We start from the raw sequence: 461,373 nt of genomic DNA on the forward strand, positions 1-461,373 counted from the left end.
ATACCCGTGACGAAAAAGCCTACCCAAAAAAATCTCAAGAGTCATACTTAGTTTAGTTTTTCAATATCGACACGGAACGTTCCCATCCCGTGTCTCGCTGTCAATTTCAATATATCAATGAACTTTTGTTCTCTAATTTTTCGCTGCTTTAACGTTAAATTAATTTCGTTATTTTAGCGGGTGCAAATGTACAACAGTTTTTTAATTCTGCAACACTTTTAAAAAATTATTTCAAAATATTTTTAGACCGTTGTTTGCTGCTTTTTGATTCAATTTTTATTGACTCATTAAGCGGGTGCAAATGTACAACAGTTTTTTAATTCTGCAACACTTTTTAAAAATTATTTTCAATAATTTTAAAGATCGTTGTTTGCTTGTAAAAACCTCTTACGTTGTTTTTGTAAGCGGGTGCAAAGATACATTGCTTTTCTACTTCTGCAAACAAAACACACCCTTTTTTTAAAGTTTTTTTAACCTGAACAGCTAAGTAGTTGATTTGTTTTATTTTAATTGAAAAATTAATTTTCGACTTTCTAAACACTCCTTTATACCTTAATATATATGCAATTTTTCATACTTTTCCCTGCGTTAGGGATTGAGTCTTTGTTGGAGCGCTTTTTTTTTGAACTTCGAACACCCTCAACCACCAACAAAAAAAGCGACTGAAGAAAGCCCGGCTGTTTCTTGTTTTTTTCTACAAGAAATAGAAACGCCCAAATAATAGACGTGAGATCACTTACTTCGACAAGCTCAGTACAGGTCGTTAATAGATAACTAAAACATTCTAATACAATCCTTCGTGATACAATGTTATGCTGTTTGGCAAGTATAAAACAATTATAACGGATCGATTATTTTCAAGAAAAACTAACCCATTGTATATTGTGAGACTTTTAAAACAGTAGTATCTTTGCTGCTTAAATTACTGTATTATGATACGCATTACCTTACCGGATGGAAGTGTAAAAGAATTTGAAGCTGGCGTTACTCCTATGGATGTAGCAAAAAGCATAAGCGAAGGGTTGGCCAGGAATGTAATTTCGGCTTCTTTCAATAATGAAACCGTAGAAACCAACACACCGCTTACCCAAGATGGTAGCCTAGTACTGTATACCTGGCGGGATAATGAGGGTAAACAAGCCTTCTGGCACTCTTCTGCCCATATCCTTGCCCAAGCTTTGGAAGAATTGTACCCAGGCGTTAAATTAACTATTGGCCCGGCAATTGAAAACGGGTTTTATTATGATGTGGATTTTGGCGAACATAGTGTATCTGAAAAAGATTTCCCTACCATAGAAAAAAAGATGCTGGAGATTGCCCGCGGAAAACACGAATTTTCCATGCGTGAGTCCTCGAAAGCCGATGCATTGGACTATTATAGAAAAGAGGGTAACGAATACAAAATAGAGTTAATTGAAAACCTGGAAGACGGCACGATAACCTTTTGCGATCACGACACGTTTACCGATTTATGCCGAGGCGGTCACATACCCAATACGGGAATGGTAAAAGCCATTAAATTGATGAGCATTGCCGGGGCCTATTGGCGCGGGGATGAAAACAACCCTCAGCTAACGCGTATCTATGGCATCACATTTCCGAAGCAAAAGGAACTTAAAGAATATCTTGCTTTATTAGAAGAAGCGAAAAAAAGAGATCATAGAAAATTAGGAAAAGAACTGGAACTGTTCACCTTTTCGCAGAAAGTAGGTCAAGGATTGCCCCTATGGCTTCCTAAGGGAGCTGCTCTTCGTGAACGTTTAGAGAATTTTCTCAAAAAAGCACAAAAGAAAGCTGGATATGAAATGGTCGCCACACCGCATATTGGCCAAAAAGAGCTCTATGTAACCTCGGGGCATTATGCAAAATACGGTGAGGACAGTTTTCAGCCCATTAATACTCCTAATGAAGGGGAAGAGTTTTTACTGAAACCCATGAACTGTCCGCACCATTGTGAAATATACAATAGCAAACCATGGTCTTATAAAGATTTGCCCAAGCGATTTGCCGAATTTGGAACAGTTTACAGGTATGAGCAAAGCGGAGAGCTGCATGGCCTTACGCGCGTTCGCGGATTTACCCAGGACGATGCTCACATATTTTGTACGCCCGATCAATTGGATGAAGAATTTATGAACGTCATCGATTTGGTGCTATATGTTTTCGGTTCGTTGGGTTTTGCAGATTTTACGGCTCAGGTTTCTTTACGCGATCCTGACAAGCCAGAAAAATATATAGGAAGTGATGAAAATTGGGAGAAAGCTGAGAATGCCATTCTCAATGCTGCAAAAGAAAAAGGGTTGAATTTTGTAGTTGAAACAGGCGAAGCGGCTTTCTACGGCCCTAAACTCGATTTTATGGTAAAAGATGCACTGGGCCGTAGTTGGCAATTGGGCACCATTCAAGTAGATTACACATTACCAGAACGGTTTGACCTTACCTATAAAGGCAGTGACAATGAATTGCACCGTCCCATTATGATACACCGCGCCCCTTTTGGCAGCTTAGAGCGTTTTGTCGCTATCTTACTGGAACATACCGGCGGTAATTTCCCTTTATGGCTTATGCCCGAGCAAGTTGCCATTCTATCTTTAAGCGAAAAATATGAAAAATACGCCCAAAAAGTTTTAAATTTGCTCGAAAATGACGAAATTCGCGCCCTTGTTGATAACCGAAATGAGACCATAGGGAAGAAAATCAGGGAATCTGAAATGAATAAAATACCCTATATGCTCATTGTTGGCGAGCAAGAAGAAACAGATGGAACGGTGTCGGTACGCAAACACAGCGACGGAGACATAGGAACTATGACCGTTTCTGAATTTTCGGATTTAATTAACAAGGAAATTGAAAATAATATTGTAGATTTTAAACAAGTTTAATCAAACCTGTTTTTTCAACAGGCCTAAAATAATTTATAGCCATAGCAATACGAAGAAAAAGAAGTAGAGGCCGAAGGGTCATTAAAGAAGATCAACACCGAATCAACAAAAAGATTCGAGCAGACGAAGTACGCCTTGTGGGCGACAATGTGGAGATGGATATTTATCCTACCAAAAAAGCATTGGAAATCGCACAGGAAATGGGACTGGATTTAGTAGAGATTTCTCCTAACGCCAAACCTCCCGTTTGTAAAGTGATGGACTACAAGAAATTTGTCTATGAACAAAAAAAGAGGGAAAAAGCCTTAAAAGCCAAAGCCTCTAAAGTAGTCGTAAAAGAAATCCGTTTTGGTCCCAATACTGATGATCACGATTACGAGTTCAAGAAAAACCACGCAGAAAAGTTTTTAAAAGACGGCGCAAAGTTAAAAGCGTATGTCTTTTTTAAAGGTAGATCCATAATCTATAAAGATAAAGGCGAGATTTTATTATTAAGGCTTGCTCAAGATTTGGAAGATGTAGGCAAAGTAGAACAAATGCCAAAATTGGAAGGCAAACGAATGATCATGTTCATGGCTCCTACCAAGAAATCAAAATAATATTTCAGCTTACAGCTTGAAAAAATTCAATCTTGCAGGAGCTTAGGGATATTTTTCTTGTGAATATAGCATTAAAATTAAAGTGAAATAAATAGTTAAAAGAAGCAGACATGCCAAAACAAAAAACAAAATCCAGTGCAAAAAAGCGATTTAAGCTTACCGGCACCGGTAAAATTAAAAGAAAGCACGCGTTTAAAAGCCACATCTTAACAAAGAAGTCTAAAAAACGCAAGCTAAAATTGACCCACGATGCTTTAGTACATAAAGCGGACGAGGACAATGTTAAGCAAATGCTTCGAATGAAGTAAACCGCTTAACCGGTTAAAACAAATTATTTAAACCCTGGAGCACGGCCATTTAAAGAATTCATAATTTTGAATTCAGAATTCAGAATTCAGAATTAGAATCGCCTGCTACAAAAACCTAGTAAAATTATGCCAAGATCAGTAAATTCAGTTGCTTCAAGAGCCCGAAGAAAAAAGGTGATTAAGCAAGCCAAAGGTTACTTTGGAAGACGTAAAAACGTTTGGACGATTGCCAAGAATGCTGTTGATAAAGCCATGCAGTATTCGTATCGCGACCGCCGAGCAAAAAAGAGAAATTTTAGATCCCTGTGGATCACTCGTATTAATGCAGGCGCACGCCAGCACGGGATGTCTTATTCAAAATTTATGGGACAGTTAAAAGCTAACGATATCGAATTGAACCGTAAGGTACTTGCAGATTTAGCCATGAACCACCCTGAAGCTTTCAAAGCCATTGTGGAGAAAGTAAAATAAATTTATAAACTGTATTTATTTCACTATACCGAAAGAGCCGCTCTTATTTTTTGAGCGGCTTTTTTAGTATAATCACTCTTAACTTTTAGTGCTAAAAAAAGCGCACATCAAAAATTCAATTTCTCTCTATCACCTGATCACTTTGATTAAGCGCTTCAACAAGATCTTATGATCTTTTCTCTGATAGATTTTATATCTTCGCTTAAGATTACGTTTTATGTCTTTTATTAGATGGTTGGCTCTAAACAATCCACAAAACCAATCACTTTATAAATTCTACTTTAGGACTTAATTCCTAACCATAAAAAGAAATATAATTGCCCATATAAACTATCAGTCCTAGATATTCCGTTCACTAAACGCACTTTAAATCATCACGGTTATATCAATAAAAAAAGCCCCGCAATTGCGAGGCCTTTGATACTGTTAAAGAGCTTTTACTTAGTTCTTAACGATTTTTTCAGTCAACGTACCTGCGCTAGTTTCTAATGAAAGAATGTAAACTCCGTTAGCAAGGCCAGAAACATTGATTTGACCATTTACCATTGATACGTTAGATTTTTTTCCTAACACATCATAAATAGCAACACCAGTAACTTCTACAGATGCTGGCGCATTAATGTTTAACACATCAGATGCTGGGTTTGGGTAAATAGATACTTGAGAAAGTGCATTTTCACCAACACTAAGAACCGGCTCTCCTACTACATTCATCACATAAGATTCTTGCCCTGCTACATCAGCTACAGGAGTAGGCACGTTAACACCACAATCTGCAGCTTGTAAATAACTTGGAGCCGTTTCACCATCTCCATTATTTCCAGGGAAATATGTCTCTCCTGCATTTGCTCCACTATCTCCAGCATTCACTTCAAAAACAACGATAGATCCACCTGGAACTGTGATATCAGCAGGAACTGTAACTAAACTAAGATCATCAGCTGAAGAAGCAGTATGAAGAACCCCATCAACAAATACTAAAGTAGCTACTTCTAAATCAATATTGTCTGCTACATAAACGTTCAAAAATAATTCTTTTCCATCATCGGCTGATCCTTGTCCAAACTCTAAAGATGAGATATTAAAATCACCGTCAGTAACGCCATAGTCTGTCAAATCGTAAGATCTGAAAAAACTGTTTTCACTATATGTTCCATCTCCAGAGTTCCAGCAAGCAACCCCGCCATCGGTAACGTCAACTGGGTTATTGGAATTTGTCAACACAATTTCCGCTCCCGTTCGTTCTGGAGCTGAAGAAGAACCTGAAGCGGTTATTTCAGCTGTATTCCCAGAAATTGATGTCTGTGCAATTGCCCCAACACTAAAAAGCGCAAAAGCAAATAATGTAATTTTTTTCATAATAAAAAGTTTAAAGTTTAATATTCTACCAACAAATATAACAAAGTGAATCGATAAAAAAAGCATTTATCCATAAATAAAATGTTAAAAAAAGAAATCTTAAACCGCCAGCACTTACTATATTTGCTGAAAAGAACCCGCATTCATGAAAAAAACAGTTGCTATTTGTTTCGCACTCATTGTATTGTACTCGTGTACCTCAAACAATCAAAATAAAGACGAACTGAAACCTACCGTATTTGAAAAAACCAAAGGGACAAAAACCGGAACCTACACCCAGGTAATGGATTTTTACAACACCTTGGCCAAACAATACAGGTCTATCGCCCTATACACTATGCAACAAACCGATGCTGGCGAACCTTTGTCTCTGGTAACCTTTAACCCCAACCGCAGTTTTGAGTCTGAATTCAACAATAGAGAAGAAAAAATAGTGCTGCTTATCAATAACGGTATCCATCCCGGCGAACCCGACGGCATCGATGCGTCCATGCTATTGATGCGCGATCTGGCCGAAGGAAAAATAGAAGCCCCAAAAAACACCATTATATCGGTCATTCCCATTTACAATATTGGAGGTGCCCTAAACCGGAACAGCCACAGCCGCACCAACCAGAACGGCCCTAAAGAATATGGTTTTCGTGGCAATGCGCGTAATTACGACCTTAACCGCGACTTTGTAAAAGCCGACACCAAAAATGCACGCGCTTTTACCAACCTTTTCCGTACCGTGAAGCCCGATGTGTTTATAGACAATCACGTAAGCAACGGTGCCGATTACCAGTACACACTTACCCACCTATTTACCCAACACGATAAATTGGGCGGCGAACTGGGCACTTATGTGCATCAAGCGTTGATGCCCCAGTTAGAGGACTCGCTTCATCAAAAAAATTGGGACATCACCCCATATGTTAATGTGTTTAACCGAACGCCCGAAAGCGGATTCTCCCAATTTAAAGATTCACCACGGTACTCCACAGGCTATGCCGCCTTATTCAACACCATTGGGATGATGGTGGAAACACATATGCTGAAACCCTATAAAGACCGGGTGAAAGGTACATACGAGTTGATGAAAAGCATGATCAATATCGTGGATAAAGATGCCGAATTGATACAGCAGCTACGCAACTCCAATAAAATGACCTACAAGGCCGGCACTACTTATCCTGTGCAATGGGAGGTGGACAGCACCAAAACCTCCACCCTACAATTCAAAGGTTACGAAGGCCACATAATCGACAGCAAGCTTACCGGCGCCAAACGGTTGAAATACGACCGCAACAAACCCTATACAAAAGAAATAACCTATTATGATTATTTTAAGTCTAAAAAATCGGTTACCATCCCGGAGTATTACATTATCCCAAAAGGGTACTGGAATGTGGTCGATTTGCTGAAACAGAACAAAATAGAACTTCAGCAAGTGAAAAAAGACACAATAATCACTGCGGAAGTATATAAAATCGAAAGCTATGAAACCGTTAAAAACCCCTACGAAGGTCATTATTTGCATTATAATACCGAAGTAAGCCGCAACACCGAAAAAGTGCGCATACAAAAAGGCGACTATTTGGCTAAAACCAACCAAGATGGCGTTCGTTATTTGGTGGAAACCTTAGAGCCTACCGCTACCGATTCGTTTTTCAACTGGAATTTTTTCGACACTATTTTACAGCAAAAAGAAGGGTTCTCACCTTATGTTTGGGAAGACAAGGCCGAAACGTTTTTAAACGAAAACCCCGAGATTAAAAAAGCGTTTGAGGCCAAAAAGGAAAACGATCCCAGTTTTGCCAAAAATTGGTACGCGCAACTGGACTGGATCCACAAGCAATCGCCCTATTATGAGGCTTCACACCTCCGTTACCCTATCGTTAGGGTGGGTGGTTAAATATTCCTTCGGAAAAAGCAGCTTGATGTTTTCGTAGCTTTTGGTTAAAGCTTTTTGCGATTTTTCGAAGTTTTTCCAGGTTGCTTTTTTTATTCCCTCTTTTTCTTCTGGGCGCAGTTCATCTTCGTAGGTGCTGTACATTTTATACCAATAGGTAACTTTTAATTTAAATTTCCCATTGCGCTTGAATACATGGTAGGTTTTCATTAAAAAGTCGCGCACTTCAAGGTCATCCACGCCGGTTTCTTCTTTTACTTCGCGCACGGCAGCATCTTCATGGCTTTCCCTTTTTTCGATTTTGCCCTTTGGCAGGTCCCATTTTTTGTTTCGGAAAATAAAAAGGATTTCTTTTTTATCGTTGAAGACCATCCCGCCGGCCGCTTCGACCACAGGGAGTTTTTTCCGCAGAAACCGTTCCAATTTCTCTTCGTTTTTATGGTAAAGGTTCACATACTGCAACTGGCCTTTATTGATTTTTTTTATCAGTTTTTTAAACCGTACCAATTCAATGGGGATGGAAGTATACTGTTCGCCAATATTTTCTTCGGTTGAAAGGATTATGGGAATATCTTTAACAAAAACTTTATACATTTGCAGTATGATTTTAAACAAAGAAACCGCACAAAAAACGGCCGAGTTGCTATTGCAAATTAATGCAATAAAATTACAACCGCAAAACCCGTTTACGTGGGCATCGGGATGGAAATCGCCAATTTATTGCGACAACCGCATTACCCTCTCCTACCCCACCATTAGAAATTACCTCAAGGAAAACTTGGCAAAACAAGTAGAAGTACTTTACGGAAAACCCGATATCATTGCTGGGGTAGCCACTGGTGCCATAGGCATAGGCGCTTTGGTGGCCGATGCTTTGGGACTTCCTTTTTGCTATGTAAGGCCCGAAGCCAAAAAGCACGGACGGCAAAATAAAATTGAAGGCTTTGTCCAGCCCAATCAACATGTGGTAATTGTCGAAGACCTCATCAGTACAGGCAACAGCAGTTTAATGGCGGCAAAAGCTTTGCAAGAAGCAAACCTTCACGTAAAGGGGATGCTGGCCATTTTTACTTATGGTTTTTCTGTTTCAGAAGAAAATTTCAACAAAAACAACATCGAGCTGCATACCTTGAGCGATTACGACCACTTATTGCAACAAGCCGAAAAGTCCAGTTATATTTCTTCCGTAGAAAAAACACTGCTTTCCACTTGGCGAATGGATCCTGCCAATTGGAACCCACAAATAAAATAATTCTAAATAAAGCATATACTACCTTAATGAACTTAACCAGTAAAAAAGTAACCTTAAACAAATCAGGCGAAGAACTTTGCCTTTTTTTAAGTGATGTGAAGAATTTTGAGCAACTCATGCCCGAAAACATCAACAAATTTGAAATGATACGCGAAAACGCCTTCGTCTTTGCCTTAAAAGGCATGCCCGAAATTGCCCTGGAGGTAAAAAAATCCAACCCGCCCAATGAAGTGGTTTTAGGGGCCATAAGCGACAAACTACCTTTCACGCTAACCGCCAATGTGGAACCGGTTGATGACAACACCTCTAAGGCCGAGCTTTTATTTGAAGGCGATTTCAACAGCATGATGGCCATGATGATTAAAAGTCCCATTTCAAAATTTTTGGATACGCTTACCACTAATATGGAAAAACTTTAATGCCGCTATATCTTTATTAAAGTTCGTTCTGTTTCTTACTCACCAGACAAGGATAAGTAGCCCGTGGAGCCAGAAAGGTTACCGCCCAAAATACTAGTTAACAGGCACTAACCTTAATATAACAGCTTAATTTCTTTCATCTGAAATTGCTCCATGGCTCCATTTTCATGCTCCACCAGTAAAGCACCAGAAGCTGCAATTCCGGTTATGATCCCGTTGAAATGCGTTCCGCAAGGCCGTTGAAAAGTTGAAACCTTATTTTTTCTGAAAAGTGCCGCTTCATATTCCTGTTTTATAACCTGAAAATCAGTTTCGGGAATGCTCCTGAGCCTATTGAGCACTTCATTGGCTACGGCATGAAAAACTGCTTCTACATCAAATTTTTTCCCTGTCGATATTCTCATAGATGTTGCCATTGGCAGGTTGTCAAAACCTGTTTGGTTTACATTTAAACCAATTCCTGAAATACAGGTGGTTATGGCTGCCTGTTGCAAAGTGTTTTCAATCAAAACACCACACAGCTTTTTTGAACGTGACAAGATGTCGTTAGGCCATTTTATGGCAACAGCCGGTACTTCAAGGCTGTTTAAAACATCTTTTACCGCCAAGGCTGTTAGCATAACCAGCAAAAACTGTTGGTCTGCAGGCAAACTATAAACACGTTTAAACACACTAAATGTAAGGCTTTCCCCTACTTTTGAATACCACATAGCCGTGCGTTGTCCACGTCCTGCCCGTTGGTGTTTTGCACATACTACCACCTCGTCTTCCAGCAAAACTTCTTTGTTTAATTGCTTTAAGTAGGTATTGGTTGAGTCAATGGCATTAAGTTTGATTATCTTCACATGTAAAATATTAGTGCTATATCCTTTTTTTAGGGTATCAAGAAACAAAAAAGTAATAACTTTGCGAAAATTAAATTAGGTTAATGTCGAAGAAAGAGCAAGAAACAGATCAACTTATTACACAGATATTAAAAGGGATTGAAGATGTAAAGGGGAAAGATATTCAAATTCTGGACCTTAGGGATATAGAAAACACCGTTTGCGATTATTTCATTATATGCAATGGTTCCTCAAACACGCAGGTAAACGCCATTGTCAACTCCATTCAAAAAACCGTTAGCAAAACATTAAAGGAAAAACCCTGGCATGTTGAAGGTAGCAACAATGCCGAATGGATATTAATGGATTTTGTGCACGTGGTCGTTCATGTGTTCCAAAAACATATTCGGGAATTTTACGATATAGAAGGATTGTGGGGAGACGCCAAATCTGTTAAAATTGAAACAACTTACTAAAGAAGAAAAGCCTTATGGCATTAGAAAATAATAAAAAGGGCAATAAGCCCCAGGGCAACAAGCCAGAGAACAAGAAACCGAAATTCAGTAATTATTGGATTTATGCGGCCATATTCTTATTGTTTATGGGAATACAATTTTTTGGCGGCGGCAGCTGGGCACAACCCGAAAAAACAACAAAATCACAGTTTGAACAGTTTTTGAGAGAAGGCGACGTAGCCAAGGTCAAGATTGTAAACAATAAAATTGCCAAGGTTTTCCTTACTGAAGAAGCAAAAAGCAAAGATATTCACTCTAGGTCCACGGGCAACAGTATGCTGGATCCCGGCCCTAACGATCCTAATTATCAGTTTCAATTTGGTGATGAACAGAATTTTGAAAATGACATTAACAGGATAAAAGAAGAAAACAACCTCGACACCCAGCTTGTCTGGGACACCGAGGAAAATATGTGGGGCGACCTATTGATAACCCTATTGCCTTTTGTGGTGATCATCGCTATTTGGATTTTCATTATGAGAAGGATGTCTGCCGGTTCGGGCGGAGGTCCTGGCGGACAGATTTTCAATATAGGAAAATCCAAAGCCAAGCTTTTTGATGAAAAAACAGATGTAAAAGCGAGCTTTAAAGATGTAGCCGGATTAGAAGGAGCCAAAGAAGAAGTACAGGAAATCGTAGATTTTCTTAAAAACCCCGAAAAGTACACCTCCCTTGGAGGTAAAATACCAAAAGGCGCCTTATTGGTTGGCCCTCCAGGTACAGGTAAAACCTTATTGGCAAAAGCTGTTGCAGGCGAAGCGAAAGTTCCGTTTTTCTCGCTGTCTGGTTCCGATTTTGTTGAAATGTTCGTAGGTGTGGGTGCTTCGCGGGTGCGAGACCTGTTTAAACAAGCCAAGGAAAAATCACCATCCATTATATTTATCGATGAAATTGACGCTATTGGCCGAGCTCGGGGAAAAAGCAATTTCTCCGGTTCTAACGATGAGCGGGAAAACACCTTGAACCAGTTATTGACCGAAATGGATGGCTTTGGCACCAATACCAATGTCATTGTTTTGGCCGCAACCAACCGTGCCGATGTACTGGATAAAGCCTTGATGCGTGCCGGGCGTTTTGACAGGCAAATTTATGTGGACCTGCCCGACGTTCGCGAGCGCAAGGAGATTTTTGAAGTTCACTTGCGACCGTTAAAAATAGACGATTCATTAGATACAGACTTCTTGGCAAAGCAAACCCCAGGTTTTTCAGGTGCCGATATTGCCAATGTTTGTAACGAGGCGGCATTGATCGCTGCTCGTAAAGAAAGAGAATCGGTTGGCAAGCAAGATTTCCTCGATGCCGTGGACCGTATTGTAGGCGGTTTGGAAAAGAAAAACAAAATCATCACTCCAGATGAGAAAAAGGCCATTGCCTATCACGAAGCCGGTCACGCCACGGTAAGTTGGATGTTGGAGCACGCCGCACCACTGGTAAAAGTGACTATTGTACCCCGCGGTCAATCGCTGGGTGCTGCTTGGTATTTACCAGAAGAGCGTTTAATTGTGCGTCCCGAGCAAATGCTGGACGAAATGTGCGCCGCCTTGGGAGGTAGGGCCGCAGAAAAAGTGATCTTCAATAAAATAAGCACCGGTGCCCTAAGCGATCTTGAAAAGATTACCAAACAGGCACGGGCTATGGTCACCATTTATGGCCTTAATGAAAAAGTAGGAAACCTTACGTATTACGATTCCAGTGGGCAAAATGAATATAATTTCAACAAGCCTTATAGCGAAAAAACTGCCGAAATAATTGACAAGGAAATTTCAAACTTAATTGAAGCGCAATACCAAAGAGCCTTGGACTTGCTGGAAAACAATAAGGACAAGCTTACTGAACTTGCTGAAGAGTTGCTTGAAAAAGAAGTGATTTTCAAAGAAAGTTTAGAGCGTATTTTTGGTGAACGTCCTTTCAAAAAAGATAAAGAAAATAAAATAATAGATAAAAAAGACGATAATAAAGAGGACGATAACGACGACAACGAAGGAAACCAAGAGAACGAAGAAGAAAAGGTAGCGACCAATTAAACTTCTTTTTGCTTGCAAGGGTCAATTCTTATCGTTAGATTTCATATATTTGAAGTTAAACGCATTACAAACTCCTCAATTAACAATGCATGAGTCTGTTTAAGAGACTTTTAAACCCCAAGAAACACAAGTCAGACGAAAAAGCCAAACAGTCTGACACAAGCAAATATTACCCAGAAGAAAAACTTCCTATCGACGAGAAGTTTACCTATAACTTCAACAAGAACGGCGGAAAGTTCTTGTATTGTGAGTCCATGGATGAAATTTTAGAGGCTTTTGACAATATTTTAATTGAAAACGATTGGTACGAACGCGATGTTTTTTGTGTAGATAAAAACCTCGCTTCCCGTTTTGACGGTTTCAACCTCAACTTTACCCAAAAGGGCAATACCACGTTTTTTTTGACTACCTGTGAATCTTTAGTGGCCAAAAACGGTTCTATCCTGTTATCATCAAACCAGATCAAAGAAAAAAAATTGAGCGAACTGCCGTTCAATTTTGTTGTTTTTGCCACTACAAGTCAACTGGTCGATACCATAAGCGAAGGGTTGCGCATCATAAAAAACCGCAATACCAAACAGATTCCTACAAATATCACTACCATTCAGGACTTTGAAACCGATAAAGAAAAGGACTTCATGAGTTACGGAAGTAGCACAAAAAACCTATATTTGTTGCTATTGGAAGACCTATAATATGAAGGAATTTATCGTGCGAACCCTATCGGGTGTGCTCTACATTTCGATAGTTATTATTTCTATGTTTACCTCGCATGAATGGTTTATGGCGTTGTTCTTTATACTTTCCATCGTTACCTTAAGTGAATTTTTAAAGCTGATACACTTAAAAAGTATTCTGGCCTATATTTTATTGGCAGGTTTTCTTTATTTTTTCAGTTATTCCATATTCGACGACAATGCCGTGACCTTGCTGCTCATTTTATGCTGTTTTGTCAACCTGTTTCTTTTAAAGGACGTGCTTTGGGTAAGTAAAATCCCTATGTTTGAAAAGAAGAAGTACGTTGCCATTATTCTATACTTAATAAGCGGCTTTGTGTTTTTAACCCTTATTCCGTTGCACGATGGTAATTTTATTCCTGAATTGATTGGCGGTGTTTTTTTCTTGATTTGGTTCAACGATTCATTCGCCTATCTCATTGGCAAGAACTTCGGTAAAAGAAAACTTTTGGAGCGTATATCTCCAAAAAAAACCGTGGAGGGATTTCTTGGCGGATTGGCCGGTGCTGTTTTGGCAAGTTTTCTTATATTTAAGTGTTTGGAAGCATACCAGCCCGAGCTTACCTTGACATATACGCTAATGGTCTGGATTTTAATGGCCGTTTTTGCATCGGTCTTTGGCACCATTGGCGACTTAATTCAGTCAAAATTCAAAAGACAGGCCGGTGTTAAGGACAGCGGGATATTAATGCCCGGACACGGCGGATTGTACGACAGGCTTGACAGCATCATTTTTGCAAGCCCTTTTATTTACGCTTTTTTACAAATAGTTTACTATGTTTCATAAAGAAGGACATAAAATAATTTTAATAGCACTTGTACTCTGTATTGTGCTGAGCCTTGTGGCCGACTACTTCGTTGAAAATTCATTTATCAAAGGAGGGATCATTATTTCGTTAATCGTTCTGTTGGTATTGATTCTGCAGTTTTTCAGAAACCCCAAACGTGCTTTTAATACAGACGACAACCACGTATTATCACCGGTTGATGGTAAAGTTGTAGTTATAGAAGAGGTATTTGAAAAAGAATACTACAACGAAAAAAGAATACAGGTATCGGTATTCATGTCGCCGGTAAACGTGCATGTAACCCGTTATCCGGTAGGTGGTGATGTGGTGTACAGCAAGTACCATCCCGGTAAGTTTTTAGTGGCTTGGCACCCAAAATCTTCCGAGGAGAACGAACGCACCACGGTAGTGGTAAAATCGGAAAAATTTGGTGATGTACTGCACCGCCAAATAGCTGGTGCCATGGCGAAGCGAATCGTCAATTATGCCAAAGAAGGCCAAACCGTAAACCAGGCAGACGACAGCGGATTTATTAAATTTGGTTCGCGGGTAGACGTTTTTTTACCTTTGAATGCAAAAATTGACGTGAGCCTAAATCAAAAAGTGAAAGGGGGAATTACCCCATTGGCATCAACATGAACGATAAAGAGTTAGATACTGCCTTTAAAAAAGCGGTCGATAGCATCAATGCGCACCAAAAACCGTTTCCCGCAGATGTTCTCTTGCGCCTATACGCTTATTACAAACGGGCAACCAGTGATGCACATCCCACCCCGAGCAGCAAACCGCTTATTTCTGCTTTTAAAACCAATGCGCTGTTTCAAACAAAAGGCATGACTACCCGCGAGGCTAAATTAAAGTATATAGAAGCGGTAAACACTTACTTTTTGTACCGGAAATAAAGTAATACGATTTAAGACGAAATATGGCGTAGTATCCTCTTGTCGAAATGACTTCGGAATGACTGGGATAGCAATACTGAATAATAGCTAAAACAATATAGTTATTGCTGTTGCGCTTTGTTGAATTTTATTTCATATTCATCAATAGCTTCTGCAATTTTATCCACATTGGCCGATGCTTTTTCATGGGCCTCTTCCATTGCTTTCTCCAAGTCTTTGTCCGGATTTTGAAAAAGGTCGGTTATTACGTGGTTAATTTTGTCAATAATGCTTTCTTGGCTGTTTTTAATATCTTCCAATTTATTCAACATCCCTTGCATTTGGTCATACTTTGCCTGGTCCATAATTATGATTTTTACTCAAATTACAGGCAATGCGTTGTATTCAAAAGAAAATTAACGCCTTGTTTGTAGGAAATTAAGAAAATTTAACGCCTTTTGCCTATTTAAGGGATGCTAAACTTGCTTTTATGGTTTCAATTTTAGCCAGCGCATCTGCTTCCTTTTGCTTTTCCATGGCAACCACTTTTTCAGGAGCATTGTTCACAAAACGTTCGTTTTTCAGTTTTCCTTGAACGCTTTTCAAAAAGCCTTCGGTATAGCTGAGCTCTTCGTTCAATTTGGCTATTTCATCTGCTACATCAATTGCACCTTCAATAGGTATGAAATATTCGTTGCTTTTTACCCTAAAGGTCAATGCGCCATCAATTTTTTTGGTGACATAATTCAGTTCAGAAAGGTTCCCCATTTTTATTATCACCGAATCGAAAGTAGTATCGGTTTTTTCATTATTGATCACGGAAACCGAAATGGTATTTTTGAAAGAAATATTCTTTTCTTTCCTTATGGTCCTGATGCCAGAAATCACGTCCTGGGCAAATTCGAAGTCTTTTATCAGTTTTTCATCATAACCTGAATCACTTGGCCACTCAGCAATAATCAAAGCTTCTTCCTTGGTGCGCGTTGTAATGTTTTGCCAAATTTCTTCAGAAACAAACGGCACAAACGGATGCATCAACTTTAAATTATCTTCTAACACCGCGATTACTTTTTTATGTGTAGCAGCCGAGATTGGCTCTCCAAAACCAGGTTTCAACATCTCGAGCAACCAAGAGCAAAAATCGTCCCATACCAATTTATAGGTGGCCATAAGTGCATCACTAATACGGTATTTGCCGTAATGGTCTTCAATCTCGGCAAGAGTTTTCGCAAATTTGTTTTTATACCAATCGATGGCAATGGCATCGGTCTCGGTTTCTACTTTGTCATCTGAAACATCCCAACCGTCGATCAATCGATAGGCATTCCATATTTTGTTTACGAAACTGCTCCCCTGTTTGCACAATTCTTCTTCAAACATTAAATCGTTTCCGGCGGGCGAGCTCAACAGCATCCCTACCCGAACGCCATCGGCGCCGTACTTGTTCATCAGCTCAATAGGGTCTGGCGAGTTTCCTAAGGACTTGCTCATTTTCCGTCGTTGCTTGTCGCGTACAATCCCGGTTAAATACACACTATTAAACGGTTTTTCGTCACGGTATTCATAACCTGCGATGATCATTCGTGCCACCCAGAAGAACAAAATTTCTGGGGCAGTCACTAAATCCCTGGTAGGGTAATAATAGTTTATTTCTTCATTGTCGGGCTCTAAAATTCCATTGAACACACTAATGGGCCACAACCAAGAAGAAAACCACGTATCCAACGCATCGGGGTCCTGAATGAGGTCGGTGGCTTTTAATGCATCATTGCCCGATTGTTCCTTAGCTAACTGCAACGCTGCTTCGGCGGTTTCTGCCACTACAAAATCTCCTTTCCCGCTTCCGTAGTAATAGGCAGGGATTTGATGGCCCCACCACAGTTGCCGTGAAATGTTCCAATCGCGTACATTTTCCATCCAATGGCGGTAGGTGTTGATGAATTTCTCTGGCACCAACTGAATATCTTTTTCAAGAATGGCATCAAGTGCAGGCTGGGCCAGTTCTTTCATTTTTAAAAACCATTGGTCGCTCAATTTTGGTTCGATCACCGCGCCGGTACGTTCACTCGTCCCTATTTTGTTGGTGTGCTGCTCCACTTTGGCGAGAACGCCCATTTCCTTTAATTCGGCCACAATTTCCTTGCGTACGGTAAAGCGGTCTTTTCCTTGATAATGAAGTCCGTATTGGTTTAAGGTAGCATCGTCGTTTAAAATATCGATGATTTCCAAATTGTGCTTATCGCCCAGCATCTTATCGTTTTCATCATGGGCAGGTGTTACTTTCAAACATCCGGTACCAAACTCCAGATCGACATATTCATCTTCAATAATGGGAACCACCCGGTTGCAGATAGGTACAATGGCGTTTTTTCCTTTTAAATGAGTAAAGCGTTCATCGTTAGGATTGATACAGATTGCGGTATCGCCCAAAATGGTTTCTGGCCGTGTGGTAGCGATGGTTAAAGTTTCTTCGCTTCTTTCGATTTTATAGTTCAGGTAGTATAAATTGCCTTGTTTTTCAATATGGATCACCTCTTCGTCAGAAAGGGTGGTCTGGGCCTGTGGATCCCAGTTTACCATTCTGTAGCCACGGTAAATATGTCCTTTTTGGTATAAATCCACAAAAACCTTGATCACAGAGGCTGACATATCGTCATCCATCGTAAATTTAGTACGTTCCCAATCGCAAGAAGCGCCCAGTTTTTTTAATTGTTCAAGAATGATTCCGCCGTGTTTGTGGGTCCATTCCCAAGCGTGCTCTAAAAATTCTTCTCGGGTCAGGCTGTTTTTATCAATCCCTTCATCTTTCAATTTTGCCACAACTTTTGCTTCGGTAGCAATGGATGCGTGGTCGGTACCCGGCACCCAACAGGCGTTATAGCCTTTTAAACGCGCTCTGCGTATCAATACATCTTGTATGGTATTGTTGAGCATATGCCCCATGTGTAACACTCCTGTCACGTTTGGAGGCGGAATTACTATGGCATACGGTTCTTTTTCGTTTACTTCAGAATGAAAATAACCATTCTTCATCCAGTGGTCATACCACTTGTTTTCAATATCTTGAGCGTTATATTTTGCCGTTATTGCCATAATTTGGTCTAATTTTTGAACTAAGTATGCAAAAGTAGCTATATCTGCAAGATTATAAAAGTGAATAAGTTATTTTGCAGATTGCATGAAAGATATGTACATTAGCATACTCTAAATCTTAGAAATCATGAAAAAATTAGCATTAATTGCATTTGTAGCTTTATTTGGACTTGCCGCCAATGCACAAGCAAAATTTGAATTTAAATCTGAAACCATAGACTACGGCGAGATCGCTAAAGGAAGCGATGGCGTTCGTGTTTTTGAATTTACCAATGTGGGCGATGCGCCTCTGGTGGTAACCGATGTTAAATCGAGCTGCGGTTGTACCGTTCCAAAAAAACCTGAAAAAGCCGTGGCCCCTGGGGAAACTGGCGAAATTCAAGTAGAATACGATACAAAACGCGTTGGCCCCATTAGGAAGACCGTAACCGTGTATTCCAATGCCGATCAGCCCGTTAAAGCCTTGAAAATAAAAGGAACCGTTTTGTCGGATAACAAAAGTGTTTTAGAAAAAACAAAATAAGGTACTTTTAAATTAGAAACAAAAGCCCTGCTTTGTCGTGGGGCTTTTTTGTTTTTATGGTTTTTTGCATACCCATAGGGCAATAGAATAAAGACATTAAAAATAACAATACCCAATTTTTTATAGCCTAAGCCGATTGCCTATCTTTGCAAACAGTTTATAGACCACACTTACAACAACAGATGGATTTAGAAAAACAACTACAAGAAATTGAAGCCATGGGCGATGACCACGTAGGCAGCGCTACTGGAACCCCGTTGCGCCCTGATGCTTTCGAACTTAGTGACATAGAAAAAATTGAACGTATTAAAAAAGACGTTCATAATATTATGGACACGTTAGGGCTCGATTTAACCGACGACAGCTTAAAGGGAACCCCCAACAGGGTTGCCAAAATGTTCGTTCAAGAAATTTTTGGAGGCTTGCACCCCGACCGAAAGCCAAAAGCCTCAACCTTTGACAACAAATACAAGTATGGAGAGATGTTAGTAGAAAAAAACATCACCCTCTACTCTACTTGCGAACACCATTTGCTTCCTATCGTTGGGAAAGCCCATATTGCATATATTTCAAACGGCACGGTTGTAGGATTATCAAAAATGAACCGTATTGTAGATTATTACGCAAAACGCCCGCAAGTACAAGAACGCCTTACCATGCAAGTGGTTAAAGAATTGCAAAAAGTACTAAATACAGACGATGTTGCTTGTGTGATCGACGCCAAACATTTATGCGTCAACTCCAGAGGAATTAGGGATATAGATAGCAGTACCGTTACCAGTGAATTTGGCGGAAAGTTTAAAAACGCCGAAACACGTCGGGATTTTTTGGATTATATCAATTTGGATACTGAATTTTAGGGGATGACTGATGCTACATGCTGGATGCTGGATGCTGGATGCTGGATGCTGGATGCTGGATAAAAATTGAAATGCTCTTTTAAAATATTCATTTACTGATTATATTTTCGAAATATATAATTATTAACAACGGTCTCCGGTCTTTCGGCTTCCGACAACAAAGAACATGAAACGTTACGAAGAACAAGAACTTACCATTTACAATTCCATTTCTAAAAAGAAAGAGAAATTCGTTCCCATAAACGAGGGTGCTATCGGCATGTACGTGTGTGGCCCTACGGTTTACAGCAATGTCCATTTGGGAAATTGCCGTACGTTTTTATCATTCGACCTTGTTTTTCGGTACCTGAAACATCTTGGATATAAAGTTCGTTATGTTCGAAATATCACTGACGCCGGTCATCTTGAAAACGACGGGGAAAGTGGTGACGACCCAATTTTGAAAAAAGCCCGGATCGAACAATTGGAGCCTATGGAAGTGGTTCAGAAATACACGGTCGATTTCCATAATATCATGAAAACCTTCAATGCCCATCCGCCAAGTATTGAACCCACAGCTACCGGACATATTGTTGAACAAATACAGATTGTGGAAAACATTATAGAACAAGGCTATGCGTATGAAAAAAACGGCTCTGTTTATTTTGACGTGATGAAGTACAACGAAGACCACAAATACGGCATTTTAAGCGGACGGAATTTAGAAGATATGATCGCCAATACCCGGGAACTTGCCGCGCAGAGCGATAAAAAGAACCCTCAGGATTTTGCCCTTTGGAAAAAAGCCGATCCCGAACACATTATGCGTTGGCCTTCGCCATGGAGTGTCGGTTTCCCTGGCTGGCATTTAGAATGTACCGTAATGAGCACAAAATATCTGGGCAATCAATTTGACATCCACGGCGGTGGTATGGATCTAAAGTTTCCACATCATGAATGTGAGATTGCACAAGCCGAAGCTTCTAATGGTCAAAATCCAGTAAATTATTGGATGCACGCCAATATGTTGACGCTTAATGGTAAAAAAATGTCGAAATCCACTGGAAACTTTATTCTTCCACGGGATATGTTTTCGGGCGACAACGATATTTTCAACAAGCCGTTTGCACCTACTGTGGTCAAATTTTTTATGTATCAAGCGCAGTACCGAAGTATTTTGGATTTTTCAAAAGAGGCATTAGAAGCTTCCGAAAAAGGCTTTAATCGCTTAATGGATGCTTATCGCTCCATTGGCGGGGTAAAAACTTCAGAAAGCAGCAGTATCGACGTAACCCGTTGGCGTCAATCGTGTTATGATGCCATGAATGACGACTTTAACAGCCCGATTCTTATTGCACAGTTGTTCGAGGGAGCTAAATTCATCAATTCAGTGTTAGACGGTTCCGAGATCATTACAGAAAAAGACCTGCAGTTGTTGAAACAAACCATGCAGGATTTTATTTTCGATGTGTTAGGATTGGTCGATATAGCTGAAAGCACCGCTCAGGACGGCAATAAATTGAGTGAAACCATTAAATTATTGATCCAGTTGAGGGACAAAGCCCGTGCCAACAAGGATTTTGAAACGAGCGACAAAATTAGGGACGAATTGCAAAAAGCAGGCATACAGCTTAAAGACGGAAAAGACGGCACTACCTTTTCACTTAATTAATCATCATGTTAGGCTTTCTAACCAGACCTCAAAGTTCTTGAAGACTTTCGAGCTCTATTTCGCCATATCCAAAATAAAATGAAGCAAGTACTTAACAGACTTATAAATCACGAGCAGTTAACCAAAGAAGAAGCCCGAAACATCTTAGTTTCCATTAGTGAAGGAAAGTTTAACCAAAGCCAGATTGCCTCTTTTTTAACCGTTTTCATGATGCGAAACGTCACTCTTGAAGAATTGGAAGGCTTTCGCGACGCTTTATTAGACCTTTGCTTAAAGGTAGATTTATCGGGGTACAACACCATAGACCTCTGCGGAACCGGTGGCGACAGTAAAAACACGTTTAATATTTCCACGCTCTCCTCTTTTGTTACAGCCGGAGCAGGTGTTTTGGTTACCAAACACGGTAATTATGGGGTGTCCTCCATAAGCGGCAGCAGCAATGTTATGGAACAATTGGGGATACAATTCAGTAACGAAACCGATTTTTTAAAACGAAGTCTTGACGAGGCAGGCATCTGTATTTTGCACGCCCCGCTTTTCCACCCCGCTATGAAAAGCGTTGCCCCAATTAGAAGGGATTTAGCCGTAAAAACGTTTTTCAATATGTTGGGCCCTATGGTAAATCCTGCATTTCCCAAAAACCAGTTAGTGGGTGTGTTCAATTTGCAATTGGCACGCTTATACGGCTATATGTATCAAAAAAGCAGTAAAAATTACGCTATTTTGCACGCCATGGACGGATACGATGAAATTTCACTGACTGGTCCCGTAAAAGTTATTTCAAATACTTCGGAAAGCACCATGAAGCCAGAAGATTTCGGTTTCAGCAGCATCGAACAATCTGCTATTTACGGTGGCGATACGGTGGAATCATCTGCTGAACTATTTAAAACAATTATTTCAGGGCACGGAACCGAAGAGCAAAACAATGTGGTTTGCGCCAATGCCGGGATGGCTATTTCGGTTGCCAAACAATGCGGTATTGAAACGGGAATCGAACAAGCAAAAGAGTCGTTACAATCTGGAAAAGCCTTGCAAGTATTGCAAAAACTTCAAAAACTGAGTGCTTAATATATGACTATTTTAGACCACATCATTCAGAATAAATTAAAAGAAGTCAATGCCAAAAAAGCGCTTTTCCCTATTTCGGTTTTAGAAAAGTCAAAAGCATTTGTCCGCTCTCCTATTTCATTGGCGGCTGCCTTAAACCATTCCAGAACGGGGATTATTGCCGAACACAAAAGAAGGTCGCCCAGCAAATCGGTCATTAACGACCAAGTTAATTTGCCTGAAGTTGCCAGTGGCTATAAGAAAGCTGGTGTTTGTGGTATTTCGGTGTTAACAGATACCAAGTATTTTGGCGGATCATTGGACGATTTGGCATTGGCCAGAAACTGTGTGGATATTCCCTTGTTGCGTAAAGAATTTATTATCGATCCCTATCAAATCTATGAAGCAAGAGCGTATGGAGCCGATGCTATTCTGTTGATTGCCGCTGCTTTAAGCAATAATCAGTTGAAGCAATTTTCAAAAACCGCCAAGCAGTTGGGACTGGATGTTTTGTTGGAAGTTCATAATGAAGAAGAGTTGCAACGTTCTTTGTTGCCAACCGTTGATATGTTGGGCGTGAACAACCGAAATTTAAAAAACTTTGAGGTTTCCATCGAGGTGAGCAAAGCACTTTCAGAAAAAATACCGAATGATTTTATAAAAATTTCAGAAAGCGGCATCAGCGATCCTCAAACCATGAAAACATTGCAAGATTATGGTTACAAAGGTTTTTTAATAGGCGAAACCTTTATGAAAACCGATAATCCCGGTGAAAGCGCAAGAAATTTTATTGCATCCTTGTAAGTTTTAAAAGAGCTGTAAGGTATAGGGCCAAATTATGTTGAAGATGAACACACCAAAACTAAAAATCTGCGGTATGAAACATAACCCTACGGAGGTAGCTGCGCTGTATCCAGATTATTTGGGGTTTATTTTCTACAAAGGCTCACCACGCAATTATAAAGGTGACATCCCTTTGTTGCCCAAATCGATAAAAAAGGTGGGAGTATTTGTAAACGCTACCCATATCGAAATAAAGGAACGGGTAGCACAATTGCAATTAGACGTCATTCAATTGCACGGGGAAGAGTCTGCAGATTTCTGTAAAAAACTGGCTTTGAACAGAAAAACAACTACTGCCATTTGGAAAGTTTTCAGCATTAAAGACACCTTTGACTTTTCGGTATTAAAAAATTACGAACCCTATGTTTCGGCTTTTCTTTTTGATACCAAGGGAAAGGCAAAAGGGGGAAACGGCTACACCTTCAATTGGAAAATTTTAGAAGAATATCCTTCCTCAACACCAATTGTGCTCAGCGGAGGCATTGGATTAGACGAATTAGACCAGCTTTCAGAAATACTGAAGACCGACCTTCCCATTGTGGCTGTTGATGTAAACAGTAAATTTGAAGACCAACCCGGATTAAAAAACACCAATAAACTGCAACTGTTTATGGAAAAACTGAACACATTACAATCAAACGTATGAGCTACCACGTAAACGAAAAAGGGTATTATGGTGAGTTTGGCGGGGCTTATATTCCCGAAATGCTTTACCCAAACGTAGAAGAACTGCGGCAAAACTATCTTGCTGTCATGCAAGAACTTAGTTTTCAAAAGAAATTCAAAGAACTGCTCAAAGAGTACGTAGGTCGCCCTACTCCATTATATTATGCCAAGCGCCTTTCAGAAAAATACAATACTAAAATCTATTTAAAAAGGGAAGACCTATGCCATACTGGAGCACATAAAGTAAACAATACAATTGGACAGATACTCATGGCCAAGCATTTGGGCAAAAACCGTATTATTGCTGAAACCGGAGCAGGACAACACGGCGTAGCCACGGCTACTGTATGTGCGCTTATGGGAATAGCTTGCATTGTATATATGGGCGCTATTGATATGGAACGGCAAGCACCCAACGTAGCACGCATGAAAATGCTTGGGGCTACCGTAGTTCCAGCCACAAGCGGCAGCAAAACGTTAAAAGATGCAACCAATGAGGCCATTCGCGATTGGATAAACAATCCCACCAACACCCATTACATCATTGGCAGTGTGGTGGGGCCACATCCCTATCCTGATATGGTAGCACGATTTCAAAGCGTAATTTCTGAAGAAATAAAAACACAATTGCAGGAAAAGGAAGTAAGAGAAAATCCAGACTATGTTGTTGCGTGTGTAGGCGGCGGAAGCAATGCTGCCGGAGCTTATTACCATTATTTAGACCGGCCAAACGTAGGCATTATTGCCGTTGAAGCTGCCGGCAAAGGGATACAGAGTGGCGAAAGTGCCGCTACTTCTGCTTTAGGTAAACCCGGTATTATCCACGGCAGCAAAACCTTATTGATGCAAACAGCCGATGGGCAGATTACCGAACCCTATTCTATTTCGGCCGGTTTGGATTATCCGGGCGTAGGCCCCATGCACGCCCATTTATATGCCAGTGGTCGTGGCGAGTTTATTTCGATTACCGATACCGAAGCTATGGAAGCCGGTCTGGAATTAAGTAAACTAGAGGGCATTATCCCTGCTATTGAAACCAGCCACGCACTTGCTATTTTTAAAAACAGGCCATTTAAAAAAGACGACATCGTGGTTATAAATTTAAGCGGTCGCGGAGACAAAGATTTAAATACATATATTGATTATTTCAACCTATAATGAAACGATTACAAGAAACCTTACAGCAAGGCAACAAGCTATTGTCTATTTATTTTACGGCTGGCTATCCAAACTTGGAGGATACTATTCCTATTTTGAAAGCCTTGGAAAAAAACGGCGTAGATATGGTTGAAATAGGCCTGCCCTTCAGCGATCCATTGGCCGATGGCCCTACTATACAAGCCAGTTCTACCCAAGCCTTAAAAAATGGGATGACCACCGAAGTTTTGTTCGACCAACTTAAAGGTGTTCGAGAGCAAATTTCCATTCCTTTGATTATTATGGGGTATTTTAATCCTGTTTTGCAATATGGCGTGGAAGCATTCTGTAAGAAATGTGCCGATATTGGTATTGATGGTCTTATTTTACCAGATTTGCCTTTAGCCGAATACAACTTGCATTATCGCTTGACCTTTGAAAAATATAATCTCGCCAACATATTTTTGATTACCCCGCAAACTTCGGTAAAACGGATAATGGAAATCGATAAAGCCTCAAACGCATTTATCTATATGGTAAGCAGTGCCAGCACCACAGGAAAAACATCCGGATTTAACGATGAACAAATTGCTTATTTCAACAGAATTGAAGGATTACAACTTAAAAATCCCCAGATTGTTGGTTTTGGCATCAACAATGCCGAAACGTTCAATATTGCAACCAAATATGCCAAGGGAGCCATTATAGGCAGTGCGTTCATTAAAGCGCTTACCACAGACGGTATTGTCGGCATACATCCCTTCATAAATAGGTTACGGTAATTTTAACCATACTTTAGTAGGCATTTAATATAAATTGTGAAGGAAGTTTTTTAGCTTTTATGATTGAAATATAAATTTAAAACAATCTATTATGGCTAAGAAGTTTGAACGTAAAGAAAAGCAAGAGAACCCTACCAATCCCACTGGAAAACCAAATCAAAAAACCAACGAGGTGGATATTGATGAAAAAACCATTAAAAAACAACAAAATAAAGAATAATGGGAAAAGGCGATAAAAAAACCAAACGAGGTAAAATTGCCATTGGCAGTTACGGAAAATTGCGCCCAAAGAGAGGTAAATTTAAAATAAAGCCCAAAACCGTAAAGGGTACAAAAAACAAGTAATCGTTTCCCTTTTCCGTTTTACCTTATAAAAATGAAAACCCCTTCACGAATTCGTGAAGGGGTTTTGCTTTGGTTGGTTATTATGATAGGATTACTTGATAATCAATCGTTTTGAAACGCTTGATGTTTCGCTCGTAATCTGTACCACATATACTCCAGTAGCCAATGATGATACATCGATTACCTGCTGGCCTTGCATGTTGCGAAGGTCATACTGGTTAATCAACTTTCCATTGATGTCATAAATCACTGCATTTTCCAATGCGATGTCAGATTTATTTGAAATGGTAACCTGGCTATCTGCTGGGTTAGGATACATTGAGATAGAATTGCTCAAAGAGTTCTCATCTACACCCAATATACTTTCAACAGTCAATTCAAAAGTACACGTACCAACATTTCCATACTCATCTTCTGCAGTTAATGTAACGGTGTAAACACCATCACCGATCAACTCTCCTGGAGCTGGGTCTTGCGATGTAATGGTTACAGGATTGGTACAGTTATCTAAAGCAGAAGCTTCTCCAGTTGCAAAGTAATCTGGTACTTCATAGAACAAGTTACCTTCTCCTGGATCAACAGATTGGTCTTCTGGACACGTAACTTCTGGTGCCAAGTTATCCACTACATTAAGTTCGGCAGTACAAGACGCTACGTTTCCGCTGGCATCGCTTGCAAAAATGGTAACCGTAAGTGGCGTACCAATATCGGCACAGCTTACTTCAGTGATATCTGAAGCCACAGTGGTAATACCACAAGCTTCATCTACATCTTGTATCAAGCTGTTAGGATCGATCGTTGCTGTACCATCAGGTCCAAGAGCGATGTCGATTGGTGTAATGTCGGTAATTTCATAATCCAACTGGAAGTTGTCAATTCCGGCACCCCAGCCCCAATCGCCTTCATCATCATAAGTAAAGCGAACTTGGAAATCTGGATTTAGGTAAGGCAACATATCAATCGCGCCTGTGTTGGTAGGATCGGTATCCACATCGACAAATAATATTTCTTGCCAAGTGGTTCCGTCCCAAACTTCTACGCTAAGTTCACCTGATCCACCAATTTCTTGTAATGCATAATCAAATGAAATAGAAGCCGTATTAGAACCTGTAATGTTATACACAGGAGACAACAACCTAACAAGGTTCACGTTTCCGCTTCCTGCTTCATCATCGTCAAAAATTGCCGCATTGGTTGGGAAATCACCGCCAATTGGCATATCGCCGCTACCAAAGGTCCAATCATGTGAACCAGCTTCAAGAACTGTACTCCATCCATCAGGGATTGTAGCGCCTTCAAATTCTTCCAGTTCCGATACCGGACCTGGGTTACCAGCACACGTAATAATTGGTGCGGTCACATCGATTACATTCACGGTTGCGATACAAGAAGAGAAGTTTCCGCTATCGTCGGTAACAAATACTTCAACATTGTTCTCACCCAACATAGAGCAGTCAAAACTAACATCGTTATCAACTGGAAGTGGTGCTTCATAATAAATATTACCGTTGAATACACGAGCATCGAATGTAGAGCTTCCGAAAGGATACGATTTACCCGAACCTTCCAAGAACTGGATGTTGTCATCCTCTACAAATACAGTACCGTTAGCGGTTCCATTTGTGTAGTTCATACCACCAGAAGTGGTTGTGATATAAAACGCTCCAGTATCACCGGCTGCAATGGTTTGACCCAAATCAAGGTTCAAAGGTGTTGGAAGACCATCACCAGCAGAAGTAACATTCGCAGACCCAATTAAGGTCCAAGCAGATGGGTCTTCTTCAAAACCTTCCCAAGTACCTGACTTGTAATATACTTCAATATCATCGGTTGTACCTGTATCCAGGTTAACGTCAAACGAGTTGATCACCACTTCGTTAATGGCAACGATATCGAACATGTTTCCGTCCAATCCGTTTCCACCGGCGAAGGTAGTTTCCAAGGTTTCATCGGTAGAACCACCGCCTGTAGCAGGACCACCAACGGTTACGGTGTAACCACAAGCTTCGTTAACTGTTTGGATAAGGTCGTCTGCCGGAATCGTTGCGTTTCCGTCTGCATCCAATACAACGTCATAAGGTGGGGAAGTAGACAGCTCATAGTTTAATGCAAAATTATCTACACCGGCACCCCAAGCATAACCGCCGTTATCATCGTACGTAAAACGCACTTGGAAGTCTGGGTTTGCATACGGCATCATATCAGTTAATCCAAAAGCTGTTGGATCGGTATCTTCGGTTACAAAAAGAATTTCTTGCCAAGCGGCTCCGTCCCAAACTTCAACGGAAAGTTCACCATCACCTACAAAATCCTGTAAGGAATAGTCAAAATCAAGGTCTGCTGAAACTGCGCCAGAGATATCATATACTGGAGATAGCAATCTAACTAAGTTTACAGCCCCACTACCTGCTGCATCGTCATCAAATATGGCAGCGTTGGTAGGGAAGTCAGCACCTCCTGGCATATCGCCCGAACCAAATGTCCAGTCTTGCGATCCAGATTCCAATACGGTTGTCCATCCTGCTGGGATAGTTGCCGCTTCAAATTCTTCTAAAACATTAAATACACCAGGTTCTCCTATACAGGTAATTTCTGGCGCTACATTGTCTTCAATGGTTACAGTGGCCGTACAGGTAGAAGAGTTTCCTTCGTCATCTGTTACTGTTAACGTTACGGTATTTTCACCCACGTCGGCACAAGTAAAGGTATCTTGATCTAAAGAATACGTTGCTATGCCACAGTTATCGGTAGAACCGTTGTCAATATCGGCTGGTGTAATGGAAACCGAATTACCGCCCATTAACTCTAAAGTTAGGTCTTGGCATACCGCTTCTGGATTTTCCATATCGGTTACCGTAACGGTAAACTGACAAGTTGCTTCGTTTCCATCGCTATCAGTTGCTGTGTACTCAACAATAGTATCTCCAGTTGGAAACTGACTTCCGCTTGGAGGCCCCATAGTCTGTACTGCTGTAATCTGGCCATCTTCGGTATCGAATGCTATGGCATCTGCAAAGTTTACGATGGCACCACATTCACCTGGGTCGGTATCAGCCATAATATCGGATGGACACACAATTACCGGTGGGTCGCCAATAATCTGGGTAACGGTAATGGAGAAAGAGTTAAACACTCCATCGTCACTACCAGGAAAAGTATCATCTATTCTCAATGTCCAGTCGCCGTTAGCATCTTCCCCATCAAAAGTGGCAGCAAAAGTACCTCCTTCGGGCTCAAACACACCTGTAAATGGTGCTGAAGCAGCATTGATATCACCTCCGCCATCTTCAAATTGGGTATTGGTATAATCATCGCCACTACCTCCATTACTTAAAGACAGAGCTAAACTTGTTCCCACAGGGGATTCTAAATAGATATCCAAATCGCTATCCCAAGTGTGAGTAAGGTCTATGGTAACATTTTCGATAATAATACCTGCTCCTACGTTGCCCGTTAAAGGCACATTAGCAACAGACAGAACATCGGCAGAACCATCAATGACGGCCCCCGTGTTGTCTCCGTTGTACGTTTGGGCATTAACCTGCCATGCAAAGCATGTGACAAGAAATGCCATTAGTAAAGTAATTTTTTTCATAAGTCTTATAAAATTTAATTTAACAGTTAATACTGCGTTAATATACTCAAATTTTATGTTAACAGAAAAGATATTTTTATGCTTTTAATCAATACGTATAAGATTCTAAAGAAACATACCATTTTAATAGACTGATTTATAAAGACATAAGCGTTTTTAAAAACGTTAAAGAACTTGTGAAATATTTGTGAAATATTTTTTTGAAGAAAACACCTGTCCCATTGAAACAAACAAGTTATTGACGGTAAGGATTAAAATTGAAAAAAGAAAAAAATGCTACTTTAACACTGAATTTTTGCTGTCAATACCGTTTTGGCTTTGCAGTTTGAAAAAACAGTTGAAAATTTTGAATCATAAATAAGAAATCGGGTAGATGAAAAGTGATTTTCACTTTCACCATTGAAACAGCTATTTATTTCCACAGAAAAGTTATTATATATTAAGGTATGTTTTCAATCCTTAAAATAAGGCCCATATTGCAAAACTCGAAAATCAATAGTGGTCATTTGGGGGTTATCGGCTTTCATTTTTTTATAGGTTTTTAAACTGCCCACCGCACGGTTTGCCGCCCCCGAAGGTGCCGTAAGTGATACCGTTTTCACGGTTCTGGAGGTTTCAGGTAATGTAAATTCATGCACTCTTGGCACGGTGTTTTTAATGACTTTTAAAGTAATGCCATATCTTTTGAGTAATTTCCTGAAGAAATATTCTGGGCCGTTTTTGCTGTTCCCACCAGTAAACAATAAGGTATCAACCGTAGGATGCTCTTGAAGTATGCGAATTAAATCGCGCAAGCTGGCTTGTTGCATCCCAATATCGGAAGCACCTACTTTTTCCCGATAGGCGACCGATACCATATCGCAAATGCCGATCCCTTTTTCCCTTAGAAATGCCTTGCGTTCTTTTATGGCTTTTTCCGTGGTTTCAAAAGAAAGGTCTAAGTCAAAAATTTGGTCTATGATTAGCCATAACTGTCCGTCGCGGCTTCCATAGCAAAAGTCAACGTCTCCAGGTCTTAACTCCCCCGTACTGAAACGGGGCGGAGGCAATGTCCCTACAATCAATTTTGTAGCGTTTTTAGGGATAAATGGCGGATATGGATGCCTATGCTCGAACATTATCTAATAAAAACGGGTTCGTTTTCACTTTCGGTATATTTTTCACTGTATGAATAGCCATCGTAATCAAATCCCATAATGCCATCTAAAGATTTAACGTTGTTCTCGATTATATAGCGCACCATACTACCCCGCGCCTTTTTGGCGTAAAAAGCAATCACTTTCAACTCGCCATTCTTAAAATCCTTGAAAACGGGTGAAACGACCGGTACGTTCAACTTTTTGGTGTTGATGGCCTTAAAATATTCATTGCTGGCAAGGTTCACGAAAAGTTCGCCGTCTTTCAGCTCTTTGTTTAAAGCCTCTGTAAGCGAATCGCCCCAGAATTCATATAAATTTGTTTGGTTTTGTATGTGTAGCTTTGTTCCCATTTCCAGACGGTAGGGCTGTATCAAATCCAGCGGTTTCAATACACCATACAATCCAGAGAGGATTCGTAACGAGCTTTGTAGATCATCCAATTTCTTTTCCGAAATGGTATAGGCATCCAAACCATCGTAAACATCGCCTGCAAAGGCATACACGGCTGGACGGGCATTTTTTTTGTTAAATGGGGTGGTAAACTCTTTATAGCGCTGATAGTTTAAATCGGCCAATTTTTCGCTTATGCCCATTAAATCGCGCAGATCTTTCTTGGTCTTCCGTTCCAGTTTTTTGTTAAGGGTTTCGGCTTCTTTCAAAAATTGAGGTTGTGTAGCTCTTTGGGTGGGTAAATCACTCTCGTAATCCAGTGTTTTGGCAGGGGAAATGACAATTTTCATAGTGTTGCGTTTTTATACAAAAATAGCCTAAATATTGTGGCATAGAAAATAATGGTTACTTATAAAAGCTATGTAACCATTATTGTTTTTTATGATAAACAATGATTAATTCCATATAAGTTAAAATAATCGTATATTATTCCTCAAATTATTACAAAAACATTTAAAAAAACACAACAATGAAAAAAGCACTACTCCCTTTTTGTTTGGCAATCCTGTTGAGTTGCGGCTCTTTGGTTGCACAAACGCAATTAGGTAAAAAAGCCACTTTGAACGAAGATGGAACCCTAGAGGTAGAAACGGTACAACTTCCGGCACATCTATCTAATCCCACAAACAAACAGCAAGCAAATGAACTGTTCCAGTTTGGCAGGCCTACCAATCCCATAGTAAAAAACACCCGGGGCGTTACCTTGGCAGACCTTGATGACGATGGGATTGATGAAATCCTTTACGGAATAGACACCACCCTATTTGCCCTAAAAGGCGATGGAACCATTTTATGGGAAAAAACAGTATTGGGCCCCATATTGTTACCTCCAACGGTAGCAGACCTCGACGAAGATGGCACCCCTGAAATTATCGTAAACACAGGCTACCCCACCACGGTAGGCCGTATTTATTTGATGGACAACACCGGTGCCGACCTGGCTGGCTGGCCTTTGAACTTTAACGACAACTGGATGATTAACGCCCCAGTTGTAGCAGATGTTGACGACAATGGAACATTGGACATTATAACGTGCGAACGTGCCGGCAGTGCCGAGGGCTATGTTCACGTCCTTAATTTAGACGGCACACCCATTAACAGCAATTGGCCCGTACAGACTGATGCTACCCCTGCCTTTACACCATCTATTGGCGATATGGACAATGATGGCAATACTGATGTGGTAATTGCAACGTCTTCTACCGGAATGCGCATTTACGACAACCAAGGGCAATTGTTCCCTAATTTCCCCTTAGTGGACCCCAATGTGAAATATTCCTACCAATCTCCCATTTTAGCCGATTTGGACGGCGATGACGATTTGGAAATCATAGGAAGCAACCACGGGGACGCCCCAGGGTTTTACGTACTGAACCACGACGCTACGTATTATCCCGGCTGGCCGGTTCCGTTAGATGGATGGACCTATTCCCCAGCAACAGTGGTCGATCTGGATAGCGATGACGTGTTCGAAATTTTTATGTCGGACCGGGCAACCAGCGGCGATAGCACCCCTCTCGATGTTATTTACGGCCTTACCCCGGACGGAAACGACCTAAACAACTTTCCCATTGCCAAATACGGCGGTACCGAAGGCGTATTGAGTATCGCAGACATCAACAACGATGGTGTTTTTGAAATTATTTTCCCCAGCGTGCTTACCGATGCCAACGGCGATGGATATATTCACGCCTATTCTACAGATGGCAGTGGCGAAATAGATGGCTTTCCGTTGCGCCCAAGAGGATTTACATTTTTAAACGGAGCCGTAATTGGCGATGTGGATAATGACGGAATGATGGATCTTACCGCAAACTCCTATACCCAAACTTTTGGACAAGGCGTTGATTCTACATTTGTAACAACTTACAACTTAAATGTACCGTACGAAGAAAATAAAATCATACGCAATGGTTACAAAGGTAAAAACACTAGACAAGGTCTGGTGGTGCCTGAAATTATAACAGGAATTGAAGAATTTTCAAAAGCCTCCATTAATTTAACTCCTAACCCCTCTAACGGAATATTAAACTTAAACTTGTCGATAGCGCTTGAAAATGCTACCGTCACATTGTACACCATTGATGGAAAACAGGTTTTTTCAGAAGAGCGAAACATTGTTGAAAATGAAACGATAGCATACAATTTTAAGAGTCTTGCCAGCGGATTGTATTTGGTGAACATTTCCAACGGAAAGAAAACGTACACGGCCAAATGGGTAAAGAAGTAATTTATTTGCCTTGTTAAATTGAAAGACCTCAAAGATGTTCGAAAATTTTTGAGGTCTTTATTATTAAGTTACGTTTTTTAATCAATAACATGTTTGGAATAATTACGCCATTTTTCCAAACAAGCCTCCATATCATCCGGTATTTTAGACTCAAAACGTTTTATTTCGCCGGTGGTAGGATGCACAAATCCCAAGGTTCTGGCGTGTAGTGCCTGCCTTGGCAATACTTGAAAGCAGTTGTCCACAAACTGTTTGTATTTAGTGAATGTAGTCCCTTTTAAAATTTTGTCGCCACCATACCGTTCGTCATTAAATAAGGTATGACCTATGTGCTTTAAATGAACCCTAATTTGGTGTGTTCTGCCGGTTTCTAACCTACAGGAAAGCAAGGTTACATACCCCAACCGCTCCAACACCTTAAAATGGGTAACCGCATGTTTTCCGCGTATTTCATCTTCATCTTCTTCAAAAACGGTATTCTGTAACCTGTTTTTTGGGTGACGGCCAATATTGCCTTCAACAGTTCCGGAATCGTCATTAACATTGCCCCAAACCAACGCCACATACTCTCTTTCGGTCGTTTTGTTAAAGAACTGCTTGGACAGATGTGCCATCGCTTCTTCGGTTTTTGCAATGACCAAAAGTCCGCTGGTGTCTTTATCGATACGGTGTACCAAGCCTGGACGATCTTGGCTTTTTTTAGTACCAGATGAACTGGGAAGGTTTTCAAAATGAAACGCAAGTGCATTCACTAAAGTGCCGGTGTAATTGCCATGACCGGGATGCACCACCATACCAGCTTCTTTGTTGACAACCAATACATCATCGTCTTCATAAACGATATCAATGGGGATATCTTGGGGGACCAGCAGGTTTTCGTATGGCGGATGTTCAAATAGTACGGTTACCACATCGCCAGGCTTTACCTTGTAGTTTTGTTTTACCGGGGCGTCGTTTACGTGTATATTTCCGTCTTTGGCCGCTTTTTGTATTTTATTACGGGTTGCGTTTTCAATGCGGTTCATCAAATATTTGTCCACCCTTAGGGGTTGCTGGCCTTTGTCGGCTACGTAACGGTAATGCTCGTATAGGTCGTCATTGCCAGAGTTATCAGTATGTTCTTGAGGGTTATCGTTCATCTGGCTGGGTTTCGGTGGCTGTCGCTTCTTCTTCTTCGGTTTCGTCATTGTCATCAAGATCATCGTGAACACGGTTCAGTGATTCATCTCCAACGATTAAATCGATCACGGCGGTTTTTTGTATTTTGGTTCCGGGCTCCAATTTTTCTCCTTTGTACCGCATTTCTTTTACTTGGTCGCTTATATCGGGACGGTAGCTTATCTTTCCTATTTTAAAACCCATGGCCAACAACGTGGGTTCGGCTTGGCGGCGGGTTCGGCCTATAACATTGGGCACTTCTATTTTTCGGTAACCGGAAGGGTTTAGGTACAAATAGATTTTTCGGTTTTCTTTTACAAACTTTCCGGCTTTAGGTATTTGCTCAATCACCGAATACTTTGGGAAATCAGGGTTATAATTGGCCGAGTCGAGTATTTCGTACCGCAAATCCAACTCGTTCAATTTATCTTCTACCACATCCAACGAAAGCTTGCCCAAACTGGGTACTTCAATTTTTTGGCCGTGGTTGGTCGTTGCCTTAAGCCACCACATGGCCAAAAAACTCAATACAATCAACGCCAGAATGGCCAGCAACAATTGTTTTAAAAAAGATTTGGTGAACAGGAATCTGAAAAATGTCATATACGTAATGTTGATAAGCAAAAATAAGAAACCCAAAGTTAGTATCTTTCTATGGATTAATGATATTTTTGTGGTGCCAATTACATGTTATAAGGTTAATTGGTACTAAACGTCATTTTTAAAATTTTGGTATGGCAAAAAAGCATATTGCCGTCGCAATGGGCGGTTATTCTAGCGAACTTGAAATTTCCTTGCAAAGCGGGGCGATGGTCTGTGAATATTTGGACCAAGAAAAATACCACGTTTATCCTGTGCATATTTTACAGGAAGGGTGGTTTTACGTTTCAGAAAATGGGACGAGGCATCAAGTTCATAAAGAAAATTTCAGCTTTGAAAAGGACGGAGAGACCATTAAGCCCGATGCAGTTTTCAATTGTATTCACGGTACACCGGGCGAAGACGGCCAATTGCAAGCTTATTTGCGTTTGGTGGGCGTGCCACAAACCAGCGCCGGGTATTACCAAGCCGCTTTAAGCTTTAACAAAAGGGACTGTTTATCGGTTTTGAAAGGCTTCGGAATTAACTGCGCCAATTCCTATTACGTAAATAAGGGCAGCGCTATCGATAAAGAAGAAATAATAAAGAAGGTAGGCTTGCCGTGCTTTGTAAAGCCCAACCGGGCCGGCTCCAGTTTTGGAGTGAGTAAAGTGAAAGAAATGGACGAATTGCTTCCGGCCATTGAAAAAGCATACAAGGAAGATTATGAAGTGTTGATCGAGACCGCTTTGATAGGCACCGAGGTGCAAGTGGGAACCTATAAACACAATGGCAACATAATCGCGTTGCCGACGACCGAAATCGTTTCCGAAAATGAATTTTTCGATTACGAAGCCAAATATTTAGGTGCTTCGGAAGAAATAACCCCAGCGCGTATTACCGAAGAGGAAACCGAGAGAATTCAAGCTGAAGCCAAAAAAATATACGAAGTTTTGAATATGACGGGCATTACCCGAAGCGACTTCATTATTCAAAACGGCACACCGTATTTTATTGAGACCAACACCAATCCGGGAATGTCCAAAGAAAGCATCGTGCCCAAGCAAGTTCGGGAAGCCGGAATGACCCTTACCGAATTTTTTAGTATTTTAGTAGAGGACGTACTTTTATAAAGCAACCAGTCAGTTCGAGTGTTTTTTGCGAAATGCAATGGCGGAAAAAATATATCAAGAACTATTTTTAAATGGGGTATTAAATAAAACATTATAAATAAAAATGAAAAAACGCGCTGTATTTCCCGGTTCCTTCGATCCTATCACTATAGGTCATGTTGACATTATAAAGCGTGCCTTACCATTGTTCGACGAAGTGATTATCGCCATTGGCGTGAATGCCGAAAAAAACTATATGTTTCCGCTTGAAGACCGAAAACAGTTTATTGAAGAAGCTTTTAAAGACATTGAGGGCGTTGCGGTGAAAACCTACGAAGGACTCACGGCCGATTTTTGTAAGGCTGAAAAAGCACAGTATATTTTGCGGGGTGTTCGCAATACAGCCGATTTCACATATGAACAGACCATCGCCCAAGCCAATACCGAAGTGATGGATGTTGAAAGTATTTTTTTGGTTGCCTCCCCGGCCGTTTCGTATGTGTCTTCTTCCATCGTGCGTGATATTGCCCGAAACGGCGGGGATTACAGCGGGTTGGTCCCGTTTAAGGTTTAACCAGAATTTTTCAGAAAAACCTCCAAAAATCAAAAAACCCTCTCAGTTTCCTGAAAGGGTTTTGTTTTTGTATAAGAATTTATGGCCTACAACGTGGCAACGTGGCGTGCTATCTGTGACTTTAAACGATCTGCTTTGTTATCGTGGATAACATTGTTTTTTGCCAATTTGTCTATCATTGAGGTAACCTCAGGAAAAAGCTTTTCCGCTTCTTTCTTATCGGTAGAGCCTTTCAGCTTTTTAATAGCGTTACGGGTAGTTCTAAACTGATACCTGTTGCGTAAACGTTTTGTTTCGCTGTTTCTAATTCTCTTTAAAGCTGACTTGTGATTCGCCATAATTCTCTTTCTTTAATTTGTAGCCCGTAGGGGAATCGAACCCCTGTTACCAGGATGAAAACCTGGCGTCCTAACCCCTAGACGAACGGGCCAATTGTATTTCAATTTAAATCCTGTCGATTTATGTCGTTCAGGCGGGTGCAAAAATACAACACATTTTCAATTCTGCAAATAGTTTTCAGTTTTTTTTGAAAAAAATTAATAGGCCTTTGCAAACAACACTCGTTGGCTTGAAGGTTTTCCAGTAACCATGCAGTTTCCCGCTTCTTTTTCACCAGCTATGGGAATACACCTAATGGTCGCTTTTGTTTCGTTTTTCACCTGTTCCTCAGTTTCTACGGTGCCGTCCCAATGTGCCGAAATGAACCCACCTTTGTTTTCCAGTACTTTTTTAAACTCTTCGTAGCTATCTACTTCGGTTGTATGCTCCGTTCGGTAATCGACCGCTTTTTTATAAAGGTTCTCTTGTATTTCGGTCATTAAACCAGTAACTTTTTCAACCACCTCATTTTGATTTACAAATTCCTTAGTCAGGGTATCGCGCCTGGCCAGTTCTACCGTTCCTTTTTCAACATCTTTTGGACCGATGGCAATGCGTACGGGCACGCCTTTCAATTCGTATTCATTGAATTTCCAACCGGGTTTGTGGGTGTCCCTGTTATCAAATTTTACGCGAATACCTGCCGCCCTTAGTTTGGCCTGCATATCTTTTGCCACTTCGCCTACGGCATTAAACTGTTCGTCATTTCTATAAATAGGTACGATCACTACTTGGTCTGGCGCCAATTTTGGTGGCAAGACCAAGCCATTATCATCGCTGTGCGTCATGATCAACGCCCCCATTAACCGGGTGGAAACGCCCCAAGAAGTGGCCCAAACGTATTCTTGCTTCCCTTCCTTGGTTGCAAATTTAACGTCAAAGGCTTTTGCAAAGTTTTGCCCCAAAAAGTGCGACGTCCCCGCTTGCAATGCTTTTCCGTCTTGCATCAATGCTTCAATGCAATAGGTTTCCAAGGCACCGGCAAAACGTTCGCTTTTGCTCTTCAATCCTTTTACTACAGGAACGGCCATATAGTTTTCAACAAAATCTGCATAAACGTTCATCATTTGCTCTGCTTCGGCAATGGCTTCTTTTTCGGTGGCGTGGGCGGTATGGCCTTCTTGCCATAGAAATTCTGCAGTGCGTAAAAACAACCGGGTTCGCATTTCCCAGCGCACCACATTTGCCCATTGATTGATTAACAATGGTAAATCACGGTAGGATTGCACCCATTTTCTATAGGTATCCCAAATAATGGTTTCTGAAGTGGGCCGCACGATCAATTCTTCTTCCAATTTAGCTTCAGGATCGACCACGATGCCTTTTCCGTCTTCATCATTTTTTAAACGGTAATGCGTTACTACGGCACATTCCTTGGCAAAACCGTCCACATGGCTGGCTTCTTTGCTGAAATAGGATTTAGGGATAAAAAGCGGGAAATAGGCATTTTGATGCCCCGTCTCCTTGAACATCCTGTCCAGCTCGGCCTGCATTTTCTCCCAGATACCAAAACCATACGGTTTGATCACCATGCAGCCCCGAACACCAGAGTTTTCGGCAAGGTCAGCCTTGATAACCAACTCGTTGTACCATTTTGAATAATCCTCACTTCTCGTCGTTAAGTTCTTTGCCATCTCGGTAGTTTGGCACAAATGTTGTGCTTTATAGTGTTAAATGATTAGTTGTTCTCGTTTATCTCGACAAAACTAATTATTTTTAAGAAGTCCAACAATTAAAATAAAAGCAGTTATGCAATCACGATACACTATAAAGAAACAGTCAATCCCCTATTTGTTTTTGGGAATGGCTGCTTTACTGCTCGCTTCCTGTGGCACGTACGATTCCGGTTATTCAGGTGCTGATGGCATTTACGATTCCGGGGACGATGTAGCCAGGAACGAAGGCAGTTCAGACCGAGCCAATTACTACAAACAATATTTCAACACCAAGGCAAATGAGCTTGAGGAAATACCTGAAGACGAAGACTTGGTATTCACCGATATTGAAGCTTACACCACTACCGAATATATGGATGATGAAGGTTATATCGTCATTGAAGAAAAAGAGTATAACGAAGGCTATGGCCCATGGGGCACCAATGCTGAAAATGTTACTGTAAATGTGTATAACAGCGGTTATGGTTTTGGCTATTGGGGGAGTCCATATTGGGGCTATAATAGTTATTGGGGCTATCCCTATTACCGCGCTTACCGCCCATACTGGGGCATTGGCTATTGGGGCTGGGGCCACCCATATTATGGAGGCTATTACGGCTACGGTCATTACGGTTGGGGTTATCCTTACTATGGCTATTATGGCCATTACAACAATTATTATGGATATAATAACTACTACGGAAATGGCCATTACAACAATGTTTCATACAACCGCGGCCGAAGAAATACCGATTACAACCGAAACAACTCCCAAGCCCGTGGCAGATCCTCAAACAACACTGTTGACCGGCGTTCTTATTCCCGTTCTGAACTCAACAGAAGGATACAATCGCGCAACAATAAAAGATCGGTAAGGAGCAACAACAGCAACCGTAGATCGAACAGTTCGTTCGGGCAAAACCGAAATAGGGTGAATAACCGTTCAAAAACAATTAGGAGAAGCAGTTCGAACAACGTTAGGCGAAACTCCAACACCCGTTCTATAAGGAGCAACAACTCTTCCAGAAGAACCAAATCGTACTCGCCCTCAACGCGCAGTAGATCGAGCAATTCCAGTAGTTTTAACAGCTCTAGCAGATCGTCAGGCTCTTCCGGTTCGGTACGAAGCAGTGGCGGAGGCAGCAGAAGAGGCGGCGGACGCGGATAATTTCAGAAAAAATAAAAATAAATTGATATGAAAAGAAGTATTTTCTTCCTCATAACGGTCATTTCTATGGCCACGGTGCAAGCCCAGAGTATTGTTGACGGCTTGCGTTACAGTCAAGAAAACACCACGGGTACCGCACGGTTTAACGCTATGAGCGGAGCATTTGGCGCATTAGGTGGCGATTTGTCTGCCCTCGCCATCAACCCTGCTGGAGGTGCCGTCTTTTTACGCAACGAAGCCAGCATTTCTGCCAGTGTTAAAGACCAAGATAACGAATCGCTATATTTTGGCACGTTGGCAAAGAGCCTGAAAACCGATGTAAACCTCAACCAAGTGGGAGGGATATTTGTTTTTGACAACCGCGATGAAAATTCAAATTGGAAGAAATTTACTTTGGGCGTAAACTACAACAACACCCAAAATTTTGACAACGACCTGTTTATAACGGGGAGAGGAAATACTTCCATCGCTAACTTTTTTTTAGAGCAGGCGCAGGGCATTCCTTTGAACCTGTTGCAACTGCAAGGTTCTGAGAGCATTTCAGACTTATACAGTTTTTTGGGAGAAAATCAGGGCACTGCCGCACAAAACGCCTTTTTAGGGTATCAGGGATTTATTTTCGATCCTGTGGAGCCCGAAAATTCGGGCAATACCCAATACACAACAAACGTGGCTCCCGGTAATTTTAACCAGGAATATAGCTTGGTAAGCGATGGATACAGCGGCAAATACTCTTTGAACTTGGCGACACAATTCACCAATGATTTTTACTTCGGGATAAACTTAAATTCGCACATTATTGACTACCGCCAAAGCACTTTTTTAGCCGAAGCCAACAATAATGAGGGAAGTACAGTAAACGGCATTGGTTTTGAAAACAGCCTCGATGTATTGGGCACTGGTTTTTCAGCCCAATTTGGCGCTATTGCCAAAGTAGCGAACAACCTAAGGCTGGGCTTAACGTACGACACGCCCACTTGGTTTACCATTTCAGAAGAAACAACGCAGTATTTGGAAACACGGCATACCGCCGACGGGCAAAACACTACCACAGTAGTCGACCCCAGGGTATTGAACATCTATGAAGATTACGAATTAAAAACCCCTGGCAAATTAACTGCCAGTGCCGCCTACATTTTTGGTAAAAGCGGCTTGATAAGTTTTGATTACGCCTATAAAGACTATTCTGAAATCAGCTTTAAACCGACTTCAGACCCGGTTTTTTCTGCAGAAAATTCTTTTATAAACAATACGCTCCAAGGCGCTTCTACCTTTAGGGTGGGTGGCGAATACCGCTTGGACGAAGTAAGTTTTAGGGCAGGTTATCGTTTTGAGGAAAGCCCTTACAAAAACAAAGAATTAATGGACGATCTAAATGGGTTTTCATTAGGGCTGGGCTATACCTTTGGCAATTGCTATTTAGATATCTCTTACGTAAGAACTGAACAGGAAAGAAGACAGCAACTCTACAACATTGGACTTACCGATACGGCTCTGGTAAACACGGTAAACAACGCCTATGTGTTCACGCTTGGGCTTAAGCTATAATACTTTTTCGAGCCTGAAACGTACTTTAAAAACTCTATCGTTCCGTCTTACTTCCAGAGTGATTCTTTTTCCTTCTTCGGAAGAAAACAAGCGGTTTAATTCATACAGTTTATAGGTGTGTGCGGGTTTTCCGTTTATTCGTAGTATCTCGTCCCCCTTTACGATGCCAGAACGCTCGGCCACTGAATTTTTACGTATTTCGGCAACCACATAGCGGGGCACCAAAACAATCTCGGTGGTGGTGTAATAATCATAAACAACATTTGTGTTGTTTTCAAATTCGTTAGGAAACCCCTTAATGGCACGAGCCCTGCTTTTTTTAGCAAGCAACTCGACCCCTTGATGTTCTAAGGTCAATCCGCTCATATTGTAAAAAAACGGATTGTCAAAATTCCTGTTGCGCCTTAGCATCAACTTTTTATTTTGGTAATCCATTGTCACGGTAAACCGTTTTAAGAAATCACCTCCTAAGCTCCCGTCCCGTTCAATATAAAGGCCCAAGCTGTCGATAGCTTCTTTGTTGGGAAAAGCCACGTTGACGGATTCCAGTTCAAAATCGCCTGCCACCACTTTACCCAGCCTTGACCGTCTTCCGTAAATATGGCCACTTAGCCCCAATCCAAGAAAATCTTCAAAATAATTTTTGGGTTGTTCCACAAGAAAGCCTGCCGTATCGAACAGCCATAAAGCATCGCTGGAACCACTGTCCAACAATAAGGTAACCTCCCTCTCTTTTCCGTTTTTTTGTGATTTCACAACGAGGTCAACATAAGGTTTCCCTCTGTGAAAATACAAATCGAAAAGCTCGCAGCGTCGGCATTCTTTGTAACTATAGGTTTCTGGCTTATAAAATTTCAAGCGTTTGGACCTGTAATTTGTTTTAACGATAAAGCTTTTAAAAAAATCGAGTCCTATAATTCCGTTTATGGGGACACCCATCCTGGACGAAAGGTTGAGCGAACTGTCGAAAACAACATAAATAGTATGGTTTTTACTCACGGCATCACCAATGACCAAGGTGTTGTTTTCGCTCTTCAAACCTTGAAGAACACCGCCCTCGCCTAAGCCCCGCAAACTTATTGGCGTAGTTGTATTTAATAAGAGGGAGTCCTGTTTTTCCAAACTGAATATGATCGTAGATTTAACTCCAGTATCTAACAGAAAAGAAAGAGTAGCGCCATTTACTTCTACGGGAATGACCACCAAATTATTGACCAACTCAAAAGAAATCCTATCCCCTCTGTCGCCCTCGGGAAGCTGAAAAGACCCTTGGGAAAAGGCTGGTGCACCGGCACATAAAACCATACCTAAAAAAAATGCGGCCGCTTGGATGTAATCAATTATTTTCAAACCTTTTCAAGATAAAAAAAAATACCGAAAGAATGTGCGGCAGGGTAGTATTTATAATTTTTTTCAGACCTTTGTTGATTAAAAATCATACGCTATGCCTAAAGTATCCGTCAAAGGGCAGAATATGCCTGAATCGCCCATAAGAAAATTGGTGCCATTTGCTGAAAAAGCTTACAAAGCCAACAAAAAAGTATATCACTTAAACATTGGCCAACCCGATATTAAAACACCACAGGTCGCCATGGATGCTGTTACCTTGCACCATTTGGACATTTTGGCCTACACCCGTTCTGAAGGGTCTGAAGGATACCGAAAAAAGATTGCTGAATATTACAACAGGCAGAACATTCCCGTAAATTATGACGAAATCATTGTTACCACAGGCGGTAGCGAAGCATTGCTCTTTGCTATGGGGAGCATTGCCGATACTGGTGATGAAATCATCATCCCAGAACCGTTTTACGCCAATTACAACGGGTTTGCAACTGCATCTGGCGTTACCATTGTTCCTGTTATTTCAAAAATAGAGAATAATTTTGCCCTGCCTCCCATTTCAGAATTTGAAAAATTGATAACCCCTAAAACAAAAGCCATCCTTATATGCAACCCGGGGAATCCAACAGGTTATTTATATTCCAAAGAAGAAATTAAAAAACTGGCCGAAATCGTAAAAAAACACGACTTGTTTTTAGTGGCCGACGAGGTATATCGCGAATTTGTTTACGACGGTGAAGAACACTATTCCATCTTACAAGAAGAAAGCTTAGCCGAAAACGGCATCATTATCGACTCGGTTTCAAAACGCTACAGCATGTGCGGTGCCCGTATTGGATGCTTGGTAACCAAGAACAAACAAGTGCTCAGCACGGCATTGAAGTTTGCACAAGCCCGGTTGAGCCCGCCTACCTTTGCGCAAATTGCCAGTGAGGCCGCTTTGCAAACACCACAAAGCTATTTTGATGAAGTTATTGACCGGTACAAAAAACGGCGGGATCTTTTAATTGAAAAACTACAAGAAATTCCAGGAGTAAAAGTTGGAACCCCAAAAGGTGCCTTTTACTGTATTGCAGAACTGCCCATTAAAGACAGTGATGTATTTGCCCAATGGCTACTGGAAGATTTCGATCTGGATGGCGAAACCGTTATGGTCGCCCCCGCTGCAGGGTTTTACTCTACACCAGGAGAAGGCAAAAACCAGGTGCGCATCGCATACGTTTTAAAAAGGGAAAGCTTACTGAAAGCCGTTGACATACTGAAAGCCGCACTTGAGCAATACCCAGATAACTAATGCAGGTTGAGGAGCACAAATCGCTTAAAGACTACAATACGTTTGGTATAGACTGTACTGCCCGGTATTTTGTGGCGGTGACCTCGGTGGAAGAATTACAGCAAATCCTTTCAGGCCAGCTGACCGGGGGAGCAAGAAAAAAACTTGAAAACCGTTTTATACTTGGCGGCGGCAGCAATATGTTGCTCACCAAAGATATTGATGCTTTGGTAATTTACCTGAACCTGAAAGGAATAAAAATTTGTTCTGAAACCGACAACCAAGTAACCATACAGGCCATGGCTGGCGAAAATTGGCATGAATTTGTACGGTATTGCTTGGAAAAAGATTATGGCGGACTGGAAAACCTTTCGTTAATCCCTGGCAATGTGGGCACGGCCCCCATCCAGAATATCGGGGCTTATGGCGTTGAACTGAAAGATACTTTTGTAAGTTGCAATGCAATTGAAATAGCCACGGGAAAAGAGCATACCTTCACTAAAGAAGACTGTGATTTTGGGTACCGAAATTCTATTTTCAAAAACGAGGCTAAAGGCAAATATATTATTGTTTCGGTAACCTTTCAATTAACGAAAAAAGATCACGATTTGAACACCGGCTATGGAGCCATTCAACAAAAGTTAACCGAAAAGGGAATAGAAACCCCAACAATCAAGGATATTTCTGAAGCAGTTATTGAGATACGACAATCTAAACTGCCCGATCCCAAGAAATTGGGGAATAGCGGGAGTTTTTTTAAAAACCCGGTAGTTGATTCTCAAAAATTTCAGGAATTCAAGTCCAAGCATCCTGAGGCACCGTATTATCAAATTTTAGAAAACGAATATAAAATCCCGGCTGGATGGCTCATTGAACAGGCTGGATTTAAAGGCAGACGCTTCAAAGATGCTGGCGTTCACGAAAATCAAGCGTTGGTACTGGTAAACCACGGAACGGCCACTGGCGAAGAGATTTGGCAATTGGCCCTCAAAATTCAACAGGCCGTAAAAGACCAATTCAATATTTATATAGAACCTGAAGTAAACATCATTTAATCTACCAAAAGCACCCGATTGATCACGTGAACCACGCCGTTAGAGCCCACAATATCACTCTTGCCCAAAACGGCCTTTTCTCCATTGGCGTTGCCAATTAACAGCTCATTGCCTTTTTTGGAAACAGTTAGCGTAGCTCCGGCCATTGTTGTTAAGGTGTTGGTACCGCCTCCGCTTTTTTGGAATAAAGCAGAAGAATCCACTTCGCCTTCCACAATATGGTTTTTCAACAGTTTTTTTAACGCTTCCATGTTTTTAGGGTTGAAAACCGTTCTTTTTTGCTCGGTGTCCAAACTGTCAAAAGCGGCGTTGGAAGCTGCAAATACCGTAAACGGTCCTTCATTTTTTGAAAGTATATCAGTAAGGCCACTGCTAACCAGAGCACTTGCGAACTTTTTGGTTTCATTGGTCACCATTAGTTTCGACATAACACTGTTCAATTGCTCTTTTTCGGCAATGGTAAGCTCTTTTTTTACTTTTTTTACCGTTTCAGGAGCCGTTTTTACCACGTCTTTCTCTACTGTCACAGGCTCTTTTGTATCGTTTTTACAAGCATAGAAAATAGAAGCTATGATACAAATGGACAGTAGGGGTTTCAAAAGGTTCATATATCTTTTTTTAGATGAATTTAACGCTAAAATTAACTAAAATCGAACCACAACCAAAAGAAAGATTGTATTTTTGCACTATAATAATATGCTATGGAACTTTTACTTATCACAGTTGGATTGTTATTATTGGCCTTTGCAGGAATTGCCATTAAAATATGGGGCAAGAAAGACGGTAAATTTGCCGGTACTTGTGCCAGCCAAAACCCCTTTTTAAACAAAGAGGGTGAAGCTTGTGGTTTCTGCGGAAAAAGTCCGGACGAGTTTGAAAATTGCTCCGAACCCAGCCACAAATAAGCCTTAAACTTCACAAGTTGCCAAAAGCGTTTCAGATACCATTAAACCGCTAAGCCTATGGTGTTCCTTTACGCACTTGCCGCTGTGGTGCTCATAAACTGCGGCTACTACCTCCTTTTTTCAAAATTTTCGTTTTCAAAAACTTCCGAAACGGCACCCAAAACCATACAGGGCGCAGTCAAGGAATCCAATAGTAGCACTAAAGCAAAATTGCAACCGGTCTCTTTGATCGTTTGTGCCAAAAACGAAGTCGAAAACCTTAAAATACACATCCCTTTCTGGCTGGAACAAAACCACCCAGATTTTGAACTCATCTTGATCGACGATGCCTCATCTGATAATACGTTGGCGGTTATGGAGTGGTTTAAGGAACAACATCCTAAAATACAGATTGTAAAAGTAAAAAACAACGAGGCTTTTTGGGGCAATAAAAAATATGCGCTCACTTTAGGATTGAAGCGGGCCAAAAACCAACATCTGCTCTTTACCGATGCCGATTGCAAACCTGCTTCAAAAGATTGGCTTACAACCATGACGGCCCATTTTTCAGAAGAGAAACAGCTTGTTCTGGGGTACGGGGCCTATCAAAAAAAACCTGGACTGTTGAACCGGTTCATCCGTTTTGAAACTTTAATGACCGCCCTACAGTATTTTTCGTATGCCAAGGCGAAGATGCCTTATATGGGCGTGGGCCGCAACTTGGCGTATACCGCGAAACTATATTATGACAACAAAGGCTTTATGTCACATATTAAATTGTCTTCTGGGGATGACGATTTATTTGTTAACGAAGCCGCAACACCCGAAAATACAGCGATATGCGTTTCCGAAGAAGCTTTCACCTATTCCATTCCAAAAAAAACGTGGAAAGGCTGGTGGCGACAGAAAAAAAGGCACATCACCACGGCCAAACACTATAAACCAATTCATAAATTTTTATTGGGATTGTTTTATACTTCAAACCTGCTATTCTGGGTGTTGAGCATCATTTCTTTTATAGTTGTGAGTTGGAAAATCACCTTAGCCTTAATTTTGTTCCGTTTTATATTTCAGTACATAATTGTAGGCAAAGCCGCCAAAAAGCTGAAAGAAAGCGACCTTGCCCCTTACATTCCACTGTTTGAACTGTTTTTGGTATGCTACCAAATGAGTATCTTTATTTCGAATAGCAGAACAAAACACAACCGGTGGAAGTAACCAAGGAAGATATTATAGAACAAGTAGAACAAGCCAAAAACGGCAAACAGAGTGCCTTTAAGTTTTTATTGGATACCTTTTGGAACACGGTTTATGGGTTTCAACTGAAACGGGTAAGAAATGAATATGAGGCCGAGGACATTTCCATTGAAACTTTTGCAAAAGCGTTTGACAACATTGAAAGTTTTGATCCCCAATACGAATTTGCCACTTGGTTGGTCACCATTTCAAAAAATATACAGATAGACAAAAGCCGAAAGAAAAATGCTTCGCTCTACAAAAACACCACTGAAACTTCTGCCGAACACATTCAAAAAATAGCCGACCACTCCCCCACGCCCGAAGACAAGTTGATTACCGAGCAAAATCTCGCTGAACTGCTTCAATATATAAAAAAGTTAAAACCACATTACCAAGAAGTGATCAATTTGCGCTACTTTCAGGAAATGAGCTACAACGAAATTGCCACCACCTTAAACCAACCGCTGGGCAACGTGAAAGTGCGTTTGTTGCGGGCTCGAAAACTTTTGTCCGAACTAATCATGGACAATTATAGATAATCCCAACATCACAGAACTTATATTTTAAAACCTTGTAATCAAAATCAAACAAAGCAAATAAACCCAGCGTCTATTTTAACGCTGCAACATCGAAAAACAGCTTTAATTATTTATATCTTTGCTCGGTATGAGCACACAAACTTTGCAACGCACCAAACCCGCCCCAAAACCAAAATGGTTGCGGGTAAAGCTACCCACCGGAAAAAAATATACCGAATTGCGCGGACTGGTCGATAAATACGACCTACACACCATTTGCACCTCCGGAAGCTGCCCCAATATGGGCGAATGCTGGACCGAAGGCACCGCGACTTTTATGATTTTGGGCAACACCTGTACCCGTTCGTGCGGCTTTTGCGGCGTAAAAACCGGCAGGCCAGATACCATAGATTGGGCCGAACCCGAAAAAGTAGCCCGCTCCATTAAATTAATGGATATTAAACACGCCGTGATCACCTCGGTAGATCGTGATGATTTAAAGGATATGGGCTCCATTATTTGGGCCGAAACGGTAAAGGCCATTCGCCGCATGAACCCCAATACTACCTTGGAGACCCTCATCCCCGATTTTCAGGGCGTAACCCAGAACATAGATCGCATTATTGCTGTTAAGCCCGAGGTAGTCTCGCACAATATGGAAACCGTAAAACGATTGACCCGTGAAGTACGCATCCAAGCAAAATACGAACGCAGCTTAGAGGTGTTGAACTACTTAAAACAACAGGGCATCGACCGTACCAAAAGCGGAATAATGCTGGGCTTGGGCGAACAAGAAAACGAAGTGGTGGAAACCTTGAAAGATCTACGTTCCGTTGGGCTGGACATTGTTACCATTGGCCAATACCTGCAACCTTCGAAAAAGCATTTACCGGTAAAAGAATTTATTACTCCCGAACAGTTTAAGAAATATGAAGAAATAGGCCTCGATATGGGGTTCCGTCACGTGGAAAGCGGGGCATTGGTGCGCTCTTCGTACAAAGCCCAAAAGCACTTAACTTAAGCAAATCGATATGGTAGAACCCATTAAAATTGGCATTAACGGCTTTGGCCGCATTGGCCGAAGTCTTTTTAGACTGTTGCTAGACAACGCAACTATAGAAGTGGTGGCCATCAACGACCTTGCCGACGCCAGGACCCTCTCGCACTTACTAAAATACGACAGTGTGCATGGTGTGCTGCACGAAGATGTTTCCTATACCGAAAACAGTATATTGGTCAACGGCAACCCGTACCGGTTTTCTTCAGAAAAAAACATCGAGGCCATTAACTGGGACGGCGTTGATGTGGTGGTGGAAAGTACTGGCAAGTTCAAACTTCGCGAACAATTGGAGCAACATATAAAAGACAATGTAAAAAAAGTGATTCTTTCGGTTCCGCCACTTGAAGACGATATTAAAACCGTGGTATTGGGCATAAACGATGAGATTTTGGACCAAAATGACACTATTGTTTCCAATGCATCGTGCACCACCAACAATGCGGCACCAATGCTTAAAATTGTTCATGACCTCTGTGAAATCGAGCAAGCGTATATTACCACGGTACACTCCTACACCACCGATCAAAGTTTGCATGACCAACCTCACAAAGACTTGCGCCGCGCCCGCGGGGCGGCACAATCTATTGTTCCTACTACAACTGGAGCAGCGAAAGCACTCACTAAAATTTTCCCCGATCTGGCTTCAGTGATCGGCGGTTGTGGCATTAGGGTCCCCGTTCCCAATGGTTCTTTATGCGATATTACCATAAATGTGAAAAACAAAACTTCCATCGAAGCGATAAACGGAGCGTTTAAAAAGGCTTCAGAAACCGGTTTAAAAAATATTTTACAATATACCGAAGACCCCATTGTATCGATAGACATAGTGGGCAATTCGCATTCCTGTATTTTTGATGCTGGGATGACTTCGGTAATTGGCGGAAAGATGGTAAAAATCATAGGTTGGTATGATAATGAGCGCGGCTATTCATCGAGAATAATCGATTTAATCACAAAGGTTTCGATTAAATAACTATATTTAGCGACAAAGTACAAGGTGCAAATGCAAAAAGCATTATTGAAACATAAGTGGCTTTCACTTTTTTTTACGCTACTGTTCGTGTTGGGAAGCGTTATGGCTCAAGAACGCGATACAGATACGGTGGCATTAATAAACAAACACCGCAAAGAAGCAATTGATGCCATACACAAACAGGATTTTGAAGAAGCCATGACAAACCTTGACGAGGCCAACAAATTAGCGTTGACCTCTAAGGACAAGCTTTTAAAATCGGACATTCGGTACCATATCGCCGAACTGCACTACCACCTGCAAAACTTTCAGAAAGCTTTAGAGGAAATCAACAAATCGATCGTGCTCTTGGAAACCCTCGACACCGATACAGAAAACGAAATTGCCAAAGCCTATACCTTAAAAGGCCTTATACTGCTGAACACTGGAGCTTATGAAAAGGCTGAACTTTTTTTAAAAGACGCCTATAAAATTTTCATAAACTTAAACAATGAAGCCGAACAAGGACAAGTTGTTTCAGGCTTAGGTCAATTAGAATTAAAAAAAGGCAACTATAAAACGGCCATAAATTATTTTGATGCTGCCATCCCTTTGCTACGGATCAATGATTTTACTTACAAAGAAGCAGAAGCCCATTTAAAAAAGGCCGAAGCGTTTATAAACCTGGACAGCGGTTCTCAAGCCACCAATTTAAGAAAAGCTCAAAATTCCCTCCATCAAGCACTGGTACTAATAGATGCCAATGCCTTTAAAAAATTAAAAGCAGAGAGTTACAAAATCATTTCTTATATCGCCTTAAAGGAAAACAACTTTAAAAAAGCCGAAGAAAACCTATCAATCTACGAAAAACAGAAAGAAGCGCTCTATAAAACATATATGGAGGCCGTTTCAAAAGGGGTGGATGTAGAATCGAACGTGGGCGACCTCAATGAAATCATTGCCACTCAAAAAGACGACCTGGACAAAAAGCAAAAGTCCATTAAGTTCACCCAAATGACCACGGGTTTAAGCATTGCGTTGATTGTTATCCTTTCGCTGTTAACCTTATCGCTTTACAAAAACAACAACCTCAGGGCCAAAGCCAATAACCTGTTAAAAGACAAAAACACCGAATTGCAAATGGCCAAGGAGAAAGCAGAACGGGCTTCGTTGGCCAAAGCGCAGTTTTTATCTACCATTACCCACGAACTGCGGACTCCACTGTATGCCGTTACGGGGCTTACGCATTTGTTGCTGGAAGAAAACCCCAAGGAACACCAGCGGGAACATTTAAATTCCTTGAAATTCTCTGGGGAGTATTTACTTTCCCTCATCAACAACATACTGGACCTCAATAAACTGGAAGCAAACAAAGTAGAACTGGAACGTACTTCATTCAATCTCAAAAAGCGAATAGACCACGTGCTGATAGCGCTTAAAAAATCTGCAGACGACAAAAACAACACCCTTCATTTAGAGTTTGACGAAAACATTCCCCAGAAAATGGTGGGCGACCCTTTAAAGTTATCACAAGTTTTGATAAACCTAATTGGTAACTCCTTAAAATTCACTCAAAATGGCGATGTTACCGTTCGTGTTCAACGTATGGAACAGCAAAAAAACAAAGTGAAACTTCATTTTGAAATTGAAGACAATGGAGTAGGTATCTCGCGCAAAAAGCAAAAGAGCATTTTTGAAACATTCTCTCAAGGCTCTCTTCAAATAAACCGGAAATTTGGCGGTACCGGCCTTGGTCTTTCCATCGTGAAAAACCTCCTTGAACTGATGAACAGTAAAATCAACCTGGAAAGCCAATTGGGCAAAGGCTCTAAGTTCTGGTTCAATATCACATTGGCGGTTCCTGAAGAAGCCCAGGAAGACAAAAACAAAAAAACACCCACTCACGATGTAGATTACGCAACCCTAGAGAACAAGTCTATTTTGGTGGTTGAGGACAACAAGATCAACCAAATGATTACTAAAAAAATATTGGAAAAAAACAATATGCACTGCGAGGTAGCCGATAATGGTATGGATGCCATAAAATTGGTTAAGGAACATACATTCGACGTTATTTTAATGGACATTCACATGCCAGGAATAAGCGGTATTGAAGCCACTCAAAAAATAAGGGACTTTGATAAGCAAATTCCCATCATCGCATTAACCGCGGTTACCGTAGATGAAAACCTGGACGATTTTTACCGTGCCGGATTTAACGACATCATCCCGAAACCTTTTAAAACCGAAGAGTTTTTCGAAAAAATTTATAGAACCATCAAAAACAGAAAAGCTCCCGTTGACAGCTAAGCCTTAAACCGTGCCGTCACCCGTTGCAAAATTGTTTCCTTTAAAAAAGCTTCTTGTCCGTTTTTTATTTTGGTGGTTATAGGCAAGTAATACAGTGCAAATTTATCCAGTTTATGCTGTAACCGCATAAAATCTTTTTCGGTGGTTAAAATGAGTTCCTTTTCTTTTAATTTTTCAATTTCTTCAGCAGAAAAATGATGGTGATCTGCATAGCTGTCATGCTCAAAACGACATCCTTTGTCTTTTAAAAACTTAACCAACGGGGCAGGGTTTGCAATTCCGGTAACCAAAGTAAAATGCTTATCTGTTAGGTACTCCAAAGGCAAGGTTTCGGTTTTTCCGTAAATTAACCCATCGTAGCCAATAGAGGAAAAATACAGCTTTTGATGCTCCTGCAAGGGTAATTTAAACTCAATTTCCTGCAATTTTGAATACGGTACTTTATCGGGGCACTTAGTAATCACAATAATATCAGCGCGCTCGGCACCGCTTCTTGGCTCCCGCAAATTACCTGTAGGCAACATATAGTCGTTAATGTACAAATCGTGAAAAGGCGTTAACAAGATGTTGGTATCGACCGTTACTTTTCGGTGCTGAAAGGCATCGTCCAGCAAGATCACTTCTGCTTTTTGCTTCAGTTTTTCAATTCCCGTTCTTCGGTCTGCACAAACGGCAACGGTAACCTTTGGAAATTTCTTTTTAAACTGAAGCGGTTCGTCTCCAGTTTCTTCAGCAGTATGCGAGGGCAACACCTCCAGATAACCCGACGTTTTTCGTTTATAACCACGACTTAACACCGCTATTTTATAGTCATCCTGTAAAGTTTCAATCAAAAATTCAATCATGGGCGATTTTCCCGTTCCCCCAACCGAAAGGTTCCCCACGCAAATAATGGGCAGGTTATATGCTTTGCTTTTTAATATGTTTTTATCGTACAGATAATTTCTGAAACCAGTTACCCAACCGTACAGAACAGCAAAAGGAAACAAAAGGGTACGCAGCGTTTTCATATAGCGAAAGTACTAATTACCGGGAATATGATGGTTATGGTTTCAAAATTAATGCAAAATCACAAACAAGTTGATACAAATATGAATAAACGCCCGAAACCACTATCTTTACGGAAATTAAATTGCAATTTATGAAAGTACAGGATATCATACAGATTTTAGACGATTTTGCCCCCCTCGCCTATTCCGAAGGTTTTGACAATACCGGACTTTTGGTAGGCGATAGAAACGCCGAGGTGTCTGGGATTCTCGTAACCTTAGATACCTTGGAAGAAGTAGTTGACGAAGCCATCGCAAAAAATTGCAACCTCATTGTGAGTTTCCATCCCATAATTTTTTCAGGATTGAAGAAATTGACCGGGAACAGCTATGTGGAGCGCACCGTGCAAAAGGCCATCAAGAATGATATCAATATTTTTGCCATACACACCGCACTGGATAATGCGTGGAACGGTGTTAACGCCATGATCTGTGAAAAACTGAACCTCAGCAACAGGAAAGTGTTGATCCCCAATGAAGGTTCCATTAAAAAACTGCTCACTTTTGTCCCCGTCAAGGATGCTGCAAACGTTCGGGAAGCACTGTTTAACGCTGGAGCTGGCGAAATTGGCAATTACAGCAATTGCAGTTTTAATGTTACAGGGCAAGGCAGTTTCAACGGTAACGAAGCCAGCAACCCAACGGTGGGAAACAAAGGGGAAACTCATTTTGAAGAAGAGGTGCAAATGGGCATAACCTTTCACAAACACAAGCAAAACGACATACTGAAAGCACTTTTTAATGCACATCCTTATGAAGAAGTCGCGTACGAAATCACGACTTTGGAAAATAAAAACCAGCAGTTAGGGATGGGAATGATAGGGGAGCTTTCAGATGAAGTTTCCGAAGAAGATTTCTTAAGTTTTATTAAAAAAACCATGCAGACCGGTTGCGTTCGGCATTCAAAATTTCAGCATAAAAAAATAAAAAAAGTGGCGGTTTTGGGCGGCAGCGGAAGTTTCGCCATAAAAGCCGCCAAAGCAGCAGGGGCCGATGCTTACGTGACGGCCGATTTAAAGTACCACGACTTCTTTACCGCCGAAAACGAGATCCTGCTATGCGATATTGGCCATTACGAAAGCGAACAGTACACAAAAGACCTTTTAGTTTCTTTCCTTACAAAAAAAATTAGTAATTTTGCACCTGCCTTGCCGGGAGGCAGGATCGTTTTATCACAAATAAACACCAATCCTATTAGCTATTTTTAATTTATGGCAAAGAAAACAGAAACCACTGTAGAAGAAAAGTTACGAGCACTGTACGATCTACAATTGATTGATTCCAGAATTGACGAAATCCGCAACGTTCGCGGTGAATTGCCTTTAGAGGTAGAAGACCTGGAAGATGAAGTAGCCGGAATGAACACCCGTCTTGAAAAATTGAACACCGATCTTGAAGTTATTGAAAACAACATCAAAGAGAAGAAAAACGGTATTGAAGAGTCTAAGGCGCTCATAAAAAAATATACCGCACAACAAGACAATGTGCGCAATAACAGAGAGTACAACTCTTTGAGCAAAGAAATCGAGTTTCAGGAACTCGAAATTCAGTTGGCCGACAAACACATTAACGAGTTCAAAGCACAGATAGAGCAGAAGAAAGAAGTTATCGAGCAAACCAAGGAGCAACTTGAAGAGCGCAAAGAGCACTTAAAACACAAGCAAAGCGAGCTGGACGATATCCTTGCTGAAACAGAGAAAGAGGAAAAAGCCCTCATCAAAGAATCTGAGAAATACGAAAAGAAAATCGAAGAACGTTTGGTAAAAGCCTACAAGCGCATTCGCAACAGCGTGAAAAACGGTTTGGCCGTAGTACAGGTAGAACGCGGTGCTTCTGGCGGTTCGTTCTTTACAATTCCCCCACAGGTGCAAATGGAAATTGCTTCAAGAAAAAAAATCATCACCGACGAGCACAGTGGTCGTATTTTAGTGGATCCCGCCCTTGCAGATGAAGAAAAAGAAAAAATGGACAAGCTGTTCACCAAAGTTTCATAAACTACTTTTTTACAATTTATAACAAAGCCTTCACAGTCCGTGAGGGCTTTTTTTGTTACCTTTTCTGAAAGGTTTGTCATCAAAATCGACTTATTCAAAAAAGAAGTATTATGAATAAAATTTTCTTAATTGTAACCGCTGCCCTCTTGTTTTCGGCTCAGGTATCCTGCCAATCCAACCAAAAAAATAAAGAAGCCGAAGCGATGGCCCAGAAAAATCAAGAACCCATTGAAGTACCTTCCAAAGATGGTTTGGAACATGCGTATTTTGCCAGCGGTTGTTTTTGGTGCGTCGAGGCTATTTATGAAAGCGTAAAAGGAGTTGAAGAAGCTATTTCGGGTTACAGCGGTGGCGAGGCTAAAAACCCAACTTATAGAAACCACGCTGACCATGCCGAAGCCGTAGAAGTTATTTATAATCCAGATACAGTTAGTTTTGCTACACTCGTTGATGTATATTTTGGTTCGCAAAATGTAACCCAGGTTAATGGCCAGGGACCGGACAAGGGTCGCTCCTACCGTTCTATCGTGTTTTATCAAAATGACAAGCAGAAAAAAATTATAGAAAACAAGATAAACGAACTGGAAAAAGAAGTAGGTGAAGGAGAAGTTGCAGCCCAAGTGATGCCGTTCCAAAAATTTTGGAAAGCCGAAGCTTACCATCAAAACTATGAAAAAAACAACCCCGACAATCCGTACATTCAAAATGTTTCCATTCCGCGGTTAAACAGGTTCAAGGATAAATTTCCTGAACTGTTGAAAGACAAAGCAACACATTGATAGACTATATGAGTTTTAAAACATAAAGGAGCTGAACTGCTCCTTTTTTTTATGGCAAAAACTACCGAAAGTTTTAAAAAGAAAACAACCACTACAAAAAACCATAATTTTGTTTAATTTTAACAAAACATATTTAAACACAATATATTTTGACTTAGAACAATGGGCAACAAGAAACAATACCTCCCCACAAAAACCTGTCCGGTATGTCAACGTCCTTTCACTTGGCGCAAAAAATGGGAACGCGATTGGGAACAGGTAGTCTATTGCAGTAACCGTTGTAAAAAGAAAAAAAATGAAACATAGCTTAGTGTGGTTTACCAATAATATAAGGGTTAAAGACAACACAGTCCTGCACAATGCCTGTGAGGAAGCAGGTAAGATTATTGCAGTGTATTGTTTTGATCCCAGCCATTTTGAACAAACAGAATATGGTTTCAAGAAAACCGGTGTTTTCAGAACCCGTTTTTTAATGGAAAGCATAAAAGACCTTTCGGAAAATTTAAAAACACTAAACATTCCACTTTTTATCTATTCTGGCAAACCAGAAGAAAATATCCCCCGCCTTTGCAAGCGCTACACCATTACCGATATATATGTCCAGAAGGAATGGACGCGGGACGAAGTTTCAGTTCAAAACAAGGTAGCGGACGCACTTGAAGGAAAATGTTACTTACATCAGGTTTTTGATCAGTTTTTATTTCACCCAGACGCTATTCCTTATGAAAGCTTCAAAGAAATCCCAGAGGTGTTTACCACCTTCCGTAAACAATGTGAAAAACACGCTTCCATCCATAAACCGGTATCCGTTCCAAAAAGCCAACCTATATCAAACTGGGAGAACACAAACACTAACTTACCATCTATTGACGAATTAGGCTTAAAAAACATAGAAACGGATTCCCGTACCGCATTCCCATTTTCAGGAGGCGAAACAGCGGCATGGCAACGGGTACAGGACTATTTTTGGGAGAGCAGACACCTTTCAAAATACAAGCACACCCGCAATGGATTGATTGGCAAGGATTACAGCTCTAAACTCTCGGCTTGGCTCGCCAATGGCAACATTTCGGCACGAAGCGTTTATCATGAGGTTAAAAAATACGAAGCCGAAATTGAGAAAAACCAAGATACCTATTGGCTTGTTTTTGAACTCATTTGGCGTGATTATTTTAAATACGTTTCCCTAAAACACGGCGCCAAGCTTTTTAAGATTGGCGGTATTTTGGATAAAACCTATTCTTGGAAACGAGATGAAGAAACGATTTCAAATTGGATTGAAGGCAACACAAAATACGACTTTGTAAATGCCAATATGAAAGAATTAGCCGCCACCGGATTTATGAGCAACCGCGGACGCCAAAATGTGGCCAGCTATTTTGCTAAGGAAATGCAACAAGATTGGCGTGTGGGTGCCAGTTATTTTGAAAGCCTGCTCATTGATTACGATGTGCACAGCAATTGGGGCAACTGGATGTACAATGCGGGGGTGGGCAACGACCCAAGGGATAGAAAATTTAATATTGAAAGTCAATCCAATCGATATGACCCAGACAATAAATACACAAGACTATGGCTGAAAAACACGTAAAAACCCTCCGTTTGGTTTTGGGTGACCAACTGAACCATCAGCACTCTTGGTTTTCAAGCACCAATGAAAACCACCTTTATTTTATGGCCGAAATGGAGCAGGAAACCAATTATGCGACGCACCACATTCAAAAAGTGGTAGCGTTTTTTGAAAGTATGCGCAATTTTACAAAGTGGTTAAAAGCGCGTGGGCATAGCGTTGTTTACTATAAACTGGATTCTTCAGAAAATAAACAGGACTTGGCGGAAAACCTGAACTACTTAATAGAAAAACACCATATTGAAAAATTTGAGCACCAACTACCAGACGAATACCGGTTGGACGAACAGTTGAAAAAATTTTGCAAATCGGTTTCAATTAAGACCAAAGCTTATGATACGGAGCATTTTTACACCGAAAGAACCGAATTGGAGACCTTTTACGAAGGTAAAAAAGAACTCACCATGGAGTACTTTTACCGCCACATGCGCAAGAAGCACAATATATTAATGGGCAACGAAAAAGACCCGGAAGGTGGTAAATGGAATTTCGATAAAAGCAACCGAAAAAAATGGAAGGGCTCACCGTCCATCCCACATGAAAAAGGGTTTCGAAAAGATGTTTCAGAAATCGTTTCACTCTTAAATAAAAAAGGGATTAAAACCATGGGCAATATTGATAAGAAAAACTTTAATTGGCCTACCAGCAGGGAAGATTGCCTTTCGGTATTGAATTATTTCTGCAAAAACCTGTTGCAGCATTTTGGTGACTATCAAGATGCCCTGCATACCGAGCAACTATACCTGTTTCACTCGCGGCTTTCTTTTGCCCTGAACAGCAAAATGCTTTCGCCTCAAGAGGTCCTCGAAAAAGTAATCTCGCACTGGCGGGAACACAAGAATAGCATCGATATTTCGCAACTGGAAGGTTTTGTACGGCAAATTTTAGGCTGGCGCGAATATATGCGCGGGATATACTGGAAAGAAATGCCAGGGTTCCGTCGCAGCAACAAATTGGATAACCAAAACAAACTTCCCAATTTTTATTGGACGGGAAAAACAAAAATGAACTGCCTGCACCACGCTATCAACCAGAGTTTGGACCACGCCTACGCCCACCACATCCAGAGGTTAATGATCACGGGAAATTTCGCGTTGTTGTTGCAGTGTCACCCAGACGAGGTGGATACCTGGTATTTAGGCATTTATATAGACGCGATAGAATGGGTGGAGATTACCAACACCCGGGGAATGTCGCAATTTGCCGATGGTGGCGTTATCGCTACAAAACCATACGTTTCCAGTGGAAATTATATTAACAAAATGAGCAACTATTGCAAAAATTGCCAGTATTCGGTGAGCAAAAAAACCGAAGACGATGCGTGTCCCTTTAACAGTCTCTATTGGAATTTTCTGGACGACAAACGGAAACATTTTAAAAACAATCAACGTATGAACATGATGATGAGCCTATTGAACAAAAAAACCGCCAAGGAGCTTTCCGCATTAAAAAACAGGGCCCAAGAAATCATGAAAAACCCAGATAAATTTTAACAAAACAAACCCAACACATAGGTTTGGTTAAAATGATGTGTAATTCATAAGCATTTAACATTTTTGGTTAAATAGCGGTTAAAAATTTTAGCGCCAACGTTTTTTTATTGTAGCTTTAATCCAGCTTAACAAAAAAACAACTATTATGGGAGATTTAATTTGGCTTATTGTCGTGATATTGATTATTGGATGGCTGGTGGGCTATTTCGGTTTTGGAGAAGCCGTAGGCAGCTTGATCCATATTTTATTGGTACTGGCAATAATTGGTATTTTGTACCGTCTTGCCACAGGCAGGAGACCGTAAAGAAAACACTATTTTAAATTTAACACTAACCTTTAAACAACCATTATTATGAAAAAAGTATTTTTATTATTATTTATGGCCGGCCTATTTAGCACTGGCTTAGTAAGTTGCCGCGATCAAAAATCGGCTGGTGACCAAATTGAAGACGTGGCCGACGATGTTGAAGATGCAGTAGATTAATTTTATAATACGTAATACGCAGCCCCTTTTTCTGTAAAAATCAGAAGAAGGGGCTGTTTTTTATCATTCAGCTATATGCCCTTCGTATTCTGGATGCCGTTTTAAATAACCGGCAATAAAAGGGCATTCTGGATCCACTTTCAATTTTCTCTTTTCTGCTTCTTTTAAAACCTCTTTTACCATTCCTGAAGCTATACCTTTTCCTTCCAGTTCTTTTGGAACTTCGGTATGGGTCAATATCAACTTGTGCTCGGTAGGCTTATACTCAATAAATGCGGTTTTCCCGTCAATTCTGGCTTCAAAGCGATTTTCGTCTTTATTATCGATTACTGTAAATTCCATTTTCTCTTTTTTATAGGGTTTTCCATAAAGATACAAAATTTATGCAGGCTTGTTAAGTTTCTGTACTTTTACATAAAACCGAATTATGAAAAAACTGATCGTATTCCTCTCTTTTTCAGCACTTTTTATAAGCTGTAAAGACAACAAAACCGTTTCCGATGACAATAATGAAACTGAAATTAATTCAGAAAGCCCGGTCGCCGATGAACAGGAAAAAATGCCCAATAACCCTACCACAGCACAAGCTTTAGCATTTGCCAATGGATATGGAAACTGGAACGATGTTTCTGAAATATCCTTTACCTTCAATGTAGATCGGGGCGACAACCATTTTGAACGCTCTTGGACCTGGATGCCCAAAAATGACAAAGTCCAAATGGTTTCAGGGCAGGAGACGGTTACTTACCGTCGGGCTGAAGTGGACAGTACTCTTCAAAAAACTGATGCTGCATTCATAAACGACAAATACTGGCTGTTGGCGCCCTTTAACCTTATTTGGGATGAAGGTACGACCTTTTCAGAAAAAAAGAATGTGGTGGCTCCTATTTCAAAAGACACGCTCAGTAAGCTAACTGTTGTTTACAGCAACAAGGGTGGCTATACTCCCGGTGATGCGTATGACTTTTTCTACGATGAAGATAATAAAATACGTGAATGGAATTACCGAAAAGGAAACGATCCTAACCCTACCATGACCACCACTTGGGAGAGTTACGAAACCCACGGCGGACTTGAAATCGCCACCACGCACCAAGATAGCACAGGTAATTTTAAACTGTATTTTACAGATATTTCAGTAAAAAAATAGCTTACTTTTTCAATAAACGGGCGGTAAACAAGTTTTGTTTCTCGGTATTCTGAAGTGTTACAAAATAGATCCCTTGGCGCAATGCTGAAACATCGAGTGTTGTTTTATGGTTTTCTCCAAAATCTGCCAAGTGGAAAAGCACTTCCCTTCCTTGAATATCGTACACCTTTATATACAATGATTTTTCTGTGTTGTACGAGATGGTAACTGTTTCCGAAGTTGGATTAGGGTACAGCACCCCTTTTTCGGCAAGAGCTTTTGTGAAGAAGTTTTCAGCAAATGCAAAGGCGTGTTTCCCTAATTTCTCGCCTATTATCCGTCCGGGAATATCATCGATCGGCGGGTGGATGCCTCCCCAAATACGGGACAAACTGCATTGGTCCGATGCATCCCGATATGTGGCCCATTGCAATTGCACATCAACACTGGGGCCGTCTTCAAAAACAAGGAACTCGCCTTTTTTAGCTTCAAAAGTGCCCATCCCTCCTGGAAAAAAGGGGTCGCCCGTCAGTAAGGTCAAAATTTCTGCCGCCGCCCTTGAAAAGGTAGAATGACCTGAAACATACCCGGCAAAAGGCGGTGTAACGAACGAAGGACGTTGATACGGGAACCATTCTTCGGCCAAAATCCAGCCCACGCCCGCTTCATCTTCATTGGGATCGACAATTTTACTCGGACCGCGCCAACAGTACAATTTTATTTTTTCAACGTTTTCATTGAAAGCCCCGGCAAGCGGATCGCCTTCTTGCACCAATTCAATATAGTTTTCTACTAAAGGTATTCCGTGTGGATTGTATCGTGGCAAATTGGGGTCGCTGGATTGTCCTTCATCGCTCATATACCGTATGGCGCTTACCGGCCGTACATAATCGTAATAGCCTTTTATGCCCCAAGCAGAAATAGCCACGTCGTGCATCGCACCTCCGAGGGTAAAGTAGGATTTTATGTCCCATTCCAAATCGGAGAGCACTTCTCCTCTACCTTTAAATTTTTTGATTAACTCAGGTTGATCGTTTACGTAGTTTAGGATGGTAAACCAATGGCCTGGCGGGGTTTCGCTATCGGGGCCATCTGCCCAAAATTCGGCCAGCACACGGGCGTAATCTCCGCGTGGTACGAGTTGTTTTCTATATGGTTTTCCCGTGACAGGGTTCAGGTCACGGCCTTTGCTGGGATCGCCCCCATTTTTATAATTATAAAAGCTTTTATATTCCTTAAAAGTGGTGGGGAAATCGGTACTGTCAAAATTACCAATGCTTGCCGGCGAAATATCAATCATCACTCCATCTGCAGGGTCCAAATGCGAGCTCCATACGGCTACCATAGCAAAGCTCCATTTGTAGGGATCGTCCATTCCCAAGAAATCCTGAATGTACCAAGGGTCGCCAGGATCGTAATAACAGTTGTAATCAAAATCTGGTGTGGTATGGGTTGTTAAATCTTGTTCCCTCAAAGAAAAAGGGACGACCGCTCCCCATTCGGGCCCTAAAAATGGCGGTTGACCACCGGGAATGGTGTTTCCGCTTTGGTCCACCCAGTTTTCTACTTTTAAGGGTTGCCAATGGTTTGGGTACTCTAAAGTTGAATTTCCTGCAAAGTCAAGGTTTAGCGCTTCATTTAAAGGTTCGTAATATCGATTTTCATAATCATTGGCCTCATTGGACCCGTCCTGAAGCCCAAAAGCGATCAATTGTTCGGCTATATAGTTTCCCAAGGCGGCGGGATTTCCGTTTTTATAATTTGAAGAAATGTAATTTATATCATACCCCAATTCATTCATTACTTGGTTGATCGATTTAAAAATCTCCTCTTTCCCTGGTGAATTTTGAAAGCGATGCTTCATTAATCGAAAAACAGCATAGCTCAACGCTTTTTTTGTTGCTTCAGAAGTGTTTTCAGAAGTTTTAAACCCTTCAAATTCACAGGTGTAATCACCTATTGTATTTCCCAAGAAATAGGGCGCAGCCTGCTTATCGAAAACCGCCCAAACATCATACATTGCAACCGAAGTATGAAACAGGTTACGTGCGTGCACCACGGGACGCGCAAAATCATTGCGAATGCCATGCAACACTTCCTCGTTCCACGTTCGGGCAATGGATTGTGAAAAACAGGTTGTCGAAACAGCGACCAATAGAAATAGAAGCACTAATTTCTTCATAATGAATTCAAATGTACGAAACATCACACAATCAGTTCGTTAAAATTATCCTACAAGCAAGTGACTTCAGTAATACGAAACCATATTAAATTGCTATTTTTGTTAGCCTACGAAATTAGTTTTATATGAAGTATCAAAACTCGCTTGAATTTGCCCAACAGCAAGACGCTGAAGACAATTTATCGCATTTCAGAAAAAAATTCCACATTCCTACCGACGATAGCGGCAACGAATTAATTTACCTCTGCGGAAACAGTCTTGGGCTACAACCAAAAAATACTTCAGAATACATTCAAAAAGAACTGCAGGATTGGGCAAAATTAGGGGTTGAGGGCCATACCGAAGGGGAACACCCTTGGTTGCCCTATCACGAGTTTTTAGCCAATAGCATGGCTAAAATAGTAGGTGCCAAACCAAGCGAAGTGGTGATGATGAACACCCTGACCACTAACTTACATTTAATGATGGTTTCGTTTTACCAACCTACCGATAAAAAATACAAAATTGTAATTGAAGCCGATGCCTTCCCTAGCGATAAATACGCAATGGAAAGTCAATTAAAGTTTCATGGGTACGATGAAAAAGAAGGACTCATCCTCTGGAAACCTAGAGAAGGGGAAGAATTATGTCGTTTTGAAGATTTAGAAACTATTCTGAAAGAACAAGGTGATGAAATTGCTTTACTTATGATTGGCAGCACCAATTATTACAGCGGGCAATCGTATCCGTTAAAAAAAATCACCGATTTAGGCCATAAACACAACTGTAAAGTAGGTTTCGATTTAGCGCACGGCGCCGGGAACATTCAGCCAAATTTGCACGAAACGGGGGCTGATTTCGCCGTTTGGTGCAGTTACAAATATTTAAACAGCGGCCCTGGAAGTTTGGGCGGTTGTTTTGTGCACGAGCGTCATGCCAACAATAAAAATTTAACACGGTTTGCCGGTTGGTGGGGCCACAACAAAGAAACCCGTTTTAACATGCGGAAGGAGTTTGATGCACTACCGGGTGCCGAAGGCTGGCAATTGAGCAATCCACCCATTTTATCGATGGCGGCCATTAGAGCGTCGCTGGATGTTTTTGAAGCTGCCGGTTTTGAAAACCTGCGGAAAAAATCGGTTACATTGACCGGATTTTTAGAGTTTCTTTTAGATGAAATGAATAACGAGAGTATTTCCGTAATCACACCAAGAAACCCCGAAGAACGCGGTTGCCAACTGTCCATTCAAGTAAAAGATGCCGATAAAAGCCTACACACCAAATTAACCGAAGTTGGCGTAATCAGTGATTGGCGCGAGCCGGACGTAATCCGTATCGCCCCTGCCCCACTCTACAATAGTTTTACCGATGTGTATGGGTTTGTGGAACGGTTAAAAGAGGTTTTAAAATAATTAACTTGTCTCCTCGAGCGCAGTCGAGAGGTTAATCAAGAGAATATTTTTTTAAAAAGTTGACTGCATCGATTTTTGATACATTATGAACAAAAAAGATAATATTTTAATAGTCGGCGCCGGCCTCTGTGGCAGTTTACTCGCTTTACGGTTGGCACAACGCGGCCATCAAATAACTTTGGTTGAAAAGCGACCAGATTTAAGAAAAGTAACCCAAGATGCCGGACGCTCCATTAATTTAGCATTGAGTGACCGGGGATTACGGGGATTGCGGCTTGCCGGTGTTGAAGAAGCAGCTAAAAAACTGTGTATCCCTATGAACGGGCGGATGATTCACGACCGGGAAAATAATACCTTTTTAAGCAAATACAGCGGACGCAAAAACGAATTCATCAACTCTGTTTCCCGACCTGGACTGAACATGGTGCTTTTAGATGCCGCCGAAGCCCTGCCCAATGTGAAAATAATTTTTAATCACGGTTGTGAAACAGTTGATTTACCACAAGCTTCAGCAACATTTAAAAATTACGAAACCAACGAAGAGGTTACCCTAAGTGGTGACATTTTATTGGGAACGGACGGTGCGGGCTCTGCGGTACGGCAGAGTATGTTTATGCACAAAAAGTTCTTGTTCAGTTTTTCGCAGGATTGGTTAACGCACGGGTATAAAGAACTGGAAATACCCGCGACCAACGACGGTGGCTATCGCACCTATAAAAACGCTCTGCATATTTGGCCACGCGGGGAAGATATGCTTATTGCGCTGCCCAATCTCGATGGAAGTTTTACGGTCACCCTATTTCTTCCGTATAAAAACAGCGATTACTGTTTCGAAAATTTGAATACACCCGAACGCGTTACCGAATATTTCCAAAAAGAATTTCCAGATGCCTTGGCATTGATGCCCAATCTCGCCGAAGAGTTTTTCAACAATCCCACCGGACCGCTGGGTACCGTAAAGTGTTCGCCTTGGAGCACCTACGGAAAAACGCTGTTGCTGGGCGATGCCGCGCACGCCATTGTTCCGTTTTATGGACAGGGAATGAACGCTTCGTTTGAAGATGTAGTGGTTTTTGATGAAATTTTAGATAAATACGAAGCTAAGAAGGATGAAAAAACCGATTGGGAAACCGTGTTTTCAGAATATGAAGCCAACCGAAAGAAAGACACCGATGCCATTGCCGATTTGGCGGTGGACAACTTCCACGAAATGAAAGAACACACGGCAAGTCCGTTGTTTCAGAAAAAAAGAAAACTGGAAACCGCATTTGAAGCCGAGTTTCCACAGGAATATTACAGTAAATATTCTTTGGTTACCTTTAACGAACATATTTCCTACGAAGAAGCATTGCGAAAAGGCCGTGCACAGGACAAAGCGATTCTAAATTTAATCGACGATGGAAAATTACCCGAATCCATGCCGCTTCAAGAGAAATTAAAATTGGTGAAACGGGAAACCAAAGAAATCATGCACGACGATTCTGTTGTAAAAAATTTGAAGTAGAAAATGTCGCCTCGAGCGCAGTCGAGAGGTCAATCAAAATCTCGATAGTTTAATAAGGTCTCGACTTTAGTTTATCCTGAGTGAAACCGAAGGGCTCGACCAGACAAAGTAAATAATCAAATAAAAATATTTAAAATGTCAAAAGAACAAAAAGATTCCCGTCTGCAAGGAAAGTTGGTAGAAGGAAAAGCAACACCGCGAGGAGCCTACCCACACGTAAAACGAGTAGGTGATTTTATATTTATTAGCGGAACGAGTTCCAGATTGCCCGACAATACCATTGCCGGGGCCAACCAAGTGGACGAAATGGGCAGTATGCAGTTTGACATTAAAGAACAAACTAGAGCTGTTCTTGAAAATATAAAAGACTACCTCGCCACCGAAAACGCCACCTTGGACGATGTGGTCGATGTTACCTCTTTTTTGGTCAATATGAATGATTTTGCTGGCTATAATGAAGTTTATGCGCAATATTTTAATAAAGAAACGGGGCCGGCACGAACCACGGTCGCCGTACATCAATTGCCGCATCCGCATTTAATGGTGGAAATTAAGGCGATGGCCTATAAGCCAATCGACTAATGTCTGTCGATTAGTAAAATTAGCGGTGCCTGAGTGTTCCGACGCAGGAGGAATGCGATGTACTGAGTTTGCCGAAGTATATCGAAGGCTAAGCTATAAAACCAAACAATTATGAATCTAATTAAAAAAACAATTCTGCCCTTTATTCTCTTAGTAGTTTCTATAAGCTATGCGCAAACGGAGCCTATTAAAGTTTCAAAAAAACCATTTACAATAGGCGAATCGCTTACGTTTTATTCTGAAACTTTAGGAGAAGAACGGACTCTGAACGTCTATTTACCACATAGTTTTTCCGAAGAAAAGGAATACCCGGTTATTTATTTGTTGGACGGGTCGGCCGACGAAGACTTTATCCATATTGCGGGCTTGGTTCAGTTTGGATCTTTTTCGTGGATCAATATGATTCCAGAAACCATTGTCGTTGGTGTTGCCAACGTAAGCAGAAATAGAGACTACACTTATCCTTCCACCGATAAGGCGTACGTGAAAAAGTATCCCGAAACCGGTCATTCAGAAAAATTCATTGAATTCATCGAAAAAGAACTGCAACCCTTGGTAGAAAAGCAATATCCGGTTACTTCGGAAAAAATATTGATTGGGCAATCATTAGGCGGCTTATTGGCAACTGAAATCTTATTCAAAAAGCCAGATCTTTTTAAAAACTACATTATTGTAAGTCCAAGCCTTTGGTACGATTATGAATCCTTATTGAAAAAAGAACCAAAACCATACGACACCGAAAAGTCAATATATGTTGCCGTCGGTGAAGAAGGATCTGTAATGAAACGTGTGGCAAAACAGCTTTATAAAAAACTGCAAAAAAATAAAAAGGGCAACACCAGTTTATACTACCATTTTTTAGAAAAACAAGATCACGGTGATGCCTTACACTTGGCTGTTTACGATGCGTTTGAAAAACTGTTTGCATCAGAGAAGAAAAAATAACCTACTGCTATGGAGAAAATACTAAACTATATCGACGGAACATATACTGAACCACAATCCAACAACTGGCTGGATAATTACAATCCATCGAATGGGGAAGTGTATTCTCAAATAGCAAGTTCCGATGCTGATGATGTAGCGCAGGCATACCAAGCAGCTGAAAAAGCATTCCCAAAATGGAGTAACACCACTATTGACCAGCGTAGCCGCATCCTTTTAAAAATAGCCGATTTAATTGAAGAAAACTTAGTCAAATTAGCTGAAGCTGAAACCAAAGATAATGGTAAACCCTTAAGTTTAGCGTTAGCAATCGATATTCCTAGAGCTTCTGCCAATTTCCGTTTTTTTGCACATGCCATCACGCAGTTTGCCAGTGAGGCGCACGAAAGTGTAGGATTGGACAGTATGAATTTTACCCTGCGACAGCCATTGGGTGTCGTAGGTTGCATTTCCCCTTGGAACCTTCCGCTCTATTTATTCACGTGGAAAATTGCCCCAGCCATCGCAGCGGGAAATACGGTTGTAGCAAAACCCAGCGAAGTAACACCGATGACAGCTTATCTGTTAGGTGATATTCTAACAAAAGCCGGTTTACCGAAAGGCGTTTTAAATATTGTTCAGGGAACTGGGCCTTCTGCCGGTCAAGCTATTGTAGAGCACCCAAATATCAAAGCCATTTCGTTTACTGGCGGCACCAAAACCGGCGAACATATTGCCCGCACTGCCGCGCCGATGTTTAAGAAACTTTCATTGGAACTGGGCGGAAAAAACCCCAACCTCATCTTTGCCGATTGCGATTATGATACGATGCTGAAAACGACCGTAAAATCCTCCTTCGCCAATCAAGGACAAATTTGCTTATGTGGAAGCCGAATTTTTGTGGAAGAATCCATCTACGAGCAATTTAAAAAAGATTTTATAGAGAAAATATCGCAATTAAAAGTGGGTGATCCGTTTGATGCTGAAACCAATCTCGGAGCTTTGGTATCGAAATCCCATCTAGAAAAAGTACAGTCCTACATTAAAATCGCTGAAGAAGAAGGTGGAAAAATCCTGTTTGGCGGAAAAACCGTTACTGTTGATAATTTAGAAAATGGGTATTACCTACAACCCACCGTTATTGAAGTATACGACGATCAATGCCGTGTAAACCAAGAAGAAATATTCGGCCCTGTGGTTACTATTATGCCGTTTAAAACCGAAGCCGAAGCTTTAAAAATGGCCAACGGTGTTCAATATGGACTTTCCGCAACACTTTGGACCAATAACTTGGATAGAACTATGCGACTATCAAAACAATTGCAAGCTGGGATTGTTTGGGTAAATACGTGGCTCAATCGAGATTTACGAACGCCTTTTGGTGGTATGAAAAACAGCGGGGTAGGCCGTGAAGGTGGTTTTGAAGCCCTTCGGTTTTTTACGGAGCCTAAGAATGTTTGTATTAAGTATGATAGTTAGAAGTGAGATTTTAGATATGAGATGTGAGACAAGAGGTGATTCCTAAAGGTGCCTGAGTGCCTCGACGATAGAAGAGGTGTATCGAAGGCCCAACTTCCAGCATTTAGCTTCATTCTTCCTCATCCGCTCCATACACCAAATTGATAAAATCCTCTTTGGGGATGGCGCCGAAATATGTTTCGATATCGACATTTTTAAGAATGTCCTCGATATCGCTTTTTTCGTAACGGGCGCCGATAAAGAGTTCCTCCAATTTTTCAACCGGCTCCCTTCCGAAGAAATCTCCAAACACCTTAAAGTTTTGAATGTGTCCTTTTTCAACAAATAGGCGCAGGTCCAGTGTTCCAGCGGGAAATCTGCGTTCACGTTGAATGTTGAATTTTGGGGAACTTCCATAATTCCATTCCCAAGTGTCATATTTTTCTTCTTTCAATTTATGGACACCTTCCCATTCCTCATCGGTAAGCCGATAGGTTTCAAAATCGTCCCGTTCTTCATACAGACCGTTCAAAATCTTGGATCGGAAGGTTTCAATATCGATCTTTTCTTCCATAAATTCTGAAATGTTCGCCACCCGACTTCGTACCGATTTATGCCCCTTACTTTCAATTTTGCTCATTTTAACTTGTAACGAATTGGCCACTTCGCTTAAATCACTGTCCAATAATAAGGTACCGTGACTAACCATCCGCTTTCCGGTTGAAAATTGGGCGTTGCCCGATATTTTTTTATCGTTCGCCACCACATCGTTCCTTCCTTTCATTTCGGCCGGTACGCCCATACTGTTCAGTACTTTTACAACCGGTGCCGTTACTTTTTTAAAGTTGTTCAGGCTTTTGATGTCGTGATCGGTAATGAAGCTGAAATTTAAATTTCCGAAGTCATGATACACTGCTCCCCCACCTGAGACCCGCCGAACCACCTTGATATTGTGTTCTTCCACGTATTCGTGATTGATTTCTTCCAAGGTGTTTTGGTTCCGGCCAATGATGATGGACGGTTCGTTGATGTAAAACAACAGGTAATCATGGTCAAAACTGAAGTTCCTAACGATGTATTCTTCTAAAGCCAAATTAAGGTGCGGATTGGTAACCCCTTCATTTTCAATAAAAATCATAGCATTGTTTTTAACAAAATTGAACGCTCAAGTTACTTAAAATTTATGGAATGAGACGTATTTCAGAAATAGGCTTTCTTCTTTATACTTCCCATAAAATCATAGTATATTTACAGAACAAAGGATATAAAAATTGCTCAATCAATAACACATGGATTTAAATTTAAACTTTAAATCGGCCTTGGTTTGCGGCAGTACAGCCGGAATAGGAAAAGCATCTGCCATGGAATTGGCTTCGTTAGGGACAAGTGTCACTTTAGTAGCCAGAAATGAAGATAAACTGAAAGATGTCGTTTCCCAATTACCAACAGGTGACGGACAACGCCACGATTATATAGTAGCCGATTTTTCAAACCCCGAAACACTCAAAGAAAAAATTGAAGAAGCTACCAAAGACAAAATTTTCCATATTTTATTAAACAATACCGGTGGCCCAAAAGGCGGGCCAATTTTTTCTGCCGATACCGAAGAGTTTACCAAAGCCTTCTCACAACACGTTGTCTGCAATCAAATATTGGTACAAGCGGTTGTTCCTGGAATGAAAAAAGTAGGCTACGGGCGTATTATCAATATTATTTCCACCTCAGTAAAGCAACCTATTGAAGGTTTGGGCGTAAGTAATACCATTCGTGGTGCAGTTGCCAACTGGAGCAAGACCTTGGCCGGCGAACTGGGTGGTTTTGGCATCACCGTAAACAACGTACTGCCCGGTTTTACCGCTACCGACCGCTTAGACAGTATCGTAGAAAACGCTGCCAAAAAGAAAGACAGTAGTAAAGAAGAGGCAGCCGAATTTATGAAAAGCATCGTTCCTGCCGGACGTTTTGCCCAACCTGAAGAAATCGCCTATGCGGTTGCATTTTTGGCCAGTGAAGCAGCTAGTTACATCAATGGCATTAACTTACCGGTTGATGGCGGCCGGACAAAATCACTCTAAAAATTTGTACCTTTAAAAATTGAACTTTTAATTAAACAATGTTGTAGGCTGAAAGAATATGAAACGAAAACTTCGCATAAACGGACATTCGCACCTGCTTCCTTATCCTGAAGAAATTCCAAAATTCATGAAGGACAAGGGAATTTTTTGGGTTGACAAAGATCGCAAATTCATGCTTCAGAAAGATTGGAGCCGGCCCGTGACCGATTCCAGTTTCTTTTTAAATGAAAAGCTGGAATGGATGGAACGCTACAAAATTGACCACGCGGTGGTTTTAAACCTTTCACAACTCTACGGAAATGGGCTTCGGGTTGAAGAAATGAAACAGGCTTTGCGGTTTCAGAATGATTTTAACGCAAAAGTACAGCACGAAAATCCGTCGAAATTTACTTGCGGGTTTGTGGTGCACCCAGGGTTTGTACGCGGCGCCTTATGGGAAATTGAACGGTGTGTGGAAGAATTGGGCTTACAGCTTTTATGCCTGCCTACGCACTATATGGACACCATAGGAACGTGGCGCTGTATTTTTGATGAAGAAAATGAACCCATTTTTGAATTGGCGAGTAAATACAATCTCGCTGTTGAAATTCATCCGTACGATGGCGAAAAGTTCATCAAGCTCGAAAACACCGCGTGGCGGTTCCACCTCATCTGGATGTTGGCCCAATGTGCCGATGCCTATCATTTTTTAACTTTAAACGGCTATGCCGATAAATACCCCAACATGCGCACGTGTTTCGCCCACGGCGGGCAATTGGCACAAATTAATTTAGGCCGCCGCATACAAGGTTTTGATGGTCGCCCCGATCTTTTTGAAGGCAAAGTACATCCGCGAAAGGCTGTTGGGCATAAAAATATCTTTTTTGACACCTTGGTGCACGATACCGGTTCGTTGAAATTACTGGTTGAAAATCAAAATGCCAAACAAGTATTGATGGGGCTCGACGACCCCTATCCGCTTGGCGAAATGGAAAGTGCCGTACAATCCTCTTATCCCGGTAAAATTTTAGATCTGGCCAAAGAACGCGATATTTTAACCCAAGAAGAATGCGATGCTATCTGGGAAGACAATGTAATACAATGGCTTTGCGGCGATGACGAAGCTGCTAAAAAGAAGCTGGTTAATAGAATTCTTGGCTAATGGATTTCCTTCCCGAAGAAATAAACACCTACGTAGAAAACCATTCGCAACCCGAACCGGAACTGCTACAAAAACTAAATAGGGAAACCTGGCAAAAAGTATTGGCACCCCGTATGCTGAGCGGGCATCTGCAAGGAAGGGTGTTAAGTATGCTTTCGAAATTAATAAATCCCAAATATATTTTGGAAATTGGGACCTATACCGGCTATTCGGCATTGTGTCTGGCTGAAGGAATGCAAAAAGAAGGTGAATTACACACCATTGATATCAATGAAGAATTGCATGATTTTCAAAGGAAATATTTTGATGCTTCCGGTTTTGGAGAGCGGATAATACAACACACCGGAAATGCGTTGGAAATCATCCCAAAGCTATCGCAAACTTTCGATTTGGTGTTTATAGACGCCGATAAAAACAACTATCCAAAATACCTCGACATTATTCTTCCGAAGCTACAAAGCGGCTCGGTTATTTTAAGTGACAATGTGTTATGGAGCGGAAAAGTGGTTGAACCTGTTAAAAAAGACGATGAAGACACAAAAGCACTGCTGGAATACAATACGCTGCTCAACAACAACCCTAAACTGGAAACAGTGCTGCTTCCCATTCGGGATGGGTTAACGGTGAGCCGGGTAAAATAAAATGACAAAACATACTTGAAATACGACATAAGAAGTAATGACGTATGACTTTTTCATTTCTACGGAATATTAATTTTACAAATATTTTGTCATATTTCCTACGTGATTCAGTCCTAAGTCTAATTTAGGCCTATACGTATAAATATCAAACAAAAAAGGTTCAGAAAAACTTCCGAACCTTTTGTTATATTAAACTGAATTTTACTGCACAGCTTGCAACGCATCGATATTTCCGTAACCTTTGGTGCTGTCTTTATTGGGATAGAACTCGGAGCTCTGACGCATTCTGTTCAACACTTGGCTTCTGCTCCAGTTAGGGTAACGTGCCCAAACCAAGGCTGCAATCCCAGCTGTGGTCGCCGTAGCCACTGAGGAACCGCCCACATAATCGGTGTTGCCATTATAAAAGCCCAATACCGTTCCGGTACGGCTGTTGTCGCTATCACGCTCCATAATAATGGTAAACTCTATTTCGCTGCCGTCGTGGCAGGTATCGCATTGTTGATAGGTGCCATCGTCGGTTATTCCGGTTACGGCAACGGTTTCGCTCATGCTGGCTGGAAAAATTACCGGATACCAATTGGTAAAATCCAAAGACGTCCCACCGGCTGCAAAAATCAATTTCCCCTTGCTATGCGCATAACGCACGGCATCTTTTACGTTGTTGATGGACCACGGATACCCAATGGACATTGAGATTATTTTTACGTCGCTCCGGTTTGCCAATTGGCGCAGTGCATTTTTAACGCCCTTGCGTTCGTGGTAATCGTTCAACAGCACATCTTCAGTAGCGCGGTAGGATACCAAATTGCAATTGTAAGCCACCCCAACCGGTAAGTTATTGTTGTTTCTGGGTGAAGCAATGGTCGCGCCCATGCTGGTTCCGTGGCCGCATTTGTCGTGTGGGCCATCGTAATTGTTGCTCCACCACCAAGGCGAATCGATAAACGTACCGTATTTTTGAATGCTGCGTCCATTGCTGTAGCCATCGTTAAAGTTGCTTCCTAAAAGGGGTTGACTTTGGGATACCCCAGTATCGATCAAACCTACCGTGACACCGGCACCGGTGCTATAAGCCCAAGCTTGCTCAATATTGTGTTCGTCATACGTCCAGCTTACCAACGATCCCGGTGCAATGGTGCGGTAATCATTGCTGTTCAAGGTTTTGCCGTCTTTGCCACAGCCGCTTGAGGAGCGGTTTTGCGGATATTGCTCACTGTAAAAAAAGGAGTAGGCGTTCGGTTCCATGTACCTTATATCATCCCGTTTTCTTAATTCGGTAATGGTTTTTAAGGATTTTACCTGTACATCGATCACGTTCAAGATTTCGTCATCTTCAAAAAGGGTCTCGTTGCGAGAGGTGTTTTCCAGTTTTATTATTTCTGAAACTATGGTATTCTTGGATTGGGTAAGGCGCGCATTTTTCTTTGCACTGAAACTTTCGCCCTTTTTGCCATATCCAATGGTCAAAATACCGCTTCCATGCACCGTGGCACTCCACAGCACCTGATCGGAAGTTTTATCCCAACTGAAATCGCCCGTACGGCGCAGTTGCTCGTCAATGATTTTGTTTATTTGGGGGATGGTCAACAATTCTTGTGAAGTTTCCGAAGTAAGGTCGGTTTCATGTGTTTCTTCTGTAAGGGGATTGTCTTGGGTACAGCCTATTACAATAAGTGCAAGTAAGGCCATTACCGCGAGTTGTAATTTTCTCATAGGTTTGATGGTTTGGTTAATAATCCATCAAGATACGAAAAAATATGAGTTGAAAAAGCAGGTTTTTATGCTAAATCTTTGACTTTTAACCTATCGTGTCGCAGGGTTTTTTTACAGAGCAGGTAAAACAGAATTGCAAAAACAGTCCCTACCAAAGCGCCTACAAAGATATCACTTGGGTAATGAACACCCACAAAAATCCTACTGGTCACAAAAAGCAAGGGCCACAAATAAGCAAAATAGATCCATTTTGTTTTTTCTTTTAGAGCAAGCACCACAAAAGTGGTTATGGAAAAACTGGAAGAAGCATGGCCGGAGAAAAAGCTGTAATTGGTGGGTTTTTGAAGAATGCGTATCACTTCAGATAATGCTTCTACATTGTTAGGCCGCAACCTGGCTACAAAATCTTTTACCAAGCCGGTACACAATATCGTAATGCCGAAGGTAAGCAACAGGAAAAAAAGGATGGTTCCGCCACGTTTCCATTTAAAATAATAAAAAATAAGAATGAAAAACAACAAAAACAACGGGATCCATGTTTCTATTTGGGTAACGATAATCCAGAACCCGTCAAACCGTTCTATGCCCAGCGAATTAAGGTAAATGAACAGTTCCCTGTCCCATTGCTTTAGGGTTTCGAGCATTAAAATCTACGTTTAATGGGGCCGGTTACTTCTTCTACATCTTCTTTTACCTTATCTATTTCTTGGCGTACATCTTTTGTAATGTCCACATCGATGCCCTGTTTTTCGGCACTTTTGGTTATTTCGCTTTTAATATCGTTGGTGGCGTCTTTAAGCTGGCGCATGCCTTTCCCTAAGCCGCGTGCTATTTCGGGCACCTTATCGGCACCGAAAACCAACAGTACGATAAACAGTATAAATACGATTTCGGTACCGCTTATGAATAAAAAAATTGCCGTTGCATACATACTGCAAATATAAACAAGAATATTGTGCTATACGAAAAAGCCCCGTTAAAACAACGAGGCTTTTGATTGTAAATATTTCAGAAAAGATTATTCTTTCACTTTGTTTTTAAATTTATCAAACTCACCCAGCTTTTTACGTTTGGGCCAAGTATTGTTTTCTGTATCGATATCAGCGGTTTCTTCATCTGGATCAACCACTATCTTTGTGATTTCTTTATCTGAAGCAATCACTTTCCCAATTTCCTTATCATTGTGCCTCCAAATTTGAGCGGGATATTTTACACGTTCGGTGCTTCCGTCGCTGTAGGTATATTCGGCAATGATGGGCATTGGGATGCCGCCAGGTTTTTCGAAGGTTATTTCGTAAAAATAGTTGGGTTTCTTTAAGTTCGCCCGTTGTTCTGGCGTGAGGTTGTCCATAATATATTCCTGAAGGGTGGACACATCATCCAAGGTAGCATTTTTCATACTGGCTTCATAATCGTCGCTACCTTCTTCTACCATATACACCAATGGTGGCAAGTCGCTTTCTTTAATACCGCGGGCTTCTACCATTTCCCTTACTTCTTTGTTCATTTTTGAGGTTACATAGAAGCGTTTTACATCTTTTACCCCAATATCGGTGTATTCGGTACTGTAAAACCAAGCTCTCCAATACCAATCAAGATCAACGGCCGAAGCGTCTTCCATTGTCCTGAAGAAATCTTCCGGGGTGGGATGCTTGAACTTCCAGCGATTGGCATAGGTTTTAAAAGCATAATCAAACAGTTCACGGCCCATTACTGTTTCGCGCAAAATGTTCAACGCCGTGGCCGGTTTTGCATAGGCATTGGCCCCAAAGTTATAGGTATTCAGCCCCTTCGTCATAATTGGCGCAAGGTAGTCTTGGTCACCAGACATATAGTTCACTATTTTTTTGGCAGGGCCTCGTCGTGAGGGGTATTTTTTATTTGGCGCAATTGCTTCGGGATGCCACTCTCCAAAGTCTTGTTCTGCCACATATTGTACAAAGGTGTTAAGACCTTCGTCCATCCACGTCCATTGCCGTTCATCACTGTTTACGATCATAGGGAAGTAGTTGTGCCCAACTTCGTGTATTATTACCGAAATCATTCCATATTTAGTACGCTCGCTATAGTTTCCATCTTCATCTGGGCGGCCATAGTTCCAGCAAATCATAGGGTATTCCATTCCTTGGTTTTTGGCGTGTACCGAAATGGCCTTGGGATAAGGGTAATCGAACGTCATACGCGTGTACGTCTTTAAGGTGCTGGCTACTGCTTTTGTGGAATATTCTTCCCAAAGTGGGTTTCCTTCCGGCGGATACAAAGAAACAGCCATAACATCCTCGCCGTTTTCTTGTTTAACGGCCATCATGTCCCAGATATAACGCCTTGAGGTGGCAAAAGCATAGTCCCGAACGTTTTCAGCCTTGAATTTCCAAGTCTTTTTGTTTTTTGCAAATCCTTTGGAAGCGTTTTCAGCTTCTTCTTCGGTTACGATGATCACCGGCTTATCGTACGATTTTTTCGCTTTTTCGTAGCGGCTCATCATTTCTTTGGTAAATACTTCCTTTCTGTTTTGAAGGGTTCCTGTTGCATCCAAAATATGGTCGGCAGGAACGGTAATGTTCACTTCAAAATCACCAAAAGGCAACGCAAATTCATCACGGCCCCAAAACTGACTGTTCTGCCAGCCTTCCACATCATTGTAAACGGCCATGCGTGGATAGAACTGGGCAATAACGTACCCGCGGTTACCATCGTCGAATACTTCATAACCGCTTCGCGCCCGGTCTATGGTATGGTCTGGGATGTTGTACCACCAAGCAATGGAAAAGGTAAAATCATCACCCGGTTCAAGATGTTCGGGCATTTCTACCCGCATCATGGTACGGTTGATGGTGTATGGAAGGTTATTCCCTTTTTTATCCTTAACGGCCTGTATGTTAAAACCACCGTCAAAGGCCGCTCCCATATGCTTTTGCACAAACGACCCGGCCATATCGGCAGGTGCCGTGCTGCTGGATTCGATCAATGGTGATTTTGAGTCTTTGGCCCTAACGTTTTGATCTAATTGTACCCAAAGGTACTCCAGAACGTCGGGTGAATTGTTGGTATAGGTAATGGTTTCGTTTCCGGTTATTTTGGCATTCACATCGTCGAGCACAATATCCATTTTATAATCGGCCCGCTGTTGGTAGTATTTTGGACCGGGGGCACCACTGGCACTCCGGTACTGGTTGGGCGTAGAAAACTCTTCGTACAATTGCTTAAAACGGTTGTTATTGGTGTGGCCTGGCTTACGCTCCTCACCACTGTTTTGTTCCTGCGCATAGCTCATTCCCGCAAAAAGGAACAAGACGGCCAAGGAAAGGCATTTAAGTAGTTTCATAATCTGTTTTTCTGAAATTTAAAAAGGTTAAATGTAATTTTATCTAATTGAATGAAAATTGGTTCAGTCGAAGTTTAACATATCTTTAGGATTATCGATGTCCAAAATAAAACTTCTTCGCGTTTCCGGAGTTTTTATGTGAATAATATTTTGTTGTTCGGTAAAAAGGTCCATCAACACTTTATTTTCAATTTCAATGGAATGTAAGGGTTCAACATCCGTAATTTCTATATATACATGCACAATATCAACATCGTATTCCCGCCCAATATACTTCAGTGTCGCAGGTTTTCCGTTCACTTTTATCTTCAATTTTTGAAAGAGATATCTTTTAAGATACTCAATATCTTTTTCCGTTTCTTTGGCGGTCGCAATGGAAATGGAAGGGTCGTACCGTTTTTGAAGCACGTTTTCTATATCATCTATAAAAATTCTTGTAATGATTTGAACAGACTTCTTTTGCGGCACATACTCCATATTGGTCGTGCTCACATAAAACTTATGCGCTGGTGCTGAAGCGGTCATTAAAGGAAATAGGACCGCAAGGATTACTAAATTCAAAAACTTCATATAATCAATGTGTGTCAATAGGTCGCAAGGTATGCTGAAATGTTACAACAATCATTCCTTTTCTGCAATTTTAGATTGTTGCAGCCTTTGGGTGTATTCCATTCCTTTTTCTTTGAAAATGTTGAGTACCAAAATGTAGTTTTCTTTTTTAAAGTGTTCCTGAAGATCGCTGCTTTCCGCACAAAACAGCAAAAAATCATACAACCTGCCCTTGGGAATGTTGTAGGCTTCTTCAAAAAAACCAGGACCGTAAAAATCGATAAGCGAGGTAACGGTATTGTTTTGGGCTTCCCATTTACGCTTGGTTTTAAGCGTTTTATAGTAGCCGCTGGTGTATTTGTACAAAGCTTCTAAATCCACCTGAGTAGGAAAAGCGGCAGCCCATAAAGGCACGATTTTTTCCTTGGGCTCGCCCCTGAAACCGGGTAGGCCCACATCGTAAAAGTTGAGTTTTTTTTTGGTTTTTATGGTTGCCAAATCGGCTTGCAGATTGCCCGACAATCTCGGGCCGAGATAAACTTCGTCCAGTTCATATACCAATTCTTCTAAAGTAAGGACCATAATGCCCTTTTCAATTATTTCAGCCGAAATTGCCATCTTTTTAGGCGCATAATTAAGCGATGAAAACAACAAGGTGTCCCGTTGCTTCACGGCGATGGAAAAATTGCCATGCGCATCGGTAACGGTGTTATAACGCGAAGTAAGGTTCATGACATGGATGCCTTCCACATCGGTTGTGTTGGTAATGGCACCATTTAAGGGTTCCCGCTGGGCAACAGTTTGTGCAACTGCAATAAAACAGAAAATCAGCAACAGCAGCTTATTCTTCCTCACTCTTTTGTTTGTAACGGTTACTTTGCTGGTACATGTATTCGAGCAACTCCATTTCGTTTTCGGCTTTAAGTATAGAAACCGTCAAGCCACCTTCTTCGGCAAAATAAAGAAAGTCGTTCGCTTTTTCCTTTGGAATACCAAAAGTCTCTTCAATATACGCATTGCTGAACCGTTGGCGAAGCGTTCTGGAAATTCGCAGCCGATCTTCTATTTTTTTGTTTTTCACAAGATCGATTTCCATATTTTCAGGAAACAACAGTCCTATAATCCCCAGCAAATTGGCTCCATCTTTTAACCCTTCATTGTTCAGGGCTTCTTCTGCAGCGTTCCCATCGATTTTGGTCAAGGCATCGGGCTGGAATTCATAATCAAAATTAAGTGTTTCCCATGACAAATCCAGTTTCGGTGCAAAAGTGTAGGTTTTAATCCGGTTGACGTCTGCAACCACATTTCCCGAGAGATCATACGGCCTTACGATTACTTCTTCTAACTGATTTACGGCGGGGTTCAGGTAAATGTTCATGGTTTTGCTGTTTACAACCCCTTTGTCCACGATAACCGTAAAACTTTGAAACTGTAGGGCAGTAACCAACACCCTGTCGTTGATGCCTACTTTTAGTTTAAACATCCCTTTTTCATCGGTGACAGTACCCTGTTGGGAAGAAGTATTATAAATGCTAACACCCTCTACGTCTTCACTTTTGGGCGCGGTTATAACTCCATCAACAACAACTCGTTCCACATCTTGTGCCATTAAAAGCAGTGGAAACAAAACAAGCAACATGGTTAGTTTTATACGCATGGTTAGTTAAATTACAATATAAAGACGTCATTATTTACAGTACGTTTGTTAAATTTATCATATAATTTTTTAAATTGAAACATGAAAAACCTAATTGTTGCCAGTACCTCAACCATTTATAGCGGCTCGTACTTAGATTATTTAACCGAAGCGTTGGCAGAACTTTTTTCTGAAACCGATGAAATACTTTTTATCCCCTACGCCCGGCCGGGAGGTATTTCCCACGACGAATACACCCAGAAAGCCTCCGAGGCATTTAAAAAACTAAACAAAAAAATAGTGGGCCTTCACTCTTTTCAAGACCCCGTAAAGGCCATCAAGGAAGCCACCGGAATCTTTACCGGAGGCGGCAATACCTTTGTATTGGTCAATGCCTTACATAAAAACCAAGTGATGCAACCGTTGCGGGAAGTTATTTTTAATGGCACTCCTTATCTTGGCACCAGTGCCGGCAGTAATATTTGCGGGGTGAGCATGAAAACCACCAACGATATGCCCATTGTCTATCCGCCATCATTTAAAACCTTGGGGGTCATTCCTTTTAACGTGAACCCGCATTATTTGGACCCCGATCCCAACAGCGAACATATGGGTGAAACCCGTGAAACGCGGATCAAAGAGTTCCACACCCAAAACGATATTCCCGTAGTGGGATTGCGCGAAGGGAGTTGGTTGCGCGTCAAGGACAGTTCGATCGTACTGAAAGGCGAACACAGCGCACGTTTCTTCAAGCAGGGAGAAAAACCTGTGGAAGTTTCAGCTTCGAGCTCGTTGAGTCAGCTTACGTTGTAGAAATCGGTTTAAAGCTCCTTCACAAAATGGTAACCTTTTGCCACAAACCCTTGGTTGTAATAAAATTTATGCGACGGAAAATTGTGCACGTAGGTATTGAGCTCCATCCAGCTGCATTGTTTTTCTTTGGCGTATTGGGTTACGAAATCCATTAATTTTTTACCAATGCCTTTTCGTTGGTAGCCGTCGTCAATAAACACGTGGTCCAGTTCCATGTTTTTGCCGGCGTAATGGCGGGTCTGGAACCACAAACCGCAAATGCCCATCAGTTTTCCTGAATCGTAAATACCGATGCATTCGTAATTTTCTTGGGCCATAGCCAGCACCCGCTCTTTTAAAACAGGTTCAGGCACTGGGGTTTCTTCCATTTTTTGCAACAGGGGGATGATGCTTAAAATTTCAGCAGGTGGAATTATACCAAAAGTGAGTTCCATAAGTTTTATAATTATAGTACTTTTAAACAAACCCCTAAGATACCAAATGAAGCGAAAACAATTTATAAAAACTTCAATACTTTCAGCAACGGCATTGGCGATCTTGCCCCATTTGTCTTTCTCAACGCTTCAAAACCAATTTACGGTGGACCAATTGATAGGGAAGGGCAATCCAGATATTGTAGGCGATAGTTACCGGTCTAAAATGCACAAAGAAGCCAAAAAAGCCTTTTTTAAAATGAAAAAAGCCGCTGCGGAAGAAAACATACAAATTGAAGTGGTGTCGGCCTACCGAAGTTTTGAACGCCAAAAACAGATTTTTGAAGGTAAGTATAGCCGGTTTATCAAACAAGGCCTCTCCCCCACTCAAGCTATTGAAAAGATTATCGAATATTCTACCATTCCCGGCACCTCCCGTCATCATTGGGGTACCGATATCGATATCATTGACGGGAATGCCCCAAGACCTAAAAGCGTGTTACAACCCGAGCATTTTCACGGTACCGGCCCGTTTTGCAAACTAAAGGCTTGGCTTACCGAACATGCTAACAGTTTCGGTTTTTATGAAGTCTATACCAACAATGCCAACCGAAAAGGTTTTAAATACGAGCCTTGGCATTTTAGCTATGCCCCGGTTTCAAAATCGATGTTGCAGGAGTATAAACAACTGGATGTACAAGCTATTCTGAAAAAAGAGAACATTAAAGGGAGTGATTATTTTTCAGGAAAATTCATAGAAAAATACCGCTCAGAAAATATTCTTGATATCAACCCCAAGTTACTTTTGTAACTTAGTGTGCTAAAAACCAATATTATGGCTTCACGACGCAGTTGGAAAATCAGGATTTTTATCGGTCTGGCAATCGTTGCCTTTGCTTTTTTCAAAAAGTGCATGAACACCGAAGAAAATCCGTACACCGGAAAAGAACAGACCATCTCCATGACCACCGAAAAAGAAATCGCAATTGGCTTGCAGAGCGCTCCGGAAATGATCGATCAATACGGCGGTATGCACCCCGATCAACGCCAACAAGATTATGTAGATAAGGTTGGGGCGAAACTGGTTAACAACAGTATGGCGAAAGACACCCCATATCAATACGAATTCCATTTATTGGCCGACAACCAGACGGTGAATGCCTTTGCACTACCTGGCGGGCAGATATTCATTACCCAAGCGTTGTTTTCAAAACTTCAATCTGAAGACCAGCTTGCTGGGGTTTTGGGGCATGAGATTGGCCATGTGCTCGGGCGTCATTCCGCAGAGCGTATCGCAGAAACCGAATTTTGGCAGACTGTTTCGCAAGGGGCTTCAGTGGGGGCTGATGCCGGTGGCTTGGTTGCCGGAATCGGTCAAAATGTGCTGCTGGGCAACGGCCGTGATGATGAACTGGAAAGCGACGATCTTGGCGTTCGGTTTATGATTAACGCAGGCTACAACCCCCGGGAGATGATCGAGGTAATGCGAATTTTAAAAGCCGCAGCCGGCCCCAACCGCCTGCCCGAATTTAAAAGCACGCACCCCGACCCAGAAAACCGAATCGAGAAAATTGAAGAAGCCATTGAAAAGTACGGCGGATAGATTTTTTTAAAAACACCACGTCTTTTTCATTATTAGTACCTTTGCACTTCAATTATTACTATGAACAAAAAAGTCCTTTTGCTCATCCTCGATGGATGGGGCGTTACCAAAGAACCAGCGGTGTCGGCCATAGAACAAGCCGAAACCCCTTTTATAGATTCACTTTACAAAAAATATCCCAACGCCCAATTGCGCACCGATGGCATGAACGTAGGCTTACCCGAAGGGCAAATGGGCAATAGCGAAGTGGGGCACATGAACTTGGGTGCCGGTCGCATTGTGTATCAAGATTTGGCGAAAATCAACTTAGCCGTACAAAACAATACCTTGAAAGACGAGCCTGTTTTAAAAGAAGCGTTTGACTATGCGAAGAAAAATGACAAGAAGGTTCATTTTATCGGTTTGGTTTCCAATGGTGGGGTGCATTCGCATATCAACCATTTAAAAGGGCTGCTCACCGCCGCCAATAACCAAGGGGTCGACAATATGTTTGTCCACGCCTTTACCGATGGCCGGGATGTAGACCCCAAGTCTGGTGCCCGGCATATTCAAGATTTACAAGATCACTTAAAAAAAACCAATGGCAAATTGGCTTCAATAATTGGCCGGTATTACGCAATGGACCGGGATAAACGCTGGGAACGTGTAAAAAATGCGTATGATTTGTTGGTCTTCGGAAAAGGTCAACATACAACTGATGCCGTGCAAAGCATCAAAGAAAGTTATGAAAACGGGGTTACGGATGAATTCATCAAACCCATCGTAATGAGCGAAAACGAAAAACCCGTTGCTACCATTGAAAAAGACGATGTGGTGATTTTTTTCAATTTCAGGACCGATAGGGGAAGGCAACTTACCGAGGCCTTGACACAACAAGATTTTCCGGAATATAATATGAAAAAACTGCCTTTGCGATTCATCACCCTTACAAATTATGACGAATCGTTTAAGAACATAGCTGTCGTCTATAAAAAAGAAAACATAAAAGAAACCTTGGGCGAAGTGTTGGAACAAAACCATAAAACCCAAATACGCATTGCCGAAACCGAAAAATACCCACACGTTACATTTTTCTTTTCCGGTGGAAGGGAACAACCTTTTACCGGCGAACGCCGCATTTTATGCCCGTCGCCAAAAGTAGCCACGTACGACCTACAGCCCGAAATGAGCGCCTATGAAGTTCGGGACAAGATTATTCCTGAAATCAACTCCAAATCGGCCGATTTTATTTGTTTGAATTTCGCAAACCCTGATATGGTAGGCCACACCGGTGTTTTTGAAGCAGCCGTAAAAGCCTGCGAAACGGTCGACAGTTGTACCAAAAGCATCATTGAAGCGGCGCAGGCCAACGAGTATACCACTATTGTCCTGGCCGATCATGGCAACAGCGAGACCATGCGCAACCCAGATGGATCGCCCAATACGGCCCACACGACCAATCCCGTACCATTAATTATTGTGGATGAGGAGATTCAAGAAGTGAAAAAAGGCATTTTAGGCGATATTGCCCCCACTATTTTAAAATTGATGGGCATTGACAAACCTGAGTCTATGACACAAGATTCCTTAATTTAAAACCTATGAAAAATTTAATATTGGCCTTTACCGCATTGACCTGCGTGGCGTGCGGTTCGCCAAAAGAAAACAAAGAAGCACAAACACCAGAACAACCTGTTTCAAAAGAAAGTAAACCACCTGCCTTAAACAAAGAAGTGCCCGATGAAGAAGACGGTGGCACTATGCTTATAGGAAAAATCAACAAAAAAGCATTCCAGAAAGAACCGTATGCCGATTGGTTTCAAGCAAACGAAGATTTCCATACCTTGGACACGGCCACGGTTAAAAAAATAAAACCGCTCCTAAAAGACGTAAAAATAACGGCCTTTATGGGTTCTTGGTGTTCCGACAGTCAGCGTGAAATACCGGCGCTTTACAGTATATTGGAGTATGCCGATTATAATTTTAACCGTTTTGACCTCTATGCCACCGACCATCAAAAATTAACCGAAGAAGGCTATGAAAACAATTTGAACATTGACTTTGTACCAACCATCATATTCTACAAAAACGGAAAAGAACTGGGCCGTTTTGTAGAATACGCACAAGAAAGCCTTGAAAAAGACATGCTCACCATTGTAAGTGGCGCCGATTACAAACATGCTTACGAAGAATAAGTGCCGCATTATTTGTATTTTTGCCCTTCAAAATAAGCTATGATTGCCAAAACCTTGACCATTGCGGTAGATTTTGACGGCACCATTGTAGAGGACCACTATCCTAACATTGGCAAGCCCAAACTGTTTGCTTTTGAAACACTTCGGAAACTTCAGGAAAACGGGCACCGGTTAATTTTATGGACATATAGAAATGGCAAGGCTTTAGATGATGCAGTGGCTTTTTGTAAAGAACAAGGCGTTATATTTTATTCGATTAACAAGAGTTTTCCTGAAGAAAATTTCGATCCGAAATACAGCCGGAAAATAAACGCCGATATTTTTATCGATGATCGAAACATTGGAGGCCTACTGCAATGGGGGCAGGTTTATCAACAGCTAATTGGCGAAGAAAAGCCGGATATACAAACCAAGAAAAAGAAGAGCGGATGGCTTCCTTTTTAAAAAAGAAAAAAATGATTGTAACAAAAAACAAGGAAGAGATAGCATTGATGCGGGAAGCGGCCTTGATCGTTTCAAAAACCTTGGGCATGCTCGCAAAAGAAGTAAAACCAGGCGCTACGTCCCTTCAACTGGACAAAATGGCCGAAGAATTCATTAGAGACCACGGAGCCGTTCCAGGCTTTTTGGGACTGTACGATTTTCCCAACAGTTTATGTATGAGTCCCAATGCGCAAGTCGTGCACGGGATTCCCAATGATGTTCCGTTTCAGGAAGGCGATATTATATCCATTGATTGTGGGGCCGTGAAAGACGGGTTTTACGGCGACCATGCGTATACTTTTGAAGTAGGCGAAGTGGCGCCGGAAGTGAAAAAACTTTTAAAAGTCACCAAGGAATCGCTGTATGTTGGTATTCGCGAATTCAAAAAAGGCAACCGCGTGGGCGATGTGGGCTATGCCATTCAAAAATACTGCGAAGAACACGGTTATGGCGTGGTGCGGGAGTTAGTAGGTCACGGTCTGGGGCGTAAAATGCACGAAGATCCCGAAATGCCCAATTACGGCCGGAGGGGTAGAGGCAAGAAATTTATAGAAGGTATGACGGTTGCCATCGAACCAATGATCAATTTAGGCACCCGCCGCATTGAACAATTAAAGGACGGTTGGACCATCTTAACGGCAGACCGAAAGCCAAGCGCCCATTTTGAGCACGATGTGGCCTTAATAAACGGTAAACCGGAACTGCTTTCCACATTTGCTTATATTTATGACGCCTTAGGCATAGAAAGTGATGAAGAAAATGAATTCCGGCAAAAGGAATTGGTGCTGTGATATTTTTTTAAGACCTCAAAGAATCTAAAACCCTTTGAGATCTATCTGTCCAATAACAATAAATCACATTGAAAAAAACCTTTAAAACCATATTGGGCATTTTCCCCCGTCCCCTATTAATTAGGGTGAGCTACGTAGTCCGTCCTTTTGTCGCTTTCTTTTTAAGGGGCAACAAGTATACAGACCCCATTGACGGAAAGTCGTACCGAAAGTTTTTACCCTATGGCTATGAACACGTGCGCGAGAACGTTTTGGCGCCCGGCACTTTGTCCTTGGAACGCCACCGATTGTGTTGGCTGTATTTAAAAAATGAAACCACTTTTTTTTCCGAAGCATTAAAAGTACTGCATTTTGCACCGGAACAAGCGTTTTACAAACGGTTCAAGAACTTAAAACATTTAGATTACACTACCACGGACCTTAACTCACCCATCGCCGATGTTAAGGCCGACATTTGTGATTTACCATTTCCCGACAATGAATTCGATTTTATCATTTGCAATCACGTTTTGGAACACATTCCAGATGACACCACAGCAATGAAAGAATTGTACCGTATATTGGCTCCGGGAGGGACGGCGATATTACAAATTCCGTTAGAAAACGATAGAAAAATAACCTTTGAGGACAACTCGATAACCGACCCAAAAGAGCGTGCCAAGATCTTTGGGCAATACGACCACGTGCGAATTTACGGTATGGACTATTTTGACAAACTGGCTTCGGTTGGCTTTGCTGTAGAAGCGGTAGATTACACCAAGCATTTTTCCGAAGAAGAAATAAATGAATACCGCTTGGCAAAAGGCGAATTATTGCCCGTTTGCAGGAAAAATTAATCTTGTATTCTCGCTTTCATCCCTTCGGTTAAATATTCTTTATGCTGGTTTAAAGAGTCGGTATAGGTAAGGTACGCCTCTACTTTTGGCAGGGTTTGCAGCAGTTTTTTCGCTTTTTCGAGCCCCAAAGCCATAAATGAGGTGGCATAGGCATCTGCTTCTGCACAAGTGGGCGCTATAACGGTCGCGCTGGTAACGTTGCTTTGCTGGGCCTTTCCGGTAATTGGGTTTATGGTATGCACATATTTTTTGCCGGTCAAGGAATCAATCCTGAATTTTCGGTAATTTCCCGAAGAAGCCATCGCTTCATTTTTAAGCGGTACGGTTTCGGCAACGTTTCTATTATTAATTTCTGAATTGACCGACTCAATGCCAACAACCCACGGCTTTTGTTTTTCTACATTGATCCCTTTAGCTAAAATTTCACCTCCCAATTCAATTAAATAATTGGTTATCTGGTTTTTTTCCAAGTAGCTTCCTAATAAATCAATCCCATAGCCCTTTGCGATGGCGTTGAAATCGAAATATATTTGAGGGTGCGTTTTCTGAATCGTATTTTCTGAAGTAAGGGTTACCTTATCAAAACCAACAAATTGCATCAAAGAGTCTAATGTAGTACTGTCTATTTCTTGAAGGGGTTTTGCATCGCCAAATCCATAGGCGTTGCGCAACACACCAATGGTAGGATCGAAATAGCCTTGGGTTTGTTTGTGTATCTTTTCTGAAAGGACAAACACCTCTCTAAACGTTTGGTCTATCACCACGGTGGAGTCGCCACGGTTTATTTTTGAAATATCGCTATTGGGAATATAGGTGCTCACCGAATGGTTAACCGCTTCCACAACGGAATCAATTCCTTCTTGAGCATCAAAGCCTTCCTGCGAAAAATATTGAATATGATAGGTGGTGCCAAAAGCCTTACCTTCCATATATATTTTTTCAGGGCTGTTTTCCCCGCAAGAAAACAGAAGAAAAAGAGTGGTTATAACCAGTAGACACCTCATACTATTTCCTGCAAACCGTTATACACCATGGTGTAATCTTCATTTTTTAAAACCGGTTTTGCATAGTCGCTTCCGTGGCCTAATCCTACTCCGGCGTAATAGGTTTTTGCCTCAAACTTTTCGGCGTGGGCTTTAATGGTCTGCATAAAAACGGGATCGTAGGTATTGGCGTCTTCAGGATAGCTGACAGCGCGGACAATTATAAAATGCAGGTCTTTATTCTTCAAGGCCACAAATTGCGGATCTTTTTTCAATTTAGAATTGACGCCCAAGAATTCAAAACCGTTCGCCTCAAGATCTTTTCCTACAATGTTCATAGCAAGGTTGTGCAGTTCCTGTTGGGTAAGTGGTAAAGCCATATTGCAAAAATATGAAGTATTTGGTTAATAAAACAGCCGTTTCAGAAAAACTGAAACGGCTGTTTAAATTTTAAAGAAATTTTACTGGTGCTTACCCTCCAAAATCATCAAAGCGTATGTTCTCATCTGGGATACCGAAATCTTCTCCCATTTTCTGAACTGCTTGGTTCATTAACGGCGGACCACAGAAATAGAGTTCAATTTCTTCTGGTTCTTCGTGGTGGTTTAAGTAGTTGTCGATCACTACTTGGTGGATAAAGCCTACAAAACCATCACCTTCTTCATCATGGATATCTTTCTTTACTTTCCAGTTATCCTCTTCTAAAGGTTCTGAAAGTGCCAGATAGAATTTAAAATTAGAAAATTCACGTTCCAATTCACGGAAGTGCTCTAAGTAGAACAATTCCCTTTTGGAACGACCTCCGTACCAATAAGTAACTTTACGGCCGGTTTTCAATGTTTTGAACAAATGGTACAAGTGTGAACGCATGGGCGCCATTCCGGCTCCACCACCAACGTATAACATTTCGGCATCAGAGTGGTTGATAAAGAACTCTCCAAATGGTCCTGAGATGGTTACTTTATCTCCTTTTTTGGCATTGAATATATAGGACGAAGCAATACCGGGGTTTACGTTCATCCAGCCGTTTTTGTCCCTATCAAATGGTGGAGTAGCCACACGAACGTTCAACATAATTTCACGTCCTTCGGCTGGATAAGAAGCCATGGAGTAGGCTCTTTCAACCGTTTCATCGTTCTTCATGACCAACGGCCATAATTTGAACTTATCCCATTCCTCTTTAAATTTATCAGGCGTGTCGTGTTCTTCTGGATGGGCGGTAATGTCCATATCTTCAAACTTTACCTCACAAGGTGGTATTTCAATTTGGATATAGCCACCAGCCTTGTAGTTCATATCTTCAGGAATTTCCACTACAAATTCTTTAATAAAAGAAGCCACGTTATAGTTACGCACCACCGTTGCTTCCCATTTTTTGATACCGAAGACTTCTTCCGGTATCTGGATATTCATATCCTGTTTCACTTTTACTTGACACGAAAGACGTGCGCCTTCTTTTAACTCTTTACGGGTAAAGTGCGGGGTTTCTGTTGGCAATGCTTCTCCACCACCCTCAAGTACGTGGCATTCACATTGAATACATGTACCACCACCTCCACAGGCCGAAGGCAGGAATATTTTTTTTCCGCTAAGGGTAGATAACAACGTTCCACCGGATTCTACTTCCAGTTTCTTTTCGTCGTTAATGGTTATGGTTACCGGACCAGAAGGTGACAACTTTTGTTTGGTAAAAAGCAAAAGTGCAACCAATAGTAAAATAAGTACCAAAAAGGCAACAACCGTTGCGATTATAACTCCTAATGTGCTTGCTGCTAAAAACATATTACTCTTTTGTTAGTAGGGTTGAAACTTCGGGTGTTTCGGTTGATTCAATATTTTCTTCTACTTGAATTCCTAAATTGTCGGGATTGCCGTCCAATGCGGGTTTTTCTTCACTTCCGCCGGTCAACATTCCTCCAAAACTCATAAAACCAATCGCCATTAGACCAGTAATAATGAAAGTTATTCCTAAACCTCGCAAAGGTGCCGGCACATTCGAATAACGTATTTTTTCACGAATGGCAGCAATGGCAAGGATAGCCAAAAACCACCCAATACCAGAGCTAAAACCGTAATTAAGCGCCAATCCAAAAGTTTCGATATCACGGGATTGCATAAACAACGACCCTCCTAAAATGGCACAGTTTACAGCAATCAATGGAAGGAAAATACCTAACGAATTGTAGAGTGAAGGAGAAAATTTCTCTACCACTATTTCTACTAATTGCACCATAGTGGCAATGGTGGCGATAAACAAGATAAAAGACAGGAAGCTTAAGTCGTATTCAGCATATTCTGGGCCTAACCACTTTAAGGCGCCTTCTTGTAATATGTACTGGTCCAACAACCAGTTTAAAGGCACGGTCACGGTCAATACAAATATTACAGCAGCTCCTAATCCAACGGCGGTGCTTACTTTTTTGGATACTGCCAGATACGAACACATACCTAAAAAGTATGCGAATACCATGTTATCCACAAAAATAGATTTAAAAAATAGCTCTAAATGTTCCATTTCATATAATTTAAAAGGGGAACACCCCTAACCCTCTTTTAAAGAGGGATTAATATATTAATTCTCTTCTATTAATTCTTTATTTCTGCTGCGTTGAACCCAAATGATAATCCCCACTACAATCAACGCCATTGGAGGCAAAACCATAAATCCATTATTTTCATATCCTATGCCATACAATCCGGTTTTGGTAACTGGATTCCCAAGCACCGGGAAGCCGAACAATGTTCCAGAACCCAAAAGCTCACGGAAAAAGCCAACAATTACAAGAATTACCCCGTACCCTGCAGCATTTCCTATACCATCAAGAAACGAGCGCCAAGGACCGTTACCCAATGCAAAGGCCTCAAAACGTCCCATAATGATACAGTTGGTAATGATCAACCCGATGAAAACCGAGAGTTCTTTGCTCAATTCGTAAGCAAAAGCCTTCAGAACCTGATCTACAATAATCACCAAGGTTGCCACAACAATTAGCTGGACAATGATCCTGATTTTTGAGGGAATAATATTCCGCATTAACGAAATCACCACGTTACCAACACCCATTACAAACAACACAGAAATAGCCATCACTATAGAAGGTTTTAACTGAGCTGTAATTGCCAAGGCCGAACATATTCCCAACACCTGAATGGTAATAGGGTTGTTGTCCGCCAATGGGTCCAATATAAGTTTACTGTCTTTTTTTGATAAAAGTCCCATATTTTTATAATGTCTTAATTTCTAAAGTTTTAAGTGCGCTAAAATTATTCCTGCAAGGATTTAAAGTAAGGCACGTACATTTTCACATCTTTTCGCAACATGGCCGCAACACCGTCTCCTGTAATGGTTGCGCCGGCAATGGCATCTACTTTATTGTCATCGGTATTGGTGTTTGTAGGGTCGTTGTTGCTTTTTGAAACTTCAATCCCTTCAAAAGCACCGCCGTGCAAAAAGCTTTCGCCGGTAAAGTCGTCCATAAAATACCGCTGGTTTATTTCGGCACCGAGACCTGGGGTTTCTCCTTTGTGATCATAAAACACTCCTTGGATGGTCATGGATTTATCAACGGCCACAAAGCCCCAGATTGCGTCCCAAAGTCCTTTTCCGCGAACCGGGATGACGTAAATTTCCTTTCCGTCTTTTTCCCCGATAAACAGCGGTAATTTTCTAGTGTAATCTGGATCTTTGGCTTTTGTTTCTTCTTTCTTAATATCGATAAGGTAGGCTTCGTCGTTTTCAGTAATGTCATCACCTTGAATGACCAATTGCTTGGTAATGTATTTATGAAACTGCTCTTCTACTTTATCTGTAGAGACAAAAGTTACATCGTTAGGCCCTTCATTTTCATTGACACCCATAGCGTAGAGGATGTTCTGTTGCTTTTCAAATCGCTGGTTTTCTTTGATCTTCGGTTTCAGTCCATTGGCAAAACCGGCCAAAATAGAACCTACCACTATAACCATAATGATGGCAAAGATGATAGTATAACTGTTTTTATCTGTATTGATCGCCATTTCTTATGCGGTTTTAACTTTTATTCGTTTCATTCGCTTTTTAACATTTCCTTGTATCACATAATGATCGATGGTCGGTGCGAAAACGTTCATTAAGAGGATCGCTAGCATAACCCCTTCTGGATATGCAGGGTTAAACACACGTATCAATATGGATATGAACCCAATAAGGAAACCATAAATCCATTTTCCTTTATTGGTCTGGGAGGCGGTAACTGGGTCTGTTGCCATATACACCGCACCAAAGGCAAAGCCTCCAATGATCAAGTGATGCCAGAATTCGGTGTTCATCAATCCGTAGAATTTACTGGAACTGTCTATCCAACCCATATCCACAATACCGTTAAAGAGCAAGCCCATTGCCAGAGCGCCCAATACTGTTGAAAGGATGATACGCCAACTTCCTATCTTTGTAAAAATTAGGATCAAGGCACCCAATAAAATGAGCAAGGTAGATGTTTCGCCTACCGAGCCTGGAATAAACCCAAGGAACATATCGGCAATGCTGTAACTTATCTCATGCCCTTGCGCCAAGCTTCCGAGGATGGTTTCTCCTGAAATGGCATCGGGTTGACCGGCAGTCTCCACTGCGCCGTGTACCCATACTTTATCACCACTCATCCAAGTAGGATAAGCAAAGAACAAAAAGGCACGGATGGTCAAGGCGGGGTTCAGGATGTTCATCCCGGTCCCTCCAAAGACCTCTTTTCCTATCACCACGCCAAACACTACGGCTACGATCAACATCCACAACGGAATGTCGATTGGCATAATCAATGGCACTAACATACCGGTAACCAAGTACCCCTCCTCTACTTCGTGGCCTTTTATAATGGCGAACAAAAACTCCACCGCAAGCCCTACACCGTAGGAAACCAGCACTAACGGAAGTACTTTCCACAAACCTATTTCAAAGTTTGCCCAGTTCCAGAACTCACCACTAAAAAAGCCAGTTGCTTGGGTAATGTTAGGGTCTGTTTGCAAGTTGGTTTGATAACCGGCGTTGAACATCCCAAAAATCAAGCAAGGGATCAACGCCATAATCACCGTGTTCATGGTGCGTTTTAAATCGTCTGCTGCCCTCACGTGTGAACCAGAATGGGTCGTTTCGTTGGGCAGGTACAAAAAGGTGTGCAGTGCATTAAAAGCCGGCGCCATCTTTTTGCCTTTGTATTTCTGTTTTAGCGTATGTAATTTTTGTTTCAATCCCATAGCATTATCCTATTTCTTTAATCATTTGATCCAAACCATTGCGAATAATCTCTTGGTGTGGTTGTTTCGATACACAAATAAATTCAGTTAAAGCAAAATCTTCTGGAGCCACTTCGTACATCCCCAGGGCTTCCATTTGGTCCAGGTCTTGCACCATGCAAGCTTTTAATATCTGCAACGGGTAAATGTCCAGCGGAAACACTTCTTCGTAATTCCCTGATACCACAAAAGCCCTGTGCTCGCCATTGGTATTGGTGTCCAATTCGTATTTTTTCTTCGGAAACAACCAAGAGAATGTCAATGCACGTGATGGTGAAATTTTATCAAAAACAGGTTTGTTCCAGCCAAAAAATTCGTAGTCATCGCCTTCAGGAATTATCGTTACCATATTGTGATAGTAGCCCAGATGCCCTTTTGGTGAAATTTTATCCCCTGTAAGCACGTTTCCGCTTATCACGCGAACGTTTTCTTCTTCCAAACCAGAATCATATACAAAAGTTGAAACCTCAGCACCAATTTTGGTTCGGTAATATTTTGGGTTTTTAACCGAAGAACCTGCCAAGGCTATAATACGCTCGGCATTAAATTTTCCGGTTAAGAGCAACTCCCCGATAATCACTAAATCCTGGGCGGCAACCGTCCATACAGTTTCGCCTTTGTTAACAGGATCGATCATGGCAATCTGCGTCCCTACGTTTCCAGAAGGGTGCGGCCCCGATACTTTATGAAGTGCAATGCCATTTAGGTTATCAAAAGGCGAGGTGCCGCTTGTCCCAATGCTTACGTGCACATCACCATCGGTCAATTTGCCAAGGGCGGTAACTGCGGCCTGAAGCTCGGCTTCTTTTCCTTTTAAGGTAAAATCGTAATCTGCTGCCAAAGGAGCACTTGCATAGGCCGAAATGAAAATGGCCTTGGGCGTGGTGTCGGCTTCGGCAATAATATCGTACGGACGCTGCTTGATAAACGGCCAGCATCCAGCCTCCAGCAAACGGTCTTTAATCGCTTGGGCATCGGCGGTCTGCACGTTGGTGATGCCAAAATCTTTGTAGGTATCTTGTTGATCGGCCTCGATCACAATACGCTCAATAACGCGTTTTGCACCTCTTTCAATAGCTGTGAGGGTGCCGCTTACGGGCGAAACAAAATTGAGTGCTTTGTTCTCCCTTGAATAAAATACAGGGTCCCCAGCTTTCAATTTACCACCTTCTTTCAATACCATCTTGGGTGTAATGAGGTGGAAGTCCGAAGGTCTAATGGCAAAGGTTCGCGAGCGCGGCGCATTGGCAAGTGTCTTATCCGCTTCTCCTTTTAAACGAATATCAAGACCTTTTTTAATCTTAATGTCTTTGGACATAGGATAGTTGTGTTACAGTTATCTTTTTCCCGGCCTATGATGGGCTAAAAATTCGGGTCTGCAAATTTATAAATTTATAACCGCTTTCCCCAACAAATAATTACAATTTTATTTAGTACTATTTCCAATTTTATTTATTTCGCATCAAGGCACAAAATTTGATTACCTTTAACTCAAAATTATTTATATGTTTCAGAAGTTAATATTCTTTTTGTTTTTCATTTACGGTACTAACATTGCTTTCTCGCAATTAGCTGAAATTCCAGCTCCCAATTACATTAAAACCATTCAATTTAAAGGCACGACCGCCCAGAGCGAGCTGCCTGTTATTCGGTTGGGCGAACGGCTTCAACTCTCTTTTGATGCTTTGAACGGCAAAGAAGAAGATTTCTACTACACCATCACCCATCATAATTTTGACTGGACCGAGAGCGATCTGGCCAAAAGTGAATATCTTGATGGGTTTGACGATGTGCGCATTGAAACCTACAAGAATTCCTTGAACACCTTGCAGATTTTTTCGCACTACACCCTATCGATCCCCAACCGGGAAACAAGGGGCGTGACGAAAAGCGGGAATTACCTTCTTACCATTTTGGACAGCGACAACAACCCGGTTTTTTCCCGCAAGTTTATGGTGATCGAAAATATTGCCAGCGTGAGCGTAGCCATAAAACGCTCGCGTGACCTGAAGTACATCGAAGAAAAACAAACCGTGCAATTTACCATCAACTCGCCCAACCTACTTTTAATAAACCCAAAACAAACCGTGCATACACTCGTCATGCAAAACAGCAACCTAAAAACCGCCATAACCGACCTGAAGCCACAATATACCTTAGGTAGCGAACTAATCTATAAATATGACGAAAAAGCGTCTTTTTGGGGCGGAAACGAGTTTTTAGCTTTCGACAACAAAGACGTTCGGGCTGCCGGCAACAGCATTAGCCGCATTGGCGTGAGCGATGTGTATGACAACTATTTGTTTACCGATATTGCCCGGTATGACCGGCCGTACACCTACAACCCGGACATCAACGGAAACTTTGTGGTGCGCAACATCAATGCCAACGATCCCGACATTGAAGCCGAATACGTGCGCCTGCACTTTAATTTGCAGTATTTTGATGATATTGGCGACAAAGAAATCCATCTCTACGGAAATTTCAACAATTGGACCATCGATGGCTCTACCTATATGAAATACGATCCACAAAGCGACACCTACCGAAACTCCCGTTTGTTTAAACAAGGGTTTTACAATTACAAATACGTTGTGGTAAACCGCGATGGCAGCATTGAGCCCGGTGCGGTAAGCGGAAACTTCTGGCAAACCGAAAACGATTATACCGTGCTGGTCTATTTTAGAGACCTTGGCGCCCGGTATGACCGTATCATAGGGATGGGCAGGGGAAATTCTACCAATATTAGTAATAATTAGGGTGATGAGTTTTACATTATTATGCCATGAGCAAAAAAAACCGCCTAACCTCCAACAGCCGTAAAGCCCTAAAGTACCGTGGGGACGAATGCCTTAACTGTGGGCAGCCGTTGGACAAAAGCGACGTGTATTGCCCCTACTGCTCACAATTGAACAGTACCAAACCGCTTTCCTTTAAAGATTTTTTTGCCGAGTTTATTGGTAGCATTGTCACGTACGATTCCCGTTTGCGCTATACTCTAAAAGATTTACTTTTCAGTCCGGGGACCATTAGCAAAAGATATGTAAAAGGCGAACGGCAAAAATATGCCAACCCGTTCCGGTTTTTTTTAAGCGTTTCCATTATTTATTTTATTCTGCAAAGCCTCATTGGGATTGTTTTTCCTGAAGAAAACAATGCATTTATATCCAATGCAGAAAAAGGAGAAACAACCAATGAATTTTATGATAACTGGCGTACCATTAACGATCAAGTAAAAAAAGCTTCGGCTCAGGCAAAAGCCATACAGGATTCCATTGACGAAAGCCAAAAAACCGACACGCTAACGCACACAACAACCACGTCTGGTGTTGACTATATTTCCGAAGCCAGCTTAGACACCTTAAACTGGTTAAAGCGCAACACCAAACGGTTTGAACTTTACAGGGATTTCTATAAAAAACATGATATTAAAAATGCCCGCTTGGCCTTGGACAGCTTAAACCACAGCAACACGATGTACCACCGGTGGCTGTACAACAAAAACGAATCTATTGAACGGGTGGAGGACAACCCCCGGGCATTTTTAGACTATTTGTTTCAAAAAACCCCGTTTTTCGTGTTCTTCTTTATCCCTTTTTACGCGCTGTTTTTCTGGCTCATCTATTCAAAAAGAAAATACAACTACATTGACCATACGGTGTTTTTGTTCCATCTGTTCAGTTTTTTGTTTTTGGCATTGATAATTTGCTTGATTCCCGACACCTTGATGGACAGGGAGATTTTCCAGAGCATCTTGATTTCCCTTATTGGCCCATTTTATTTTTACAAGGCCTTGCGCAACTTTTACAAACAAAGCCGTTTTATAACTATCTTAAAATTTGTATTTTTGAATATCGTATTCTGGATTGGCGCAACGATAGCGGCGGTTCTATTCTTTGGGGCAACAGCCGCTGTTTATTAACGATATGGTACAACAAATAACAAAAGGGATCAAAATTTCGGTCATTCCCCGCTTTGAAGGGACGTTGATCAACAAACAAAGGGAATGCCATGCTTTTTCGTACACCATAACCATTGAAAACCAAAGCAAAGTGCCCGTACAACTGCTGTCCCGCCACTGGATCATCAAAGACTCCTTAAAACCCATAGAAATCGTGGAAGGCGATGGTGTAATCGGCGTACGCCCCCTCTTGCCGCCCGGCGAAAAACACGCCTATAGCAGTGGATGTTTGCTGCAGTCGCCTTTTGGCTCCATGGAAGGCCATTACATTTTCCGCAACCCCAATACCTACGAAAAATTCAAAATTCCTATTCCGTTGTTCAAGCTGCATGCGGCATTTGCATTGAACTAGGTTAGTCTTAGAATTTACCTTTAAAAAAAGTCCCGTCCCAACCTCCCCAATGAGGAGGAGAGACAAACGTAACTACTCCCCCCTTGGAGGAGTTGGGGGGAGGACAAAAGCAAAACTCGTTTTAAACCAATTTTAAGCCGAAAAAGACTCCTTGAAAACTGCTTCTTTTTCAAGGTCTTCGTACCGCATGGTTACTTCATCGTTTTTCACCACTTGGGTGATGCTCTTTGTTTTCACGAAACCGCGGTCCATGATCACGTCGCTTTCCGTATTCCCTTCTCCGGCTGTTTTATGAAAGTGCAGTATTTTTTCTGAAGTTGGTCTCAAATTTTCAAATAAGAAGCCAGAAAACCATTGTTCGCGTTTCTGCTTCATTTTTTCTGTATATAACAACGAGGAAGACCAAATTTGCGGCGCCAAGGGTTTTTCGGAAAAATGAATGTCAGTTTCGTCCCAGACCAACTCAAATATCCGCAGGTGATGCGACCAGTCTACCATAACAATAGTGAACGGCTCTATGCCTTCAAAATCATATTTTTTTACTTCTGAAACTGCGTCATCCACAGTTAATAGATGGGTTACAATAATACCGCGGCTCATTCGGTATTCGTCTTTGCGTTCGTGGGCGGTAAAGCCACCATTCAACAAACAAACAAGTCGTTTTTTATCGCTCACCCCTATCCACGTGCCGCCAGCCAATTCATCTTTTGGGAATAGCAAACCCGTGTTATTTTCATAATATATTTTAGGGGGCAATGTTTTTCTGCCGGGCGCTTCGTCCCGATTGGAGGTGAGTATAAAACCCTTATTAGAGGTTGGGATGAACGTAAGCGTACACATAATTAAGCAATCTAAAATTCATTTCTGTAAATTACAAAGACATTTAGCAATTTACAATGAAACCTTCATAAAATTAAATCAGGGGCACTTTAACATACCTAAAGAAATATCAGCTTCTATAAGCGAATAACTTAACAGCTCGATAACACATATTCTACAACCTTATTTTGTACCTTTGCACCCTTAAAATGAGTACAAACCAATAAAAAATTGATACCACCTATGGGAAAAGGATTTTACGAGGTACCGGTAGCCAAAAATGAGCCTATTTTGAGCTACGCTCCCGGGACTCCTGAACGAGAAGAGGTTTTAAAAGCCTACAAAGAGATGTACAACAGCACCGTTGATGTGCCGCTATATATTAATGGAAAAAACATAGAGACAGGCAACACCGCCGTTATGTCTCCTCCCCACGATCATAAGCACAAGCTGGGCGTGTACCACAAAGCCGAAAAAAAACACATAGAAGAAGCTATTGAAGGTGCTTTGGAAGCTAGAAAAAAATGGGCGACCATGCCTTGGCCTAACCGAGCTGCCATTTTTCTTCGTGCAGCCGAATTGATTGCAGGACCTTACCGCGCCAAGATCAATGCCGCTACTATGTTGGGGCAATCCAAAAATATATTCCAAGCTGAAATAGATTCGGCTTGTGAATTGATCGATTTTCTGCGTTTCAACGTGCAGTCGATGATTGAAATTTACAAAGAACAACCCGAATCTACGGCATCGGCCTGGAACAGATTGGAATACCGTCCGCTGGAAGGATTTGTGTATGCCATTACCCCGTTTAACTTTACTGCCATTGCCGGAAACCTTCCGTCCAGTGCCGCTTTAATGGGAAATGTAGCCATCTGGAAACCGAGCGCTGCGCAAATGTACTCGGCCAAAGTAGTGCTGGATGTCTTTAAAGAAGCTGGTGTGCCAGACGGCGTGATCAACATGGTCATGGGAGACCCCAATATGATTACTGAAACCATCTTGGACAGCCCTGATTTTGCCGGATTGCATTTTACCGGTTCTACAACCGTATTTAAAGATATTTGGAAAAAAATTGGGAACAATATCGACAAATATAAGACCTACCCGCGCATAGTAGGTGAAACCGGCGGCAAAGATTTTATCATTGCTCACAAAACCTCAAACCCAAAACTAGTGGCCACCGCTATTTCAAGAGGGGCTTTTGAGTACCAAGGACAAAAATGCAGCGCCGCTAGCCGATGCTATATTCCTAAGAGTTTATGGGGCGATGTAAAAAAATACGTTCAAGAAGATTTGGAGTCCTTTAAAATGGGAACCCCAGAAAATATGGACAACTTTATCAATGCCGTGATCCACGAAAAATCGTTCGATAAACTGGCTGGTTATATAGACCGGGCCAAGGAAGACGACAATGCCGAGATCATTGCTGGCGGCGGATACGACAAAAGCGAAGGGTATTTTATTGAACCCACCGTTATTAAGACCGAAGATCCAAAATACACCACCATGTGCACGGAGCTTTTTGGCCCGGTAGTGACCATTTATGTGTATGAAGACGATAAATGGGAAGAAACACTTCACTTGGTAGACGAAACCAGTGAATATGCCTTAACGGGCGCTGTGTTCAGTGAAGATCGTTATGCCTTGCAACAAGGAGTGGACATTCTTGAAAACGCAGCTGGAAACTTCTACTTAAACGATAAACCAACGGGTGCTGTTGTAGGGCAACAACCCTTTGGTGGCGCACGAGCCAGTGGAACCAACGATAAGGCAGGAAGTAAATTAAACCTCTACCGATGGGTTTCTCCTCGTATGGTAAAAGAAACTTTTGTTTCACCTACCGATTATAGATATCCGTTTTTAGGAGAAGATTAATTTTTTTGAATAGTTTCACGAAATGAGGCTGTCCAAATTGGGCAGCCTCATTTTTTTTAACAAACCAATGTGTAATTGATCTAATTTTCCTCACTGGAGCCTGACCGACTGGCCATTAAGAAGGGAATGGGATCCATAAGGCAGGAAAGATAGAAGTTTAAATTTTCATATTTTAAAATCTTTACGCCTAACAACTTTGGCGTTGAACACGGCAAACGGACGCAGAACATAACACAAAACACTATCCAAGATAACTACCTACTTAGAATTTTGATTCAGCTTCCCATTACATATCTTCCTGCTCACTAACCGGCCCTATGGTCTTGTAGCCCACACAGCATAGGTTATTTACAAAAATTTACCTCAACCATTTTTAAAAACCTTCTTCTTATTTTCGTATCTTTTCGCTATGAACTATTCCATTAAAAACGAACGCGTGGTTTTTAACGACCATTATAAAATTTTAAAGGCTCAAGCAACCTACGACACTTTTAAGGGCGAAAGCATCACAACAGACCGGTTGGCCTTTCACAGGGGCGATTCGGTGGGCATTGTGCTTTTTGAAACCGACACAGACAGTATATTGCTCACTAAGCAATTTAGGTACCCCGCCACCCAACACGGTGAAGCTTGGATACTGGAACTGCCGGCGGGTTCTTTGGAAAAAGACGAAACCCCATCCAATTGCATTTCGCGCGAAGTTTTGGAAGAACTGGGCTATCACATTGAAAACCCAAAATTGATCACTGAGTTTTACACCTCTCCCGGCGGCTCTACCGAAAAACTTTTCCTATTTTATGCTGAAGTTGCCTCGACAGCTAAAACTGAAGCGGGTGGCGGTGTGGAAAGCGAAGATGAAGACATCCAATTAGTCAAAATACCGGTTGCTGAATTAGGGCTTTATCTTTCCAATGAAATAAATGATGCCAAAACCATGATTGGGCTGCAATGGTTCTTGTTTCAGAAAATGAACGACATAAAACGGTAATTCTTTCCAAAAAAATTATCCTTTATATTTTAAAGGCAAATGCACTACGCTTTTGGTTTCAAAAAATTCTTCTGAAAAATAATCGGCCAAATCATAAACGGTTGCTTTTGGGAAGTTGGCAAGTTCTTCGGTAAGGTCACCGCCTTTCAAATAAAGGATCCCGTTTTTAAGTTCGTGATTGCTTTTTTTGGCCACCCTACCTTTTACCCAACGCACAAAGGTTTCCATTTGCGCTACGGCACGACTGACGATAAAATCGTATTGCCCGGTTATGTTTTCGGCGCGATCGTTTGTGATTGTTACATTTTTTAAACCTAACCCTTCTGAAACTTCTTCGACTACTTTAATTTTTTTCCCAATACTATCAACCAAGTGAAAATGGGTGCGGGGAAATAAAATCGCCAACGGAATGCCGGGAAATCCCCCGCCAGTGCCAACATCTAATATTTTCGCATCTTTTTTAAACACTTGAACCTTGGCAATCCCCAACGAATGCAATACGTGGCGCAGGTACAACTCTTCAATATCCTTTCGGGAAACTACGTTGATTTTCAGGTTCCAATCATGATATAATGCTTCGAGCTTTGTAAATTGACTGCGTTGATTTTCAGAAAGATGCGGAAAATAGTTTAAAATGAGGTCCATACTGGAAAAATTAAGTTGCAAAAATAGCGGTTATGGAGGAATTTTATAAGGTTGGAGCAAGGTATTTACTTAAAGATATGTATTTTTACACCTAATTTTTTCAGTAGAACTTCTATCTAAAAAACATTTTTAGTGAACACTCCTCATATTAAATTTTCTCGCGTAGATTCAGCCAAATTTTTCAGAACGCTGAACAAACGCGTAAACTCCTATTTCAAGGAAAACAACATACAACGTACCGGTAATTGGAAACTGCACCTAAAAGCAATTGTAATGTTTTCGCTCTACCTTACCCCCTATTTTTTATTATTGACATTAGATTTTCCCACCTGGGCGCAACTGCTTTTTACTATTATCATGGGTGTAGGAATGGCCGGAGTGGGCATGAACGTGATGCACGATGCCAATCACGGTTCTTATTCGTCAAAAAAATGGATCAACAAAATTATGGGCGGCAGCATGTACATCTTGGCCGGTAACGTTTACAATTGGCAGGTACAGCACAATGTGTTGCACCACACCTATACCAACATTCACGGTCATGATGAAGATATGGAAGCGGGGCGCGTCATTCGTTTTTCGAAACACGCCAAATGGCGTAAGTTTCATAAATTTCAGCAATATTACAGTGTATTGCTCTATGGGCTGCTTACGTTTAATTGGGCCTTGACCACCGATTTTAAACAAACCCGCCGGTATCTTTCAAAACAGCTCTCGTACGGCAAAATGCCAAAACCCATAACGCAATGGAGCGTGCTTATCATCACAAAGCTTATCTATATGGGCGTTTGGATCGTTATTCCTATTTTATTTTTCAACATTGCGTGGTGGAAAATACTCATCGGGTTTTTCATTATGCACTACGTAGCCGGGTTAATCTTGAGTATTGTATTTCAATTGGCCCACATTGTAGAAGATACCGATATGCCCTTGCCCGATAAAACTGGCAATATGAAAAACACTTGGGCGATACACCAACTGTTTACCACGGTTAATTTTTCAACCAAAAACAAAGTGGTAAACTGGTTTACCGGCGGATTGAACCACCAAGTGGAGCACCATATTTTCCCGAACATAAGCCATATCCATTATGCAAAAATCGCTGATATTGTAAAGGAAACGGCCCTGGAGTTCAATTTGCCGTACCATGAATACAAAACCACCAGAAGCGCCATTGTAGCGCACTTTAAACATCTAAAACAAATGGGGCTCAAGCCCGCAATACCTGCTTAATCTCCAACTAATATGAAACAGCAACTTTCTGACCGCGTTAACAAAATGGCCACCTCGGCCACACTTGCCATGGCCGCAAAAGCCAGAGAACTTCGAGAAGAAGGAAAAGATATTATCGGCCTCAGCCTTGGAGAACCCGACTTTACTGTTCCGGAATTTGTTAAGAAAGCTGCGATAAAGGCCATAGAAGAAGATTATCACGCATATACCCCTGTTGATGGGTATGGAGAGTTGAAACAAGCTATCATTAAAAAATTTAAACGCGACAACAATCTTGACTACAAACCATCGCAAATAGTTGTTTCCACCGGTGCAAAACAATCGCTGGCCAATCTGGCACAAGTGCTCTTGAACGAAGGTGACGAAGTATTGCTTCCCGCCCCTTATTGGGTAAGTTACAGCGACATCGCCAAAGTCGCCGAAGGCGTGCCCGTGCCCATTAAAACGGGTATCGAAAGTGATTTTAAGGTGACACCTGAAGCATTGGAAGCAGCCATTACCCCAAAGACCAAGATGATCATGTACAGTTCGCCCTGCAACCCAAGCGGATCGGTGTACAGCAAGGACGAACTCCGTGCCTTGGCAGATGTTTTGGTAAAGCACCCCAATATCATTGTTGTGAGCGACGAAATTTATGAACATATAAACTTTACCAGCCAACACGCTTCTATGGCACAGTTTGACGATATGTACGACCGCACCGTTACCGTTAACGGAGTTTCAAAAGCGTATGCGATGACGGGATGGCGAATAGGTTACATTGGTGGCCCAGAATGGATTGCCAAAGCCTGTACCAAAATGCAAGGCCAAGTTACCAGCGGCACCAACTGTATTGCACAACGTGCAACCATAACTGCTTTGGAAGAACCACCTACTAAGATCAAGTATATGGTAGAGGCGTTCAAAAACCGCAGGAAACTTATTTTGAACTTGCTTTCTGAAATTCCCGGGATGAAAACCAACGAGCCTGAAGGTGCTTTTTATGTGTTCCCCGATGTGTCGAGTTTCTTCGGAAAAACGATACGCGGCACCAAAATAAACAACGCGACCGATTTCTCCCTGTTTCTTTTAGAAGAGGCCTTGGTGGCAACCGTTACTGGCGAAGCGTTTGGCGACCCTAACTGCATTAGGCTTTCGTACGCTGCTTCGGAAGCGGATATCGTGGAAGCTATGAAACGCATTAAAAAAGTACTCTCAGAAGAAGCCTAAAGTTTCTATAAAAAATCCGGTATTGTTTTATTACCTATTTCTCCAAAAGAAAGGAGTTAGCAATATCAATACGGTAAACAGCTCCAAACGCCCTATCAACATTAGAAAAGAGGCCCACCATTTTGCGGCGGCAGGAAGCAGGCCGTAATTATTTACGGGACCTAAATCGCCCAACGCAGGACCTACGTTCCCCAAGGTGGAAGCCGCACCGCCCAAGGCTGTTTTAAAATCCAGCCCCAACCATGAGAACACCAAAACGCCCATGATAAAAGAAAGCATATACAATATAAAAAAGCCCAATATATTATAGACAATAGGTTGTTCTACAGCCTTGTTGTTGTATCGTACGGGCAATATGGCATTGGGGTGCAGCGAACGTTTAAATTCAAGTATCCCATTTTTAATCATAATTAGGTGGCGAACTATCTTAATCCCTCCAGCAGTAGAACCTGCCGAACCGCCCAAAAACATTAGACCAAAGAAGAATGCTGAAAGAAATGGGGTCCACAACGTATAATCTGCAGATACAAATCCAGTGGTAGTAATAATGGTAAGCACTTGAAACAACCCATGCCGAAACGAACTTTCCAACCTTCCCCACACCATGGCGTGGTCTATAGAAGACAACGAAATATCAGCCTTAAAATAAATAAGCAACGTAGCAATCACGGCAAAGACCCCAATAAACAAACAGTACCACCGAAACTCATCGTCTTTAAAAACTTTGGAAAACTTGGTTTTGAAGGCAAAATAACTCAACACAAAGTTAGTCCCTGCTACAAACATAAATAAGATGATGATATACTGTATAATGGGCTGGTCGTTCCAATGGGCTACACTGGCATTTTTGGTGGAAAAACCTCCCGTGCTCAAGGTGCTCATAGAGTGGTTAATCGCATCGAACAAACTCATGCCCGCCAATTTCAAAAGCAAGGTTTCAACCAAGGTGTAGGCCACATAAATAAGCCAAAGGCGTTTGGCCGTATCGGTAATGCGCGGATGAAGTTTGTCGCCTCCCGGACCAGGTGCTTCGGCCGAAAACAATTGCATGCCACCAATGCCTAATAAAGGAAGTATGGCAATGGCCAAAACGATGATCCCCATACCGCCTATCCAGTGTGTAATGCTTCTCCAGAACAATATGCCTTTGGGAATACTTTCAATATCACTCAAAATAGAAGCACCGGTTGTGGTATAACCGCTCATGGTTTCAAAAAAAGCATTGGTGATCCCCGGAATGGCCCCACTGAACAAATATGGCAAAGTACCTGCCAAGGACATGGTCAACCAGCCAAAGGTTACAATAAGATATCCTTCCCTTTTTTTTATTTCCTTTCGGTGGTTTCGGGTGATCAACATGGCGGTTGCCCCCAAGACCATGGTCAACAAACCCGCATAGAACACTTGGAGCGCCACACCGTCTTTGTATAAGTAGCTTACCAAGGCCGACAAGAACATAAACCCAGCGTTCACAACCAGCAATAGCCCTAAAAGATGCGCAATTATTTTTAGGTTAAGTCTTGCAAAACTTCGCATTACACAAAAAGCTTTTCCACCTTGTTAATGGATTGCGGCAAACAGCAAATCACGATATGATCACCATTTTTTATAGTAAAGTCGCCCAAACCGATCATTCCTTTTTTATCCCGTACCACACCACCTATAATGGCAGAGCGCGGCAAATCGATATCCTTTATTTTTTTATTGCACACTTTTGAAGAAGAAGTCACCCTAAACTCCAACAGTTCGGCATTCATATTATTGAGCTTTGTCATCGCAACCACCTCACCCTTGCGAACATACCTGAATATATTGTTGGCAGCCAACAGCTTTTTATTGATTAAGGTATCAATACCAATGGATTGCGACAATTGAAAATAGTCCATGTTCTCCACCAAAGCGATAGTTTTTTTCACACCTTTAGATTTTGCCACCAAACAGGACATGATATTCGTTTCGCTATTTCCCGTTACCGAGATGAACGCATCCATTTCATTGATGGATTCTTCTTGCAATAAATCTACATTTCGTCCATCACCATTGATAACAAGACAGTTGGGGATATCGTCGGCAATATCAAAGGCTTTATCCTTTCTGCTTTCGATCAATTTTACTTTAAAGCTGTTCTTGCAGAGGTCGCGAGCCGTTCTATAGCCTATTTTACTTCCACCAAGGATCATGACATTCTTAATTTCTTCCCGTACTTTCCCAGTGAGTTTGAATATTTGTTCCACTCCTTTTTCGGTAGTGGTAAAATATACTTGATCGCCTTCTTTAAATTGGGTATCCCCTCTAGGTATCAAGGTATATTGCGTGCCAAAACGTTGAATGGCAAGAGGTACATACTTCAAGTCTGGGTGCAAGCTGCCTACTTCTTTCACGGTCTTGCCCACAAAAGCCGCAGTTCGCGAAAGATTAAGCCCGATCATGGTAAGGGCGCCGTCTTCAAACTCATACGTATCGTTAAAAGCACTTTGCCCTAATAACAACGCAATTTCGTTGGCTGCCAGCGATTCTGGCGATATAAGTTCGTCTATACCAAACTTGGTAAATCCTACTTCATCTTTCTTTTCAATAAATTCGGTATTCGAGATACGTGCCACGGTACGTTTGGCCCCTAATTGCTTTGCCAGCACACAAACGGTAATATTGGTGGTTTCGCTGGAGGTAACGGCAATTACAAGATCGGTAGATGCTATCTGTGAATCTTTTAAAACCGAAATGGAAGTAGCATCGCCTTTTACCACACGAATATCCAAATGCGTATCCGCATAAGCCAAAGACTCTTTGTTGATATCTATAAGCGTAATATCCTGTGATTCATAAGACAGTAGTTTAGCTAAATGAAAGCCCACTTCACCGGCACCGGCAATAATAATCTTCATATATGTCTTCTAAAATAAGTGCGGCAAAGTTATATAAATTATATGTAGTTACTGAAGCGGAATTTTATAAATCTCTTTCGGTCAAGAAGATTTCGGTCAAAATTATAGTTCAAAATACGTTTGCTAAGCGTGGCAACTATCAAAAAAAACGTAGTTTTGCCTTTGCTATGATTTCAGAAAAAAAAGTGACGCCCTACAAAGGTTCTGCTGAAAACAAAAAACAGCAGGTGGAAAAAATGTTCGATACCATTTCGGGCGAATACGATGGCTTAAACCGTGTTATCTCGTTGGGAAGCGATGTAAAGTGGCGAAAAAAAGTGATCAAGATGGTCATAAACCGCAAGCCCGATACTATCCTTGACATTGCTACCGGCACTGGTGACCTGGCCATACAATTTGCAAAAAAAAGCGAGGCATCGAAAATCATTGGGCTTGACCTTTCAGAAGGTATGCTTTCGGTTGCGCGGAAAAAAACAGCGGGAACACCACTGGAAAAAAAAGTTGCGTTTGTAAAAGGCGATTCAGAAGCGTTGCCCTTTGAAGATCATACGTTCGATGCCATAACCGTTTCCTTCGGTATCCGGAACTTTGAACAGTTGGAAAACGGCCTTTCTGAAATTTTAAGGGTGTTGAAAAAAGGAGGGCTCTTTGTCATCCTGGAAACATCGGTCCCTACAAAATTTCCGTTCAAGCAAGGCTACTACCTTTACACCAAGGGCATTTTACCACTTATTGGGCGTATTTTCTCAAAAGACAAAGTCGCCTACCAATACTTAAGCGAAAGTGCTTCGGTTTTTCCACACGGGGAAGCACTCAACAATATTTTACGTAAAATTGGGTTTATAGAAGTGAAAAACAAACCACAAACGTTTGGCGTAGCCACCATTTACACCGCTACTAAATAACTATGAAGAGACTATTTTTTCTACTTGCCGTATTGTTGTTCGTCCAAAGTGCCCAAGCGCAGCTGTTTAACAAAGAACGGCTGGCCAACCGTGAAACATTTGACCAACGTTTTTTAACATGGGGCTATTTTTTAGGGTTCAACAGCTACGATTTTAAGTTTGACTACAAAAACGAAAACCCGGACGACCGTACCGACATCCTTGTGGAAGGCGATGTGGGTTTTAACGTAGGCCTTGTTGGTGATATGCGGGTAAACAATTACGTTAATTTACGGCTGGAGCCCGGGCTGTACTACACGCAAAGAAATTTACGTTTCCCCGGTTTTGAAGAAGAAAAAGACTTTTTGCGCGAAGTGAAATCCACGTATATCCACATACCCTTGTTGGTAAAAATTTCCACTAAACGGCTCAACAATTTTAAACCGTTTATCGTAGGGGGCATTTCCACTTCTTGGAACCTATCGAGTAATGAAGGGAACCCGCAGGACAACTCGGGAGGGGAATTCAGGATGACAAAAGGCACCAGTTATTACGAAATTGGCTTTGGCATCGATTTTTACCTCTACTACTTTAAATTTACCCCTTCCATTCGAGGCGTATTCGCCACCAGCGACGAATTGGTTAGGGACGAAGACCCAAACAGCCCGTGGACAGGAAACGTAAGCCAGATGTCAACGCGGGGTATTTTTATCAACTTCACATTTCAGTAAAACGCCGAGCCTCGCTCAACAATATTGCGGTTGCCGTAGCCACGTTAAGGCTTTCGGTGGTTTGATGGCCAAACTGCGGAATGGTAATTTTTTCTGAAATCAACTCTTCAATGGGTTTTGAAATTCCGTTAGCTTCGTTCCCCATTACGATTAGGGCGTCTTGCCGAAGTTGTTTCGAATAAACACTTTTCCCATCCATAAATGCACCATAAATTGGAAGGGAAGTTGTTTTTAAATAATTTTCAATATCCACATAATGCACTGCAACCCGGGCCATTGACCCCATGGTCGCCTGCACCACTTTTGGGCTGTAACAATCGGTGGTATCGGTAGAACAAACCAATTGCGATACGCCAAACCAATCGCACAACCTGATGATGGTGCCCAAATTTCCGGGGTCGCGAACGGCATCGAGCACCACGGTAAGACCGGTGCTTTCTATTTGTTTTATTTCAGGGATTTTAAAAACGGCCAAGGACATATTGGCTGTTTTCAGAAAGCTGATTTTCTGAAGCTCTGCCTGGGTAACATAAAAGTGGTTTTCGTCGAATACTTCTTTTTCATCAATTGTGTAAAAAGAATGGAGTTGCAAGCCTCCCTCTTTCAATTCTGAAATAATCTTTGGCCCCTCGGCCACAAAAAGCCCGTGTTTTTCCCGGTACTTTTTTTGCTTTAATCCCGTTATGAACTTTATTTTATTTTTACTTATCAAATTATAGTATTTTTGAAATTAAGTAAACCTGAACACTTGACCCAAACCCTCACAAAAATAGCATTATTTTTAGGAGTACTTGCACTGTTTCTATCCTGTAACGCCGTAAAACGTGTGCCGGATGGCAGGTTTTTGCTCACCGAAAACAAAATTATTGTTGACAGTTTAGAAATAAACGATGCACGGGTGTATAGCCAGCTAAAGCAAAAGCCCAATCCCAAAATACCGGTGGTGGGCATCCCGTTGGGACTTCACATTTACAATCTGGCCGACCCACATCCAGACTCCACTTACTACAACTGGTTGCACAAAAAACCCAAACGGGAAGAACGTTTAGTGAAATTCCTTTCCCGAAAACAGGTTCAAGAAATAGGCAATAGCTATGTGGGCTTCAACAATTGGCTGAAAAAATCTGGCGATGCCCCTGTCATCATCGATAAGGAAAAAGCCGAAAAATCCAAAGAACGATTAGAACGTTATTACGCCAGCTATGGATATTTCAACACCAAGGCAGATTACACTATAGACTCTATTGAAAACAAGAAAAAAAGAGCGGCCATGACGTACCGGGTAAAAAGGCACCAACCCTATATTGTGGACTCCATTGCCAAGCAAATCGCCTCTCCGGTGGTCGATTCCCTTTTTCAAGAATCCAAAGAAAATACCTTCATAAAATCTGGAAAACAATACAACGCCAACGATTTTGTGGACGAACGCGACCGGTTGACCATTCAGTTCAGGAATTCGGGGTTGTTTCATTTTGACCAAGATTATGTAGGTTTTGAAGCCGATACCGTAAACACCGGCCACAAAGCCAACATAACCTACCAAATACCCAACCGAGAGGTGACCAAAGGCGACAGCACGTATACCGAACCGTTTAAAATACATACCGTAGAAGAAATACGGGTAGTGACCGATTTCAGCTATGAAAACCGAAACGAGACACCAACAGATTCGGTGGAATACGAAGGCTACAAGATTTACAGTTTCGATAAGCTGAAATACAACCCCAAAGCCATTACCGATGCCATTTCCATTACCCCGAATTCCATTTTTAAGGATATAGACCGTACCTTGACTTACAATCAATTGAACGATTTAAAGGTCTTTAAATACCCCAACATTAGTTATCGAGACGATCCAAGGGATACTACCGATACTAAATTGATCACCACCATCCTGCTCACGCCAAGGAAAAAGTACAACCTTGGGGTGGATTTTGACGCCTACACCTCTACCATTCAACAGTTTGGAATAGGGTTCAGTTCTACTTTCCAGATTAGGAATGTTTTTAGAGGTGCTGAAATTTTAGAGATTTCAGGCCGTGGGAGCGTGGGGTCTTCTGCCGATAAGGAAGGCAGTTTTTTCAATACCTCCGATGTGGGCGGCGATGTAAAGCTCACCTTCCCAAGAATTTTGTTCCCTACCAACACCGATGGTTTTATAAAAAAATACATGTCGCCCTCTACCGAAATAAGCGTAGGGTTCAGCGCACAAAACAATATAGGCTTAGACCGGCAAAACCTCAACGCTATCTATAATTACCGTTGGAAACCCAAAAAAATACGCACCAACCAGTTTAACTTGGCAAACATACAATACGTGCGCAACCTAAGGACAGACAATTATTTCAACGTTTACAAAAGCACCTATAACCGGTTAAACGATATTGCCAGGGAAATTGGTTACGATTTTATGAACCCTGATACTGAAGACCCTAAACTGGGCATCCCAAATGAAGCCAACCAGTTTATCGACGACATATTGGAGGAAAACCTCCCCAATACCGTTTCTCCAGATATTTATGAAGAGGTTTTAGGCATTGCAGAACGTAAATTCCGTCTTACCGAAGACAACTTGATTTTTGCCTCCAATTTCACTTGGACCCGTGACACCCGGGAAAACATATACGACAATACCTTTTCCCGCCTACGGTGGAAACTGGAAAGTGCGGGCAATTTTCTCTCTTTGGCATCCAAGGCGACCGGCCAGGAAAAAAATGCCAATGGCAATTACGAAACCTTGGGCGTGGTCTATTCGCAATACGTAAAAGGGGAAACCGAGTACATAAAACATTGGGACCTGGGCGACGAAAACATTTTTGCGATCCGTGCTTTTGGCGGTATTGCCATTCCCTACGGAAACAGCAACTCCATCCCGTTTACGCGCAGTTATTTTGCCGGGGGGACCAACGACAATAGGGGTTGGCGGGCCTACGATTTGGGACCTGGCAGCAGCGGAGGCATTTTAGACTTTAACGAAGCCAATTTTAAACTGGCTTTTAATGCAGAATACCGGTTTCCTATTTTGGGTGCTTTTAAAGGAGCTTTCTTTGTCGATGCAGGAAATATATGGAATGTGCGCGACAATGAAACCAGGGAGGCGTTCAAATTCAATGGTATCGAAGACCTAAAAGAATTAGGCGTTGCCTCTGGGTTTGGGCTTCGGTACGACTTTGGCTTTTTCGTGTTCCGGTTCGACATAGGTTTTAAAACCCACGATCCCGCAAGACCGGTAGGCGAACGATGGTTCAAGGACTATAATTTCAGGAACGCTGTTTACAATATAGGGATCAACTATCCCTTTTAACCCGTTAAAAATTGTTATTTTTGCACGTAAAACTACCGAAAACCATGAAGCATTCCATCCAGCCCGGCGTAGCAACCGGAAGAGAAGTCCAAAAAATCCATGAATACGCAAAGGAAAAAGGCTTTGCCCTGCCGGCCGTGAACGTGGTTGGTTCCAACAGCATCAATACTGTTATGGAAACGGCAGCCGAATTGAATTCGCCCGTAATCATACAGTTTTCAAACGGTGGCGCCTACTTTAATGCGGGAAAAGGCTTGAGCAACGATAACCAAAAAGCTGCTGTTTTAGGCGGTGTTGCTGGTGCTAAGCATATTCACGATTTAGCAAAAGCCTATGGCGCAACGGTTATTCTGCACACCGATCACGCTGCGAAAAAATTATTGCCTTGGATTGACGGCCTGTTAGATGCCGGTGAACAGTTTTATAAAGAAAAAGGGAAACCGCTTTTCAGTTCGCACATGATTGATCTTTCAGAAGAATCCATTGAGGAGAACATTGAAATCTCAAAAAAATACTTGGAGCGCATGAGCAAAATGGGCATGACGCTTGAAATTGAATTGGGCATTACCGGTGGCGAAGAAGACGGCGTGGACAACACCGATGTGGATTCTTCAAAACTCTATACCCAACCTGAAGAAGTAGCCTACGCTTATGAAGAGCTGTTGAAAGTGAGCGATCAATTCACCATTGCCGCGGCCTTCGGAAATGTGCACGGGGTTTATAAACCTGGAAATGTGAAACTAACGCCAGTTATCCTTAAAAACTCTCAAGAGTACGTTCAGAAAAAGTTCAACACAGGTCACAACCCTATCGATTTTGTTTTTCACGGCGGAAGCGGTTCCACTGTTGAAGAAATACGGGAAGCAATTGGTTATGGAGTAGTAAAAATGAACATAGACACCGACCTGCAATACGCTTTTAATGAAGGGGTTCGCGATTATATGATGAACCATATCGATTATTTAAAAACACAAATAGGCAATCCCGAAGGCGAGGAAAAGCCCAACAAAAAATATTACGACCCCCGAAAGTGGTTGCGCGAAGGCGAACTCACTTTCAAAAAACGTTTGAAAAAGGCTTTTGAAGACCTTAACAACGTAAACACATTATAACATAAAACCCCTACACTATGTCTTGGTTTAAACGAACAAAAAAAGGTATCCAAACCCCTACCGAAGAAAAAAAAGACGTCCCAAAAGGATTGTGGTACAAGTCGCCCACGGGAAAGATCGTGGATTCTGAAGAGCTTGAAAAAAACTTTTACGTAAGCCCCGAAGACGGATACCACGTAAGAATAGGAAGCAATGAATATTTTGAACTGCTTTTTGACAACAACAAATATAAAGAGCTGGACAAAAACCTCACTTCGAAAGATCCCTTGAAGTTTGAAGACAAGAAAAAATACCCGGATCGTTTAAAAGATGCGCAAAGCAAAACCGGACTTAAAGATGCGGTACGTACCGCTGTGGGAAAATCGATGGGCGAAAATTTAGTGGTCGCCTGTATGGATTTCAGCTTTATTGGTGGTTCTATGGGGAGCGTAGTGGGCGAGAAAATTGCCCGTGCGGCAGACTATTCGCTTGAAAAGAAAATCCCGCTCATGATCATCTCTAAAAGTGGTGGCGCCCGTATGATGGAAGCCGTGCTGTCGTTAATGCAACTGGCAAAAACCAGTGCAAAACTGGCACAATTGGCCGATGCGGGTATTCCGTACATTTCCTTGTGCACCGACCCAACAACCGGTGGAACAACCGCCTCTTTTGCTATGTTGGGCGACATTAACATAAGTGAACCCGGTGCCTTGATTGGCTTTGCAGGACCCCGCGTAGTGCGCGACACAACAGGACAAGAACTGCCCGATGGCTTTCAAACCGCTGAGTTTTTAAAAGAACACGGCTTTTTGGACTTTATAACGCACCGTAGAGACTTAAAAGAAAAGGTAAACCAGTACCTCGATTTGGTGCTCAACCGCCCAATGCGGGAAAAAACAGCATAATAAAAAAGCAGCCGGAATGGCTGCTTTTTTTATGTCTATCAGTAACTTAATTTTGGCCATCGCCATTGTCTTCATCTTTCTTATGATCGTCAATTATGGCTTCATCCCTGTACCTACAACAATCGTGAAGACTGTTGTACGCCTTGTCGGTGGCTCTTAGATCTTCGACATCGTGCCCAACGGCCAATATATTTTCTTTTATCGAACTTAAATCTGTTTTCTTTTCGTTATAGATCAATTGAAGTTCGTGGGTTTTTACATCCCAAATTGCACTTTTAACACCTTTGGTTTTAATGCTTGCTTTTTCTATTCGTTCCTTACACATGCCGCATACGCCATCTACCTCCATTGAAGCCCTGGCATTTTTGTTTTGTGCGAATGTTATGGTGGTAACCAAGAGAACTAATACAGTCAATACGTTTTTCATTGTTTATAAAATTTAAAAATTATTATTTAATTCGGTACCGTAGCCCGGCATAATACAGGCTTCCAAAAATGGGGCCGTACACAAATGTACTATCAAAGTTTGAACCAAAAGGGTTATCTGCGCCCAAAATTGGATTGCTTTGCCTAACATTGGTAATATTTTCGCCACCTATATACAGTTCAAATTTTGGTGAAAACACTCTGGTTACCTGTGCATTCAAGGTATTGACCTCTGGAGAAAAATCAGGCAATTGAAATGCTACAGGGTTGGCTTGTGTTGAAGGAAAACGCTGCTTGCCCAACCAATTATAGGTGGCATCAAACTTCCATCTGCTATTGTTTTTAATGGGGGTTTGGTAGGATGCATTGGCAAAAAAGCGATGCTGCGCGGTTAACGGTTTTATTTTTCTTCCAGTTTGATATTTGGTCTTTATGTCGTAATACTTATAAGCTAAACGGGCATCAAACCCTTCAAAAAGATTGTAGTTGAATTCGGTTTGAAAACTATTAGCAGAACTTTCATCTTTTAAATTGTAAAAATTTATTTCTTGAGGGTTTTCCCAATCTACCACTACTTGGTTTTGAAAGTCGGTTCGGTAAAAATCGACGGTAACATCGGCTTTATTTCCGAACAAATTAAACCCTTGAAGATACGATACCCCGTAGTTCCAAGCAATTTCTGGTTCCAGACCGTAAATGGCCCCTTCGGCTGAAGTTGTTATGTCAATAGCCCTGGAAGTTGAAAACAGGCTTTGGTTTTCTGCAAAAATATTGGCCGAACGTTTCCCCCTTCCTACAGAAACCCTAAAAGCAGATTTATCCCAAGGCGTGTATTTTACGTGAAGCCTTGGGGTTACAAACAACCCCAATCTATTGTGATTATCTGCGCGTACCCCTGCGCTCAGGTTTATGTTTTCCAAATCGTCAAAATTATACTCAAAAAAAGCACCTACCGAATTGTCTATGCGATTATAAGCAGTGGTTTCCACCAACTCGTCATACTTATCGTAAGTGAAATCAATCCCGGCTTTGATTTTGTGCCTCGAATCGCCAATAATCGAGTTATACGTGAAATTTGAATACACGCTGGTATGCTCAATATCATAAGTTCGCAACCCAAAATAGGAATCCTGCTGGTGGTTACTAAAAGCAAATTGCAGCCCTGCACTACGCCAAGGCAATTCAGGATTTACATACCCGAGTTTACCCGATAAATCGTAGCGCTCTGTATTGATTTCACTTCCCCAAGCATTTGTGGTCAATTTATCGGTGTCTGGATCAAAGTCCAATTCACCAGTTTGTTTGTCATCGTTAAGGTATCTTATGTTGAAAAAGCCCACAAAACCTTTTTCGGTATTGGTGTACTGCCAACGGTTCATGACGTTTATTTGATGGTACAATGGCATATCCAAAAAATTGTCGTGGTTAACATCATGTTCTTCTTGGTGCATATTTCCGTGCAAATAAACCCCGGTGCTCCATTTATCGGTCACTTTGGTATTATAATGCGTATTCAGCTCCAAACGCTGGTTGCTGGCACCGTAAAGGTTTACAAATAAATGATCGTCTTTGGTGGGTTTTTGCAATTCTGCATTAATTTGTCCTGCTATGCTTTCGTACCCATTGACCACGCTTCCAGTCCCTTTGGTTATCTGGATGCTTTCCACCCAAGTTCCCGGTGTAAAGGTTAACCCATAAGCTTGTGCCGCCCCACGGACCGTAGGAATATTTTCCATGGCAATGAGAATATACGGACTGGTAAGGCCCAACATTTTTATTTGTCGGGTACCCGAAATTGCATCGGCAAAATTAACATCAATGGATGGGTTGGTTTCAAAACTTTCCGACAAATTACAACAAGCAGCCTTTAACAGCTCATCACTGCTTACGTTAATCACATTTTGAGCTTCTATATACGACCTTGAGCTTGCTTTTCTTCTTGAAATAAGCTTCACTTCGTCTAAGCTGCCTTTAGCGCTTAATGTTGCTTTTATTTTTTCTGAAGGGTCGGTAACCGTTAGTGTATCTGCCTCATACCCTACATAACTAACAATTAATTTTTTATATGATTTGCGGTACGGGATGGTGAATTTCCCATCAAAATCGGTTACCACGCCCACATCGGTATTAAGCCAATATACATTGGCCCCCGGAAGTGATGCGTTGGTTCCTTTTTCAAAGACTTCACCTTCAACGTTATTTTGGGAAAAAGCAGCTAGTGAAAGTAAAAATGTTAAAATAGTAATTCCTGTTTTTTTCATTATTTTGATCAATAAATTTTATGACTGAATTTAAGTGAATGGGCATTTTAGTTCAAATTAGACGCGAAAACACCCATTTAATTGGTCGTGATAAAATTTAGAAATCAAATTAAAAAAACTTGGTTAGCCACGTGAACATCGGCCACCAAGGTAGGAGGAGTATAACTTTTGTGAGGAACTACCTGTGCCGATAGCTCTTTAAACGAAGAAGAAGAGAAAGAAGCTTCTGCTAAGGCAGGCTCCGATAGTGGATGGTTGTATTTATGCACGCTAAGTTTATGCACCACAAATTTTCGACCTTCAACTACATCGACGACATCACTGCAACAATCGGGTTGCGCCATCAAGGGAATATTCAATGGGTTTGAACAGGGCGCATCGCTACATTTTTCCAATGGCGAAAAAACAGTTGAATCGATAAGCGCGTCACCACAAAAATGTTGTTGTACCGCAAACGAGCTTGTGGACAACAAAATCAATGTTGCCAAAAGAAAAGAAAAAAACGTATGTAGCTGCCTTTTTTTCACGATACAAATTTAATGAAATAAAACAATTGAAAAAGCAGTTGAAAGACTGTTCTTTTTCTGAAACAAAAAAAACAAGGCCATAGCGGCGCATAAATTATTTTTTTAGCTTATATTTGCCGCTTGGTAGAAAACCTATCAATACATAAAAATCATTTTAACAATATTGGCATGTATTTAACTGCAGAAGACAAACAAAAATTATTCAAAAAACACGGTAAGTCTGAAAAAGACACCGGTTCTACCGAAGGGCAGATCGCGTTGTTCACGCACCGTATCGAGCACCTTTCGCAACACCTTAAAAACAACCAAAAAGACTTTAACACCGAGCGCTCTTTGGTTAGGTTGGTAGGTAAACGTAGATCGCTTCTTGATTATCTTATGAAAAAAGATATTGAAAGATACCGTGCAATCGTTAAAGAATTGAAATTACGTAAGTAATTGACTAAAAGGGGCTTTTTTAGCCCCTTTTTTGGTTTTTTCAATAAAACCGAGCTTGTTTTTTTACATACCGTATAAAAACATAGAAAAAGCTACCCTTAGGTTTTTCATTGGTCACCACAACAACACAACTTTTGCCCGACAACCGGGCAACGACCAATTATAAACGTACGCCTATGCTAAAAGCTACGGAGTACCAAAGAAAAACTATATGATACCTAAAGTATTTAAAGAGGTCATCGACCTCGGTGATGGTAGGGAAATCTCCATCGAAACCGGAAAATTGGCGAAACAGGCCCACGGTTCTGTTGTCGTGCAATCTGGAAACTGTATGTTACTTTGTACCGTCGTTTCCAATTATGAACAAAAAGACCTGCCGTTCTTACCTTTAACAGTAGATTACCGCGAAAAATTCGCTGCGTCAGGACGATATCCAGGCGGTTTCTTTAAAAGAGAAGCGAGACCCAGCGATGGGGAGATCTTGACCATGCGCTTGGTGGACCGCGTATTGCGCCCCTTGTTCCCAAAAGACTACCATGCCGAAACGCAAGTCATGATCCAACTAATGTCGCACGACGACGAAGTTATGCCAGATGCCATGGCAGGATTGGCCGCATCGGCAGCCATTCAGTTATCCGACTTTCCTTTTGAATGCGCCATTTCCGAAGCCCGCGTAGGCCGCGTAAATGGTGAATTCATCATCAATCCCAGCCGCACACAACTGCAAGAGTCTGACATCGATATGATGATCGGTGCTTCGGCAGAATCTGTGATGATGGTAGAGGGCGAAATGAAGGAAATCAGTGAAGAAGAAATGGTAGAAGCCATTAAATTCGCCCACGAACACATTAAAAACCAGATCGACGCACAAATGCGATTGGCCGATGCCTTTGGCAGAAAAGAAGTACGTGAGTACGAAACGGAGCACGAAGACGCCGATTTGGAAAAGAAAGTATACGATATGGCCTACGACAAAGTCTATGCCGTAGCAAAAGCGGGTTCGTCAAAACACGAGCGCAGCACTGCTTTTTCTGAAATAAAAGAAGAGATAAAAGCCACTTTTTCAGAAGAAGAGCTGGAAGAAATCGGCGATTTGATTTCAGACTATTACCGTAAAACCGAAAAAGCTGCCATCCGCGACCTTACCTTGAACGAAGGAATGCGATTGGACGGCAGGAAAACAGATGAAATCCGTCCAATATGGTGCGAAGTGGACTATTTACCTTCCACCCACGGTTCTGCCGTATTTACCCGTGGCGAAACACAAGCCTTGGCAACCGTAACCTTAGGAACTTCAAGAGAAGCGAATGTAATTGACATGCCCTCGTACGAAGGCGAGGAAACATTCTACCTGCATTATAACTTCCCGCCGTTCTGTACTGGGGAAGCACGCCCAATTCGTGGAACATCCCGTAGGGAAATAGGCCACGGTAACTTGGCTCAGCGCGCCTTGAAAGGTATGATCCCAGAAGATTGCCCTTATACCGTGCGCGTAGTTTCAGAAGTATTGGAATCTAACGGTTCTTCCTCTATGGCCACCGTATGTAGCGGTACCATGGCGTTGATGGATGCCGGGGTCCAGTTAAAAAAACCCGTTTCAGGTATTGCCATGGGCTTGATCTCTGATGCCGAAACCGGAAAATATGCTGTACTTTCCGATATTCTCGGCGACGAAGACCACTTGGGCGATATGGACTTTAAAGTTACCGGAACGGCCGATGGAATCACCGCGTGCCAAATGGACATTAAAGTGAAAGGCCTTTCATATGAAATTCTCGTAAAAGCTTTGAAACAAGCTGCCGACGGTAGATTGCATATCCTTGGCAAGTTGACCGATGCCATCGCAGAGCCTAACGAAGACGTGAAACCGCACGCCCCAAAAATGGTGACCGTAACCATAGACAATGAGTACATTGGTGCTTTGATTGGCCCTGGCGGAAAAGTGATCCAAGAGCTTCAAAAAGAAACCGACACCACTATTGTAATCAACGAAGACCCAGAAACCGAAGAAGGAATCGTGGAGATTTTAGGCACCAACCAAGCAGGCATCGATGCCGTGTTGGCCAAAATAGATTCCCTGACCTTTAAACCGGAAGTAGGGAGCGTTTACGAAGTGAAAGTGATCAAAATCCTTGATTTTGGTGCTGTCGTGGAATATGTTGAAGCGCCCGGCAACGAAACGCTGTTGCACATTTCGGAACTGGCTTGGGACCGCACCGACAATGTTACCGATGTGGTGAACATGGGCGACGTAATAGACGTGAAGTACTTTGGCTTTGACTCCCGTACCAAAAAGGAAAAGGTATCGAGAAAAGCCTTGCTGCCAAAGCCTGAAGGCTATCAAGATAGAAAAAGCAGTGGTGGAAACCGCGACAATAGAAATAGAGGTCGTGATAACCGAAACCGCGATAACAAAAGAAGAGACTAAAGATCTCTTTTTATAACACCTAAAAAAACGCCTTCCGTATTGGAGGCGTTTTTTTCATTTAGAGAGCTGTTACAATAATTGTTTAAAACCGCTTGCCAATGGAAATTCCAAGCCTTGGATACACTTCACTGAGTACCTCTGTATTGGAAAAGTTACGGCCCAGTCCGCCAACCAGCTCAGCAATCCACCCTTTTTTGGTAATAAACTTACCTCCAACTGCCATCCCGAGGCCTAATCCAAATTTAGATTCAATACTCGCATTGTTATATCCGTAATCAGGGTGAAAATCCCCATAGTGAATATATTCTTCAGAAAAAAGACCGGCATTTCCTTCAACAAAGAAACCCGCATTGTTCTTTTTGCCGAAATAAAACCTAAAATAAGGTACAGCAATAAAATTGTAATCTATATTCTCTTCAATGGAAAATGCAACTGAAACACCAATTGCAGTTTCATCAGTCAGGTATCTTTCGTAAGTCACTTCGGGCAATCCTGCTATAACATAGCCAATATTGAGTTTAATCTCGTTTTTTTCAGGCGGGGTTTCATTGGTTTCTTCTTGAGCTATACCGGTAAAGACCACTGTAAAAAAAAAGGCCGTAAACAATCCTATTTTTAAATTGATAGATTTCATAAGTATGAATTTGAGTTAAGGTTTTTAAGCAAGCAAAGAAACGACAATATTTGAAATGAACAAGGTTAATTGTTTCTCATAAAAAAGCAGGCGTATCGCGATATTTTCTCACATGTTAAACCCCATCTTAAAACGTGAATCCTAAACCAGCTTGAATTCCGGTATTTGACTCTTCACTATTGATATTTGCAAAAGGTGAAATCCCTATGCTAAATAGTTTTCCAAATTTGAATTTGAATATAACCCGGGCATATCCATTGAATGTTGTTTTCCTATTTTCTGTAGAAGTTGTAGAAATCCTTGCGCCATTACCAAAATTAGGACCACCAAAACCACCGCTAGCTGGACTATAGCCATAGGTATAATCGCGAACCTTTATAAAACTTAGGCTTGGCCCTGCTTGAATATCCAAAGCAAAAAAAGAACCGAAATCCACTTCTTTTGCCACATATACTGAAACACCAGTAAAGACATCATCATCCGAACCCTTCACAAGAACTGGGGGAACAGCACCCTCGGCATCATCTGGATAATGGGCTATTATTTCTTTACTGGGAGTAAAGTTGAGCGCTGGAGATTGATAAAAACCTCGAGTAACATCGAGTCCAATACTTAAGGTGTTTTGTATACCAATTTGCCCATTTACCGAAACATTAAAGCCTTTAGTATCCTTGAAGAAAAATCCTCCAAAGGCATATACATTATACCTGTATTCTCTTTCTTTATCAACGGTATGTTTTTCTTGGCCGAATACTAAAATCGGGGCAATAGCCAATAAAATCAATAGAATCTGCTTCATAATTATTCAAGTTTTTTCAATACGTCGCAATCGATGAATAAATGTAATAAAACAAATTATAACTCTTTCACCACCCTGCCATAATAGCACAAATTCCAATATGGCAGAAAATTTCTGCCATTTCTGCACCGAAGAACATTTCATAAAAAATTAATAATTATTTAAAGAAATGCGCTAAAGCCTTATATCTATTGCGTTTATCGGAACAAAAATCGAAATCACCTCGAATATTTCAAAATTACTGAATTCTCGCATGGTCCTTGCACCACTTAGGGCAAACAAACAAGTAAAAATATGAAAGTATTAATGATCGGCGCTGGGAATATGGGATTGACCTACGCCGAAGGCATGGCAAAATCGCCATACTTAAACCGAAGAAACTTAATGATATTTGATGTTTCCAGCCAAAAAACGGAAGCATTAAGCGCCATTCCGCATTTCGATGCATACGACAGCTTAGAAGATTGCCTACCCAAGGCAGATGTGGTTTTTATAGCTGTGAAACCGTACCATAGCGAGGATCTTTTCAAAACCATGAAAGAACAAGTAAATCAAGACCAGGTTTTTGTATCCTTGATGGCAGGGATTACCATTGAAACCATCCAAGAAGGGTTAGGCGTAAAAAAAGTAGTGCGCACTATGCCCAATTTACCGGCAAAAGTAGGTAAAGGCGTCACTTCATTTACCGAAGCCAAAGAAGTAAGCCGCATCGAACTCCTTATGATTCGCAATCTCTTGGACACTACGGGCGAAGCCATCCACGTGGAAAACGAGAACTTTATTAACGCTTCCACTGGAATTTCGGGCAGTGGTCCTGCGTATGTGTTCTACTTTATGCAATCGATGTTGGAAGCCGCTTTAAAGATGGGCTTTTCGGAAAACGACTCAAAAGTATTGGTATCGCAAACTTTTGAAGGTGCGGTTGCACTTTTCAACGATTCAGATTTGTCACCAAACAGTTGGATGGACCGGGTCGCTTCAAAAGGGGGAACAACCCGCGCCGCATTGGATTCCATGGAAGACAATAACATAAAAGAATTAATAAAAGAAGCTGCTTACGCAGCATTTAACCGGGCGACAGAGCTTGGAAAATAAGCAAAACAATAAAACAAACAGCATGAGCAAAAAACGAGTGGTTATAAAAGTAGGAACCAACGTTATGACTAATAAGGACAACCGCATTGTCGGTCCCATCTTAAATGAATTGGTACGCCAAATCGCAGAGTTGTACGAGAACGATATTGAACCTATTTTGGTCTCTTCGGGCTCGGCAATCGCGGGCAAGGAAGTATTGGGCGATTGTTCGGCCGAAGACCCATCGACCCGTAGGCAAATATTCTCTGCGGTGGGGCAACCCCGGATGATGCGCCATTATTACAGCCTGTTTCACGATCACGGGATGCGCTGTGCCCAAGTGTTGGCCACCAAACGCGATTTTGCACCCGGCAGGCATCGTGAAAATATGATTACCTGTTACGAAGGTTTAATGAGCGAAGGCGTAGTGCCCATTGCCAATGAAGACGATGCCGTTTCCCTAAAGATGTCGATGTTCAGTGACAATGACGAACTGGCAAGCCTTGTGGCCGAATTGGTCCAAGCCGATGCCCTGATCTTGCTCACTGATACCGATGGGCTTTACACTGGCCATCCAGATGATGATGATTCAGAAAAACTGACCCAAGTTCGCCACAACCAAAATGTGGAGAAATATGTTCAGAAAAACGAAAAAGGCGAAGGCGAAGGCCGCGGCGGCATGAAATCTAAATTGAAAATAGCCAAGGAAACCGCCCGTAAAGACATTCCAACCTTTATAGCCAACGGGAAGCGCAAAAACGTAATAGTTGAACTACTGGAAGGAAAAGACGTAGGGACCAGATTTTATGCCTAATTTAAGAACTTTTGAAAACTTGCCACCTATATTTATGTAGAAGTGAAGCGTGAAATAAAATCACAAATTTCAAAAAAATCAAATAACAAAGCACCTGGGCTTAAAACCAGGTTTCAATAAACACATTGAAGCTTTAAAATTACAAACTTAGAAAGAACGAACTATGCAATTGATAGACACACAAACAAAAAACAACGTATTGGACAGTATGATCTCCATTCTCGATAAACGAAGAGGGGACATTCTGGAAGCCAACAAAAAGGATTTGGATGCTTTTTCAAGGGACGACCAAGCTTTATACGACCGCTTGGTGGTCAACGATGCTAAAATTGATGGGATGATAAAAGCCATTTCGGAAGTGAAAAACCAAGAAGACCCTGTAAATAAAGAGATTTCGAGTCTTACATTAGACAGTGGCCTTGAAGTGAACAACCGAACGGCTCCATTTGGGACCATTATGATTATTTATGAATCCAGGCCCGATGTAACCATTGAAGCAGCCGTACTCGCCTTTAAAGCCAACAACAAGATTTTGCTGAAAGGCGGAAAAGAAGCTTACCACAGCAACGTAATTCTTGTAGATTGCTGGCACCAGGCTCTTAGGGAAAACGACCTTAAAAAAGAGTGGATTACCATGCTGCAAATGAACCGCGAGCAAACACAGGAATTTTTACGCAATCCGGACGAGCAATTGGATTTAATCGTGCCAAGAGGTGGCGAACGTTTGATCCAGTTTGTAAAAGAACACGCCAAATGTGCGGTATTGGTGAGCGGAAGAGGAAATAACTTTCTCTATGTTCATAAAGATGCCGATTGGAAAAAAACGCTTGAAGTGATCGTCAACGCAAAGACCGATAAAATTTCGGGCTGCAATGCACTTGATAAAGTATTGGTAGATAAAAACATACCAAATTACGAGGAAAAGCTTCAAGAATTGAAAAAAGTGCTGACCGCTTCAGAAGTTAAGGTTATTGTAGATGAGGAAGTGAAAAAAACCTTGGATGATTGCGAAGTGATATTAGACAAAAATGTCTGGATGGAAGAGTTTCTGGCACTAAAGATTGCCATTGGGGCCGTTGACACCCTGGACGATGCCATTGAAATGATAAACCGTTACAGTGGTGGACATTCCAGTGCTATTTTAACCGAAGATAAAGAAATTGCCAAAAAGTTTATGGAGCACATAGACAGTGCGGCAGTCTATCACAACGCTTCTACCCGCTTTACCGATGGTGGACAAATGGGCGTAGGCGCCGAGCTGGCCATCAGTACTGACAAATTGCACCACCGCGGGCCATTAGGACTCAAACAATTGGTGACCAACAAATATTATGTATTTGGCGATGGGCATGTAAGAGTGTAAAACACACATGAGACAGATTATTGAAAGCCTCTTTTTTAAGGGGCTTTTTTTATTTGCATATTCTGTTATTTACTTTTTAGAATGAAATAAAATTAAAACACACAAAGGAAATTCTTATTTCTATAAGAGCGTTTACTTTTTTTTGATGTACAAAATGAGCCTAAAATTTATAAATGTTGGCAATCAACAGACAATGGCTTTAATTATTTTTTTAACTTTTCTGTAACATTTCTTCAAAACATTACGTACAACCATACAGAAAGTCTAAAAAGCAAACCTATTTAACAGCACATGAGACAGTTAAAAATAACAAAACAGGTTACCAATAGGGAAACCGCCTCGTTGGACAAATACCTTCAGGAAATTGGAAAGGTTGACCTAATCACTGCGGAACAAGAAGTGGAACTGGCCCAGCGCATAAAAGCAGGGGATCATTTAGCTTTGGAAAAACTTACCAAAGCCAATTTGCGTTTTGTGGTTTCGGTGGCAAAACAATATCAAAACCAAGGCTTGACCCTTCCCGATTTAATCAACGAAGGCAACCTGGGGCTGATCAAAGCTGCTAAACGTTTTGATGAAACCCGCGGCTTTAAGTTCATTTCCTATGCCGTTTGGTGGATACGGCAGTCCATCCTACAAGCTTTGGCAGAGCAGTCCCGTATCGTTCGCTTACCACTTAACAAAATTGGCAGCATCAATAAAATAAACAAAACATTTGCCTTTTTAGAACAAGCCAACCAGCGTCCCCCTTCGGCCGAAGAAATCGCCAAAGAGCTGGACATGACCATTACCGATGTAAAAGAATCCCTTAAAAACAGCGGCCGCCACGTATCGATGGATGCACCCTTGATCGATGGGGAAGATTCCAACCTATACGACGTGGTACGAAGCGACGAATCGCCGCACCCAGACCGCTCTCTGTTGCACGAATCCCTTAGAACCGAAATAGAGCGCTCCCTAGAGACCTTAACGCCACGCGAGGCAGATGTCGTGCGCCTATATTTCGGACTGCAAGGCCAACACCCCATGACCTTGGAAGAAATAGGCGAAACCTTCGACCTTACCCGCGAACGCGTTCGGCAAATAAAAGAAAAGGCCATCCGGCGGTTAAAACAGACCTCCAGGAGCAAGATATTGAAAACCTATTTGGGATAATAGTGCAGCACCGCTATTACATTTTTTTTTCAAACAACAAATTATTGATTGACCTCCAGCCCATAACTGGAGGTTTTTTATGGTATATTTGAAAAACAACCTAACACCATCCAAGATGAACCATACCATCTGTTATTTAAGCAGTGCAGCAGGCAATTTGCCAGACCACGAGTTGAAACAACTTTTCAAAAAAACCCAGTCTCGCAACATCGACCAAGAAATAAGCGGGATTTTGCTCTTTTACTACGGAAATTTCCTTCAAGTCTTAGAAGGTGACAAAGACAGGCTGCACCCGCTGTTTGACATCATAAAAAAAGACAACCGCCATAAAAATATCATTACGATTTTCAACAAACAAAATGAAGGCCGTACCTTTGCAGGGTACAAATCTGGTTTTAGCATCGTGAAAACAAGTAGCGATTTAAAAAACCTGAACGTCTATTTAAACAATAACAAGGACAAAACCCCTTTATCGTCAAGTGTGTTGAGCCTTTTAGAACCTTTTTTAATTTAAATTATGAGCCAGCCCATTATTGCCCCTTCCATCCTCGCAGCAGATTTTGCCAACCTTAAAAAAGACATCGATGTAGTAAACAACAGCGAAGCCGGCTGGTTTCATTTAGATGTCATGGACGGTGTGTTCGTGCCCAACATTTCGTTTGGCATGCCCGTGATTGAAGCTATTTCGCGCCATGCCAAAAAACCATTGGATGTACATTTAATGATTGTCCAGCCCGAGCGGTACATAAAAGACTTTGCCTTATTGGGAACCAACACCTTAACAGTGCATTACGAAGCCTCCACACACTTGCACAGAACACTGCAAGCCATCAAGGCCGAAGGGATGCAAGCTGGTGTAGCACTGAACCCGCATACCAATGTTTCAGTTTTAAAAGACACCATCAAGGATATTGATTTGGTTTGCATGATGAGCGTAAACCCGGGGTTTGGCGGACAATCGTTTATTGAAAACACCTATGAAAAAGTACAAGAATTAAAACAGCTTATTTCAGAAAAGGGAGCTTCCACCAAGATTGAAATTGATGGCGGGGTGACCAACAAAAACGCAAAACAACTGGTCAATGCCGGTGCCGATGTGCTCGTGGCTGGAAGCTATGTGTTTGGGTCTGAAAACCCAATAGACACCATTGAAAATTTGGCAGCACTAACCCAGCAATAAAAAATTTACAAATACATTTCTAAACAACTTCTAAATCAAGTTCTTGTAGTTTCCTTTTTGTTTTTTTTATAACTTTATAAGCAACAGAATAACAAAATCCATCCATTGATTTTTCAAAAAAAGGTAGGGTTTTTTTAGGCAAGCCTGTTGTATTAAAAAGGAAAATCATGAAAACAAAACTACTGATCAGCTTATTTTTATTTGCCTTAACCATTCAACTTCAAGCACAAACAGACCCGAACTGGACGTACATACGTTCCGATAACACCGGGATTGGTGGCCAATTGCACTTCACCATTAAAGGGGATAACTTCAATAACGTTTGGACAGGCGGCTACACCTCTTCTTCAGATGAAGGAAGCTTGGTCCGCATTGCCACAAACGATACCGTTTATACCAACTGGGGGACCTATGCAGAAAATTATTTGCCAAACGGGCTCATATTCGATATCGATTTTGACCATACGGGAGTAATCTGGGTAGGTACCGAAAAAGGCATCGCAACCTCTAGCGATGGATTGGATTGGCAACATTTCGATACCACAAACAGTCCTCTTTTGGCAGATCAAACCGAGGCCATGGCCATTGGCCTAAACAATGATCTTTGGGCCGTTACCACCAATGCCGATAATACGGTGAACGGAATAGGATTTTACAACGGCATTCAATGGGAATATTACACCAGTGATAATTCCGGCCTTCCTGCAGCAACAAAATTCAATGATATTGCCATAGACGGAAACGATGTTAAGTGGATTGCCTCAGAAAACGGGCTGATAAAATACGATGGTGTTGACTGGACAGCGTTTAATACTGCAAACAGCGGACTATCTTCAAACAATATTCGTGAAGTTGTCATTGACGATCAAGACAGGGTTTGGTCGCTCGTTGGTAATGCAGTGGATATTTTTGACGGAACAGACTGGACCCACATAACGAGCAGTGAATTACCTGTTTCAAATTTGAATGCAACTTCTATTGCAATCAGGGGGGATAAGATAATTTTAACCGAAGGAAGCAGTTCTAGGTCTTTGATTTTTGATGGAACCGATTGGATAGCGGAAACCACAAACTTCACCATATTTGATTGTTACATTGATGCCGATGGTAATTACTGGATATCGGGCTCAGGAGTGGTCAGTAAATTTGATGGCATCGAATGGACACGATATACACGAAACAATACAGGGTTACCAGATAATTTTAACGATGATATTTTCATTGATAGCCAAGGTCGTAGATGGTTTGCAAATGGCGGTGGTGGCATTCAGGTGTTCGACTGTCCAAACTGGGAAGTCTATGGTCCCAACAATGAAGGGCTATTCCCTAACCCACAACCGCACTATCAAACAACCATTGGCACTTCCATTACTGAAGATGCAGATGGCGACATTTGGTTTACCTACGATGGAACCTCAGGATATGCCATACAAGTGCCAAACGGCAATTATAGCGATTATGCTTCTTGGGTGATTTGGGATAACACTACCGCTCATCCCAATCTTCAACTTGTTCAAGAAGTAGAAGCTACAGACAATGGATTGGTTTTTTTAAGAACGTATTACGGAAATACTTTTATGTATGACAAAACTGCTGACACCTGGACGCAATGGGATTTATCAAATGGCCTAACGAGTAACCCAGATTGCATGACAGCCCGGTCTGGCGGAAAAATGTACTTGGGGCATTATCAAGGCATAGACATTTATGACAATGACACTTGGAGCAGAATGGATTTATCAACTGTAGGTATTGAACATGTGAACGATATTCAATTTGACAGCAATGATGTAATGTGGGTTGCTACTACATTGGGCCTTTGGAAATATGATGGTACCGATTGGACAAACTGGAACACTACCAATAGCAACATTGCCGCTGACAACGTTAGGGCTATCGATATAGATGCGAATAACAATATTTACATAAGTGCGCACAATACACACACATATCCGTATTATGGAGGCATTTCATATTTTGAGGGGACCGGCAATACCTTTACAACCTTTTTAGCAGCAGATTCACCATTGGCACATAAACAAGTGGAAGACATTGCAGTGGATGAGTTTGGCAACATCTGGGCATTGACCCAAAGTGAAGGCTTCAGTATTTATAACCCCAATGGGATTAGCGGTTTTAAATGTATTGACAGAACATTGGAACGTACACTTGGAGTTTCAGGTTTTGCCCTGGAAATTTCAGAAAAAGGCATAAGCTACCCAAATCCTTTTACAAGCACCACAACTATTTCCTTTAACGTCAAAGACACCAAACCGGTCTCAATAAATATTTATGACGTGTTGGGAAGGAGAGTTAAACGCTTTGACCTTAAAAAACCCGTTATCGGCACGAATAATTTTACGTTAGACCTATCTAATCAAAAAAGTGGTATTTATTTTTGTGAAATACTATCAAGCCAAAAGAGCAGTACTATAAAACTTCTAAAAAAATAGGCGAAATCAGTATTTTGCTTATTTTTTAGAATAAGCCTGTTTTGGGCAACCAAGCAGGCTTTTCTTATCTTTGCATAAAAACACCTTGTGATTACCGAAAAAGAAGTGCTCATCATCGGCGCGGGCCCTATTGGCATTGCCTGTGCTTTGGAATGTAAAAAACGAAATATCGATTATGTGGTGGTTGAAAAAGGCACCTTGACCAACTCTCTTTACAATTATCCATTGAACATGACCTTTTTTTCCACTTCGGAAAAATTGGAGATCGATGGTATTCCGTTCATCAGCAACAACCCCAAGCCCACTCGCAATGAGGCCCTGGAATATTACCGGAGGGTCGCCACTTCCAACGAGCTGAACATTCATTTATACGAAACCATTACCGATGTTGAAAAACAAACCGATGGAACTTTTATTGTCATTTCAGAAAAAAACACCTTTGAAGTAAATAATATTATTGTCAGCACTGGTTTTTACGACATCCCAAAATTGTTGGGGGTACCCGGGGAAGATTTACCGAAAGTTTCACACTATTACAAAGAAGCACACCCCTACGTTATGCAGAATACCATTGTTGTTGGGGCGAGCAACTCATCGGTCGATGCCGCTTTGGAAATATGGCGCAAAGGCGGAAATGTCACTATGGTAATTAGAGGAGCAACCATTGGAGAACGTGTAAAATACTGGGTAAAACCCGATATTGAAAACCGCATTGCAGAAGGAAGCATCAAAGCATATTTCAATTCGGAAATCAAAACGATAAAACAACAAGAAGTTATCGTGGAAACGCCTGAAGGCACAAAAACCATTCCCAATGATTTTGTGGTGGCACTGACCGGCTACCGCCCCGATTTTAAATTCTTGGAAACCTTGGGTATCGAACTTTCAGATGAAGGTAACTATTTCCCAAAATACAACCCCAAGACCATGGAAACCAACATCCCCAATTTGTATTTGGCCGGTGTTATTTGTGGTGGGATGGAAACCCACAAATGGTTTATTGAAAATTCAAGAATTCACGCTAAGGTTATTGCCAAGGACATTGCCACTAAACAGCGCAGGACAAAGGAACTAACGAAATAGCTTACTAAAAAACACGTTGTTAACACGTTTTTATCGTAAAAAAGAGCCAATAACGCCCGTTGCCTGTTAATAAAAACCTGCTTTCAGTAGTATAAAATCGTTTTTTTTACAGCAAAAGTAGGACAGTCAACCTCACGGAAGCCCCAGTTTTAATGGTATTTAAACACTAAACCAACCTTTAAAGGGTTGATTATTAACGCTATAAACAAATGTTAAAAAACCGATAAAAAATTTAACGTTTATTAAAGGCATAAAGCCCACAAATTAAATAGATTTGTATCAAGCTTAACAAAAAATACACATATGAGACAAAAATTTAAAATTCTGTTAACGTTACTGTCTTTCGTAATGGTGCAAACGGTGTTTGCCCAAGAGAAACAAATTACGGGATCAGTACAAGATGCGTCTGGAGTTCCTTTACTGGGAGTAAACATTTTAGTAAAGGGCACTTCGACCGGAACACAAACCGACTTTGATGGAAATTACACCATTGAAGCCTCGACAGGCGAAACCTTAGTATTCAGTTACGTTGGGTACACGCCTAAAGAAGTCGTTGTGGGCGAAAGCAACACAATCGACGTCGTTCTTGAGCAAGGAGAAGCTCTTGAAACTGTAGTAGTTACTGCCCTTGGTATTTCAAGGGAAAAGAAATCCTTAGGGTATTCCACCCAACAGGTAGAAAGTGAAGAGTTGACCGAAACACGACCTTCAAACGCACTTAACTCATTATCGGGTAAAGTTGCAGGGGTTTCGATTTCTTCTCCTTCAGGTTCTTTGGGAGGTTCAACCCGTATCCTATTAAGGGGGCCTGGATCGATTACCCAAGAAAACAAACCGCTTATTGTAGTGGACGGTATCCCATTGGATAACTCCAACTACAACTCCACTTCCACCCAAACTGGTGGCGGAGGCCGTGATTATGGTGATGCCGCTTTTGACATCAACCCAGATGACGTTGAGAGCGTAAACGTGCTTAAAGGTGGTGCTGCAGCAGCACTTTATGGATCACGTGCACAAAACGGGGTTATCTTGATTACCACAAAATCTGGTAAAGAAGGTAAAGCCGAAATTACAGTAAACTCTGGTGTTACTTTCGAAAGCGTAAACGTGCTTCCTAAAGTACAAAAGCTCTACGGAGGTGGTGGCGGTAATGCCGGTACTATTGAACAAGTAGGTTTTGATACCGCTGTGATTAATGGTACTACTTATAAGATCGCTGACTTTGCCACTGATGAATCTTGGGGGCCTAAATATGACGGGCAACAAGTATTGCAGTGGGACAACTTCGATCCTGAGTTCCCGAACGATTACTTAAACCCAAGGGAATGGAAATACCCTGACTATGACAAAGAAGACTTTTTCAACACAGGTATTTCATTAAACAATGGTGTAGCTTTTAGCCAAGGAAGCGAAAACTCTAATATGCGTTTATCGGTTAACAACACACAAACTAAAGGTATTGTGCCGAACACGCAACTGGACAAAACAAGTATCAACTTCAACGGGATGTCACAATTAACAGACCGATTAAAAGTTGATGCTGGGGTAAACTTTACCGTTACAGAAGGCTTTAACCGCCCGGCTATTGGTTATACTGGCGAAGGAGTTATACAGCAATTGTACCAATTCGGCCAGACCCAATTGGATTACGAACGCCTTAAAAAATACAAACTGCCAAACGGTCGTCAACGTACTTGGAACCGTACTGCATTCAATGATCCAACACCACGATATACAGACAACCCGTATTGGACTCTTTATGAGAATACATCCGAAGATAAACGTAGCCGTTGGTATGGAAACTTAGGATTGCAGTACAATATTACTGATGAGTTATATGTAGTAAGTAAAGTATATGCAGACACGTACAACCTACGTATCTCTGAACGTACAGCCATTGGATCGCAAGCGCCTTCCAGCTATTCTGAAAGCGATAGAAATTTTGAAGAAATCAACTACGAAGCGCGTTTACATTATGACAACAAATTCTTTGACGATAAATTGAGTTTGAACACCTTTGTGGGCACCAACCGTCGGGATAACGAATTCCATAGATTAAATGGAAATACCCGCGGGGGATTAGCCACTCCAGGTATCTACAACTTAAACAACTCCAATAACGATGCTGCAGTGGATGATTTCGATTCAAGAAAACGCGTAAACAGTGTCTTTGGATCAGCATCTTTTGGTTGGGATAATTTTGCCTATCTTACTGTAACAGGACGTAATGACTGGTCTTCTACCCTACCTGATGACAACAACAGTTATTTTTATCCATCGGCCAATGCCAGTTTAGTATTTTCTCAACTTATTGATGCCGATTGGTTGTCGTTTGGTAAATTAAGAGGTGGTCTTGCGCAAGTGAGTAGTGATACAGATCCATATAATTTAATAAATACTTTCTTTAGTGGTCCATCATTTTTTAGTGTAATTCAGTTCCAAAACTCAGGTACAAAACTAAATCCTGAACTTAAACCCGAAATCAAAGATACGTGGGAAGTAGGTTTGGAGATGGCATTCTTTAAGAACAGGCTGAGCTTTGATCTTACCTATTACAATGAGCAAACCAGCGACTTGATTACACCGGTACAAATTGATCCGGGTGCTGGATATAATGGTACTTTTACCAATGCCGGTAAACTGGAAAACAAAGGTATCGAAGCCTTGGTTAATATCACGCCATTGAAAAGTGAAGATTTCAGGTGGGATCTTACCTGGAACTTCGCCAAAAACGAAAACGAATTGTTAGAGTTGATCGAAGGTGTTGAATCTTTGCAAATTGCACGCTTCCCATTTAACGGGGTTACCATAAATGGCGTTGTAGGAGAGCCTTATGGCGTTATTAGAGGGACCAACTTTGTATATGATGATGAAGGAAACAAAGTGGTAAGTGCTGAAGGAAGATATTTAGAAACTCCAGATGTGGAAAATCTTGGTTCTGTATTGCCAGACTTTAACATGGGCTTGAGAAACAGTTTTGAATACAAAGGTATTAGATTGAGTTTCTTGATCGATTGGCAAAAAGGCGGTAAATACCGTTCTTTAACCAACCTATGGGGGAACTATTCTGGTATTTTAGAATCTACTGTTACTAACAACAAACGCGAAGTAGGTACGGTACTAGACGGCGTTACCGGTGATGTTACCTATAATGATGACGGTACCTATACCGTTACCAATACGGCACCAAACACCACCGTGATTCCTGCACAATTGGAAGGTGTGGATCACTACTTTGGTCCAGATGCTATAAACGTTTTTGATGCCGATTATGTGAAGTTACGTGAACTTTCATTAGGCTATACCCTACCTTCTGAATGGGTAGGTGATTTAAGCTCGGTACGGGTATCTGCTTTCGGTAGAAACTTGTTTGTATGGGGCTTGGACAATGACAACTTTGACCCAGAAGTAGCAACTTCTGGTAGTGGAAACATTCAAGGGTCTGAAGGTGGTTCGTTGCCATCAACACGCTCAATTGGTGTAAATGTTGAACTTAAATTTTAAAAAAAGATGAAAAAGATATTCATAATAACATTATTGTTCGCATCAACTACTGGGTTTATATCCTGTAGCGATGATTTATCGGACTATAATAAAAACCCAAACGCACCGGAAAGCGTGTTACCCAACACGATTTTCAATAGTGCAACAAAACAATACACAGATTTTCTACGCGATGATTTCAACTCGGGTAGATTGACACTCCCTTGGATGCAATATTGGGGGCAAAACGCTTACGCAGATGAAGACCGGTACTTATACCGTGAAACCACTGCTGAAAGCTTGTACCGCAATACGTATTTAGTTGCAACGGAATTTAAATCGATCATCGAAATTAACAGCAATCCTGAAACTGCTGTAGCAGCTTCAGCAGTTGGTAACAACAACAACCAAATTGCTGCTTCGAGAATTATGTTAGCCTATATGTTTCACAGGTTAACTGATTTCTTCGGTGATGTGCCTTATTATTCTTATGGCAGTGATGACCCTGATTTTCAAGCATTGCAAATAGATGTATTTCTTTCACCAAAATTTGCACCACAAGAGAAAATCTATGCCGATGTTCTTAAAGAGCTAAGAGAAGCTGCAGATATGATCAATACTTCTGAACCTGTATTTACCTCGGGCGATAATATCTTCAGTGGTGATGCAACAAACTGGAAAAAGTTTGCCAACTCTTTAATTTTAAGGGTTGCCAACCGTTTGAAAGAAGTGGATCCTGCCACGGCCAACAACGCGATGAGCGCAGCGATTGCTTCTGGGGTATTTACCTCTAACGACGACAACGCCGTACAACCTTATGAAGCTAACGACACGAATGGCTCGCCATTTTGGTTAGCTTTCTTAGACCGTACTGACTTTGCCGTTGCAAAGCCATTTGTTGACCTATTAAAAGGAGATACTGGATCTTTTGGCCCAGACCCTCGACTATTTGAAATGGCTGCACCAAAAGATGCTTCTATTGCTTCTATTAAATCCAATAGCTATGACAGAAGCGAGGATTATGATGATTACGTAGGGATTCCTTATGCGTTCCCATTGGCCAACACTTTAGGCTTTGATCTTTACTCGTTCCCAAGCGGAAAGATTATCGATCCAGATTATGGTGAAGTATTGATGGAATACGCTGAAGTTGCCTTTATCCTTTCAGAAAACAACAACTGGGATCAAGGTGAATATGAAAACGGTGTTCGTGCTTCTATGGAGCGCTGGGGCGTTGCAGAAGCAGATGTAACTGCTTTTGTAGGAAGCCTACCAGCAGCAACCGAAGAAACCGTATTGAACCAGAAATATGTTGGCTTGTATATGCAACCGCATGAAGCTTGGTCTGAATACAGAAGAACAGGATTCCCAAGTACATTGGTAATGCCAGGTGAAACCATTACGTTGCCACCTGAGCAAGCCGCAGCTGCAGAAGTTGACACCTATGTGTTTGAAGCTGGACAAGGTCTTACCGACCTACCAACAAGGTTACGTTACCCACAAATATTGCAGACCTTAAATGGTGCCAACCGTGCCGAAGCCGTACAAGGCTTAGATGGTGGCGATGTTATCACTGCAAAATTGTTCTGGGACGTCGACTAAGAACAACCCATAAAATTGCTACCTCACAGTAGCAAGTAATATAAAAGAAGCCGCTAAAATTAGCGGCTTCTTTGTTTTATAAAATATGAACGTAGAAACAGAAGTTGTTTACTTTTTAGAGCCTTCCCCTTTAAAATATTGGCTTTTGTTTTTAAAAAGCACATTAAAAGTAGTCAAACTACCATAGCAACGCGTGATGTATTGTTGCAAGTCCACCTTATCTTGATCTTCCAGTCCCTTATTAGAGTTTATTTTCTGTTCCATCACCCGTAGCCGGTCCCGTAGCATCACGATTTTGTGGAAAAAAGAATCGATAGGAATTTCTTTGTTGGATAAATTACCGTCTTTGGGTTGAAGGATTAAAGTGCCTCCCTTGTATTTATCGGCAATAGGCACGATTTCAGAAAAGCCGTTCCATTTCTTTAGAATGTTGCGCAGCGTTTTTTCCACTTCATAAAAACTTACCGTATCCAATTCATCCTCGCAAGCTTCGATGACTTCAAAATTTGAATCCACATCAATGGTTTCTAAGCCTTTGTCAATAAAAGTTACCCAGTACATCGTAGGCGATACATTGGTAATTACACCTTTTCCGTATGCTTCGTGATCGATTCGGGAACCTATGCTTAAAATTTTATTCATTGTCTTATATTTTTTTGTTCAGTTGAAAAAATACGGATATTTTAAAGAACATTCGAAAAAAACAAAGCATAAAAAAAAGGCTTGATCAAGCAAACCCTTTATAGGTAATAATCTTGAGCTAAAACTGTTCTAACTTTTTGAACGTAGCTATTAAGCTAATCTTTTCAAAAAGTAATGGATGCCATGTTCATGCTATAATTTAAAGGAGAATTATTTTTATATTTTGGAGATTTGTTAGTTATCTTTTAAAATTTTCAATAACTTCTTAGGGTTTTGATTGTTATCCCATAAAGCTGTAATAACTATTTTCTCTTCAACTTTTCTATAAAAAATAGTATAATGCTCCAATGGTACTGTTAGATGATTGCCATATTCAGCTTTTTTACCCATCTCTGGAAATGAGAGAATCAACTTTGTTCTTTCATCAATTACATTTCGCAATCGTTTAGAATATTCTGTGCTCTTATTTCTTTTATTCCAATATTTAAAAATGAGATTACGCTGTTTTAAAGCTGTCTTGGTCCAAACTAATGTTAATTGAGCCATTCAGCATCCATTTTGTCAATTTCGGATTGTGATACTAAATTTTCATTTTCAATATCCGCATCACTCATTTTAAGCATTTCTATTTGTTCTTCAGTTAACGATAAAAGTTCATCGTTATTACCAGTAAGTATCTTATCATAAGCTGATAATAGTTCTGCATTTGTAATAGAAAGAATTTTATTTATTATACTACGCCTGATTTCTTCAATATGTGTCATAATTATATAATATATTCTGGCAATACCTTGTAAAGATACTAAAACTACAACAAATTTTATACCTGTTTATAGTTCTACAAACTCTATTTTCAGTAGATAAGAACTACTTTCTATGCTTTTAAGTAAAGAAGCTAAAGTAACTCACAAAAATTATTTTAATTCTCTTACCTATTAAACAATCATAAAATTTGAAGATACCTAAGCTAAGACACTTAACTATTTATATTTAGCTAATTATAATAAATTTAAAAATCAAGATAAACAAAAAACGTTATAATAAATACGTTAGATGTTGGGAAAATGTCGGGAAAATCAAGCAAAAATAAAAGCGCAATGCCTATAATTAAAGGTGTTGCGCTTTTTTATGTGTGACCGCGGAAGGATTCGAACCCTCAACCCTCAGAGCCGAAATCTGATATTCTATCCAGTTGAACTACGCGGCCTAATTCCTGCATTTTGATTACGCTCAGCATAAACTTTGGCAGGTTCTATTGACTTAATTTCTCTTTAACAATCCCAGAAATGGTTTTTCCATCTGCTTGGCCGGCTATTTTCTTATTGGCCATCCCCATTACTTTTCCCATATCTTTCATAGAAGAAGCGCCGGTTTCAGCAATAATTGCGTCAACAACCTGGGCCACTTCTTCATTGCTCATTTGTTCAGGTAAAAAACCTTCGATGATGGCTGCTTGTTTTAATTCAGGAGCTGCGAGGTCTTCCCTGCCCTGTTCTTTGTAAATGGCAGCACTGTCTTTACGCTGTTTTACCTGCTTTTGAAGCAATTTAACCTCCTCGGCTTCGGTGAGCTCTTGTTTGGCTCCGCTTTCAGTCTGTGCCATCAATATAGCCGATTTCACTGACCGCAACGCTTCCAAGGCATTGGCATCTTTTTCTTTCATGGCTTTTTTCATCGCCTCCATTACCTGCTTTTGTAAGCTCATCATCTTTATTTTTTAACAATACGCGAAGATAGGCAATCTATTTTTATTTCTAAAGAAAAAAACCTACAAGGAAGCCTCGTAGGTTTAATAAATGATCGCAATATAACTTAATCGACATTGTCGTGCAAAAACGAGTTGTTGCTGCGCAGCTCTATATCGTCATCGTCACTGTTTACCGATGTGCGCGAAAGCGAGCTGTCCGAGGTATTCTCATCCAGATCAATGCCCATACGCTTATACGCAGGTTGTTTTTCGATATCTTCAATTTTTGAACTGCTGTTCCTGAATTTATAATTAAAATCCTTCATCTTACGCTTTCGCTCTTCGGTACGCTCTTTCAGTAATTTTGAGATTGGTGAGTTCATAGGGTCCACCTCATCTTGTTCGGCTTCGGTTTCTTTTTCGGAAGGTGTTACGGTTTTCTTTTCAAAAACCAACTCTTCCGCTATCGCATCATCGGCTTTTCCATCGGGTTTAGCGTTTAAAAGCTCCTCTTCTTTTTCTTGGTAATCATCCAAACTATAGCGTTTTACCCCTTCGTTGGAAACTTCGGTCACCGGGATTACCTCAACGTGGTCGTTTACTTCAATAGCGTCAATATCTGAAGTTAATGCCTCTTGGCCGTCTTCTTGTTTTTTATTCGTGTTTTGACTATGTTCCCCACGTTTTGAACGGTCTTGCCCATAATTCTTATTTGATTCTGAAACCTTGTTAACGGGAAGATCGAACATCAGCATTTGCTCGTCGTTTTGCGATATTGGTTCCTGTCTTGTTGGTGTCTTTTCTTCGGAAGCTTGGCTGCCTTCTTTCCTTTTCGGTTCTACGATCACAAAATCATTAACGTCCATCTCATTGATCACCAATTGTTCAAATTCGGCTATACGGTGGATGTCTATTTCTTCATAAGAAACATCTATATTTTTCAATAATTCTGAAGTTTCCACATACCCTTCAAAAGGCACTGATTGTTCTTGTTTTGCCACCGTATGCGAAGCTTCAGGCTGTTTTGGTTTAGTGACAGGAGGCATTTTTTCTTCAACCTCTTCTTCTTCAAACAAAGTATGCTTAATAATCGGCTTTTCTTCTTTTAGAGGTTTGTTGTCCTTTTTGGGCAATTCAACAGGTGTGGCTCCAGGTTTTACCGAAAGGTCCTGTTCTGCTTTTTGTTCGTCCTCTAACGTATGGATTATTTTTTTGCTTTCGGTATTGACGATGTCATCTTGTTGTTCGGCATTGAACCCCGTGGCAATAACGGTGATACCAATGGCTCCTTCCAGTTTTTCATCTTCGCCCACACCCATAATGATATTGGCGCTGTGGCCGGCCTCGTCTTGAATGTGATCGCTTATCTCGCCTATTTCGTCAATGGTAATTTCTTCGGTACCTGAAACGATGAGCAACAGCACGTTTTTGGCACCTTTTATTTTATTATCGTTCAGTAATGGGGAGTCCAGCGCTTTACCAATAGCCTCACTGGCACGTTTTGCACCTGTAGCACTTGCACTTCCCATAATAGCAGTACCACTGTTGGCCAGTACTGTTTTGGCATCGCGCAAGTCAATGTTCTGGGTGTAGTGGTGGGTAATTACCTCGGCAATACCACGGGCAGCAGTGGCAAGCACTTCGTCTGCTTTGGAAAAACCGGCCTTAAACCCTAAATTTCCATAGACCTCACGCAGTTTGTTGTTATTGATGACGATGAGCGAGTCACAATTTTGACGCAATTTCTCCACACCAATCTGTGCTTGTTCGTTTCGGGTTTTCCCTTCAAACTGAAAGGGGATGGTAACGATCCCTACCGTTAAAATATCAAGCTCTTTAGCCATTTTTGCAATGATGGGCGCCGCTCCAGTACCGGTACCACCGCCCATTCCGGCTGTGATAAAGATCATTTTTGTATTGGTGGTGAGCATGCTTTTAATCTCTTCCATACTTTCCATGGCAGACTGTTCGCCTATCTGGGGGTTTGCCCCAGCTCCAAGTCCTTCGGTAAGCGAAACACCCAATTGGATTTTTATGGGCACGGAGCTGTTTTCCAATGCCTGTGCGTCGGTATTGCATATCACAAAGTCAACCCCTTTTATGCCTTGGTTGAACATGTGATTGATCGCATTGCTGCCCCCGCCACCAACGCCAATTACCTTAATGACGTTTGACTGGTTCTTGGGCAGATCGAACGAAATGTTGTTAAAATCTGTGTTGCTGCTCATATTGTTTGTTTTTGTGAGGTTTCTTTTTCCTTTTTTCTGTTTTTTTCTTTTATTCTGCGTTATCTAAAAAATCCTTGAATTTTTCGGCCCACTTGTCAAAAAAACGCCTGCGCTCTTTTGGGGGTTCTTTTTTAGGCTCTTCTTTTTCTTCGGGCCTTGTTGTTTCTTGGTTTTCAACGGCTTCAACTTTTTCTTGCCGTTTTTGTTTTGCTTTTTCTTGATTATTCAAACTGCTTAATACCAACCCGACTGCCGTGGCATAGGTTGGGCTCGTGGTTTCATCATCGCTGCCACCAGCCAAATGCTCATTGGGGTAACCTATGCGGGTATCCATTCCGGTAATGTACTCTACCAACTGTTTTAAGTGCTGCAATTGGGCACCTCCCCCTGTTAATACAATCCCGGCAATAAGTTTTTTCTTTTGCTCTTCGTGGCCGTAGTTTTTAATTTCCAAATAGGCCTGTTCAATAATTTCGACCGTGCGGGCGTGGATTATTTTTGATAGGTTTTTGAGCGTTATTTCCTTAGGTTCGCGACCGCGCAGGCCGGGAATGGACACAATTTCGTTTTCCTTGTTCTCGCCTGGCCAAGCAGAGCCAAATTTGATTTTAAGCAACTCGGCCTGTTTTTCGATAATGGAACAACCTTCTTTTATATCTTCAGTAATCACGCCACCACCAAAAGGAATTACTGCGGTGTGACGAATGATACCGTCTTTGAAAATGGCCAAATCGGTTGTTCCGCCTCCAATATCTATCAATGCGACGCCTGCTTCTTTTTCTTCAGTGCTCAAAACAGCATTTGCCGATGCCAACGGCTCCAATGTAATTGCTGAAAGGTTTAAGCCTGCACTTTTAATGCATCTACCGACGTTTCGTATGGAAGAAACTTGCCCAACAACTACATGGAAATTAGCTTCCAAACGGCCACCGTACATCCCGATGGGTTCTTTTATTTCGGCCTGTCCATCTACTTTAAAGTCTTGCGGAAGAACGTGGATGATCTCTTCTCCTGGCAACATGACCAATTTATGCACTTGGTTGCACAGTCGTTCTATATCGGCTTCATCAATTACCTCATCACTGTCGCTACGGGTTATGTAATCACTGTGCTGCAAACTGCGTATGTGTTGGCCGGCAATGCCCACCATTACATTATCGATTTTCATTCCCGAAGCTGTCTCGGCATCTTGAACGGCTTGCTGTATGGACTGGATGGTCTGGGTGATATTATTCACAACTCCCCGGTGCACCCCGAGACTTTTGGACCGTCCAATACCCAATATCTCCACTTTTCCGTATTCGTTTTTACGACCGATCATCGCGACGATCTTGGTGGTTCCAATGTCTAATCCTACAGCTATATTCTCATTTTCCATCGCTCTGTATTTTTGTTGCTACTACTTGGTTTCCAAATTGTAAATTGACCAACTTATAGCTTGAAAGCTTATTGTCTTGTTTTGTTTTCTTGTAAAATGCCTTAAAGTTCTGAAACTTATTGGCTATGGCTTTTGGTTTCCCAAAGAGCACTTTAAAATCATGTTTGCGCAACCGCAGTACAATTTCCCCATTTTGTTGCTGCTCCAACCCTACAACACTGCTTTTCATAAACGGATCTTGGTCTATGGCAATCAACAATGGGGTCAATTCGGTAAAAAACGATTGCGTTGTTCCCGTAATCAACGGTACCCTTGCAGCATACACGGATGACAAAGGCATTTTTTTTCCTTCATCATCAATGTAATAATCGGGTGATGCCGCTACCCTTCCCAAGGGGTTTCGCTGTGTTATTTTGGCACCGAGTGTTCCTTGTAAATTAATAAACACCTCTGCATTGCGTATCATTTCATTTTTGAGCAGGCGAGACTCCACCTCTTTCAAAACTACCTTTTCTTTTGGCATGCTCGTAACACTGTCGTGATTTTGTATCAACAATTTATTAACGGTGTGGCGGGTAATGAAAGGGCTGTTTTCTTCTAAAAATTCCACCTTGGTTTTCGTTAGGTTTCTGCTTTGATTTCGTTGGTTGGTAAAACTGAACAAAAAGACCAGCAAACCAAACAACAGCACGAATTTTATGTATTCCCAACTACGCTTCATTTTCTAAACTTTTTTTAACCTTATCCACCTCAACGCCAATGTCTCCAGCACCTGCCATTATTTTCAACCTACAATTTGATTGTTTTACGGCTTGGACCAAATCGTTTTTTGATACCAGCTTTTTATGTTCCATATCGATCATTTCCAACAGCCATTTTGAGGTAATGCCTTCCATTGGGGTTTCTCTTGCCGGATAGATGTCTAGTAGGATCACTTCGTCAAATTGCGCCAAACTTTCAGCAAAACCACCGGCAAAATCTTTTGTCCGGCTGAAAAGATGCGGCTGAAACACGATCAATTTCCGCTCATTGGGGTACATTTCTGTAACCGCTTGGTATAGCGCGTTCAATTCGGTGGGGTGATGGGCATAATCGTCTATCAACACCACATTATCGGTTTTTAGTTTATAGGTAAACCTACGTTTCACACCTTTAAAGCTTTGTAACGCTTCGGGTAGGCGATGGGTTGGGGAGCCTGCTAAAATCGCCATACCCAGAGCAGTTACAGCATTGTGTAGGTTGTGTTTTCCTGGTAATTGAAACCGTAAATTTTCTAGGGTCTGTGTTGGGGTTTTTAAGTTGAACACATATCCCCCTTCTTCTATACGAACTTGCTGCGCTTCATAATTGGCTTCTTCTTCAACGGCAACGGTTTTTCCGTAAAGCGGAAGCCCTTTTTTGTGCAATAGGTTATCCTTTTCAGAAACCAAGGCCGCAAAATCTTCAAAGGTTTTTTCAAATTCTGAAATATCGCCATAAACGTCCAAATGGTCGGCATCCATAGAGGTTACGCAAGCAATATCGGGACGCAATTGCATAAAGGAGCGGTCAAACTCGTCTGCCTCGACCACGGTTATTGCTGTTCCGTTGGAAATGAAATTGGAGTTGTAATTCTCGGCAATTCCTCCTAAAAAAGCGGTCACCGCCATTCCGGTTTCGGCCAATAAATGCCCCAAAATAGCAGAGGTCGTGGTTTTACCGTGCGTTCCGGCAACGGCCAAACAAAAAGTATCTTTGGTTACTTCACCCAAAAGCGTGGCTCGTTTTACGATTTTGTATTCGTTTTCCTGAAACCAAGTCAAAATTGTACTTTGTTTTACTGCAGGAGTAAACACTACCAGCGTGGTTTTTTTATCATAACCTTTGTTTGAAATCGCATCTACTGAATCTATAAAAGACACCGGAATTCCTTCTTTCTCCAAAGTTTCGGTGATGTGACTTTCCGTTTTATCATAGCCCAACACCTTGTAGCCCTGTAATTTGCAGTACCGGGCCAACGCACTCATCCCGATACCGCCGATACCGATAAAATAAAGGGTTTGTATGTCGTTTAAATGCTTCATTTGTTATTCTCTAGTATCTTCAGGAATTAATTTTTCAATTTCTGCAACAATATCATTGGTGGCATTGGGCTTGGCCATTTTTTGGATATTTTCTGAAAGCTGTTTTTGTTTTGCCGAAGAAGCAAGCAACGCTGAAAATTCAGCTTCAAAACGGTCTTCCAGTTCATTTTCCTTCAATAAAATTGCGGCATTGTTTTCTGAAACCGCTTGGGCGTTCTTGGTTTGATGGTCTTCGGCGACATTGGGTGACGGGATAAATATCACCGGTTTGCCTACCAAGCACAATTCAGAAACCGAAAGTGCCCCAGCCCTTGAAATAATGAAATCTGCCGCTGCGTAAGCCAAATCCATTCTGTTTAAAAACGCATGAACCTGTATTAATCCTGAGGTTTTACTTTTATAAAGTTCTTCATAAAGCTTGCCGCACTGCCAAATTACCTGAACATGCTTTTCTTCAAAAAACGAACGAGACGTATCGATCAATTGGTTTATTCTTTTTGCGCCCAAACTTCCGCCCAAGACCAACAATGTCTTTTTACTGGAATCAAGGTTGAAAAATTGGTGCGCTTCGCTCCTTTTTCCTGTCTTGTCGGCTCGTCTGACGCTCTCATCCGGGCCGGCAGGTGGGCTGGAAATATTCAATAAATCCTGTCTAACTGGATTTCCGGTCAGCACTATTTTTTCAGCAGGGAAAAATTGCTCCATACCTTGATAGGCCACGCAAATGGTTTGCACTTTGCTGCTCAGCCATTTATTGGTGATTCCCGCATGGCTGTTCTGTTCTTGAATAACGCAAGGAATCCCTTCATGCGAGGCAGTTCGCAAAAGCGGAGCGCTGGCATATCCGCCTGTGCCAATGGCCACTGTGGGTTTGAATTTTTTAATTATTTTTCTCGATTTTACCAAGCTTGATATCAATTTAAAGGGAAACATCAGGTTCTTTAAACTTAATTTTCGTTGCAATCCTGAAATCCACAAGCCTTCAATTTCATAACCAGCTTGCGGTACTTTTTCCATCTCCATACGGTCTTTGGCGCCTACGAACAGAAATTTTGCTTCGGGATACCGCTGCCGAAGTTCATCTGCAATGGCAATGGCAGGATAGATATGCCCGCCGGTTCCGCCACCGCTGATAATGAATCGATATGTTGACTTGTTTTGTTTAATGATTTCTATTTATTGTCTTTTTTTCAATTTTTGAGCTACGCGTCCAGCAGGCTGAGTTTCGAATTTCGATTTTACTGGGCTCTGCGTTTTAACAGGTTGCTGTTCAAATTATCTTTTCCAATTAACTTTATCCGTTATTTCTTATCTATATTTTGTATTTCATATTTCGTACTTCGTATTTACAACTTCGTCATTCGTACCGCGTCATTCGCATTTCATATTTTATTTAAATTGTTTCGCTTAAAATATCAAGCGGATTTTCCTCACTTTCTTCTTTTTCTTTCTTTATTTGCCGGTTAGCACTCACGCTCAATACCATACCCACGGCCAAGCAGGTCATCCAGATGGAGCTTCCCCCGCTACTTATCAACGGTAGGGTTTGTCCTGTTACTGGAAACAGCTCTACGGCAACGGCCATATTGATCAAAGCTTGAAACACGATGGGCAAGCCTACCCCTATAACCAATAGTGTTCCGAAAACAGAACTGGATTTATGTGCCACAATGAGCAACCTGAACAGTAAAAACAGGTATAAAAACATTAAGAACATGGCGCCTACCAAACCAAATTCCTCTACAATAATCGCGTAAATAAAATCGGAGGAGGACTGTGGCAAAAAGTTTTTCTGAACGCTCTTTCCGGGGCCCAAGCCTGAAATGCCGCCAGAAGCAATGGCGATTTTGGCTTTTTCAATTTGGTAATCGGCTTCGGTGTCCTTCCCGTCGGCATAGTTTTCTACCCGGCTAATCCACGTATCAACCCGATTGGGAAACACGCCCGGGAATGCTTTTGCGGTTAAAACAAATAAAGTTAAACACAGTAAACCTGCGCCTAAAATGACACCTAAATATTTTATTGGATATCCTCCCACAAATACCAGTACTACGACCATCGCAAATATAATCGCCGTAGTCGAAAAATTGGCTGGAAGTATTAACGCCAATACAATAAATACCGGTAACCAAAGCGGAAGCAACGTTTCTTTAAAGGTTACGGTTTTGTCTTTTATTTTAGATAAATACCGCGCTACATAGGTTAACAACACAACAGCAGCCAAGGTAGAAGTCTGGAAGGTTACCCCAACAAATGGTACGCGTATCCAGCGGCTGGCATTGGCGCCGTCGATGGTCGTTCCTTGCCCCAGGGTCAACAATAACAGCACAATAACCAACGGTAATGCAATAATGGACAAGCCCCTAAAGTAATGGAAGGGTATTTTATGGATCCCGTATAAAATGGCGAATCCCAACAAGAGGTGTGCCAAATGTTTCAACAAGTAGGGCAAGGTGTTTCCATCGCCGTACAGGTATGCCAAATTACTACTGGCACTATACACAGGCAAAAAGGAAAATACGGCCAATAGCGCCACAATGGCCCATATTACCCGATCGCCTTTTATATGTTGAAATATTTGCCGCATTGATTTTTCCGTCTTCTTATTTATAATTGTCTTACTGCTTCTTTAAATTGCCTTCCCCTATCTTCATAATTTGTGAACAGGTCGAAACTGGCACAGGCTGGAGAAAGAAGTACATTATCCCCGCGTTCTGCCAAGCGATATGCGATTTTAACCGCTTCCTGCATGGATTGCGTTTCCACCAACATATCGACGATGTTCCCAAACTGTTTGGTCAGTTTTTCATTGTCGACGCCCAGACACACAATTGCTTTTACTTTTTCGTTAACCAATGGCAATAAATCGGTGTAATCGTTGCCTTTGTCCACGCCGCCCACGATCCAGACCGTTGGGCTTTCCATACTGTCCAATGCGTAAAATGTGGCATTTACATTGGTGGCCTTAGAATCGTTGATGTACATCACGTTGTTTATTTTCAATACTTTTTCAAGCCGGTGCTCCACACCCTGAAATCGTTCCATGGATTCACGAATTGTCGCCTTTCGTATTTTCAGCAGTTTAGCGACAGTAGAAGCCGCCATTGCATTTTTTGTATTGTGTTCTCCCTGTAACCCAATAGTTTTTATTGCCATAGTAAATTTATTGTTATCTATTGTTAGTATTATTTCGTTGTTTTTTATATAAGCGCCTTGCTTCAGTTCTTTCTTTGCTGAAAAAGGCAGTAATCGAGATTGCAGCGGGTGTTCCGAAAGCCATTCTGTGATCACTTCATCATCTGCATCGTAAATGAAGTAATCGTCAGCCGTTTGATTCATCGCTATCCTGAATTTTGCTGCGATATACTTGCTGAAATCATGGTCATACCTATTTAAATGATCGGGCGTTATATTTGTTAAAACAGCTATGTGCGGAGCGAAGGTTTCAATTCCGTCCAACTGAAAGCTGCTCAGCTCCAGCACATAGTTTGTAAATGTTTCTTCAGAAACCTGTTCGGCAAAACTCTTTCCTATGTTGCCGCCCAATGCAACGTTTAAGCCACCGTTTTTGAGCACTTCATAGGTGAGGGTCGCTGTTGTGGTTTTTCCGTTGCTCCCGGTGATCCCTACAATGGTAGCATCGGTAAATTTTGAAGCGAATTCAATTTCAGAAATCACTTTAATTCCTTCATTTTTCAGCTTTTTAACAATTGGTACCGTATCGGGAATCCCCGGGCTTTTCATTACCACGGTTGCCGAAAGGATCTTTTCTTCCGTATGGCCCCCTTCTTCCCACTCAATCTCATGATGTTCAAGAACTTGTTTGTACGTTTCTTTTAGTTGCCCGAAGTCTGAAACAAAGACTTCAAATCCTTTTTTCTTTCCTAATAGTGCGGTTCCTACTCCACTTTCACCGGCTCCTAAAATCACTAACCGAGCGATTTTCGATTTTCGATTTTCGATTTTCGATTTACACATTACGATATATACTACTTTTTACAGTTTTTATTGATGCGACTGTAATCGATAACAATTCATTTGCTTCACTGTGTAATCGCTTTATTTCTTGGTGTTCCTTATCACTTATTTCCAAGAGGACTTCTAACCAGAACATGCTTTCATCAGCTTCTTCTTCAACAATTTTTAACTTGTTCAAAAAATCCCTATCAGATTTCCCTCTACACGCTGCCCGATAATTTGCTCCAACTGAACTTGAACTTCTAATTAACTGGTTGCAATACGCATTGTATTCTCTCGATAAAGGAAACTTTGTACATAATTTTCCAGTATCTACAGCAAATCGAAACATTCTTTTTTTTAATTCATTTTTCATTAAATTCAATTAAATCAAATCCCTCATTCGTAAATCGTCATTCATAAATCGTACTTCGTGTCTATCTAATTTTAAGCGTCACAATAGTCAGAATCGCTAGGAAAATTCCTATAATCCAAAACCGGGTCACAATTTTACTTTCGTGAAACCCTTTTACTTGATAATGATGATGTAAAGGCGACATTCTGAAAATGCGTTTCCCTTCACCAAATTTTTTCTTCGTGTATTTAAACCATCCTACTTGTAGCACTACTGAAAGGTTTTCCATCAAAAATATTCCGCAGAGAATGGGGATTAACCACTCTTTCCTGATAGCAATGGCCATAACAGCGATGATCCCTCCAATGGTGAGACTCCCCGTGTCTCCCATAAATACTTGGGCCGGATAGGCGTTGTACCATAAAAATCCGATGAGTGCTCCTACAAAAGCTGTTATGAAAATAGTGAGTTCTCCCGTATTTGGTATGTACATAATATTCAAGTAATCTGAAAAAATAACATTACCGGAAACCCAAGCGAAAATGGCGAGGGTAATCCCGATAATAGCCGAAGACCCAGCTGCCAGACCATCGATTCCATCCGTGAGATTGGCACCGTTTGAAACAGCAGTGATGATAAAAATTACGATTGGAATAAAAATGACCCATACATATTTGGTGTATTCTTCGCCTGCCCAACTGATTAATTTTTCATAATTAAACTCGTTTTCCTTAACAAAAGGAATGGTGGTCAACAGGGTTTTTTCTTCAGGGCTAAATTCTTTTTTTGATTTATCTGCCGCTACAAGTTCTGTACTGTCCGTGGCAGGAATGGTTTTGCGCTTTACCGTGACGCCGGGATGCAAATACATGGTCACACCAACAAATATCCCCAAGCCTATCTGTCCAATTATTTTGAATTTCCCTGGCAATCCGGCTTTATCGTTTTTAAACTTTTTAAGATAATCGTCTATAAAACCAATGATTCCCATCCAGATCGTGGTTACGATCAACATGATCACATAGATGTTTTCCAGTTTAGCGAACAAGAGAACGGGGATCAAGGTGGCCAAAATAATGATGATGCCACCCATGGTTGGGGTTCCTGCTTTTTCATTTTGGCCCTCTAGCCCTAAATCACGTATTTGTTCCCCCATTTGCTGGCGCTGTAGGTATTTGATGATTTTTTTTCCGTAAACCGTTGCAATAAACAAGGATAAAATAACCGACAAAGCCGCTCGGAACGTAATAAACCCAAAAAGGCTCGCTCCCGGAAGCTGGTATTCTTTTTCTAAGTATTCAAACAAGTAATACAGCATGGTTATTTATCTAAAGCGGTTAAAAATTCGGTTACAATTTTAAAATCGTCAAAATCTATTCGTTCGCCATTTATTTCTTGATAGGTTTCATGCCCCTTTCCGGCAATTAGTATAATGTCGTTCTCATTGGCCATCTGGCAGGCACTTTTAATCGCTTGCTTTCTATTGGTTATGGAAACGGTTTTTTTGAAATGTTCGGCAGGGACGCCTGCTTCCACTTCTTCTATAATTTTATCAGGATTTTCCGTTCGGGGGTTGTCGCTCGTAAACACCACTTTCGTGCTCAAAGTGGCGGCAATTTTGCCCATAATTGGTCTTTTGGTCGCATCACGGTCGCCGCCGCAGCCAACTACGGTTATTAAGTCTTCGTTTCCGGTGCGGATGCTGTTAATGGTTTGCAATACGTTTTTTAGGGCGTCGGGCGAATGTGCATAATCAACAATAGCAGTAATCTTTTTTTCTGAAACCATATATTGAAAGCGGCCGTCCACACTGTTTAACGTGCTCATGAGCTGAAGCAGTTTCATCGTTTCCATTCCTAAAATGTCGGCAGCTCCAAAAATGGCCAGCATATTATAGGCGTTAAAGGTCCCAATTAATTTTACCCATATTTCATTGTTGTTAATTTTCAACAATAAGCCGGTAAAATTATTTTCCAATATTTGGGCTTTGTAGTCTGCATGGGTTTTAAGGGCGTAGGTATATTTTTTTGCACGGGTGTTCTGGAGCATAAAGCCTCCGTTTTTATCATCTCCATTGGTCAAGGCAAAAGCCGTTTTTGGCAATTGGTCGAAAAACTGCTTTTTCACATCCCGATATTCTTTGAAATTTTTATGATAATCCAAATGCTCGTGCGTGAGGTTGGTAAAAATCCCGCCTGCAAAATGCAAGCCTTCGGTACGTTTTTGATGGATGCCGTGCGAGCTCACTTCCATAAAGCAATATTCCACCCCAGCCTCGACCATTTCTTGCAAATACTGGTTTATAGTAAGCGAATCTGGTGTAGTGCGTTTTGCCTCGTAACGCGTATCGTCCACCATAACTTTTACAGTGGAAATCAACCCTGTTTTATGACCGGCAGCGGCAAACAGATCGTACAACAAAGTTGAAATAGTGGTTTTTCCGTTGGTGCCGGTAATACCCACCAGTTTTAATTTTTCTGAAGGATTTTCATAATAATTTGCCGCCAATAAAGCCAAGGCTTTGTGCGTATCGGCCACTTGAATATATGTTATTCCATTGATAATCGTTTTGGGAAGTGTTTCGCAGATAATGACCAACGCTCCTTGTTCCGAAGCTTTTAAAATATAATCGTGCCCATCTGCAACCGTTCCTTTTATGGCAACAAAAACATCGTTGAGGCCAACGTTTCGTGAATCGAATTCAATATTCCGCACGGCCACACCGGTGCTTCCTATTGTTTTTTCAATAGGTATCCTGTACAATATGTCTTTTAGTACAATCACGATAATTTCAAGGTTATTTGTTGTCCGTGTTTCAACGTCTCTCCAGATTTTATGGATTGATCCGCAACGGTGCCATTTCCAACTATTTGCACTTTTAAGCCTAAGTTTTCCAGCAAAGAGACTGCGTCCATCCCCGCCATTCCTTTCACATTGGGGACTTTGGTGTAATGTGCTTGTGCTTTTGGATAGTAGGTTTCATAATCTTTTTCCAAAAGGGGGTCTTCTTTATTTACATTTGCCACTTCGGCAATTAGCGGCGAATCGGTAAAAATCTTTTGTGCGATACGCTTGAATACCGGGCCGGTAACGTCGGCTCCGTAATAGCCTTTTTTAATGCTGGGCTTGTGTATGACCACAATGCAAGAATATTTCGGTTTTTCGGCCGGAAAATAGCCTGCAAAAGACGAGATGTACCTTCGGTTTTGTGCCCAATCGTCCTCCCAATATTCGGTACGTGCTGTTCCGGTTTTTCCTGCCATGGAAAAATACTTGGAATAAAGCGGCCTACCCGTGCCTCGTTTCACTATATTCTTGAGAATATCGCGAATTTCATGCAGTGTTTCTTCTGAACAAATTTGCTTATTGACCACCTGGGTTTCAAATTGATCCACTTTTTTGTTCCACGCTCGTATTTCTTTAATGAAACGGGGCTTTACCAGTACTCCATCGTTGGCAATGGCATTGTAAAAAGCTAAAGTCTGCAAAGGCGTTAACCGCAAATTGTATCCATAAGCTATAGACGGGAGGGCATTTTTGCTCCACAATTTGTGTCCCGGTTCGGGGATTACAGGTGTTCCTTCGCCTTTTATTTTAATCCCAATTTTCTTATCTAAATGCCATCGCTTTAAGTGATCGATAAACTGGTTGGGGTTTCCAGAATACGCTTCATCCAAGATGCTGGCCAAACCAATGTTTGAGGAAACTTCCAATGCTTTGGCCGCGGAAATTTCGCCATATCCGCCGTGTTTGGAGTCGTGAATGTAACGACCATAAAACTTTTTTCGGCCTTTTTTGGTGTCTACCACCGTCGATGTATCTATTTTATCGTCTTCCAAAGCGGCCATCAGCGCCATGACCTTAAAGGTAGAGCCCGGTTCGTGGCTTTCGCCAACGGCATAATTCAACTTTTCGTAATAATTTCCGTTAGAAGTCCGGCCCAAGTTGGCCACCGCCTTTATTTCACCGGTTTTTACTTCCATCACGATCACGGAGCCGTGTTCGGCCTCGTAATGTTCCATTTGTTTTAATAAGGCGTGGTGTGCAATATCCTGAATGTTGGCGTTGATAGTTGAAATCACGTCATAGCCATCTTGCGGCTCCACTTCGTTTTCATCAAAAACAGGTTTCCATTGACCCCGGGCTATTTTTTGTTTGAGACGCTTCCCCTCTTTTCCACGTAAATATTCATCAAAGGCACCTTCCAAACCTACTTCATACACGCCGGGCTGGTTGTTTACTTGGTCGCCTACCAAACGTTCGGCAACTTTTCCCAAGGGATGCTCGCGAACGGTGCGCTGCTCTACGATGATCCCTCCTTTGTAAGGCCCCATTTTAAAAAGCGGGAAATTTTTTAGTTTTATGTAGTCGGAATAACCCAAATTCTTGGCAATTAACAGGTACCTGTTTTTATTGGCTCGTGCCTTTCTGAAGACATTTTGATAATACGAAGCCGGGCGGTTGAACATCTTTCCCATTTCTTTGGAAAGCGGAACGATGTTGTTTTTGAAATTTTCAGAAGAAACCGTTACGGCATCAAACCGGATATCGTATTTTGGAACCGATGTGGCCAACAAGCTGCCATCTTCGGCATATACATTGCCCCGGTTGGCGGGGATCGTAAAATTTCGGGTCGTGCTATTGTGGGCCAATTCACGGTACTTCTCCCCTTCCACAAACTGGATATTGACCAATTTGACGGTTACGGCAATCGCAAAGATGAACATACATCCTGCGATAACATAAAGGCGGTTTAATATGTTCTTTTCCGCTGTGGCCACCGTTATTCGTTGTTTATAATCTTTATTTTTTGTGGCGGTGTTACCGAAGGTTTTAACCCCCGCTTGGCCATCGCCGTTTCAATTTTACTTTCCATCCGGGTCTGCATCAACCGTTTTCGGATGTCGAGGTATTCGCTTTTAAGCTCCTTAACCTCATTGCTCAATTTTGCAATTTGATACACCTTTTTATCGGCACTGTGCGAACTGGCAATCATCACCAACGCCAATAGGGACAGAAAAAAGATGAAGCGCCAATTTTTAAGCGCATCATCGTTTACCAGAAACTTTCCTTTTATGATGTTGTACAAATTCTTCTTCATTATAATTTTTCTGCTACCCGTAGTTTTGCGCTCCGGGCACGGTTGTTTTGTTTTATTTCTGCTTCGGAAGGGGTTATAAATTTCCCAACCGGCTTAAACGGAAGGTCCACCCTACCAAACACATCTTTCTCGGGCTGGCCTTCAAATTGACCGTCCCTCATATAGCGTTTTACCAAACGGTCTTCCAGCGAATGGTAGCTTATCAAGCTCAACCTGCCGCCGGGTTTTATCACTTCCTGTGTTTGCAACAAAAACGCCTTAAGGGCTTCCAGTTCTTGGTTCACTTCAATGCGGATGGCTTGATATACTTGGGCCAAGATTTTATTTTCCCGATGTTTCGGAAGAAATCGTCCCAATGCATTTTTTAATTCTTCACTGGTTTTTATCTCTCCGTGCTGCCTTGCTTCTACCAGTACGCGCGCCATTCCGGCCGCAGCCCTTAATTCTCCGTATTGCGAGAGCACGTCCCGCAACTTTTTTTCGCTGTAATTATTGACCACGTTATATGCCGAAAACTCGCTATTTTGATTCATTCGCATATCAAGATCAGCTTCAAACCGGGTGGAAAAACCACGTTCGGCAACATCAAATTGATGCGACGAAACCCCAAAATCACCTAATACACCACTAATTTGTGTATGCCCATAAAACCGTAGGAAGCGCTTGAGAAACCTGAAATTTTCATTAATCAATAAAAACCTAGGGTCGTCGATAGCATTCTCAAGCGCATCCTTATCTTGGTCAAAGGCTATCAATTTTCCATGGTCGCCAAGACGCCTTAGTATTTCCTGCGAATGCCCGCCACCGCCAAAGGTTACATCTACATACACCCCATTGGGGTCTATGTTGAGCCCATCGACCGTTTCGGTCAACAACACTGGATTATGATATTCCATGGTCATCGTCATTGGCATCGCCCATTACCTCTTCGGCCAGATCGGCAAAATCACTGGCAGCATCGGTAATGGCTTGTTCGTATTTATTTTTGTCCCAAATTTCCACAATGTTTATTGCCGAAGAAAGCACCAGTTCTTTGCTCAACCCAGCAAAGGACATCAGGTCTTTTGGTATCAACAACCTGCCCGTTGCATCCAATTCCACCGTTTTAACACCGGCAGTAAAACGACGGATAAAATCGTTGTTTTTGCGGTTAAAGCGGTTCAGCTTACCCATCTTGGCCATCAACGCATTCCATTCTTCCATGGGGTACAGCTCTAAACAGGGCTGAAAGACCGCCCGTTTTACCACAAAGCCATTAGGGCTTACCGGCGCCAACTGTTTTTTTAGCGCAGACGGCATCATGACCCGTCCTTTCGCGTCTGCTTTGCATTCGTATGTACCTATTAAATTGAGCACTAAGGGGTTGCTTTTGGCTATTATCAATTTCAAATATAAAGAAGTTTTACCACTTTTTACCACTTTTTACCACTTTGTTGATAAGTTTTACCACCTGCAGGATGTTAGGCCACACAAGCGGTTTGCATGTTAATAACCTTCTACGGCAACGGCTCGCTAACCAATTGCCCGTTGTTTAAAAAAGCGTGTCGGGGTTTTTTGGGTTTCGTATTAATATTGTTACAGGTATAATTTAAACCAAATAACACACTGCCTTTTAACAAAACACCATGGTTGTATAATTTTGATTACTTTTGTTTCTTATAATTTCAGCATTGAATGGCAAACCAATTACACCAAGAAGGGAAATTCAACTATATTGAAAAAGGCGAAGGCACGCCAGTTGTTGTTTTACATGGCCTTATGGGCGGATTGAGCAACTTTGACGGAGTTACCGATTTTTTCCCCGAAAAAGGCTACAAAATCTTAATTCCGGAGCTGCCAATCTACACGATGTCCTTATTAAAGACAAATGTCAAGAATTTTGCAAAATACGTTTCCGAGTTTATAGACCACAAGGGGTTCGACAAAGTAATCCTTTTGGGAAATTCGCTCGGCGGCCACATTGGCCTGCTTTGCACCAAGCTTTATCCTGAAAAAATAAAAGCCCTTGTGATAACCGGAAGCTCTGGCCTTTACGAAAGCGCTATGGGCGAAAGTTACCCTAAACGAGGTGATTACGATTACATCCAGAAAAAAGCGGAAAACGTGTTTTACGATCCCGCTGTGGCCACCAAAGAAATTGTGGACGAGGTGTATGCATCGGTCAACGACCGAAACAAATTGATACGCACCCTGGCTATTGCCAAAAGCGCCATTAGACACAATATGGCGAAAGACCTGCCCAAGATGACCACGCCAACTTGTATTATTTGGGGAAAAAACGACAATGTAACCCCTCCAGAAGTTGCCACCGAATTTCATGAACTCTTGCCAGACTCCGATTTATACTGGATCGATAAATGTGGGCACGCCGCCATGATGGAACATCCAGAGGAGTTTAACAAACTATTGTACGCTTGGCTGCAAAAGAGGAACTTTTAAGCACCATGAAGATTAAAGCTGCAGAATTTGTAATGAGCAATAGCGACGTCGCAAAATGCCCTACAGCGCGGTTGCCCGAATATGCTTTTATTGGCCGATCTAACGTGGGTAAGTCTTCGTTGATCAATATGCTGATGCAACGCAAGAATCTTGCAAAAACATCGGGCCGTCCCGGCAAAACACAGCTTATCAATCATTTTTTGATCAACAAAAACTGGCATTTGGTCGATTTGCCCGGCTATGGCTATGCCAAGGTTTCCAAAAAAAGCAAAAAAACGTTCCAGAAGTTTATTACCGAATACTTTAAAAACAGGGAGCAATTAGTTTCAGCTTTTGTATTGGTAGATTGCCGTCACGAACCCCAAACCATAGATCTTGAGTTTATGGAATGGCTGGGCGAAAACCAACTGCCCTTTGCCATTATTTTTACAAAAGCCGATAAATTAAAGCCCAAAGCCTTGGAGCGAAACCTAAAAGCTTATCAAGAAAAAATGCTTGAATCTTGGGTGGAAATGCCACAGTATTTTGTAACCTCATCGACCCATGCCACTGGACGGGACGAAGTTTTGAATTATATTGAGCAGGTTAATGCGGCGTTAGACCTTTCTTGATTGTTTTAACCAGACTTTCAACAGTTTCTATCTTATTTAATTTTTCCGAAGAAAGAAAAATTTTTAATTCACCACCGTTTTCTAAAAGGATAATTGGGAAGGTATATTTAGGCAACCATTTTGATTTGAATTCCTTTATAAACTCATCTTTATGGTAAAAATCCATTGCCACATTTTCCTGCTTCCGAAATCGTTTCCAAGTTTTCTTTTCTGAAAAAAAACCGTAAGTCAACTCGCAAAGACTGCAATTATAGGTTGAAGGGCTTACAATTTTGTGCACGCTATCTAAATAAGCATTTCGTTTACCTGAATCTGCATTATACACAAAAATGAGCCGCATTATTCTTTTTTAAGCTCTAACTTTTCAGCAAAATAATCGCAAAAGTCGCGCATGGTGGCACTCATCTTTTTATCGTTTGTTGCACGCTCGAAGGTATCGGCCATGGCGCTCAAGGTTTGATGGAAGAAAATTTTCATATCGTCCAGCGGCATATCTTTGGTCCAAAGATCGATACGCAACGACTCCCGTTTTTCACTGTCCCAAACATTTAAAAAAATGGCTTTTGCTTCTTCGTTGGTCATACCGCCGTCTGGTGCAGACCATTGTAATTTCTCGGGGACTTTATTTTCGTCAAGATCGATGTGTATGTTGATTTCTGAAGTACGTTTCGTCATTACTTTTTAGGTTTATATTTTGAATTGTTAAAGATTGTTTCCGGTTGTTCCCGAAGCATTTTTTTAAGGCTCACCGAATTGTTTTCCATATAGCTTTGTACAATTTGCCAGCCCAGGTATCGCCCCAACATTCCTGGGGATTCGTTATCGATTTCCAAATAAAATTTTGAAAACGGCGCTTTGTTTATAAAACGGGCTGGTAGTTTGGGGTTGGTGCTGTACAGCAGTTCTTTTTCCACAAAATACCGCCACATGTATTCTTCATTATCCTGCGCCCACAACATTTCGGCTTCGCTATAGCCTATTATTTCGGAATCGGGGGTTTTGGGCAGCCAAAGGTCTTTTAAATACAGCTCTTTTCCGAAGAAAATCATTTGCGCCAAAAGCGTGCGTTTTTGTGGTCTTGCAATGAGCTGCCGGGCGTAAACCGAAGCTACATCGGGCGCCAATTGAGATGGTTTTAAATCGTTGGCTATGTATTTTTGAATACCTTCGTAAAAACGGTGATCACTCCCTAAATAGGCATCCAAGGCTACAACCAACATCGTATCTGTGGCTATTACTTTGTTATTGTAATCTACATCTGAAGTTACCGTATAGACCGTTGGCACCTTGAAGTCTGGAAAATAATATTTTATGTGTTGAAACAATGGAGTAAGCTCGTCTTCAATTTCAGCATTATCTGGAAATTTTTTGGACACTTCGGTCTCCAATTGATGTTGGAGGGTGTCTTGTACCTTGTTCACCCAAACGCTATCGGCAAATTGTTTCGGGAAAAACAAGGGATATTCTTTTTTAAGCTTCGGGATATCTTGTATTGTTGCAGCGGCAAAAGCTTTGTCAAAACGAACCACTTCCACATCTACTGGAATGGCTTCGATTTCTTTCTCCTTTTGGGTTTTTGAATCGCATGCCATAAAAAGCACGGCTGCACATAACAATAGGTAGTATTTCATATACATCTATAGTTTGGCGATGGTTTAACGCCATCGGTTTTTTTTACTTTTAACTTTAGCTTATTTTTGTGTGCAAAGGTAGGCTTTATAGTTCAAAATATCGCTTTTTGGCATTAGCCTATAAAAAACTACCACAACACCAGCGCATGAGAACCGAAAAAGTAGCAGACCACATAGTACAATGGCTAAAAGAATATTGCACCAACGCCAATATGGATGGTTTTACCATAGGCATTAGTGGTGGTATTGACTCTGCGGTCACCTCTGCCCTATGTGCCAAAACAGGCCTTAGAACCCTTTGCTTGGAAATGCCCATACACCAAGCTCAAAGCCAAGTAAACAGAGCAAAAGAACATATCTCTTTTTTGAAGGGCAACTACACCAATGTAAGTGATGTAACGGTTGATCTCACTTCTGTTTTTGAACAGTTTAAAAATGAAGTACCCCAGAGCCATGAAGATCCTAATTTAAATTTGGCACTTGCCAACACGCGAGCCCGGTTGCGTATGACCACTTTGTATTATTTTGCTGGGCTACACCGCTACCTTGTTGCCGGAACCGGAAATAAAGTAGAGGATTTTGGAGTAGGTTTTTTTACCAAATACGGCGATGGCGGGGTAGATTTAAGCCCGTTGGCCGATTTGTTAAAAAGCGAGGTCTATGAACTGGGACACTACCTTAAGGTTCCCACCTCCATTTTAGAAGCGCCACCTACCGATGGGCTTTTTGGCGATAACCGTACCGATGAAGACCAAATAGGCGCCAGTTATGACGAGCTGGAATGGGCGATGGCCATGGAAAACAAAGGCAAGAAACCTAGCGATTTTGAGGGCAGAAAACAAACGGTCTTCAACATTTACTTACAGCTAAATAAAGCCAACCAACACAAAATGAAGCCCATTCCTGTGTGCATTACCCCAAATTCCTACAAGATTTTATAAAATTCAACGAGTATTCTGTACGTTGAACGAATAATCTGCAACGCTGGCAATCTTTTTTTTAGTTTTGATTTGTAGTATTAGTATTACAGACCTCACACTTTTTGCTCCTTTACAAAATTATAATAGGGAACATTAATAAAAGACTAATGAAAAAAATTGTCATTGCAGATCACCATCCAATAACCCGTAAAGGGATTTCTTGTATGTTGAAAAAGAAAAAAAGCGAGTTTTCCATTATTGCAAAAGCCAACAATGGGGAGGAGCTGTACAAGAGCTTAGAAGACCACAACCCGGACATCTTGATCATGGAGATAGACATGCCGCAAATAAATGGCATTAATGCTTTGCGCAGCATTAAAGAGTCATTTCCGCAAACACGGGTATTGATTTTCTCTACACATCCAGAAGAAATCTACGCACTTAGGGCCATTAAGTCTGGAGCCGCAGGGTATGTGCCCAAAACGGCATCTACAAAAGTGTTTGTGGAAGCATTGACCAAGATCGCCAAGGGCGGCATTTTTCTTAACGAAGAGCTCACCTCTACTTTTACCAGCCGCAATGTGGGCGAAAGCAGCGCCATAAGCCGGTACAAAAAACTTTCATCTCGGGAAATTGAAGTGCTCAACTTGCTGTCAAGAGGAAAACGCAACAAAGACATCGCCAACGCGCTTAACATTAACGAAAAAACCGTAAGCACCTATAAAACAAGGTTACTCAAAAAGCTCAAAGTAGATAACCTGGCCGATTTGATCCATCAATCGCGTATGTTTCAGTTTGGATAAGGTTTTATACAACCCTTCGCAGTTTTTCCGAAAGAAGTTTTTTTAAAGTAATATAGTCCACAACATCCTGAAGATTTACTTGTTCATCATCAGGCCCTTGCTGTTTAATGGTTTCCGAAAGCTCTTTTATTTTCTGGTTTATCAATTCGCGCCGAAGGTTTAATATGGTTTCGCTCACTATTTGCGAAACTGAATGCTTTTTTTCCTTCACATAAATTTCCTTGCGTTCCCAATTGTGCAGGCTGTATTTTTCTTCTTCCATTAAAATATCGGTCACGGCATGCGCTTTTTCGGGTTCCAAAACCTTCACAAAATCATCCACCTTTAAATCTTCTTCACGCATAAAACGGTCGGTTATAGCGGTGTAAAGTTCTTTAAAGGCATCGTTGGTAAACTCAATTTCATCTTCTTGAAGGTCTAAATATATTTTCCGAAACACCGTCTTGGTTTGAGTTTCTGGCTTAAAGTCAATTTCTCCTTTTTCGTCAGTTTCTAAAATCAATTCCTCAAAATCTTCTTCCTTTGGGCCGTACAGCAACAACAATTCAATTATTTTGCGTTCCAGCTCATACTGCGCATCAACTTTTTCGACCGGTTTTTTTTCTGAAGCGACCACCTCCATGGTTTTTTTCTCACTTCTTTTCTTCCGTGAAGCATCCCGTTGCTCTTTTTGAAGCAACTGTGCGAGGGTGTTGAAAAGCACCGCTTCGGAAATATCCATAATCCGGGCACATTCTTTAATATACACCTCTTGCTTGATCACATCGGGTATTTTTGAAATACTCACGACCATATCGCGAATGGTATCGGCTTTTTTAATGGGGTCGTCTTTTGCTTCTGAAGCCAGCAATGACGCCTTAAATGAAATAAAATCTTGAGATTTTTCCTCTAAATAGGACTTTAATTCTTCCAATGAATTTTTCCGCGAAAAACTGTCTGGGTCTTCACCTTCAGGGAACGTACATATTTTTACGTTCATTCCCTGCTCCAATATTAAATCCACGCCTCGAAGCGAAGCCCGCAATCCTGCCGCATCCCCGTCAAAAAGCACGGTGATGTTCTGCGTCAATCGGTTTACCAACCTAATTTGTTCTGGTGTCAATGCCGTTCCGGAGGAGGAAACCACATTTTCGATCCCTGTTTGGTGAAACTGGATGACATCGGTATAGCCTTCAACCAAATAACAGTTGTCCTCTTTAGCAATGCTTTGTTTGGCATGGTAAATCCCGTACAGCACCTTGCTTTTGTGGTAAATATCGCTCTCTGGAGAGTTAAGGTATTTTGCCGCTTTTTTGTCGTTGGTCAAGATACGGCCACCAAAACCCAAGGTACGGCCGCTCATACTGCGAATAGGGAACATGACCCGGCCTTTAAAACGATCGAACATTTTGGTTGCTGTGCCTGTTGAAGTATCGTCTTTAACGATTGTTAACCCGGTTTTTTCAAGATAATCGAGTTTGTATCTTTTTTTTATGGCGTGGTTGGTAAAGGCGTCCCAGCTATCGGGGGAGAACCCCAAATCGAATTTTTTAATGGTTTGTTCGGTAAAGCCGCGTTCTTTAAAGTAACTCAGGCCAATGGCTTTTCCTTCTTCGGTTTTAAACAGTACGTGCTTAAAATACTCTTTGGCAAACTCGCTAACGAGGTACAAACTTTCGCGTTCGTTGGCTTGTTTTTTTTGCTCGTCCGTCTGTTGGGTTTCTTCAATTTCGATCCCGTATTTTTTGGCGAGGTATTTTATGGCTTCGGGATAGGTAAAATGTTCATGCTCCATTAAAAAAGCGACCACGTTGCCGCCTTTTCCGCTACTGAAATCTTTCCAAATCTGTTTTACCGGAGACACCATAAAACTGGGCGTGCGCTCATCGGTAAACGGGCTGAGCCCCTTGAAATTGCTGCCCGATTTTTTTAATTGCACAAAATCGCCTATTACCTCCTCTACCCGAGCGGTATCAAACACATTGTCTATGGTGGTTTTTGAGATCAAACTTCAGGAAGTTTATAAAAACAAATATAATAAATTGGTAATCGCTTTTAGGATTTAGTTTCAGAAAACGAAAAAGCCTCTTTTCAGAAAAAAGAAGCTTTTAAAAACATGGCTATTCAAGGTATTAATCTACGTCAAAACGAAGGCCTAAAGAAATATTTCTTTGATCGATTGGATTGTCCTTAAAAATAGTGTTCAGGTCGTATTTCACATATACAGCTGCCCATTTCCATCCTAAATATCCACTAAGGCCATAAATAAAGTTGTTCGTGTTATAACTTGCTTTCAACTTTTCTTTTACATCTTCACCGTCTTCTGAATATTTCAGCTTTTGACGCGAACCAAGATTAAACCCTGCGTAACCACCAAGACCGACTTTGATTTTATTGTAGGTATTGTATCTAAAATAACCGTCTTTTTCTATTTTTTCTGAAGGTCCAAATTCAAAATGCACCGGAAACACCAAGTTGTCCATCCTGAATTTTGACTTATCCAAATCCAATGGGAATTCCTGAAGTTCGGTTTGGTCGCCAGTGTCCACATAGTATCTGTTATCGGTAGGTTTCAATCCATTAAACTGAAAAGAAAAACCGTACTTTACCCGAAACCAATTGGTGTTTTTAAATACCCGTGTTCGCCAAGCCCAGCCAATTTCAGCAAAACGGCTACCACCAATTTTAAAGTCTGAATCGTTCAGGGACTCCCCTTCTGTCATCACATTATTTAAACCAAAAGCAAAGACAAAAGCACTTGTTGTTCTACGGTCATACTTTCTTTTCTTGGCGGTCCCCCTTTCCCGTACTTTTATGCCAAAAACACGATCGTTGTCTTGATCGAGACTACCCACACCTATTGATATTGACGAACCTTCCGCCTCTTCCATTTTTCCATTGCGCTCCAGCAGCGCAATTTTATTATCGATAATGGCCAAGCGGTTTTCAATGTTCAATGCGCGTTTTTCGGCGGCCTGCTCTTTTAAACCTTTGGCTTCGGCTATGGATATTTCGTCTTGTTCCAATCGCTGGTTGATGTTCTCCACTTCGTTTGTAAGTGCTTCTTTTTCTTCAGCTATAATTTGTTCTTGAGCAGCTTTTAAAATTGCAATAGCATTGGCTGCATCGTTTTCTTGTGCTTGGGCTGAAACAATAGTCAGCACCCATACCGTAACAACGGTACAATACATAAAAATTTTCATAATGTGCTTGGTTTAGTGCCTTTTGGCTTTCCCTTAGTTATAAAGAGAATTGCCATTGGCGTGATTGATGAATGAATGGTTCTTATTTAGGGATTTTAAAGCCTCTTGCCTTCGCAAGAGAGCTAATCGTTACGTTTCACAACGGCGGTCCGTATTTTATTGAAGCCCTCGCCGAGCGCATCGAACACTTTTTCCCTGAAACTTCGCTCCAGTTCTAATTCCACATCCAAAAGAAGGGCTGAAGCATCTACTTTTTGGGTATGGGGATTGAGCAATTGTCTTGTTTTAATGTCCCGCTGGGCTTTAGCTAAAAGCACATCGACTTCTCTGGCGGTGACCGTGTTGTTTTTGGTTTGCATTTCTTTTACTTGAGCCACTACTTCGTTAATTTTTTTCTCAATAAAAAGGTCGTTGGTTGTACCTTCTGTTTTGTGCTTCGGAATAGATTGTGCTTCACCATTGGTTTCAGTTTTAGCGACTGCTTTTTGTTTTTCAAAAGAAGTTTCAGCAGATTGGTTTAATTTTGTTTTTTTTGCTGCAAGCCGTTCTTCAACAATTTGCAAATTCTCTGTTTTGTCTGTTGTGGTATTCTCTTCAACAGCAACGTCCTCTAAACTGGCTTTCTGCGGAATTAATGCCGGTTGTTTTTTATAGTCCCTTAGCTCTATATTGGTTGGGGTTTCAACAAGATTTTCGATTTCTGAAACCTCTTTACTTTTAGTGAACAACAAGGCCCCGATCACCAAAATACTCACCAAACTGGCAGCGATTGCATACCACATAAAATTGCCGTTCTTTTTTTCAGGTTTTCCCAAACGGGCATCTAATTTTCTCCAAGCGTCACTGGACGGCTGTATTTCCCGTTCCTGTAACTTTTCGCGAATGGTTTCTTCAAATTTATTGGGCTCCATAATTCACGTCATTTTTATTGTTAATGGTTTTTTGAAGCATGTTGCGGGCTTTGGACAATTGCGATTTTGATGTGCCTTCGCTAATTTGCAACAATTCGGCTATTTCACTGTGTTTATAGCCTTCAACCGCATAGAGCACGAAAACCGTTTTGTACCCGTCGGGCAAACTGTCTATCATTTTTTGAATTTCTTCAACTTCAAACGTGGTATCGATAGACGTTGCGTACTCCAGTGAATTTTCAATGACCGTTTCATCTTTAAAAAAGAGTTTCTTTTGCCTTCTCAATTCACTGATGGATTCGTTCACCATAATGCGGCGGATCCAACCCTCAAAGCTACCTTGACCGGTAAACGATTCCAGTTTTGAAAATACGTTGTAAAACCCGTTGAGCATGGCTTCCTCAGCCACATCGTCATTTTTAAGGTATTGCCTGCAAACACTTAACATTTTGGGCGCGAACATTTGGTATAGCTCGTGTTGTGCGCGACGATTTCCCTTCTTTGCTTTTTTTATAAGCGCCGTATAGTTTTTATGTAATGGAATTAATTTCACGGTTTGCTTCGCATGGCGTTCTATTTATATAGACGCAATTTTAGTAAAAAGGGTTGCCTGCAGTAAGAAAATTTTCAGTATTCAGTATTCAGTATTCAGTATTCAGTATTCAGTATTCAGTATTCAGTATTCAGTATTCAGTATTCAGTATTCAGTATTCAGTATTCAGTATTCAGTATTCAGTATTCAGTATTCAGTATTCAGATAGTAAAGATGTAGAAATTTATTAATGTACAAATTTCAATGGCTGGATTCTTATCAACAAAAATACTTCAAAGAAGATACAATAAGGAAGCGCTAGGTTGCCGTGCAGGATATCAATAGCGGCAATTTTAGACCAGCCCAACTGAAAAGCAAGAAGAGATACAAATAATACACGTATATTGACTCTTAAAACATAATTACACAATGAGAACAGTATTGCATCGCGTTAAAAAAGCATCCGTAACGGTAGAAGGAAAAATTGTTTCAAAAATCGATCACGGTTTTTTGGTTTTATTGGGCATTGAAGATGATGATACCCGGGAAGACATTGATTGGCTGTGCCGAAAAATAACAAGGCTACGAATTTTTTCGGATGAAAACAATGCTATGAACCTTTCCGTCAAGGATGTTGATGGAGATATATTAGTGGTAAGTCAATTTACTTTGCATGCGAGTACCAAAAAAGGAAACCGTCCATCGTTTATTAAAGCCGCTAAGCCAGAAGTGGCAGTTCCTCTTTATGAAAAATTTACCCAACAACTTGAAAAAGAACTTGGCAAAGTAGTGCTAACCGGTGTGTTTGGGGCTATGATGGATGTTGCTTTAATCAATGATGGCCCCGTAACCATTACCGTTGATACAAAAAATAAAGAATAATTTCACATTTTTTTAACAATTATGTATATTGCGGGCTATGAGAACATTCTTTGCCCTAAGTCTTCTTATTGTTGTTTCTTTTACTGCTTTTGCTCAAGAAACACAATTTTCCATTGCTGCATTGCCAAAAGGATTGTCCAAAAATGCCAACAGCGTTTTATTGGATGAAAAAATAGAAATTGATATTACCCAAAACGACCGCAGAATCTTTAAAAATTACAGGGCCGTTATGGTTCTCAACAAGAAAGGCAACAGCAAGGTAGATGCTTATGCCCACTATGACGACGATGCCAAGGTAAAGGATATCGAAGCTTGGGTGTACGATGCCATGGGCAACGAATTGGAACATTTTAAAAAACGTGATTTTAAAGACATAAGCGCCTCTGACGGTATTTCCATTTACAACGACGACAGGGTGTTGTACTTAGATTATACCCCAACCACATACCCCTACACGTTGGTCTTTGAGTCGGTTACACAAAGTAATACCACGGCGCATATTCCCAGTTGGTTTCCGTTGGGAGGATACGCTACGGCAACAAAAAACAGTGAGTTTACGGTAAAATTCCATCCTACCAACAAACCGAGAATATTGAAAAAAAACCTTGAAGGTTTTGATATTTCGGTTTCTGAAACCCCAGAAGCTTTTATTTGCAGCGCCAAAAACTTAAAAGCCGTGCAATATGAAGAATACAGTCCTTCCTACCGTGCCATTTTACCACATGTTAAATTTGCACTCAATAATTTCTACTTAAAAGGAGTGCCCGGCCACGGAAAAGATTGGAAGGAGTTTGGCGCTTGGATGGACCGAACCCTTTTAAGCGACGTGAGCGACCTCTCCCCGGCCACAATAGCACGGGCCAAACAATTGGTGGCAGGCGAAACAACCCATATAGGAAAGGCCAAAAAAATTTATGAATACCTTCAAAACAAAGTCCGCTACATCAGTGTACAAATAGGGATTGGCGGCTGGAAGCCTATGTTGGCTGAAGACGTTGACAAGTTGAGCTATGGCGATTGCAAGGCCTTGACCAACTACACCAAGGCTTTATTGGATGTCGTAGGCGTGCCATCATATTACACAGTGTTATATGCTGGAGACGAAGAAGTTGACTTAGAACCCAATTTTGCAGGAATACAAGGCAACCACGTTATTTTAGGGGTGCCCGATGGCGAGGATATCATTTGGTTGGAATGTACCAGCCAAGACACACCATTTGGATATGGCGGAAACTTTAGCGATGACCGCGACGTATTGATTGTTACGCCAGAAGGCGGCAAGATTGTCCATACAAAAGCCTATACCTTTAAGGAAAATGTTGAACAGCGTTCGGCAACTATCAAAATCACGCCTTCCGGTGCCGTGCAAGCAGATTTCAAAGGCACCTACACCGGCTTGGCCTACGACGATAAATACCGGCTTAGCAACCTCGATGCGGACGATCTTGAAAAACAGTATAAAAATAGATGGGCGCACATCAATGGGTTTACCATAACAAAAAAAGCATTGGACAACAACCGGGACAACATTCAGTTTACCGAAACACTTTCTCTTGACATGCCCAGTTACTGTTCATCAATTGGCAACGATTTGCTGTTTGGGCTAAACGTGTTCTCGCAAACGGTAACCGTTCCGCCACGATTTTCCAATAGGAAGCAAAAATTAAAAATCGCCGAAGGTTTTACCGAAAGGGACAGCCTGACCATAAATATCCATGAGGCCTTGAGCATTGACAGCCTTCCTGAAGCTGTGAGCATCGAAAATAAATTTGGCAGCTATAGCTTTTCGGTGACTGAAATTTCAGAAAACACCATACAATACAAACGCACCTTTATTCTTAAAAAAGGGGTGTTCCCGGCTACAGACTATAAAAAGTACCGAGCCTTTTTACGAACGGTCTCTAAATTGGACCAATCAAAAATTTTACTGAAACAGAACACTTAACCATTTAGTTATGAAAATTGTATTTACCCTTTTAATCACACTGGGTTATTTCCAGTATGGCTTTTCCCAAGATTTTAGGTTTGGGAAAGTTTCAAAAGAAGAACTGCTGGAAAAAGAGCACCCAAACGATTCTACTGCAGATGCCGCTGTTTTGTACCGCGAGATGAACACCAATTTCGACTATTCACAAAACGACGGGTTCTATTTAACCACAGATGTGTTTGAACGTATTAAAATATACAACAAAGAAGGTTTTGACTGGGCCAACAAAAAAGTGAAGTTGTATCAAGGCAGTGGAAATTCAAACGAAGAAATATCCCGCTTAAAAGGCTATACCTATTTTTTAAAAAGCGGTAAAATAGAAGATGAAAAATTGCGCAGTGACGGGATTTTTGAAGAAGAAGCCACCGAATTCCTCGAAACGGTAAAATTTACCATGCCGGCCGTTTCCGAAGGATGTGTGATCGAATACAAATACACCATCACTTCCCCGTTTATAACCAATATAGACGAATACCGGTTTCAAGAGCAGATTCCTGTAAACAAAGTAGCGTTGCGTTTTACCGCCCCTGAATATTTTAATTATAAAATGCACCAAAAAGGCTGGGTGCCATTTCGCATAAATGAAAGCGGGAAAACCCGAACTATGCATTACAATACTAAGACAGAAGTAATTTCAGGTTTTGGGGCAGTAAGACAGAATACCAAAACCCAACGAGCAGAAGTCAAGTTCATGGAAAACACCTATTCGGTCTCCATGGAGCACGTACCAGCCCTAAAGCAGGAAGCTTTTACCAACAATATTGATAATTATTCATCCTCATTGAAGTTTGAATTATCCTACACCAAATTCCCAGGCTCAACTTTGGAAATGTACACCACCACCTGGGAAGACGTTTCAAAATCGATTTACGACTCAGATGCTTTTGGCGATCAGTTAAAGCGTAACAACTATTTTGACGATGATATAGACCAATTGTTGAGTGGGGTAAGCAATCCCAAAGAAAAAATCCTTAAAATATATGAATTTGCAAAAGCCAAGATGAACTGGAACTCGTTTGTAGGCCTTTATACACAAGAAGGAACCAAAAGTGCTTACAAAAAAGGATCCGGCAATGCAGCCGACATCAATCTACTTTTGGTTGCGATGTTGCGCTATGCAGACATCAATGCCAACCCCGTCCTGGTAAGTACAAAATCTAATGGTATCCCTATGTTCCCCACTCGTAATGGCTTCAATTATGTAATCGCCGCTGTTGAAGACGGCAACAACACACTACTATTGGATGCTACCATTAAAGAAGGCGAACCCAACATCCTGCAACCAGAGCTCTTAAACTGGCAAGGCATGATTGTACGCGAAGACCGAACCTCGTCTTGGGTTTCGCTTTATCCTAACCGCCACGCACAGCAAAGCACCATGATGAACCTGACCGTCAATAAAGACGATTATTCCATTACGGGTGCAGCACAAAACCGATTTACCGGCCATTACGCCCTATTGCAGCGCAAAGCATACAGAAACGCTAACGAAGAAGAAATTCGTAAAAAGCTGGAGGAAAACAGCGGAGAGACTGAAATTTCAAATATCGAATTTACAAACCTCGACAAATTATACCAACCCGTAGCTTTAAAATACGATTTTGAAAACTTTGATGCGGTTGAAGAAATAGGTGGCAAACTGTACTTCTCGCCCTTGTTGTTTTTGGCAGTGGACGAAAACCCTTTTAAAGTGGAAGAACGCAACTACCCTATAGATTTTAACTACCCTATGAAAGACCGGTATATCGTAACCGTTGATATACCAGAAGGCTATACCGTGGAATCGGTACCCGAAAGTGCCGCTTTTGCATTAGGTGAAAACTCTGGTGTGTTTAAATACGTTATCAATAAAATTAGTGGCAAATTGCAAATATCGGTAGAGTTTGCTTTAAACGATGCTGTAATGCCCGCACGGGAATATGCCAACATCAAAAAATTCTTTAAAATGATGATCGATAAAGAACAGGAGAAAGTGGTGCTTGTTAAGGCATAAACGGATGTTCTTGCAATTGATAGACCAGCATTTATATGTAGGTTGACTTTTTATTTTTCTATTTAAAAAGAAAAGATAAAATAATTCAAAACCCCGTAAAATCGATGTATTTTTGAAATAAAGAATTCAGCTCATGAACATTAAAAACGCACAAAAAGCAGTCGATGAATGGATAAACCAGCACGGGGTACGCTATTTTGATGAACTTACCAATATGGCCCAACTTACCGAAGAAGTAGGCGAAGTGGCCCGTATCATTGCCCGCCGCTACGGTGAACAAAGCGAAAAAGAAAGTGATAAAGGCAAAGACCTTGGCGAAGAACTGGCCGATGTGCTTTTTGTAGTGCTTTGCCTGGCCAACCAAACCGGCGTAAACTTAGAAGAGGCCTTCCATAAAAAACTCGACATCAAAACCAAGCGCGACCACGACCGTCACCACAACAACGAAAAATTAAAATAATGTTCAAAAAAATTGTAACCCATAAAGGATTTTGGAAATCGGTAATAAGCTTGGCCATTGCCTTTGTTTTTTTATTCATTATCGTAAAATGGGCCTTGGATGGCTTTAGTGGTGATTTTTTTGCCGAACGCAATCCCTACCTCTTAATTGGCGGAAGTCTTTTGGCCGGTCTGGTCTATGGTTTTTTTGTAACCTACGGAAAGTTTAAAAACAAACTGAAACCATAGGTTTTGACCACTCTTCAAACCTATTTAAAATAAGACTTAGAACTTTTAATCGCAGGACATTAGTCTTGTTTCCCAATTTTTTTAATCCTAAGTTTGATTACTCTTAGACTTCGGATGTTTATCATTTTATTAAAAACAAAAAAAATTAAGCAAATAATACACTTTTAAATGAAAGCCCTGTTCACGAGCAAAAACAACAAAGCACTTTCGGCCACCATACAGGTTTCTGGCTCCAAAAGTGAATCCAACCGGTTATTGATATTGCAATCGCAGTTCCCTAACCTAAAAACGGAAAACCTTTCGGAAAGCGATGATACCATGGTACTGCAAAAAGCACTGTTGTCCAAGCAAGGCGAAGTCGATATTCACCATGCCGGTACGGCCATGCGATTTTTAACAGCTTATTTTGCCACTCAACCAGATGCTTCAGTAGTATTGACAGGCAGTGAGCGCATGCAACAACGGCCCATAAAAATTTTGGTCGATGCACTAAAGAATTTGGGAGCAGAAATAAAATACCTTAAAACCAATGGTTATCCCCCAATTGCCATTTCCGGAAAAAAAATCACTAAAAACTCTGTTTCCATCGCTGGAAACGTAAGCAGCCAGTACATTTCAGCTTTATTATTAATCGCGCCTTCCTTACCAAACGGCTTGACCATTACCATTACGGGCAAACTCACTTCGGCGCCATATCTTCGTATGACGGTTGCTTTACTTCAAAAAATTGGGGTTTCTTGTATTTTATCTGAAAATACCATTTACGTAAAACCTGTTGCAGAAATTGAAAATAAAGCGGTTTTAATAGAATCAGATTGGAGCTCGGCCTCTTATTTTTATAGTATGGTCGCCCTTTCCGAAGCGGCGAGCATCACCTTGAAAGGCTATTTCAAAAACAGTTTGCAGGGCGACTCCATTTTGGCGACTATTTATGAAACCTTGGGCGTTACCACTCGTTTCAATGAAAAAGATGCCTCGATCACACTTACAAAAAACAACGCCCCAATTGCCGACCACGTATTGCTGAACCTTGCCGATGCCCCGGATATTGCACAGACCATTGCCGTTACCTGTTTCGGGCTGGGACTGGGCTGTAAATTAACGGGGCTGCACACCTTGAAAATTAAAGAAACTGATAGGTTGCTGGCACTACAAACCGAATTAAGGAAGTTAGGCGCCAAGATAACGGTAACCGATGATTCGCTTGAAATGGCCACTTCCGAAGCGAAAAACAGCAACAAAAATATACTTATACAAACCTACAACGATCACCGCATGGCCATGGCCTTCGCCCCTTTGGCATTAAAAGTGCCTATTGAGATCGACGATGCCGGCGTAGTTTCAAAATCGTTTCCCACCTTCTGGGAAGACATTCAAAAAACGGGAATAAACGTTGATTTTGAATAATAATTGCCCTTTTACTTGACAACGCCTATGCGCAAGTTGTATATTTGCAACTTTTTACGATAAAACAGCACTTTCTATGGGAATGAAACTTTCAAATTTCAATTTCGACTTACCAGCCGAATTATTAGCCGAATATCCAGCCTCTAACCGCGATGAAGCCAGATTAATGGTCTTAAACCGAAAAGAGAAGACCATTGAGCACAAAATGTTCAAGGACCTCATCGATTATTTTGAAGAAGACGATGTATTGGTACTCAACAACACTAAAGTCTTTCCTGCTCGGTTATTTGGAAATAAAGAAAAAACAGGAGCCCGCATTGAAGTATTCCTATTGCGGGAATTGAACCCTGAAACCCGACTTTGGGACGTTTTGGTAGATCCCGCCCGAAAAATACGCATTGGCAACAAGCTGTATTTTGGGGAGGACGAATCGTTGGTGGCCGAAGTGATAGACAACACCACCTCCCGCGGACGGACGCTTCGTTTTCTATTTGATGGCTCATACGAAGAGTTCAGGAATAAATTGACCGAACTGGGTGAAACACCACTGCCCAAATACATAAAAAGAGAGGTAGAACCCGAAGATGCCGACCGTTACCAAACCATTTATGCCAAAGAAGAAGGCGCCGTTGCCGCACCAACAGCAGGATTGCACTTTTCAAAACATCTTTTGAAACGTCTAGAAATTAAAGGCATCAACTTTGCCGAAGTTACCTTGCACGTTGGCCTGGGGACCTTTAGCCCGGTGGAAGTTGAAGACCTTTCGAAGCACAAAATGGATTCTGAAGAGATTGTTTTACCACAAAACTCCGTTGACATCATCAACCAAGGGATCAACAGGAAAAAAAGAGTGTGTGCCGTGGGAACGACCGTGATGCGTGCTTTGGAGAGTTCTGTTTCTTCAAACAGTATGCTCAACCCGTATGCTGGATGGACCAATAAATTTATATTCCCTCCCTACGATTTCAGCATTGCAAACTGTATGGTTACCAACTTCCATACACCAAAATCCACTTTATTGATGATGGTAGCCGCTTTTGCAGGCCACGATTTTGTAAAAGAAGCTTATGCTGAAGCCATCAAGGAAAAATACAGGTTCTATACCTATGGCGATGCGATGCTTATCATATAAATAACGCAATAACTTATTTAAATTATGAAAATCCTGATGCTTGCATCGGGATTTTTTCATTAAAAGAGGCGGCCAATATTTTCCCATTACAAAATAATCAAGTATCTTGTAGTGTTGTAACCGTAACACGGTCAAGAGCGTATGAAAAAAATTACCCTTTCTTTTCTTCTACTTTTTTCAATATGCGCGGTGTTTTCCCAAGAAAGTACCCACCACATACCTATTAGCTGGGAAACACAAAACATTGAAGACATTACCACCTTCGATTTGCCACCATTGGATCTTTTGGGCCTACAACATGAAGACAGTATCAACGACCTCGACAAAAGTCTTCCTTGGCGGTATGGGGTGGAGCGCAGCTTAAAAATAGATGTTCACAAAAATGGGGCACTCACAATTTTGGACAATGGTGACAAAGTATGGCGCTTGGCCATCAATTCGCCAAATGCGGTCAATATGAGCATCAATTTTAACCAATTTTATATTCCTGAAGGCGCCAAGTTGTTTCTCTACAATGAAGACCGCAGCGATTTATTAATGCCTTTAACACAAAACCAAAACCGCAGCAACCAGCAATTGGGCTCTTGGTTTATAGATGGTGAAACTATTTTCGTGGAATATTACGAACCGGTCTCAGTACAAGACGAGGTGCTTTTAAACATAAACAGCATAATACACGGCTACCGTATGGGGCAAGTGGAACGGTATGTAGAAGGTACCCGTGGCCTTAACGATTCGGGCGATTGCAACTATGACGTAAATTGCCCCATTGGCGAAGATTTTGACAGTCAAAAAGACATTCTGAAAAAAGCCATCGCTTTGCTCAATTTAGGAAACGGCTACCTATGTTCTGCCGTCCTCATCAACAACACCAGTAAAGACAAAACACCGTATTTACTTACCGGAAACCACTGCTTGGACTATAGCGACCCGGCATTTTGGTCCGTTAGGTTCAACTGGATGAGCCCAAGCCCCGTTTGTGGGGAAGACGATCCCAGCCCGGACCTTCAGACCAATTTTACCATGAGCGGTGCCGAGTTAAAAGCAGCCAATAGCCGCAGCGATTTTGCACTGGTAGAACTCTATAATGAAATTCCCTCCTCTTGGGATGTTGCTTTTGCAGGTTGGGACATTACCGATGAGCTGCCACAATTTGAAGTAGGGATTCACCATCCCAATGGCGATATTATGAAGGTATGCCGGGACAATACGGGAGCCATACATGAAACAGCAAACGGCACCGAAGTTTGGCTTGTTGGCGGTGTTTCTGTCGGCGAAGGAAATGGTTGGGAAATAGGCACCACCGAAAGCGGGTCGTCAGGTTCACCCTTGTTTAACCAAAACGGAAAGATCATTGGGCAACTTTATGCAGGAAACGCTTCTTGCGACGGACTGGAAAACAACAACGAATATGATATCTATGGTCGTTTGGCCGTTTCTTGGGACGCTGGAACAAGTTCTGAAAAACGGCTGAAAGAATGGTTGGATCCCAACAACACAGGGCAAACCGAACTGGAAACCATACAAAACCTATTGAACGTGCCCGATTTTGACAGTACAGGCGAGTTAAAAATATACCCTAACCCTGCATCAGAAATCATTACCGTCATGAACAGCCGGTATCCAAACCTCTCCTACCATTTTTATACTGTAACAGGCCAGCAAATAAAAGCAGGCACCGTTTCAGACACCATGAACACCATTTCGGTGGCGCAACTGGCTGAAGGCATTTATTTTCTACGATTGACCGATATGGACTCTAATTCGAACATGACTCAAAAAGTGGTCGTTAGCAGGTAGCCTTTAGTTGGCAATTGAAAAAACCATTGCTTTCAGTATCCAGCATTCTACATCCAGCCTCCGCTTTCCAATCCTTCGACTTCACACAGAACAAACTTCAAAACACAAATACTTCTTAATCATTCTGTAAACTGATTTCTAAACCGTAATTTTGCAATCTTATGGTTTCAGAAAAAAAAGACATCCGCGCATTATCAAAACAGGAGCTCCGTGACTTTTTTGTGAGCATTGGCGATCAAGCCTTTAGGGGCAACCAAGTGTACGAATGGCTATGGAACAAAGGCGTCCATAATTTTGATGAAATGACCAACATTTCAAAGGAAACACGTGCTCATTTAGAACAAAATTTCGTGATCAACCATATTGAGGTGGACAGTCTTCAAAAAAGTAACGACGGTACCATTAAAAACGCCGTTAAACTGCACGATGGTTTTGTGGTAGAATCGGTATTGATCCCTACCAAATCGAGGACAACGGCTTGTGTTTCTTCACAAGTGGGTTGCAGTTTGGACTGTAAATTTTGTGCCACCTCCCGCTTAAAACGAATGCGCAACCTAAACCCGGATGAAATTTTCGACCAAGTGGTCGCCATTCATAAAGAGAGTTTGCTGTATCACGATAAGCCATTGTCTAATATTGTTTACATGGGAATGGGCGAACCGTTGATGAACTACAAAAACGTGTTGGAATCCATAAACATGATCACTTCGGAAGAAGGTTTGGGCATGTCTCCAAAACGGATCACCCTTTCCACATCGGGCGTGCCTAAAATGATCAAAAAGCTGGCCGATGATGAAGTGAAGTTTCATTTGGCGGTTTCCTTGCACGCTGCTATCCAAGAAACTCGGGAACAGATCATGCCTTTCGCCAAAAATTTCACCTTGGAAGATCTTCGGGAATCGCTGGAATATTGGTACAAAAAAACCAAACGTCGCGTTACCTACGAATACATTGTTTGGAACAACATAAATGATACCGAAAAAGATGTGGATGCTCTCATACAGTTTTGTCAAGCGATTCCGTGCAAAGTAAACTTAATTGAGTACAATCCTATTGACGATGGCGAGTTTCAGCAGGCAGCCAACTCGGCAATCGATATGTATATTGAAAAACTGGAGCACAACAAAATTCCGGTTACCGTGCGCAGAAGCCGCGGGAAAGACATCGATGCCGCCTGTGGGCAATTGGCAAACAAAAGCTAAGTTTTTAAAGGCTTTTCTACTATTTACAAAGGCATCAACTTTTAGCCTTATTAGATATGGAAGTTTCAAAAACCAAAAACTTTATTGTTCTTTAAAGGTTCCAAAGGTTTGGGTTTTTACTTATTTTTGAAACAGCAATGAAAATCGTTTCGCAAATAAAACTTCCCATTGAGAACGAAATGGAGCTTTTTGAAAAAAAGTTCTCTGGTGCCATGTCTTCAAAAGTAGCATTGCTTAACCGCATTACCCATTATGTAGTAAACCGAAAAGGGAAACAAATGCGGCCTATGTTCGTGTTCCTCATTGCAAAAATGACCGGCAATGGCACGGTCGAAGAACGTACCTATCGCGGTGCTTCGGTTATTGAGCTTATCCATACCGCAACTTTGGTGCACGACGATGTAGTGGACGACAGCAACCGACGGCGGGGTTTTTTCTCTATCAATGCGCTGTGGAAAAACAAGATTGCCGTTTTGGTTGGCGATTATCTGCTCTCAAAAGGATTATTGTTGTCGATAGACCATGAAGATTTCGATTTATTAAAAATAATTTCGGTCGCTGTTCGTGAAATGAGCGAAGGCGAATTGCTTCAAATAGAAAAAGCGAGACGCCTGGATATAACCGAGGCGGTTTACTTTGACATTATCCGCCAAAAAACTGCCACGCTTATTGCTGCTTGCTGTGCAATGGGAGCCCAATCGGTCAACGCACCAAAAGAAGAAGTGGAAGCCATGCGCGAGTTTGGAGAATTAATTGGGATTGCTTTTCAGATTAAAGACGATCTTTTTGATTATGGCGAAGAAAAAATAGGCAAGCCCACCGGAATTGACATCAAGGAACAAAAAATGACCCTTCCTTTGATTTATACATTAAACACCGTTCCTCCTAAAGACAAACGATGGCTTATCAATTCGGTAAAAAACCACAATAAAGACAAAAAACGGGTAAAACAGGTTATATCTTTTGTTAAGGATACCGGCGGCCTTGATTATGCCGTTTCAAAGATGAAAGACTACCAGCAGCGGGCTTTAGCGATTCTTCAAAACTACCCCAATTCACCTTATAAAGCTTCGTTGGAGTTGATGGTAAACTATGTGATAGAACGAAAAAAATAGAGTGTTTTCAATAGTAATTTATAATCCCTATCGGGCTCACAAATTCACTAAAATTGACTTGTCAAGAATAGGTTGAATAATCAGTTCGAATGATTTTGATTGACCTGCAAGGGCAAACAAAACAGTATCGAGAACAAGCATCCGTCACTGATCATCCAGCATCAAACACTCTTTCCTCTACTCTTTTTTATAAATATCCTTCCGGTAGCCTTCGTCTTCGCCTTCCAATATTTGCAGGTAACTTTTATAGCGCGACCAGGCGATTTCTTGGTTTTCCAAAGCCTCTTTTATGGCGCATTGAGGTTCATTAACGTGCAAGCAGTTATTGAATTTGCAGTCTTGTTTTCGTTCAAAAAACTCGGGAAAATAATCACCCAATTCTTCTTTGTCAATTTCAACCACGCCAAAACCGCGTATTCCCGGCGTATCGATAATTTGGGCACCAAAGGAAAGGTCGTGCATTTCGGCAAAGGTTGTGGTGTGCTGCCCTTGTTGGTGTTGTTGGGATATTTCAGCAGTTTTTAAATCGAGCGTGGGTTCAATAGCATTTACTAAAGTGGATTTTCCTGTACCGCTATGGCCCGAAAACAAGCTTACTTTATCTTGCATCAAAACTTTCACCTTATCTACATTTTTTCCTGTTTTTGCTGAAATGCCGATGCACTCATACCCAATATCCCGGTACAAAGCAGCGAGATATTTCACTTCCAGCAACTCTTCTTTGTTGTAGGTGTCCACTTTATTGAAAAGCAAAACAGCCTTAACATGATACGCTTCGGCTGTGATTAAAAAACGGTCTATAAACGTGGTGAAGGTTGGGGGATTGTTTAAAGTGACCAATAAAAAAGCAACATCTATGTTTGCTGCGATAATATGGGTTTGTTTAGAAAGGTTGACCGATTTGCGGATGATGTAATTGTCCCGCGGCTCAATTTTATGAATCACACCAATGGTTTCATCGCCTTTGGTCTCCACTTTAAAAACTACCTGGTCACCAACAGCCACTGGATTTGTGCTTTTTATGCCTCCAATCCTGAATTTTCCCTTTATACGGCATTGATAAAAATCACCTTGTTGCGATTTTACGGTGTACCAACTTCCGGTAGATTTATAAACAGTGCCTTTCATGAATACAAAAGTGTAAAATTAATTTGAAAGTCACGTTTCTTTAAAAACTTTCTTTTGGTGCCCGATGGATTCTTGGTGAATTGCTTTGTACAAACGCAACACAAATTCTTCGCTTAATTTATTGTGTTCTCCGGCTAAAATCATCCTGCCTAAAATTTCGTTCCACCTTTTAACTTGTAAAATGGCAACGTTATGATCTTTTTTAAGCACACCAATGTTATCAGCAATGTTCATCCGTTTGCCCATCATTTGGACAATTTTGTCATCAATGACATCAATTTGCGCCCGTAATTTGCTCAATTCATTATTAAACTCCACTTTATCATCCCCTTTTTTTCGAATGCGCAGATCGACCGTCATTTTATCTAATGTTTGTGGGGTAATTTGCTGTTTGGCATCGCTCCATGCACTGTCAGGATCGAAATGGGTTTCGACCATTAAACCATCGTAGTTTAAATCTAATGCGGTTTGGCACAATTCAAAAATAATATCGCGCCTCCCAGCAATATGCGAAGGGTCTAAAATCAAGGGCAAGTCTGGAAACTGATTTTGCAAATCAATGGGTATTTGCCATTCTGGATTGTTACGGTATTTGGTTTTTTCGTAGGTAGAAAAACCACGGTGAATAACGCCTAAATTCTGAATATTTGCACTATAAAAACGTTCCACGGCTCCCAACCACAACGCCAAATCTGGATTGACCGGGTTTTTGATTAACACCGTTTTATCGGTTCCTTGTAACGCATCGGCAATTTCTTGAACCACAAAAGGCGAAACAGTGGTTCGGGCTCCAATCCATAATATATCAATATCGTGCTTTAAGGCTAAATCCACATGATTTGTATTGGCCACTTCGGTGGTGGTCATCATACCGGTTTGGTCTTTTGCTTCCTGAAGCCATTTTAAACCCAAGGCTCCAACACCTTCAAAGTTTCCAGGACGGGTTCTGGGTTTCCATATCCCGGCACGCAGCACAGAGGCATCGGTATCTTTTAATTGGTGTGCAATTGCTAATACTTGTTCTTGGGTTTCGGCACTGCAAGGCCCTGCAATCACCAACGGATGATCCAGGCCAAAAGCGTCTAACCAATTGCGTAATTTTTTGCTGTTTTGCATAATTTTTTAAACCTATTTGCTGTTAGGCACGATAAAAAAAGTCCCATAAAGGGACTTTTATATATAATAACATAAGTACAATAATCCCGGTAGGCTACAGTTTAAAAGGATGCCACCAATAAAGTGAACGATTGCACATAATTGTTTTTTTAACAACCGCTAAAGTAGCTAATAAATATTCATTTAAAAAAGGTTTTATGTAAATTTTAAATCTTTCACAGCAATAAATTTATGTAGTTTTGTTTTTAAAGATATGTCAATAACCGTTTCAAATATTACTAAAGCCTACGGAAGTCAAAAAGCACTTAAAAATGTATCATTTGACATTTCAGCAGGGGAAATTGTTGGTTTTTTAGGCCCAAACGGAGCCGGAAAATCGACCATGATGAAAATATTGACCACGTATCTTCCTGCTTCAGAAGGCACCGCCATGGTGAATGGATTTAAAATTTCAGAAGAAAACCACGACGTCAAAAAAAGTGTAGGCTACCTGCCGGAACACAACCCATTGTACCTAGAGATGTACGTACGGGAGTTTTTAAGCTTTCAAGCTGAAATATACAATATTCCAAAAACCGAAATAGAGCGCATTATTGAACGTACCGGTCTTGTACCTGAAGCTAATAAAAAAATACAGCAACTTTCAAAAGGTTATCGACAACGAGTAGGAATTGCCAGCTCATTATTACACAATCCTGAAGTACTTATCTTGGATGAGCCTACTACAGGTCTAGACCCCAACCAATTGATTGAAATACGCGAGTTGATAAAAAGTATCGGAAAAGAAAAAACAGTTTTGCTATCCACCCATATCATGCAGGAAGTGGAAGCTATTTGCGACCGGGTGATCATTATCAATAAAGGCGAAATTGTATTGGACAAAAAACTGAGCGAATTACAGTCGGGCCAACAGCAAATCGTGGAAGTGGAATTTGATTATCGCGTGGAAACAGTTGCCTTACAACAACTGCCCAATGTGACAAAAGTAGAAAACCCTGGCGGGCATTTTGTTTATAATATTTATTTTTCTTCGGAAAAAGATATGCGCAGTTGTGTTTTTGATTTTGCATACGACAATGGATTGAAAATCCTTCAGCTTCACCAAAAAAACACAACGTTGGAAAAACTCTTTGTTGAACTGACTACTCCTCAAAAATAAGGCGGCCCCGGTACAATTGTTCCACCTCTACGATGGGCGGACGGTTTTTAGCAACTACATTTCCCAAACTCACCAATTTCCCTCGAATGGCCTCTTGCGGGTTAACAATCATATCTTGTGTGCCGCGGTGAAAGACTGACAATTCCCCGACTATTAAGTTTGCAGCTTCTATACGCGAATCTCCCGCATAAATGCCAAAGTTGGCTTTGGTTGCCGTTCCGGAAAGAAAAAAATTGGACAGCCCGTTGGCTACTATTTGTAAATTTTCAACTTGAAGGTCCAACTTAAAATCTCCATCAATATGGTAGGCGTCTTCATTTTCTTGATCTTCGCTTATCAGCGACAGATTAGGGAACGACAAAGTGCCAATACCTTCAACAGCCAAGCCTGAGCTGTTTCGAATCCTATCGATATTGGGCGTGGTTACATAGACTTTTGTCAAGCCATAATCGCGCACCAAGTTGCAGCCGTTGGTATTGCGCAGGTTCAACACGCCGTCTTTTACGTGTACTTCAATATCGTTCAACAAGTTTTCACCGGTTTCGACGACCACTTTTTGAGTGTCGCCTTGTTTTATAAAAAGTTGCGTACGCTCCCATACCGTAATTTTACTGAAGGTATCGACCGTAAATTCTTCTTGGATGATATCGCCAGCAGCCTGAAAGCAGTTCAACCCTTTGTCGGAATCACATCCAAAAAAGGCAAGTAACACTATGATGAAGATTGATTTTTTCATATTCTGGATCATTTCAGCAATCATTACAAACGGATACCCACTCCAAATTCTACACCTTCAGCTTTGGCCCAATGGGCTTTTACGGTTACCGAGGCAAATATAGTGTTGTTATAAAAATAGCGTTTTAAGCCCAAGCGGTTGTACACCCTGTTTTCAAACTCGTATGGGTAATAAAGGTAATAACCCAATTGGGACACAAAAGCCACTTTGTTGAAACGGAGTTCATGGCCCACAAACAGCCCTACTCTTTTGTAATCTTCATTGCCCGAAAGCTTATATTCAGGAAAAGCAATCGAGCGGTAATAAATCAGTTCTTTTAAAAAATTGGCAAAAAACACATCAACCCCGGCCTGAAAGGTACTTTTATAATTAATGCGCTTATCCACAAAGGCCGAAGCCACATAAAACGGATACTGTCCTTGCCCTACCACATCGCTTTCGTTCCAACCAAAACGGAACACAAAGTTATATTTCAGCTTTTCAGCGTGGGAACTGCTTGGCGGATCGTCTTTTTCAATATATTCGGGAAAATTATCATGATCGAACAAATAACTGAGACCAACGTTAAAAGCCCACGTATTGGTACTGTTGTTGGGCGCACGCAAATTGGCATTGCTATAATGAATAATGTTGAAACCGGCGTGAAACCCCAGGCCTTTATACAGGTTTTCTTTCACATAATTGGCTTTTAAAAAAGTGGTGCTTAAAAAACGGGTGCCGTAGGCGTTGTTTATATAGTTGGTTTGCCGGTCGTACGGATTATTGGCATATGCCACACCCTGTCCCAGTCTAACGACCAGGTTCCTGTTTAAAAAGTACCAGTTAAAATGCCCATACACTCCATAATTTTCGCCCAGATATTGGTTTTTCATGTTTTGATAGGTAAACGTAAACCCCCAATCTGGGTAGTGATAGCGGCGTTCCCATTCGTTAAAACCGTAAGTTTTTTGGTTATAGCTAAGGATAAAACCTCTTGGGTGCCCCGTGATTAAATGAGCAATATCGGGGTTGTGCTCTAAAATGCTTCCGTAAAAATAATCGGCTTCCAAAGAAAACGGTTTTTGTTCTTTTTCTTGTGAAAAAAGACAACCTGTAAGCAAAAAAATTAAAAGTACGGAAAGTAGGTGTTTCATATTTTTAAACAAGGCTTAAATATACATTAATCCTGAAAGATTAAGCGGCCTGTAAACAATTCTTCTACATCCACTTTTGGGGGACGGTTTACCGAAATTACATCGCCCGTTCCTTGAATGACGCCTGAAATTTCAGCTTTTGGATTGACAATCATTTTATTTGCACTTCGTTGTCTTATTTTTAAGGTGTCTATCACAAAATTTTCACCTTCAAACCTTGGAAATTCATCACTAAAAACCAAAGTAGCATTCTCAGTTGTTCCCGAAACATAAAAAACACTTTGACCATTGGCCGATACGGTAAAGTTTTCACATTGGAGATTCAGATAAAAATCGCCACTTTTACGCACACCCTCTATGCTTCCGGTACTATTGCTGGTAAGCGTGAGTTTGGGAAAAACCAACCTGCCCACTCCTTGAACATCCCGGGATGAGGCATTTCGTATTTCAGTAATATTGGGCGTGGTGACTAGGGCTTGCACATTGCCGTATTCGCGCACTAAATTGCACGTATTGTTGTTTCTTATCACCAAGGTGTTGTTTTCTACACTTACGGAAACATCGGGCAATAGGTTTTTGCCGGTCTTGATCACGACGCGCTGTGTGTCGCCTTGTTTCAGTTGTAAAGCTACATCGGTCTCTATTCTTATTTTACTGAAATGTGCCACAACAAACTCCTCTGTAACGGCATCACCAACAGCTTGAAAGCAATCGGGCGCCTTTTCCGAATTACAGGAAAGCAGTATAAAAAGCAGGGCTGTTATGTATGCTAATTGTTTCATATGCTATATTCTGAAGCCAATTCCAAATTCAACACCTTCTACTTTGGCTCCGTGCGATTTTAAGGTGGTCGCGCCGAAAATTTGGTCTGTGAAGTAATATTTTAAACCCGCCCGAATATAGGTCCTTCCTTCAAAATCGTAGGGATAATAGGCATAGTATCCAAATTGTGATACTATAGCCAGTTTATTTAATGTAAGTTCATGACCCACAAAAATACCTATACGCTTATAATCTTCATCACCAGTAAGCGAGCGATCAAGTTGTGATGCGACTAAATATTCGATTTGTTTTTTTAGAAATTCTGAAAAGAACATATCGGCCCCCACTTGAAATGTGCTTTTATAGCTTACCCGCTTGTCCAAAAAGGCTGAAACCACCAAAAAAGGATGTTGGCCAAGCCCTACGTAATCGCTTTCATTGACCCCGCTTCGCAGTGCTAAATTAAATTTTACAGGTTCGGTTACGGGGTCATCTTCTGTATGGGCAGGGTTGTTAATCTTTTCGGTTTCAAAATCGTATTGCAAACCAATATTAAAGGTAAATGAGTTGGTACTGGAGTTCGGTGCCCTAAAATTTCCGTTGGAATAATGCACCAATGCCAGTCCTGCCTGCACCCCGATGTTTTTAAACACATGCTGCTTGTTATAGTTGAGCAAGAGGTAGGTGGAGCTTAAAAAATCGCTTCCGTAGGCATTGTTTTTAAAATTGGTTTCCAAGTCGAACTTATTGGTGGTGTACGCAATTCCTTGTCCCACCCTTAAAACGATATAGCGCTTTAAAAAGTAGAAGTTAAGATGGCCATACAGCCCATAATTTTGGCCTAAAATATCATTCCCAGGGTTTTGGTGCACAAAAGAAAATCCCCAATCGGGATAATTGTATTCACGGTGCCAGCGCTTTTCACCAAACGTTTTTTTATTGTATCCAATAATGAAGCCTTGGGGATGGTTGGTCACCAAGTGTGCAATGTCTTTGTTATGCCTAACAATCGTACCATAGAAATAATTGGCATCCACAAAAAAACCTGGGTGTGTTTCTTCTTGTGAATACAGCAAAAAAGGGACAAAAAGGAACAATATGAGCAGGTTGTTGTTCATCGCGGGCAAAGTAACGCAAATTTCAGCTTAAAAAGGCAGGTTTTTTAAATCTACATTTCCGCCAGAGATAATGACTCCTACCTTTTTATTTTCGAAAAATGGTTTCTTTTGAAGTATTGCCGCCAAAGCAACGGCCGAAGAAGGTTCTACTGCAATTTTCATCCGTTCCCAGATGAGTTGCATCGCTTGTATTATTTCGGTTTCTTCCACTCGAATAATTTCAGGCACCAGTTTTTTAATAATAGGAAAGTTTTTGTCGCCCAAATTGGTGCGCAACCCATCGGCAATGGTATTGGCTGTTTGGTTGGTTTCAATTTTACCTGATTGTAGGGAACGCCAGGCATCGTCGGCTTCAAAAGGTTCGCTGCCTATTACTTGGCATTTTTTTGATAGATAATGAGCTGCCAAAGCGGAACCGGCAATCAATCCGCCGCCGCCTACGGGTGTTACAATATAATTTAAATCAGGGTGTTTTTTCAACAGCTCGATGGCTGCTGTACCTTGCCCTAAAATTACCTCTGTATTATTAGAAGGATGGATAAAGGTCGCCCCTGTTTCGGTTTGAATACGATCTGCCGCGGCTTCACGCGCCTTCAATGTAGATTGGGACTCCGTGATGATTCCTCCGTAGCCTTTTACGGCATTTTTTTTAATCTGTGGAGCATTTTTGGGCATCACGATATAGGCTTTCACCCCAATATTCTTTGCTGCCAACGACAGTGCTTGCGCAAAATTTCCAGAGGAATGGGTAACCACTCCATTGTTTTTTTGCGCTTCAGACAACTGTAAAATGGCATTGACGGCGCCGCGCATTTTAAAAGCCCCCATTTTCTGAAAGTTTTCGCACTTAAAATATAGTTCGGTTTCCGCTAAAGCATTCAATAAATGGGAAGTAAGCACCGGTGTTTGATGCACAAATGGCCTAACACGGTTGTAGGCGGCAAAGACCTCTTCTTTTGATGGAATCATGTAGTTTGTTTTCTGAAAAGGGAAAGTACCATTATTTTTTTAAAAACAACCTTTTAATACTTTTTGACCCTATTCTTGAAGATGGATGCCACATTCCCTGTTTTCTAAGGCTTTTACAGGATCGTAATAATCAAACTCCACTGGAAGGTCGTGAGCCTTTAGAAACTGCTCTAAGTCTGCGTCTGTAAAATGGTAGAAAGGACATACTTTTAAAATACCCTCATTGGTAAAGCTCAATATATCAAGGGAATCACGATGCGTTGTCTGGCCTTTTCTAAGATTGGTGAACCAAACATCTGGTCGGTGTTTTTGCAAGGCTTCCCGAAAAGGTTCCAATTTCACTTTTTCCGAAAAAAAACCGTGGTTGGGGTTGTCAATGGTGGGTTCGCCCACCTTATTTTTTATATAGGCGGTGGTGTATTTTGGGGTGCAGATTTCAATGTTCAACTGCAGTTTTTCAATTAAGGAGCGGGCGTGGTTGTACGTAGCATTGGTATTGAAACCGGTATCGCACCAAACTACCTGAATATCGGGTTTCTCAAGGGTTACGGCATAAAGCAAGGCTGCCGAATAGGGACCAAAACTTGTAGTAAGCCAAGGATTTTTGGCAAATTGCAATACAAAATCAATGATTTCTGAAGGTTGTTCGTAGCGCAAGTTTTGGTTGAAAAGCTGTATGTTTTTTTCAGAAACTCCTTCCATAACCTTATTATCCTATGGGGTTTGTAGATTGTACAAATGTACGCTATTTTAAAAGGATAGACAAGGAGGGTGTTACGCTTTTATAATAATATCTTCTATGGTGGTATTTTCGAAAATATCCAAGGTATTGTCGCGTACTTGAATCATTAATTTGTGCACCGAGCAGAAGGCCTCGTCTGGGCAATCATCGCATGGTTCATAAAAATTCAAACTTACGCAGGGTACCAAGGCAATTGGACCTTCCAAGATACGGTACACCTCGCTAACTTTTATTTGGCCGGCTTCTTTCAGCAAATAATATCCGCCACCTTTTCCTTTTTTTGAGCCTAAAAAACCCGCCTTGCGCATACTCAACAAAATACTTTCGAGAAACTTTTGTGATATGTTTTCCGACTCTGCAATCACCGAAATTGGGACAGGCTCGTTTTCTTCCCGCTTGGCAAGAAAGGTGAGCGCTTTAAGCCCATATTTTGTTTTTCGTGATAACATTATCTTTATAAGATAAGAAAAAACGTAAAATTATCACAATTTAAATTCTGCTCTAAAGTTTTTCAGATTTTTTTTGTTTTACAGTTTTTTCCCGTTCAAAAATATATCATAGGTGATTTCAACGTTGCCTTCAAGGGTAATGGAAACCGAGCAGTATTTTTCAAAACTCAAAGCCGCTGCGCGTTTGGCTTTTTCCTCATCGATGGGGCCTTCCAAATAAATAGTGGTGTGAATGGCTTCGAAAGGTTTTGCACTTTTTAAATCTTTCCGCTTTCCTTCTACTTCAATTTTATATGACGTAATTTCCTGCCGCTGTTTTTTCAAGATCAAAATAATATCGATCGCGCTGCAACCGCCAACTCCCATTAACAATAGTTCCATTGGGCTGGAACCGTGTACCTCATCGCCGGTTTTATTGTCGATATGCACGGGAATGCCCGATGCGCCTTTGCCTTCAAAATGATAGTTTTCGTTTACCCTGTTGAGTGTTACTTTCATGCTTGTTTAGTTTTAATTTAATCCAATTTGTCGCTTAACCGGAGAATATCACCAAACACCCCTCTGGCCGTAACGGCAGCTCCAGCACCTGCCCCTTGGATTACAATGGGGTTTTTGCCGTAACTTTCGGTGTAGATTTCAAAAATGGAATCGCTTCCTTTCAATTGCCCCAGTGCACTGTTTTTAGGAACAGGCACCAGATTAACGTTTAGAACAGCGCCATCTTCTTTTGATAAATCTCCGTGTAAGTCACCAATGTACCGCAAAACTTCGTCTTTTGCTAAATTTTTTCGTTTTATGTGAAATGGAACGTCCAATTCGTGCATTTGTTTAAAAAAAGCTGACTTTGAAACGCTTCTTAGGTGCTTCGGAATTAGGTTTTGAATGGAAATATCGTCCAGTTCGTTGTGCAAATCGAGTTCCCGGGCTAAAATCAACAGTTTTCTGGCCACATCGTTTCCGCAGAGGTCTTCCCGTGGGTCGGGTTCGGTAAAACCGTTTTCAATGGCTTGGTTCAACACCTCACTAAAGGTTTTTTCGCTTTCTGAAAAGGTATTGAATATATAACTTAACGATCCTGAAAACACCCCTTTAATACGGGTGATGTTCTCTCCGGAAAGGTGCAACAACTTTATGGTATCGATCAACGGTAGTCCGGCGCCTACATTGGTTTCATATAGATATTCTTTCTTTTTTTCTGAAAGGGTTTTTCGCAGGTTTCTATAAAAATCCAAACCGATTGTATTTCCTATTTTATTTGAAGACACCAAACTGAAACCACCTTCGACCAATTTTTTGTAATGCAACACAAAGTCTGGATCGGCTGTATTATCAATAGCGATCAAGTTTTCCAGATTATGTTCTTCTGAAAATTTAATTACACTCTCAACGGTGTAGGCTTTCCCCTTTTCATTTTTTTCTTCAAGCCAGTTTTCCTTCACTCCTTTTTTATCCAGCAATACCGTTTTGGAATTTGCCACGGCAAAAATGGTTAAATCTAAATCGCGCCTTCTTGATATTTCCTTTTGTGAAGTGATAATTTGATCTATTAAACGTCCGCCTACCGTGCCATGGCCAAAAACAGCAACGTTCACTTTTTTCTTTTTTATGGTGTCCAAGTCAATTAATGGAAATGGTTGTTCTTGTATGTTCTTCTCTAAGGTTATTGTACTCATTACGTATGTTTTTTTTCGAAAATATGGGTTGTAAAATGGTTTGTAATTGTTGAAATTCCATTAAAAAAGCATCGTGGCCGTGTACCGAGTTTAGTTCATGGTAATACACGTTGCTTTTTATGGTTTTAAAAAGATGGTAGGTGTCTTTAACTTCTTTGTTGGTAAAGAAAAGGTCTGTGTCCACCCCTATTAAATGGACATTCCCTTTTATGTTTTTTACTGCAGAAAGGAAGTTTCCCGTTTCTTTTGCAATGTTAACCGTAGTCAACAAATGATTCATCGTTTTATAAGCCTGTAACTGAAATCGGATTTTCAACTTTTCACCATGATGCAATAGCCAACTTTCTACGTTAAATACATTCAATTTTTCATTAAAACTGCGGTTAAATTTCTGTTTCAGTGATTCTGGTGTTCTGTAAAAAGTCATGGCATGCATTCGTGCATCGTGGACCGGATTTATAGAATGTTTCAATATCTGTTTTTGCACCCGGCAATTTGCCAAGAGCCAATCCGTTGCTTTCCAATCGGTCGCTATTGGGATAATGTTTTCGAACAGCTTAGGGCGCAATACTGCCATCTGCCAAGCAAGGCTTCCGCCAAGCGAACCGCCAATAACCGAATGAACCTTTTCAATTTTTAATTGGGTTATCGCCCGTAGAAAAAGCTGGGAAACATTATATACCGAGAAATCTTCGTGGTTTTCTAATATAAATCCGTCATAGCCATTTCCGGGAATATTAAAAGCCAGTACCGTAAACCGTTTTGTATCGATACACTTTCCATCGCCAATAAGTGGTTTCCACCAACCCTTTTCCCCGGCGACCGAACTATTGCCCGTCAAAGCGTGGTTTACCACTACAATTGGGGCGGTACCCAAAGAAGGTCCAAACACCTCAAAACTTACAGGTATCGTGCCCGAAAAACCTTCGTTTTGGGCGGTGTAATCAATATATAAAGTCTTTAGGTTCATATCGTTTTAGATAAAGCGGCAGCATACTCAACCGCGCTGCCGCTTTTATACAACTAAAATTAAACTAGAACTGTTTTTTCGATCGCTTGGAAGGCCTGCTCTAAATCTTCTGTAAGGTCCTCAATGGCTTCCAACCCCACCGAAAGCCTAATTAAATCTTTTGTGACACCGGTGGTCTCCTGCTGTGCATCGCTCAACTGTTGGTGCGTTGTGCTCGCCGGATGAATTATCAAGGATTTCGTATCCCCAAAATTGGCCAACAAGGAAAATAGCTTGGCGGCATCAACAACTTTTTTAGCGGCGTTGAACCCGCCTTTCAAGCCAAAAGTGAGTAAGCCGCTTTGACCTTTTGGAAGGTACTTTTCCGACAGGTTAAAATAATGGCTTTCGGAAAGTCCAGGATAGTTTACCCAAGCCACTTCTTCCCTATCCTGAAGCCATTTGGCAAGTTTTAATGTGTTTTCGCTGTGTTTTTTAATCCGTATTTCCAAGGTTTCCAAACCTTGCAGAATTTGAAATGCGTTGTACGGACTCAAGGCCGCCCCAAAATCGCGAAGCCCCTCAATGCGTACTTTAGCGATAAAAGCTGCTTCTTTCAAGGTTTCAGAATACACCAACCCGTGATACCCGGGGGAAGGTTGTGTGAATTCGGGAAATTTTCCATTGGTCCAGTCGAACGTTCCGGCATCGATTATGGCGCCGCCCAAAGCTGTTCCGTTTCCGTTGATGTATTTGGTCAACGAGTGGATTACAATATTGGCTCCGTGCTTAATTGGGTTTAGCAAAGCTGGCGTTGGCACAGTATTATCGACAATCAACGGGATTTTGTGTGTTTTTGAAATTTTTGAAATCGTTTCAATATCCAACACATCCAACTTGGGGTTTCCCAACGATTCGATGAAAACGGCACGGGTGTTTTGTTGAACCGCACGGCTGAAATTTTCAGGGTCGTCTGCATTTACAAACGTGGTTTCTATGCCCAATCGGGGCAAGGTTACATTAAGTAAATTATACGTTCCGCCATATAGGCTGCTGGAAGCGACAATATGGTCTCCCGCCCGTAAAAGCGTTAACAAGGTAGTGGTGGTGGCAGCGGTTCCAGAAGCGGTTACCACTGCGGCGATCCCGCCCTCCAAAGCCGCCAAACGTTGTTCCAAAACATCGTTTGTGGGATTGTTGATACGGGTGTACAAAAACCCAGGTTCTGAAAGGTTGAACAAATTGGCAGCGTGATCGCTGTCTTTAAAAACATAACTGGTAGATTGATAAATTGGCACCGCCCGGGTTCCGCCGTTCGCGGTTACATCGTGTCCTGCGTGCAACGATAAGGTTGCTGATTTTTGTGTACTCATTTTTCTTTTTTTTTGAGTTAATAAAAAAATTAAACCAATCCCGAACAATCGGGACAACAGACGCCTATTGGCGTGCTTTAAAGAAAAATGTTATGAAGAAAATGATTGGACAATTTTAAGGATTTAAAATTGCCGGTTTCGTTATCTATTCCCGTTTGCACGGGATAGAATGTAGCACCTTCCCCGATAGATCGGGAGGTTGCTAAGGCGTCATAGGGTCTATTCCCTCGGCCTTTCTTGATAACATTTCAATAAAGATTTGAACTTTGTGAGCACAAAGATTGCTAAACATTTTTTGATATTCCAAACTTATTTTAAGATTTTTTTGAAATACCCTTTTGTAAAAGTCTATTTTTAATACCTATCTTTGTCCGCTGAAAGAGGAAAGATTTGACTGATTGCAACCTCTTCGGAACACCGGAACCAACTTTAAAGGTCCCGGAACGAGTCCGGGAAAAAATGCTAAAGGCAGTGTAAACTTCCTTCGACGCGTTCGTCAAATCTTCAGAATATAAAAATTAAAAAGACCTTTATGGCGTATTTATTTACTTCAGAAAGTGTTTCTGAAGGACACCCAGATAAAGTTGCAGATCAAATTAGCGACGCATTGTTAGACCATTTTTTAGCCTTTGACCCAGACTCTAAAGTAGCCTGTGAAACCTTGGTAACAACAGGCCAAGTAGTATTGGCAGGTGAGGTTAAAAGTGACACGTATTTAGATGTGCAAAACATTGCCCGCGATGTCATCAATAAAATTGGCTACACTAAAGGAGCCTATCAATTTAGCGGGGATTCTTGTGGAGTTATTTCATTGATTCACGAACAATCGCAAGATATTAATCAAGGCGTTGACCGTGAAGATAAAGAAGAACAAGGAGCCGGCGACCAAGGAATGATGTTCGGCTATGCGACCAACGAAACCGAACATTACATGCCGTTGGCGCTTGAGATTTCGCATACCATTCTTATTGAATTGGCAAAATTACGTCGTGAAGGGACCGAAATACCTTATTTACGCCCCGATTCAAAAAGCCAAGTAACCATTGAATATAGCGACGATAATGTTCCGCAGAAAATAGTATCCATTGTTTTATCCACGCAACATGATGATTTTGATGAAGATGAAGCTATGTTGAACAAAATTAAAAAGGATATTGTTGAGATTTTAATTCCGAAGGTAAAAGCAAAATTACCGGAGTATGTTCAAAAGTTATTCAACGACGATATTACGTATCATATAAACCCAACCGGAAAGTTTGTAATTGGTGGTCCTCACGGGGATACTGGTTTAACGGGCAGAAAAATAATCGTTGACACCTACGGCGGAAAAGGCGCACATGGCGGTGGTGCCTTTAGCGGAAAAGACCCGAGTAAAGTTGACCGAAGTGCCGCCTATGCCGCGCGACATATTGCCAAGAATTTAGTGGCCGCCGGGGTTGCCGAGGAAGTATTGGTGCAGGTGAGCTACGCTATTGGCGTGGTTGAACCAACCTCTATCTTGGTGAATACCTACGGTACTTCAAAAGTAAACTTGACCGATGGTGAAATTGCCAAAAAGGTAACTGAAATCTTCGATATGCGCCCAGCAGCCATTGAAAAACGATTAAAACTACGTAACCCTATTTATGTGGAAACCGCTGCTTATGGACATATGGGACGCATTCCAGAAACCGTAACCAAAATTTTTGAAAGCCCTTACAAAGGCACCATCAAAAAAGAAGTAGAACTTTTCACTTGGGAAAAACTGGATTATATAGATCAAGTAAAAAAAGCATTTAATATTTAATAACTTTCAAGCTTTAAACCCTTTACAAAACCATTCTTCTAAGGATGGTTTTTTTTATCTTTATAGAAACCTTTTGAAAATGAAACAAGCAACTACTCTTCTTTTTTATTTCTTACTACTCACAAGCCTACACGGCACCAAAACTTATGCTCAAGACACCACTCTTTGGAATGCTTATGATGAAACCGAAGAAATCAAAACCCAACAAGAGCACGCAAATCCAAGAATGCGGTATAAGCTTATACAATCTAAGTTTTTGAACAAAAGCGAAGTATTTCAACAACTGTCGCCATCTGTTTCAAATTTTTCTGAAAAGCGCTATAACCAACTGAAACCGTACATTATTGAAAAAGACATCCCTTCTATTCAAGATTCCATTTCAAAAGGGATTTTCACTTATGAAGAATTAGTTCTCTTTTATCTAAAACGCATTTTTATGTATGAACTTGATAAAGATAAAAGTTTACATACCATCATAGCCCTCAACCCAAACATACTTGAGCAAGCAAGAGAACGGGATAAAAACAAAACAACAAGTGATCATTTAATCTACGGCATGCCCATACTGCTAAAAGATAATATCAATACGGCAAATTTAAAAACAACGGCCGGCGCTAAAGTACTGGAAGACAACCAACCGTCTAATGATGCGTTTATCGTTTCGCAATTTAAAAATAAAGGAGCGTTGATTTTAGGAAAAGTGAATTTAAGTGAATGGGCATATTATTTCTGTCAAGGTTGCCCGTTAGGGTATAGCGCCATTGGCGGGCAAACGCTAAATCCCTACGGAAGAAAACGGTTTGAAACCGGCGGAAGCAGTGCCGGAAGCGGTACCGCAACAGCTGCAAATTATGCCATAGCCGCAGTTGGAACCGAAACGGCAGGCTCTATTATTTCGCCTTCGGCGCAAAATTCGCTAGTTGGCTTAAAACCTACTATTGGGGTTTTGAGCAGGAGTGGTATTGTGCCTATTTCGCATACCTTGGACACACCTGGCCCAATGACAAAAAACATCATCGACAACGCCATTTTGCTAAACGCCATGACCGGCAAAGACGAAAAAGATGCCAGTAGTGTTTCTGTTTCTGAAAATTATATTGACGCCGTTAAAGATGCCTCAATAAAAGGAAAGCGATTAGGGGTTATAAAAAATTTACTGTCAGATTCAATCTACGCAGCAACGATTTCAAAATTAAAGAAAGCCGGTGCCGAAATAATTGAATTCACACCGCCAAAGTCTTCATTGAATGGTTTTTTAACGCTCCTGAATTTAGATATGAAAGAAGACCTTCCCAACTACTTAGATGAATATGCTTCAGAAAACATAAAGGTTACAAATCTCAAAGAAGTGATGGCTTTTAATAAAAAAGACAGCTTAAACTACATGCCCTACAACCAAGGTATTTTTGATGGAATAATTTCGGACACTACTTCTGTTGAAGCTTTTAATAAGTTAAAAAAGAATTTACACGAACAGGGTGCCACTTTTTTTCAAAAACCTATAAAGAAACACGATTTAGATGCGGTTTTATCTATAAACAATTACCACAGTGCTGAAGCGGCTGTTGGACTTCACCCTTGTTTAACCATACCAATGGGCTATAAAAAAAATGGAGAACCAATAGGCTTGACCCTAATTGCTTCACCATTTTCTGAAAATACGTTATATAAAATAGGTGCTGCTGTCGAAAAAATATTAAATAGCAGAAAAATACCCGAACAATACGCTCATTAATTGGCCGCATCTATCGCTAAGTTGTTTAAAGCACTTTTAATTTGTTGCAATGTATCTTCGTTGCCAGTAATTCCGTGTCTTTCTTGTAGAAAACTTGGATTGTTGTACGATATGTTTACCGTACCGTCCTCTTTTTCCCAAACCAGCATTTTCTGTGGTAAATCAATTCCTGTAGTTTGTGAATTTTTCATTAAAGGTGTTCCCAGCTCTGGATTTCCGAAGATTATAACCCTTGTAGGGTTTAATGTCATTCCCACTGTTTCTGCATTGGCTTGATGATCCAGTTCTGCAAAAAGGGTAAGGGCAGCATTATCGACAACTGCATTTCTTAGATTATTGTAGGTTGTATTAAAATCGTTATTACTCGTCAAGGTAATAATACCATCTTTATCGGTAATTCCTGTACTGGAATTTTCTGTAACTGAACCATTGGTCGCATTTTCGGTAAAACTAGCAAGCGCTCCTTTAATTTGTTGTAAAGTTGAAGCACCGCCAACGCCTGAATGCCTAGCGGCTAAATATTCCGTTCCGTTGTAAGAAACAAAAACATTGTTGTCTGTATCTTGATATACCAACATTTTTTGAGGTAAATCAAGGCCTGTTAGCTGATTTTCTTGCATTAACGGAGTGCCCAAAGCGGGATTTCCGAAGAAAATGACCCTTGTATCCCTTAAGGTTTCGTCGATACTCTGTGCGTTTGCCGTGTGGTTTACTTCAGCAACAATCGAAATATTCGAATTTGTCTGTAATTCACTTCGCAACGAGTTGTAGGTAGTTGTAAAATCAGTATCACTTAGTGCATAAGCTAACCCCGGGGTCTCAGGGTTATTGATTACTTGTGCATTATCGTCATCGCTATTGCAAGCAAAAATCACGGTTGTAAGTGCAAGTACTAAAAGCTTTTTCATAGTCAAGTTTTAATTTGTTATTGGAGTTAAAATACAAAATTGCACACTCCTGTCATGATATTTATAAATCCTTAACAAGAAAGTATCAATATATTGTTAACGTGAAAAGCTATGTGTTTATTGAAAAGTTAAATGATATTGTGCCGTTTGGCCTTTTGCACGGCTTCTATCTTGCTGTGTACTTGTAGTTTTTTGTAACTGTTTTCTATGTGTTTTCTTACCGTACTGGGCGACAAAAAAAGATTTTTGGCAATGGCGGTGTAGCTCAACCCTTTGCTCAGCTGTTCCAGCACCTCCACCTCTCGTTTTGTTAACGAAATTTCTTCCTTGTCTTTCAAATTATCAATATCGATAGGATTGCGCAGCAGTTTTAAGGTTTTTAAGGCAATGGAAGGATTCATGGCAGCACCGCCATTTAATGTTTCTTTAATTCCTTTGTAGAGTTCTTCGGGGCTTATTTCTTTTAAAAGATATCCGTCGGCCCCTGCTTTGATGGCATTAAAAATGTGCTCATCATTGTCAAAAGCTGTGAGCATAATAATTTTAATCTGCGGATATTTCTGTTTGACCATTTGGGTGGTCTCGACACCATTGAGCACCGGCATTTCAATATCCATTAGAATAATATCAAGGTTGTGGTTTTCTTCCAGCTTGGTGAGCAGTTCGCTTCCGTTAAGGGCGGTATGTTTTATTTCAATATCATCAAAAAAAAGGAGCTTTTCTTTAATGGCGTGGATTAAAAACGAATTATCGTCAACAATAGATACTTTTATTTTCATCACTTGGTTAGTTGTACTAAAGGTACTGAAAAATAGGTAATTAACACACTGAAAGAAATACGACAGTTGACCTATTCTTTTCTTTCTGGGTTTTTAGGTACTGTGAGGATAATTTGGGTGCCTGTATCCGCGGCAGCATGATATTCCATACTTCCATTAATTTCCCGAGCCCGTTTTTTCATATTATTGAGTCCGTTTCCAAGTTCTGTTTCAGCAATATTAAACCCTTTTCCATCGTCTGAAACCTCAATAAGAAACGTGTCTATATCTTCTGAAATTTCAACATAAATTGCTGTGGCATCGGCATATTTCAACGCATTGTTAACCGCTTCCTGAATAATACGGTAGATGTTCATTCCCACGACCGAAGTAAAGGTATGTTGTGCCGAAATAGTTTCTGAAACGTAAAATGTAAATTCAACATCCTGTGAAGCTTCACTTGCTTGGTTGATGAAGTTGGTGATGCGCGCCTGTAAATCTTCAAACGTGATGGCCTCTTTGTTCATGGCCCATATTGTATCACGCAGTTCGTAAATGGTCTGGGATGTAAATTCACTGATCGATGAGAGTTTTTCTTTTGTTTTTAACGTAGCGTTTTTTAGTCCAAATTTTAAGTTGTCTATGGACGAAATGATAAAAGTGAGCTGCGCACCAATGTTATCGTGGAGATCGCGGGAAATCCTAAGGCGTTGTTCTTGCAACCTATTTTGGGTCTCGATTTTGGCGAGGGCGGTTTTCAGCTCACCTTCTTTTTTTAATTGGCGGTTTTTCAGTTTTTGTTGGTTGTACAATAGATAGCCCAACATTCCCAGTAAAAAAGCGAGGCCCAAACTGCCATAGATAATGGTGTTTTTTTGTTTTACTTGTAGCTCTTTTTCTGCCAATTGAGCATGCTGTGCAAGTATTTGGTTTTCTTTTTTTTCAGTTTGATATTGAATTTCCAGCTCAGCCACTTTACTATTTGTTGCTATGTTTAGAATACTGTCTTTAAATACTGTAAACGACTTATAATAATCCAATGCTTTCTGTGGTTGTTTTTTGGCTTCATAGTATTGCGAATAATTGTGAAGCGCTGTTTCTATATCAGCTACAGATTTTGCTTTTTTCGTGTAATAGTATCCACTGTCTAAATAGGCTTTTGCTTCTTTCAAACGGTCGTTTTCAATCAGTACACTTGCAATATTGTTATATGTGGCCCCTATCCCAGTTTGATTTCCAATGGCACGTTCTGCTTTTACGGATTGATTAAAATATACCAAAGCGGAGTCGATTTCTCCCATATAATAAAACACAGCTCCTACATTATTAGTAGACTCGGCAATTCCCTTTGGACTGTTCAAGGCTTCTTCCAGGCGAAGTGATTCTTTAAAATATGTCAATGCGTTATTTAAATCCCCGTCATTGGCATAAACAATAGCAATACTGTTGTACACTTCAGACATTCCTTTTTTATTGTCCGCATTTTCAAAAATATCTTTTGCCTTAAGGTGGTTTTCTATAGCCTGCTTATTCATTCCTAAATAACTATAGACCGTACCTATATTATTTGTTACGGTGGCTTGTTCAGAAGACATATTTTTGGCCTCATAAATTTTAAGGGCCATCAAGTAAGCAGTCAAAGCCTCCTCGTATAACCCTAAATTTCGGTTGCAGGCACCCAGATTGTTGTAGGCCGAAGCGTTAATGATTGAATCTTCTGAAATATTCAACGCTTCTTGAGAAAGGGTTTTAGCCTCGGTAAATAAACCTAAATCACGTTTAACAATACCTAAATTGTTTTTGCTTTTGGCAATTGCATTGATAGTTTCATTTTCTTCGGAAATTGACAATGCTTTCTCCAATAACTCAACTGCTTTTTGAGGGTTTGATTTATAAATAACCATGGCAGAATCGTTAAGCTTTTCTGAACGGTTTTGCGAAAATGCAATGGAGGTAACTAAAAAAACGACGCTTAAGACTTTTTTCATATTATTTACGTATCCCTTATTTTGACTAAGGTATTAATTTTAAGCAAAATAGACCTTATAAATTTAAATTGATGTTTTTCTGCGTGAATAACGAATCATTCAAATTGTATTCTAAAAAGTCATACGTGTTTAAATAGCTGTTCCTTACTTTAATTTGTTTTTGATGGATGGCTATTTGTTTCTTTATCCTGTTTACTTTTAGAGCTTGCAATTTTTGAGATGTCCTATTTCTGAAACAAAACAAAAGCAACATCCCCACCAACAACAAGAGAAAAGCAACTATCAAAACGACTGGAAACATAAGAGATTCAATTTTTGTAAAATTATATAGCAGTTCCTTCCGAAACCATACGTCACGTAGCGTATTTTTAAAAAAACAAAACCCCAATCTAAAAAATAGACGGGGTTTCATAATTGGCCTTCCCTGCTCCTCATCAGGTGGGGCCAGAAACTAACTTGGTTAATTGGTTTATTTGTTTAAATTGTACGCAAAAATGCTATTGTTGTCGGCTTTATAATACAATATCCCCGCAATTTCATCCACTTGATATTCTGGTTTTTTGTCTTTTAACACAATCTCTTTTTCTTTTGCGCCAGAGTCTTTGTTCAGTTTTACCAAACCAACACCATCGTCAAGTTTGGTCAATACAAATTGATTGTTTTTTGTTGCGGCTGTTGCTTTAAAACGCTTCAACATTTCGGCTACCGAGGCACCGCTCGCCATTGCCATTCCGCCACCTAAGTCTGCATAGCGTTCTCCCCTATCAGTATAATTACCCAATTTATTACGGTTTTGATTGGCTGCATTATACGCCGCAGCAGAAGTTGCCGCCGCCGCTACCGCCGTTACGCCGGCAATTATTGCACCAAATGCACTTTTGCCCGGTGCACGGTAATATTCGTGCCAGCTTTTACCGCCTTGCCAATCCAACAGCATCATGTTTTGGTCGCTGGTCAATAAAATGCCACCATCCCGAACCTCCACTTGGGTTGGGTCTTCTTTTCCGTCGAAATCACATTCGGCCAAGGTTGATACTTCGCCTGAGTTGGCATCGACGGCAAACAGCTCATCATCGGCACTTATTAAATAACGTGTGTTTTTACTGTCGTAAGCAGAACTTACCGCATCGGCTCTTCTATACTTTAATGGCTTTTTCCAAACTTGTTCCCCGTTTTGTAAATTGACGATGTTTGCATCCTCCGAAGTAATATAAATCAGGCCCTGCGGCGTGTCGGCCATCGTTAAAATGTTCTCTCCCGTTTTCAGTGGTTTTTTGAAAAGCGTCTTCCCCTCATATGAAATTTTATTGATTCCACCTTCATAAATTCCGAAGAGAATCCCATCGTCCATAATGTAGAAATGCTGTACGTAACCTTTTGTTTTTGGTGCTTTGTCCCAAAGATCTTCACCATTTGTTGCGCTTAAAAAAGCAATTTTAGACTCTGAACGGCCACTGGCCAATTTCATCAACCCTTTTTTACCACTATTGTCAACATTGCTAACCACAGCAAGACCATTGGGTAAAATTTCAAAATTTGAAATAGTACCTTTTACTTTTTGTTCATCTTTCCACAGTTGTGAACCGTTGGTGCCAATTTTATGGATTTTTGTATTCCTGCCGTTATTAACACTTTCGAAAGCATAAATCTCCTTTTCAGTATTATCGGCAACCATCCAATTTATATTTTTCACCTTGTTATCCATAAGGTTTCACCCGTAAGCGATTTCGCAATGATCCCTTGACTTGTAGGTACCAACATTTTATTTTTCAATAATAATGGACGCCCGGTAACCATATAGTTTTTCATGGTCACCTTGCCCGGATCGACCAAATTAAAACGGTAGTCTTCATCTCCAGTGTTCAAGTCGTACACCGCCACCTGTGCGGCATACTTTTCATCGGCACGGCGCTGACCGCTGACCACCAATTTGTTTTGTGGCATCATCACATCGCAAGTCATTACTTGTTTCCAGCCATTGTCCTCGGTACTGAACAACTTTTTCCCTGAAATATAATCGATTACCGCTTTTTTTGTTGAAAGATTGGCAAAACCTGTTTGCCCAACAATTACGTATGGCGCTTGTGGCACAAAGAACAATTCTTCAGGTTTTACACGGCCGTAATCGGTAAAGTTAAAAAGTAAATCATTGCTTCCTGGCTTAATACCTACCAACCCATCATTGGTGGCAACGACCATGGTGCCGCCTTCGGTAAGGGTCATTTCATTTATTTTTGCTCCGGTGTCATACCGAAAATCAGGTTGTTCGGCGCGTTGTGCCGAAACCATCATTGTGCAAAGCATACAGATAGTTAGCAATAATTTTACGTGTTTTGAAGTTTTCATAATCGTGGTTTTAGTTAATTGAACACCTCAAAGATGCTACGTAACCTCTTTATTTTCAATAGGGCAATTGTCGTATTTAAACCCCTCCGCCCTATCGGGCACCTCCCCTAAAAAAGGGGAGGAAAAGTAAAACGCTGCTTTTAAAATGGGATTCCCGCCTACGCGGGAATAAAAAACCGGAAGAAAGACATTTGTCTCGCTCCCGGTTCCACGTAAAAACCTCAACATCTGAGATTTTAAAAATTACATTTAGTTTTTCTTGTTCACCTTTATATTGAACGAGCCTTCCGTTACGGCTACGGTATCGTTTAAATCATCAAGGTTGTAGCCTGTAAAGCTAAAAGTTCCTTTAACACTATCACCATCGTAACTCGACACCTTTAATTCGCCATAGTTATTTTGGGCATCACCTACCGTGGTATACACCACAACAGAATTCGGGTCTGGGTTGTTTGGATCTGGCAAATAACTGTAGGTACCAATATTGGTAAAGTTTAGCTGGTAGGTTCCTTCACCGTCAAAGCCGATGATGATTACCTGTAAATTTTCAGATTTGCTCGTTCCGCCACTTACGGCCAGTGTTTGCCCAGCCCCATTTCCAGACACTTCTGCCACGACGGTGCCAGACATCCCTTTGTAAGAATTGCCGTCAACTTTAGCAGTGAAATTACCTTCTCCTCCCTGTGGATCGTCGCCGCCATCGTCATCACTTTTACAGGCAAGTAACGATAAGCTCACAAATAAAATTAAAGAAATAGTTTTAATCGTTTTCATAATTGTTGGGTTTTTGGTTATTGTATGCTACAAAGATGCCCAACAACATCTTGTCAATCAATAAGGCAGTTGACGTATTTGTACCCCCCTCTGCCCATCGGCATCTCCTCCTTAAATAGGGGGAGAAATAACGTGCTTTTTTATATACTGAAGTAAATGTTCGGAATTTTTTCCTGAAGGGATGCTATTTTCTTCTGAAGGTTTTTCTGAAATTGTTGATGTGCTTCGCTTGAGGGATTGAAAGGCCTGTGCTTTAACCCATTTTGAATGGTTTCAATTTCCTTTTGTATTTCTTCGGTTTCAGAAGCTATCCAAACATTTTTAAACCGCTCCCAAATAATTGAAATTGCAACGTTGTTTGGATGTAGCATATCTTCTTCATAAAAGCGATAATCGCGCAATTCGTCCATCATGAGCTCAAAAGAAGGGAAATAAAAAGCCTGCCTTTCTGAAGAAATAGCTTCGTGCAAACCCGATAGCAAATGTGCCTTGCTCTGCATGTTTTCTACAAAACCGTCCTTTATATGTCGTACAGGAGAGATAGTTGAAATAACCGTAGCGTTAGGATTTACGGCTTTTATAAGTGTAATAATATTTTCGATTGCCGCGGAAATATCTTCCACTGAAAGCAGCTCTTTTAAAAACTTTTTCTGCGGCACTTTATGGCAATTGGCTACAATGGCATCAGTTTCTATAAGCCGGTACACCCAAGCTGTTCCGAAGGTGAAAATGATATGGGAAGCTTGTTCTAAAATTTTTTTTAGCTCTTTTAAATTGCTGTTTAAACATGAAATAAAAGTTGTCTTGTTATTTGTTGAAAGTTTAGAATGCACCTCAAAACAATGCCACTGCCCATTATGCTGAAATACATCTGCCTCCGTAAACGCTTCTTCATTTATGGCTCTGGTAACCAATTTTTCAATCGCTGCCGGATGAAACACGATCCCAAACGGATTTTGAAGGTTCTGAAATTTATAATACTCCAATTTCCCGCCCATGTTCTCCGTAAAACAAGATCCCATTAACAAGATTTTAGAGCTGTAGTTTATTTGTGGCTGCTCTTGGCTTAGTTTTATTTCGGTTTGAAGCTTCATTTTTTTATTTAAAACTCTGCATACTCTGTTTCTTCATGGTTTAAAGTTTACCACAGAGGCACAAAGTACACAGCGGGTAAAAAGTTTAATTCAAAAAATCTTTTGCCTTGTTTAGCGCCTCATCAATCCCATCTGTATTTTTACCTCCGGCAGTTGCAAAAAACGGTTGTCCGCCACCGCCACCTTGGATATATTTTCCAAGTTCGCGGACTATTTGACCCGCATTTAAATTTCGTTCAGCAGCCAATTCTTTTGAAATATAGCACGTGAGCAACGCTTTTCCGTTTTGTTTAGAACCGAATAATAAAAACAGCTTATCAATTTCGCCACCCATTTCAAATGCTAAATCTTTCATCCCGGAGGCGTCTAAATCTACTTCTTTAGCTAAAAAGTTGATGCCGTTTACTGTTTCCAGTTCTTTTTTTAAATCGCCTTTTAGGTTATTGGCTTTGTCTTTCAATAATTCCTGAACTTGTTTTTGCAAGGCAGCATTTTCTTCTTGTAAACTGTTTACTGCTTTAACGGGGTTTTGGGCATTCAGGGTTTTCTTTATTTCGGCGTAGTCGTTGCTTCTGTCTATAAAATAGTTTTTGGCAAATTCGCCGGTGATGGCTTCAATTCTTCTAATTCCACTGGCCACCGAGCTTTCCGAAGTAATAATAAAATGCCAAATGTTCCCGGTGTTAGGAACGTGGGTACCACCACAAAGCTCCATGGAATTCCCAAAACGGACGGTACGCACCGCATCGCCATATTTTTCGCCAAACAAGGCTACGGCACCTTCGTCGATGGCTTGTTGAAAAGGCACACCGCGCTGTTCTTGCAGGTCAAGTTTTTCGTTAATTCGGGCATTTACAAAATCTTCTACTTGTTTCAACTCTTCATCGCTCACTTTACTGAAATGCGAAAAATCGAACCGTAAATATTGATTGTGCACCAAAGAACCCTTCTGCACCACGTGATCGCCCAAAACATTGCGCAACCCTTGATGCAACAAATGCGTCGCCGTATGGTTGGCCGCAGTGTTGGAGCGGTGTTGTGGGTTTACTACTGCCTTAAAAGTCGCTTCGGGGTTTCGGGGCAGGTTTTTGGCAAAATGGATTATCAAGTTGTTTTCTTTCTTGGTGTCTATAATATAAATCACTTCGCCATCGGGTGCCTCTAAGTAGCCTTTATCGCCTATTTGACCACCGCCTTCTGCGTAAAAAGGGGTTAAATTGAATACCAATTGATACAATTGGCCTTCCTTTTTACTTTCCACTTTACGATACCGTGTTATTTTCACAGTAGTTTCTAAAGAATCGTACCCTACAAACTCTTCAACATCATCTTCTTGCAACACTACCCAATCGCCCGTTTCCACTTTTGTGGCAGCACGGGAACGGTCTTTTTGTTTTTGCAGTTCGGCTTCAAATTCTTTTTCATTTAAATGAAATCCGCGTTCGCGAAGTATCAATGCCGTTAAATCAATGGGGAAGCCGTAAGTATCGTAGAGTTCAAACGCTTTTTTACCCGAAATGGTTTTGGTGGTTGCATTTGAAATCACATTCTCGAGCAGTATCAATCCTTGATCGAGCGTGCGCAAAAACGATTGCTCTTCTTCACGGATCACATTGGTAATGAGGTTTTTTTCCGAAACAAGCTCGGAAAAGGTGTCGCCCATTTGTTTTACCAAGGTATCGGTCAATTTGTAGATAAACGGTTCTTTTTTATCCAAAAATGTAAACCCATACCGAATGGCACGCCTTAAAATACGGCGTATCACATAACCCGCTCCCGTGTTGGAAGGCAATTGCCCATCGGCAATGGAAAAAGCCACCGCCCGCACGTGGTCGGCAACAACCCGTATGGCGATATTTTTTTCTTCATCTTCTTCGTACTTAGTATTGGTAATGGCTTCAATTTCGCGAATTAAGGGCGTAAACACATCGGTATCATAATTGCTTTTTTTGTCTTGAAGCACCATACACAAGCGTTCAAAGCCCATTCCGGTATCCACGTGTTTTGCGGGAAGCGGTTCAAGGTTGCCATTGGCTTTTCGGTTAAACTGCATAAAAACCAAGTTCCAGATTTCCACTACTTGCGGATGGTCTGCATTGACCAAATCGATTCCAGGTACTTTTGCTTTTTCTTCTTCTGAACGAAGATCTACGTGGATTTCGCTACACGGCCCACAAGGTCCCTGCTCGCCCATTTCCCAGAAATTGTCTTTTTTATCGCCGTTTAAAATTCGATCTTCAGCAATGTGCTGTTTCCAAAAGTTGTACGCTTCGGTATCGCGCTCCAACCCTTCAGAATCGTCTCCTTCAAAAATAGTGACGTAGAGTTTGTCTTTTTCAATACCGTAAACATCCGTGAGCAGCTCCCAAGACCAGGCAATGGCCTTTTCTTTAAAATAATCGCCAAAACTCCAGTTCCCCAACATTTCAAACATTGTATGGTGGTAAGTATCCATCCCCACTTCTTCCAAGTCGTTGTGTTTTCCGCTTACACGAAGGCATTTTTGGGTGTCGGCAACCCGAGGGTTTTTGGGCGTGCTGTTTCCGAGGAAAAATTCTTTAAACTGAACCATTCCCGCATTGGTAAACATAAGCGTAGGGTCGTCTTTAATTACCATAGGTGCCGATGGGACAATGGCGTGCTGTTTTGATTTAAAAAACTCGAAAAATGTGGATCGTATTTCTTTGGATTTCATGCGTATTGTTTTATTGAACTATAACGGTTAAGGCAAAACGCAAAACAATTTCTATATTTGTAATTCGTTATCCAATGGTTAGCGTTGCCCATCAACCGCAAAAATAGGATTTTTTAACGTATGTCTAAGGTTAAATATTACTACGATAGCGAAACACTTTCCTATCGTAAAATCGAAAAGAAAAAAGGCCGTAAGCTCGGTATCGTGCTATTGAGCATTGCGGGAATACTGCTGGCGGGCTTTTTGGTGTTTTTGGTTTATTTAAATTTGCCATATGTTGAAACGCCCAAGGAAAAATCACTGAAGCGCGAATTGGCCCAAATGGAACTGCAATACGAACTGCTGAACAAAAAAATGGCCGAAGCAGAGAACGTGCTTTCCGAAATTGCGGAACGCGACAACAACCTCTACCGTGTTTATTTTGAAGCCAACCCCATCCCCGAAGAACAGCGAAAAGCAGGTTTTGGCGGGGTTAACCGGTATAAAAACCTGGAAGGGTTCGACAACTCTAAATTAATCATAAACACCAGCAAACGGTTGGATGTATTGACCAAGCAGATTGTAGTGCAATCGCGATCGCTTGATGAAGTTTCGCAACTTGCTTCGGAAAAAGAAAAGCTGTTGGCTGCCATTCCGGCAATACAACCGGTAGAAAACGAAAAACTTACCCGGGTCGCATCAGGATATGGCTACCGTACCGATCCTTTTACCAAAGCCCGGAAATTCCACTATGGGATGGACTTTACCGCTCCACGGGGCACGCCGGTATATGCTTCGGGTGATGGCGTAGTAGTACGTGCAGACAATAACTCCACCGGTTACGGGAACCACATTCGCATTGACCACGGATATGGTTACGTAAGCCTGTACGCCCACCTGTACAAATACAACGTGAAAAAAGGCCAAAAGGTGCAGCGTGGCGATTTAATCGGGTTTGTAGGAAGTACCGGGCGGTCTGAGGCTCCGCACTTGCATTATGAAATTTTTAAAGACGGCGACCGCATAAATCCTATACATTTTTATTATGGAAACCTATCTGCCGAAGAATTTGCCGAAATGCAAAAAATAGCCCATCAAGAGAACCAATCGCTGGATTAATTCAGAATTCATAATTTAGAATTCATAATTAGATAACATGCACATAGACCTCCCAGAAAAACGATATTACAGCATAGGTGAAGTAGCCGAAGCTTTTGACGTGAACACGTCGCTCATCCGTTTTTGGGAAAAAGAGTTTGATGTACTAAAGCCCAAAAAAAACGCCAAGGGAAACCGTAAATTCACGCAAGAGGATATTAAAAACCTGGAGTTTATCTATTATTTGGTAAAAGAACGCGGTTTTACCCTCGAAGGCGCAAAAACACATTTAAAGGAGAACAAACAAAAAACGTTGAGCCGCTTTGAAATTATCCGTAAATTGGAAACGGTAAAAGCAGAACTGCTCAAAATAAAAGACCAACTATAAAAAATACCTTACTATGAAAAAATGGCTCATCCCTGTAATCATCATTGTCGCATTGGTTGCAATAGCCGGATTTTGGTTTGCCAATGTGAACAACAAGCTGGTAAAAATGGAAGAAAACGTAACCGCCCAATGGGCAAACGTGGAAAGCTCCTACCAACGCCGTGCAGATCTCATCCCTAATATCGTAAACACGGCAAAAGGATATGCCGAATTTGAACAGCAAACCTTAACACAGGTAATTGAAGCCCGAAGCCAAGCAACGGCCGTGAACATTGACCCTTCCAACATCACGCCAGAACAATTGCAGCAATTTCAACAAGCGCAATCGGGTTTGACCTCTGCCCTTTCTAGATTATTAGCTACGTTTGAACGCTACCCAGACCTGAAAGCCAACGAAAATTTCAAAGAACTTATCAACGAGCTGGAACGCACCGAAAACCGCATCAACGTAGAGCGGAACCGCTTTAACGACCAAGCGCGTATTTTTAATTCGGAAGTGCGGCAATTTCCAACCACCATTGCAGCAAGCATTTTAGGTTTTGAACGCAAAGGATATTTTGAAGCCGATAAAGGCACTGAAAATGCACCCGATGTGGAATTTGATTTTAACAGTTAAACCTCGTTCTATATGTCTAAAGTAGAAGATTTTCTCTCCGCTGAAGCCGAAGGTGATATCATCGATGCCATCCGTACGGCCGAAAAAAACACTTCTGGCGAAGTCCGTATCCACTTAGAAGCTCATAGCGAAATAGACCCGTTTGAGCGCGCCGCCGAAGTGTTCGATATGCTAAAAATGAACAACACCAAACAAAACAACGGCGTGTTGATTTATGTAGCCGTTGAAGACCGCACCCTCGTTATTTTGGGCGATAGCGGCATAAACGATGTGGTACCGCCCGATTTTTGGGAAAGCACCAAAGACACCATTATCGATCAGTTTAAAAAAGGAAATATGGAACAAGGCCTGATCGATGGTATTTTAATGGCCGGCGAACAATTGCAAAAACACTTCCCCTATCAAAAAGACGATAAAAACGAATTGCCTGATGATATTTCGGTTGGGTGAATTAGTCGGTAGTTGGGCCTTCGATACACTTCGACAAGCTCAGCACATTGCATTCCTCCTTTCGTCGGAACACTCTGGCACCGATGTCAATAAATAAAAAATAATAAAAGTATGCCCAGATTATTTCAGAAATATAACCTTATTTTACTTTTAATAGGATCCCTGTTTTTTTCTGAAATAAGCGTTGCACAGTACGATATTCCGCCAAAACCTACGAAACAAAGCGAACAGACTTCGGTGTACGATTATATTGATCTGCTGAATCCTTCACAGAAAAAGAGCCTTGAGAACAAACTGTTACGCTACGCCGATTCTACCTCGACACAGATTGTGGTAGCGATTATCAGCACCACAAAAGGGGAGGATATTTCCTTTCTGGGCGCTAAATGGGGGCAAAAATGGGGTATTGGGCAAAAAGATGAAGACAACGGCATATTGATCCTGCTTGCCAAAGAAGACCGTAAAATAGACATCAATACGGGCTACGGCATTGAGTACCGCATCACCGATTTGATGGCCGAGCGCATCATAAACCGTATTATGATCCCTGAATTTAAAAAAGGAAACTTTTACTCGGGTTTAGACCAAGGGGCCGATGCTATATTTGCTGCTTTAAAGGGCGAGTTTAAAGAAGATAGGGATTTCGGTAAAAAATCTGGTGGCGGTGGTGGCAACTTTGTTTTTATCGTTATTGTTTTCATCATTATCATCATCTCCCTGATTTCCAAAAAAGGCGGTCGTGGCGGTGGCAGCGGCGGCCGAAGAAGCGGTGGCCTACTCGATATGATAATCTTAAGCAGCATGGGACGTACTGGTGGATTTGGCGGTGGCAGTTCAGGTGGCGGTTTTAGCGGTGGCGGCGGATTTGGAGGCGGCTTCGGCGGTGGTGGTTTTGGAGGGGGTGGTGCTTCTGGGGGGTGGTGATTTCAGTGCTCAATACTCTTAGAACATACTATTTATTTTGCTTGTAGGAAAAAACAATCAAATTCCTACAAATCAATGAACTATCTATGGCTTATCTATGGAGTATCTATGGGATTGGGTCGAGTGATAATTTGACAAGACTATCTATTTTGCAAAAAAACAAAGTATTTATTTTTCTACCTCCCAACTTTAGAAGCCATCAATCAAACCAAAAATCACCACCTCTTGTTTCTCCTTTTTTACCCAAGGTATTAAATTTATAACTAAACCCGACCATAAAATACCGTTGCAAGACCGTGCTTTGCACATCCTCGATATAATCTTGTGTAGATGTCCTACGGGCATTGGTGTTTTGGTTGAGCAGATCGTAAGCTTTTAGGGTGATCAACCCTTTATCTTTCATGACTGAATAAGAAAGCGTGGTGTTCCAAAAAATGGCATCTTTTTGAAAGCCCGGGGCAATATTAGTGTTGTAACTGTACGTGATGTCGTTGTTCCACTCCAATTTTTCAGGGAACGTGGTAATTGTTTCCAATTTTAAATCGTGTACGACGTATGTTCTGTCTTCAAACAGATTGATGTTGAAGGTGTTTTTGTTCAAAGAAACACGGTAGGAAGGCTCTATCTCAAAGAGCCTGTCCCATATAAAACTGAAGCTTACAAACGGGGAGTACGTTATGGTCCGGCTCGCATACTGCACATTATTGTTAAAATTGACGTTTCGGTTTGCATTTACACTCCCGCCAACTCGATATTTAATGCTTTTAACGCTGTCCAGTTTTATGGTTTTACTGTACCTCCCATTACCATGAATACTATAATAGCCATCTACATTGGCATAGGTGGTGCGGCGCACAAAATTATTGTCCACCGTGGTTTTGGGCACTACTCGATCTTGTGAAAATTGAGCATTGAAATAGCCGTATATGCCAGATTTGGTTTGAAAATCGAAGTTCCGCAATCCCAAATACACATTATTACTGTTCGACGGCCTTAAATCTGGATTTCCTTGAACAATGTTCAATGGATCTGAAACATCCACATAAGGCGATAATTGCGAAACCGATGGTGCCGTATTGCGCAAATAATACCCCGAATACATCCTAAATTTTTGACTGAACTGATAACTTAAATTAGCTGAAAGTTCCAGGGCATTAAAATCGTTTTCAAAGTTTATATCGCGTAGAGCGTCTTCACTTGCCAGCGTGCGCATCACATACCCTGCATTGATGCCAGCTCTCAGTTTTTTATCGTTATAGCGTAAACCTGCTTCAGGCCGGGAAGTGCGATCGGTATTGGTAAAATCGGTACTTTGGTCTATGTTGAAATTTGAAAAATCCTGAGCTGTTTCATCAAAATCGAACACGCTTTGACGGTCTTTTCGCTTATCGTTTTTGTAAGCATATTCCAAATCGAAGTACAGTGTTTTTGAAAGTATTGGCAACCGGAATTCTGGTTTTATCTCATATTGGTTAGAACTTTGCTCGCCATCGGTAAATTGGTTTCGGGTGATGGTTTCGGGGTCGTCACCATATACTTCGGTAATGGAGTTTATCTTGTTTTCGAGATCAGAATTTTCAATCTCATTGTCTATGTTCAATTTAAAAAAACCGCCACCGGTACCGTACTTTTTAGTCAGGTTTAAATTATTCTCAAACGATTTTTGAATGTTGTCCGAGTTTCGTTGGGTGTTTGAACGGTTGGTCAATTCGCCGTTTAATCGGGTGGTTTCTTCTGTATTGGAATAATTTGAGTTCCCAATATTGTACTTAAACTGTGGCCTGATGTTTATTAAAAACGTAGAGTCTATCTGTGTTTTAAACTTCAGGTTGGCGGCGTGGCTATCGGTATTGCTTTGGGTACTGGAGCTTGAATTTGAAAAATAACGGTCGTCCGGTAAAATGTTTTCCCGGTTTCGCACGACATTGTTATAAGAATTGGCGGCCGAGTAAAAATAATCGGTGGTCAGCTCGGTGTTTTTTCCAAAATCGTCTGCGTAATTGGCACCTGCCGTTCGCGAATTGGTGATCCCTTGTCCCCCGCCAAACTGCCGTCCACCAAAATTGATGGCGCCATTGCTGTTTACGCTTATATAGCGTGCGCCCCCGTACATTTTCTGTATTTCGCCAAAACTGAAGCCTGCCGTATTGATATTGTTTCCGCCCCCAAGGAGACTGATGCGCACGTCATTATCAAAATAATTGACCAGCCCTGCATATTCAAAGCGTTCATCGGTGCCCACGCCACCTGCAAGACGGCCAAAGATGCCTTTGTTCTTTTCTTCATCTATGGTAATATTGATGGTTTTGTTTTGGTCGTCGCCTTTTTCTCCTGTAAAAGCTTCCGATTCGGTTTTGGTATCGGTCACTTGTATTTTATCGACAATATCTTTGGTGAGGTTTCGGGTGGCGATGGTGGGATCGTCGCCAAAAAAAGGCTTGCCGTTCACTAAAATCTTGTTTACCGGTTTGCCATTTACCGTTATATTTCCTTCGGAATCCACTTCGACCCCCGGCAATTTTTTCAGCAAATCTTCAACATTGGCATCTTTTTTTGTTTTGAAAGACGCCACGTTAAACTCCAACGTATCTGTTTTAACGGTAACCGGGGCTTGCGATTTAATGACCACTTCATCCAACACATTATCGTCTTCAGCAAGCGAAATTTCACCTAAATCGATCTCTTTTTTATCTATTGAAATGGTTTTAAAGTAGGTTTTATAGCCCACATACGAAATGTACAGGTTCAGTTTATCATCACTTGTTTTATCTTTCAGAAAAAAATCGCCTTGTTTATCTGAAATGGTATAAGTAACCAACGAACTGTCTTTAACTCGCTGTAGGTATATGGTAGCCGACTCTAATGGTTCTTTTTTTTCTTCGGAAACAAGCTGTCCTGAAATTTCGAAGTCTTTGGTTTGTGAAAAGGAGGCAACAGAAAGCAAAAGCAAAACCCCAGTTAATAGGTGCTTCATAAGAATTTTAATTTGATTGATAAAAGTTAGTTATAACGGTAACGAAGATAGTATCCTTTTCGTATAACTTAAGTACCAATCAAACAATTTATTTCTTCCGAAGGTAAACGGTAACCGGAACCCCTGTGAAATCGAAATTCTCCCGCAGTTTATTTTCCAAAAACCGTTTGTATGGGTCTTTTACGTATTGCGGCAGGTTGGCGAAAAATGCAAACGTTGGGTGGGGCGTGGGCAGCTGTGTTATAAATTTTATTTTAACGTATTTCCCTTTGTATTGTGGCGGTGGCGTGGCTTGGATAATGGGCAGCAACACATCGTTCAACTTACTGGTTTTAATGCGTTTGCTTCGGTTTTTATAAACCTCAACCGCTGTTTCGATGGCTTTGTAAATACGCTGTTTGTTCAATACCGAAATAAACACGATGGGCACATCTGTAAACGGTTCGCATTCGCGGCGTATCAATTTTTCATAATCTTTTACGCTGTTGGTTTCTTTTTCAACCAAATCCCACTTATTGACCAAGATCACTACGCCTTTGTTATTGCGGTGTGCCAGCCAAAAAATGTTCTGTACCTGCCCGTCGAAACCACGGGTGGCATCGAAAATCAGGATCATCACGTCGCAATGCTCAATAGCGCGAACGCTACGCATCACGGAATAAAACTCTAAGTCTTCTTTTACTTTGGTTTTCCGCCTAATCCCGGCGGTATCGACCAAGTTGAATTCAAACCCAAAACGGTTGTAGCGCGTATCGATACTGTCGCGGGTGGTTCCGGCGATGTCGGTAACGATATAGCGCTCTTCGCCTATAAGCGTATTGATAAAGGACGATTTCCCGGCATTGGGCCGACCTACCACAGCAAAACGTGGCAATTCGCTTTCTTCGGTTTCTTCTTTTTCCGGCAAGACTTTTACCAGGTCGTCCAGCAGTTCGCCTGTGCCGCTTCCGTTAATACTGGACAGCGTGTAATATTTTTCAACGCCTAACGAGTAGAACTCCACGGCATCGTTTTCCCTAGTGGCGCTATCTACTTTGTTTACTGCCAAAAAAAATGGTTTTTTAGACTTTCGGAGCAAGGTGGCCACTTCTTCGTCCATACCTGTCAATCCCGCTTCTACATCGACCATAAAGATGATGGCATCGGCTTCGTCGATCGCCAACTCCACTTGTTTGTCTATTTCGGCTTCAAAAACATCGTCGCTCCCTTTTACATAACCGCCGGTATCGATCAAGGAAAACTCCTTGCCGTTCCAATCGCTTTTTCCGTAGTGACGGTCTCGGGTTACGCCGCTTACCGCATCGGTAATGGCTTCCCGCCGCTGTATCAATCTATTGAAAAAAGTTGATTTTCCTACGTTTGGTCTTCCTACAATGGCAACTATGCTCATAATCTATAATTTAAGGCCTCCCTTTTTTTGGCAGGCACGTGCAAAAATAGCTTTTAGTTGTCAGAAAAAATAGTAATTTAATCGCTTTAAAACCAAAATACCTTAATGAAGCTTTCCAACGAAATAGTATTACGACCCCGTTTTTCCTTACAATTTAACCGAGACAGCAGGCATCTTAAGTCGCTTTTTGAAGACGCCAAGCAAAGGCAGTCGGATTTTAAAATTTCGTGCGTAGATGACCATATTTTTATTAAACTACCACAAAAAGAACAACATTTCTGGTCGCCGCAACTGCATCTGGAACTTGAAGAAACCAAGGAGAACTCCTGCTTGGTCAAAGGTTTTTTTGGGCCCAACCCTACGGTCTGGACCATGTTTATATTCCTGCACGTTGTGGTGGGCATTCTATTCTTGGTCAATGCCACGTGGCTGTACAGCAATTATAGTTTGGGAAATTATATAGGGGTTCAAATTGGAATCGCGGTGGCATTGATTATAATGTGGATATTGCTCTATTTTGCAGGGACTATTGGCAAACAAAAAGGCAAGCCCGACATGCGCGCCCTCTTTGATTTTACGATATCCATCCTCCCCCAAGAGGACGAAGATTTGACAAATGATTGAAAACCACCACCAACTTGTACTGAGCGCCCGCCTGAATGACAAAGTCGGGCAGAAAGCCTAAGGGCCGGCTACTAATTATACCCAAACCGCCGCAACTGCTTATCGTCGTTACGCCAGTTTTTGTTTACTTTTACATAGGTTTCCAAATGGATTTGTTTTCCGAAAAACTTCTCCAGGTCTTTCCGGGCTTCAACACCCACACGCTTTAGGGCCGAACCTTTGTGACCGATAATGATGCCTTTTTGGCTTTCCCGCTCAACCATGATTACACTGCGGATGCGGATAATGTCGTCATCTTCGAAAAATTCTTCGGTATCTATCTCTACCGAATAGGGAATTTCCTTTTTATAGTGCATCAATATTTTTTCGCGAATAGTTTCGTTGACGAAAAAACGTTCCGGTTTGTCGGTCAATTGGTCTTTTGGATAAAATGCAGGCGATTCTGGCAACAACTCGATAATGCGTTTGAAAACTTCAGAAACACCAAAGTTTTCCAAAGCTGAAATAGCAAAAATTTCGGCATTGGGTACTTTTTCCTGCCATAATTGCAAAGCTTCATTGAGTTTTTCTTCATTGCCTTTATCTATTTTATTAATAAGAAGCAATACAGGAATATCGGCATTCTTTATTTTATTGAAAAAGGCTTCGTCTTTAAGGTCTTTCTCGCCTAATTCAACCAGATACAACAGGATATCGGCATCTTCAAAAGCAGATTTCACAAAATCCATCATACTCTCTTGCAACTGATACGCAGGTTTGATAATGCCCGGTGTATCGCTTAAAATCACTTGAAAGTCTTCTCCGTTAACAATTCCCAGAATACGGTGACGGGTAGTTTGCGCTTTACTGGTAATGATGGAAAGCCGTTCGCCAATAAAGGCGTTCATTAACGTGCTTTTACCCACATTGGGGTTACCAATGATATTTACAAATCCTGCTTTATGTGCCATAACTTTAATTTGTTGCAAAGATAGTTTAAATAGAATTAGGGTTCCATTTTTCTGATATTTCAATAACAAATAAGCTTTCTGCTAAAATTTTAACGATAAAAAAAGAACCTTCCCGAATGTTATGATTTCGTTTAATTAACAATAACAGCTAATTAACTAATGCACTTATAATCAATTAGTAACTTCGTAATTGAACAACAAAAAAACCTAATTATGAAGAAGAATAATTTAATACTCGTATTACTGATGTGCTTTAGTCTAACCTTATTTGCACAAAACGACAAAGACCGTGAAGTAATAAACGATGCCGAAAAAGCCAAAGAAGCATTTATCGCTAAAAACAAAACAATGGCAAAACACTTTGCCGATGCCGATGCATACGTGATTTTCCCCAATGTAGGTGAAGGTGCGTTTATCGTTGGCGGTGCTTCGGGCAACGGAGCTGTTTACGAAAACGGCCAACTTATAGGCATGGCCAAGATGAAAAAAATAGATGTTGGCGCCCAAATTGGTGGCGAAGCGTATAGAGAAGCAATTTTATTTAATAGCGATGAAGCCCTGAAACGCTTTAAAGATGATGACTTTGAACTTTCAGCTAAAGTCTCGGCTGTATTGGTCAAAGACGGCGCCTCATTAAATGCCGATTACCGGGATGGCGTTGCAGTCTTTACCATGCCCAAAGCCGGATTGAGCTTAGAAGCATCAGTTGGCGGACAGAACTTTGAATTTATTCCTTTTGAGGAATAGGGAAAACTGAGTAAAAAAAGTGTCTAAAAAGTAATAAATAGATAATATGTCCGGTCGAGCGCAGTCGAGACCTCATTAAGGGTTGATCAACTTGTAGTTCTCGACTGCGCTCGAACAGATAGCAAAAATCACTTTTTAGACATTTTTTTAACCATAAGAAATATTAAGTATTTTTAATTTCCTTACCTCGTTGCCCAACTTAAAATCTACGGTTGCCCCTTTTTTTGAACCGGTAACTGCCCTAGCAATTGGCGCCACAAAGGCAATTTTGCTTTTGGTAACATCGGCCTCGTCCACCCCTACAATGGTAAATTGTTGTTTGGTGTTGTTCTTTTTATTTTGAAGTCTTACCGTAGCGCCAAACCGCACCTCCTCCTTAGGTTGTTCTTTTGGGTTTAATACGCGGGCGGAGCGAATACGTTCGTTCAATATTTTTAGTTTTCCTTCAATTACGGCCAATGCCCTTCGGCGCTCGCGTTCATCGGTAATGGCGAGTTCCTTGATTTCAGTTTGCAGCGTTTCTCGTTCCTGCACCAATTGTTCCATACCAGTTGGCGTAACGTAATTCACCACGCCTTCCGGCAATGCTGCCCGCGGTGGAATCATTGGTGGTTCTTCTTGGTCGCCTTCTTTTACAAATCCTCTGCTCATAACAATGCCCGCGCAGGCGGGTATCTTTTAAGGTTATTCTTACTTTCTTTTAAAATTTTTATTTTAGCTTAAATGCTAAATAGTTTTTGAAAATTCTATTTTGAAATTATAAATGAATTCTCACGTCTATTGTCTAACAGCGTAGCGTTCTAATGTCTGAGTCACGACTTCTGAATATACTAAATTTTCGGCTTATTCCGTCCTCGATCGTACAAAATTATACTGCCGGCCACTGCAACATTTAAACTTTTTTCTGAAGGGAATTGAACCAAAAAATGCGACTTTTCAATCGCTTGGTTGGACAGGCCGTGATCTTCTGCTCCCAACAAATATACGCACCGTTTTGGATGTTTAAAACTTTCAAGTTGAACAGCCTTTTCCGTCTTTTCAACGCCAACAATGCGACAGCCTTTTGGCAAGTGTTTATAAAAATCTTCAAAGGTTTCATAATGAAAGTACGGTAGCGACTTTACGGCATTATGCGTATCGCTCGCCTGATTGGCATAGCGGTTGCCAATGGTAAAAATAAAGCTGGCGCCCATATTTTGGGCCGTTCGCCAAAGCACGCCGAGATTTTCGGGCGTTTTTCCGTTTTGAATCCCTATTCCGAAGAATTCCGTTGTAAAATTGTTGGGTTGCATAACTGCAAAAGTACAGAACTTCTACCAACGGCGCTACTGCACGATCCCCTTTAAAAGTACGGCAACCATATCGCGTTTTAGGATATTTTCATCTAATTTCCCCCGTTTTTCATACCACAAATACAAGGTGCGCAAGGTGGAAAGGATGGAAAACAAAATTACTTCTGGATGCCGCGTTTCAATTTCGCCGGCCTGTATCCCTTTATTGATGATTTTTCTGAAATTTTCTTCATAACTGTCCCGCATGGTTATAAATTCGGTTAAATCTCCACTCTTTAAATGCATCCAATCGTTATTCAGTACTGCCAAGGCTTCAGGATAGGTAACAGTAATATCGATATGAAAAGCTATGATCTTTTCAATTTTTTGTACCGAAGTTACATTTTTTGAAACCACCTGCTCCATTCCACTGGTAAACTCGCGAGCCACTGTTAAAATAAGGGTTGATAGTATTTCCTGCTTGCCCGAAATATGGTTGTACAAGCTGGAAGCCTTGATGCCCATGGCTTGTGCAATGTCGCGCATAGATACGGCATTGTAGCCTTTTTCTTTAAAAAGACGCGATGCTGTGGTTATTATTTCGGTTTTTCTGGAAGCAGGCTTCATAGTGTTTTGCAAGATACAGCTTTTAGAAACGCCTTCATAAAACTGTAATAAGGTATTATTAATTACGTCTTAAGTAGTTCTAATTTCATTATTTTTGAAACCATGGAAGAGCGCATCGAAACAAACGAGTTACTGGACCGGTTACCACCGCATTTAAAGCAGTACATTAAACCACAGGATTATGACCAATACACCCCGATAAACCAAGCGGTTTGGCGGTACGTGATGCGTAAAAACGTGGATTATTTAAGTCAAGTAGCGCATGAAAGTTATTTGGACGGACTTAAAAAAACCGGTATTTCCATCGATGCCATTCCTTCTATGTACGGGATGAACCGTATTTTAAAGGAAATTGGTTGGGCGGCCGTTGCCGTAGATGGATTTATCCCGCCCAATGCGTTTATGGAGTTTCAGGCATACAAGGTGTTGGTGATTGCCAGCGATATCCGCCAATTGGAAAATATTGAATACACCCCAGCACCCGACATTATTCACGAAGGTGCTGGCCACGCCCCCATTATTGCCAGTCCAGATTATGCCGAGTATTTGCGACGGTTTGGGGAGATTGGCGCCAAAGCCATTTCCAGCGCACACGATATGGAATTGTATGAAGCTGTACGAGAGCTGTCCATTTTAAAGGAAGCCGAGGGGATTTCAGAAATTATTATCCAAAATGCTGAAAACCGAGTGGATGAACTTCAGCATAAAAAAACAGCACCTTCCGAAATTGCCCTTATCCGAAATTTACATTGGTGGACTGTTGAATATGGTTTGGTGGGCACGGTTGAAGACCCCAAGATCTACGGAGCCGGTTTGCTGTCTTCCATTGGCGAAAGCACTTGGTGCATGAAGGAGGAAGTACAAAAAATTCCCTACTCCATCGATGCGGCATACCAAGAATTCGACATTACCAAACCGCAACCACAATTGTATGTAACACCCGATTTTGCCTACTTACAAGAAGTTTTGGAAGAGTTTGCCAACACCATGGCTGTGAGAAAAGGCGGTTGGCGCGGTTTGAAAAAACTGATAAACTCCAAACAATTAGGCACCATTGAACTGAGCACGGGATTGCAGGTGAGCGGTCATTTTTCCCGGATGATTCAAAATGAAGACAATGAAGTGGTCTATTTTGAAACCGAAGGCGAAACCGCGCTCGCTTACCGTGAAAAAGAAGTGATTGGCCACGGTATTAGCCGTCATACCAACGGGTTTAGATCTCCTTTGGGGAAACTGAAAAAAATAAACCTCGCCATTGAGAACATGGGGCCGCGCGATTTACAAGCTTATAATTTTTATGACGGGAAGCCTATCTCATTTGAATTTGAAAGCGGCATCACCGTTGAAGGCCTAAATGTTACCGGAATGCGGAATTTACGGGGCGAATTGATGCTCATCCAGTTTACCGATTGTACGGTAACCTATAAAGGTGAAGTGCTGTTCAGTCCAGAGATGGGCGATTTTGATATGGCGGTAGGCAAGGAAATTGTTTCGGCTTTTGCCGGGGCAGCCGATTATTTATCGTTCTCCATTTCGCTTCATAAATTGAGCGAAACGAAAACCAACCGGACTAATCTTTCTAAAAAAGAAAAAGAATTAAACGATTTATATAAACAGATAAGAGAATTCCGAAGAGAGTCAAATCCCCCTCTGCCTGCGGCATCTCCCCCAAAAGGGGAGAAAATTTCTCTAATTTTTGAAAAGTTGAGAGAAAATCATCCTAACGACTGGTTGCTTCCTTTGGAAATATTTGAGTTAACCGCTACTAATAATGATGCTTTTTCTGAAAAAGTATTGAAACATCTATTAGCACTTAAAAAAGAACGCCCCAAGGTCGCCCATTTAATCGATGACGGATTATTGTTGATAGAAAAGAACAGCAAACAATTAAGCAAATAACGTATGGGATTATTGAATTTTTTATTCGGAAACAACAACAAGAAAATACAGGATTTTAAAAAGCGGGATGCGGTGATTTTGGACGTTCGCACAAAACCCGAATTTGATGCCGGTGCCATTTCTGGATCCGTGCACATTCCTTTAAATGAAATTCCTTCCAAAATCATAGAAATTAAACAATGGAACAAACCGGTAATTACCTGTTGTGCCAGTGGCGTGCGTAGCGGCAGTGCTGCAAAAACGTTAAACAATAACGACATTGAAGCCATTAACGGCGGTGGCTGGAGGTCTTTACAAAAGAAGTTGTGATTTTTCTCCCCTCCTTGCTAAGGAGGGGTGCCGAAGGCGGGGTGGTTTCTTTTAAAAATCTAATTACCCTAACTACCTACCTTTCAATAAACTCAATTTTAATCCGTTCCAGGACCATATCCAACGAACTTTTAATATCATCATTTGTAAAACGAATTACAGTGTTATTCAAAGATTCCAAATACTGGGTGCGTTTAAAATCATGATCTTGGTTAACGGTATTATCGTGAACAGAGCCATCAACTTCGATGATTAACCGTTCGGAAGGACAATAAAAATCCACGATATAATCACCAATACTATGTTGCCTTCTAAACTTTCTTCCTTCCAATTGCGATTTCTGCAATGCTTTCCACAATCTCTTTTCTGAAAGTGTAGCATTGTTCCTAAGTTCTTTCCGGAAGTTTTTTAGGTATTTTCTGTTGTGGATATTTTTGTTCATAGTTTAGGTTTTTGGCTTTCACCGCCCCGCCCGTTGGGCACCCCTCCTAAATTAGGAGGGGAAAAAGTTAAAACTTTATGTTTTCTAAATCTGCTTCATCGTAAATAGGTTCGCTTTCATATTGCAGCGTCCACCCCATAGAACTGGTGAGGATGTATATTTTCTGAAGTTCGGAAATCAACCTGTTTTCGGCATTGGTCATTAATGTTGAGGCTTCTATTTTTTTCCGAAGGGAGGTTTCTACTTGCTTTTTAATTTTGTTGTAGTCTTCAGCTTCAAACTGATTTAGGTAATCCTGCTTTACATCGTAATATTCAATATTGGGGTTGATGCTCAACTGTGGTTCGGGGATATGAGTGATGGTTACGGTCTTGGCTTCTTGATCTATCTGGGTTTTAATTTTACTGAGATCGTATGCGACGGTGGCTTTCGCATTAACCACCACGAGAGCTTTTTTACGCGCCGAGAAAACATCTAAGTAGAATTTTTTCCAATCTTCATAGGTAAATACTTGGGCATAACTTCCTTCGGTAACAATGAGTTTACCTACATTTTTCAGTTCTTTTTGAATCAATGCCGTATTGGCTTCCAATTGTTCCTTATCGGTTTTGGTGTGCTCGCAATACCGCAGGCCAAATACAACAACAAGGGCTATCACCACTCCAAAAAACACCTTCCGCATAGTTTGATTTTTTCAATAAAGATACAGAAATATAACCGTGTAGCTAAAATACGTAGTAGCACGTAAATTTTGTAAGAATAATGCCACAAAGCAATTTTTTATGTATCTTTCGGTCAAATCAAACTAACATGGGACTTTTTTCCAACGGACAAGACCGATCCATAAAAACGATAAAACGCTTAAAACAACAAGCCCACGACACCAACAAGGATATCGATGATATTTTATCCCGGTTTTTAAAAAATCAAGAAAAATACGATTCGGTGAGTGATGAGTTATTGTTATTGTCGAAAAACATAAAAGAAAAACTGTCGCCAACGGAAACCGACACCTTATATGCACTTATAGAAACGGTGTACGACCTACAAGAAGAGTATTTAAACACCTTCAGGATCATCGCTTCCATACAGGAAAAACAAAAATTAAGGATCGAGCCTACCGCCGGAAAACTCACTACCATAGCCGAAAAGACCAGTCAAAAATTCATGGAAGCCCGGAGCGTTTAAATTCAACCGCCTAAATATAGCACGCTTTTTGTATCTTGAACTCCATAATGAAAGTCGTGCACCTTATTTTTTTATTGCTTAGCCCAGTTTTACTGGCACAACCAGTGATCCCAATTTCAAAAACCCCATTAAAAGCCGATGGGTTTATTGGCGTTGATGCCTTTACCAATATGTATTACACTGCCAATATGGAGCTGCACAAAACTGGGGTGGACGGTGATTTTGTGTTCAGCGACTTGCAATTGGGGCCCATAACTTCGGTAGATATACTCAACCCCTTAAATGTGGTTATTTTTTATGAAAACACCAACACCGTGGTTTTGGTCGATAACAAATTGAACGAAATAGAGCGCATCAACTTCAATACCCTCCCCGGCTTTCTAAACATAAGCACCGCTACCAATGCGGGGAACAACCGTCTTTGGGTCTTTAATGTCGATACGCAACAGCTGGAGCTGTTCAATTACCGAACTTTAACCAACACCGCCGTCTCACAACCGTTTTCAGGCACATTGCTTTCGCAGACCAGCAATTTTAACTATTGCTATGTGCTCACCGAAAACAAGGTACGGGCATTCAATGTATATGGAAGCCTACTTTCTGAAATAAAAGTGGATGGTTTCATCAACGTGTTGCAACAAGATGAAAGGGTATTGGGCGTAAAAGAAAATTCGCTGTATTATTTGGCCCAAATAAGCGAAGGCACCACCAAAAAATATCCCGAAGCCATAAAAATACCGTTGCCCCAAATAACCATAAAAGACTTGTCGCTTACGCAGGAATTCCTGTATATTTATGACGGAAAAAACATCCACACCCTGAAACTAACCCACCCTAAGAAGTAAACACTATGCACGTAGCAATTGCAGGAAACATTGGCTCTGGAAAAACAACCTTAACCCGTTTATTGGCAAAACATTACAAATGGCAACCTCATTTTGAAGATGTAGAGGACAATCCTTATTTAGATGATTTTTACAACCAAATGGCACGGTGGTCCTTCAACCTACAAATTTATTTTTTGAACAGCCGGTTTCGTCAAATTCTCGAAATCAGGGACAAAGGCAAAGACGTTATTCAAGACCGAACCATCTATGAAGATGCCTATATCTTTGCTCCCAACTTGCACGCAATGGGCTTGATGACCAACCGCGATTTTGAAAATTACCGTTCCCTGTTCGACTTAATGGAAAGCGTAACCGAAGGCCCCGACCTATTGATTTACCTTCGCAGTTCCATTCCCAATCTCGTAAACCAAATACACAAACGTGGCCGTGATTACGAAAACTCGATAAGCATCGATTACCTAAGCCGTTTGAACGAGCGCTACGAAGCCTGGATCCACGGGTACGACAAAGGCAAACTCATTATCTTGGACGTGGACAATCTTAATTTTGTGGACGATCCCGAGCACTTGGGGGAAGTGATCAGTAAAATAGATGCAGAATTGCACGGGTTGTTTTAAACTAAAATCATTTTTTTTATATTTAAATTTAGACGTGTCCGACTAAGATGTAAGATCGCTTCGCTGAAAGACGTAAGACGAAAGACTTTATTTTAAAGATGACTACCATTTCGCACGGTGAAACCAATACAATAGAACAACCGATTATAAATTCATATACTGGTACTTGGACTAGGGAAAACAACACCATTAATATATCTGTTGGAGATAAACACACTTCTGAAACCATCGCTAAACTAACTGAAACACGATTAGAATATGTTTCGAAAGCTACTGAAACCATTACTAAATCAGGAATTAAAACTATAGTTGAAGTGACTATAACCACAGTTTTTACAAAACAATAATTAATATTTTCAAATTTTTTGTTAAACAGACCTGTTTTGCGCAGGTCTATTTTAGTTTAATAAAGTTACCTTTAGAAGATTCAAAAATATAAAGCCTTGTTGAGGTTTCTTCTTTCAAATAATGATCAAACCTTAACATTTCAAAAACACCCGTTTTCTTCGGAATTGCTTTTCTTTGGTAAAGTTCAAATGTTAATTAACTAAAGAGGGACCCGCCTTCACCGGGCATTCATGGCAAAACTGTACAACACAAAATATTACCATCGCGATCTTTCGTGGTTGCGCTTTAACCACCGGGTTTTACAAGAAGCCGCAGACAATCGTAATCCACTGTATGAACGCATTAAGTTTTTGGCGATATTCTCTTCCAATCTTGATGAGTTTTTCAGAGTTCGGGTGTCCGATATCCGGCAGATCAAGGAAATTGAGAAACCTTTCAGAAAAAAACTGATTACCAAGCCCAACAAGGTTTTAAAGGAAATAAAAAAGCAGGTTGAACTGCAGCAAGAAGAATTTGGTACGATTTTTAAAGAACAGATCATCCCAGATTTAAAAGCAGAAAACATTCATTTAATAGACCATAAAGAATTTTCGAGCACCCAAAAAGAAATTGCCAAAACCTATTTTGAGGAAACCCTTAAAGACAAACTGGAAATAAGCTGTAATCCCTGTTCAAACAGTGATACGGTTTTTATTGAAAACGAAGCGCTGTACCTCGCTGCACAACTGGAAAACGACACCTTTAAATTGGTTAAAATCCCACATGACGAACCCCGGTTTTTTACATTTCCGAAGCAAAACGGAAAGCACTACATTACATTTATAGACGACATTCTAAAATACTGTTTAAAACAAACCCCACAAAGAGAGGAGAACATCACCTTTTATTCGGTAAAAAAATCGAGGGATGCCGAGCTCTATATTGAAGATGAATTTTCCGGCAATGTTATGGAGCGCATCAAAAAATCGCTCCCCAAACGCAACACGGGTCAAGCCACACGATTATTGATCGACAACAGTACCCCAAAAGAATTCCAGGAAATCCTTAAAAATGTCTTGGAAGTTTACAATGCCGATATTGTGATGGGCGGCACGTACCATAATTTTAAAGATTTTTTCGACTTCCCAAACCCTACTTCAAAAAAACTCTCCATTGAACACCTGCCGCCCTTGCCCCACCCGGTATTGGCACATTGCCATTCGGTTTTTAAAGCGATTGACAAGAAAGACCAATTGGTGCATTACCCTTATCAAAACTTCGAGCCGGTGATCAAATTGTTGGAAGAAGCCGCAGACGACCCACAGGTCACCACCATTAAAATGACCATTTACCGGGCTGCCAGCGAATCCCGGCTAAACGATGCTATTGCAAAAGCCGCGAAAAAAGGAAAAGAAGTTGTTGTTTTTATTGAAGTTAAAGCCCGTTTTGATGAGCACAATAACTTAAAGTGGGGCAAAATATTTGAAGAGAACGGTGCTCACGTTATTTATAGCTTTCCGGCCATTAAAATCCATTCCAAAATACTGTGCATAGAACGGGAAACCAATGGAACACTAAAAAGGTACAGCTATATTGCCACGGGAAACTTTAACGAAAACACCGCTAAAGTCTACACCGATTTTGGCATCATGACCGCCAATGAAACCATTACCGAAGACCTAAACAAACTATTTTTAGTGCTTCAAGGCAAAATGATTATCCCCAAACCCGAAAAGCTCTTGATCTCCCCTTTTACCCTACGGCAAACATTTGAAAGCTTAATTGAAAATGAAATGGAATTGGCCAAAGCGGGTAAAGACGCTTATATTATTGCCAAAATGAACAGCTTGCAGGATAAAAGCATGATCAAACTGCTGTATAAGGCCAGCAATGCAGGAGTTAAAATCAGGTTGTTGGTGCGCGGTATCTGTTCGCTTGTGCCGGGCATTAAAGGACAAAGCGAAAACATTTACATTACCAGTATATTGGATCGTTTTTTAGAGCACGGCCGCATCTATATCTTTGGAAATGATGGCGATGAGAAAATGTACATTGGTTCGGCAGATTGGATGAAACGCAACCTCAGCCACCGTATTGAAGTGGTCACGCCCATCCTGGACCAAGACCACCACAACACCATAAAGGAATTAATAGACATTCAGCTAAACGATAACGTAAAAGCCCGCATCATTGACCCAGACCAAAAAAACGACTATATAAAACACGGCAAACCGGCTATACGGGCGCAATATGAGACGTATGCGTATTTTAAAAACCACAACAAGCCTAAGCAATAAACCCCAACGACCTAGCATGGGCTATCGCCTCTTTACTATCTGAAACCAACAGTACGGGTGTAATTTCAAAACTTGAAAACAAGCCTCTAATTCGCGCCATTTTCTTTTTGTGCGTTACGCTTCGTAAATAAATTGCTTTAATGCGTTTAGGGAATTTTTGGGCAATTTCAATATAGATATCGGCATCGTGTTCGCCGCTGTCGCCAATTAAAATGAAGCTCATTTTGGGATAGGTTTCTAAAATATCAAGAATCTCTTGTTGCTTCTGGGGTTTCTCCTCTTTTTCTTTTCTTCGGAAAGGGGTAGGAAAACTGCGCAATAAAATAGGGCCCTTCGGAAAATTGTTCGCTTTTAAAAACAATGCTAAATAGCGGTATAAATTCCAAGGGCTGTGGCTCACGTAAAATAATGGGTTGGCTTCTTTTCCCGTTTTTCCTTGGTGCAGCAATTGATAAAATTTTGAAGCGCCTTGCAGTGGTGACCGGCTTTCCGCATTTCTGAAAAATGTGTTGAAAATCAATTTCAGCTTTAAAAACGAAGTAACGCCGGTTTGTAGAATGGTATCGTCAATATCACTAATCACACCAAACTCGGTCTTTTTAACCTGTGGGGAAGACCAGCTTGATGAAATTAGCATTTTACCCGGAAACCTGTTGTTATTGTTGATGACCCGCTTTGAAAATGTCTCTTCAAAAGAAATTTCGTAAGGCAACCAACCCTCTTCATTGGTCATTTCAGCAAGGCCGCGAATATTTTCCTTGAATTTAAAATAACCCCTTTTATCTGTTTTGGTATAGTAAACCGAATCGTTCGGCAATGTGATTTTAAGTTTTGTAAACGGAATTTCATCGGTTTCAAACCGTTTATAGGTGTTTTTTATCAAGCTGAACAGCCCGTTTTTTGAGAGGTCGATATTTTCATCTTCCAAGGCCCTTCCGCGGATATAAAAATGCGAATCCGTTCCATAGCTTTGGAAGGTAATGATTTGCAACGGATCTTTTTTAAACCATCCCATATTACAAGTGCCATCCTTGTGGCCACAGCCAAATTAACAATAAACCTGCTAGAATGGACAGCACAATGGCCAGCCCCAGCCATTTTACCAGCTGCCGGGTTCCTAATACTGCAGCAATCAATATCTTGAAAAATAAATTGGAAAGCACCGCTGTCATAATCAATCGCCAACCCATAGAAACAGCGACGCCGCGTTCAATCAAGTGCGAAAGGGAAAGCGTAATGGCATCTTTATTGGCCAATCCACCAATTATGGAAACGATGTAAAGCCCTTTATCGCCAAATTCCTCTTTGGCAAATGCGACCATTAATAATATTACACCATACAAAACACCAAAAATCAATGCGCTTTTAAATTGCGCCGGATTTTTGGGCTCGGGCATTTTGTCCATCGCAGGATCTTTGTTTATCCTATAAAATATAAATGCCGAAAGTGCCGCCATAAATATGAAGAGTACGATGAACGGCAGGATCATTTGGGGCAATTTATTGGGAATAACCACGCCTATTTCGATCATAACCCGAATAAGTGAGACCGTAACGGCCAAGAAGATGACAAAGGCTGCCAACTTTCCGCCCGATTTTCCGTCTTTGGATTTTTTGGCATAACTCACCGATGTCGCCGTGCTGCTGATAATGCCACCAAGAATACCATTGGACACCATCCCGGCCTTTTTGCCCATCCATTTGTAAATAAAATACCCGAGGAGACTGATACCCACAATCAACGTTACCATCAACCAGATGTTCTTAGGGTTTAGGACATCCAAAGGCCCAAAGGTTTCATTGGGCAAGATGGGCAGTATTACCAAGGAAATACCGGCAAATGTCATAATGGCAGCAAAATCCTTCTTTTTCAACGAGTCGACAAAACCGTGCAAATGTTCTTTAACGTAGAGTAAAATGGCCAAAACACCACCTGTGATCACGCCGATTATCTGGTTGCCCATGACCAAGTAGGCACCAATGGCAAAAATGAGCAAAGCCGCAACTTCCGTAGTCTGGCCTACTCCAGGTTCGTCAAGTTTTTTAAGTTTAATAACGTTTGAAACCACCATCAAGGTAGTAATGGCAATACCGAACATAGGGATGATAAACGGATTGTCGTATTCCCGGGCAAGAAACCCAGAGACCACCCCTAAAATAGAGATGAGGGTAAAAGTGCGCACGCCCGCCATTTTATTATCGACGGTTTCCCGCTGCATCCCGACCAGCAGGCCCAGACCAAATGCGATTCCCAGTGTTATTAAATCGTCGTAGTTCATTAGCAGAAAGATACTACAAAATCATAAAAAAACATTGAAATTGCGGGGATTTGGTTACTTAACGAATAGGAAAGACCTTGCTCAACTCTTGATCAAATTCAGCAGGCGTTACTATTTTAGCAGTTTTAAATGGATTGAGTTCTAATAAATCTTTGTCGCCTGTTACTAAAAAATCTGCCTGTGAAAAATCAATCAGATCTAACAGAAAGTTATCCTTTGGGTCTCGATTTAAAAAGTAGGTTGGTTTTATTTCAACTTTATCAGCAATAACATCCAATAGTTCAAACAAGTCTTTTTACACTATCTTCCGGAAAAAAATTTTTAAGTTTTTCCCTTTTTGTTACAGTTCTCAATTCCATTAAGAGCTGTTCGGTTATTACAATTTTTATAGTGCTATTAGAAATGTGTTTCTTTATTTAGACAGCCGTTTTCCTATAAGGAAACTAATCCAAACGTTCGTATCGAAAATAACCTTAACGGTTTTGTTTGTCATATATTTCCTGTCTTACCTGTTCTACTTCTTCGTTTACAGTTTTTAAATCGAGCTCTTTTGTTTTAAAGGTTTTAAGAAGTTGAGATAGTTTTGAATCAATGGCCTCTTCCTCCAAAGCGGCGGTCAATTTTAATTTTTGTCGTCTTGGCAATTGTTTTACAATCGATAAAATCTGGTCAAAAGTCATATCTATCTGCAAGGCTGTTTTCATCTTTTCCATATTTACTTATTCAAAATTAAGAAAATTATCGATTAGCCTAACATTAATGTAAACCACAAAAAACCCCGCCGTAACAGCAGGGTTTAGATTATTCTACCAATAACGTTTAATTGTTAAGCCTACTCCCGTAGCGCTTCTATTTGCGCCTCCACTTCTTCTTCTGAACCAGTAAAGGTTTTAGTTTCAGTGGTTGTTTCGCCATCTTTCGTGGTCCTGATGGTAACTTCGGCGGTAGTTAATGTATCGTTAGATGACAAACTGACCATAATTTCTTTTGAAATCTCTTTTACCTGTTCCGCTTGGTTATCGGTCAATAAGGTTTGGTTGCCTTCTGCATCGATCATATACATTTCTTCTGAAACGTTCTCCATTTCCACTTCTTCGTCCATTCCATGACCGCCCAGAATTGGAGCAATCACCAAACCGACCAAACATGTTAACTTAATTAAAATGTTCATCGATGGGCCTGAGGTATCTTTAAACGGATCTCCCACTGTATCACCGGTAACGGCCGCTTTATGCGCATCGCTTCCTTTATAGGTCATCTCGCCGTTGATCATCACCCCAGCTTCAAACGATTTTTTAGCGTTGTCCCAAGCGCCTCCGGCATTATTCTGAAATATCGCCCACATCACGCCGCTTACACAAACTCCGGCCATATAACCACCAAGAGGTTCTGCGCCAAACGCCAAGCCGATAATTACAGGCGTTACAATGGTCAACAGGCCAGGAAGAATCATTTCGCGCAAAGCTGCTTTGGTTGAAATATCCACACACTTTCCATATTCTGGCGTAGCTTTACCTTCCATGATACCGGGGATTTCTTTAAACTGACGACGTACTTCTTGCACCATTTTCATCGCGGCCTTCCCGACCGATTTCATAGCCAAAGCTGAAAATACTACCGGAATCATTCCGCCTACAAACAACATCGCCAACACATCGGCACGGAAAATATTGATTCCGTCAATTCCTGTAAACGTTACATAAGCAGCAAATAAGGCCAAGGCCGTCAACGCTGCCGAAGCAATGGCAAAGCCTTTCCCTACCGCTGCAGTTGTGTTTCCTACTGAATCCAATATATCGGTACGTTCCCGAACGTGTGGTTCCAGTTCGCTCATTTCGGCAACACCTCCGGCGTTATCGGCTATGGGACCAAAGGCATCGATGGCCAGCTGCATCGCTGTAGTCGCCATCATCGCTGACGCGGCCAAGGCTACGCCATAGAAACCAGCCAATTCATACGATCCATAAATGGCAGCGGCAAAAAGCAACACGCTCCAAAAGGTAGATTTCATTCCCACGGCCAACCCTGCAATGATATTGGTCGCCGCTCCAGTGGAAGAATTGTTAACGATATCCATGACCGGTTTTTTACCCAAACTGGTGTAGTGTGCCGTTACAAAAGAGATTAACGCTCCAACGGCCAAACCAATACAGGCCGACCAGAATACGTTGATGCTTGCAATTTCTTTAGTGCCTTCGCCAAAGAACACCATATTCATGGTTTCCGGCAACATCCAGTCTATTAAAAACCAACTGGCAACCAAGGTAAGTACGATGGCCGTCCAGTTACCCATATCCAACGCTTTTTGAACTTGGGGTTCTTTGGCTTCATTATTTTTAATACCGACTAAAAAAGTCCCGATGATAGAAGCTAAAATTCCAACACCAGCGATCAATATCGGCAGAAGAATTGGCCCCATATTTCCGAAGGCATCCGTAAACTGACCATCCACGCTCATATCGCGAATTACGTAATTACCCAATACCATGGCGGCCAAAACGGTTGCCACATAACTTCCGAAGAGATCGGCCCCCATTCCGGCAACATCCCCTACGTTATCGCCCACGTTATCGGCAATGGTAGCCGGGTTACGCGGATCGTCTTCTGGGATGCCGGCTTCCACTTTTCCTACCAAATCGGCACCAACATCGGCCGCTTTGGTGTAAATTCCGCCGCCTACACGGGCAAAAAGCGCAATGCTTTCTGCACCCAATGAAAATCCTGCCAAGGCTTCGAGCACAACGGTCATATTGCCATAAAAATCACCATTTTCGGTAATAAACTGGCTCACGAAAAACATAAAAAACAAACTAAGCCCCAGCACAGCAAGGCCGGCAACACCCAGCCCCATTACGGTTCCACCGCTAAAAGAGACTTTTAAGGCCTGTGGCAAACTGGTTTTTGCAGCTTCGGCAGTACGGGCATTCGCATCGGTGGCAATGCGCATTCCGATGTTTCCGGCCAAGGCTGAAAAAACAGCTCCTATTAAAAAAGCGGGCACGATCATCCAGCTGGTGGTTGGCACCAAGGTGGAAATAACAAACAGCAAGACGCCTGCTATAACCGCAAATACAGCCAATAGCCTATACTCTGCACTTAGAAAGGCCAAGGCCCCTTCTTTAATGCTTTTTGAAATAGATTGCATACGCTCGTTTCCGGCGGGTTGTTTTTTTACCCAGCTCATTTTTATGAGCATAAACAGAAGTCCTAAAACGGCCAATGCTATAGGTACATAAATAATGTTTTGTTCCATAATTGTATAAAGGTTTTGTTAAAGCGGTGCTAAAGTAACAAAATAGAACAAAACAAAAAAGCAATAACCGGCTTGGTTACTGCTTTCTATTTTTAAGTCAATACGGTATGGGAAAAACGTCGGTTACCTAATGCTCACTTCTTGAAATGGCACATCGCTGTCGCGAAAACGCTCTACACATTTGGCAACGATTTCCTTGGCTTTTTCAACATCACCCCAACCGCCAACATCTACTTTCTTTTCTTCCAGGTCTTTATATACTTGAAAAAAGTGCTCTATTTCCTTGATCAAGTGTGGATTCAGTTCAGAAAGGTCGTTCACGTTATTGGAAATGGGATCGCTCACGGGCACACAGATTACTTTTTCGTCAGGCCCTTTTTCGTCGGCCATGTGAAACACGCCAATGGGCTTTACTTCAATTACACAGCCGGGGAAAGTAGGTTCGGTCACCAACACCAACACATCCAATGGATCGCCGTCCAACGCTAATGTTTCCGGTATAAAACCATAATCTGCCGGATACATCATAGACGAAAAGATCATACGGTCGTAGCGTATTTTTTTCAATTCAAAATCGTATTCATATTTGTTCCGGCTTCCTTTTGGAATTTCAACCAACACATCGAAGGTCTGTACTCTGTCTGCAGTCATTTTTAGTTCAGTTTATTTAAATCGTTTTTCCAAACTGTGTCTATATAGTTTGGGCGTGCAAAAATAACGCTTTTAGACGGTTCTTGCACTAAAAAGAGGATTAAATTTTTACCCAGAAGGAGCATTTCAAAACTCAAACCCCTACGGGGTGAAAAAACCTTTAAAATAATTACATTTGCCTGCAATTTCCCCAGTATGAAGAAATACATAAGCACCCTCTTACTGCTCTGTTTGCTGCTTCCTTCGGCGGGGACCTACCTATGGCTGTCTCTTCATAAAATAACCCTTAAAAAAGAACTGAAGCACAACCTCATCGCTGGCATTGACAAGGAAGAATTGGTTTTGCTGAAATTTTCGAAGGCTGAAATAGATGAAAAGCTACGATGGGAACACTCCAAAGAGTTTGAATACAAAGGCCAAATGTACGATGTGGTGGAAACCAAAAAAACCATAGACAGTATTAGTTATTGGTGCTGGTGGGATTATGAAGAAACAAAACTCAACCGAAAGCTTAACAAGATCCTTTTAGGTGTGCTGGACGATGACAGTCAAACAAAAGAACAACACAAACGGCTTACCAAATTTTACCGTAGCTTGTTTTTTAACGAACGTCCTACAATTCATTTTTATACTTCAGAAATAGAGAACATACAGGAAATCGGTTTTTTTTATTCCATAGATTATCAATCCATTTCCCTTCCGCCCCCAGATATGCCTCCACGTATAGGTTAACAGCAACTTTTCATATACACCTTACTTTTTTAAGTCGCACAGTTATTTAATTAGCTGTGCCATACCTTTTATTTAAAACTTAATTATCCAACAATGAGACATATTATTTTATTGATGGTGTTGCTTGGCTTTGTCCACATGGCAAGTGCGCAGGTAATCACCATTAAAGACCAGACCACGGAAGAACCGCTGGAACTGGTCACCCTTATCAGTAAAAGCACGCATGCTTATGCCACCACCAACGGTAAAGGGCAAGCAGATATTTCGGCTTTAAAAGATGCTGAAAAGATTGAAATACGAACCCTTGGCTACAAAACCGAAGTGAAAAGCTATGCTCAACTGGAAGCCGAAAATTTCCTTTTGTTCATGGAGCCTTCCAACATCAGTATGGACGAAGTGGTGATTTCGGCGACCCGGTGGAATCAATCCTCATCTGATGTCCCTTCAAAAATAACCTCCATTTCTTCTGAAGAAATCAAACTGCAAAATCCGCAAACGGCAGCCGATTTGTTAGGGATTTCAGGGGAAGTATTCATCCAAAAAAGCCAACAAGGCGGCGGAAGCCCCATGATACGTGGGTTTGCCACCAACCGTTTGGTCTATACCATAGACGGGGTACGAATGAACACCGCCATTTTTAGAGGCGGAAACCTGCAAAACGTTATCTCGCTCGACCCATTTGCCACTGAACACGCGGAAGTGCTTTTTGGGCCAGGATCGGTCATTTACGGAAGTGATGCCATTGGTGGCGTAATGAGTTTTCAAACGCTTACCCCACAATTTTCGTTGGACGACAAACCGTATATTACGGGAAAAGCAGTGATGCGATACGCTTCGGCAAACAATGAAAAAACCGCCCATCTCGACGTAAACGTAGGTTGGAAAAAATGGGCATTTGCCACCAGCATTTCTTCTTACGATTATGATAATTTAAAACAAGGCAGCGAAGGTCCTGACGAGTTTTTGCGGCCGTACTACGTAAAGCGTCAAGACAGCATGGACGTTGTGGTTGCCAACGAAGACCCTAAAATACAGCGGCCTTCTGGTTATTCGCAGATGAACTTAATGCAAAAAGTTAGGTTTAAACCCAACAAAAACTGGGATTTCCAATATGGTTTGCATTATTCTGAAACCTCGGATTATGCGCGGTACGATCGCCGCCAACGCACCCGAAACGGAAAACCCCGCTATGGCGAGTGGAACTATGGCCCACAAAAATGGATGATGAACAATTTGAATGTTACCCATTTCAAAGAAAATAGCGTTTATGACCAATTATCTGTGCGATTGGCGATTCAAAATTTTGAAGAAAGCCGCATTAGCCGAAACTTCAACAAACCCGATCGTGAAACACGTATTGAAAAGGTGGATGCATATTCGGCCAACGTGGATTTCACAAAAGCACTTGGCGAACGCCACGAACTGTATTATGGTGTCGAGGCCATTACTAATGATGTAAACTCAACCGGAACTGACCTCAACATTGAAACAGGCGTGAGCCAACCGGGACCAAGCCGTTATCCAGAAGCAACTTGGTCATCGTATGCCGCGTATGTTTCCGATCAATTTACCATTAACGATCAAGTGCTGCTACAGGGAGGGCTGCGGTATAACTTTATTGAACTGGATGCCGAATTCGACACCCAGTTTTACCCTTTCCCTTTTGAAAAAGCTTCCTTGAACAATGGCAACCTTACCGGTAGTTTAGGGGTCGTGTACCGCCCAACCCGTGATTGGGTGATCAGCTCGAATGCCTCTACCGCTTTTAGGGCACCCAATGTGGACGATGTGGGCAAGGTGTTCGATTCTGAACCCGGTGCTGTCGTCGTTCCGAACCCTGATTTGGAAGCCGAGTATGCGTATAATGTCGATTTGGGCATTGCCAAAGTTTTTGACGATGTGGTAAAAATAGATGTAACGGGTTATTACACCCATTTAAAAAATGCTCTGGTACGCCGTGATTTTAAATTGAATGGGCAAGACAGCATTATGTACGACGGGCAATTGAGCCAAGTTCAGGCCATTCAAAATGCTGCCGAGGCACATGTTTATGGCGTGCAAGCCGGTGTGGAAGTGAAACTGCCCAGCGGATTTGGGTTTTCTTCAGACTTCAATTACCAGTACGGCGAAGAAGAACTGGACGATGGCTCGACCAGCCGTTCCCGCCACGCCGCACCTTGGTTTGGGGTTTCCAGATTGACGTATGCTGCACAAGGCCTGAACATGCAATTATATATGAATTACAGCGGCAAACGTGAGTTTGAAGACCTGCCGGAATCGGAAAAAGGCAAGACCGAAATCTATGCCATCGACGATAACGGGAATCCGTATGCGCCCGGTTGGTACACGCTTAACTACAAAGCAAGTTACCGCCTAAGCGATATGTTCACCGTTACCGGCGGACTTGAAAATATAACCGACAGACGGTATCGCCCGTACAGTTCAGGGATTTCTGGACCAGGACGTAATTTTATTTTATCGCTTCGGGCCGATTTCTAAGGCTTGTTAGGCGATCATTATTTCAAAAACTGTCATCTTTTAAGGTGGCAGTTTTTTGTTTCTGAAATGATAACGGGAAAGATTATTGTGATTGTTACCTTCAAATTGAAAAGCAGGACGTGAGTCACGGTATGTGATTTCTCCCTACGGTCGAAATGACTGATGGTCGAAATGAAATAAAGCACCCATCAACCCATCTTCTAAAAAAAACCAAAAACAGCAGTTGCACCAAATTCGCGAGTCTTGTTATTTTCCGAATACTTTCCGCAGCATAAAGTGACATTTTTTTCTGAAATGTAAGGGATAAAATACTTCTACCGGCTCATATTACTTTTTAGACAACCTCTTTTTATCTACACGTCAACCTGCTTCCATGTTCCTTTTTTAAACCAAAGCATAGCGATGACGGCAATGAGCACTTCGGCAATGGTAACTGCCCAAAAAACGCCTTTCGGCCCCCAATCCCACCAAAAGGCAGCTATATAAGCAAAGGGCAATTGCAGCACCCAAAAACAGAAAAAATTAATCACCGTAGGCGTTTTGGTATCCCCGGCACCGTTAAAAGCATTGTTAATGGTCATACCATAAGCGTAAAAAACGTATCCAGCCGCTATAATTTGTAAACTCAAGGCCCCGTATTCAATGATATCAGCTTGTGGGCTGAACCAGCTTATAATAGTTTCAGCAAAAGCAAGGTAGCATATAGACACGAAAAACATAAACCAAGCGTTGTATTTTCCAGTTTTCCAAACTGAAATTTCTGCCCTGTCGGGTTTTTTTGCACCTAAATTTTGCCCCACCAAGGTTGCTGCGGCGTTGCTCATTCCCCAGGCAGGCATCAATGTAAACATAATAATACGTATGGAAATAGTATAGCCGGCAAGTACCTCACTGCCAAATTCGCTTATAATCCGCATTAAAAATATCCAGCTGGATGTGCCAATAATAAATTGCCCAATTCCGCCTAAAGAAACTTTTATCAAGTTCCACATAACCGAAATATTAATCCCTATATCTTTGACGGCCAATTTAATTCGCGTAGCTCCATAAAAAAGAACCAACAACTGAAACAATACTGCCACTCCCCTACCAATCGTGGTCGCAATAGCAGCACCGGCGACGCCATATTCGGGAATAGGCCCTAACCCAAAAATAAATATCGGATCTAATATAATGTTTAATCCATTAGAAAGAATTAAAACCCACATTGCCATAGAAGCATTTCCAGCGCCCCGGAAAACAGCATTGATTAGAAACAGTAAAACGATGGTAATATTTCCGCCGAAAAGAATTTGGGTATAGCGATACCCTTCTTCAATTAAATCGTGTTCCCCGCCCATAAGGTTTAAGATCTCCTTTGGGTATAAAATACCGAATACCGATACTATGGCGGCGACCAAAATGCCCAAAATAATTACTTGAACTGCTGCTCTATTGGCGCCCGACGCATCCTTCTCGCCAATGCGTCTCGCAACCACAGCAGTTGCGGCCATGCTCAAACCCACTGCCAAGGCGTAAACAAGAGTGATTACAGATTCAGTAAGACCAATGGTTGCAACTGCATTGGTGCTTATACGCGATACAAAAGCGATGTCCACCAAAGCAAATATCGATTCCATGCACATTTCAAGAATCATAGGCACCGAAAGCAAAAAAATTGCTTTGCGGATACTGCCTTTGGTGTAGTCTATTTCTTTTCCGGAAATAGCCTGCCTAAAAAGTTTTATAACATTTTTTAGTGAGTGGTAAAATGAAGTCATTGGTTGGAAGGAATTGGTTAGTACATACCGTAAAACCTCTCCAAGCAGAGAGGGACATTCCAATTAAAAACGTTTATTCAACTACGTTTTTTTAACAGAATGTATTGTTATGCAATATCCAATTTCCTCATAATGAAACAAATATAGTGTATTAATTCAGTATGTTGTACTTCTGAAAAGATTTTTTTTGAAAAGAAAAGTAAAAAACACCAGTTGCGTGAAATATACCTCCCCGAGATTGCCCTAATAATTCCCACGGAATAGGGTGGCAGCTTTTTTCTGAAATGTTAGGGAAAAAATACAATTTGATCATTTTTTTTTAGTCGTGTCCGACTAAGACGTAAGACCTGATAGTTAATCATCTGGTATTTGTGTTTAAAATTTGTTACGTTTTAAAAAATAACCAAAACTAAACAGAAAGGTGTCTATAAAGAAAACACTCGAAACAGTTATGTTTGTTGAGCTTTTAAAAATTTAAAAAACTTTCTTTGGACACCAATGATTTTTTTTAAATGGAAACCAAGACGGAACAAAGGGAATGTGATTTCTCTCTACGGTCGAAATGACAATGATGCAAATCATCAACCCATTTTCTAAAAAGAGAATCCAAATACGCCCGTAACGCCAAACTCACGAGCTCCGGGATTGTCCAGATAATTTCCGCGGAAGTTGAAATCCAGACGGAAAATCCTGAAAATATTTCCTACGCCTACGCTCCACTCCCAATAAATATCCCCTGGCGCGCGGTAGGTAATGTTAGAGGCGTTAAGCGCCCGGTTTTCGTCGGATATTTCACCATATACCGCCCTAAAGCCAACTACTTCCCGCAGGTCTAAATCGCGAAGCCATGGGATACGGCCAAAAATACGGCCTCCAAAATTGTGCTCCAAATGCAGCGAGGTGTAGGTGTCGGTCACAAATTCGTAATAATCCAAGTTGGTAAACGCATTGTACAAACTGAAATAGGTTTGGTTTCCAGGCACCGGACTTAACAATCCCAAAGGCACGGGGTCGAATATTTTCCCCACCTCAACAGTGGAATACAACCGGCCAAAACCACCAATGTTCCAAGGTTGGGTATAAAAAGCTTGCAGTTTTTTATATTCAAAATCGCCATCGAGGATGTTTTTTAGCCCATACGTATAGCCCAAATAAAAACTGGGGAAATCGCCATCGTTGATGATGGTTCGTTCCACACCATAACCAGAGGTTTTTCGTTGCGGGGTGTAAAAAAGCCCCAACTCTATTTCGGGTTGTGAAATGGTGCTTTTTATGGTTCCGTCTTCGGCAAAATAATCCAAACTAAAAGTATCGGTCGCCGAACGCAGTTTTCGGTGTGAACCAGTTACGCGCACTACAAAATTTTTGGCAGGTTCTACAGAAACGCCTGCCGTGGCCAATTTTATTCGTGTTAAGCGATCGTTAGAACCTACTGAAATAAGCGATGATGAGGCCAAACTCCGCCCCAGCACGTCATTGCTCGTTGTTAAACTGGCCCCGGTTTGTTCTACATCTTTTCGATAGCCGCTAAATACTTTCAACCGTGATTTCCGGTCCAGCAACAATTTGCCCGAAATGCCATATTTAAACCGTTTGTCTTTAAACCCGTATGCACCGAAGGTTTCAATACGCCAAGGATCGTTTTGACCAAAATAGGTCCTTCCGCCCAAACGGATGCGCAATCCTTCGGCTTCGTTAAAGCCAAAAATGGAAAACACGGGACCAATGTCCACATTATCTACTTCGTAATACCCGGTTGCCAAAGTTGCGCCTATGTTGTACAACGTTTTAAATCTAGGAACGGTTTTTAAGGTATCGAGCATTTTATAAATACCTTTTTCATCTTTGTTGAGCGACTCTAAGCGGTTTTGTTCCCAAAAGCTATCGGGACGGTTGTAAACGGCTTCATTATAAGGGTCGGTCTGTTCGCCATAAAAGCTTTTGTCTTTTTTGATGTCAAATTCGTAATTATCGTACAACGTGGTGCGTTTGCCGTAGATTCCTTGGGCCTCTTCCTTTTTCCGAAGGCTGAAATCGCTCAAAAAGTGATCGCGGGTTATTAAAAAAGTACTGTCGTTGAGCACTTCGAATTCCTGTTCAATATACACTTCGCGCACCCAGTTGATGTTGGCACTTTTTGAAGCTTGCAGGTTGATCTCTTTAATGGCCCAAGTGGTGTCGTTTACCCAAAAATCGCCTTTAAAAGTCAGTTCGTTTTTTCTGCGCGGGTAATACACAATGTTATAGCACCATTTGTTATCGCGGTACGCACTGTCCAGCAATTTGTAGTTATACACATCGATGCCTGTTCGGGAAAGGGGGCTTACAAAGGCTTTGTCGAAAAATTTCAGGTAATTGTCATAGACATTGTACTCCTTATAAAGATCTTTTACAAAAGCTATCAAGGCTTGGTTGTTCTGAAAACCGGAGTTTTTGTTCCCTTTAAGGACTTCTTTTTCCTCATTCAAAACATTGTCGCCATACACTTTGGAATACGCTTCATTGATAAAAATAGGCAAATAGGAATTTCCGGTAACGTTCGAGGTATCGATTTGGTCCCAGATAAATTCCATTCCTTTGAACACCTTGCTTTTTATCAGCGTGCTGTCTATGGTATTTAAATCGAACTCCAGTTTTTCGTATTTGTCGTAGCTGTACTGCTTAAATTGTTTAACGCCGTTTTCGCGCCGGTTTTCCCAAATTTTCCGAAGAATATCAATGGCTGGATTGTTCTTTTTGGGCTGTTTGCCACTAATGAGCACCACCTCGTCCAAGGCGGCGGCTTCTTCTTGCAGCACCACTTCCATTTTATAGGTGTTTTTCGCGCCTAGCGGAACCTCTTTGCTTTCAAAACCTATAAAGGAAAACACGACCGCTTTATAATTGGTATCGCTCTCTAGGTAAAAGCGTCCTTCTTCGTTGGAAATGGTCCCTTCGTTTGAATTCTTAAAGATAACGTTCACGAAAGGCAGCGGGTCGCCAGCCGCATCGGTAATTTTACCGCTTACTTTGGTCTGGGCAACCACAATGGTCGTGAACAATAAAAAAAATAGGAAAAGGGACTGCCTCATAAAGGTATTAGAATGGAAATATGGGAAAATAACCAAAATACAATGAACAAATCACAAAAAAATCACAAATAATTATGAAGAAAATTTGTGATTTTTTTTGTTTGAAAAAAGTAGCGGGATCTTTAAACCCAATACTCGATGCCTGTTTGGCAGGTTTTATTTATACATCACTTTTTTCACCGCTTTCACCACATCTTTTGGGCCGGGCAACCATTCTTTTAACAGTTCGGGCGAATAAGGTGCCGGAGTATCGGCAGTGTTGACTTTAACAATGGGTGCATCTAAATAATCAAACGCTTGACTTTGTACCTGATAGGTGATTTCGGTCGCAACATTGCCAAATGGCCACGCTTCTTCCAGAATGACCAAACGGTTGGTTTTTTTAACCGACTCCAAGATGGTGTCGTGATCCATAGGACGCACGGTGCGCAGGTCGATAATTTCACATTCAATGCCTTCTTGGGCCAAGTCTTCGGCGGCTTTGTAGGCAGCTTTAATGATTTTTCCGAAGGAAACGATGGTTACATCGGCTCCCTTGCGTGTTACTTCAGCAACTCCTAACGGAATTAAATATTCCCCTTCGGGCACTTCGCCTTTATCACCGTACATTTGCTCGCTTTCCATAAAAATCACGGGGTCGTCATCGCGAATGGCGCTTTTCAACAGCCCCTTTGCATCTTTAGGGTTGCTCGGCACCACTACTTTCAATCCGGGGCAGTTGGCGTACCAACTTTCAAAGGCCTGCGAGTGTGTTGCTGCCAATTGTCCTGCCGAAGCCGTTGGCCCCCTGAAAACGATTGGGATATTGAACTGTCCCCCGCTCATTTGCCGCATTTTTGCTGCGTTGTTGATTATTTGGTCAATCCCCACCAACGAGAAATTGAACGTCATAAACTCGATAATGGGGCGGTTGCCGTTCATGGCAGAGCCAATACCGATTCCGGAAAACCCAAGTTCGGAAATGGGCGTATCGATAACGCGCTTGGCGCCAAACTCGTCGAGCATTCCTTTACTGGCTTTATAAGCGCCGTTATATTCGGCCACTTCTTCGCCCATTAAATATATGGTATCGTCGCGGCGCATTTCTTCGCTCATGGCTTCGGCTATTGCTTCTCTGAATTGTAGTGTTTTCATTAATAGTGGTTCATTTCTGTTCTGAAAAATTCATCAAGACGACAAAAATAGTATATTCTGGATGTGTGAACGTACTTTTTATTAACATTTAACGGAAATTTATTATGCGCGCATAGCATATTTTGGAAATATATCCCTATCTTCGTGCCTAAATAATTCAAAGCCAATAAAGCTCTGGATTGTTCGAAAAAAATATTACCTATAAAGATACAAAATATATGAAAATTTTAGTGTGTATAAGTCACGTACCGGACACTACTTCAAAAATTAATTTTACCGATAACGACACCAAATTTGACACAAACGGGGTACAGTTTGTCATCAATCCCAATGACGAATTTGGCCTTACCCGCGCTATGTGGTTCAAAGAAAAACAAGGTGCTACCGTACACGTGGTGAACGTAGGCGGCGCCGAAACCGAACCTACATTGAGAAAAGCCCTCGCCATTGGTGCAGACGAAGCCATTCGTGTTGACGCCGAAGCTACCGATGGTTTTTCTGTGGCAAAACAATTAGCCAATGTAGTAAAAGAAGGTGGTTACGACCTTATAATTGGTGGTCGTGAATCGATTGATTATAACGGCGGAATGGTTCCTGGAATGATTGCTCAATTAACCGGAGCCAATTTTGTAAATACCTGCATCAGCCTTGAAATTGAAGACGACACCGCAACGGCTATCCGTGAGATTGACGGCGGTAAAGAAACCGTAAAAGCGAAACTGCCATTGGTGGTGGGCGGACAAAAAGGAATTGTGGAAGAAAGCGATCTGCGCATCCCAAACATGCGCGGTATCATGCAGGCCCGTAAAAAACCGTTAACCGTAAAAGATCCCGTTGACGCAAATGCCGAAACACAAACGGCACAATTTGAAAAACCAGCTCCTAAAGGCGACATCAAATTGGTTGAAACCGTTGACGAATTGGTCGATCTATTGCATAACGAAGCAAAAGTAATATAATGCTTCGCCCTCTTTGGGGAACGCTCACAAGACAAAGGGGAACAATGAAGCTAAAGTAATTTAATAATTTAGAATTAAGAATGCTGAATTCAGAAAAGAGAGAAAAACCAAACCTGAATCCTAATTCATAATTCATAATTCATAAATAAAAATGTCTATACTAGTATATACCGAATCTGAAGAAGGAACATTTAAAAAAATAGCCCAAGAAGCCGTTTCCTACGCTAAAGGAATTGCCGATAAAATGGGCACGCATGTAACCGCTGTTTCCATTAATGGCGACGAATCTAACGATCTTGGAAAATACGGTGCCGAGAAAGTGTTGAATGTTTACAACGATAAACTCAAAAAATTCAATGCAGAAGCCTATGCCGATGTCATTGCACAAGCCGCCAAGAAAGAAGATGCCAAAGTGGTCGTAGTGTCCAGTAGTGCCAACAGCAAATATATGGCCCCCCTTTTGGCCGTGCATTTAGATGCCGGCTACGTACCCAACGTTACCGAACTGCCAGAAAGCACCGACCCTTTTAAAGTCAAGCACAGCGTGTTTACCAATAAGGCATTTTCCATTACCGAGTATAAAACCGACATCAAAGTAGTGGGCTTGGCCAAAAACGCTTACGGCGTCAAGGAAAGCGAAGCTACCGGAACTACCGAAGGGTTCTCTCCAAAACTTTCTTCGGAAGACTTTTCGGTAGATGTGGTTTCTGTTGACAAAGCAACCGATAAGGTGACCATAGCCGATGCCGAAATTGTAGTTTCTGGCGGACGCGGCCTGAAAGGTCCCGAAAATTGGGACATGATCGAAAACCTTGCCGAAACCTTGGGCGCAGCCACCGCTTGCTCCAAACCTGTGAGCGATATGGGCTGGAGACCGCACAGCGAGCACGTGGGACAGACCGGAAAGCCTGTAGCCGCAAACTTGTACATAGCTATAGGTATTTCAGGAGCCATTCAACATTTGGCAGGAATTAATGCGTCAAAAACGAAAGTGGTCATCAACAACGACCCTGAGGCCCCGTTCTTTAAAAATGCCGATTACGGTATTGTGGGCGACGCTTTTGAAGTAGTGCCAAAACTGAATGAAAAACTTAAAGAGTTCAAAGCCCAGAACGCATAATTATTCAATATCCGGCGGCTGAGCCTACCTGTCAAATATTGACAGAGAATCCCGAAAGTAAACTGCTTGGGGATTGTTTTGAAGTTTAGTTTAAGACGGATAAAAAAATTATACACAAGCCAACGCACAAAACACATATTTTTTGTTACTTTGTGCCTATAATAAAAGGCTGTTTAATTAAGGAAACTTCCTTTTTTAAACAGTTTTTTATTTTTATCGCACATTTTCAACCCGCCCTGTAACACCTGCCTGTCATCATAATTTAAGGGAGGCACAAGTGCAAGGGCCGAAGCACTGAACCATGAGTCTCGTAAGACTGAACATAAAAGGAATATCGTACAGCCAAACGCAAAACGGCGCCTACGCCTTGATATTGAGCGAAGAGGAAGGCGAACGAAAACTGCCCATCGTTATTGGTGCGTTTGAAGCCCAGTCCATCGCCATTGCTTTAGAAAAAGAAATAAAACCGCCCCGCCCGTTAACGCACGATCTTTTTAAAAACTTTGCCGACCGTTTCGGTATTGTGGTAAAACAGGTCATTATCCACAAACTGGTCGATGGCGTATTTTATTCCAGTATTATTTGCGAACACGAAGGGCTGGAAGAGATTGTAGATGCCCGCACCAGCGATGCCATCGCTCTTGCGCTTCGGTTTAACGCCCCTATTTTCACTTACAAGAACATACTTGACAAAGCAGGGATTTATTTAAAAACATCTAAAAAAAGCCGTCCAACCGGGAAAAAGGACAAAATTTCAAAAGAGGAAGAAACTGTTTTGGAAGAATTGATCGGTGGGGAAGACAAAGAATCGGTCGCGCCGTCAAAACAGGACTTCAGTAAATTTTCCTTAAAAGAACTGAATAAAATGTTAGACGAAGCTGTTGCCAATGAAGACTACGAGCGAGCAGCCAGCATCCGGGACGAAATTTCAAAACGGGAGTAGTTTTAAAATTTCAGAAACACATAGATATGAACCGTTATATTTTTCAGAAGTAATTAATAAACCCTAAACGCTATGCGGCAATTTTTATTGATTGCTCTTTTATGCCTTGTCGGCACCACTGCCTTTTCACAATCCATTGAAAAAGTCTGGCAATTCACCGAAATAAAAAACCAAGAAGGAGCGTCCTTGTTTAAATTGGACCCCTATCACGATTACCTGTCGTTAGATAAGGGCAGGTTTGAATACAGTTTGCAGGCAAAAGACAGCTTAGAAGCCTCTGGGGATTATATTTATCAAAACAAGCTGCTCGTCTTATTTTACAGTAAACCCAACGATACCATACGCAGGTATCGTGTTTCCAAACTAACCGACAGCACCCTCGTTTTTTCTGAAAACGATGTAGTTTACGCTTTCAAGGCAAAGAAAGATGCCGCAACAGCAACAGCACCTGAAACCAAAGAGGTTGCCAAAGTAATCCCCTCGCAAGGATTTTCGCTCAACAGTTTGTGGCGCGGTGTTTTGGGGATGGTCACGTTATTATTGATTTCGGTGTTGTTTAGTTCCAACCGAAAAGCCATTAACTGGAAAACCGTGGGCATCGGCCTTGCTTTCCAACTCATCATTGCCATTGGCGTGTTGAAAGTGCCTTTTATAAAAAGCATTTTTGAAGCCGTTGGGCAATTGTTTGTTAATGTATTGAATTACACCAAAGCCGGTAGCGAATTCCTGTTTGGCGGTATGCTGGACGTCAATTCGTTCGGGTTTATCTTTGCTTTTCAGGTATTGCCCACCATTCTTTTCTTTTCGGCCTTGACTTCGGTGCTGTTCTATTTGGGCATCATCCAGAAAGTGGTAAAAGCCATGGCCTGGCTGTTGTCGCGGGCATTGAAAATTTCAGGAGCAGAGAGTTTGAGCGTTGCCGGAAACATCTTTTTGGGCCAGACCGAAGCTCCGCTTTTAATCAAGGCATATCTGGAAAAGATGAACAAATCTGAAATCCTGTTGGTCATGATCGGCGGCATGGCAACCGTTGCCGGAGCCGTATTGGCCGCTTACATCGGGTTTTTAGGGGGGGACGACCCATTATTGCGATTAACTTTTGCAAAACACCTGTTGGCTGCTTCGGTAATGGCGGCGCCAGGTGCGATCGTGATTTCAAAAATACTCTATCCGCAAACTGAAGAAGTGATAAAGGATGTGGAGGTTTCTTCTGAAAAAATAGGCTCCAACTTTTTAGATGCCATCGCCAATGGTACCACCGAAGGGCTTAGGCTTGCTGTTAATGTGGGGGCTATGCTCTTGGTGTTTGTAGCGTTTATTGCCATGTTCAACGGTATTTTGGGATGGATAGGGGATATTACTTCGCTCAATGGCTGGATTGCCAAAAACACTGCCTATTCCGGTTTAAAGCTGGAAGCCATTTTGGGAACCGTCTTCGCTCCTTTAATGTGGCTAATTGGTGTGGCAAAAGAAGATATTATGATGATGGGGCAACTGCTGGGCATTAAACTCGCCGCCAGCGAATTTGTAGGCTATATCCAGTTGGCCGATTTAAAAGACGTTTCTAACGACCTTCATTTAAAGTATGAAAAATCCATTATCATGGCCACGTATATGCTGTGCGGATTTGCCAATTTTGCCTCCATTGGTATCCAAATTGGCGGGATTGGTTCTTTAGCACCGGGACAGCGCAAACAATTGTCCCGCTTTGGAATGAAAGCCTTGATTGGCGGGACCATCGCTTCTTTAATTTCGGCGACGATCGCTGGGATGATTATTGGGTAGTTGGTTTTAGGTTTTCTTTCAAGCAAAAAAACTTGTGTCTCAGCCGACGCCATAAGCCATAAGCCTGTGCAAACGGTGGTTCACTAAAGCTTGCGATACGCAGGCGGAGCACAAGCAGGTTCAGGTTTAATTTATAGACTCATTTAGTAATTGATTTAACAATATTTTTTTAATTATCGATTATAGAAATCAAATGATGATAAAACGGAGATGATTGCTATCCCATAGTTGTTCAAGTTTGCTTATCTATTATCTCACAACTGGCTGCATCTTATAACTTTTATTTCGAAGAAATATCAAACAGATAAATGCCTATATTTGATAAAAACACTCAGAAAATGAACTTGAAAGCCCGAAAATTAGAATTTGTTCAAGAGTTTTTAAAACTTCAAAACGAAGACACTATCTCAAAACTTGAGAACATACTGCATAAAGAAAGATTTGGCGCCGAGGACAAAAAGATAAAATCCATGTCTGTTGAGGAATTGAATAAGCGGATTGATAAAGCAATGGAAGATTCTAAAAGCGGAAGATTAACCGAGGCAAATGACCTTTTAGCTGAAATTGAAAGGTGGACTTAAAAATTTTTTGGACAGATTTCGCAAAAGCTGAACTTAGAAAGATCTTTATTTACTTAAAGGAACATGCCAGCAATAGGGTTGCAAAAAATGAGAACCGTAAAATAGTGCTTGCAACATTACGATTACGAACACAACCGGAAATTGGACAAATAGAACCAAGGTTAAAAAACAGAACAAAAGAATTTCGCTATTTAGTGCATCAAAAAAAGATAATTTATTGGGTAAATACGAAGAAAAAACAAATCGAAATAATAGACGTTTTTGATACACAGCAATATCCCGATAAAATAAAAAAGAACCAAGTAAAACCAATAATTACCACTTGTTCACTAATAGCAAAACATTTTTTCGAACACACACGGATAACCTATCCATAAACTCACAGACTCAACAATAAACATTTCGTTGATAACTATTGGACCTGAAACAAATTCCTATTTTTAAATAACGGTTCATTTGTTTACATTTAGCCATTAATTTTTTTGACGATGAAGCAATACCACGACCTTATAAAGCACGTTCTTGAAAACGGCACCGAAAAGCACGATCGCACCGGTACCGGCACCAAAAGTGTATTTGGCTACCAAATGCGGTTCGACCTCAGCGAAGGCTTCCCCATGGTAACCACCAAAAAACTGCATTTAAAATCGATTATTCACGAACTGTTGTGGTTTTTAAATGGCGATACCAATATAAAATACCTTCAAGAAAATGGTGTGAGGATCTGGAACGAATGGGCCGACGACAATGGCGACCTTGGCCCGGTCTATGGCCATCAATGGCGAAACTGGAACAGTGAAGAGATCGACCAGATTTCAGAAATCATTGAGACGTTGAAAACCAACCCCGATAGCCGCCGGATGTTGGTCAGTGCCTGGAACCCCAGCGTAATGCCCAATACCAGCAAACCATTTTCAGAAAATGTAGCCAACGGTAAAGCAGCGTTACCGCCCTGTCATGCTTTTTTTCAGTTTTACGTTGCCGATGGAAAGCTATCTTGCCAATTATACCAACGCAGTGCCGATATTTTCTTAGGTGTTCCCTTCAACATTGCATCCTACGCGTTGTTGACGATGATGGTGGCACAGGTTTGTGGCTATCAAGCCGGCGATTTTGTGCACACCTTTGGCGATGCCCATATTTATAGCAACCATATGGAACAAGTTGAATTACAATTATCCCGAGAACCAAGGCCTTTGCCTACCATGCACATCAATCCAGACGTCAAAGATATCTTTGGCTTTAAATTTGATGACTTTACTTTAGAAAATTACAATCCGCACCCACATATCAAAGGAGCGGTAGCCATTTAAAAACCTATTCTATGAAAAATGCCCTAATTATATTCTGCATTGTTTTTTCAACCACACTCTTTGCCCAAGAAGAATGGGGTGATGTACAAAAAAACGTGGTGACCCTTAAAGAAATCCCTCCCGTGTGGCCCGGTTGCGAAGAAGGAAATGTTGCCAAACGTGATGCTTGTTTCAACAATAAATTGGCACAACACATTGCAAAAAACTTCAAGTACCCACCACAAGCGTATAAAAACAACGATCAAGGCCGCGTGGTGGTGAAATTCATCATTAACGAAGCGGGCTTGGTGGAAATCAAAAGTGTTTCAGGAGGAACGGCTGCACTTCAAAAGGAAGCCAAACGCAACATCATGGCGATGCCCAAAATGACCAAACCCGGCATGATGGGCGGTAAGCCTCGAGCTATTAAATTTACGGTTCCGATAACATTTAAAACAGGTAAATAGTATTGCGTACCTTTTTTTTACTTTTCTTATTATTTTTTTTTCAAGCCTATAGTTTTGGTCAGCAAATTAGTCTCGAAGCCTGCAACAGCAAAAGTAATATAGCGGCAAGAAATATCTGTTTAAAAAGTTATGTTGAAAATCTTCTGTTAATTGAATTTGAGAAACGCAAAAATTCTATAACCCTTGAAAATGAATCTGAGAATATTATTTTAGAAGTATTGGTTGATCAGGCCGGAGGTTTTAATATTATGCGCCTCGAGGTTGACAATATAGGCCTTTATATGGCGGTAAAAGAGGTAATTAAAAACCTAAGACCTATTTCTTCTTATAAAAATAAAAATGGTGTTATACTTTATGATTCATTTACCATAGCCATGAATTATCCAGATGTGGTCAAAAAAAACAGGCAAGGCTCTACTAGTGTTAAAAAACATATTTCATTTCAAAATGTTCAAAAAAGCCCTGTTTTTCCTGGTTGTTATGCAACGGCCAATAGTGAGTTTAAAAAATGTTTGTCCAAAAATGTGGAAGAGCATATAATGAACAATTTTAACCTTTTTGTTGGAATGATCCATGGGATTCCTTCTGGAAATCAAAGAATTAATATTCAATTCGAAATTAATGAATATGGCTATATATCAAATATTAAAGCAAAAGCTAATTATAAAAAACTAGAAGAAGAAGCCATACGAGTAATCAAAGCCTTGCCGAGAATGACACCCGCTAAACAAGATAATGAACCAGTAGCCGTGGTTTTTTATTTACCTATGATTTTTAAATTAAGATAGTAGCAATATTATCTAACTTCAATCACCAGCCTTTAACAAACCGTAAACATCTTTCAAAAAAAGAAATGGTATCTTTAAAGTGTCGGTAAAATCCGGCGCTTTATTGTTATTGTTATGACTGAAACCCAAAACCTCGTTTCCCTTTTTCGGGAAACACGTGAACATACCGAAACTATTTGCAAACCCTTGGAAATCGAAGACTATGTAGTACAGCCCATAGTCGATGTTTCCCCACCCAAGTGGCATCTGGGCCACACCTCATGGTTTTTTGAGGAATTCATTTTGAAACCGCACAAACCCAATTATAAACTATTCCATAAAGATTTTGCGTTTGTGTTCAACAGTTATTACGAAACGGTTGGTAAACGTGTGGTACGGAACAACCGCGGCAATTTAACCCGACCCAGCGTTGCTAAAGTCTATGATTATCGCCATTATGTAACAAGCGAATTGAAAGAGTTTTTAAATACAGGTAAAATAACTTCAGAAATCGAAAAAACACTTTTAATTGGCATCCACCACGAAAAACAACATCAAGAACTGTTATTGACCGACATAAAATACATCCTCGGAAACAATCCGTTGCTCCCAAAATACAACAACTCGTTTACCGAAAACCCCGTTCAGGATTTTGAACAGGAATGGATTACTGTATCGGAAGGCATCTATGAAATTGGTCACAATGACCCTGAAGCATTCTGTTACGACAATGAGCTGGGGCGGCACAAAGTGTACCTGCACGATTTTGAAATTTCAAACAAGCTCGTTACCAATGCGGAATATCTAGATTTTATCAAAGCCGGCGGTTACAAAGACCACAACCTATGGCATGCCGAGGCTTGGGATTGGGTAAACCAAAACAACATTTCACAACCCCAATATTGGCATAATATTGATGGCGAATGGTATCAATACACCCTAAACGGACTTCAAGAACTGGATTTAAACGCACCGGTAACACATATTTCATATTACGAAGCATTTGCTTTTGCACAATGGAAAGGTTGCCGCTTGCCCACCGAATTTGAATGGGAAGCCGCTCAAGACCAGTTTAAATGGGGCAGCCGCTGGGAGTGGACCGAAAGTGCGTACCTCCCCTACCCTGGTTACAAAAAAGCACCGGGAGCCATTGGCGAATATAACGGGAAGTTCATGGTCAACCAAAAGGTTTTGCGCGGCGGTTCGGTAGCGACTTCGCCCAAGCACACCCGACCTACCTACCGCAATTTTTTTCAAACAAACCTCCGATGGCAATTTACCGGGTTAAGGTTAGCCAGATAATTCCGACTTTTTATATATGACAACAAAAACTCACGTCAAACTGGATACTTCTTTTAAAAAAGAGGTGTATGAAGGGCTCACTGCATTTCCGAAGTACCTTTCGTCAAAATACTTTTACGATAAAGCCGGGGATAAACTGTTTCAAGATATTATGGCGATGCCGGAATATTACTTGACCGATTGCGAATATGAAATTTTGAAAACGCACACCCAGCCTATTGCCGAATATTTCCGCGGAAATGAAAACGGGTTCGATTTTATTGAACTGGGGGCCGGTGACGGAAAAAAAACCAAGATATTGTTGAAATACCTTTCAGAAAACAAATTCAACTTTATTTATAAACCCATTGATATAAGTCAAAATGCCATTGACAGTCTTTATAAAAAATTAAAAAAGGAACTTCCCAACGTTGAAGTTGACGCTGAAAAAGGGGAATATTTTGAAGTCCTGAAACGCTTAAAAGAGTACAACAGCCGTAAAAAAGTCATTATGGTTTTGGGATCTAACATTGGTAATCTATTGCACCCACGGGCCATTGATTTCCTCTCAAAACTGAAAGATACGATGCAAAAAGGCGATATGCTGTTTATGGGTTTTGACCAAAAAAAAGACCCGCAGACCATATTGAATGCCTACAATGACAATGCGGGGATCACGGCCGCTTTTAACAAAAACATTTTAACACGTATCAACAGGGAACTCGATGCCGATTTTGAAGTGGGAAAGTTCAAACACTGGGAAACTTACAACCCTGAAACCGGAACGGCCAAAAGTTTTTTGGTTGCCACCAAAAAAATGGAAGTGACCATAAAACAATTCGGGCTGACCATTGACTTTAAACCTTGGGAAACCATCCACACCGAAATTTCACAAAAATACACCGACAATGTAGTGAACTGGCTGGCAAATGAAGCGGGGCTCAAAATTGAAACTTCGTTCACCGACAGCAAAGGGTATTATAAAAATTATGTGTTTAAGCGAAAAAATGTGTAATTTTCAGCAAAATAAAGCAATGAAATACCTCAGCCTTTTAGCACTTATAGTTGTTTTAACTTCTTGTGAAGATCCTTTAAAAAAAGAAAAAATAGGAAAAGACCTTACCCACGATTGGGAAAGCAGGGAAATTGACCTAACCACGCCTGACAGCCTATTGACCAAAGGCAGTACCTACTTGCCCATCTACTCGGAAATTTACCAACAAAACAGGAGCTTTACCTTCAACCTCACAGCAACGGTGAGCATACGCAACATCAGTTTACAGGATACTATTTATATTTACAAAGCCGATTATTACAACACCTATGGTAAATTAATTAGGCAGTACTTGGACCACCCAGTGTATTTGCAGCCTATGGAAACCATCGAGATCGTTGTTGAAGAAGAAGATGAAGACGGCGGTACCGGCGCCAATTTTATATTTGATTGGGCCACGCAAAAAAACACAGCCGAACCTTTTTTTGAAGCCGTAATGATTTCAACCGCAGGGCAGCAAGGCCTTTCCTTTACCACACGCGGTATTCGTAAGGAATGAAGTTGAAAAAGGCGGTTGCGTGATTTTAGGTAACCGCAGCTTATCTTAAAAATGGTATTTAAACCACCGTGAAAATAAAAATTACATTATGAAAGCAATCTGGAACCATACCATACTGGCCGAAAGCGATGACACCATCGTTATTGAAAACAATCATTATTTTCCGCCAAGCAGCATAAATAAGGAGTATTTCAAAAAAAGTGAATCGCACACCCATTGCCCTTGGAAAGGACAAGCCTCCTATTATAACATTGAAGTGAACGGCGAACAAAACCCCGATGCAGCTTGGTTTTACCCCGATGCTTCCCATGCCGCCAAGTCTATTGAGGGCTACGTTGCTTTTTGGAAAGGAGTTGAAATCACCGAATAATCAAGCGTGTAAAGCTTTTAAAAAGATTTCCAAGTCTTCTTCGGTGTTGTAAAAATGAAACCCCACGCGAATGCCGCCACCACGTTGGGAACAGGTAATGTTATTGCTTTTTAATTTCTGAAACAATGCGTCATTGCCTTTTAAATTAAAAATAGATGAATGGATTTCCCTATTGGCAACTGTTTCACTTAAAAGCCCAGCCTTTGTAAAAGCCGTCTTTGCTTTTTGGGAAAGTTTCACTATTTCATCTTGAATGGCCTCGACGCCCAGTGTTTCCATAAACTGAAGCGACTGCTGCAAACTTCCGAAGTTAAAAGCATCCAAATGCCCGGGCTCAAAATGCTTGGCAAAGGTGGTTTCTTCGGGACGGCTATCAAAACCGGCAGCCGAATTAAACCCAATGGCACTAGGGAAAACATCTTCTTTTATCGTTTCCTTAAACAGAAAAAAACCATTGCCATATCCCGAAAGCAACCATTTGTAGGCACTTGCACCCAGTACATCCAATGGGCTATCCCGAAAGTTAAATTGTTCGGTTCCTAAGTATTGCGTTCCATCGGCAATTAACAGCAAATCGGGATGGTAGGCTTTTAATTCTTCTAAAAAACCAAGGTCTAATTTTATACCATTGAGCCATTGCACCACACTGAATATAAATACAGTTGGATGATGCCTGGCCACCGCAGCTTCGATATTATGCTCTACATTTCCAGTGGTTTCTGCAACACAAACATCGAAATCGCGCATGTGCACCGGCCAATTTACAGAGGGATAATCACCGTTTAACAACAGGATTTTCTGTTGCTGCGGCAACCCTTCCAGCAACATGTTCAATCCCAGCGAAAAATTGGGCACCAAGGCAATATCTGTTTCCGAAGCATGGAAGAACCGGCCAAGTGTTTTCCGTACATCGTTTAAGGTTTCGATGGTCTGGGCATAATCGTTCCCGTGCTTAAAGAATTGGTCTTCTTGGGCTTTCCGCCATGCATAAACAGGTGCTGGAAGCAGCCCCGACGCAGGGGTATTTAAATAGGTGCATTCTTGCAGGGCAGGGAAGTGTTTTTTAAAATCTGGCATCGAGTTGGATTAAACAATTAAAATTAGGTATTTTTACTTTAGACATAAAAGTAACCATCTATGTTTTCAAAATCGAAAAAAACCGAAAAAATCGACCGCGAACAACGCGAACAGTACGAGTATGCCCGTAGGCGCATTAAACAGAAAAAGAATGTCATGCGGCATTTCATTTTTTTCTTGGCCGGGGCCATCTTAGTCTTGGCAATTGAATATGGAGTTCTTCGGGATAATCCTATTCTTTTTCCTGACTGGTCTGTTTGGATTGTCATAATCTGGGCATTTATCCTGTTAATTCACCTATTCAATGTTTTTGTCATGAGCAAGTTTATGGGAAAAGAATGGGAAGACCGCCAATTGGAAAAACTAAAAGCCAAACAAGCCGAACGCATAAAACAGCTTCAAAAACAGGTGGATGCTGATTTGCCACTGCCCAAGAAAAAAGAAGTACAAAACCCACCGCCACTTTCTGAAAAAAAAGACAACAACCCCTTACCTCCAGACGTACAATGATCACTTTAATAGCTGCAGCAGGCGAGAACAACGAACTGGGTAAAGACAACGGCTTGGTCTGGCATTTGCCGGACGATTTTAAACGGTTTAAAAAACTCACCACGGGCCACCACATTATCATGGGGCGCAAAACCTTTGAATCGTTCCCCAAACCATTGCCCAACCGCACCCACTTGGTTATTACCCGAAATTTGCTCTACCATAAAGAGGGGGCTTTGGTCGTTCACAGCTTGGACGAAGCCTTACTAAAAGCACAAAACGATCCACAAGCGTTTGTTATAGGGGGAGGCGAAATTTATAAGATGGCCATGGACGTTGCCGATAAAATAGAACTTACAAGGGTTCACGGCACTTTTGAAGCCGATACGTATTTTCCTGAAATACCCGAAGCGCAATGGCAACTGGTCGCTGAGATTAAACACGAAAAAGACGAAAAACACAACTATGCTTTTTCCTACCTAACCTACGAACGCAAGTAGATTTGGATATCCTTACTAAAATAGCTTCAGAAAATGACTTGAGTTTGCTTGAAAGCAAACCACTTTCAGGAGGGGACATCAACGAAGTGTTTTTGCTGAAATGTGCTTCAAAATACGTTGTGGCCAAAACAAATGATGCCAATGAATTTCCCGGAATGTTTGAGGCCGAAGCAAAAGGGTTGGATTTGCTGCGCGCTTCAAAAAGCTTTAAAATCCCTTCGGTGATTGGTCTTGGCATTATTGAAAACACCTCTTATTTACTGTTGAAGCATATTAAAGAAAGTATGCCCATTACCGGTTTTTGGGAGCAATTTGCCAGCAACCTATCCAAACTGCACAAAACCACTCAAGCTAAATTTGGGCTGGACCATAACAATTATATCGGCAGTCTTCCACAGTATAACGGAAAAGAACATTCGGCAGCCGACTTTTACATCAACCAACGTTTGGAACCTCAGTTTAAAATGGCAAAAGACCGCGGTTTCGGTTTTCATAACCTAAACAGCTTCTATAAAAACATTCTTTCAGAAATCCCGAATGAGCCGTCGTCGCTCATACACGGTGATCTGTGGGGAGGCAATTATATGGTTTCTGAAAATAGTGCTCCCACTTTAATCGATCCCGCCGTTTCCTTTGCCCCACGCGAAATGGATTTGGCGATGATGCAATTATTTGGCGGATTCTCAGAAACAGTTTTCCCTCACTATCATGAACGCTTCCCCTTAAAAGAAGGTTGGAAACAACGGACACCATTGTGGCAACTGTATTATCTATTGGTTCATCTTAATCTTTTTGGATCGGGCTATCTATCCCGAGTGCAAAGCATTGTAAAAAAATATCAATAAGATTGCTTTCAATTAAAGATCTCCACCTACCCCAAAGGGAAGAGTAAATACGCACTACGCTTCTTTGGAGAGGTTGGGGGAAGATATTAACATACAATTGCATTACTTTAATAAAAAATTGACGTTCCAACACGCTCAAAACCCGTACCTTGAAAAGAAAAAGATATGAGCACTGAACACATAACCAAAGACGAAGCAAAAAAGAAATTGAAGGCTATGGTAACCGACATTAGAGTGGCTATGTTTGCCACTCAACTGGGTGAGCAGCCTTTAAGTGTTGTACCCATGCACACTAAGGAAGTGGACAAAGAAGGCAACATTTGGTTTTTAAGCCGAAATGACAGCGACCATAACAACGATCTGCTCAAAAAACCTGAAATCCAGTTGTTGTACAGCGATCCCAACGCCATGAAATTTTTGAGCGTATATGGCCTTGCCGAAATAATAACCGATCAAGCCGTTTTGGACGAACTGTACAATAAAAAAGACAACGCATGGTTTGACGGGGCTGAGGACCCTAACTTAACCGCCATAAAATTTTATCCTAAAGAAGCGGCGTACTGGGACAATAACAACAACAAACTGGTTACCTTTCTCAAATTACAAGCAGCGGCAGTAACGGGCGACGACAAAGATATTGGCACTTCTGGCAAGATGGATTTACGATAACCTATAACAATCCCCTTTTCAATTTATGCTAAGGGGATTTTTATTTTTACTTTTACAGTATAAAAACAACCAACTATGAAAGCATATGTATTTCCCGGACAGGGAGCGCAATTCCCGGGAATGGGAAAAGATTTATATGAAACTTCAGATAAAGCAAAGCAATTGTTCGCACGCGCTGACGAATTATTGGGCTTCAACATTTCAGAAATCATGTTTCAAGGTTCTGCTGAAGAACTGAAACAAACCAACGTAACCCAGCCTGCCATTTTCTTGCACTCGACCATTTTGGCAACCGTTATGGGCGACAACTTTAAGCCCGATATGGTTGCGGGACATTCCTTGGGCGAATTCTCGGCCTTGGTAGCCAACAAAGCTTTGGCTTTTGAAGATGCTTTGATTTTAGTTTCCCGACGGGCGCAGGCCATGCAAAATGCCTGTGAAGTAAAACCATCGACCATGGCTGCCGTTTTGGGCCTTGAAGACCATGTGGTAGAAGCCATCTGCGCCGATGTTGACGGTACGGTGGTCGCGGCAAATTACAACTGCCCTGGACAACTGGTTATTTCTGGCGAAACCGCTGCAGTTGAAGCCGCTTGCGAAGCCTTGAAAGAAGCGGGGGCACGCCGTGCCTTAATGTTGCCCGTAGGTGGGGCATTCCACAGCCCGCTTATGGAACCCGCTCGAGAAGAACTGGCCGCCGCCATTGAACATACCTTTTTTTCAAGGCCCATTTGCCCAGTGTATCAAAACGTGAGCACATTTGCCGTTACCGACCCCGAAGAAATAAAGAAAAACCTCATCTTTCAATTGACCGCTCCGGTAAAATGGACCCAAAGTGTGCAAAACATGATAAAAGATGGCGCGGACACCTTTATTGAGGTAGGCCCCGGCAACGTATTGCAAGGCTTGGTCAAAAAAATCGATCGCTCGCAGGCTACTGAGAAAGCCGAAATTTAATAAACTACTTTCTGCTTGTTCGAGCCTGCCTTTGTCGGCAGACAGGCGCGGTCGAGAACTATTTGATTACCTTCATCTACCTTCGAGCGCGCTTAACCAAGCCATTTCATTCTCGGATTTGAAACGTCACAAGATTAAAAATTCACTGTTCACAAATTTATGAAACACGTAGATTACATAGTAGTTGGCCTTGGAATGGCGGGAATCGCTTTTTGTGAAACCCTGCAAAAACACAATAAAAGCTTTGTGGTGTATGATACTGGGAGCAATCACTCTACTTTAGTCTCGGGCGGCGTTTTTAATCCGGTGGTTTTAAAAAGGTTTACTGCCGTCTGGAAGGGAGACGCTTTTTTACAGAAAGCCATTCCCTTTTACCATGCTGTTTCAGAAAGACTCCAGCTTCACATTTTGGAAAAAACACCCATTTATCGGGTATTAAACAATATTGAAGAGCAAAACGATTGGTTGGTAAGCAGCGACAAAAAAGCCCTCTCCCCTTTTCTTTCTTCGGAAATCATAAAAAATGAAAACCCATCCATAAAAGCGCCTTATGGCTTTGGAAAAGTACTGCAATGCGGCAGAATCATTCCTTCAAAAATGATTGAAAGCTATCGCGAGCTGCTTCAAAAAAACGATGAACTAATCACGGAAGAATTTGAACATGAACACCTTCATTTACAAGGAAGGGGAGTGTCTTATAAGGATGTTTCAGCTAAAAAAATCGTTTTTGCCGAAGGAGCTTCCGTCGTTAAAAACCCATTTTTCCCAACGGACAATTTTGTGGGCAATAAAGGCGAATACCTCATCATTAAGGCACCTAAATTAAAGTGTGATGCGATTTTAAAAGGACCGTTGTTCATCATTCCGTTTGGCAATGACACATATAAAGTGGGCGCAACGTACAGTCGCGACGATTTCAGCAAAAACACAACCGAAGAAGCGCGAAAGGTTCTTGCTTCAAAATTGGAAAAAATGATTTCTTGCCATTATGAAATCGTAGATCAAGTAGCGGGCGTGCGTCCCACGGTAAAAGACCGCAAACCGCTGTTGGGCAATTTGGAACACGAAAACCTCTTATTTTTGAATGGTCTGGGTACTCGAGGAATTTTAATGGCACCACTCTTGGCGCAGTGGTTGTTCGATTATTCAGAAAATAACAAAAGCCTTCCTTATGAAGTAAACTTGGCCCGTTTTAAAAATTAATCGGCTTTATCCGGATCATATTTCAGGAAAAAATTAATCCAAATATTTCGGGACAACCGTAGGATTATCGGAAAAAAAACAATCAATGTCCCTGTAATCGCAAAAAAAGTGTTCAAGCGCCCCAAACCGATAAAAAAGTATGCAATAATAAAAGCGGCCACCGCAAATGCTACACCCACCGCATAACTCACATACATAGCGCCATAGAAAAAAGAGGGCTCTATTTTAAATTTTGTGCCGCAATGAGGGCAGTGTTCGTACATATCCAACGCTTTAGTGAGCACATAGGGGTTTTTGTTTTTATACATACTTCCCGTATGGCAAACAGGGCAAGTGCCGGTTAAAATGCTGTATAGTTTGGTACCTTTCATAATCATTTCCCGAATTGTCGGGTAACTTTTAATTGAAAAACAGGTTCATTTTTTTTGCGTTGCAAATTTAAGCATCTTTGCACAAGTTTATCGTCACAATAGTCACATATATGCTCAACGTCCACAATCTTTCTGTTTCATTTCAAGGGGAATACCTGTTTGAAAAAATCACTTTCCAACTCACGCCGGGCGACCGCGTTGGTTTGGTGGGTAAAAATGGTGCGGGCAAATCAACCTTGCTCCGTATTATCGCAAAGGAACAGGAATACGACGAAGGCCAAATAGCCACCGATAAAGAAGTAACCATCGGTTTTTTAAAACAGGACATTGATTTTACCAAAGGAAGAACGGTGCTGGAAGAATCGTACGAGGCTTTTTCTGAAATCAAGGAATTGGAGCGAAAGTTAGAACACATCAATACCCAATTGGCTGAACGCACCGATTATGAAAGCGACAGCTACCACCAGTTAATGGTCGATTTAAACGATGTGCAACACCAATACGAAATACACGGCGGGTACAACTATCAAGGCGAGACCGAACGCATTTTACAGGGCCTGGGGTTTAAACGGGAAGATTTCAACAAACCTACCGATACGTTTTCCGGTGGTTGGCGCATGCGTATTGAACTGGCAAAACTACTGCTACAAAACAATGATATCTTATTGCTGGATGAGCCTACCAATCACTTGGACATTGAATCTATTTTATGGTTAGAAGAATTTTTAAACGGCTATCCCGGAGCCGTTGTGGTGGTGTCGCACGATAAAATGTTTTTAGACCACGTGACCAATAGAACGATTGAAATTTCCCTTGGAAAAATATACGATTACAACCACCCTTATTCCAAGTACTTGGTACAACGGGCCGAACTTCGCGAACAGCAGCTTGCAGCGCAAAAAAACCAGCAAAAACAGATAGAGAATACCGAAAAACTAATTGAAAAGTTCCGCGCCAAAGCCAGCAAGGCCACCATGGCCCAATCGCTCATCAAGAAACTGGATAAAATGGACCGCATTGAGGTAGATGAAACCGACAATGCAACCATGAGCCTATCGTTTCCCGTTTCGGTAACGCCCGGAAAAGTAGTGATCGAGGCCGAGGACATTTCAAAAAAATACGGCGATAACCAAGTGCTGAACCATATAGACCTAAAAGTAGACCGCGACAGTAAAATTGCGTTTGTTGGGCAAAACGGGCAAGGCAAATCTACATTGGCCAAAATAATTGTGGGCGAAATTGAGCACCAAGGAAAACTAAAGTTGGGGCACAACGTACAAATAGGGTATTTTGCGCAAAACCAAGCTGAGTATTTGGACGGCTCTAAAACCGTGGAGGAAACGATGATCGATGCGGCCGATATGAAAAGCAGACCGCGCGTGAGGGATATTTTGGGCGCTTTTCTATTTCGGGGCGAAGAGGTTGACAAATACGTGCGCGTGCTCTCAGGTGGCGAACGCAACCGTTTGGCCTTGGCAAAATTGCTGTTGGAACCATTCAACGTCCTAGTTATGGACGAGCCCACCAACCACTTGGACATACAGTCTAAAAACGTATTGAAAGATGCTTTAAAACGGTTTGATGGCACGTTGTTACTGGTCTCGCACGACAGGGATTTTCTTCAAGGTATGACCGATAAAATCTATGAGTTCAAAGACCAAAAAATAAAGGAGTACCTAGGCGATATTGACTACTTTTTAGAGCAACGCAACCTTGAAAATATGCGCGAAGCCGAAAAACGAACGGTCATCAAAAAATCAACGGCCGGCGAGCGCGAAAAAGACCAAAAAAAAAATGGTTCTGGAAAAGAAAGTTACGAACAGCAAAAAAAGTTGAAGTCCCTTCAAAACAAACTGAGCAAAGTTGAAAGCAAAATAAGCAAACTGGAAAAGGAATTGAAGGAAATCGATGTGGAACTCGCCATAAATTATGACGAAACCATCGCCAAGCCCAACTTTTTTGATGACTACCAAGCCAAAAAGAAAAAACTGAACAGTTTAATGGATGAATGGGAAGCGTTGCACGAAAATATAGCGGCATTATCATAAAACCCAATCCTTCAAGCGTTTTGATCGCTGGAAAGGTTTAAAAACAATACGATGTTCGAACACTTTTTTCAATGTCCGTATTGCTGGGAGGAAATTTCCATGCTTCTGGACCCTTCGGTATCCACTACTTATGTGGAAGATTGCGAAATTTGTTGCAACCCGATAGAAATTTCGGTAAAATTCCGTCAGGGCGAGTTGATTTCTTTTTCAGCAGAAAATTTGGAGCAGTAATATTTTTGTATCTTTAATAACCATTCAACATGGTTAAAGATGATTTCAAATTTCAGCTTTTCGGACACTACCGTTGGATTTCTTATTGAAGGCACTTTCAATAAGAAAACCGTTGACAATTTTATTGAAGCCATCAATGAAAAGTTAGCGCAATTTGAGACCATCAACCTGTACATTGAAGATACGGGGATCGAATCTTTTTCATTGCCTGCATTGGTGGAAGAGCTGTCGTTTAAGATAAAACACGGCAACCGGTTTAACAAAGTAGCGTTGGTATGCGACCGCCAATGGCTAAAACGATGCGGCGACCTGTATGATTTTTTCACGGATTCTGAATTTCAGAATTTCTCTTCAGAAGAACGGATACAAGCCATGTCGTGGATTGCGCAATACCCTTAATTTTTACCGCCGGTTAAACTGCTTTTCAATCCTTTTTCAACGTTGAGCCACAAATAATTAAAAAACGATTTAGTTTTATCGCGGGAAACATTGCCCGATCCTTTTCTGAATCCCTCATTGCTTTTATCGCTGTCCTTTGAAATAAAAATATTGGCAATTGCCGATAAAAAATTATTTTTTTTAGTCCCCTTTTTATTCAATACAGCAACTTTAAAGTGATCGTAATTGATCTTTAAATCTACCTGCGATGTAGTGTTATTGCCATCAATGGTAAAATAGGTTTTATTGGCTTCGCCCTCCAATTCTACCTTAAGGTTTGGCACGGTAAAACTATTTATGTGGTCTGCTTGTAAACTTCCCACATCGGCTTTAAAAAGAAACGCATCGTTAGTGTTGTTTACATCAAAGCTCCATGTTGCCGTAAATGGCGTGTTTTCCATAAAAACGGCATCTATATCAATTTTTGTCTTTTTAGGGGCGGTGTAGGTGTTGCTAACATTGCTTATGGAAGCGTTTAAGTTTTTGAAATTGATGGTTCCACCTTTGTTTTCTTTTTTTACCTTTTCGGTATAGACAATGCCGGCTTGGTTTATTTTCAAGGAATCCAAGGTTAGCTGAAACGGTAGCGTCCGTAGCATTTTGCTGTACAAAGGTTTTATAGTTTTATCGTCTGCCACCAACTTGTTTCGGAAAATATCCAAAAACGGATTTTGCAAGGCCATTTCATTGCTGGTGATGAAAAGGGTTCTGTTGTTAAAGCCAAAATCGAGCTGTTTTACCGAAATGGAATCGATTTTCAAATTAAAATGATCTCGTTCTACGGAAATCATCCGGGCGTGTTGGGCACGGGAATATTTTGTATATAAATGAATGCCTGAAACCTCTAAGTTTTTGTCTTCCAACCGAAGGTTTTTTATCGTGGTATTTTCATAAGCGCTTACTTTCACAAAAACAGAATCTGTTTGGGCGCTATAGGCACCAAAAGCAACCGGCATCCTATTTGTGATTAGCTTTTTATTGGTCGTGATGGAATCTACCTCAACAGAAAGTTGATCGGTATAAAGCATTAGGGAGTCTTTTGTTCCATCAAAAATACGCACCGTGGCGTCTTCGATTTTTAGACGGTCCAGAAAAACAGGCCTGTTTATTTTTATAATACCTGAATTTGTACTGTCTTGATCATGTTTTAACCTGTTTTTATAATAAACAATATTTGGTTTATCAATCAACAATTCATCAATGTGGATTTTATGTTTGAACAAATAGTCCCAATAGCTAATATCGTCGATTACCAGTTTTTTTACTGAAATGTCCGTGTGTGTTTTGCCGTCATCTTTGTTGATGATTTGCACGGCAGGGTTAATGAGCGTCAACGTGCCTTCGTAAATATCGAGCTTAAGATCGTCGTACGACTGGACAATGGTGTCCGGTAATCGTGTTTCCAAGAAGGTTTCTACTTTGTTTTTCAGAAAAAAATTTATCGCCACAATACTGCCAACGACAATAAGTATTGTCGAAACTAAGACGATTAAAACAATTCGGGTTCTTTTTGTCATCACCTAAAAATACAAAACACAATCTTGAAGTCGAAACATTTATGAAAAGCTGTTAAATTTCATGGAGCAACCGCTTGTTATATTAAAAATACTTTGTATCTTTGCCGTCCATATCGCGGGATAGAGCAGTAGGTAGCTCGTCGGGCTCATAACCCGAAGGTCACAGGTTCGAGTCCTGTTCCCGCTACTAAATTGAAAGCCATAACTTAAGTGTTGTGGCTTTTTTTTATTGGTATGGGTTTATAATGGTGCGAGAAGACTGCCTTGAGCAAGGCGTGACTTGAAGAAACTCGAATGCAGCTACTAGCAGAAAACGACAGTTATCCCGTTAATCTTATTAGTGTTGTGAAATGCAAGAACACCTATTCTGCATTTTGGCCTCAGATAAAAGAAAGCAGAGCAACCCCTAAAGGCCGCTCTGTTTTTTCCCACAAACTTATTTTAGACTGTTGAGGAATTTTTTAAATTCTGGATCATTGTAATCGGCCATTCCCTTGTGTGTCAATGCCAGATTACCTTTGGCATCGATTACATAAGTGGTAGGGATAGCCGGGGATTGATACATGGACGGAATGTTGCCTGCCGGGGCATAGATAGGCAAATTGTAGCCCTTTTGTTTATCGAATTTTTTAGCTGTTTCAAAATTGCGGTCCATAGAAAGCATGACAAAAGCCACCTCATCGCCCATTTCTTCGTGTAGCTTGTCAATACTAGGCATCTCGGCTACACAAGGTGGGCACCATGTAGCCCAAACATTCATGAAAATCACCTTGCCCTTTAATTCGGCCAACGACTTGGTGTTTCCTTCCCTATCTATCAATTTAAAGTTAAAATCTGCTTTGGTCAAATTTGGCCTTGACGCAGCCTGGTTTTCATTATTCGTGTCGTTTTGGACAATTTCCTTCACATCTGGATTCATCAATCCCGTTGCGAGCAAACCGCGTTGGGCAAAACCAACAACTTCAGCATGCAATCCTGTTGTATATAGGATAATGGCTCCTACAGCAAGTACCCCATAGGTTAGCCACGATTTCTTTTGTTGTTTATTTTTCTTAGTTTTCATTTTCTATGATTTTTGATATTAATAATTTTAGTTTTTTTAATTACAGGCTTATGCTCTTATAGCCTTTTTTTTGAAGTTGAAAGTTGTATAAAACTCCATGGTCCACAATCTTCGTTTCTTTGGGTACTTTTGTGCGGTGTCTAACTGCAATAAATCCACTCACCGTACTGTTTAGGTACAAGAATCTACTGCAGCAGCACCGTCTTTATATTTTTTTGAAGTCAGTATTATGCCAAACGAGGTGGCGGAGAGGCGTTGTCCAAATACAGGTATCTAAGCCTTGAAGAAAAATGTTCGTCAAACACGGCTATAGGTTCTGAAATATGGACATTCCATGTAAAAAGTTGCAGTTGAAATTGCGAGGCACAAAAACCGTTTAATGCCATAAATTGGGGGGCTGAAAGATCAGCTTTCAAAAAATCAGCTGTTTTATTGCTTTCCGTTGGAGGGTTTTTGGTTTTGCAATGTGGGTTTACAAAAGTGATGTTGCTTTCACTGAATAAAACATTCAACCCATTGGCATCAATGGCCAAGAATTTAGCTAAAAAGATGCAAGCTAACAGCGCCGCTATGTAGGTTTTGCTTTTCACAATCGATTACAAACATATACAATTATTGTTATGTAGTTTGTAACCTGCGTTACTTTAGGGTGTTAAATATTGCCTAAAACTATGCGAGCAAATGGTATTCCTGAAAACCGTCGCCACGGTGATTATCTTAAGTTATTCCATAGGAATCTCAATAACCGTCTCAACCCCTTTTCCATCATCTTTATTCCGTATTTCAAAAAAATAATTGTCGCCGTACAAGTTGCGCAACCTATCATTGATGTTGGCCAGCCCTACTCCATCGTTCAACAAAAGGTGGTGCTTTTTAATTAATGGCGCCCCATCGTTTTCAATTTTAATAAGCAGCCGCTCATTGTGGGATTTTATTTCAATATGCACCTTTAAATCGGTGTGGTCGTAGTTGTAGCCGTGCTTTATGGAATTTTCAAGTATAGGCTGCAACAACAAGCTAGGAACCATTTTGGACAACAGGCCCTTGTCTATATCCTTGGTGACAATCAAATGTTCTGAAAACCTAACTTTTATAATGTTCAGGTAATGGTCCATGATGCGCAATTCTTTTTTAAGAGGGATTCTATTGCTTTCGTTGTCATAGAGTATTTCCCTGAGAAAATCACTGAGATCGGCTATGGTGTCTTTGGCTTTGGCGGCGTCGAGATCGGTCAACACGGCTATGGAGTTTAATGTATTGAACAAAAAGTGTGGTTGAAGCTGGGAAGACAGCATTTTCATTCGGGTGTTTACCAATTGCACTTCCAGTTTTCCATGCTTTTTTTCGGCTTTTTTCACTTCTTTTACATAGTAATAAGTGTAGATCATAAAAACCATGGCAAAATAGATCAAAAAATTTAAATCGATCACGTACATGAACCTGTAAATACTTCCCTCAAAATCATATTCGGCCAAACGCAGTTTACCTATTACCATTAAATAAAAGTCGAACAACAACCGTATGACCAGTCCAATTAAAAGCGAAAAAAGGATATGGGTAGAAATGATCTTGACCCACGAATAGTTTTTCCTTAAAAACCGTTTGGTGCTTATCGCGATTAGCGTCATATAGCCTACTACGATGATAAAATCGAACAACAGGTTATCGACCAAAAAGGCTTTCCAGGAAAAATGGTCCATTTTTTCCATTTCAAAAGACATCATGTAGGCCGTTTTTACGATCAGCACTAAATCAAAAAGCGCATAAAACCCCGCCAACAGAAGCACCAGCTTTAAATCGATGTATTTGTTATTTAAAATGGAATGTTTCATTATATACCTATTTTTTCAAGAAATGTCCCTTTATGTGATTTACTGATGTGCACTAATTTTTCATTGGTCATCCGGGCATCGATTTCAGAAAACCCTGAATGTACTATTTCCTTAACGTGGCTAATGTTAACGATACTCGATCTATGAACCCGTAAAAAGATGTTGCTGTCCAAAATATCGCACAAGTTGGTAAGCGACTCCCGAAGCACGTACTTTTTATCGCCCGTGAAAATTTCAGCATAACACCCCGATGCCTGTATGCAGACAATGTGCTCCGGATTTAACAGCACTGTTTTGTTGCCTTGCTTGACCGGTAATTTAAATTGATTGCTTTCTTTATTAGATTGCTGTTTATATAGGTTGAACAGCTCAATGATGCGTTTTTCAAAATAGGAATTGGCTTCAGCTTTTGAAATGTTCAACACCTTGTCGATCGTTCTGAAAAAACGTTCATCTTTAAATGGTTTCAGTAAGAAATCGAATGCATCCACATCAAAAGCCTTCAACGCATAATTATCGTAAGCGGTTACAAAAATAACGATGGGTTTTGAAGCTGCTTTTACATGTTGCAGCACCTCAAAACCATTCATATCCTTCATATTGATGTCCAAGAAAATAAGGTCTGGGTGTTGGGAATTTATTGCTGAAATGGCCGATTTCCCATTGGAACATTCCCCGCTCACCTCTATTTCAGGGACTTTTCCCAATAAGGAAACCACCCTTTTCCGGGCCAGTTCTTCATCGTCTATTACCAGTGCTTTCATTCTGTTAAATTACTGAAATTCTTTTATTTGCTATATGTTTATCGGCCTGAAATGTATTTTCCACCCTTAAACTAAAAGCGTTATCGTACGCTGGTCGTCCAAAAAACCCATATAAGGCCATTAGCAGGGTAGTGCCAATGGCCTCTTTTGGGCGGTGTTCCTTATTTGGTGTGTTCAATTTACCGCAACACCAATACCTTGGTCCACGGCGTCGAATTTCAGGTTTTGCCTTTCATTGCCATTTTTGAGTTTTGCCCGGTAAGTTGCCTTTACCAGCAAGTCGCCTTTGGTTTTAGCGGCATATTTGGTTTTTACCAAGGTCCATCCCTTATAGGTCTCGTGCATTTGCTGCCGCAAGGCCAATGGCAATACCACGTCTTTGAATTTTTGATAGGTTTTAAGGAGTTTCCCTTCATTGTCAAAATCTGCCTGCAAATACCCGTTGTTGCTCTTAAAGGTAACCAAGTACGTGTCAAAATTCTTGTTTGCCGAAGCCGCAATAACCTTATGGATATTGAAATGGGCATTCATAAAGGCAATGGGGTTTTCTGCAAACTGGCCATTAAAGCGTTCTTGCACTTTATAGGTCAAGTTTTCCCCTTTTTGAGAGATCGATTTGCTGAGCGGAACATACGTCAACTCAGTGGCGTCCAACATAATTTCCTGTGCGCTTAAGATGGTGGCACTTAAACATAAAATTGCACTAATTATTAACGTTTTCATTATAAAAAAGTTTAAGGTTAAAAAAGGTTTTTTAAAGCTTGTAAATGATTGTACAATACTATTTTACAGCAACTAAATTACGAGAGAAGCAGGTTCATTATCGATAAATGATGTGAACGCCCAATTTTTTATCATGAAATTTATTTATTTTGATGTGGCGTGCTTTTGTGCATTTTACCTGAACAACTAAGTTGACTCTGTAAAGGCTTAAATAAGCTAAAAAGATCATTTTTAGGTTATTTTTTTTGCGAGTATTCACCCATTATCGTATATTTACACCAATAGTATTAATATTTAAACATAAAATTGGTTATGGCTACCGTTAGAAAAACAGTTACGTTCACAGAACAACAAAATAAGTGGATCAAAACGCAGATTGAAGCAGGTGATTTTACAAATGACAGCGAATATTTGCGGGACCTCGTACGCCGCGACCAAGCACAAAACGCTAAATTTTCAGCTTTAAAATCGGAAATAGAAAAAGGAATTGACAGTGGAATTAGCGAAAGAGCCATTCCAGAGATCATGAAAGAAGTTGAAAAGAAAATGCGTGAAAATGGGCGTCTATAGACTCTCTATAAAAGCCGATTTGGACATCGCAGAACTTTATGAACATGGGATAGCGACTTTTGGTTTGCTTCAGGCTCAAAAATACGTTACTGGCATGCACCACCATTTTCAAACGCTATCCAACAATGCCGAGTTAGGAAGGGATGCTTCGGAGTTTGCTCCTTCCCTATTACGTTTTGTTTATAAAGCACATACCATTTTTTACAGGATCACAGACGACGGTGTATTTATTGTTCGCATTTTGGGACAGTCAATGGATTACCCAAGACATATTTAACTGTTCCAAAAAGATCGCATGAAAAGATAAGTTTTTAAAATCAAAATGATTAGGAGCTAAGGTAACTCAAAAAATTTCAAAATAGATTTTAGTTTGCGAACCTTCATGCCCATCTCAAATAACCCTCCGCACTTCAACAAAGGCATTGTTCCAATACCGTTCATTGAGCGAAGAAACAATCACCCCTCTGGACGTTGTGGAGTGTATAAATTTAACCGCGCCTTTTCGCGATTCCACCACCAACCCAACATGATTAATAACCCTGCGGCTTTTATTGGTTTGAAAAAAAAGCAAATCGCCTTCTTCCACCTCCCGTAATGAAATGCGTTTTCCCTGTTTGGCCATATCGCGCGAAACCCGGGGCAAGGCAATATTTTCATTTTTAAACGAAGTATAGACCAACCCAGAGCAATCCATCCCTCTTTTTGTAGTACCGCCAAATTTATAGCGTGTGCCTTCAAAAGATTTGGCATATTCAATGATGTTCTGGGCTTTTGGCGCAACCGAATGGTTTTTATGCGAAATGGTCCGCACTGTATTTCTTTTTTTCGACACGTTTCGGGAACTTCCGCAAGAAATAAGTGCCAGGGCGAGGAATGAAAGAAGGATGATTTTTTTCATAACGGTCGTGTTTCAATACCTATAACTTATTTTTTCAGGTTTTATTTTTTGTTTCAGCAATTATCAATTGGGCCGTTTTCTCGCTGGCACCTTTACCTCCCAGTTTTTGCTCTAAGTCGTAATAGTCCAAAAACAGTACGGCGCGGTTGTATTCGTCCAATATTTTATTCAACTCCTTTTTTAAACGCTTGGTGTTGAAGTCGGTTTGAATGAGTTCGGTCACCACTTCCTTGTCCAAGATCAAATTCACCAACGAAATGTAGCTTAGGTTTATCACCCGCTTGGCGATTTCATACGAAATACGGCTCCCTTTATAACAAACCACCTGCGGCACTTTATATAAAGCCGTTTCCAGTGTGGCCGTGCCCGAAGTCACCAAGGCAGCGTGCGAAATGCTCAACAGATCGTACGTTTTATTGAGCAACAGGTGCACATTCTGCTTTTTTAGAAATGGGGCATAAAAAGAGGCTTCTTGACTGGGGGCACCGGCAATGACGAACTGAAATTCGGTAAAATCCCCCACTACGCTCAGCATCACTTTCAGCATTTTTGAAATCTCCTGCTTTCTGCTTCCGGGGAGCAACGCGATGATAGGGCGTTCGTCCAATCCGTTTTCTTCTTTAAAAGAAGCAGGAATTACCTGCTTGCGCTGGGCTATTTCATCGATTAAGGGATGTCCCACAAAATGAACAGGAAAGCCGTGCTTTTTTTCGTAGAATTCTTTTTCAAACGGAAGGATCACGTACATAAAATCCACATCGCGCTTAATGCTTTTTATACGGTTTTCTTTCCACGCCCATATTTGTGGCGAAATATAATAATGTGTGACAAACCCGTGTTGTTTGGCCCATTTTGCGATACGCAGGTTAAATCCCGGATAATCGATAAAGATGATGGCATCGGGCCGGTAAGCTTCAATGTCTTTTTTACAGAATGAAATGTTCTTCAATATGGTACGCAGGTTAAAAAGCACCTCTACAAAGCCCATAAATGCAAGGTCGCGGTAGTGTTTTACGAGCGTTCCGCCAACAGCTTCCATTAAATCGCCACCCCAAAACCGAAAGTCCGCTTCAGGATCGTGAACCTGCAACGCTTTCATTAAATTGGCCCCGTGCAAATCGCCGGAAGCTTCGCCTGCTATGAGGTAGTATTTCATGATTTTTAAGTACTTCGGAAATAGCTTCAGAAACAAAAATAGGGCTTTAATTGCAACTTTTTAAGGATAGGTGTTGCAATTTGGTTTCAGAACGCTGTTCCAGCACAATCTATTTCTGTTATAAGAATTTTGAAATTAAAATCACCAAAGCCGCCAAAACCGTAGCTAAAACAACACCCCTGGCGCGATACATTTTATTTTTCTTCAAGAGGATAAAGAAGGCACATAAATTTAAAATAGCACCCAAAGCGATGATGTTGCCCAATACATCCTGTTCAATGGAATATTGGATGGTTTTCTCCAGTGTTTCTTTTGAGAAAAAATAGATGTACAGATAGCTTCCTGCAAGGTTGGCGAACACCCCAATTAAAAACCCAACTATAATTTCTTTGCCCATTTTGCTCATGACAATTTCCAGGTATTTAAATCTTGTATGGCGTGGTGGGCCGTAAGGTCGAATTGCACGGGCACGACCGAAACAAAACCGTTTGCCAAGGCCCACTCGTCGGTATCTTCGCCTTTGTCCTCGTTTACAAATTCTCCAGTAAGCCAGTAATATTCGCGCCCTAACGGATTAACACGCTTATCGAACTGCTCCTCCCAATGGGCATTGGCTTGTCGGCATACTTTTATGCCTTTTAATTTAGATGCCGGCAGCTTGGGAATATTCACATTCAAGACCACTCCTTTGGGCAAGCCGTTTTTCAAGGTTTCTTCGGCAATGGTTTTTATAAACTTTTTGGTAGGTTCAAAATCGGCCTCCAAAGAATAATCCAACAGCGAAAAGCCAATGGAAGGAATGCCTAGGGTACCGGCCTCGACCGCCGCACTCATAGTCCCGCTGTAAATCACGTTGATGGACGAGTTGCTCCCGTGGTTTACGCCGCTCACGCAGAGGTCAGGTTTGCGTTTTAAAATTTCATTTACGGCCAATTTTACACAGTCCACCGGCGTGCCGCTGCTACTATACTCTTGCTGCGGCTCTTTCTCCCGCACTTTAACCGTATCGCAGTACAAGGTGTCGTTTATGGTAATGGCGTGTCCCATGCCACTTTGGGGCGAATCTGGAGCCACGACACACACGTCGCCCAAGGTGTTCATTACCTCAATAAGTGCCCGTATGCCCGGAGCGGTTATCCCATCGTCGTTCGTAACTAAAATAAGTGGTTTTTTCTTTGCCATTGCTACAATTTATGGCTGCAAAAATACAATTTTACCGTTGGGTTTGGTTGTTGAAGTGCTTCATTTTTCTGAAACCTTACACTCATTGATTTTTTCAGAAACGCATTGCGCTTTAATTGAATGGACAATAACATTGCACCCCGAATTCAATTTTCGTAATTTTGATGAAACAATCCCTTCAAAAAACAGTATGCGAAAAATTCAAATGGTCGATCTTAAAGGCCAATATCAAGATATCAAAGAACAAGTAGATCAATCGATGCGGGATGTAATAGCCTCCACTGCATTCATCAACGGGCCGGAAGTTCATAAGTTTCAGGAAGAACTGGAAGCCTATTTAGACGTAAAACACGTGATACCCTGTGCCAACGGTACCGATGCGCTGCAAATTGCCATGATGGGGCTTGGATTAAAACCCGGCGACGAAGTAATCACGGCCGATTTTACCTTTGCGGCTACCGTAGAAGTCATTGCGTTGTTAGGCCTGACCCCCGTTTTGGTCGATGTAGACCCCGTTAGTTTCAATATTGACGTGGAAGCCATTAAAAAAGCCATTACGCCAAAGACCAAGGCTATTGTCCCGGTTCATTTGTTTGGTCTTGCTGCCAATATGGAGGAAATCATGAAAATTTCCGAGGCTCATAATCTATACGTTATTGAGGACAATGCACAGGCCATTGGTGGCACCTATACTTCAAAAGACGGCACCAAAACAAAAACTGGGACTATTGGGCATGTAGGTTCTACCTCGTTTTTCCCTTCAAAAAATTTAGGCTGTTATGGGGATGGCGGTGCTATTTTTACCAATGATGACGATTTGGCCCATACCATCCGTGGCATTGTAAACCACGGAATGTACGTTCGCTACCATCACGATGTGGTTGGGGTGAATTCGCGTTTGGATTCCATTCAAGCTGCCGTATTACGAGCAAAATTACCAAAGCTCGATGCCTATAATGCCGCCCGTAGAAATGCCGCAAGGGCTTATTCAAAAGCATTGAAAGGCATTCAAAATATCGTGATACCCACTGGGTATTGCGAAGCCGAAAATTCGGTTTGCGAGGTGTGTGATTGCCACGTGTTCCATCAATATACGCTTCGGGTTTTAGGTACCGATAGGGATGCATTAGTAAAACATTTAAACGATAACGGAATCCCGTGCGGGGTATACTATCCTATTCCACTGCACCTTCAAAAAGCTTATAAGGACGACCGTTATAACGAAGCCGATTTTCCGGTCACCAACCAACTGGTGAACGAAGTAATCTCACTCCCCATGCACACCGAACTGGATGACGAGCAAATTGCCTTCATTACCAAAACACTCATCAACTTTATAACAAAATCATGAAAAAAATAGTCGTAACCGGAGGATTGGGCTACATTGGCTCCCATACTGTTGTAGCACTTCAAAACACCGGATTTGAGGTCGTGGTTATCGATAACCTGTCCAACTCCTCTTTGGATGTTTTGGGTGGTATCACCAATATTACCGGTCAAGCTCCTGCTTTTGAGCGCTTGGACCTTCGCAACAAAGCCGATGTCACCGAATTTTTCAAAACCCATAACGATCTGGACGGGGTGATTCATTTTGCGGCGAGTAAAGCCGTTGGTGAAAGCGTGGAAAACCCCTTGTTGTATTATGAAAACAACTTGAACACCCTTGTTTATCTATTGCAGGAATGCAAGGCTCATAGCATCAACAATATTATTTTCAGTTCGTCGTGCACGGTATATGGCGAACCCGACTCGTTGCCCATCACCGAAACAGCACCCGTAAAAAAGGCCATGTCCCCCTACGGAAACACTAAACAAATAAGCGAGGAAATCTTAAATGATGTATGTTCCATTTCTGAAATAAAAGCGATCGCCTTGCGGTATTTTAACCCCATTGGCGCCCATAAAAGTGCTGAAATAGGGGAATTGCCAATTGGTGTTCCCCAAAATTTAGTTCCGTTTATTACACAAACGGCAGCTGGCATTAGGGAACAGTTATCTGTTTTTGGAGATGATTACGATACTCCCGATGGAAGTTGCATTCGCGATTACATTCACGTGGTCGATTTGGCCAAAGCGCATGTCATAGCCATGCAGCGGCTTTTGAACAATAAAAACAACACTAATTTTGAGTTATTCAATATTGGTACCGGAGCGGGAAGCTCTGTTTTTGAAATCATAAATACTTTTGAAGCAGTAACCGGGAAAAACTTGAATTATAAAGTAGTAGATAGGCGTCCAGGCGATGTAACGGCCGTTTATGCCGACACACAGAAAGCCCATGAGGTTCTGGGTTGGAAAGCCGAAAAATCGTTGGAAGAAGCTTTGGCATCTGCCTGGAAATGGGAACAAAAAGTTCGCAGTAAAAAAGTGATTTAACTATCGTTTTGAAGGGTGTACCCTAAATTTGAGTTGTATTAAAATTTTTGACTAAAGACAGCATTAGACGTAAGATAAGTTTATTGAATTTCTTACGCATTTATTTATTAATATTGTTATTAACCTGTTAAGTAGCAAATATTATGAATCATAAGTCTTTCAGTCCTGCGCCAGTTTTTGTTGAAATTTAACATCTTATTTACTTTCGACATCCATGATAGAATCGTTTTAAAAAATAAACACTCAAATTACACCCTATGATGAAAAACTTTTACATCTTACTTACTGTTCTCTTTATTTCTTTCGGAAGTTTAGCCCAAAAAACCTATTTGCACTGTGGCAAATTGGTTGATGTGAAAAATGAAAAGGTGCTGAGCCAGAAAACCATTATCGTTTCAGGAACTAAAATTGAAGCCATTGAAAACGGTTATCTAACCGCCAAAAACGAGCAAGACACCACCATCGATTTAAAAGACAAGACCGTCCTGCCCGGCTTGATTGATATGCACGTACATTTGGAAGGGGAAACCAGTCCCGATAATTACCTGAAACCTTTCACCTTAAACGAGGCCGATGTGGCCCTTAACGCTGTAGGATACGCCTATAAAACGTTGATGGCTGGTTTTACCACGGTTCGCGATTTGGGCGGAAGCGGTGTTAACGTTGCATTACGGAATGCCGTAAACAACGGAAAAATTACAGGTCCAAGAATTTTCACTGCCGAAAAAGCATTGGGCACCACCGGCGGGCACGCCGATCCTACCAATGGCCGAAAACGCAACTTAATGGACGATCCGGGACCTAAAGAAGGCGTGGTCAACGGCACGGACGATGCCAAAAAAGCCGTTAGGCAACGCTATAAAAACGGTGCCGACTGGATAAAAATCACAGCTACCGGCGGGGTGTTAAGCGTTGCCAAGAACAGTAAAAACCCACAGTTTACCGAAGAGGAAATTAAAGCTATTGTTACAACAGCCCAAGATTACGATATGCAAGTGGCCGCCCACGCCCATGGCGATGATGGAATGCAACGTGCCATTAGGGCTGGAGTAAAAACCATAGAGCACGGGACATTGATGAGCAACGAAACCATGGAATTAATGAAACAGCACGATGCTTATTTAGTACCTACCATAAGTGCAGGAAAATATGTAGCCGAGAAAGCAAAAGTGGACGGGTACTATCCGGCAATTATTGTCCCAAAGGCATTAGAAATAGGGTCTCAAATTCAAGACATGTTTAGACGGGCCTATAAAAAAGGTGTCTCTATTGCTTTTGGCACCGATGCTGGCGTGTTCCCACACGGCGACAACGGAAAAGAATTTGGTTATATGGTCGAGGCCGGAATGCCGGCTATAGAAGCATTACAGTCAGCAACGATAACCAGTGCCAAGTTATTAGGCCAAGAAAGCAACCTAGGACAATTGCAGCCTGGTTACTTAGCCGATATCATTGCCGTTAAGGATGATCCCACCCAAAACATAAAAACGATGGAAAACGTTGTTTTTGTTATGAAAGAAGGCATCGTTGAAAAGGATTAATCTATGTTTAACAAAGCATACTTGCATAAAACCGTAAGTCTTTGTTTCTTTGTACACTAACTTTAAAACAAAGTGATGAAATTAGTTTCAGTGAAACGAAAAACAAAGAGTGAAAAACGATTTACCCAAAAAATGGGCATGTTTACTGCCAAAGTGATCTATGTAAAAAAGCGGTTTTTAAACATTCCGTTTAAAACCATACACAAATACCGTGAGACCTATTACGGCAAAGTAAAGGATTGCGAAGATTGCCAGATCAAGGCTTAAAGCCTTATACATAACCCTATAAACTAAAAAAACCCTCCTAAAACTGGAGGGTTTTTTAATATCAATACTACTAGACTAGTTTTATTGGATTTCTTAATAGTTCCAAAGGTCTATTTCCATGTTGCGTATTTTCTCTTCAATACGGTCAGACTCCAACAATTGCATTAGAGCATTGTCGTTTATGTAGTCGCGTACGCCACGGTCGCCCTGTACGTTATCTTCCTTATAGATAAGGCCATCAAAACGCCTTGAGTTCAATAAATGGTCGTACGATATGGGTTGCGAGGTGTTTTTTCGGTTAAAAGCTTTTGCGTTGTGCAACACTTCCCGTGCACCGGGGAACCATACCCAGAACAATTCAACTTTACTGTCGATGTTATCGTCTGGGAATGCTTTCGAACGGGCTTCGTTTGCAACTGGGCAAATGCCCAACAAACGGTACTTCAATTCGCCCTGGCGCTTATCGATGTACCAAAGGCCACGAATTCTCCATTCTTCGAGATCACCGGCATCTAAGGTGAATTTACGAATGTACTGTTCGTCCACTTTCCCTTCGGCATTGAACTGCTCAATACCAAGGTCGGTTGTGTCGCTATATACCAATGAGGCGCTAAGATCGTCCAAGGTTCTTTTTTCAGTAAAATAGGAATCTGCATACACGTGCTCTATTTCACCGTTTTTAATGGCAGTAACCAGCACATCGTACAAAGACCGACGTTCTGAACCAATGTTATTGGTGTCGATAGGGTAATACAACGGAAAGTTTACCCGTTCGTCCAGGTCAATGATTTCCCAAACGGCTTTAGACCACAGTACATCGCGTTCATCTACATAACCGTAGGGTAAAGGCTCATCATTATCATAGGCAATTTGCGCCTCGGTCTTTTTGCCTATATCCTCCGGGGTCTCGGCATTCAATATGTTTACCTGTGCCGAGGCACCAAAACACATGACAAGGCCAAAAACCGCCGTAATAACATTTTTATTGTTCATAGTCTTTATTTTAGTATTCTAATTTGTCAACTCAATAAATACAGGAGCTGTTTTCTTCAACTTAACATTGCTGCCTGAAATACTGGTATTGATATCGTAAATTTGTACCGCTTCGCCACGTTTTGCCCTACGCAAGGCTGCTTTGGCTTGGGCGTTTAGTTTAGTTCCATTGACCGTTACAGTAGGTTGTCCTGAAACTTTAAAGCTGAAACCGGTTACCCGTAGGTTAAGGTCAAAATCAAAGTCTTCAAGAATGGCGCTTATACTGGCAATCTCCAGTCCTTGCCGCTGCATTCTTACAATTCCCGTTTCGCCACGCACCGCTCCAATTGGGGCTGGAATGCCTTTGATACGGAATTCTTTTGGGGTACTTATACGTTGCCCGTCGGGTAAAGTTCCGCTGGCTGTAATTGTCACCTTTGATCCCGAAGTAGGACGCATTACATATTTACTACCGGAGACTTTACTCAAACCAGGAGCAGTGGCATTTACCTTATTATCTGGAATACCGGGGATGGAGACCGTCATTGGGTTGTCCACACCACGATACACCACGTTCATTTTATCGGCAGAAATCACAGCTGAATTAGGTTTTGAAATGGTTGAAAATTTTTGATCAACATTAATACCTACTGGTTTTCCATTTTGCAAAAATACCAGTTTACCTTTAATTTCGTGATCACCTGGACTTCCAGCACTAATATTTAGTAAAACACGCCCATCTTCAATAGTATATTGATTTTCAGTTAAAGGTTTTCCATCTAAAGTTAATTCAACACTATCTGGTTTTGTAGCATCGTCCTTTTTTCCAAGTACAATTGCCCCATTAAAATTTTCACCTGAATAATAAGCTGATTTAGGTTGCTCAAGAAGTGTTGTATACTTATTAAAAGAAAGAGCCATAGCTTGTTGACCAGATAGCATTTTCTGCAGTATTTCGCTTTGATTTGTCTTTACATCATTTTGAATAGATGTCATTTTAGTCAACGAAGCAATTAAAGGGAACCCTTCATAATGATAATTCAACCAATTTTGATTGCCTCCCTCTCTTTTAACAGGATCCGTGCTAAAGTTATCATTGATATCTTCTTTTAACGCTTCTACTCCCGCAACCTTGTTAGCAACAGCCGTATCAGAAAGAACTTCGATCATTGAGGTTCGATACGTATTCATTTTATCAATGAATTCTTGTCCTTCTGGCCTTAACTTATCGCCTACAAAAAATAGGTTGTTAAAATAATCTGCTTTATCCATTACCTCATATTCGGTAGGGTCTTCCATATTTTTAACAGCACCAGCCTTTAGATTTTCAAGATAGGTGTCTAAATCTGATGTGATTGCTGAAATCTCTTTCGCCTTTTCTTCCACAGCACCATATTGTGCTGGCTCATCATTAGCTTTGGTAGCTAATCCTTCCATAAATGCTTGATTTCGCTGTGAAGCATCTACATTTGAAGATTGAATTTTTTCATTTAAAAGTCCAAAAGCAGACAGTACTTCTTTTGACATATTTAAAGCCAGCATAGCGATAAAGATCAAATACATCAGGTTGATCATCTTCTGCCGGGGTCCTAGTTTTCCTTGTGCCATGTGTTTCTTTTTTAAAAATTAAAGATAGTTGGTTGAAAAACCGGATTAGTTTCTGTTCATTGCTGAAAGCATTCCACCATACACACCGTTAAGCGATGATAGGTTGGTTGCCAAATGCTCCATTTGTTGTTTTAGCTGGGTCGCGTTTTCGGCTACTTGCTCGTTTACTTCGGCTTGGCGGCTGGTAGATTCTACTTGAACTTTGTACAAGCTGTTCAACGATTCCATCTGGGCTGCTGCCAAGGCCATTTCCTCGCTGTATTTTTTGGTAGAGCTCATAGCTTCAGCCGTTGGGGCCATGCCTTTTGCAGCTCCTTCAAAAGAACGGATGCTCGTGCTTAAGCTGTTCATTAATTCTGAATCGATACGGGCATCTTTCAACATAGCGTCCAGTTTTTTGGACAGCAATCCTTCTGCATCTTTAGCTTCCTCTTTCTTTTTTGCCCTAGTTTGGCCTCCTGCCAGTTCAGGATATACCAAAGACCAATCCAAATCGTCATCTACCGGCTCGAAGGCCGAAATAGCAAAAATGATTGCTTCGGTAATAAGTCCTACTGCGAGTAGAAACCCACCTGTTAAGGTAGCAAAGCCTAAAGGTAACTCCCAGTGCAGGATTTTAAATAAAGCTCCTAATATTACGATAGACGCACCAAGGCCATAGGCCATATTAAACAGTTTTTTTGATGATTTTGACTGTGCCATAATTGAAAAGTTTTTAGTTTAGATTAGTTAAGTTATGTTTTTGTTTAAGTTAAAGGTTGGTTGCAAGACAGGGGCTTATCGTCCGTCACCAAAATTTTCGTTAAGGGTTACATCGGTACCCATATAGTCCTGTACCGTTCTGAAACCGATATAGCTTCGTGCAGAATCTGCATATTCATAGTCGCGGGTGCTTACTTGCAAGAAGTAGGCAACATCTTTCCAAGAACCGCCACGAACCACTTTTCGCATATTGTCGGGATCGTTCACGTTAGGGTTCATGGTCGATGTATATTCATACGAAGCGGGATCGTAAGAAGAAGCGACCCACTCGCTTACGTTACCGGCCATGTTGTACAGGTTGTAATCATTTGGTTCATACGCATCTGCTTCAACGGTATAAAGCGCTTGATCAGCAGCGTAGTCGCCACGCAAGGGTTTAAAGTTTGCCATAAAACAACCTCTATCATTTTTTGCATAAGGGCCACCCCAAGGGTAGGTAGCAGATTCCAATCCCCCTCTCGCAGCGTACTCCCATTCTGCTTCCCCAGGAAGACGGAACGAGTTTACATGCTGACGGTTTCGGGATTTTTGATAGGCGTTTTTATACAAGGTCCTCCACGCACAAAATGCTTTGGCCTGTTTCCAGTTTACCCCAACCACGGGATAATCGCTGTAGGCTTCGTGCCAAAAATAGTCGTTGTGCATTGGTTCGTTATAAGAATAGTTGAAGTCTTTTATCCAAACGGTAGTGTCTGGATAGATTTTTATCTCTTCCTTTTTTATAAAGTCTTTTCTGTTTTTGTTTTTGGCTTTTGCCGCCGCACCAATATCCATGTAGGTGTACTGAAATTTCAATTTGTCCACATCAATGGTACGCTGGCCGTTGTAGGCTTCTTCAGCTGGGATGTACATGGTGTCCATCACTTCGGAATAGTATTCATCTGGAAATTCTGAAGTATCCCAAATAATATCAATATCGTTATTGATTTTTCTTCCTGCATAGTAATCTTCGCCCATGCCGTAATAATTGTCGTAGTTGTATTGTTCCCAAGGGGTCATTTCCTCGTTTTCTTGGTCCACAAACGCATATTCGCCAATACCGCCATTGCCGGGTGTTTCGCCCACCTCATCGGCCAAGATTGCCAATTTAAGGCGTACGGTAGAGTCGCGTACCCAGTTTACGAACTGTCGGTACTCGGCATTGGTGATTTCGGTTTCGTCCATATAGAACGAACGAACAGTCACGGTTTTTGTAGGCGCGTCGTTAACGGCCACAAAGTCGTCGTCAGCTTTACCCATGATGAAAGATCCACCAGGGACAAGAGTCATCCCATATGGTTTTTCGGGATGCCATTTTTTACCTTCGGCGCCTATTAGCTCACCCCGGTCTCCGGAATTACAACTAAATAAAAAGGCAACGATCGCAGTTAATGCAATAAACTTCTTCATAGGTATCAGGTTAAGTTTTCGAGATTTAAGGGCGTAAACCTATTTATAAAATATTTAAAAAGCAACATATTTTTAAAAAAACCTTAACTCTCTTTGTTCTTAGTTTGTTAGATTATACTTCGTTTTTGCGGCGGGCCTTAAACCACCGCTCAGGGATTTCCTGATTGGTTGCACTCAAATAATCGCCATAAGTGCAAGGTAATAACGTTGGTGTTTTTAATTTATTATTAACATTTGAAATAAAAGGCAACTCAATCCACCATCTTCCGGTTTTATTGCTCTTTTTAAACACTAAAATATCGTCATCGACCGGTACTTTATAGGTGGTATAGTGCTGGTCATTGCTAAAATCACCTTCTTGAACCCTAAAATTAACACCCTCGATAAAATACCAAAGCACCTGTGCCACCAACATAGCACCGGTTTCAGCATTTTTAAAATCTTTCAGTTCATAAATCCCAAAAGAACTCACACGGTTGCTGATTCCCGCATAACGGGATATGGCACAAATCTCCCGTCCATCGAACCCGTTGGGACTGGCTGTAGTAGCATAACTCATTTCTGTGCTTTTTATTGCCGAAATATCCAAAGCCACCACATCGGCATCCCGCAAAATGGGCTCGACAACCGTAATGTCGCGGGTTACTTCGCCCAATCTGTACGCATCAAAATACAGTTTCTCCATTAAAGCAATCTCGCCTGGAGGGTTAAAATAAGACTGATACCCTAATGTGCTGTAGTTAAAAAGATTGTAAGGTTTATCGACAATGATTTTACCAACATAGGATTTATTGTTGATGGGTTTCTCGGCATCGCCAAGGTCAAAATTAGTATCCACGTTCACTATATTCACCATACTTCCGTGGGAGTCGTACGCACGGTACTGAGCATATAACAGGTCTTGGCTTCCGCCTAAAATCAATGGGGCAATCTTTTTTTTCAACAAGGCCTCCACCACTGTTTTAACGGCAAAATAGGTGTCCTCCACAGTTTCGCCCTTTTTGATATCGCCCAGATCGACAATGCCGTGTGACCAATTGCCTGGATACAGGGCATAAAACGCTTTTCTAAACGCATCCAACGAAACGGTTTCGCCCAGATAATTTACATCCTTCCTGTTTTCTAGTATGCCCAAGAGGGCGAACTTTGTATGTTGTAAATCGGGCAATTCCCCTTCGGCGGTATGGGCATCAATCTGTTTCCCTAAAACGCCTTCGGGCAAAACCTCTTTGTGCGCGATCGTTTTTTTTGAAATCGGCGAGAGAAATTCTATCATTATTTTTTCTTGGCAGTCTTTTTCTTGGTTGATTTTTTACGCGTTTTCTTTTTTGGCGCTTTCTTCTCTAAAATATCCTTGGCTTCTTCTAAGGTTATCTTATCGGCTTTTGTTGATTTTGGCAGCTCTACCTTGGTTTTGCCTTTAATAAGGTTGAAACGACCCCACCGTGCTTTTTCCAACCGAATGCCTTCATCAGGCCATTCGTTGATGAGCTTGTCTATTTCTTTTTGCTTTTTGGCCTCGATGAGTTCAATGAGGTCTTCTTCCGAAAGGTTATCGAAATCGTACTTTTTGTTCACATTAATGAACATATTGTTCCATTTAATGAATGGACCAAAACGGCCTTTCCCTTTGGTTACGGGCAATCCTTCGTATTCATAAATGGGGGCATCGGCTTTTTTCTTTTCTTCTATCAATTCTTTGGCTTTTGCCATATCAACATCAAGAGGATCCATTCCTTTGGGAAGTGAAATGAATTTTTTCCCCCAACGCACATACGGCCCATAACGGCCGTTGTTGGTCTCTACCTCTTCGCCGTCATACACCCCTAAATCTTTTGGCAGTTTAAACAAGTCCAGCACTTCTTCTAAAGTTACCAAATGCAATTGCTGGTCTGGACGGAGGCTGGCGAATTGTTTTTCGTCATCTTCTGGCGCCCCAATTTGGGCCATAGGGCCGTATTTTCCTAATCGAACCAAAACGGTCCTTCCACTTTCAGGATGCTCACCCAAAATACGTTCCCCGCTCTCTCGTTCGGCATTTTCCTGCACATCTTCCACATGGGGATGGAATTTTTCATAAAACTCCTGAAGCATCTCTTTCCACTCTTCTTTTCCTTCGGCTATGTCATCAAAATCTTCTTCCACTTTAGCGGTAAAGTTGTAATCAAGGATATTTCCGAAGTGCTCCACCAAAAAGTCGTTCACGATCATCCCAATATCGGTGGGCACCAATTTTCCTTTATCACTGCCAACAGTTTCGGTCAGCGTTTTATCTTTAACAGTATCCTTCGCCAACGTTAACTGAAGGTATTTGCGCTCCTCACCTTCCACCGTTCCTTTTTCAATATAATTTCTGCTGATGATAGTAGAAATTGTAGGTGCGTACGTTGACGGACGTCCAATACCCAACTCTTCCAACCGTTTCACGAGGGAAGCTTCGGTGAAGCGGTACGGAGGCCTTGTAAAGCGTTCGGTGGCAGTTATGTACTTGTTGTCGAGAGTGTCGCCTTTGGTCAATTTTGGCAACATGCCGTCTTTTTCTTCGTCTTCGGTATCGGTACCTTCCAGATATACTTTAAGGAAACCGTCAAATTTTATCATTTCGCCATTGGCAGTAAATTGCTCTTCTACTTTTTCTTTTCCGAGTACATCTATTTTCACATTGGTTCGCTCCAATTGCGCATCGCTCATTTGTGAAGCAATGGTTCGTTTCCATATTAAATCGTACAACCGTTCTTGGTCGCGATCCCCACTGATGCCGTGTCGCGACATATCGGTAGGCCGTATGGCTTCGTGGGCCTCTTGCGCTCCTTTCGATTTTCCTTTGTAATTGCGCGGTTTACTGTATTTTTCGCCATACGCCGAACCGATTTCCTTTTCGGCCGCTTTTTTGGCATCATTGGAAAGGTTCACGCTATCGGTACGCATATAGGTGATTAAGCCAGCTTCGTACAGACGTTGGGCGATGGTCATTGTTTTTCCTACCGAAAAATATAATTTTCTCGACGCTTCTTGCTGCAAGGTAGAGGTGGTAAATGGCGGTGCTGGTGATTTTTTTGCCGGTTTTTTGGTGAGGTCGGCTATTTTATAGTTGGCACCTACGTTTTTCTGAAGAAATTCGCGTGCTTCTTTTTCGGTTTCAAAATTCTTCGGAATTTTTGCTTTAAAGGTGCTGCCGTCTTCGGTTTTAAATTCGGCATCCACGCGATACGAAGCCACCGGACTGAAGGCCTCGATATCGCGTTCGCGTTCCACAATTAAACGCACGGCCACACTTTGCACACGCCCAGCGGAAAGGCCTCCTTTTACCTTTCGCCACAATACCGGGGAAAGCTCATACCCTACCAAGCGATCCAAAATACGGCGTGCCTGCTGGGCATTGACGAGGTTGTAATCTATTTTTCGAGGGTTTTCTATTGCTTTTAAAATGGCGGTTTTCGTGATTTCGTGAAAAACAATGCGTTTTGTTTTTTCGTCTTTCAGGTCCAACTCTTCGGCCAAATGCCACGCTATCGCTTCTCCTTCCCGGTCTTCATCACTCGCCAGCCATACGGTTTCAGCGCTATTAGCTAATTTTTTCAAATCCCTTACCAAGCTCTTTTTATCGCTTGGCACGATATATTTAGGCGTGAAATCCCCTTCGGTATCCACCCCTATTTCCTTGGACGGCAGGTCTGCAATGTGCCCAAAGCTGGAGGTGACCTTGAAATCTTTTCCGAGGAATTTTTCAATGGTCTTAGCCTTTGCGGGCGACTCTACTATCACTAAATTCTTTGCCATATTGATTTTTGTTTGGGTTACAAAAGTATGTGATTTTTTTTACTCCGTTGTTCGGCCAATAAAATTTAGGTTTCCGTTAACACGATATAAGCCAAAAAATCAAGAGATTAAATGATCAAATTTTAATACCACCCAACGTATGATTTCATTTTTTGCACTTAGAAAACAGCTCGCTTTAAAGTTGATGCTTGTAGGAACGGCTGTCTTTTTACTTCAAAGTTGCCGGTCTTTGGCAGATGTGCCTACTTTTTCAAGCAACAATGCGGTTCACGTGGCCATTGAAATACCGGCCGGTACTAATGCCAAAATAGAATATAACAAAAAACTCAACAAATTAAAAGTAGACCAACAGAACGGGAAAGACCGCCTTATCGAATACTTGCCGTACCCGGGAAATTACGGGTTTATCCCTTCTACCTATTCAGATCCAGAAAAAGGTGGCGACGGCGACCCGTTGGATGCGCTGGTTATTTCTTCCAGTTTGCTTTCGGGCTCTGTGGTGGAAACCATCCCAATAGGCATGCTTAAATTGATGGACAATGGCGAACAGGACTATAAGGTGATCTGTATTCCTTCAGAAAAAAGACTCCAAACGGTTTCGGCTACATCATTAACTGAATTTTCAGAAAAATATCCCGATGCCCTAAAGATTATCGAGCTTTGGTTTTCCAATTATGACCCCGCAGATACGATAGTCATCGAAGGTTGGGGTGATGAGAAAGAGGCGCTTGCTGAAATAAATAAAGTTTTAAAAAAATGACTCCCTAATTATATAGTCACTGTTTCCGAAGGCAAAGGATCTTCATCAAAACCAATCGAATCTTTATACACATAATACATAGGCAAATGCACGAAAGAAGCCGTCACAAACACCCCCACAAAACACAACAACATTCCCAATTGCGCAATGAGGCTAGATAAAATGATGAGTCCAAAAATGATAAGCCAGAATTTGTTGCCCAATTTAAAACTTGCCTTGATGATTTCTGAAACGGACAATTGAGGATTAAAAGCAAATAGCACAATAAACAACTGCAAGGGAACCATCACGTAAAATAATGGAAGGTAACATAATAATGTCGCTAAAAGGGCAATCCCCATGGCTGTCAATGACAAAACAAAAAGTTTTCCGAAATTACGTTTCAGAAAAACAAAATAACCACCGGTATCAAGTGGCTTGCCAGTGTCCGCTTTTTGAATAACCTTATAAAAATGGGCGGAAATCCCATAGGCAAACACTTGCGAAACAAGGATCAACACAAGCAAAAGCAAAATATACCCTATAATTACCGGTAATGAATAGGCTACAAAAGGGTCGAATTCCTCTCCATGGGGCAATTTACTATCGGCTATCATCACGGGCACTAATGGAAGGTAAGCCAAAATCATCACGGGAATAGCTATAGCAAATGTAATTAAAACGTGCACGGTGCCTTCTACCCATACTTTTTTGAACAGCTCAAAACTCTTTGACAATACATCGCCAAAATCTGGTTTGTTGGCTTGTTCTACTTTCTGAAATATCACATGTTTCATTTTTTTGATTGGTTTGGTTGTTTAGATGGTAAATTTATAAAAAAGAAAACTGCCATTTTGGCACGAACCCGTTTTTAATTGTATCTTTGCCCATCCAATTGTTTTTATAGCAATTCATATTATTTAGATTGAACTATGGAAGAGAAAATCATTGACGAAAACAAACAAGGCGAAGCGTTGGTTTTAGAACCACAACAGCAAAACGCCAGAAAACTCTATATTGAAAGTTACGGCTGCCAAATGAATTTTAGCGACAGCGAGATTGTGGCCTCCATCTTGGCAAAAGAAGGTTTCAACACCACCCAACAACTGGATGAGGCCGATTTGGTGCTGGTTAACACCTGCTCCATCCGGGACAAGGCCGAACAGACCGTGAGAAAACGCCTTGAAAAATACAACGCCGTAAAACGCACCAATCCAAAAATGAAAGTAGGCGTCTTGGGCTGTATGGCCGAACGCTTAAAAAGCAAGTTTCTGGAAGAAGAAAAAATCGTGGACATGGTAGTAGGCCCCGATGCCTACAAAGACCTCCCCAATTTAATTGAAGAGGTTGAAGCCGGCCGCGATGTCGTAAATGTTATCCTGAGCAAAGAAGAAACTTACGGCGACGTATCACCGGTACGTTTGGGCGGCAATGGCGTAACCGCTTTTGTGAGTATTACCCGTGGCTGCGACAATATGTGCACCTTTTGCGTGGTGCCGTTTACAAGAGGGCGCGAACGCAGCCGTGATCCACAAAGTATTGTAGCCGAAGTAAACGATTTAGCCGAAAAAGGCTACAAAGAAATAACCCTTTTGGGCCAAAACGTGGATAGTTACTTGTGGTACGGCGGCGGGTTGAAAAAAGATTTTAAAAACGCGACCGACATGCAAAAAGCCACGGCCACCAACTTTGCCGGCCTATTGGATTTGGTGGCAACCGCACAACCCAAGATGCGCATTCGGTTTTCTACCAGCAACCCGCAGGATATGACCGAAGACGTGTTGCACAGCATGGCGAAACATAGAAACATTTGCAATTACATCCATCTACCGGTACAAAGCGGAAGTACCCGTATTTTAAAAGAAATGAACCGCCAGCACACCCGCGAAGAATATTTTGAATTGATTGACAAGGTACGCGAAATCATCCCCAATTGTGCCATTTCGCAGGACATGATCGCTGGTTTCCCTACGGAAACAGAACAAGACCACCAAGACACCTTAACCTTAATGGAATACGTTAAGTACGACTTCGGGTTTATGTTTATGTATTCAGAAAGGCCTGGGACCATGGCCGCGCGCAAACTGGAAGACGATGTACCAGAAGCCGTTAAAAAACGCCGGTTGACCGAGATCGTAAACCTGCAACAACAGCACAGCGCTTACCGCACCAAACAGTTTTTGGGCAAAACCGTGGAAGTATTGATTGAAAAAGAATCCAAGAAAAGCGATAAAGAATGGAGCGGCCGTACCGAGCAAAACACCGTTGCGGTTTTCCCAAAAGAACACTATAAAGTAGGCGACTTTGTAAATGTGAAAATAAACGATTGCACTACGGCCACCTTGATTGGGGAAGCTGTGGGATATTCAGAAAATAATTAAGAATGAAAAACGTATTGCTGCTTTTAATCCCCATCCTTTTTTTGAGTTGTTCTTCAGATGATTCAAACAAGGCTGAAGAGACTGAAGAAACGGTTGATTTGAAAATTTCAAAACTAACTGAAGCTCATAACAATGATACTTTCATTAGATATTATAATGAGGACGGAACTGTTTCTAAAGAAATATGGATATTTGATGGAAGTAGTGAAAACGAAAGGCCTTATTCACTTTTTATCTATAATGACCAACAAAATTTAGAAAGCATAAAGTTATATTCTGAAAATGATGAATTTGCACGAAATCATCGCACTTATGAGTATAACAGCAATAATCAATTAGTGAAATTAACCGATTATGGGGATGGCACTCACGAGCCTTATCATACTACATTTACATATAGCACAAATAGAGTTGACTTTGAGGAGTTGGAAACTGAAAGGTCTGGCTATATAAAGTTTGATAATAAAGGAAAGATTATAGAGACGTATCATCAATCAGGTCCAAGTTTTTGGATTACAAATTTTATTAAATACAAGGATAATCAAGTCAGCGAAATAAGTCAACTGAATGGAAGAAAGTATATTTTTGAAACAGTTGATACGCCAAATCCCTTATTTCAATTTTTCATAAAGAAGCCTATGCAATATATCCTTACGGAACATTATTTATATGATATTGATTTTACTTTTGACACTTCATATTCTATTAATAATGTCACAACAATCCATAATATACCGGGAGGAAAAGAAGAAACCGTTTTTCAATATAAGAAAGACGATTACCCCATAAGTTCCACAACGATAAGAGAAGATGGTTCAGTGATTGAAAGGAGTTTTGAATATTATTAAATTAAAAAGACCCCTGCCTTCGCAGGGGGTGACTATGGAAAGCATACAAGCAACAAAACAACGGTTCGGGATTATTGGGGACGACCCCAAATTAAACCGTGCCATAGAAAAAGCCATCCAGGTGGCGCCTACCGATATTTCGGTATTGGTGACCGGCGAGAGTGGTGTAGGAAAAGAAAGCATCCCTAAAATAATCCACGCGCTTTCGCATAGAAAACATGGAAAATACATTGCCGTAAACTGTGGCGCCATCCCGGAAGGAACCATAGACAGTGAGTTATTTGGTCACGAAAAAGGAGCCTTTACCGGTGCAACGGCAACAAGGAGCGGTTATTTTGAAGTTGCCGATGGCGGAACCATTTTCTTAGATGAAGTGGGCGAACTGCCTTTACCTACGCAAGTACGATTGTTACGGGTACTGGAAAACGGCGAATTTTTAAAGGTTGGTTCTTCCAAAATACAAAAAACCGATGTACGCATCGTGGCCGCCACCAATGTGAACATGGCGCAGGCCATTCAAAAAGAAAAATTCAGGGAAGATTTATATTACCGCCTAAGCACGGTAGAAATAAACATCCCGCCGTTGCGCGAACGCAAGGACGACATCCATTTGTTGTTCCGCAAGTTTGCGGCAGATTTTGCCCAAAAATATAAAATGCCCACGGTACGGTTGAACGATGACGCTGTTGAGTTATTATTGAAATACCGCTGGGGCGGAAACATTAGGCAGCTTCGAAATATCGCCGAGCAAATTTCGGTCTTGGAGCAAGAACGTTCCATCTCGCATGAGACCTTAAAAAACTACTTGCCCAACGTAGGCAGCAACCTTCCCGCAATAATCAACACTAAAAAGGAAGAAAGCAGCTTTAGCAACGAGCGCGAGATATTGTACAAAGTGCTGTTCGATATGCAACGCGATGTAAACGATTTAAAAAAATTGACGCTGGAGTTGATGAAGAGCGGGAACGCCAGCAAGGTGCGGGAAGAAAATTCGTCCTTGATCAATAAAATCTACGATGAAGACAACAACCACGAAGAGCACTTGGCATCTATAGTGGAAGATGATGACTCCGCTTCAGATATTGAAGTGCTGGGCATTCCTTCAAAAGTTTCAGAAAAAGACCCTAACCATTCCAGGGGCAATTCCGAAGAAGAAAAAAGAAACGACAAATACGATTTTGCCGAAGAAATCCAAGAAGAAGAAAGCCTCTCGCTTCAGGAAAAAGAACTGGAGCTCATTAAAAAATCTTTGGAAAAATACGACGGAAAACGCAAGGACGCCGCCGAAGAACTCGGCATTTCCGAACGCACCCTTTACCGCAAAATAAAACAGTACAATCTATAACCAAGCAGGCAGTTGAAAAAAATAAAGCACATAATGTTCATTTGCATAACCGCAATGCTGTTGCAAGGTTGTGGCGTGTACTCGTTTACCGGTGCCGATATCGATTATTCACGCACCAAGACCTTTCAGGTAAACCTGTTTCAAAACAACGCCCCAATTGTAGAACCAGGAATTGCGCGGGATTTCACCATTCAGCTGCAAGACCTCTTGCTGAACCAAACAAGCCTTGACCTGGTGAACAATAACGGCGACCTTGTTTACGAAGGCGAAATCGTGGAATATTACATCGCGCCCATCACGGCGACATCGCAGAGCACCGCAGCGCAAAACCGGTTGACCGTAGCCGTGAACGTCCGGTTTTATAACTCCAACGACGAAGAAAAAGACTTTGAGCAACGCTTTTCTTTCTACTACGATTATGATGGTGCCGCACAATTAACCGGCGCCGCACTCGACGATGCGCTAAACGTGATTTTTGAACGCATTACACAAGATATTTTTAACAAATCGCTCGCAAATTGGTAATATTTTGAACACTGAAACCTATACCGATCTACTATCAAAACCTCAACAATTGAACAAAGAGGCCATGGAGCAGTTGGAAGTAGTGATCAGCAAATTCCCCTATTTTCAAAGCGCCCGGGCCTTGCAGTTAAAAGCCCTTAAAAACCAAAGCAGCTTTTTGTACAACGATGCGTTAAAGGTTACTGCCGCTTACACCACCAACCGCGATATTTTGTTTGAATTTATCACTTCGGAAACGTTCGCCCAAAATGAAATTTCGCAGCTCATTCAGCAGCACGATCCGGCGGTCAACGAAATTGAAGTGGTTTCAGAAGATGTTTCCAAACAAACGGCCACTGAACTGGACAACCAGATGAAAGCCGAATTGAAAAAAGCCGAGGCCATTTTGAACCCCGATCTGTTTGAACGCAAATACCACTCGGTGGAAAAGCTGGCCGGTATCCCTTCGGAAGAAGAAACCACAGGCGAACCTGAAGCAACTTCTTCAGAAAAAGATAAAGCCGAAGCAGAAAAAACGCTGGAACTGGACAAACCGATCGATTTTACCAAAAAAGACACGCATTCTTTTAGCGAATGGTTAAAATTGACCCAAGCCAAGCCCATCGACCGATCAGCAGAAAAAAAAACGGAAAGCCAAAAAGTTGATGAAAGTATTTCCGAAGCCTTGCCTGCCTGCATTCAGGAAAAAAAACAAGAAACCCAGACCTCAGATCAAGAACGCAAGTTTAAAATGATTGAAAAGTTCATTCAGGAAAAACCCAAAATAAAACCTGCCGAACAGCAGCTTTCCAAAACCAACCTGGCCGAGCCTTATACCCAAACGCCTAAGGCGTTGATGACCGAGACATTGGCGAAAGTTTACCTGCAACAAAAAAACTATAAAAAGGCCATGCAAGCATATAAAATATTAATTTTGAAAAATCCCGAAAAAAGTGGTTTCTTTGCAGACCAAATTCGTGCAATCGAAAAACTAATAGATACACAATAATATGAGTACGTTTACAATATTTTTAGTCTTGATCATTTTTGTCGCCTTTTTATTGGTGGTAGTCGTTATGGTACAAAACCCCAAAGGAGGCGGATTGTCTTCCACTTTTGGCGGTGGCGGTGGCCAGCAAATGGGCGGTGTTAAAAAAACGACCGACTTTCTCGACAAGAGCACCTGGACCTTGGCCATCGTGCTGTTGGCGTTGATCCTGTTGAGCAACATCCCAATTATGGGCGGAAGCGGCGCAGCCCCAACCGATACCTTTGGCGATGAAGCCATTGAAACCCCAATGCTCGATCCCACTGCGACCGATGCAGACACAGACACTACGGGACAAGGGAACTAAGAAAAGTCCGTTTAAGAGAATTGAAAATGCCAGCTTGTCATAAGCTGGCATTTTTTTTGCCCGTTTTTAAAAAAGAAATCTCTTAAAAAAAAACAATAATTTAAACAAGAAGCATCATCTTGTTTTTCAGCAATATATGACTAATGATGACATTCGTTTATAATTATTAAAATAACAAAGTTTTGACGTATTAATTAGATATATTATATTGTCAGTGCAAATTTAAGCTCCCTTTTTATGAAACCTCTCTTCTTTTTACCTCTACTCCTATTATTTTGTTTTTCCGTTAATGCCCAAGTGGGTATTAACAACACCAATCCTAAGGCTATGCTCGATGTTACTGCAAATAATGCAACATCGCCAAGCAATACAGACGGCATTCTTATTCCTAGATTGGACGCCTTACCAACTAATGTTCCTACTGCAGATCAAAACGGGATGTTAATCTTTCTTACCTCTGCATCTGGTGGTTTTCAGCCTGGATTTTTGTATTGGGATCAAACAATCCCTAATTGGGTTGCCATTAATACCGGCGCCAATACAGGCGCAGGTTGGGAGCTTGAGGGAAATAAAATTGAAGACACTGACTTTTTTGGAACTACGAACAATAAACCCGTTAAAATTTACACCAATAACACCCAGCAATTTAGTTTTACTCCAGATGGGCAACTGAATTTTACCGGCGGAATTGAACTTGGTAATGGCAGCACAGAAACAAGTGGAGGTATTGCTATTGGAAAATCACTACTCTTAGGGGGAAACACTAAAGCAGATAGATACAATACTATTGCTATTGGCAACTCAAGTCAAGCTTTACAAAATTCTGCAGTTGCACTTGGACACAATTCGGAAGCTTCGGGAGTGGCTGCTGTTAGTATTGGCCACCTTAGTAAAGCAGAACAGAAAGCTTCGGCCTTCGGTCCCGAATCCGATGCATCAGGAAAAAGAGCAATAGCTATAGGCAATAAAAGCATTGCATCAGCTGAGAGTGCAATATCTATAGGCGATGAAAGCATTGCATCTGCAAACAATGCTTTAGCATTCGGATATAAAGCAAATGCTTCAGGTAGTAGTGCATTGGCTTTTGGAAGAACAGCGGTAGCAAGTGCTACTGCGACAGCAATTGGAAGTTCTTCTAAGGCTAGCGGTCAATCTGCTATCTCAATAGGTTATTCAGAAGCATCTGGAGAAAAATCGATTGCAATCGGTGGTCAAGGTACTATTGGACCTGGCTTAACTGGTAAAGCAACTGCTTCATTCAAGAATTCAACAGCTATAGGGACAGGTGCTAAAGCCTCTCAAACCGATGCAACCGCCATTGGAAGAGGCTCTAATGCCTCCCAAACTGACGCAATAGCCATTGGAAGATATACTTTGGCGTCAGAGATTGGTTCCGTAGCCATAGGAAGCGAAGCAAATGTGTATGACCAATATGGAATCGCTATTGGTTTTTCAAGTGAAGCTGATGTTAGTAGCATAGGAATTGGTAGATTGGCCAATGCTTACGGCGATCTTTCAGTAGCAATAGGTGATGATTCTGAAGCTGATACAACTGCAGTAGCCATTGGCAATAAAGCTAATGCATATGGGGAAAACTCAATAGCAATTGGAAATGGTGCGAGTGCAGGAACAAACCAAATTCGTTTAGGCAACTCAAATGTAATTTCAATAGGAGGTTATGCAGCTTTTACAAATATATCTGACGGCCGTTTCAAATACGACATACATCATAATGTACCTGGTCTCAAATTCATTAAAAATTTACGTCCAATTACGTATAAACTCAATAGAAAAAAATTAAGTCAATTCAAAAAAGAACATGAAATTGCCTCAAATACTGAACAAATCGAAACTGGTTTTATCGCGCAAGAAGTAGAGGCCCTTGCCAAAAAACTTGACTATGAATTTAACGGTGTCAAGCGTCCAGATGATTTAACAAAAGACAACTACACTCTTAGCTATTCATTATTCGTTGTCCCACTCGTCAAAGCCGTTCAAGAACAACAACAAGAAATTGAAATTTTAAAAAATAAATTAAGCGAGCTGCAAAGTATAAAAGCAGAATTTGATGCTTTAAAGAAAGTTGTTTTAAACACTCAAAAAACAGACAACTCAAAAGATGACTTAATGGATGCTACGGCCAAGTAAAATTCTCAGAATAATACAATTAAACCGCTTTCCTTGAAGGCGGTTTTTTTATGCTAGGTTTTTCGTATAAAAAAATTTATCAGGGGTAATCTTACATTCACTTCTGCCAAGCTGGCATTTTTTGTTTCAATGTGTCAGTTTTAAAGGCAGTGGCACAGTTTCTGCCTATTAAAATCCCGAACATAAAAACAATAAGTTTAACAAGCTTCCTCCCTACACTATTTAGGGTTCTTGGAAGTTATAAATCAAAAAAGAAATATGGCAGTAAAGATTCAACCCCTTTCAGACCGGGTTCTGGTAGAACCACAAGAAGCAGAAACCAAAACTGCAAGCGGCATCATCATTCCTGATTCGGCCAAAGAAAAACCACAAAAAGGAACCGTGGTAGCCGTAGGAAAAGGTAAAAAAGACCACGAAATGACCGTGAAAAAAGGCGATACCGTACTTTACGGAAAATATTCTGGCACCGATTTAAAGTATGAAGGGAAAGACTACCTTATCATGCGCGAAGATGATATTTTAGCGATCATCTAAGGGTGTTGTAAAACACAAGCAAATTTTTTTATAAAAGTAAATACCTGTTCTCCTCCCCTTCGGGAGGAGATGTCCGCAGGACAGAGGGGGACACCTCAATAAAAATAAAATTAACCTAAAACTTCCACCTTCAAGGAAGTTTAAAAATCAAAGATTTTTAAAATGGCAAAAGATATAAAATTTGATGTAGAAGCACGCAACGCGATAAAAAGCGGTGTAGATGCATTGGCAAACGCAGTAAAAGTAACGTTAGGCCCAAAAGGTCGCAATGTAATTATTAGCAAATCCTTTGGTGCGCCACAAGTGACCAAGGACGGTGTAACCGTTGCAAAGGAAATTGAACTGGAAGATGCTCTCGAAAACATGGGCGCCCAGATGGTAAAGGAAGTAGCCAGCAAAACCAACGACCTTGCTGGTGATGGTACGACCACAGCAACCGTTTTAGCACAGGCCATTGTTAAAGAAGGCCTTAAAAACGTTGCTGCCGGCGCAAACCCAATGGAACTGAAAAGAGGAATCGACAAAGCTGTTGAAACCATCGTTGCAGAGCTTGAGAAGCAAACCACTAAAGTGGGGAACTCTTCCGATAAAATAAAACAAGTCGCTTCCATATCGGCCAACAATGATGAGCAAATTGGCGATTTAATTGCCAAAGCGTTCGGCAAAGTTGGTAAAGAAGGAGTGATCACTGTAGAAGAAGCCAAAGGAACCGAAACCTACGTGGACGTAGTGGAAGGAATGCAGTTTGACCGTGGATTCTTGTCACCTTATTTTGTGACCGACAGCGAAAAAATGCAAACGGAACTGGAAAACCCTATGATTCTTCTTTTCGATAAGAAAATCACCAATATGAAGGACTTACTTCCCGTATTGGAACCTGTTGCGCAACAAGGAAAACCGCTATTGATCATTGCTGAAGACGTGGAAGGCGAAGCATTAGCTACCTTAGTGGTGAACAAATTGCGCGGAAGCCTAAAAATTGCTGCTGTAAAAGCACCAGGGTTTGGCGACCGTAGAAAAGCTATGCTGGAAGACATCGCTATTTTGACCGGTGGAACCGTAATTTCAGAAGAACGCGGCTTCACGCTAGAAAATGCAACTGTTGATATGTTAGGTTCTGCTGAAAACGTAACCATTGACAAAGACAACACCACTATTGTAAACGGTGCTGGAAACAAAAGCGACATCAAAGCAAGAGTAGGGCAAATTAAAGCCCAGATAGAATCGACCACCAGCGACTACGATAAAGAGAAGCTGCAAGAGCGTTTGGCCAAGTTGGCCGGCGGTGTAGCCGTATTGTACGTAGGTGCCGCTTCTGAAGTGGAAATGAAAGAGAAAAAAGACCGTGTGGACGATGCCTTGCACGCCACCCGTGCCGCTGTAGAAGAAGGTATTGTTGCCGGAGGTGGCGTAGCGTTTGTGCGCACCCTGAAAAAACTGGAAAAATTGACCACCGACACTTTGGATGAGTCAACTGGAATCCAGATTGTGGCACGCGCCATCGAAGCACCTTTGCGCACCATTGTTGAAAACGCGGGAGGTGAAGGTTCGGTTGTCATCAATAAAGTGTTGGAAGGCAAGAAGAACTTTGGTTACGATGCCAAAACAGAAGATTATGTAGATATGCTGAAAGCAGGGATCATCGATCCTAAAAAAGTAACGCGTATTGCACTGGAAAATGCTGCTTCGGTAGCCGGCATGATCTTGACCACCGAATGTGCTTTGGTTGACATTAAAGAAGACAACGAAGGCGGTGGCGGAATGCCCCCAATGGGCGGCGGAATGCCAGGCATGATGTAAGCCTAAGCTACACAAGGCCAAAACAATACAAATGAATAATTTGTTATAAAAAAGTCCTTTGGTTTAAATCCAAAGGACTTTTTGCTTTAACTATGTTCTGTTTTTACTTCTTTTAAAAATCATTCATTTTGAGAGATGGTTTAACGTTCAGTCCGTTGTGCTCATCGTGGATTTTTCTTAGCATTCTTCGTGGTTAGATTAGTTGAGCACACACGCCATCTTGGTTTATTTTAAGAACCAAAAAAACCACCTTTTTTAAGGGTGGTCTCTCTCCTCATTAAGTTTCTTTTTTACACCTACAAAGTTTAAAAACCTTGCAGGAAAGGTTTATACGAAATAAACCCGCCACAAATTACTTCTTCTTAGCAGCAGTCTGTGGAGCCTTTTTAGCCTGTTTTTTAGGCTGTGCCTTTGCAGGCATCGGCTTACTGTTTGACTTTTGTTGTCCCATAATATTCTAATTTAAGAACACTGTAAATTTACGTCGAAAAAGTATTCGTGATACGCTGTTAGCTAAAATTTAACTAAACTTTTTTCAAGGTTTATAAACATATCAACCGGCTAATCACTCTGTTTCGGTAGCTTTCTTTTTATAAACAACCATACTGCTTGCCAGGTAATTCAAAATAAAAAGCCTATCGTTTTGCAGGTAAACCTCGGAAGGGCTCTTGATGTCTTTGGTAAGTTCCTGAAGTAATTCCCCCTGGTGGTCATAAACCAACACACGGTTGTTGTCAAAATCGGTTACAAAAAGTTCTTTTTCAGAAACAAACAACCCCATCGCCACATCGATACTGTCTTGTTCGCCAATAGTATTCAGCAACTTCCCGTCTTTGCTATACACCTGCACCCGGTTGTTGTACCCATCGGCCACCCAGATGTTGTCTTGGGTGATCTGCACATCGGTGGGTTGGTTTAATGCCGCTTCTTCTGTAGCGTTTTTACCAATGTGAAGCCAGTCTTTGCCATTATTGGAATACAGCACCTGATTATCCTCGAAATACGAAACCGCCATCTCATTCTCGAAAACCGAGACTGCAGAGGGCTTGGAAAGACTATCCCCAACAGGTATTACAGCCCGCTGCACGCCAGAGGTTATCATCACTTGATTGTTGTTGAACTCGGGCACAAACAGGTTTTTGCCATCGGTAGCTATGTGCATGGGGCGGACAAATGAGTCTAAAGTCTGTATGGCTTCGTTGTTTTCGGCTACTGAAACAATGCGGTTGCCAACGGCATCGCTCACCCAAAGTGTGTTGCTTATTTCTGCAATTCCCATCGGGCTTACCCCTTCCAGTTTAATGGTTTTTACCGCTTGCCATTTCGGCGGTTCTTCTTTGTTGGAGTTTGAGCAAGAAGCCAGTAAAACGACAGCAAACAGCAATGCAACTAAATTTTTCATACAGAAAATTTCATATATACAAAAAAAAGCAACGACCAAGTATTGGCCAAAACAGTTTCACTTATTGTATTTCGGCATCTACCCGACCACATTTCAGCATTTTATCGCCAAAATAGGGGTTCATGATATCCTTGCTTTCACTCAACCAGTAGGCACCTTCGTTGTTGAAGGCCATTGGGCAGTACTGTTTGTAAATGGTACCGGAAGCCAAAGCGTCGTCCATCATTTTTTCAACTTCGGAAGTAACGGTAACAAAAGCGGTACGCTGGGCTTTAATATCATCGCTTTCTTCAATATCCTGTACAGCTTGCAATGCGACATCGTCCACGCCCACATTGGCAAAAGCAGTCATAAGTTCTGATGCTTTCGCTGAGGCTTTTTCGGCATCGGTGTTTACTAAAGCTGTTTTCAATTGTATGTATTGGTCAAAAACCTTGGCCATTTTTTCATCTTTAAATTCGGCATCGGTTTTTGCTGCGGTATAGGGTTCACTTTCCGCGTTGGTATCAACGGTTTTTATTTCCGGTTCGGCTTGTTTTTTAGTGTCATTGCACGAAATAGCGGTGATCGCCACGAATAAAACAGAAAGAAATGCGTACTTTTTCATAAGAATGGTTTTCAAAAATTAATATCTTCCAAAGATACAAAATGCTTTATGATTTTTTCTGAAAATAGAACGCCGGCAACAAGATCAATAAAAACAACGGTTGAATCAAAAAACGGCGCACGTAGAAAAGGGTGAGGTAATTTCCCTCTTGATAGGTGTAAAGCAACAGGATATAGGCCAATGCGAGTATTAAGAATAAGACAGCATACAACAGCAGGGACAGTTTTAGTATTTCGGTCTTTTTAAAAAGCAGCCAAATAACGCATAACGACAAGACGGTGTTTAGCACATACCTTATAAAAATGTTCCCCAATAGCTTGAAGCCGTCAAAAGCAGGAAGTTCTTGGCTTAGATACCCTGTTTCAAAAAATACAGTCAGCGGGTCGTAAAAGAGCGTTGTTTCAAAAAAACGAACAGCGACCAAACCCAGTACGGCCAACAGCAATAAAAACACTGTTAATGGTTTACCCATTGCTTTGTGGTTTTATTGAAATTCCGCGCACCCAAAACAACCACAAAAAAAACACCATGCCATAGATAATGGCGGGAAACACAATTTTGTGCAAAAACTCATTGTATTCGGGGTAATGGTACAGTGCGATGGTTAAAATTGCAATGCGCAGGATATTCACCGCATACAGCAAGGCTACGCCAGCAAAAATAAAAAGAAGTGTTTTTTTAACTTTTTGCGCAAAAGCAATTATAAACGAAACAAACAAGATTAAAATGCTTATCGCATTGCAGCCTTCAACTACGCGCGCCAAAAACACCTCATTAATGTAAAGCCCCATCGACGATCCCGGTACATCTGGCTTTACCATTGCCTCGTACCCAAAGGCACGAATCACTTCGTTGCTTTGCCGAGCCACCAGATTGGTAAAAAAATCGGGATAAAAGGCACCATTTTCAGCGTACTTTAAATACAACGAGTACAAAAAAGTAAACAACAGATAAGTGCCCAAAAACAGAAGCACAAAGCGGACAACCTCCTTATATTTTACAAACAGTTTTTTCAATGAATCCGAATAAATTTTAACAAAAATAAAGCATTTACCGTTGGCGTTTGTCTTGGTTTTAAAATACTTTTACCTATAAATAAACAATTATGCCTTTTGACGCTTTAAAACCCAAAGTAACCACAATTTTAGCACATGACAAGGAAAGCATTGGCCAACGCCTAACAGAAATCTGCGAACTGTTACAGACTACCATGGGCTATTACGACTGGGTTGGGTTTTATTTTGCCAACCACAAGGAAAAAACCTTGCATTTAAAAGCTTTTGCCGGCGAACCTACCGACCATACCGTCATCCCCTTTGGAAAAGGCATCTGTGGACAAGTGGCCGAAACCAATTCCAATTTTGTGGTGGCCGATGTAAAAGCCCAGAACAACTACATTGCGTGCAGTATGTACGTAAAAGCAGAAATTGTGGTCCCATTATTTAAAGACGGAAAAAACGTTGGACAAATAGACATCGACTCCCATACCGAAGATCCTTTTTCGGAAGAAGATGAACGTTTTCTAGAATGGGTAAACCAGCAAGTTGCTGAAATATTGTAGATTGCCGGGTGCGGGAAGCTCAAATCTTTTCTTTTTTTGTGACTTCCATCTAAATAAAATCCATTCCACCGATTTTAATTTGAAAGCCGACACTACTTGAACACATCAAGTGGAAATAGAACTAATTTATCTTCACAGTAGTGTTTTATTAAATATCTATATATTTGATGGGAATATTATTGACTAATCAATAGTTCTTGCCTATTATTTCCGGTAAAATTTTCTATGTCAATACAACAACAACTCCTATACACCGTAAAATCTTTTTTCTTATGTATGTTTTAAAAACTATCCAAAAAGTAGTGCCCGTAGCAATAGTTGGCATTTTATTGACAAGCTATTGTGCGTCAGCGCAAACCAATTTTAGCAAACATTACCAGTATACAACCAACAGCAACCAGGCCGACATTGAAATAAGGGTGGGTGATATTGACAACCTTGGTTTCGGCTGGTCGGAAGGGTTCGATCCTTTTTGCGGCAAAAACACTAAAAAACACAAATATCCTTGGGATATCGACCCGAAAGACCCTCCAGGAACCGACAAGATCATCCTTGGAAGCGGCTATAAGGGTAAAGGCAGAAGCGACGGCTACGCAGCCAGGACCAAAAGGCCGGATAACGCTCCAACCCCCATTACAATAGAATATGATAAAGTAAACATTCCTATAAAAAACGTGATCATCCAGCTTTTTGCAGACGATTTTCAAGCCCCCGTTTGGGGATCGTCGTTCCAATTTTCAGTGGACGGAAAACGGCTTCCCTATGTTGAAAAAGTACTCAACTCCCTCAAGCAAACCGGGCCTATTGGCAAATTGGTAAACCTCGGTATTTTACCCGAAGACATAGCATTATTTGCCGATGGAAAAGTTGAAATCCTTATCGACGATCCTTTAACAGGCGCAGGCGATGGTTTTGCAATAGACTTTGTTAACGTGCTCATTAACCCTAAAGGCAACTACGAATGCACAGGCACTGTTTACGGAGTGGTCTTGGATGAACAGCGTAATCCTGTACAAAATGTTTCCGTTAACACCAATGCACTTGCAGAAACGTTAAGCGATGCAGAAGGTAAGTTTAATTTTCAAGATATTCCGGTAGGGCTCATTTCCGTCAATGGAAATAAAAGCGGATATGAATCGGCAAACGTAGTGGTAGAGTTAAATAAAGACGATAAAAAGAGGGTAGAGCTCATTCTAAAACAAAAAAAGGAATCTGGCGAGTTTATGAAAGAACAGCTTGACAAAAAAGGTTCTGTGGACCTTTACGGGATTTATTTCGACACCAATAAAGATGCTCCCAAACCTGAATCCAAAGCTACTTTAGAGGCTTTAACCAACCTACTTAATGAAAACCCAGAATTATCGCTTACCATTGTTGGGCATACAGACGCTGACGGCACTGAATCTGCAAACCAAGACCTCTCCAACAGAAGAGCCAAATCCATCATCAAATTGCTCATTGCCAAAGGAATTGACGCGGCAAGACTCAAAGCCGAGGGAAAAGGTGAAAAAGCACCCGTAGCCAGCAATAAAACCGAAACAGGAAAAGCACTGAATAGAAGGGTGGAAATAAAGAAAAATTAAGCTTAAGAAGACACAAGTTGGAACCTCGAAGGCGAAGCCCAAAGCTTGAAAATTGGTTTTTTTTAAAATTTGGGTTTAAAGTTTGAAATTTTTCCGAATAGTTACATCCCTGTCCTAATCGCCTCAACCGGATCCAGTTTTGAAGCTGAAATTGCCGGAAGAATACCCGATATAAGCCCAATTACTGCTGAAATGGCCGTACCGACAAACATATTCCACAGAGACAGCACAAACTCAAAATCACCCGTAAATTGAGACGCTAAAATTGAAACCAAAAAGACCAGGAATAACCCGATCAACCCACCAATTACAGCCAAAATAACCGCCTCAAACAAAAACTGCAGCAAGATAAACCGGTTTTTGGCACCCAACGATTTTTGTATCCCAATTAAATTGGTCCGTTCCTTTACGCTCACAAACATAATATTGGCAATGCCAAAACCGCCCACCAGCAAGGAAAATCCACTGATAAACCATCCCGCCAAATTCATTTGGCTAGTAATATTATCAATCAAATCGGCGAAGCCCTGCAATTGGTTGACAAAAAAACTGCTTACCTCATCGGGTTTAAGGCCTCTTTTCAGCCGCAGTTTTTGTCCTAACAGGGCAATGAACTCTTCGTTGTCTATATCTTTTTTTGGCTTGATCACAATTTGCGGAAAGGTACTTTTATTGTTGTCGCCATACATACGCCGCACTATGTTCACCGGCATCCATACGGAAGTATCTTTAGAGCCGCCAAACAAGCCCGCTCCTTCTTTTTCAAGGACCCCGATTACTGTAAATTTCCTGCCGTAAATACGCACTTGCTTACCAATGGCCTGTTCGCTTCCGTTAAATAGTTTTTGGGCAATTTCATACCCCAATACCACCACGGGCGAGCCGCTGTTGGATTCGGCTCCATTAAAAAACCTGCCCGAGTCCAACTGCAGGGCCTCAATGTAATAGTAACTGCTGGTTACTGCGCCAATGGGTACATCACTAATTTGGTTGTCTCCGTATTTAATGGTCTCATTGGGCACATTTAAAGTATAAGTGGCATAATCTAGGTTAGGCACACTGCTTTCAAGGTATTGGTATTCTTCGTACGTTACCATGGGAAACTGCTCCCGTTTCCATCGCGGCACATGGGTTGGCCCAAAGGAGAAATGCGATAGGATAATCGTGCTTTTATCCAGTGAACTGATATTGCCCTCTATTTCCTTTTTAAGCGAATCGACCGCCGCCAATACCGCTATAATGGAAAAAATACCAATGGTAACCCCCACCAACGACAAAAAGGTGCGAAGTTTGTTGTTTTTAAGCGCATTGACCGCAAAGCCAAAGCTTTCTTTTAAAACCCGTAAATAAACCAACATTCGTTTTTCAGGAATTTAATGGTAAAGCAATATATCACTGCTGTTTCTATTGAAAACCGTTTCATTGCTTTTAAAACCACAAGGTATCAAAATTGTTTGGAAACAGTTTGAAACCATAAGACGGATTCTGCATTATTTTGTTACAGTTTTATAGGTAATTATGTACTTTTGCCGCCTGCCACTCAAGTTAAAAGCAAAAACCGGCAGGGTTTAAATTTCATTTCATGGGCAACACAAAAAAAATCACTTCGGCATTAATTTCGGTATTCCATAAAGATGGGCTGGCCCCTATTGTTAAGCAACTTGACAAACTGGGTGTAACCATCTATTCTACGGGCGGAACACAAAAATTCATCAACGATCTGGGCGTGGATGTCATTCCTGTTGAAGACGTGACCGATTACCCTTCCATTCTTGGTGGTCGAGTAAAAACACTGCACCCAAAGGTTTTTGGCGGTATTTTAAACCGGCAAGACAACGATGACGATGTAGCCGAAATGGAACAGTACAACATCCCGCAGCTGGATTTGGTGATCGTGGACTTATACCCTTTTGAAAAAACAGTCACTTCGGGCGCTTCGGAAGCGGATATTATTGAAAAAATAGATATTGGCGGTATTTCCTTAATCCGTGCCGCAGCCAAAAACTTTAAGGATACGCTTTGCGTTTCTTCTATGGAAGATTACGAAGAAGTGTTGCAGTTAATTTCAGAAAACAAGGGTTCAGTTTCATTAAACGACAGAAAGAAATTCGCTGCAAAAGCTTTTAATGTTTCATCGCATTACGACTCAGCAATATTCAATTATTTTAATTCCGAAGAAAAAATCACGTCACTGAAAATAAGCGAAACAAAAGGCAAGGTATTGAGGTATGGCGAAAACCCGCATCAAAAAGGGTATTTTTTTGGGGATTTTGATGCCATGTTCGATAAATTACACGGAAAAGAATTAAGTTACAACAACCTCTTGGATGTGGATGCGGCCGTAAATCTAATGGCTGAATTTAAAAACGAGGCCCCAACTTTCGCCATATTAAAACACAACAACGCCTGCGGAATTGCCCAACGCGAAACCGTGAAACAGGCGTACTTAGACGCATTGGCAGGCGATCCGGTTTCGGCATTCGGTGGTATTTTAATCAGTAATACCGAAATTGATGAAGCAACTGCCGAAGAGATTCATAAGCTCTTCTGCGAAGTGGTGATCGCCCCTTCTTTTTCAGAAAAAGCATTGGAAACCCTGAAAGGAAAAAAGAACAGGATAGTGCTAATGCAGAAAGAAACGAAACTTCCTGAAACCATCACCAGAAGTTGTTTGAACGGTGCTTTGGTACAGGACAAAGATAACAAAACGGATACTAAAGAAGAATTAACGCACAAAACCAACAATAAACCGACCGATAGTGAGTTAGAAGATTTGTTGTTTGCTTCAAAAATATGCAAGCACACCAAGAGCAACACCATTGTTTTAGCCAAAAACAAACAGCTTTGTGCCAGCGGGACTGGGCAAACCTCGCGGGTAGATGCGCTACGGCAAGCCATTGAAAAAGCGAAGAGCTTTAAGTTCAACTTAGATGGGGCTGTTATGGCCAGTGATGCTTTTTTTCCGTTTCCAGATTGTGTGGAAATAGCGGACAAGGCCGGAATTACGGCAGTAATCCAACCCGGAGGCTCCATAAAAGACGAGCTGAGCATTGATTATTGCAACGAAAACAATATGGCCATGGTATTTACCGGTACCCGTCATTTTAAACACTAAAAATGTTACATTTGTGAACAGCAGCAGCTTATCACGTATAATTTCAATACCACCAACATAAACTATGGGATTTTTTGATTTCTTAACAGAAGAAATAGCCATCGATTTAGGAACCGCCAACACCCTCATCATCCACAACGACAAGGTTGTGGTAGATGCCCCCTCCATCGTTGCACGCGACCGCAGTACCGGAAAAATCATCGCCGTGGGCCGCGAAGCCAGCATGATGCAAGGGAAAACGCACGAAAACATTAAAACAATACGCCCGCTCAAAGATGGTGTAATTGCCGATTTTGACGCCAGTGAAAAAATGATCAATATGTTCATCAAGGACATTCCGGCGTTAAAGAAAAAATGGCTTACCCCTTCCCTAAGAATGGTCGTTTGTATTCCCAGCGGGATTACCGAGGTGGAAATGCGCGCGGTTAAAGAAAGTGCCGAACGGGTAAACGGCAAAGAAGTGTATCTTATCCACGAACCTATGGCAGCGGCCATTGGTATTGGTGTGGATATTATGCAGCCCAAAGGAAATATGGTGGTCGATATAGGAGGTGGTACTACTGAAATTGCCGTAATAGCCTTAGGCGGAATTGTTTGCGACAAATCGGTTAAAATTGCGGGCGATGTGTTCACCAACGATATTATTTATTATATGCGCACCCAGCACAACTTGTATGTTGGAGAACGCACTGCTGAAAAAATAAAAATCCAAATAGGGGCAGCGACCGAAGATTTGGAGCTTCCGCCCGAAGAAATGTCGGTGCAAGGACGTGATTTGCTTACCGGAAAACCAAAACAGGTGCAGACGTCGTTCAGGGAAATAGCGAAAGCATTGGATAAATCCATACTGCGTATTGAAGATGCGGTTATGGAAACTTTATCGCAAACCCCTCCCGAATTAGCTGCCGATATTTACAATACCGGTATTTACCTGGCCGGTGGTGGTTCTATGCTAAGGGGGCTGGACAAACGACTGTCCCAAAAAACCGATCTTCCAGTTTATATCGCCGAAGACCCGTTGCGGGCAGTAGTACGTGGCACGGGAATCTGCCTGAAAAACCTGAACAAATACAAAAGTGTATTGATAAAATAAACCGCCTTGGCTTAAAAAGGGACGGCTGCACCAAAAGCATTAAAAGCACGTTTATGACATGAGATTTCATGCCTAAGTTTAAAAAAGAGGAACCAACACCATTGCCCTGTACCGCAAAACAATCCTAAAATTTAAGGCACATGCAACAGATAATCTTTTTCTTTATTCGGAATAAAAACTTCCTGTTGTTTGCTGTCTTGTTTTTTGTTTCAGTTTACTTAACCATACAAACGCATGGCTACCACAATGGCAAATATGTGAGTTCGGCCAATTTTATAAGTGGAAACGTTTTTAGCGCCAAGAGCAATGTAACCGGGTATTTTGGCCTTGACGAGCAAAACCAGCGGCTTTTGGAAGAGAACAAAAGGCTGAGAACGCAACTGGAAGCGTTAAAAAGCAGCGATGAAAGCCATGGTGCAGACAGCATCACAATCCCTTCTGGGTTCAAATACAAAAGTGCCCGAATTATCAACAACACCTATTCAAAATCAAAAAACTACCTCACGCTCCAAAAAGGGAAAAAAGACAGTGTTAAAATCGATATGGGCGTTATTTCTTCAAAAGGGATCATCGGTATTGTTAATGCCGTTTCAGAAAACTTTTCGACCGTCCAGTCCATTTTGAACACCGAGAGCCAGATCAATGCCCGGTTAAAAAAATCGAACCACTTTGGTACGTTGACTTGGGACACCAAAGACCCAAATATCGTTCAGTTAATAGACATTCCCAGATTGGCTCCCGTAAAATTTGGTGACACCATAATCACTGGCGGAAAATCGACCATTTTCCCCGAAGGAATATTAATTGGCACCATACAAGAATACAACCTTGACGAAGCCGATAATTACTACGATCTGCAAGTTAAGCTGTTCAATGATATGACCAACTTAAAACACGTCTATTTAATCGAAAATACGAACAGCGAAGAAATCCTGCAACTCGAAAACCAAGTAGAACATGCAGAATAACGCCATTTTAATAAATGCCTTACGCTTTGTGCTGTTGGTTTTATTGCAGGTATTGCTGCTCAACCACATTAATTTTTTAGGATATATCAACCCTTACGGCTATATCCTTTTTATAGTGCTTTTTCCGCTGGACGGCAACAAAGGGCTATTGATTTTTCTAAGTTTTTTATTAGGCTTTTCCATAGACATTTTTGGCGATTCGGGCGGGGTGCATGCGGCAGCTTCTGTGCTTATCGCTTATGTGCGGCCTTGGATACTCAAATTTTCTTTCGGCATCAGTTATGAGCACAATAACATAAAAATCTACAAGACCTCTATGGCACAGCGGTTTTCATATATTTCCATATTGGTGCTACTGCATCATATTATTCTGTTTAGTCTTGAAGTATTTAATTTTTCCCACATACTTTTAATATTAAAATCAACGTTATTTTCAGGAATTTTTACTATACTGCTATTAATGAGTTTATTAATTTTATTCAGCAGGAAAAACTAACGACCACGATCAATACAATATTAATTAAAGCCCCATAAAGAAAGGGAGTTCCCAGCATGCGCAAAATTTTATTACTTGTTGTAGTCTTGATCACCGGCGTGGTTTTTGCCGGACGTTTGTTCTATTTACAAGTGTACGACACCTCATTTCAGCAATTATCGCAGAACAATGCCGTAAAAGTACTTTACGACTACCCACAGCGCGGCTATATTTTTGACCGTAATGGCGAACTGTTGGTCTCCAATCAACCGTCTTATGACGTGATGGTCATCCCTAGGGAGGTAAAACCATTGGACACCACCGAATTTTGCAAATTGCTTAAAATCACCAAAGGCAGGTTCGACACAATTTTGCAAAAAGCCCATGTGTATTCGCCAAGATTGCCTTCGGTGGTGATTCCGCAGTTAACAAAATCTGAATATGCGTTTCTTTCTGAAAAGATGTACAAATACGAAGGGTTTTATATCCAAAAACGTTCGTTGCGCGATTACCAAGTAGCGCACTCGGCCAACGTATTAGGCTACATCGCCGAAGTGAATAAGCGCATCATTAAAGAGAACCCGTATTACCAAATGGGGGAGCTGATAGGCAAACAAGGCGTTGAACTTCAATACGAAGAATTGTTGCGGGGCGTAAAAGGCGTTAAATACATCCAGAAAGACCGGTTTAACCGGGACATTGGCCCTTTTAACAATGGCGCTTTCGATACCCTTCCCAAAAAAGGAAAAGACCTTACCCTTACCATAGACGAAAAGCTGCAAGAGTACGGCGAGAAATTGATGGTCAACAAACGTGGCGGTATTGTGGCCATAGAACCGGAAACCGGGGAGATATTGAGCTTGGTTACGGCACCTAACTACGATCCCGGCTTATTGGTAGGACGGGAGCGGTCTAAAAACTTTACGAGATTATGGTACGATACCATAGCAAAACCTCTATTTGACCGTGGGTTACAAGGCGAATATCCTCCTGGGTCCCCTTTTAAAACCTTAACGGCCTTAATAGGGATGCAAGAAGCCGTGATCGACAGTCAAGAACACATTGCTTGCCACGGTGGTTATTTCTACGGAAGAGGAAGGAAACTGGCCTGTCACCGCCACCCCAGTCCATTGGCCATGGTAGGCGGTATCGCCAATTCATGCAACACGTACTTTTGTACAGTGTACAGACGGTCGATAGAAAAATACCCAACACCCCAAAAGGGGATGAATGCTTGGGAAAATCATCTGGAAAGTTTTGGCCTCGGTCATTATTTAGGCTATGACCTGCCCAGTGGCCGACCTGGCAAAATACCAGATGCCGAAACCTATAACCGTATGTATCCCAACAATAATTGGTATGCCACGGCGACCATATCGAATGCCATAGGCCAAGGCGAGGTGTTGATGACCCCCATTCAAATGGCCAATTTTACTGCGGCCATTGCCAACCGGGGTTGGTATTACACACCACATGTGATAAAAAAAATAGAAGGAACCGATACGATACCCAGTGAATATACCACGAAGCACCAAACCACCATAGACCCAAAATATTTTGAACCTGTTGTAGAAGGCATGCACCAAGTTTATACCAGCGGAACCGCCTATTACATTGGTATTCCCGATATTGAAATCTGCGGTAAAACCGGTACTGCTGAAAATTTCATCCGGGTGGACGGAAAACGCATGCAATTGACAGACCACAGTATCTTTGTAGCATTTGCCCCTAAAGACAACCCAAAAATAGCTTTGGCCGTTTTTGTTGAAAACGGGTATTGGGGCTCTCGCTGGGCTGGCCGTATCGCTGGATTGATGATCGAAAAATACTTGAAAGGTGAAATTACCCGTAAAGACATGGAGAAGTATGTTTTAGAAGGTAGCTTGGAAGAAGAATATGCCAAACCCTACAGTGGCGAACCTTTTAAAATAAATAGGTAATGGCGGCAGGCAAAGGTTTGGTAAAATTAGATTGGCTTACCATTTTTTTATACATAGCGTTGGTGGCCATGGGCTGGATGAACATCTACTCTGCCTCTTTAGACACTACTGCAACCAGTTTTTGGGATTTAGACCAAATTTACACCAAACAACTGCTCTGGATTTTTATGAGCGTCATTCTCATTGTTTTTATCCTCGCCATAGAAGCCAAATTTTACGAACGGTTTGCCAGTGTTATTTATCTGGCTTCTCTGCTCTCCCTGTTAGGGCTGTTTGTATTTGGAAAAACCATTGCCGGTGCAACCGCTTGGTATTCCTTGGGAGGAGTAAGCCTCCAGCCTAGTGAGTTTGCGAAAGCAGCGACCGCTTTGGCTTTGTCCAAATTTTTAACCGACATACAGGTGGACATCCATAAATTTACCGACCAGCTGAAAGCCTTCGTTATCATAGCGTTGCCGGCCATCCTTATTTTGCTGCAGCCTGATGCGGGAAGTTTATTGATTTACGTCGCGTTTATCTTCCCACTCTACCGGGAGGGGTTGCCGTTCATCTACCTATTATTTGGTTTTTTCGCAGCTTTTTTATTTGTGTTAACCTTGGCGGTCGGGGCGTATTGGGTAAGTGGGATGGTGTTGCTCCTTGCCGTCTTCATTTTTATGGTGGATTTTTATAAATTCAAACGGAAACGTCCCAACACATTAAAATACATCGTTATTGTTGCTGCCTGTATTGGGTTTTCATTTTCGGTAAACTATATATTCAATAATGTCTTTCAGCAGCACCAGCGGGACCGTTTCAATATTTTATTGGGGAAAGAGGTAGATTCCAAAGGGATTGGCTACAACCTCAACCAAAGTGAAATAGCCATTGGCAGTGGCAGATGGCTGGGCAAGGGCTGGACCGAAGGAACCCAAACCAAAGGTAAATTTGTGCCCGAGCAGCATACCGATTATATTTTCAGCACTGTGGGCGAAGAGTGGGGCTTTTTGGGCAGTATGGTAGTCGTGTTTTTGTTTGTAGGCTTGATCGTTAGGATTTTGATATTGGCTGAACGTCAAAAAAATGCGTTTAGCAGAATTTATGGCTACAGTGTGGCCTCCATCCTTTTTTTCCATTTTTTTGTGAACATTGGCATGGTCACGGGGCTTTTCCCCACCGTGGGCATCCCCTTGCCCCTTTTTAGTTACGGCGGTTCTGCCTTATGGGGCTTTACCATCCTTATATTTATTTTCATTAGGCTGGACGGCGCCAACTCGTATTACGGCCTGTAATTTTTTTTCTGAAAATTGCAGCGGTAATTCCTTGTGAGAACCCGTTAACGCTTGCCCCAATCTTTTAAATTGAAAGTGGCTTCCATTTTGTGTTCTATGGAATCGGGCAACTTTGGAAAAAAATCGATTCCGGCCTGCTGTTCCAATTCATCTATGGAAATTGCAAAGTTGTAGTACGACTCACTTGTAGCTTTATTGGGAATTAAAAAAGCAATGGCTTTATGTTTCCCCTCGGAAATATCAACTATGATCTTAAAGAAAGATTCAGGAACCGAAACCCTTTCGCCGCCAATGGTTTCGAGCCCTTCTCTTAAAACACCGCCCGTAACCACATAGACCCCATCGTACTTTTTGGCCCAATAGCGCGTTTTTTGTTCCAATCGGTTCCAGATTCCGGCATTGAATTCGTGGTTTTGCGGACTTATATTACTGGTTAAAAATGTTTCATGATAGGCGTTTTCTGAAAATTCCCGATCGGCTGCGGGAATAAGGTGCCCCCTATCGTATCCTGAATTTTTATAATTGCGCCAATCTGCCGACCCGGTTTTTACCTCGCGGTCCACTACAAAATACGGGCGTTTAAAATCATTGTTAACTATTTGGTCTTTTCTAAGCTCGTAGGCCACCCATTCGGCTTGCTCATAAGGCTCGGCGTAGGAAAGCGTATAGTATTTATGGATCACAACAGCATCATAGGTTGATTGCGGCAAATAATCATCGTTGAATTCAGAATAGACTTCAGCGGTTTCATTGGTCATATCTGGATAAGGCTCGTTCTGCTTGTCTATATATTTTTCGGCATAATACAGACCAGCGGTGACCAAGACGACCAATACGGGATAAAGGAGTTTTCGGTTCATTGGAAGAGTAAAATTTTACGGCAAATATATCGAATGGCCGTAAAGAAGGGAAAACTATTTATTCAAAGTGTCAAGTTGCCCTTTCAACTCTTCCATAGATTGTTGCAACTGTTTAAATAAAATCGTTTCAGAAGGCTCATCGACTCCAAAAGTCAACTTGCTGTTTACTTGCCACAATTCTTGAATATCCTTTATCGCCACCTCAATGGGGAGATATTCCGCATTCAGGGAAACCAAACGGACTTTATTGGGAGTGTTCGCTACTTTCTGTAGCTTTTTCACCAGTACCGAATCGCGTAGCACCACTATGTAAATTCGGCTATTGCTGGCTTCGGAAATGCTGGGCACGGCTTTTCCCAAAACCCATTCTTTGGGCCGGATGTTGGGCAGCATACTATCGCCTTCAACCTGAAATCCACGATAAGTGGCATTGCGGTATTGCGGTAAAGGGATATTGAAGGCCGGCAACGTATCGTACCATTCTACATCCTGAAGGTTATGGGGATAGCCCGCAGCCGCTTTTTGGTTGACCAAGAGGATGGTGTCCTGTTCTTGTTTATCAACGGTAATGACTTTTGGACTGCTATCGCCACTGTTCAAGTTAATATATTGATTAAAACTTTTACCGAACAACCACAGCGGATTGATATTAAATTGGTACAGCAATTCCATAACGGCCTTTCCCGATATTTTGGTCTTGCCCCGTTCAATATCGGCCGTGGTGGTGCCAATGCCCAATAAGTCCGCAAAAGAATGCTGGGTATGGTTTTGCTCTTCGCGTACTTTTTTAAAACGCTTGGCCTCAATAGGTACTGATTTTTGCATATCCGAAGATACACTTTTTTTGGAATATATCCACAAATTGATGGATTAAAACCAAAATTTTACCTCAAAGAAAGCAAACAATTCATTAAGTTTAAAGGGCTAAAAAGACAATTGAATCCCAGAAAATAAAAAAAGTGTATTTTTGGGATATTATTAATCACTAATCACACATATTATGAAAAGAGTATTTTTATCCTTTGCCGCATTGGCATTGGTTGCATCTGTTTACTCATGCAGGGAAACAAATCAAGAAAAAGCCGAAGAAAACATGGAACAAATGGGCGAAGACCTTGAAGACGCTGCTGAAGATACCGGCGACGCCATAGAAAATGCAGCCGAAGAGACCGGTGAAGCCGTGGAAAATGCTGCTGAAGAGGCAGAGGACGAAATGAAAGGGAACGACGACATGTAACCCGATCACCATTGTATAGCTGAAAAGCCGCTCCCAATACCGGGGCGGCTTTTTTCTTTATTGAAATTTTCAGCTTTTTTTATATGATTTTCGCAATCAAAAATTAGTGCTGCACCATAACAACCGAACGTTAAATTTTCAGTTTAAAAGAACACAAAACAAGCATTTTGTCGGTATTTTATGTAATTTTGACGGATAAAGTATGGTTTTTAAGATTAAATCAACCTACAAATGTACGCAAAAGATATATTTGATTGGCTATTAGAATTTTAAGGATTTCGCTGTATGTTTGTATCAGAATTTAACTTAAAAACTATACATCATGAAAAAACTTATGTTTATTTTAGCCGTACTTGCCTTAGCTGCAAGTTGCACCCCAGAATCGTTAGCAACAGATGAGCAACAAATTAAGAAATCAGAATACGAAGTCCCACCAAACGGATAAAAAAAAATCTTATATAACCGGGGTGTTGTTAACCGTTATATTGGTGGCAACACCCTTTTTATTTTATTCATACAAATTAGCACCTAGTGATGCTGAAGTTTGGGAATCACCACTTGGAACTATATCCTCTGGAGGGTTCGGCACCATCTTAGCATTTCTTCATGCCTTAGTTACAAAACTGACTTTCGTATTAATAACAAGTATTTGGTTTTTAACCTCAAAAAATTGGTGGCGGTATGCGATCTTGATTCCTCTCACCATGTTTTTATTCCAGTTGGCTGGAGTAATCAATTACAAAGAAGGCTACATAGACGAATTCGATTTTTGGTACTCCCTCCCTATCATTGTACCTATTTTAGTACTGCTCGTTTATATTTCATACGTTGCTCATAAAAAAAGCGGCAAGGACGATGAGCTTAAAAAGGAAGTGGACGATGAAATCAAAAAATTGTTGAGCGACGAACTTTAAAGCACAACTACTACTAAACAAAAAAACCTCATAATCAAGCGATTACAAGGCTTATAAGTACTGAAGGCGGGACTTGAACCCGCACGGCCATTTCTGGCCATTGGATTTTAAGTCCAACGTGTCTACCAATTCCACCACTTCAGCAGTTCGACTTCGCTCGTTGCAAGCAAAGTTCAACTCCGCTCAATACGAGCACCATATAAAAGACCATTTTGCCTTAAAAGCACGCTTACTGAGCGGAGTCGAAGTGGAGCGAAAAACGGGATTCGAACCCGCGACCTCCACCTTGGCAAGGTGGCGCTCTACCAACTGAGCTATTTTCGCATTTTATATGAACTTGACCAACTTTCGTTAGCGGAAGCAAATTTAAAACTTTTACCTTAAATGCAAAGCTATTTCTTCAAAAAAAATCTGCTCTTTTTTACTTCTTCATTTTTACCGATGCATTGCGCTGCAACATCCGTTTTATTTCATTGAGCTTCATTAAAGCTTCAACGGGCGTAAGGGTGTCAATATCAATGTCCAAAATCTCTTCGCGCAGCTCTTCCAGCAAAGGGTCGTCCAGTTTAAAGAAACTCAACTGCATTTCGTCTTTGGACAGTTGTTTCATTTCTTCGGTCAATTCTTCTGAAGAATGCGAACGCTCCAACCGTTTTAGTATTTTATTGGACCGCTTGATGACCGCTTGTGGCATCCCGGCCATCTTGGCTACGTGGATACCAAAACTGTGGTGCGAACCGCCCGGCACCAGTTTCCGGAGAAAAAGCACATTGTCCTTCAATTCCTTTACTGAAACATTATAGTTTTTTACCCGGTCGAAGGTTTCGGTCATTTCGTTCAGTTCGTGATAGTGTGTCGCAAACAAGGTTTTTGCCCGTGAGGGGTGTTCGTGCAAATATTCACTAATGGCCCAGGCGATCGAAATACCATCGTAGGTACTGGTGCCGCGGCCTATTTCGTCTAAAAGCACCAAGCTGCGTTCTGAAATGTTGTTCAAAATACTGGCCGTCTCGTTCATCTCGACCATAAAGGTGCTCTCGCCCATCGAAATATTGTCGCTCGCGCCTACCCGCGTAAAGATTTTATCCACACACCCCATCCTAACGCCTTTTGCAGGGACAAAACTGCCCATTTGGGCCAAGAGAACAATAAGGGCCGTTTGCCGTAAAATAGCCGACTTACCGCTCATATTGGGCCCAGTGATCATCACGATCTGTTGGTTTTCCCGGTCCAGAAACACATCGTTGGCAATGTATGGACTGTCCGGCGGCAACTGCTGTTCAATAACCGGGTGGCGGCCTTCCTTGATGTCAAGGTCGCAACTATCATCCAATAACGGCCGTGTATAATTATGGGTTGCTGCGTGGGCTGCAAACGAACATAAGCAATCTAATTCGGATATTAAAGCCGCATTTTGCTGTACCGAACCAATAAACTGCAGCATCCACTCCACTAGTTTTGCAAACAATTCCTGCTCCAACACCGTAATTTTTTCTTCGGCGCCCAAGATTTTCGCTTCGTATTCTTTCAGTTCTTCGGTAATATAGCGTTCGGCGCTTACCAAAGTCTGTTTGCGTATCCACGCTTCTGGCACTTTGTCTTTATGCGTGTTTCGCACTTCAATATAATAGCCAAAAACGTTGTTCGAGGCAATTTTCAAAGACGTAATCCCCGTACGTTCTGCCTCGCGTTGCAGCATATCGTCCAGATACTCCTTTCCGCCATTGGCGATGTTTCGGAGTTCGTCAAGCTCCTTTGAAAAGCCTTCGGCAATGGCATGTCCCTTTAAAATATTGACCGGCGCTTCTTCAACAAGCGTTTCTTTTATTTTTTTCCGAAGCAACTCACACTCGTTCAATTGTTCGCCCAATACCTGCATCGATTCGTTCTTGGCCTGCAAGGCTTCGGCCTTAACAGGAATGATCGCTTCCAATGAATTTTTAAGCTGAATCACCTCCCTTGGGTTAATCTTACCCGTTGCTACTTTTGAAATAAGGCGCTCCAGGTCGCCCATTTTCTTCAAATAACCCTGAATGCGGGTCAACGTTTTTTTATTGTCCAGCAAATAACTCACTACTTCGTGCCGGCGGTTAATGGCATCGGTGTTTTTAAGCGGAAGGGCCATCCAGCGTTTCAACATCCGCCCGCCCATAGGCGAAATGGTTTTGTCAATAACATCCAGCAAGGTCACCGCATGTTGTTGGTTGGCGTGGTACAGCTCCAAATTACGAATGGTAAAGCGGTCCATCCACACGTGTTCCTCTTCGGCAATACGTGCTATTTTTGTGATGTGTTGTAGCTTATTGTGCTGGGTTTCATCTAAATAATGCAAGGCAGAAGCTGCAGCAATAATCCCACTTTCCAGATGATCGACACCAAAACCTTTTAAATTTTTGGTGTTGAAGTGCTTATTCAATGTTTCGGAAGCATAATCGATCTGGAACACCCAATCTTCCAAATGAAAGGTGTGGTATTGATCGCCAAACGCTTCGGAAAATTGCTTCCTTTTTTGTTTGCTGAAGAGAATTTCAGAAGGATTGAAATTTTGAAGCAATTTGTCTATGTATTCTACATTTCCTTCCGAAGTTAAAAACTCCCCGGTGGATACATCCAGAAAAGCAATTCCCAGCGAGTCCTTATTGCGTGAATTGAAATGCAAGGCCGCCAAAAAATTGTTTGATTTAGACTGTAAAATGTCATCGTTTAGCGCCACGCCAGGGGTTACCAGTTCGGTTACGCCCCGCTTTACGATTTTCTTGGTTTGTTTGGGATCTTCCAGTTGGTCGCAAATAGCCACCCGGCAATCTGCCTTGACTAATTTTGGCAAATAGGTGTTCAACGAATGATGCGGAAAACCGGCCAGTTCCGTACGGTCGCCACCATTGTTTCGGGCCGTTAAGGTGATGTTTAAAATTTTGGCGGCCCGCACGGCATCTTCACCAAAGGTTTCGTAAAAATCGCCCACACGAAACAACAACAAGGCATCTGGGTGCTTTGCCTTGATGGCATTGTACTGTTTCATTAACGGGGTTACTTTCTTGGCCATAGTCGTTCAATATTGTATGTAAAAATAACAAAACAGGGATGGTTTCCGCAATATTGCAACCAACAAGTTGTTGCTTTTTATCAACAAAGGCTTAACCTGCACCCCGTGAGATTGGACTTTTTATTTCTTAAATTTACAGTAAAGAAAACTGCGAAAACCATGGCTATGCAAGCTGACTACCTTAACAGCGTTACCAAACAGTTTGAATATTACAAACTGCTGGGCGAACGCACGTTTGACCAACTGGAAGAACACGACCTATTATGGCAATTCAACGAACAGTCTAACTCCATAGCCGTTATAGTAAATCACCTTTACGGCAATATGAAATCCCGTTGGACCGATTTCTTGATCACAGACGGTGAAAAAAAATGGCGCAACCGGGACCTGGAATTTGAAAATGTGATAAAAACCAAAAAAGAATGCTATTTCAAATGGGAAGAAGGTTGGGAATGTTTGTTTACCGCCTTAAGGACGATAAATAATGATAATTTTGAAACACAGGTTTACATTCGCAACCAGAGCCACAGTATTGTAGCGGCCATAAACAGACAATTAGCCCATTATGCGTACCATATTGGCCAAATAGTGTTTATTGGGCGAATGCTAAAAGGCGAACAATGGAAAAGCCTGTCAATTTCAAAAGGAAAGTCGACCGATTTTAACACGGCCAAATTTTCAAAAGGAAAACACGACGGGCATTTTACAGATGACTTAACCTAAAAAAGAACACGAAACACCCTTCAATAAAAAAGCATGCAAAACCGAAAACTAAAAAACAGCGAACTGGAACGGATTTCCCCTTCTGAATTTAAGGAGGTCGAGAAAACACCGCTCATTATCATCCTTGACAACATTAGAAGCCTCAACAACATCGGGTCGGTTTTTCGTACCGCGGATGCTTTTTTGGTGAAGAAAATCTATTTGTGCGGCATCACGGCCAAACCACCGCACAAAGACATTCAAAAAACGGCTTTGGGCGCTACCGATAGCGTGGCGTGGGAATATGCCGAAAAGACCATGGACGTTGTTAAGAAACTGCAAGAGGAAGGGGTTTTTGTGGCTTCGATAGAGCAAGCAGAGCTCACCGTATCATTGGAAGATTTTTCCCTTCAGAAAGAAATGACCTACGCTGTGGTGTTTGGCAACGAAGTAAAAGGCGTACAGCAAGAAGTGGTTTCGGCCAGTGATGCCGTGATCGAAATCCCGCAATACGGCACCAAGCATTCGTTGAACATCTCGGTAAGTGTAGGCGTAGTGGTTTGGGATTTTTTCAGTAAGCTGACGCAGTGATTGCCGGTGGTTTCGATACGCTCTGCTTTCAGCAGAACACTCAACCACCTCACTTTTAACTTTTAATATAACAATGCAGAACAAGTTGATTAGCAGAGGGGGTTGCCTGTTTTACCTTCGGTAAAACGTATCGAAACCTCCGAAAACAGAAAGCCCCATCCTACCCCACAATCTGCCGTAAAATAGTAAGATAGTCCTTTCTATTCTTAACAAAATCCAATGCTGAAATATCGATAATTTTGATGCGTTCGTCGTGTTGGTTTTTAATGAATTCCAAATAGCCTTCGTTGATCTTTTTCAGGTAATCTGCCTGTATGCTTTGCTCGTAAGTTCTGCCGCGTTTTTTAATGTTTTCCAACAAGCGCTCGGTGTTTTGGTACAAATAAATATACACATCTGGTTTGGGCAGTTCTTTGTGCATTAAATGAAATAGCTTTTTATACAAGGCATATTCTTCTTCGGCCAAGGTAACTTTAGCAAAAATCAGGGATTTGTAGGCATCGTAATCTGCGATCACGCATTCCTTAAACAGGTCGAACTGTTTGATGTCTTCCAACAATTGTTGATAGCGGTCTGCCAAGAACGACATTTCCAACGGAAAAGCATACCGCTGTTGGTCTTTATAGAACTTAGGCAAGAAAGGGTTGTCCTTAAAGCGTTCCAAAATAAGTTTTGCATTAAAATCGGTCGCCATCTGGGTGGCGAGGCTTGTTTTTCCGGCGCCAATGTTTCCTTCAATGGCAATATAATTAAAGGTGGAAATATCGTAATCGCTCTTTGGGTTCACCAGCCATTTGGATTGTTTTTCCAGTTTGCTTTCATCTTTGGTTGCGGCAAGAAGCTTGATAATTTTTTTTCGGAAAACAGGGTGTGCTACTTCTGCGGCTATATCGGCAAGGGGCTGCAATACAAATTTCCTGTTTTGCATTTCGGGATGTGGCACGGTCAATTTAGTGTTTTTTTTCACCAGATCATCGATCAACAGAATATCAATATCTATAGGCCGCGAAGTATATTTGCCCGTTTGTTTGCGTTCCCTGCCCATTTTCAGTTCAATGGAAAGGATTGTTTCTAAAACCTTTGCAGGCGAAAGCATGCTCTGCACAAGCACCACACAATTCAAAAAATCATCGCCGTCAAAACCCATTGCAGGGGTTTTGTAAACAGGTGAAATCTTAACAATGGCACCAACATTTTCGTAAATCGCATGGATGGCCTGTTGCAGGTGCTCAAATTTATGGCCTTGGTTGCTTCCAAGCGATAAGTATATGTTTTGAAGTGGTTTGATGGAGTATATTAGACTATTTAAAGTTTTATTCCGAAAAGACTCCGAGACCCCGCTTTGCAGCGGGGTTAGTTCGGCTAAGCACCTTCAAAAACAAATAATTGTTTTTGAAGGTGCAGTCTCACTAATTTAAGACGAAATTAAGGAAAAGAAAATTACCGACCATTATTTTTGTTGCTTTAAAAAAGCCCGTGGAACTACAACAACGCAAAGATCTGTTATCGGCACAGCGCATTTATTTGATTTTGGGCGCATTATTTATCGCTTCGTTGGTGGTTTCCAATTTAATATTCCAAAAGTTTTTTTACTGGGATTTTTTTGGGATTTACACTTTTGAAATTTCTGTGGGCATTTTGCCGTATCCCGTTACCTTTTTAATAACCGATATAATTAGCGAAGTGTACGGGAAAAAGAAGGCCAACCAAGTGGTTACGGCGGGAATTTTTGCTTCGTTCTTTTCCCTATTGATCATTTATACCTCGGCTGCTGTACCGGCAACGGAGTGGAGCCCAATTGACGATGCGCTGTTCACAAAGGTATTTGGGGCCACTGCCATTGCCGTGTTGGCATCGATGATGGCCTATTTGTTTGCACAATACATTGACATACAGTTATTCCATTTTTGGAAACGCGTTACCAAAGGCAAGCACTTATGGATACGCAATAACTTTTCCACCTTCTTTTCGCAGTTTCTCGATACGTTTACCGTATTGTTTCTGCTGTGCAGCTTCGGAAAGATCGATTGGGCACTGTTTGGCAGCTTATTGCTCAGTGGGTTTTTGTTCAAGGTTTTTGTGGCCATTTGCGACACGCCATTTTTATACGGAGCTGTGTATGCCCTTCGGAAACGATTCGGGCTGAAAATGGGAGAAGAAATTGAAATGTATGAAGAAGAAAAAAATATAGAATTTAGAGAATAGCATATAGACTAGGTGACTGAGTGTTTCGAAGCACGAGAAACGTATCAAAGCCACGAACAATCAAAAACGAATAACCATTTTGGGTGTTTGAGTGAATTTGTAGAACCGGTAGGGGGTTACAAATTTGTATCGAAAACACTAAGGCGAATAACGAAGTTCAACCAAACTTTAAAAATGGCATTAACTGAAATATACTTATGAAAAAGATTTTAAAAATAGCAGCAATTATAATCGTAGTAATCGTATTACTGCTCATTGCGGCCCCTTTTCTATTTAAAGGTTCGCTGGAAAAACTGTTGAAGAAAAACATCAACCAAAACCTGAACGCCACCGTGGAATGGCAGGATATGGACTTGAGCCTTTTCCGTAGTTTTCCAAAAGCCGCCGTCGTGATTAACGATTTCAGTGTGGTTAACAACGCCCCTTTTAAAGGCGATACCTTAGCCAAAGGAAAATCGATCAAGCTCGATATGGGCATTACGCAACTGTTTAAAAGTAGCAATGAGCCCATAGTTGTTGATGCCCTGCAACTGGATAACGCCCTTGTAAACATCAAGGTAGATTCGTTGGGCAATGCCAATTATGATATTGCTGTAAAAGAAGATGCTGTTTCTGTTTCAGAAAACAATGAATCCCCTAAAACATCTGAAGGTTTTACGTTCGACCTGCAGCATTACGAAATCAATGATTCTCGTATTAATTATCTGGATGAAGCCACACAGACATTCTTGATCTTAAAAGAAGTAAACCACGAAGGCACCGGTGATTTTTCACTAGAGGTTTCAGAACTAGCAACACAAACCAACGCCTTGGTTTCCTTAAAAATTGAAGATACCGAATATTTAAGCGACAATACCATGACGCTGGACGCCGATTTTCAACTGGATTTAAAAAACCAGAAATACACCTTCTTGGAAAACGAAGCCAAAATCAATGAGCTCCCGTTAACCTTTGATGGTTTCGTAAAAGTGAACGAAGCTAATAACGAAGTGGATGTAACCTTTAAGACACCATCTTCAGATTTTAAAAATTTCTTGGCCGTGATTCCAAAAGCGTATGTAAAGAACTTAGACGGCGTTACCACAACGGGAAATTTTACCGTAAACGGCATGCTGAAAGGAATAATCGACGACACGCACATCCCCAAAATGGATATTAGCGTACACAGCGAAAACGCGTCGTTTAAGTTCCCAGATTTACCCAAAACCGTCCGCAACATCCACATCGACGCCGTGTTGAAAAACGAAACCGGCTTGATGAAAGATACCTACCTCAACATTGGTGGCCTTACTTTTAAAATAGACGACGACGTGTTTTCGGCAAACGGAAGCATTAAAAACCTTATCGAAAACGCCTTGGTAAACCTAGCACTCAAAGGCACCATTAACCTGGCGAACATAGAAAAAATACTGCCAGTTGAACTGGAGCAAAACCTCAGCGGGGTGTTCAAGGCCGATGTCACTACAAATTTTGATATGCAATCCATCGAGAACGAACAATATCAAAACATACAAAGTTCAGGGACGGCCAGTTTGACCAACTTTAACTATAATGATGCGGCATTTAAAAACGAATTGAAAATTGCCCGTGCCACTGTTTCGTTTACCCCCGGAAATATTAAGTTACAAGACCTTAAAGCTTCTACCGGGCAAACCGATATCTCAGCCACCGGAACAATGCAGAATTTAATTCCGTGGATTATGGCGAAGCAAGATTTAAAGGGGTTATTCAATGTACAATCGAACACCTTTAACGTAAACGATTTTATGGCTTCGGAAACCGATGGAAAGGACATGAAACCTGCTTCCGAAGAAAAAAACAAAACACAAAACACAGCTGCGAATGAAACCATTAAAATCCCCGATTTTCTGGATGCCACGCTTAATTTTTCGGCAAACAAGGTTATATACGACAACCTAAACTTAACCAACGTAAAAGGGACAGCGACCATTAAAAACGAAACGGTGACCCTTAGTAAGGTAACGTCCAATCTTCTTGGTGGCCATATTGCATTTGGCGGCAATGTTTCCACCAAAACCGAAACGCCAACTTTTGCGATGGATTTGGATTTAAGCAAAATTGACATTGAGCAATCCTTCAAAAGTTTGGATATGCTTCAATATTTAGCCCCCATTGCAAAAGCGTTACAGGGAAACTTGAACACAAAACTGGATTTAAACGGGGAGCTTTCCGAAGACTTTACGCCAAAACTTTCCACCTTGGCAGGAAATGCCGTAGCGCAAATATTAACTGCCGAAGTTGACAAAGAACAAATGCCGCTGCTGTCCAAACTGGGCGAAAAAGTTTCTTTTCTGAACATAGACCGATTGAGTTTACGCGACGTAAGCACGGTTTTGAAATTCAACAACGGAAATATTGAAGTGCAACCGTTCAATTTTGATGTTAAAGGAATCAACGTGGCTGTAAGCGGAAGCCACGGCCTCGATAAAAGCATAAATTACAACGCCAAATTAGACGTGCCCGGGAGATATTTGGGCGGCGATGTTTCGAAGTTATTGGCCAAGTTAGACCCTTCAAATGCTGAAAACGTTTCGGTTACAATCCCCGTGGGCATTACTGGCTCGCTTGCCAACCCTTCGGTATCGGTACACACAAAAGAAGCCGTAAATGAACTTACCCAACGGCTCATCGAAAAACAAAAAGAGGAACTAAAAAACAAAGGCACCGATATTTTAAATGATATCATTTCTGGCGGAAAAGACAAAGACACTACAAAAACAAATACCGAAACCGAAAAAAACACCGGAGAAGTTGTAAAAGACATTTTAGGTGGTATTTTTGGGGGCAAAAAGAAAGACACGACTAAACAAGGAAATTAAACCGAACATAATCATGAAAACCATTACTGCAATTGCTTTGTTTTTTTTGCTGTTTACCAGCTGTTCCAATAATTCAGGAAAGGATGCTTTTTTGGGCACATGGGACTCCATGTCCATGTACAACCAAACAACCATACAGGTTACCAAAGATTCGCTCACTACGGATAAATTTGGGTTAAAAGCAGTCCACATTTGGAAAATCGAAAATGGAAAGTTGCACATAAAAAGAGTAAAAGGTGAAAGTGTCAGCCCTAAGGAGACTTCTGTTTTAGACTATAAATTCAGTAAAAATAAAGACACCTTGTACCTTAAAAGCACGACCGACACTGTTTTTCGCACCAAATATGTAAAAAGCTAATGCCGGAACCATCTTGCAATTTTAAGGCCTTCTACCGTTAAACGCTAAAACGCACTAAAAGCGGACAACTTGTTCTATAACGCTATCTAATTTATTTCAAGTTAAAACCAACTGTTTTGTAGGTGTTCTAAAGTTTTGGGGTATCTTTAATTTATTCAAAATCACCAGCAATGGTTTACGACATCTTAATGTTACTGGTTTTTCTCCTCACGGGTTTTTTGGCTTCAGGTTTGGGGGCCATTCCGGCAAGTTCGTCCAATGTGGCCGTGGTGACCACCACGCTGGAAGAGTCGTTCAAGAAAGGGTTTCGAATTGCCCTTGGCGCTGGGCTTGGCAGTGTGCTACTATCGTTTATCGCCTTAAATTACAGCCGTACGTTCACCGATTTTTTTGAAGACAACCGCTGGCTGCAATACGCCATTGTTTTCGTGTTTTTTGCCATAGGGATTTTGGTCTTGTTGCGCCAACGGTTTCATGTGGACTTTCAGAATCCGTTATCTGAAACTTGGCAAGTAGGCAATTTTTGGAAAGGATTTTTATTGGCCCTTATCAACCCACCAGCTTTGATATTTTGGATTTTGCTCATTACCCTTGCCAATACCTATTTGTTTTCGCTTTCAAAATTCAGTCCTTTGTTGAACCTTCTGCTCTTTTTCGCCGGAATATTTTTAGGAAAGGTTACCACCTTATATTACTACGGAAAAATGAGCGACAAACTAAAAGAGCGAAAGCACAAAAAACGCCCGTTGGTTTACAACATCATCGGTACCGCCTTGGTAGCCGGATCGGTGGTACAGTTTATCAGGATGTTGATGGATTGAAATTCCAAATAATTACACTTCACATCTCAAAGAAAACTACGCTCAGGTTTATAATAAAGCAAATACAACCTGAAACTTGAAGCACGGAAACCATAAGCACGATGAGATTTCTCTCTCCACGTTTCGGGATTGAAATGGGAAATTAACCCACCGAAATGGAAACCACATACCCTTCGTTTCCACGAACATTGAACACGGTGTTGTCTTCAAAAATTAAATATTGCGCTTTGATCCCTTTTAAAACCCCTTCAAAAAATGGGGTTTTCTGTAAATTCAGACTCTTTAATTTAGTAGGATATTGTAAAACCGGAAACTCTAAATTGGTTTCGATATTGTTTGCAATAAAGTATTCTTTTGCTTCATCGGGAACATATTTTTTGAGCCTATCGCGCCATTCCACCAGATTTTCGTCTTTTATGTCGTTTTTGAGCATATTGCGCCAATTGGTTTTATCGGCCACGTGGTCCTTTAGGGCAACTTCGGTAATTCCTGCCAAGTACCGGTTGGGCACTTCCACGATTTCAATGGCTTCGTGTGCGCCTTGGTCTATCCAGCGGGTGGGTACTTGCGTTTTGCGGGTCACCCCTACTTTCACATTGCTGCTGTTGGCCAAATAGACAATGTGAGGCTGCAGTTGCACGCCTTTTTCGTATTCCAGGTCACGGTCTTCTTTATCCAGATGGGCCGTGCTCAGTTCAGGTTTCATAATCCAATCGGCAGCTTGCGGAATTTCATAAAAACAGTCGTAACAAAAACCTTGACGGTATATTTTTTTCTCCAGACGGCAGTTGAGGCATTGATATTTCAGAAAATTTATGGACACTTTTTTGTCCAATAATTGATTGACATTGAGGAAGTCGTTTTCAAAAACCAAGTAATATTGAATAGGCGATCCGTTTTCGGTCTTCATTTTAGTGAGCACACCTTCGTAATTCATAAAAAGAAAATTGTTATTTTTATGCTTTAAAGATAGGTTAAAATATGCCAATCCCCATAGTAAACTCCATCGCTTCCTGGTTTTTGAAGAAACGCTTCCATCAAATCGATTTGTTTCTGAAATATCCTGTAGAAGTACAAGAAGAACTGTTGCACAACCTATTGGACAAAGCGAAAAACACCGAAGTAGGCAAGCAGTACGATTTCAGCTCCATTAAAAACTATGACGAGTTTACCCGGCGTATCCCCATAACCACGTATGAAGACAACGAAGTCCGTATTGAGCGTGCGCGCAAGGGGGAAACAAATATATTTTGGCCCAAGCCCATTAAATGGTTTGCCAAAAGCAGCGGTACTACCAGCGCCAAGAGCAAGTTTATTCCGGTGAGCGACGAGTCGTTGGAAAATTGCCATTACGCCGCGAGCAAAGACCTGTTGTGTATGTACCTGAACAACAACCCCGATTCGCAACTGTTTTTAGGAAAAGGGCTTCGCCTTGGGGGCAGTAAGGAACTTTATAAGGACAATGGCACGGTATATGGCGATCTTTCGGCCATATTGATAGACAATATGCCTTTTTGGGCCGAGTTTAGCAGCACCCCGAGCAATGAAGTTTCCTTGATGGGCGATTGGGAGACCAAGCTGGACGCCATAGTAAACCAGACCGTTAAAGAGAAAGTGACCAGCTTGGCAGGCGTGCCCTCTTGGATGTTGGTTTTGCTGAATGCCGTTGCCGAAAAGACCGGGAAAGAAAACCTATTTGAAATCTGGCCCAGCCTAGAGGTCTATTTTCACGGAGGCGTTAGTTTTGAGCCATATGTGGACCAATACAAAAAACTGTTGCCAAGGGACAACTTTAGGTATTATGAAATCTACAATGCTTCAGAAGGGTTTTTCGCCATCCAAGATCAAAACAGCAGTAACGAATTGTTGCTTATGCTCGATTACGGTATTTTTTATGAATTTATCCCCATGGACACCTACGGAACCCCTGAAGAACAAGTGATTCCATTAAGCGAGGTGGAGAAAGATAAAAATTATGCTATTGTAATCACTACAAATGCTGGTTTGTGGCGGTATAAAATTGGCGACACCGTCCGCTTTACTTCTATTGACCCCTACCGTATTAAGGTTACGGGGCGCACCAAACACCACATAAATGCTTTTGGGGAAGAGTTGATTATTGAAAACGTCGAGGCCGCCCTGAGAAAAGCCACCCATTTAACCCAAACCGAAATCGTGGATTATACCGCAGCTCCCATTTTTATGGAAGGTAGGGAAAAAGGTGCCCACGAATGGATTATCGAATTTAAAACCCCACCCGAGGATTTTGAGTTTTTCTGTCAGTTACTCGATAAGGCGCTTCAGGAAGTGAACAGCGATTATGAAGCAAAACGCAACAACAATACCACCCTTAAGGCACCTACCATTCATTGCGCACGCGAACGGCTGTTTTACGATTGGCTTAAGGACAAAAATAAATTAGGTGGGCAGCATAAAGTGCCTAGGCTATCAAACTCCAGAAGATACTTAGAAGAACTCCTTTTGTTGAATCGGTAATTCAATTTTGAGAAGTCTCAGGTCGGTTATTTCTGCACTTCATCGAAAATTAAAAACCGGCCTGTTCTTTACCGAATTTACCGTTCCGTTCATCAAATATTTTTGGTGCTATTTTTCTTACACAGTACGTTTGTATTAAATTAGAAGGACAACGAGAAAATAATGAAAAAAGCAGCAATAATCGTATTAGGAGCATTTTTTATTCTTTCAGCCGCATCTTGTGCAACAGCAAATTCAGCTAAAAAAAATGAAACTGAAATTGCTGGCTATACTTTAAAAAATAAAAAGGAATTGATGCAACAGAAAATTCTTAACCGAAAGAAAAAATCGGTTATTGCCACACCATAATAGTTTTTAGATAGATTAGTTTAAGTTAGTTAAAAAGCCCCGGAGCGATAGTTGCTTCGGGGCTTTTGTATGAAGTAAATGTGTATCTGTGTCAAGAAACGGCTTTGAGCTTTTTAATGGTAGTTTTGCTCAATTTTTCAGCTGCGTAATCCTTGGTAACGTGCAGTTCTTTATTGTCCGTTCCGGGAAGTTCGAACATGGCATCGGTCAATACCGCCTCGCACAAGGAACGCAATCCTCTTGCGCCCAACTTGTATTCCACGGCTTGTTCTACGATAAAATCGAGGGCTTCTTCGGTTATCACCAGTTCGATACCATCCATTTCAAACAGTTTTTCATATTGTTTGACGATGGCGTTTTTAGGAACCGTCAAGATATCTTTCAATGCAGCTTTGTCCAACGGATTCATATAAGTCAAGACCGGAAGACGGCCTATTATTTCAGGAATCAAACCAAAATCCTTCAAGTCCTTCGGAATAATATACTTAAGCAGGTTATTGCGTTCCAACGAGTCTTCTTTTTTGGAAGCACTGAACCCAACAGCCTGCAAATTCAATCGTTTTGATATTTTCTTTTCAATACCATCGAACGCCCCTCCTGCAATAAAAAGGATATTTTCGGTATCGACTTCAATAAATTTTTGGTCTGGGTGTTTTCGCCCTCCTTTTGGCGGAACATTTACAGTAGTCCCTTCCAATAGTTTCAACAGGGCTTGCTGTACGCCTTCTCCACTAACATCGCGGGTAATGGACGGGTTGTCGCTCTTACGGGCAATTTTATCTATTTCGTCAATAAAAACGATTCCTGTTTGGGCTTTTTCCAAGTTATAATCGGCAGCTTGTAACAGCCGCGTCAATATACTTTCAACATCTTCTCCTACGTAACCAGCCTCGGTCAAGACTGTGGCATCGACGATAGCCAAGGGCACGTTCAACATTCTCGCTACGGTTTTTGCGACCAATGTTTTCCCGGTCCCGGTTTCACCTACGATGATGATGTTGCTCTTCTGTATTTCTATATCGTCATCGCTTTTGGGTTGCAACAACCGTTTGTAGTGGTTGTAAACAGCTACGGACATCACTTTTTTGGTGTTCTCCTGTCCAATTACATAATCGTCCAAGAACGCTTTGATGCTCGTTGGCTTTTTTAGCATCAGATCTTTTGAAATTTCACTATTTGTGGTGTGCAGCGCTTCTTCAACCACGATACCGTGCGCCTGCTCGATACAGCGGTCGCAGATATGGGCGTCCAAACCAGCGATAAGCAGGTTGGTCTCGGCTTTTTTACGTCCACAAAAGGAACATTCCAATCCTTCTTCTTTCGACATATCAGTTTTTTTTCAAATTCAAATTTTTAATTAATTACGGGTCAAAATCTCATCGATCATACCGTATTTAAGGGCTTTGTCGGCTTTCATCCAATAATCGCGGTCACTATCCTCATACACCTTTTCGTACGTCTGCCCACTGTGCTTGGCAATTATTTTATACAATTCTTCTTTTAAGGTAATGATTTCACGAGCGGTGATCTCGATATCACTGGCCTGTCCTTGTGCGCCGCCCAATGGCTGGTGGATCATGACGCGTGAATGTGTCAAGCCACTGCGTTTTCCTTTTTCGCCGGCACAGAGCAATACGGCGGCCATAGAGGCGGCCATTCCGGTACAAATTGTTGCCACATCGGGTTTAATGAATTGCATGGTATCATAAATGCCCAATCCTGCATATACGCTGCCGCCTGGCGAGTTGATGTATATCTGGATGTCCTTGGAGGCATCGGTACTTTCCAAAAACAACAACTGTGCCTGAACTATATTAGCCACTTGATCGCTAATGCCCGTCCCCAAAAAGATGATGCGGTCCATCATCAATCGGGAGAAAACGTCCATGGCCACGGCGTTCATTTGGCGTTCTTCAATAATATTTGGGGTAAGGCCCACTGGGCTCATACTGCTTACTATTTTATCGTAATATATCCCGTTTATGCCTTGGTCTTTTATAGCAAAGTCCTTGAATTCTTTTTGGTAGTCCATAAATTTTATAGTCGTTTTTCTTTAAACAAATTAGGCGTTGAACCCATATATTCAACGCCTAAAGATACCTTTTTTTTGCTGAATTACTTATAGGCTTCTTTTACGAAGTCGTCGTAAGAAATCTCTTTTTCTTTCAGTTTTGCGTTTTCTTTGAAGAATTGAAGCATCTTATTGGTGTTCAATTGCTCAGTCATACGCTTTACTTCTTCTTCATTGCTCAAAATACGGGCAGCAATGCCATCCAGCTCTTCATCGCTTGGGTTGGTGTTGCCAAACTGGGCCATTTGCGCTTTGATCATCTGTTTGCTGTAATCCTTCAATTCGTCAAAAGAAACTTGTAAGTTGTGCTCTTTGCGCAGTTTCCCTTCTATCAATTGGTAGCGCAAACCTTTTTCGCTGCGTTCGTATTCGGCTTTGGCTTCTTCTTCGGTCATGGGTTTTTCGCCTGAAACTTGTATCCAGCGTTGCAAAAACTCGTCCGGCAGATCGAATTTTGTGTTTTCGATCAAGCTGTCCACCACGTCGTTCAACAATTTTTGGTCGCTTTGTTGCTCAAATTGTTTTTCGGCTTCTTCTTTTATTTTTTTTCGAAGTTCTTCTTCAGATGTTACCGTGCCTTCCCCAAATAGCTTATCAAAAAGCTCTTGGTTCAACTCGGCCATTTCGCGGGTGTTGATTTCTTCTACTTTGAAATCCACTTCAATATCAAGACCATGGGCATCGTCGTGGGAAACGCCCAAATACTTTTGGTTATCGTGGTCGTCATTAAACAGCCCTTTTGTTTTTAAAGTAACCGTATCACCAATTTTAGCTTCCTTTAAGGTTTTTAACTGTTTTTTGCCTTTAATGGCTTCGGTGCTGAACGTGGCGGGGTTGTCAATATCGTTTTCATCTGAAACAAAAGTCCCGGTAATCTCATCTCCGTCTTCAACTGTGGCTTTGGCGACCAATTTTCCATACTGCTTGCGGATGGCTTTTACTTGGTTATCGATCATGTTATCGTCGGCCACTACTTTATAACGGGTTACGGTCTTGCCCTTGAGGTCCACATCAAATTCGGGCGCCAAGCCAAGATCGAACTCAAAGGTGAAATCGTCTGCGTTCCAATCTACTTCATTTTCGTTTTTCGGGATGGGGTTCCCTAAAACGTCTAATTTTTCTTCGGTTAAATACTTGTGCAGGTTATCCTGAAGTAATTTGTTCACTTCTTCTACCAATACGGCGGTACCATATTGCTTTTTAACCATCCCCATGGGTACGTGCCCTTTTCTGAAACCGGGGATATTGGCGTTTTTACGATAATTTTTCAGAATGGATTCTACCTTATCTGAATAATCGTCTTTTGAAATTTCCACTGTAAGCACAGCGTTCAAGTTATCAATGTCTTTTTTTGTAATGTTCATTTTTTCTGAAAAATTTTCCCCAAAAGGGCCGTGTTGTCTTTTTCTTTTTCCTTAAAATTTCGGGTTGCAAAAATAAGACAATTTCGGTAAGCCAACAAATAGTACGGCCTGTATTTCAACCGGTTATTTTTCAGTGTCCAAGAGCGAAAACAAAATGGATTGCAAAAACGAAAGCAACAGGCTAAACAACAATGCCCACCAAATGTTTGAAACGGCGAAACCGCCCACAAACCAATCGGCCATTAAAATAATGATGGCGTTGATAATCAGCAGGAAAAGCCCTAACGTGATAATGGTGACCGGAAGCGTTAAAATAACGAGTATTGGTTTTACGATAAACCGAAGCAAGGCAATGACTATCGCCACGATAATGGCTGAAAAATAGCCTTCAACGGCCACACCTGGAAGAATTTTGGCAAGCACCACCACGGCAATTGCGGTGAGTAAGAGTCTTAAAATGGTATTCATATCTATATATATTTGATATTGATGTATCAGGTAATTGACGAGGTACGAATAACGAATTTCGAATAATTAATATAAAGATAAAAAAAACCGTTTCAGAAAAGGCTCCTGAAACGGTTTTTAAAACAATGGACAGGTCTCTTAATTGTTTGTTAAGGTAATTGTGGGGTAATTTCCTATTTCAACTTTAGGAATGGTTGCATTATATTTAGCATTAATGGCATCGATAATCACGTTTGCCGTGTAGGCATAACCTCTTGGGGTTGGGTGTACGCCATCAAGGGAGAATGCGCCTCCTGTTCCAAATTCGGAAGTCAACACCCCGCCATTATAAACTATCCCGGTTTCATCAATTTGTTTCAACAAGGCCTTCGCATCAATGTAAATTAAATCTTTAGCATTGGCAATGGCATTAATGGTTGCGTTGTATGAAGCTGAAGCTGTAGCCACCCTATCTTGCTCTACCGCTGTTAATACAAGTTCATCGCCTAATGGTACCGTTACGCCAACAATATTGGTTGGAATATCGGGATTTGGCGTTGTACCAATTACTGATGAAGCCGGCAGTACAATTAAATCACTGTTGTTTACTTGTCTCAACTGCCCTAAAAGCTCCGCAGTAGCAGCTGGAACCCCCTGTGCGATTAATATTTGAGTGACATCTGTTAAATCATCATCCGTCATAATAGGGTAGTTCTGTCCAGCAGAAAAGGTTACTTTACGCAAATCGGCTTCTTCCTGGGTAATAAAACCTGCTGCTACCAAACCTGGCAACACTTGGGTATTGTACAATGCAAATTGAGCATTTAATTGCGCTGCCGTAGCCGCATCCAATGGAACTACTTGAGTAGGAACCGTTGTAAAGTAAGGTATAGACGTAACATCGGGGATATTAAGCAAGACGCCACCTGATGCACTTGCCGACAAAGCATCTACTTCTTGGCTATACACCGAAGCAAACACATTAGGGTCGGTTATATCATTGGGACCATACGTTGTTGGATCTAAATTCCCGGTTTGGTCTTCACCTACCCCTCCAGAAGTGGCATAGCTTAAAATATCGTTATTTCCTATCCACAAAGAAAAAAACGTTGGGTTTTGGGAAGCCGCATCGGCCAATACCGTAGCGTTCCCGCTGGTTGCGATACGGGCATAATAGGGGTTTGCCGCACCTGTTAAAATTCCGCCAACGTTTCCATAGCCAGGAGCGACCAAGTGGAAACTTTTGGCTCCGGGAATACCCATGTTATTATAAGGCCCCGTTGGACCGTTTGTTACTTCGGTTGTTGGCTCTCCTTCTAAACGCACAGGCGCTCTATTTCCTTCAGAATCAACCGATAAAACCAAGCGGTTTTCGGTGATTTGCTGTCCGTTTAACAACAGCCCGCCTAAATTGTCATCCATCATCGGTTGGGTAAACTCGCCACCACCCACAAACTCAAACTGTCCCGCCAAAATATTGGGAAAGGAGTTTTCTTGTCCGGTAATATAAAGGGCTCCATCGGCATAACCTGCCGTCAAAGAGTTACCAACGGCCACGTAATTTGCAAGGTTGGCACTTCCGCTATCGTAAAATCCTTCTTCATTCACTGGGTTCTCCAGTTCTGGCTCACAGCTTACAAAACCTATGGCCAGTAAGCTTAAACATATATATAGTGTATTTTTCATTGTTTTCAATTTTTTAGCTGTTACAGTTTGTACGATACGCCCAAGCCTGGCACAAAGGCATTGGATTTATAAGTTCCTCGGAAAGGTGCTTGAACGCCTTGTTCAAAATAATAGTCATACGAAGCATCTACTTCCTTAAAGTGCAAATACAGGAAGGAGGCATCTATCTGGAAATGTTCCCCTATGTTCACGGAAAGCCCGGCCGTATAGCCACTGCTGTCGTTTCTTGGAGTTTCGGGAGCAAAATAACCTTCGCGTACCGGGGTTTCATCAAAATAATACCCGGCGCGCAGTGTGAACATTTCGGTTACGTCATACTGTAGCCCAAAACGGTAAGTGGAGGCGTTTTTATAATTCCGAAGGTTTTCAGAATCTGGCACTTGTGGGTTGGCGAAATCGATGCTCAACGATTCATACACATCCCAGTAGGCACGGTTATAATCGAAAGCGAACGTCCATTTATCACAAAACTCATAACTTAGCCCCACGGCCAATTCTGCAGGCATGGGTAGCGAAGCATCAAATTTGGTGTCGGCAAATGGCGTTAAGGGAGAATTAGGTATGTTTTGAAAATCGGCATCCCCTTCTTCAGCTTCCAAAATAATTTCTGAACGGTAATTGGCACCAATGCGTAAATTATCGGTAGGGTTGAACATAAAACCTGCCGTCCATCCCCAGTTGGTAACCCCGGAGGCATCAACGGTAACTTCGGAACGGTTTCCATTTAAATCGGTCAATGATCTCGTAAGGTTTCGGTTAAAATTCACCGAACCCGTTGCATAAATGGGTCCACCGCCAACACTAAACTTATCATTAACTTTTATAGAAACACTTCCCTGAATAAAAATAGCCTGCAGGTCGATGTTGTTCACCAGGTGCGAACCGGCCCAATCGTCTTCATATTCAACGGTACTTCCATAAGGTGTGTAAACTCCTAAACCAACCGCAAGCCAGTCGGTCGCTTGGTACGAAGCGTACAAATACAAGGGCGTGCTTAACGGGTTATCGGTTTCGGCATAGGTACCAAACGCATCGTTTTGATAGGCCACCGAAGAGAACACCCCGTGAACCCCGGCCGATATACTAAGTTGATCTTCAAGATACACCAACCCGGCTGGGTTAAAAAACACACTTTCGGCACTGTTAACCACGGCAACGCCGGTATGCCCCATGGCAAGGGCCTTATTGCCCTGCAATGCTACACGATACCCGCCTGCATAGGTTACCGCCGTAGCAAGTGCACATACGGCCAGTAGAACTACTTTTTTCATAATAGATTTGAGTTAAATTATAGAATTATTTTTTTCTGATTAGGATTTTCATCGCATTTTTCAATTTATTATGCATACATAATAAATTGCCTTTACAATGTTATAAAAAATCCATAACATTTTCATAGAATTTGTCAGGATTTTCTGCGTGAAGCCAATGTCCGGCTTTTTTTATGGTTTCTATTTTAGCCTTTGGAAAATGTTTGGCGATCAACATTTCGTCCATTTGCTGAATATAACCCGACTTACCGCCAGCCAAAAACAAGGTATCCCCTTTAAAAATGGCATCTTTCCCCAGTGGTTTCCCTACCTCGTCTATATGTTGGGTCAATACGGGCAGGTTCATACGCAAAGCGAGTTCTCCCTTGTTTTTCCAATATAGATTCTTCAACAGAAACTGCCGAACGCTCTTTTCTTTCACATATTCTGACAGTTTTTCATCGGCCTGGGAACGGCTTTCTATTTCAGAAAAGTCCAACGACGCCAAACCCTTCAAGATATCTTGATGATGCTGTGGATATTCCTTAGGGGCAATATCGGCCACAATCAATTTTGACACCAAGCCCGGGAATTGCGTGGCACAGTGCATTGCGGTCTTTCCGCCCATGGAATGCCCTAACAAAACAATGTCGTTTAAGTTGTGATGGTCGCAATAGGCCTTTATGTCTTCTGCCATCACCTGATAGTTATGTTCAGGAGCATGAAAACTCCTACCGTGGTTGCGTTGATCGATAAGGTGAACTTGGCACCCAGCTTCTGCAAAACGCTTGCCCAAGGTTTTCCAGTTGTCGCTCATACCCAGAAAACCGTGCAGTATTAAAAAAGGGCTACCTTCGCCCAAAATTTGTGAGTGCAGTAATTTCATTGTTTTAATTTTTCTAGGTATTGATTAATAACGGACTCCAGACCTTGGTAAATTGCTTCGCAGATTAGCGCGTGACCAATGGAAACTTCTTGCAGATGTGGCACGTTGTTTTTGAAGAATTCAATATTTTTCAACGACAGATCGTGCCCAGCATTGACGCCTAAATCCAGTTGGTGGGCCAGGTGCGCACATTCAATATAGGGCTGTACCGCTTTTTTATTGTCTTTTGCATAGGCTTTTGCATACGCTTCGGTGTACAGTTCAATGCGGTCTGTACCGGTATGGGCAGCACCTTCGACCATATCTAAGTTGGGATCGACAAAAATAGAGGTCCTAATCCCGTTGTTTTTGAATTCTGAAATCAATTCAGACAGATAACTTTGGTGCTTCACCGTATCCCATCCTGCATTGGAGGTAATGGCATCTACCGCATCGGGCACCAAGGTTACCTGGGTAGGTTTAAGTTCCAGCACCATATCCATAAATTTTTCAATGGGGTTTCCTTCGATGTTGTATTCGGTAGTTACAATAGGTTTTAGGTCGTACGCATCTTGATAGCGAATATGGCGCTCATCGGGCCGTGGATGAATGGTCACCCCTTGCGCCCCAAAAGACTGTACATCTTCTGCTACCTTTAATACATTGGGCATATTGCCTCCACGCGCATTCCGTAGCGTGGCTATTTTGTTAATGTTTACGCTTAATTTTGTCATTTACAATTTGTATTATTATTTGTAGATAGGCTGTTGAGCGGACTTCGGCCTTGGAAAAAACCAAATTAATACCGAAACCCCACCTTTTTCTTGTTAAAACTCAACCAATGTTTAACAAAAATACAAAGGTTTGAGGGGCTTTTGCATTTATATTTTAAGTAATTTGCACCTAAAACAGCTATTTTGGACACACAGCATTATATATTGGACGATGTTTCGCCTTTTGACATTTCTTCAAGCATAAAAGATTTGCAAAAAGCGTTCAACAACCTTACCTATACGCATATTCCCGTAAAAAAGGGAGCTACTTACGTGGGGTGTGTATCTGAAACCGACGCCCATTGTTTTGATACCGATAAAAGAATAGAGGATTACCAGTATGCTCTGGAAGGTTTTTTTGTGCGGGAACACACCAATTGGCTCGACATTTTGGAAGCTTTCGCATTGCATAACAGCAACATCATGCCAATTTTAAGTGAGGAAAACACCTATTTAGGCTACTACGAACTGGGCGATATTATGAGCCTGTTCAACAACACCCCTTTTTTAAACGAAGCCGGTGCCATTATCGTGGTAGAAAGAGGCATTAACGACTACTCCTTTAGTGAAATTTGCCAGATCGTAGAAAGCAACGGCACCCGTATTTTTGGGGTTTTCGTTTCAAAAATAGAGAACGACCGGATGCAGGCCACCATTAAAATAGGCCACACCGGCATGAACGCTATCGTACAGACCTTTAGAAGGTACAATTACACGGTGGTGAGCAACCATGAAGAAGACAAGTTTTTAAAGGACTTGAAAGAACGTTCTGATTATCTGGACAAATATTTAAACATGTAAGATGAAAATAGGCATTTACGGTCAATTTTACCACAAAAACTCTGAAACCTATATTCAGTTGATCCTTGATGTGCTGAAAAACAAAAAAGTGACGGTCTTCATTGAAGAGAACTTTTTGGACATCATCAACCTGAACCACGAAATCAACCGGAATTTTTCAAATTTTGAAACTTTTACCGAACTGGATAACAGCTACGACCTGTTTTTCAGCATTGGCGGCGATGGCACCATCTTGAAGTCGGTCACCTTTGTAAAAGACCTCGGTATTCCCATCGTGGGCATAAACACGGGACGGTTGGGCTTTTTGGCGACCATACAAAAAGAAGAAATAACAGAAAGCCTTGCCCGTATTTTGAACGGCAATTATATGATATCGGAACGCAGCCTGCTCACTATCTCCACCACCCCAAAAAACACCGAAATAAAGCCCAAGTTGAACTTTGCCCTCAACGAGATTGCCGTAAACCGTAAAAACACGACCTCCATGATCAAGGTAGAGACCGATGTAAATGGCCATCACCTTACTTCGTATTGGTCCGATGGCTTGATCGTTTCCACCCCAACAGGGTCTACGGGATATTCCTTAAGCTGTGGCGGCCCTGTAATTGAACCCAGTGCCAAAAACTTCATCATAACCCCAATTGCCCCTCACAACCTCAATGCACGGCCATTGGTGTTGCCAGACGACAGCGAGCTTACCTTAAAGGTTTCCGGAAGGGAGAAATCATACTTGGTATCGATGGATTCCCGTATCGCTACACTGGAAAACAACACGACCATTCATATTAAAAAAGCCCCCTTTACCATTAAATTGGTACAATTGGCCGAAGACAGCTTTATTAAAACCCTTCGCAAAAAACTATTGTGGGGCGAAGACAAACGCAATTAAAACAATAAAAAGCCGTAAATCTTGTTAACTTCCAAAGAGTAATTCACGAATTGTCCCATAAAGCAAAGTTTATTATTATATTTGCAAACTTTTAAGGTATATGAAGTATATCGCGACCATAATTTTGGCGATAACAGCCACATTTTCATTACATTCGCAAACATACGAAATAGGCGGCATCCTTGGCGGTGCTAACTATATAGGCGATGTAGGGCGTACCAATTACATAGCTCCCAACAGCTTTGCTTTTGGTGGCATTTTTAAATGGAACCGAAGCGCCAGGCACTCCTTTAGAGGCTCTGTATTAATTGCCAACATTAAGGGCGACGATGCAGATTCTAACCAAGAACGAAGGCAACAACGGGGATTGTCGTTTTCAAACACCGTAAGCGAAATATCGATAGGAATGGAATATACCTTTTGGGAATTCAGTATGTACAGCGGAAAACCGGCCAGTACGCCTTACCTATATACTGGGCTTACGTATTTTTGGTATGATGCGCTATATAAAAAGAATGACGTCATCACAGATTTCGATGGTGCTTCCACAGTGGCCATTCCAATGGTGGTAGGTTATAAAACCAGTTTGGCCAATAGGTTTGTTCTGGGTTTTGAAATAGGTGCCCGCTACACCTTTACCGATGGCTTGGACGGCAGCAACCCCGTCAAGGGCTTAAAAGACAACCAAAACGTAAAATTTGGCAATATAAACAGTGATGACTGGTATGTTTTTACGGGCATAACCTTTACCGTAACTTTTGGCAGAAAGCCGTGTTATTGTAACTTTTAATCCATGACCGCAAAACAACAAATAGACAAGAATAAACTGCCCAAACATCTGGCCGTTATTATGGATGGCAACGGCAGGTGGGCCAAGCAAAAGGGCCTGTTTCGTACTATAGGTCACGAAAATGGCACCAAGGCCGTTCGCGAAATCGTGGAAGCCTGTGCCGAGATTCATATTCCTTATTTAACACTGTACGCTTTTTCCACCGAAAACTGGAATCGCCCCAAACTCGAAGTAGAATTGTTGATGAAGCTGTTGGTTTCTTCTTTGAAAAAGGAAATAAAAACCCTTCAAGACAATAATATAAAACTCAACGCCATAGGCAACCTCGAAGCCCTTCCCAAAAAAGCACAACGGGAATTAAACGACGTTCTTGAGAAAACCAAAGACAACACCCGGATGACCTTAACCTTGGCCCTAAGCTATGGTGCAAGGGAAGAAATTATAAAAACCATCCAAGAGATTAGCCATAAAGTTAAAAATAACCTAATTTCGCCGTCAGATATTGATGAAACGGTTATAAATAATCATCTTTACACGCAAAATTTGCCAGATGTAGACCTACTGATACGTACCAGCGGCGAACAGCGCATCAGCAATTTTTTGCTATGGCAAATAGCATACGCCGAACTGTATTTTACAGATACCCTTTGGCCAGATTATAGAAAAAACCATCTTTTTGAAGCAATACTAAATTATCAAAACAGAGAAAGAAGATTTGGAAAGACCAGTGAACAACTTAAATAAAGGCCCATTATTGAAATCCTATAAAAACCTCTATTGTATTTTCCTTTTTACAATGATGATGGGTTTTTCCCTTACTGCACAACAGCGGGACCTGGACAGTGGTAAAAAATATACTATAAACGATATTAAAGTTACCGGAGCGCAAAGCTTTAACGAGCAAACCGTCATCGCTTTTACCGGCCTTAAAAAAGGGGACCGTATATATATTCCCGGAGAAAAATTAAGCGCCGTTACCAAAAAACTGTGGGAACAGAACCTCTTTAGCGATATTGCTTTTTACGTAACCAACATAGATGGCGACAAAGCAGACCTGGAGCTGTATATTGTAGAACTTCCTAAATTAAATGAAGTTACCATAGAAGGCATCCGTAAAGGAAAGAAAAAAGACATCTTGAAGGAAAACAAGCTGGATCCTGGGACCAAGCTAACCAAGAACCTGCTTACGACCACCAAAAACAAGATAAGGAACAAGTTTAAAGAAGACGGGTACCTAAACGCCCAAGTAATCCTTAGCCAAACGCCCCATCTGGACTCTACCGGACAGGAAATTGCAAAAAACCTGAACATCACCATCGATAAAGGAGAACGGGTAAAAGTTTCCGATATCGATTTTGAAGGCAACGAACAGTTTTCCGATGGGAAACTGCGCAGGGCCATGAAAGAAACCAAACAAAAATTCTTTTTCAGGATATTCAAACGTTCCAAATACACCAAAGAGGGCTTCGAAAAAGACAAGGTTTCCATTATTGACAAATACAAAGCAAACGGATACCGCGATGCACGAATTATCGAGGACACCTTGATTATAAAAGACGATAAAAACGTGGCCTTGAACATCAAGGTGGAAGAAGGTGATAAATATTACTTCGGAAACATCCGTTTCATTGGCAATAGTGTTTACACAGACAGCCAATTGCGCCAAGTATTGGGTATTGAAAAAGGCGCAACCTACAATGGCGTGTTGCTGCAAGAACGTATTGCCGACGTGGAAGACCCCGAGGCACAAGACCTTACCAACCTGTACCAAAACAACGGATATCTATTTTCTAACATCAATCCTGTTGAAGTGGCTGTTCGCAACGACACAATCGATTTTGAAATACGCATTCGTGAAGGGAAACTTGCCTATTTTGATCATGTTACCGTTGTTGGGAACGACAAGACGAACGACCACGTGATCTACCGGGAACTCCGTACGCGACCTGGGCAAAAGTACAGCAAGCGCAATGTGGTTCGAACCATTCGCGAATTGGGGCAGCTGGGTTATTTCGACCCCGAACAACTTTCCCCAAACTTTAAGAACGTAGACCCAAACAGCGGTACCGTGGACTTGGAATACTCAGTAGTTGAAAAAGGTGCGAGCCAAATTGAACTGCAAGGCGGTTATGGTGGCGGTGGCTTTGTAGGGACCTTAGGCCTTTCCTTTAACAACTTTTCGCTTCGTAACATTTTCAACAAAGAAGCCTATAAGCCATTACCTATGGGCGACGGCCAAAAACTGTCGCTTCGGGCGCAGGCCAGTAGTTTTTATCAAACTTACAGCCTCTCCCTTACCGAACCATGGTTTGGCGGTAAAAAGCCGGTACAGTTGAGCACCTCATTTTCTCATACCGTGCAGTATTTTTACGACTACCGAAACCGCGATGTGGACAAAGACAGAAGGTTCTTGATCACCGGAGGTTCCGTAGGGATTGCGCAACGGTTGAAATGGCCAGACGACTTTTTTCAATTGTCGCAAGCCATCAGTTTTCAGCATTATAACCTAAAAAATTACAACACATCATTATTTACCTTTGGTGACGGATATTCCAATAACTTGGCCTATACCATTGGTCTTAGCCGAAATAACACCGCTACAAACCCTATTTACCCCGTAAGCGGTTCAGACTTTGGCATCACGGCAAAATTGACCGTTCCCTATTCGGCCTTTAACGGTGTTGATTATGGTGCCTTGGCAGACGAAAGAGCCACCTTGGCCGAAGTCCCCAACACCAGTTCAAATTTTAGGGCAGCACAAAACCGAATTGCCGACATAGACCAAGAACGCTTTAAATGGTTGGAATACTATAAAATTAAATTCAAAGGAAACTGGTACACCAACCTCATCGATAAACTCGTGCTGAAAACTGGTACCGAATTTGGGTTTTTGGGAGCTTACAACAAAGAAAGAGGCATCCCTCCCTTTGAGCGCTTTTTTGTAGGAGGCGATGGCTTGGGCTCTTTTAGCCTCGACGGCCGCGAAGTCATTCAACTTCGAGGATACGAAAACCAGTCGTTATCCGATCTAGACGGAAATACCATATTCAATAAATTTTCGTTAGAGTTACGGTACCCCGTTACTTTAAAGCAGATGGCTTCCATTTATGTTTTGGGTTTTGCTGAAGGAGGAAATGCCTTTAACGGTTTTAGGGATTATAACCCTTTTGAACTGAAACGTTCTGCTGGGCTAGGATTGCGTATCTTTATGCCGGCATTTGGGTTACTGGGAATCGATTTTGGATATGGATTTGACAACGAATTGGGCAGGATAGGCCCCAGCGGATGGTCAACGCACTTTATTCTTGGACAACAATTTTAATTTTGGCACGATATTTTCTTAAACAACAACCAAAGATCATGAAAACGAACAAGCTACTCTTTTTATCATTCATTTTTATAAGCTTGGGGTTCACCGCCCAAGCACAACGGGGAGCCCGGATTGGGTATATCGATATGGAATACATTCTTGAAAATGTTCCTGAATACCAAGAAGCCTCCACGCAATTGGAAGGAAAGGTGCAACGCTGGAAAAAAGACATCGAGAAAAAGAACAAAGAAGTTGAGCAAATGAAGCTTAACTTAAGCAACGAGCGTGTGCTGTTAACCCAAGAACTAATAGAAGAGCGGGAAGAAGAAATCAAGATTTTGGAAAATGAAATCATGGATTATCAGCAAGACCGTTTTGGCCCCAATGGCGACCTCATGATACAAAGACGGCAATTGGTGCAGCCCATTCAAGATCAGGTTTTTAATATTGTTCAGGAAATTGCCGAAAACAAAAAGTATGATTTTATCTTTGACAAATCTGCCGATGTGGTCATGCTTTTTGCAGCAGAACGCAACGACATAAGCGACGTGGTTTTACGGAGCATAAACCGAGCGGCAAAACGAGAAGAGGCAAAAACCAAGCGTGAAGAACGCGAAATAGAACGTAAGGAAGCTTTAAGCGCCGAAGAAGAAGGAGCCGTAACTGAGCGCGAGCAAGAAATAGAAGACCGAAAAAACGAACGTGAGAAAATGATGGAAGAGCGCAGGAGGCAACGCGACTCCATTCGGAATGCCAGAAAAGCCGAAATTGAAAAAAGAAGGGAACGCATTTTAAGGGAACGCCAAGCACGAATGGATTCTATAGAAAAAGCAAGAGAGCAAAAACGAAAAGAACGCAGCCAAAACAACGATTCTGGCAACGATGACAATCAAGAAGAATAAAACACACTATAAATCAATAACCCATAACACTTAAATTTAATACAATGAAACATCTAAAATCAGTACTAATAGCTTTAGCGATTTTTGTAGGAGCTACAAGTTTTGTAAATGCACAGACCAAAGTTGCCCATATAGACACGCAGGCCTTGGTTGAAGCAATGCCCGAAATGAAAGCGGCACAAAGCGAACTTGATAAAATACAGAAAACCTACGATACCGAGATCAAGGCGATGGCAAAAGAACTGCAGACCAAAATGACGCAGTACGACCAAGAGGCTGCCTCTAAAACCGATGAAGAAAACCAAAAACGTTTTGAAGAGGTTCAAGGCATGCAATCTAACATTCAAGCGTACCGTCAGCAGGCCATGCAAGATCTTCAAAAAAAGCAGGAAGACATTTTAAAGCCTGTGCTTGACAAAGCGCGCCAAGCCATTCAAAAAGTAGGACGTGCCCAAGGATTCCAATACGTAATGGACTCTACCACCGGCAGTGGTTTGTTATTGGCCGATGGAAAAGACCTTATGGCAGATGTTAAAAAAGAATTGGGAATCTAATCACGGTAAACTAGATTATTCCTAAATTTTTTAAAAACTGCCTGCAAAATTTGCAGGCAGTTTTTATTTTTACCTATATGAACAAAAACAGTCCCATTGGTATTTTCGATTCTGGTGTTGGCGGTTCTTCTATCTGGCAAGAAATCCATCGCCTGATGCCCTTGGAAAACACCATTTATCTGGCGGACAGCAAGAATGCCCCATACGGAAACAAAACACAAAGCGAAATTGTTTCGTTAAGCATAAAGAACACCGAAGCCCTTATCAGCATGGGATGCAAAACCATCGTGGTGGCTTGCAATACTGCGACCACCAATGCTATTGATGTATTGCGCTCCAGTTACAATCTCCCCATACTTGGCATTGAGCCGGCAATTAAACCCGCAGCCTTGCAAACAAAACACAAAAGCATTGGTATTTTGGCTACCAAAGGCACCTTGAGCAGTACGCTTTTTCATAAAACGGCCACAGCATTCACCAAAGAAATTTCAGTGGTCGAAATCGTGGGCGAAGGATTGGTCCCACTAATTGAAAACGGAGCACTTGAAACTGAAGAAATGACAACCCTGCTAAAAAAATACACCGCACCTATGATTGCTGCCAACATCGACTATCTGGTGTTGGGTTGTTCACACTACCCCTATCTTATTCCGCAGTTAAAAAAAATACTTCCTCAACACGTCACGATCATAGATTCAGGGCAAGCAGTGGCCAAGCAGACGCAAAACGTCCTGCAACAACGGCAGCTACTTATCGATAGCGACAACAAACCAACCCTTCAATTTTACACTAACAAGAATACAGGCACCTTAAAAAAACTATTGAACGCTTTTTCAGAAACTATAAGCGTTGAAAAAATGGACTTTTAAGCGCTTTTACATCGCAGTTCAGGATTGTTTCAAAAGGGGTCAAAATCTTTTCCATCAAAAGATTGTGGTTCGATCAACTCAATTTTGTTAAGGCCGCTTATTTAAGTAAAACATTGGTTTACTTTCCGTAATTTTGTAAAAAATATCGATATGTCCACATACACTATTTCCATAGAGCCCACAAACAACGACAGCATCGTAAAATTTGTGGCCAATTCATTTTTAACGCGTTCCAACAGTTACGAGTTCAAAAACATAGACGACGCCAAGCCCAGTCCCATTGCCCAGCAGTTGTTCTATCTTCCGTTTGTGAAGACTGTTTACATTTCGCAAAACTTCATTGCCATTGAAAAATTCGATATAGTAACCTGGGAAGATGTCCAGGATGAAGTTGCTGAAGCCATCACGGAATACCTGAACAGCGGCAAAGAAGTCGTTACCGCCACCGACACTCAAAAAAAGGTGCCCGTTACCGTATATGCCGAAAGCACCCCAAACCCTGCAGCCATGAAATTTGTGGCCAACAAACCTTTAGTTGATGGCACTTTTGAGTTTAAAAACATCGATGAGGCCGTAAACGCACCCTTGGCAAAAGCCCTTTTTGCGTTTCCCTTTGTAAAAGAAGTGTTCATCAGCGCCAACTATGTTTCAATACTAAAATACAATATGGCCGAATGGCAAGAGATATCCATGGAGCTTAGGGAGTTTATTCGAAAATACATTGAAGAAGGCAAACCCGTACTTAACGATGCCATTCTTCAAAAAGAAGAAGGATCTCAAGACGGAAATTCAGAAAATAACATTTCAGAAAAAGATTTGAAAGCCATTGACCGGGAAATCATTTCCATTCTCGATGAATATGTAAAACCTGCCGTGGCAAGCGATGGGGGCAATATTGCGTTCCAATCGTTCAATGAAGATACCAAGACCGTACGTGTGGTCCTGCAAGGAGCCTGCAGTGGCTGCCCGTCTTCTACGGTTACATTGAAAAACGGGATCGAAACTATGTTGAAAGACATGATGAACGGCCGGGTGCAAACCGTTGAAGCTATTAATGGATAAAACACCAATGATCTTTGCCATAATTATAACAAGGTTTTAACGATTATTTGAGAACGTAAACCGCTGTAAAACCGTAACTTGGAATTTGAACCTAAAAAACCAAAGATTATGGCAGTATTAAAAGTTATTGAAGTATTGGCAAACTCCAATGAAAGTTGGGAAGATGCTACCCGAAAAGCGGTAAAGCATGCCAGTAAAACCGTAAAAAACATTAAATCGGTTTATGTTAACGAACAAAGTTGCACGGTAAATGGAGATGATGTCAATCAGTTCCGTGTAAACGTCAAAATTACTTTTGAAGTAAGTTAACCTACTTTTCATAAAATAAAACAATACGCTTTTGAATACCATCAAGAGCGTATTTTGTTTTTCTGAAACCCCTCCTTAAATTCAATAAAGGCTTGAAACCAAAAGACAACGAACTACATAACGAAACCAGCCCTTACCTGTTGCAACACGCGGGCAATCCCGTGCATTGGAAAGCTTGGAACAAAAAAACGCTCACGACGGCCAAGGCCGAAGGTAAATTGATGATCGTGAGCATTGGGTATGCGGCCTGTCACTGGTGCCATGTAATGGAGCACGAAAGCTTTGAAGACCAAACAGTGGCCGATGTTATGAACAAAGATTACATATCGGTTAAAGTAGATCGGGAAGAACGCCCCGATATTGACCAGATTTACATAAACGCCGTACAGTTAATGACCGGTCATGCAGGATGGCCTCTAAATGTAATTACCTTGCCCGACGGCCGTCCGGTTTGGGGTGGCACCTATTTTAAAAAACAACAATGGGTTGATGCCTTGCAGCAAATTCAACAAGTATATAAAGCATCGCCCGAAAAATTGGAGGAATACGCCTCAAGACTTGAAGATGGCGTTAAAAACATGGATCTGGTGCAATTGAATACCGATGAAGCCGATTTTTCTAGCTTTGACATGACAAGCTTAATTGAAAAATGGAGCCGAAACTTTGACCAAGACTATGGCGGTTACAAACAGGCGCCCAAATTCATGATGCCCAACAACTACCTTTTTTTGTTGCGATATGCAGTTCAAAACAACGACAAATCTTTTTTGGAATACGTAGATAAAACCCTGACCAAAATGGCGTACGGCGGGATTTACGATGCTGTAGGCGGTGGATTTTCCCGGTACAGTGTAGACGGGAAATGGCACGTGCCCCACTTTGAAAAAATGCTCTACGACAATGCCCAGTTGGTAAGTTTATACAGCAAGGCGTACGCTCACTCCAAAAAACCCTTGTATAAAGAAGTGGTAGAAGAGACCTTGCAATTTGTTTCAGAAACCTTAACCAACGATGAAGGTGCTTTTTATTCTTCCTTGGATGCCGACAGCGAAACCAATTCTGGAAAGCTGGAAGAAGGGGCCTATTATGTGTATGCCAAAGAGGAATTACAGAATCTTTTAAAGGAAGATTTCAATATCTTTCAAGCATATTACAACATCAATGACTTCGGAAAATGGGAAGATTGCAAATATGTACTTATCCGAAACAATACAGATGCAGAAGTTGCTGAAACCTTTTCAATTTCAGAAGAAACACTTCGGAAAAAAAAGGAGAACTGGAAACAAATTTTGTTGAATCACCGAAACAAACGCCCCAAACCCCGTCTAGACGACAAAACGCTCACCTCTTGGAACGGCTTGATGTTAAAGGGCTATGTAGATGCGTACAAAACGTTTCAAAAGCAAGAATACCTTGACGCTGCGTTGCGAAATGCCAAATTTATAACTGCACGGCAATTACAGGATGACGGTGCGCTGTTCCATAATTATAAAAACGGAAACAGCACTATAAATGGTTATTTAGAGGATTACGCTGCTGTAATTGAAGCCTTTATTGCTTTGTATCAAGTAACCTTGGACGAAAATTGGTTAGATCGCTCAAAAAAGATGGCAGATTATGCGTTTCGCTATTTTTTTGATGACAAAACACAGCTATTTTACTTCACTTCAACTAAAGATGACAAGCTCATGACCCGTTTGTTCGAGTATCGGGACAACGTAATTCCTGCTTCAAACTCTATGATGGCAAAAAACCTATTTAAACTATCACGTTATTACAATGATACACGATATGCCACAACAGCAAAACAAATGCTGAACAACATTTTAGGAGAAATAACGACCTATCCTATAGGGTTCTCCAATTGGCTGGATTTACTAGAAAATTACCGGTCAAAATTTTATGAAGTGGTCATCGTGGGCGAAGCGGCTACAGAAAAGACAAAGGAATTAACCAAAACATACCTGCCCAACGCCTTAGTTGCCGGCAGCACAAAAAAATCAAGCCTGTTTTTAATGCAGGACAGGTTTGTAAAAGATGAAACATTGGTTTACGTTTGCATGGACAACACGTGCAACACGCCTGTTTCAGAAATAAAAAAAGCTATCAATACAATTAAAAAAAATTAAAAGTATATGGACAAATTGAATGACTGGGAAACTTACGCAAAAGAATACGGACAAAAACTGATCGATTTTTTACCTACGTTGATAGGGGCAATCGTCATGTTGATCATTGGTTTGTGGGTGATAAAAATCATCAACAAATTTGTACGCAAGTTTTTTGATAAAAAAGAATACGACGAAACCCTTGAAAACTTTGTGGCCAGTTTAATCGATTGGGGGTTGAAAATACTGCTTTTTGTACTGGTCATTACGCAATTGGGCGTAGAATCTGCCTCGCTGGTCGCCGTTATTGGTGCCGCTGGTTTGGCCATTGGTTTGGCTTTGCAGGGTTCGCTGGCCAATTTTGCCGGAGGGGTATTGATTCTATTGATAAAACCTTTTAGGGTTGGCGATTGGATTTCGGCCCAAGGTGTGGAAGGGACTGTCAAGGAAATTTCTATTTTCAATACGCGCATCTTGACTTTTGGCAACCAAGAAGCGATTGTACCCAACGGAAAACTGTCTAACGACAACATTGTAAACTACTCTTCTCAAGGAATTAGACGGGCCGCATTAACTTTTGGCATAGGTTATGATGATAATATCAAGGAAGCTAAGGAAATTTTGCTTAATTTGGTAAACGAACAAGAAACTGTTATACAAGATGAAGATAAACAACCGATGATTGTTGTAGGCGATTTGGGCGACAGTTCGGTCAATCTCTCCTTGCGCTATTGGGCCAAAAACGAAGATTTTTGGGGAATAAAATGGCACACCCTTGAAGAAGGAAAAGCACGCTTGGAGGCCGCTGGAATAAGCATTCCGTTTCCACAACGCGATGTGCATCACTTCAATTTAGACAGTCTCCAAATAAAAAGAAAGTAATTAATTTAATCACAATGAATGATGTTTAAAAAGATATCCATACTCATACTTATATTATTTATAAACGGCTCGCCCTTGTTTGCTCAAAAATACAAAGGCTATTTTGAGAGTGTCGTGGAATTTTACACTAGGGATTTAGATGATTATGCTTCTAACAATTCGATTAAAAGGTTATCACAAGAGGATTTGAAAAGAATTGAAGGTTCACCTTATGTAAACAAATTATTTATACCTGGCAACTTGTATAAAAAAGACAGTTTAATTGCGACGCAAGTGCCAATGCGATATAATATCCTTTCAGATCAAATAGAGCTGAAAGACCCTAAATCAAATTCACCCGAGCCACAAGCTGCATTGTTGAAAAATGCAGACTTAACCGTGCAAATTTACGATAGCAATTATCGTTACCGTGACGATTTTATTTCAGAAAAAGGCGTGCCCGGTTCATATTTTGAGGTGGTTTGGGAAGGTAAACACAATAGCCTCTACAAAAAAATGGAAGTTACCTATCACCCTCCTTTCAAGGCAAAAACTACTTTTGACAACGATCGCCCTGCTGAGTTTACACAAAATGAGACTTTTTATTTGGTCAATAACAAAGGTAAATTTACAGAACTGCCTACGAGAAAATCGGCTTTGTACAAAGTATTGGGAGATAAGAAAAAAGAAGTTAAAAATTACGTTAAAAAAAACGACCTCGACACAGACAAGGAAAGGGATTTGGCTAGATTGATCGCCTATTACAATTCGTTATTGTAAACTCATTGCAACCTTATCCCGCAATAAAATCCTTTAAATAATACGGTTCAAAATAAGCGACATCTTCAAAGTCGCTTTTTTTGAACTTTTTTTCTGAAAGTTCGGCCATTTGTTTTGCTGAAGGAAGTTTGTCTTCCACAAAAACAGCATTGGGATGTTGGCAAATTGCTTTAAACTTTGAAACCCCATCGCCTATAAATACGGTTTTTCCCTTTTTTAAATAATCTGAAAAGGAATCTTCTGTTAAGATTTCTGCTTTTGTCTCCCTAATTTTATCCTGCCTGTCGTTAGGCATGGCTTCAGAAGAAAACACCGCCGAATACACTTCCATTCTTCGTGCATCAAGAAGCGGAACGACATACGCATTCGTTTCTTTCACCTGAAGCGAAAGAGATTGTAAAGTAGCTATAGAGATTAAAGGGATGTCTAAGGCAAAACACAACCCTTTAGCGGCAGAAACGCCTATCCTTAACCCCGTATAAGAGCCCGGGCCTTTGCTCACCGCTATAGCATCCAGTTTATCTTCGGAAAGATCTCCAGATTTTAACACTTCTTCTATATACCCATGCAGTTTTTCGGCATGCGAATACCCTTTTTGCGAACCGTCTGGATTGTCTTCTTTAAAAGCAACAACGCTTCCGTTTACCGAAAGCGCTACCGAACAATTAGTCGTTGCTGTTTCTATGCACAATATGGCTGCCATACTACTCTTTGTTGCGTTTTTCTTTTTCGCTCACTTCAACTTTATCTCCGTTTTTCAAGGAGCGTGTAACGGTGGTGTAGGGTCCGGTTATTATTGTTTCGCCTTCGGACAAGCCTTTGGTGATTTCAATGTTGCTGTCATCTTGAATTCCGGTGGAAACGACCCTTAATTTTGCCTCCTCCCCATCTTTTACGAAAACACACTCAAACCGTTGATCGGTTTCGGTGGTTGTTTCTTTTATTTTTTTCTTTTTGGTTACGGCCGTATCGCTTTTTATCACAATGGCACTAATGGGCACACCAATTACATTGTTTTTCCTATTGGTAATAATATCTACCGTTGCGGTCATCCCAGGACGAAAAGGCGAATAACTTTCAGGTTTACCTTGGGTTAAATCGGCGTACGAGCTTGGTAAAATACGCACCTTTACCTTAAAATTGGTTACCTGGTCTGCACTTAAAGCCGTTTCTGGCGAGTTGGCTATTTCGGTCACCACACCTTTAAATTCTCTTTTTAAATAGGCATCTACTTCCACATTGGTCGAGTCGCCCAAGGATACTTTAACAATATCGTTTTCATTTACATCTACTTCAACCTCCATATTGCTCAAGTTGGCCACGCGCATGATTTCGGTACCGGCCATTTGCGCCGTTCCCACCACACGCTCGCCCAATTCGGCGCTCAGTTTTGAAATGGTGCCGCTCATTGGCGCATAAATTGAAGTTCGGGATAAATTATCCCTAGATTGTTTTACACTGGCCGCAGCGCTTTGCACACTGTAATAGGCCGCTTCTTTGTTGGCTTTGGCTACTTCGTAATCTGCAATGGACCGATCCCATTCAGATTTTGAGATAACGCCTTTTTCAAAAAGCGTTTTGTTTCGGTTGTAGGTTGCTTCAGCGTTTTTTAAACTTGCTTGTGCTTGCGAGAGTTGCGCCCGCATATTTTGCAAACTGGCCTGCGACTGGCTTAGAGCAGATTGTATTAAATCGGGGTTTATTTTCACCAACAACTCCCCTTTTTCCACTTGTTGACCTTCTTTTACTGGAAGTTCAATGATTTCCCCGGAAACTTCAGATGATAAACTAACTTCTACCTCTGGTTGTATTTTACCTGTGGCGGCAACGGTTTCGGTAATATCGATGGGTTCTACTTGGGTAATTTCAACTTGTTTATAATTACCCGATTTACCAAACCATCCCGCTTTTTTCCCCACTATCAACAAAATAATGAGCAATACGGCAATGACAACGATCCAGATGATGGTTTTTTTCTTCATGGTTAGAATTTTAGTTCGGTGGGCGAAATGCCAAAATACAGTTCCAATACTTTCAGTTTAAAAATATAATCGTATTTGGCACGGTTTACTTCTATTCGGGCATTGTCGTACCGAAGTTTTGATTGGCTAAAATCGAACGCATTGGTTAAGCCTACATCATACCGGTCTTTTGCATAGTCGTAGGCCAATTCTTGAGATTCCAATGCAACCAACGCCGCTTCATAAGCTTTTAATGCCCCTTTGGCATCAACGTAGGCTTGGTACACATTAGACTCCAAGTCTAACTTCGCTTGTTCTAATTGATACTTGTTGCGTTTCAGGTTAATTTTACTCCTATTTACAGAACTTCTGGTTGCAAAGCCATTCAAAATAGGCACATTAAGTTGTAAACCATACCCAATACCATCGTTTTGGTACAATTGGTCGGTAAAAGCCCTGTCTAAAAAATCATTATCGGAGTATCGGGTGTTGTAACTGAAAAATGCCGATAGCGTTGGGTAATACGCCCCACGTGCCATTTGAAGGTCTTTTTTGGCCAACTCTACATTTTTTTGGGCTATTTTAACCTCGTTTCGGTTTTCTTCGGCAGCAGTGATGACTTCCTGCACCGGTTTTTCAATAATTTCGTCCCCTATAATATTGTAGCCTTCATCGGCAATATCGAAAGTCGCGTAATCCTCAATCAATAATAGCTGTGCCAGATTTATCAATGATATGGTCACGGCATTTTCATTTTGGGCTATTCGTTGTTTTTCGCCAGCGTCGGTGGCCTGTATTTCCAATAGATCGCCTCTTGGCAAAGTTCCGGCATCGACCAAGTTATTGGTGCGCTCAATTTGTTGCAGGGTCACTTCGTTTTGTGCCCTGGCCACCTCCAAGTTGGCTTTGTTGAGCAATACTTGTAAATACGCATTTGCCACAGCCAAGGAAATATCGTCCTTCATTTTATCCAAGCGATATTGGCTGGCTAATTTTGAAAGTTTGGCCCGTTGCAGCTCGCGTACATTTCGCAGTCCATCAAACAAAGTCAAACTTGAATTGAAGCCTGTGGTAAATGAAGAGAACGTTTCATTTTCAAAGGCATTGGTCACTGGGTTAATGTTAGCACCCGTATTGGTTGAATAGGAAGCGCTTCCGTTTAAACTGGGTACAAAATTACCTATCGCCTGAAGCTTATCGGCATCGGTAACCTCAACGTCCAATTGGCTCTGCTTAATCGATATGTTGTTTTCTAGCGCATAGGCTACACATTCGGTCAAGGTCCACTCTTTGTTGTCTTGGGCTTGTGCGGTAAATGCCATGGCAAGCAGTAATACTAAAACCGGTATTCTTTTCATAATAGATTGTAGTTGATACATGTGTCTTTAGTTTCTTGAAAGTGTTACGTTTTCCTTTGTGAAAATTTTAGTTTCCTTATCCGCGTCCGGCAGATTTGGCTGGTTTTATCTGGTTCCACACTTTTATTTTGTCGTCTTTGCCAACACCGCTCAACACTTCTACCTTAATGCCATCGCTTACGCCCAACTCGACATCTTTGCGTGTAAACTCTTGGTCGCCTGTTTCCACTTCTACAAAAGGTTTTTGGGTTTTAGGGTCGTATTGCACCAAGGCTTCATTAATGGCCATCACACTATCGGCACGTGCCAATATAATGGAAGCGTTGGCACTTAGCCCAGCCCGTATAAATGTTGTGGTATCAATTTTCTTTAAAGATCCTTTAATTTCAAACTGAATGGCACCGTTCTCATCCACCCCTTTAGGGGCAATGTAATCCAGCACAGCATCGAATTTTTGGTTTTCGATAGCCCCGACGGTAATTTCCAACGGAAGCCCTTCCTTGATTTTGCCCACTTCGCTTTCATCCACTTTTCCTTCAAAAATCATCTTCTCCACATCGGCCAAGGTGGCAATGGTGGTACCGTCGTTAAAGTTATTGGCCTCGATTACCTGGTTTCCTGTTTTCACGGGAACATCGAGCACCATTCCTGAAACCGTCGCCTTGATTTCAGTATTTGCCGAAGCGCCCAATCCGCTGGTGGTTCCTGTTTTTATGATGTCGTAATTTTGGCGGGCTCCCGTTAAATTTACCTGTTCTTGCTTGTAACGTTGTTGCGCTTGGTTGTAGGACAGTTGTGCGTTATCGAACTCATTGGCCGAGATAACACCTTTTTCAAACAGTTCTTTTTGGCGGTCGTAGATGCTTTTTTGGTTCTCAAAAGCCAATCGGGCCGTTTCCACTTGCGTACGGGCGGCATTGATGTTGTTTTTTGCGCTGGTTAAAGACGAAACGTTAGGCACTACTTTAACCTTTGCTATTAAATCGCCCCGCTCTACGATATTTCCTGCCTCCACGAAAATTTCATCTATAATTCCTGAAATGTTCGGTTTGATCAATACTTCTTCTTTGGGGACGATACTCCCGGTGGCAACCGTTTTTTTAATAATGGTATCGGTTGTTGGAGTTTGTGTTTTATAGACTATGGGGTCTTCTGCATTTTTTTTCCACAGCCAAAACATGGCTACGGAAAATAGCAGTACAATACCCACGAGAATTACTATAGTTCCTGTTCTTTTCATTTTGAATGCCGGCGGAAACCGGTATTTTAAAGGTTAAACGTTTATTTATTCAGTCCGCAGTGCATCTACGGGTTTTACTTTTATTGCATTTTGTGCAGGGATCAACCCAGCCAATAATCCGGAAACGATCAAGATCAACAAAGCGATCAAGACCACCCCAATATTTACTGATGGGTTTAAGAACATCATGTCGCTGGTGTCCATTCCTTCCATAAAATAATTGACCAACGCCAATACGCCCGAAGCCAAAACAATACCGGCCATTCCTGAAATAATGGTCAAGAATATCGATTCCAACAGGACTTGAGCACGTATGCTCCAAGGCGTTGCGCCTAATGCCCGGCGAATGCCAATTTCTTTGGTACGCTCTTTTACTACGATCAACATAATGTTGCTGATGCCGATAATCCCTGAAAGCAACACCAATATCCCTACAAAATAGGCGACAAAATTCAAGGCAACGAAGAGCCCGTTTATTTTGCTGTACTCTTCATATAAATCAAAACTGCCCACTGCACGGTCATCTTCTGGATGTATGGAATGACGGGATTTAACCACATCGAACACTTGGTCTTTCAATTTAGTAATAGACGAGCCGTCTTGTGCGGTAATAGCCATCCAGCCCACGCGTTCCCCCATATTAAATGCTTGTGAAAATGAGGTAAATGGTACATAAATTTCCTTTTGGGCTTCTTCAGCATCTCCGCCACCGTTGGATTTCTTTTTGTAAGTGCCAATGACCATAAAATTCACCCCATTGATCTTAATGTAGGTGCCAATAGGCTGCTCGCCTGGATCGTACAAGCCTGTTTTTACCGATTCTCCAATGATGGCCACTTTTCGCTTGTCATTAATATCAGCATAGTTTATGAACCGCCCAGAGGTTATGTCCATAGGTTGTTGTTTGATGATTTCGGGATAATCGCCGTACACGTTATAGGCCCCTGTTTTCAATCCGCGGGTAACGTTGTTGGCGCCCCTAAAACCACCCAATTGATTTCTGGGAGACACAAAGCGCAAGTTGGGTACGTTTTGTTTTATAGCATCCACATCGCCTATTTTGAAATTGTACCTGCGGCCCTTTGGCAACCCTTTGTAAGGTTTTGAAGCCGTTTGCGCCCACATAAACATAGAATTGGTCGCCATACCGCTAAATCCTTGCTTTACGCCATTTTCCAGCCCATTGCCGGCAGCCAATAAGATAACGAGGATGAAGATGCCCCATAACACACCAAACGCTGTCAAAAGCGTTCTGAACCAATTTGAACTCAGTGCTTGTATTATTTCGCTCCAACTGTCCCTACTGAATATCTTACTCATCACGCAATGCTACTATGGGTTTAATGTTTGAGGCTCTATAGGCAGGGAAAAATCCGGCAACAGCTCCTGCAACCACCAAAATGATGACCGTGGTGACGGCGACGCCAAAATCAACCGATGGATTACTAATAAAATTGGTTTCTATTAACGGACCTACAAATTCTATTAAAAGAAGGCCAAAAATAAGTCCGATAAACCCTGCAATAGCCGTTACAAAGACCGATTCGTGCAAAATCATCCCTATAATCGACAACGGCTGGGCACCAATGGCTTTTCTAATGCCTATTTCCTTGGTACGCTCTTTTACAATGATGAGCATAATGTTGCTCACGCCCACTACACCTGCAATGATGGTACAAATACCGACGCCCCAAAAGAACCACCGAATCATATCCATAAGGTCGTAAAAACGTTTTGCATTTTCAAGGGAGTTGTTGACGTTAATGGCACGCTCATCGGTCGGGGCCACAGTGTGACGGGTTTTAAGATCGTTTTCCAGTTGTTGGGAAAATGCCTCGGAAGCAGCCACCGCATCTTCAAAATTCTCTTCCGGCTTTAATGTAAAAACCAACGAACGCAACTTGTCGCCCGCATTAAACACCCGTTGCGCGGTAGTCAACGGAATAAACATGCGCGTTTCTTCCCGTTCACCCCCTGGATCTGTGTAGATGCCCACTATTTTAAATTTCACTCCCGCCATGGTTAGGTACTCTCCTATGGCATTTTTTCCTTTAAAAAGATCTTGATAAACGCGGTTTCCCAACACGGTTACCTTTTCATACCCTTCCAGGTCACTTTGATTAATGTACCGCCCCGCAACAAGGGATTCATTTTCCAAAAATTGATAATCGCCACGAACGCCTTCCACCCGGTAGGACCCTGTTTCACCTTTGTAGGAAGTCATTACCCCCCAATTGCTGTAAACCCCCGATTTGTATTCCAGTTTATCACGGTTTTTGGCCTCGGCCAACGCATAATCTTGGTTGTCCAGCTGTATCCTGCGACCGGGGTTCATGCCTTTGTATTCTTCTGAAGTTACATTGGCCCAAACCGATATCCTGTTTGCGGCATCGTTTTCAAATTCCGATGATATACCGTTTTGCATGCCTTGCCCAATGGCCAGAAGGATGACCAATATAAAAATACCCGAAGCTACGGAAAGCCCCGTTAAAAAAGTTCGTAATTTGTTTTTACGGATGGTTTCAAATATTTCTTGCCAGCGCTCTAAGTTAAACATGGGCCAATGCTTTTTTCATGGCGTCTTTTGCCCGAACTTGTTTCACTTCGGAATCATCTAAAATAATTCCATCTTGTAGGTTTACGATCCGTTTGGTCATATGGGCGATATCGTCCTCGTGGGTAACGACCAAAATGGTCTTGCCTTCATCGTTAATGCCTTGAATCAACTCCATCACTTCGTAAGAGGTCTTGGTGTCCAACGCCCCAGTGGGTTCATCGGCCAACAGCACCTTAGGGTCGCTGGCCAAAGCACGGGCAATGGCCACCCGTTGTTTTTGACCTCCGGAAAGCTCATTGGGCAAATGATCTGCCCAATTGGCCAAGCCTACTTTTTCCAGGTAATGCATCGCTTTTTCGGTGCGTACATTTCGGTTTACCCCTTGATAATACAAAGGCATAGCAACATTATCGAGGGCCGATTTGTAATTAATAAGGTTAAACGACTGAAATATAAAACCAAGGAACTTGTTTCTGTACTTTGCGGCCACCCGTTCATTGAGGTTTTTAATTTCGGTCCCGTCCAAATGATAGGTCCCTTCGTCGGCCTCATCCAAAATGCCCAAAATATTGAGAAGGGTAGATTTGCCTGACCCCGAAGACCCCATAATGGAAACCATTTCGCCTTCAGAAACCGTGAAATTGATTCCTTTTAAAACGTGAAGCGAGTTGTTACCGGTACGGTACGACTTGTGTAAATCCTTGATTTCTATCATAATGGAAAAATAAAGCACAAAGTAACACCTTTAAGGGCATTATTTGTAAAATTCTTGTTAAGACTTTCAGGCTTTGCCGGCAGGAGTCTATGTAGTAAGACTGTTTTAAAACTTTTTTGTTACACGCCCAAATGTGAAGATAATGTTAATGTTGGGTTTCTTTGGCATTTTTACGCATTCTATAAATTGCGTAGCCAATGCCGCCAATTAACAGGTAGGGAAATATCATAAGGTACACAATACCATTGTTAATGCCTTTGGCTGCTCCACCTCCATCTTCGTTTTCTAAAACAGCACGGCACATAGCACATTGGGCATCGGCCGGAAGGCTCACAAAAAACAACAACAGAATGAAGATGATTAATTTGGTTTTCATAAACTTAATAATAAGGAGAAATCATTACATATACAACCACGCCGGAAACTGCAACATACAACCATATTGGGAACGTTATCCTTGCTATTTTTTTGTGTTTTTCAAATTGCCCGGTTAATGCCCGTACAAAGGTAATCAACACAAAAGGGATAACCGTTATCGACAGTACAATATGTGTTATCAATATGAAGAAATATACATATTTTACCACCCCTTCACCGCCGTAAGGGGTTGAATGCGATGTCATATGGTAAATTACGTACATCACTAAAAATAGTGCTGAGAGCCCAATACAGGTTTTCATGATCAGCTCATGGTTCTTTTTGTTCCCTTTTTTTATTTGTATAACGGCCAGTACCAGCAAAATAGCTGTAATAGCGTTGATTGTTGCATAAATAGGCGGTAAAAAACCCAATCGCTCCACCCCCGGTATTGGAATCTTGACACTAAAAAGAATGGCGACCATGAGGGGAATGGCTACGGACAATATCCATATCCAAACGTTGTATTTTTTCGGGTTATTTGAAACCATTTTGGCCATAGGTACTTACAATAGTTTTTTAATGTCTTCAATTAACATATGTATGTTTTTCTCATCCAACCCATCGTAATAGATTAGCGGGTTTCCGTTTTCGTCGATTCGCGAACGCACGTTACCATTTTTATCCACCAGTGCAAACATTCCCGAATGCTCAAAACCACCTTCGGCTTCAGGGTTTTCGGCGGCATACAGTTTAAAACCTTCGTTGGAAAGCTTTAAAATGTCTTTTTTATCGCCCGTTAAAAAATTCCAATGGGGATGGTCAACGCCATACTTTTCGGCGTATTCTTTCAATACCTTAGGCGTGTCGTGTTCGGGATCTATGGAAAAGGAAGCAATCCCGAAATCTTCTTCATTTTTAAAAGCCTCTTCTACCTTTACCATATTGGCATTCATAATGGGGCAGATGCTGGGGCAAGTGGAAAAGAAAAACTCCACCACATAAACTTTTCCTCTGTAATAATCATTTGAAATGGTATCGCCTTCCTGATTGACAAACGTAAACTCAGGAATTTTATTGATGGTAACCATTTTAGAGCCTTCAGCAGTTTCAGTAGTGCCTGAAATAGGCCTCTTGGTGCTCAGGCGATCGTTTTTCACTACTTCGCCATGACTTAACCGGTCGATAATTTTTGGCACGGCCCATATCCCAAAAATGAGTATAATGGCGGTAATCCCTATGTATGAATATTTTTTCAAAACAATTGTTCTTTATGTTTCAGCTTTAGTTTAAATTTCGCGTTTGGCGTTGTTCTTCTTTAAGGCCAAGCGGTATTCTGCCAACACTACTTTAATGTCGTCGCTCATTTTGTTATTGATCTCAGCAATCTCCCGGGAATCATACCCGTAGAGCACCCCAACATCTTCATCATCTTTTCTGCCCCGCAAGTTTTGGTCTTTATCGATGATAAACACATACGGGGTGGCCAAATTTTCATCTAAACTGAAATTGCTCTCTAATGAAGAAAATACGTTTTTTATTTCTTCGGAAGGGCCAAAAGCAAATTTCCATTGGTCCGTGGCTGCAATTTCAGCTAATCGTTGTTTCAGCTCTTGCGAAGTTTGTTCTGCTTCTTCAGGTAACAGAAAAACAATTTGGAAATCTTTGAACTCATGGTTCTTTTTGTAGATTTTGTGGGCCAAGTTATAAGCGCCCACTTTCTGTTGCAAAGGATTTTTTCCGAAGAACCCCAAAACGGTAATGTTATCCTTAAGTTGCACGGGGCTGCCGTCTTGCAATGTAAATTTTTCGAGACCGTGCACCGACGGCGTTAAGGTGGGCAATTTTGCAAAGTTATTGACGCCCGAAGCAAAAAAAACGTACGCCGTAATGGGCAGGGCGAACAAAATAAAGATTACAATATATTTTTTGAACGGCTGTGGCTTCATTCCCTCGGTTTTTTTGGAACTGCAAAATTACAGGCTAAAAGCTCTATGGGCAACCTTTTAAAGTTAATTTTTAATTCTATAAAAACAAAAAGCCCAGCATATCGCCAGGCTCTTTTTAACTTGTGGGACACATCCAGTTTAAAAGTCGAATTTAATGTACCCGTTGTTATATACTTCGTAAATATAATCACCTTCTATCAATAAAATCAGCACAAGATAGGCTATAAGGAACACTGCTGTCCATACCACGGCCCGGCGCAATCCCGGTAATTCGTCGCGCATGTGCATAAAGTCCCACGTAATATAATAGGCTTTGACTATGGTTAGCAAGATGAACACCCAGTTAAGCAGCCGCATGGCCAAAAAGGTGTTGTCAGTTAAAAACTCGGGCCTAATGATTCCTAAAACAACTTCAATAATGGTTATTATGGAAAGCACTATAAAAACGCCCCATATTTTACTTTGGTTGCTTTTAAAGGTCCATGCGCCTCTAAATATTGCCAGTTTATGATTGTCGTGTGCCATTTTTTATTTTTTTAACGCTTTAAACAAGGTAAAAGAATGTAAATACAAATACCCATACCAAATCTACAAAGTGCCAGTACAGCCCTACTTTTTCAACCATTTCGTAGCTTCCCCTTCGTTCGTAGGTTCCTAAAATAACATTGAAGAAAATAATGATATTTATTAGTATTCCAGTAAAAACGTGAAAACCGTGAAAGCCTGTGATAAAGAAGAAAAAATCTGCAAATAACGGCGGGCCATATTCGTTGTGTCGTAAATTGGCCCCTTCGACCACCATAAGGCCTTCGTTTGTAAGTTTATCGATAGACTCTTCCCGGGAAAGTACCGTAGGCACTCCATGTTCGTTTAAATATCCTGTTCTAACCAAAAGGTTTTCGTTGGCCATGAAACCGGTTTTTACCTCTTCGAAAGTATAAGTGGGTGCGCTAGTGCCCGTTTCAAACCAAATACCCTCACTCTCACTTTGACTTTGAATGGCACCAGGAAGTTTGGTTGCAAAGTCTGCCAAGGCAACACGTTCGCCTTCGGTATTTAAAAACTGCAATATATTACCACCTTTAGTCTCTACAGCACCATAATCGCCTTTAATGAAGGTTTTCCATTCCCAAGCTTGAGAACCTATAAAAATTATCCCTCCTAAAATTGTAAGGAACATATACAGCGTTACTTTGCCTTTTTGCATTTTATGGCCAGCATCTACCGCCAACACCATGGTTACGGAAGAAAAAATCAAGACAAAGGTCATAAATGCCACATAATACATAGGTGCTTCTACCCCGTGTAAAAACGGGAAATGGGTGAACACCTCATCGGCAATGGGCCATGAGTCTATAAATTTGAATCTTGAGAATCCATAAGCGGCAAGAAATCCTGAAAAGGTAAGCGAATCAGAGACAATAAAGAACCACATCATCATTTTGCCATAACTGGCTTTCAAAGGCCGGTGACCTCCACCCCAAGTTTTTCCTTCGGTACCTGTTTCAACAACGGTAGCTTCCATACAAAGAATTTGGTTTAAAAATAGACTTCAAAAATACGATTAATTTTTATCTAACGAAATAGAAAAACAAAAACAGGTAAATCCACAGGATATCCACGAAATGCCAAAAAGTAGCAGCCAGTTCTATTCCAAGGGTTTTGCCGTTTGTATATTTTAGTTTATAATGATTATAAATTACAACGATAAGCGAAATCAAGGCCGCACTAACGTGGGTTAAGTGCAATAATACCACCAAATAAATGAACGATGTGGTGATGGTACTTTCACTACCGGTAAAATAATACCCGTTTGCTATGATCTGTGAAAAGCCCCTAAACTGAAAGAAAACAAAAGCACCGCCCAACAAAAGGGTTGCTAACAATAAAACCATTCCTTTTTTGTTTTCTTCTTTAGCAATGGCCTTTTTTGCCAAATGAATGGTTGCGCTACTTACCAAAATTACCGCTAAGCTCAAATAAAATGCTTGGGGTATTTGAAAATCGGTCAACCAGTCCGGTCGTTCCTTACTTACCACATACGCACTGGTCAATCCGGCAAAACTCATGGAAAGGCTTATAATACCAAACCAAAGCATCATTTTTTTGGCTCGCCTTATTTTATGTTCTTCTGTTCCTCTTGTGTAATCCATTATCGTATAAATTTATCGAGCACATACACCACTTGCAGCAGTGTAATGTAACTAACGCTCGCCAACATCAATTGCTTGGCGGCTTTATTTGTTTTTTCCTTGAACAACCGAACGGCGCAATATAGCAACCCAATGCCCAATAGCCCTATTATAACAGCGCTTACAGGGGTTATGTACAGTTTTCCGGTGACACCAAAAACTGGAATTAACGATGCCAACACCGTCCATATGGTGTATAATACCACTTGTATGGCCGTCCCTTTGTCCCTTTTCCCTGTGGGCAACATAAAGAACCCCCCTTTTTGATAGTCTTCATACAAAAACCACCCAATGGCCCAAAAATGGGGAAACTGCCAAAAAAACTGAATCATGAATAAGGTGCCCGGCTCGATACCAAAATTATTGGTGGCTGCCACCCAGCCCAACATATAAGGGATGGCTCCTGGAAAAGCACCAACAAATACCGATAGCGGTGTTTTGGTTTTAAGAGGCGTGTACAAGCTAACGTACATAAAAATGGAGATAGCCCCAAACATAGCCGTGATTGGGTTGATGCTGTACAAAACCACCAAGCCAATAATCGTCAAGACAATCCCTAATGCAAAAGAGGTGCCCACTTGCATACGGCCAGCTGGGATAGGACGGTCTTTAGTCCGCTCCATCAACGCATCGCGGTCGCGTTCAATAATTTGGTTGAAAACATTGGAGGCTCCAACCATGCAGTATCCACCCACGCACAACAACAGCAATATATAGTAATCTACGGTTTCGGCACCCAACAAATAGCCTGCAACGGATGAAAACACCACGCTCACCGACAACCGAAACTTGGTAATCTCGGTAAAATTCCTGACAAGGGTTTGCGGAACAGATTGGGTTTGTGTTTGCGTTATGGACAAGCTCGTTTTTTTTTTGCGGTGCAAAGATACAGCAACTACACATCTTCCACAATTTATTCTATCTTTTCTTAGTGCTTATTTATTCTTTTTTGTTATTTTAATACCCAAATAAAAATACAACCCATGAACATTAAAAACACCATTCTCCCATTGCTATTATTGTGCACTGGCATCCTTTTTTCACAAACCGATTCAGGCGAAACAGTAAACCTCAAGGTCATTAAGGCCAATGACGATGTGTACATGCTGCAAGGCAAAGGGGGAAATATTGGTTTAAGCTTCGGAAAAGAATCCATTTTAATGATAGACGACCAATATGCCGACCTTTCTGAAGACATCCTTAAAGCCATTAGAAAAATAAGCGACAAACCCATTAAGATGCTTGTCAACACTCACTTTCACGGAGACCATACCGGTGGCAACATGGCATTTAACAAAGAGGGGGCTGTTATTTTCTCGCACGAGAACACCCGGAAACGGCTGGCTACCAAAGTAAACAGCGATCAAAAACAAATAGACCAAAGCGCCTTGCCGGCTGTTACCTTTACCGACAACCTGCAATTTCACCACAACAACGAAACCATACAAGCATTCCATATAGAAAGCGCCCACACCGATGGCGACGTGGCCCTGTATTTCCCTAAAAGCAACGTGATTCATACAGGCGATGTGTTTTTTAACGGCGCGTATCCTTATATAGATACCGAAAACGGTGGCTCTATAAATGGATATTTAAGGGGATTGCAAAAAATAAAGATGATGATAAACGAAGACACCAAAATCATCCCCGGACACGGAAACATTGGCACCATTGACGATCTCATCTTTACCATCAATATGCTCACCGACCTCCATAAACAAGTAAAGTATCACTATGCCAAAGGAAAATCGCTTCAAGAAGTCAAGGCGATGAAAGACATCACTTCAAGATACGATAAAAAAGGCTATGGCGAAGGTTTCATTTCTTCTGAAAAAATAATTACCACTATTTACAACGACTTAAAAAAAGCCAGCGGTTCTGTGGACAATCGAAGCATGGAAGAACGGCTTAAAGATAAGTACAAAGAACAACAGAAAGAAAAAAAAGACAATTGATTTTTTCCTGATTTTTAAAAATCGTAATACCAATTGAAGAGATCGGTACGCAAGCCAAAATTCAACCACGTGGTGTTGTTTTCAAAAACGGTGGGGGTATCGATTTCCGGTTTAAAATCCCGAACAATCAAACTCGCGTAGATTTTCAGGTTGGTGGCTGGGTTTATTAAATAACCGGCTTGCAATTCGCCGTGAAAAAAATCAGTGGTATTACCCTGTGCCAAATCATTGCCGTTGTCTGATACGCGATTGTCTTCGGTTCCGTAGATATTTCCGCCGTAAAAAAGATTATCCTCATCGGTATTGAACTCAAATCCACGTTTGGCAAATATCATCTTTAAATCACCAAAAATGCGGCCTCTTTGGTAACGGGCTATGGTTATAAATTCAGAAAAATTAGCCCCTAAAGTGTGTGCCATCGATTGGTAGTTGTGGCCGTAATTCAAAATAATGGAATTGTGCGAATAGGTATAAGGCCGCACGCGGTTGTACTCCGCTTGCAGGTACAAACCATCCAACCCAAAGGCATCGTAATATTTGGCTCCTAATTGGTAGCCAATTTTATTTTTGTAACTGCCTTCGCCCCCAAAAATATCACGGGAAGAAAACTCGTCTATGATCAATTGCCCATAGGCGTTGATACGATCGGTAAACTTATATTTTGAAGTAAGCCCAATCAAGGCATTACCGCCCCGCGGACCCGTGGAAAACTCGATGGCCCTGTAAAAAATAACCGGGTTTATGTAATTGAAATCAAAGCCACGGTCGTTATCGTTTTCCCAAACAACAGATTCAAACAAGCCAATATTCAGGCGTTTTGTTACATTATAACTTAGGTAATGATTGGCAAAAAACTTGGTCCGAAACGACCCACCATCCTGCACTTCTGGCCGTATATCGCGCAGCGACATCCAAGTATTGGTGTATTTAAGTTTCCAAAACGTGGTGTTTATTTTAAAAAAAGGGTACGGGCTTGCATTGTCGCTTAGCAACAACGAACGGTAGCCATCGCCATAAAAGTTTTTTCCATGCCCCAATTGAAAATTAAAGTATTTTGAAGGCGAATACGAAATATGCCCAGTGGCGATGGGGTAATCGTAGGAGTCGCTCTTGAATCCTTTGGCAATGCCACGCCCTGGGATTAAAGCTGGATTTCCGCCAGCTGGTCTTCGCGCTTCCCCAAAACGGTTAAAATAGTCGGCAAAGCGGCCTTGGCTTTCATAGATAACGGCGAAAAAATTAAAATTTTTGCCCAACCCACCTTGCGTATAGACCAAACGGGTATTGTTATAGGTGTCGATGTCTGTACCAAAATCCTTGCCTGCCTGCAAATCGACCCCAGCATCTAGGGTAATCCAGTAATCTTCGCCTTTTAGGGCTACCAAATGCTCGTTCCAGAGCTTCCGGCCAAACCAAGACGATTTGTCCTTGAGCAGTTTTTGGTTTTCTGCCTCAAAATCATAGTATTTGTTTACTTCAGCGTATACAAAGGGTTTCTGTGCGGTATGGTTGTTTTGCCCCACCCGGTTTAATGCGGGATCGAACAAACTGTAGCTGTGGTGCGAAAATGGGATGTTTATCTGGCTGGTATATTTCTCGTTTTCGTAGGGTAGGTTTTTAATTTCGTCGTATTCCCTTTTTAGAGTTTCCACTTTTTTTGTTTCCGAAACAGCTGTTTCATCTTTCATCTTAGTTGGCACCGCTTCTATAGGAATAGGAATCGCCATGGTAAACTGTACGTAAGCGGGATTACTGTTGTAGGTAGCAGGTTGTATCTGCGGAAGGGATTCAAAAACACGTCGGGTCTCTTCTTTGAGGGCATTGTACATTGCATCTACATACAGTACTTTAAATTCACCCTTTTTGGTTACTTCAAAAAAGACCGACACCTTGCCTGTATAGTTTTCTTCGGCTACCACTTCAGGTACTTCAAAGCTTGAAAACACCTTAGCGCGCAACGTTAGCTCAAAGCATTCTTGAAGGCTATCAAGGGTTTGGGTTTCACATTCAGGGAATACAGGATATTTTTGAAACGTACCGCTTACTTTTTGGGCTGCTGCCGAAAAACAAGCCAATACAAGGAAGATTATAAGAAGTCGCTTCATTGCAGGATAGAAATTTTGCCGAAAGATACGGTTTTTTCGTTTTCTGTAAGGATAAAAAAAGACCGTTTCAAAAACTTGAAACGGCCTTGTAATACTTGTTTATAGAAATCTTTAGTTCTGTACTTGAAACAAAATTGGTAGGGAGTACAATACCCCAACGGCTTTCCCCCTTTGTTTTCCTGGAGTCATTTTGGGTAGTGATTTTACTACCTCAACAGCTTCCCGTTCCAATCTTGGGTGCGGGGCACGGGCCCTAACATCGACCACATTACCGCTTTTATTGATCTTAAACTGAACAAAGATTCGTTGTTTTCCGTCCAATCCTAAATCATTGGCAAGCTCAGTGTCGAATTTTTTCTGTACGAATCTCTGTACTTTTTCCGACATACATTTCTTTTTGGCAGCGTTTCCACTTTCATTTTCACAACCTGGATAAACTGGCACGTTTTCAATTACCGCAAAAGGCACATCGGCGATTTCTTCTTCTACTTCCTCTTCTACAATCTCTTCAACCTCGACGATTTCTTCTTCTTGGCTTGCTTCGGTAGATTCTATTATGGTTTCTTCCACTTCTTCTTCGTCTTCAACAACCTCAATTACTTCGGGCGCTGGTGGTGGTGGCGGCGGCGGCGGTGGTGGCGTTAGCTGTTGCGTGATCGGTACTTCTTCTTCCAGATCATCGCCAACATCGACCATCCCGGTATCCACATCGGATTTATCATACGTTTTCCATTCAATGGCCTGCCAAGCCAATAGCAGCATGACAATCATTCCTATTTGAAAGAACAGCGTGCTCCTTCGGTTTAAATTGGCTTTTGGATTTTTCTTCGGTTCCATAATAGACGATTTTGTAGTTGCTAAAATATAGAAATTATAGTTGAATTGAAAACTAAAATTCCATTTAGTTTAAAATTTTGTTCTTTACCTTATTAAAGAGGCCAACACCCACGAGCAATCCCAAGATGTTTGCCACGACATCGAGCAAATCTGCTTGGCGATAGGTGGTGAACATATACTGTAAAGTCTCAATTATTATGCCATAAAGCAGGCAAAGTCCAAAAACTGCGTAAATGGTGGTTACTGCCATCATTTTATTTTCCTTGGCATAAAAAAACAACAACCAACATATAATTAAAATGCAATTAATTACAAAGTGAGCCAGTTTATCATATGGGATTCCATCTTGCTTGGGCAAAATTCCCTGCGAAGGTATCAGCAACAAGATAGTGATACAAACGGTAAAAAATATGGCAATGGCGCCCAAGGTTTTAGGCTCCGATAATTTCTTTATAAGCTGCTGCATCCAACAAATCTTCTAACTCTTCAGGGTTTGAATATTTGATTTTAATCATCCATCCTTCTCCATAAGGGTCTGAATTGACTTTTTCGGGTTCTTCTTCCAAGTTTTCGTTGAACTCAACAATCTCGCCCGAAAGCGGCAAAAACAAATCTGATACCGTCTTAACCGCTTCCACGGTACCGAAAACCTCTTCGCGGTCCATGGTTTCATCTACTGTTTCCACTTCTACGTAAACAATATCGCCCAGTTCGCTTTGGGCAAAATCGGTAACGCCAACGGTAGCAATACCGTCTTCAATTTTAATCCATTCGTGGTCTTTGGTGTACTTTAAATTTTCTGGAATGTTCATAATATAAGTTCTTAAAAGTTTATTTTGTGTTAGTTCCCAAAGTTGTACCTAAGGGTTATCCCACTCCTGATAGTGGTTTGCGGAAATGCCGTTGAAATGGCATATTCTGAAAACGTATGGTCGTAATAAAATAATGCCGTTAAGTTCTTGCTCAAGGCATAATCTGCCGAGAACTGAAGTCCATAAATAGTCTGCCCGGCAGTGGTTTGGTTGTTTTCGATGTCCAAATAACGGATAATGGTCTTATTGTCCCTTCTGGAAAGATCAAACTTGAAGTTCAAGTCGCTTTTCAGTATTTTCTTTTTCCCGCCAAAGTTGGTTCCTATAGTAAGGTCTTTCAGTCTGTATCCCAATCCTACGATGATTTCGTTGCCTTGTATTTCGGTCAAGAGATTATTGGCAAAACTCAATGACAACGCCCTGTCTTTTCGGTATTCGGCAAGGATTTTTATGGAGTTCTTCATTTCAAAATCCACACGTAACAACGGTGAAAATTGCTCGGTAAGGTTTACGTTGCTCAATAAGGTTTCGCTTTTAAAGTTGCCTGCTTGGTCCACGGCGTCTGGGTTGAACCTATCATAGTCCAAGTTGGTCTGAAATTGATTTACCGTATATCCGGCCCTGTACCCGTGCTGCAAGGAGAAACGTTTAAATCGTTTTTTGAACCAGTCCAGCCTCATAAGCCCGGTGTATTTTATGTCCCAGTTGGGCAAGGGCACATCTCTTAAAAAGCCTTTCTTTTCGTCGGAAGCGTCACTTCCTTTATAAGCGGCCAAAAATGCCGGAAGTAAAACGTCTTGGCTCGTCCTTCCAAAACCTACGGGGTAGCCCGTATCGGGATTGCGCGGAATATTGCCCGCCCCGTAATATTCTTCGGCCAGCCTGTTGGCGATAATGAGCCTGTTGTTTCTGAAATCGTTAAAAGGCTCTGAACTGTTTTCATCACTGGTACTGAAAGCTGTTTTTATCAATAAGGTGGAAATATTGAAATTTCCGAAGGTATTGGGGGTCAACGACCGGTAAAAGCCGTCTTCCACAATATAGTTTTCGGCGTAGTTTTCAGAATACAAGCGGTTTGCGTTAACATCGATGGTAAGGTCTCTCAACGGTTCTATGTTTACCTGAATATCCATTTGCTTGTTTTCCACTTCAGTGTATTGTTCGTTGAATTCAGGATAAAGCGTTAGCCAACCTTTGCGCGCCGCTTCTTCGCGTATTTCGGCTTGGCTTCCAAAGGTAAACCCGGCCGAGGGTCGTAGGGTACCGATAAAGCCTATCGATGGGGTGTAGCCCGGAAGGAAGATACCTTGGTTTTCTTGATAATTGAATTTTATTTTCTTGATGGATGTCACCAAACCAATAAGGGTATTCACCGCTTTATCGCCAGTGCTCAAAGAACCGCTACCTGTTTGGGTGCCACCACGGTTGCTTGTGGGATTGTTTTCGGTTCTGTTGGCAAACAAAGAACCTTTGTCTTCTTCTGTTTTTCCTTCCCGGTCGCTTCCTGTCTTGTCATTGCCCAATCCAGCTTTACCTCCCATAATGTTGTTGCCCGGGTTTCTTCTTTCTTGACCATTTACATCGTTTTTGGTTTTTTTGGTAAGGCCAACATAGCGGTAAAAACCGGTCATATCGATATTGGAATTGATGCTGTGCGTCATAGCGTTTTGAACTGAGTTCCCCAAGTCGTAAACCTGACTGCCAGTTCCATCGCGGTTGGGAATGGAAATGTTATTGAACAGATCGCTACCATCCTGCCATTGGAAATCCCCGGTATAGGAATACGTGGCCCTGATGAATTTCAGGAACGGGAACTTGTTGAAAGGCAAGTCGTAATTTACCTGTAACGACTGGAAATGCTGGTTGGGGTCTCCAATTTCGAAAAAGCCGTCCCAGATGCCGATGCTGTCGTCGGAAAATCCGTCGTCATCCAAATAGTTGGTCACCACCCTGTTATTTGACGAATTGAAATTGAACCGCAACGATTTGGTCAAGTTGTAATTGATAGTATATTCCCAATCAAACAAAAACTTGCGTTGATATAAAGTAGGAATACCGATGTTGCCGGGCAACCGGTTGAGCTCCCTGAACTTTTGTTCGTTGTACTGGCGCACGATATTGGAACTTACCGATATGTTGGTCGGCTTGTAATTGATATTGAAATCTTTTAAAAACTGCCAATATTTGCCCGTGAACAAAGAGTCGTTCTTTTTAAAGGGTTCATACGGTTTTTGCTCGAAATTATAGTTGTAGGTTCCGCCCAAGCGCACATTTTGGTCAAGGGCTTCCTGAATTTCAAAATCGTGGTGATCTACTTGGTTGTACGAATATGAAAAAGTAAAGTTTTCAATATCATACGGTTTTGGTTTTTTATCCCCGGTTCTGTCTTTTCTAACACCTATAAAGTTAACGCTCTGCCGCTTGGTATAATCGACAGACTGCTGCCTAATGGTTTCCTTTTCATCTTCGTCTTCGGTATTGTCAAGACGGGTGTCCAGTTCAATATCCTGAAATTCAGGATCGTATTGTGGTGTGATAAGCTCCTCCGACCGGCCGTAGTTAAACGGCAGTTGAATGCCCCATTTTTCTGGCAAGAGTTGCCCTAAGTTAAAATTGGTGACAACATCGTACTGCTTTACATCTTCGCGGCTTCGCTGATTAGGGCCTTGCTCTACCGAACCGAAACCAATGGTGCTTCTACTTCCGGTGGCGCTTACGTTCATAAAATCGGCCATGTTTGCATCGAGGGTGGCAACCGCAGCCCAACCGCCTTCGTTTTTAAGTTCAGAAAGGCGCAATTCGTTAAACCACACTTCCCCGGCAATGTCACCAGTATTGGTCTCTCTGTTTTTTAACCCCAACATAATATTGCGTACACTACCGAAACTTGGGTTCCCTTTTATACCAATGCGCATTTCATTTTCGGGCCCTGAAAAATTAGGGTCGAGTTCAGATTGGTCAAAGTAAACAGGCTGGGTGGGGTCGTCTGGTGGCTCTGCAGCGCCCAAAACCCGTGTTTTTACTTCTTGAAGCAGAGCCAAGGGAAGTCGTATGCGGTTTTCAATTGGCCAAATTTCCTCTCGGGAAGTCGTCCCAAATGAAGTTGGCTTCAACGGAATTTCAATCTCGTAATAATTTTGCGAAAGGTCGTTCCCCAAGCGCATAAAAGCCACCATTTCGCCATCGTCCAGGGCTGTTTCGCCTTGAAGCGACTCTGCGTGGATAAACATCTCCAAATTTTCATATTGTCGCATATCCACATTGAAGTTTTTATACACCCCACGGCCATCGCCAGCTTCCAATCCTTTAACCCGCAGCGCAAGTGATTGCTCATTTTGACGGATCAAGTTATTGTTGTTGTTCAGCTCTTCACGCGTAACCCCTGGAGGCAACACATACGGGATAGGCTGCCGGTTCTCGTTTTCCTCTATATTAACGGCTTCACTTTCAAAAACCGTATCGTCCAATTCGGGGTCTTCGCCTGTGAGGTCGAGTGTTTGGGTGTACCTTCTGTAATCGCCACGAACCAATTCCAACGTACCGAAACGAAGTACGGTAGGTTGCGTAAATTGAGAAAGATACATTCGCATAAACCGGATAGACCTGAAATCGGAAATTCCATTAATGGTCTGGTCAGGATCACTTATTGGCACTTTAAACTGAACCCAACGGGCATCGATGGTTTCGTTGTTTGGTGTAGTGACTTCTATATTCTTTACGTCGGTTATATAATCGTTATTGTTTTTGTCCATGCCAGGGAACAAAGGCACATTGTATTCAAAATAGGCATCAACCGTGTTCATGGTGTTGTCGCGGTTAATGTCTTCCACGTCTGGTTGTGAGGTAGAACCGCGGTTGGTATTGGTTACCTCAACCGGGGAGTTGCCCTCAGTGCCATTGTATCTGCGGTATCGGTTTATAATATCGCCATCTGCCTGTAAAAAGTATTGGTAGTTGTCATTTGCCGGGTCTTCCAGATTACTGAAATCGCCATATTTGGTTGCTTCATCGGCATCATTGAGGCCATCGTAACCAATATCTTGGTTAATGCGTTCCTGTCCTTCGGTATCAAAAGTATAGACCAACGATTGGTTGGTGGGCACTTTTCCAAAGATGGTGGGAATGGTATTCGCATCGCCGCCGTCTTTGGGCAGGCCGTTTTCATATTGTTTCCTACCGTCTTTTAAAAGGTCTTCGGAAATGTTCCCCAAGTTAAAACTAAGGGTTCCTCCAGTATTTGCGCCTGTTTCATCATAAATAAAGGGATCCATCACCCAAAACTGGATGTACTCCACGTTGGAGCGTTCAAAATCGGTGGTGTTCATGGCCCTTGAAATACCGGCAAACCGATCTTGAGGGTTTGGCAACGTATTGCCACCAGCCGCTTCTGGATTGTAGTTGTAGGGTCCTCTTTCCGATGGGAAATAAGCTAAATCCAGTGTAAATAAAGCTTGTGTCTGTCCTTGTATAATATCTTGCTCGGGGAAAATCTCGTCCCTGAAAACCCTTCTGGTAAAAGGCGAGGAGAGGTCTGCATCGGTTATCCCGTCTGGACGTTGGCTGCTGTAAAAAATGGGGTCAATAGTGTACCAAGCCAGTTTTGCGCGGTTGTAGTTGTAGGATAATTCGTTTGAAATTTCACCACCAAATCCTACTGGGGTGCTTCCCAAGAACCAGGTGTTGGGCGTGCTGATGTCCAGCTCGGTTTGCGAGGCCTCAAAATCGTCAACATACACCGTGGCCTTGCCGTCAAAATCGGAAACTTTCGGCGCTCCGGGCAGTAGGTAGGCAAATTCCCCGCGGAGCGATACGTTCGATTCCACATCGGTATCGATATTGGGAAGTTTGTTCACCAACCGTGTCAAAAACGGAACTTCGGTGGAATAGTTGGCGTTCAGTCCAAAAATAGTGTTGTTAATGGGCTCTACATTGTAAGAGGATTTTTGCGTTAACGGACGTTCGTTCAAGTTTAAATAGGTCGCACCCACCTGAAACTTATCGCTGAACTTATGCTCTACGTTCAAGCCTGTAAAACGCTTGGTTTGCTGACCGAACAGGGTATTGTTTTCGGTGGAAATCTGTATTGGCGTGTTGGAATTCAACAATGCCGGGTCTAAAATCTGAACCCTTCCCAACTGGTAATTCACGGTGTAATCTACACCTTCTACCAGTTCGCGGCCGCCGGCGGTAACCGTTACCGACCCCTGCGGAATGTTGAATGAGCCAATTGGGATACCATCGGCACCAGTGGATTTATAGCTACCCTTTAACTGGAATTTATTTTTGTCGCTGTCCTCCTGCTCGGCTTCTGTTTTTGTTGACGTATATAAGGTCCGGAACACATATTTGCTCTGGTTGGCGTTATAGGTAGAAGGCATGTTGTAGTTTTCCACACCGCCCGGGGTATTGTCCAGCTTGTCAAACAGGTATTTACCAAAAGGTTCTACCGAGGTAAAGATAATCTGTCCGTTTTGGGTATCTACGGTGATATTCGGTAAAAAGTCGAAAAAACCATCCCCTCCTTGTTGTGGATCGCCGTTAAAATTCAACCGGTCCAAGTTAAAAACCCGAAGCAGAGTGGTACTTTCCACATCTTCAGGTAATGGCGTTCCGTCCACTGCGGTAATGTAATTGAGCGGGGAAGGATCGGTGTAAAGAATGTTCATCCTAAAATCTTCCTCTTCCAATTGAAAAGCACCAATGGAATAGATGTTTTTCATCATCAGGTCCCACACGGGCTCTTCTACATTGGTAATATTGCTTTTCAGCATTTTCACCACCAAGTTTTGGGCTACGCCTTCTATACCACCTTGTGGCGGGTCGTTAGGGTCGCCATCGCCCACTTCGCCGGTTCCGGTAGCTTCTACTCCATCGTTGGAAAATTCACCTACTTGATACACCTTTCCGTTTACGGTAAATTGAAACGCCACCCCCAGCACTTCGTCATTGCTCAAACGTTGGTTTAACGAGATGTACCCCAATTGCGGGTGCAAGGTATATTCGCTAGGCTGCAATTTCCTTACGTTTTCCTGTACTACATAATCAACCCCTTGTTGCACGGGAACGCCGCCAAAACCGGACTGAACCGTCGCTACGTCCCGTATGGCACTGTTTAAAATAGAAGGAATAGAAGGGTCGTTGATGCCAAAAGGGTTAAAGTCGTTATTGCTATTATCGGGATACGAATTTCGGGGCTTGTTGATAAATCCTCCAGGAGGAACGGTAAGCCCAACATTTTCAGGGTCCGACTCCCCTATATCCTGCAAAGCGACGATGTTGCGCACGTTTTCGGTATCGTTGCTGCGGTTGGTTATCCAAGCTTCCACGCGTGTAATTTGCACGTTCGAATTAATAAAAGGATATTGCGCCAACACTCTGTCGTAATTGTCCCTAAAATAGTGCGCTAAGAAAAAGTGGCGGTTTTCATCGTATTCTGAAGCAAAAAGTTCATAATCGGTTACCGTGGCACCCCCTTCAGCGGTTACGGTGCGGGTTTCCGATTTTTGTTCGGAAAACACCCCGGTAATGGTCGTTTTACCAAATTGCAACTGTGTTTTCACCCCAAATAGGCTTTGTGCTCCTTGAATCAAGGAGCTATTGAGCGGCATGCTCACGTTACCTACTTCTATTTTCTGAATAATATCGTCTTCGGTCGGGGTGTACTCCAATTTTATTTGGTTTTGGAAATCGAAGGTGGATTGGGTATCGTAATTGGCGGTTATCTGAAGCCGTTCACCTACTTTTCCCAATAAACTCAAACTGATGCGTTGGTCAAAATCAAAAGACAGGTCGCTTCGGTTTCTGGGCGAAAAAGCCGGGTTGTCCTGTTTGGTATATAACAGGCCAAGGTCTATTTCTACCGACCCTTGCGGAATGACCTCGATGGTATTTCCGCCGAAAATGGATTCAAAAAAATTGGAATTCACATAAAAAGTGGGCAAGAGATTTTTCTGAGCTTCTTCAGACCCTTCTTTCCTGCCGTCGGCCGCATCGATTTTTTCTTTAAAATAAGATTTCATCTCTTCTTCCAGAATGAGCTGTTGGTATTCTTCTGGAGTAAGGATTATGGGATAAGATATCCTAAAACTGCCCAAGGTCCTGGAGTAGATGTACCGGTCGGTCACCGGATCGTAAGTGTACAGATCTTGAATGCTGGTGGGCTCGGGAAGGTCAATTCTTCCTTTATCGTACCCTGTTTTGGTGGAATCCTGTGAAAAAGCGGTAGTTGTGGTTACAAAAACAGCCCCGAATATTAGTAATAACCTACAAAAGTTAACCATGTAGTCGTAATTTTTTGCGCCCAATTGTTATAGATTTTTTAAAGCTTGTTTTATAATTTCTTCAGCAGTGGCCTGCGGGTTTTGTTTGGTGATTTTATCGCAAACTTTTTCAGATTGTTTACGCGCAAACCCCAGCGTCTCCAAAGCAGATAACGCTTCATTTTTGTTCGTATTGCTCGAAGGCACAGAAATACCGGACAGCCCCTCTACATTCAATATTTTGTCTTTTAGGTCCAAGATAACCCGTTGTGCCGTTTTGGTGCCTATCCCTTTTACCGATTGAATTACCTTGGCATCGTCAGTGGCTATGGCATCTTTAACCTGTTCTGGGGTTAAAGACGATAACATAGTGCGGGCCGTACTGGCACCCACCCCCGAAACCGATAGCAAGAGCCTGAAAATTTCCCGTTCTGCCTTACCGTAAAAACCAAACAGGGTATGTGCATCGTCACGCACCTGCAAATGGGTATATACTTTTATGTTTTCGGAAGCGGGAAGCTGTGTAAAAGTGTGTAACGAAACGTTGATAAAATAACCAACCCCGTTACAATCTATCACGATGTCGGTTGGGTTTTTTTCCACTAATTTGCCCTCAATGTGGGTTATCATACGTTATAAAAATGTTAAAGGCCAAATATAGCATAATTATTTGCATCTGCCAGCCTGAAAAATGTGAAAATACGGAGGGGAAAAGTTAGTTTTCTTGTTGCTTTAAGGCTTCTTTTTTACGTTTTTCTTTTTGTTGGGCATCTACTACTGAAACAGCTGCCATATTCACAATTTCTTCTACACTTGCTCCCAATTGAAGAATATGCACCGGTTTGCGCATACCCAACATAATAGGGCCAATAGATTCTACCCCGTTGAGTTCTTTGAGCAGTTTGTAATTGCTGTTTGCCGAATCTAAATTAGGGAACACCAGCGCATTGACCTTTTTCCCAGCTAATTTGGAAAAAGGGAAATTTTTCTGAAGCATGTCCTGATTTAAAGCAAAATCGGTTTGCAGCTCACCATCTACGTGCATATCGGGATTGCTTCTGTGTAAATAGGCGACCGCTTCTTGCACCTTCGTGGCATGGGGATCTTTTGAAGAACCAAAATTAGCATATGAAACCATGGCGATCACCGGCGTTAAACCGAACATTTTCATGGTGTAGTTGGTCATTTGCGCAATATTGGCCAGTTCTTTAGCGCTGGGGTTGATGTTTATGGAGGTGTCCGAAATAAAGAGCGGCCCCCGTTTGGTCAACATCAAGTTGGTCGTGGCTACTTTATTGACACCATCAAACTTGCCTATGGTTTCCAGAACAGGTCTCACCACTGATGGGTATGCCCGGGAATAACCAGATATCATAGTATCGGCATCGCCTTCATCCACCATCATAGCCGCAAAATAGTTGCGTTCGCGCATTATTTTCTGGGCATCATACAGGGTAATGCCATTTCTGCGCCGTTTTTTCCAGTATTTTTCGGCATAGAAGTTTCGTTTTTCTTCCTGTTCATCAGTTTTGGGATCAATGATTTCCAAGTCTGCCGAGTCAAATTCAATTTGCTCCATCAATTCCAGGATAATTTCCTTTCTTCCCAACAAAACAGGAACGCCAATGCCTTCCTCATAGACAATCTGCGCGGCCTTTAGCACGTCGAGATGGTCTGCTTCGGCAAAAACTATGCGTTTGGGGTTGGTGCGGGCACGGTTCAATAAGAGGCGGATAATCTTGCTATCGCTGCCCATACGTTCGTAGAGTTCATCTTCGTATTTCTGCCAATTGGTAATTTCTTCTTCGGCCACGCCGCTCTCCATTGCGGCTTTTGCCACCGCCGGGGGAACAGCCGCAATTAAACGGGGGTCAAAAGGCTTTGGAATAATATACTCCCGGCCAAAGATAAGCTTGGTTTCACCATAAGCAATGTTCACCTGTTCTGGCACGGCTTCTTTGGCAAGGTCTGCCAAGGCTTTTACCGCTGCCATTTTCATTTCTTCGTTGATTTTAGTGGCACGCACATCGAGCGCACCCCTAAAAATAAACGGAAACCCAAGTACATTGTTCACTTGATTGGGATGATCGCTTCGGCCCGTGGCCATGATAAGATCTTCCCGGGTTTTAACCGCAAGATCGTAATCAATCTCGGGGTTGGGATTGGCCATGGCAAAAACAATAGGGTTGTTTGCCATGCTTTTGAGCATCTCTGGCGAAACGATATCGGCAATGGAAAGGCCCACAAAAACATCGGCATCTTTCATGGCTTCTTCCAAGGTGTCTATTTTTCTTGCCGTGGCGAACTCTTTTTTCTCTTCGGAAAGCGAATCGCGATCTTTTCTAATAACGCCTTTGCTGTCGAGCATTACGATATTTTCAGCCTTGGCACCAAACGATTTATAAAGCTTGGTACAGGAAACTGCCGCCGCCCCGGCACCGCTGATGACGATGGAAACCTCTTCAATTTTTTTGTTGGCCAGCTCTAAGGCGTTCAACAGGGCAGCGGCCGAAATGATGGCCGTTCCATGTTGGTCGTCGTGCATGACGGGAATGTTCAGCTCTTCTTTTAAACGGCGTTCAATCTCAAAAGCCTCGGGAGCTTTGATGTCTTCGAGGTTGATACCGCCAAAAGTAGGAGCTATTTTTTTAACGGTTTCTATAAATTCATCTACATTTTCAGTATCCACTTCAATATCGAACACATCGATATCGGCAAAAATCTTAAAAAGCAGGCCTTTTCCTTCCATTACGGGCTTTGACGCTTCCGGGCCGATGTTCCCTAAACCCAGAACGGCTGTACCGTTGGATATCACTGCGACGAGGTTCCCTTTATTTGTATATTTATAAACGTTGTTGGTTTCTTTTTCAATTTCCAAACACGGCTCGGCAACGCCAGGGGAATAAGCCAACGAAAGGTCCCGCTGGGTGGCATATTTTTTTGAAGGGACCACTTGTATTTTTCCCGGTTTTGGTTTTGCGTGATATACCAAGGCCTCGCGGCGTCTGCTTTCTTTGCTCATATTTTAGGTTTCTAAAGAGTTTATATAGTTGTCACGATACGGCGAACATACAAAGTTAAAAGGTTACGGGAGATGACGAAATTTTTGGAAGGTAATCTTTTGTAGCCTCCAAAGTCCCTATAGATTGGTTTCTTTATCATTTTGAACATTCAACGGCTTTCGCAACCACCCCGCCCTGCGGGCACCTCCCGAAAGAACTGCGGAACAGGCTCTTATTACAAAGGAGGAGATTGGCTAATTTTTTAAAAACTGGATGTTCCTTTTCAATCCTTCATATTTAGTGCGTTTTACGGCACTTTTCCTGAAGATTTCGTTGAAAACTTCTTTGGTTATTTCTTCCCAATCTTGTTTTGAGTTTTCCAATAATGCTGGATGTGGGTTAAAAAGCGGTTCGTTATGCGGCTTGCTAAAACGGTTCCAGGGACAGACGTCTTGGCAAATATCGCAGCCGAACATCCAGTCTTCCATTTTGCCTGAAAATTCATTGGGGATTTCATTTTTCAGTTCTATGGTCAAATACGAAATGCACTTGCTACCATCCACCACATACGGATCAACAATGGCTTGTGTGGGACAGGCATCGATACAGGCGGTGCAACTTCCGCAGTGATCGGTTACAGGGGTATCGTATTCCAAATCAAGATCGATTATCAATTCAGCAATAAAATAAAAGGAACCGGTTTGTTTGGTCAATAAGTTGCTGTGCTTGCCTATCCAGCCCAGACCACTTTTTGCTGCCCAAGCTTTGTCTAAAACGGGAGCAGAATCTACAAAAGCACGCCCATTTACCTCCCCAATCTCCTCCTGTATCACATGCATCAATTGTTTCAGTTTGTCTTTTATAACAAAGTGGTAGTCCCTTCCGTAGGCGTATTTGGAAATTTTGTAGGTGTCGGATTTTTGTTTTTCGGAAGGATAATAATTCAGCAGCAGCGAAATGACACTTTTAGAGCCTGGAACCAGCTTGGTTGGGTCTAAGCGCTTATCAAAATAATTTTCCATATAGCCCATTTCGCCGTTCATGTTTTTGTTGAGCCATGTTTCCAAACGCGGTGCCTCGTCTTCTAAAAATTCGGCTTTGCTGATGCCACAGGACAGAAAACCGAGGCGTTTGGCTGCGGCTTTAATGAGTTTTGTATGTTCCTCCTTACTATTCAAAACAACCCTCCCTGCGTTCCACTTTTATTTTTACCTAAGTGCTTGTAGGCTGCTGCTGTAACCTCCCGGCCCCGTGGCGTACGGACAATAAAACCTTGTTGTATTAAAAAAGGTTCATATACTTCTTCAATGGTTTCTGGACTTTCGGAAACGGCAGTGGCAATGGTGGTAATGCCCACAGGCCCGCCTTTGAACTTATCGATTAACGTGGTGAGGATTTTGTTGTCCATTTCGTCCAAACCAAATGCATCGACATTGAGTGCTTTTAAGGCGAACTTTGAAATTTCAATATCGATTTTCCCATTGCCCTTTATTTGTGCAAAATCGCGAACCCTTCGCAACAGGGCGTTGGCGATACGTGGTGTCCCCCTGCTTCTGCCGGCAATTTCAATGGCAGCTTCCATGGAAATAGGAATGTTCAATATCCCTGCGCTTCGCTGTACAATTGAAGTGAGTAACTCGGTGGTATAATATTGCAATCTGGACGAAATACCGAACCGGGCACGCATAGGCGCCGTGAGAAGCCCTGATCGTGTGGTGGCCCCGATTAAGGTAAATGGATTTAGGTTAATTTGAACCGTTCGGGCGTTGGGGCCCGTCTCGATCATGATATCGATTTTATAATCTTCCATGGCCGAATAGAGGTATTCTTCAACAATGGGACTCAAGCGGTGTATTTCATCAATAAACAACACGTCCCGGTCTTCGAGATTGGTTAACAAACCAGCAAGGTCGCCGGGTTTATCCAATACCGGACCCGAGGTTACCTTGATACCAACTTCCAATTCATTGGCCAAAATATGGGCCAAGGTGGTTTTTCCCAGACCCGGAGGGCCATGAAACAAGGTATGGTCTAAAGCTTCTTCCCGGAGATTTGCTGCCTGCACAAATACTTGCAGGTTATCCAAAGCTTGGTCTTGGCCAGTAAAATCGTCGAAAGTAAGCGGTCTTAGTTTTTTTTCAACGTCAATTTCCTGGGGGGAAAGGTTATCGCCGGTTGGGTCTAAGTGTTCGTTCATATAAACAAATATACAAAGTGTATCATTAGAAAAATAGACAAAGCAAGTTTAGAAACACTATTAATAAAAAAACCGCACTCCTCCTCAAAAGTGCGGTTGTTAAAAAATTAGTAAACTCCTCATTTCACTAATTCCTTGAAAATCAAAAATAAGCATTTTGTTTCAGTATGACCAATACCCAATTTTGGGTATATTTTTTAATATAAAAGCCGCACGTTTTTACAGTACGGCTTTTACAGTTACAAAGTCCCCACTCTTTGCTCCTTTAATCGTTGTACAAATATACGAACAGAACGGGGTTCACTCCATAAGTACTATTACGTAAATTCAACTTATAAAAAAACCCTTCAAAAAAGAAGGGCTTTTGTGTATAGGTTGATAATATGTTTAATGGTTCAGTTCGTCCTCGTTTTCCTTTAGGGGAATGGTTTGAGGTACAAAATCCTGACCGGGTATCACATAATCTGTTTCATCTTTGTTCAACTTACTATAATCGTAAGGCCAACGGTACACGTGCGGTATTGGGCCGTCCCAGTTACCGTGAATGTGTTTCATTTCGGCTGTCCATTCCAGGGTTGTGGATTTCCAAGGGTTTTTTGGTCCGATCTTTCCGTAGAAAATAGAATGGAAGAAGTTGTATAAAAACACCACTTGTGCTGCCGCCGTGATGATCGCAAATACGGTAATGACTACGTTAATATCGGCAAGGTCGTCAAAATATGGGAAGTTGGTATTGGTATAGTACCTTCGGGGCAAGCCTGCCATACCCACAAAGTGCATGGGGAAGAAAATTCCATAAGCCCCTATTGCCGTTATCCAAAAATGGACGTACCCTAAATTTTTGTTCATCAAGCGTCCTTCGAACATTTTTGGGAACCAATGATACACCCCGGCCAATAAGCCATATACTGCCGATATTCCCATTACCAAGTGGAAGTGGGCAATTACGAAATACGTATCGTGCACGTTGATATCCAGTGCACTGTCACCAAGAATTATCCCCGTTAACCCTCCTGTAATAAAGGTGGATACAAAGGCGATACAAAACAACATAGCAGGGTTCATTTGCAAATTCCCTTTCCATATCGTGGTAATCCAGTTAAAGGCTTTTACAGCTGAAGGGATTGCGATCAACAAGGTTGTAAAGGTAAAGACAGAACCTAAGAACGGGTTCATTCCCGAAACGAACATATGGTGCCCCCAAACAATCGTTGAAAGAAAGGCAATAGCCAAAATAGAGGCCACCATCGCACGATATCCAAAAATAGGCTTACGGGCGTTTGTTGACATGATTTCGGACACGATGCCCATGGCCGGCAATATCACGATATATACCTCTGGGTGGCCCAAAAACCAAAAAAGGTGTTCAAATAAAACAGGGGAACCGCCTTGGTTGTGCAATACCTCACCTGCTATGTAAATATCTGAAAGGAAAAAGGAAGTTCCGAAACTTCTGTCCATGATCAGCATCAAAGCAGCAGACAATAATACTGGGAATGATACAACCCCAATGATAGCGGTTACAAAAAACGCCCAAATAGTCAATGGGAGACGTGTCATGGACATGCCCTTGGTACGTAAATTTAATGTTGTAACAATATAATTAAGCGACCCCATTAATGAAGAGGCAATAAAGACAGCAATTGAAATCAACCATAAGGTCATCCCTACTCCTGAACCGGGTATAGATTGCGGCAACGCACTCAAAGGAGGGTAAATGGTCCATCCTGCAGATGCGGGGCCAGCTTCAACAAAAAGGGAACAGACCATAATCACACTAGAAATAAAGAAAAGCCAGTACGATAGCATGTTTAAAAAGCCAGAAGCCATATCCCTCGCGCCAATTTGCAACGGGATTAAAAGGTTACTAAAGGTACCGCTCAACCCTGCCGTCAACACAAAGAATACCATTATAGTACCGTGGATGGTTACCAATGCCAAATAAACACTGGGATCCATCACGCCACCTTCGGCCCATTTCCCTAAAAATATCTCATAAATAGTGAACGGTTCTTCCGGCCATGCTATTTGCATCCTGAAAAGAACAGACATTAAAATACCTATGATTCCCATAAAAATACCCGTTATAAGGTATTGTTTAGAGATCATTTTATGGTCTTGACTAAATATGTATTTAGTTATAAACGTTTCTTTATGATGATGCCCGTGATCGTCGTGGTGATCTACTGCTACATCTTGTGCGTGTGCTGACATATCTTTCTAAGCTATTATTTTATTGATCTTTTAAAACTTCGGCCATATCTGGTTGTTCTGCCAACCAGGCTTCATAGTCTTCTTGGGATTCTACAATAATCTTCATCTGCATATTGTAGTGGTTAATCCCACAAATTTTATTACAAAGCAATAAGTAATCAAATTCGTACGGATCTAAAGGGGATTCTCCCTTTGCGATTAATTCTTCGCTGTTTTCTTTCCGCAACTCGTTGATGTTACGTACTTTTTCGATAACATATTCTTCTTGCCTCATTTCTTCGGTTGTCACGGTAGGTGTAAAGGCAAATTGGGTTACCATTCCCGGGACTACGTTCATCTGGGCCCTAAAGTGTGGCATATATGCTGAGTGCAACACATCTTGTGATCGCATTTTAAACAATACCTTTCTACCCACAGGAAGATGAAGCTCGTTTGTTATTTTATCATCTTGGGCATTAGGGTCTGAGGCATCGACACCTAATTGGTTCACACCTTCAATTAGACGTACATTGGCTTCTCCCAAGGTATTATCTTCTCCGGCATAGCGGGCACGCCAATCAAATTGATAGGCGTAAAGTTCGATAACCAAAGGATCGTCTTCTTCGCTAACGTTCATGATATCGGTCCAGGTAAAAAGGCCGTAAATAATCAAGCCTGCCAAAACGATTACCGGGATGATGGTCCAAATGAATTCCAATTTGTCGTTATCTGCGTAAAAGATGGCCCGTTTCCCTTTTTCGCCTCTATATTTAAATGCGAAAGTTAGCAACAGCCAATGTGTTAAAATGCCCACAACGAAGAGCAGGATCATCGATACAAGCATGAGGTTATCAATCTGCGATCCATGTTCAGAGCCGGCTTTTGGCAAGAGTACGTCGCCCCATTTCCAAAAACTAATAATAACCAAGAGGTATAGAAATACCAAAAACATGATCATTAAGTATCCGTTGACCTTATTGTCCTTGTCCGATGCGATGTCTCCTGTGTCTGTCTGTTTGGTTTTAGACAATTCAAATATCTTGGACATTTGCCAAACAGCAACTCCGAAGAGAATAATTACTAATACAACTAAAAATGCGGTCATTTTATATTATCTTCTTATTTATTAATAATGGTAATTTTCGCTTTCCTTGATAAATGGATCTCCTTTTGGTTGTAACGGTGCTTTGGACAAGCCGGTACCGACTACAAAAATAAACAATCCAAAGAAAAAGAATATACTTGCAATTTCTGTAATCCCGAAACTCCAGTGTGCTCCTACGGTAGATGGCATCACCAAAAGGAAAATATCTATGTAATGTCCTACCAGTACCACAATACCGGCCATTACCACAAACCAAGGAATACGTTTGTAATCACTGTTCATCAATATCAATATAGGGAATACAAAGTTAAGCACCAACATACCCCAGAACAATAGATTGTACTCTTGAATCCTTATAATGAAATAAGTTACTTCTTCAGGAATGTTTGCATACCAAATAAGCATAAACTGTCCGAACCATAAATAGGTCCAGAAAATACTGAATGCAAAAATGTATTTTCCTAAATCGTGAAGGTGGCTGTCGTTAACAAAAGGCAGGTACCCTCTCCCTTTCAGGAAGATCACAACCAGTGCAATTGCAGTGATAGCCGACACAAAAATACTTGCAAACACATACCAAGGGAACAGCGTACTGTACCAGTGCGGTGTCATGGACATGAACCAATCCCACGCCATCATCATTTCTGTAAGGATGAAGAATATCAAGAAGTACACAGAAATTTTAAAGTTTTTCCTGTACGGGTCGTAATTGTCCACTTCTGCTTGTCGCAGGGAGTTTCGTCTAGAAAAATAACGGTACAAGTTCCACCCCAGAACGTATATAATTGCCCGTATTAAAAAGAACGGGAAGTTAAGGTAGGTAGATTTTACCTGCAATATCTTATCGTTAGCCACAAGTTCTTCGTTTTGCCAAGGGAAAAAATGGGTTCCGGCAAACACTACAATAAAAAACACAATAATAGAGCCGGGCAAGACATAGGCTGTGATCCCTTCCATAACGCGGTACAGAACTGGCGACCACCCAGCTTTTGCGGCATATTGTATGGCGTAAAAAACCAGTGTTCCCAACGCTAACATAAAGAAGAAAAATGCCGACACAAAGGTTGCAGACCAAGGTTTGCTTTGCATTTGGTGCAATACGTGTTCTAAATGCGCATCGCCATGACCGTCCATGTGTACATCTTTCTCATGTTTCAGTGCATTTTCGGCATACCCTTCTTGGCCTCGGGCAACATCCACGAAGTTGGCATCGTGTTCTTGCTGGGCTGCATGTTCTTTTCCAGATGCTGAGCCGTGTCCATCGCCATGGGCGTTTTCTGCAGCCAATATTTCTTCTACATCATCAATAGTAGATGGAACCGTGAAAAAGCCATAGGCTATTCCCACAAGGCCAAGTACCATAAGAATGATAGAAAACAGTTTTACTTTATTAGGTAGCGTGTACATATCTTTAGCTATTCTCTTTATTCTTTAGTTAGTTTCTTCTTCTGAAGTGTTTGAAGCTTCTGTGTCGTTTGTATTATCGTTGTCCTGCTCAGAAGTATCAACCTCTGTGGAGTCTGATGTGTTTTGCTTTTTGCTTTCCAGTAATCCAGGGTTACCGTTCAATGCGGCTTTTAAGTCCATCACGTGCATGGCTATTTGCCAACGCTCCTTATGATCTACTTGTGATGCGTAAGAGCCCATTGCGTTAAGCCCGTGCACTTGAACAAAGTACGTATCTCCCATAGTAATGTCCCTCGCTGGGTCTGCATAGCTTGGAATCCCTAAAAATTTCTCGCGTTCTGCCAAAATACCTTGGCCGTCTCCTTTATCCCCATGGCACACCGCACAATATATGGTGTAGAGGGCTTCTCCTTCATTTATATTTTCTTCGCTGATTTCAAAGGGGTTCTTCAACTCGGTTTTGGCCCTTGCCTTATCAGCGGTTGTATTTTCATAATCAAAGGGCACATATCCTCTTGGCACAGAGCCTTCAGCGGGCAATTTAGCTTCTTGTCCGTTTACAAAAATATCGCCTTCCCCATAAGCTTCGTAGCCAACCGGTTGATACATATTGGGAAAATATTGATAGTTCCGTTCTTTTTCGTTAAAACAAGAAACCAACGTAGAGGCTACTAACAACGCAATTGTTATGTGTAAACTATTTTTCATATTAATGGTCTTCTTCATGTTCTATTAAACTGATCTCCTTTGCTCCGGTATCGTAGAGAAACTTAGTAAGCTTTTTAATATCGTGGGAACCGGCATCGACTTGCATTAAAAAATGATCGTCCGTTGTTCTCAGATCAGGGTTTTCTGCTTTTTTAAAGGGCCAAAGCTTACTTCGCATATAAAATGTGATGACCATCAAGTGGCCTGCAAAGAATACCGTAAGCTCAAACATAATAGGTATAAAAGCGGGCATATTTTGGTAAAAATGAAAGCTTGGCTTTCCACCTATATTCTGTGGCCAGTCTTCTATCATCATATAATCCATCATTAAAACGGCTACTGCAAGGCCAACTAAACCATACAAAAACGAAGTAATCGCAAGGCGTGTGGGTTCCAGCCCTACGGCTTTGTCCAAGCCATGTACCGGAAACGGGGTGAAAACCTCAGTTATACGGTAATTTGCAGTACGGGTTTGCTTAACGGCCTGCATTAGCAAATCGTCATCGGTATAAATAGCATGTATTGTTTTTGCTGCCATACTTATTGGTTGTTTTTTAAAGTTTTTGCCTGTCCTGCCCAATCGTCGCGTTTTGCCCTTCCGGGGAACTCACCAATTATGCCATCCAGTATCTCATAATCTATATCGGTCATTTTGCTTACTTGATCGTAGGTATAAATGCCCAACTCGTGCAACTTCTCTTCCATTACGGGGCCTACACCGGTTATCTTTTTCAAGTCACCGGCGGTTTCCGTATCGGGATCGTACCTTCCAATACGGTCCAGCATATCGTTTACTTGATCTCTTTTTGCTTTAGAATCGATAAGCGCTGTATCGCCTACTTCAAGTTGGTTTTCTTTTGTTTCTTCCTCTGAAGTGAAATATTCTCCAGTAAGATTTGCAGACGGTCCTCCCGAAGCAGGATACTGCTCCACGTTATGATCTACATGATCGCCGTGTTCTGCGCGTAACCTTTTGAAATTCTCACCAGAAGATTTTAAAATGGTCTTCACTTCTGCCTGCGCAATAACCGGGAAGGTTCGCGCATATAGCAAAAACAAGACAAAGAAAAATCCTATGGTTCCAATAAAGGTTCCTATATCAACAAAGGTAGGTTGAAACATCGCCCAAGATGAGGTAAGCCTGTCTTTACTTAAATCGATTACAATAATGTCGAAACGTTCAAACCACATTCCTACGTTGATGATAAACGCCACAAAGAAAGTCCACATAATGTTTCTTCTCAATTTTTTCACCCAAAGGGTAAGCGGCACGATAAGATTACAGATTATCAATGCCCAGAACGCCCACCAATACGGTCCTGTAGCGGCACCGAATGACAAGTAGGTGTAGTTCTCATACGGAACACCAGAATACCATCCAATGAAATATTCTGTAATATAGGCTACAGTTACAATACCTCCGGTAAGCAAGATTACCTTGTTCATATACTCGATATGAAGGACGGTTATATAGTCTTCAAGATTGGACACTTTGCGCATAATTATCAATAACGTCTGCACCATCGCAAATCCAGAGAAGATTGCCCCTGCCACAAAATAAGGCGGGTAAATGGTACTGTGCCATCCCGGCACAACAGATGTAGCAAAGTCAAACGATACAATGGTGTGTACCGAAAGTACCAACGGTGTCGCCAATCCTGCCAAAACCAATGAAACTTCTTCAAACCGTTGCCAGTCTTTTACACGTCCTGTCCACCCAAAGGAAAGTATTCCGTATATTTTTTTCTGAAATGGGCTTTTTGTACGGTCGCGTATCATCGCAAAATCGGGCAACAAACCAGTGTACCAGAACACCAATGAAATAGAAAGGTAGGTTGAAATGGCAAATACGTCCCAAAGTAAAGGCGAGTTAAAGTTAACCCAAAGCGATCCAAATTGGTTTGGTATGGGCAATACCCAATACGCTAACCAAGGACGCCCCATGTGAATGATAGGAAACAACCCTGCCTGCACAACGGCAAATATGGTCATGGCTTCGGCCGAACGGTTTACTGCCATCCTCCACTTTTGACGGAACAACAATAATACTGCTGAAATCAACGTCCCTGCGTGACCAATACCTACCCACCATACAAAGTTGGTAATATCCCAAGCCCAACCTATGGTCTTGTTCAATCCCCAAACCCCGATACCGGTGGAAACCGTGTAAATGATACATCCTAATCCCCATAAAAATGCTATTAGGGCAATAGTGAAAACAATCCACCAAGATTTATTGGCCTTTCCCAAAACAGGAGCTGAAACATCTGCAGTGATGTCATGGTAGGATTTTTCTCCTAAAACCAAAGGCTCTCTTATGGGTGCTTCGTAATGTGACGACATATTTATTTCTTAATAATTGATTCGTATTGTATATTTTTTATGATTCTGAAGTGTTTTTCACTTTCATTTGGTACAACACATTGGGTTTTGTGCCAACGGCTTCCAAGAGGTGGTACATCCGGTCATCATTTTTCTTCTTCACGATTTCAGCATCTTTATCGTTGATATCCCCAAATACCATGGCACCGGTATCACAGGCTCTTGAACAAGCTGTATGGAATTCTCCGTCTTTGATTTTCCTGCCATCGCGTTTGGCGTCCAAGATAGTTTTTTGCGTTATCTGAATACACATAGAACATTTTTCCATAACCCCACGCGAACGTACTACCACGTCCGGGTTGAGCACCATGCGACCAAGATCGTTGTTCATATGATAGTCAAACTCGTCGTTTTCATTGTACAAGAACCAGTTAAAGCGGCGTACTTTATAAGGACAGTTGTTGGCACAATAGCGTGTACCCACACAACGGTTGTATGCCATTTGGTTTTGGCCTTGGCGGCCGTGCGACGTTGCGGCAACGGGACAAACCGTTTCACAAGGTGCATGATTACAATGCTGGCACATGACGGGCTGGAAAGCCACTTCTGGGTTCTCTTGACTTGGCAATTCTACTTTTTCATACGTTTCGAATGCTGGTAGGGTTTCCAAATCTTCTATCTCTTGTTCAAACGAATCGGCTGAAGAATAGTAGCGGTCAATACGCAACCAGTGCATGTCCCTGAACTTTCGTACTTCTTCTTTCCCAACTACCGGCACATTGTTTTCGGCGTGACAGGCAATTACACAAGCCCCACAACCTGTACAGGCGTTCAAGTCTATGGAAAGATTAAAGTGCGGCCCAATCGAATCGTCGAAAGACTGCCATATATCGGCATTCTCTTCACGTACCGAAATAGGGTTATGGTCGTAATCGGTTACCGGATCGGCATTGTAGTACCCCTTTTCCCGTGTGTTGAAAATTTCAAGGGTTGTTTCTTTTATAATGTCATTGCTGCGGCCTGCCATGGTATTCTGTAACTGAACACAGGCAAACTCGTGCATGCCACTCGCTTTCTCTAATTGTACGTTCTGTATGGACTTAAAGTCTTGATACAGTGGGTAGGCGTTAACACCGGTTTGCATTTCTTCTTGAATGGCGGCCGTCTTGCCAAAGCCCAGTGCCAGCCCAACGGAGCCTTTTGCCTGTCCTGGCTGAATGATCACGGGTACTTTCTCAACGGTTACGTCGCCTAAAGTGACATTTACGTAACTACCGTTCAACGCACCATTGGAAACGTGTTTGTTAACAAGGCCCATATCTTCTGCATCCGCAGCCGACATGGCAATGTAATTGTCCCAAGAAGTACGGGTAATGGGGTCGGGCATTTCTTGCAACCAAGGGTTGTTGGCCTGTTGCCCATCACCCATCGAGGTTTTGGTATATAACGTTAGCTCGAAACCTCCGTTTTGCGCCGTAGTGGAAAGCGCTCCGTTATTGGTGCTGCTTTCCATCGCCATTCCATCTTCAATAGCCGTGGCGTCTTCAGTAGGAACTTCGGCATCAGTTACGATAAAGCCATCGTGCAATGCTTGATTCCAAGAGCTGCCACCCAAAATCGAAGTGTTCCAGGTCTCTTTTATGTAATCGTAGTAATTTTTTGAATTTCCGGTCCATTTCAACAAGCAATCTTGAAATTGCCGGGTATTGAACAATGGCCTAATGGTGGGCTGCATTAAACTGAAGCTTCCCTTCTGCATTTGTATATCACCCCAAGACTCTAAATAATGCGGCGTAGCTGCCACCATTTGCGCGAGTGAGGCCGTAGCATCTTGCTTCATGGAGAACGCCAACGACATATCAAGGTTTTTGTACGCTTCGGCAAAAGCTTCGTTGTTTGGGAACGAATACACAGGATCAACACCTACAGTGATCAAGCCTTTGATGCTCCCTGAGATAACCCCGTCCATAACGCGTTTTACCTCAGCGGAATTTCCTTTTCGGGTCAGTTTAGGCTTTGTGGCGTCCATGACCACGCTAGATGCATTGGCATTGAGCGCCATGGCCTGTGCTTGTACGTCTGGCAGTCCAGTTATGATGACGCCTTTATTTCCTGCTTTGCGTAGTTGCGCTTTGGCCTTTGCAACGGCATCTTGTAATTTTTCAGGCAAGCCAGAAGTACTTCCACCTCCGGTTAACGCCTTCAACACCTGCATTTGTTGCGAAGGTGTTGCCAAGACGCGCTTATCGGCATTACCACCAGAAAGGGTCATGTTAGACTCAAACTGAATGTGACGCGACATTTTCCCATTCTTCGGAATCCTTCCTTTTCCATAGCTTGCACTATGACCGCCACCTTGCCAGTCGCCCAGCAAATCGGCACCTACAGAAACAATCACTTCCGCTTTTGAAAAATCGTACTGCGGGAGTGCGCGGGTTCCATATTTGTTTTGAAAAGCATCCAAGGCTTCAGAAGAAGACACCGTATCATACACCACGTGGCGTACATTTGGATACTTTGCAATAAAGTCTTTTATTAAATTTGAAGTAGATGGGCTGGCAAAGGTTTGGGTAAGCAACACGATGTCTTTCCCACCCATTTCGTTCATTTTTTGTGCCATCGCAGCATCAAAATCATCCCAAGACGTTTCGGCTCCATCAATTAATGGGGACATCAAACGGTTTTTATCGTATAGGGACAAAACCGAGGCTTGTACCCGAGCGTTTACACTGCCATTGTTCACCGAAAGCTCATTGCGTTCAATTTTAATAGGGCGTCCTTCGCGGGTTTTTACCAAGACATTCGCAAAGTCGAAACCATCTGCCATAGTCGAAGCATAGTAGTTTGCCACCCCAGGGACAATCTCTTCGGGCGCCACTACATATGGAATGGACTTTACCACCGGCCCTTCACAGGCAGCTAGTGATGCCGCCGCAGTGGTAAAACCAACGTATTTTAAGAAATCACGACGTGTGGTTGAAGATTTCTCCAGCGATTCTTTATCTCCTAAAAATTCATCTATGGGGAGCTCTTCCACAAACTCATTATCCCGTAGCTTCTTAACAACAGAGCTGTTTTCGTCAAGCTCTTCAACACTCTTCCAGTATTTCTTGTTTGATGCCATATTATCCATTTAAGAAATTTTGACCCTTCGACTGGCCACCTTCGCTAAAACTGTAGCGGCCGCAAATGCTCAGGGCAAGTTTATAAGGTACGAACTACGTCATTAAGATTGTTTTTCAATCGGCGAATTCATCATTCGTCATTCGTACTATTATTGTTTTTAATTAGTATTTTATTTTTTCATTATTAACGTGCATATAATTTCCGAAGAAACCTCTGCTTTGATTAATAATGGCATTTACCGCACTCGATTCCTCCCATTTGGGCCACGGTTACTTTTTCTACCCCATATTTTTGGGCGAGCTGCTCATGTATCTTGTCATAATATTCGTTGCTCTCCATTTTCACATTGGTTTCGCGGTGACATTCAATACACCAGCCCATGGTAAGCGGCGCGTGTTGTTTCATAATCTCAAACTCTTCAACGGGACCGTGACATTCCTGACAGGCAATTCCGGCAACGGTAACGTGTTGCGAGTGGTTAAAATACGCTAAATCAGGCAAGTTATGGATGCGGACCCATTTTACCGGTTTCTCCTCGCCGGTGTAGGCCTGTTCTTCAACATCCCAACCCACTGCATCGTACAGTTTGGAAATTTCACCGTCGTAAAATTCTTTTGAATATTCTTCGGTAGCTGTTTCAGGAGCCACTTCAGCAATGTTTTTATGACAGTTCATACAAACGTTCAACGATGGAATGCCCGAATGCTTGCTCCTTCTTGCCGAAGAGTGGCAATAATTACAGTCTATACCGTTGTCGCCAGCGTGTATCTTGTGTGAATAGTGAATAGGCTGTACCGGGGCATACCCTTCGTCAACACCAATCTGCATCATATACCCAAAAGCAAAGTATCCTGCGCCAAGCAATAAAACAATAGTCGTTACCAAAACCAAAAACTGGTTTTGAACAAAAGCTTTCCATATAGGGGTGCGTTTTTCTTTTTCTGGATATTCTACCCCTTGTGCCGTAGCAATTCTTTTAAGGGTATTGGTCACCAAGAACAGCATAACCACCAACAACAAAAACACCAAGGCCAATGCCCCCAGAACAATGTCGTTTGTTACACCACCGCCACCGTCGCCAGTACCTTGAGCACCGCCCGCAGCAGTTTGGGCAACTTGAGGCTCGGTCTTAGGCTGGCTTGTATAAGCCAAGATATTGTCAATATCGATATCGCTCAACTGCGGAAATGACTGCATCACAGCCCCATTGTACTCTTCAAATATTTTTACCGCTTGCGGGTCACCAGCCTTAACCATAGCCTGGCTGTCCTTGATCCAGCTGTGCAGCCAGTCACGGTCATATTTGTCGGCCACGCCACGCAATGCGGGTCCGGTAGCCTTACGGTCCAGTTTATGACATGCGGCACAATTTGCCTTAAACAGGTCTTCTCCGGCCGCTACATCACCTCCAGCACTTTCGGTTGCAGCAGCCTCATCGGGCGCCGCTTCATCTTGTGCCGAAACGCTGGTGGAAACTGTTAGCAATAGAGCCAACAAGAGAAATGACAAAAAAGAAGATAGATTTCGGTATTTTACCTTTTTCATATTGACGGTTAATTATTGTCCATAAGTTTGGCACGTAATTAGTTACTGAAATTAGCGTTTAACGCACCACAAATAATGGCACAAAAATACATTATAAAGTGGATTTTAGAAATCCAAACAAAGTGTTAACAACTAATTTATACTTGTTCTAAATAATATTGAAGCCTGTTTTACGGTTATTATCAAGTACATTTGCAACATATCTATTTTTTATGAAAACAGCTTATATCTATAAAGTAGTACTAGCCAGCCTACTGTTCGTCTTTATATCGAAAACCACTTGGGCTCAACAGGGAACAGTGACCATTGAACAAGACCCAAAAATCACGACCTTGCTGCAATTAAAGAAAGGCTTGGAAAAAGACAACAGGCTATCCAGTGGCTACACCATACAATTGTATTACGGCGAGCTCAATAAAGCCAACAGCATTATAAGGCGGTACCGCGGTATCTACGGCACTTGGCCGGCCTCGATTGAATATGAAACCCCCAATTACAAAGTTTGGGTAGGAAGCTTTAGCGACCGCCTGGACGCAGATAGGGCGTTGATCGAAATTAAAAAGGCCTTCCCCTCGGCTTTTATACTAAAACCACAGAATAGAGGGTAATTGGGTTTGAAGTAAACTAAAAAAGCGACCTGTATGTGGTCGCTTTTTTAGTTTCTATATGCTTTAACACTATTATTTAAGTTTCTTTTTAACGGCAACCTCTTGGAAGGCCTCAATAACATCACCTTCTTTAATGTCGTTGTAGTTTTTAATCTGGATACCACAATCGTAGCCTTTTGAAACTTCTTTAACATCGTCCTTAAAGCGCTTCAAGGAAGCCAGTTCGCCCGTGTAAACCACTACTCCTTCCCGTATTAAACGAATACCGGAGTTGCGGTAGATCTTTCCGCTGGTAACCATACATCCTGCAATGGTACCCACTTTTGAAATTTTAAAGGTTTCCCTAATTTCGGCGTTTCCTGTGATTTCTTCCTTGATTTCGGGAGAAAGCATGCCTTCCATCGCATCTTTAAGGTCATTGATGGCCGCATAGATAATGGAATACATCCTGATATCGATTTCTTCTTTATCTGCTATCTGGCGCGCATTGCCCATTGGCCGAACGTTAAACCCGATGATGATCGCATCGGAAGCCGAAGCCAAAAGCACATCGCTTTCAGTAATGGCACCAACACCTTTGTGAATGATATTCACTTGTATTTCTTCGGTTGAAAGTTTCTGGAACGAATCGGTCAAGGCTTCTACCGAACCGTCCACATCTCCTTTAAGGATAATGTTCAGTTCTTTAAAGTCGCCCAGGGCAATTCGCCTTCCAATTTCATCCAAGGTAATGTGGCGCTGTGTCCTTACAGATTGTTCGCGCTGCAATTGCATGCGTTTGTTGGCTATTTCCTTTGCTTCCCGTTCATCGTCAAACACGTTGAACTTATCACCTGCTTGCGGTGCCCCGTCCAAACCAAGAATGGAAACCGGTGTAGACGGTCCCGCTGTTTTTACGTTGTTGCCGCGTTCGTCCTGCATGGCCTTTATTTTTCCGCTATGCTGGCCGGCCAAAACGTAATCCCCTATTTTTAAGGTACCGCTTTGTACCAATATGGTAGAAACGTATCCGCGACCTTTGTCCAAATAAGCTTCTACAACAGTACCGTTGGCTTTTTTGTCGGGATTTGCTTTCAGCTCTAAAATTTCGGCTTCGAGCAATACTTTTTCCAGTAATTCTGAAACGCCTTCCCCGGTTTTTGCCGAAATATCCTGCGATTGAATTTTACCGCCCCAATCTTCGACCAACAGGTTCATATTTGCCAACCCTTCTTTTATCTTATCTGGGTTTGCTGTAGGCCGGTCTATTTTATTGATGGCAAAAACGATAGGAACGCCTGCTGCCTGCGCGTGGCTAATGGCCTCTTTGGTCTGCGGCATAATGTCATCATCTGCAGCGATTACAATGATGGCAAGGTCGGTTACTTGGGCACCCCTTGCACGCATAGCGGTAAACGCTTCGTGACCGGGTGTATCCAAGAATGCTATTTTCTGTCCATCTTCCAACTGAACCCCGTATGCACCAATGTGCTGGGTGATCCCACCGGATTCACCGGCAATTACATTTTCTTTACGAATATAATCCAACAACGAGGTTTTACCGTGGTCCACATGACCCATTACGGTAATGATAGGTGCTCTTGGTTCTAAATCTTCTGGTGCGTCCTCTTGTTCTTCAATATTTTCTTCAATATCGGCCGTCACAAATTCCACGTCGTAGTCAAATTCTTCGGCGACAATGGTAAGGGTTTCTGCATCGAGGCGCTGGTTCATGGTCACCATCATCCCCAACGACATACAGGCCGAGATGATTTTGGTTACCGGAACGTTCATCATGGTCGCCACTTCGCTTACGGTTACAAACTCGGTAACTTTAAGCAGCTTGCTTTCTGCTTCTTGTTGCGCCAAGTCTTCTTCGGTTTTTTGACGGTGGCTGTCCCGTTTGTCCCTTCGGTATTTGGCCCCTTTCCCTTTTGAGGATTTCCCTTGCAGTTTCTCGAGGGTTTCCCGTACTTGTTTTTGGATTTCTTCTTCGGTAGGCTCTTCTTTAGGAGCGTTGGACCTTCCTTTTCCGCGGCCTCGGCTGTCTTTGTAATTGCCTTTGTTGGGCGCTTTTTTACTGATGCGCCGTCTGCGGCTTCGTTTGCCTTTTTTATCGTCGTCTTTTTTGTCCTTCTTCTTCTTTTCGGGTTTTTTAAACTTAGACAAGTCTATTTTCTCACCCGTGAAGTTAGGGCCTTCCAGTTTTTTATAATTGGTTTGTACCGCTTCGGAATCTTTCTTCCCTTCGGTTTCATCGGTTTTTTCTGAAACAGCTTCCTTTTTGGGTGCTTCGACAGCTTTTTCGGCTTTTGGCTTTTCGGCTTCTGCCTTTGGCGTTGCTTTTTCGGCTTCCGGAGGAGCAGGTTTGGCTTCCTTTTCGGCTTTTGGAGTGGCTGCTTTGGCTGGTTCGGGCTTTTTGGCTTCGGCTTTCTCGGCAGGTTTTTCCGCTTCTTTCTTACGCGCCGGTTTGCCACCATCCAAATCGATTTTGCCCACTTGTTTTGGGCCGTCCAGTTTGGCTTCGGCTTTGACTACCTTTTTGGCTTCCTTTTTCTGTTTTTCTTCCAGTTCGCGCTCGCGCTCTAACCGGAGCTCTTCTTTCTCTTTGCGTTTTTCTTCACCAACTTCCTTAGACTCCATCTTCTTGCTCTTGTCGGTTTCAAATTCGTCAAAAAGCACTTGGTATTCCTCATTCGTGATTTTCGTGGTAGGACGTGCGTCCACCTCGTAGCCTTTGGAACCTAAAAATTCCACGGCACGATCCAGCGAAATGTTGAATTCGCGTAATACTTTGTTGAGCCTTTTCGATTTTGCTTCAGCCATATAAATGCGTTCTCCTTTTGTGTCTTATAAATATGTGTAAAAGTAGTGAAACTTACAACTACTCTTCAAATTCTTCTTTTAAAATGTTAATGACGTGCTTAACGGTTTCCTCTTCCAGGTCGGTTCTTTTAATCAAATCGGCCATATCGTACTCCAATACGCTCTTGGCAGTATCGAGACCTATTTTCTGGAATTCTGCGATGATCCAATCTTCTATTTCATCGGAAAATTCGCGCAGCTCCACATCTTCTTCTGCTCCTTCGCGCAACACATCGATCTCATAACCCGTTAATTGCCCAGCCAACCTGATATTGTGACCGCCGCGGCCAATGGCTTTTGAAACCTCTTCGGGCTTCAACAGCACCTCTGCACGTTTGTTCTCTTCATCAATCTTGATGGAGGTTACTTTTGCAGGGCTCAGCGCGCGGGTGATGAACAAATTGAGGTTATTGGTGTAATTTATCACGTCTATGTTTTCGTTGCCCAGTTCGCGCACGATGCCGTGGATTCGGGAACCTTTCATCCCTACACAGGCGCCAACAGGGTCAATGCGGTCGTCATACGAATCTACGGCTACTTTTGCTTTTTCGCCCGGGATGCGCACTACTTTTTGAACGTTTATCAAACCGTCGAACACTTCAGGGATTTCCTGCTCAAACAGTTTTTCCAGGAATATGGGGCTCGCGCGCGACATGATTATGGTGGGTTTGTTCCCTTTAAGCTCTACGCTTTCAATAATACCGCGCACGTTGTCTCCTTTCCTGAAAAAATCGGAAGGGATCTGCCTGTCCTTGGGCATGATTATTTCGTTGCCTTCATCATCGAGCAAAATAACGGCGCGGTGGCGAATGTGGTGCACTTCGGCCGTGTAAATATCGCCTTCCAGTTCTTTAAATTGCTTGTATATGTTGGTGTTGTCGTGTTCGTGTATTTTTGAAATCAAGTTCTGACGCAGTGCCAAAATAGAGCGGCGTCCAAGATCGATCAATTTCACTTCTTCTGAAACATCTTCGCCAATTTCAAAATCGGGCTCGATTTTTTGTGCTTCGGAAAGGGATATTTCTTCATTTTCGTCTTCAACTTCGCCATCTGCAACCACTACCCGGTTGCGCCAAATCTCCAAATCTCCTTTATCGGGGTTGATGATAATATCGAAATTATCGTCGCTTCCGTATTTCTTCTTTAAAGCGTTTCTAAAAACGTCTTCCAGTATCGCCATAAGCGTTACCCGGTCTATGAGTTTATCGTCTTTAAATTCTGAAAAAGAATCGATTAACGCTAAATTTTCCATGTCATTTTAATTAAATGTTATCATCACTTTTGCTTCAACAATATCGTTGTAAGGCACGACTGCTTCTTTTTTCACAGTGTGCTTGCCCTTGCCTACCGGTTTGGGCTCTCGGGTTTTCCATTTTAGGGTGACGTCATTCTCTGTTGCATCGGTCAATTCACCTTCAATGGATTCTCCGGCTTCGGTCTGTACTTTCAGTTTTCTGCCAATATTTTTTTTGTATTGACGGGCAGCCGTTAAGGGTTGCGAAACTCCTGCCGACATAACTTCCAAAGAAAAATCTTCTTCTTCCCGGTCCAAATTATGCTCTATGGCACGGCTTATTTTTATACAATCTTCTACCGTTACGCCATTATCGCCATCGATGGTGATGCGTATCTGGTTGGTTTCGGTAACGGTAAAATCGATCAAAAACAACGACGGGTCGTCTTTGAGGGCTTTTTCCAATAATTGCAATACTTTCTCGCGCATAAATTAAAGCTATAAAAAGAGGGGACTTTCGTGTCCCCTCGGCTAGTTGCTTATTAAATTCGGTGCAAATATACTACAAATTTTAATATTATAAAAATGAGCGGCTACCAATTTATTTTTGTAATTTAATGGTGGAAAAACAACGTAAAAAACACACGAGCCTATGAACCGGATTTTAGTACCCACCGATTTCTCCGCACAAGCCGAAAACGCCTTAAAAGTAGCCGTACAGTTGGCAGAAAAACACAATAGCGAAATCTACTTGTTCCACACCGTGGAATTGCCAAGCCACCTCGCCACAACGGGTGAAACCAGCGCCCTGCCAGAATCCATCTATTTTATAAAACTGACCGAAAAACGGTTTTCGGACCTTATGGAACGCCCCTACCTTGACGATGTGGCCATTAGCCAGACCATAGGCCACGGCGAAATTTACGAGGACATCCTCAACACGGTAACAGACAACAACATAGATTTGATCGTCATGGGCTCGCACGGGGCCAGCGGGTTTAAGGAAATGTTTATTGGCAGCAATACCGAAAAAGTGGTACGGACTTCAAAAATACCGGTCTTGGTCATTAAAAACGAACACGAAAATTTTGAAGTGACCGATTTTGTCTTCGCCACCGATTTTTCTGAAGAATGCCGCACGCCCTTTAGCAAAGCGCAACAATTTGCAAAAAACTTAGGGGCCAAAATACATTTATTGTACGTAAATACCCCAAGTGGTTTTAAAACCTCGACCGAAGCTTATAAAATGATGAACGATTTTATAAAAGGAATGGGCGTTGAAAATTACACCTTGAACATTTACAACGAAACCGCCGTGGAAAAAGGCATCTTGAATTTTACCAAAGAGAACAACTACCAATTAATAGGGATGGGTACTCACGGCCGGAAAGGGCTGGCACACTTTTTTAACGGCAGCATTAGCGAAGATTTGGTAAACCACGCCAAAATGCCAGTGATAACATTTAAAATTTAATGAAACCGCTTTGTGCATTGCTATTTTTACTAATCATTTCAAGCTGCGGCAGTCCTGCAAAAAAACAGAACAAGATCATTGGCGATGGGGTTCCTGCTGATAATGAAGTTGTAATCAAAAAGCCCCCTAGGCCTGAGGGCGCTATTGTCGCCAATTTTAACGGCGATAGCGTGCCATTTTACAGCTATGTAAAAAACGTGGATACCGTTAAAGCAATTACTACCATTGCTTTTGAAGGCAACCAATTTCCGGAAATAAACATCCCGAAAAGTTATGGTGCTGTATTGGACACCCTACAATTTAAAGGCATTGATAGGGATTTACTGCTGGCCACCGCAAAACTGAAAGATACCAGCTTCAACAAATATTTTCTCTATAAACTGCACAACAACCAATGGAAACCCGTGGTAAACGGCTTTGCCATCCATAAAAGCAATCGGCCCGACACATTGCGGCCCATTCGCATCGCCCCAAAAGATTCCACCAAGGTGATTCGCTATTATTCGGTTTTTGATTTGGATAAAAATTCGGAAACAGGATATCGGTGGAAATTGTTGCGGGAAACGATTCCTATGGAAAATTAAAGCGCGTGCCTATACTTTTCTTTTATCAACAATAACCTGCGGCTTCCTATCGGTTTTACCCTTTCTTAAATTTTGGATCGTTTCAAGCTTCTCAAAAAGAATGCTTGGCGTTACCCGAAGTTTGGCCCTAAAATGGTCTTTGATATCCTGGATCAGTTTTTCAGAAGGCGTTCCCGAAGCTATTTTCAACACAATTTCATCGGTACCCAACTCATTGGTCGAAATTTCAATAATAAATGTTTCCACAGCCTCAAAGTGTTGCAGCACGTTCAACATAGCTGGTGGGTACAAAGTGGTGCCTTTATATTTTATCATTTGTTTTTTTCTTCCAACAACCGGACCTAATCGCGCTGTGTTTCTTCCGCAAGAACATGGTTTGAAATGTGCTTTGAGCATATCGCCTGTTTTAAAACGCAATAACGGCATGCCTTTCACGCCCAAGGTGGTAATGGTCAACTCGCCTACTTCACCTTCTGGAACCTGAACATCATTTTCGTCTAAAATTTCAGTAATTATTAATTCAGGGTGATGATGCCCGCCAAGATGGGCTTCGCATTCGTTGAAAGCCGTGCTCATTTCGGTGGAAGCGTAGGTGGAAAACAGCTCGATATCCCATATAGATTTTATTTTTTCAGAAAGAGTATTCAACGTAAAATCTTGGTTTCGTATAGGTTCGCCAATACAGATCGCTGCCTTCACGCTCGTATTAGCCAAATTTATGGCATGTGTTTCGGCATAGGTTATCAATTTCAGTAAAAAAGAGGGTACCGTAATTAAATACGTAGGCTGGAACTTTAAAATGGAATCCCACTGCAATTCGGGCACGCCACTACCCACGCGGATTATTCCCGAGCCCAGTTTTCGTGCCCCCAGAAAATAGGCCATCCCGGCCATAAACCGGCGATCCATCGTGGTCATTAACTGTATGGTATCGTTTTTTGTAACACCCGAACACGCCAACGAAATGGCTTCGTTATACGCCAACCGATCCAAATCGGCGTCGGTTAAACCCATTACCACCGGATCGCCCAAGGTGCCGGAAGTGGTAACATAATCTATTATTTGTTGCTTAGGTACACATAAAAAATCATCGTTATGTTTTTGCAAATCATCTTTGGTGGTCACCGGAATCTGCTGTAAATCCTCTATAGTTTGTATATGCTCTGGCAAGATTTTATGCGTTTCAAAAAGCTTTTTGTAAAATGGCGAATTAGTATTCACATAGCCCACAGTTTCTTTGAGCTTTGCTTCCTGAAAGTGTTTAATTTCTTCGTTCGATGCTCTTTCTATGTCAGGGATCATTAGCGTAATTTTCGTTTTGTTTTCCTAAGGTATTTATCCACTTTTTCTTTGTCTGGCACTGTTGTTATTTCTTTACGTTTTGCCAAAATAAAGGCTTTTAAGGCTTTTTCGTACTGTTTATGTTCGTAATAATAGTTTCCTGCCAAAAAATGGGCTTTCCAATAGTCAGGGTTTAACGTTTGCAACTTTGAAAGTTGAACAGCATCTATGACGGTTTTTTCTTCTAAAACCGATTCTACTTTCCGCTCTAATATACGATAGGCTTCATAATCTTTAAACGCTTGGGTATGTACAAAAGGGTCTTCTGGGATGGTCAATTGTTTTTCTGAAATATTCTCAAATGGAATATCGTTTCCCTTGTTTTCAAAAATGTCACGTAAATTATATGCTACAAACTCGCCTAATTGATACGGGTTGGAAGACACCCAAACCATCAAATCTTCTGGCTGAAATACAATGCCGTGGTGTGCCAATAGTTGATTCAATGCTTTTTCATTGCCGTAACCCAAAGATATGTCATCCAGTCCCTTTTTGTTCCGAAGGATGGCCACTGCTTCTGTGGGATTTATTTTAGGCTCTTCATCCAATAATTCTTCCATCCGGTCAAAACGGTATTGTGAATGGCTTTCTTCAATCCATTTCACGTTTTTTCGGTCGTTTGCAAATGGTTCACTTTGAAAATGGTTGGAACAGATCAATTCACTGGTATTTTTTACATTATACACTCCTAAATCGTTGGGCGAAACTTCAATAATAGCTGCTTTTCCATCTTTGGCACTCCCCACAAAAATAGCTTCGGAAACAAATACTTCCCTTCTTTTTGCAATTTCAATTGCCTCATCGATTGTAGATGCGTATTGTAAAATTTCCCGCGTAACAAGCGAAATCGGGGTTTTCGCCACCAACGGAATATCAGACTTTCCCGCATTGATGGTTACGGTCAATCCTTGATTGTTCATCCCGGAAACCACGCCCATCATCCCGCCCCAAGTGACCGACATAAACGGATATCCAGCGTCAGGCTTTACAAAGGCGATTATTTTATCTTCGGCAAAGGCGTCGCCGGCGTAAAAATCAAAATTACGGCCAATGAGCAAGTTACCGTCTTCCGATTTTTCGCCCCAAACTGCAAACGAGCTGCAGCCCACCAGCATCAAGTCTTTCAACGCGTGCCCAATATCGTGTGCGCCGTGCAAATACAACGCCCGTAAATACGGCGGCGCGATGTTGTTAAATTCATTTGAAGCATAGCGGGAAACGCCGTAGATTTCGGTTTTGTATTCTTCGGTCACATGTTTGTATAGCTTGCGGTTGTACCACGATAGAAATTTCCGAAGGAATTTTTGTTTCCCTTTTGAAGGCACCAACGCTTCCACTTTGTTTAAAAACACCTGCTCTTGTTTTTGAAGCAATTCCCGTGTTAAACTTCCGGTTAACAAACCAATTTCCAGCGGGTCGCCTTCTACATACAATTCCCATTGGCCGTGTTTGTTTTTAGTAAGAAAATTGTTTCCGGCAACGTATGTTGAATCGTTTAGCTGCTTCCGTTCAGGAATATCAGAATTATACTGACTGATATCCGGCCGATCTTCCAACGATTTTTTAACGCCACAGGAAGTCAACACCAGCAAAAGTGATAGCCAAATAAAATAGTTTATTGCAGGTTGATTACGCATTTTTATTGCGTTTTTTAAACTTTTTGTTCACTCGCTTTATCATACTGCTTTCCTTGTAATCCACCCACTTGCTTCCAGCCACGTACCGCATGATGTTTTCGAAATTGCGCATAAAAAGTAGATTTGAGAGTAGTTTTCCCAGTTTTTTAGGTTTTCGTGGAAAGGCTCGAAGCGTGATGGAAAAACCCGCATCTTCATACGTAATATAATGCCAATAGCCACTGGGCATGTACAACGCATCGCCGTGTTTCATTTCTACGGAAATCCCTTCCGCCTGTTGTAAAGCAGGATAGGTTGTAAAATCTGGATTATCCATATCGATGGCTTCGATATTGTGAACGGTAAAGGGCACTCTATAAAGATTCTTTGCTTGTTTAGGTTCAAACAACATTGCTTTTTTGGTACCGTGGAAATGTACGTGCAACAAATCGGCCAAATCCATATCGTAATGTGCCAGTACTTTCGAACCTTTTCCGCCAAAGAACATCACGGGTAGTTTTTTAAAAAATGGCAATCCAATATCAGGATAGTCAAAATCCTTGGTCAACTCCGGCATTTTCTGAAGCACATTGTAGAAAAACATCCGTAAATCGGTTGGCCCCGCTTTTAACAGCTTGATATAATCGTACAACTTCATTTTTTTTGCTGGCACGACCGACTTTTTGTGTCCTTTGGTGGGTTTATTATTGTACAGCGGCACAATTTGATCGCCCGCCAATTGCTGAATGTATTCCAAGTTCCATTTTTCGTAGGCTGGCCATTGTTTTGCAAACCCTTCGATTAACACAGGATGTTGCGGTTTGTAATGGTTTTTTACAAATTCCGCTTTCGTGATGGACAGCACACGTTTTATTGGTGTCGTTTTAAGGGTTCCCATGATAGTACTTCATTTCGATTCAAAACTTTATTGTGTTACTCCAGAAAGTTTCCTAAGCTCAAGTAATAAGTGCAAAATTGTTTTTTAAAACTTTAAGGTTAGTCCCAAAGAGTTTTTTATCCACACGCTATATTAATCTGGCATGAAAAAACACAAACAATTGACTATTCATCAAAGGTATCAAATTGAAGCCTTAATGGAAACTGAAATCAGCAAAAGTGAAATCGCTAAAATCAAAGGGATAGACCCCAGTATCATTTACAGAGAATTGGCCAGAAACGCAGCAAACCGTGGAAAGACCACTGGCAGTTATATAGCAAGAAACGCACATAGGCTGGCAACGCCATTCAATCGGTAAAGCTAATAAAAATCTAAAAAGTTGTTTTTTGTTTAGTATCTTAAAAGGGAGAAGTGTGTGGCACTTTTCCCTTTTATTATTTGGGAAAACAAAAGGCCATCCCAAACAGGACAGCCTTACTAAATAAAAACTGAGAAGCAACTTAGTTTTTTATCAGCTTTATGCTTTTTAAAAGACTGTCAGCGGCATTCAATTTCATGATATAGATACCAGGCGCCCATCCCTGCACATCAATGTTCATTTGAGTGGCTCCGCTGTAGGTTTTGGTAAAAATTTGTTGGCCCAACACATTGTATATGGCAACAGCATCAATCCCTACAGTACTTGTAAGCACTATTTCATTTTGAACAGGATTGGTGTACGACACTGATGCGTTTGAAAATTCTTCTGTCCCTAAGTCTTCATTAACCACATTTTGCGCATAGATTTTAGTGCCATCGCCTTTATCTTCCACAAATACGGCCACGCTTTGGTTGTTCACGGGCATAGTATATTGAACCCTGCCTTTGCTTGCTGCAAAAGTTGCAACGGGTTTTGTTTCTTCAGTCCAAGCAAAATCACCGTTTTCATCAAGATACACCGAATTTAAGGTTGTTGGGGTAGCGCCATTATCTACTCCTTCTTTCATAATGAACAGCGGACTGTCGTTTTTTAGCTGAAGGCTTCCAGCATGTACCTTTTCAGAACCAATTGCAAAAACTTCTTTTGCATTATCGGTAAACTGTCTTGCACCGGTATCTTTATCAAATTTTTGAACAAATTCACCATGTTGATCTTGCAGGCTATTCGTAAATGTTGAAACGGCCCAGACATATTGTGAGCCAGGTTGAAATGCAACCTCCGTACTCATTTCATAGTCCGTTTGTTCAACATCAAAATCTACCCCATTAATTCCCCATGGAAGCGTCCCATCTGGATTTATGCGCTGTAAAAATGAATCAAAACGGTTGTTTGCTGCAGAAAAATACCCCATATACACCACATCGCCGTCTTGAACGCCAGGATACAGTCTGTTATAAGCAGTTAGCCCGTTTGCAAGCTGGGTGGCATCTGTCCAAACTGGGTTGCCATCGCTATCATAGCGCTGTGCATATAAATTTGAATTGATCCCGCTCAACAACGAATGGAAAACGGCGATATAATCACCTCCCGAAATTTCAAAAAAGTTTGCAGGGGCCGTAAATCCAGATTCTAATTCTATTGGCATGGTAGTTGGCCAAACCGCGGTACCGTTATTGTCATATTTTTGCATCACCGCCCCGTTTGAATCTAACCAGCTTATCAATACTTCACCCGTAGAAAGTGGTAAAAGGGTTACCACAAAACCGTTGCCTATATTAACACCATTGGTATCCCATAAATGATTTCCGTCGCTGTCCAGTTTAAAAACGTAAGCAGGGTTGTCACTTTCGGTTCCAGTTACACCAATATACAAATTATCGTCAGCGTCAACTTCCATATCGAAGGTGACGGTAAAACCACCCATAGGTATTTGATCGCTCACCAACATACCATCAGGCCCCAGCATTTGGTTGCCATCGACATCGAGTACTTGCATGCGCAGTTCTATGTTCACTGGAGCGCCAACGTCTTTCCAGAAAACCACATAGGTCATTCCGTCGGATGTTCCTTTTGCTTGCATGGCCAATGCCTCAGAGTCTGCGACCAAGGTGTTCACATGGGTATCGGTGGTCCATTGTGCCTGCGCTACAAACACTGTTAAAAAGATAATACTTGTAATAATTGTTTTCATTCGTTTCATTTTAATTGGATTTTGGTTTAGAATTTTCATTTTTGTTCAACTCTTCGATAAGCTTTTTTAAAGCATTTTTTTTGTCTTTGCTGTTTTGCAATAGCTCATCGAGATTGTCTTCTTTGTTTTTCTTTTTCATCCACTTTTGTTTTGCACTTCAAAACGTTGCCAAATATATTGCACGGCTAACACCTTCTCTAATTTTAAGCCCTGCCAAAATCACTCATTAACAAAAAACAACCCTGTTTTTATCACTCAATGCGCTTTAATAGCTTGTTTTTAAGCTAATTGATGTTTTACTGAAACTTTAAGGATTATCTTTATTTATTTTCCGAAACTAGATAAGTAAGCTGATAGTTCCACATCGGAATGGGTGATATCCAGTTTTTTCCGAAGTCTTGTTCGGGCATTTTCGATGGATTTTGAAGACTGTCCCGTAATTTGCGCAATCTCTTTTGACGTAAGGTTTAATTTCAGCAAAGCGCACAACCGTTTGTCTTTTGAAGTTAAATCCGGGTGCTTCTCAGAAAGGTTTTTATAAAACGATTCGTGCACTTGCTCAAAGCGCATTTCAAACTCTTTCCAAATATTGCTGTTAGTATCACGCTTTAGCCGCTTGGCGATATAATCGATGGCCTTTTGGGTTTCTTTTTTGGCGGCTTTTCGCTTTACTTCTTTTAAATCTTGCAATATTTCTTCAATGATTTCGGTACGGTGTATTTCCACCATGGCCTTGCCAATAAGTTCTTTGTTTTTTAACTGAAGATTAGAATCGAGTTCTTTTTGTTTTGCTTCAACCAACTGTTTTTCGAGTTTCGTATTTCGTAACTTATTTCTGAACCTAACCAATAAAATCCCCAGCAACAATAAAACCGCTAATAGAACAAGAAAGATTATATAATTCCTGAAACGTTGCTTACTTTCCCTTAAATCGCGTATTTCTTCCTTGTTTTTATACTCCTGCTCTACTTTTATCTTTTCTACATTGGCAGCTTTATCTTCCAGGTTTAAACTATCCCGTACGGCGTCATACTTCTGAAAGTATTCGGCAGCGTTCTTGAAATCATCTTTTTTTAAATAGGTCTTATAGAGTGTTTGCAAGGCCGCTTGGTTTTCGAAACTGAATTGGCTCTCGGACAATGCTTCATTTGCTTTTGTAGCGTACACAATGGTAGAATCCAATTGATTGATTCTCTCGTAATACGTTGAAACCGTATTGTAAACCCATCCTTTTGATTGTGGCCTTTCAATAGTGTCCTTTTCTATATAATTTACCGCTAAGTCAAAGTATTTCTGTGCTTTATCTAAACTGTCCCTTAAAAAGTATGTCCTCCCTAAATTACCATATAAATAGGCCTTTAACTGCATTTCATTAGGAATGGTTTTCAACAAATTTTCAGAACGTTTATAATAGTAGGTGGCCGAGTCTATATTGGAATTTAAATAACTGGTGCCCAGATTGTTCAGTATTTTCGCCAACAAAACGGAATCACGCTCTTTTTTGGCATAACTAAGCAGTTTTCTGAAATACGTGCGGGCTTTTGTTGGTTCTTTTATACGGCCATACACAACCGCCAAATTTTGCTCAAGCGCAATCGATGTATCGGCAAGAGGCTGATTTTGATAATAATCATAAGCTTTCAAATAATGATTCAATGCAATATCTAGGGCATCCTTACTGAAAAAAAGATCACCGGCAGCCTTGTAATAATCAGCAAGGGTTTTCTCTGAAGCAGAATTGAGCGCATTTCTCTTGGCAATTTCCAAATAATACAAAGCCCGGTCCCAGTCATCGTTTTTTAAATGAGAGGCAATAGATAGACTTATCCTCGATTTTTCCTTTTCAGAAGAAGTATTGGCGAGACTATCCATCAACACGGAAACAGGCTCTTGGGCTATTCCTGAAACCGAAAGGACACATATAAAAACTATTCGAAGCAGCATAAGTGTTAATTACTCCGAAAGATACAGAAATCTAATAATTTAAAAGTTCCTTTATTTTAACTTTTACCTTTTCAGTGGAAGGAATCATGGTTTCTTCAAAGGTTGAATTCAATGGGATTATGTTTGCCGAAACACAACACTAATGCTAGGTTCTTAGGGAAAAACCTTATAAATATCGTTTCTTTTTAAAAACCTCGCCAATATTACTGTATCGTCTTCAAAGTACAGACCCATCCTGTAAATGCCAATCCTAATTCGATATGCTGAAGGGTGACCACTCATTTTTTTTAATGAAGGGACTTCTTTAAGAGTCGATGCTTTTTTAATGTTCTGGATAATTTCTAAAACAGCATTTTTTGTTTTTTGGTCTTTTATCTTCCTAACATCTTTTGTGATAGCCTTTGTATAAACTAAATTCATTTTTGTAAAAAAAGTGTTGGATTATTAATCCTATTTCAATTTTTTGAAAATCAAAATATAAGCTAAATCCGAAGTATTATTCTTCCAAAGCTTTCATAAACTCTTCTTCTGAAACAGTATCTGCTTTATCCACTTGTTGCATAAGTAACAATAGTCCCAAATCTTCCTGCTCTTCTTTTGAAAGCTTATCAAATTGCTTTTGCTCGGCAGCTTTCACAAATAAGCGAACAGCTTCTTCCATAAGCGCTTTTACACTCATGTCTTCAAAAGCAGAAATAACTTTCAATTTTGTAAGGGTAATCTCGTCTATGTCAATGTTCTTTCTCATTTTAAACATACTTTATTCAAATATACATTATATATATGGCACATACCAAGCGTCAGTACTCCAAAATTTCCAAAACTTTTTGTTTTATCTTTTCAGTAGAAGGAATCATGGTTTCTTCTAACGTTGAATTTAATGGAATTGCGGGCATATTTTCACTACCAATTATCATAACAGGTGCGTCCAACTGCTGGAAACATGCTTCTTGAATTTTTCCCTGTAAGGCTCGAGCAAACGTGTTTTCCGAAGGTTCTTCTGTCACGACCAAACATTTTCCGCATTTCTTGACCGATTTAAACACTGTTTCATAATCTAAAGGATGCAAGGTTCTTAAATCCACAATCTCGATTCTATCTTGCATTTGTAGTTCCATAGCCGCGTTCATGGCCCAGTGTACGCCCATTCCGTAAGTAATGATGGAAAGCGTTTCTACATCCTCTTGCTTCCAAATTTCTTGAAGTAACCACGCTTTTCCAAACGGAAGCACATAATCTTCGGCAGGTTCTAAAGAAGTAGCGCCCTTGGTGCCTTTTACCTTGCTCCAGTACAGCCCTTTGTGTTCAAAGATAACCACCGGGTTGGGGTCGTAATATGCCGCTTTCATCAAGCCTTTTAAATCGGCGCCGTTACTTGGGTAGGCAATTTTGAGTCCACGAATATTTGTCACCACACTTTCTACCGAAGACGAGTGATACGGACCACCGCTACCATACGCTCCAATGGGCACACGAAGGATCATCGATACCGGCCATTTTCCGTTTGACAGGTAATTACTTCTGCTTACCTCGGTAAAGAGTTGATTCAGTCCCGGCCAAATATAATCGGCAAACTGAACCTCAACAATGGGTTTTAAACCAACAGCACTCATCCCAACTGTTGAACCCACAATGAACGCTTCTTGAATTGGTGTATTAAATACACGGTTATCGCCAAATTTTTGCGCCAACGTAGCTGCTTCTCTAAAGACACCGCCTAAACGACCTCCTACATCTTGCCCATATAACAAACATTCTTTGTGTTTACCCATCAACTCTTCAATGGCAAATAAAGCACAATCTACCATCACTACTTTTTCACCACCTTCAGGGGATCGTTCTCCTTTTTCTTCGGTAATTTCGGTCGGGGCAAAATCGTGGGTGAATAAATCTTCAGGTTTAGGGTCTTCAGCTTTCAACGCTTTTTCATAATCTTTTTGAACCGATTTCTGAATGTCAGCTTCTATTTTTGAAAGTTCTTTTTCAGAAAAACCATTGTCTAATAATAGCTTTTTAAGTTTCGGATACGGATCTCGAGATCTAGCTTCTTCCAAATCATCTCTGTAAAACTCCATCCGAACACCCGATGTATGGTGATTTAATAACGGAACTTTGGCGTGTACCAAAAACGGGCGACGTTCAGTTCTAATTTTTGAAATCACATCTTGAAGGGTGTTATAACTTTCTTCAAAATCGGTTCCGTCTATTGAAACTGCTTCCAGTCCATTGAACCCTCTTGCATATTCACAAGCATTTTGAGCACGGGTTTCGGCTTCGTTTGCTGAAATATCCCAACCATTATCTTGTACTAGATATAAAATTGGCAACTGCTTTAAAGCTGCCATTTGAAAGGCTTCGGCGACTTCGCCTTCAGTCACAGAGGCATCACCTAAGGAACAAACTACGATTGGGGCATTCCCGCGCAGGCGGGAATCTTTTGAATGAACCTCTTGGTCATACCATCCATTAACAGCATTTTGTTTACTTTTTTCTCGATCATTACTCTCTTTTCCATTTTCGAAAAAATTACCGCTTTCGCGGTAATGAAACCCCATCGCTACCCCCGTTGCCGGAATAGCCTGCATACCGGTTGCACTACTTTGATGCGGGATTTTTGGTTTATCATCATCACGTAAACTTGGGTGTGAATAATAGGTGCGACCTCCTGAAAAAGGATCGTCTTTCTTTGCCAATACTTGTAGCATTAACTCGTACGGCTTCATTCCTATTGACAATAAAATAGAATCATCGCGATAATAAGGGAAGGCGTAATCCTGAGGCTTTAACTGCATCCCAATAGCAATCTGAATTACCTCATGCCCTCTCGATGTTGCGTGCACATATTTTGAAACTGTTTTAAAATTCTCTTCGTACAGCTCGGTCAAAGACTTGGCAGTGACCAAGTTTTTGAAGGCTTTTTTTAATATATCTTTTGAAATCTTCTTCATCTTAAAATTTTCTTTTAGTATCAAACTGCTCCATATTATCGGCTACTCTTTTTAAAAAAGAGCCTGCCAGATAGCCATCTACAATGCGGTGGTCAAAGGACAATGATAAATACATCATATGTCGAACTTCGATACTGTCACCGTCTTCGCGTTCCATGACTTCGGCACGTTTTTTTATAATTCCAGTTGCTAATATGGCGGCTTCGGGCTGATTGATAATTGGGGTTCCCATTAAACTTCCAAAAGTTCCCACATTACTAATTGTAAACGTGCTTCCTTTGGTGTCATCGCCTTTCAATTTGTTATCTCTGGCTTTCCCCACTAACTCATTTGTGTTTTCTGCAAGGGCTTTTAAATCTTTTTTATCGGCATTTTTTACCACGGGAACGATTAAATTTCCTGAAGGCAAAGCTGTAGCCATACCAATATTTATTTCTTCTTTTACAATGATGTTTTCCCCATCCAAACTGGAGTTGATCATCGGGAAGTCCTGAATGGCCCTGGCCACTGCCTCGACAAAAAGCGGTGTAAACGTGAGTTTTTCATTATATTTTTCTTTGAAAGCTACCTTGTTCGCATTGCGCCATTGTACCATCTCGGTCAAATCTGCTTCAACATAAGCGGTAACGTGCGGTGCCGTACTGGCGCTAAACACCATATGGTCGGCTATCATTTGCCGCATACGATCCATTTTCACGATTTTTCCCGTGCCTTTGTCAAATGTAAGATCAGGAACTTGAAAGCCAGAAACTTCAGGGACAGGTTGCGCAAACTTAAAAGGACGCCCTTCTTCAATATACGTAATCACATCACTTTTACGAAGCCGACCTTCCTTTCCGGTTCCCGGAATTCGTGACAACTCTTCATAGCTTATATGGTGCGCTTTGGCCATACTTTCAACCAAAGGACTTATGAATATGTTTTTGTTAACAGTAAATGACGAAGCCTGTTTTGGCTTTTTTTTAATAGTGTTTTTTGGAGCTGAAGGGTGAACTATATTTTCTTCATTTTTAGATGGTTTCTGCTTTGTCCCCCTCTGCCCTTTGGGCATCTCCCCCGAGGGTGGAGAAGATTTGTTTTTTTTATTTGATAATTCTAAAATAGCAATTACATCGCCTATCGGAACTACTTCTTGTGCGCTTTTTACATGCTCGAGCATCCTACCGGAAGCGGGTGCTGGAACTTCATTATCTACTTTATCGGTTGCTACTTCGCAAAGGATATCGCCTTCATCAAACGAATCGCCTTCGTTTACCAGCCAATTGATGATGGTTCCTTCGGTTATGCTCTCACCCATTTTGGGCATCTTAAATTCAGTTTCCTTCATTTTATTCGTTTCTCTTAATCTCTTGTAGTGTTTTATAAAAATCTTCCTGAACAGGCCTATCCTTCGGAATTTCCCGTAATGGCTCTACTTCCTTTAAGCTCTCGTGACAGTCGGAAGGTAATTGTTGATATAAACGCGTTCCAGCTGTTTTCCACTCGATCATTTCATCTGAAATATCCTTAATGGCTTTTGCGGGGTTACCAACTATCAATTTCCGCTTCGGGAAAATAGTCTCAGCTTTTACAAACGCCATTGCACCAACTATACATTCGTCGCCTATTTCAGCATCGTCCATAATCACGCTGTTCATACCTATTAGGCAGTTGCGACCTAAATTAGCACCGTGAATAATGGCCCCATGACCTACGTGCGCACTTTCTTTAAGCACAATACTTTTCCCGGGAAACATATGTACCGTACAGTTTTCCTGAACGTTTACACCATCTTCCAAAATAATTTCGCCCCAATCGCCACGAATAGCCGCTCCCGGACCTATGTAACAGTTTCTACCAATAATTACATTTCCAGTGACTGCTGCCAACGGATGTACAAAACTGCTTTCGTGAATAACGGGTATGTGACCTTTGAAACTGTATATCATAACCTATTCCTGCGTAGGCAGGAATCTTTTTGTTTTATAGACTGAATTTACACTGTTTTTCCAATTCAAGGAAATATCCATCCAATCTGGATTCATATCATTTATTAAATTTAATTTCCAATCTCGTTTCCACTTTTTTAGCTGTTTTTCACGAATTGCTGCTTTATTACCGTCTTTAAATTCTTCAAAATAAATCAGTTTATCACAGTTGTATTTTGCAGTAAATGACTTTTTATAGACTTTGTCTTTATGCTCTAACACACGTGCCTCTAAATCATCCGTAACACCAATGCAAATAACTTCGTTGGGTTTGTTTGACATTATTTAGACGAACCATTTTTTCATGTGTGCTTGATATGAGATTCCTGCCTACGCAGGAATTATTTAAACCGTTTCAACTTCTCTTTTGTAAAAGAAGAAAGTACCAAACGTCCGCTTATTTTGGCGCGTTCTTGTAATAGTTCATCCCAATTTTCGGTTCCTCGCCAGAACATTTGTTTCATTTCTTTTACCGCTTCGGGGTTGTAGCCGCACAATTGTTCGGCCAAGGCTTGTACTTCTTCGTCTAGCTCTTCGGTCGTTTCAAAAACTTTGGTAAATAAACCTTTGTCTCTCGCCCACTCCGGAGAATAAAAAGAATTGGCATCAATCGCAATTTGCGACATGCCGCTCACTCCGATTTTTCGTTGTACTGCCGGACCTACAACAAAAGGACCTATTCCCAAGTTTAGTTCACTTAATTTTATAGCTGAAAACTTAGTTGCCATCGTGTAATCCATGGCTGCTGCCAGTCCGACACCGCCACCAACAGTTTTTCCTTGCACACGACCGATAATAAACTTAGGGCATTTGCGCATCGCGTTAATTACATTGGCAAAACCACTGAAGAATTTTTCGCCTTCTTGTTCATTTTCAATTGAAATTAATTCTTTAAAACTTGCTCCGGCACAGAAGGTTCTATCGCCGCCGCTTTTTACAACAAGTACCAAAACCTCATCATTTTGACCGGTTTCGGTGATAGTATTTGCGAGTTTTGCTAGAATATCCCCCGGCAAACTGTTGTGCGCCGGATGGAAAAATTCTATGGTTGCTATTCCTTTTTCTATGGTATGTTTTACGTATGGTTGTGTCATGTTTACTTCCCGCGTAGGCGGGAATCTTTTTAGGGTTATACTTCTATTTTAAATCTTTAAATAAATCGTTCCAATTCGGGTTATTTTTTTCTATCAATCTGATTTTCCATTCACGATTCCACTTTTTTAATTGTCTTTCACGAAGCAAAGACTTATTCTTTAATTCAAAATCCTCAAAATATATCAACTTATTCAAATTGTACCTTGCGGAAAAAATTGTTGGATGAACTTTTCTTTTATGTTGACTTATTCTTCGTTTTAAATCTCCAGTTTGACCAATATATAAAACTCCATTTTTTATATTTGTTATTATATATACACTATAAATTTTCACTTTCTTTCTATCAATAGATTCCCGAGATTCCCGCCTGTGCGGGAATTTTGAACAGTTTAATCTAAAAGATTAAACTGTTCAAAATGATGATTAAGGTGTTTCCGCTCCAATAAATATGATTCAAACTTATTAAGTTCGCCGAAAACCAAATTTTTAAGTTTGGCATCTGGGTTTTCTTTAAAAAACTCGATATACTTTTCGCGTTGCTCTTTAAATTTCTTGATGGCCGTTTCTAAATCGGGGTGTTTTAAATCATCCAATTTATCCTTTTCAAGCATTGGGAATTGCGAGTTTTGCGGAAATTTCTCATAGTTGTATAAACTCGCATGTACCTTCTCTAATATCTTTTCTGGAGTGGCAATATCAAAATCCTGAATTTCACCGGAAGCAATCTTATAGGTGTATTCTAAATGCTCTACCATATGCTGTGGGGTCATAATGCCCCATTTTGGTTTAGCATCTGCAGTTAATTTTGACAGACATTCATCGATTTTTTCATCGGTAATTTCAACAAAGGTTTCTTGCTTTTTCTGCACCATCGTTAAAATGGTCGCTATCGCAACCAACGGTTCTTGGTCCTCATCCGGTTCGGCATCGAACACTTCTACGAACCACTTTACAATTCCGGAAGGAAGTTCGGTTCCTTTTTGCTCACGATCCACTTTTTGCTTGCACGTTAAACGCACATAAATTGTATCGTTGTGATACAACGGCCGTAAAAAACGAATGTCTTCCAGACCATAATTTGCCGCTACCGGACCTTTGTTTGGATACACAAATAATCCCGCTGCTGCCGAAATAATAAAATACCCATGTGCCGTTCGTTTTTCAAAAATGCTTCCTTCAAGGGATGTAATATCGGTATGTGCATAGAAATGATCCCAAGTTAAGTTTCCGAAGTTAATAATATCGGTATCGGTTAGGGTTCGTTTGTGTGTTTCCAATGACATTCCGGGTTTGATGTCTTCCCAATGATAAGCAAAAGGGTGTTTTTCAGATTTTTTATAAACTGATTTTGGTTGATAAATACCTGTAACTTCAGTTAACGATGTTGGTGAACCTTGAATGGCACAACGCTGTAAATAGTGTTTTACACCGCGAACACCCCCCATTTCTTCTCCGCCACCGGCCCGTCCTGGACCACCGTGAATTAAGTTAGGCAATGGCGAACCGTGACCGGTGCTTTGCTTCGCACTTTCTCGGTTCAAAATTAAAATACGCCCGTGATGCGTAGCTGCGGAAACGGTATATTCCTTGGCAATTTTATCGTCATTGGTGACAATGGAACTTACCAAAGAACCTTTCCCCATTTTGGAAAGCTTAATTGCATCGTCCAATGTTTTATAAGGCATTATGGTACTTACTGGGCCAAACGCTTCAGTGATATGGGCGGCTTCGTTGGCAAAAGGATTGTCTTCGCGAAGTAAAATTGGTTTTACGAACGAACCTTTTTTAGCATCGGCCCCTACTGTTTTGGCTTCATCAAAGTCACCATAGACTATTTGTGCCGTTTTGGTGATTTTTTCAATTTGTTCTTTTACTGAATTCCGTTGTGCATCGCTCACTAAAGCGCCCATTCGCACTTCTTTTAAACGAGGATCGCCAATGGTAACTTTATCCAGTTGTTTTCCAAGCGATATCTGTACATCTTCAATTAAGTTTTCTGGAACAATAACTCGTCTAATCGCCGTACATTTTTGACCGCATTTTACGGTCATTTCATTTCGGACTTCCTTGATGAAAAGATCAAATTCTGGTGTTCCAGGAACGGCATCTTCCCCTAAAATTGCAGCGTTTAACGAATCGGCTTCCATCGTAAACGGAACCGACTCTTCAATTAACCGTGGATGTTTCTTCAGTATTTTCCCGGTACTTGCCGAACCGGTAAACGTCACCACATCTTGTGATTCTACCGTGTCCAAAATGTTTTTGGCAGTTCCGCTAATCAATTGCAATGACCCTTCTGGCAATATTCCAGAAGCGATGATTTCTTTTACAACAGCTTCGGTTAAATATGCCGTTTGTGGTGCCGGTAATACAACCGCAGGCATCCCTGCCATCCAGTTTACCGCACACTTTTCAAGCATTCCCCAAACTGGGAAGTTAAAGGCGTTAATGTGAACCGCCACTCCTTCGCGAGGCACCATAATGTGATGTGCCATAAACCGCCCGCCACGTGATAAATCGACCGGATCGCCTTCTACGTGAAACGGCTGATTTGGGAATAATTTCCGAAGCGAAGCATTGGCAAACAAGTTTCCGAAGCCTCCTTCAATATCAATCCAACTATCCACTTTGGTTGCGCCAGTTCGGTAACTTACTTCGTAAAAGTCTCTTTTTTTCTTCTGAAGATAGAATGCTAATTTCTTCAGCATTAATCCGCGTTCTTGGAAGGTCATTTTGCGAAGGGTATCGCCTTTTTGTCTTCCGTAGTTTAATATTTCAGGAATATCTAACCCTTCCGTAGTGACACTTGTAAAATGCTCGCCAGTAACTGAATCGAGAATTGGGCTTCCTTCGCCTTTTCCATCAGTCCAACTTCCTTGTATGTAATGTTGTGTTTTTGTCATTCTTAAAACTTTATAATCTTATATAGGCTTTCAACAATTTGCTCAAATTCTGCTTCCGTTAATTTTCCATACTTTTTTAGAATCCTTTCTTTTGAAATGGAACGGATATGAATCGTCATAACTTCGGAAGTTTTTGACAATCCATTTTCCTTTGTCGGTTCTACAATCAAATTACCTTTATACCGCTTTAGCTTACTGGTCAATGGACAAACTATGACAGTGTTAACGAGTTCGTTGACCAAATTTCCCGAAAATATAACCGCAGGCCTACGTCCACTTTGTTCGCTACCGAGAGTTGGATCTAAATAAACCTCATAGATATCACCCTGTTTCATTGATTTTCGAAATCTTCAAGCGTTTTAAGGTAATCTGCCATACCCTCTTCTGCCATAAGCAGCATATCCTTATCTTTTGCCATACGCTTATAGGATTTTACGTACTCGGCACGCTCTAATTGCTCCAAATAAATTTTCAATGCCCGCTCAATAATCTTGTTTTTTGGAAGCTTTAAATCTGAAGCTGCCTTGCCCAATTCGTCCAGCAGCTTATCCGGTAGCGATGATGTGAATGTTGCCATAATATATTTATTTATTATAAATATAATTTATATTTATTATCTACCCATAAATTATGCTCTTATTTTAATTATTTCACCGTTAATTTTCCCTTTTACACTTTTAAAATAGCCGTCGGTTATTTTACGCATCGGGACAGGTGTGTTACCAGGAAAATAATCTTTGTATTTTTCATATGCATCTTCAACCATATCGGCAGAGACGACATTTATTCGCAATCCGTTGGTTAATTCTAAAGCTGCTGCTTTAGTAAAACTCTCTACGGCGCCGTTAACCATTGCGGCACTTGTTGTCTTATCAACAGGCTCATCGGCCAAAATCCCCGTGGTTAACGTGAAGCTTCCTCCTTCATTTAGGTATTTTCTTCCTAATCGAACCAAATTAACTTGCCCCATCATTTTACTTTTAATACCGATGTAAAAATCTTCTTCGGAAAGGTTATCAAATGAATCCCATTTCGCATCACCCGCGATGTTTACAATAGCATCTACGTTTCCAGTTTTCTTAAACATTTCTTCAATAGAATCTGGATTTGCAATATCTACCGTCACATCTCCTGAAGATCTTCCAGCGATTATAACCTCATCATTTTCTTCAGAAAAACGTTTCGTTACCGTTTTTCCTATCGTTCCGTTTCCTCCTATTATTAGTATTTTCATATCTATGCCCGCGAAGGCGGGTATCTTTTTGTTTCTAAATAAATTAAGCTCTAATCAAATGTCTTTTTCTTCCGACTGTGAGATTTCTGCCTACGCAGAAATGTTTTCAATTACCGCTGCATATCCTTGTCCAACGCCCACACACATCGTTACCAGTGCATATTTTTTTCCCGTTTCCTGAAGCTCTAAAGCTGCAGAATAGGTTAATCGTGCTCCTGTAACGCCTAGCGGATGACCAATTGCGATTGATCCTCCATTTGGATTAATACGTGGATCATCATCTTTTAATCCCCATTCTCGGATACATGCTAAAGCTTGCGATGCAAAAGCTTCATTAAGCTCAATAACATCCATATCTTCCATAGTCAAACCTGCTTTTTTCAACGCTTTATTAGAAGCTTCCACTGGGCCAATCCCCATAATACGAGGCTCCACGCCTACAACGGCTGAACTTAAGATTTTAGCCATTGGTTTTAAGTTGTATTTTTTTACGGCATCTTCTGAAGCAATAATAGTCGCAGCAGCACCATCATTTAACCCAGAACTGTTTCCGGCTGTAACACTTCCCCCTTCTTTTTTGAAGGCTGGACGAAGTTTCGCCAAAATCTCTTTCGTTGTTCCCGGTTTGATAAACTCGTCATCTTTAAAAATAATTGGGTCTTTTTTCCGCTGTGGAATTTCCACCGGTACGATTTCCTTGGCAAAACGGCCGCTTCTTTGTGCTTCAGCAGCTTTCATCTGACTGTTATACGCAAAAGCATCTTGGTCTTCACGAGTGATTTTGTGCTTTTCAACTAAATTTTCAGCAGTATTTCCCATTCCGTCGGTGCCGTACATATCGTGCATTTTCTTGTTGACGAACCGCCATCCAAAACTGCTGTCGTACATTTTGGCATCATTACCAAAAGCGCTGGAAGGTTTTGCTATTACGTATGGGCCTCTCGTCATATTCTCCACCCCACCTGAAATGAACAAATCACCATCGCCGGCTTTAATTGCTCTGTTGGCGTGAATTATGGCAGATAAACCACTACTACACAGTCGGTTTACAGTTTCACCAGGTACCGTAAAAGGCAATCCTGCTAACAGAAGAGCCATTCTCGCTACGTTTCGGTTATCTTCACCGGCTTGGTTGGCACAACCCATGATTACATCGTCGAATGCTTCCTTTGGGATGTTTGGGTTTCTTTTAACCACTTCTGCAATGACCAATGCGGCCAAATCGTCCGTACGGATTGTGCTTAGTGTTCCTTTGTAACTTCCTATTGGCGTTCTAATGCCGTCTATTATATATGCTTCCATGTTTTTTATTTATTATATTGACCGGATTCCCTCTCTGTCCTTCGGGCATCCCTGCCTTGCCGTCAGGCAGGTCTCCCAAAAAGAGAGAGGAATGGTCTTTTTATTTCATTTCTAAAAATATTTCAAGTTTGGGAGGTTTTCAAAAAGAAACCACCCCGCCCGTTGGGCGCCCCTCCTTAAAAAGGAGGGAATAGTTTTATTATTTCCAATCTTTACTTGTTCTATATACCACTCCCTTAAATAATGCAACCAACTCGTCGCCTCGTTTAACTTCTACAATATTAAACCCTAATTTATTAGTTGCTTTTTCAATGACCGACTCTGCCGTAATGTAATCACCTTCGTTTAATGCCTCTATATGGTTTATAGACGTTTCAATGGAAACTGCATACTTTCCGTGCGTATTTGCAGCAAAACCAAAAGCAGTGTCAGCTAAGCTATAGCTAATGCCGCCGTGGGCTTTTCCCATACTATTGAGCATTTCCTTTCTAACGGTCATACCTACTTTACAGCGGCCAAGCTCAACTTCCAATATTTCAATGCCTAGCCATTGGCTGAAAGCATCGAGCGAAAGCATTTTATGTGGGATTTTTTCGCCTTGCATCAAAAGAATGTTTTATTGTCTTTTTTCAATTTTCGTAATAACGGACTACAACGGTATCTATCTTCACGATATTCATCGTAAAGCGTATCCATTTGTTCCACACACCAACTAATTCCTTTTTCATCTGCCCAAGCCAATAATCCTTTTGGGTAATTAACTCCTTTTGTCATGGCGTTATCGATATCTTCCGCGGAAGCGATATTCCAAAATAACGCATCGGCGGCTTCGTTGATCAGCATAACCAAAACACGGTTGAAAATCTTTTGAGCCAAATCTGAGTTAAAAGACCCCTCGACTGCGTTCGGGGTGATAACTTTGCCGTCTTTGTATTCATAGTATCCTTTTCCAGATTTTCTACCAAGATACCCTGCTTCGGCAAAACGTTTTTGAGTGAAGGATGGTTTATACCGTGGATCGTAATAAAAGGCTTTAAAAACGGTTTCGGTTACAACATAATTTACATCGTTTCCTATAAAATCCATCAACTCGAAAGGACCCATCCTGAAACCGCCAATTTCTTTCATTGCGGCGTCTATTTCGTGAAATGAGGCAATCCCTTCTTCATAAATCCGTAAGGCTTCGCCATAAAAAGGACGTGCCACCCTGTTGACAATAAACCCAGGGGTGTCTTTTGCTATGGCAACTGTTTTGCCCCAGTTTGCAATGTTCATTTTAATTTTACGCAATACTTCGCCGGAAGTTTGAACGGCCGGGATAACCTCGACCAATTTCATTAACGGCGCTGGGTTAAAAAAGTGAATCCCGATACATCGTTCCGGTTTTTTTAAGGCTGAAGCAATGGAAGCGATTGATAAAGAAGAGGTGTTTGAAGCAATGATGGTTTCTTCGGAAACATAGCTTTCCAACTCTTGAAATACTTTCTTTTTAATTTCCAAATTTTCAACTATGGCCTCGATGGTCAGTTCAGAATCGCTCAATTCCTTTAAGGAATCCACATACGTAATATTATCTTGAATGCGGGACTTTTCAGCTTTATCGATTCGTCCTTTTTCAACCAAGCGAGCCATTATTTTCTCTAAAGCTGCTTTCGACTTGTCTAACGCTTCTGTATTTGTATCGTAAAGTTTTACCAAGCAACCGGCCGTTGCAGCAACTTGCGCAATTCCGCTTCCCATCGTTCCGCCTCCTATTATTCCAACTTTTTTAATCATATATTTTAGCTAGAAAATTTAAAAAGGTTCAAGTTCAATTCACTTTTACATTTTAAATTTTTCGGTTTATTATTTTGTATTTTTTTACTTTCCTTTAAAATTTGGTTTCCGCTTGTTTACAAATGCATCAACACCTTCGGCATAATCCTCACTTTGAGCGGATTCAATTTGCAGCTTAGATTCCATTTCTAACTGACTTTCTAAATCGTTAGACATCGATTCATTCAACAAGCGTTTAGTGAGTCCTAATGCTTTTGTGGGCATATTCGCCAAGTTATTTGCAATGTTGTTTACTTCTTCCATAAATGTTTCCGCAGCAACTACTTTGTATACCATTCCTAATTTTTCAGCATCGGTTGCTGAAACTTTATCGCCCAGTAGCATTAATGCGGAAGCTTTCTGAAATCCAATCAACCGCGGCAAAAAGAACGTTCCAGCACTGTCTGGGATCAACCCGATTTTACTGAATGCCTGAATAAAACTCGCCGTTTCTGAAGCTACCACGATATCGCAAGCCAAGGCAATATTAGCACCCGCTCCAGCCGCTACGCCATTTACGGCAGCTATGATAGGCTTTTCAATACTTCGGATTCTTTTGATGATTGGGTTATAATGCTCTTCCAATATTTTCTTGAAACCAGGATTCAGTTCTGGCGAAGTGACTTCTTTTAAATCTTGACCCGCACAGAATGCTTTCCCGTTTCCGACTAAAATAATGGCTCTAACTTCTGTATTCTTCTCGCAAGCATCTAATTCGTCTTGTAATAAAAACGCCATCTCACGATTGAAGCTGTTAAACTTTTCGAGACGGTTTAAGGTGATAGTCGCTACTTTGTTTTCTATGTGGGTGGTTATGGTCTTGCTCATTATAACTCCTTTGTTTTAATCTTCTTTAATTTAAATTTTTAATAGGAAAACATCCCCCTAACCCCTTCAAAGGGGGAATTCAGCTTACTTTAAACACTTGAAATAATCAAATGGTTCTTGGCAGTCGTCGCATTTAAATAAGGCTTTGCAAGCCGTAGAACCAAACTGACTGACTAAATGCGTGTTTGTGCTACCGCAATTGGTACATTTTACCAGTTTCTTATCTCCCAAAAGCACATCTTTATCTGCTGTTTCGGTCAACGGTCGTGCAATGCCGTATGCTTCCATTTTTTTAAGGCCTTCTTCGGAAATCCAATCGGTACTCCAGGCTGGGGAAAGGATCAATTCTATTTTGGCCTCTTTCCCTACTTCAGAAAAAGCAGCTTTGAGATCATCGCCAATCACATCCATCGCGGGACACCCGGAATAGGTAGGCGTTAATTTGATATGAACAACGCCATCTTTTTCAATCGCTTCGCGAATAACACCTAAGTCTAATACTGTAAGCACAGGTATCTCGGGATCTGAAACGGTTTTCAGAACCGGAATTAAATGTGTGTCGATATTAGTGATATCAGTCAACAAAATTGTTTTTTTAAAATTTAAAAACCCTTCGACTGCGCTCAGGGTGACATGGTTCTACCAAGTCATGTTTGGATAGGTTCGTTGCATATATTGCAAATCGGCCAATATATAGCCCATATGCTCGGTGTGCACACCTTTTTTTCCTCCTCGAGTAAAATACTTTCGCTCTGGGATTTCCAATGTTGCTTCTTCTAAAATTTCTGAAACTTTTTCATAATACGTTTCTTTCATTTCTGAAACAGCGATACCAATACCTTCATCTATCATTGCCTTATCGGCTTCGGTTTCATCGAACAATTCGTCAGTATAGCGCCATAAATCATTAATGGCCTCCTGCATTTTTTGGTTGCTTTCATCGGTACCGTCACCAAGACGCTTTACCCAATCTGAAGAAAAACGCTTGTGATAGCTTACTTCTTTAATTCCTTTTTTTGCAATAGCTACTAACGTTTCATCTTGACTGTTTTGAAGCCGCTCCATCAGCATTAAATGATACACATCGAATAAAAATTGACGCGCCATTACGTGCCCAAAATGTGTGTTGGGTTGCTCCACTAGCAAGACGTTTTTATACTCTCGTTCTATCCGCAAAAAAGCAATATCGTCTTCGGTTTTATCTTCTCCGGCAAGCTTTGCTGCATATTGATAATAACTACGTGTTTGCCCTAATAAATCTAAAGAGATATTTGTTATAGCAATATCGGTTTCTAAACTCGGGCCGTGACCACACAATTCCCCTAATCGCTGTGCGAGGATAAGCGAGTTGTCGGCGATGCCGAGAATGTAATTATATAAATTCCCGTGAAAGCGGGAATCTTTTTCTTGAGATTTCATGTTTCTTTAATCTTTCATTATCAAATCAATAATATGCTTTTAAATATTTTTACCTTAAAAACGTATAGCAAGGTTAGAGATTCCCGCCTATGCGGGAATGCTACATATGCTTTACATCATCCGGTAAATCATAAAACGTGGGATGGCGGTATATTTTATCTTGGGCGGGCTCAAACATTTCGCCATTATCTTTTGGGTTTGAAGCAGTGATATTCTTGCTCTCTACGACCCAAATACTAACACCTTCGTTACGTCTTGTATAAACGTCACGGGCATTTTCCATTGCCATTTCAGCGTCTGCTGCGTGTAAACTCCCGAAGTGACGGTGCTCTAAACCATTTTTACTTCGAACGAATATTTCCCAAAGGGGCCAGTTTTTTTTATTGTTTTCCATATTAACTTGCTTTTGCAACTTTTCTTTTTGCTTTCTTTTCAGCGTGTGCCATGGCTGCGTCGCGAACCCACTCGCCTTCTTCCCAGGCATCTACCCTGGCTTTCATACGTTCTTTATTACAAGGGCCATGACCTTTTACAACTTGCCAAAATTCATCCCAATCAATCTCACCAAAATCATAATGACCGGTTTCTTCATTAAATTTCATATCTGGATCTGGTATTGTCAATCCTAAAATATCGGCTTGCGGCACGGTTTGATCTATAAATTGTTGACGCAATTCATCATTTGTTTTACGCTTCAGTTTCCATTTCATGGATTGCTCGGTGTGCGTTGACTCATCATCCGTTGGGCCAAACATCATTAAACTTGGCCACCACCAACGGTTTAAGGCGTCTTGCGCCATTTCTTTTTGTTCATCTGTTCCATTACAGAGCGTAAGCATAATTTCGTATCCTTGACGCTGGTGAAAGCTTTCTTCCTTACACACGCGCACCATCGCACGTGCGTATGGCCCAAAAGAGGTGTTACATAACGGCACCTGATTAATAATTGCTGCACCATCTACCAACCAGCCTATGGCCCCCATATCGGCCCAGGTTACTGATGGATAATTAAAGATTGATGAGTATTTTGCTTTCCCGGAATGTAATTGCTCGTACATTTCTTCTCGAGAAATACCTAAGGTTTCACAAGCTGAATATAAATATAATCCGTGTCCAGCTTCATCTTGAACTTTCGCTAATAAAGCCGCTTTTCTACGCAGGGAAGGCGCCCTAGTAATCCAGTTTCCTTCAGGCAGCATCCCAACAATTTCGGAATGTGCGTGCTGCGAAATTTGGCGAATGTGTGTTTTCCTATATTTCTCCGGCATCCAATCTTTCGGCTCTATTTTCTCGTCACGCGCAATGCGTGCTTCAAATATTTCTTCTAAATTTTTTATTTCTTTATTACTCATAATCAGTTTATTTAAAATCTCAGCCAGTGTTAGATGAGACCCCCGTCTAAACGAGAATTAAACATCAAAATCTACTTTTATTTTTGAAGATGTTGGCACTGCTTGACAACTTAACACAAAGTCTTGAGCGACCTCATGATCTTCTAAAGCATAATTTATTTTCATCTCTACATCGCCTTCCAACAATTTACATTTACATGTACTGCAAACACCACCTTTACAGGCAAATGGCAAATCGGCTCCATTGTTCAAGGCTGCATCGAGAATGTTATCGAAGTCTTTGGTCATTACGAATTCAAACTCCTTTCCGCCATCTACAATGGTAACTTCAACACCTTCCACATTTTGTTTTGCCAGTCGTTCTGCCCGTTTTTTATCTTCTTCTGAAAGACCGGTTACGAACAGTTCAAAATGAATTAAGTTTTTCGGTAATCCAGCTTCAACTAAATAGTTGCTTACGTATTGAACCATTTGTTCTGGGCCGCACAAAAACACTTCGCTGGTATCGGGAATGTCGATGAACGTATTGATTAACACCTTCATTTTATCGTCGTCAAACCGCCCATTGAACAATTCGATATCGCGTTTTTCGCGGGTTAGGAAATAATAGATTTCCAACCGCCCAAAGTACTCATTGCGAAGCTGTTCCAATTCCTCCTTAAAGATAATGGATTTAGCGGTTTTATTCACATAAAACAACTTACAAGTGGCGTTGGGCTCTAAGGCCAAATGTGTTTTAATCATAGACAAAACAGGGGTAATGCCACTTCCCGCGGCGAAAAAAAGATAATTTTTAGCTTTTTCCGGCTCCGCATTGACCCCGAACATGCCACTGGGCTCCATTACTTCCAAGGTGTCGCCTGCAGTTAGCTGTTCGTTTACGTAGGTGGAAAATTTGCCCCCGTAAATCTGTTTTACAGCCACCTTCCACTCTTTATCTGCCGGACTGGAGCACAAACTGTACGACCGGCGAATGTCCTCGCCATCAATATCGGCTTTAAGGGTAAGGTGCTGCCCTTGGCGGAAGTTAAAATCTTCTGACAGCTCTTCTGGAACATTAAAGGTGATTACCGAACAATCGTCTGTCTCTTTATAAATGTCCTTTACTTGTAATGTATGGAATTTAGCCACGGTTTCTTTGTCGAATTAATTACACAAAACTAACGATTGTTAGTTAAAACGGCAAGTACCGTCATGTTAAGTGTTTTTTAAAGTACGCATTAACAATCAACTTATTGCGATTATTTGTTAAAATCATTTTTGTGCACTATCTTACACTTAATTAAATCTCCCCAGTATTTAGTGCCGTGTATTTATACTATCGCACATGAGATTTATCAATTTTGCCGTCGTCAAGTTTTCTGTGTTCCTGACCTTAGGAATCCTTTCGGCGTATTTTTTCCCTACAGCTACCTCTACGCTCCCTTTCGTTCTTTTTGGTTTCGGACTGCTAATTGTGCTTTGGTTTATTGAAAGAAAACACCTCCAAAAATCGATTTTTTTCGGAATCTTAACCTACCTTATATTCTTCGGAATTGGCTCCGCCAGCTATCAATTGCAGCTTCCCAAGTTTCAAGATAGGCATTACTCGAAGGTTATTTCAGAAATAAATAATTCTGAAACACCTTTACTATCCTTAAAAATCACCGAGGTTTTAAAACCAGACCGCTACAATTATAAATACATAGCCGAATGCAATGCCGTCAACACTTTTGAAACAACCGGCAACGTGTTGTTGAACATTAGAAAAGATTCAATTTTAAAAGAATATACTATTGACGACGTTTTATTGATATCCGAACGCGTGGTTTCTATCCCGAAACCCTTGAACCCGCATCAATTTGATTATTCAGCATACATGAAAAAGCTCGGGGTATATTACCAATTAAGGACCAAGCCCCGGGATATTTTAGCCTATGAAAAAGGGCGCACCACCATTTGGGGCAACGCTGCAAGTTTTCGAAACCACTTGATTGCCAAACTTAAAAAAAGCAAGATCACCAAAGATGAACGTTCCATTATCCAAGCCTTGGTCTTGGGAGAGCGCAGGGATATCGACAAACAGTTGTATGCAGATTATGCCGCAGCTGGAGCAGTACATATTTTAGCCGTTTCGGGATTGCACGTGGGTATTTTATTCTTTATTTTAAAATGGCTGTTCCTGCCTTTGGGAAATCTGCGTTATGGCGAACAACTCAAAGCCATTGCAGTTATTGGCTGTTTGTTCGGTTTTGCCCTGTTGGCTGGGCTTTCGCCTTCGGTGGTACGGGCCGCTACTATGTTTTCGCTGTTTTTGTTTGCCGAGCAGTTAAAACGCCCTACCAACAGTATAAACACCTTGTTTTTATCGTATTTGCTATTGTTGCTCATAAACCCGTTGTGGTTGTTTCATGTAGGGTTTCAACTAAGCTATTTGGCCGTGTTCTTTATTTTATTGATACAGCCCAAGCTGTATGCATATTGGCATCCCAAAAACGTGGTGTTACGAAAAATCTGGGCCATCGTGACGGTGACCGTTGCGGCACAAATAGGGGTCGTGCCATTAAGTTTGTTTTATTTTCATCAGTTCCCCGGTTTGTTTTTAATAACTAATATTGTGGTGCTTCCGTTTCTGGGGATTTTGCTGGGGATTGGATTGGTGATCGTGCTATTGGTATTTTTAAACACCTTGCCATCGTGGCTTGCAGAAGCCTATAATTATGTGGTATCCTGGCTAAACAGTTTTATACGCTGGGTGGCCAATCAGGATGGTTTTCTGTTTCAGGACATTCACTTTTCCGAAGGAAAAACAATGGCCTCTTACTTGGTGATCATTTCAATTATTTTACTCTGGAAACGGTATTCCTATCGCCGCTTAACGGTTTGCTTAGCGAGCGTCTGTGTGTTGCTTGGCGTTTTTATATGGGACAAGCAGAAGGTTTCAGGGAATGAGTTAATCGTGTTTCAGAAAAACAGGAATACGTTGATGGCGGTTAAACAAGGTGCTAACTTGACGCTTTTCCGAAGTGACACCCTTTCAGAAACGTTAAAAAACACGTTCCCTATTAAGGCATATCGGACTGCACATAAAATTGACCATTTTTCAGAACAGCTGTTTCCGAAGGTATTTTCGTACGGCAACAAAACCATATTGGTAGTGGACAGTTCAGCCATAGTCCCGAAACGTGCTAAAATCGATTTGGTAGTGCTCACACAAAGCCCGAAAATAAACCTGGAACGATTGATAGACAGCCTGAAACCAATGAAAATAATAGCCGACGGGAACAATTACAAAAGCTACGTGAACCGCTGGCGCAGCACCTGTGCAACAAAAAAGCTCCCCTTTTACCACACGGGTACCAAGGGAGCCTTCATTTTAGAGTAGTGAAACACTTAACTAAAAACCCTACTCTTAAAAAGTGCTTTCAAAGTTCTTTTGATATTCCTGCCACGCTTTGGCAGTTGTTAATTTCTTATAATCATCATTGGCGATCATTTTTAAATAGATCTCCAGCTGTTTTGGGGTTTTGTAACCGGGGAGAGCCTGTATAAGCTCACCATCTTCTTCAAAAAACACCAAATTGGGATAAGCCCTTATTTTTAGCGCATGCGCAAACAAGTGCTGGGCATTGCGCCCTTTTCGGCCCTCCTTGTAATTGGGGTTAGTATAGGTGAAGTCTTGGTAGGTAACTTCTTCGGTCCCTTCGGCATTGAACTTTACGGCATAATAATGCTCGTTTACAAACGCAATGACATCTTTGTTGCTGAAGGTGTTCCTATCTAACATTTTACATGGTCCGCACCAGCTGGTGTAGACGTCCATGAAGATTTTTTTCGGTTCTTTTTCTTGTGCTGCCAAGGCTTCGTTCATGGTCATCCAATTGATTTTTTGAGCGGAGACGGATGCTGTAGCCAGTAAAATAAGAAGCAGTAGTGTTTTTTTCATATCGTTTATTCTTTTTGCTTGGGTTATTAATAGCAAAAAACGTTCCACACAATGGGAACGTTTTTTATCTCGATTTGTTGTGTTCGTTATCGTACGCCGTGCATTAATCGCTTCAACACTGGGTTAAGCGCTAAAATCAGTAAGCCGGCAACAGTTGGCACTATGGTAAATATCAAAAAGAAGGTGGAAAGTGAGTACTGCTCGGTAATGTTTTCTATCTGTCCACCTACCACAGCGGCTAATTTATTACCAATGGCAATGGCCAAGTACCACATACCGAACATCAAAGCGATCATTCTCGCCGGAACAAGTTTCGATACGTAGGACAAACCTACCGGAGACAAGCACAGCTCGCCGAGGGTATGGAACAAGTAGGCGAAAATCAACCAGATCATGCTCACTTTTACCCCTTCGGTTATTCCGTGCGAACCATACGCCAACAATCCGAAACCTATGGCCATAATAATAAGCCCCAAGGCATATTTAACCGCCGCTGACGGATTGTACTTGCTGTCCCACCATTTTGAGAAGAACGATGCAAAAGCAATGATAAAGAAGGAGTTCAAGATACTGAACCACGACACGGTAATTTCTATTTGGTTTTGTTTCACCTCGGTAACGGTGGCTTCAATGATGCCGTTATCCCTGTCTTGGGCAATGGCATTTTCTTTGGCAAAGGCCACTTTTTCTTCGTTGAGATAGCCAAAAATGGTTCTTTCGTTGTCTTTATTGATGATTTTTATGGTAGAACCTACTTCAAAATCCTTAGGTTCGGCAATGGAGGTCACACGATCGACCACTGTAACGCCCGTTTCAATATTAGTATTTTCGGTAACGGGAATGTAATCTACGGTTTTGTTTCCTTCTTCATCTGTATTTTCAACCTGAATGGCCTTATAGGTAACATCGTAAGCGGTAGTAGAAAGATCCCTGTTGAGCATCCAGCCCACCAAGCCCCACATGCTCAAAAAGCAAATGGCCAAAACAATGTTCGAGCCCGGAATGGTTTTGTACGTTTTTTTCCATAGTAAAAACAACACGTAGGTTATAATGCCCAACGGCACAACGGTCAACAAAATATTGACAATATTATAAGCTATTGCAGCATTGCCGCTCAACACCCTATCCACATTATCCCTGGCAAATAATATTAATGAAGATGCGCCTTGCTCGAATGAAAGCCAAAAGAACACGGTAAAAAAGGCAAAAATGACAAAGGCGATCATCCGGTCGCGGACGATTTTACTGTACCTGGAAATACGTCGAATTACCAACACCAAGAACAACAACAATCCAATTAGTACCGTGACTATTTGCCCGTCGAGCCCAAAAGCTTCGAACGGAAAGAGATTTACGTTGCCAATTTTTGAAAGTGGATCGTTTATCAAGTATCCCAATCCAATAATGGAGGTTATAACGATCAAAACCTTGTCCAATATGGTAAACGGGTTTTGTTTTTCCACTTGTTCTTCCATGCGGTCTTCTTCGGGACTGCCTTCATTGATGTTCTGTGGTAGTTCTACCTCATGCACTTTAGAAGGTTTCCCCCCTATTTTACCGAACAACGGTTTTGCCAGCCAAAACTGCAAAGTACCCAAAAGCATAAAAATCCCTGCCAGGCCAAAGCCCCAAGACCAGCCTACGCGTTCGGCTAAATAACCACACAGCATCATCCCAAAAAAGGCACCGGCATTTACGCCCATGTAGAATATGGTATAAGCACCATCTTTCTTTTCGGGGTTTTTCTTGTACATTTCAGATATAATGGAGGTAATATTCGGTTTAAAGAAACCGGTACCAATGACCAATAGCGCCAAACCTACATAAAGCGAGGCTTCGGTTTCAATGGCCATACTGGCGTGGCCCAAGGTCATGATCAATGCACCAATGACCACTGCCCAGCGATAGCCGGTAAGTTTATCGGCAATGATACCACCAAGAATGGGCGTTAAATACAGCAACCCTGCATAGGTTCCGAAAAGTGCTCCTGCATTTGCCGCGGTCCATTCCCAACCGGGATTGTAGCCAATGGCGGCCATGGTTAAAAAATTCACCAATAGAACGCGCATTCCGTAGAATGAAAAACGCTCCCACATTTCGGTAAAGAAAAGGACGAACAAACCGGCCGGATGGCCCATTACTTTATCCTTAAACAGGTTTTCAATATCTGTGTTCATATAGTTACGTTAAATTATAGAGGTTTATTGATGTCTTCGTCTGCCAGTTCGTACTGCTCCTGTTCAAGCATCTCCCGCTCATTGTCTTCGGCACCGTGGGTGAGTTTTTCGAGTTTCTTTCTGAAAATCAGCACTAACAGTCCAAAAGCCACACAGAAAACAGCAATACCTGTAAATACAGTATATTCACCTAAATCTGAGGCAGACTCGCCCAATAATCCGGCAACTTTATTTCCTAAGCCAGTCATCGCAAAATAAACCCCCATCATCAAAGAAGCGTATTTAAGCGGCGCCAATTTAGTTATATAAGAAAGCGCCACTGGCGAAAGACACAATTCCCCAATGGTATGAAACAAATAGGCGGCTACCAACCAGTACATAGCCGATGCGCCTTCAATATTGTATTGCGCGGCGGCTCCTGTCATAAAAAAGAAGCCAGCGCCCATAATTATAAGGCCGACACACATTTTAAAGAGAGAGGTTGAAACCTTCCCTTTTAACTTCCGCTTTGCCCAATATCCCGCTACGATGGTACCGAAAATAATAATGAACATCGCATTTAGCGATTGAAACCAAGAGGCAGGTACTTGCCAACCAAAAAGCATTCTATCGGTTTTTTCGGCAGCATAAATATTCATCAACCCACCGGCTTGTTCAAATGCACCCCAGAACACGATTACCATAATAAAGGAAATGAAAAGTACTACGATACGATCTTTTTCTTTTTTATTCAGCGGACGGTTCATTGCGGCTTTTTCTTCTTCGTTTTCTGAAGTATTGGTATTATTGCCCACATATTTTAGGTGTTTTTGCCCTAACACGTATTGCAATAAGCCCAATGCCATTCCAATAGCGGCCAAACCAAATCCATAGTGCCAACCATATTTTTCGCCAACATAACCAACGATGATACTGGATAAAAACGCTCCTACGTTAATACCAATATAAAAAATGGTGAACCCTTTGTCTCTTCTTATATCTCCTTTTTTATATAACCCACCTACCATGGTCGAAATATTGGGCTTAAGCATCCCTACACCGGCTACGATGAGCCCCAAACCTGTGTAGAACGCCCACATTTCTTCAATGGACAAGATACCGTGACCTGCCACCAGTAAAATACCGCCCCATAAAACGGATTTTTTCTGTCCCAGAAATTTATCGGCTATCCACCCTCCAGGTATAGAAGCGACATATACAAACATGGTGTACCATCCATAAAGCTCTAAAGCCTCATCGTTGCTCCAGCCCAATCCAGCATTATCGCTTACGGTTTCGGCCACTAAATAAAGCACCAATATCGCCCGCATTCCGTAGTAGGAGAAACGCTCCCACATTTCGGTAAAAAACAGGATATACAGGCCTACGGGATGGCCAAATAATTCTTTCTGATTTTTATACTGTACTGTATCTGCCATGATCTTAAAAGATTAGAATAGTTGATTTATAAATTTTCTTTAATGAAGTTGGTCATTTTGGTATAGAGGTGCAAACGGGTGTTTCCTCCGTAAATGCCGTGGTTTTTATCGGGATAAATGGCCCAGTCAAATTGTTTGTTGGCCTGTACCAAGGCTTCAATAAGCCGCATAGTGTTTTGAACGTGCACATTGTCGTCTGCACTTCCGTGTACCAACAAATAATCGCCTTTCAGTTTGTTTACGTGCGAAATAGGCGAATTTTCGTCATAACCGCTTGGGTTTTCCTGTGGCGTGGTCATATAACGCTCGGTATAGATACTGTCGTAAAAGCGCCAGCTTGTTACTGGAGCGACGGCAATGGCCATTTCAAAAGTATCGGCACCTTGAAACAAGCAATTGGAACTCATAAAACCACCATAGCTCCAGCCCCAGATACCGGTTTTAGACGCATCGATGTACGGACGTTCACTTAATTTTTGTGCAGCGGCAATTTGATCTTCCACTTCGTATTTGCCCAATTCTTTTTGGGTCATTTTTTTAAAATCGCGCCCTTTGAACCCTGTCCCACGGCCATCTACACAAGCAATAATGATGTCTTGCGTATTTGCCAGCATCTCGTGCCAGTAATCGTTAGAACCGTACCAACTGTTAGACACGTTTTGAGAACCAGGCCCCGAATATTGATACATAAACAAGGGATATTCTTTGTTAGGGTCAAAGTCCCTGGGTTTGATCAGGTACATATTCAAATCGTAGCCATTTACCGAAATGGTAGAAAATTCTTTAGGCGACATCACATAAGTATCCACTTTATTTTTAAGCTCCTCGTTGTCTTCTATCACACGGATCAATTTCCCGTCTTTCGCCCTGTTCAACGTAAACAGATAAGGAGTTTCGGTATTGTGAAAGGTATTGATGTAGTATGTGAAATCGGCACTGAAATCGGCACTGTTGGTTCCAGTCCTGTCGCTTAACCGCACTTTGTTTTTTCCAGAGCGCAAAATGGAGTACACATCGCGGTTAATACTTCCATTTTCGGTACTTTGGTAATAAATACGGCCTGTGTTTTGGTCAAATCCGTAGTAATTGGTCACTTCCCAGTCGCCCTTAGTGATCTGGTTGATCAACTTTCCGGTTTTGTCGTAATGATAAATGTGGTTCCAGCCGTCTTTTTCGCTGGTCCAGATAAAGCTGTTATCGTTTAAAAAGGTCAGGTTATCGGTAATATCAACATAAGCGTCGTCCTTTTCCTGAAGAATCAATTGTGCAGTATTGTCTTGTGCATTAACAAAAACCAGGTCCACAGTATTCTGGTGGCGGTTGGTCAATTGGGCACTGAGCACATCTTGGTCTTCGGTCCATTTAATGCGCGGTATGTAGTAGCTGTTGTACGCATCCAGGTCTATTTTTTGGGTTTCGCCCGAATCTACATTATAAATGTGCAGTGACACTTTTGAATTTGGCTCCCCGGCTTTTGGGTATTTAAATACGTCTTGCGTTGGGTACAGTTCTTGTCCGTAGAGGTCCATAGCAAAGCGGGGCACTTCGGTTTCATCAAATTTAATGTATGCCAGTTTGTTTCCGGCTTTGTTCCAGTCAAAAGCGCGCACAAAGGCAAATTCTTCTTCATATACCCAATCGGTAATCCCATTGATAATGCTGTTCTTTTTTCCGTCGGAAGTGATTTGAAAGGTTTCACCCGTTTTCAAATCTTTAATGAACAAGTTATTGTCCTTCCCGTAAGCAATCTTGTTGCCGTCTTTACTGAAATAAGGCTCCTGTATCTGTTCTTCTGAAACCTTTGTCAATTTTTTCGAAGCAACATTGTACACATAATACGTGCCCAAGCTGGAACGCCTATAGATTTGTTTCAGTCTTGTTGCCAACAACATTTTGTTTTCATCCGCACTGAATTCACAAGAAAGCAGTTGATCTACTTCTGGTAAATTGTTAGAGTTTACCAGGGTACGTACTTTCTTTCCGCTTTTGTAGTCGTAAACATCGATGGTGGCACCATTACGGCCTCGGTTCAATACCGAATATTCTTTCCCGTTATTCAAGGAATGGAGCGCGTCTAGGCGTTGCGCCCTAAATTCACCGCCCCAAATAGCCTCTAAAGTTATGTCTTTCTGTTGTGCTGTAAGTGTAGAAACTGCTGTGAGAAAAAGCAGTAATAAAGTAGTAGATGCTTGTATTTTCAAACTGTTAAAATTTTAATACGCCAATGTTACTAATTTTTACTGAAAATTGAATGGTTTTTTGTGTTAAATACGGTCTGTTGTCGGCAATTTTGCCCTTTTCAACAATGTTAGAAATAGTATCTTTGTAATTCAATTTCACAAATATGGCGGAGCCCGTTACCGGATTTTCAAAAAAAACCAAAGCAGAGAAAATAGATTGGTTGGCAAAAACCTATCTAAACAACAACCCTGAAGCCCTTCGTACGCTTCAAAAATACTGGAACGAAGACCTCAAACTGCAAAAACTCCACGACGATTTTATTGAAAACACCGTAAGCAATTACTATTTGCCTTTTGGCGTTGCGCCCAACTTTTTAATAAACGGCAAGCTGTTTGCCTTGCCTATGGTAATCGAAGAAAGCTCCGTGGTGGCAGCGGCCAGCAATGCGGCCAAGTTTTGGTTGCAGCGCGGCGGGTTTAAAGCCCAAGTGCTTTCCACCCAAAAAAACGGGCAGGTGCACGTGGATTACTTCGGAAAGGAGCAGGATATCGTTTCGTTTTTTGCTGAAGTGAAACCGAAATTAATCGCAGGTATTTCCACCATTCAAAAGAATATGAAAAAACGGGGCGGCGGTCTTGTCGATATTGAATTGATTTCTAAAACCGAAGCCCTAAACGGTTATTACCAGCTGCACTGCACTTTTGAAACGCTGGATGCGATGGGCGCCAATTTCATTAACAGTTGCTTGGAACAGATTGCCAAAGACTTTGAGGCCGAAGCCGACTCGTACGCTCCCTTTATGGCACAAAACGCTTTTCCTGAAATTGTAATGAGCATCCTGTCCAATTACGTGCCAGAATGTTTAGTAAAAGCGGAAGTGAGCTGTCCCGTAGAAAAATTAGCACAAAAAGATATCTCTGGAGCAACTTTTGCCCAAAAATTCGTCCGCGCCATACACATTGCCAAAACCGAACCCCGCCGGGCCGTGACCCACAATAAAGGCATCATGAACGGTATCGACGCACTTATTTTGGCCACCGGAAACGACTTTAGAGCCGTTGAAGCAGGTATTCATGCCTATGCGTCTAAAGATGGGAAATACACTAGCTTAACCAATGCTAAAATTGAAGAAGGCATCTTTACTTTTTCCATAGAAATACCCTTGGCGCTAGGCACCGTTGGCGGACTTACCAACTTGCACCCACTTGTAAAATTCGCTTTCGATTTATTGCAAAACCCCAATGCCAAACAGCTTATGGAAATCGTTGCCGTGGCCGGACTGGCCCAGAATTTTGCCGCCATCCGCTCTTTGGTGACCACCGGCATTCAAAAAGGGCACATGAAAATGCACCTCATGAATATTTTAAATCAATTGGAAGCTTCAGAAACCGAAAAAAAGAAAGCCGTTGCCCATTTTAACGACAACACGGTTTCACATAGTGCGGTGATTTCTTTTCTAGACAAAACACGAGCTTAAAAAAATGAGTCTGTATTAATACTATCATGGAAATAATTTGGACAAATAGAGCACATTATACTTACGACAGCGATATTGCCTACCTTATTGACGAATGGTCTATAGAAGTTGCCAAAAGTTTTATCGATAAAGTTGAACAAACGGAAAAGCTGCTTTTGGAAAATCCCGAATAGGGAGATTCGATGATGAATTAAAGTTAAATAAACTACTGGTTGTTAGCCAAATTTATTTGTTTTATGAAATACACGGCGATGAAATTGTATTGATGGATTTTTGGAACAATCACAAACACCCTTATTGGTTATAGCCCATATTTTTTTTTGATGTTTTCCCTAACATCGTTACTCGTCTTTATCCTCCCCTCCTTATAATCGCGCCTACCTTGTTCAATTCCTTCAAGCATTTCGTGACGCAATGCCTCTTTTGGAAATAATAGTCTGGTAAGGACTTCAACTTCCTTTGCGGTAAAAGCCTGTTCCCTTAGTTTTCTGTATAACGTTGGTTTGCTTATGTCCAGTTTTTTCATAAAAAATTCCAGTTTATAGTCCGATTTTTCTATTAACTTTGGCAAGCTTTCAACATAAGAATTATATTTTTTTACTAACGCTATCATATTTTAATACTATTGCAGTTAAATGATTAATCAAATTTAATTAAATTTTTGAACAACACCTTTTACAGCCACGGAAAATTATTGCTTACTGGCGAATATGTCGTACTCGACGGCGCCAAGGCGTTGGCCATTCCCACCAAATACGGACAGCGATTAACCATATTGCCTACTACAAAAGGTGATTTGTTATGGAATAGTTTTGATGTACACGAGCATTGTTGGTTTGGTGCCGGGTTTTATCGTGACAATTTTGAAATAGAGGGCAATAACAATCCACGTGTAGCCCATACACTGCAACAGATTTTATGTGAAGCAAAACGCTTGAACCCCAATTTTTTTACACAAACTGATGGGATACACGCTATCACCGAACTCGAATTCCCGCAAGACTGGGGTTTGGGTTCTTCATCAACGCTCATTAACAATATTGCCCAATGGGCAAACGTGGATGCCTATGCGCTTTTAAAGAATAGTTTTGGCGGTAGCGGCTACGACATTGCGGCAGCGCAACAGGACGGTCCCTTTCTATACCAATTGAAAGATGGGCAACCAAAGGTTCAACAAGCGCATCTACAATGGGATTTTAAAGACGCGCTGTTTTTTGTCCATCTCAACAAAAAACAAGACAGTAAAGACGGGATTGCACACTATAGAACCGCTTCCGTTTCTGAGAAAGACATTCAGGAAATTTCAGATATAAGCAACGAGTTAGTGTTTTGCCCATCCCTTTCAGATTTTGAAGCTATTTTGCAACGTCATGAACAGCTCATTTCAGACCTAATCAACTTTCCCACCGTTAAAGAGAAACGATTCAAAGATTTTAAGGGCGTCGTGAAAAGCTTAGGGGCTTGGGGCGGCGATTTTGTATTGGCAACGGGCGATAAAACAAATCAAGACTATTTCCGAAGAAAAGGGTACTCCACCATCATTCCTTTTAACGATATGATCCTATAAAAAAACCTCCCCAGCAAACGGGAAGGTTTTTTTTGATACTTTAAAAAGCTGCTTTTAATTAATAAAAGTTGGCCCTGTTATCTTCAATATCGGCTTTTTTCTTCAACGCTTGGTACACTTGGTTGTTAACCGCTCCATTTTTAGCGTTCAGCTGATTTACGTAACTGGCATAATTATCCAGCTCTGGTGCTTTGTTAACAGCCAAGACACGTACTTTGAACACACCGGTCTCCCCTGCGATCAAGCCAGTGGTTTCGCCGGCTTCTTTGCCAAACGCAGCACCAACTACTTTAGGCTCGCTACCAGCACCCGGAATTGTTGGGTTTGCCATGGTTACGGCCGTGGCTGTCTGTACTTGTACGTTTTGGCTATTGGCCATATCCTGAACGGTCGTTCCGGAGATACCGGCCTTGATTTTTTCTGCTTTCTTCTGTTTGCGAATGATGGGCGTGACCGTTGCCGAAGCTTCCGAAACGCTCATCAGGCCTTTTGGGCTTTTACGCGTTAATTGTGCGATGACATATCCGCCGGGAACGTTAAAACGCTTTACATCGCCTACTTCGGTTTCTTCTTCAAAGCCCCAGGTGATGAGGCTACGGTTGTTGCCAACTCCTGGAATATTGGCGTCCAGTTCGCCTATTTTATTTACGGGACGCACGGTCAACCCTTGTTCTTTGGCCACTTCGGAAAAATCGCCCTCCTTCGCCGCCACTTCAAAATTGGTGGCCTTGCTAAAGGTATCGTTTATAGTATTTTCTGAAGGCTCAATAGTTTTAATGACCGTTGCAATCTTCACGGCACGTTGTTTGTTTTTCTGCTCCAATACTTGAGCTACGTGATAGCCAAAGTTGGTCTCTACCACACCAACAGTTCCTTCATTATTATCGAAAATAAAATCGTTGAATTCCGGCACCATACGGCCAGGGCCTACATAGCCTAAGTCGCCACCATCGTCTTTGTTTGAGTTGTCTTCCGAAAATTCGGCTGCCAAGGCTTCAAACTTGCTTTTATCTTTATTGATGGCTTTTGAAAGGCTGTCCGCCAATTTTTTGGCTTCCTCCTTGGTACGGGTTACGTCTTGCGGTGCGGTTTGCAAACCAGCATATCGAATTAAAATATGACGTGATTTAACCGAATCTGGCAATTGCTCTACGGCGATCACCTTACTTAAATTCAAGGTAGCCCCTACTTGGTATGGCCCGTAAATATCACCTTCGTTCATAGATGGAATGGTATCTGCCAAGGGCTCTGGTAGGTCATTTTTAAAATACCAACGGTCTGTATAGCCTTGATCTGAATATTCATTCACAAATGCCTCATTGTCATCTGTGTTCTTGAAGCCTTTCACGGTTTCGCCGTATTCTTCACGGTCGTTCAATAAGGCTGCAACATTGGCATTGGCCTCTTCTATGTCTTCTTTTGAAGCTTCTTCGGAAATAGACACATATTGAATGTCTATTTGCTTATCCACTTCGTATTCGCTTTTGTGTTCCTTGATGTACTGTTTTATCTCTTCGTCGGAAACGGGAACTTCTTCATCAGGTATTTTGGTGTAAGGCACCCGAGCAAACTGAATGTTTATCTTATCGTTCTCGAAGTGGTACTGTTGTTCTGCTTCGGCCAACGTAGTGGTCAACCCTCCTTTTACAAGATTAATGTACATATCCTGAAGGGCAGCTTCTTTTATGTTTTTAATATAATCTTGCCATTGCCCGTACAATTGAGGATTGTTTTTAATGCTGGCAACGTATTGCTGCACCAAACCTTCATCGTATTCGCCCAACTCGTTCTGGAAGGTTGGGTTGTTGGCCAATGAGGTGCGCATGGCGTTGTTCAACTGTTCTTTTTCAACGGTAAGGCCTAATTCCTCGTACTGCTCGCTAAGCAAGGTGTTTCGCAATTCGCGCTCCCAAACCATGTTCATGGCCTGTGCGGTGGTTGCGTTTGGCCCCAAGTTACGCTGTGCGGTCTCTACCTGCTGCATAAAATCTTGTCGGGAGATTTCGTTTCCATTAACTATTGCTACGGTATCTTGGTCTTTGCCAATGCCGGAACCCTTTGTAAGGACGTCACTTAAAATAAAGGCGAAAAGCGCCAATGCGATGATTAAAATAAGGAAAATACCTCTTTTTCTAATGCTGTTTAATATTGCCATCTGTCAGTCAAATTTATAGAGGGCGAAAATACCATTTTCAACGCATTAATAAAAAACTTTGTTAAAAAAAATTGCCCTTGGGTTTTTTAGCTGCTTTTTTATGATTTTCTTCCTATGAAAAATAGCTGAAGGAACAGTTGCTTTTTGATTTCTTCCATTATTTGAAAAAGAACAGGCTAATCTTCTTCTTTTACAAAAAGTTCAACCATTTCAATTTTAGTGCTGGACACTTCGAGAATTTTAAAGAGGAAACCTTCAATCTCCACGATTTCGCCTTGGTTGGGGATACCTTCGGTAAAATAGACGATAAGGCCACCCAGGGTTTCATAATTTTCGTTTTCGGGCAGGTTGAACTTATAAGCTTCATTCAGGTAATCTACTTCATGGCGGGCCGAAAATTTGTAGTGATCATCGGCTTGTACTTCTTCGATCAATTGAATGCTGTCGTGTTCGTCTTCAATCTCGCCAAAAAGTTCTTCTATAATATCTTCAACCGTCATGATACCCGAGGTGCCTCCATATTCGTCAATGACCACTGCAATGCTTTTGTGTTTACGGGCCAATATATTAAGAACGTCTTTTGCGAGCATAGTTTCCGGGACAAAGACAACGGGCATCAACACTTTTTTTATGGTCGTTGGTTTTTTAAACAGCTCAAAAGAGTGTACATACCCAACAATATCGTCTATATTTTCTTTGTAAACAATAATTTTAGAGAGCCCGGTTTCGGTAAAAAGCTTGCTCAGTTCTTTTGGTGTTGTTTGTATATCGACCGCCACCACTTCGGTTCGGGGTACCATCACTTCGCGCGATTTCACTTCGGAAAAATCCAGGGCATTCTGAAATATCTGTATCTCGCTGTCCACTTCATCATGGGTCTGGACGGTTTCCATCTGTTCGCTGATGTAATTCCCCAGTTCCATTTTACTGAAGGTAAGCTGTATGGTATCGCCTTTGGACTTGAAAAAGAGTTTCAGCACCAAATCTGAAATCCAGATGACAAATTCTGAAACAATAGAAAACAAGATATAAAAAAAGTAAGCCGGGATGGCAAACACCTTAATGAGCTTGTTGGCATAGATCTGAAAAAACACTTTTGGCAGAAACTCTGCTGTGAGCAAAATCACCAAGGTTGAGATGACGGTTTGCACCAACAGGCCGGTCATTCCTGTGAGCGGGATAAACTCCATGAGCAAATCGCCCATAAACAGACCATAGACCACCAATGCAATGTTGTTGCCCACTAACATGGTGGTGATGAACTTTGACGGCCGGCGGGTTATCTTCTGAAGTATTTTTGCCAGCAAGTCGTTCTGCTTCTTCTCAATCTCGATGTGGACCTTGTTTGAAGACACGTAAGCGATCTCCATACCGGAAAAAAAAGCCGACAGGATAAGCATGCTGACTATAACAAGGATACTGACCTCCATTAGTGGTTTTTATTGCGCTCTTCCATTTTTCTGCGGAAGTTGCGCTTAAAGAAAAACATAAAGATAGCCACTACGGCAAAAAAACCAAATAAATAGGCCCGGTTTCGGTTATCGGCCCAATTTTGCCAGACCAGATAGATTGAAAAAGCGGCCATAACCAAGTAAACGTATTCAAAAAGTTTATATATTGTCTTGTGCATTGTTCTCTTCTTTTTTAGTGTCTATTAATTGCACCCCTTCATTTTTACGGGACAGGAAGGTAGTAAAATCTTGGCTGGAATCAAACCAAGCACCATCGTTGTAGGAGCCGTCCTTAAATTCAATTTGATAGGGCTGGTTGGTAAAAACCCACTTGTTTTTCTGGTCCCAATACAATTGGTCTGCCCGCAACACTAAACTATCATGGGTAACCAAAACCACACTGTCCCTTAGGTCAACGATACCGGTATTTTCATACTGTATGGCATAGTTGGAGGTAACGGTGCTTTTCTGGTCTTTTTTGTCCCAAAAGTGCACTTCAACGCCTTTTGGAAATTCTTTGTAAGGAAACTTCAGGTTTGAAAAATCCAAGAACAAAGGAGTAATCACATTGGCAACCACCTTGCCAGAGTCGGTATATTTAAAATTGACATCTTTCCCTATGCCCAATGGCTCGTTGTCTTTTAAGGACAGTTTTTTTACGTTTTTATAATTTCCTTCACATGAAAAAAACGTGATGGCAAAGAGTATTGCCACCACGCTTTTAATACTATGACTGAAAGTGATCATTCTTACAAATTAGGTACCCTTACGCTTCCGCCTACCCAACAGCTAAAGGTAACGGTTTTTCCGCCCATACCTTCACTGAAGATATCCTGTTTACTAGGAGCGCGCTGTCTGTAACTGCTTGCAGCCGATCTTGCCGTAGAAGCAACCGATGCGTCAACACGGGCGGCTTTGTCGGCCATCTCTGCGGCTTTCCAGTTAATCGCTCTTTTTTCAAACGGAGTAGTACCACAATTGTTTGCGCTTTTTGCATACATAGATGCAATATGCAAATACGATCTACCGTCTGATGGTTTTATCTCAAGTACTTTTCTATAGTACGTTCTGGCTTGGCTATAGCTTCCTTTTTTACGGAAGTTATCTGCAATTTTTCTAAATATTTTCACTTTTGCAGCAGGCTCTGTTTCAAGATCGGCAGCTTCGTTATAATACTCCATTGCTTTGCTGGTATTGCCATCTTGATCGGCCAACTGACCTAAGTAGTAAGCAGATTTTGCAGAAGGCTCTAAAGTGTGCAACTGTTGCACCAATTTAAAGAAAAGTGGGGTATCACATTCTTTAGCACTTAAACGCCCTGCAGCTCTTTTTAACCAATTTACATCGTCTTTCTTGTTTTCGAAATCTTTTTCGTACAACGGAATCAAGTTAGGACAATCTGCCAAAATACCCAATTTACCGTTCACGCTTCCTTTAACCTGGCCATACGCCTTTAGGTTATTTTCGTAAGCGCTCATGTACCTTTTCTCTTTAGAAGAAAGATCATTACCGGCATCTTGCTTGTCCATGTACTTGGTAAGCCTTTCTGCCAAAGAATTTTCTTCTTTTTCTATTTTTTCGGTTACGGCGTCGTACAGGTCAAACACCTCTTGGATGTCTTTTTTGCCTTCATCGTACAAATCTACCGCCAATGAAAAGTAGGCGTACAATGCCTTTGGGCTAGTAAAATCTTCCTCATGCTTGGTAAACGCTTCATCAAAAGCATCAAACTGTTCTTGCTTGGTGCCAATGCCGTTTTCATACTTTAACTTGGCAATGTCCTGCAACACGCTACCTTCTTTGGTTTTCTTCGGAAAGTTTTCCAATCGAAGCTTATACGATTGAATTAAATCCTGAATCTTGCTTTTATCGCCCTTATCGATAAAATGCTTGAACATTTTTTCGGCATATTGGTAGGTTGCCAGGTTGTAGTTAGGGCAATCCTTTATAAGTTTTTCGTAATAGGGCAAAGCAGCCTCATAGTTCTTAGCTTTGGCCGGTTCGACAAACAAGGACAAGTTAAGTTGACAATCGTCCATTTGAGCGAAACTCTTACCGCCGACCAATAAGGTCAAAGCCGTTAAAATTAAAATCGCTTTCGTTTTCATAGTTATAGTTTAGTGTTTAATAATTAATCTATCAATCTTTTTTGGAACCACCTGTCGTTCAATGAAAGGCTTATAAAGGCGTTGAAGAAATCTTCTTGAATGAGGCCAGCATTTTTGGTTCCGCGCCTTCCTACTTCAAACCCGACATTAATATTGGAGAATGACTTGCTAACCGGTAAACCTACTCCAAAAGATATGCCAAACTCATTAATATCTTCTCCATTGACGTTGATGCCCGTGCCCTCAAAGCGCATTCCAGCACGGTAAACCACCCGTTTCCAATAACTGCCAAACCCGTTGTAGTTGGGGATATAAAAACCGCCCAATTTGTATTTTGAAGCGTCTTTAAACTCCACGTTGTCCAAGTTTACAGTGCGGTTTGTAAAATTACTGGTTTTTTGGTTGGTATATTCGGCCCCTACGTACCATTTTTTGGGTTTTCCCAACCCCGCTCCAGTGGTAAATTGCGAAGGAAACGAGAAATCGGTATCTGATACCGGTATGTCCCTACCATCAACAACAGCTTCGGCACCTTCTGAATTTATGATGACCGTGGCCAGTTGGCGGGAATTTTCCGAAGTGAAATCGGTTTCTGGGGTATAGCTAACCGATGTGGAAAGTTCTAAATTTTCAGTAATCATGGTTTTGTAAGCCGCTCCAAAATTAACACTGAAACCTAAAATTTCAGATTCATTGATCTCGCGCGTAGCAAACTGGATATTTTCTTGCACATTTAGGGCTTTGTTCTCTATATTTCCGAAGTTATAGTTGGCATCGACCCCAACGCTAAGCTTGGGGGTTACTTGGTATGCCAAGGTTAAAAAAGCCTTGTTAATGCCACCGGAACCGGTATACCTTGTAACAGACCGGCCGGTTTCGGCTTGTTTTTCGGTTTGCAGCTGATACCCGACCGAAGTATAGGGAATCAACCCGAAACTGGCCCCGAATTTCCCCATGGGAATACCAATGGCCAAATAATCCAAGGAAGTGGTGGCCCCATTTTGCGAATCGCTGTCGGTTTTCAATTTGCTTTCTTTATGGCTGGCGCCCACGGTAAAGTTTACCAAACGTAGCGATGCCACGTGCGCAGGGTTTTGAAGGTTAAGGTGAATACTATCGGAAAGCACCCCGATGCCGCCCATCATCCTGTTTTCGGCAGTACCTTTAAACTTTAAAGAACCTATTCCGTAAAAGGAATACGGAGACGTGGTTCCTTCCTGAGCCATAGCAGCACTTGCTATAAATAGTACTAAAACCGTTACTATACTTCGTTTTAACATCAATGTTTGTTATGTTCTAAAATGTGGTTTAACCCCTGCAATAAAAAATTTGAGTTGGCAAAGATGTCATTTTTTAAGCGATCTCGCAAAAAAAGGGCGTCGCCTCCTGTTAAAATAACTGTTAAATTCTTGAAATCTGAGGCATAATCGGTTATAAAGCCGTCTATTTCGTACACCATGCCGTTAACTGCGCCGCTGTGCATGGCCCGGATGGTGGAGTTCCCAATATAGTGCTCAGCCTGCTCTGATTCCAAAAAGGGGAGTTTCTCGGTAAATTCGTGCATCGCCTTATACCGCATTTGCAAACCGGGCGATATCGCCCCTCCCAAATAATTGTTTTCTTCTGAAATGAAATCGTAAGTCACGCAGGTGCCCACATCGACCACCAATACATTTTTATTGGGATACTCTTTTGCAGCGGCACTTATTAATGCTATGCGGTCTACACCAAGGGTTTTTGGGGTGGCATACCTATTGTTGAACGGAATAGCAATATTGTGGTCCAACACCAAAAGGGAATATTTTTTTTTGAGTCTGTCAAGTTGCGCCTCACTGATTTTACCTACACTGGAAACGATACAGTTTTCAATTTGTGGGTATTTGGAATGTGTTTCTGAAAGAATTTCAGGAAAATCACCTTTAATGGCTGTTTTTTTCAGCAGCAATTCTCCTGCTTTAAAAACCGCAAGCTTTATCAAGGTGTTCCCTACATCTACTATTAAATTCATTTTTTTTTCAGTAAGTGGATAAAAGTAAACAATGCAGTGGCATTTGGTTGTTAACAGGATATTAAATTGAACGTTTATTGAAATATTTTTCACTTTTATGTTTTGGGAAAAATAAATAACGTTTATATTTGCACCCGCCTACGCCAAAGTATTGGCTTCTGGCGAAGATTGAAATACTGGTACCTTAGCTCAGTTGGTAGAGCAACGGACTGAAAATCCGTGTGTCCCTGGTTCGATTCCTGGAGGTACCACATAAGCCCGAAACGTTTGTTTCGGGCTTTTTGTTTTATTAATGTTTTATCACCAACTATCTTACTTCATTTCCAAAATTCTAAATATCTTTATACCTCAAGATAAGTTAACGAAAAAGATACCCGCCTTTGCGGGCATTTATATGAAACAAGAAGACATCATAAAAGCAATAAACGAAAAATATACCGCCTTGGGCGAAAACCCCGACACTTACCTTAAAGGACTTTTAGAAGCCAAACCCATTAATTATTGGGACTATATTGAGGTGGAAACCTTGCTTTCCCTGCAAAAACCCCGTACCGATTATAAAGATGAAAAAATCTTTATCATGTACCATCAAGTAATTGAATTATTACTGAAAATGGTTCGGCATGAGGTGATTCAGTTACACGAAATGGACGGGGTGGACGAAGAAATCTGGCTCGATAAGTTTTCCCGATTGAACCGTTATGTGCATATGCTCATCACATCGTTTGATATTATGAAGGACGGCATGAGCTATGAAGACTACAACACGTTCCGTGCTACCTTAACACCGGCCAGCGGATTTCAGAGTGCGCAATTTCGGTATATCGAAATTTACTGCACCAAATTGGAGAACCTGGTAAACGAAGAAGGCAAAAAACGGCTTCCTGATAATCCAACAGTTGAAGACTATTTTAAACATATTTATTGGCGCGATGCCGGTTACAACCGCCAGAAAGGCACACGAACCTTGACGCTGCGACAGTTTGAAGAAAAATACCTAGATTCATTTATTGATCTTGCCAAAAAAACAAAAGGACAAACCTTGGAAGAAAAGTTCCTTCAAGTAGAGAACCCTTCATCAGCTTTAAAAGACATAATCTTGGAATTCGACAAATTGTATAATGTAGAATGGCCTTTGGTGCATTTAAACACGGCCAAACACTATCTGGATAAAAAAGGGGAAACAAAAACCGCAACCGGTGGCTCGGAATGGAAAAAATACCTGCACCCTAAATTTCAGCAACGGAAGTTTTTCCCAACGCTTTGGAACGAAAAATCATGAAAATACAAATAAAACGCATATACGAAGATGCCGCAAACCGGGACGGTCACCGTGTGTTGGTAGATCGCGTATGGCCCCGTGGCGTGAGCAAAGAGGATGCACGGTTAGACGACTGGAACAAAGAAATTGCCCCAACGAGTGATCTGCGAAAATGGTTTGACCACAAAGAAGAACGCTTTTCAGAATTCAAGAAAAAATACAAAAAGGAGCTTTCAAACCATACCGAGGACCTTAAGGAAATCGCTGAAATTGCGAAAGAGAAACAGGTGACCTTATTGTTCGGCGCAAAAGACGAAGAGCACAATCAAGCGGTTGTGCTAAAAGAATATCTTGAAAGCAATTTTTAAATCACGATTTTCGCCTTGATGCGTTTTTCGGCCTTCTTTTTAATCGCTGTAAGCCGTTTCATAATGTCCATCAATTTGGCATCTTTGGTTTTTTTGTAGCGCTCGTTCAAGGCCAAAATGAGCTCTTTGGCCTTTTTGGAAGCAATAATACGTTCGTTTGTTGATTTAAAACTTGAAGTTTCTTCTTCAAATTGTAAAGCTTCATTTACAACATCCATAGTAATTTCTTTTTTATTTGTCAGTTTTTTTTGAAAACGCATTAAAAAACGAACCTGTTTTTATACTCTGCATTTTGGCGGTTAAATGTAATAGCTTCTATCATCTCTGAATAATTTTAAACAATACTTTAACACACTTCCATAATTAATGAAATTATGGTTGTAAACCGTTATTTTTGTATCGATTGTGCTTATTGGCAAAAGATAAAATTTATGACATTACGTTTTTTTTCTCGCTATCAGTATGGTTGCGCTACTGTTTTTTTCTTCTGAAACCGCTACTGCTCAAATTCTAAATGCCGAGTCACTTCGCAAGGTAACCGACACCTCGGGCTTTTCTGGCGCTTTGGCATTGGAGTTTCAGTTAAAACGGAACAAAAACGATTTTTTTACTGTTTCGAACAACCTCCATCTTCAATATAAAATGAAACGGCACCTCACTATTTTTAAAAACGACATCGATTTTCAGAAAATAGAAGGCAAAAAACTAAGCAACAGCTTTATTTCCCATCTTCGGTACAATTACAAACTAAATTCCTGGCTTACTTGGGAAGCCTTTTTACAAGGGCAATACAACAAAGTGAATTTGATAAATTTTAGGGGCTTGGCCGGCACAGGGCCCCGATTTAAACTCTCGCAGCTCGAAAACTACAAATTGTACCTCGGCACCTTAGTGATGTACGAACAGGAAGAGCTGCTGGACGAAGTAACGCCCGTTTCCAGGGACCTGCGGGGCAGTATGTATTTCTCGTTCAGCCTATACCCTACTGAAAACATTAGCATTGTAAGCACCACCTATTACCAACCAAAATTGAAGCAATTTAAAAACTACCGCATTTCCAGCCAATCGTCCTTGGTGGTTGGCCTTTTTGAAAATTTTGCCCTAAAAACCAGCTATACCTTTACGTACGATGCCTTTCCGGCACAGACCATCCCCAATTCGCAATACGATTTTACCACCGGTATTGCTTATACTTTTGACTGATTTCACAAAAACTTCCGTAAGCTTTTTGCGTTTCAGAAGACTACTTCCTTATATTTACCAAAGTAAAACCAAAACGGTTTAAATTTCGTAACTATAACAAATACCACCAACCATGGCAGATTATTATGACCCTAAAGACCTTCGTAAATTTGGAAAGATCACTGAATGGAGTGAAGAATTAGGAGAGAAATTTTTTGATTACTACGGAAAAGTCTTCGAAGAGGGCAAGCTCACAGCCCGTGAAAAATCGCTAATCGCATTGGCCGTGGCCCACACCGAACAATGCCCATATTGCATTGATGCCTACACAAAAGATGCCTTACAACGCGGTGTTACCAAAGAAGAAATGATGGAAGCCATTCACGCAGGAGCGGCTATTAAAAGCGGGGCTACCTTGGTACACGGCGTGATGATGATGAACAAAGTAAACAAACTCGACGGATAATCTATGACCAAACTCAAAACACAATCCCTACATAAACGGAATAGCGAACTCGCACAATCCAACAAACAGCTTGAAATTCTCTCAAACGGAATTTTTGCCAATGGCGAGTTGCCCACATTTGCTGAAAAAATTGAAGAAACCGGGCAATTCCCGATGAAACCAAAAAAACTGGAAATCCTCCAGATTAATTTAGGGTATATGTGTAACCAAACTTGCGATCACTGTCACGTAGATGCTGGTCCCGACCGAAAGGAAATCATGACCGTCGAGACTATGAAACAATGTTTGGAAGTTATAAAAAACACCGGTGCCCACACAGTCGATCTTACCGGAGGTGCCCCAGAGATGAACCCGAATTTTAGATGGTTTGTAGAAGAAGCCAGCAAAGCAGGGATTGAAGATTTTATAGTACGAAGCAACCTGACCATAATCCGGGCGAATAAAAAGTATTACGACCTACCGCAGTTTTTTAAAAAGCACAATGTGCACGTGATTAGCTCCATGCCACACTGGACGCGTGGAAAGACCGATAAACAACGTGGTGAAGGTGTTTTCGATATGTCTATAAAAGCCTTGCAGGAATTGAACGCCATCGGATACGGAATGCCGGATAGCGATCTTCGATTGGACTTGGTGTACAACCCAAGTGGTGCTTTTTTACCGACCAATCAAGAAAATATGAAAAAAGATTTTAAAAAAGCGTTACTGGAAGATTTCGGGATTCATTTCCACGACCTTTTTGCCATCACCAATTTGCCCATTGCCCGTTTTCTGGATTTTTTAATTGCTTCGGAAAACTATGAGGAATATATGTACCAATTGGTCGAAGCCTACAACCCTGCCGCCGTTAAAAACGTGATGTGCACCAATACCATTTCCATTAGTTGGGACGGTTGGCTATACGATTGCGATTTTAACCAAATGCTGGAATTAAAGGTTGATAGCGACGTAAAGCATATTTCAGAATACAACGAAGACGTATTGAACGACCGAAACATCATCATTTCGCAACATTGCTACGGCTGTACCGCCGGTGCCGGCAGTAGCTGCCAAGGTTCTGTTGCCGACTAATCTATGAACAACAATACTGCAATATTAATTTTCGCCAATTCGGCTCAGCAAGAAAGGATTGCAAAACCCTTTCGGAAATCGGCGGATTTGTTTGGCACACTTAATAAGCAGACCCTCGCTAAGGTTAAAAAAACCGGCCTTCCCTATTTTTGTTTTTCTGAAAAAGAGCAAACTGGAAACACTTTTGGCGAACGCTACGTCAATGCCATTCAATCGATTTACAACAAAGGTTTTGACAGGATTATAACCCTCGGAAACGATACACCGCATTTACAAACCCGCCACATTGTTGAAACCGCTAAAAAACTACAAGAGAACCCTATTGTTTTAGGGCCTTCAAAGGATGGCGGTTATTATATGATGGGGTTGCGCAAATCACATTTTGATAGCACACTATTTCTGAAACTTCCGTGGCAGACTTCCAATTTAAACCGAAAGATCACACTGTTGTTCCGTTCAAAAAACATTCAAATAGAATGGCTGGAAACATTGACGGATATCGACTCGGTTTCCGATGTTGAAATTATTCTGAACAGTTTCAGGAGACTTTCTTATTCATTAAAAAAATTACTTTCCAACCTTCTTATTTCTGAAAAGATTTTATTTGAGGTAACGCCCTTACCTTTTCAAAAAACACTTCAAAAAACACCTTTCAACAAAGGCTCGCCCAGTATTGCTTTATAACAGAATATCTGAAAAGTAAAGTTGTTTAACGTGTCTGGTTGAGCGCAGTCGAAACCTTCATGATTATAGACAATTTGCAATCCTCGACTTTAGTTTATCCTGAGTGAAACCGAAGGGCTCGAACAGATAGCAAGCACTTTTTAGACATTCCACTCTCGATTGCTGAAATTTTTCAGCAAAGCACATATTTACTTACCAACCAACACAAATTTATGAAGCAATTATATATATGCTTATTGCTTTTTAGGACCGCAATAAGCTATTCTCAAATAACTGTTACTGGCACCGTGACAGATGCCGCAAATGGCATGACTATCCCGTTTGTAAATGTGATTTCCAGCAATGGGGAAGCCACAACCACCGATAAAACCGGAAAATTCACGATTGAAATTTCAACCAACGAAGCTATGTTGACTTTTTCTTCCATAGGATATAGCACTCAAACAGTATCTGTTGGTGATGCCACAGAGTTTTCAATTCGATTAAAAGAATCCACAACAAATTTAGACGAGGTGGTCGTCACTGCATTGGGATTAAAACGGGAAACAAAGAAATTAGGCTACACGGTACAAACGTTGGATTCTGAAGGTATTAACGAAGTAAAGGCCGTCAATTTTTTGGACAATCTTTCCGGAAAATTGGCCGGGGTTACCGTGTCGCAAGGAGCAACGGGCGTGGGTTCGTCTTCAAAAATCACCATTCGGGGCGAATCTTCTTTTTCAAACAACAACCCACTGTTTATAGTCGATGGAACACCCATTAACAACGAAACGGTCTTTAATTTTACCAACGAGGCCGCCTCGGGATTTCAAGAAATAGATTTTGGTAATGGCGCGATGGAAGTAAACCCTGACGATATTGAATCTGTTACGGTATTAAAAGGTCCTAGTGCTGCTGCTTTATATGGAACACGTGCCTCAAACGGAGTTATTGTTATTGAAACCAAAGACGGTAGCAAAGCTAAAGGATTAGGTGTTAGTATTAATACGTCGCTTTTTGTGGAAACGCCTTTTAAACTTCCTGAATTTCAGAACGAATATGGACAAGGTAATGGTGGTGAATTCGCCTACGTAGATGGACTAGGTGGCGGCACAAACGACCTTATTAGTTATTCTTGGGGCCCACGACTGGATGTTGGTAACTTGATTCCGCAATACGACAGTCCGGTTACGCTGCCCGATGGCACGGTGGTTCGTGGCGGTGACACTTCGCTGTACAGTGGTTTGCCCATAACGCCAACACCTTTTGTGTCGCATCCAGATAATTTGAAAGATTTTTACCGAACTGGGGTTACCACTATTAACAACGCATCGGTTTCCAATGGTTTCTCCACAGGCAGTTACCGTTTGTCCTTTACCGATTTGCGTAGCGAAGGGATTATTCCCGGTGTAAATTTAGATCGGCAAACCGTGGCTACAAAGCTTGCTTTTAAGCCCACCGATAAAACTAAATTTAACGCCTCTGTAAGTTATGTAAATTCAGGGAGTGACAACCGCCCATCCAATGGTTACGGAAGTGAAAATGTAAACTATGCCTTGGTAGCGTGGGGACCACGTTCGTTGAACATCCAAAATATGCGCGATTATTGGCAGCCAGGACTGGAAGGCGTGCAGCAGTATTCGTTTAATTACACCTATTTTGACAATCCCTATTTTACCTTATTGGAAAACAGAAACTCGTTTGTGCGCGATCGTGTCTTCGGTAATATCTCTGTAACACAATATTTGACGAAGCATTTAAGTGTTTCGCTTCGTTCGGGAATGGATTACGCTTCTGAAAAACGCCAATTTAGACGTGCCTTTAGTAGCAACCGGTTTAAAAATGGCGGCTATGCCGAACACGATGTACTATTTAGGGAAGTGAACACAGACTTCTTGATTAACTACAACACTATTTTTGGTGATATTTCGCTGGATATTTCCGCAGGGGGAAATCGGCTGGATCAAACGGCTACTACCAAGCAATCGCAAACGGTAAACTTGGCGCAGCCCGGTATTTTCAACCTCAATAACGCCGCATCGCCCATTGAAGTATTTCAGTTTGAAAGCAAAAAACGCATTAATTCGTTCTACGGAATTGCAAAACTGGGCTATAAAAACTTTTTGTATTTAGACCTAACCGGCCGAAACGATTGGTCCAGTGCGCTGGCAACGCCTTTTTCGGTAGATGGTACCTCATTTTTTTATCCATCGGCCTCAGCAAGTTTTATTCTTTCAAATGTAACAAAGTTGCCTGACGTATTTTCATTTGCAAAACTACGGGCCAGTGTTGCCCAAGTTGGTAACGACACGGCACCGTATCAAACCTCGGGAGCTTTTGTTTCGCAAACACCATATTTAGGACAACCTACCTTTAGCGATCAAAATTTTATCCCGAATTCAAACTTAAGACCGGAACAGACCACCTCGTTTGAATTTGGTGCCGACCTTCGGTTTTTCAAGGATCGCTTGAATTTTGATCTCACCTATTACAATACCTTAACGGAAGACCAAATTATTTCGTTGCCCATTGGTATTTCCTCAGGTTACAACCAACAAGTCATAAACGGCGGAAAAGTACGAAACCAAGGGCTCGAAATCATAACTGGAATTACACCAATTAAAACAGCCGGTTTCCGCTGGAACACGACTTTCAATTTCAGCACAAATAAAGCGGTGGTAGAAGCCCTTCCGCAAAGTGACGGTCGGTTAACACTGGCTTTTAGCCGAATTTACGACAGTGCCAACCAAACGGTTTGGTTTCAAGTGGAAGAAGGTGGCGAAGTGGGCGACATCTACGGAACAGGCTACACGAAAAATGAAAACGGCGACTTTATCATCGATGAAAACGGCAACTATATTGCCGATAACAATCTCAAAAAAATAGGGAATTATACCCCAGATTTTATGTTGGGCTGGAACAACGATTTTCAATATAAAAACTGGAGCCTTGGTTTTTTGTTCGATTGGCGACAAGGCGGCGAATTGGTTTCCCGAACCCGTGCATTGGCAACAGTAGGCGGTCAATTGGCAGAAACCACCCCACGCCCGGAAGCAGGCATCATTGCCGACGGTGTTGTGAATATTGGCACTGAAGCAAATCCAGAATACGTAGCCAACACCACGGCTATTTCGGCAGAAAGTTATTACCGCCAGTTTTACGACCGGAATCATGAAGAAAACAACGTGTATGATGCATCGTACTTAAAGCTTCGCCAATTTTCCATTGGATATAGTTTTGAATTGAAAAAAGGCTTTTTAGGTCTGACCGAAGGCGGAAAGGTAAATTTTAACATTATTGGAAGGAATATTTTTGCGGTTTCAGAAATCCCGCATTTTGATCCCGAGCAACTGGCCGTTCAAGGAAACGGTTTTGTAAGCGGCGTTGAAGACATGAGCTACGCCACCACGAGAAGTATCGGTTTTAAAGCCGGAATTAATTTTTAAGATGAAAACCATGAAAAACACACTCTATATATTCAGCTGTATCTGTTTGCTTGTTGCAAGTGGATGTACCAAAGATTTTAAAGAAATCAACACCAATCCCAATGCTCCTAATTCGGTACAGCCTTCATTATTGCTCAGACAGGTAATTTACGATTATGGCGAGCAAATGAGTTACGAAGGTTTTGTGGCTGGCGATTTATTGTCGCAGCACCGCACTGCATTGGATTTTAATTTATTTGATCGCCACGCCTTAAAGTCACCACAATTGGGTGGAAATCCTTGGCCTATTTTTTACACCAACCTTCGGGATAACCAGATAATAATCGAGCAATCCCAAACCATTGAAACCTTCGCCGTTTACGAAGGTCCAGCCTTGATTTTAAAAGCCTATATGGCAGCAGGCCTGACCGATTTATTTGGCGATGTCCCCTATTCTGAAGCATTTAATGGCGTAAATGGCACCGTAACCCCCAAATACGATAAACAAGAAGATATTTATTTAGCTGAAGGTGGAATTATTGATAACCTCAACAAAGGGATTGCAGCGATTGAAGGGTATGAAGATGTGATTCCGTTAGAAGGCGATATTTTATTCGATGGAAATTTAGAGAGCTGGATCACCTTTGCCAACTCCTTAAAGATAAAACAGTTGCTCCGTATTTCGGGAAAAGTAGATGTTTCTTCAGAATTGCAAACTATTTACAATGAAGGAAATTATTTAAAAACGAACGATCAAAATGCTATTTTCAACTTTACGAATACCGACCCCAATAGTTTCCGGTTGGCGCAACTTCGGATAGGCGATTTCAATAATTTTGTGCTTTCTGAAACGATGGAGGATATTTTAAAAGAGCTTAATGATGATCGAATTGGCGGATTTTTTCGTCCGTTTGAAAATTCAGATGCGGGGGAATTCAATGGATTGATCAATGGAATTGACGCCTCAAACACTTCTATTGAACTGGCAGATTATTCCTTGGCAGGCACTGCTTTTCGGGAAGATACGTCCACATTGGACGCCAACTTTTTAACAGCTTGGGAAACCTATTTCAATTTAGCTGAAGCTGCTGAACGCGGACTCATTTCAGCAGATGCACAGACGTTATACGAAACGGGTGTAACTCTAGCTTTTGAATATTGGCAAACAGAAATGCCCACAGATTATTTAACAGGATCGGCGGCTTATGATGCAGCAGGGACCACACCAATGCAACAAATTATCACGCAAAAATGGATTGCCAATATCATTAACGGCTATGAAGGCTGGGTAGAATGGCGACGCACCGGTTTCCCCGAATTTAAACCCGTAGCCGCCAGCTTAAACAATGGGATTATCCCAATACGGATGCCCTACCCAGCTGAAGAAGAAGCGTTGAATGCCGAAAATTACCAAGAAGCAGCCAACGCCACCGATGGCAATAGTATTAACGTACCGGTTTGGTGGGACGAATAGTCCCCACTTTAAAAATAGAAATTATTCATCAGTTCCCCTCCCTTTTGGGGAGGGGTTAGGGGTGGGGACTCTTAAAAACAACAAAGGGGGTTGGGCTTGCCTGCCGCCAAGGCAGAGAGGACTTTTAAGAATATCCTGCAAGGTTTTTAAAACCTTGTAGGTCTAAAGAAAAGATTATGAACGTAACAATCTGGCAATGGGGACTGATAATCGTATCGAGTTTGATACTGTTTTTTCTATCGCCTTTGGCAAAATCCACCGACCAATTTTTTAAGGCGACCCACCGCAAAAAAGCACCCTCTGCATTATGGTTAACGGGAAGCTTGATTATCTCTTGGATTTTTGCCAAAAGCATTACCAATGCAGCAAATCTGGGGTTGGATTTTGGTATTGTTGGGGGTGTCGCCTATGCCGGTTATTACCTGTCATTTGCCGTTGCCGGGGTTTTAATTTACCAACTTAGGGTTCAAGGAGGGTTTAAAAGCATCCACGATTTTTTAACCAACCGTTTTGGCAAAGGAGCGATGGCTTTGTTCTCTATTTTGATTGCCATTCGGCTTTTTAACGAAGTGTGGAGCAATACCATTGTAATTGGAACTTATTTTGGCGACCAAGGCAGCACACCGTATTATTGGGCAATTTTAGTTTTTACCACCTTGACCTTGGCGTATGCCATAAAAGGCGGGTTGAGCAGTTCGATTTTTACCGATGTGATTCAAATGGGGCTTTTTGCCATTTTACTTGTTGTTATTTTAGGGGCTATTTTTTCTACGGAAGATTTTACAGTTCAAGAAGTAGCAACATCCGGCTCTTGGACATTTGAACTAGGTCTGAATTTATTTTTTGCCGCCATTATTCAATCGTTCAGCTATCCGTTTCACGATCCGGTATTGACCGACCGGGCTTTTTTAAGTTCGCCAAAAGTGACGCGGCGTAGTTTTTTATGGGCCAGTTTATTGGGCGGGATTTGTATTGTACTGTTTAGCGTTATTGGCGTGTATGCCCAATCGCAAGGAATGAAAGGACAAGCAGCGGTTGAAGTAGGCAAGGCATTTGGCGTCGTGATATTATTGGTCATAAATTTTATCATGATCACCTCGGCCGCTTCCACATTGGATTCTACGTTTTCATCCTTTTCAAAACTATTGGCAGTCGATTTAAAAATGGGCATCGACCTTACCTTCGGAAGAGCATCTATGGCAGCAATTGCCATTTTAGGCACAATTCCCGTGTTTTTAAATGCTGAAATATTATCGGCTACCACCATTTCGGGCACTATGGTCATCGGCTTGACGCCCGTATTCTTGTTCTGGAAACTTCCAGCACCTAAAATCAGTTTTTATTTAAGTGTTATTTGCGGATTGGTCTTTGGTTTTTTATTGGTTTTTGAACTTTTCCCGCAACAACTTATTTTTACCAAAGGAAAATATGCCGACTTACTTTGGGTGAACGTTTGGGGCATTTTAAGCTGTTTCATTTTATATTTGACACCTACATGGATAAAAAAATAGAACATATAAACATACAAGGCAAAGTGCTGCTTTTTGGCGGCGTTTACAGCAATTTGCAAGCGCTTGAAAAACTGAAAAACATTGCCGAAAAAAACAATATCCCGCCTGAAAATTGCATTTGTACGGGAGATATTGTGGGGTACTGTGCGCAACCTGAAGAAACTGTTCAACTATTTAAGTTATGGGGCGCCAAAAGTATTGCCGGGAACGTAGAAATACAATTGCGGGAAGGTGCTGAAGACTGTGGTTGCGATTTTAAAAAAGGATCTCGCTGCGATGGGTTTTCGCAATTGTGGTACCCGTATGCGCAAAGTAAACTTTCAAAAAGCTCATTGGATTTTATAAAAGAATTACCCGACCATATTCGGTTTACGCACGCCGGAAAAAAGACAACGGTTGTTCATGGTTCGTGGTTTAATATTTCAGAATTCATCTTTAAATCAACACCTTGGAAGGTAAAACAGCCCAATTTTGAAGCCTCAAATAGCGATATAATTATCGCCGGACATTGTGGATTGCCGTTTCATCAAACCGAAAACAAAAAAACATGGATAAACCCTGGGGTTATCGGTATGCCCGCAAATGATGGGAACCCGCAGGTTTGGTACGCCATTTTGGATGATACTGACGGAAAACCATCGATTACACACCGTACTATGGATTATAACCACAAATTAACCAGCAACCTCATGCGCAATGGCTTATTGCCCGAAGAATACGCCCGAACGATCATTACCGGAATTTGGGACAATACTGAAATTTTACCTCCAGTAGAAAGCGGATTGCAAGGGTTTGGCGTTCAACTGTAATTCATAGCATTTTAACATCAAAACAACGGGCAAGCAATTTGATATTATGTAATTTTAACGTCCCAAACAATATGAAGCATTTACTTTATTTTTTCCTGCTCTTAATTTCCATAAGCGGATTTTCACAACAACGGTCATTGGAAGACCTTTTACAGCAGTACAACACCCGTAGCATTCCTTATATTTCGGTGGAAGAACTTCGTATGAAGCAAATGAACGATTCTGTAGTGATTCTGGATGCTAGGGAACAAAAAGAATACAATGTAAGCCATATTGCTTCAGCAAAATATGTAGGGTTTTCAAAATTTTCGATTGATTCGGTTGCCAATAGAATTCCTAATAAAAATACTCCCATTGTGGTGTATTGTTCGTTGGGGATCCGTTCTGAAGAAATTTCAGAAAAACTGAAAAAAGCCGGATATACCAACATAGAAAACCTCTACGGTGGTATTTTTGAGTGGAAAAACAAGGACTATCCAACTGTAAACAATCAAGGGAAAGAAACAGACAGCATCCACGGTTTTTCGAAAAACTGGAGCAAATGGCTGGACAAAGGGCCTATAATTATTAAATAACTAATGTAAATCAAAATAGTAAAGGGTGAAAAGTATTGAAACTATATAAAGTTACTGAGTTACTAAGTTATTGTGTTATTGGATTGTCTCTAACTAACCTAATAACTCAATAAACAATAACTTGTAAGCAGCCTTATTTGAAAGAAAGCAGCACAGGTTATATTACTATAAATAATTTTAAAATCATTAAATAGAGTCCAATGGGTTTATTCACAAAAAATAACGTTGGCGGCGATGAAGACTTGGCCAAAGATTTTCATTTTCCCACTTCAAAAAAAGCACTTATTATTTTTACCCGAAATCCAGAGCTGGGAAAGGTAAAAACACGTTTGGCCACCAGTGTGGGTGACGAATCTGCTTTAAAAATCTATAAATTTTTAGTGCAACACACGGCAGAGATCACAGCAAATGTACAAGCAGATAAGTTTGTATATTATAGTGAAGGCATTCAAAAAGAAGACAGTTGGGACAACAATACTTACAGTAAAAAATTACAACAAGGTGACGACTTAGGCATTCGTATGTACAATGCGTTTACTGAAGTTTTTTCGCTTGGTTATGACCAAGCCATCATCATTGGCAGCGATATGTACGATTTGACCACGGAAGACCTCAACAATGCTTTTACGGCATTAAAAGACCACGACTATGTAATTGGCCCTGCCAAAGATGGCGGTTATTATCTTCTGGGCATGAAGCAACCCAACCAAGCCATTTTCAGTAAAAAAGAATGGGGAAAGGATTCGGTATTGCAAGCCACGCTTGACGATTTAAAAAATGAAACCGTAAAAAAACTGGAAGAACGAAACGATGTCGATTTTTATGGTGATATTAGAGACAATGAGGCTTTTCAAGAGTTTTTACCCGATTATCTCGACACTGATTTTTAATTTTAAAAGTAAATTATGTTTGAATATATAAAAGAATCTGCCGACTATTTAAAGGATAAAGGATTTGACAAACCTGAAATTGGCATTATTCTCGGCACTGGCCTCGGCAAATTGTTAGAAGATGTTGAAGTACAAAGCGAAGTTAGTTACAATCACATTCCCAATTTCCCGACTGCTACCGTAGAATTTCATAAAGGGAAACTCATTTTCGGGATGTTGGGCGGCAAAAAAGTGATGGTCATGCAAGGCCGTTTTCATATTTACGAAGGCTACTCGTTGCAGGATGTTACCTTTCCCGTGCGGGTAATGCACGAGTTGGGCATTAAAAAACTGCTAATTAGCAATGCTTCTGGAGCAGTGAACCTCAACTTCAAAAAAGGGGAAATTATGCTGATCGATGATCATATTAACCTGCAAGGAAGTTCGCCATTGGCCGTTCGCGGTATTGAAAAAATGGGCGAACGCTTTGTCGATATGAGCGCACCTTATGATGCTGAAATGAACAGCCTGATAGAGCAAATCGCTTCAGAAAAAAACATCAGTATTCACAAAGGCGTCTATGCCAGTGTGGTGGGACCACAACTGGAAACCCGTGCCGAGTACCGCTATTTAAAAATTATCGGTGCCGATGCCGTAGGGATGAGCACCGTTCCTGAAATTATTGTTGCCAACCATTTGGGGTTGCCCGTTTCGGCCGTTTCGGTGTTGACAGACGAATGTGACCCAGATAATTTAAACCCGGTTGATATTGCTGATATTCTGGCCATGGCAGCAAAAGCCGAGCCCGATATGATTACTTTGTTTACGGAGTTGATAAAGAAATTATAACAACTAATAAGCTTTCATAAAATCTTCTCCAAAAACAATCCGCAACTTATCAATAAGCTCTTGGGCGTGCTCCTTGTTAAAAACCACGGGAGGTTTTATTTTTAATACATTGTAGTCGGGACCATCGGTGCTCATTAAAACGCCCAAAGTTTTCATTCGGTCAGAAAGGTACGCAGCGTGTTCGGCCAAGGGATTTTTATTGTTGTCTGTGAGTTCAAACCCTAAAAAAAGGCCTTCCCCCCTAACATCGCCAATGATCGGGGATTCTTTTTGAAGCTGAAGCAATCCGGATTTTAAAAATGCGCCAGTTTCCAAGGCATTTTGTTGCAGGTTTTCTTCTTCAATTACTTCCAACACTGTTCGCCCGATGGCACATGAAACGGGATTGCCGCCAAACGTATTGAAAAACTCCATCCCAGTATGGAATTTCTCCGATATTTCTTTTGTACACGCTACCACTGCCAGTGGATGCCCGTTACCCGCCGGTTTGCCCATCGTTACAATATCGGGCACCACGTCGAACAATTCAAAAGCCCAGAATGTTTTTCCCATCCGGCCAAAACCTGTTTGTACCTCATCGGCAATGCAAATTCCTCCAGCTTCCCGAACCGTTTTATATACTTTCTTAAAGTAATTTTTGGGCGGAACAATCTGTCCGCCGCAACTTATCATCGATTCTCCTATAAAACCAGCGATACCTTTATCCATTCCCCTTAAATGCTCAATATGCCTTGTGGCATAATTAGCATATTCTGTTCCAGCGTTTTTGCCACAGTGTTTTCCTCGAAAGATATCGGGCAATGGTAAAATATGGGTGTTTGCAGGTTGTGGAAAGCCGCCTTTACCATCAAATTTATAAGAGCTCACGTCCATAACCGCATTGGTGTTGCCGTGGTACCCAACTTCGATGGCCAACATATTTTCCTGTCCGGTTACTGTTTTTGCCATGCGTAACGCAAGTTCATTGGCCTCACTACCGGAATTGACGAAATGAAGCACCGAAAGTTCCTTGGGTAGCTTTTTCAGTAATGCTTCAGCATAATTTATTATTTCTTTGTGCAAATAGCGCGTATTGGTATTCAACACTGCCATTTGTTGTTGCCCGGCCGCTACTACTTTGGGGTGTTGATGCCCTACGTGATTTACATTATTAGCGGTATCGATGTATTTTTTTCCGTCGGAATCTATTAAATATACGCCTTCACCTCTTACAATATGTAAGGGTTCAGAATAGGAAAGACTCAAGCTTTTTCCTAAATGCTCTTTTCTGAAATCAATGATTTCTTCATCTGAGATTTTCTCTGGTGTATCTTGTGTTTCTTCGGTAAACAACAGACCGGGGTTTTGACAAATGCTTTTCCAAACCTGTTGTTCCGAAGGAAAAGCCACACCTGGAAAATTTTCGGTGTTTCCCAGCAAATCGAGCATCACTTGAAAATGAAGGTGTGGTGTCCAAATTCCGTTTTCCGAAGCATCGCCAATATAGCCTATCAATTCGCCTTGTTTGACTTCTTGGCCAATTTTGGTCAACTCCAACGAAGAAAGTGTTAAATGACCGTACAGGGTGTAAAATGGATTACCTTCAAATTCGTGTTCCAAAACCATTAAAGGACCATAGTCTTTTAAGTAGTTATTGTGGTGAAGGATGACCACTTTTCCGTCATACGCGGCGTGGAGCGGTGTTTTGGCAGCGACCCAAAAGTCGGTGCCCAAGTGTACTGTTCGGTATTGCGGGCCGTTGTTACCGTCCATTCTAAAGGCTTTGGTGGTGTAAAAAGGACGGACTTCCATATATCCATTCGCTAAAATGCTTTCAGGGTTTTCTGCTTCAATTTGTTTCAGTTTATATGCGGTGATATCGGTATCGCTGTACTCTTCTTTATTCCCTAACCACGTACTGCCAATACTCATATCGACATGGGTAACATTCTTAAACTTCAAAGAAGGAAAAAGCGTGTTCAACGATATTTTATTATTTACAACCCACTCTTTAAATTCGTATTCTTTTGGGTGTGGTGTATAATCGCAGGCATTTCTGAAATTATACAACACAAAGCTCTCATACGTACCATACCAATGTTTCAACAATTGCCACGCATCGTGTTCACTGATAAAATGATATACATTTTGGGAAACATCTGCCCTTCGCAAGGCCGCTTTTGTAACCGTTATTACCAAGCGCATACCAACAAGTGTATAGAGGCATTCCAATTCTTTTTCGGAAAGCTTGTATTTTGAATGGTAGCCTTGAACGATTTCCACGGCTGCTGCCAATGGATCTGGCGTATTCATAATGGCATAGGCAATCGTGATGGCCAAATCGTTTATGGTTTGGGTATAAACGGCATCCCCAAAGTCAATAATCCCGGTAACCTCAGGGTTTTTTAAATTAGATGAAACGATGATGTTATGGTCGTTCACATCGTTATGCACCACGCTCTTCGGAAGGGATTGATAAACCAGTTGAATTTCCTGAAACCGCTCCTGAAAAAACGAGACCATATCCTTTTCAATATCCTTAAAAAGGTCGGTGTATTTTTCGGTCCAAAGCGCATCGGCCAAATTCCAGTCAAACGATCTATTGGCTTGGGGATGTTGAAAATTCTGTAATGCTGTTGTGATTTCGCCGGCCTTTTCCCCTAAACTAAATCGCAGTTTTGAGGTTTTTGGGTTTACATGGGCCCAAAGCCTTCCGGGAAGCCACGTAAGCAAACGTGCTGTTCTTTTCTCTTCGGAAATGATAGCTGAAGTTAATGGCTTCCCTTCCTTGTTTAAGAGTATTTCGGAAAATTGACAGCTTGTTTTTTTAGAAGCCAAATGCTCCAAAACCGCTGTTTGAAATTGTAAAAAACGGTCATCTGTTTCAGTAACGGCAACCTTTAAAAGATATGTGTTGCCGTTTTCTGAAACCACTTTAAAGTTTTCGTCCTCATCGCCTTGTAGGGCCGAAGCTTTAACGGTAAACCCATAGTGTTCCAGTACTATTTGAGAGGCAATTTCCGCAGTCATTTCGGTTTAAAATTTGACTAACAATATTATGAAAAATTACAGTCATTTCGAGGAGGAACGACGAGAAATCACACATGGGTGAAAGCCAACTTTTTCTTAAAATGTTATCATATAAAATAGGGTGTGATTTCTCCCTACGGTCGAAATGACTATTGCCAGTCATTTCGAGGAGGCCCGCCTGAATGACGAGTCGGGCAGGAACGACGAGAAATCCCACCTGAGTAGAAGGCAAATTGTTTTTCGAAAAGCAGCACGTGAAATGTGGGATGTGATTTCTCTCCCGTACTTACGGGATCGAAATGATTATAGCGCGCTTTTCTGCTTTTTATAAAACGCATCGGCCTGCAGTTGCATGAGCTCGCGGGCTTTTTTGCGTTTGTAGTCGTACAGCTCTTGTTCTTCGGCAATATCGGCATAGACGCGATTGTTAATATCGCGGTCAGTAGTGACCAATACATCGCGTTGCGCTTGTTGCTGTGTAACCCACGATTTTAATGCGCTTTCCTGTTCTTCCAATTTTAAGTCATAAGCACCTTTTGGGGATAACAATTTGGCGATGATGGGTGCGGTTTCAATGGCCAAGAACAATAAAAAGATAAAGAACGATGGCAACCACGGCAGTTTGCCAAGAGCGTTTACACGGGCCATCAATCCATCAAATCCGTCGATTACCGGTTGGGTTTCGGCGACTTTGGTTTGGTATTCTGAGCTCATCGTTGCTATTTGACTTTCTAAAGCAGCTATTTTTTCAGTATTGGTCGTTCTTAATTGTTGTAAAGCGGCCAATTCGGCATTGTGTTTTTCACGTTTTTCTTTATAAACAGGACCTTTACCTATGAGTTCGGTTCCTTTTCTACCTTCGGCTTCGGCGATGTAGGTTTCATACAAGGCGTTTACTTCGGCTTCTTTATCGGTTACTTCTGTTTTAAGGGCATCGATTTCGGCATTCAATGCCTCGATGGACGGGGTGTATTGCAACGCCAATTGGTCTTTGTTGGCGAGGGTCATATCGTTTTTTTCTTCAAGCAGGACTTGATTGATTTCCTTTTCAAAAATTTTCATTTCCAAGGGCTTCGATATGACAATCGCGATAATGATTGCCAAAAGAATACGGGGCGAAGCCTGTATCATTTCGTCAAGAAAGTTCTTTCGTTTTTTAATGGTTGAAACGATAAAGCGGTCAAGGTTAAAAATGAGCAATCCCCAAACCATTCCGAAGAAAATAGCGGTAAATAGATTATCGAAAACCGTGTACAACGCATACGATCCTGCGATGGCGGCCATAACAGCGGTAAAAAACACAGTGGCGCCAATGCCAGCGTATTTGGTGCGTTCGCCGGGAGAGCAATCTTCGAGAATGGCCGTATCGGCACCGGAACAGAAAATAAAGAAACGTTGTAGCATAGGTTGATTGATTTTTGATTGATGAATACTTACAACGCTGAAAATCGGGGTTTTGTTGTGCTTTGGAACAAGAAGACCTCACAGGTTTTCCTCCTACGCTAAAAAGCTTCGGCGGACAAGTAGAAACCTGTGAGGTCTGTTGAAAATTGTATTATGGAATTTTTTATCTAAAACTAAAAGTTTCTGGTAAAAATCAACACCCGTTTAATCTCACAATTGGATATTCGCTTACATCAATAGATGCGTCCTTGCTTTTTTTAACCATTTTAATAGCTTCATCCGCACTGTATTCATGAGGGCCTATATAAAATGTTGCTCCTTTTTTTTCCAACTCTTTTATATATTCTTCTGGGTTTGGATTTGGTGGCGGAGGTGCTGGTGCTGGAAAGATTTTATTCCCATCTACTTTTGGAGCAGGAGGTGGCGGTGGTGGGGGCGGTATGTTTGCTTCGCTATCATTAACGCCTTTAATTACTTTTTTAGGGGGTTTTGGAACATCAGGAGCTGGTGGCGGTGGCGGTGGCGGAATTTGCAACGTCGCCCCTTTTTTATGTTGTGCATAGTCTGTTTTCTGAAATTCCACTTCCAGTTTTTTTAAGAAATGTTCACTGTTTTTTGAAATTAGAATAGAAGGAAGGGCCTCGTTAAAATCAGTCTTAGTCCAATCTTCGGTTATAGCATTTAAATCATCTTTAAATGTTTTAATGCTCGACGGTTTTCCGTTCAGGGTGACATTGTTCATACTAATCATAACTACAAATGTCTTTTCGCCATTTCTCGCTGCTCCTTCCATAAAATCTTCTGCATAGGTATCATACCGGCCTATTTTGTTCTCCAAATAACATTCGGGAAAAGGTTGTGCGGTCTTTTTTTGCTCAGTCGTCATCAACCCGTAAATATATTCTAACTTTTCAAGATCGGCCAAAGGGATTTTACGGTTTTCAATGGCTATGGCATTGTACCTTTTGGCTAATTTGTTGTACTGCGCCAGTTGTTTTTTAGTGGCTTTTTCAGTGTTTATTTCTAAAATCTGTTCGGTTTGCGAGCTTTGTTTTACAACTGTTTCTTTGCTACTAAAACCATACAACATCAGTGCTACTAATGGAACCAACAACAAGCTTCGGAGCCAAACTACTTTTTTTGAGGTGTGTGTTTTCATAACTGTAAATCGTTTTTTGAAGGATGAATAATTTATTGAATGCGCCAATTGTGGTGTGACGGCATGTGATGAGTATGCCAAAACCAAATTTTGATACGCCGATGTTTCTGCACCGTGCCTTAACACTGCCTTATCTGCCAAAAATTCGTGATTGAGCCTTATACTTCTTTTCAGAAACAGAAACAACGGGTTAAACCAAAACAGGACATGGAGCAGTTCTATAAAAAGGATATCAAGCGTGTGTTTTTGTTTTACATGAGCGTGTTCGTGAAGCAATACTTCCTTAGGAATCGAATTGGCTCCGTATTGTTGCTTATTCAAAAAAATATAGTTGAGAAAAGAATGTGGCACCACGTGCTTTTGGAGCAATACATAAAAAAACCCTTGTTTTTTCAGCAATGGATGTTGTTGAAGCTGTTTCCAAATTCCGAAAAGATTTCTGCAAAAACGAAAACCGAAAAATGAAACGCCTAATCCATAAATAGACCATAAAATGTATGGCAAATAATCAATGTTTTCTTTAACAGGGATTGTTCCATCTACTGAAACAGCCCTATAAGCTGGGTGGTTGGTAATGCCCGCCATTTCAACATAATTGGTAAATGTTACCAACGGAATTGATAAAGAAACCGCAACCGAACCCAACAAATAGAACCGCTTAAAGGTGTGCGCACTTATGTTTTCTAAAAAAGCCTTATAGAAAACAAAGAAAATCAATAGACAAGCGGCCGATTTAAATAGGTACCCTTCCATATCACTTTTCTTTAAGTTGTTGGTCAATCAGTTTTTTTAAATCTTCCAATTCTTCTTTACTCAAATCGGTTTCTTGTGTAAAAAACGAAGCAAATTGCGAGGCGCTATCGTTAAAAAAGTCTTTGATCATGCCATTCATTTGCTTGGAAAAATAGTCCTTCTTTTTTACCAACGGAAAATATTCCCTAGACCGCCCCAGTTGTTTGTAATCCACAAATTTTTTGTCCTGCATACGTTTCAATAACGTAGCCACCGTGGTTGGTGCCGGTTTGGGTTCTGGATAGGCCTCGATTAAGTCTTTCATAAATGCTTTTTGCTGTTTCCAGAGCAATTGCATGAGTTGTTCTTCGGAATTGGACAGTGCCA

The 461,373-nt window shown here is 41.5% G+C and carries 433 protein-coding genes, 6 tRNA genes, 1 pseudogene and 1 riboswitch (1 of these 441 only partly in view); of the genes and pseudogenes, 212 read left to right on the forward strand and 228 right to left on the reverse strand.

Going from position 1 to position 461,373, the window contains the following annotated elements; translation table 11 throughout:
- The first annotated feature begins 932 nt into the window (after nt 1–932).
- From thrS to rplT, 4 genes are all read left to right on the forward strand, one after another.
- On the forward strand, nt 933–2,882 hold the full coding sequence (gene thrS / locus DDV96_RS00010; protein WP_116692692.1) for a threonine--tRNA ligase: 1,950 nt from the start codon (nt 933–935) through the stop codon (nt 2,880–2,882).
- A gap of 80 nt (nt 2,883–2,962) precedes the next feature.
- Complete coding sequence (gene infC / locus DDV96_RS00015) at nt 2,963–3,481, forward strand: translation initiation factor IF-3 (protein WP_262497868.1); 519 nt, start codon at nt 2,963–2,965, stop codon at nt 3,479–3,481.
- A 110-nt stretch (nt 3,482–3,591) separates the two neighbouring features.
- The gene (gene rpmI, locus DDV96_RS00020) at nt 3,592–3,789 is read left to right on the forward strand and encodes a 50S ribosomal protein L35 (RefSeq protein ID WP_116692694.1); all 198 of its coding nucleotides are present in this window, start codon (nt 3,592–3,594) and stop codon (nt 3,787–3,789) included.
- Between the two features lie 126 nt (nt 3,790–3,915).
- Nucleotides 3,916–4,260, forward strand: coding sequence for a 50S ribosomal protein L20 (gene rplT, locus DDV96_RS00025; protein WP_116692695.1), 345 nt, complete (start codon nt 3,916–3,918; stop codon nt 4,258–4,260).
- Between the two features lie 441 nt (nt 4,261–4,701).
- Here rplT and DDV96_RS00030 read toward each other — a convergent pair whose 3' ends face one another.
- Nucleotides 4,702–5,619: a T9SS type A sorting domain-containing protein gene (locus DDV96_RS00030; RefSeq protein WP_165805934.1), complete on the reverse strand. Its 918-nt coding sequence runs from the start codon at nt 5,617–5,619 to the stop codon at nt 4,702–4,704.
- Nucleotides 5,620–5,764: 145 nt separating this feature from the next.
- On the opposite strand from DDV96_RS00030, the gene DDV96_RS00035 reads away from it, so the two are divergent.
- Entirely contained in the window at nt 5,765–7,513 is a 1,749-nt protein-coding gene (locus DDV96_RS00035; protein WP_116692697.1) for a M14 family metallopeptidase, read from the forward strand.
- Here the strand turns inward: DDV96_RS00035 and DDV96_RS00040 are convergent.
- The gene (locus DDV96_RS00040; RefSeq protein WP_116692698.1) at nt 7,475–8,104 is read right to left on the reverse strand and encodes an NUDIX hydrolase; all 630 of its coding nucleotides are present in this window, start codon (nt 8,102–8,104) and stop codon (nt 7,475–7,477) included. The genes DDV96_RS00035 and DDV96_RS00040 overlap by 39 nt on opposite strands.
- 7 nt (nt 8,105–8,111) lie before the next feature.
- On the opposite strand from DDV96_RS00040, the gene pyrE reads away from it, so the two are divergent.
- Entirely contained in the window at nt 8,112–8,762 is a 651-nt protein-coding gene (pyrE, locus tag DDV96_RS00045; protein ID WP_116692699.1) for an orotate phosphoribosyltransferase, read from the forward strand.
- 26 nt (nt 8,763–8,788) lie between these two features.
- The gene (locus DDV96_RS00050; RefSeq protein WP_116692700.1) at nt 8,789–9,181 is read left to right on the forward strand and encodes an SRPBCC family protein; all 393 of its coding nucleotides are present in this window, start codon (nt 8,789–8,791) and stop codon (nt 9,179–9,181) included.
- A 113-nt stretch (nt 9,182–9,294) separates the two neighbouring features.
- Here the strand turns inward: DDV96_RS00050 and DDV96_RS00055 are convergent, their stop codons facing one another.
- Nucleotides 9,295–10,026 carry a biotin--[acetyl-CoA-carboxylase] ligase gene (locus tag DDV96_RS00055; protein WP_165805935.1) on the reverse strand — a complete coding sequence of 244 codons (732 nt, stop codon included), beginning with the start codon at nt 10,024–10,026 and terminating at the stop codon, nt 9,295–9,297.
- An 83-nt stretch (nt 10,027–10,109) separates the two neighbouring features.
- On the opposite strand from DDV96_RS00055, the gene rsfS reads away from it, so the two are divergent.
- From rsfS to DDV96_RS00085, 6 genes are all read left to right on the forward strand, one after another.
- Nucleotides 10,110–10,481 (forward strand): ribosome silencing factor, encoded by a 372-nt coding sequence (gene rsfS / locus DDV96_RS00060; RefSeq protein ID WP_116692702.1) that lies wholly within the window; start codon nt 10,110–10,112, stop codon nt 10,479–10,481.
- A gap of 14 nt (nt 10,482–10,495) precedes the next feature.
- A complete protein-coding gene (gene ftsH / locus DDV96_RS00065; protein ID WP_116692703.1) occupies nt 10,496–12,544 on the forward strand; it encodes an ATP-dependent zinc metalloprotease FtsH in 2,049 nt (682 codons plus the stop codon).
- Nucleotides 12,545–12,633: 89 nt separating this feature from the next.
- Entirely contained in the window at nt 12,634–13,239 is a 606-nt protein-coding gene (locus DDV96_RS00070) for an LUD domain-containing protein (RefSeq protein WP_116692704.1), read from the forward strand.
- A gap of 1 nt (nt 13,240) precedes the next feature.
- The gene (locus DDV96_RS00075) at nt 13,241–14,068 is read left to right on the forward strand and encodes a phosphatidate cytidylyltransferase (RefSeq protein ID WP_116692705.1); all 828 of its coding nucleotides are present in this window, start codon (nt 13,241–13,243) and stop codon (nt 14,066–14,068) included.
- The gene (locus tag DDV96_RS00080; RefSeq protein WP_116692706.1) at nt 14,058–14,708 is read left to right on the forward strand and encodes a phosphatidylserine decarboxylase family protein; all 651 of its coding nucleotides are present in this window, start codon (nt 14,058–14,060) and stop codon (nt 14,706–14,708) included. The genes DDV96_RS00075 and DDV96_RS00080 overlap by 11 nt, the downstream gene beginning before the upstream one ends.
- On the forward strand, nt 14,705–14,971 hold the full coding sequence (locus DDV96_RS00085; protein WP_116692707.1) for an acyl-CoA-binding protein: 267 nt from the start codon (nt 14,705–14,707) through the stop codon (nt 14,969–14,971). The genes DDV96_RS00080 and DDV96_RS00085 overlap by 4 nt, the downstream gene beginning before the upstream one ends.
- A gap of 101 nt (nt 14,972–15,072) precedes the next feature.
- Here DDV96_RS00085 and DDV96_RS00090 read toward each other — a convergent pair whose 3' ends face one another.
- Both DDV96_RS00090 and DDV96_RS00095 read right to left on the reverse strand, forming a co-directional pair.
- Complete coding sequence (locus DDV96_RS00090; protein WP_116692708.1) at nt 15,073–15,315, reverse strand: hypothetical protein; 243 nt, start codon at nt 15,313–15,315, stop codon at nt 15,073–15,075.
- Between the two features lie 97 nt (nt 15,316–15,412).
- The gene (locus tag DDV96_RS00095) at nt 15,413–18,043 is read right to left on the reverse strand and encodes a valine--tRNA ligase (protein ID WP_116692709.1); all 2,631 of its coding nucleotides are present in this window, start codon (nt 18,041–18,043) and stop codon (nt 15,413–15,415) included.
- A 127-nt stretch (nt 18,044–18,170) separates the two neighbouring features.
- Between DDV96_RS00095 and DDV96_RS00100 the strand changes: the two genes are divergently transcribed.
- The 10 genes from DDV96_RS00100 (at nt 18,171) to DDV96_RS00140 (ending at nt 25,900) form a co-directional block, all read left to right on the forward strand.
- Entirely contained in the window at nt 18,171–18,566 is a 396-nt protein-coding gene (locus DDV96_RS00100) for a DUF1573 domain-containing protein (protein ID WP_116692710.1), read from the forward strand.
- A 182-nt stretch (nt 18,567–18,748) separates the two neighbouring features.
- Complete coding sequence (gene folE / locus DDV96_RS00105; RefSeq protein ID WP_116692711.1) at nt 18,749–19,426, forward strand: GTP cyclohydrolase I FolE; 678 nt, start codon at nt 18,749–18,751, stop codon at nt 19,424–19,426.
- 166 nt (nt 19,427–19,592) lie between these two features.
- On the forward strand, nt 19,593–21,077 hold the full coding sequence (cysS, locus tag DDV96_RS00110; protein ID WP_116692712.1) for a cysteine--tRNA ligase: 1,485 nt from the start codon (nt 19,593–19,595) through the stop codon (nt 21,075–21,077).
- 78 nt (nt 21,078–21,155) lie between these two features.
- Nucleotides 21,156–22,148 (forward strand): anthranilate phosphoribosyltransferase, encoded by a 993-nt coding sequence (gene trpD / locus DDV96_RS00115; protein WP_116692713.1) that lies wholly within the window; start codon nt 21,156–21,158, stop codon nt 22,146–22,148.
- A 3-nt stretch (nt 22,149–22,151) separates the two neighbouring features.
- Nucleotides 22,152–22,931, forward strand: a complete 780-nt coding sequence (gene trpC / locus DDV96_RS00120) for an indole-3-glycerol phosphate synthase TrpC (RefSeq protein WP_116692714.1) — start codon at nt 22,152–22,154, stop codon at nt 22,929–22,931.
- 73 nt (nt 22,932–23,004) lie between these two features.
- Nucleotides 23,005–23,616 carry a phosphoribosylanthranilate isomerase gene (locus tag DDV96_RS00125; protein ID WP_116692715.1) on the forward strand — a complete coding sequence of 204 codons (612 nt, stop codon included), beginning with the start codon at nt 23,005–23,007 and terminating at the stop codon, nt 23,614–23,616.
- Nucleotides 23,613–24,794, forward strand: a complete 1,182-nt coding sequence (gene trpB / locus DDV96_RS00130; RefSeq protein WP_116692716.1) for a tryptophan synthase subunit beta — start codon at nt 23,613–23,615, stop codon at nt 24,792–24,794. Before DDV96_RS00125 ends, trpB begins: the two co-directional genes overlap by 4 nt.
- Nucleotides 24,794–25,555 (forward strand): tryptophan synthase subunit alpha, encoded by a 762-nt coding sequence (trpA, locus tag DDV96_RS00135; RefSeq protein ID WP_116692717.1) that lies wholly within the window; start codon nt 24,794–24,796, stop codon nt 25,553–25,555. Before trpB ends, trpA begins: the two co-directional genes overlap by 1 nt.
- A 91-nt stretch (nt 25,556–25,646) precedes the next feature.
- Entirely contained in the window at nt 25,647–25,775 is a 129-nt protein-coding gene (locus DDV96_RS16055; protein WP_262497860.1) for a hypothetical protein, read from the forward strand.
- Nucleotides 25,775–25,900 (forward strand): 30S ribosomal protein THX, encoded by a 126-nt coding sequence (locus tag DDV96_RS00140; protein WP_116692718.1) that lies wholly within the window; start codon nt 25,775–25,777, stop codon nt 25,898–25,900. Before DDV96_RS16055 ends, DDV96_RS00140 begins: the two co-directional genes overlap by 1 nt.
- Nucleotides 25,901–25,991: 91 nt before the next feature.
- Here DDV96_RS00140 and DDV96_RS00145 read toward each other — a convergent pair whose 3' ends face one another.
- The 3 genes from DDV96_RS00145 to yaaA all read right to left on the reverse strand — a co-directional run bounded on the left by DDV96_RS00145 (nt 25,992) and on the right by yaaA (nt 31,374).
- Nucleotides 25,992–29,474 (reverse strand): HYR domain-containing protein, encoded by a 3,483-nt coding sequence (locus DDV96_RS00145; RefSeq protein WP_165805936.1) that lies wholly within the window; start codon nt 29,472–29,474, stop codon nt 25,992–25,994.
- Between the two features lie 473 nt (nt 29,475–29,947).
- Nucleotides 29,948–30,613, reverse strand: coding sequence for a uracil-DNA glycosylase family protein (locus tag DDV96_RS00150; protein WP_116692720.1), 666 nt, complete (start codon nt 30,611–30,613; stop codon nt 29,948–29,950).
- Nucleotides 30,613–31,374, reverse strand: a complete 762-nt coding sequence (gene yaaA, locus DDV96_RS00155) for a peroxide stress protein YaaA (RefSeq protein WP_116692721.1) — start codon at nt 31,372–31,374, stop codon at nt 30,613–30,615. Before yaaA ends, DDV96_RS00150 begins: the two co-directional genes overlap by 1 nt.
- Before the next feature lie 179 nt (nt 31,375–31,553).
- Here yaaA and DDV96_RS00160 point away from each other — a divergent pair, with 179 nt between their 5' ends.
- Nucleotides 31,554–33,314: a T9SS type A sorting domain-containing protein gene (locus tag DDV96_RS00160; RefSeq protein ID WP_116692722.1), complete on the forward strand. Its 1,761-nt coding sequence runs from the start codon at nt 31,554–31,556 to the stop codon at nt 33,312–33,314.
- A gap of 77 nt (nt 33,315–33,391) precedes the next feature.
- On the opposite strand, the gene DDV96_RS00165 is transcribed toward DDV96_RS00160, so the two are convergent.
- Entirely contained in the window at nt 33,392–34,453 is a 1,062-nt protein-coding gene (locus DDV96_RS00165) for an RluA family pseudouridine synthase (RefSeq protein WP_116692723.1), read from the reverse strand.
- A complete protein-coding gene (locus DDV96_RS00170; RefSeq protein WP_116692724.1) occupies nt 34,443–35,075 on the reverse strand; it encodes a PASTA domain-containing protein in 633 nt (210 codons plus the stop codon). Before DDV96_RS00170 ends, DDV96_RS00165 begins: the two co-directional genes overlap by 11 nt.
- A 131-nt stretch (nt 35,076–35,206) precedes the next feature.
- Between DDV96_RS00170 and DDV96_RS00175 the strand changes: the two genes are divergently transcribed.
- The gene (locus DDV96_RS00175; protein ID WP_116692725.1) at nt 35,207–36,184 is read left to right on the forward strand and encodes a D-alanine--D-alanine ligase; all 978 of its coding nucleotides are present in this window, start codon (nt 35,207–35,209) and stop codon (nt 36,182–36,184) included.
- A 103-nt stretch (nt 36,185–36,287) separates the two neighbouring features.
- Nucleotides 36,288–36,737, forward strand: coding sequence for a pantetheine-phosphate adenylyltransferase (gene coaD, locus DDV96_RS00180; protein WP_116692726.1), 450 nt, complete (start codon nt 36,288–36,290; stop codon nt 36,735–36,737).
- Nucleotides 36,738–36,823: 86 nt separating this feature from the next.
- On the opposite strand, the gene rpsT is transcribed toward coaD, so the two are convergent.
- The 3 genes from rpsT to proS form a co-directional block, all read right to left on the reverse strand.
- Nucleotides 36,824–37,075, reverse strand: coding sequence for a 30S ribosomal protein S20 (gene rpsT, locus DDV96_RS00185; protein WP_116692727.1), 252 nt, complete (start codon nt 37,073–37,075; stop codon nt 36,824–36,826).
- 20 nt (nt 37,076–37,095) lie between these two features.
- Nucleotides 37,096–37,167 (reverse strand) — tRNA-Glu (locus tag DDV96_RS00190).
- A gap of 106 nt (nt 37,168–37,273) precedes the next feature.
- On the reverse strand, nt 37,274–38,749 hold the full coding sequence (gene proS / locus DDV96_RS00195) for a proline--tRNA ligase (RefSeq protein ID WP_116692728.1): 1,476 nt from the start codon (nt 38,747–38,749) through the stop codon (nt 37,274–37,276).
- 115 nt (nt 38,750–38,864) lie between these two features.
- On the opposite strand from proS, the gene DDV96_RS00200 reads away from it, so the two are divergent.
- Nucleotides 38,865–39,938 (forward strand): hypothetical protein, encoded by a 1,074-nt coding sequence (locus DDV96_RS00200; protein WP_133240793.1) that lies wholly within the window; start codon nt 38,865–38,867, stop codon nt 39,936–39,938.
- A gap of 27 nt (nt 39,939–39,965) precedes the next feature.
- A complete protein-coding gene (locus DDV96_RS00205) occupies nt 39,966–41,486 on the forward strand; it encodes an OmpP1/FadL family transporter (protein ID WP_116692730.1) in 1,521 nt (506 codons plus the stop codon).
- Here the strand turns inward: DDV96_RS00205 and DDV96_RS00210 are convergent.
- On the reverse strand, nt 41,481–42,836 hold the full coding sequence (locus DDV96_RS00210) for an aspartyl protease family protein (protein ID WP_116692731.1): 1,356 nt from the start codon (nt 42,834–42,836) through the stop codon (nt 41,481–41,483). The two genes, DDV96_RS00205 and DDV96_RS00210, sit on opposite strands and share 6 nt — an antisense overlap.
- Before the next feature lie 94 nt (nt 42,837–42,930).
- Here DDV96_RS00210 and DDV96_RS00215 point away from each other — a divergent pair, with 94 nt between their 5' ends.
- Both DDV96_RS00215 and murB read left to right on the forward strand, forming a co-directional pair.
- Nucleotides 42,931–44,124, forward strand: a complete 1,194-nt coding sequence (locus tag DDV96_RS00215) for a pyridoxal phosphate-dependent aminotransferase (protein WP_116692732.1) — start codon at nt 42,931–42,933, stop codon at nt 44,122–44,124.
- Nucleotides 44,124–45,158: a UDP-N-acetylmuramate dehydrogenase gene (gene murB / locus DDV96_RS00220; RefSeq protein WP_116692733.1), complete on the forward strand. Its 1,035-nt coding sequence runs from the start codon at nt 44,124–44,126 to the stop codon at nt 45,156–45,158. Before DDV96_RS00215 ends, murB begins: the two co-directional genes overlap by 1 nt.
- Here murB and DDV96_RS00225 read toward each other — a convergent pair.
- Nucleotides 45,155–45,766: a fasciclin domain-containing protein gene (locus DDV96_RS00225; RefSeq protein WP_116692734.1), complete on the reverse strand. Its 612-nt coding sequence runs from the start codon at nt 45,764–45,766 to the stop codon at nt 45,155–45,157. The genes murB and DDV96_RS00225 overlap by 4 nt on opposite strands.
- A 93-nt stretch (nt 45,767–45,859) precedes the next feature.
- Here DDV96_RS00225 and DDV96_RS00230 point away from each other — a divergent pair, with 93 nt between their 5' ends.
- From DDV96_RS00230 to DDV96_RS00255, 6 genes are all read left to right on the forward strand, one after another.
- Nucleotides 45,860–46,063 (forward strand): membrane or secreted protein, encoded by a 204-nt coding sequence (locus DDV96_RS00230; RefSeq protein ID WP_116692735.1) that lies wholly within the window; start codon nt 45,860–45,862, stop codon nt 46,061–46,063.
- A 57-nt stretch (nt 46,064–46,120) separates the two neighbouring features.
- Nucleotides 46,121–47,260 carry a glycosyltransferase gene (locus tag DDV96_RS00235; protein ID WP_116692736.1) on the forward strand — a complete coding sequence of 380 codons (1,140 nt, stop codon included), beginning with the start codon at nt 46,121–46,123 and terminating at the stop codon, nt 47,258–47,260.
- Complete coding sequence (locus tag DDV96_RS00240; protein ID WP_116692737.1) at nt 47,251–47,820, forward strand: RNA polymerase sigma factor; 570 nt, start codon at nt 47,251–47,253, stop codon at nt 47,818–47,820. Before DDV96_RS00235 ends, DDV96_RS00240 begins: the two co-directional genes overlap by 10 nt.
- Nucleotides 47,821–47,947: 127 nt before the next feature.
- On the forward strand, nt 47,948–48,820 hold the full coding sequence (gene lipA / locus DDV96_RS00245; protein WP_116692738.1) for a lipoyl synthase: 873 nt from the start codon (nt 47,948–47,950) through the stop codon (nt 48,818–48,820).
- 10 nt (nt 48,821–48,830) lie between these two features.
- Nucleotides 48,831–49,832 carry a type I glyceraldehyde-3-phosphate dehydrogenase gene (gap, locus tag DDV96_RS00250; protein WP_116692739.1) on the forward strand — a complete coding sequence of 334 codons (1,002 nt, stop codon included), beginning with the start codon at nt 48,831–48,833 and terminating at the stop codon, nt 49,830–49,832.
- A gap of 30 nt (nt 49,833–49,862) precedes the next feature.
- A complete protein-coding gene (locus tag DDV96_RS00255; protein ID WP_116692740.1) occupies nt 49,863–52,121 on the forward strand; it encodes a tetratricopeptide repeat-containing hybrid sensor histidine kinase/response regulator in 2,259 nt (752 codons plus the stop codon).
- Here the strand turns inward: DDV96_RS00255 and lpxK are convergent.
- On the reverse strand, nt 52,118–53,131 hold the full coding sequence (lpxK, locus tag DDV96_RS00260) for a tetraacyldisaccharide 4'-kinase (RefSeq protein WP_116692741.1): 1,014 nt from the start codon (nt 53,129–53,131) through the stop codon (nt 52,118–52,120). The two genes, DDV96_RS00255 and lpxK, sit on opposite strands and share 4 nt — an antisense overlap.
- A gap of 131 nt (nt 53,132–53,262) precedes the next feature.
- Between lpxK and DDV96_RS00265 the strand changes: the two genes are divergently transcribed.
- From DDV96_RS00265 to DDV96_RS16060, 8 genes are all read left to right on the forward strand, one after another.
- A complete protein-coding gene (locus DDV96_RS00265) occupies nt 53,263–54,378 on the forward strand; it encodes a Nif3-like dinuclear metal center hexameric protein (RefSeq protein ID WP_116692742.1) in 1,116 nt (371 codons plus the stop codon).
- A gap of 3 nt (nt 54,379–54,381) precedes the next feature.
- Entirely contained in the window at nt 54,382–55,164 is a 783-nt protein-coding gene (locus DDV96_RS00270; protein ID WP_116692743.1) for a zinc ribbon domain-containing protein, read from the forward strand.
- A gap of 110 nt (nt 55,165–55,274) precedes the next feature.
- On the forward strand, nt 55,275–55,943 hold the full coding sequence (gene msrA, locus DDV96_RS00275) for a peptide-methionine (S)-S-oxide reductase MsrA (protein ID WP_116692744.1): 669 nt from the start codon (nt 55,275–55,277) through the stop codon (nt 55,941–55,943).
- A 162-nt stretch (nt 55,944–56,105) separates the two neighbouring features.
- Nucleotides 56,106–56,249, forward strand: coding sequence for a DUF2256 domain-containing protein (locus DDV96_RS00280; RefSeq protein WP_116692745.1), 144 nt, complete (start codon nt 56,106–56,108; stop codon nt 56,247–56,249).
- Nucleotides 56,239–57,534, forward strand: coding sequence for a DASH family cryptochrome (locus tag DDV96_RS00285; RefSeq protein ID WP_116693170.1), 1,296 nt, complete (start codon nt 56,239–56,241; stop codon nt 57,532–57,534). Before DDV96_RS00280 ends, DDV96_RS00285 begins: the two co-directional genes overlap by 11 nt.
- The gene (locus DDV96_RS00290; RefSeq protein WP_116692746.1) at nt 57,516–59,066 is read left to right on the forward strand and encodes a cryptochrome/photolyase family protein; all 1,551 of its coding nucleotides are present in this window, start codon (nt 57,516–57,518) and stop codon (nt 59,064–59,066) included. Before DDV96_RS00285 ends, DDV96_RS00290 begins: the two co-directional genes overlap by 19 nt.
- A gap of 145 nt (nt 59,067–59,211) precedes the next feature.
- Nucleotides 59,212–59,370, forward strand: a complete 159-nt coding sequence (locus DDV96_RS00295; protein ID WP_116692747.1) for a lmo0937 family membrane protein — start codon at nt 59,212–59,214, stop codon at nt 59,368–59,370.
- 48 nt (nt 59,371–59,418) lie between these two features.
- The gene (locus tag DDV96_RS16060; RefSeq protein ID WP_262497861.1) at nt 59,419–59,550 is read left to right on the forward strand and encodes a hypothetical protein; all 132 of its coding nucleotides are present in this window, start codon (nt 59,419–59,421) and stop codon (nt 59,548–59,550) included.
- 63 nt (nt 59,551–59,613) lie between these two features.
- Here DDV96_RS16060 and DDV96_RS00300 read toward each other — a convergent pair whose 3' ends face one another.
- Nucleotides 59,614–59,892, reverse strand: a complete 279-nt coding sequence (locus DDV96_RS00300) for a GNAT family N-acetyltransferase (protein ID WP_116692748.1) — start codon at nt 59,890–59,892, stop codon at nt 59,614–59,616.
- Between the two features lie 85 nt (nt 59,893–59,977).
- Here DDV96_RS00300 and DDV96_RS00305 point away from each other — a divergent pair, with 85 nt between their 5' ends.
- Nucleotides 59,978–60,700, forward strand: coding sequence for a hypothetical protein (locus DDV96_RS00305; RefSeq protein ID WP_116692749.1), 723 nt, complete (start codon nt 59,978–59,980; stop codon nt 60,698–60,700).
- A gap of 1 nt (nt 60,701) precedes the next feature.
- Here the strand turns inward: DDV96_RS00305 and DDV96_RS00310 are convergent, their stop codons facing one another.
- Complete coding sequence (locus tag DDV96_RS00310) at nt 60,702–62,861, reverse strand: T9SS type A sorting domain-containing protein (protein ID WP_133240794.1); 2,160 nt, start codon at nt 62,859–62,861, stop codon at nt 60,702–60,704.
- A gap of 125 nt (nt 62,862–62,986) precedes the next feature.
- Between DDV96_RS00310 and kynU the strand changes: the two genes are divergently transcribed.
- From kynU to DDV96_RS00335, 5 genes are all read left to right on the forward strand, one after another.
- Nucleotides 62,987–64,252: a kynureninase gene (gene kynU, locus DDV96_RS00315; protein WP_116692751.1), complete on the forward strand. Its 1,266-nt coding sequence runs from the start codon at nt 62,987–62,989 to the stop codon at nt 64,250–64,252.
- Nucleotides 64,253–64,337: 85 nt separating this feature from the next.
- Nucleotides 64,338–65,756 (forward strand): FAD-dependent oxidoreductase, encoded by a 1,419-nt coding sequence (locus DDV96_RS00320; RefSeq protein ID WP_116692752.1) that lies wholly within the window; start codon nt 64,338–64,340, stop codon nt 65,754–65,756.
- 135 nt (nt 65,757–65,891) lie between these two features.
- Nucleotides 65,892–66,338 (forward strand): RidA family protein, encoded by a 447-nt coding sequence (locus tag DDV96_RS00325; protein ID WP_116692753.1) that lies wholly within the window; start codon nt 65,892–65,894, stop codon nt 66,336–66,338.
- Nucleotides 66,339–66,449: 111 nt separating this feature from the next.
- Nucleotides 66,450–67,283 carry an alpha/beta hydrolase gene (locus DDV96_RS00330; RefSeq protein WP_116692754.1) on the forward strand — a complete coding sequence of 278 codons (834 nt, stop codon included), beginning with the start codon at nt 66,450–66,452 and terminating at the stop codon, nt 67,281–67,283.
- A 9-nt stretch (nt 67,284–67,292) separates the two neighbouring features.
- Nucleotides 67,293–68,741 carry an aldehyde dehydrogenase gene (locus DDV96_RS00335; RefSeq protein ID WP_116692755.1) on the forward strand — a complete coding sequence of 483 codons (1,449 nt, stop codon included), beginning with the start codon at nt 67,293–67,295 and terminating at the stop codon, nt 68,739–68,741.
- Between the two features lie 109 nt (nt 68,742–68,850).
- Here DDV96_RS00335 and DDV96_RS00340 read toward each other — a convergent pair whose 3' ends face one another.
- A complete protein-coding gene (locus DDV96_RS00340) occupies nt 68,851–69,858 on the reverse strand; it encodes a lipoate--protein ligase (RefSeq protein WP_116692756.1) in 1,008 nt (335 codons plus the stop codon).
- A 151-nt stretch (nt 69,859–70,009) separates the two neighbouring features.
- On the opposite strand from DDV96_RS00340, the gene DDV96_RS00345 reads away from it, so the two are divergent.
- From DDV96_RS00345 to DDV96_RS00355, 3 genes are read left to right on the forward strand one after another with little or no spacing between them, the layout of a single operon-like run.
- Nucleotides 70,010–70,795 (forward strand): SDR family oxidoreductase, encoded by a 786-nt coding sequence (locus DDV96_RS00345; RefSeq protein WP_116692757.1) that lies wholly within the window; start codon nt 70,010–70,012, stop codon nt 70,793–70,795.
- Between the two features lie 58 nt (nt 70,796–70,853).
- Complete coding sequence (locus tag DDV96_RS00350; protein WP_116692758.1) at nt 70,854–71,936, forward strand: amidohydrolase family protein; 1,083 nt, start codon at nt 70,854–70,856, stop codon at nt 71,934–71,936.
- Nucleotides 71,936–72,577, forward strand: a complete 642-nt coding sequence (locus DDV96_RS00355; RefSeq protein WP_116692759.1) for an O-methyltransferase — start codon at nt 71,936–71,938, stop codon at nt 72,575–72,577. Before DDV96_RS00350 ends, DDV96_RS00355 begins: the two co-directional genes overlap by 1 nt.
- Before the next feature lie 201 nt (nt 72,578–72,778).
- On the opposite strand, the gene DDV96_RS00360 is transcribed toward DDV96_RS00355, so the two are convergent.
- The 7 genes from DDV96_RS00360 to DDV96_RS00390 all read right to left on the reverse strand — a co-directional run bounded on the left by DDV96_RS00360 (nt 72,779) and on the right by DDV96_RS00390 (nt 79,824).
- On the reverse strand, nt 72,779–74,293 hold the full coding sequence (locus DDV96_RS00360) for a S8 family peptidase (RefSeq protein WP_116692760.1): 1,515 nt from the start codon (nt 74,291–74,293) through the stop codon (nt 72,779–72,781).
- A gap of 65 nt (nt 74,294–74,358) precedes the next feature.
- Complete coding sequence (locus DDV96_RS00365; protein ID WP_116692761.1) at nt 74,359–74,937, reverse strand: phosphatase PAP2 family protein; 579 nt, start codon at nt 74,935–74,937, stop codon at nt 74,359–74,361.
- The gene (locus DDV96_RS00370; protein WP_116692762.1) at nt 74,937–75,224 is read right to left on the reverse strand and encodes a Sec-independent protein translocase subunit TatA/TatB; all 288 of its coding nucleotides are present in this window, start codon (nt 75,222–75,224) and stop codon (nt 74,937–74,939) included. Before DDV96_RS00370 ends, DDV96_RS00365 begins: the two co-directional genes overlap by 1 nt.
- Nucleotides 75,225–75,311: 87 nt before the next feature.
- The gene (locus tag DDV96_RS00375; protein ID WP_116692763.1) at nt 75,312–77,618 is read right to left on the reverse strand and encodes a M1 family metallopeptidase; all 2,307 of its coding nucleotides are present in this window, start codon (nt 77,616–77,618) and stop codon (nt 75,312–75,314) included.
- A gap of 63 nt (nt 77,619–77,681) precedes the next feature.
- Nucleotides 77,682–78,188, reverse strand: a complete 507-nt coding sequence (locus tag DDV96_RS00380; protein ID WP_116693171.1) for a DUF6702 family protein — start codon at nt 78,186–78,188, stop codon at nt 77,682–77,684.
- Nucleotides 78,189–78,239: 51 nt separating this feature from the next.
- Nucleotides 78,240–79,022, reverse strand: coding sequence for a hypothetical protein (locus DDV96_RS00385; RefSeq protein WP_116692764.1), 783 nt, complete (start codon nt 79,020–79,022; stop codon nt 78,240–78,242).
- Nucleotides 79,009–79,824 (reverse strand): carboxypeptidase-like regulatory domain-containing protein, encoded by an 816-nt coding sequence (locus tag DDV96_RS00390; RefSeq protein ID WP_116692765.1) that lies wholly within the window; start codon nt 79,822–79,824, stop codon nt 79,009–79,011. Before DDV96_RS00390 ends, DDV96_RS00385 begins: the two co-directional genes overlap by 14 nt.
- Nucleotides 79,825–79,905: 81 nt before the next feature.
- On the opposite strand from DDV96_RS00390, the gene pepE reads away from it, so the two are divergent.
- Nucleotides 79,906–80,616, forward strand: a complete 711-nt coding sequence (pepE, locus tag DDV96_RS00395; protein ID WP_116692766.1) for a dipeptidase PepE — start codon at nt 79,906–79,908, stop codon at nt 80,614–80,616.
- A gap of 8 nt (nt 80,617–80,624) precedes the next feature.
- On the opposite strand, the gene DDV96_RS00400 is transcribed toward pepE, so the two are convergent.
- The gene (locus DDV96_RS00400) at nt 80,625–81,050 is read right to left on the reverse strand and encodes a GNAT family N-acetyltransferase (protein WP_116692767.1); all 426 of its coding nucleotides are present in this window, start codon (nt 81,048–81,050) and stop codon (nt 80,625–80,627) included.
- A 46-nt stretch (nt 81,051–81,096) separates the two neighbouring features.
- Here DDV96_RS00400 and DDV96_RS00405 point away from each other — a divergent pair, with 46 nt between their 5' ends.
- The 7 genes from DDV96_RS00405 (at nt 81,097) to DDV96_RS00435 (ending at nt 86,916) form a co-directional block, all read left to right on the forward strand.
- Nucleotides 81,097–81,840, forward strand: a complete 744-nt coding sequence (locus tag DDV96_RS00405; protein ID WP_116692768.1) for a M15 family metallopeptidase — start codon at nt 81,097–81,099, stop codon at nt 81,838–81,840.
- Between the two features lie 24 nt (nt 81,841–81,864).
- Nucleotides 81,865–82,632, forward strand: coding sequence for a M48 family metalloprotease (locus tag DDV96_RS00410; RefSeq protein WP_116692769.1), 768 nt, complete (start codon nt 81,865–81,867; stop codon nt 82,630–82,632).
- A gap of 60 nt (nt 82,633–82,692) precedes the next feature.
- A complete protein-coding gene (gpmI, locus tag DDV96_RS00415; RefSeq protein ID WP_116692770.1) occupies nt 82,693–84,207 on the forward strand; it encodes a 2,3-bisphosphoglycerate-independent phosphoglycerate mutase in 1,515 nt (504 codons plus the stop codon).
- Nucleotides 84,208–84,212: 5 nt separating this feature from the next.
- Nucleotides 84,213–84,806, forward strand: a complete 594-nt coding sequence (locus tag DDV96_RS00420) for a thioredoxin family protein (RefSeq protein WP_116692771.1) — start codon at nt 84,213–84,215, stop codon at nt 84,804–84,806.
- 39 nt (nt 84,807–84,845) lie between these two features.
- Entirely contained in the window at nt 84,846–85,250 is a 405-nt protein-coding gene (locus DDV96_RS00425) for a BT0820 family HAD-type phosphatase (RefSeq protein WP_116692772.1), read from the forward strand.
- A gap of 11 nt (nt 85,251–85,261) precedes the next feature.
- On the forward strand, nt 85,262–86,080 hold the full coding sequence (gene map / locus DDV96_RS00430; protein ID WP_116693172.1) for a type I methionyl aminopeptidase: 819 nt from the start codon (nt 85,262–85,264) through the stop codon (nt 86,078–86,080).
- A 68-nt stretch (nt 86,081–86,148) separates the two neighbouring features.
- Complete coding sequence (locus DDV96_RS00435; RefSeq protein WP_116692773.1) at nt 86,149–86,916, forward strand: class I SAM-dependent methyltransferase; 768 nt, start codon at nt 86,149–86,151, stop codon at nt 86,914–86,916.
- Here DDV96_RS00435 and DDV96_RS00440 read toward each other — a convergent pair.
- From DDV96_RS00440 to DDV96_RS00475, 8 genes are all read right to left on the reverse strand, one after another.
- On the reverse strand, nt 86,913–87,845 hold the full coding sequence (locus DDV96_RS00440) for an FAD:protein FMN transferase (protein WP_240607644.1): 933 nt from the start codon (nt 87,843–87,845) through the stop codon (nt 86,913–86,915). The two genes, DDV96_RS00435 and DDV96_RS00440, sit on opposite strands and share 4 nt — an antisense overlap.
- Before the next feature lie 71 nt (nt 87,846–87,916).
- The gene (locus DDV96_RS00445; protein WP_116692775.1) at nt 87,917–88,279 is read right to left on the reverse strand and encodes a Na(+)-translocating NADH-quinone reductase subunit F; all 363 of its coding nucleotides are present in this window, start codon (nt 88,277–88,279) and stop codon (nt 87,917–87,919) included.
- Nucleotides 88,280–88,370: 91 nt separating this feature from the next.
- Nucleotides 88,371–89,681, reverse strand: a complete 1,311-nt coding sequence (nqrF, locus tag DDV96_RS00450) for an NADH:ubiquinone reductase (Na(+)-transporting) subunit F (protein WP_116692776.1) — start codon at nt 89,679–89,681, stop codon at nt 88,371–88,373.
- Between the two features lies 1 nt (nt 89,682).
- The gene (gene nqrE, locus DDV96_RS00455) at nt 89,683–90,414 is read right to left on the reverse strand and encodes an NADH:ubiquinone reductase (Na(+)-transporting) subunit E (protein WP_116692777.1); all 732 of its coding nucleotides are present in this window, start codon (nt 90,412–90,414) and stop codon (nt 89,683–89,685) included.
- A gap of 57 nt (nt 90,415–90,471) precedes the next feature.
- The gene (locus DDV96_RS00460; protein WP_116692778.1) at nt 90,472–91,119 is read right to left on the reverse strand and encodes an NADH:ubiquinone reductase (Na(+)-transporting) subunit D; all 648 of its coding nucleotides are present in this window, start codon (nt 91,117–91,119) and stop codon (nt 90,472–90,474) included.
- Between the two features lie 44 nt (nt 91,120–91,163).
- On the reverse strand, nt 91,164–91,913 hold the full coding sequence (locus DDV96_RS00465; protein ID WP_116692779.1) for a Na(+)-translocating NADH-quinone reductase subunit C: 750 nt from the start codon (nt 91,911–91,913) through the stop codon (nt 91,164–91,166).
- A 3-nt stretch (nt 91,914–91,916) separates the two neighbouring features.
- Nucleotides 91,917–93,125 carry an NADH:ubiquinone reductase (Na(+)-transporting) subunit B gene (locus DDV96_RS00470; RefSeq protein WP_116692780.1) on the reverse strand — a complete coding sequence of 403 codons (1,209 nt, stop codon included), beginning with the start codon at nt 93,123–93,125 and terminating at the stop codon, nt 91,917–91,919.
- Nucleotides 93,126–93,129: 4 nt separating this feature from the next.
- A complete protein-coding gene (locus DDV96_RS00475) occupies nt 93,130–94,482 on the reverse strand; it encodes a Na(+)-translocating NADH-quinone reductase subunit A (RefSeq protein ID WP_116692781.1) in 1,353 nt (450 codons plus the stop codon).
- Between the two features lie 187 nt (nt 94,483–94,669).
- Between DDV96_RS00475 and DDV96_RS00480 the strand changes: the two genes are divergently transcribed.
- Genes DDV96_RS00480 through apaG form a run of 3 tightly spaced genes read left to right on the forward strand, consistent with a single transcriptional unit; the run spans nt 94,670 to nt 97,477 of the window.
- On the forward strand, nt 94,670–95,923 hold the full coding sequence (locus tag DDV96_RS00480) for a type IX secretion system plug protein (protein ID WP_116692782.1): 1,254 nt from the start codon (nt 94,670–94,672) through the stop codon (nt 95,921–95,923).
- A 26-nt stretch (nt 95,924–95,949) separates the two neighbouring features.
- The gene (locus tag DDV96_RS00485; RefSeq protein WP_116692783.1) at nt 95,950–97,086 is read left to right on the forward strand and encodes a DUF3667 domain-containing protein; all 1,137 of its coding nucleotides are present in this window, start codon (nt 95,950–95,952) and stop codon (nt 97,084–97,086) included.
- 4 nt (nt 97,087–97,090) lie between these two features.
- Nucleotides 97,091–97,477, forward strand: a complete 387-nt coding sequence (apaG, locus tag DDV96_RS00490; protein WP_116692784.1) for a Co2+/Mg2+ efflux protein ApaG — start codon at nt 97,091–97,093, stop codon at nt 97,475–97,477.
- 132 nt (nt 97,478–97,609) lie between these two features.
- Here apaG and DDV96_RS00495 read toward each other — a convergent pair whose 3' ends face one another.
- Nucleotides 97,610–98,317: an NRDE family protein gene (locus DDV96_RS00495; RefSeq protein WP_116692785.1), complete on the reverse strand. Its 708-nt coding sequence runs from the start codon at nt 98,315–98,317 to the stop codon at nt 97,610–97,612.
- Between the two features lie 222 nt (nt 98,318–98,539).
- Here DDV96_RS00495 and pruA point away from each other — a divergent pair, with 222 nt between their 5' ends.
- Nucleotides 98,540–100,171: an L-glutamate gamma-semialdehyde dehydrogenase gene (gene pruA, locus DDV96_RS00500; protein ID WP_116692786.1), complete on the forward strand. Its 1,632-nt coding sequence runs from the start codon at nt 98,540–98,542 to the stop codon at nt 100,169–100,171.
- Nucleotides 100,172–100,580: 409 nt separating this feature from the next.
- Nucleotides 100,581–101,159 carry an NUDIX domain-containing protein gene (locus tag DDV96_RS00505; protein ID WP_116692787.1) on the forward strand — a complete coding sequence of 193 codons (579 nt, stop codon included), beginning with the start codon at nt 100,581–100,583 and terminating at the stop codon, nt 101,157–101,159.
- 15 nt (nt 101,160–101,174) lie between these two features.
- Here the strand turns inward: DDV96_RS00505 and rsmG are convergent, their stop codons facing one another.
- Nucleotides 101,175–101,804 (reverse strand): 16S rRNA (guanine(527)-N(7))-methyltransferase RsmG, encoded by a 630-nt coding sequence (gene rsmG / locus DDV96_RS00510; RefSeq protein ID WP_116692788.1) that lies wholly within the window; start codon nt 101,802–101,804, stop codon nt 101,175–101,177.
- 132 nt (nt 101,805–101,936) lie between these two features.
- On the opposite strand from rsmG, the gene DDV96_RS00515 reads away from it, so the two are divergent.
- Nucleotides 101,937–103,037, forward strand: coding sequence for a fatty acid desaturase family protein (locus DDV96_RS00515; protein WP_116692789.1), 1,101 nt, complete (start codon nt 101,937–101,939; stop codon nt 103,035–103,037).
- 12 nt (nt 103,038–103,049) lie between these two features.
- Complete coding sequence (locus DDV96_RS00520; protein WP_116692790.1) at nt 103,050–104,246, forward strand: pyridoxal phosphate-dependent aminotransferase; 1,197 nt, start codon at nt 103,050–103,052, stop codon at nt 104,244–104,246.
- A 30-nt stretch (nt 104,247–104,276) separates the two neighbouring features.
- Here the strand turns inward: DDV96_RS00520 and DDV96_RS00525 are convergent, their stop codons facing one another.
- Entirely contained in the window at nt 104,277–105,782 is a 1,506-nt protein-coding gene (locus tag DDV96_RS00525; protein ID WP_116692791.1) for a TrkH family potassium uptake protein, read from the reverse strand.
- Nucleotides 105,782–107,131, reverse strand: a complete 1,350-nt coding sequence (trkA, locus tag DDV96_RS00530) for a Trk system potassium transporter TrkA (protein ID WP_116692792.1) — start codon at nt 107,129–107,131, stop codon at nt 105,782–105,784. The genes DDV96_RS00525 and trkA overlap by 1 nt, the downstream gene beginning before the upstream one ends.
- 167 nt (nt 107,132–107,298) lie before the next feature.
- Between trkA and ubiE the strand changes: the two genes are divergently transcribed.
- Both ubiE and porT read left to right on the forward strand, forming a co-directional pair.
- Nucleotides 107,299–108,036, forward strand: coding sequence for a bifunctional demethylmenaquinone methyltransferase/2-methoxy-6-polyprenyl-1,4-benzoquinol methylase UbiE (ubiE, locus tag DDV96_RS00535; RefSeq protein WP_116693173.1), 738 nt, complete (start codon nt 107,299–107,301; stop codon nt 108,034–108,036).
- Between the two features lie 2 nt (nt 108,037–108,038).
- The gene (gene porT / locus DDV96_RS00540) at nt 108,039–108,746 is read left to right on the forward strand and encodes a type IX secretion/gliding motility protein PorT/SprT (protein WP_116692793.1); all 708 of its coding nucleotides are present in this window, start codon (nt 108,039–108,041) and stop codon (nt 108,744–108,746) included.
- Here porT and DDV96_RS00545 read toward each other — a convergent pair.
- Complete coding sequence (locus DDV96_RS00545) at nt 108,733–109,458, reverse strand: TrmH family RNA methyltransferase (protein ID WP_116692794.1); 726 nt, start codon at nt 109,456–109,458, stop codon at nt 108,733–108,735. The genes porT and DDV96_RS00545 overlap by 14 nt on opposite strands.
- A 12-nt stretch (nt 109,459–109,470) precedes the next feature.
- Between DDV96_RS00545 and tamL the strand changes: the two genes are divergently transcribed.
- The 3 genes from tamL to accD are packed head-to-tail and all read left to right on the forward strand — an operon-like array spanning nt 109,471 to nt 114,046.
- Nucleotides 109,471–112,050: a translocation and assembly module lipoprotein TamL gene (gene tamL, locus DDV96_RS00550; protein WP_240607646.1), complete on the forward strand. Its 2,580-nt coding sequence runs from the start codon at nt 109,471–109,473 to the stop codon at nt 112,048–112,050.
- A gap of 44 nt (nt 112,051–112,094) precedes the next feature.
- Nucleotides 112,095–113,162: a class II fructose-bisphosphate aldolase gene (gene fbaA, locus DDV96_RS00555; protein WP_116692796.1), complete on the forward strand. Its 1,068-nt coding sequence runs from the start codon at nt 112,095–112,097 to the stop codon at nt 113,160–113,162.
- A gap of 17 nt (nt 113,163–113,179) precedes the next feature.
- Nucleotides 113,180–114,046, forward strand: coding sequence for an acetyl-CoA carboxylase, carboxyltransferase subunit beta (accD, locus tag DDV96_RS00560; RefSeq protein ID WP_116692797.1), 867 nt, complete (start codon nt 113,180–113,182; stop codon nt 114,044–114,046).
- 46 nt (nt 114,047–114,092) lie between these two features.
- Here the strand turns inward: accD and DDV96_RS00565 are convergent, their stop codons facing one another.
- The 3 genes from DDV96_RS00565 to DDV96_RS00575 all read right to left on the reverse strand — a co-directional run bounded on the left by DDV96_RS00565 (nt 114,093) and on the right by DDV96_RS00575 (nt 117,260).
- Nucleotides 114,093–114,473 (reverse strand): heavy-metal-associated domain-containing protein, encoded by a 381-nt coding sequence (locus tag DDV96_RS00565; protein ID WP_116692798.1) that lies wholly within the window; start codon nt 114,471–114,473, stop codon nt 114,093–114,095.
- Between the two features lie 22 nt (nt 114,474–114,495).
- A complete protein-coding gene (locus DDV96_RS00570) occupies nt 114,496–116,733 on the reverse strand; it encodes a TonB-dependent receptor (protein WP_116692799.1) in 2,238 nt (745 codons plus the stop codon).
- 104 nt (nt 116,734–116,837) lie between these two features.
- Nucleotides 116,838–117,260, reverse strand: a complete 423-nt coding sequence (locus DDV96_RS00575) for an HYC_CC_PP family protein (RefSeq protein ID WP_133240795.1) — start codon at nt 117,258–117,260, stop codon at nt 116,838–116,840.
- 168 nt (nt 117,261–117,428) lie between these two features.
- Here DDV96_RS00575 and rpsO point away from each other — a divergent pair, with 168 nt between their 5' ends.
- Both rpsO and DDV96_RS00585 read left to right on the forward strand, forming a co-directional pair.
- A complete protein-coding gene (gene rpsO, locus DDV96_RS00580) occupies nt 117,429–117,698 on the forward strand; it encodes a 30S ribosomal protein S15 (protein ID WP_116692801.1) in 270 nt (89 codons plus the stop codon).
- Between the two features lie 211 nt (nt 117,699–117,909).
- Nucleotides 117,910–120,126 carry a polyribonucleotide nucleotidyltransferase gene (locus DDV96_RS00585; protein WP_116692802.1) on the forward strand — a complete coding sequence of 739 codons (2,217 nt, stop codon included), beginning with the start codon at nt 117,910–117,912 and terminating at the stop codon, nt 120,124–120,126.
- 82 nt (nt 120,127–120,208) lie between these two features.
- On the opposite strand, the gene DDV96_RS00590 is transcribed toward DDV96_RS00585, so the two are convergent.
- Nucleotides 120,209–120,760, reverse strand: a complete 552-nt coding sequence (locus tag DDV96_RS00590; protein ID WP_116692803.1) for a hypothetical protein — start codon at nt 120,758–120,760, stop codon at nt 120,209–120,211.
- A 127-nt stretch (nt 120,761–120,887) separates the two neighbouring features.
- Nucleotides 120,888–121,559, reverse strand: coding sequence for a hypothetical protein (locus DDV96_RS00595; RefSeq protein ID WP_116692804.1), 672 nt, complete (start codon nt 121,557–121,559; stop codon nt 120,888–120,890).
- Between the two features lie 294 nt (nt 121,560–121,853).
- On the opposite strand from DDV96_RS00595, the gene proC reads away from it, so the two are divergent.
- From proC to DDV96_RS00645, 10 genes are all read left to right on the forward strand, one after another.
- Nucleotides 121,854–122,654, forward strand: coding sequence for a pyrroline-5-carboxylate reductase (proC, locus tag DDV96_RS00600; RefSeq protein WP_116692805.1), 801 nt, complete (start codon nt 121,854–121,856; stop codon nt 122,652–122,654).
- A 22-nt stretch (nt 122,655–122,676) separates the two neighbouring features.
- A complete protein-coding gene (proB, locus tag DDV96_RS00605; protein ID WP_116693174.1) occupies nt 122,677–123,447 on the forward strand; it encodes a glutamate 5-kinase in 771 nt (256 codons plus the stop codon).
- A gap of 163 nt (nt 123,448–123,610) precedes the next feature.
- Complete coding sequence (locus DDV96_RS00610; protein WP_116692806.1) at nt 123,611–124,810, forward strand: glutamate-5-semialdehyde dehydrogenase; 1,200 nt, start codon at nt 123,611–123,613, stop codon at nt 124,808–124,810.
- Between the two features lie 291 nt (nt 124,811–125,101).
- A complete protein-coding gene (locus DDV96_RS00615; RefSeq protein ID WP_116692807.1) occupies nt 125,102–125,965 on the forward strand; it encodes a sigma-70 family RNA polymerase sigma factor in 864 nt (287 codons plus the stop codon).
- Between the two features lie 115 nt (nt 125,966–126,080).
- The gene (locus tag DDV96_RS00620) at nt 126,081–126,479 is read left to right on the forward strand and encodes a BLUF domain-containing protein (protein WP_165805937.1); all 399 of its coding nucleotides are present in this window, start codon (nt 126,081–126,083) and stop codon (nt 126,477–126,479) included.
- A gap of 3 nt (nt 126,480–126,482) precedes the next feature.
- Nucleotides 126,483–127,145, forward strand: a complete 663-nt coding sequence (gene rpe, locus DDV96_RS00625) for a ribulose-phosphate 3-epimerase (RefSeq protein ID WP_116692809.1) — start codon at nt 126,483–126,485, stop codon at nt 127,143–127,145.
- A 167-nt stretch (nt 127,146–127,312) separates the two neighbouring features.
- On the forward strand, nt 127,313–129,598 hold the full coding sequence (locus DDV96_RS00630) for a Periplasmic ligand-binding sensor domain-containing protein (protein ID WP_116692810.1): 2,286 nt from the start codon (nt 127,313–127,315) through the stop codon (nt 129,596–129,598).
- Between the two features lie 90 nt (nt 129,599–129,688).
- Nucleotides 129,689–130,681, forward strand: a complete 993-nt coding sequence (locus tag DDV96_RS00635; protein WP_116693175.1) for a YpdA family putative bacillithiol disulfide reductase — start codon at nt 129,689–129,691, stop codon at nt 130,679–130,681.
- Nucleotides 130,682–130,984: 303 nt separating this feature from the next.
- Complete coding sequence (locus tag DDV96_RS00640; protein ID WP_116692811.1) at nt 130,985–134,185, forward strand: SusC/RagA family TonB-linked outer membrane protein; 3,201 nt, start codon at nt 130,985–130,987, stop codon at nt 134,183–134,185.
- A 6-nt stretch (nt 134,186–134,191) separates the two neighbouring features.
- Entirely contained in the window at nt 134,192–135,766 is a 1,575-nt protein-coding gene (locus DDV96_RS00645) for a SusD/RagB family nutrient-binding outer membrane lipoprotein (protein WP_116692812.1), read from the forward strand.
- A 108-nt stretch (nt 135,767–135,874) separates the two neighbouring features.
- Here DDV96_RS00645 and DDV96_RS00650 read toward each other — a convergent pair whose 3' ends face one another.
- The 19 genes from DDV96_RS00650 to mraZ form a co-directional block, all read right to left on the reverse strand.
- The gene (locus DDV96_RS00650; RefSeq protein ID WP_116692813.1) at nt 135,875–136,408 is read right to left on the reverse strand and encodes a hypothetical protein; all 534 of its coding nucleotides are present in this window, start codon (nt 136,406–136,408) and stop codon (nt 135,875–135,877) included.
- A 234-nt stretch (nt 136,409–136,642) separates the two neighbouring features.
- Nucleotides 136,643–136,954: a type II toxin-antitoxin system RelE/ParE family toxin gene (locus DDV96_RS00655; RefSeq protein ID WP_116692814.1), complete on the reverse strand. Its 312-nt coding sequence runs from the start codon at nt 136,952–136,954 to the stop codon at nt 136,643–136,645.
- On the reverse strand, nt 136,942–137,172 hold the full coding sequence (locus DDV96_RS00660; RefSeq protein WP_116692815.1) for a hypothetical protein: 231 nt from the start codon (nt 137,170–137,172) through the stop codon (nt 136,942–136,944). The genes DDV96_RS00655 and DDV96_RS00660 overlap by 13 nt, the downstream gene beginning before the upstream one ends.
- 369 nt (nt 137,173–137,541) lie before the next feature.
- Nucleotides 137,542–137,615 (reverse strand) — tRNA-Arg (locus DDV96_RS00665).
- 45 nt (nt 137,616–137,660) lie between these two features.
- Complete coding sequence (locus tag DDV96_RS00670) at nt 137,661–138,113, reverse strand: GatB/YqeY domain-containing protein (RefSeq protein ID WP_116692816.1); 453 nt, start codon at nt 138,111–138,113, stop codon at nt 137,661–137,663.
- 107 nt (nt 138,114–138,220) lie between these two features.
- A complete protein-coding gene (gene ftsZ / locus DDV96_RS00675; RefSeq protein ID WP_116692817.1) occupies nt 138,221–140,323 on the reverse strand; it encodes a cell division protein FtsZ in 2,103 nt (700 codons plus the stop codon).
- 49 nt (nt 140,324–140,372) lie between these two features.
- Nucleotides 140,373–141,701: a cell division protein FtsA gene (gene ftsA, locus DDV96_RS00680; RefSeq protein ID WP_116692818.1), complete on the reverse strand. Its 1,329-nt coding sequence runs from the start codon at nt 141,699–141,701 to the stop codon at nt 140,373–140,375.
- A complete protein-coding gene (locus DDV96_RS00685) occupies nt 141,691–142,422 on the reverse strand; it encodes a cell division protein FtsQ/DivIB (protein ID WP_116692819.1) in 732 nt (243 codons plus the stop codon). Before DDV96_RS00685 ends, ftsA begins: the two co-directional genes overlap by 11 nt.
- The gene (gene murC / locus DDV96_RS00690; protein WP_116692820.1) at nt 142,412–143,764 is read right to left on the reverse strand and encodes a UDP-N-acetylmuramate--L-alanine ligase; all 1,353 of its coding nucleotides are present in this window, start codon (nt 143,762–143,764) and stop codon (nt 142,412–142,414) included. The genes DDV96_RS00685 and murC overlap by 11 nt, the downstream gene beginning before the upstream one ends.
- A 3-nt stretch (nt 143,765–143,767) precedes the next feature.
- Nucleotides 143,768–144,931 carry an undecaprenyldiphospho-muramoylpentapeptide beta-N-acetylglucosaminyltransferase gene (gene murG / locus DDV96_RS00695; RefSeq protein ID WP_116692821.1) on the reverse strand — a complete coding sequence of 388 codons (1,164 nt, stop codon included), beginning with the start codon at nt 144,929–144,931 and terminating at the stop codon, nt 143,768–143,770.
- Nucleotides 144,932–145,157: 226 nt separating this feature from the next.
- The gene (locus tag DDV96_RS00700; RefSeq protein WP_116692822.1) at nt 145,158–146,351 is read right to left on the reverse strand and encodes an FtsW/RodA/SpoVE family cell cycle protein; all 1,194 of its coding nucleotides are present in this window, start codon (nt 146,349–146,351) and stop codon (nt 145,158–145,160) included.
- Nucleotides 146,352–146,371: 20 nt separating this feature from the next.
- The gene (gene murD / locus DDV96_RS00705; protein ID WP_116692823.1) at nt 146,372–147,742 is read right to left on the reverse strand and encodes a UDP-N-acetylmuramoyl-L-alanine--D-glutamate ligase; all 1,371 of its coding nucleotides are present in this window, start codon (nt 147,740–147,742) and stop codon (nt 146,372–146,374) included.
- On the reverse strand, nt 147,735–148,097 hold the full coding sequence (locus tag DDV96_RS00710; RefSeq protein ID WP_116692824.1) for a four helix bundle protein: 363 nt from the start codon (nt 148,095–148,097) through the stop codon (nt 147,735–147,737). The genes murD and DDV96_RS00710 overlap by 8 nt, the downstream gene beginning before the upstream one ends.
- A 61-nt stretch (nt 148,098–148,158) precedes the next feature.
- Complete coding sequence (gene mraY, locus DDV96_RS00715; protein ID WP_116692825.1) at nt 148,159–149,394, reverse strand: phospho-N-acetylmuramoyl-pentapeptide-transferase; 1,236 nt, start codon at nt 149,392–149,394, stop codon at nt 148,159–148,161.
- A 2-nt stretch (nt 149,395–149,396) separates the two neighbouring features.
- Complete coding sequence (locus DDV96_RS00720; protein ID WP_116692826.1) at nt 149,397–150,860, reverse strand: UDP-N-acetylmuramoyl-L-alanyl-D-glutamate--2,6-diaminopimelate ligase; 1,464 nt, start codon at nt 150,858–150,860, stop codon at nt 149,397–149,399.
- Nucleotides 150,857–152,857, reverse strand: a complete 2,001-nt coding sequence (locus tag DDV96_RS00725; RefSeq protein WP_116692827.1) for a penicillin-binding protein — start codon at nt 152,855–152,857, stop codon at nt 150,857–150,859. The genes DDV96_RS00720 and DDV96_RS00725 overlap by 4 nt, the downstream gene beginning before the upstream one ends.
- 2 nt (nt 152,858–152,859) lie before the next feature.
- On the reverse strand, nt 152,860–153,177 hold the full coding sequence (locus DDV96_RS00730) for an FtsL-like putative cell division protein (RefSeq protein WP_116692828.1): 318 nt from the start codon (nt 153,175–153,177) through the stop codon (nt 152,860–152,862).
- Nucleotides 153,177–154,073: a 16S rRNA (cytosine(1402)-N(4))-methyltransferase RsmH gene (gene rsmH / locus DDV96_RS00735; protein WP_116693176.1), complete on the reverse strand. Its 897-nt coding sequence runs from the start codon at nt 154,071–154,073 to the stop codon at nt 153,177–153,179. Before rsmH ends, DDV96_RS00730 begins: the two co-directional genes overlap by 1 nt.
- The gene (gene mraZ / locus DDV96_RS00740; protein WP_116693177.1) at nt 154,060–154,533 is read right to left on the reverse strand and encodes a division/cell wall cluster transcriptional repressor MraZ; all 474 of its coding nucleotides are present in this window, start codon (nt 154,531–154,533) and stop codon (nt 154,060–154,062) included. Before mraZ ends, rsmH begins: the two co-directional genes overlap by 14 nt.
- Nucleotides 154,534–154,851: 318 nt before the next feature.
- On the opposite strand from mraZ, the gene DDV96_RS00745 reads away from it, so the two are divergent.
- Nucleotides 154,852–155,616: an alpha/beta fold hydrolase gene (locus DDV96_RS00745; protein WP_116692829.1), complete on the forward strand. Its 765-nt coding sequence runs from the start codon at nt 154,852–154,854 to the stop codon at nt 155,614–155,616.
- Nucleotides 155,617–155,621: 5 nt separating this feature from the next.
- Entirely contained in the window at nt 155,622–156,227 is a 606-nt protein-coding gene (gene yihA, locus DDV96_RS00750) for a ribosome biogenesis GTP-binding protein YihA/YsxC (protein ID WP_116693178.1), read from the forward strand.
- On the opposite strand, the gene DDV96_RS00755 is transcribed toward yihA, so the two are convergent.
- Genes DDV96_RS00755 through gldB form a run of 3 tightly spaced genes read right to left on the reverse strand, consistent with a single transcriptional unit; the run spans nt 156,202 to nt 157,858 of the window.
- Nucleotides 156,202–156,567: a GTPase gene (locus DDV96_RS00755; protein ID WP_116692830.1), complete on the reverse strand. Its 366-nt coding sequence runs from the start codon at nt 156,565–156,567 to the stop codon at nt 156,202–156,204. The two genes, yihA and DDV96_RS00755, sit on opposite strands and share 26 nt — an antisense overlap.
- Nucleotides 156,567–156,902, reverse strand: a complete 336-nt coding sequence (gldC, locus tag DDV96_RS00760; RefSeq protein ID WP_116692831.1) for a gliding motility protein GldC — start codon at nt 156,900–156,902, stop codon at nt 156,567–156,569. The genes DDV96_RS00755 and gldC overlap by 1 nt, the downstream gene beginning before the upstream one ends.
- On the reverse strand, nt 156,902–157,858 hold the full coding sequence (gene gldB, locus DDV96_RS00765; RefSeq protein WP_116693179.1) for a gliding motility lipoprotein GldB: 957 nt from the start codon (nt 157,856–157,858) through the stop codon (nt 156,902–156,904). Before gldB ends, gldC begins: the two co-directional genes overlap by 1 nt.
- A gap of 146 nt (nt 157,859–158,004) precedes the next feature.
- Here gldB and nadE point away from each other — a divergent pair, with 146 nt between their 5' ends.
- Both nadE and DDV96_RS00775 read left to right on the forward strand, forming a co-directional pair.
- Complete coding sequence (gene nadE, locus DDV96_RS00770; protein WP_116692832.1) at nt 158,005–158,799, forward strand: NAD(+) synthase; 795 nt, start codon at nt 158,005–158,007, stop codon at nt 158,797–158,799.
- Between the two features lie 146 nt (nt 158,800–158,945).
- A complete protein-coding gene (locus DDV96_RS00775; RefSeq protein ID WP_116692833.1) occupies nt 158,946–159,581 on the forward strand; it encodes a response regulator in 636 nt (211 codons plus the stop codon).
- Between the two features lie 4 nt (nt 159,582–159,585).
- Here DDV96_RS00775 and dnaG read toward each other — a convergent pair whose 3' ends face one another.
- The 4 genes from dnaG to DDV96_RS00795 form a co-directional block, all read right to left on the reverse strand.
- On the reverse strand, nt 159,586–161,568 hold the full coding sequence (gene dnaG / locus DDV96_RS00780; RefSeq protein WP_116692834.1) for a DNA primase: 1,983 nt from the start codon (nt 161,566–161,568) through the stop codon (nt 159,586–159,588).
- Nucleotides 161,569–161,692: 124 nt separating this feature from the next.
- A complete protein-coding gene (locus DDV96_RS00785; protein WP_240607648.1) occupies nt 161,693–162,763 on the reverse strand; it encodes a nucleotide exchange factor GrpE in 1,071 nt (356 codons plus the stop codon).
- Between the two features lie 122 nt (nt 162,764–162,885).
- On the reverse strand, nt 162,886–163,674 hold the full coding sequence (locus DDV96_RS00790) for a hypothetical protein (protein ID WP_116692835.1): 789 nt from the start codon (nt 163,672–163,674) through the stop codon (nt 162,886–162,888).
- Nucleotides 163,661–164,227, reverse strand: a complete 567-nt coding sequence (locus DDV96_RS00795; RefSeq protein WP_116692836.1) for an RNA polymerase sigma factor — start codon at nt 164,225–164,227, stop codon at nt 163,661–163,663. The genes DDV96_RS00790 and DDV96_RS00795 overlap by 14 nt, the downstream gene beginning before the upstream one ends.
- A 408-nt stretch (nt 164,228–164,635) precedes the next feature.
- On the opposite strand from DDV96_RS00795, the gene dtd reads away from it, so the two are divergent.
- The 10 genes from dtd to DDV96_RS00850 all read left to right on the forward strand — a co-directional run bounded on the left by dtd (nt 164,636) and on the right by DDV96_RS00850 (nt 176,411).
- Nucleotides 164,636–165,088 (forward strand): D-aminoacyl-tRNA deacylase, encoded by a 453-nt coding sequence (gene dtd / locus DDV96_RS00805; RefSeq protein WP_116692837.1) that lies wholly within the window; start codon nt 164,636–164,638, stop codon nt 165,086–165,088.
- Between the two features lie 37 nt (nt 165,089–165,125).
- On the forward strand, nt 165,126–167,033 hold the full coding sequence (locus tag DDV96_RS00810; protein ID WP_116692838.1) for a DUF3857 domain-containing protein: 1,908 nt from the start codon (nt 165,126–165,128) through the stop codon (nt 167,031–167,033).
- Between the two features lie 10 nt (nt 167,034–167,043).
- Nucleotides 167,044–169,068, forward strand: a complete 2,025-nt coding sequence (locus DDV96_RS00815; RefSeq protein ID WP_116692839.1) for a transglutaminase domain-containing protein — start codon at nt 167,044–167,046, stop codon at nt 169,066–169,068.
- A 133-nt stretch (nt 169,069–169,201) separates the two neighbouring features.
- Nucleotides 169,202–169,528 carry a nucleotide pyrophosphohydrolase gene (locus DDV96_RS00820; RefSeq protein WP_116692840.1) on the forward strand — a complete coding sequence of 109 codons (327 nt, stop codon included), beginning with the start codon at nt 169,202–169,204 and terminating at the stop codon, nt 169,526–169,528.
- Nucleotides 169,528–169,755 carry a hypothetical protein gene (locus DDV96_RS00825; protein ID WP_116692841.1) on the forward strand — a complete coding sequence of 76 codons (228 nt, stop codon included), beginning with the start codon at nt 169,528–169,530 and terminating at the stop codon, nt 169,753–169,755. The genes DDV96_RS00820 and DDV96_RS00825 overlap by 1 nt, the downstream gene beginning before the upstream one ends.
- A 168-nt stretch (nt 169,756–169,923) precedes the next feature.
- Nucleotides 169,924–171,162, forward strand: a complete 1,239-nt coding sequence (gene aroA, locus DDV96_RS00830; RefSeq protein WP_116692842.1) for a 3-phosphoshikimate 1-carboxyvinyltransferase — start codon at nt 169,924–169,926, stop codon at nt 171,160–171,162.
- An 82-nt stretch (nt 171,163–171,244) separates the two neighbouring features.
- A complete protein-coding gene (queA, locus tag DDV96_RS00835) occupies nt 171,245–172,294 on the forward strand; it encodes a tRNA preQ1(34) S-adenosylmethionine ribosyltransferase-isomerase QueA (protein WP_116693182.1) in 1,050 nt (349 codons plus the stop codon).
- A 141-nt stretch (nt 172,295–172,435) separates the two neighbouring features.
- Nucleotides 172,436–174,094 (forward strand): T9SS type A sorting domain-containing protein, encoded by a 1,659-nt coding sequence (locus DDV96_RS00840; protein ID WP_116692843.1) that lies wholly within the window; start codon nt 172,436–172,438, stop codon nt 174,092–174,094.
- 161 nt (nt 174,095–174,255) lie between these two features.
- Entirely contained in the window at nt 174,256–175,296 is a 1,041-nt protein-coding gene (gene rlmN, locus DDV96_RS00845) for a 23S rRNA (adenine(2503)-C(2))-methyltransferase RlmN (RefSeq protein WP_116692844.1), read from the forward strand.
- A gap of 137 nt (nt 175,297–175,433) precedes the next feature.
- Nucleotides 175,434–176,411: a polyprenyl synthetase family protein gene (locus tag DDV96_RS00850; protein ID WP_116692845.1), complete on the forward strand. Its 978-nt coding sequence runs from the start codon at nt 175,434–175,436 to the stop codon at nt 176,409–176,411.
- Between the two features lie 177 nt (nt 176,412–176,588).
- On the opposite strand, the gene rsgA is transcribed toward DDV96_RS00850, so the two are convergent.
- Nucleotides 176,589–177,539 carry a ribosome small subunit-dependent GTPase A gene (gene rsgA, locus DDV96_RS00855; protein WP_116692846.1) on the reverse strand — a complete coding sequence of 317 codons (951 nt, stop codon included), beginning with the start codon at nt 177,537–177,539 and terminating at the stop codon, nt 176,589–176,591.
- Nucleotides 177,540–177,569: 30 nt separating this feature from the next.
- Nucleotides 177,570–178,655: a bifunctional 3-deoxy-7-phosphoheptulonate synthase/chorismate mutase type II gene (locus tag DDV96_RS00860; protein ID WP_116692847.1), complete on the reverse strand. Its 1,086-nt coding sequence runs from the start codon at nt 178,653–178,655 to the stop codon at nt 177,570–177,572.
- A gap of 253 nt (nt 178,656–178,908) precedes the next feature.
- On the opposite strand from DDV96_RS00860, the gene gldA reads away from it, so the two are divergent.
- On the forward strand, nt 178,909–179,814 hold the full coding sequence (gldA, locus tag DDV96_RS00865) for a gliding motility-associated ABC transporter ATP-binding subunit GldA (protein WP_116692848.1): 906 nt from the start codon (nt 178,909–178,911) through the stop codon (nt 179,812–179,814).
- Here gldA and DDV96_RS00870 read toward each other — a convergent pair.
- The 11 genes and pseudogenes from DDV96_RS00870 to DDV96_RS00920 all read right to left on the reverse strand — a co-directional run bounded on the left by DDV96_RS00870 (nt 179,798) and on the right by DDV96_RS00920 (nt 189,718).
- The gene (locus tag DDV96_RS00870; RefSeq protein WP_116693183.1) at nt 179,798–180,550 is read right to left on the reverse strand and encodes a head GIN domain-containing protein; all 753 of its coding nucleotides are present in this window, start codon (nt 180,548–180,550) and stop codon (nt 179,798–179,800) included. The genes gldA and DDV96_RS00870 overlap by 17 nt on opposite strands.
- 23 nt (nt 180,551–180,573) lie before the next feature.
- The gene (locus DDV96_RS00875) at nt 180,574–181,683 is read right to left on the reverse strand and encodes an acyloxyacyl hydrolase (RefSeq protein WP_116692849.1); all 1,110 of its coding nucleotides are present in this window, start codon (nt 181,681–181,683) and stop codon (nt 180,574–180,576) included.
- A 26-nt stretch (nt 181,684–181,709) separates the two neighbouring features.
- On the reverse strand, nt 181,710–182,465 hold the full coding sequence (locus DDV96_RS00880) for a head GIN domain-containing protein (RefSeq protein ID WP_116692850.1): 756 nt from the start codon (nt 182,463–182,465) through the stop codon (nt 181,710–181,712).
- 3 nt (nt 182,466–182,468) lie between these two features.
- Entirely contained in the window at nt 182,469–183,563 is a 1,095-nt protein-coding gene (locus DDV96_RS00885; protein ID WP_116693184.1) for an acyloxyacyl hydrolase, read from the reverse strand.
- Between the two features lie 27 nt (nt 183,564–183,590).
- Nucleotides 183,591–184,532 (reverse strand): pyridoxal-phosphate dependent enzyme, encoded by a 942-nt coding sequence (locus tag DDV96_RS00890; RefSeq protein WP_116692851.1) that lies wholly within the window; start codon nt 184,530–184,532, stop codon nt 183,591–183,593.
- Between the two features lie 69 nt (nt 184,533–184,601).
- Entirely contained in the window at nt 184,602–185,234 is a 633-nt protein-coding gene (locus DDV96_RS00895) for a phosphoadenosine phosphosulfate reductase domain-containing protein (RefSeq protein WP_116692852.1), read from the reverse strand.
- A 72-nt stretch (nt 185,235–185,306) separates the two neighbouring features.
- Nucleotides 185,307–185,723, reverse strand: coding sequence for an RrF2 family transcriptional regulator (locus DDV96_RS00900; protein ID WP_116692853.1), 417 nt, complete (start codon nt 185,721–185,723; stop codon nt 185,307–185,309).
- Nucleotides 185,724–185,801: 78 nt separating this feature from the next.
- Entirely contained in the window at nt 185,802–186,221 is a 420-nt protein-coding gene (locus DDV96_RS00905; RefSeq protein WP_116692854.1) for an OsmC family protein, read from the reverse strand.
- Between the two features lie 17 nt (nt 186,222–186,238).
- Nucleotides 186,239–187,321: pseudogene (locus tag DDV96_RS00910) on the reverse strand (aspartate kinase); the annotation flags it as partial.
- Between the two features lie 19 nt (nt 187,322–187,340).
- Nucleotides 187,341–188,366, reverse strand: coding sequence for an alpha/beta fold hydrolase (locus DDV96_RS00915; protein ID WP_116692856.1), 1,026 nt, complete (start codon nt 188,364–188,366; stop codon nt 187,341–187,343).
- A gap of 59 nt (nt 188,367–188,425) precedes the next feature.
- On the reverse strand, nt 188,426–189,718 hold the full coding sequence (locus DDV96_RS00920; protein WP_116692857.1) for an O-acetylhomoserine aminocarboxypropyltransferase/cysteine synthase family protein: 1,293 nt from the start codon (nt 189,716–189,718) through the stop codon (nt 188,426–188,428).
- Nucleotides 189,719–189,856: 138 nt separating this feature from the next.
- Nucleotides 189,857–189,965, reverse strand: a riboswitch (SAM riboswitch).
- A 285-nt stretch (nt 189,966–190,250) separates the two neighbouring features.
- Here DDV96_RS00920 and metK point away from each other — a divergent pair.
- A complete protein-coding gene (metK, locus tag DDV96_RS00925; RefSeq protein ID WP_116692858.1) occupies nt 190,251–191,504 on the forward strand; it encodes a methionine adenosyltransferase in 1,254 nt (417 codons plus the stop codon).
- A gap of 79 nt (nt 191,505–191,583) precedes the next feature.
- On the forward strand, nt 191,584–193,239 hold the full coding sequence (locus tag DDV96_RS00930) for an amidase family protein (RefSeq protein ID WP_116692859.1): 1,656 nt from the start codon (nt 191,584–191,586) through the stop codon (nt 193,237–193,239).
- On the opposite strand, the gene DDV96_RS00935 is transcribed toward DDV96_RS00930, so the two are convergent.
- The 9 genes from DDV96_RS00935 to alaS form a co-directional block, all read right to left on the reverse strand.
- Entirely contained in the window at nt 193,236–194,147 is a 912-nt protein-coding gene (locus DDV96_RS00935; RefSeq protein WP_116692860.1) for a DUF302 domain-containing protein, read from the reverse strand. The genes DDV96_RS00930 and DDV96_RS00935 overlap by 4 nt on opposite strands.
- 128 nt (nt 194,148–194,275) lie before the next feature.
- Complete coding sequence (locus tag DDV96_RS00940; RefSeq protein WP_116692861.1) at nt 194,276–194,926, reverse strand: response regulator; 651 nt, start codon at nt 194,924–194,926, stop codon at nt 194,276–194,278.
- Between the two features lie 71 nt (nt 194,927–194,997).
- Nucleotides 194,998–196,893 (reverse strand): tetratricopeptide repeat-containing sensor histidine kinase, encoded by a 1,896-nt coding sequence (locus tag DDV96_RS00945; RefSeq protein ID WP_116692862.1) that lies wholly within the window; start codon nt 196,891–196,893, stop codon nt 194,998–195,000.
- Between the two features lie 469 nt (nt 196,894–197,362).
- Entirely contained in the window at nt 197,363–198,586 is a 1,224-nt protein-coding gene (locus DDV96_RS00955; protein ID WP_240607650.1) for an outer membrane protein assembly factor BamB family protein, read from the reverse strand.
- On the reverse strand, nt 198,583–199,239 hold the full coding sequence (locus DDV96_RS15960; RefSeq protein ID WP_240607651.1) for a hypothetical protein: 657 nt from the start codon (nt 199,237–199,239) through the stop codon (nt 198,583–198,585). Before DDV96_RS15960 ends, DDV96_RS00955 begins: the two co-directional genes overlap by 4 nt.
- 36 nt (nt 199,240–199,275) lie before the next feature.
- Nucleotides 199,276–199,467, reverse strand: coding sequence for a hypothetical protein (locus tag DDV96_RS00960; RefSeq protein ID WP_116692864.1), 192 nt, complete (start codon nt 199,465–199,467; stop codon nt 199,276–199,278).
- Nucleotides 199,468–199,488: 21 nt separating this feature from the next.
- A complete protein-coding gene (locus DDV96_RS00965; RefSeq protein WP_116692865.1) occupies nt 199,489–200,013 on the reverse strand; it encodes a DUF6252 family protein in 525 nt (174 codons plus the stop codon).
- A gap of 140 nt (nt 200,014–200,153) precedes the next feature.
- Nucleotides 200,154–201,107: a GSCFA domain-containing protein gene (locus tag DDV96_RS00970; RefSeq protein ID WP_116692866.1), complete on the reverse strand. Its 954-nt coding sequence runs from the start codon at nt 201,105–201,107 to the stop codon at nt 200,154–200,156.
- An 85-nt stretch (nt 201,108–201,192) separates the two neighbouring features.
- Nucleotides 201,193–203,802 carry an alanine--tRNA ligase gene (alaS, locus tag DDV96_RS00975; RefSeq protein ID WP_116692867.1) on the reverse strand — a complete coding sequence of 870 codons (2,610 nt, stop codon included), beginning with the start codon at nt 203,800–203,802 and terminating at the stop codon, nt 201,193–201,195.
- A gap of 120 nt (nt 203,803–203,922) precedes the next feature.
- On the opposite strand from alaS, the gene DDV96_RS00980 reads away from it, so the two are divergent.
- The 5 genes from DDV96_RS00980 (at nt 203,923) to DDV96_RS01000 (ending at nt 207,257) form a co-directional block, all read left to right on the forward strand.
- Complete coding sequence (locus DDV96_RS00980) at nt 203,923–204,900, forward strand: M23 family metallopeptidase (protein WP_116692868.1); 978 nt, start codon at nt 203,923–203,925, stop codon at nt 204,898–204,900.
- Nucleotides 204,901–204,937: 37 nt separating this feature from the next.
- Nucleotides 204,938–205,267 carry a MerR family transcriptional regulator gene (locus DDV96_RS00985; protein ID WP_116692869.1) on the forward strand — a complete coding sequence of 110 codons (330 nt, stop codon included), beginning with the start codon at nt 204,938–204,940 and terminating at the stop codon, nt 205,265–205,267.
- A gap of 13 nt (nt 205,268–205,280) precedes the next feature.
- Entirely contained in the window at nt 205,281–205,883 is a 603-nt protein-coding gene (locus DDV96_RS00990; RefSeq protein ID WP_116692870.1) for a LemA family protein, read from the forward strand.
- A gap of 12 nt (nt 205,884–205,895) precedes the next feature.
- Nucleotides 205,896–206,333 carry a TPM domain-containing protein gene (locus tag DDV96_RS00995; protein WP_116692871.1) on the forward strand — a complete coding sequence of 146 codons (438 nt, stop codon included), beginning with the start codon at nt 205,896–205,898 and terminating at the stop codon, nt 206,331–206,333.
- Nucleotides 206,334–206,444: 111 nt separating this feature from the next.
- The gene (locus DDV96_RS01000) at nt 206,445–207,257 is read left to right on the forward strand and encodes a TPM domain-containing protein (RefSeq protein ID WP_116692872.1); all 813 of its coding nucleotides are present in this window, start codon (nt 206,445–206,447) and stop codon (nt 207,255–207,257) included.
- Between the two features lie 199 nt (nt 207,258–207,456).
- Here the strand turns inward: DDV96_RS01000 and DDV96_RS01005 are convergent, their stop codons facing one another.
- Both DDV96_RS01005 and der read right to left on the reverse strand, forming a co-directional pair.
- On the reverse strand, nt 207,457–210,231 hold the full coding sequence (locus DDV96_RS01005; RefSeq protein ID WP_116692873.1) for an outer membrane beta-barrel protein: 2,775 nt from the start codon (nt 210,229–210,231) through the stop codon (nt 207,457–207,459).
- 88 nt (nt 210,232–210,319) lie between these two features.
- A complete protein-coding gene (gene der, locus DDV96_RS01010; protein WP_116692874.1) occupies nt 210,320–211,624 on the reverse strand; it encodes a ribosome biogenesis GTPase Der in 1,305 nt (434 codons plus the stop codon).
- Between the two features lie 102 nt (nt 211,625–211,726).
- Between der and DDV96_RS01015 the strand changes: the two genes are divergently transcribed.
- On the forward strand, nt 211,727–212,245 hold the full coding sequence (locus DDV96_RS01015) for a GTP-binding protein (RefSeq protein WP_116692875.1): 519 nt from the start codon (nt 211,727–211,729) through the stop codon (nt 212,243–212,245).
- Between the two features lie 71 nt (nt 212,246–212,316).
- On the opposite strand, the gene era is transcribed toward DDV96_RS01015, so the two are convergent.
- The gene (era, locus tag DDV96_RS01020) at nt 212,317–213,195 is read right to left on the reverse strand and encodes a GTPase Era (protein WP_116693185.1); all 879 of its coding nucleotides are present in this window, start codon (nt 213,193–213,195) and stop codon (nt 212,317–212,319) included.
- 213 nt (nt 213,196–213,408) lie between these two features.
- On the opposite strand from era, the gene DDV96_RS01025 reads away from it, so the two are divergent.
- The gene (locus tag DDV96_RS01025; RefSeq protein WP_116692876.1) at nt 213,409–213,942 is read left to right on the forward strand and encodes a lipid-binding SYLF domain-containing protein; all 534 of its coding nucleotides are present in this window, start codon (nt 213,409–213,411) and stop codon (nt 213,940–213,942) included.
- A gap of 147 nt (nt 213,943–214,089) precedes the next feature.
- Here the strand turns inward: DDV96_RS01025 and DDV96_RS01030 are convergent, their stop codons facing one another.
- The 3 genes from DDV96_RS01030 to DDV96_RS01040 all read right to left on the reverse strand — a co-directional run bounded on the left by DDV96_RS01030 (nt 214,090) and on the right by DDV96_RS01040 (nt 215,840).
- Nucleotides 214,090–214,593 carry a GreA/GreB family elongation factor gene (locus tag DDV96_RS01030; protein WP_116692877.1) on the reverse strand — a complete coding sequence of 168 codons (504 nt, stop codon included), beginning with the start codon at nt 214,591–214,593 and terminating at the stop codon, nt 214,090–214,092.
- A gap of 179 nt (nt 214,594–214,772) precedes the next feature.
- Nucleotides 214,773–215,234 carry an RNA methyltransferase gene (locus DDV96_RS01035; protein ID WP_116692878.1) on the reverse strand — a complete coding sequence of 154 codons (462 nt, stop codon included), beginning with the start codon at nt 215,232–215,234 and terminating at the stop codon, nt 214,773–214,775.
- A 33-nt stretch (nt 215,235–215,267) separates the two neighbouring features.
- Complete coding sequence (locus DDV96_RS01040; RefSeq protein WP_116692879.1) at nt 215,268–215,840, reverse strand: TetR/AcrR family transcriptional regulator; 573 nt, start codon at nt 215,838–215,840, stop codon at nt 215,268–215,270.
- Between the two features lie 102 nt (nt 215,841–215,942).
- On the opposite strand from DDV96_RS01040, the gene DDV96_RS01045 reads away from it, so the two are divergent.
- Both DDV96_RS01045 and DDV96_RS01050 read left to right on the forward strand, forming a co-directional pair.
- Nucleotides 215,943–217,739 carry an aromatic amino acid hydroxylase gene (locus DDV96_RS01045; protein ID WP_116692880.1) on the forward strand — a complete coding sequence of 599 codons (1,797 nt, stop codon included), beginning with the start codon at nt 215,943–215,945 and terminating at the stop codon, nt 217,737–217,739.
- A 3-nt stretch (nt 217,740–217,742) separates the two neighbouring features.
- Nucleotides 217,743–218,048, forward strand: a complete 306-nt coding sequence (locus DDV96_RS01050) for a rhodanese-like domain-containing protein (RefSeq protein WP_116692881.1) — start codon at nt 217,743–217,745, stop codon at nt 218,046–218,048.
- 76 nt (nt 218,049–218,124) lie between these two features.
- Here the strand turns inward: DDV96_RS01050 and DDV96_RS01055 are convergent, their stop codons facing one another.
- On the reverse strand, nt 218,125–218,490 hold the full coding sequence (locus DDV96_RS01055; protein ID WP_116692882.1) for an endonuclease domain-containing protein: 366 nt from the start codon (nt 218,488–218,490) through the stop codon (nt 218,125–218,127).
- A 67-nt stretch (nt 218,491–218,557) separates the two neighbouring features.
- Nucleotides 218,558–219,172: a DUF4230 domain-containing protein gene (locus DDV96_RS01060; RefSeq protein ID WP_116692883.1), complete on the reverse strand. Its 615-nt coding sequence runs from the start codon at nt 219,170–219,172 to the stop codon at nt 218,558–218,560.
- A 128-nt stretch (nt 219,173–219,300) separates the two neighbouring features.
- Here DDV96_RS01060 and DDV96_RS01065 point away from each other — a divergent pair, with 128 nt between their 5' ends.
- The 5 genes from DDV96_RS01065 to ppk1 all read left to right on the forward strand — a co-directional run bounded on the left by DDV96_RS01065 (nt 219,301) and on the right by ppk1 (nt 223,767).
- Entirely contained in the window at nt 219,301–219,678 is a 378-nt protein-coding gene (locus DDV96_RS01065; protein ID WP_116692884.1) for a hypothetical protein, read from the forward strand.
- Nucleotides 219,679–219,725: 47 nt separating this feature from the next.
- Entirely contained in the window at nt 219,726–220,523 is a 798-nt protein-coding gene (locus tag DDV96_RS01070; protein ID WP_116692885.1) for a hypothetical protein, read from the forward strand.
- 5 nt (nt 220,524–220,528) lie between these two features.
- Nucleotides 220,529–221,143, forward strand: coding sequence for a deoxynucleoside kinase (locus DDV96_RS01075; RefSeq protein ID WP_116692886.1), 615 nt, complete (start codon nt 220,529–220,531; stop codon nt 221,141–221,143).
- 98 nt (nt 221,144–221,241) lie between these two features.
- Nucleotides 221,242–221,490 (forward strand): hypothetical protein, encoded by a 249-nt coding sequence (locus DDV96_RS01080; protein ID WP_116692887.1) that lies wholly within the window; start codon nt 221,242–221,244, stop codon nt 221,488–221,490.
- Between the two features lie 231 nt (nt 221,491–221,721).
- The gene (gene ppk1 / locus DDV96_RS01085; protein WP_116692888.1) at nt 221,722–223,767 is read left to right on the forward strand and encodes a polyphosphate kinase 1; all 2,046 of its coding nucleotides are present in this window, start codon (nt 221,722–221,724) and stop codon (nt 223,765–223,767) included.
- Here ppk1 and DDV96_RS01090 read toward each other — a convergent pair.
- From DDV96_RS01090 to DDV96_RS01115, 6 genes are all read right to left on the reverse strand, one after another.
- Nucleotides 223,757–224,782: an App1 family protein gene (locus DDV96_RS01090; RefSeq protein WP_116692889.1), complete on the reverse strand. Its 1,026-nt coding sequence runs from the start codon at nt 224,780–224,782 to the stop codon at nt 223,757–223,759. The two genes, ppk1 and DDV96_RS01090, sit on opposite strands and share 11 nt — an antisense overlap.
- Before the next feature lies 1 nt (nt 224,783).
- Nucleotides 224,784–226,046, reverse strand: a complete 1,263-nt coding sequence (locus DDV96_RS01095) for an MgtC/SapB family protein (RefSeq protein WP_116692890.1) — start codon at nt 226,044–226,046, stop codon at nt 224,784–224,786.
- A gap of 58 nt (nt 226,047–226,104) precedes the next feature.
- Nucleotides 226,105–226,335 (reverse strand): putative toxin-antitoxin system toxin component, PIN family, encoded by a 231-nt coding sequence (locus DDV96_RS15895; RefSeq protein ID WP_206073992.1) that lies wholly within the window; start codon nt 226,333–226,335, stop codon nt 226,105–226,107.
- Nucleotides 226,336–226,519: 184 nt separating this feature from the next.
- Complete coding sequence (gene vap15, locus DDV96_RS01105; protein ID WP_116692891.1) at nt 226,520–226,750, reverse strand: type II toxin-antitoxin system VapB15 family antitoxin; 231 nt, start codon at nt 226,748–226,750, stop codon at nt 226,520–226,522.
- A 128-nt stretch (nt 226,751–226,878) separates the two neighbouring features.
- Nucleotides 226,879–229,299, reverse strand: a complete 2,421-nt coding sequence (locus DDV96_RS01110; protein WP_116692892.1) for a sodium-translocating pyrophosphatase — start codon at nt 229,297–229,299, stop codon at nt 226,879–226,881.
- A gap of 123 nt (nt 229,300–229,422) precedes the next feature.
- Nucleotides 229,423–229,950: an inorganic diphosphatase gene (locus tag DDV96_RS01115; RefSeq protein ID WP_116692893.1), complete on the reverse strand. Its 528-nt coding sequence runs from the start codon at nt 229,948–229,950 to the stop codon at nt 229,423–229,425.
- A gap of 195 nt (nt 229,951–230,145) precedes the next feature.
- Between DDV96_RS01115 and DDV96_RS01125 the strand changes: the two genes are divergently transcribed.
- Together DDV96_RS01125 and DDV96_RS01130 are read left to right on the forward strand one after the other, a co-directional pair.
- Nucleotides 230,146–230,682 carry a hypothetical protein gene (locus DDV96_RS01125; RefSeq protein ID WP_116692895.1) on the forward strand — a complete coding sequence of 179 codons (537 nt, stop codon included), beginning with the start codon at nt 230,146–230,148 and terminating at the stop codon, nt 230,680–230,682.
- A gap of 93 nt (nt 230,683–230,775) precedes the next feature.
- On the forward strand, nt 230,776–233,181 hold the full coding sequence (locus DDV96_RS01130) for a TonB-dependent receptor (protein WP_116692896.1): 2,406 nt from the start codon (nt 230,776–230,778) through the stop codon (nt 233,179–233,181).
- 353 nt (nt 233,182–233,534) lie between these two features.
- On the opposite strand, the gene DDV96_RS01135 is transcribed toward DDV96_RS01130, so the two are convergent.
- From DDV96_RS01135 to DDV96_RS01145, 3 genes are all read right to left on the reverse strand, one after another.
- Nucleotides 233,535–234,941, reverse strand: a complete 1,407-nt coding sequence (locus DDV96_RS01135) for an MATE family efflux transporter (protein WP_116692897.1) — start codon at nt 234,939–234,941, stop codon at nt 233,535–233,537.
- Between the two features lie 593 nt (nt 234,942–235,534).
- Nucleotides 235,535–238,012: a DUF5686 family protein gene (locus tag DDV96_RS01140; protein ID WP_116692898.1), complete on the reverse strand. Its 2,478-nt coding sequence runs from the start codon at nt 238,010–238,012 to the stop codon at nt 235,535–235,537.
- Between the two features lie 156 nt (nt 238,013–238,168).
- A complete protein-coding gene (locus DDV96_RS01145; RefSeq protein ID WP_116692899.1) occupies nt 238,169–239,146 on the reverse strand; it encodes a pyruvate dehydrogenase complex E1 component subunit beta in 978 nt (325 codons plus the stop codon).
- Between the two features lie 218 nt (nt 239,147–239,364).
- Between DDV96_RS01145 and DDV96_RS01150 the strand changes: the two genes are divergently transcribed.
- The 13 genes from DDV96_RS01150 to DDV96_RS01210 all read left to right on the forward strand — a co-directional run bounded on the left by DDV96_RS01150 (nt 239,365) and on the right by DDV96_RS01210 (nt 250,264).
- Nucleotides 239,365–240,105, forward strand: a complete 741-nt coding sequence (locus DDV96_RS01150; protein WP_116692900.1) for an electron transfer flavoprotein subunit beta/FixA family protein — start codon at nt 239,365–239,367, stop codon at nt 240,103–240,105.
- 151 nt (nt 240,106–240,256) lie between these two features.
- Nucleotides 240,257–241,225, forward strand: a complete 969-nt coding sequence (locus DDV96_RS01155; protein WP_116692901.1) for an electron transfer flavoprotein subunit alpha/FixB family protein — start codon at nt 240,257–240,259, stop codon at nt 241,223–241,225.
- Between the two features lie 301 nt (nt 241,226–241,526).
- Nucleotides 241,527–242,168, forward strand: a complete 642-nt coding sequence (locus DDV96_RS01160; RefSeq protein WP_116692902.1) for a bifunctional nuclease family protein — start codon at nt 241,527–241,529, stop codon at nt 242,166–242,168.
- 72 nt (nt 242,169–242,240) lie between these two features.
- The gene (locus DDV96_RS01165) at nt 242,241–243,953 is read left to right on the forward strand and encodes a NupC/NupG family nucleoside CNT transporter (RefSeq protein ID WP_116692903.1); all 1,713 of its coding nucleotides are present in this window, start codon (nt 242,241–242,243) and stop codon (nt 243,951–243,953) included.
- Nucleotides 243,954–244,291: 338 nt separating this feature from the next.
- Entirely contained in the window at nt 244,292–244,534 is a 243-nt protein-coding gene (locus DDV96_RS01170; protein ID WP_116692904.1) for a hypothetical protein, read from the forward strand.
- Nucleotides 244,525–244,911 (forward strand): type II toxin-antitoxin system RelE/ParE family toxin, encoded by a 387-nt coding sequence (locus DDV96_RS01175; RefSeq protein WP_116692905.1) that lies wholly within the window; start codon nt 244,525–244,527, stop codon nt 244,909–244,911. The genes DDV96_RS01170 and DDV96_RS01175 overlap by 10 nt, the downstream gene beginning before the upstream one ends.
- A gap of 111 nt (nt 244,912–245,022) precedes the next feature.
- The gene (locus DDV96_RS01180; protein WP_116692906.1) at nt 245,023–245,847 is read left to right on the forward strand and encodes a thymidylate synthase; all 825 of its coding nucleotides are present in this window, start codon (nt 245,023–245,025) and stop codon (nt 245,845–245,847) included.
- An 11-nt stretch (nt 245,848–245,858) separates the two neighbouring features.
- Entirely contained in the window at nt 245,859–246,293 is a 435-nt protein-coding gene (locus DDV96_RS01185; RefSeq protein ID WP_116692907.1) for an energy transducer TonB, read from the forward strand.
- A gap of 2 nt (nt 246,294–246,295) precedes the next feature.
- Nucleotides 246,296–247,081 (forward strand): energy transducer TonB, encoded by a 786-nt coding sequence (locus DDV96_RS01190; protein ID WP_116692908.1) that lies wholly within the window; start codon nt 246,296–246,298, stop codon nt 247,079–247,081.
- Between the two features lie 114 nt (nt 247,082–247,195).
- Nucleotides 247,196–248,362, forward strand: coding sequence for an ergothioneine biosynthesis protein EgtB (gene egtB, locus DDV96_RS01195; RefSeq protein WP_116692909.1), 1,167 nt, complete (start codon nt 247,196–247,198; stop codon nt 248,360–248,362).
- Between the two features lie 16 nt (nt 248,363–248,378).
- Nucleotides 248,379–249,356: an L-histidine N(alpha)-methyltransferase gene (locus DDV96_RS01200; protein ID WP_116692910.1), complete on the forward strand. Its 978-nt coding sequence runs from the start codon at nt 248,379–248,381 to the stop codon at nt 249,354–249,356.
- A 19-nt stretch (nt 249,357–249,375) separates the two neighbouring features.
- Nucleotides 249,376–249,894, forward strand: coding sequence for a DUF3124 domain-containing protein (locus DDV96_RS01205; protein ID WP_116693186.1), 519 nt, complete (start codon nt 249,376–249,378; stop codon nt 249,892–249,894).
- A gap of 88 nt (nt 249,895–249,982) precedes the next feature.
- Nucleotides 249,983–250,264, forward strand: coding sequence for a DUF427 domain-containing protein (locus DDV96_RS01210; RefSeq protein WP_206073993.1), 282 nt, complete (start codon nt 249,983–249,985; stop codon nt 250,262–250,264).
- On the opposite strand, the gene DDV96_RS01215 is transcribed toward DDV96_RS01210, so the two are convergent.
- Nucleotides 250,265–251,341 (reverse strand): aminotransferase class V-fold PLP-dependent enzyme, encoded by a 1,077-nt coding sequence (locus DDV96_RS01215; RefSeq protein WP_116692912.1) that lies wholly within the window; start codon nt 251,339–251,341, stop codon nt 250,265–250,267.
- A 60-nt stretch (nt 251,342–251,401) separates the two neighbouring features.
- Here DDV96_RS01215 and DDV96_RS01220 point away from each other — a divergent pair, with 60 nt between their 5' ends.
- The 6 genes from DDV96_RS01220 (at nt 251,402) to DDV96_RS01245 (ending at nt 256,004) form a co-directional block, all read left to right on the forward strand.
- Nucleotides 251,402–251,851: a 2TM domain-containing protein gene (locus DDV96_RS01220; RefSeq protein WP_116692913.1), complete on the forward strand. Its 450-nt coding sequence runs from the start codon at nt 251,402–251,404 to the stop codon at nt 251,849–251,851.
- Complete coding sequence (locus tag DDV96_RS01225; protein ID WP_116692914.1) at nt 251,848–252,330, forward strand: dihydrofolate reductase; 483 nt, start codon at nt 251,848–251,850, stop codon at nt 252,328–252,330. The genes DDV96_RS01220 and DDV96_RS01225 overlap by 4 nt, the downstream gene beginning before the upstream one ends.
- A 2-nt stretch (nt 252,331–252,332) precedes the next feature.
- A complete protein-coding gene (locus DDV96_RS01230; protein WP_116692915.1) occupies nt 252,333–253,175 on the forward strand; it encodes a fructosamine kinase family protein in 843 nt (280 codons plus the stop codon).
- A gap of 165 nt (nt 253,176–253,340) precedes the next feature.
- On the forward strand, nt 253,341–253,844 hold the full coding sequence (locus DDV96_RS01235; protein WP_116692916.1) for a pyridoxamine 5'-phosphate oxidase family protein: 504 nt from the start codon (nt 253,341–253,343) through the stop codon (nt 253,842–253,844).
- Nucleotides 253,845–253,919: 75 nt separating this feature from the next.
- Nucleotides 253,920–254,801: an ACP S-malonyltransferase gene (gene fabD, locus DDV96_RS01240; RefSeq protein WP_116692917.1), complete on the forward strand. Its 882-nt coding sequence runs from the start codon at nt 253,920–253,922 to the stop codon at nt 254,799–254,801.
- A 159-nt stretch (nt 254,802–254,960) separates the two neighbouring features.
- Nucleotides 254,961–256,004, forward strand: coding sequence for an NAD(P)/FAD-dependent oxidoreductase (locus DDV96_RS01245; protein WP_116692918.1), 1,044 nt, complete (start codon nt 254,961–254,963; stop codon nt 256,002–256,004).
- Here DDV96_RS01245 and DDV96_RS01250 read toward each other — a convergent pair.
- Complete coding sequence (locus tag DDV96_RS01250; RefSeq protein WP_116692919.1) at nt 256,001–256,381, reverse strand: DUF983 domain-containing protein; 381 nt, start codon at nt 256,379–256,381, stop codon at nt 256,001–256,003. The two genes, DDV96_RS01245 and DDV96_RS01250, sit on opposite strands and share 4 nt — an antisense overlap.
- A gap of 104 nt (nt 256,382–256,485) precedes the next feature.
- On the opposite strand from DDV96_RS01250, the gene DDV96_RS01255 reads away from it, so the two are divergent.
- From DDV96_RS01255 to DDV96_RS01265, 3 genes are read left to right on the forward strand one after another with little or no spacing between them, the layout of a single operon-like run.
- The gene (locus DDV96_RS01255; RefSeq protein ID WP_116692920.1) at nt 256,486–258,423 is read left to right on the forward strand and encodes an ABC transporter ATP-binding protein; all 1,938 of its coding nucleotides are present in this window, start codon (nt 256,486–256,488) and stop codon (nt 258,421–258,423) included.
- 51 nt (nt 258,424–258,474) lie between these two features.
- Nucleotides 258,475–258,654 carry a CPXCG motif-containing cysteine-rich protein gene (locus DDV96_RS01260; protein WP_116692921.1) on the forward strand — a complete coding sequence of 60 codons (180 nt, stop codon included), beginning with the start codon at nt 258,475–258,477 and terminating at the stop codon, nt 258,652–258,654.
- Between the two features lie 39 nt (nt 258,655–258,693).
- Complete coding sequence (locus tag DDV96_RS01265; RefSeq protein ID WP_116692922.1) at nt 258,694–259,053, forward strand: SpoIIAA family protein; 360 nt, start codon at nt 258,694–258,696, stop codon at nt 259,051–259,053.
- Here the strand turns inward: DDV96_RS01265 and DDV96_RS01270 are convergent.
- Nucleotides 259,050–260,498, reverse strand: coding sequence for an AsmA family protein (locus tag DDV96_RS01270; protein WP_133240796.1), 1,449 nt, complete (start codon nt 260,496–260,498; stop codon nt 259,050–259,052). The genes DDV96_RS01265 and DDV96_RS01270 overlap by 4 nt on opposite strands.
- 225 nt (nt 260,499–260,723) lie before the next feature.
- Between DDV96_RS01270 and DDV96_RS01275 the strand changes: the two genes are divergently transcribed.
- A tRNA-Met gene (locus DDV96_RS01275) sits at nt 260,724–260,796 on the forward strand.
- 249 nt (nt 260,797–261,045) lie between these two features.
- Here the strand turns inward: DDV96_RS01275 and DDV96_RS01280 are convergent.
- From DDV96_RS01280 to DDV96_RS01305, 5 genes are all read right to left on the reverse strand, one after another.
- The gene (locus DDV96_RS01280) at nt 261,046–261,672 is read right to left on the reverse strand and encodes a TlpA family protein disulfide reductase (protein ID WP_116692924.1); all 627 of its coding nucleotides are present in this window, start codon (nt 261,670–261,672) and stop codon (nt 261,046–261,048) included.
- A 227-nt stretch (nt 261,673–261,899) separates the two neighbouring features.
- The gene (locus DDV96_RS01290) at nt 261,900–262,262 is read right to left on the reverse strand and encodes a hypothetical protein (RefSeq protein WP_240607653.1); all 363 of its coding nucleotides are present in this window, start codon (nt 262,260–262,262) and stop codon (nt 261,900–261,902) included.
- A gap of 132 nt (nt 262,263–262,394) precedes the next feature.
- Complete coding sequence (locus tag DDV96_RS01295) at nt 262,395–263,504, reverse strand: sensor histidine kinase (RefSeq protein ID WP_116692926.1); 1,110 nt, start codon at nt 263,502–263,504, stop codon at nt 262,395–262,397.
- Nucleotides 263,504–264,268 carry a LytR/AlgR family response regulator transcription factor gene (locus tag DDV96_RS01300; RefSeq protein WP_116692927.1) on the reverse strand — a complete coding sequence of 255 codons (765 nt, stop codon included), beginning with the start codon at nt 264,266–264,268 and terminating at the stop codon, nt 263,504–263,506. The genes DDV96_RS01295 and DDV96_RS01300 overlap by 1 nt, the downstream gene beginning before the upstream one ends.
- Nucleotides 264,269–264,442: 174 nt before the next feature.
- Nucleotides 264,443–264,991, reverse strand: coding sequence for a hypothetical protein (locus tag DDV96_RS01305; protein WP_116692928.1), 549 nt, complete (start codon nt 264,989–264,991; stop codon nt 264,443–264,445).
- 312 nt (nt 264,992–265,303) lie between these two features.
- Here DDV96_RS01305 and DDV96_RS01310 point away from each other — a divergent pair, with 312 nt between their 5' ends.
- Entirely contained in the window at nt 265,304–265,561 is a 258-nt protein-coding gene (locus DDV96_RS01310; RefSeq protein WP_116692929.1) for a type II toxin-antitoxin system ParD family antitoxin, read from the forward strand.
- Nucleotides 265,548–265,838, forward strand: a complete 291-nt coding sequence (locus DDV96_RS01315) for a type II toxin-antitoxin system RelE/ParE family toxin (protein WP_116692930.1) — start codon at nt 265,548–265,550, stop codon at nt 265,836–265,838. The genes DDV96_RS01310 and DDV96_RS01315 overlap by 14 nt, the downstream gene beginning before the upstream one ends.
- Nucleotides 265,839–265,952: 114 nt before the next feature.
- On the opposite strand, the gene DDV96_RS01320 is transcribed toward DDV96_RS01315, so the two are convergent.
- The 4 genes from DDV96_RS01320 to surE all read right to left on the reverse strand — a co-directional run bounded on the left by DDV96_RS01320 (nt 265,953) and on the right by surE (nt 268,797).
- Nucleotides 265,953–266,459 carry a C40 family peptidase gene (locus tag DDV96_RS01320; protein WP_116692931.1) on the reverse strand — a complete coding sequence of 169 codons (507 nt, stop codon included), beginning with the start codon at nt 266,457–266,459 and terminating at the stop codon, nt 265,953–265,955.
- A 34-nt stretch (nt 266,460–266,493) separates the two neighbouring features.
- Nucleotides 266,494–267,615: a lipid-A-disaccharide synthase gene (lpxB, locus tag DDV96_RS01325; protein WP_116692932.1), complete on the reverse strand. Its 1,122-nt coding sequence runs from the start codon at nt 267,613–267,615 to the stop codon at nt 266,494–266,496.
- A 118-nt stretch (nt 267,616–267,733) separates the two neighbouring features.
- On the reverse strand, nt 267,734–268,021 hold the full coding sequence (locus DDV96_RS01330) for a hypothetical protein (protein ID WP_165805938.1): 288 nt from the start codon (nt 268,019–268,021) through the stop codon (nt 267,734–267,736).
- Nucleotides 268,018–268,797, reverse strand: coding sequence for a 5'/3'-nucleotidase SurE (gene surE, locus DDV96_RS01335; RefSeq protein WP_116692933.1), 780 nt, complete (start codon nt 268,795–268,797; stop codon nt 268,018–268,020). Before surE ends, DDV96_RS01330 begins: the two co-directional genes overlap by 4 nt.
- Before the next feature lie 190 nt (nt 268,798–268,987).
- On the opposite strand from surE, the gene DDV96_RS01340 reads away from it, so the two are divergent.
- The 4 genes from DDV96_RS01340 (at nt 268,988) to DDV96_RS01355 (ending at nt 272,981) form a co-directional block, all read left to right on the forward strand.
- Nucleotides 268,988–270,148, forward strand: coding sequence for a DegT/DnrJ/EryC1/StrS family aminotransferase (locus DDV96_RS01340; RefSeq protein ID WP_116693188.1), 1,161 nt, complete (start codon nt 268,988–268,990; stop codon nt 270,146–270,148).
- Nucleotides 270,145–271,173 carry a UDP-glucose 4-epimerase GalE gene (galE, locus tag DDV96_RS01345; RefSeq protein WP_116692934.1) on the forward strand — a complete coding sequence of 343 codons (1,029 nt, stop codon included), beginning with the start codon at nt 270,145–270,147 and terminating at the stop codon, nt 271,171–271,173. Before DDV96_RS01340 ends, galE begins: the two co-directional genes overlap by 4 nt.
- A gap of 260 nt (nt 271,174–271,433) precedes the next feature.
- Nucleotides 271,434–272,714 carry a metal-dependent hydrolase family protein gene (locus tag DDV96_RS01350; RefSeq protein WP_116692935.1) on the forward strand — a complete coding sequence of 427 codons (1,281 nt, stop codon included), beginning with the start codon at nt 271,434–271,436 and terminating at the stop codon, nt 272,712–272,714.
- Between the two features lie 75 nt (nt 272,715–272,789).
- On the forward strand, nt 272,790–272,981 hold the full coding sequence (locus DDV96_RS01355) for a hypothetical protein (protein WP_116692936.1): 192 nt from the start codon (nt 272,790–272,792) through the stop codon (nt 272,979–272,981).
- Between the two features lie 93 nt (nt 272,982–273,074).
- On the opposite strand, the gene porN is transcribed toward DDV96_RS01355, so the two are convergent.
- The 6 genes from porN to topA all read right to left on the reverse strand — a co-directional run bounded on the left by porN (nt 273,075) and on the right by topA (nt 281,495).
- Complete coding sequence (gene porN, locus DDV96_RS01360; protein WP_116692937.1) at nt 273,075–273,974, reverse strand: type IX secretion system ring subunit PorN/GldN; 900 nt, start codon at nt 273,972–273,974, stop codon at nt 273,075–273,077.
- A gap of 18 nt (nt 273,975–273,992) precedes the next feature.
- Nucleotides 273,993–275,564, reverse strand: a complete 1,572-nt coding sequence (gene porM, locus DDV96_RS01365) for a type IX secretion system motor protein PorM/GldM (RefSeq protein WP_116692938.1) — start codon at nt 275,562–275,564, stop codon at nt 273,993–273,995.
- A gap of 45 nt (nt 275,565–275,609) precedes the next feature.
- The gene (gene porL, locus DDV96_RS01370) at nt 275,610–276,266 is read right to left on the reverse strand and encodes a type IX secretion system motor protein PorL/GldL (protein WP_116692939.1); all 657 of its coding nucleotides are present in this window, start codon (nt 276,264–276,266) and stop codon (nt 275,610–275,612) included.
- Nucleotides 276,267–276,341: 75 nt separating this feature from the next.
- Nucleotides 276,342–277,715 (reverse strand): T9SS ring complex lipoprotein PorK/GldK, encoded by a 1,374-nt coding sequence (gene porK / locus DDV96_RS01375; protein WP_116692940.1) that lies wholly within the window; start codon nt 277,713–277,715, stop codon nt 276,342–276,344.
- Between the two features lie 112 nt (nt 277,716–277,827).
- Complete coding sequence (locus DDV96_RS01380) at nt 277,828–278,991, reverse strand: formimidoylglutamase (protein ID WP_116692941.1); 1,164 nt, start codon at nt 278,989–278,991, stop codon at nt 277,828–277,830.
- Nucleotides 278,991–281,495 (reverse strand): type I DNA topoisomerase, encoded by a 2,505-nt coding sequence (topA, locus tag DDV96_RS01385; protein WP_116692942.1) that lies wholly within the window; start codon nt 281,493–281,495, stop codon nt 278,991–278,993. The genes DDV96_RS01380 and topA overlap by 1 nt, the downstream gene beginning before the upstream one ends.
- Nucleotides 281,496–281,634: 139 nt before the next feature.
- On the opposite strand from topA, the gene DDV96_RS01390 reads away from it, so the two are divergent.
- The gene (locus DDV96_RS01390) at nt 281,635–282,255 is read left to right on the forward strand and encodes an inorganic diphosphatase (protein WP_116692943.1); all 621 of its coding nucleotides are present in this window, start codon (nt 281,635–281,637) and stop codon (nt 282,253–282,255) included.
- An 8-nt stretch (nt 282,256–282,263) separates the two neighbouring features.
- Here DDV96_RS01390 and DDV96_RS01395 read toward each other — a convergent pair whose 3' ends face one another.
- Entirely contained in the window at nt 282,264–283,031 is a 768-nt protein-coding gene (locus DDV96_RS01395; protein WP_116692944.1) for a hypothetical protein, read from the reverse strand.
- 135 nt (nt 283,032–283,166) lie between these two features.
- On the opposite strand from DDV96_RS01395, the gene miaB reads away from it, so the two are divergent.
- The 9 genes from miaB (at nt 283,167) to groL (ending at nt 293,149) form a co-directional block, all read left to right on the forward strand.
- The gene (miaB, locus tag DDV96_RS01400; protein ID WP_116692945.1) at nt 283,167–284,615 is read left to right on the forward strand and encodes a tRNA (N6-isopentenyl adenosine(37)-C2)-methylthiotransferase MiaB; all 1,449 of its coding nucleotides are present in this window, start codon (nt 283,167–283,169) and stop codon (nt 284,613–284,615) included.
- Between the two features lie 2 nt (nt 284,616–284,617).
- Nucleotides 284,618–285,463, forward strand: a complete 846-nt coding sequence (locus tag DDV96_RS01405; RefSeq protein ID WP_116692946.1) for a hypothetical protein — start codon at nt 284,618–284,620, stop codon at nt 285,461–285,463.
- Between the two features lie 34 nt (nt 285,464–285,497).
- Entirely contained in the window at nt 285,498–286,808 is a 1,311-nt protein-coding gene (locus DDV96_RS01410) for a sigma-54 interaction domain-containing protein (RefSeq protein WP_116692947.1), read from the forward strand.
- Between the two features lie 33 nt (nt 286,809–286,841).
- Complete coding sequence (locus DDV96_RS01415; RefSeq protein ID WP_116692948.1) at nt 286,842–287,333, forward strand: LptE family protein; 492 nt, start codon at nt 286,842–286,844, stop codon at nt 287,331–287,333.
- 4 nt (nt 287,334–287,337) lie between these two features.
- A complete protein-coding gene (locus tag DDV96_RS01420; protein WP_116692949.1) occupies nt 287,338–288,321 on the forward strand; it encodes a hypothetical protein in 984 nt (327 codons plus the stop codon).
- A gap of 1 nt (nt 288,322) precedes the next feature.
- Nucleotides 288,323–288,667 (forward strand): preprotein translocase subunit SecG, encoded by a 345-nt coding sequence (gene secG, locus DDV96_RS01425; RefSeq protein WP_116692950.1) that lies wholly within the window; start codon nt 288,323–288,325, stop codon nt 288,665–288,667.
- A gap of 237 nt (nt 288,668–288,904) precedes the next feature.
- On the forward strand, nt 288,905–290,815 hold the full coding sequence (locus DDV96_RS01430; RefSeq protein ID WP_116692951.1) for a tail fiber domain-containing protein: 1,911 nt from the start codon (nt 288,905–288,907) through the stop codon (nt 290,813–290,815).
- Between the two features lie 258 nt (nt 290,816–291,073).
- On the forward strand, nt 291,074–291,349 hold the full coding sequence (locus DDV96_RS01435) for a co-chaperone GroES (RefSeq protein ID WP_116692952.1): 276 nt from the start codon (nt 291,074–291,076) through the stop codon (nt 291,347–291,349).
- 162 nt (nt 291,350–291,511) lie between these two features.
- On the forward strand, nt 291,512–293,149 hold the full coding sequence (gene groL, locus DDV96_RS01440; protein WP_116692953.1) for a chaperonin GroEL: 1,638 nt from the start codon (nt 291,512–291,514) through the stop codon (nt 293,147–293,149).
- A 565-nt stretch (nt 293,150–293,714) separates the two neighbouring features.
- On the opposite strand, the gene DDV96_RS01445 is transcribed toward groL, so the two are convergent.
- The 4 genes from DDV96_RS01445 to xrtF all read right to left on the reverse strand — a co-directional run bounded on the left by DDV96_RS01445 (nt 293,715) and on the right by xrtF (nt 296,174).
- Nucleotides 293,715–294,551, reverse strand: coding sequence for an NHL repeat-containing protein (locus tag DDV96_RS01445; protein WP_116692954.1), 837 nt, complete (start codon nt 294,549–294,551; stop codon nt 293,715–293,717).
- Nucleotides 294,552–294,612: 61 nt separating this feature from the next.
- Nucleotides 294,613–295,158 (reverse strand): DUF3347 domain-containing protein, encoded by a 546-nt coding sequence (locus tag DDV96_RS01450; protein ID WP_116692955.1) that lies wholly within the window; start codon nt 295,156–295,158, stop codon nt 294,613–294,615.
- A 46-nt stretch (nt 295,159–295,204) separates the two neighbouring features.
- Nucleotides 295,205–295,630 carry an exosortase F system-associated membrane protein gene (locus DDV96_RS01455; protein ID WP_116692956.1) on the reverse strand — a complete coding sequence of 142 codons (426 nt, stop codon included), beginning with the start codon at nt 295,628–295,630 and terminating at the stop codon, nt 295,205–295,207.
- Nucleotides 295,623–296,174 carry an exosortase family protein XrtF gene (xrtF, locus tag DDV96_RS01460; protein ID WP_116692957.1) on the reverse strand — a complete coding sequence of 184 codons (552 nt, stop codon included), beginning with the start codon at nt 296,172–296,174 and terminating at the stop codon, nt 295,623–295,625. The genes DDV96_RS01455 and xrtF overlap by 8 nt, the downstream gene beginning before the upstream one ends.
- A gap of 89 nt (nt 296,175–296,263) precedes the next feature.
- On the opposite strand from xrtF, the gene DDV96_RS01465 reads away from it, so the two are divergent.
- Entirely contained in the window at nt 296,264–296,719 is a 456-nt protein-coding gene (locus tag DDV96_RS01465) for a GAF domain-containing protein (RefSeq protein ID WP_116692958.1), read from the forward strand.
- Between the two features lie 272 nt (nt 296,720–296,991).
- Nucleotides 296,992–298,302: an OmpA family protein gene (locus tag DDV96_RS01470; protein ID WP_116692959.1), complete on the forward strand. Its 1,311-nt coding sequence runs from the start codon at nt 296,992–296,994 to the stop codon at nt 298,300–298,302.
- Between the two features lie 101 nt (nt 298,303–298,403).
- Here DDV96_RS01470 and DDV96_RS01475 read toward each other — a convergent pair whose 3' ends face one another.
- On the reverse strand, nt 298,404–299,660 hold the full coding sequence (locus DDV96_RS01475) for an ABC transporter permease (RefSeq protein ID WP_116692960.1): 1,257 nt from the start codon (nt 299,658–299,660) through the stop codon (nt 298,404–298,406).
- A 224-nt stretch (nt 299,661–299,884) separates the two neighbouring features.
- Here DDV96_RS01475 and purH point away from each other — a divergent pair, with 224 nt between their 5' ends.
- The 6 genes from purH (at nt 299,885) to rodA (ending at nt 307,164) form a co-directional block, all read left to right on the forward strand.
- Nucleotides 299,885–301,417, forward strand: a complete 1,533-nt coding sequence (gene purH / locus DDV96_RS01480; RefSeq protein WP_116692961.1) for a bifunctional phosphoribosylaminoimidazolecarboxamide formyltransferase/IMP cyclohydrolase — start codon at nt 299,885–299,887, stop codon at nt 301,415–301,417.
- Between the two features lie 64 nt (nt 301,418–301,481).
- Entirely contained in the window at nt 301,482–302,510 is a 1,029-nt protein-coding gene (locus DDV96_RS01485; protein WP_116692962.1) for a rod shape-determining protein, read from the forward strand.
- A 140-nt stretch (nt 302,511–302,650) separates the two neighbouring features.
- Nucleotides 302,651–303,478 carry a rod shape-determining protein MreC gene (gene mreC / locus DDV96_RS01490; RefSeq protein ID WP_116692963.1) on the forward strand — a complete coding sequence of 276 codons (828 nt, stop codon included), beginning with the start codon at nt 302,651–302,653 and terminating at the stop codon, nt 303,476–303,478.
- On the forward strand, nt 303,468–303,974 hold the full coding sequence (locus tag DDV96_RS01495; RefSeq protein ID WP_116692964.1) for a rod shape-determining protein MreD: 507 nt from the start codon (nt 303,468–303,470) through the stop codon (nt 303,972–303,974). The genes mreC and DDV96_RS01495 overlap by 11 nt, the downstream gene beginning before the upstream one ends.
- A gap of 56 nt (nt 303,975–304,030) precedes the next feature.
- Nucleotides 304,031–305,893 (forward strand): penicillin-binding protein 2, encoded by a 1,863-nt coding sequence (gene mrdA, locus DDV96_RS01500; RefSeq protein ID WP_116692965.1) that lies wholly within the window; start codon nt 304,031–304,033, stop codon nt 305,891–305,893.
- Entirely contained in the window at nt 305,893–307,164 is a 1,272-nt protein-coding gene (gene rodA, locus DDV96_RS01505; protein ID WP_116692966.1) for a rod shape-determining protein RodA, read from the forward strand. Before mrdA ends, rodA begins: the two co-directional genes overlap by 1 nt.
- 44 nt (nt 307,165–307,208) lie before the next feature.
- On the opposite strand, the gene DDV96_RS01510 is transcribed toward rodA, so the two are convergent.
- Nucleotides 307,209–308,024, reverse strand: a complete 816-nt coding sequence (locus DDV96_RS01510; RefSeq protein ID WP_116692967.1) for a DNA/RNA non-specific endonuclease — start codon at nt 308,022–308,024, stop codon at nt 307,209–307,211.
- 54 nt (nt 308,025–308,078) lie between these two features.
- Entirely contained in the window at nt 308,079–308,849 is a 771-nt protein-coding gene (locus DDV96_RS01515; protein ID WP_116692968.1) for a LexA family transcriptional regulator, read from the reverse strand.
- Nucleotides 308,850–309,024: 175 nt separating this feature from the next.
- On the opposite strand from DDV96_RS01515, the gene DDV96_RS01520 reads away from it, so the two are divergent.
- From DDV96_RS01520 to DDV96_RS15900, 3 genes are all read left to right on the forward strand, one after another.
- Nucleotides 309,025–309,261 (forward strand): hypothetical protein, encoded by a 237-nt coding sequence (locus tag DDV96_RS01520; RefSeq protein ID WP_116692969.1) that lies wholly within the window; start codon nt 309,025–309,027, stop codon nt 309,259–309,261.
- Between the two features lie 322 nt (nt 309,262–309,583).
- The gene (locus DDV96_RS16065) at nt 309,584–309,706 is read left to right on the forward strand and encodes a hypothetical protein (protein ID WP_262497864.1); all 123 of its coding nucleotides are present in this window, start codon (nt 309,584–309,586) and stop codon (nt 309,704–309,706) included.
- Between the two features lie 259 nt (nt 309,707–309,965).
- Nucleotides 309,966–310,175 carry a hypothetical protein gene (locus DDV96_RS15900; RefSeq protein WP_206073994.1) on the forward strand — a complete coding sequence of 70 codons (210 nt, stop codon included), beginning with the start codon at nt 309,966–309,968 and terminating at the stop codon, nt 310,173–310,175.
- A gap of 58 nt (nt 310,176–310,233) precedes the next feature.
- Here the strand turns inward: DDV96_RS15900 and DDV96_RS01530 are convergent.
- The 3 genes from DDV96_RS01530 to mutS all read right to left on the reverse strand — a co-directional run bounded on the left by DDV96_RS01530 (nt 310,234) and on the right by mutS (nt 313,221).
- Nucleotides 310,234–310,319, reverse strand: a tRNA-Leu gene (locus DDV96_RS01530).
- Between the two features lie 104 nt (nt 310,320–310,423).
- Nucleotides 310,424–310,499: transfer RNA gene (locus DDV96_RS01535), tRNA-Gly, on the reverse strand.
- 97 nt (nt 310,500–310,596) lie between these two features.
- Nucleotides 310,597–313,221: a DNA mismatch repair protein MutS gene (gene mutS / locus DDV96_RS01540; protein ID WP_116692971.1), complete on the reverse strand. Its 2,625-nt coding sequence runs from the start codon at nt 313,219–313,221 to the stop codon at nt 310,597–310,599.
- Between the two features lie 165 nt (nt 313,222–313,386).
- Between mutS and DDV96_RS01545 the strand changes: the two genes are divergently transcribed.
- Nucleotides 313,387–313,944: a DUF1572 family protein gene (locus DDV96_RS01545; protein WP_116693189.1), complete on the forward strand. Its 558-nt coding sequence runs from the start codon at nt 313,387–313,389 to the stop codon at nt 313,942–313,944.
- Nucleotides 313,945–313,977: 33 nt separating this feature from the next.
- Entirely contained in the window at nt 313,978–314,514 is a 537-nt protein-coding gene (locus DDV96_RS01550; protein ID WP_116692972.1) for an RNA methyltransferase, read from the forward strand.
- A gap of 160 nt (nt 314,515–314,674) precedes the next feature.
- Here the strand turns inward: DDV96_RS01550 and folK are convergent, their stop codons facing one another.
- Nucleotides 314,675–315,802 (reverse strand): 2-amino-4-hydroxy-6-hydroxymethyldihydropteridine diphosphokinase, encoded by a 1,128-nt coding sequence (gene folK, locus DDV96_RS01555; protein WP_116692973.1) that lies wholly within the window; start codon nt 315,800–315,802, stop codon nt 314,675–314,677.
- Nucleotides 315,803–315,990: 188 nt separating this feature from the next.
- Here folK and DDV96_RS01560 point away from each other — a divergent pair, with 188 nt between their 5' ends.
- From DDV96_RS01560 to DDV96_RS01575, 4 genes are all read left to right on the forward strand, one after another.
- Nucleotides 315,991–316,719 carry a queuosine precursor transporter gene (locus tag DDV96_RS01560; protein WP_116692974.1) on the forward strand — a complete coding sequence of 243 codons (729 nt, stop codon included), beginning with the start codon at nt 315,991–315,993 and terminating at the stop codon, nt 316,717–316,719.
- A 197-nt stretch (nt 316,720–316,916) separates the two neighbouring features.
- Nucleotides 316,917–319,559, forward strand: coding sequence for an AsmA family protein (locus DDV96_RS01565; protein WP_116692975.1), 2,643 nt, complete (start codon nt 316,917–316,919; stop codon nt 319,557–319,559).
- Nucleotides 319,560–319,572: 13 nt separating this feature from the next.
- Nucleotides 319,573–319,917 carry a hypothetical protein gene (locus DDV96_RS01570; RefSeq protein ID WP_116692976.1) on the forward strand — a complete coding sequence of 115 codons (345 nt, stop codon included), beginning with the start codon at nt 319,573–319,575 and terminating at the stop codon, nt 319,915–319,917.
- A 170-nt stretch (nt 319,918–320,087) separates the two neighbouring features.
- Complete coding sequence (locus DDV96_RS01575) at nt 320,088–320,738, forward strand: LysE family transporter (protein WP_116692977.1); 651 nt, start codon at nt 320,088–320,090, stop codon at nt 320,736–320,738.
- A 142-nt stretch (nt 320,739–320,880) separates the two neighbouring features.
- Here the strand turns inward: DDV96_RS01575 and DDV96_RS01580 are convergent, their stop codons facing one another.
- Nucleotides 320,881–321,675 carry a DUF2797 domain-containing protein gene (locus DDV96_RS01580; protein ID WP_116692978.1) on the reverse strand — a complete coding sequence of 265 codons (795 nt, stop codon included), beginning with the start codon at nt 321,673–321,675 and terminating at the stop codon, nt 320,881–320,883.
- A 44-nt stretch (nt 321,676–321,719) separates the two neighbouring features.
- Here DDV96_RS01580 and DDV96_RS01585 point away from each other — a divergent pair, with 44 nt between their 5' ends.
- Together DDV96_RS01585 and DDV96_RS01590 are read left to right on the forward strand one after the other, a co-directional pair.
- Complete coding sequence (locus tag DDV96_RS01585; protein ID WP_116692979.1) at nt 321,720–323,234, forward strand: GH3 auxin-responsive promoter family protein; 1,515 nt, start codon at nt 321,720–321,722, stop codon at nt 323,232–323,234.
- A gap of 162 nt (nt 323,235–323,396) precedes the next feature.
- Nucleotides 323,397–323,582 (forward strand): hypothetical protein, encoded by a 186-nt coding sequence (locus DDV96_RS01590; protein WP_116692980.1) that lies wholly within the window; start codon nt 323,397–323,399, stop codon nt 323,580–323,582.
- Between the two features lie 91 nt (nt 323,583–323,673).
- Here DDV96_RS01590 and clpX read toward each other — a convergent pair whose 3' ends face one another.
- The 8 genes from clpX to DDV96_RS01630 form a co-directional block, all read right to left on the reverse strand.
- The gene (gene clpX / locus DDV96_RS01595) at nt 323,674–324,909 is read right to left on the reverse strand and encodes an ATP-dependent Clp protease ATP-binding subunit ClpX (RefSeq protein WP_116692981.1); all 1,236 of its coding nucleotides are present in this window, start codon (nt 324,907–324,909) and stop codon (nt 323,674–323,676) included.
- A gap of 30 nt (nt 324,910–324,939) precedes the next feature.
- Nucleotides 324,940–325,614: an ATP-dependent Clp endopeptidase proteolytic subunit ClpP gene (clpP, locus tag DDV96_RS01600; protein ID WP_116692982.1), complete on the reverse strand. Its 675-nt coding sequence runs from the start codon at nt 325,612–325,614 to the stop codon at nt 324,940–324,942.
- A gap of 83 nt (nt 325,615–325,697) precedes the next feature.
- Nucleotides 325,698–327,017 (reverse strand): trigger factor, encoded by a 1,320-nt coding sequence (tig, locus tag DDV96_RS01605; protein WP_116692983.1) that lies wholly within the window; start codon nt 327,015–327,017, stop codon nt 325,698–325,700.
- A 123-nt stretch (nt 327,018–327,140) separates the two neighbouring features.
- Nucleotides 327,141–327,485 (reverse strand): phage holin family protein, encoded by a 345-nt coding sequence (locus DDV96_RS01610; RefSeq protein WP_116692984.1) that lies wholly within the window; start codon nt 327,483–327,485, stop codon nt 327,141–327,143.
- A 138-nt stretch (nt 327,486–327,623) separates the two neighbouring features.
- Complete coding sequence (locus DDV96_RS01615) at nt 327,624–329,150, reverse strand: SGNH/GDSL hydrolase family protein (protein WP_116692985.1); 1,527 nt, start codon at nt 329,148–329,150, stop codon at nt 327,624–327,626.
- Between the two features lie 20 nt (nt 329,151–329,170).
- Nucleotides 329,171–330,421 (reverse strand): OmpP1/FadL family transporter, encoded by a 1,251-nt coding sequence (locus tag DDV96_RS01620; RefSeq protein WP_116692986.1) that lies wholly within the window; start codon nt 330,419–330,421, stop codon nt 329,171–329,173.
- 100 nt (nt 330,422–330,521) lie between these two features.
- Entirely contained in the window at nt 330,522–331,286 is a 765-nt protein-coding gene (locus tag DDV96_RS01625) for an alpha/beta fold hydrolase (RefSeq protein ID WP_116692987.1), read from the reverse strand.
- On the reverse strand, nt 331,283–331,999 hold the full coding sequence (locus tag DDV96_RS01630) for a pyridoxine 5'-phosphate synthase (RefSeq protein WP_116692988.1): 717 nt from the start codon (nt 331,997–331,999) through the stop codon (nt 331,283–331,285). Before DDV96_RS01630 ends, DDV96_RS01625 begins: the two co-directional genes overlap by 4 nt.
- A 183-nt stretch (nt 332,000–332,182) precedes the next feature.
- Between DDV96_RS01630 and DDV96_RS01635 the strand changes: the two genes are divergently transcribed.
- The 13 genes from DDV96_RS01635 to DDV96_RS01695 all read left to right on the forward strand — a co-directional run bounded on the left by DDV96_RS01635 (nt 332,183) and on the right by DDV96_RS01695 (nt 345,273).
- Nucleotides 332,183–332,839 carry a CBS domain-containing protein gene (locus DDV96_RS01635; RefSeq protein ID WP_116692989.1) on the forward strand — a complete coding sequence of 219 codons (657 nt, stop codon included), beginning with the start codon at nt 332,183–332,185 and terminating at the stop codon, nt 332,837–332,839.
- A gap of 1 nt (nt 332,840) precedes the next feature.
- Nucleotides 332,841–333,728 carry an NAD kinase gene (locus DDV96_RS01640; RefSeq protein ID WP_116692990.1) on the forward strand — a complete coding sequence of 296 codons (888 nt, stop codon included), beginning with the start codon at nt 332,841–332,843 and terminating at the stop codon, nt 333,726–333,728.
- A 100-nt stretch (nt 333,729–333,828) separates the two neighbouring features.
- On the forward strand, nt 333,829–334,518 hold the full coding sequence (porG, locus tag DDV96_RS01645; RefSeq protein ID WP_116692991.1) for a type IX secretion system protein PorG: 690 nt from the start codon (nt 333,829–333,831) through the stop codon (nt 334,516–334,518).
- Nucleotides 334,519–334,521: 3 nt separating this feature from the next.
- Nucleotides 334,522–335,262 (forward strand): isoprenyl transferase, encoded by a 741-nt coding sequence (locus tag DDV96_RS01650; protein ID WP_116692992.1) that lies wholly within the window; start codon nt 334,522–334,524, stop codon nt 335,260–335,262.
- 55 nt (nt 335,263–335,317) lie between these two features.
- Nucleotides 335,318–337,840, forward strand: coding sequence for an outer membrane protein assembly factor BamA (gene bamA / locus DDV96_RS01655; protein WP_206073995.1), 2,523 nt, complete (start codon nt 335,318–335,320; stop codon nt 337,838–337,840).
- Between the two features lie 38 nt (nt 337,841–337,878).
- Nucleotides 337,879–338,730 carry an OmpH family outer membrane protein gene (locus tag DDV96_RS01660; RefSeq protein ID WP_116692994.1) on the forward strand — a complete coding sequence of 284 codons (852 nt, stop codon included), beginning with the start codon at nt 337,879–337,881 and terminating at the stop codon, nt 338,728–338,730.
- Nucleotides 338,731–338,774: 44 nt separating this feature from the next.
- The gene (locus DDV96_RS01665) at nt 338,775–339,284 is read left to right on the forward strand and encodes an OmpH family outer membrane protein (RefSeq protein WP_116692995.1); all 510 of its coding nucleotides are present in this window, start codon (nt 338,775–338,777) and stop codon (nt 339,282–339,284) included.
- 77 nt (nt 339,285–339,361) lie between these two features.
- Nucleotides 339,362–340,153 (forward strand): glutamate racemase, encoded by a 792-nt coding sequence (gene murI, locus DDV96_RS01670; RefSeq protein WP_116693190.1) that lies wholly within the window; start codon nt 339,362–339,364, stop codon nt 340,151–340,153.
- Between the two features lie 150 nt (nt 340,154–340,303).
- Nucleotides 340,304–341,215: a NifU family protein gene (locus DDV96_RS01675; RefSeq protein ID WP_116692996.1), complete on the forward strand. Its 912-nt coding sequence runs from the start codon at nt 340,304–340,306 to the stop codon at nt 341,213–341,215.
- Nucleotides 341,216–341,323: 108 nt separating this feature from the next.
- Nucleotides 341,324–341,524: a dodecin family protein gene (locus DDV96_RS01680; protein ID WP_116693191.1), complete on the forward strand. Its 201-nt coding sequence runs from the start codon at nt 341,324–341,326 to the stop codon at nt 341,522–341,524.
- A 92-nt stretch (nt 341,525–341,616) separates the two neighbouring features.
- Entirely contained in the window at nt 341,617–343,653 is a 2,037-nt protein-coding gene (locus DDV96_RS01685) for a thioredoxin domain-containing protein (RefSeq protein WP_240607654.1), read from the forward strand.
- Nucleotides 343,654–343,659: 6 nt separating this feature from the next.
- Nucleotides 343,660–344,514 (forward strand): mechanosensitive ion channel family protein, encoded by an 855-nt coding sequence (locus DDV96_RS01690; protein ID WP_116692998.1) that lies wholly within the window; start codon nt 343,660–343,662, stop codon nt 344,512–344,514.
- Nucleotides 344,515–344,532: 18 nt separating this feature from the next.
- On the forward strand, nt 344,533–345,273 hold the full coding sequence (locus tag DDV96_RS01695) for a hypothetical protein (protein ID WP_116692999.1): 741 nt from the start codon (nt 344,533–344,535) through the stop codon (nt 345,271–345,273).
- Nucleotides 345,274–345,286: 13 nt separating this feature from the next.
- Here DDV96_RS01695 and tsaB read toward each other — a convergent pair whose 3' ends face one another.
- The 15 genes from tsaB to cyoE form a co-directional block, all read right to left on the reverse strand.
- The gene (tsaB, locus tag DDV96_RS01700) at nt 345,287–345,976 is read right to left on the reverse strand and encodes a tRNA (adenosine(37)-N6)-threonylcarbamoyltransferase complex dimerization subunit type 1 TsaB (RefSeq protein WP_116693000.1); all 690 of its coding nucleotides are present in this window, start codon (nt 345,974–345,976) and stop codon (nt 345,287–345,289) included.
- Nucleotide 345,977: 1 nt separating this feature from the next.
- Entirely contained in the window at nt 345,978–347,255 is a 1,278-nt protein-coding gene (locus DDV96_RS01705; protein WP_116693001.1) for an efflux RND transporter periplasmic adaptor subunit, read from the reverse strand.
- A 2-nt stretch (nt 347,256–347,257) separates the two neighbouring features.
- Nucleotides 347,258–348,592 (reverse strand): TolC family protein, encoded by a 1,335-nt coding sequence (locus DDV96_RS01710; RefSeq protein ID WP_116693192.1) that lies wholly within the window; start codon nt 348,590–348,592, stop codon nt 347,258–347,260.
- 76 nt (nt 348,593–348,668) lie between these two features.
- Nucleotides 348,669–349,832 (reverse strand): efflux RND transporter periplasmic adaptor subunit, encoded by a 1,164-nt coding sequence (locus DDV96_RS01715; RefSeq protein WP_116693002.1) that lies wholly within the window; start codon nt 349,830–349,832, stop codon nt 348,669–348,671.
- 45 nt (nt 349,833–349,877) lie between these two features.
- The gene (locus tag DDV96_RS01720; RefSeq protein ID WP_116693193.1) at nt 349,878–351,143 is read right to left on the reverse strand and encodes an ABC transporter permease; all 1,266 of its coding nucleotides are present in this window, start codon (nt 351,141–351,143) and stop codon (nt 349,878–349,880) included.
- Between the two features lies 1 nt (nt 351,144).
- On the reverse strand, nt 351,145–352,389 hold the full coding sequence (locus tag DDV96_RS01725; protein WP_116693003.1) for an ABC transporter permease: 1,245 nt from the start codon (nt 352,387–352,389) through the stop codon (nt 351,145–351,147).
- Nucleotides 352,382–353,104 carry an ABC transporter ATP-binding protein gene (locus DDV96_RS01730; RefSeq protein ID WP_116693004.1) on the reverse strand — a complete coding sequence of 241 codons (723 nt, stop codon included), beginning with the start codon at nt 353,102–353,104 and terminating at the stop codon, nt 352,382–352,384. Before DDV96_RS01730 ends, DDV96_RS01725 begins: the two co-directional genes overlap by 8 nt.
- A gap of 145 nt (nt 353,105–353,249) precedes the next feature.
- Nucleotides 353,250–353,480 carry a hypothetical protein gene (locus DDV96_RS01735; RefSeq protein WP_116693005.1) on the reverse strand — a complete coding sequence of 77 codons (231 nt, stop codon included), beginning with the start codon at nt 353,478–353,480 and terminating at the stop codon, nt 353,250–353,252.
- A gap of 4 nt (nt 353,481–353,484) precedes the next feature.
- Nucleotides 353,485–354,021, reverse strand: coding sequence for a DUF420 domain-containing protein (locus DDV96_RS01740; protein ID WP_394340096.1), 537 nt, complete (start codon nt 354,019–354,021; stop codon nt 353,485–353,487).
- Between the two features lie 6 nt (nt 354,022–354,027).
- On the reverse strand, nt 354,028–354,720 hold the full coding sequence (locus tag DDV96_RS01745; protein WP_116693006.1) for an SCO family protein: 693 nt from the start codon (nt 354,718–354,720) through the stop codon (nt 354,028–354,030).
- 30 nt (nt 354,721–354,750) lie between these two features.
- On the reverse strand, nt 354,751–355,410 hold the full coding sequence (locus DDV96_RS01750; protein ID WP_116693007.1) for a hypothetical protein: 660 nt from the start codon (nt 355,408–355,410) through the stop codon (nt 354,751–354,753).
- 138 nt (nt 355,411–355,548) lie between these two features.
- Complete coding sequence (locus DDV96_RS01755; protein WP_116693008.1) at nt 355,549–355,935, reverse strand: cytochrome C oxidase subunit IV family protein; 387 nt, start codon at nt 355,933–355,935, stop codon at nt 355,549–355,551.
- Between the two features lie 19 nt (nt 355,936–355,954).
- Entirely contained in the window at nt 355,955–356,935 is a 981-nt protein-coding gene (locus DDV96_RS01760) for a cytochrome c oxidase subunit 3 (RefSeq protein ID WP_116693009.1), read from the reverse strand.
- A gap of 46 nt (nt 356,936–356,981) precedes the next feature.
- Nucleotides 356,982–357,563 carry a cytochrome c oxidase subunit 3 gene (locus DDV96_RS01765; RefSeq protein ID WP_116693010.1) on the reverse strand — a complete coding sequence of 194 codons (582 nt, stop codon included), beginning with the start codon at nt 357,561–357,563 and terminating at the stop codon, nt 356,982–356,984.
- Nucleotides 357,563–358,456 carry a heme o synthase gene (gene cyoE / locus DDV96_RS01770; RefSeq protein ID WP_165805945.1) on the reverse strand — a complete coding sequence of 298 codons (894 nt, stop codon included), beginning with the start codon at nt 358,454–358,456 and terminating at the stop codon, nt 357,563–357,565. The genes DDV96_RS01765 and cyoE overlap by 1 nt, the downstream gene beginning before the upstream one ends.
- 129 nt (nt 358,457–358,585) lie before the next feature.
- Between cyoE and DDV96_RS01775 the strand changes: the two genes are divergently transcribed.
- The gene (locus DDV96_RS01775; protein ID WP_116693012.1) at nt 358,586–359,557 is read left to right on the forward strand and encodes an MBL fold metallo-hydrolase; all 972 of its coding nucleotides are present in this window, start codon (nt 358,586–358,588) and stop codon (nt 359,555–359,557) included.
- A 14-nt stretch (nt 359,558–359,571) separates the two neighbouring features.
- On the opposite strand, the gene DDV96_RS01780 is transcribed toward DDV96_RS01775, so the two are convergent.
- The 17 genes from DDV96_RS01780 to DDV96_RS01860 form a co-directional block, all read right to left on the reverse strand.
- Nucleotides 359,572–361,662 (reverse strand): gliding motility protein RemB, encoded by a 2,091-nt coding sequence (locus DDV96_RS01780; RefSeq protein WP_116693013.1) that lies wholly within the window; start codon nt 361,660–361,662, stop codon nt 359,572–359,574.
- 111 nt (nt 361,663–361,773) lie between these two features.
- On the reverse strand, nt 361,774–362,499 hold the full coding sequence (locus tag DDV96_RS01785) for an energy transducer TonB (RefSeq protein ID WP_116693014.1): 726 nt from the start codon (nt 362,497–362,499) through the stop codon (nt 361,774–361,776).
- A 64-nt stretch (nt 362,500–362,563) separates the two neighbouring features.
- Entirely contained in the window at nt 362,564–362,965 is a 402-nt protein-coding gene (locus tag DDV96_RS01790) for a VanZ family protein (protein ID WP_116693015.1), read from the reverse strand.
- Nucleotides 362,931–363,311, reverse strand: coding sequence for a glycine cleavage system protein GcvH (gene gcvH, locus DDV96_RS01795; protein WP_116693016.1), 381 nt, complete (start codon nt 363,309–363,311; stop codon nt 362,931–362,933). Before gcvH ends, DDV96_RS01790 begins: the two co-directional genes overlap by 35 nt.
- A 29-nt stretch (nt 363,312–363,340) precedes the next feature.
- Nucleotides 363,341–370,591, reverse strand: coding sequence for a T9SS outer membrane translocon Sov/SprA (sov, locus tag DDV96_RS01800; RefSeq protein WP_116693195.1), 7,251 nt, complete (start codon nt 370,589–370,591; stop codon nt 363,341–363,343).
- Between the two features lie 27 nt (nt 370,592–370,618).
- Nucleotides 370,619–371,200 (reverse strand): Holliday junction branch migration protein RuvA, encoded by a 582-nt coding sequence (gene ruvA / locus DDV96_RS01805; protein ID WP_116693017.1) that lies wholly within the window; start codon nt 371,198–371,200, stop codon nt 370,619–370,621.
- Between the two features lie 85 nt (nt 371,201–371,285).
- Nucleotides 371,286–373,592: an NADP-dependent malic enzyme gene (locus DDV96_RS01810; protein ID WP_116693018.1), complete on the reverse strand. Its 2,307-nt coding sequence runs from the start codon at nt 373,590–373,592 to the stop codon at nt 371,286–371,288.
- A gap of 234 nt (nt 373,593–373,826) precedes the next feature.
- Nucleotides 373,827–374,750 (reverse strand): tRNA epoxyqueuosine(34) reductase QueG, encoded by a 924-nt coding sequence (gene queG, locus DDV96_RS01815; protein ID WP_116693019.1) that lies wholly within the window; start codon nt 374,748–374,750, stop codon nt 373,827–373,829.
- Nucleotides 374,747–375,769 carry a Holliday junction branch migration DNA helicase RuvB gene (gene ruvB, locus DDV96_RS01820; protein WP_116693020.1) on the reverse strand — a complete coding sequence of 341 codons (1,023 nt, stop codon included), beginning with the start codon at nt 375,767–375,769 and terminating at the stop codon, nt 374,747–374,749. The genes queG and ruvB overlap by 4 nt, the downstream gene beginning before the upstream one ends.
- Nucleotides 375,770–376,156: 387 nt before the next feature.
- Entirely contained in the window at nt 376,157–377,983 is a 1,827-nt protein-coding gene (locus DDV96_RS01825; protein ID WP_116693021.1) for a cytochrome c oxidase subunit I, read from the reverse strand.
- Nucleotides 377,984–378,002: 19 nt separating this feature from the next.
- A complete protein-coding gene (locus DDV96_RS01830; RefSeq protein WP_116693022.1) occupies nt 378,003–379,067 on the reverse strand; it encodes a cytochrome c oxidase subunit II in 1,065 nt (354 codons plus the stop codon).
- Between the two features lie 21 nt (nt 379,068–379,088).
- A complete protein-coding gene (locus tag DDV96_RS01835) occupies nt 379,089–380,474 on the reverse strand; it encodes a quinol:cytochrome C oxidoreductase (RefSeq protein WP_116693023.1) in 1,386 nt (461 codons plus the stop codon).
- Between the two features lie 24 nt (nt 380,475–380,498).
- On the reverse strand, nt 380,499–381,182 hold the full coding sequence (locus DDV96_RS01840; RefSeq protein ID WP_240607655.1) for a c-type cytochrome: 684 nt from the start codon (nt 381,180–381,182) through the stop codon (nt 380,499–380,501).
- A 1-nt stretch (nt 381,183) separates the two neighbouring features.
- Nucleotides 381,184–381,720, reverse strand: coding sequence for a DUF3341 domain-containing protein (locus tag DDV96_RS01845; RefSeq protein ID WP_116693025.1), 537 nt, complete (start codon nt 381,718–381,720; stop codon nt 381,184–381,186).
- A gap of 2 nt (nt 381,721–381,722) precedes the next feature.
- Complete coding sequence (nrfD, locus tag DDV96_RS01850) at nt 381,723–383,525, reverse strand: NrfD/PsrC family molybdoenzyme membrane anchor subunit (protein WP_116693026.1); 1,803 nt, start codon at nt 383,523–383,525, stop codon at nt 381,723–381,725.
- Between the two features lie 37 nt (nt 383,526–383,562).
- Nucleotides 383,563–386,628 (reverse strand): TAT-variant-translocated molybdopterin oxidoreductase, encoded by a 3,066-nt coding sequence (locus DDV96_RS01855; RefSeq protein ID WP_116693196.1) that lies wholly within the window; start codon nt 386,626–386,628, stop codon nt 383,563–383,565.
- Nucleotides 386,629–386,852: 224 nt separating this feature from the next.
- Nucleotides 386,853–388,175 (reverse strand): c-type cytochrome, encoded by a 1,323-nt coding sequence (locus DDV96_RS01860; RefSeq protein ID WP_116693027.1) that lies wholly within the window; start codon nt 388,173–388,175, stop codon nt 386,853–386,855.
- 212 nt (nt 388,176–388,387) lie between these two features.
- Between DDV96_RS01860 and DDV96_RS01865 the strand changes: the two genes are divergently transcribed.
- Nucleotides 388,388–388,783: an SPOR domain-containing protein gene (locus tag DDV96_RS01865; RefSeq protein ID WP_116693028.1), complete on the forward strand. Its 396-nt coding sequence runs from the start codon at nt 388,388–388,390 to the stop codon at nt 388,781–388,783.
- A gap of 72 nt (nt 388,784–388,855) precedes the next feature.
- Here DDV96_RS01865 and infB read toward each other — a convergent pair whose 3' ends face one another.
- The 3 genes from infB to rimP are packed head-to-tail and all read right to left on the reverse strand — an operon-like array spanning nt 388,856 to nt 393,350.
- Nucleotides 388,856–391,588 carry a translation initiation factor IF-2 gene (gene infB, locus DDV96_RS01870; RefSeq protein WP_116693029.1) on the reverse strand — a complete coding sequence of 911 codons (2,733 nt, stop codon included), beginning with the start codon at nt 391,586–391,588 and terminating at the stop codon, nt 388,856–388,858.
- A 58-nt stretch (nt 391,589–391,646) separates the two neighbouring features.
- Complete coding sequence (gene nusA / locus DDV96_RS01875; RefSeq protein ID WP_116693030.1) at nt 391,647–392,879, reverse strand: transcription termination factor NusA; 1,233 nt, start codon at nt 392,877–392,879, stop codon at nt 391,647–391,649.
- 6 nt (nt 392,880–392,885) lie between these two features.
- Nucleotides 392,886–393,350 carry a ribosome assembly cofactor RimP gene (gene rimP / locus DDV96_RS01880; protein WP_116693031.1) on the reverse strand — a complete coding sequence of 155 codons (465 nt, stop codon included), beginning with the start codon at nt 393,348–393,350 and terminating at the stop codon, nt 392,886–392,888.
- Nucleotides 393,351–393,513: 163 nt separating this feature from the next.
- Here rimP and DDV96_RS01885 point away from each other — a divergent pair, with 163 nt between their 5' ends.
- Nucleotides 393,514–394,335 carry a universal stress protein gene (locus DDV96_RS01885; protein WP_116693032.1) on the forward strand — a complete coding sequence of 274 codons (822 nt, stop codon included), beginning with the start codon at nt 393,514–393,516 and terminating at the stop codon, nt 394,333–394,335.
- Nucleotides 394,335–394,919 (forward strand): hypothetical protein, encoded by a 585-nt coding sequence (locus DDV96_RS01890; RefSeq protein ID WP_116693033.1) that lies wholly within the window; start codon nt 394,335–394,337, stop codon nt 394,917–394,919. The genes DDV96_RS01885 and DDV96_RS01890 overlap by 1 nt, the downstream gene beginning before the upstream one ends.
- A 9-nt stretch (nt 394,920–394,928) precedes the next feature.
- Here the strand turns inward: DDV96_RS01890 and DDV96_RS01895 are convergent, their stop codons facing one another.
- Genes DDV96_RS01895 through DDV96_RS01905 form a run of 3 tightly spaced genes read right to left on the reverse strand, consistent with a single transcriptional unit; the run spans nt 394,929 to nt 398,774 of the window.
- Nucleotides 394,929–396,221: a phenylacetate--CoA ligase family protein gene (locus DDV96_RS01895; RefSeq protein WP_116693034.1), complete on the reverse strand. Its 1,293-nt coding sequence runs from the start codon at nt 396,219–396,221 to the stop codon at nt 394,929–394,931.
- Nucleotides 396,221–397,897, reverse strand: coding sequence for a C45 family peptidase (locus DDV96_RS01900; protein ID WP_116693035.1), 1,677 nt, complete (start codon nt 397,895–397,897; stop codon nt 396,221–396,223). The genes DDV96_RS01895 and DDV96_RS01900 overlap by 1 nt, the downstream gene beginning before the upstream one ends.
- Entirely contained in the window at nt 397,890–398,774 is an 885-nt protein-coding gene (locus tag DDV96_RS01905) for a cupin-like domain-containing protein (protein WP_116693036.1), read from the reverse strand. Before DDV96_RS01905 ends, DDV96_RS01900 begins: the two co-directional genes overlap by 8 nt.
- A 142-nt stretch (nt 398,775–398,916) precedes the next feature.
- Between DDV96_RS01905 and DDV96_RS01910 the strand changes: the two genes are divergently transcribed.
- Complete coding sequence (locus tag DDV96_RS01910) at nt 398,917–399,132, forward strand: helix-turn-helix domain-containing protein (protein ID WP_116693037.1); 216 nt, start codon at nt 398,917–398,919, stop codon at nt 399,130–399,132.
- A gap of 142 nt (nt 399,133–399,274) precedes the next feature.
- Here the strand turns inward: DDV96_RS01910 and DDV96_RS01915 are convergent, their stop codons facing one another.
- The 24 genes from DDV96_RS01915 to paaE form a co-directional block, all read right to left on the reverse strand.
- Nucleotides 399,275–400,885, reverse strand: coding sequence for a T9SS type A sorting domain-containing protein (locus DDV96_RS01915; RefSeq protein WP_165805939.1), 1,611 nt, complete (start codon nt 400,883–400,885; stop codon nt 399,275–399,277).
- Nucleotides 400,886–400,895: 10 nt separating this feature from the next.
- A complete protein-coding gene (locus DDV96_RS16070) occupies nt 400,896–401,024 on the reverse strand; it encodes a hypothetical protein (RefSeq protein ID WP_262497865.1) in 129 nt (42 codons plus the stop codon).
- Nucleotides 401,025–401,209: 185 nt separating this feature from the next.
- Complete coding sequence (locus DDV96_RS01920) at nt 401,210–402,829, reverse strand: tetratricopeptide repeat protein (protein ID WP_116693039.1); 1,620 nt, start codon at nt 402,827–402,829, stop codon at nt 401,210–401,212.
- Nucleotides 402,830–402,982: 153 nt separating this feature from the next.
- On the reverse strand, nt 402,983–403,249 hold the full coding sequence (locus DDV96_RS01925) for a type II toxin-antitoxin system RelE family toxin (protein WP_116693040.1): 267 nt from the start codon (nt 403,247–403,249) through the stop codon (nt 402,983–402,985).
- 76 nt (nt 403,250–403,325) lie between these two features.
- A complete protein-coding gene (locus tag DDV96_RS01930; RefSeq protein ID WP_116693041.1) occupies nt 403,326–403,577 on the reverse strand; it encodes a hypothetical protein in 252 nt (83 codons plus the stop codon).
- Nucleotides 403,578–403,629: 52 nt separating this feature from the next.
- The gene (locus DDV96_RS01935) at nt 403,630–405,777 is read right to left on the reverse strand and encodes an alpha-ketoacid dehydrogenase subunit alpha/beta (protein WP_116693197.1); all 2,148 of its coding nucleotides are present in this window, start codon (nt 405,775–405,777) and stop codon (nt 403,630–403,632) included.
- A gap of 1 nt (nt 405,778) precedes the next feature.
- A complete protein-coding gene (locus DDV96_RS01940) occupies nt 405,779–407,104 on the reverse strand; it encodes a dihydrolipoamide acetyltransferase family protein (RefSeq protein WP_165805940.1) in 1,326 nt (441 codons plus the stop codon).
- Between the two features lies 1 nt (nt 407,105).
- Nucleotides 407,106–407,705, reverse strand: a complete 600-nt coding sequence (locus DDV96_RS01945; protein ID WP_116693042.1) for an acyltransferase — start codon at nt 407,703–407,705, stop codon at nt 407,106–407,108.
- Between the two features lie 3 nt (nt 407,706–407,708).
- On the reverse strand, nt 407,709–408,026 hold the full coding sequence (locus DDV96_RS01950) for a GIY-YIG nuclease family protein (protein ID WP_116693043.1): 318 nt from the start codon (nt 408,024–408,026) through the stop codon (nt 407,709–407,711).
- A 59-nt stretch (nt 408,027–408,085) separates the two neighbouring features.
- Entirely contained in the window at nt 408,086–408,838 is a 753-nt protein-coding gene (locus DDV96_RS01955) for an enoyl-CoA hydratase/isomerase family protein (RefSeq protein WP_116693044.1), read from the reverse strand.
- 43 nt (nt 408,839–408,881) lie between these two features.
- Entirely contained in the window at nt 408,882–409,172 is a 291-nt protein-coding gene (locus tag DDV96_RS01960; protein WP_116693045.1) for a GIY-YIG nuclease family protein, read from the reverse strand.
- A gap of 56 nt (nt 409,173–409,228) precedes the next feature.
- On the reverse strand, nt 409,229–411,742 hold the full coding sequence (paaZ, locus tag DDV96_RS01965) for a phenylacetic acid degradation bifunctional protein PaaZ (protein ID WP_116693046.1): 2,514 nt from the start codon (nt 411,740–411,742) through the stop codon (nt 409,229–409,231).
- Nucleotides 411,743–411,744: 2 nt separating this feature from the next.
- Nucleotides 411,745–412,077 (reverse strand): type II toxin-antitoxin system PemK/MazF family toxin, encoded by a 333-nt coding sequence (locus tag DDV96_RS01970; RefSeq protein WP_116693047.1) that lies wholly within the window; start codon nt 412,075–412,077, stop codon nt 411,745–411,747.
- On the reverse strand, nt 412,074–412,319 hold the full coding sequence (locus tag DDV96_RS01975; protein WP_116693048.1) for a CopG family transcriptional regulator: 246 nt from the start codon (nt 412,317–412,319) through the stop codon (nt 412,074–412,076). Before DDV96_RS01975 ends, DDV96_RS01970 begins: the two co-directional genes overlap by 4 nt.
- 51 nt (nt 412,320–412,370) lie before the next feature.
- Nucleotides 412,371–412,976 (reverse strand): short chain dehydrogenase, encoded by a 606-nt coding sequence (locus DDV96_RS01980; RefSeq protein WP_116693049.1) that lies wholly within the window; start codon nt 412,974–412,976, stop codon nt 412,371–412,373.
- Nucleotides 412,977–413,066: 90 nt separating this feature from the next.
- Nucleotides 413,067–414,278, reverse strand: coding sequence for a 3-oxoadipyl-CoA thiolase (gene pcaF, locus DDV96_RS01985; protein ID WP_116693050.1), 1,212 nt, complete (start codon nt 414,276–414,278; stop codon nt 413,067–413,069).
- A 199-nt stretch (nt 414,279–414,477) separates the two neighbouring features.
- Nucleotides 414,478–414,882, reverse strand: a complete 405-nt coding sequence (locus DDV96_RS01990) for a PaaI family thioesterase (RefSeq protein ID WP_116693051.1) — start codon at nt 414,880–414,882, stop codon at nt 414,478–414,480.
- Entirely contained in the window at nt 414,882–416,054 is a 1,173-nt protein-coding gene (locus tag DDV96_RS01995) for a 3-hydroxyacyl-CoA dehydrogenase NAD-binding domain-containing protein (protein WP_116693052.1), read from the reverse strand. Before DDV96_RS01995 ends, DDV96_RS01990 begins: the two co-directional genes overlap by 1 nt.
- A gap of 84 nt (nt 416,055–416,138) precedes the next feature.
- Complete coding sequence (locus DDV96_RS02000; protein ID WP_116693053.1) at nt 416,139–416,921, reverse strand: enoyl-CoA hydratase-related protein; 783 nt, start codon at nt 416,919–416,921, stop codon at nt 416,139–416,141.
- Nucleotides 416,922–417,005: 84 nt separating this feature from the next.
- Entirely contained in the window at nt 417,006–417,506 is a 501-nt protein-coding gene (gene paaD / locus DDV96_RS02005; RefSeq protein WP_165805941.1) for a 1,2-phenylacetyl-CoA epoxidase subunit PaaD, read from the reverse strand.
- A 54-nt stretch (nt 417,507–417,560) separates the two neighbouring features.
- Nucleotides 417,561–418,340, reverse strand: coding sequence for a 1,2-phenylacetyl-CoA epoxidase subunit PaaC (paaC, locus tag DDV96_RS02010; RefSeq protein ID WP_116693055.1), 780 nt, complete (start codon nt 418,338–418,340; stop codon nt 417,561–417,563).
- Between the two features lie 100 nt (nt 418,341–418,440).
- The gene (gene paaB, locus DDV96_RS02015) at nt 418,441–418,734 is read right to left on the reverse strand and encodes a 1,2-phenylacetyl-CoA epoxidase subunit PaaB (protein WP_116693056.1); all 294 of its coding nucleotides are present in this window, start codon (nt 418,732–418,734) and stop codon (nt 418,441–418,443) included.
- Nucleotide 418,735: 1 nt separating this feature from the next.
- Nucleotides 418,736–419,692 (reverse strand): 1,2-phenylacetyl-CoA epoxidase subunit PaaA, encoded by a 957-nt coding sequence (gene paaA, locus DDV96_RS02020; protein ID WP_116693057.1) that lies wholly within the window; start codon nt 419,690–419,692, stop codon nt 418,736–418,738.
- Between the two features lie 57 nt (nt 419,693–419,749).
- Nucleotides 419,750–420,823: a 1,2-phenylacetyl-CoA epoxidase subunit PaaE gene (gene paaE, locus DDV96_RS02025; RefSeq protein WP_116693058.1), complete on the reverse strand. Its 1,074-nt coding sequence runs from the start codon at nt 420,821–420,823 to the stop codon at nt 419,750–419,752.
- A 196-nt stretch (nt 420,824–421,019) separates the two neighbouring features.
- Here paaE and DDV96_RS02030 point away from each other — a divergent pair, with 196 nt between their 5' ends.
- Complete coding sequence (locus DDV96_RS02030; RefSeq protein ID WP_116693059.1) at nt 421,020–423,056, forward strand: ComEC/Rec2 family competence protein; 2,037 nt, start codon at nt 421,020–421,022, stop codon at nt 423,054–423,056.
- Between the two features lie 27 nt (nt 423,057–423,083).
- Here the strand turns inward: DDV96_RS02030 and DDV96_RS02035 are convergent, their stop codons facing one another.
- The 4 genes from DDV96_RS02035 to DDV96_RS02050 form a co-directional block, all read right to left on the reverse strand.
- Nucleotides 423,084–423,617 (reverse strand): thioredoxin family protein, encoded by a 534-nt coding sequence (locus DDV96_RS02035; protein WP_116693199.1) that lies wholly within the window; start codon nt 423,615–423,617, stop codon nt 423,084–423,086.
- Between the two features lie 86 nt (nt 423,618–423,703).
- Nucleotides 423,704–425,794, reverse strand: coding sequence for a peptide MFS transporter (locus tag DDV96_RS02040; RefSeq protein WP_116693060.1), 2,091 nt, complete (start codon nt 425,792–425,794; stop codon nt 423,704–423,706).
- Nucleotides 425,795–425,808: 14 nt separating this feature from the next.
- A complete protein-coding gene (locus DDV96_RS02045; RefSeq protein WP_116693061.1) occupies nt 425,809–427,212 on the reverse strand; it encodes a peptide MFS transporter in 1,404 nt (467 codons plus the stop codon).
- 26 nt (nt 427,213–427,238) lie between these two features.
- The gene (locus DDV96_RS02050; RefSeq protein ID WP_116693200.1) at nt 427,239–429,407 is read right to left on the reverse strand and encodes a S9 family peptidase; all 2,169 of its coding nucleotides are present in this window, start codon (nt 429,405–429,407) and stop codon (nt 427,239–427,241) included.
- Between the two features lie 149 nt (nt 429,408–429,556).
- On the opposite strand from DDV96_RS02050, the gene DDV96_RS02055 reads away from it, so the two are divergent.
- Together DDV96_RS02055 and DDV96_RS15790 are read left to right on the forward strand one after the other, a co-directional pair.
- Nucleotides 429,557–430,870, forward strand: coding sequence for a hydroxymethylglutaryl-CoA reductase, degradative (locus tag DDV96_RS02055; protein ID WP_116693062.1), 1,314 nt, complete (start codon nt 429,557–429,559; stop codon nt 430,868–430,870).
- A 26-nt stretch (nt 430,871–430,896) separates the two neighbouring features.
- Nucleotides 430,897–431,043, forward strand: coding sequence for a hypothetical protein (locus DDV96_RS15790; RefSeq protein WP_165805942.1), 147 nt, complete (start codon nt 430,897–430,899; stop codon nt 431,041–431,043).
- 128 nt (nt 431,044–431,171) lie between these two features.
- Here DDV96_RS15790 and DDV96_RS02060 read toward each other — a convergent pair whose 3' ends face one another.
- On the reverse strand, nt 431,172–431,396 hold the full coding sequence (locus tag DDV96_RS02060) for a hypothetical protein (RefSeq protein ID WP_133240798.1): 225 nt from the start codon (nt 431,394–431,396) through the stop codon (nt 431,172–431,174).
- A 135-nt stretch (nt 431,397–431,531) separates the two neighbouring features.
- Here DDV96_RS02060 and DDV96_RS02065 point away from each other — a divergent pair, with 135 nt between their 5' ends.
- Complete coding sequence (locus DDV96_RS02065; RefSeq protein ID WP_116693064.1) at nt 431,532–432,437, forward strand: GYDIA family GHMP kinase; 906 nt, start codon at nt 431,532–431,534, stop codon at nt 432,435–432,437.
- A 58-nt stretch (nt 432,438–432,495) separates the two neighbouring features.
- Here DDV96_RS02065 and DDV96_RS02070 read toward each other — a convergent pair whose 3' ends face one another.
- From DDV96_RS02070 to DDV96_RS02100, 7 genes are all read right to left on the reverse strand, one after another.
- Nucleotides 432,496–434,592: a peptidylprolyl isomerase gene (locus tag DDV96_RS02070; protein ID WP_116693065.1), complete on the reverse strand. Its 2,097-nt coding sequence runs from the start codon at nt 434,590–434,592 to the stop codon at nt 432,496–432,498.
- 176 nt (nt 434,593–434,768) lie between these two features.
- Complete coding sequence (locus tag DDV96_RS02075) at nt 434,769–436,022, reverse strand: hemolysin family protein (protein ID WP_116693066.1); 1,254 nt, start codon at nt 436,020–436,022, stop codon at nt 434,769–434,771.
- On the reverse strand, nt 436,022–436,222 hold the full coding sequence (locus DDV96_RS02080; RefSeq protein ID WP_116693067.1) for a hypothetical protein: 201 nt from the start codon (nt 436,220–436,222) through the stop codon (nt 436,022–436,024). The genes DDV96_RS02075 and DDV96_RS02080 overlap by 1 nt, the downstream gene beginning before the upstream one ends.
- Nucleotides 436,203–436,790, reverse strand: a complete 588-nt coding sequence (lptC, locus tag DDV96_RS02085; RefSeq protein ID WP_116693068.1) for an LPS export ABC transporter periplasmic protein LptC — start codon at nt 436,788–436,790, stop codon at nt 436,203–436,205. Before lptC ends, DDV96_RS02080 begins: the two co-directional genes overlap by 20 nt.
- A gap of 2 nt (nt 436,791–436,792) precedes the next feature.
- Complete coding sequence (locus DDV96_RS02090; protein WP_116693069.1) at nt 436,793–438,151, reverse strand: tetratricopeptide repeat protein; 1,359 nt, start codon at nt 438,149–438,151, stop codon at nt 436,793–436,795.
- Nucleotides 438,152–438,174: 23 nt separating this feature from the next.
- A complete protein-coding gene (locus DDV96_RS02095; RefSeq protein ID WP_116693070.1) occupies nt 438,175–439,431 on the reverse strand; it encodes a hypothetical protein in 1,257 nt (418 codons plus the stop codon).
- A complete protein-coding gene (locus DDV96_RS02100) occupies nt 439,431–440,159 on the reverse strand; it encodes a type III pantothenate kinase (protein WP_116693071.1) in 729 nt (242 codons plus the stop codon). The genes DDV96_RS02095 and DDV96_RS02100 overlap by 1 nt, the downstream gene beginning before the upstream one ends.
- A gap of 178 nt (nt 440,160–440,337) precedes the next feature.
- On the opposite strand from DDV96_RS02100, the gene DDV96_RS02105 reads away from it, so the two are divergent.
- The 3 genes from DDV96_RS02105 to DDV96_RS02115 all read left to right on the forward strand — a co-directional run bounded on the left by DDV96_RS02105 (nt 440,338) and on the right by DDV96_RS02115 (nt 441,788).
- Nucleotides 440,338–440,410: transfer RNA gene (locus tag DDV96_RS02105), tRNA-Phe, on the forward strand.
- A gap of 143 nt (nt 440,411–440,553) precedes the next feature.
- Entirely contained in the window at nt 440,554–441,441 is an 888-nt protein-coding gene (locus DDV96_RS02110) for a tryptophan 2,3-dioxygenase family protein (protein WP_116693072.1), read from the forward strand.
- Nucleotides 441,438–441,788, forward strand: a complete 351-nt coding sequence (locus DDV96_RS02115; protein WP_116693073.1) for a DUF488 domain-containing protein — start codon at nt 441,438–441,440, stop codon at nt 441,786–441,788. Before DDV96_RS02110 ends, DDV96_RS02115 begins: the two co-directional genes overlap by 4 nt.
- Here the strand turns inward: DDV96_RS02115 and DDV96_RS02120 are convergent.
- Nucleotides 441,785–442,006, reverse strand: coding sequence for a hypothetical protein (locus DDV96_RS02120; protein WP_116693201.1), 222 nt, complete (start codon nt 442,004–442,006; stop codon nt 441,785–441,787). The two genes, DDV96_RS02115 and DDV96_RS02120, sit on opposite strands and share 4 nt — an antisense overlap.
- A gap of 244 nt (nt 442,007–442,250) precedes the next feature.
- On the opposite strand from DDV96_RS02120, the gene DDV96_RS02125 reads away from it, so the two are divergent.
- The 11 genes from DDV96_RS02125 (at nt 442,251) to DDV96_RS02175 (ending at nt 454,682) form a co-directional block, all read left to right on the forward strand.
- On the forward strand, nt 442,251–442,991 hold the full coding sequence (locus tag DDV96_RS02125; protein WP_116693074.1) for a DUF481 domain-containing protein: 741 nt from the start codon (nt 442,251–442,253) through the stop codon (nt 442,989–442,991).
- A 112-nt stretch (nt 442,992–443,103) separates the two neighbouring features.
- A complete protein-coding gene (locus tag DDV96_RS02130; RefSeq protein WP_116693075.1) occupies nt 443,104–443,436 on the forward strand; it encodes an arsenosugar biosynthesis-associated peroxidase-like protein in 333 nt (110 codons plus the stop codon).
- Between the two features lie 3 nt (nt 443,437–443,439).
- Complete coding sequence (gene arsS / locus DDV96_RS02135) at nt 443,440–444,507, forward strand: arsenosugar biosynthesis radical SAM (seleno)protein ArsS (RefSeq protein ID WP_116693076.1); 1,068 nt, start codon at nt 443,440–443,442, stop codon at nt 444,505–444,507.
- Between the two features lie 3 nt (nt 444,508–444,510).
- Nucleotides 444,511–445,191 carry a TIGR04282 family arsenosugar biosynthesis glycosyltransferase gene (locus tag DDV96_RS02140; protein ID WP_116693077.1) on the forward strand — a complete coding sequence of 227 codons (681 nt, stop codon included), beginning with the start codon at nt 444,511–444,513 and terminating at the stop codon, nt 445,189–445,191.
- A 212-nt stretch (nt 445,192–445,403) separates the two neighbouring features.
- A complete protein-coding gene (locus DDV96_RS02145) occupies nt 445,404–448,616 on the forward strand; it encodes a SusC/RagA family TonB-linked outer membrane protein (RefSeq protein ID WP_116693078.1) in 3,213 nt (1,070 codons plus the stop codon).
- A 10-nt stretch (nt 448,617–448,626) separates the two neighbouring features.
- On the forward strand, nt 448,627–450,069 hold the full coding sequence (locus tag DDV96_RS02150) for a SusD/RagB family nutrient-binding outer membrane lipoprotein (RefSeq protein ID WP_116693202.1): 1,443 nt from the start codon (nt 448,627–448,629) through the stop codon (nt 450,067–450,069).
- 176 nt (nt 450,070–450,245) lie between these two features.
- On the forward strand, nt 450,246–451,580 hold the full coding sequence (locus tag DDV96_RS02155; protein ID WP_116693079.1) for an SLC5/6 family protein: 1,335 nt from the start codon (nt 450,246–450,248) through the stop codon (nt 451,578–451,580).
- Nucleotides 451,565–452,389 (forward strand): metallophosphoesterase family protein, encoded by an 825-nt coding sequence (locus tag DDV96_RS02160; RefSeq protein WP_116693080.1) that lies wholly within the window; start codon nt 451,565–451,567, stop codon nt 452,387–452,389. The genes DDV96_RS02155 and DDV96_RS02160 overlap by 16 nt, the downstream gene beginning before the upstream one ends.
- Nucleotides 452,390–452,460: 71 nt before the next feature.
- Nucleotides 452,461–452,964, forward strand: a complete 504-nt coding sequence (locus DDV96_RS02165; protein ID WP_116693081.1) for a rhodanese-like domain-containing protein — start codon at nt 452,461–452,463, stop codon at nt 452,962–452,964.
- Between the two features lie 200 nt (nt 452,965–453,164).
- Nucleotides 453,165–453,854, forward strand: coding sequence for a TIGR04282 family arsenosugar biosynthesis glycosyltransferase (locus tag DDV96_RS02170; RefSeq protein ID WP_116693082.1), 690 nt, complete (start codon nt 453,165–453,167; stop codon nt 453,852–453,854).
- Nucleotides 453,855–453,869: 15 nt separating this feature from the next.
- Nucleotides 453,870–454,682 carry a purine-nucleoside phosphorylase gene (locus tag DDV96_RS02175; RefSeq protein WP_116693083.1) on the forward strand — a complete coding sequence of 271 codons (813 nt, stop codon included), beginning with the start codon at nt 453,870–453,872 and terminating at the stop codon, nt 454,680–454,682.
- A 3-nt stretch (nt 454,683–454,685) separates the two neighbouring features.
- Here DDV96_RS02175 and DDV96_RS02180 read toward each other — a convergent pair whose 3' ends face one another.
- The 4 genes from DDV96_RS02180 to DDV96_RS02195 all read right to left on the reverse strand — a co-directional run.
- A complete protein-coding gene (locus DDV96_RS02180) occupies nt 454,686–457,691 on the reverse strand; it encodes an aminotransferase class III-fold pyridoxal phosphate-dependent enzyme (RefSeq protein ID WP_116693084.1) in 3,006 nt (1,001 codons plus the stop codon).
- A 303-nt stretch (nt 457,692–457,994) separates the two neighbouring features.
- Nucleotides 457,995–459,095 carry a DUF4407 domain-containing protein gene (locus DDV96_RS02185; RefSeq protein ID WP_116693085.1) on the reverse strand — a complete coding sequence of 367 codons (1,101 nt, stop codon included), beginning with the start codon at nt 459,093–459,095 and terminating at the stop codon, nt 457,995–457,997.
- A gap of 193 nt (nt 459,096–459,288) precedes the next feature.
- Entirely contained in the window at nt 459,289–461,007 is a 1,719-nt protein-coding gene (locus DDV96_RS16075; protein WP_116693086.1) for a M56 family metallopeptidase, read from the reverse strand.
- 1 nt (nt 461,008) lies between these two features.
- Nucleotides 461,009–461,373: the 3' portion of a BlaI/MecI/CopY family transcriptional regulator gene (locus DDV96_RS02195; RefSeq protein ID WP_116693087.1), read on the reverse strand. It continues 1 nt past the right edge of the window; only the last 365 of its 366 coding nucleotides appear in the window; its start codon straddles the right edge of the window (only 2 of its three bases are visible, at nt 461,372–461,373); its stop codon occupies nt 461,009–461,011.

Origin of the sequence: Marixanthomonas spongiae (assembly GCF_003095375.1) — a bacterium.
Classification (GTDB): Bacteria; Bacteroidota; Bacteroidia; order Flavobacteriales; family Flavobacteriaceae; genus Marixanthomonas; species Marixanthomonas spongiae.

Bases quoted from the DNA above. Each gene is read 5' to 3' on its own strand.
- thrS (WP_116692692.1), top strand. From the start codon at position 933: ATGATACGCATTACCTTACCGGATGGAAGTGTAAAAGAATTTGAAGCT.
- rpmI (WP_116692694.1), top strand. From the start codon at position 3,592: ATGCCAAAACAAAAAACAAAATCCAGTGCAAAAAAGCGATTTAAGCTT.
- rplT (WP_116692695.1), top strand. From the start codon at position 3,916: ATGCCAAGATCAGTAAATTCAGTTGCTTCAAGAGCCCGAAGAAAAAAG.
- DDV96_RS00030 (WP_165805934.1), bottom strand. From the start codon at position 5,619: ATGAAAAAAATTACATTATTTGCTTTTGCGCTTTTTAGTGTTGGGGCA.
- DDV96_RS00035 (WP_116692697.1), top strand. From the start codon at position 5,765: ATGAAAAAAACAGTTGCTATTTGTTTCGCACTCATTGTATTGTACTCG.
- DDV96_RS00040 (WP_116692698.1), bottom strand. From the start codon at position 8,104: ATGTATAAAGTTTTTGTTAAAGATATTCCCATAATCCTTTCAACCGAA.
- pyrE (WP_116692699.1), top strand. From the start codon at position 8,112: ATGATTTTAAACAAAGAAACCGCACAAAAAACGGCCGAGTTGCTATTG.
- DDV96_RS00050 (WP_116692700.1), top strand. From the start codon at position 8,789: ATGAACTTAACCAGTAAAAAAGTAACCTTAAACAAATCAGGCGAAGAA.
- rsfS (WP_116692702.1), top strand. From the start codon at position 10,110: ATGTCGAAGAAAGAGCAAGAAACAGATCAACTTATTACACAGATATTA.
- ftsH (WP_116692703.1), top strand. From the start codon at position 10,496: ATGGCATTAGAAAATAATAAAAAGGGCAATAAGCCCCAGGGCAACAAG.
- DDV96_RS00070 (WP_116692704.1), top strand. From the start codon at position 12,634: ATGAGTCTGTTTAAGAGACTTTTAAACCCCAAGAAACACAAGTCAGAC.
- DDV96_RS00075 (WP_116692705.1), top strand. From the start codon at position 13,241: ATGAAGGAATTTATCGTGCGAACCCTATCGGGTGTGCTCTACATTTCG.
- DDV96_RS00080 (WP_116692706.1), top strand. From the start codon at position 14,058: ATGTTTCATAAAGAAGGACATAAAATAATTTTAATAGCACTTGTACTC.
- DDV96_RS00085 (WP_116692707.1), top strand. From the start codon at position 14,705: ATGAACGATAAAGAGTTAGATACTGCCTTTAAAAAAGCGGTCGATAGC.
- DDV96_RS00090 (WP_116692708.1), bottom strand. From the start codon at position 15,315: ATGGACCAGGCAAAGTATGACCAAATGCAAGGGATGTTGAATAAATTG.
- DDV96_RS00095 (WP_116692709.1), bottom strand. From the start codon at position 18,043: ATGGCAATAACGGCAAAATATAACGCTCAAGATATTGAAAACAAGTGG.
- DDV96_RS00100 (WP_116692710.1), top strand. From the start codon at position 18,171: ATGAAAAAATTAGCATTAATTGCATTTGTAGCTTTATTTGGACTTGCC.
- folE (WP_116692711.1), top strand. From the start codon at position 18,749: ATGGATTTAGAAAAACAACTACAAGAAATTGAAGCCATGGGCGATGAC.
- cysS (WP_116692712.1), top strand. From the start codon at position 19,593: ATGAAACGTTACGAAGAACAAGAACTTACCATTTACAATTCCATTTCT.
- trpD (WP_116692713.1), top strand. From the start codon at position 21,156: ATGAAGCAAGTACTTAACAGACTTATAAATCACGAGCAGTTAACCAAA.
- trpC (WP_116692714.1), top strand. From the start codon at position 22,152: ATGACTATTTTAGACCACATCATTCAGAATAAATTAAAAGAAGTCAAT.
- DDV96_RS00125 (WP_116692715.1), top strand. From the start codon at position 23,005: ATGAAACATAACCCTACGGAGGTAGCTGCGCTGTATCCAGATTATTTG.
- trpB (WP_116692716.1), top strand. From the start codon at position 23,613: ATGAGCTACCACGTAAACGAAAAAGGGTATTATGGTGAGTTTGGCGGG.
- trpA (WP_116692717.1), top strand. From the start codon at position 24,794: ATGAAACGATTACAAGAAACCTTACAGCAAGGCAACAAGCTATTGTCT.
- DDV96_RS16055 (WP_262497860.1), top strand. From the start codon at position 25,647: ATGGCTAAGAAGTTTGAACGTAAAGAAAAGCAAGAGAACCCTACCAAT.
- DDV96_RS00140 (WP_116692718.1), top strand. From the start codon at position 25,775: ATGGGAAAAGGCGATAAAAAAACCAAACGAGGTAAAATTGCCATTGGC.
- DDV96_RS00145 (WP_165805936.1), bottom strand. From the start codon at position 29,474: ATGGCATTTCTTGTCACATGCTTTGCATGGCAGGTTAATGCCCAAACG.
- DDV96_RS00150 (WP_116692720.1), bottom strand. From the start codon at position 30,613: ATGTTCGAGCATAGGCATCCATATCCGCCATTTATCCCTAAAAACGCT.
- yaaA (WP_116692721.1), bottom strand. From the start codon at position 31,374: ATGAAAATTGTCATTTCCCCTGCCAAAACACTGGATTACGAGAGTGAT.
- DDV96_RS00160 (WP_116692722.1), top strand. From the start codon at position 31,554: ATGAAAAAAGCACTACTCCCTTTTTGTTTGGCAATCCTGTTGAGTTGC.
- DDV96_RS00165 (WP_116692723.1), bottom strand. From the start codon at position 34,453: ATGAACGATAACCCTCAAGAACATACTGATAACTCTGGCAATGACGAC.
- DDV96_RS00170 (WP_116692724.1), bottom strand. From the start codon at position 35,075: ATGACATTTTTCAGATTCCTGTTCACCAAATCTTTTTTAAAACAATTG.
- DDV96_RS00175 (WP_116692725.1), top strand. From the start codon at position 35,207: ATGGCAAAAAAGCATATTGCCGTCGCAATGGGCGGTTATTCTAGCGAA.
- coaD (WP_116692726.1), top strand. From the start codon at position 36,288: ATGAAAAAACGCGCTGTATTTCCCGGTTCCTTCGATCCTATCACTATA.
- rpsT (WP_116692727.1), bottom strand. From the start codon at position 37,075: ATGGCGAATCACAAGTCAGCTTTAAAGAGAATTAGAAACAGCGAAACA.
- proS (WP_116692728.1), bottom strand. From the start codon at position 38,749: ATGGCAAAGAACTTAACGACGAGAAGTGAGGATTATTCAAAATGGTAC.
- DDV96_RS00200 (WP_133240793.1), top strand. From the start codon at position 38,865: ATGCAATCACGATACACTATAAAGAAACAGTCAATCCCCTATTTGTTT.
- DDV96_RS00205 (WP_116692730.1), top strand. From the start codon at position 39,966: ATGAAAAGAAGTATTTTCTTCCTCATAACGGTCATTTCTATGGCCACG.
- DDV96_RS00215 (WP_116692732.1), top strand. From the start codon at position 42,931: ATGCCTAAAGTATCCGTCAAAGGGCAGAATATGCCTGAATCGCCCATA.
- murB (WP_116692733.1), top strand. From the start codon at position 44,124: ATGCAGGTTGAGGAGCACAAATCGCTTAAAGACTACAATACGTTTGGT.
- DDV96_RS00225 (WP_116692734.1), bottom strand. From the start codon at position 45,766: ATGAACCTTTTGAAACCCCTACTGTCCATTTGTATCATAGCTTCTATT.
- DDV96_RS00230 (WP_116692735.1), top strand. From the start codon at position 45,860: ATGGAACTTTTACTTATCACAGTTGGATTGTTATTATTGGCCTTTGCA.
- DDV96_RS00235 (WP_116692736.1), top strand. From the start codon at position 46,121: ATGGTGTTCCTTTACGCACTTGCCGCTGTGGTGCTCATAAACTGCGGC.
- lipA (WP_116692738.1), top strand. From the start codon at position 47,948: ATGAGCACACAAACTTTGCAACGCACCAAACCCGCCCCAAAACCAAAA.
- gap (WP_116692739.1), top strand. From the start codon at position 48,831: ATGGTAGAACCCATTAAAATTGGCATTAACGGCTTTGGCCGCATTGGC.
- DDV96_RS00255 (WP_116692740.1), top strand. From the start codon at position 49,863: ATGCAAAAAGCATTATTGAAACATAAGTGGCTTTCACTTTTTTTTACG.
- lpxK (WP_116692741.1), bottom strand. From the start codon at position 53,131: ATGAAAACGCTGCGTACCCTTTTGTTTCCTTTTGCTGTTCTGTACGGT.
- DDV96_RS00265 (WP_116692742.1), top strand. From the start codon at position 53,263: ATGAAAGTACAGGATATCATACAGATTTTAGACGATTTTGCCCCCCTC.
- DDV96_RS00270 (WP_116692743.1), top strand. From the start codon at position 54,382: ATGGCAAAGAAAACAGAAACCACTGTAGAAGAAAAGTTACGAGCACTG.
- msrA (WP_116692744.1), top strand. From the start codon at position 55,275: ATGAATAAAATTTTCTTAATTGTAACCGCTGCCCTCTTGTTTTCGGCT.
- DDV96_RS00280 (WP_116692745.1), top strand. From the start codon at position 56,106: ATGGGCAACAAGAAACAATACCTCCCCACAAAAACCTGTCCGGTATGT.
- DDV96_RS00285 (WP_116693170.1), top strand. From the start codon at position 56,239: ATGAAACATAGCTTAGTGTGGTTTACCAATAATATAAGGGTTAAAGAC.
- DDV96_RS00290 (WP_116692746.1), top strand. From the start codon at position 57,516: ATGGCTGAAAAACACGTAAAAACCCTCCGTTTGGTTTTGGGTGACCAA.
- DDV96_RS00295 (WP_116692747.1), top strand. From the start codon at position 59,212: ATGGGAGATTTAATTTGGCTTATTGTCGTGATATTGATTATTGGATGG.
- DDV96_RS16060 (WP_262497861.1), top strand. From the start codon at position 59,419: ATGAAAAAAGTATTTTTATTATTATTTATGGCCGGCCTATTTAGCACT.
- DDV96_RS00300 (WP_116692748.1), bottom strand. From the start codon at position 59,892: ATGGAATTTACAGTAATCGATAATAAAGACGAAAATCGCTTTGAAGCC.
- DDV96_RS00305 (WP_116692749.1), top strand. From the start codon at position 59,978: ATGAAAAAACTGATCGTATTCCTCTCTTTTTCAGCACTTTTTATAAGC.
- DDV96_RS00310 (WP_133240794.1), bottom strand. From the start codon at position 62,861: ATGAAGAAATTAGTGCTTCTATTTCTATTGGTCGCTGTTTCGACAACC.
- kynU (WP_116692751.1), top strand. From the start codon at position 62,987: ATGAAGTATCAAAACTCGCTTGAATTTGCCCAACAGCAAGACGCTGAA.
- DDV96_RS00320 (WP_116692752.1), top strand. From the start codon at position 64,338: ATGAACAAAAAAGATAATATTTTAATAGTCGGCGCCGGCCTCTGTGGC.
- DDV96_RS00325 (WP_116692753.1), top strand. From the start codon at position 65,892: ATGTCAAAAGAACAAAAAGATTCCCGTCTGCAAGGAAAGTTGGTAGAA.
- DDV96_RS00330 (WP_116692754.1), top strand. From the start codon at position 66,450: ATGAATCTAATTAAAAAAACAATTCTGCCCTTTATTCTCTTAGTAGTT.
- DDV96_RS00335 (WP_116692755.1), top strand. From the start codon at position 67,293: ATGGAGAAAATACTAAACTATATCGACGGAACATATACTGAACCACAA.
- DDV96_RS00340 (WP_116692756.1), bottom strand. From the start codon at position 69,858: ATGATTTTTATTGAAAATGAAGGGGTTACCAATCCGCACCTTAATTTG.
- DDV96_RS00345 (WP_116692757.1), top strand. From the start codon at position 70,010: ATGGATTTAAATTTAAACTTTAAATCGGCCTTGGTTTGCGGCAGTACA.
- DDV96_RS00350 (WP_116692758.1), top strand. From the start codon at position 70,854: ATGAAACGAAAACTTCGCATAAACGGACATTCGCACCTGCTTCCTTAT.
- DDV96_RS00355 (WP_116692759.1), top strand. From the start codon at position 71,936: ATGGATTTCCTTCCCGAAGAAATAAACACCTACGTAGAAAACCATTCG.
- DDV96_RS00360 (WP_116692760.1), bottom strand. From the start codon at position 74,293: ATGAGAAAATTACAACTCGCGGTAATGGCCTTACTTGCACTTATTGTA.
- DDV96_RS00365 (WP_116692761.1), bottom strand. From the start codon at position 74,937: ATGCTCGAAACCCTAAAGCAATGGGACAGGGAACTGTTCATTTACCTT.
- DDV96_RS00370 (WP_116692762.1), bottom strand. From the start codon at position 75,224: ATGTATGCAACGGCAATTTTTTTATTCATAAGCGGTACCGAAATCGTA.
- DDV96_RS00375 (WP_116692763.1), bottom strand. From the start codon at position 77,618: ATGAAACTACTTAAATGCCTTTCCTTGGCCGTCTTGTTCCTTTTTGCG.
- DDV96_RS00380 (WP_116693171.1), bottom strand. From the start codon at position 78,188: ATGAAGTTTTTGAATTTAGTAATCCTTGCGGTCCTATTTCCTTTAATG.
- DDV96_RS00390 (WP_116692765.1), bottom strand. From the start codon at position 79,824: ATGCGTATAAAACTAACCATGTTGCTTGTTTTGTTTCCACTGCTTTTA.
- pepE (WP_116692766.1), top strand. From the start codon at position 79,906: ATGAAAAACCTAATTGTTGCCAGTACCTCAACCATTTATAGCGGCTCG.
- DDV96_RS00400 (WP_116692767.1), bottom strand. From the start codon at position 81,050: ATGGAACTCACTTTTGGTATAATTCCACCTGCTGAAATTTTAAGCATC.
- DDV96_RS00405 (WP_116692768.1), top strand. From the start codon at position 81,097: ATGAAGCGAAAACAATTTATAAAAACTTCAATACTTTCAGCAACGGCA.
- DDV96_RS00410 (WP_116692769.1), top strand. From the start codon at position 81,865: ATGGCTTCACGACGCAGTTGGAAAATCAGGATTTTTATCGGTCTGGCA.
- gpmI (WP_116692770.1), top strand. From the start codon at position 82,693: ATGAACAAAAAAGTCCTTTTGCTCATCCTCGATGGATGGGGCGTTACC.
- DDV96_RS00420 (WP_116692771.1), top strand. From the start codon at position 84,213: ATGAAAAATTTAATATTGGCCTTTACCGCATTGACCTGCGTGGCGTGC.
- DDV96_RS00425 (WP_116692772.1), top strand. From the start codon at position 84,846: ATGATTGCCAAAACCTTGACCATTGCGGTAGATTTTGACGGCACCATT.
- map (WP_116693172.1), top strand. From the start codon at position 85,262: ATGATTGTAACAAAAAACAAGGAAGAGATAGCATTGATGCGGGAAGCG.
- DDV96_RS00440 (WP_240607644.1), bottom strand. From the start codon at position 87,845: ATGGAAGGTAAGGCTTTTGGCACCACCTATCATATTCAATATTTTTCG.
- DDV96_RS00445 (WP_116692775.1), bottom strand. From the start codon at position 88,279: ATGGCTTTACCACTTACCCAACAGGAACTGCACAACCTTGCTATGAAC.
- nqrF (WP_116692776.1), bottom strand. From the start codon at position 89,681: ATGTTTTTAGCAGCAAGCACATTAGGAGTTATAATCGCAACGGTTGTT.
- nqrE (WP_116692777.1), bottom strand. From the start codon at position 90,414: ATGGAACATTTAGAGCTATTTTTTAAATCTATTTTTGTGGATAACATG.
- DDV96_RS00460 (WP_116692778.1), bottom strand. From the start codon at position 91,119: ATGGGACTTTTATCAAAAAAAGACAGTAAACTTATATTGGACCCATTG.
- DDV96_RS00465 (WP_116692779.1), bottom strand. From the start codon at position 91,913: ATGGCGATCAATACAGATAAAAACAGTTATACTATCATCTTTGCCATC.
- DDV96_RS00470 (WP_116692780.1), bottom strand. From the start codon at position 93,125: ATGGGATTGAAACAAAAATTACATACGCTAAAACAGAAATACAAAGGC.
- DDV96_RS00475 (WP_116692781.1), bottom strand. From the start codon at position 94,482: ATGTCCAAAGACATTAAGATTAAAAAAGGTCTTGATATTCGTTTAAAA.
- DDV96_RS00480 (WP_116692782.1), top strand. From the start codon at position 94,670: ATGTTTCAGAAGTTAATATTCTTTTTGTTTTTCATTTACGGTACTAAC.
- DDV96_RS00485 (WP_116692783.1), top strand. From the start codon at position 95,950: ATGAGCAAAAAAAACCGCCTAACCTCCAACAGCCGTAAAGCCCTAAAG.
- apaG (WP_116692784.1), top strand. From the start codon at position 97,091: ATGGTACAACAAATAACAAAAGGGATCAAAATTTCGGTCATTCCCCGC.
- DDV96_RS00495 (WP_116692785.1), bottom strand. From the start codon at position 98,317: ATGTGTACGCTTACGTTCATCCCAACCTCTAATAAGGGTTTTATACTC.
- pruA (WP_116692786.1), top strand. From the start codon at position 98,540: ATGGGAAAAGGATTTTACGAGGTACCGGTAGCCAAAAATGAGCCTATT.
- DDV96_RS00505 (WP_116692787.1), top strand. From the start codon at position 100,581: ATGAACTATTCCATTAAAAACGAACGCGTGGTTTTTAACGACCATTAT.
- rsmG (WP_116692788.1), bottom strand. From the start codon at position 101,804: ATGGACCTCATTTTAAACTATTTTCCGCATCTTTCTGAAAATCAACGC.
- DDV96_RS00520 (WP_116692790.1), top strand. From the start codon at position 103,050: ATGAAACAGCAACTTTCTGACCGCGTTAACAAAATGGCCACCTCGGCC.
- DDV96_RS00525 (WP_116692791.1), bottom strand. From the start codon at position 105,782: ATGCGAAGTTTTGCAAGACTTAACCTAAAAATAATTGCGCATCTTTTA.
- trkA (WP_116692792.1), bottom strand. From the start codon at position 107,131: ATGAAGATTATTATTGCCGGTGCCGGTGAAGTGGGCTTTCATTTAGCT.
- ubiE (WP_116693173.1), top strand. From the start codon at position 107,299: ATGATTTCAGAAAAAAAAGTGACGCCCTACAAAGGTTCTGCTGAAAAC.
- porT (WP_116692793.1), top strand. From the start codon at position 108,039: ATGAAGAGACTATTTTTTCTACTTGCCGTATTGTTGTTCGTCCAAAGT.
- fbaA (WP_116692796.1), top strand. From the start codon at position 112,095: ATGAAGCATTCCATCCAGCCCGGCGTAGCAACCGGAAGAGAAGTCCAA.
- accD (WP_116692797.1), top strand. From the start codon at position 113,180: ATGTCTTGGTTTAAACGAACAAAAAAAGGTATCCAAACCCCTACCGAA.
- DDV96_RS00565 (WP_116692798.1), bottom strand. From the start codon at position 114,473: ATGAAAAACGTATTGACTGTATTAGTTCTCTTGGTTACCACCATAACA.
- DDV96_RS00570 (WP_116692799.1), bottom strand. From the start codon at position 116,733: ATGAAAAAAACAGGAATTACTATTTTAACATTTTTACTTTCACTAGCT.
- rpsO (WP_116692801.1), top strand. From the start codon at position 117,429: ATGTATTTAACTGCAGAAGACAAACAAAAATTATTCAAAAAACACGGT.
- DDV96_RS00585 (WP_116692802.1), top strand. From the start codon at position 117,910: ATGATACCTAAAGTATTTAAAGAGGTCATCGACCTCGGTGATGGTAGG.
- DDV96_RS00590 (WP_116692803.1), bottom strand. From the start codon at position 120,760: ATGAAATCTATCAATTTAAAAATAGGATTGTTTACGGCCTTTTTTTTT.
- DDV96_RS00595 (WP_116692804.1), bottom strand. From the start codon at position 121,559: ATGAAGCAGATTCTATTGATTTTATTGGCTATTGCCCCGATTTTAGTA.
- proC (WP_116692805.1), top strand. From the start codon at position 121,854: ATGAAAGTATTAATGATCGGCGCTGGGAATATGGGATTGACCTACGCC.
- proB (WP_116693174.1), top strand. From the start codon at position 122,677: ATGAGCAAAAAACGAGTGGTTATAAAAGTAGGAACCAACGTTATGACT.
- DDV96_RS00610 (WP_116692806.1), top strand. From the start codon at position 123,611: ATGCAATTGATAGACACACAAACAAAAAACAACGTATTGGACAGTATG.
- DDV96_RS00615 (WP_116692807.1), top strand. From the start codon at position 125,102: ATGAGACAGTTAAAAATAACAAAACAGGTTACCAATAGGGAAACCGCC.
- DDV96_RS00620 (WP_165805937.1), top strand. From the start codon at position 126,081: ATGAACCATACCATCTGTTATTTAAGCAGTGCAGCAGGCAATTTGCCA.
- rpe (WP_116692809.1), top strand. From the start codon at position 126,483: ATGAGCCAGCCCATTATTGCCCCTTCCATCCTCGCAGCAGATTTTGCC.
- DDV96_RS00630 (WP_116692810.1), top strand. From the start codon at position 127,313: ATGAAAACAAAACTACTGATCAGCTTATTTTTATTTGCCTTAACCATT.
- DDV96_RS00640 (WP_116692811.1), top strand. From the start codon at position 130,985: ATGAGACAAAAATTTAAAATTCTGTTAACGTTACTGTCTTTCGTAATG.
- DDV96_RS00645 (WP_116692812.1), top strand. From the start codon at position 134,192: ATGAAAAAGATATTCATAATAACATTATTGTTCGCATCAACTACTGGG.
- DDV96_RS00650 (WP_116692813.1), bottom strand. From the start codon at position 136,408: ATGAATAAAATTTTAAGCATAGGTTCCCGAATCGATCACGAAGCATAC.
- DDV96_RS00655 (WP_116692814.1), bottom strand. From the start codon at position 136,954: ATGGCTCAATTAACATTAGTTTGGACCAAGACAGCTTTAAAACAGCGT.
- DDV96_RS00660 (WP_116692815.1), bottom strand. From the start codon at position 137,172: ATGACACATATTGAAGAAATCAGGCGTAGTATAATAAATAAAATTCTT.
- DDV96_RS00670 (WP_116692816.1), bottom strand. From the start codon at position 138,113: ATGAGCTTACAAAAGCAGGTAATGGAGGCGATGAAAAAAGCCATGAAA.
- ftsZ (WP_116692817.1), bottom strand. From the start codon at position 140,323: ATGAGCAGCAACACAGATTTTAACAACATTTCGTTCGATCTGCCCAAG.
- ftsA (WP_116692818.1), bottom strand. From the start codon at position 141,701: ATGGAAAATGAGAATATAGCTGTAGGATTAGACATTGGAACCACCAAG.
- DDV96_RS00685 (WP_116692819.1), bottom strand. From the start codon at position 142,422: ATGAAGCGTAGTTGGGAATACATAAAATTCGTGCTGTTGTTTGGTTTG.
- murC (WP_116692820.1), bottom strand. From the start codon at position 143,764: ATGAAGCATTTAAACGACATACAAACCCTTTATTTTATCGGTATCGGC.
- DDV96_RS00700 (WP_116692822.1), bottom strand. From the start codon at position 146,351: ATGCGGCAAATATTTCAACATATAAAAGGCGATCGGGTAATATGGGCC.
- murD (WP_116692823.1), bottom strand. From the start codon at position 147,742: ATGTGTAAATCGAAAATCGAAAATCGAAAATCGAAAATCGCTCGGTTA.
- DDV96_RS00710 (WP_116692824.1), bottom strand. From the start codon at position 148,097: ATGAAAAATGAATTAAAAAAAAGAATGTTTCGATTTGCTGTAGATACT.
- mraY (WP_116692825.1), bottom strand. From the start codon at position 149,394: ATGCTGTATTACTTGTTTGAATACTTAGAAAAAGAATACCAGCTTCCG.
- DDV96_RS00730 (WP_116692828.1), bottom strand. From the start codon at position 153,177: ATGAAGAAGAATTTGTACAACATCATAAAAGGAAAGTTTCTGGTAAAC.
- rsmH (WP_116693176.1), bottom strand. From the start codon at position 154,073: ATGGAATATCATAATCCAGTGTTGTTGACCGAAACGGTCGATGGGCTC.
- DDV96_RS00745 (WP_116692829.1), top strand. From the start codon at position 154,852: ATGGCAAACCAATTACACCAAGAAGGGAAATTCAACTATATTGAAAAA.
- yihA (WP_116693178.1), top strand. From the start codon at position 155,622: ATGAAGATTAAAGCTGCAGAATTTGTAATGAGCAATAGCGACGTCGCA.
- DDV96_RS00755 (WP_116692830.1), bottom strand. From the start codon at position 156,567: ATGCGGCTCATTTTTGTGTATAATGCAGATTCAGGTAAACGAAATGCT.
- gldC (WP_116692831.1), bottom strand. From the start codon at position 156,902: ATGACGAAACGTACTTCAGAAATCAACATACACATCGATCTTGACGAA.
- gldB (WP_116693179.1), bottom strand. From the start codon at position 157,858: ATGAAATACTACCTATTGTTATGTGCAGCCGTGCTTTTTATGGCATGC.
- nadE (WP_116692832.1), top strand. From the start codon at position 158,005: ATGAGAACCGAAAAAGTAGCAGACCACATAGTACAATGGCTAAAAGAA.
- DDV96_RS00775 (WP_116692833.1), top strand. From the start codon at position 158,946: ATGAAAAAAATTGTCATTGCAGATCACCATCCAATAACCCGTAAAGGG.
- DDV96_RS00785 (WP_240607648.1), bottom strand. From the start codon at position 162,763: ATGAAAATTTTTATGTATTGTACCGTTGTTACGGTATGGGTGCTGACT.
- DDV96_RS00790 (WP_116692835.1), bottom strand. From the start codon at position 163,674: ATGGAGCCCAATAAATTTGAAGAAACCATTCGCGAAAAGTTACAGGAA.
- dtd (WP_116692837.1), top strand. From the start codon at position 164,636: ATGAGAACAGTATTGCATCGCGTTAAAAAAGCATCCGTAACGGTAGAA.
- DDV96_RS00810 (WP_116692838.1), top strand. From the start codon at position 165,126: ATGAGAACATTCTTTGCCCTAAGTCTTCTTATTGTTGTTTCTTTTACT.
- DDV96_RS00815 (WP_116692839.1), top strand. From the start codon at position 167,044: ATGAAAATTGTATTTACCCTTTTAATCACACTGGGTTATTTCCAGTAT.
- DDV96_RS00820 (WP_116692840.1), top strand. From the start codon at position 169,202: ATGAACATTAAAAACGCACAAAAAGCAGTCGATGAATGGATAAACCAG.
- DDV96_RS00825 (WP_116692841.1), top strand. From the start codon at position 169,528: ATGTTCAAAAAAATTGTAACCCATAAAGGATTTTGGAAATCGGTAATA.
- aroA (WP_116692842.1), top strand. From the start codon at position 169,924: ATGAAAGCCCTGTTCACGAGCAAAAACAACAAAGCACTTTCGGCCACC.
- queA (WP_116693182.1), top strand. From the start codon at position 171,245: ATGAAACTTTCAAATTTCAATTTCGACTTACCAGCCGAATTATTAGCC.
- DDV96_RS00840 (WP_116692843.1), top strand. From the start codon at position 172,436: ATGAAAAAAATTACCCTTTCTTTTCTTCTACTTTTTTCAATATGCGCG.
- rlmN (WP_116692844.1), top strand. From the start codon at position 174,256: ATGGTTTCAGAAAAAAAAGACATCCGCGCATTATCAAAACAGGAGCTC.
- DDV96_RS00850 (WP_116692845.1), top strand. From the start codon at position 175,434: ATGAAAATCGTTTCGCAAATAAAACTTCCCATTGAGAACGAAATGGAG.
- rsgA (WP_116692846.1), bottom strand. From the start codon at position 177,539: ATGAAAGGCACTGTTTATAAATCTACCGGAAGTTGGTACACCGTAAAA.
- DDV96_RS00860 (WP_116692847.1), bottom strand. From the start codon at position 178,655: ATGCAAAACAGCAAAAAATTACGCAATTGGTTAGACGCTTTTGGCCTG.
- gldA (WP_116692848.1), top strand. From the start codon at position 178,909: ATGTCAATAACCGTTTCAAATATTACTAAAGCCTACGGAAGTCAAAAA.
- DDV96_RS00870 (WP_116693183.1), bottom strand. From the start codon at position 180,550: ATGAAAAAATCAATCTTCATCATAGTGTTACTTGCCTTTTTTGGATGT.
- DDV96_RS00875 (WP_116692849.1), bottom strand. From the start codon at position 181,683: ATGAAACACCTACTTTCCGTACTTTTAATTTTTTTGCTTACAGGTTGT.
- DDV96_RS00880 (WP_116692850.1), bottom strand. From the start codon at position 182,465: ATGAAACAATTAGCATACATAACAGCCCTGCTTTTTATACTGCTTTCC.
- DDV96_RS00885 (WP_116693184.1), bottom strand. From the start codon at position 183,563: ATGAACAACAACCTGCTCATATTGTTCCTTTTTGTCCCTTTTTTGCTG.
- DDV96_RS00890 (WP_116692851.1), bottom strand. From the start codon at position 184,532: ATGATTCCATCAAAAGAAGAGGTCTTTGCCGCCTACAACCGTGTTAGG.
- DDV96_RS00895 (WP_116692852.1), bottom strand. From the start codon at position 185,234: ATGGAAGGAGTTTCTGAAAAAAACATACAGCTTTTCAACCAAAACTTG.
- DDV96_RS00900 (WP_116692853.1), bottom strand. From the start codon at position 185,723: ATGTTATCACGAAAAACAAAATATGGGCTTAAAGCGCTCACCTTTCTT.
- DDV96_RS00905 (WP_116692854.1), bottom strand. From the start codon at position 186,221: ATGAAAGTAACACTCAACAGGGTAAACGAAAACTATCATTTTGAAGGC.
- DDV96_RS00915 (WP_116692856.1), bottom strand. From the start codon at position 188,366: ATGAACCTAAAGACTTTATATATTGATTACACCGCCCAAAACGAAGGT.
- DDV96_RS00920 (WP_116692857.1), bottom strand. From the start codon at position 189,718: ATGAGTACACAAAAATCAGCAACCTTATCGTTGCACGCAGGACACGAT.
- metK (WP_116692858.1), top strand. From the start codon at position 190,251: ATGGCGTATTTATTTACTTCAGAAAGTGTTTCTGAAGGACACCCAGAT.
- DDV96_RS00930 (WP_116692859.1), top strand. From the start codon at position 191,584: ATGAAACAAGCAACTACTCTTCTTTTTTATTTCTTACTACTCACAAGC.
- DDV96_RS00935 (WP_116692860.1), bottom strand. From the start codon at position 194,147: ATGAAAAAGCTTTTAGTACTTGCACTTACAACCGTGATTTTTGCTTGC.
- DDV96_RS00940 (WP_116692861.1), bottom strand. From the start codon at position 194,926: ATGAAAATAAAAGTATCTATTGTTGACGATAATTCGTTTTTAATCCAC.
- DDV96_RS00945 (WP_116692862.1), bottom strand. From the start codon at position 196,893: ATGAAAAAAGTCTTAAGCGTCGTTTTTTTAGTTACCTCCATTGCATTT.
- DDV96_RS15960 (WP_240607651.1), bottom strand. From the start codon at position 199,239: ATGAAAACTTCAAAACACGTAAAATTATTGCTAACTATCTGTATGCTT.
- DDV96_RS00960 (WP_116692864.1), bottom strand. From the start codon at position 199,467: ATGTTGAGGTTTTTACGTGGAACCGGGAGCGAGACAAATGTCTTTCTT.
- DDV96_RS00965 (WP_116692865.1), bottom strand. From the start codon at position 200,013: ATGAAAACGATTAAAACTATTTCTTTAATTTTATTTGTGAGCTTATCG.
- DDV96_RS00970 (WP_116692866.1), bottom strand. From the start codon at position 201,107: ATGAAGCTTCAAACCGAAATAAAACTAAGCCAAGAGCAGCCACAAATA.
- alaS (WP_116692867.1), bottom strand. From the start codon at position 203,802: ATGAAATCCAAAGAAATACGATCCACATTTTTCGAGTTTTTTAAATCA.
- DDV96_RS00980 (WP_116692868.1), top strand. From the start codon at position 203,923: ATGTCTAAGGTTAAATATTACTACGATAGCGAAACACTTTCCTATCGT.
- DDV96_RS00985 (WP_116692869.1), top strand. From the start codon at position 204,938: ATGCACATAGACCTCCCAGAAAAACGATATTACAGCATAGGTGAAGTA.
- DDV96_RS00990 (WP_116692870.1), top strand. From the start codon at position 205,281: ATGAAAAAATGGCTCATCCCTGTAATCATCATTGTCGCATTGGTTGCA.
- DDV96_RS00995 (WP_116692871.1), top strand. From the start codon at position 205,896: ATGTCTAAAGTAGAAGATTTTCTCTCCGCTGAAGCCGAAGGTGATATC.
- DDV96_RS01000 (WP_116692872.1), top strand. From the start codon at position 206,445: ATGCCCAGATTATTTCAGAAATATAACCTTATTTTACTTTTAATAGGA.
- DDV96_RS01005 (WP_116692873.1), bottom strand. From the start codon at position 210,231: ATGAAGCACCTATTAACTGGGGTTTTGCTTTTGCTTTCTGTTGCCTCC.
- DDV96_RS01015 (WP_116692875.1), top strand. From the start codon at position 211,727: ATGAAGCTTTCCAACGAAATAGTATTACGACCCCGTTTTTCCTTACAA.
- era (WP_116693185.1), bottom strand. From the start codon at position 213,195: ATGGCACATAAAGCAGGATTTGTAAATATCATTGGTAACCCCAATGTG.
- DDV96_RS01025 (WP_116692876.1), top strand. From the start codon at position 213,409: ATGAAGAAGAATAATTTAATACTCGTATTACTGATGTGCTTTAGTCTA.
- DDV96_RS01030 (WP_116692877.1), bottom strand. From the start codon at position 214,593: ATGAGCAGAGGATTTGTAAAAGAAGGCGACCAAGAAGAACCACCAATG.
- DDV96_RS01035 (WP_116692878.1), bottom strand. From the start codon at position 215,234: ATGCAACCCAACAATTTTACAACGGAATTCTTCGGAATAGGGATTCAA.
- DDV96_RS01040 (WP_116692879.1), bottom strand. From the start codon at position 215,840: ATGAAGCCTGCTTCCAGAAAAACCGAAATAATAACCACAGCATCGCGT.
- DDV96_RS01045 (WP_116692880.1), top strand. From the start codon at position 215,943: ATGGAAGAGCGCATCGAAACAAACGAGTTACTGGACCGGTTACCACCG.
- DDV96_RS01050 (WP_116692881.1), top strand. From the start codon at position 217,743: ATGGGATTATTGAATTTTTTATTCGGAAACAACAACAAGAAAATACAG.
- DDV96_RS01055 (WP_116692882.1), bottom strand. From the start codon at position 218,490: ATGAACAAAAATATCCACAACAGAAAATACCTAAAAAACTTCCGGAAA.
- DDV96_RS01060 (WP_116692883.1), bottom strand. From the start codon at position 219,172: ATGCGGAAGGTGTTTTTTGGAGTGGTGATAGCCCTTGTTGTTGTATTT.
- DDV96_RS01065 (WP_116692884.1), top strand. From the start codon at position 219,301: ATGGGACTTTTTTCCAACGGACAAGACCGATCCATAAAAACGATAAAA.
- DDV96_RS01070 (WP_116692885.1), top strand. From the start codon at position 219,726: ATGAAAGTCGTGCACCTTATTTTTTTATTGCTTAGCCCAGTTTTACTG.
- DDV96_RS01075 (WP_116692886.1), top strand. From the start codon at position 220,529: ATGCACGTAGCAATTGCAGGAAACATTGGCTCTGGAAAAACAACCTTA.
- DDV96_RS01080 (WP_116692887.1), top strand. From the start codon at position 221,242: ATGACTACCATTTCGCACGGTGAAACCAATACAATAGAACAACCGATT.
- ppk1 (WP_116692888.1), top strand. From the start codon at position 221,722: ATGGCAAAACTGTACAACACAAAATATTACCATCGCGATCTTTCGTGG.
- DDV96_RS01090 (WP_116692889.1), bottom strand. From the start codon at position 224,782: ATGGGATGGTTTAAAAAAGATCCGTTGCAAATCATTACCTTCCAAAGC.
- DDV96_RS01095 (WP_116692890.1), bottom strand. From the start codon at position 226,046: ATGAACTACGACGATTTAATAACACTGGGAATCGCATTTGGTCTGGGC.
- vap15 (WP_116692891.1), bottom strand. From the start codon at position 226,750: ATGAAAACAGCCTTGCAGATAGATATGACTTTTGACCAGATTTTATCG.
- DDV96_RS01110 (WP_116692892.1), bottom strand. From the start codon at position 229,299: ATGGAACAAAACATTATTTATGTACCTATAGCATTGGCCGTTTTAGGA.
- DDV96_RS01115 (WP_116692893.1), bottom strand. From the start codon at position 229,950: ATGACTGCAGACAGAGTACAGACCTTCGATGTGTTGGTTGAAATTCCA.
- DDV96_RS01125 (WP_116692895.1), top strand. From the start codon at position 230,146: ATGAAGAAATACATAAGCACCCTCTTACTGCTCTGTTTGCTGCTTCCT.
- DDV96_RS01130 (WP_116692896.1), top strand. From the start codon at position 230,776: ATGAGACATATTATTTTATTGATGGTGTTGCTTGGCTTTGTCCACATG.
- DDV96_RS01135 (WP_116692897.1), bottom strand. From the start codon at position 234,941: ATGACTTCATTTTACCACTCACTAAAAAATGTTATAAAACTTTTTAGG.
- DDV96_RS01140 (WP_116692898.1), bottom strand. From the start codon at position 238,012: ATGAGGCAGTCCCTTTTCCTATTTTTTTTATTGTTCACGACCATTGTG.
- DDV96_RS01145 (WP_116692899.1), bottom strand. From the start codon at position 239,146: ATGAAAACACTACAATTCAGAGAAGCAATAGCCGAAGCCATGAGCGAA.
- DDV96_RS01150 (WP_116692900.1), top strand. From the start codon at position 239,365: ATGAAAATTTTAGTGTGTATAAGTCACGTACCGGACACTACTTCAAAA.
- DDV96_RS01155 (WP_116692901.1), top strand. From the start codon at position 240,257: ATGTCTATACTAGTATATACCGAATCTGAAGAAGGAACATTTAAAAAA.
- DDV96_RS01160 (WP_116692902.1), top strand. From the start codon at position 241,527: ATGAGTCTCGTAAGACTGAACATAAAAGGAATATCGTACAGCCAAACG.
- DDV96_RS01165 (WP_116692903.1), top strand. From the start codon at position 242,241: ATGCGGCAATTTTTATTGATTGCTCTTTTATGCCTTGTCGGCACCACT.
- DDV96_RS01170 (WP_116692904.1), top strand. From the start codon at position 244,292: ATGAACTTGAAAGCCCGAAAATTAGAATTTGTTCAAGAGTTTTTAAAA.
- DDV96_RS01180 (WP_116692906.1), top strand. From the start codon at position 245,023: ATGAAGCAATACCACGACCTTATAAAGCACGTTCTTGAAAACGGCACC.
- DDV96_RS01185 (WP_116692907.1), top strand. From the start codon at position 245,859: ATGAAAAATGCCCTAATTATATTCTGCATTGTTTTTTCAACCACACTC.
- egtB (WP_116692909.1), top strand. From the start codon at position 247,196: ATGACTGAAACCCAAAACCTCGTTTCCCTTTTTCGGGAAACACGTGAA.
- DDV96_RS01200 (WP_116692910.1), top strand. From the start codon at position 248,379: ATGACAACAAAAACTCACGTCAAACTGGATACTTCTTTTAAAAAAGAG.
- DDV96_RS01205 (WP_116693186.1), top strand. From the start codon at position 249,376: ATGAAATACCTCAGCCTTTTAGCACTTATAGTTGTTTTAACTTCTTGT.
- DDV96_RS01210 (WP_206073993.1), top strand. From the start codon at position 249,983: ATGAAAGCAATCTGGAACCATACCATACTGGCCGAAAGCGATGACACC.
- DDV96_RS01215 (WP_116692912.1), bottom strand. From the start codon at position 251,341: ATGCCAGATTTTAAAAAACACTTCCCTGCCCTGCAAGAATGCACCTAT.
- DDV96_RS01220 (WP_116692913.1), top strand. From the start codon at position 251,402: ATGTTTTCAAAATCGAAAAAAACCGAAAAAATCGACCGCGAACAACGC.
- DDV96_RS01225 (WP_116692914.1), top strand. From the start codon at position 251,848: ATGATCACTTTAATAGCTGCAGCAGGCGAGAACAACGAACTGGGTAAA.
- DDV96_RS01235 (WP_116692916.1), top strand. From the start codon at position 253,341: ATGAGCACTGAACACATAACCAAAGACGAAGCAAAAAAGAAATTGAAG.
- fabD (WP_116692917.1), top strand. From the start codon at position 253,920: ATGAAAGCATATGTATTTCCCGGACAGGGAGCGCAATTCCCGGGAATG.
- DDV96_RS01245 (WP_116692918.1), top strand. From the start codon at position 254,961: ATGAAACACGTAGATTACATAGTAGTTGGCCTTGGAATGGCGGGAATC.
- DDV96_RS01250 (WP_116692919.1), bottom strand. From the start codon at position 256,381: ATGATTATGAAAGGTACCAAACTATACAGCATTTTAACCGGCACTTGC.
- DDV96_RS01255 (WP_116692920.1), top strand. From the start codon at position 256,486: ATGCTCAACGTCCACAATCTTTCTGTTTCATTTCAAGGGGAATACCTG.
- DDV96_RS01260 (WP_116692921.1), top strand. From the start codon at position 258,475: ATGTTCGAACACTTTTTTCAATGTCCGTATTGCTGGGAGGAAATTTCC.
- DDV96_RS01265 (WP_116692922.1), top strand. From the start codon at position 258,694: ATGATTTCAAATTTCAGCTTTTCGGACACTACCGTTGGATTTCTTATT.
- DDV96_RS01280 (WP_116692924.1), bottom strand. From the start codon at position 261,672: ATGAAAACTAAGAAAAATAAACAACAAAAGAAATCGTGGCTAACCTAT.
- DDV96_RS01295 (WP_116692926.1), bottom strand. From the start codon at position 263,504: ATGAAACATTCCATTTTAAATAACAAATACATCGATTTAAAGCTGGTG.
- DDV96_RS01300 (WP_116692927.1), bottom strand. From the start codon at position 264,268: ATGAAAGCACTGGTAATAGACGATGAAGAACTGGCCCGGAAAAGGGTG.
- DDV96_RS01305 (WP_116692928.1), bottom strand. From the start codon at position 264,991: ATGAAAACGTTAATAATTAGTGCAATTTTATGTTTAAGTGCCACCATC.
- DDV96_RS01310 (WP_116692929.1), top strand. From the start codon at position 265,304: ATGGCTACCGTTAGAAAAACAGTTACGTTCACAGAACAACAAAATAAG.
- DDV96_RS01315 (WP_116692930.1), top strand. From the start codon at position 265,548: ATGGGCGTCTATAGACTCTCTATAAAAGCCGATTTGGACATCGCAGAA.
- DDV96_RS01320 (WP_116692931.1), bottom strand. From the start codon at position 266,459: ATGAAAAAAATCATCCTTCTTTCATTCCTCGCCCTGGCACTTATTTCT.
- lpxB (WP_116692932.1), bottom strand. From the start codon at position 267,615: ATGAAATACTACCTCATAGCAGGCGAAGCTTCCGGCGATTTGCACGGG.
- DDV96_RS01330 (WP_165805938.1), bottom strand. From the start codon at position 268,021: ATGAGCAAAATGGGCAAAGAAATTATAGTTGGGTTTTTAATTGGGGTG.
- surE (WP_116692933.1), bottom strand. From the start codon at position 268,797: ATGGCAAAGAAAAAACCACTTATTTTAGTTACGAACGACGATGGGATA.
- DDV96_RS01340 (WP_116693188.1), top strand. From the start codon at position 268,988: ATGCGAAAAATTCAAATGGTCGATCTTAAAGGCCAATATCAAGATATC.
- galE (WP_116692934.1), top strand. From the start codon at position 270,145: ATGAAAAAAATAGTCGTAACCGGAGGATTGGGCTACATTGGCTCCCAT.
- DDV96_RS01350 (WP_116692935.1), top strand. From the start codon at position 271,434: ATGAAAAACTTTTACATCTTACTTACTGTTCTCTTTATTTCTTTCGGA.
- DDV96_RS01355 (WP_116692936.1), top strand. From the start codon at position 272,790: ATGAAATTAGTTTCAGTGAAACGAAAAACAAAGAGTGAAAAACGATTT.
- porN (WP_116692937.1), bottom strand. From the start codon at position 273,974: ATGAACAATAAAAATGTTATTACGGCGGTTTTTGGCCTTGTCATGTGT.
- porM (WP_116692938.1), bottom strand. From the start codon at position 275,564: ATGGCACAAGGAAAACTAGGACCCCGGCAGAAGATGATCAACCTGATG.
- porL (WP_116692939.1), bottom strand. From the start codon at position 276,266: ATGGCACAGTCAAAATCATCAAAAAAACTGTTTAATATGGCCTATGGC.
- porK (WP_116692940.1), bottom strand. From the start codon at position 277,715: ATGAAGAAGTTTATTGCATTAACTGCGATCGTTGCCTTTTTATTTAGT.
- DDV96_RS01380 (WP_116692941.1), bottom strand. From the start codon at position 278,991: ATGATAGAATTTCTCTCGCCGATTTCAAAAAAAACGATCGCGCACAAA.
- topA (WP_116692942.1), bottom strand. From the start codon at position 281,495: ATGGCAAAGAATTTAGTGATAGTAGAGTCGCCCGCAAAGGCTAAGACC.
- DDV96_RS01390 (WP_116692943.1), top strand. From the start codon at position 281,635: ATGATTTCATTTTTTGCACTTAGAAAACAGCTCGCTTTAAAGTTGATG.
- DDV96_RS01395 (WP_116692944.1), bottom strand. From the start codon at position 283,031: ATGAAACATGTGATATTTCAGAAAGTAGAACAAGCCAACAAACCAGAT.
- miaB (WP_116692945.1), top strand. From the start codon at position 283,167: ATGGAAGAGAAAATCATTGACGAAAACAAACAAGGCGAAGCGTTGGTT.
- DDV96_RS01405 (WP_116692946.1), top strand. From the start codon at position 284,618: ATGAAAAACGTATTGCTGCTTTTAATCCCCATCCTTTTTTTGAGTTGT.
- DDV96_RS01410 (WP_116692947.1), top strand. From the start codon at position 285,498: ATGGAAAGCATACAAGCAACAAAACAACGGTTCGGGATTATTGGGGAC.
- DDV96_RS01415 (WP_116692948.1), top strand. From the start codon at position 286,842: ATGTTCATTTGCATAACCGCAATGCTGTTGCAAGGTTGTGGCGTGTAC.
- secG (WP_116692950.1), top strand. From the start codon at position 288,323: ATGAGTACGTTTACAATATTTTTAGTCTTGATCATTTTTGTCGCCTTT.
- DDV96_RS01430 (WP_116692951.1), top strand. From the start codon at position 288,905: ATGAAACCTCTCTTCTTTTTACCTCTACTCCTATTATTTTGTTTTTCC.
- DDV96_RS01435 (WP_116692952.1), top strand. From the start codon at position 291,074: ATGGCAGTAAAGATTCAACCCCTTTCAGACCGGGTTCTGGTAGAACCA.
- groL (WP_116692953.1), top strand. From the start codon at position 291,512: ATGGCAAAAGATATAAAATTTGATGTAGAAGCACGCAACGCGATAAAA.
- DDV96_RS01445 (WP_116692954.1), bottom strand. From the start codon at position 294,551: ATGAAAAATTTAGTTGCATTGCTGTTTGCTGTCGTTTTACTGGCTTCT.
- DDV96_RS01450 (WP_116692955.1), bottom strand. From the start codon at position 295,158: ATGAAAAAGTACGCATTTCTTTCTGTTTTATTCGTGGCGATCACCGCT.
- DDV96_RS01455 (WP_116692956.1), bottom strand. From the start codon at position 295,630: ATGGGTAAACCATTAACAGTGTTTTTATTGCTGTTGGCCGTACTGGGT.
- DDV96_RS01465 (WP_116692958.1), top strand. From the start codon at position 296,264: ATGCCTTTTGACGCTTTAAAACCCAAAGTAACCACAATTTTAGCACAT.
- DDV96_RS01470 (WP_116692959.1), top strand. From the start codon at position 296,992: ATGTATGTTTTAAAAACTATCCAAAAAGTAGTGCCCGTAGCAATAGTT.
- DDV96_RS01475 (WP_116692960.1), bottom strand. From the start codon at position 299,660: ATGTTGGTTTATTTACGGGTTTTAAAAGAAAGCTTTGGCTTTGCGGTC.
- purH (WP_116692961.1), top strand. From the start codon at position 299,885: ATGGGCAACACAAAAAAAATCACTTCGGCATTAATTTCGGTATTCCAT.
- DDV96_RS01485 (WP_116692962.1), top strand. From the start codon at position 301,482: ATGGGATTTTTTGATTTCTTAACAGAAGAAATAGCCATCGATTTAGGA.
- mreC (WP_116692963.1), top strand. From the start codon at position 302,651: ATGCAACAGATAATCTTTTTCTTTATTCGGAATAAAAACTTCCTGTTG.
- DDV96_RS01495 (WP_116692964.1), top strand. From the start codon at position 303,468: ATGCAGAATAACGCCATTTTAATAAATGCCTTACGCTTTGTGCTGTTG.
- mrdA (WP_116692965.1), top strand. From the start codon at position 304,031: ATGCGCAAAATTTTATTACTTGTTGTAGTCTTGATCACCGGCGTGGTT.
- rodA (WP_116692966.1), top strand. From the start codon at position 305,893: ATGGCGGCAGGCAAAGGTTTGGTAAAATTAGATTGGCTTACCATTTTT.
- DDV96_RS01510 (WP_116692967.1), bottom strand. From the start codon at position 308,024: ATGAACCGAAAACTCCTTTATCCCGTATTGGTCGTCTTGGTCACCGCT.
- DDV96_RS01515 (WP_116692968.1), bottom strand. From the start codon at position 308,849: ATGCAAAAATCAGTACCTATTGAGGCCAAGCGTTTTAAAAAAGTACGC.
- DDV96_RS01520 (WP_116692969.1), top strand. From the start codon at position 309,025: ATGAAAAGAGTATTTTTATCCTTTGCCGCATTGGCATTGGTTGCATCT.
- DDV96_RS16065 (WP_262497864.1), top strand. From the start codon at position 309,584: ATGAAAAAACTTATGTTTATTTTAGCCGTACTTGCCTTAGCTGCAAGT.
- DDV96_RS15900 (WP_206073994.1), top strand. From the start codon at position 309,966: ATGTTTTTATTCCAGTTGGCTGGAGTAATCAATTACAAAGAAGGCTAC.
- mutS (WP_116692971.1), bottom strand. From the start codon at position 313,221: ATGGCCAAGAAAGTAACCCCGTTAATGAAACAGTACAATGCCATCAAG.
- DDV96_RS01545 (WP_116693189.1), top strand. From the start codon at position 313,387: ATGCAAGCTGACTACCTTAACAGCGTTACCAAACAGTTTGAATATTAC.
- DDV96_RS01550 (WP_116692972.1), top strand. From the start codon at position 313,978: ATGCAAAACCGAAAACTAAAAAACAGCGAACTGGAACGGATTTCCCCT.
- DDV96_RS01565 (WP_116692975.1), top strand. From the start codon at position 316,917: ATGAAAAAGATTTTAAAAATAGCAGCAATTATAATCGTAGTAATCGTA.
- DDV96_RS01570 (WP_116692976.1), top strand. From the start codon at position 319,573: ATGAAAACCATTACTGCAATTGCTTTGTTTTTTTTGCTGTTTACCAGC.
- DDV96_RS01575 (WP_116692977.1), top strand. From the start codon at position 320,088: ATGGTTTACGACATCTTAATGTTACTGGTTTTTCTCCTCACGGGTTTT.
- DDV96_RS01580 (WP_116692978.1), bottom strand. From the start codon at position 321,675: ATGAATTACGAAGGTGTGCTCACTAAAATGAAGACCGAAAACGGATCG.
- DDV96_RS01585 (WP_116692979.1), top strand. From the start codon at position 321,720: ATGCCAATCCCCATAGTAAACTCCATCGCTTCCTGGTTTTTGAAGAAA.
- DDV96_RS01590 (WP_116692980.1), top strand. From the start codon at position 323,397: ATGAAAAAAGCAGCAATAATCGTATTAGGAGCATTTTTTATTCTTTCA.
- clpX (WP_116692981.1), bottom strand. From the start codon at position 324,909: ATGTCGAAAGAAGAAGGATTGGAATGTTCCTTTTGTGGACGTAAAAAA.
- clpP (WP_116692982.1), bottom strand. From the start codon at position 325,614: ATGGACTACCAAAAAGAATTCAAGGACTTTGCTATAAAAGACCAAGGC.
- tig (WP_116692983.1), bottom strand. From the start codon at position 327,017: ATGAACATTACAAAAAAAGACATTGATAACTTGAACGCTGTGCTTACA.
- DDV96_RS01610 (WP_116692984.1), bottom strand. From the start codon at position 327,485: ATGAATACCATTTTAAGACTCTTACTCACCGCAATTGCCGTGGTGGTG.
- DDV96_RS01615 (WP_116692985.1), bottom strand. From the start codon at position 329,150: ATGAAAAATACACTATATATATGTTTAAGCTTACTGGCCATAGGTTTT.
- DDV96_RS01620 (WP_116692986.1), bottom strand. From the start codon at position 330,421: ATGAAAAAAGTAGTTCTACTGGCCGTATGTGCACTTGCTACGGCGGTA.
- DDV96_RS01625 (WP_116692987.1), bottom strand. From the start codon at position 331,286: ATGAAATTACTGCACTCACAAATTTTGGGCGAAGGTAGCCCTTTTTTA.
- DDV96_RS01630 (WP_116692988.1), bottom strand. From the start codon at position 331,999: ATGACAAAATTAAGCGTAAACATTAACAAAATAGCCACGCTACGGAAT.
- DDV96_RS01640 (WP_116692990.1), top strand. From the start codon at position 332,841: ATGAAAATAGGCATTTACGGTCAATTTTACCACAAAAACTCTGAAACC.
- porG (WP_116692991.1), top strand. From the start codon at position 333,829: ATGAAGTATATCGCGACCATAATTTTGGCGATAACAGCCACATTTTCA.
- DDV96_RS01650 (WP_116692992.1), top strand. From the start codon at position 334,522: ATGACCGCAAAACAACAAATAGACAAGAATAAACTGCCCAAACATCTG.
- bamA (WP_206073995.1), top strand. From the start codon at position 335,318: ATGATGGGTTTTTCCCTTACTGCACAACAGCGGGACCTGGACAGTGGT.
- DDV96_RS01660 (WP_116692994.1), top strand. From the start codon at position 337,879: ATGAAAACGAACAAGCTACTCTTTTTATCATTCATTTTTATAAGCTTG.
- DDV96_RS01665 (WP_116692995.1), top strand. From the start codon at position 338,775: ATGAAACATCTAAAATCAGTACTAATAGCTTTAGCGATTTTTGTAGGA.
- murI (WP_116693190.1), top strand. From the start codon at position 339,362: ATGAACAAAAACAGTCCCATTGGTATTTTCGATTCTGGTGTTGGCGGT.
- DDV96_RS01675 (WP_116692996.1), top strand. From the start codon at position 340,304: ATGTCCACATACACTATTTCCATAGAGCCCACAAACAACGACAGCATC.
- DDV96_RS01680 (WP_116693191.1), top strand. From the start codon at position 341,324: ATGGCAGTATTAAAAGTTATTGAAGTATTGGCAAACTCCAATGAAAGT.
- DDV96_RS01690 (WP_116692998.1), top strand. From the start codon at position 343,660: ATGGACAAATTGAATGACTGGGAAACTTACGCAAAAGAATACGGACAA.
- DDV96_RS01695 (WP_116692999.1), top strand. From the start codon at position 344,533: ATGATGTTTAAAAAGATATCCATACTCATACTTATATTATTTATAAAC.
- tsaB (WP_116693000.1), bottom strand. From the start codon at position 345,976: ATGGCAGCCATATTGTGCATAGAAACAGCAACGACTAATTGTTCGGTA.
- DDV96_RS01705 (WP_116693001.1), bottom strand. From the start codon at position 347,255: ATGAAGAAAAAAACCATCATCTGGATCGTTGTCATTGCCGTATTGCTC.
- DDV96_RS01710 (WP_116693192.1), bottom strand. From the start codon at position 348,592: ATGAAAAGAATACCGGTTTTAGTATTACTGCTTGCCATGGCATTTACC.
- DDV96_RS01715 (WP_116693002.1), bottom strand. From the start codon at position 349,832: ATGAAAAGAACAGGAACTATAGTAATTCTCGTGGGTATTGTACTGCTA.
- DDV96_RS01725 (WP_116693003.1), bottom strand. From the start codon at position 352,389: ATGTTTAACTTAGAGCGCTGGCAAGAAATATTTGAAACCATCCGTAAA.
- DDV96_RS01730 (WP_116693004.1), bottom strand. From the start codon at position 353,104: ATGATAGAAATCAAGGATTTACACAAGTCGTACCGTACCGGTAACAAC.
- DDV96_RS01735 (WP_116693005.1), bottom strand. From the start codon at position 353,480: ATGAAAACCAAATTAATCATCTTCATTCTGTTGTTGTTTTTTGTGAGC.
- DDV96_RS01740 (WP_394340096.1), bottom strand. From the start codon at position 354,021: ATGGCCAAAATGGTTTCAAATAACCCGAAAAAATACAACGTTTGGATA.
- DDV96_RS01750 (WP_116693007.1), bottom strand. From the start codon at position 355,410: ATGAAGCCACAGCCGTTCAAAAAATATATTGTAATCTTTATTTTGTTC.
- DDV96_RS01755 (WP_116693008.1), bottom strand. From the start codon at position 355,935: ATGGCACACGACAATCATAAACTGGCAATATTTAGAGGCGCATGGACC.
- DDV96_RS01760 (WP_116693009.1), bottom strand. From the start codon at position 356,935: ATGGAAGCTACCGTTGTTGAAACAGGTACCGAAGGAAAAACTTGGGGT.
- DDV96_RS01765 (WP_116693010.1), bottom strand. From the start codon at position 357,563: ATGGATTACACAAGAGGAACAGAAGAACATAAAATAAGGCGAGCCAAA.
- DDV96_RS01775 (WP_116693012.1), top strand. From the start codon at position 358,586: ATGAACATTAAAAACACCATTCTCCCATTGCTATTATTGTGCACTGGC.
- DDV96_RS01780 (WP_116693013.1), bottom strand. From the start codon at position 361,662: ATGAAGCGACTTCTTATAATCTTCCTTGTATTGGCTTGTTTTTCGGCA.
- DDV96_RS01785 (WP_116693014.1), bottom strand. From the start codon at position 362,499: ATGGAACCGAAGAAAAATCCAAAAGCCAATTTAAACCGAAGGAGCACG.
- DDV96_RS01790 (WP_116693015.1), bottom strand. From the start codon at position 362,965: ATGCAGCAGCTTATAAAGAAATTATCGGAGCCTAAAACCTTGGGCGCC.
- gcvH (WP_116693016.1), bottom strand. From the start codon at position 363,311: ATGAACATTCCAGAAAATTTAAAGTACACCAAAGACCACGAATGGATT.
- sov (WP_116693195.1), bottom strand. From the start codon at position 370,591: ATGGTTAACTTTTGTAGGTTATTACTAATATTCGGGGCTGTTTTTGTA.
- ruvA (WP_116693017.1), bottom strand. From the start codon at position 371,200: ATGATAACCCACATTGAGGGCAAATTAGTGGAAAAAAACCCAACCGAC.
- DDV96_RS01810 (WP_116693018.1), bottom strand. From the start codon at position 373,592: ATGAGCAAAGAAAGCAGACGCCGCGAGGCCTTGGTATATCACGCAAAA.
- ruvB (WP_116693020.1), bottom strand. From the start codon at position 375,769: ATGAACGAACACTTAGACCCAACCGGCGATAACCTTTCCCCCCAGGAA.
- DDV96_RS01825 (WP_116693021.1), bottom strand. From the start codon at position 377,983: ATGTCAGCACACGCACAAGATGTAGCAGTAGATCACCACGACGATCAC.
- DDV96_RS01830 (WP_116693022.1), bottom strand. From the start codon at position 379,067: ATGACCGCATTTTTAGTTGTATTAGTAATTATTCTCTTCGGAGTTGCT.
- DDV96_RS01835 (WP_116693023.1), bottom strand. From the start codon at position 380,474: ATGTACACGCTACCTAATAAAGTAAAACTGTTTTCTATCATTCTTATG.
- DDV96_RS01840 (WP_240607655.1), bottom strand. From the start codon at position 381,182: ATGAAAAATAGTTTACACATAACAATTGCGTTGTTAGTAGCCTCTACG.
- DDV96_RS01845 (WP_116693025.1), bottom strand. From the start codon at position 381,720: ATGGCAGCAAAAACAATACATGCTATTTATACCGATGACGATTTGCTA.
- nrfD (WP_116693026.1), bottom strand. From the start codon at position 383,525: ATGTCGTCACATTACGAAGCACCCATAAGAGAGCCTTTGGTTTTAGGA.
- DDV96_RS01855 (WP_116693196.1), bottom strand. From the start codon at position 386,628: ATGGCATCAAACAAGAAATACTGGAAGAGTGTTGAAGAGCTTGACGAA.
- DDV96_RS01860 (WP_116693027.1), bottom strand. From the start codon at position 388,175: ATGAAAAAGGTAAAATACCGAAATCTATCTTCTTTTTTGTCATTTCTC.
- DDV96_RS01865 (WP_116693028.1), top strand. From the start codon at position 388,388: ATGAAAACAGCTTATATCTATAAAGTAGTACTAGCCAGCCTACTGTTC.
- infB (WP_116693029.1), bottom strand. From the start codon at position 391,588: ATGGCTGAAGCAAAATCGAAAAGGCTCAACAAAGTATTACGCGAATTC.
- nusA (WP_116693030.1), bottom strand. From the start codon at position 392,879: ATGGAAAATTTAGCGTTAATCGATTCTTTTTCAGAATTTAAAGACGAT.
- rimP (WP_116693031.1), bottom strand. From the start codon at position 393,350: ATGCGCGAGAAAGTATTGCAATTATTGGAAAAAGCCCTCAAAGACGAC.
- DDV96_RS01885 (WP_116693032.1), top strand. From the start codon at position 393,514: ATGAACCGGATTTTAGTACCCACCGATTTCTCCGCACAAGCCGAAAAC.
- DDV96_RS01890 (WP_116693033.1), top strand. From the start codon at position 394,335: ATGAAACCGCTTTGTGCATTGCTATTTTTACTAATCATTTCAAGCTGC.
- DDV96_RS01895 (WP_116693034.1), bottom strand. From the start codon at position 396,221: ATGATCCCTGACATAGAAAGAGCATCGAACGAAGAAATTAAACACTTT.
- DDV96_RS01900 (WP_116693035.1), bottom strand. From the start codon at position 397,897: ATGCGTAATCAACCTGCAATAAACTATTTTATTTGGCTATCACTTTTG.
- DDV96_RS01905 (WP_116693036.1), bottom strand. From the start codon at position 398,774: ATGGGAACCCTTAAAACGACACCAATAAAACGTGTGCTGTCCATCACG.
- DDV96_RS01910 (WP_116693037.1), top strand. From the start codon at position 398,917: ATGAAAAAACACAAACAATTGACTATTCATCAAAGGTATCAAATTGAA.
- DDV96_RS01915 (WP_165805939.1), bottom strand. From the start codon at position 400,885: ATGAAAACAATTATTACAAGTATTATCTTTTTAACAGTGTTTGTAGCG.
- DDV96_RS16070 (WP_262497865.1), bottom strand. From the start codon at position 401,024: ATGAAAAAGAAAAACAAAGAAGACAATCTCGATGAGCTATTGCAAAAC.
- DDV96_RS01920 (WP_116693039.1), bottom strand. From the start codon at position 402,829: ATGCTGCTTCGAATAGTTTTTATATGTGTCCTTTCGGTTTCAGGAATA.
- DDV96_RS01925 (WP_116693040.1), bottom strand. From the start codon at position 403,249: ATGAATTTAGTTTATACAAAGGCTATCACAAAAGATGTTAGGAAGATA.
- DDV96_RS01930 (WP_116693041.1), bottom strand. From the start codon at position 403,577: ATGAGAAAGAACATTGACATAGACGAGATTACCCTTACAAAATTGAAA.
- DDV96_RS01935 (WP_116693197.1), bottom strand. From the start codon at position 405,777: ATGAAGAAGATTTCAAAAGATATATTAAAAAAAGCCTTCAAAAACTTG.
- DDV96_RS01940 (WP_165805940.1), bottom strand. From the start codon at position 407,104: ATGAAGGAAACTGAATTTAAGATGCCCAAAATGGGTGAGAGCATAACC.
- DDV96_RS01945 (WP_116693042.1), bottom strand. From the start codon at position 407,705: ATGATATACAGTTTCAAAGGTCACATACCCGTTATTCACGAAAGCAGT.
- DDV96_RS01950 (WP_116693043.1), bottom strand. From the start codon at position 408,026: ATGTCAAACAAACCCAACGAAGTTATTTGCATTGGTGTTACGGATGAT.
- DDV96_RS01955 (WP_116693044.1), bottom strand. From the start codon at position 408,838: ATGACACAACCATACGTAAAACATACCATAGAAAAAGGAATAGCAACC.
- paaZ (WP_116693046.1), bottom strand. From the start codon at position 411,742: ATGACAAAAACACAACATTACATACAAGGAAGTTGGACTGATGGAAAA.
- DDV96_RS01970 (WP_116693047.1), bottom strand. From the start codon at position 412,077: ATGAAACAGGGTGATATCTATGAGGTTTATTTAGATCCAACTCTCGGT.
- DDV96_RS01975 (WP_116693048.1), bottom strand. From the start codon at position 412,319: ATGGCAACATTCACATCATCGCTACCGGATAAGCTGCTGGACGAATTG.
- DDV96_RS01980 (WP_116693049.1), bottom strand. From the start codon at position 412,976: ATGAAAATACTAATAATAGGAGGAAACGGAACGATAGGAAAAACGGTA.
- pcaF (WP_116693050.1), bottom strand. From the start codon at position 414,278: ATGGAAGCATATATAATAGACGGCATTAGAACGCCAATAGGAAGTTAC.
- DDV96_RS01990 (WP_116693051.1), bottom strand. From the start codon at position 414,882: ATGCAAGGCGAAAAAATCCCACATAAAATGCTTTCGCTCGATGCTTTC.
- DDV96_RS01995 (WP_116693052.1), bottom strand. From the start codon at position 416,054: ATGATTAAAAAAGTTGGAATAATAGGAGGCGGAACGATGGGAAGCGGA.
- DDV96_RS02000 (WP_116693053.1), bottom strand. From the start codon at position 416,921: ATGAGCAAGACCATAACCACCCACATAGAAAACAAAGTAGCGACTATC.
- paaC (WP_116693055.1), bottom strand. From the start codon at position 418,340: ATGAAATCTCAAGAAAAAGATTCCCGCTTTCACGGGAATTTATATAAT.
- paaB (WP_116693056.1), bottom strand. From the start codon at position 418,734: ATGGAAAACAATAAAAAAAACTGGCCCCTTTGGGAAATATTCGTTCGA.
- paaA (WP_116693057.1), bottom strand. From the start codon at position 419,692: ATGAGTAATAAAGAAATAAAAAATTTAGAAGAAATATTTGAAGCACGC.
- DDV96_RS02030 (WP_116693059.1), top strand. From the start codon at position 421,020: ATGAGATTTATCAATTTTGCCGTCGTCAAGTTTTCTGTGTTCCTGACC.
- DDV96_RS02035 (WP_116693199.1), bottom strand. From the start codon at position 423,617: ATGAAAAAAACACTACTGCTTCTTATTTTACTGGCTACAGCATCCGTC.
- DDV96_RS02040 (WP_116693060.1), bottom strand. From the start codon at position 425,794: ATGAACACAGATATTGAAAACCTGTTTAAGGATAAAGTAATGGGCCAT.
- DDV96_RS02045 (WP_116693061.1), bottom strand. From the start codon at position 427,212: ATGGCAGATACAGTACAGTATAAAAATCAGAAAGAATTATTTGGCCAT.
- DDV96_RS02055 (WP_116693062.1), top strand. From the start codon at position 429,557: ATGGCGGAGCCCGTTACCGGATTTTCAAAAAAAACCAAAGCAGAGAAA.
- DDV96_RS15790 (WP_165805942.1), top strand. From the start codon at position 430,897: ATGGAAATAATTTGGACAAATAGAGCACATTATACTTACGACAGCGAT.
- DDV96_RS02060 (WP_133240798.1), bottom strand. From the start codon at position 431,396: ATGAAAAAACTGGACATAAGCAAACCAACGTTATACAGAAAACTAAGG.
- DDV96_RS02070 (WP_116693065.1), bottom strand. From the start codon at position 434,592: ATGGCAATATTAAACAGCATTAGAAAAAGAGGTATTTTCCTTATTTTA.
- DDV96_RS02075 (WP_116693066.1), bottom strand. From the start codon at position 436,022: ATGGAGGTCAGTATCCTTGTTATAGTCAGCATGCTTATCCTGTCGGCT.
- DDV96_RS02080 (WP_116693067.1), bottom strand. From the start codon at position 436,222: ATGCACAAGACAATATATAAACTTTTTGAATACGTTTACTTGGTTATG.
- lptC (WP_116693068.1), bottom strand. From the start codon at position 436,790: ATGATCACTTTCAGTCATAGTATTAAAAGCGTGGTGGCAATACTCTTT.
- DDV96_RS02090 (WP_116693069.1), bottom strand. From the start codon at position 438,151: ATGAAAACGAAAGCGATTTTAATTTTAACGGCTTTGACCTTATTGGTC.
- DDV96_RS02095 (WP_116693070.1), bottom strand. From the start codon at position 439,431: ATGTTAAAACGAAGTATAGTAACGGTTTTAGTACTATTTATAGCAAGT.
- DDV96_RS02100 (WP_116693071.1), bottom strand. From the start codon at position 440,159: ATGAATTTAATAGTAGATGTAGGGAACACCTTGATAAAGCTTGCGGTT.
- DDV96_RS02110 (WP_116693072.1), top strand. From the start codon at position 440,554: ATGAAACAAGAAGACATCATAAAAGCAATAAACGAAAAATATACCGCC.
- DDV96_RS02115 (WP_116693073.1), top strand. From the start codon at position 441,438: ATGAAAATACAAATAAAACGCATATACGAAGATGCCGCAAACCGGGAC.
- DDV96_RS02120 (WP_116693201.1), bottom strand. From the start codon at position 442,006: ATGGATGTTGTAAATGAAGCTTTACAATTTGAAGAAGAAACTTCAAGT.
- DDV96_RS02125 (WP_116693074.1), top strand. From the start codon at position 442,251: ATGGTTGCGCTACTGTTTTTTTCTTCTGAAACCGCTACTGCTCAAATT.
- DDV96_RS02130 (WP_116693075.1), top strand. From the start codon at position 443,104: ATGGCAGATTATTATGACCCTAAAGACCTTCGTAAATTTGGAAAGATC.
- arsS (WP_116693076.1), top strand. From the start codon at position 443,440: ATGACCAAACTCAAAACACAATCCCTACATAAACGGAATAGCGAACTC.
- DDV96_RS02140 (WP_116693077.1), top strand. From the start codon at position 444,511: ATGAACAACAATACTGCAATATTAATTTTCGCCAATTCGGCTCAGCAA.
- DDV96_RS02145 (WP_116693078.1), top strand. From the start codon at position 445,404: ATGAAGCAATTATATATATGCTTATTGCTTTTTAGGACCGCAATAAGC.
- DDV96_RS02150 (WP_116693202.1), top strand. From the start codon at position 448,627: ATGAAAAACACACTCTATATATTCAGCTGTATCTGTTTGCTTGTTGCA.
- DDV96_RS02155 (WP_116693079.1), top strand. From the start codon at position 450,246: ATGAACGTAACAATCTGGCAATGGGGACTGATAATCGTATCGAGTTTG.
- DDV96_RS02160 (WP_116693080.1), top strand. From the start codon at position 451,565: ATGGATAAAAAAATAGAACATATAAACATACAAGGCAAAGTGCTGCTT.
- DDV96_RS02165 (WP_116693081.1), top strand. From the start codon at position 452,461: ATGAAGCATTTACTTTATTTTTTCCTGCTCTTAATTTCCATAAGCGGA.
- DDV96_RS02170 (WP_116693082.1), top strand. From the start codon at position 453,165: ATGGGTTTATTCACAAAAAATAACGTTGGCGGCGATGAAGACTTGGCC.
- DDV96_RS02175 (WP_116693083.1), top strand. From the start codon at position 453,870: ATGTTTGAATATATAAAAGAATCTGCCGACTATTTAAAGGATAAAGGA.
- DDV96_RS02180 (WP_116693084.1), bottom strand. From the start codon at position 457,691: ATGACTGCGGAAATTGCCTCTCAAATAGTACTGGAACACTATGGGTTT.
- DDV96_RS02185 (WP_116693085.1), bottom strand. From the start codon at position 459,095: ATGCTACAACGTTTCTTTATTTTCTGTTCCGGTGCCGATACGGCCATT.
- DDV96_RS16075 (WP_116693086.1), bottom strand. From the start codon at position 461,007: ATGGAAGGGTACCTATTTAAATCGGCCGCTTGTCTATTGATTTTCTTT.